Source organism: Dermatophilus sp. B7861-1, assembly GCF_058996045.1.
In genome coordinates this window covers 1958743-2420115 of sequence record NZ_CM180082.1, presented here as the reverse complement: position 1 = coordinate 2420115, position 461373 = coordinate 1958743, and the positions used below count along the sequence as shown (strand labels likewise).

Genomic DNA, 461373 nt, shown 5'->3' with positions numbered 1-461373 from the left:
AGCGGGGACGTCGCGCAACGGTGAATGATGACATCGCTCCAGATGAGATGACGCCGCAGAAAGCGCGTGAGTTGTTGGAGTTGGCTGCTGACGACGGTAGAGAGCTAGGCAAGGATCCTCAGACAGGTCACATGATTGTGGCGAAGTCTGGCCGGTTTGGTCCGTACGTGAGTGAGATTTTGCCTGAGCCTGAAGAAGGCACCCCGAAGTCTAAGCAGCCTAAGCCGAGGACAGCGAGTTTGTTCCGGTCGATGAATTTGGCGACGGTGAGCCTTGATGAGGCGTTGAAGTTGTTGTCTTTGCCGAGGGTGGTTGGTGTCGATCCGGACAGTGGCGAGGAGATCACGGCGCAGAATGGCCGTTACGGGCCGTATTTGAAGAAGGAGAAGGATTCGCGTTCTTTGGATTCGGAGGATCAGATCTTCACAGTGACATTGGAAGAGGCGTTGGCTTTGTACGCGCAGCCCAAGCGGCGGGGGCGCGCGGCGGCTAGGCCTCCGATTGCTGATCTTGGTCCTGATCCGGTGACAGGCAAGAACGTGGTGGTTAAGGAAGGTCGTTTTGGCCCGTATGTGACGGATGGGGAGACCAATGCGACGTTGCGTAGTGGTGATGATCCGGAAACGATCACTGCTGAGCGTGGTTTTGAGTTGTTGGCGGAGAAGCGGGCTAAGGGGCCGGTGACACGTAAACGGGCTACGGCGAAGAAAACGCCGGCGAAGAAGTCCACCGCGAAGAAAACAACCACAAAGAAAGCTGCTCCTAAGAAAGCCTGATGTTTCATAGCTGGCCCGGGGCGTGGTTCTGCTCTGGGCCAGCTTGTGTTTGTGTGTTTTAAAGATTGGGTGGGTGCGGTCGATTTGTCGAGGTAGGTCGGCGCAGGGTTGTCGATCTGTTTTGTGACCCGTGCGTGAATGGAGTCCACTGTGATCTTCGGCAGATCGGCTGGGACGCGTGTGTCCCTGCAGACAGATACACATGAAGAAGAGCTACGTGGATATGTTGAGGCTCTGCAGATCTTGGTGGACAAGGTTGCTGGTGCGCGTAGCGGGGATGATGTTTTCCGGGTGGCGTTGGAAACGATTCGTGACAGTTTCCATTTGCTATACGGGTCGGTGTGGGTGATGGATCCGAAAGAGAAGGTTTTGAGGCTCCGGATGGAGTCGGGGAGTTTATCGGATCGGTTTGCCCCGGTGACGCGGGGGGCGGCGTTTTCTGAGGGTGTTGGGTTGGTGGGTGGCGCGTGGAGTCAGCGTGAGTTGATTTTTGAACCGGATTTGCGTGCGGTGAAGGATTGTCCGCGTGCGCAGATTGCGTATGAGAATGGTGTGAGGTCGGCTGTGTCGTTCCCGTTGTTTAGGGAGGGGCAGATCGTGGCGACGATGGATTTCATGGCCGATGAGGAACATACGCCGGGGTTGGTGCGGCTGCAGGTGTTGCGTTGTGTGGCCAAGTTGGTGTCACAGGCGTTGGAGCGGGTGTTGGATTCTGAGCGTCGGGTGGAGATGCAGAGCGATATGGCCGCCATTAATGCGGTGGTGAAGAAAACGAATGAGTCTTCGAGTGAGCGGGAGACGATTCGGGCAACTCTTGACACGGTGCGGGCGCAGTTTGGTTGGGAGTATGGCTCGTATTGGGAGGTGGATTCTGCTGACAATACGTTGAAGAACAAGTACGAGTCGGGTTCTGCAGGTGAAGAGTTCCGTGAGGTGACGCGTAAAGCGAGTTTTGCTCGCGGAGTGGGTGTTGCTGGTCGTACGTGGAGTACGCGTGATCTGGTGTTTGAACCTGATTTGGGTTTGGTGACTGACTGTGTGCGTGCTCCTGCGGCGCAGCGTGCGGGGGTGAAGTCTGGGGTGTCTCTTCCCATCATTGTTGAGGGTGAGGTCATCGGGACGATGGACTTCTTCACGACTAAGGATGTTGATCTTACGGAGGATCGGGCCTCGGCGTTGCGGAATACTGCGTTCCTTGTTTCGAGTGCGTTGGAGCGTATTCGTGATGCGGATCGTACGAAGGGTGCTGGTGAAGAGCTTTTGAGCTCGATCACGGAGGTGGAGCGGAATGTGGTTGCGGCCTCGAATGTTGCTGCTGAGGCACAACGGCTGACTGATGAGGCATCCCGGATTGTGGCTAATCTCAATCAGTCGTCGAACGAGATTGGCAATGTGGTGAACACCATTACATCAATTGCCGAGCAGACGAATCTTTTGGCGTTGAATGCCACGATTGAGGCTGCTCGGGCGGGTGAGGCTGGCAAGGGGTTCGCGGTGGTCGCTAATGAGGTGAAGGAACTGTCGCGCGAGACGAGTACTGCGACCGAAGAGGTTGGGGCAAAGGTGTCGGCGATTCAGACTGACGCGCAGTCGGTGGTTCAGGCGTTGGTACAGGTGAAGTCGACTGTGGAGCAGATCAATGATGCGCAGAATGTCATTTCTGGTGTGTTGACCGAGCAGAGTGCTGTGACGCGTAGTGTTCTTGGCCAGGGTTGATGTGTTGGTGAGGTGTTCGAGACATCTGTCCGGAAGTTCTCACGGCGGTGGGTTGGGTGCCGATGAGGGTAGTGGCTACTCCGATACGACGGATGTGGCTCCGGAGGGAAGGACAACGATATGGACATCGCACTGGCGCAAAGCATCATGATGCAGCGATCCGCGGCGACCTACTCGCAAGCCCAGGTTTCCCTGCTCAAGAAGGCAATGGACAGTGAATCGTCCACTGCGGCGCAGCTGCTTAGCTCAATGCCGCTGGCTACCGAGGGCAACGTGGGGCGCAACATCAACACGTATGCCTGAGGTGTGACTATTGGCTGTGAAGGGACCGAGGCGTTGCTAGCGCTTCGGTCCCTTTTGTCTGCAGCTGTAACTTTTGTTGGGGGTGTTCGCAACTAGGCTGGCTTTCATGGTGATGGGGATTGGTCAGGGCTGTGCTGGCGCGGGACGCGATGTAGGCCGCGGGCTGTTTGTGGTGTTTGAAGGTGGAGATGGAGCGGGGAAGTCTACGCAGGTTGCGCGTCTGGTGGAGGCGTTATCTTCGCGGGGGGAGTGCGTTGTTGCGACTCGTGAACCTGGTGGGACTGCTGTGGGGGCGCAGATTCGTCAGGTGCTTTTGCATGGGCAGCAGGTCGCTCCTGCGGCGGAGGCGTTGTTGTTCGCCGCTGATCGGGCGCAGCATGTGCAGACAGTGATTCGTCCTGCGTTGGCTGCAGGGGCGGTGGTGGTGTGCGATCGCTATGTGGATTCCACTTTTGCGTATCAGGGGGCTCGTGATGACCTTGATATGGAGGATTTGCGCGGGTTGGTTGCATATGCCACAGGTGGTTTGGTGCCTGATGTGACGGTTCTTTTGGATGTGTCTGCTCAGGTGGGTGCGGCTCGTCGTGGGGGAGACCGGGATCGGATTGAGGCGGAACCGGATAGTTTTCATCAGGCTGTTCGTGATGGGTTTCTGGAGCGTGCTCGCTGCGCGCCGCAGCGTTATCTGGTTCTTGATGCTGCTGCGCCTGTTGAGGAGATAGCTGCTGCTGTGTTGGGTCGTGTGGAAAGTCTGTTGGGTGAGCGTCGGGGGGAGCGCGGGTGACTGTTTGGGATGACTTGGTGGGACAGGAGGCTGCGGTTGAGGTTTTGAAGCGGGCAGTTGTTGATCCGACTGCTATGACGCATGCGTGGCTTTTTACCGGGCCTCCCGGCTCTGGGCGTTCTAATGCTGCGCGGGCTTTTGCTGCGGCCTTGCAATGTCCTGATGGTGGGTGTGGTGGGTGTGTTGAATGTCGCACTGCGATTGCTGGCACTCATGCGGATGTGAAGGTTGTTGCGACCGAGGGGTTGACTATCCAGGTTCATGATGCGCGTGATCTTGCTCATGATTCGGCGCATCTGCCTTCGGTGGGGCAGTGGCGAATTGTGGTGATTGAGGACGCGGATCGGCTTACTGAGCGTGCGGCAGATGCGCTTTTGAAGGCTATTGAGGAGCCTGGTCCAGCGACGGTGTGGGTTTTGTGTGCGCCTTCTCTTGAGGATGTGATTGTGACGTTGCGTTCGCGCAGCAGGCATGTTCGTTTGCGCACTCCGCCGGTGGGGGCGGTGGCGGAGCTTCTTGTGCGGCGTGATGGTGTGGACCCGGTGCTTGCTGCGGATGCGGCGCGTGCTGCTCAGTCGCATATTGGGTTGGCTCGACGGTTGGCGCGGGATGAGGGGGCGCGGACTCGGCGTCGTGAGACGGTGAAGATGGCTACCCGAATTCATAGTGTTGCTGACGCGATTAGCGCTGCGGCTGATTTGGCGTCGATTGCTGCAGATGAGGCTGGCGCAGATGGGGGTGAGCGTGATCGTCGTGAAAAAGAGAAGTTGTTGGTTACGCTTGGTGCTGATCCCGCTGCGCGTACGCAGCCTGCGCATGTTCGTGCGCAGGTGAACGCGCTGGAAAAAGAACAGAAAACTCGGGCTACACGCCGGAATCGGGATGTTATCGATCGCTCATTGATTGATCTTCAGTCCATTTATCGGGATGCTTTCGTGGTTGCGATGGGCGAACCGGTTTCTCTTGTTAATGAGGATCTTCGTTCGGATGTGATCGCTCTCTCTCAGGCAGTAAAAGTGGAGTGGTTGCTTGCTGCGATGAACGCGATTATGGCGGCACGAGAGAGAATTGCTGCCAATGTTCCGCCTTTGCTTGCGCTTGAGGCGATGTTGGTGCATCTGCGGGTTCCAGCTCTGGACAAGTGAATTTTGTCTTGGTTGGAGGAGTGCCTTTCCTAAGTAAATGTGGGACGAGATGATGCCACGTTGAGGAGCCGATACGGTGTAAGGAAACAGGGCGTTTCGTCGAGTAGAAAGACTCGCCCTATCCCTCACAAAGTCGAGCAGTGATCGAGAAGGCGCCCCCACGCCTGCCAGGCGCTCCTGCCGACGCTAAGTAGCCCAATGAACAGGAGTCATGCACGTGAGGACAGCCAGAATGCGAACAGTGGCGGTTGCTGGCGCGGTGGCGTTGGCTCTCGCCGGGTGTCAAAAAGCTGACACTGTGACTGAGGGGTCTAAGAATGGCAATGGTTCTGCTTCGAGCTCACATGTTGGTGAGCAGAACGAACAGGGCAATTCGCAAGGAAAACAGCCCGGTAATGGTTCCCAAAACGGCGCTGCTCAGGCTCCTGCTACGGGTGATGCCAGGCTTTCGAAGTTTTATACGCAGAAGCCTGTGTGGGAGACATGCTCTGATAGTTCTGAGGGCGCATCCGCTAAGTGTGCGTGGGTAAAGGTGCCGATTGATTATTCAAAGCCAGATGGGAAAACCGTTAAGCTGCGCGTTTTGAAAGTTGCGGCTAATGGTGCAAAGAATGGTCAGGCTCCGAGAGGAGCGTTGCTGGTTAACCCAGGTGGCCCGGGAGCTTCAGCTACGCAGTATGCGATGATGGCCGACTTTATTGTTTCTGGAACTATTCGGAAGAATTACGACATCGTTGGTTTTGATCCTCGCGGTGTCGGAAAATCGTCGCCAATGAAGTGTCTTGATGACGCATCAATGGATGCGGTAATGGGTGCTGACCCAACTCCGGATGATCAACAAGAAATAGAAATCGCTTATGGCGGTTTGGCAAAAATGGGCAAGGGGTGCCAGCAGAAATATCCCGATTTGGTTGGGCATGTTTCGACAGCAGAAGCTGCGCGGGATATGGATGTGGTTCGTTCTGTTTTGGGGCAGCCTAAGCTGAACTATTTGGGCAAGTCGTATGGCACGTACCTCGGGGCAACGTATGCAGGATTGTTCCCTAAGAATGTCGGGAACATGATTCTCGATGGTGTTATGCCCCCTGATTTGACCTCTGAGCAGGTCAGCTTGGGGCAAGCTGCTGGGTTTGAGTCGGCAACGCGTGCGTGGGCGAAGTCATGTACTTCTTCTGGAAAATGCCCGCTCGGTAATGACGTCGAATCTGTCATGAAAGGTTTGAAAGACTTTTTCAAGCAGCTTGACTCAAAGCCTTTGCCGGTTAGCGGCAACCCGCGCATCAAGGAATTGACTGAAGGCTGGGCAACGATTGGTGTTGCGCAAGCCATGTACACGAAGACCTACTGGGACACCCTCACTGAGGCGCTTCAGTCGGCCAAGGATGGCGATGGAACGCCGCTGTTTGCTTTGGCTTCGGAGTACGCCAGCCGTGATGACAACGGCGAGTATGAGAACAATACGATGCAGGTCATCAATGCAGTGAACTGCTTGGATCGTGGTGCTCAGCGATGGGATGAAGCGCAGCTGAAGTCAAAGAAGGCCGAGTTTGAGTCGAAGGCTCCGGTGTGGGGTGGCATGATGTCTTTCGGCGGAAATTCGTGTGCTGCGTGGCCGGTCCCGGCTACGGGTAAGATAGACAAGGTTTCCGCGCAAGGAAGCGGTCCGATTGTGGTCATCGGCACTACTCGTGATCCTGCTACGCCCTATGAGTGGGCTAAGCGGCTTCATGATCAACTGTCGAACAGTCGCCTCATTTCACATGAGGGAGACGGTCACACGGCTTACAAAACGGGCAGCAGTTGCGTGGACCAGGCGGTTGATGGGTATCTTATGAATGGCACACCGCCCAAGGACGGCCTCTCCTGCTGATCACCCACCCCCAGTACGGGGAGGCCTAGGACGTTCCGCCCGGAACTGCAACTGGGTTGAGGCGCTACCACCCGCGCCTCCCCTGGTCGCCGCCGCTCCACCCGGCCTGCGACCAGCACTCCGGGCGGGGCGTCCGCTTTTTATCCTGGTGAGGTGAGTGCCTCCGGTCGATTCGGAGTTTGCGCCCTTCACCTTGTACAGTGATTAAGCGCTTCGGCGCACGCCGCCTTAGCTCAGTCGGCAGAGCGATTCACTCGTAATGAATAGGTCGTCGGTTCGATTCCGACAGGCGGCTCCAGTAACACCCTCCACTTCGTGGGGGGTGTTTTTGTGTTGCGATGCTTTGTGGATGCTTCTTAGCGTTTTTCGCCAAAAGCGAACATGGAAGTGCTGTCTCTATGGGGTGTAAGTATTTCGGGTTTCAGACGGGGGGATCTTCCCCGAGGGGGGCTAAGCCGCCTATGGGGCTTTTCAGGGCGCTCAAGGCCTCTTGGGGGCTGTGTGACGGACTTTCTGCAGGATTTGTGTCCATATGTGCGGTCGTGCGTCTCACGTTAGGGAAATCCTGCCGAGGATGTTCATTTATGGCGAACAATCGCCGGGCCCCTATAAGAGCCCGGCCGAGTGCCTAGAGCGCCTTCACTAGAGAGCATGACCACAAAGGTGGCTATTAATGAACATGCTCAGCGTGCCCTCCTGCTACGGAGGCTGCTTCAAGTTGAAAAGTGCAGTGTTCCACTGCAATACCGTGATGAGAGTTCAAGCACATGGACAGATCCATCAGGACACGTTGGCTGTAGCCATTGAAAAAACAATCGTCATCGAGAACCACATGGGCGCTCAGGCGCGGAAGTCCTGTGGCTACTGTGCTGGCGTGTAAGTCGTGGACTTCACGTACATGGGGTTGCTCCAAAATATGCGCCCGCACAGCCTTCAGATCTAGCCCGTCGGGAGTGCTTTCAAGCAGAATCGACCCTGACTCCCGCAATAACGCCACGGCACGTGGCACGATCAGCGCTGCGACAAACAAACCTGCGATGGAATCAGCGAGCGTCCAGCCGGTGAAATAAAGAAGAACCCCAGCTAAGAGCACTGCTACCGACCCGAGAGCATCATTAGCAACCTCCAGAAACGCCGCCTTCATGTTGAGGTTGCTGTCTCGACCTCCCAAAAGGACAAGAAGTGAAGCGAAGTTAGCGAGCAAGCCAAGCAGCCCAATGACCGCCAGGCCGTGCGACGAAACCGGGGGAGGGTCGATAAGGCGCATGAGGCCTTCGTAGACGGCGTAGCCGCCTACCAGAAGCAAAATGAATGCCTGCGCTGCCGAAGCGATGACCTCTGCGCGTTTTAAGCCCCACGTGTGGCGTGCACTTGGTGGGCGGCTCATGAGCGTAGCTGCAGTAGCAGCCATGGCCAGTCCCAGGGTGTCTGTGAGCATGTGTGCTGCATCCACGAGCAGGGCAAGAGAGTCAAGAAGCGCAGCGCCTATCGCTTCAATAGCAAGTACAGAGCCGGTGATGCATAACGCGATGAGGATGCGTGTGCGATTTGTGTGGCCGTCAGCGTGTGAGTGCGAGTGTCCGTGGGAATGCCCATGGCTGTGGCCGTGGTCATGGGATTCTGTGTCAGCTTTTTGGCGTCGCCGAGCACTCCGGCTGGCAAGGCAAGGGGGCTGAGCATGCTCATGGGCATGAACGTGCACATGGCAGTGCCCGTGGCCGTTCATGCGTCGGCCTCCGCTGCTCTGGGATCAGTGATAGCCCCAAGGGAGTCAATGAGGCTTTCGGCAGCATGCAGCAAAGATCGGGTCAGCTCAGGTGCGGCAAGGGAGTAGTAGGTAGAGCGTCCTTCGTGGCGAATGTGCAGTAGACAGCTTTGCCGCATGCAGGCGATATGCGCAGACACCGTCGACTGGGCCAAACCAAGATGATTCACCAGCTCGACTACGCGCTGCTCGCCCAGGAGAAGGCGGCGGATGATGGTTAGCCGGGTGCGGTCCGCGAAAGAGCGGAAGATGAGAACTGCAGTGGTGTCAGCTTCTGAGTGGCTGGTTGACGGTGAAGCTGATGCGGTGGGTGCCGATGTCATGCGGTGACCATAGAGGCGGCCTCACCCTAAAGGGTGAAAGATTTTCCATAGATTGAGCGCGACTAAGATCGAAATACGGACAACTTTCCCGGGCAAATCACTTGCCTAAGAAAGGAACTAGCTCACGACCGGACTGCGTCGCTCCAACAGCAGCACATCGCGCCACTGCCCCTTACGCGCACCAAAAGGCATCTTTCCAACACGCTCATACACGCCTACCTGACGAAAACCCAACGACTCGTGCAAAGCAATACTGGCCGTATTCTCTGGAAACACCAGACCAAGCAAAGTCCACGTTCCACCAGCTTCAGTACGCCGAATGAACTCGCCCAACAAACCCTTGCCTACCCCACGGCCCCGCGCAGAAGAACGCACATAAAGACTATGTTCAACAACCCCCAGATAAATGGGCCGGGCAAAGGCATGAATACCCCACGCCACCCCCAGACAATCACCACTGGCGTCATCAACAGCAGCCAGGCAGTAAGGCGCGATCTTATGAGCGATAAACGCCTCCCAGTCCGGAGCAACCGGTGCAAAACTCGCGTTCTCTGTATCAATTCCCTCCTGATACGCAGCACGGCCACCGCGCTCCCACAACTCTCGAGACAAAGGAACAACATGCCAATCAGCACGTGAGATTTGCGTCATAGAGCCAGTGTGCTGGGCACACACAGCCACAGAGGCACTGTGGGCGGCACTCACCGCGTAAACCGGTCAAACCGGTGCAGCGCTGACCCCTGGCAAAGACACCCATCAGACAGACAGCCACGCAGCGCAGACTCCACCTCCCGCCGCATACCCTCCTGTGCCAACCCTGGACCAATCACCACCAGCTGAGTCCGACTCTCCTGACCCTCAGGAACACGAAAACGTTCAAAACCGAACCAATCACCCACGGCTTGAACCGTGTAATCGCGGTGCCCACGACGACTCACGTGCACCCGTCCTTTAACGCGATACGCACCCGCAGAACGATTTTCAAGAAAATGAATCAACCGAGTCGGATCTACAGGCAATGACGAATCCACACTGACCGAAGAAAAACCAGCATGCCCATGATCGTGATGGTCATGACCATGCTCGCCATGACGCTGCTCAGCAAGAAAATCTGCAAACGAAAGCTGCCCAGTCGGCTCCTCATGCTCACCAGGATCAAACAGAAGCTCCGGATCAACTCGGCCAAACATGGTGCGCACCACAGGAGTTGTCGGTGCATGCGTAGCCACAACCGCATCGAGCCGCTCACGAGCACCAGCATCCTGAGCAATCCGGTCAGACTTGTTAATGACCAACAGCGAAGCAACCCGCAAATGATCAATAGCCACCGGAGCCGGATCAGGACTTCCCACCTCTGGCGTAGCCCAATCAGCCGCATCCAAAATTTCTACAACCCCACCAAAACGCACCGTAGAAACACTCGAAGAAAGCACCATCCGCGCCAACTCACGAGGCTCAGCAAGCCCAGAAGCCTCGATAAGAATCACATCCAAATCAAGTGAAGGCGCAGCTAAATCAGCAAGAGCACGATCCAAATCGCCCGGATCAGCCAAACAACACAAACATCCACCAGAAAAAGTGGCCTTGGCATCAACCTGACCTTGGATAAGAAACGCATCCACGTTGATGTCACCAAAATCGTTGACAATAACGCCTATACGCCCACGGCTTTGAGCAAGAATGTGGTTCAACAAGGTGGTCTTCCCGCAGCCAAGCTTGCCGGACAACACCACCACCGGAAGAGCAGGACGTGTACGCATTGCCCTACCGTGCCATGCCCCAAGACCACACCCCCACTCACCGGACACACCCCCACCCAAACCACTGATGGCGTTGCGTATTGCCCAAAATCTGTCAGGGTCGAAGAATGAGCGACGAGAAAAAAATCACAATCTCCCGAACCATCGACGCCTCCCCACAAGCCATCTTCGACATCCTGTCCAACCCCGCTCGCCACGCCGAGCTAGACGGAACCAACACCATCGTCTCCGACGACAAATCCGACCGAGTCACCGCCGTCGGAAACATATTCACGATGAACATGAATGCCGAACACATGGGCGGAGACTACAAAACCGACAACCACGTCGTCGGATACGACAAAGACCGCCTCATCGCATGGAAAACCGCACCAGCAGGCACCGAACCCAAAGGCTGGCAATGGATCTGGGAGCTCACCCCCCAAAGCCAAGACCAAACCACCGTGACCCTGACCTACGACTGGTCAGCAGTCACAGACAAGGCGCTACTCAAAAAAGTAACTTTCCCCGTTTTCCCACAAGAACAACTCGAAGCCAGCCTGGCTCATCTGGCCGAAACCGTCTCCGGCAGCTAGCACCACAACAACCCTGCCCGGCTACCTGGGCTCGCAACGCCCCATCACAGCGCCGCGAGCCCACGCCCATGAGCTTCGACGACGTCATCCCAGCAGCCCGCGCCCTCCTAGGAGCCACCCTCAGCACTGACCGCAACGGCGGGCACGTAACCCTACGCATCACCGAAGTCGAAGCCTACGCAGGAGAAGAAGACCCCGCCTCACATGCCTACCGAGGGCCAAACAACCGCAACGCCGCCATGTTTGGTCCACCCTGGCACGCCTACGTCTACCGACACATGGGCCTGCACACCTGCTTCAACATCGTCGTAGGAAAAGAAGGAACCCCCACCGGTGTCCTCATCCGTGCTGGCGAAATCATTGAAGGAACAGCCCTAGCGCACCAACGCCGCAGCGAAAAAGGCCGCGTCCGATCCCTAAAAGAACTCGCCTCCGGGCCAGCACGGCTCACCGTCGCACTAGGCATCAACACCACCGACAACAACGCCCCACTAGACGGATCCACCGGAATCCAGCTCCGCTACGGCCCCCACACACCCGAGAGAAAAATCGCCACCGGCCCCCGCGTTGGTGTCGGCTCCGCACGAGAAACTCTCGCCCGCTTTTGGATTTCCGGTAACCCCACCGTCTCCACCTACAAACCAGCACCCCCACCCCGCACACGCCGAACAACGTGAGCTGGGACCTCAACCCTCATTCACCGACAACCGAACCACCAAAGAAAACTGACCACTCTTGACCGGAGTGCGAGAAACCCCCAACGCACGCAGCGCTTTCACACCCGAACGGTACTGCGCAGGCAACTCCTGCAGATACTGATCCTCAAAGGCATCAAAATCGACGTACGCAAGCTCAGCAACCGCTTCAGCAGGGTTAACGACACTGCGGAAAACATCGCCAGCCCCCAACGGGTTTTTCACATCAGGAGAAGCTACCGACCGCAAATGCTGAATATGCGGACCAGCCAACACACGATCACCTGACACCTGATGAGGAATCAACGCCCCCAACGGCCCAAACAATTTCACCAGCGTGGAACTTACCGAGCGAAGCGTTGCCTGCGGATCCTTCGTCTTCGCCCGGAACGTCACCTCCGGTATTTGGCCGCCACCAGAGAACAACCCCCGCACACTCTGCCTACCAAAGACCACATCAACCTGATCCTTACCAGCAACCACATCAACCTGGCCACCCAGCAGCGTTGCCACAAACCCCGGAACCGTAAACCCCGTACGAGCACTTACTGCCTGCAGGCCCTCTTTTATCGGAAGCCCAGGAATATTCACTAACCCCTTTAACGCAGGCCACCACCGCTCTACCAGCTCACCACCATTAACGGAAGACAACAACGCCCCCGTATCGCCAGGCAAATCCGACACACGAGTAGCAACACCCTCATCTGGAAGATCCACACCACGCGTCACCGAAGCAAACTCAGCACGATCTGCAGCAAAACGCAGCGTGCCTGCCGTATGCCCCACCAGCCCGGACTTCTTAACCAAATCAGACCCAGCAAGCTGAGCCACCCCAGCATGATTCACCCACGCTGTCGCCACGCCACGCTCACCCAACGCCGCCACATCAGAAACAAAAGCCTCATGGTTAGCAAGGCGCCCACCACTCAACTGCGATTGAACAGCAGCCTTAGCCTTCCTTGGAACCACCACGACGTAATCCCTGTCAAACACATACGACAGCGACCCTGTCCTGCCAGAAAACCCCTCAAACGTGGACAAACTGCGCTCAGCAACTTCACGATCCTTCACCTGCAGCGCCACAACCGTGACCGGAGCACCCCCAGCAGTAACAGGAGGAAGCAGTGCTACCCCACCCCGCCTACCCAGCCACGGCTTCACATCTCTGGCGTAATCAACAGGACCAAGACTCTCGGCAAGCTGTTGCCCCACCCCAAACACAACCTGGGCAGAATCAGACTCCGACACAGCTTTCTTCGCCGCTGGAAACGTATTGAATAACCGAAACGCCCCTAACTTCTGACGCATCGACGGATCCAAATCCACTGACGCATACGCAAAAGCACTCGACGGAACCACAGCTGCCGGCTGGGAACCGCTGGACAACCCATTGAACAAAGCCAGGCCGAACGCCGCGCCCCCGATAACCACCGCACAAGCAGCCACCGAACCTGACACGACGACGCCCCGGCTACGCCAACCAGTCATGACAAAAACTCACTTCGGGCCATCAGAACAACCAACCCACGCGAGCCAGACCAGAAATTGAGAAAAACTCAGCTCTCAGTGCTCTCAGCAGCTTGCGTCGGGTGGGTCGGTGCCGGAGAACTCGTCGCTGGCTTCAAGGGGTTGTGAAAGTTCTCATCGATCGCGCGCTGGAAAGCTTCACGCACCGTACGCTCAGCCGTCTCCCGATCCGCCCAGTGCGCACCCTCAACCGACTTACCCGGCTCCAAGTCCTTATACGTCTCAAAGAAGTGCTGAATCTCCAGACGATCAAACTCGCTCACGTCTTCCAACGTCTGCTTGTCCTGCGCACGCGGATCCTTCGCCGGCACACACAAAATCTTGTCGTCGCCACCAGACTCATCACGCATGTGGAACATGCCGATCGCACGGCACTGAATCAACACACCAGGAAACGTCGGCTGATCCAACAACACCAACGCGTCCAGTGGGTCACCGTCCTCACCCAACGTGTCCTCGATGTAGCCATAGTCGCTCGGGTACTGAGTAGACGTGAACAACATCCGGTCCAAGCGGATACGACCCGTCTCGTGGTCCACCTCGTACTTGTTGCGCTGACCCTTAGGGATCTCGACCGTGACGTCGAAGAAGAGCGGCTCGTTACTGGATGCGCTGCTCATGTGTGCGCGTCTCCTGTCCTCGCGGGGAATTCCTCGGGCTGCTTCGATCACGTGCTCAACAAGAGCGCCGGCGACAAACAGCTACATCACCGGTGACGTTACGCAGATTGACATCGAGCGTACCCGTCCAACGCCCCGCACGTGGCGCGTGGCGCCCACCTAACCCAACCATCGCGCCACGAGAAGATAAACCACCACCCAAGGCAAGATAACCACCCAACAAAGCAATTCCCCACAAGACCCCCCAAACGAGAGGCACACGGTTGCGATACAGAGCCAGCGCCCTGGTAGCCACAGCACTGGTTGCCGCAGGAACCACCTACGTTGCTGCCGACGCCCTTGACATCGCTCCCGGCGCCCTCACCAGTGACCTAAGCATCGGCCCCTTCCGCGCTGACCCCCTACCCACCACCGGCCCCACCGCGATACCCCACCCCCTCCCACACCTCAACCCCAACGCCCCCCAACCACGCACCAACACCCTCGCCACCCGACTAGCACAACCATTAGCAGCCCCCGCCCTAGGAACCAACCCCGGCATCATGGTCACCGATGCCGCCACCGGAAAAACCCTCTACTCCGCACGCAGCACCACACCACGTACCCCCGCATCCACCGCCAAAATCCTCACCGCCACCGCAATCGCCGCCCACACCGATCTCGCCGGACACCGCACCACCCGAGTCACCCGCAACAAAAACACCCTCACCCTCGTCGCCGACGGCGACACCCTCCTAGCCCGCGGCCACGGAAACCCCTACGCCACCCAAGGCCACGCCGGACTAGCCGATCTAGCCGAACGCACCGCCAAAGCCCTCAAAAACACCACCCCACCACCCGGAGGTTGGCAACTCACCCTCGACGACAGCACCGCCTCCGGCCCAGCTCTGGCCCCCGAATGGGAAATTGCCGACGTCCACGCCGGCCTCACCGCCCCCGTCACCATGCTTGGTCTCGCCGAAGACCGCGCCACCCCAGGCCATCCCACCACCCACGACCCAGCCATGACCGCAACCACAGCCTTCCGCGACGCCCTCACCACCGCAGGCATCCCCATCGCCGAAACCATCAACCGCACACCCAAAAACGCCCAGAAAGGAAAACAAATAGCCTCCATCGCCAGCGCCCCCATCGGCGACGTCCTCACCCTCGCCCTCGCCGAATCCGACAACGCCCTCACCGAATCCACTGCACGCAGAGCCTTCGCCGACCGCGGAATCCCCGCTACCTTCGCCGAGGCAGGAAAACACATCATCACCACACTCAAATCCCTCGGCCTCGACACCAGCCACAGCAACCTCGCCGACGCCAGCGGCCTATCCCGCTCCTCCCGCGTCACCGTGCGCCTCATCAACAAAGCAACCACCCTGGCCGCCAACAAAAACCACGAACAACTCACTCACATCCTCGACAACCTGCCCGTAGCTGCCCTCACCGGAACCCTCCACGACAGATTCGCCACTCCACAAACCACCACCGGCCGCGGAATCGTCCGCGCCAAAACCGGAACACTCACCGGCGTCGGCGGCCTCACCGGCACCCTCGTCACCAACTCCGGACGCCTCCTGACCTACACAATCCTCGCCGACCAAGCACCCCCCACCACCTCCCTTGAAACCCGCGCAGCCCTCGACTACGTCGCCACCACACTCGTCAACTGCGGCTGCAACTGAAAAACCAACCCACGCAACCACACCCGCCCACATGCACCACGCGAGCCCAATACGTGAAAGTTAAGCCGTGATCGACTGGAAACTCGCGGCAAACACCGCACGCACCCTCACCCCTCCAGGACCCAGAGTCCCTCTAACCGAAGCCAAAGACGCCGTCGCAGCCCTGCGCAGCTCCGCCACCCGCGCCCACACCCTCGTCGCAGACACCGCACGCCTGCACACCGACAACGAAGGCCCCGACGCCCTCATCATCGACCGCGGCACCTGGATCGAAGCCAACATTAACTCCCTGGCCGAGCTCCTCGACCCCGCCCTTGACACCTTCACCAGCCACAACGGCCGACGAGCCATGTCACCCTGGGCACGATCCGTCAGCGGCAAAGCAGCAGGCACCGAAATGGGAGGAATCCTCGCCGTCCTAGCCACCCGTGTCCTAGGCCAATACATCACCGCCTACGGCCAACCCCCAGAAGCCGCCCGCCTCCTGCTCGTTGCCCCCAACGTCGTCGCCACCGAAAAACGACTCCACCTCAACCCCAACGACTTCCGACTCTGGGTCTGCCTCCACGAAGAAACCCACCGCGTCCAATTCACCGCCATCCCCTGGCTACGCGACCACATGCACAACGAACAAACCATCCTCGTCGACAAACTCACCACTGCCGCTGGCGGCCCACTCGAACTCGTCAAAGCCCTCGCCACCCGACTACCCGAAGCCACCCACGAAATCACCCAAAACGGCCCCGTAGGCATAATCAACCTCGTCCTCGACCTGGACACCAGAGAACGCCTCGACCGACTCAATGCCCTCATGACCCTCCTCGAAGGCCACGCCGACGTCGTCATGGACAACGTCGGCCCCCGCCACATCCCCACAGTCACCACCATCCGAGCCCGCTTCGACGACCGTAGAACCCCCACCAACCCCATCGACTTCCTCCTACGCCGCCTCCTAGGAATCGAAACCAAGACAGCCCAATACCGCGACGGCGCAGCATTCGTCCGACACATCCACGAACGCATCGGCATCGACGGCTTCAACACCATCTGGACATCCCCCGAAACACTCCCCACCCCCACCGAAATACACAACCCAGACATCTGGATCGCACGAGTGCAACCATGACCGGACCACACCCCGCCGTCGCAGCAATCCGCCTAGCCACCCGCACCACACTGGCCACCATCGCCCACCAACACCCCAACACCATCATCCTCGTCGCCTGCAGCGGCGGCCCCGACTCACTCGCCCTCGCCGCAGCCACCGCCTTCGAAGCACCCCGACTCGGCCTGCACCCCGGCGCAGTCATCATCGACCACGCCCTCCAACCCAACTCCCACACCATCACCCACTCCGCAGCCACCACCTGCACCAACCTCGGCCTCCACCCCGTCATCACACAACGCGTCGACACCACCACCTACCCCAACACCGGCCCCGAAGCCGCCGCCCGCGCCGCCCGCTACACCGCCTTCGAAACCGCCGCCACCAGCACCAACGCCAGCGCCATCCTCCTAGCCCATACCCAACACGACCAAGCAGAACAAGTCCTCCTAGGCCTCCTTCGGGGCTCCGGAGCCCGCTCCCTCGCTGGCATGCCACCCCACCGCGACCTCTACCACCGCCCCCTACTCAACACCCCCGCCCACCTCACCCACGACGCATGCGCCGCACTCAACCTCACTCCATGGCACGACCCCCATAACACCGACCCCCGCTACACCCGAGTCCGCACCCGAGAACTCCTTAACACCATCGCCACCGAACTCGGCCCCGGCATCATCCCCGGCCTAGCCCGCACCGCCGAACTCCTACGCACCGACGCCGACACCCTCGACACCATCGCCACCCACGAAGCCGCCGAACTCGGCCCACCCCCCTGGGATACACAAAAAATCGCCGAACTCCTCCCCGGAATCCGACGACGCGTCTGGCGCCAACTCGCCACCACTATCGGCGCCCCCCACGGCGCGCTCACATCCACCCACGTCAATCAACTCGACGCCCTGATCACCAACTGGCACGGCCAAGGAGGAGTCCACTTACCAGGCGGACACGTCATCACACGCACTGGCACCCGAGTCGGGCCAGTCACCAAACCCTGAAGTGGATTAGGTTTGATCCGTAGCGCACCATCACACCGGTGCCCAACACACCGATTAAAGAATCACCACACAGGTGAATTACTCAACACATGAGGAGAGTCCGAGTGGACGCAAAGGACATGCAAGGCGACCTCGAGCGCGTCCTGCTGACCGAAGAACAGATCCAAACACGCCTAGGCGAACTCGCCCAACAGATCTGGCAGGATTACCAAGGAAAAGATCTACTCCTCGTCGGCGTGCTCAAAGGCGCCGTCGTTGTTGTCGCCGACCTCATGCGCGCACTACCCGGCTCAGCCCCCATGGACTGGATGGCCGTATCCTCCTACGGGTCCGGAACTAAATCCTCCGGAGTCGTCCGCATCCTCAAAGACCTCGACACCGATATCACCAACAAACACGTCCTCATCATCGAAGACATCATCGACTCTGGCCTGACCCTCTCCTGGATCATCGCCAACCTCAAATCCCGCTCCGCAGCCTCCGTCGAAGTCTGCGCACTCCTACGCAAACCCGACGCAGCCAAAACCGAAATTGACGTCCAATACCTCGGATTCGACATCCCCGACGAATTTGTTGTCGGTTACGGCCTGGACTTCGCCGAGAAATACCGCAACTTGCGTTGCATCGGAACACTGGCTCCCCACGTCTACGAAAACTGACCACACACCCCACGCCTGCCGGTAAACAAACACCCCAGGGAACGCACCCCTACCGGCAGGCGTTACACCCCCGAACCCCCACCACCGCCGGCCACCGCCGAGCTCAAGAGGAAGGACGGAGGCGCTCGCGCCGAACGTGCCGATGGATGTGAAAAAAATTGCGCGCCAGCGCTGGCTGTGGATCGTGCTCCTTGTTATAGCGATCTTGACCGCGTTTAACCTCGCCACCGCGAGCGACTATCAGAGGATTGGCACCTCACAAGCCGAACAACTGATCGCTGCCAAACAGGTGCAGAAAGCCACCTTCAGCGACGGAGACCGCCTCGAACTGACGCTTAAGTCGGCACAGGACGTCGGCGAAGCTAAGGGTGTCCAGAAGGTCTACACCCTCTACATTCCCCAACGCGGTAGTGAGCTCGTACGCGCACTGACCCAAAACTTGCCCCCCGAGGGGTACACCGATGAGCCACCGCAGAGCAGTTGGTTGGGCGCTATCGTCACAACTCTCCTGCCAATCGCGCTCCTCTTCGGTCTGCTCATGCTTCTCCTCAGCCGTATGCAGGGCGGCGGCGGCCGACTCATGCAGTTCGGCAAATCCAAAGCAAAACTGGCTGACAAAGAACGCCCCACCGTTACATTCGAAGATGTCGCCGGAGTCGACGAAGCAATCGAAGAGCTCTACGAGATCAAAGAGTTCCTCTCTGAACCAAGCAAATTCCAGGCAGTCGGGGCCAAAATCCCCAAGGGTGTCCTTCTTTATGGCCCCCCTGGAACCGGTAAAACCCTCCTTGCCCGCGCCGTTGCTGGCGAAGCCGGAGTGCCTTTCTACTCAATTTCCGGTTCCGACTTCGTGGAAATGTTCGTCGGTGTCGGTGCCTCTCGTGTTCGTGACCTATTCGAACAAGCTAAATCCAACTCGCCAGCCATCGTTTTCGTTGACGAAATCGACGCCGTAGGACGTCACCGTGGCGCAGGTTTGGGCGGTGGCCACGATGAGCGCGAACAAACCCTCAACCAGCTGCTCGTTGAGATGGACGGGTTCGACGCCTCCGTAAATGTCATCCTCATCGCAGCCACGAACCGGCCCGATGTGCTAGACCCTGCGTTGCTGCGACCAGGACGGTTCGACCGACAGATTGCGGTAGAAGCACCGGACATGATCGGACGCCACCGCATTCTGCAGGTTCACGGCAAGGGCAAGCCGCTTGCTGATGATGTCGACCTTCTCTCCGTGGCCCGACGTACCCCCGGCTTCACAGGTGCAGATCTGGCCAATGTTCTTAACGAGGCTGCACTTCTTACTGCACGTAGCAACGCTCAACTCATCGACAACCGGGCACTCGATGAAGCTATTGACCGAGTGATCGCCGGTCCGCAGAAACGCACACGCATCATGAGCGCCAAAGAGAAGAAACTCACGGCCTACCACGAAGGTGGTCACGCTCTTGTCGCTGCTGCTCTGAACCACACCGATCCGGTTACAAAGGTCACGATCTTGCCGCGCGGACGCGCCCTTGGCTACACCATGGTGTTGCCCGATGATGACAAGTACTCCTCCAGCCGCAACGAAATGCTTGATGAACTGGCTTACGCGTTGGGTGGTCGGGTTGCTGAAGAGCTCGTCTTCCATGACCCGACTTCTGGTGCTGCGAACGACATCGAAAAGGCGACAGAGACAGCGCGGCGCATGATCACCCAATACGGCATGAGCGAACGGATCGGTGCGATTCGTTTGGGCTCTGGTGGTGGTGAACCATTCCTTGGGCGTGACATGGGTAGCCAACGTGACTATTCCGAGGGATTGGCTGGGGTTGTCGACGCTGAAATTCGCCGCCTTATCGAGGCTGCTCACGATGAAGCCTATGAAGCACTCCAGATGAACCGAGATGTGCTCGACACGTTGGTGTTGGAACTTCTCGAAAAGGAAACCTTAGGCCGGGAGGCTTTGGCGGAGATCTTTAAGCCCATCCGTAAGCTGCCTCGTCGTGACGTATGGCTTAGTGGCGAGCACCGCGGTGTTAGCGAGCTACCGCCGGTGATGACGCCAGCTGAGCGTGAGGCCGCTGCCAAGAAAGCCGAAAGTGGTGAGCAGGGTGCATCACAGCTCAAGGAAAGCGGCGACTCTACCTCCGTGATTTCTCCTGGGACTGGCCCAACCACGCAAACCCCGAAGCCTCCGACGGGTTCTTCTGGTGATCACATGCCAGGCACCACGAACGACTAACCTCGGAGAACAGAACTTTCCACCCACTTCGGGCACCCGCCACGGGTGCCCGAAGTGTTTTCAGCACGTGAGGTGCATATGAGCGGGAGCACACCTGTCGGCAACGAGGGTGGCCAGGAGATTGTCGAACAGGCTGATAAAGGCCCTGATACTGGTCAGGTACGGGCGGCATCCACTGCCCCGGTGACTGACCGTGAGGTTGACCAGCCGCGGATTGCCGCTGCGGTGCGGGAAATTCTTATCGCGATTGGTGAAGACCCAGACCGTGATGGCCTACGGGATACCCCAATGCGTGTAGCACGGGCCTATCAGGAAATTTTTGGTGGTCTGGCGATGTCTGGGCCTGATGCGTTGACGGTGACTTTCGATGTGCATCATGACGAGTTGATTATCGTGAAAGACATCGAGGTGTATTCGGTATGTGAACATCATCTGCTGCCTTTTCATGGCGTGGCGCATGTGGGGTATTTGCCGAACGAGGATGGCCGTGTAACCGGCTTGAGCAAGCTGGCACGGTTAGTGGATGTGTATGCGCGCCGTCCGCAAGTGCAGGAGAGGCTTACAGCGCAGGTCGCTGACGCGCTGCAGGAGACGCTGGATCCGCGTGGGGTGATTGTGGTGATTGAGGCTGAGCATATGTGTATGTCAATGCGAGGGGTGCGTAAACCGGGTGCGACAACGTTGACGTCTGCGGTGCGTGGTCAGCTGCGTAATGCTGCGACACGTTCTGAAGCGTTGGGGTTGATTTTGGGAGGACGTAAATGACGTTTGTGGGTGTGCGGCGGTTGGAAGAGATTACTGCTCCGTCGGTGGTGACCCGGCAGGAAACCGGAGTGCCGTCTTCGTTGATTATGGGCATTTTGAATGTCACTCCGGACTCGTTTAGTGACGGTGGATCCTGGGTTGACCCTCAGATGGCGGTGGATCATGGTTTGGCGATGGTTGCTGAGGGCGCAGCGATTGTTGATGTGGGTGGTGAGACGACACGTCCTGGGGCTGAACGCACTCCGGAAAGTGAGGAGATGCGTCGGGTGGTGCCGGTTGTGCGGGCGTTGGCTGATGCAGGGGTGGCTGTGTCAGTAGATACGATGCGTGCTTCGGTTGCGGCTGCCTGCTTGGAGGCTGGTGCCGTGATGATCAACGATGTATCAGGCGGGATGGCAGATTCTGCGATGCCGCAGGTGATTGCGCAGTCAGGTGCGTTGTATGTGTTGATGCATTGGCGGGGGCACTCAACGACGATGCAGTCAGCGGAGTTGACTCACTATGACGATGTAGTCGGTGAGGTGTGCGCGCAGATGTTGGCGCAGGCAGGGGTGTTTTTGGAGGCCGGGGTGGCGGCTGAGCAGATTGTGCTTGATCCAGGTTTAGGTTTTTCGAAGAGGGCAGAACACAACTGGGCTTTGTTGGCTGGGCTTAAACAGGTGTGTGGGGTTGGTTATCCAGTGTTGCTGGGGGCCTCGCGTAAAACGTTTTTAGGGGCAATAGATTGTGATGCTCAGGGGAATCCTTCGGTTCCTAGTGAGCGTGATGCTGCCTCGGCAGCCACGAGTTTGGTGGGGCAAGAGGCTGGCGTGTGGGCTGTTCGTGTGCACGATGTGCGTTCGACGTTGGCTGCGTTGCGGGTGGGGGCTGCAGTTCGGGCGGCTCGGTGAGGGTGTCATCTGGCAGCGTCGAGGGAATGGGTTTGTTTATGAGTGATTTTGGTGTTGGTGGGTTTTCTGCTGTTGATGTTCCCGGGGATGTGGTTCGCATCGAGGGTGTTCGGGCGTGCGGTACGCATGGGGTGTTGGATAGTGAGCATGTGAGCCCGCAGCCGTTTGTGGTGGATGTGGCGATGTTGGTGGATGTTTCTTTTTCTGCTGCTAGTGATGATTTATCGGCGACGGTGAATTATGCCGAGGTGGCTCAGCAGGTGACGGATGTGATCACTGGTGAGCATGTTGATTTGGTGGAGACGTTGGCGGTACGTATCGCTGATGTGGTGTTGGGGCATGAGGTGGTGGAGCAGGTTGAGGTGAAGGTGCATAAACCGCATGCACCGGTGGGGCTTCCGTTTTCGGATGTGTCGGTGACGGTGTCGCGTTCGGATGTGCGTACTGCTGTTGTTGCTCTTGGTGCGAATCTTGGTTCTGCTGGGCGGACGCTTGCGTTGGCGGTGGAGGCGTTGCGTGGGTTGCCTAGGACGTCTGTGCGTGCGGTGTCGTCGGTTGTTGAGACGGATCCTGTGGGTGGGCCGCAGCAGCCGGTGTATGTGAATGCGGTGGCGGTTTTGCGGACGACGTTGCGTCCGCGCACGTTGTTACGGGCTTTGCATGAGATTGAGGCAGAGCATGGTCGGGTGCGTGAAGTGCGTTGGGGTGCGCGTACGTTGGATTTGGATTTGGTGCAGTACGGCAGGCCTGAGTGTGAGGTGGGTGATGTTGATGTGGTGGTAGATGAACCAGATTTGGTGTTGCCGCATCCGCGGGCGCATGAGCGTGGTTTTGTGCTTGCGCCGTGGGTGAGTGCCGATCCTGGGGCGTGTTTGCGTGTTGGTTCTCAGGTGCGTTTGGTGAGGGAGTTGTTGGCGGATATGGGGTTGGATGAGGTGGGGTTGCCTGAGGGTGTTCGTCCGGGGCCGGAATGGGTGATGTTGCCATGACGGGTGACCGGTATGGGGTGCGTTGGCGGTTGTTGTTGGTGGTGGCGTTGGTGGCAGGGGTGTGTAGTTTTGGGTTTTTGTCGTGGTGGCAGACGGTGTCGGGGCCGTTGTTGACGCCCTCGTGGGGTGCGGCCGTGGTGTTGTTGGTGGTGGCGCTGAGTGAGGTTGTGGTGGGGGTGTGGTTGCGTCGAGTGGTGCGGGGAAAATCTTCGCGGGGGTTGGATGTGCTTGTTGCTAATCGGGTGTTGCTTGGTGGGCAGGCTGCTGCTTTGACTGGTGCTGCGGTGGCTGGGTGGTTTGTCTCGCGTGTTGTTGTGGTGGCTTCGGATTTGGATGCGGGTTCGGTGCGGGCGGGTGCGTGGGCTGCGGTGGCGGTGGCGGTGTCGGGTGTTGCGTTGGCTTGTGGTGGGATGTTTGTGCAGAGGTGTGGTCGGGTTGATCCACCTGATGGTGAGGATGGAGTTGCTGCGGGGGGTGAGGGGTCGTGATGGATCGGCCTGCGCGTTTGGCGGTGGGTGTTGTTGGTATGGGGCGGGTGGGGATGGTTCTTGGTCGTGCTTTGGATCAGGCGGGACACACGGTGGGTTTTGTGGCTCCGTGGCAGGAGGATGGCTGTGATGAGGGGTTGGCAGGGCAGTGGGTGCCGGATGCTCCGGTTGTGGATCCGGTAACGGCGGCGGCTTCAGCTGATTTGTTGCTCCTTGCGGTGCCGGATGAGCGGTTGCCTGCTTTGGTGGAGTATTTGGTTATTAATGGTGGTTTTCGTCCGGGGCAGATTGTTTTGCATACGGGGTTTACTGCCGGGGTTTCGTTGATGGAGCAGGTGGTTTCGGAGCAGATTTTGCCGGTTTGTGTGGAGCCGTTGGTGACGTTTGTGGGGAATTCTGCGGATGTTGAGCGGTTTAGGGGTAGTCCGGTGCTTGTTTCGTGTTTGCCGGAGTTGCGTCCGGTGGGTGAGGCGTTGGTGATTGAGATGGGGGCTGAGCCGTCTTTTGTTGCGCCGGATGAGGTGGTGCGGGTGCGGGCGGCGTTGTCGTATGTGGAGGCGTCGTTGGATGCGGTGGTTTCGGGGGCGAAAGAAATGTTGTCAGGCACGGGGGTGGATGCGGTGCCGCATGTGTTGGGGGTTGTGTTGGCGGGTCGTGCTGATGCGATGAGGCGGGGAGAGCAGCCGGCTGCGCGGGGGGCTTTGCATGGTGCGGAGGTTGTGAGTGCGGATTTGCGTGAGTTAGGGGTGGTTTTGGGGCCGGTGGGGCAGGAGGTTCATGTGGCGGCTATGAGGGCTTTGGTGGCTTCGGCGGTGTTTGAGGGGCGTCTTCCTGCTGCTGGTATGGCTGAGATTCTTGATGTGTTGCATAGGCCGCGTTCTGAGGGCGCTTCTGAGTGATAGTGATTTTGGTATTTGTTTGGTGATCTCTAAAACTTCTGGTTCATGTGTGCAATCTGAAAATGTGTATGTGGTGTTGAGTGTTGGTGTGGGGAACTGTGTTGCAGCGCGTTTCGATGGGTGGGTGTAGTGTTCAGCGGTGCCTGCCGTGAGTTGGTTGTTGACGTGATCGTTCGTTGATGAGTTGAGGGTGTGTTGAATGCTTGAACGGGATAGATTTTCGTTCAGGTAGCGTCGGTTACGCGAACGTGGACGGAGGAGATTTCGGTGGATGTTGCCTGGCAAATTGTTGCGGGACTTGTTCCGTCCATCGGGGTGGTGTGGTTGTTCTATCGGATTATGAAGGCATTGGTTGAGGCTGACCGTAACGAGCGGCGTGCTCAAGCTGAGTGGAATATGAGTTCTGATGCTTCTTCATCTCGTATAGAGGGTGAAGAAGCATCTCGTGAATCGTCTCAGGAACGTAAACAACCTTGAGTGATTTTTTGTGTTCGTAATTTGTCGTGATCGCTTTTATTCCTGCATAATTGTTGTTGCCTAGGTAAGATCATGAGCGTCTGGAGCGCTGGATGTTTACATCCAGTGTCATGGGGTTCTGTCGGGCATTTCCAACGTACTTTTGGTGCGCGAGTTATGTGTTTTTGCATTGCGTGTTCAGTTGTGGTCCTCGGTTTTTCGCTGGGGTAGGCATGTGATTCGCTTGATGCGAAGGCGCAAATCTTTCGATGGAGTAGATGATGGCAAAGCGTGTAGAGGTCATCCTCATCGACGATCTCGATGGGGGAGTCGCTGAAGAGGTTGTGTCGTTCGGTCTGGACGGTGTCCAGTACGAGATTGACCTGAGCAAGGAAAACGCTGAGAAGCTGCGTGCTTCCTTGCAGGAGTGGGTCGAGAAGGCACGCCGTGCTGGTGGCCGTCGTGTTGCGGGTCGTCGTACCCCTGGTTCGGGTTCAGGTTCGGGACGCCGTAATGACCTGAATGAGATTCGTCAGTGGGGTCGTGAAAACGGGTTCAAGGTTTCTGACCGTGGGCGTGTTTCCCGTGAGGTTGAAGAAGCCTACGATCGGGCTCACAACTGATTATTTAATGATCGTTCAGAGTGCTGTTTTGGTGCTCTGTGTGATCGATATAGCTTTTTTCGGAGGGGCGGACCTTGTGGGGTCCGCCCCTCCGTATTGTTGTTGTCAATGATTGGGTGGTGTTTCGCATGGTGAATCGCAGAGTAGATCAGGCGGATTCTTCTGATGCTTTGAGAAGTCATCGCCGGGCTTTTTCGTTTTCGGTGGACGGTTTTGTTCTTGCGATTTTGGGTGCGGTGGGGCTTGCTTCGCTATTACCGATCTCTGGTGTGGCGGCACTCGTTTTTGATGATGTAACGACAGTAGCGATCGCTGTGTTGTTCTTCATGTACGGCGGAAGGTTGTCTCGTGAAGAGGTGTGGGCGGGCTTTCGGCATTGGCAGTTGCATCTGACGATTCTGGGTTTTACTTTCGTGGTTTTTCCAGTTATTGGTCAGGTTCTGCGTTTGTTGGAGTCGTGGATGTTGTCGCCGGAACTGATGGCGGGAGTGTTGTTTTTATGCGCTGTTCCTTCGACAGTTCAGTCGTCGATCACGTTCACATCTATTTCGGGTGGAAATGTTGCTGGGGCGGTAGTTAGTGCGTCGTTGAGTAATCTTCTGGGGGTGGTTATTACTCCGGTGCTTGTGGTCATCACCATGGGTGGCGCAGGTGGGTTCACGATCTCGGGGTCATCGGTTGTCGATCTTGTTTTGCATATTCTTGTTCCCTTTTTGGTGGGTCAGTGCGTGCAGCCATGGGTGAGTGGATGGCTGAAGCGCAACCATGCCTGGTTGAAGCGAGTGGATCAGGGCATCATCGTTGCGGTGGTGTACTCAGCGTTTTCGCGAGGCGTGGTCGAGCGGATGTGGTTGAGGGTGTCGGTGGGGGATTTGGTGGTGTTGCTGGTGTTGGTGGTGGTTGTGTTGGCGTTTGTTTTATGGCTGACGTGGTGGCTTTCGGGGGTGTTGGGGTTTGAGCGGGCTGATCGCATTGCGATCCAGTTTTGTGGCACGAAAAAGTCGTTGGCTACAGGGGTGCCGATGGCGTTGGTGTTGTTTCCCGGGGCGACGGTTGGGCTGATGGTGTTGCCGATCATGCTGTTTCATCAGGCTCAGTTGATGGTGTGTGCGGTGTTGGCGCGCAGGCATTCGCTGGTGGAGTCACGGCAGAGGTGAGGACGCCCACAACATGCTTTGACCGTCTGGTGTGTCGGTGTCCATGCTGTCGTGAGGAGTTCTGTGGCTGTAAGTGACCTGCGAAGGAAAGGGAGTTAAGTGGCGGATTGAGCCGGGTCAACTCAAGTTTTTGGCTCGGTGGGAACAATTGACTGGGGTGTCTTGTTGTTCTTTTCGAATACCGTCGGAGGACTTGACATCCTTGAGGTGATGATGCGAGTTCGCCTCTGCGTCACTCAAAACACGTCACTGATCGCGACGGTCTATACGGATAGCATCGAGGGAACTCGACAGCGAGGGAGCAATACATGTTCGAGAGGTTCACGGATCGGGCCCGTCGTGTGGTGGTGCTCGCGCAAGAAGAAGCGCGGATGCTTAACCACAACTACATCGGGACCGAGCACATCCTCCTTGGTCTCATTCATGAGGGCGAGGGTGTCGCCGCTAAGGCATTGGAGAGCCTCGGCATCTCGCTGGATGCAGTGCGTGAGCAGGTGCAGGAAATCATCGGCCAGGGCACTCAGGCGCCCAGCGGGCACATCCCATTCACCCCGCGCGCTAAGAAGGTCCTCGAACTGTCGCTGCGCGAGGCGCTGCAGCTTGGCCACAACTACATCGGGACCGAGCACATCCTGCTCGGGTTGATCCGTGAAGGCGAAGGTGTCGCGGCACAGGTTTTGGTCAAGCTCGGCGCAGACCTGAACAAGGTCCGCCAGACCGTGATCCAGCTGCTTTCTGGCTACCAAGGCAAAGAAACAGCTGGCGCTGGCGTAGGCGCTGGAGCTAGTGGACAGGCCGAAGGCACCCCTGCAGGTTCGCTCGTGCTGGACCAGTTCGGTAGGAACCTCACCCAGGCCGCGCGTGAAAACAAACTTGACCCAGTCATCGGCCGGGCTAAAGAGATCGAGCGGGTTATGCAGGTGCTCTCCCGCCGCACTAAGAACAACCCAATCCTCATTGGTGAGCCCGGCGTTGGAAAGACAGCTGTGGTTGAGGGGCTGGCGCAAGACATCGTGCGCGGTGAAGTCCCAGAAACGTTGAAAGACAAGCACATCTACACCCTGGACTTGGGTGCTCTGGTGGCTGGCTCGCGGTACCGCGGTGACTTCGAAGAGCGACTGAAAAAAGTCCTCAAAGAGATCAAGACGCGTGGCGACATCATCCTGTTCATTGATGAGATCCACACACTTGTTGGAGCTGGCGCGGCCGAAGGCGCGATCGATGCAGCCAGCATTCTCAAGCCGATGCTGGCTCGTGGGGAGCTGCAAACCATCGGTGCAACGACCCTGGATGAGTACCGCAAGCACATTGAGAAAGACCCGGCACTGGAACGCCGTTTCCAGCCGATTCAGGTGGCCGAGCCGTCGCTGGCTCACACGATCGAGATCCTTAAAGGCCTGCGTGACCGGTACGAAGCGCACCACCGCGTTTCCATTACAGATGCAGCGCTAGTCTCGGCTGCCACATTGGCAGATCGGTACATCAACGACCGCTACCTGCCGGACAAAGCGATCGACCTTATCGATGAGGCAGGTGCACGCCTGCGGATCAAGCGGATGACTGCACCGCCGGACCTGCGCGAGTTCGACGAGAAAATCGCACATGTGCGGCGTGAAAAAGAAGCCGCAATCGATGGGCAAGACTTCGAGAAAGCAGCTTCGCTGCGCGATGACGAACGTCAGCTCATCGACGCGAAAGAAAAACGCGAAACCGAATGGAAGAACGGCGACATGGATGTCGTCGCCGAGGTGAACGAAGAACTGATTGCTGAGGTACTCGCTGCCTCGACAGGCATTCCTGTCTTCAAACTCACCGAAGAAGAATCCAGCCGCCTGCTGCGCATGGAAGAAGAGCTGCACAAGCGGATCGTGGGCATGGATGACGCGATCAAAGCCTTGTCACAGTCGATCCGCCGCACCCGCGCTGGCCTGAAAGATCCGCGCCGTCCCTCCGGTTCATTCATCTTCGCTGGCCCCACCGGTGTCGGTAAGACCGAACTGGCCAAGACACTGGCGGAGTTCCTATTCGGTGAAGAGGACTCCCTCATCACCCTGGACATGTCCGAATTCGCTGAGAAACACACCGTGTCGCGTCTGTTCGGTTCCCCGCCCGGATACGTCGGTTACGAAGAGGGCGGCCAGCTCACCGAAAAGGTGCGGCGCAAACCGTTCTCGGTGGTTTTGTTCGATGAGGTGGAGAAAGCCCACCCGGACATCTTCAACAGCCTTCTGCAGATTTTGGAAGATGGCCGCTTGACCGATGCGCAAGGCCGCGTCGTGGACTTCAAGAACACCGTCATCATCATGACAACCAACTTGGGTACCCGGGACATCAGCAAGGCTGTCAGCCTCGGTTTCGCTCAGGTCGACGACAACACATCCAACTACGAGCGGATGAAGGTCAAGGTTCAGGACGAACTGAAGCAGAACTTCCGTCCCGAATTCCTTAACCGCGTGGATGACATCATCGTGTTCCCGCAGCTGAACGAGGAAGAAATCGTTCAGATCGTTGATCTGATGATCGCTCGAGTCGATGAGCGGTTGAAAGACAAAGACATGGGTCTAGAACTCACCGATGCCGCCAAGCGTTGGCTGGCCAAGCGTGGCTACGACCCCGTGCTCGGTGCGCGCCCGCTGCGCCGTGCGATCCAACGCAACATCGAAGATGTCTTGTCCGAGAAGATCCTGTTCGGTGAAGTCGGCGCAGGCGAGGTTGTCACGATCGATACCGAAGGTGAGGGTGAAGACGAGAAATTGTCGTTCACTGGCACTTACCGCAAAGAGGTAGATGAGCTGATCGCTTCTACCGAGGGTGCAGACTCCTCTGACAATGCCGACTCGGGCACAGATGTGCCTCGTTCAGATGGCAGCGACGGAACGGGTGAAGCCTCAGCGGCACAGAGCTAAAACACGTATGGCAACGGCTGGGGTCGGTTGCGGCGTTCTGTGCCACAACCGACCCCAGCCGTTGCCATGCCCACAGCGGTCAGTGGCTGTCTACGTAGGAAGCTGGTAAGCGGGGTGGTCTTGTGACCCGACACGCTGCACGAGCCCATCAACGAGAAGACTTTCCAAACAGCGCTCACGCTGAGCTGTGTCCGCCCACACCGAAATGATCTCTTCGGCATCCACTGGAGCAGTGCTGGCACGTAACAACGCCACGATCCGGCCACGCACTTGCCGGTCCGTGCCCTCCCAGGCTTGTGTGCGTCGAGCGGGACCGTCATATGCAGGACAGCCCTGAGCTACCCACGCGCATTCTGCGCGTACAGGACAGACCTGGCAGCGCGGAGAACGCGCAGTGCATACCAGCGCGCCCAACTCCATCACAGCCGCGTTCCAGCGCACACTTGCGTTTGCTTCTTCTGGCACTAGCTGCGCTGCCAACGTCGACTCGTATCGAGTCAGCGAAGGGTCTTGCAAAGGCATACAGCGGAAAAGACGAGCCTGAACTCGGCGGATATTGATATCTAAAACAGTAGTGCGTTGCCCGAACGCGAAAGCGGCAACAGCTGCCGCCGTGTAAGGCCCCACCCCAGGTAATGCGAGCAGATCCTCATACGTGCCGGGAACCTGACCGTCATAGTGGTCTACCATCACGCCTGCCGACTCATGTAGCCGCAGTGCCCGGCGCGGGTAGCCAAGACGCCCCCACTCTCGGACCGCTTCACCTGAAGGCTCAGCAGCCAGTGCGGCAGGCTCAGGCCAACGGTTGAGCCAGTGACGCCAGACAGGCTCCACCCGCGCGACGGGAGTCTGATGACTCATTACTTCGGAAAGATAAATACCCCACGGCGAACAGTTGGGATCACGCCAGGGTAGGGGGCGACCATTTTCGTCAAACCAGTTCATGACAGCGTCATGAACACTCACGAGCCGGTCAGGACATACCGGTTCAGTGATGACAGCTGCACTCACACGTAACGCTCCAGCACGCTCGATTCAGTCAATCGCGATAGGCCTTCCCGCACTGTGCGGGCTCGCGCCTCACCAATCCCGTCAACTGCCTGTAGGTCATCTACGGTCGCGGACAGCATCGGCTGCAAGGCTCCGAAATGTTCTACGAGGCGATCAGTGATGAGTCGCGGGATCCGGGGAATCTTATACAGCATGCGGTAACCACGCGGCCGTACCGGATCATCCAGGCGCTCAGGAAGGCCTGAATACCCCAACGCAGCTGCTGCGTTCGACAAATTCAATAATTCTGTAGCGTTCAGGATGCTCATTTCGGCCATGACTGAATCCACGTCACGGTCGGTTTCTTCAGCGATATAGTCCCGGACCACGTTGTCACGTTCACGGTCCATCCCTGCCGACATTTCTTCCAGCTGTAGCGTTAACAACCGCCCGTCAGTACCCAGCTCATTGACGTAGCCAGATATTTCCGCAGCGATCCGGCCCAACATCTCCACGCGCTGCAGCACCATCGCTACATCCCGGACAGTCACCATGTCTTCGACTTCCAGCGCCGAAAGCGAGCCCGCCACTTCATCGAAGCGATTCTTGTATCGCTCAAGGGTTTGAACAGCCTGATTTGCTTTCGAAATGATCGCCGCCGACCCTTCCAAAACGTGTCGGGCACCGTTGACATACACGGCAGCCAGTTGCATCGACTGGCTGACGGACACGACAGGGAAGCCCGTCTGCTTAGAAACTCGCTCAGCCGTCCTGTGCCGTGTACCTGATTCGCTTGTTTCGATACTGGCGTCAGGGACGAGCTGGGTGGCAGCACGCGTGATCCGGTTCGACTCCGGATCAATGATGACGGCCCCGTCCATCTTTGCCAGCTCACGTAAACGAGTAGCAGAAAAAGGGATGTCCAAGGGGAAACCGCCTGAAGCGATCGACTCCACCACCTCGTCATGGCCGAGCACCACCAGAGCCCCTGTACGGCCCCGAATAATTCGCTCGATGCCATCGCGTAGCTCAGTGCCAGGCGCGACTTTTGCCAGAGTGCTCCGCATTAACTCGGTGGGGTCCAGACTCACGAAAATCACCCTTCGGCAGTGGGTCCACCACTGTGGGACTGGTATGCGACGTGAGCGTCAGCACTTGCCGTGACATTCACCGCCGCTGTTGGTCCCCTGCAGTCTACGTGCCCGGTGTTTCACTGCTCGCCAGTCCCTCAGGACTGTCTAGACGCGCCGTTTGATCATGCGTTCCGGTAAGCCCAGGCACATCCGCCAGCGGCCGCGGCCCCCCACGAACCCCAACACTCTCCGCCTCAGAATGCCCACCCGGCCCTGAACGATCACGCCTAACCCCGCGCCTAGCCCCCCGGCTCTCAGACTTTCGATGCCCACCACCGGGCAACCCCAAAGCAGCATCAATCGCCTCAGCAACAGTGCTCACTCGAGCTACGTGCATCCCTTGAGGCACATCAGCAATATCGATCGAACCATGCGGCACAATCGCGTGCGTAAACCCCAGCCGAGCCGCCTCCGTCAGACGTTTCTGCACACCACTGACACGGCGCACATCACCAGCCAACCCCACTTCACCCAAGGCCAACAACCCCGACGCGATCGGCCTATCCACCACCGAGCCAGTCACCGCAATCGCAACTGACAAATCCGACGCAGGCTCAGCAATACGAACCCCACCCACAGTCGACACATAACAGTCACAATCACTCATCGGCACATGCGCATGACGCTCCAACACAGCCAAAATCATCGACACCCGCGAAGAATCCAACCCAGAAGTAGTGCGCCTAGGCATAGCTGCCTTAGTGCGTGCCAACAACGCCTGCACCTCCACCACCAGCGGACGCCGACCCTCCAACGTCACACTCACCGCAGTGCCAGGAACCACCACATCCCGCGAAGACAAAAACAACCCACTCGGATCAGACAACCCCTCAATCCCAGACTCCGACAAATCAAAACACCCCACCTCATCCGTAGGGCCAAACCGGTTCTTCACCGCCCGGATCATCCGCAACCGAGACCCACGCTCACCTTCAAAATGCAGAACCACATCCACAAGGTGCTCCAACACCCGCGGCCCAGCGATCGTCCCGTCCTTAGTCACATGCCCGACCAAAATCGAAGCAAACCCACCCGACTTCGCAGTCTGAACCAGCGCAGCCGTTACCTCCCTCACCTGAGCCACATTCCCCGGCGAACCATCAACCTGCGCACTAGCCAAAGTCTGCACAGAATCCACGACAAGCAACTGCGGTGAAGCTGCCTCAATATGCCCCAGCACAGTGCCCAAATCACCCTCAGAAGCAAGCAACAAATTCTCATGATCAGCCCCGATACGCCGCGCCCTCGTCGCAACCTGAGCAGCCGACTCCTCACCCGAGACATACAACACCCGCAACCCCGACCGCGCTGCACGCCCAGCTACATCCAAGGACAACGTCGACTTCCCAATCCCTGGCTCTCCAGCAAGCAACACCACCGCGTCACTAACCAACCCACCACCCAACACCCGATCAAACTCAAACACCCCAGTCGGGCGAGCATCAGCAGGAGTGACATCGACACTCGTGATCGGAGCAGCAGGGGCAACAACATGAGCCGCTACCGTCCGCGCAGCCCCCGAGGACTCCACCTCTGCCACCGTTCCCCACTCCTGACAGCGCGCACAGCGACCCACCCACTTGGCCGTCGACCAGCCACATTCAGTACAACGCCACGTCGACTTCTCACCCTTACCGCGCTTACCGCTTTCCTTACCAACCACCATGGCAGCCACCCTAGGCGCCCCCACCGACAACGCAGCTTTAGCGCAACCGGCCACCACACGTATGCCTCACTACTCGGAACGCACAAGCACCCTCACTACAGTGGAAACGTGAGCCAGGAGCAATTGACGCCCCCACAGATACCGAAAGTCACCCTCGGTACCTCCTCCGTCTACCCAAAAAAACTCCAAGACGGGTTCGAAATGGCCGCACGCACCGGATACGACGGCGTCGAAGTGATGGTGCTAGGAGACCCAGCAACACAAAACCCCGACACACTCACCTCCCTGGCCGACAAATACAACACCCCCATCCTGTCCATCCACGCACCCACCCTGTTGGTATCCCAACGCGTATGGGGAACAAACGACCCCTGGGAAAAAATTGACCGCTCTATCGACCTAGCCCACGCCGTCGGCACCAACACCGTCGTCCTACACCCACCATTTCGCTGGCAACGCGAATACGCCCGCGAATTCGCCGAAGGAGTCGCCGCCCGCGAAGCGAGCACCGGGGCCATCCTCGCCGTAGAAAACATGTTCCCCTGGCGAGCCGGATCAGTCTGGATGCAGGTCTACCGGCCCGGATGGAACCCCGTCGACTTCGACTATGCCCACGTCACCCTCGACTTCTCACATGCGGCAATCGCCCACGACGACGTCATGGCAATGAAAAAACAACTCGGCACCCGTCTACATCACATCCACCTGGGCGACGGCACCGGATCATTCATGGACGAACACCTCGTCCCTGGCCGAGGCAACATGCCCATCGCCGACTTTCTCGCCGACCTTGGCCAAACTGGCTGGGACGGCGTTATCGCCACCGAAGTAAGCACCCGCAAAGCCACCGATGCCCAGCGCGAAAAAGACCTCAGGGAAACAGTCGAATTCGCCCGTACCCACTTACGCCGCGGCGCACAACGCAACGGTCTGCAAGACTGACATTGGCGACCCACCCGCCGACGTCGCCTGACTGCGCGAGAGGTTCCGCTTGGTGAAAAACGATGTCAGCCCCGCAACCATGCTGCTGCGCATGGCCCACGACCCGAGATTCCGAACCTTCGTGGAGACCAGATCGGTCAACTCCCACCTCGTATCCAAATTCGTCGCTGGCGAAACCGCCACCGACGCCCTCAACGCCACCGGTGAGCTCCTTGCCCGCGGGCGATACGTCACCATCAGCCACCTAGCCCCGGACCCACTGGACACAACACAAGCCCGCATCCACCGCAAACGGCTACGCAAAGCCCTGCGACGCACTGTACAAGCCGGCTACAACGTCGAAGAACGCATCGAAATCGCCATCCGCCCCGGAGCCCTCGGCGCACGCCTACCCAACAACGGACACGAACTCGCTCTCGAACACGCCCACAAAATCACACACACCGCCACAGAAATAGGCGCCCGCGTCCTCATCGAAAGCGAACCAGGCCTGCCCGCCAGCGACACCCTCTCATTCACCGACGCCCTCCGACAGGACTACCCCGACACAGGAGTAGAACTGTGGTCGATGCGTAAACGCACCGAACGAGACGTTCTAGAACGTATTGATAGCCAATGCCGCGTCCGACTTTCCTACGGAACCGATGAAGCCCGCGGCGGCGAGGACGAAACCCACGGCGCTCGCGACACTGACCTGGCGTATGTGCGCTCTTTAACAGAATTGATGCGAAGCTCTGCAGCGTTTTCTGTCTCGGCTGCAGATCGTCGTGTGGTGGAGATTTCCGAAGCTCTAGTAGCCGCAGGGGAACGACAAGCAGGAACATTCGAATACCACCTACGGATGGGGACTCGCCCGATTGTCGAAGCCACGATCGCTGACCGAGGTGACCGCATGCGGGTGCTCGTGCCGTTCGGGCGAGACTGGTACCCCTACCTGATGGGCAGAGTCGCCGACCAGCCGGGGCAATTTTTGGCTTTGTTTCGACCTACCAAAGCTGCTCGGCGTGCCAAAGCGCGAGGAAAGCGATAAGCGATGAAGGATGAGACCGGTCGAGACAAAGGAGTGCAGATGGGACAGAGCACAAACAACTCTAGTGCTGTTGCAGAAGCCATCACGAAGCTGGCAGCAATTGGTGCAGGCACGATGGCAGGCGCAATCGTTAAAGGTGCGATCTCAGAAGGGCTTGAGCGGCAGAACGTGGTGGTCAGTACCCGTTCTGAGCAGACCAAAGAAGAGTGGGAGAGCTTCGGTGTGAAAGTAGCTGGTGAGAACTGCGATGCGGTCAAAGACGCAGACGTGGTGCTCATCGGGGTTAAACCTGCGCAGGTCACCGAAGTGTTGGGTGAGATTGGGTCGTCCTTGCGTGACGACGCTGTGGTGGTGAGTGTGGCGGCCGGGGTTTCGTTGGACACCATGGCTCAGGCACTGCCCGATGGTGTTGCGGTGGTAAGGGTGATGCCCAACTCGCCAGCCTTGCTTCGCGCAGGGGCAGCATCCCTGACGCCAGGAGCCCATGTTGATGAAAAGCAGATGGAGCGAGTGCGTGCTCTGTTTGGGGCAGTGGGCACTTTCGTTGAAGTGCAGGAGCAGTACATCGAGGCTGTTACTGCAGTCAGTGGTTCGGGGCCGGCGTATGTGTATCGCTTGGTGGAGGCAATGGTTGATGGTGGCGTGTTGTTGGGGTTGACACGTGCCGATGCCACCACGTTGGCTGTGGCTACAGCTCAAGGGGCGGCATTGATGCTGGCTGAGTCTGGGGTGCGTCCAGGAGAACTTCGGGAGCAGGTCACTTCGCCTGGAGGTACGACAGCAGCGGCGTTGGCGCAGATGTCTCGTGGGGGGTTCGAGTCGGCTGTTCTTGATGGCATGGTTGCCTGCCGTGACCGTTCTCGAGAACTGGGTTAACCATTAAAAATATTGGTATTCAATGCTTTTCGTTGTCTACGGGGTGTTTACTCGGCGTTTGTGCAGTGTTCGTTCTATTGCTGAGGCCGATACCTCTTACCCAGGCAAAGTTGTGACGGTGCGCTGTTAATCTCATGGCAAATGGGTCTGTGCACCTTCCGTGAGCGGTCGATGGGAAAGACGGGCACGAAGATCTCGTGCGTGGCCCCCTGCTTCACGGGCGGGATGCGGGCCACGTGCCCCGAGCAGAAAGGCCTTCACACACATGACCGATATTTCCATTCGTATTCTGGGTGAAGATGACTGGCAGGTGTACCGCGAGGGCCGCCTGCGCGCTCTCAAAGAATCACCAGAAGGATTCGCGGCCAAATATGAGGACGAAGCCGCAGTCGATGATCAGTTATGGAAAGACCGGGTGAAGCGTTCCTCGCGGTTAGTTGCTGAACAAGATGGGCGCCCTGTTGGGATTGCCTCAGTTCGTCTCAGTGACGACCTATTCGAAAACGCCTCAGAGGTGTTCGGGCTGTGGGTAGCTGCAGATCTGCGAGGAACGGGGCTCGCATCTCGACTGGTCCAGGAAGCAGCTCAGGTGGCTACCGCCCATGAGCGCGGGCAGCTGCTGTATTGGGTAGGCACCGAAAATGCCCGAGGAGTAGCCTTCGCGAGCAGTTTCGGGTTCCGCCCTACTGAGTACCGCCGCCCAATGCGAGTGCACAGCGCCGGTGAAGAAGCTTCGCAAGAGGCAAGCTCCGAAGAGATTGCGTTGAGCCTGGCTTTGGAACGCTAAGTCTGCGCAGGGGGCTTTTGGCGGTAGACCTGTCGATGTACCGCGTAAGGAGATCAGCTCACGTAGCCATGCCCGCATGGGAGACGCACGCGTGAGTGTCATGTGGATCACGCAGTGAACTTCACCGGTGGTCTTCACCACGCGATGCGTGATCGAGCCGTTGGATTCTGTGTATATAACGGTGCAGTCATGGCTATTGACTAGCTTCTGCAGGCAGGGGCCACACGTGTTGCTTATGTCGATGTTGATGCTCAACGTGCCGTGAAGACTCAGATGCATGACTTGGCCCACGAGCTGTGCGAAGGGCGTGGGGTGCATTGGGAGAAGAGGGGATACCAGCCTGTTTCTGTAGTTCTCGCACGTGGAGTCATCTTGTGGCCATTGCGGCGCATCGCCCTATTGATGTGGCTATTGCTATCCCGACTAGCTGACTTTCCGTTCTTGGGAAGATGGATGCGACCGCGGCGATAGCCTTGATACCGCTGTCATAGCAGCCGGGGAGGCCGTGTTCAATTATCACGGTCTGGATGCTTGGTATGACTGATCAGCGCAGCCGCTCCATCAGCATGGCCACACGCAGCGGTCAACTGGCTTTGGGTACAGGCATGCGCCCGGAGTAGGATTGCCCAGACCGTCAACTGCCCGGCCCCGGTTCGCACCCGCCTCGGGGGCTGCTGATGTAGCGGAACGTGCACCTCACGGATTGCCGAGCCGTCACCTTCACGCAGCTGAACGCCGCAGCACGAGCTGTGGATTCGAGCCGAATGCCGAATCGAATGGTCGGCCGAATGTAGTGGACGTGACGAGGCTCGTAATGCACGAGATCCCGTACCGGCCGCTCCGACAACGATGATTGAGGTGTCCCCATGGGATCTGTGATCAAGAAGCGCCGCAAGCGCATGGCCAAGAAGAAGCACCGCAAGCTGCTTCGTAAGACGCGTCACCAGCGTCGCAACAAGAAGTGACACCGAGTCCGGGGGGCGACACGATGTCTCCCGGACAACGTGTCCGCACGGGGTCACCGGATGTGCCGGTCGGCCCCGTTCCTGTGCCCATGACGCCACCCGGCCACTGCGCAAAAAACTCAACCACACAGGCTGATGCCGTGGAGCAGCTGCAGCGGCACTAGAGTTTTAGGCATGGATTCGCATGTGCCGACGATCACCCTGATCACTAAGCCTGGATGCCACCTGTGTGACCTGGCCCGTGATGTCGTGACCCGAGTCGCTGACCAACTCTCCGTTGGTTTCGAGGAAAAGTCTCTCCCCGACATGACTGACCCAGACCCCATCTTGTGGGAGCAGATCCCTGTCACATACATCGACGGTGAGCCACACGACTACTGGCGAGTGAGCGAATCACGTTTGCGTGCAGAGTTAACCGAACGTATGCAACAAAACAGCCAAAACTGAACGGTATGTCCTCACTCTCTCCGAATCGCCGATCAAGCAATTGAACTGGCCTATTGTGAGAAGAGTGCCAAAAGTAGGCACGACCGTCGCAGAACCAACGGACCCTCACACCGGGCCCGCCCCCGAGAACACCAACTCGGGAAAACGCCGTAGGAGGAGCAACACGTGAGTCTTGTCGTGTTGGGGCTGTCTCACCGCACATCCCCGCTGGACCTCTTGGAACGCGCCAGCCTCGACGCCAACGGCATCGCTGCCCTCCGCGACTGCCTGCGCTCCTCGCAACACATCGCCGAATCAGCACTCATCACCACCTGCAACCGCATCGAGGTGTATGCCGAAGCCCGCACCTTCCACGGAGCCATCGATGACATCGGCGACGCCCTTGAACTAGCCAGCGGAGTCTGCCGCGCCGACCTGGCCGACCACCTATACGTCCACTACGAAGACCGCGCCGTAGCCCACGCATTCTCCGTCGCCTGTGGACTGGACTCAATGGCCGTCGGTGAAGCCCAAATTCTTGGGCAAATGCGCGCAGCCCTCGCCGACGCTCAACGCCACGAAACAGCAGGCCCGGTACTCAACACCCTCTTCCAACAAGCCCTACGCGTTGGGAAAAAAGCCCACTCCGACACCGCTATCGATAAAGCAGGACCCTCACTAGTTGAACGCGGCCTGCACCTATGCACACAAGCTATCGGCGACCTCAGCACCAAACGCGTCGTTGTCATGGGCGCCGGAGCCATCAGTGCCCTGGCTGCCACCACCCTCGTCCGTGCAGGAATCACTGACGTCCTAGTAATCAACCGCACCCGGGCCAAAGCCGACCACCTCTCATCCGGACTCGGCCTCACCAGCGGCGACTGGGGCGACCTCGACACCCACCTCACCCGCGCCGACCTCATCGTTGCCTGCACCGGCGCAACCGACCACATCGTCACCGGCGACATGGCCGCCCGCATCGCCCAAGCCCGCCAAGGCCGCCCACAGGCCTATCTCGATCTCGCGCTACCCCGCGACATCGCTCCCGAAGTCACCGATCACGCCTATGTCGCAGACCTCGCCGTCATTGGTGAATCCCTGCGCGGCGGAGACGCCACCGCCTCAGCTGTTTCCGAAGTAACCGACCTCGTCACCGCCGAAGTCGCCGAATTCATGCTCATGCGACGCCAATCCGAGGTCGCCCCCACCGTCGCTGCGCTACGACGCCAATCCGCCGACGTCGTCAAAGCAGAACTCGCGCGACTGGCAACCAAACTGCCCACCGACCTCGACCCCAAAGTCCGCGCCGAAATCGAACAATCAGTCCGCCGCGTCGCCACAAAAATCCTGCACACCCCCACCGTGCGCGTCAAAGAACTCGCATCATCACCACTCGGTGACTACACCGGAGCCCTCCGCGCACTCTTCGACCTCGACGCCACCGAAACCGCCACCGTCTCGGCCCCGCCCACCGTAGGGCCTCGCGCACCCATGCCCGGCGAAGTCGCCGGAGCCATCATGGACCCCAGGAGACTGAACCGTTGAGCCACACCCTCAAGCTCGGAACCCGCCGCAGCGCACTCGCCACCACCCAATCCAGGTGGGTACGAGACCAACTCGCTCAAGCCGGAGTGGAATCCGAACTCGTCGAGGTCATCACCGAGGGCGACATCAACATGGCCCCCCTAACCCAAATCGGCGGAACCGGAGTCTTCGCCTCCGCACTACGCCACCGCCTCCTGAACAGCGACGTTGACTTCGCCGTCCACTCACTCAAAGACCTCCCCGTCGCTCCCCACACCGGACTGACCATCGCCGCCATCCCCACCCGCGAAGACGTCCGCGACGTACTCATCAGCGCCCACAACGAAACCCTCGAAGAACTTCCACACGGCGCCACCATCGGCACCGGCTCACCCCGCCGCGCCGCCCAGCTCCATGCCATCCGTCCCGACCTAAACCTCAAACCCATCCGCGGCAACGTCGGCACCCGCATCGCCCACGTCGACGAAGGCCGCCTCCATGCCGTCATCCTCGCCGGAGCCGGAATCCGCCGTCTCGGCCTCACCGACCGCATCAGCCAATACCTCCCCACCAACACAGTCCTACCCGCAGCAGGCCAAGGCGCCCTAGCCATCGAATGCCGCAGCGACAGCACCGACATCCGCCAAGCCCTCGCCCTCATCGACAACCCCACCAGCCGCCTCGAAACACACATCGAACGCACCGTACTGGCCACCCTCGAAGCCGGATGCACCGCACCCATCGGCGTCTATGCCCAACTCCTCACCGCAACCACAGCCGCCACCGCCACTGGGATAACCCCACCAGACACCGACACCGAACCCCACATCCTGCTCGACACCTTCGTCCAAACCACCACCGGGCCCATCCGCCTACGCCGCACCGCTCCCGCCGGCCAAGCCGAACGCCTCGCCATCGACGTCGGAACCGAACTACGCGAACACGTACTGGCCGAACAACCCACCCAGCACTAACGTGACCACCCCACCTGCACTCCACGGCTGGCGCGTACTCGTCCCCAGAACTCCCGAACAAGCCGCCGCCACCATCAGCGCCCTCGCCCGCCATGGCGCCCACGGCCACGCCGTACCCACCATCTGCATCACCCCACCCCAAGACCCAACCCCCCTGCACAACGCACTGGCCGCCCTGCCCACCGGCCGATTCGCCTGGACCATCTTCACCAGCATCAACGCCGTCACCGCCACCCGAAAAACCCTCGAACAACTCCACCCCAACCAACCCAGCAACACCCACTTCACCCACACCCGCGTTGCCTGCGTCGGAGGCGTCACCCACACCGCCCTCAACACCTGGGGCATCAACACCACCCTGACCCCACCCCACCGCTTCAGCGCCGCCGGACTCCTAGACATCTGGCCCACCGCCACCACCACCCCCACAGACATCCTCCTACCCCGCGCCGACATCGCCCCACCCCTCCTACCCGAAGGCCTACGCAAACTCGGCTGGAACCCCATCGACGTCACCGCCTACCGCACCACCGCCGCACCCCCACCCCCACCAGAAATCCACGACGCCATCACCAACGGCTCCTACCACGCCGCCCTATTCACCTCAGCCTCCACCGTCAACAACCTCATCAAACTCACCGGCCCACCTCACCCCAACACCCTCATCGCCTGCATCGGTCCCTCCACAGCCACCGCCGCACGCAACGCAGGACTACGCGTGGACATCATCCCCCCACAAGCAACCTCCGAAGCACTCGTCGAAGCACTCGCCACCTACGCGCAAACCAACCCACCCCACCCAAAAAACACCCAAAACCACACCACCACGCAGCCGGAGAAACCATGAACGACAACCACGAACCCCTACGCCGCCGCCCCCGCCGCCTACGCAGCACACCTGCTATCCGCCGACTCGTCGCCGAAACCCGACTCCACCCAGCCCAACTCATCCTTCCCGTCTTCATCGCCGAAGACACCGACCACCCCACTGCCATCACCTCCATGCCCGGAGTCGTCCAACACTGCATGGACTCCCTACTCACCACAGCCCGCGAAGCAGCAAACGCCGGAATCGGCGGCATCATGCTCTTCGGCGTCCCCACACACAAAGACGCCACCGGCTCCGGCGCCGACGACCCCAACGGCATCCTCAACACTGCACTATCCCGCGTCCGCGACACCGTAGGCGATGACCTACTCGTCATGGCCGACACCTGCCTCGACGAATTCACCGACCACGGACACTGCGGCGTCCTAGCCACAGACAGCCGCGGAAACACCTACGTCGACAACGACGCCACCCTCGAACGCTACGCATCCATGGCCGTATCCCAAGCCAACGCAGGAGCCCACATCGTCGGCCCCTCCGGAATGATGGACGGCCAAATCGGTGTCATCCGCGACGCCCTCGACCAAGCCGGACACACCGACACCATCATCCTCGCCTACTCCGCCAAATACGCCTCCGCCTACTACGGACCCTTCCGCGAAGCTGTCTCCTCATCCCTGACCGGCGACCGCAAAACCTACCAACAAGACCCAGCCAACATCGCCGAATCCCTCCTCGAAACCGAACTCGACATCGAACAAGGCGCCGACATCGTCATGGTCAAACCCGGCATGCCCTACCTCGACGTCCTCGCCACCATTGCAGCCAACGTCAACGTCCCCGTCTGCTCTTACCAAGTCTCCGGCGAATACGCCATGCTCGAAGCCGCCGCAGCCAACGGCTGGATTGACCGCGACCGCGCCATCCTCGAATCACTCACCTGCCTCAACCGCGCCGGAGCCGGCTCCATCCTCACCTACCACGCCCTCCACGCCGCCCACCTGCTCGGATAACCCCCCACACCCCAACAACAGCCACCCCAACACACACCACAATCACACGCAGAACTGACCCCCAGCTACACGTGCGGCATGATGGGGCCATGCCTTACCCCATGACCGCCCCCGCCTCCGAACACCTCCTCGACCGCGCCAGCGCAGTCATCCCCGGCGGCGTCAACTCACCCGTACGCGCCTACCGCGCCGTCGGCGGCACTCCACGGTTCATGGAAAGCGCCTCCGGCCCCTATCTCATCGACGCCGACGGACGCCGCTACGTCGACCTCGTCTGCTCCTGGGGACCAATGATCCTCGGCCACGCACACCCCGACGTCCTCCAAGCCGTCACCACCGCAGCCCACAAAGGCTTCAGCTTCGGCACCCCCAGCGAAAACGAAGTCGCTCTCGCCGAAGAAATCGTCGCCCGCGTCGAACCGGTCGAACAAGTCCGCCTCGTCAACTCCGGCACCGAGGCAACCATGAGCGCAGTCCGCCTCGCCCGAGGCATCACCGGACGCTCCAAAATCGTCAAATTCGCCGGCCACTACCACGGCCACGTCGACGCCCTCCTCGCACACGCAGGCTCAGGCATCGCCACCCTCGCCCTACCTGACTCTGCAGGCGTCCCAGCCACCGCCGCCGCCGAAACCATCGTCCTTCCCTACAACAACCCCCAAGCCCTCCACGAAGCCTTCGCCAACCACGGCGACGACATCGCCTGCGTCATCACCGAAGCCTGCCCAGGCAACATGGGAGTCGTCCCACCCGCCGACGGATTCACCGAAACCATTCGATCCATCACCCGCCAACACGGTGCCCTGATGATTTCCGACGAAGTCATGACCGGCTTCCGCGTATCCGCCGCAGGCTGGTACGGCCATGAAGGTCCCACCGCCTCCGGAGCCCCCGACCTGTTCACCTTCGGCAAAGTCATGGGCGGAGGCTTCCCCGCAGCAGCCTTCGGCGGCAAAGCCGAACACATGGCCCACCTGGCACCCAACGGCCCCGTCTACCAAGCAGGCACCCTGTCCGGAAACCCCATCGCCTCAGCAGCAGGCCTAGCCACACTCCGCGCCTGCACCCCAGACCTCTACACCCGCATCCACACCACCGCCACCACCATCGCCAACGCCACCAGCCAAGCACTCACCACCGCAGGCGTCCCACACCACATCCAATGGGCAGGATCCATGTTCTCCGTCTTCTTCCGCGAAGGCGAAGTCCGCAACTACGCCGAGGCCAGCACCCAAAACACCCACGCCTTCGCCGCCTTCTTCCACAGCCTCCTCAGCAGCGGCGTCCACCTACCCCCTTCCGCATACGAAACTTGGTTCGTCAGCGCAGCCCACGACGACACCGCCATCGACCAGATCATTACCGCCCTACCCGCCGCAGCCAACGCAGCCGCACAAGCAACCACCAACTGACCCCACAAACCGGCACGAAAGGCGTCAACGATGAGCACAAGCAGCAAGAGCAGCCGCGAAACTACGGTGCACTTCCTGCGACACGGCGAGGTCTACAACCCGGCACGCATCATCTACGGCCGCCTGCCCAACTACCACCTCTCCGAACGCGGCCACGCCATGGCAGAACTCGCAGCACAATCCCTCCGCAACTTCCCCATTGGCTTGGTCGTCTCCTCACCGCTAGAACGCGCCCAAGAAACCGCCCAACCCGTCGCCGCCAACCACAACCTGCCCATCTACACCGACCCCCGCATCATCGAAGCCCAAAACTCCTTCGAAGGACATAAATTCGGCCAAGGACAAGCCTCCCTGCGCAACCCCGCCACCTGGAAACTTATCCGCAACCCCTTCCGCCCCTCCTGGGGCGAGCCCTACACCCACCTCGCCACCCGCATGCGCGAAGCCCTCCACGCCGCCGTCGAAGCCTCCCACCGACTCGCTGACGGAGCCGACGTCGTCGCCGTCTCCCACCAACTCCCCATCTGGGAACTGCGCCTATCCGTCGAAGGCCGCCGCCTATGGCACGACCCCCGCAAACGCGAATGCGGCCTCGCCTCCATCACCAGCTTCACCCTGCGCGACCACGAAATCATCGCCATCGCCTACAGCGAACCAGCCGCCGAACTCTACCCCGGATCCACCGGAGGAGTCGGCGCATGAAAAACACCCCACGCACCCTCACCACCCTTCTCCTCACCGCTACCCTCACCACCCTCACCGCCTGCAGCACCAGCGGCAACACCATCGCCAACCAAGCCCGCCGCGGCGACGACCTCGGCTACGTCACCGGAGACGGCGCCGTACAACGCCTACCCGCCGACCAACGCAAAACCCCCATCACCCTCAACGGAAAACTCCTCGACGGCACCCCCTGGAACATCACCGACAACCGCGGAAAAATCACCGTCCTCAACATCTGGGGATCCTGGTGCCAACCCTGCCAAAACGAAGCACCCCAACTCGAAAAAGCACACGCCCCCTACAACAAAGACCCCAACATCCAATTCATCGGAATCAACGTCGGTGAAAGCCCAGAAACCGGCTCCGCAGCAGCCAAAGCATGGGGCCTGACCTACCCCTCACTCACCGACCCCGAACGCAAACTCGCCTCCTCACTCAACGGCCTAGCCAACGCCACCCCCACCACCCTGGTCATCGACACCCAAGGCCGCGTCGCCGCACGCATCTCCGGAGCCCTCACCACCGCCTCAACCCTCACCGGACTCATCGACGACGTCCGCAACGGAAAAAACACATGACAGACCTCACACAGGTCCTCGCCGACGGCAACCTGCTCCTCGCCCTGACCATATCCCTCGCTGCAGGAAGCATCTCTTTCGCATCCCCCTGCGTCCTACCCCTCGTCCCAGGATTCCTCGGATACGTCGGCGGCATCGCTCACACCACCAACACCCCCAACCAGCCCACCCCAATCCGAAACCGCACCCTCCTGGGCGCCGCGCTATTCGTCCTCGGATTCAGCACCGTCTTCATCACCGGCACACTCCTGGCCTCCGCAGCAGGCGCAGCCCTACACAACTACACCCCCTGGCTCACCCGCCTCGGCGGCATCATCATCATCGCCTTCGCCCTCATCTTCCTTGGCTTCGGCACCCAACGCACCTACACACCCAGCTGGCGACCACGCACCGGCCTAGCCGGCGCCCCCCTGCTCGGCATCATCTTCGGCCTAGGCTGGGCGCCCTGCATGGGCCCCACCTACGCCGTCATCTACGCACTAGCCACCAACCTCGCCGGTGACACCGGACTCATCACCCGCGGCGCACTCCTAGGAATCGCCTACTGCGCAGGACTAGGCATCCCATTCCTGCTCATCGCCGCAGGCTGGCAACACGCCCTCACCGCCTCCACCTGGCTCCGCCGCCACCAACACGCAATCCACATCGCCGGAGGACTGCTCCTGCTCACCGTCGGACTGCTCCTGCTCACCGGAGCATGGGACACTATCGTCCACTACCTCCAAACCACCCTCGTCAACCGATTCCAGACCGCCCTCTAACACCCAGCCCCCGGCAGGCAGCAACGGGAACAGGACATGAGCACTCACACCCCACCCCAAGCCCCCAGCTCCCAGCCACGCCTCGGCCCACGAGGATGGGCACGCTGGGCCTGGCGACAAATCACATCCATGCGCACGGCACTCTTCCTACTTCTGCTGATCGCCGTCGCAGCCATCCCCGGCTCCATGCTCCCCCAACGCACCACCAACGCCGTTGCCGTCACCCAATGGATCAACCAACGACCCACCATCGGCGCCATATTCGACACAGTCGGACTCTTCGACGTATTCATATCCCCCTGGTTCTCCGCTATCTATCTCCTGCTCGTCCTCAGCCTCATCGGCTGCATCATTCCCCGCATCGGCGCACATATAAAAGCGCTGCGCTCCCTACCACCGCGCACTCCACGAAACCTCAACCGGCTACCCGCCTACAGCTCTTTCACCACCACAGCCAGCGAAGAAGACATCCTCCACATCGCCCGCGTCATGCTCGGAAAAGCCCGATTCCGCATGCGCCCCGCAGACGAAGACCGCTCCATCGCCGCCGAACGCGGCCACCTACGCGAAACCGGAAACATCGCCTTCCACCTGGGCCTAGTTGTCGTCATCGTGGCCCTGGCCATCGGATACCTCGTCGGCTGGAAAGCAGACCGCATCGTCCCCGTCGGCACCGGCTTCGTCAACGACGTCTCCAGCTACGACACCTTCGCGCCCGGACCATGGGTCAACCCCAACACCCTCGACCCCTGGCAACTGCGCATCGACTCACTTCACGTCAAGTTCCAAGATCGCCCAGACGCCCCCCAATTCGGCCAGGCTCGTGACTTCTCCGCCCAAACCACCATCACCATGCCTGATGGAACAACCAGCAAAAAACCCCTCGCAGTCAACGCACCCCTCCAATTCGGAGACGCCTGGACGTATCTCCTCGGCAACGGGTACGCCCCCACCATCACTGTCCGGAATCCAGATGGCGAGGTGCTCTATCGACAATCCACACCCTTCCTGCCCCAAGACGGCGTCTACACCTCCACTGGAGCCGTCAAAGTCGTAGGCGCACAGCCCAAACAACTCGGATTCACCGGAGTGCTCCTACCCAGTGCTTTCACCGATAAAAACGGTCCCGTATCTGTCTACCCCGACCTCGAAAACCCCCTCCTAGTACTAGACGTTTACACCGGTGACCTCTACTCCGGTGGCCCTCAATCCGTCTACAGCCTGGACACCACCCGCATGACCAAAGTAAAAAACGCCGACGGCAAACCAGCCCAACTCTGGCTACGCCCCGGTGACACCGTGCAACTGCCCAACAACCTGGGCAGCGTCACCCTTGAACAAAACATCCCTCGCTGGGCAGGCCTATCCACCCGCTACGATCCAGGCAAAACTCTCGCACTCGTGTCCTCCCTTGTCGCACTGATCGGCTTGATGATCTCTCTTACCGTTCGCCGTCGACGCGTCTACATCCGCGTCACTACGGACACCACCGACAATGGCTCCACACACAACACCGTTCACGTCGGTGGCCTCGCCCGCGGCGAAGACCCTCTACTGAACGACGCGATAACTGAACTGGCGCACAGGCTCTGCGCAGCTGTAGAAGCCAAAGAAACGAAAACTACCAACGGCCACCCCAACACACCGAGGCAGGCATGATGACGAATCAGCAGCTCGCGTTGCTGTCCAACTACGCCCTCTACGCCGCCATGGCCATGCTGTCCTGCGCCATGATCGGATACGCGATCTTCTTGGGGGTGGCTCGCGCTGCTACCGGAGGCAGCCGCGTTACAGCAGAAAACGAACAGACACCAGTAACCGCCGGGAATGCTCCGGTTCCACCCGAAGGTGCCAGAACAGCGGACAAAAATGAAAAACGCCTAGGTATTGGTTCTCTCGATTCGAGCGGATTGGGAATCCTGCACGGTTCAGCCGTCGAGGAGTTGAGTAACCGGAAAATTGAGGAAGTTGATGCTCGTTCCGGTGCGATAGCAACCATGTTGGGGTGGCTAGGCACCATGACCTTGTTTGTGTCGATGGTGCTACGAGGCCTTTCCGTACAGCGAGCCCCTGTATCGAACATGTTCGAGTTCGCGGTTGCCGCAGCTTTTCTCATTATGGCGGTTTTTTTGGGATTGGGGCTGAAACGACCACTCAAATGGATGGGTGTGTTTGTTGTGACGCCGGTGTTGTTGATGCTCGGGCTTGCCATCACAGTGTGGTATGCCCCTGCAGCGGAACTGGTTCCATCATTGAAGTCCACCTGGCTGGTTATTCACGTTCCGATCGCGATCTTGGCGACAGCCGTGTTCACGCTCGCATTCGTGGTGTTGCTGCTTCATTTGGCTAAAGCTCGCCATGAACGAAAACTGCGTGAAGGAACAGGCAAGCAGGCCTCATTGCTCGCACTGCTTCCAGACTCCGCGGCTCTGGATCGGGCCTCTTACGCCCTGCACATCACTGCGTTCCCGTTGTGGACTTTCACACTCATTGCAGGGGCAATCTGGGGGCAGAAAGCCTGGGGCGTCTATTGGAGCTGGGACCCCAAAGAGGTATGGACTTTTGTCATCTGGGTGATCTACGCGGCTTATTTGCACTCTCGCGCCACAAGTGGATGGAGTTTGAAAAGGTCGAACGTCATCGCTGTGATCGGCTACATGGCGATTATTGTGAACTTCACCATCGTGAACATGTTTTTCCCAGGCATGCACTCTTACTCGGGGCTGTGATTGATATGCGTCCTTCTATTGTTTATTCCTTCGCTCGGATCAGCATTTTCCTTGCGTGCCTGTTGATTCTCTGGCTAGTGGGTCTTAAAGACCCACTAGTGCTGCTGTTGGTGGCCGCCACGGTTTCGATGTTGATTTCGTTGTTTACTTTGGGCAAGTTGCGGGATCGCTTTGCAGTTGATGTGGCTGAACGAGTTGAGCGTCGCCGGCAAGAGAAAGCCGAGCGGCGGGCTCAGATAGATCAGTCTTCTGCTGAGGAAGATTCTGAGGCGGATTCGTTCCGCTGATTAGCCGATAGCGGGTAGACGCCAGATGGCCATGCCCAGGCCTAGGAAAATGCCGTAGATGAGAGTGAATTTTCCGGTGCGGCCCAGGACGGTGATGAGATCACGACCGCTGGATCCGCGTAGTACTTGGCGTACGCCGGGGATGATGTAAACGAAGGTGATGAGGCAGAACCAGGCACCTGGGTGGAAGAAACCAGCGATAAGTGAGCAGATTGCTGCGACGGCGATCATGCCTGCGTAGGCCAAGCGTGCGCCGGGTTCTCCGAGGCGGACTGCCAGGGTGATTTTTCCTGCGCCGGGGTCTGTGTGGATGTCTCGGAGGTTATTGACCATGAGGATTGCGCAGGAGAGCGAGCCGACGCCGACTGCTCCGGCGATGGAGGCCGGGGTGATGTAGAGGGTTTGGGTGTAGGTGGTTCCCAAGGTGGCGACGAGTCCGAAAAATATGAAGACCATGACTTCGCCGAGTCCGAGGTATCCGTAGGGTTTTTTACCTCCGGTGTAGAACCAGGCGGCGATGATGGCGAGCAGGCCGACGCCGATCATCCATAGGGTGTTGGCGAATGCGACGAGGGCTAAGCCGAAGAATGCTGCGACGCCGAAGGAGATGAATGCTGCGTTTTTGACTGCTTGGGGTGTGGCGAGTCCTTGACCGACGAGGCGGATTGGGCCGATACGTACGTTGGTGTCGTCGGTGCCGCGGATGCCGTCCGAGTAGTCGTTGGCGTAGTTGACGCCGATTTGTAGGGCGAGGGCGACGAGTAGGGCTAGTACGGCGAAGGGGAAGATTCCTCGGTCGACCGCGTAGGCGGATCCTGCGCCGATGACAACGGGCGCTACGGCTGCGGGCAGGGTGCGGGGGCGTGCACCTTGGACCCATTCCTTGTACGTGGCCATGGGGTGTGAATCCTTGTGTGGCTAGTCAGATTGCTTGGTGTGCTGTTCGGTTGGAGGTAGCCATTGTGGCGTGTGGGCGAGTGTGGTGTGCGGTGGTGGTGCGTGAGGTTAGAGACCGCGGAGGAAATCGGGGTCGTCGTCGGGGCCGATAGGTCGTTGTGGGCGGGGGCGTTGTGGGCGTCCGGCGAGCCACCAGGCGGTGCTTCCAACGATGGGGAAGAGGCAGATTCCGAGTGCCCAGAGGGGTTTGGGCAGGGCGCGGATGTGTTGTTCGTCGGTGTTGAGGCAGTCGACGAGGGTGTAGATGCTGTAGGCGAGGATGAGCAGAGTGCCGATTACCCGGATCACAACGTTTTCCGTTCTTTTCGCCGGTGGGTGTGGGGTGGGGTTCATTCTGGCATGGGGTTTTCAGGGCGGGGTTGTGTGCGGATGAGGGTGTTGCGGATGGCGGCGCGGTCGGGTTTGCCGGGGCCGCGTTGGGGTAGGTGGGGTAGGACGATGGTGTGGCGGGGGATGGCGTGTGGGGGGAGGGTTTCGCGGGCGGCGGTCAGTGCGGTGGGGATGAGTTGTTGAAGGTGTTTGATGTGGGTGGGGTTGGTGGGGGCGAAGGCTGCGGCGACGGTGGTTCCCCATTCGGGGTGGGGTATTCCGGTGACGTGGATGGTTGTTCCGGGGGGTAGGTGTGGGGCGAGGGCCTTTTCGACGTGGGTGGGGAGGACTTTGAGGCCGCCGGTGTTGATGATGTCGTCGGTGCGGCCTTCGAGGGTGAGGGTGCCGTCGGGGTTGATGTGTCCGATGTCGTCGGTGAGGTATGTGCGGGTGCCGTTGGGGTGGTGTGTGAAGGGTGTGTTGGTGTTGAGTGTGAGGGTGGTGGGGTTGTCGGTGGGGTTGAGGTATCCGTGGGCGATGTGGGTGCCTGTGAGTTGGATGCGTGTGGGGGTGGTGGTGTTGTTTGTGAAGGTGATGGTGGTGTCGCCGATGGGGTGGCCGTTGTAGACGCAGCCGCCGCAGGTTTCGCTCATGCCGTATGTGGTGATGAGGTTGATGTTGTGGTCTTTGGCGCGGTTGATGAGTTCGGTGGGGGTTGCTGCGCCGCCGACGAGGATGGCGTCGAGTTGGCGCAGTGTGGTGATGCCTTCGGTGGTGTTTAGTAGTCGGGCGAGTTGGGTGGGGACGAGTGAGGTGTAGTGGGGGGTGTTGGGGGTGGTGGTTTGGGCTTGGTGGAGGGCGGTGGCCAGGTGTGTGGCAGTGAAGCTGGTGGTGCGGTGGATGGGGATGGGGTTGTGGCCTGCTGCGAGGGATCGCAGGATTACTTGCAGTCCTGCGATGTGGTGGGGTGGGAGGGTGAGGATCCATTGGCCGGGGCCACCGAGGGCGTGTTCGGTGGCGGTGATGGAGGCATGGAGTGCTGTGGCGGTGCAGGTGGCGAGTTTGGGGGTTCCTGTTGATCCGGAGGTGGAGATGGCGAGGGTGGCTTGGGGTGGGAGGTTGGTTGCGGTGGTTGCTGTGGTGGGGGGTGTGTGGCCGGGGGCGGTGGGGATGAGGAGGGGGGTGTTTCCGTCGAGGGCGTGTCGGAGGGTGGTGTAGGTGGGGGTGAGGTCGCCGTGGGTGGGAATGGTGAGGGGGGTTATGGGGGTGGTGGTTGTGGGTTCCGGCACGGGGTCACCCTACTCATGTGCGGGTGGATGGGGGCGGGGTTGGGGGGTGGTGGTTGTGTTGTTTTTTCGGGTGGGGGTGGTGTTGTTGAGGGTGGTGCGTAGGTGTTCGCATGCTTTGGCGAGGGGTTTGGGGAGGGTGAAGAGGAAGGCGAGGGTGGGGATGCGGCGGAGGATTTTTTCTAGGAGGACGCATCCGGCGATGACGATGGTGGTGGCGAGGATGGGGTAGAGGAAAACGGCGCAGGGGATGCTGCGGATGGTGCTGCCGAGTCCGGTGCTTAGGCCGAGGGTGATGAGGTTGAGGATGGTGGCTAGGGGGATGTGGAGGGTGTAGATGCCGAGGGTGTGGTGGCCGAGGTAGGTCAGGGGGGTTGCTAGGTGGGGGATGCGGACGAGGCATCCGACGAAGCCGACTGCGGTCAGGCCGAGGGCGATGTAGAGGAGGGCGATGAGGGTGGCGTAGCCGGGGCCGGGTGGGGCGAGGCTGAGGAGTCGGGTCATGCCGATGGGTTGGTAGATGGCCCAGGAGGTGATGGCGGTGAGGATGGTGAGGGGTGGGCTGCTTGCCATGCGGGTGAGGATGGTGCGGCCGTGTACGCCTAGGCCGAAGAAGATGGCGTAGGTGAAGGCTCGGGTCCAGAGTGCGCTTTCGAGGGACCAGGCTTGGACGGCGATGAGGTGGAGGATGAAGAGTGTGGTGAGGGTGATCCAGGGGGGTACGCGTCGTAGTGCGGTGAAGAGGAGGATGTAGGTGGATAGGGCGAAGAGGTACCAGAGGTAGGTGTTGGGGAGCCAGAGTTGGATGAGCCACTGGTCGAGGGAAGCGACTTTGTGGGGGGTGGGGAAGTCTGGTGGCATGCAGAGGATGAAGATGCCGTAGGTGATGAGCCAGATGGTGTAGAGCCAGTAGTTGGTGGCGGCGCCGAGGATGGCTTTGCCGCGGCGGAATCCTCGGTGGATTTTTCCGGATGCGAGTACGCCGGAGAGGGCGAATAGCAGGGGCATGCGGATGATGGAGAGGATTTGGTTGATGCGTGCCCATCGTCCGGTTTCGAGTCCGCCGACCCAGGCCATGAGGTAGTAGTGGCCGATGGTGACGTGGAAGAGGACGACGAGGATGACTGCGACGGCGCGTGAGGCGTCGATCCAGCGGAGTCGTGGTGGTGTTGTGGGGGTGGGGGAGGGGTGTGGAGACGGTGAGGTGGCGTGACTGCTCACGTCGGTTGGGGTTCCCTCTCGGTGTGTTGGTGCGGGTGCGTTGGGGGGCGGGGTTCATCCTAGGCAGGCCGCGTCGGTGGGGCTGCTGTGGGGTTTTGTTAGGGGAGTTGGTGCTGACGCTACGGATGTGGGGTGCGGTGCGGCAAATGAGCTGGTGGTTGGGTTAGAAGTACCAGGGGAAGGGGCTCCAGTCGGGGTTGCGTTTTTCGAGGAATTGGTCGCGGCCTTCGATGGCTTCGTCGGTCATGTAGGCCAGTCTGGTGGCTTCTCCGGCGAATACTTGTTGGCCCATGAGTCCGTCGTCGGTGAGGTTGAATGCGAATTTGAGCATGCGTTGGGCTTGGGGTGATTTGCTCATGATTTCGGTGGCGACGCGGATGGCTTCGTGTTCGAGGTCGTCGTGGTCGGTGACGATGTTGACGGCGCCCATGCGGTGCATGTCTTCGGCGGTGTATTCGCGGCCGAGGAAGAAGATTTCGCGGGCGAATTTTTGGCCCACCATTTTGGCGAGGTAGGCGGAGCCGTAACCGGCGTCGAAGGAGCCTACGTCGGCGTCGGTTTGTTTGAAGCGGGCGTTTTGGCGGGAGGCTATGGTGAGGTCGCAGACGACGTGGAGGGAGTGTCCGCCGCCTGCTGCCCAGCCGTTGACGACGGCGATGACGATTTTGGGCATGGTGCGGATGAGGCGTTGCACTTCGAGGATGTGGAGGCGGCCACCTTCGGCTTTGGTGCGTTGTTCGTCGATGTTGGTGTGGGATTCCTCGCCGGTGGTGGCGTCTTTGCTGGCGTATTGATATCCGGATCGTCCGCGGATGCGTTGGTCTCCGCCGGTGCAGAAGGCCCATCCGTTGGTGGTGGGGGATTTGCCTGGGGTGGGGTGGGGGCCGTTGCCGGTGAGGAGGATGGTTCCCACGTGTGGGGTCATGCGGGCGTGGTCGAGGGTGCGGTAGAGCTCGTCGACGGTGTGTGGTCGGAATGCGTTGAGAACTTCGGGTCGGTTGAAGGCGATGCGCACGCAGCCTAGGGGGCGTCCGGGGACGGGGCCGGGGGCGGTGCTGCGGTGGTAGGTGATGTCGGTCAGGTCCTCGAAGCCGGGAACTGTCTCCCATGTAGTGGGGTCGAAGGTCTGTGACACGGTGTCCATGTGGCAAGCCTAGGCTTGCGGTGTTGTTCTGGTGGGATGCGACTTTGGGGGTAGGTGGGGTGCGACTTTAGGTGTAGGGGTGTGAGGTGGTTTGCAGACTGGGGGCGGATGACCGGTGGGGTGGTGCAGGGAAAAACTGGTTGTCATGAGGAGGCAACGATTTTTTGTAGGTGTGGCGGCGTTGTTTATGGGGGCTAGTTTTATTTCTGCGTATGTAGACCCGATTCAGCAGGAGTCTTACTCCAAAGAGACTGTGTACAGGGTGCAGTCTTCGGGGGCTGTGGGGGATCGACCGTGAGGGGGAAACGGTCGCGCAGCAGGAGGGGTCTAATGGAAAGTGAAGGCAGCTGTGTTGCATTGGCTGGCTAGGTAAGGCCCAGAAAAAGAGCTGTGGGGTGGGTCTAGCCTTGAGTGCATGCCGATCCCTGAACATGTTGCGAGGTTGCGGGCCAAGGTGGGGCACGATCTGTTGTGGCTGCCGGGTGTGACTGCTGTGGTGGTGCGTGAGGGTGCTCGGGGGGTGGAGGTGGTGTTGGTGCGTCGTTCTGATAACGGTGAGTACACCCCGGTGACTGGGGTGGTTGATCCGTTGGAACCTCCTGCGGTGACGGCGGTGCGTGAGGCGAAGGATGAGGCGTGTATTGATGTTGAGGTTGAGCGGTTGATCGCTGTGCGAGTGACGCCGGTTGTTACTTATCCCAATGGTGATCAGTCTGCTTATGTTGATGTTGCTTTTCGGTGTCGGTGGGTAGGTGGTGTTCCGCGGGTGGGGGACGATGAGTCTTCTGAGGTGGGGTGGTGGCCGGTGACAGATCTTCCGCCGATGGAGGGTCGTCATCGTGAGGCGATTGAGATTGCGTGTCGTGATGATGGTGAGGTCGTTTACGACTGATGCGTGTTCTTGTGCACACGATTGCGCTATGTGCTTGCCAACCGGTCGCATTGGCCGATGAGGAGGCAGGACTGTCCTAGTCTCCGCCCACGGCCGTGGGTGGTGTCGTGGTGAGGAGCGCAGCATGCAACGACGGATTCTCGTGGTACCCGCCGGTCATCGGGAGCCTGTGACTCCTGTGTGTCTAGGCCTGGTTCAGGCGCTGTCCGAGATGCGTGTGAATGTGGCTTATGCCAAACCCATTGCGCAGGAGTTCAGCAAGGGTAACGAGGATCAATCTGTTGAGGTGTTTCGGTTGGTGACGCGGTTGCGTCCGCCGCAGCCGGTTACTTCTGATACCGCGATGCGTAATTACGCCATGTATGGCAGTGACACTATGTTGTCTTCGGCGCTTTTTGAGATGCGTGATGTTTTGGCGCATGAAGCGGTGGTTTTTGAGGGGCTTTCCCCTATTCGTGGGACTTCTTTGACGAATCAGTTCAATGAAGAGTTTGCCGTGGGTGTTGATGCTGATGTGCTTCTTGTTGCCACAGCTGCCGAGGGTTTGGCCGAAGTTGTTGATCATGTCGCGATGGCTGCGCGTCCTTTTACTGACCGTCGCCCAGGCCGGGTTATTGGTGTTGTCATTGTCGGTGTTCAGGATGATGACAAGGGGCTGCTGGGTGATGTTCAGCGTGATCTTGAAGCCCGGAATTTGCAGGTTGTTGCTGCTGTTCCGCATAGTCCTCAGCTTGAGCGTTTGCGGGTGCGTGACATTGTTCATCAGCTGCGTCTGACTGTTGTTTCTGAGGGCGATATGGATCGTCGTGTTGAGCACACGATGATCGCTGCTCAAGGTATGCCAGGTGTTGTGGACCGTACCGCTGAGGCGGGGCGTTTTGTCATCACCCCTGGTGATCGTCCGGATGTTCTTATGACTGCTGCTCTTGCTGAGATTAAGGGGGTTCGTCCAGCGGGTGTGCTTCTGACGAGCGGTCTTTTGCCTAGTGAGAATGTGATGAGTTTGTGTGCGCCAGCGTTGGAGTCAGGTATGCCTTTGTTGGCGACGGATGACTTCACGTATGAGGCGGCTTCGGCGGTGAACGGCATCCAGATGCAGATTCCCGCTGATGACGAAGAGCGTGCACAGATGACGAAACAGACGTATGCCGAAGCGTTTTCTACTGAGTGGCTCCGCGGTTTGCAGGAGAATGAGCAGCCACGTCGCGCTACGTATATTCAGTTGCGGGCTTCGGTGATGGAGCGGTTGGGTACTAAGCGTTACGCCACAGCTTTGCCTGGTCCTGTCACTGTCGACATGCTCCGTTCTGCCCGGGCGTTGCTCGATTTCGGTATGGCTACGTGTTTGTTTGTTGGGTCTACTGAGCAAATCGGTGAGGTTGCTGCTCTTCACCACATCCCTATGCCTGATGCGGCGCAGATCATTGATGTTGCAAGCCCTGCTCCTGAGGTTGTGCGCTATTTGGCGGCTAAACGTGGTGTTGAGGAACAGGTGGCTGTCCGAGATTTGGCTGATCCGCTTACTTACTCCATGGTTTTGCTTGCGATGGAGGAAGTGCAGTCTGTGGTGGGTGACCGTATCGATACCGGTTCGGATTTGGTGCGTTTGGCTGACGAACTTATCGGTTTGTCTCCTGGAGTTACTTCGGTGGGGACCAGTACGTATCTTCTCGATAAGGAGTCCATCCAGATTTATGCTGGCCCTGCCTATGGGGAGAACGCCACGGTTGAGCAGATTGTGATTTCGGCTGAGCTGGCGGCTGATCGCGCTATTTCTTTGGGTATTTACCCGACGGTTACGTTCGTTTCTGAGGGGGATTGTTCTGCAGGAACTCTTGAGTTGATGACTCAGTGCCGGGACCTTCTTGTTACTCGACGTCCTGATTTGGCTGTTGCAGAGCCGATCCAGCTTAAAGAGTTCTTTGACCGTCCGCTTGAGGGGGGTGTGCGTTCTGGTGGTGGTTCTGTTGGTAATGCTTCGGTTCTTGTGTTCCATTCGACTCAGGCTCGAGAGCAAGCGCTGCGTGAGGCCCAACGGCATGTTGAGGGTAGCCGGGTTGGCCCGTTGCTGAATGGTTACGCCAAGCCATTTGCGGGATTGCCGCAGCGTGGTGGTGGCCCAGAGATCACGGACACGATCGGCTTAACGGCGGTTCTCACGGATCGCGCCTGAGCCGGTGTACCGGCGGGTGGAAATGAGTAGGTAGTGGATGCGTCGTTCTGTTCTAGGCGCCAGGATAGGACGATGCATTCTTCTGTGCCTTCGCTGCGTTCTGCGTGTGTGTCTTCTTGGCCAACTTTGGCGGAATTGCTTGATGCCTCGTGTGTGGTCCGTATTCCTATGAACACGCGTTTCCGTGGGGTGACTCATCGGGAGGCCATGCTTTTTCGAGGGCCTGCTGGCTGGGGGGAATGGTCGCCTTTTGTGGAGTATGGCCCGGCGGAGTCCTCACGGTGGTTGGCTGCGGCGATTGAGGCTGCCTGGTGCGGCTGGCCTGAACCGGTTCGTGAAGTTGTTCCGGTTAATGCCACGGTTCCAGCTGTGCCAGCTAGTCGAGTGCCGGACATTCTCGATCGTTATGACGGGTTCGCTGCAGTGAAGGTCAAGGTGGCTGAGCAGGGGCAGAGCCTAGCTGAGGATGTGGATAGGGTTGCAGCGGTCCGGGATTATGTTGGAGCGGATGTTCCGGTGCGTCTGGATGCTAACGCGGGTTGGGATGTGCGCACTGCGGTGGAGGCTATTGCTGTGTTGTCGCGGTACAGCCTTGAATATGTAGAGCAGCCTGTGGCTGAGGTGGATGATTTGGCGCGTCTTCGTCGCGCTCTTGTAACGGCGGGTTGCAGTGTGCGTATCGCTGCTGATGAGTCGATCCGTAAGGCGGAAGATCCTTTACGAGTTGCTCGTGCTGAGGCCGCTGATCTCATTGTGGTCAAGGTGGCGCCGTTGGGGGGTGTGCGCCGTGCTCTTGAGATTGCTGAGCAGGTGGGATTGCCGACTGTGGTGAGTAGTGCTTTGGATACTTCGGTTGGTATTGGGGCTGGGGTGGCGCTTGCGGCTGCGCTTCCAGAGCTTGAGTTTGCGTGTGGTTTAGGCACGGTTGCGTTGCTGGCTGGGGATGTATCGCGTAGTTCATTGGTGCCTAGAGGGGGTGTGCTTCCGGTGGGGTCTGTGGAGGTGGATTCAGGTTTGGTGGAGCAGTTTGAGGCGCCCGTGGAGCGGCTGCAGTGGTGGCATCAACGGCTGGGGAGCGCTTATCGCTATGTGTGTGATTCTCCAGGACTTTGAGGGGAGGGATTTCAGGTGGGTGAGGTTCCTGTAAATGTGAAGAGTGGCCTTTTCGAGAAAGTCAGATAATTTTTGTAAATATTTTTTTACAGAAAATCTGGTTATTGGGGCTACTTATTTGTGTCTTACGTCACTTTGAGTGCTTACGTCCTGATGGTAGCTGTGTTTTGGATGGGGTCTGCTGCTTACTGCTAGCTCTCCTGCCATCTCGAGTGAAAGTCACTGGAGATGGCATCGGAGGCCCCAATGTCCTAGGTGGGTTCTTGGGGGAGAACAGCTCAATAGTTTCAAGATTTCTTTGTCTTGGCCGATCCTTATCTCTTGTAGAGGTCAAGATTTCGGTGTGGTTATACGGAGTCCGTGCCGCTGCGTCCGCTGGTGATAACACTGGATAAATAAAAATATATGAGGGCGATCGACTGACTCCTCGATACCCGGTTGCCATTGCCCTCCATCTTCTTAGAGGAAAGGTCCGGTCGTGTCTATCGCTGATATCACCGCCAAGGTTCCGGCATTAGCTGAAATGCAGGAGACCCTTTACAAGCACCTCCACGAGAACCCTGAACTTTCTATGGTCGAGACTGAAACTCGTGCACTCATTGTGGGCAAGCTCACTGAGTACGGTTACGACGTCAAGGAAGTTGGCGGCGGCGTGGTGGGAGTCCTGGCGAATGGTCAGGGGCGCACCGTCTTGTTCCGTGCAGATATCGATGCTCTTCCCGTGCAGGAAGCAACCGGCCTTGACTACGCCTCAACAAAGGTCATGAAAGACCAAGACGGCATCGAACAGCCCGTTATGCACGCGTGCGGTCATGACATGCATGTCGTCGCTGGCCTTGGCGCTGCCCAGCTGCTTGCCGAGCATAAAGACACCTGGAGCGGTACATACATTGCCCTCTTCCAGCCTGCAGAAGAAACTGCTCAAGGCGCCCAATCTATGGTGAATGCCGGACTCATTGAAGCGATTCCAAAGCCCGATGTGTGTCTAGGGCAACATGTTTTGGCTTCCCCCGTAGCTGGCAAAGTAGCGGTCGCGTCCGGGCCGATCCTGTCAACCGCTGTGTCTGCCAAAGTTACTGTGTACGGAAAAGGCTCCCACGGATCAATGCCGCACTTGGGAGTTGACCCGGTCTTGCTGGCCTCCTCCATCGTTGTGCGTTTGCAGTCAGTGGTGGCCCGCGAGATTGCCCCCGGCGATTTCGGAGTCATCACCGTCGGTGCGCTACAGGCCGGACAAAAAGCCAACATCATTCCTGATCGTGCTGAGCTGCGGATCAACTTCCGTGCTTACTCCGAGGACATCCGGGACCAGCTCGTTGAGGCGATGGAACGCATCGTCAAAGCCGAATGCGAGGCTTCGCGCAGCCCCAAAGAACCAGAGTTTGAGTACTCCGACAGTTATCCGCTCACCGACAACGATGAACAGGCTGCCCTGACTGTCACCGAAGCTCTTCGTGAAGGACTGGGGGCCGAGCGTGTTGAGTACATGCTTCCCGTCACTGCTTCAGAAGATTTCAGCAATATTCCTCGCGCTTTCGACGTGCCCTACGTCTATTGGGGTTTCGGTGGATATACCGAAGGTTCCCCGGTTTATCCGAACCACAACCCGAGTTTCGCGCCAGCTATCCAACCGACGCTGACCACCGGCACTGAAGCTGCCGTTTCGGCGGTCCTTGGATTCCTCCGCAAAGCGTGATCTCCCCTCGGGTGGGTCATTACCTTCCCGTTCACCCAACCGGCGCCTTTCCCCGCGGCGTCTGAGAAAGAAGGTCCCCTAGATGAATGCCACTAACACCACCCCACCGGTGGGTTATCAAGGCACGGAAAAGCTCCTTTGGGGCATCGTGCTTGCTGTCATCACGTTTTGGTTGTTCGCTGGAACAGCTGGCACGGTGGCTCCGGCCATCATGGCTGACGTTAATGCTGGCGGAGTCCAACACGTCGATGCATCAGCGATGAACTTGGCAGTGAGTATCACTGCCCTGTTCTCTGGCCTGTTTATTGTCCTTATGGGGGGAACGGCCGACAAAGTTGGCCGAGTCAAGATCACCCAGGTCGGAATCATTGCGGGCATCATTGGGTCTGCGCTGCTGCTGTTTGCTGCAGGGCCTGCTGCGTTGCCATTGCTCCTGGTGGGGCGTGCCATCCAGGGATTCTCTGCAGCTTGCATCATGCCTGCCTCGATGGCGCTTGTGAAGTCTTACTGGGATGGCCCGGCACGACAACGTGCAGTATCGATGTGGTCTATCGGTAGCTGGGGTGGTTCTGGTCTTGCTGCTCTTTTCGGTGGGTTTGTTGTTCAGTACGTTGGTTGGCGCGGCATTTTTGCTGCCTCGATTGTTATTTCAGTGATCGCGTTCGTCATGATCTTGGGGACTCCCGAAAACAAGGTCGCTCACACTGGCCAGCGAGCCGCGTTCGACATCGTGGGTCTTCTCTTGTTCATCGTCGGCACGTTGTCGCTCATGATCGTGCTGCTTTTCGGTAAGAAGCTCGGTTGGGGTAGCCCCACAGTCCTTGGTTTGGCAGTTCTTGCTCTTCTGGCCTGGGGGACATTCGTTTTCGTTGAGCGTGGCAAAGCTAACCCGTTCATTGATTTCGCGCTTTTCAAGAACACGACTTTCACTGGGGCCACCCTCAGTAACTTCTTGCTTAACGCCACTATTGGCATGCTCATTGTCAGCCAACAGCTCATTCAGCTCGCTGGCCGTAAAGCCGACGGGACGGCATACACCGCGTGGGATGCGGGCCTGCTCACCATTGGTTACGGCGTTTTCATCATCGCGTTCATCCGTGTCGGTGAGAAGCTGCTGCAACGGTTCGGTCCCCGCAAACCGATGCTGTGGGGAACTTTCATCGTCATCGCAGCATGCTTGCTTCTGATGATGACGCACGTACTCATTGGCCAGTACGTGATTATGGCGATCATTGCTTACTGCCTTTTCGGCTTCGGTCTGGCGTTCTACGCCACGCCATCGACTGACGCTGCTCTCTCGAACCTCCCGGCAGCGCAAGCTGGTTCAGGAGCCGGTATCTACAAAATGGCTTCCAGCCTCGGTGGCGCTATTGGCGCGGCAGTTTCTCTGGCAGTTTTCACTGCGATGACGAGCGTGCCTGCAGACATCGTTGGCCACGTCCTCCACATGCAGGGACGTGCCGGCAATATGAGCTTGCGTCAAGCTGGCATGATCGCTCTGGGCGTTAACCTTGTCTTCCTTCTTTTGGCAATCATTTCGATTGTTATGACTGTTCCTAAGGGAATTGGCAGGAAAGATCAGAGCCAACCAGAAGGCAGTGCCGCTCCGGCACCACAGCCCACACTGGATGAGGAGAAAGCGGCTGTTTTAGGGCGTCTTTCTGAACTTCCGCTCTCCAGTCTTAAGGATCTTGAAGGACGTGCCTACAAGAAGTAGGGGCTGCTTCAGTCCAACTAGGTGGTCGCTCGTCTAGTGAAGAGGGGAGTGGTCACCTAGTTTTTTTATTTTGTCTGGTTGCCCCTGCCGGGGTTTGTTATTGAGTGGTGGTGCAGTCGCGTTCGACGATCAGGAAAGCTGGGCTGTCCGCGACACTGGTCAAGATGCCGATGGTTTCAGGGCCGTGCCCATCGAGTTTGAGTTCGCGGCGGAATGTTTCGGGGGTGATGCGTCCTCCGCGTCGTTTGAGAGTGAGTCGTCCGCTGCCGCGTTTGCGTAGCCAGGCTCGGACGTGTTTGGGGTTGGGTTTCATGGCGGCGATGACGGTGTATCGGGTGGCCCAAGGCAGTTCGGTGCGGTTGGGTGAGGCGACGTAGCCGACGTGAGGGGCTAGCTCGGTTCCGTCGACGGCGGTGGTGAGGGCGCCGGTGAGGTCGGCGGCGATGATGGCTTTGTCGGGTTCGTAGAGGTGTGTTCCTTCGCTGGGGAGTGTGGTGGCGTAGGAGTGGGTGGTGGGTGTGTCGTTTTGATGAATGTGGATGGGTGGGTGGTTGCCCAAGATGGTGGCGGTTCGGCCGGGTTGTTCGGCCAGGGGGCCCCACCAGATGGCGCATTCGAGGACATCGCCGTGCAGGGAGGTCCATTCGGCTTGGGTTCCGGCAGGGATTCGGTTGCGGGGGAATGCGGGGGAGAGTTTGGCACCGGTGGCTGGGATCTGAGCGGCGACGGATTCGACGAAAGACCACGGCGGGCTGATGGTGTCGAGGTTGTGCAGGCGGGTGGCTTTGCCGCTGGAGGTGCTGTGGGTGGTGTCGCGGCGGGCTGGATCGAGCCAAATGCCGGTGTGGGTGGTGTCAGTGGGTAGGGGGGTGTCTTCGGCGAGGCCTGTGTGTGCTTCGGCGTGGGGGAAGTGGCGCAGGTTGAGGGCGGCTAGGGCTGCGGTGGCGGGGTCTGCGTCGATGGCGGTGACAGCGATGCCCAGGCTGGCGAAGGTCATGGCGTCGGAGCCGATGCCGCAGCCGAGGTCGTGGATGTGGTGGATGTTGGCGCGTACGTAGCGGTGTGCGTGGTGTGCGGCGATTTCTAGGCGGGTGGCTTGTTCGAGGGCGTCGGGGGTGAAGAGCATGCCGTCGGCGAATTCGCCGAATTTGTCGGCTGCTTTGGCGCGTAGGCGGGATTGGGTGAGTGCGGCGGCGATGAGGTCGGCGGGGTAGCCGGCGTTGCGTAGTTCGGTGTTGAGGGCGGTGGCGTGGTTTTCGTCGTATGGGGGGAGGGCGGCCAGCAGGCTCCATCCTTGGGGTGAGGCGAGTTGGTGCACTGTGGCGAGGTCCATGTGCTCATCTTCTCGTGTTGTGTTGGGTTGGGCGATTTATGCACGTCGGGTTAGGGGTGGGGAATTATTTCTGGCACTCGAGTTGACCGAGTGCCAGACCAGGCCTAAATTCAGAGTTAGCACTCGTGATGTTCAAGTGCCAGCTTTGCGAGGGTGTGTGAGGTTCGCCGGTGGCGGTCCGGAGCAGCTCGCGGGTTGGCGTGCATACGCGGGTACGGCGACCGGGGCTTGCGAGTTCGACCCCCGCGACGGCGTTCGCGCACCCGGCCTCCGACAATCATCGAACTTGCCCGCACTGGGTGTGGGCCCGATCGGAAGGTCGAGAACATGTCGGTTTCTCTTAAGCCGCTCGAAGACCGCATCGTCGTCAAGTCCAGCGAGGCGGAGCAGACCACGGCTTCCGGCCTGGTTATTCCGGACACCGCTAAAGAAAAGCCCCAGGAGGGCGAGGTCCTGGCTGTGGGCCCGGGCCGTTGGAACGAGAAGGGTGACGCTCGTCTTCCCCTCGACGTCAAGGTTGGTGACAAGGTCATCTACAGCAAGTACGGCGGCACCGAGATCAAGGTTGGTGGCGAGGAGTACTTGATCCTGTCGGCCCGCGACATTCTGGCCGTCGTCGCCTGATCCAGCGCAGTTCCGAGCACGGCGCGGGCCCATCGAGGCTCGCGTCGTGATCGCTATCCGCTTCCCGGTGTGGGGGCGGAGTATCTCGTCGTAGCAGCGCAAAGGTAAGGATTCTCATGGCTAAGACTCTTGAATTCAGTGACTCCGCGCGTAAAGCGTTGGAGCGGGGTGTGAACGCTCTTGCGGACACGGTCAAGGTCACGTTGGGCCCCAAGGGCCGCAATGTGGTTCTGGACAAGTCGTGGGGCGCTCCCACGATTACGAACGACGGTGTGACGATCGCTCGCGAGATTGAGCTGGAGGACTCGTACGAGAACCTCGGTGCTCAGCTGGCCAAAGAGGTCGCCACCAAGACGAACGACATCGCTGGTGATGGCACCACGACCGCAACGGTTTTGGCGCAGGCGATGGTGAACGAGGGCCTGCGTAACGTGGCTGCCGGTGCTGGCCCGGCTGCGTTGAAGCGCGGTATGGACAAGGCTGTGGCAGCGGTGAACGACCGTTTGCTCTCCAACGCCCGTGAGGTTGCTGGTAAGGACGAGGTTGCTCAGGTTGCTTCCTTGTCTGCTCAGGACACCGAGATCGGTGGCCTGATCGGTGAGGCTTTCGACAAGGTCGGTAAAGACGGCGTGATCACGGTGGAGGAGTCGCAGACTTCTTCCACGGGCCTTGAGTTCACCGAAGGTATGCAGTTCGACAAGGGCTACCTTTCCCCGTACTTCGTGACGGACACCGAAAACATGGAGGCCGTCCTGGAGGACGCCTACGTGTTGATTAACAGCGGCAAAATCTCTTCGGTGCAGGATTTGCTTCCGGTTCTGGAGAAAATCGCCCAGTCCAAGAAGCCGCTGCTCATCATCGCCGAGGACGTTGAGGGCGAAGCCCTGTCTACGCTGGTTGTTAACCGCATGCGCGAGATCCTGAAGGTCATTGCGGTTAAGGCCCCCGGTTTCGGTGACCGTCGTAAGGCAATGCTGCAGGACATCGCTACTTTGACGGGCGCGACTGTCATCAGCGAAGAGGTTGGTCTGCGTTTGGACCAGGCCGAGTTGGACATGCTCGGTACTGCTCGCCGTGTCGTTTCCACCAAGGACAACACCACCATCGTTGATGGTGGCGGCGCACAGGAGGAGGTTGATGCTCGCGTTGCCCAGATCAAGGGCGAAATCGAGCACACGGACTCTGACTGGGACCGCGAGAAGCTGCAGGAACGCCTGGCCAAGCTTGCTGGTGGCGTCTGCGTGATCCGCGTCGGTGCATACACCGAGGTGGAGATGAAGGAAAAGAAGCACCGCATCGAAGACGCGATCGCCGCAACTCGCGCTGCGATCGAGGAGGGCATTGTCGCCGGTGGTGGCACGGCTCTGCTGCACGCTTCTGTTGCCATCGATGAGCTGGGTCTGACCGGTGACGAGGCCACTGGCGCGAACATCGTGAAGAAGGCCACGGCTGAGCCGCTGCGCTGGATCGCTGAGAACGCAGGTCTGCAGGGCTACGTCGCTGTGGCGAAGGTCTCCGAACTTCCGCTCGGCCAGGGCCTGAACGCTGCGACAGGCGAGTACGGCGAACTCATCGGCAACGGCATCATCGACCCGGTGAAGGTTTCCCGCTCGGCGCTGCGTAACGCCGCATCGATTGCTTCCATGGTTCTGACCACTGACACGCTCGTGGTGGAGAAGAAGGAAGAAGAGCCCGAGACCCACGGTCACGGCCACGGACACGGCCACTGAGTGACCTGAACAGCTAGTTGTGAAGCTGGCTAGTTAAAAAGGTGGCGGCCCCGCACCAGTGATGGTGCGGGGCCGCCCTTGTGTGGTTGTGCATCTAAAGCACGAGGAATACAGCGCTTGCGAGGACGAACCCAACGACTGATTGGATGGTTTGTTGCAGGGTCCAGGTGCGCAGTGTTGTTGCAACGTCCATGTTTAGCAGTCGCCCAACGAGCCAGAAACCGGAGTCGTTGACGTGGCTACCGAAAACGGATCCGCTGGCTGTGGCGAGAGCGATAGCGACAACTTCTCCGGGGCTGTAATTAGCTGCGGCAACGGAGGGCGCCAAGAGCCCAGCGGTAGTGATGAGAGCGACGGTTGCTGATCCTTGGGCGATGCGCATAGCTACGGAGATGAGATATGCCGCGATGATGAGGGGCAGGCCGAGGTTGGTCAGGGATTGGGACAAAGCTGCCCCGATCCCCGATTCGCGTAGGACGCCACCGAACATTCCGCCTGCACCGGTGATGAGAACGACTGAGCAGATAGGCCCTAGTGCGGAGTCGAGGAGTTTTTCTAAGGCGGTGCCATCGTTGCCGCGGCGGTGGCCCAGCAGGATCAGCGCGGTCAGTACGGAGATGAGTAGTGCGACGGGGGAGGAGCCCAGCGTGGTGAGGATGGGGTACCAGGCTGCTTTTTTGTCAACGAATCCGGCTGCGCGCAGATAGTCCAGTCCGGTGTTCATGAAGATGAGCAGCATCGGCAGCAGCAGAACGAACAGGACAGTACGGACTCGGGGTGGGTTGGTGATGGAGGTGTTGGTTGTGTCGCCGAAAAGGGTGGTGGGTGCGGGGAAGGGGTAGGTGTGGGCGCAGATGCGTCCCCAGATGATTCCAGAGATGTACCAGGTGGGGATGGCTACGAGTAGTCCCAGGGCGAGGAGAAGGCCCAGGTCTGCTCCGTAGGTTTCGGATGCAGTGACTGGTCCTGGGTGTGGTGGGACAAAGACGTGCATGACGGAGAAAGCGGCGATGGCTGGGATGGCGTAGTGGAGGATGGGGCGCTGAAGCTGGGTGGCGATGGCGAAGATGACGGGCAGCATGACGATGAGGCCAGCGTCGAAGAACATGGGGAAGCCCATGAGGAGTGAGGCGATGCCCAGAGCGGTGGGGGCGTGTTTTTCGCCGAAGAGGCGGACGAGTCGTTCAGCGAGGATGTGGGCGCCGCCGGAGTGTTCGACGAGTTTGCCGAGCATGGCGCCGAGTCCAACGAGAAGGGCAACGGAGCCGAGTGTTTTGGAGAAGTTTTCAGTCAGGGTGGGGATGATGTGGCTGGTGGGGATACCGGTGGCGAAGGCGGTGAGAAGGCTGACGAGGATGAGGGTGAGGAATGCGTGGAGGCGGAATCCTATGACGAGGATGAGGATCACGGCGATGGCCGCGGCTGCGATGCCAAGTAGTGGCCCGGCGCTCATGGTTTGGGTCCAAGTGTTCATTGGTGTTCCTTGGGCAAGGTGAGGTTTGGATATTGCGTTCATTGTGGTGTGTGGGCATGAGTCGAGGGCGGTCTCGCTGGGTGTGCGGGACCGCCCTCGGAGGATGTGGCTTTAGCTGGCGCGGCTGCGGCGGGCAGTGTTGCTGTGTTCTTCGCGTTGGGTTTCGGTGAGTCCTCCCCAGACGCCGTAGGGCTCGTTGACATCGAGGGCGTGTTCGCGGCATTGGGGTTGCACAGGGCAGGAGGCGCAGATTTTTTGGGCTGCGTGGTCCCGGTTGCGGCGGGCGGATCCGCGTTCGCCTTCGGGGTGGAAGAAGATGGCGGGGTCGGCGTTGCGGCATGCGGCGTGTAGTTGCCAGTCCCATATGTCGGCGATAGGGCCGGGGAGGCGGGTCGCGTTGGTCATTGGTTTTCCTTGTGCGTTCTGGTGTGAGTCTGTAGCGGTGAGGCGGATGTTCCTTTGTGAGGTGGCGCCTGGGGCGAACGCTGTGGGTGGTGTGGTCGTGTGTGTGGGTCGCTTTTGAGTTTGATGCCTCAAATCATTATTCGGCAGGAGGCTGGATTTGGGCTGGGTAATTCAGTTGTGTCGGGTGCGAATTAGAATTGTTTGAGGCTGTGGGTGGTGTGGGCTGTGTTGTGGACCTGTTCGGCGTGTCCGATATTCTTTTGAGTGGGTGTTGCACTGTCTTGGGGGTGTTGGTGTGACCTTCCGGCTCGTCCGTCGTGCCAGTGGCGGTGGGTCTCAATCGTCAGGAGCAGGCTTAGTGACCATTCCTTTTCGCGGAGCTCGGAAGAAAAATTCCGAGGCGGATGCTTCCCGGGCAGTAACGCCCTGGGGTGCTGCCGCGATGGGATCAACGGGCGAGGTTTCTCGTCTGACTGAGTTGGCGCTCGCTGCGAAGAGTGGGGCGGATTCCATTTCGCGGAACGAGTTAATGCGGATTGTGCGGGAGCGCTCGTTCCGGTATGCGCGTGCACGGCTCGGTCGTTTTCCTCGGGCAGCCAGTGCTTCTGAGGATGTTGCTCAGGAGGTGTGCGTGGCGGTTCTTATGTCGTTGGAGAAGTACGATCACCGCGGCGTGCCTTTTGAGGCGTTCATGTATTCCATCTGTTCACGCAAAGTGGCGGATGTTCAGCGTGTCTCTATGCGGCAGCCGGTTCCGACGGATGAGTTCCCGGACCGGGAGGATTTGGTTCCAGGGCCGGAGGAAACGGTTGTCACGGGCATTGATGCCCAGGAGGCGGGGGCGCTGATCAATAAGCTCAAACCAGCGGACCAGGAGATTCTTCACCTGCGTATCGCTATGGGGTTGTCTGCCGAAGAAACGGCGAGATCTTTGGGGAAGACCGCGGGAGCGGTCAGGGTCGCGCAGCACCGGGCGATGAGTCGTTTGCGGGAGCTGTATGCGGCGCAGTTCGAGGAGGAACAGTGATAGCCGGGGGAGAAAGTCTCGACCTGGAACAGGTTCGAGCTGATGATGAGTTTTTGGATCGTCTCGCAAATCGTGAGTGTGCCTCTGATGAGGGTCTGGAAGCTTTATTGGGGGCCTGGACGAGGGAGATTGACGAAGACGCAGACGAGATGGCGGGTACGCCACCTGCGTGGTGTGGTGAGCGGTTGCTGCCCAAGCCGCGGTCATTGCGGGCCACACGTGTAGTTGCGGTAGCTGGGGCTGTTGTTGTGACGCTGTCTGGGGGGATGGCAGCGGTGGCGTTGAATGTTCCTACGCAGGGTTCTGCTGGACCCTTGGGTGTGGTGCGTCAGGCAGTGCGGAGCATGTTGCCTGGTTCGGGGGATGTGGAGGCTGTTCCTGATGGTTCGTCGCCGGTGATTTCTGTTCCGACTGCGGGTTCGATATCTATCTCGCCTATGCCTGGGCGGCCATTGCTGGTGGTTCCTTCGGTGGGGATGCCTGGCGTGCCGGGGGTGACGATGGGTGATCCGAGCGCTTTGGGTAGCGCGATTGCGCCTGTTCAGCCTAGTGATGAGGGTGTGGGGCCGACTTCTGTTCCGTTGGTTCCTACGCGTCCTGAGGATGGTTCGGCTAGCCGTCCGGGGGTTCCTTCAGATAGCGGTAAAGGTAAAACGGGGCCAACTAAGGAGCCTGCGCCTACCTCCAGTGATCGTCCGGATCCGAAGCCGACCAGTAGTGCACCTACTGCTACTCCTTCTGCTCCGCCGAAGGATTCGAGTTCGGTGACGACTCCAGGTGGGGTAGTGCCTTCAGGAACAACGTCTTCGCATACGCAGAGCTCTCCGGCTACTTCTACCAGTGTGGCTACTCCTACGAGTGCTGTGTCTGAGAAGTCTTCGGGGACTGGATCTGCTTCAGTTGCTGAGCCTGGGAAGTCTTCCACGGATGGGAAGGGCACCACTTCTGTCGAAGAGGCACGGTGAGAACTACCATTAGGGAATGAGTTCCACGCCTCATTCGACTTCTGAATTCGAGCAGTCTTGCGTCACGGATCCGTTCAGGAATTTGGGCCTGACCTTCGATGACGTTTTGCTGCTACCCGGCGAGACCGATGTGATTCCGTCGGAAGCGGATACTTCGACGCGTTTCAGTCGGAACATCACGTTGCGGGTGCCGTTGACGAGTGCGGCGATGGACACGGTTACCGAGTCGCGGATGGCGATCGCGATGGCCCGTCAGGGTGGGATTGGTGTTATTCACCGAAACCTGTCCATTGAGGATCAGGCGGTACAGGTTGACCGCGTGAAGCGTTCCGAGAACGGCATGATTACTGACCCGGTGACGGCTTCACCGGAGATGACTTTGGCCCAGGTGGATGCCTTGTGTGGCCAGTTCCGTATTTCTGGTCTGCCCGTGGTTGACGCTGATGGGAAGCTGGTTGGCATCATCACCAACCGTGACCTTCGCTTCGAGATGGATACGAGCCGTCGTGTCGCTGAGGTCATGACGAAGATGCCGCTGGTTACTGCACCAGTGGGGGTTGATCGTGATGAGGCTTTGGCTCTGCTTGCGGCACACAAGATTGAAAAGTTGCCGCTGGTAGACGGTACCGGCAAGCTGTGCGGCTTGATGACGGTGAAAGACTTCACTAAGACGGAGAAGTATCCCGACGCCACAAAAGATGATGGTGGGCGTCTGCGGGTCGCTGCTGCGGTGGGGTTCTGGGGTGACTCTTGGGATCGTGCGATGGCTCTGGTGGATGCGGGCGTGGACGCACTGGTGGTGGACACCGCGAACGGTCACGCGCGTGGCGTGACTGACATGATTCGTCGTTTGAAGAAAGAAACCGCAGGTAAAGCTGTCGACGTGATTGGCGGTAACGTTGCCACGCGTGCGGGTGCGCAGGCACTGGTTGATGCTGGCGCCGATGCGATCAAGGTTGGTGTGGGACCTGGGTCGATTTGTACAACCCGCGTGGTTGCTGGGGTTGGTGTGCCACAGGTGACCGCGATTTACGAGGCTTCGTTGGCAGCCAAAGCTGCCGGTGTGCCAGTGATCGGTGATGGTGGTTTGCAGTTCTCTGGCGACATCGGTAAAGCGATCGTGGCTGGTGCTGACACTGTCATGCTGGGATCGCTGTTGGCTGGGTGTGAGGAAAGCCCCGGCGAACTGGTGTTTATTAATGGTAAGCAGTTCAAGAGCTACCGGGGTATGGGGTCGTTGGGGGCTATGCAATCCCGTGGCCGCGCCAAGTCCTACAGCAAGGACCGCTATTTCCAGGGCGATGTCTCTGATGACGACAAGGTCATTCCGGAGGGGATTGAGGGGCAGGTTCCTTACCGTGGCCCGCTGGCCTCGGTCGCCTACCAACTCATCGGTGGTCTGCGGCAAACGATGTTCTACGTCGGTGCGCGCTCTATCCCGCAGATGAAAGAACGCGGCCAGTTCGTCCGGATTACTTCGGCAGGGTTGAAAGAAAGCCACCCTCACGACATCCAGATGACGGTCGAAGCGCCGAACTATTCACGTCACTGACAGTTTCTTCAGCAGTAGGCAGATCGTTGCCTCTCACAGGGGCTGCGGCCTGCCTGCTGCTGTTTGCTGGGGCTGACGTGAACATCACCACTTCTACGGGCTTGCTCAGCAGCAATGCTTCAGGAGCGCTGCAGCGGTTTCCTTGCCGTTCACGTGCATCGGAATCGTTGTGTGCATGGCATTCAGCTCAGATACCGCCACATCTGACCGCTTAGTAGGACGGCTGTATAGTTACCGGCGGGGCGTGAGACGGGGTCTTCACGAAAAGCTGCAACGGGCCTCCTCGACCTCGCCGGGACCAGAGAGATCTCACAAACATGCTGTTCAAAGGCATGCGCAGCAGATGCAAGGGGCCATCCGGGGGGATCGTTCGGAGCTAGACCTCCTGACCGTCTCACACTGCGTCAGCGGACCGAAGAGCCGCAGATGCGTTTGCGATTCACGGGAGGGGAACCGATGAAGGCAGTCATCCTTGCGGGTGGCCTGGGAACTCGCTTGAGCGAAGAGACCACGCTCAAGCCCAAACCAATGGTCGAGATCGGTGGCAAACCGATTATCTGGCACATCATGCACGAGTACGCTCACCACGGCGTCAACGAGTTCATCGTGTGCGGCGGCTACAAAGCCGAATACATCAAAGAGTGGTTCGCCTCCTACGCGCTACGCAATTCGGACATGACGTTTGACCTGCGCACCGGCGAAATGGTCGTGCATAAACGTGACGTTGAAGACTGGAAAGTCACCGTTGTTGATACCGGCCTTAGCTCCATGACCGGAGGCCGCCTTAAACGAGTGAAGGACTACATCGGCGACGAAACATTCTGCTTCACCTACGGTGATGGCGTCTCCGACACCGACATTTCTGCCACCATCGACTTCCACAAGAAATCTGGACGCCTCGCCACCATGACCGTGGTGCAGCCACCTGGACGGTTCGGAGCGATCTCCCTGGGAGCTTGCGAAACCACCATCGAAACATTCCAAGAAAAACCCGATGGCGACGGCGCCTGGATCAACGGCGGCTACTTCGTGTGCGAACCCGGTGTCATCGACTACATCGCCGGTGACGACACCACCTGGGAACAAGAACCCTTACGCAACCTCGCCCATGACGGCCAGCTCAACGCATGGAAACACCCTGGTTTCTGGCACCCCATGGACACATTGAACGACAAAAACAAGCTGGAGAAGCAGTGGGCGGCTGGCAGCGCGCCCTGGAAGGTGTGGAACTGACATGAAGATTCTCGTTACCGGCACCGAGGGCTACCTCGGATACTTGCTCGCCCCGTTGCTCATGGAAGACGGGCACGAGGTCGTCGGCCTAGACACCGGCTTCTACGAAGAGGGATGGCTGTTCAGCGACCACCAGCGCACCCCTATGACCATTAAGAAAGACATGCGCGACCTCACCGTCGACGACCTCCAGGGTTTCGATGCCGTCGTCGCGATGGCTGAGCTGTCCAACGACCCTGTCGGTGACTTGGTTGGCCCACTGACGTTCGACATCAACCACAAAGGTTCTGTCCACGTCGCTAAAACTGCGAAGGCCGCTGGTGTTGAGCGGTTCGTCTACATGTCTTCCTGCTCCGTCTATGGTGTGGCCGAAGGCGACGTCGACGAGACCAGCGCCGTTAACCCACAAACTGCATACGGCGAATGCAAATACCTCACCGAACAGGACCTGTGGAAACTCGCCGACGACACCTTCCACCCCACCGCGATGCGCAACGCCACCGCATTCGGTGCCAGCCCACGCCAACGTTTCGACATTGTTCTGAACAACCTCGCTGGCTTGGCCTGGGTTGAGAAAAACATCGCCATGACCTCCGATGGCACCCCTTGGCGCCCCATGGTCCATGCTCTCGACATCTGCAAAGCGATCCGGTTGGCGCTGGCCGCTCCGATCGAGAAGGTCCACGCCCAGGTGTTCAACGTCGGCTCTTACGACAACAACTACACGGTGCGTCAGATTGCTGAGACGGTGGCGAACGAGTTCCCCGGATGTGAGCTTTCGTTCGGTGAACCCGGTCAAGACAACCGTTCCTACAAGGTTAAATTCGACAAGATCGAGCAGACACTTGGATTCTCCTGCGACTGGAACCTCGCCGATGGTGCCAAACAGCTGCATTCGGTTTTCGAAGCGATCCAGCTCGACGCCGACAAGTTCTATGGCCGTGGCCACACTCGTTTGAAGATGATTGACCACCTTCTCAAAACCGGTCAGGTCGACGAGAAGCTGTTCTGGAAGAAGGCTGACGCCTGATGGAATTCACTCAAACCGCTGTTGAAGGCTGCTGGATCATCGACCTGAAGGCGTTCGAAGACAACCGTGGTGGTTTCGCACGGACCTTCTGCGTGGAGGAGTTCCAAGCACACGGCATCCCCACGGATGTGAAACAGGCCAACATGTCTTGGAACCACAAGAAGGGCACGATGCGCGGAATGCACCGCCAGATCGCCCCGGCCGCGGAGGGCAAACTGGTTCGCTGTGTGCGTGGCTCCATCGTGGACTGCTGCCTTGACCTGCGTGAAGACAGCCCCACCTTCGGTAAGAACGTGATGGTCGAACTGTCTGCAGACAACCACCGCGCATTGTGGATTCCGCCGTACTGCGCGCACGGATACCTCACTCTTACCGACGACACCGAAGTCACCTACCAGGTGTCGGGCATGTATTCCCCAGAGCACGAGCGTGGTCAGCGCTACGACGATCCTGCTTTCGGACTGCAATGGCCCATCCCTGTTGAGGTCATCTCGGACAAAGACAAGGCATGGGCGGACTGGGACGGAAAGGAGATCGTCAAGTGATCGTTGTTGACACCCTTCTGGCCCAGCGCGAGGCCGAAGGCAACCCGGTCAAGGTTGCTATTGCTGGCCCAGGGTTCATGGCCCGTGGCGCGATGCACCATATCTTCAACAGCAAACCTGGCATGGACGTGGCTGTGGTGTATGCCCGCACGCCCGAGAAAGGTGTTGCTGCACTGGAATTCGCCGGTAAATCCGGTGATCAGGTGAAGATCGTTCAGACCGCTGAAGAAATTGATGCCCTCGCCGCAACCGGCGGAACCGCCGTCACCTCCAACTATGAGGCGATGGTTAACGCCACCAGCGTCGAAGCCGTTTTGGATGCGACCGGATCGGTGGAATTCGGTGCCCACCTGGCCATGGCCACCCTGGCAGCAAAGAAACACCTCGTGCTTTTGAACGCTGAGGTCGATGCCACCATCGGCACCATCCTCAACGCCAAATTCGAGGACGCTGGCCTGGTGTACACCGGTGCCGACGGCGACCAGCCCGGTGTGCAAATGAACCTCATCCGGTTTGTGCGCGGCTTGGGCGTGACCCCGCTGGTGGCAGGAAACATCAAGGGCCTGCAAGACCCATACCGCAACCCCACCACTCAGGAAGGGTTCGCGCGTCAGTGGGGCCAAGATCCACACATGGTGACCAGCTTCGCCGACGGCACCAAAGTGTCCGTTGAGCAAGCCCTCGTCGCTAACGCCGCTGACCTGTCCATTCACAAGCGGGGTTTGTTACAGCGCGACCACCGCGGCCACGTCGATGACTTGACCGGCATGTACGACGTTGACGAGCTCAAAAAGCTTGGCGGCGCTGTTGACTACGTAGTCGGAACGAAACCAGGGCCAGGCGTTTACGTTTTGGGTACGCACGATGACCCCAAACAGCAGCACTATCTGAATCTCTACAAGCTTGGTGAAGGGCCGCTGTACAGCTTCTACACGCCGTACCACCTGTGCCACTTTGAAGTTCCGGACACCCTGGCTCGCGCGGTGCTGCTCGGTGATGCCTGCATCAAACCGTTGCGTCAGGCTCCCAAGGTTGAGGTCATCACTATCGCGAAGAAAGACCTCAAAGCTGGGGAGACCTTGGATGCTCTGGGCGGGTACACCTACTACGGTGAGTGCGAACGCGCTGACGTCACTGCCGCGGAGAAGCTCTTGCCGGTGGGATTGGCTGAGGGATGCGTGCTTACCCGCGATATCGCTAAAGATGAAGCAATCTCCTACAACGATGTGATCGTTCCGCAGGGCCGCCTGGCTGATGAACTGCGCAGGGAACAAGAGACAACGTTCCCGCAACCGGCGGTGCAGTAATGACAACTGCGCAGAAGGTGTACGACTTCGTTGTTATTGGCGGCGGAATTGTCGGCCTGGCCACGGCTATGGAGCTGCTGAACCGTAAACCAGGGGCGTCTCTTCTCGTAATCGAGAAAGAGTCACAGGTCGCGTTCCACCAGACAGGCCACAACTCGGGTGTCATCCACGCCGGTATCTACTACACGCCGGGCTCGCTGAAAGCTGTGCTGTGTAAGAAAGGCGCCGAACGTACCCGCGAATTCGCAGACGAACACGGCATCCCTTACCGCAATGTTGGCAAGCTGATTGTGGCTACCAACGAGGTTGAGCTGGAGCGCATGGAGGCTCTCTACGAGCGTGCCGTCACCAACGGCATGGATGTAGAGAAGCTCGATGGCCAAGAGCTCAAGCGCCGCGAGCCACGCATCAACGGCATTGGTGCGATCTGGAGCCCGAACACCGGCATCATTGATTACACCCAGGTATGCCAGAAGATGGCTGAGGTCATTGAAGCCGCTGGTGGTCAGGTGCGTTTAGGAACCAAGGTTGTAGACATCACGGAGTCGTTCTCTGAGGTGCGTGTGGATGTGGCTGCCGCGCATGCCAAGAACACCGCTGGGGATGTTGAGCGAGTGTTCGGTAAACAGCTGGTTGTGTGTGGCGGTATCCAGGCGGACCGGTTGGCGCGGATGGCGGGACTGAACCCGTCATTCCACATGGTTCCGTTCCGTGGGGAGTACTACCGACTACCCGCGAGCAAGAACACGATCGTGAATTCGTTGATCTACCCGGTTCCTGATCCAGGTTTGCCGTTCTTGGGTGTGCATTTGACCCTGATGATGGACGGCGGGGTGACCGTGGGGCCGAACGCGGTGATGGGTTTCGCTCGCGAGGGGTACCCGCATTGGTCGATGAACGTTAAAGACATCGCGGATTTTGCTCTGTATAAGGGCTTCTGGAAATTGGTGCCGAGCGTGCTGAAGACAGGTTTGGTTGAGATGAAGAACTCGGCGTTCAAACCGGGTTATCTCAAGCTGGTCACCAAGTATGCTCCGGAGCTGCGGGTGTCGGATTTGGGGCCGGAGCCAGCAGGTATTCGGGCTCAAGCAGTCATGGAAGACGGTTCGATGGCCGAGGACTTCCTGTTTATGGAGACTGACCGCATGGTGCATGTGTGTAATGCACCTTCGCCAGCGGCGACGAGTTCGATGCCTATCGCCGAGATGATCGTCGACAAGGTAATGGCGCGCGCCTGAGCAGTACGTGTGCCGCATGGCTGTGGCGCCCTCCCGTGAAGTTGTGGGGGTGGGCGCCACAGTCATCTGCTGTTTTTTGGGTGTTGTGGTGGGGGAGTGGGCTACTTCATGGTGTCGAGGTTGATGATGGTGTCGCAGTCTTGGGCTACGCGGTCGTCGTGGGTGACGATGAGTACTGCGGCGCCGTCTGTTGCTAGCCCGCGGAGCAGGTCGACTACTGCGCGTGCGTTGTCGTTGTCCAGGGATCCGGTTGGTTCGTCAGCTAGCACCACGGAAGGGCGTTTAAGTAGCAGGCGAGCCAGAGCGACGCGTTGACGTTCGCCGCCGCTGAGTTCGAGGATGGATCGTTTGAGGAATCCGGGAAGCCCGACTTTGAAGAGGGCTTCTTCCATGTCGTCGCGGTGGCGGCGCGCGGACCAGGCACCATAGACCACGGCGAGGTTGCCCATGACGTCGGTGTTTTCGATGAGGGCGTAGTCCTGAAACACGAAGCCGAGGACGTCACGGCGGAGCAACCTGCGGTTGCGGCTGTTGGCTCGGGAGATGTTTTTCCCCGCGACGGTGATGGTGCCTGCGGTGAGTTTTTCTAGGCCTCCGACGGCGTTGAGCAGGGTGGTTTTCCCTGATCCGCTTGATCCGCGAAGCGCGGTCATGTTGCCTGGGGGAACAGTGAAACTGAGGTCACGCCAGAGCACATGGCTGCCGAAGGATTTGGAGGCGTTTTCTACCTGCACACCTGTGGATGCTGTGGAAGTGGTTGCGGTGCTCATGCGTGGCCTTCCTGGCGGTGGTCGGTGCGGGCTGTGGTGATGGCTAGGGATGTGATGAAAACGGCGATGGCGATAGCGCATCCGAGCATTCCTGCCCATCCCAGGAGAGCGAGACGGTCGTCTTCGCCGGGCGGGAGTGATTCGCTGGTGCTTGGGGTGAGGAAAATGCTCCAGGCGGTCACGGCGGCGATGGTTAGGAGCGTGTAGCCAAAGACGGCGATGCTGTGGCGGCGTAGCCAGGAGTGGCCGGTTACCCATTCAGCGAAGAGGCGTTGACGCCTGGATTGCACCCAAAGCGCAGCCAGTGCTGTTGAGGAAATGATCAGGATGATGATTCCCAAGATGAACGTAACCGTTTGCTGCGCTAAATCCTGTGTGGCCTTCTCATAGGACTCGCTCCGAGCCAGATCGGCATCAACGAGAGAATATACATATGTAGTTAGATTCCCATCAGAGACAGCTTTCTCTGCCGCTGCACGTGATGTGAAAACAACTTGCGATTTTGTGATTGCGGCAGCCAAATCTGTATCTGAAATTGGCTGAAGTTCATCAGATACGAGAACAACGATCGGATCTTGCACTGATGTTTTTGTATTCAATCCATGGACGTCATTTATGAGAGGCCAGCTGGCAGAGGGGACTAGATGCGTTCTAATGGGGGGGAAGGGGGAGAATCTTCAGTTTCTGGACTAAGGAAATCTTTTATCTCTTTGGAGATGGAATTTTCGTGATTCCGGCGATTTTCAGGAATGTACACATTAAGTAGATTTTTAGTTGATGGGTTTGCTCCCGTTATGGACATTAGCTCTGGGTGTGCTTTTAGATAAGTGGTATTGATCAGAAGTATGGAGGCAGGGCCGCCAGGGAGATCCTGAGGTTGAGAACTGCTTTCTATTTCTCGAGAGAGGAGAATATTGCCCTTGGGATTGGAATCTCGTAGTTGTGCGCCGAGTGCTGCATTGACTTCGCCGGAATTTTTTTCACTATTGGTGGACCCTGAAAGCATGATATAGGTAATGCCCTGCATGTTTGGGTCTATTTTCTGTGAAAAACGCTGCACTTTTGAAGAAAGTAAAACTAGCGTGATTAAAACGCTGACTACAGTCGCCACAGTGACAATGTTTACGACGGCTAGTGAGATAAGAGCTGGAAGAGTGTCGGTTCTTCCTGCAAGATTATTGCGGATGCTTCGGGCTGTTGCTAAATGGATTCCTACGAATAGTGTAACGGTGGTAATAGTTAACAGGGCGGCTGTAACTGCTGTAGCTAACAAGAGGAAACGGCTGAGCTCATTCCAGTCGTTAATTAATTTAAGTGCTACCAGGGTTACCGCTACTGCTATGGATCCAATGATCGATCCGGGAATTGCTCCTTGTGTAATGGTAGCTATGGTAATGCGGAGTCTGCTGTGCCCATTAAGTCGAGCAACCGCGAATGGCCTCGCTGACTGTAGTGACAGAGTGAGTGTTAATGCTGTAAGAAGTAAGGCGATGAGGGCTACGCTTGGGGCAATATAGCCACTGAATGCATATAGCAGGGAGCTCCAGCTGAGCACGGAAGGGAAGCTTTGTGCTACATATCCGTGTGAATTAAAAAGATTAATTAACCCATGATAGTCATCCCCAAAAATGTAGTAAAAAGCTCTGACTTCATTAGTTGTGTCTTGGGGGAATCCTGCTACATGTTGTTCTACTGAAGGATGGAAGGTTGTGCGAGGTACGCGGGGCCCAGTAGGTGACTCAGTGATGTATAGAGTCCTGTTTCTGAAGATGCGGGAACGGTCGTTGCGTTTCCGTGCGATCGATACTCCGTGTTTTACGGCATAATCGGCGAGCGCTTCATCGACTTTTTCCTGGGGAGAAGGAGAAGTATTTTCTTTATGTTCTGTTACCCATATAGTTTGTGAGGCGCCGACGGGTTCTTCGAGGTCTAAAACTGCCATCACTGTACCAGCGAGCAGTAGCCCGAATATTAATGCCAAAGCTGGAGGAAGAGCCCAGCGGTTTAATTTCACTTTTATCCCCTTCAGGTGAAGCGGCTGGGAAGCCTAGTAGGCTTTCCAGCCGCTGAAATTTTTAGCAGAATCCGTAGTAGGATTCGTTATTCGACCGAGCTCTTGGTCCGCTGGCTCTGGCTTCTAATTTGGGTTTTGTGCAACCGGAGTAGTAAGTGCTCTCTCCCTTGGCAGTGCTCTTATGGTTTCTTTCGGCATGTTTGTAGTATGACCACACGCTTTCGTTATTTGTTCCGTAATTCCAAAGTCCACCCTCAACTTCAGCGGTTGCGGCTATTGCGGGTGCGGTTACGCCGAGGCTTAATGTGATAGCTGCGATAGCAGAAATAAATCGTTGTTTAATCATTTTCGTTCCTTTAAAAGCGCTGCTTCGCTGCAGGCTCCAGTGTCCGCAGTCTCAACTAGCTACCCAGTTGGCCTCTTGGGTTTGTGGCCGTTTGAGGTGGCGTGAGATTAGCAACTTGAATGCCAGTTGAGAACGTGAATGAACCCCTCACTCTTCCAAGGGGATACCTACAGGTGGGGCAAGCGTGGCTGTAGTGGAGCAAAGGTGCAGATCAGCTGAGCGCAAAGTGCGTAAAGTTTGAAAAAATCCTTGAAAAACGCTTAGGGCGAACGGGTTTGTTGAGGGATCTTTTTCCTGCAGACGGAAAGAAAACCCCACCCCGACCACAACACCACCAACCGACACAACCCCGAATCACCCAGCCCCAGAAGACAACACCACTAGGCTTCCCACCATGGCCGGGACGACACACCCAACCCCACGCCCCCACCCACCAGGACGCGACAAACGAGCCCAACACCACCCCGGCCCCACCGGCGCCCCCCACGCCAACGGCCAACACGTCATCATCATCGGCGCCGGAATCGCCGGACTCTCCGCAGCCACCGAACTAGCCGAACGCGGCGTCAAAGTCACCATCCTCGAACGCGAAAACCACCTCGGCGGCCGCGTCAGCTCCTGGCCCATCACCATCAACGGCCAACCCACCAACATGAGCCGCGGATTCCACGCCTTCTTCCGCCAGTACTACCAACTGCGCGCACTCCTACGCCGCGCCGACCCCCACCTCAACGCACTACGCCCCGTCACCGACTACCCCCTCGACCTCGCCGACGGGCCCCGCGACTCCTTCACCCACATACCCCGCACACCCCCCTTCAACCTCATCGGGTTCATCGCCCAATCACCCTCATTCCCCCTAGGTGCCCTGCCCAAAGTCAACATCGACAAAGCCATGGGCCTACTCGACGTGCGCTTCCCCCAGACCTACACCGACCACGACGGAATCAGCGCCGCAGACGTCCTCAACCAACTCAACTTCCCCCACAGCGCCCGCCACCTCGCCCTCGAAGTCTTCGCCCGCAGCTTCTTCGCCGACCCCCACGAATTCTCCGGCGGAGAACTCATCGCCATGTTCCACACCTACTTCATCGGATCCGCCGAAGGACTCCTCTTCGACGTCGCCGCAGACCAATACGACACCGCCCTCTGGCAACCCCTCGCCCAATACCTCACCCGCCACGGCGCCACCATCTGCACCAACACCCCCGCCCACCACATCGAACCCACCCCCACAGCATCAACGTCCACACCCCCACCACCACCCTGTGCGCCGACGCCATCGTCCTAGCCACCGACATCACACCCCTACAACACCTCATCACCAACAGCCCCAACCTCGGCACACCAACCTGGCGCAAAAACATCACCCAACTACGCACCGCCCCACCCTTCGCCGTATGGCGCCGCTGGCTCGACACCCCACCGGCCCCCGGCACCCCAGACTTCCTCGGCACCAGCGGATACGGCCCCCTCGACAACATCTCAATGATCCACCAATTCGAAAAAACAGCCACCCAATGGGCCCACACCAACCACGGCAGCGTCATCGAACTCCACGCCTACGCCCTCCCCGAAAACACCAACCCCACCCACCTCAAAAACCAACTCACCCAGCAACAAAACCGACTCCACCCCGAACTGGCCAACGCCAAACAACTCGGCGAACAATGGCTCATCCGCAACGACTGCGCACTCATCGACACCTCACCCTGGAACCAACGCCCCAGCACCACCACACCCGACCCACGCATCGTCCTCGCCGGTGACGCAATCCGCTGCGACTACCCCGTAGCCCTCATGGAACGCGCCGCCACCACCGGAGTCCTCGCCGCCAACCACCTCCTGAAAACCTGGGACATACACGGAGCAGACATCTGGACCACCCCCACCACACCACGCCTACCAGGCATCCCACTAGCCCGCCGCGCACTACGCCGCCTCACCAAACACACACCACAACACCCCGACATCCAAAAACAGTAGATAACACCAACAACACAACCCCATTGATAAGTTCACCCACGTGAACCCACCCGCCACGGACGACCTCGTCATCCTCGTCCACAACGGCCACGACATCGGAACCGCCAACCGACTCCACATCCACACCACCAACACCCCCCTCCACCGCGCCTTCTCCACCTACCTTCGCCGCGACGACGGCCGCGTCCTCATCACCCGCCGCGCCCTGACCAAAACCACCTGGCCCGGAGTCTGGACCAACACCGCCTGCGGCCACCCCCGCCCCGGCGAAACCCCCACCCAAGCCGCCACCCGCCGCGTCCCCGAAGAACTCGGCACCCCACCCCTGAACCTCCGCACCAAAATCCCCAACTTCACCTACCGCGCCACCGACGCCTCCGGCATCGTCGAAAACGAAATCTGCCCCGTCCTCGTCGGCGAAATCGACCACACCACCCTCAACCCCAACCCCAACGAAGTCACCGAACACGCCTGGGTCCACTGGGAAAACCTACGCCACACAGCACGCACCATGCCCCACCTCCTCAGCCCATGGAGCGTCCTACAAATCAACGCCCTCGGCGACAACCCCTGGTAACCCACCAACCACCAGGCAAGACCCGCCGAAAAACCCAAGATCCCGGAGAAAACCGAACAGCTCAATACGATCCGTGTGACGGTCACCCATACCCGTCCGAAGGGGCAACATGAGCACGGTCGTCGTCATCGGTGCAGGACTCGCAGGCCTATCCGCCGCCTGCCACCTCGTCTCACAAGGACACCGAGTCCTCGTCATCGAAAAAGAATCCAGCCCCGGAGGCCGTGCTCTACGCATACGCCAAGACGGCTTCACATTCGACCTCGGCCCGACCGTCATGACCATGCCCGAACTCCTCGACGAACCCCTACGCGCCATCGGCTCATCCCAACAAAAAGCCGTCCCCATGCGCCGACTCGACCCCGCCTACCGCGGAGTCTTCGCCGACCACAGCGAACTACTCATCCGCAACTCCACCGAAGCAACCGCACAACACATCCACCACCTCTGCGGCCCCCACGACGCACAAGCACTGCGAGAACTCGAACCCTTCCTCGCCGAGCTCTACACCACCGCCCTACCCCACTTCATCGACACCAACTTCGACTCCCCACTAGACCTACTCCGCTCACCACAAGCAGCACTCAAACTCCTCAAAATGGGCGCCTTCGCACCCATGGCAAAAATGATCAACACACGCATCAGCGACGAACGCCTCCGCCGCATGCTCACCTTCCAAGCCCTCTACGCCGGACTATCCCCAACCACCGCCCTGGGCGTATACGCCCTCATCACCTACATGGACACCTTCCGCGGCGTCTACCTGCCCGAAGGCGGCATGGGCGCCATCCCACACGGCATGGCCCAAGCACTAGCACCCCACGCCACCATCCACTACAACACCACCGTCCACAGCCTCATGCGCGGACGCGGCGGACGCACCGTCGGCGTCAACACCAACGACGGCCCCATCCCCGCCGACGCCGTCATCTGCACCATCGACACCCCCACCGCCTACCGATACCTCCTACCCGACCTGCCCCTACCCCGCCCCCTACGCAACCCCACCTACTCACCATCAGCCGTCGTCTGGCACGTCGGTGCCCGCGGCCCCCTCCCTGCCAACGCCGCCCACCACAACATCCACTTCGGCCACGCCTGGGAAAACTGCTTCACCGAACTCATCAACCACCAAACCCTCATGAGCGACCCAGCTCGCCTCGTCACCATCTCCTCACTCGGTGAACCCCAGCTCGCCCCACCCGACACCCACACCCTCTACATCCTCGAACCCGTCCCCAACCTCAACGGCAACATCGACTGGAACACCGAAACCACCCACATACGCGAACGACTCCACGCCTTCCTCGACGCACACAACTACCCCACAGACATCATCACCGAACGACTCATCACCCCCCTGGACTGGAAAAACCTCGGCATGGCAGCAGGCACCCCCTTCGCCCTCGCCCACCACTTCCGACAAACCGGCCCCTTCCGCCCCGCCAACCACGAACCACGCATACCCGGCCTCTTCTTTGCCGGATCCGCCACCATCCCCGGCGTCGGCGTACCCATGGTCCTCATCAGCGGAAAACTCGCCGCCCAGCGAACCAGAAACTACCTACGGAAAAAACACCTATGACCCCCACCTGCCGCGTCCCCACCCACAGCCACCTCACCCTCGGCTACCGCCACTGCCGCCACCTCACCTGGAAACACGGCACCACCTACTACTGGGGAGCAGCCCTCCTACCACCCCAACAACGCCGCCATGTCCACGCCATCTACGCCCTATGCCGCCTCGCCGACGACATCGTCGACGCCCCCAACGCCACCCACGACCCCACCCTCATCCCCACAACCCGTAAAGCCCTCACCACCTTCGCCAACCGCTTCCACAACGCCATCGATAACCCCGCCAACGAAACCCCCACCCTCGCCGCCATCGCCACCACCATCCGCCACACCCGCATCCCCATGGAATGCTTCGACCGCTTCTTCAACGCCATGGCCATGGACCTCGACACCAAAAAATACGAAACCTGGAACGACCTCCTCCACTACATGGACGGATCCGCAGCCGTCATCGGCGAAATGATGCTCCCCATCCTCGGCGCCACCCACCCCAACGCCCGCGAACCCGCCCGCGCCCTAGGAATCGCATTCCAACTCACCAACTTCCTCCGCGACGTCAAAGAAGACCTCGACCGCGGACGCATCTACATCCCCCAAGAAGACCTACGCCACTTCGGAGCCGACCCCACCCGAGGCCACGTCGACGAACCCTGGCGCCAACTCATGACCTTCCAAATCGCCCGCAACAGACAGCTCTACCACCAAGCCGACACCGGCATCCCCCTCCTGCCCAACGCCTCCGCACGCTGCGTCGCCACCGCCCGAGTCCTGTACTCCCGCATCCTCAACCTCATCGAAAACGCCGACTACGACATCTTCTCCACACGATTACGCCTACCCACCTGGCGCAAAGCACTCACCGCAACCCACGGACTCATCACCCCACCCCACCCCCAATGAACACCGACATCGCCATCATCGGACTCGGGCCCGCCGGACGCGCACTCGCCCACCGACTCACCACCCACGGCGCCCACGTCACCGCCTACGACCCCCACCCCCACCGCCCCTGGAAACACACCCTCGGCGGCTGGGCCCATCAACTCCCCACCTGGCTCCCACCCCACACCGCCACCACCCGCGCCCCCAACACCGTCATCCACACCCACCACCGCGCACCCCTCTTCGACGAATACGTCATCCTCGACACCCCCGCCCTCCAACACGCCCTCCCCCTCGACAACGTCAACATCCACACCACCACCATCAACACCAACCAACTCCACACCCTCGCACCCATCGTCATCGACACCCGCGGCAACCACCACCCCCCACCAGCACACACCCCCATCCAAACCGCCTACGGCATCACCCTCCACCCCACCCAAGCCGCCCCCCTACTCCAAGACGCCGACGCCGTCCTCATGGACTGGCGCCCCCACGACGGCGCCCCAACATGGGGACACCGCACCGCCAGCTTCTGCTACACCATCCCCCTACCCAACGGCCGCGTCCTCACCGAAGAAACCATCCTCGCCGCCACACCCCCCATCCCCACCAAACACCTCGCCCAACGCCTCTACACCCGCCTCACCCGCCACGGCATACATCCAGACCCCACCAGCACCACCGAACACGTCCACATCCCCATGCTCCCCACCACCCCCCACCACCGACACCCACGATTCGGCGCAGCCAGCCACCAAAACAACCCCCTCACCGGCTACAGCGTCTTCGCCAGCCTCGCCGCCGCAGACACCGCCGCCCACACCCTCATCCACCACGGCCACCTCCCACCCGCACCCCCAGCCACAACCACCATCCGCCGCTTGGCACTCAACGCCCTCATCCGCCTCAACGGACACCACACCTTCAACCTCTTCGACGCCTACAACCACCTCCCCGCACACAAACAACGCGCCATCATGGACCCCACCACCAACGCCCCCGCACTCCTCAACGCCCTCACCACCCAATGGGCCAACCTGCCCCCACACACCCGCGCCACCCTCATCGCAGCCACCACCAACCTCACCCCACGCCACCACCAGGACACCCCATGACCACCCCAAGCCACCGACGCGCCAACCACCCCAACGAACCACCCACAACCAGCAACTGCCCCCTAACCACCTTCACAAACGGAGCCTGGCGAATCCGATCACTCCACACCGCCCGCCACATACTCCGCGCCAGAGGCCACACCGCCCAAGCCGGATTCACCGCCGAAAAAATCCCCACATCCACACCAAGCACCGCCCCATCCTCATCTCCGACGGACCACTCCACGACGAACAACGCCGCCAGGTCGCCCGCTTCTTCGCCCCCACCGTCGTCGCCACCTACCAACCCCTCATGGCCCGCACCGCCGAAGCAGCACTCAACCCCACCCAACACCACGGCCACATCCACCTGGATGAACTCGCCCTGCATTACGCCGTCGAAGTCACCGCCCACATCGTTGGCCTCACCCACGACCACCCCGGCGAAACCGACACCCAACGCCACCAACGCATCACCGCCATGTCTCACCGACTCACCACCTTCTTCAACCAACCACCCTTCGACATCACCCGCAAAGATCTCGGCCGCACCCACAAACAATGGCTCCAAGCCGCCCACAACGGCCTTAAACCCATCATCCAATTCTGGTGGCACGACGTTCGACCCGCCCTACAGCAACGCCGCCGCAGCCCCAGCGACGACGTCATGAGCCACCTCCTAGCCCACAACGCCACCACCACCGACATCCTCATCGAAGCCATCACCTACGGCACCGCCGGAATGGTCACCACCCGCGAATTCATCTGCATGGCCGCCTGGCACCTCCTCACTAACCACGACCTACGCACCCACTACCTCACCAGCGACCAACCCACACGCCTAGCCACCCTCGCCGAAATCATCCGACTCGAACCCGTCGTCGGACACATATGGCGCCGCGCCACCACCGACATCACCCCCAACCCCACCACCTGCATCAAAGCCGGCCAACTCATCGACATCAACATCCGCAGCGCAAACACAGACCCCAGCGCCGTAGGCGAAAACCCCCATCACCTACACCCAGGCCGCACCACCAGCCCCGGAATCGACGCCACCGGACTGGCTTTCGGGGACGGCGCCCACGCCTGCCCAGGAAAAACACTCGCACTACTCGAAACAGACGAACTCCTCACCCGCCTGCTCGCCCTCAAACCACACCTACACGCCCCACCCACAATCACCTGGGATGAACTCGTCGCCGGCTACCAAATCCGCAACATGCACCTCCTCACCCAAAAACCACCACACCCCAACCCTTCACCTCACCGCCACGCCCGCGCTACGTAAACACAACCAGATAAAGCCAACTCAATGCGTACCGTGGCCACATGAATATTCACGACATCGAAACAATCGACTGCTCGTCCCGCTGTGTAGCCAAACGCGCCCTCATCAACGCACCGGCCCACAGCCTCTTCGAAATGATCGCCAACCCCCACCGGCACCACGAATTCGACGGCTCCGGCACAGTCCAACCAACCGTCATTGGCCCACGCGAACTACACCTCGGTGACCGGTTCACCGTCGCAATGCGCCTAGGGCCAATCCGCTACAAAATCACCAGCATCGCCACCGAAATCACTACCGACCGCGTTATCGAGTGGCGTCACCCCGGCGGACACCACTGGCGTTACGACCTCGACTCCGTCGACAGCACCACCACCCTGCTGACCGAAACATTCCGCTACGACAGCACCCATCTACCAGCCCTCTACGAACTATTGCGCATTCCGCAACGCAACAGCCGCTCCATCCACCACACCCTCGCCACCATCCAAAGCATGCACAACAACTAGCCCCCCTAATACGGAACTGGCGAAATAAACACACATAGTGTTTGGTTATCCATAACGCATTGAGTGGCGTGGGGGCTAAAACACACCGACACGCGCCTAACCGCCACACCATCACACCGAGAACAAAGGCACACGCATGTCGACCGAAACCGCCCCACCCAAACGCCACATACTGCCCTCCTACACAGTCCAAGTACTCCTGGCACTCGTCCTGGGAGTCGTCCTAGGACTCATCGCCCGAACAGCCAACATCACCTGGCTCGCTGCCACCCTCGACATCACCGGCACCCTCTTCGTCCAACTCCTCAAACTCACCATCCCCATCCTCGTCTTCACCGCCGTTGTCAGCTCCATCGCCCACCTACGCGGTGTCACCGGCGCAGCCCGCCTCGCCGGCCAAACCCTCCTCTGGTTCGCCGCCACCGGGCTAGCCGCCTCACTCACCGGCCTCGCCGTCGGCCTCATCACCAACCCCGGCCGCGGCGTCACACTCGACATGAGCGCCGCACACGCACCTAAAAACACAGGCAGCTGGCTCGACTTCATCACCGGAATCATCCCAACCAACGTCGTCGGCGCATTCGTCGAAAACAACGTCCTCCAAATCGTCTTCATCGCCGCCGTCATCGGTGTAGCCACCATCAAAGTCGGCGACGCAGCCCAACCCTTCCTCGACCTCGTCGACTCCCTCCTCGAAATCGTCCAAAAAGCCCTCTGGTGGGTCATCCTCCTCGCCCCCATCGGCACCCTCGGACTCATCGGCCGCGCCGTCGCCCAATACGGTTGGGACCTCATCGGCCCCCTAGCCACCTTCACCGCCGACATCTACATCGGATGCTTCGTCGTCCTAGCCATCCTCTACCCACTCTTCCTACGCCTGGGCGCAGGCCTATCCGTCCGCAAGTTCTACGCCGCAGCCTGGCCAGCCATCCAACTCGGCTTCGTCTCCCGATCCTCCGTCGGCACCATGCCCCTAACCCAACGCGTCACCATCGAACGACTCGGCGTCGACCGCGGCTACGCAGCATTCGCCATCCCCTTCGGAGCCACCTCAAAAATGGACGGCTGCGCCGCCGTATACCCAGCCATCGCAGCAATCTTCGTAGCCCAAATCTTCGGCGTCGACCTCACCCTGGCCCAATACGCCCTCATCGTCTTCGTCTCCGTTATCGGCTCAGCCGCCACCGCAGGACTCAATGGCGCTACCGTCATGCTCACCCTCACCCTCTCCACCATCGGACTGCCACTCGAAGGTGTCGGACTCCTCTTGGCCGTCGACCCCATCATCGACATGATCCGCACAGCCACCAACGTCACCGGACAAGCCGCCATCACCGCCGTCGTCGCAGCTCGCGAAAAACTCCTCGACCACGACACCTACCAAGCAGCCAACACAGACCTCAACGAAACCACCCCCAGCCACACCGAAAACACCGAAACCACCCCAACCCACAACGAAAACATCACCATGGCCCACAGCTAGCCCACCACACTCAACAGGTCCGCTGTTTTCCACGCCACCACCGTGGAAAACAGCGGACCACTCACATCCCCACCACAACACCCAACAAACCCACCCCGCTACACACCATCCTTCTGACGCTCATCCACCACCTGCCAAAAATGACCCCGCAACGCGTGCCGATCATTCTCACCCAACTCCGGGGTATCAATCCGCAACGACAAATCCCGCAACAAAGCCCGATCCACCTCCGGCGGAACCGTAGGACGACGCTGCAACAACCGATCCCAATCCTCATCAGTAGCAGCCTCCAACCACGCCGCCAACACACTGCGACACACCGCATCAATACTCTCCGGACTGGCCTCCACCGCACCAGAAACCTGCTCAAACACCCAGTCAGTACTCACCACATCACTCGAATACACAATCTGGGTTGGTTCCACCACCGGACTAGCATCCGCAGGAAGATGCACCTCCACTCCACCCGGATGTGGCTGCCGCCTATCCAACAAAGCCGGAGTCGGCCGACTCGACAACGACTCCTGCACCGACTCTTCCAAACCCGCACCCAGCTCACACCCCTCTTCCTCACCCTCCACAGGTGAGGCAGGACGCGGAATCCGCTTCACCACCGCCGGAATAGTCTCCTGATCAATCACCGTTACCCCATCAGCCTCCATCTGCAGATGACGCGCCACCGCATACGCCTGCCCCTGCGTATCAGGCACCGCCAACACATTCACCTGCACCCCATGCAGCTGTGCCTCCTCCACTGCCTCGGTCAAATCATCATCACCAGAAAGCAAATACGCGACATCAACAGCCCGATTGCGGGCATGCGTTACCAAATCCAACCCCAACCGAAGATCGACGCCTTTCTGCTCACCGGAATAACTACGACGTCCCAAACGCACCTTGACCCGAGGAAGAAGAGCAAGCGCTTGCTGTGTCGCGTCCGCACGACCCGTCGCCGCATTACCGGAGTCGTACCAATTAATGCGCAGAAGAGGTAAGCCACTGTCGCGCTCCACCTGCTCGGTAAGTCTCTTCATGAGCAAAGCATGATCAATGCTCACCGCAGCCCGTAAAGAAGTGCCACTCACCAACATGGATGAGGAAGCAAGGAGGTATCCGGCGTCGACATACACCGCACAACAAGAACGCATACGTCCACAGTCTCATGGCTACGCCAGCCTTCGGTGCTCCTAGTTGCTTCGGTGTTTTGAGAGAGAGTGATACTAGGGCTTCTAAAAAGCGAACCTGGCGTATTGGTCAGATACACTAATTATTACGATTATCGCGCAGTTCTATTTCGAATATTGTTGCTTAACAAAGGCTCTGGGGTCGAGACTGATGTGGATTCTTTTTCTTTTGTCTGTGTTTAGATTGGATGTGTCTAATCTAAACATCTTGAAACGAGTATGTGAGTCTTGAGGAAGGATTATATAAGAATCACATAAGAAAGGTTCAATAAATGCCACGAATCGGTTTCTCAGTGAGAAATCTAAAAATGAGCTAAGTAGCCCTCCGGGGCGCGGCCTCGGAACTGGCGCTGCAGAGGAAAGTTCCCCAGGACAGCAAGAAAAATTTACCGAAACCGCGCGCGGATAGAAGGCAAGCGACTAGTCGTATTAACTGGAACGAACAGCGGTGTACTTGACGCCATCTTTGGTGATCAATGTGAGTTTCTTGTCTTTGTAATCGAATTTGGCCGGGTTTTCGAAGATCGAGTGATATGCATCTGCAACCTTGTTTACTTTGTCGTCAACGCAAGCTGCCTGAGTCGTGGCGAGGTTAGAGGTAGTGATGGTCTTGTCTGCGACCTTTGCTTTGCCAAAAACGCGGTTGCAAGCGTCCTGGCCCTCAAAAGTTCCGTCCTTCTTAATGATGAACTTCGCATCCTTAGTGATCTTGGAATCAACGCCTGGAATGACCAAGTGCCAATTATGTCCTGTAACCGGATCCTGTGCAGACACGGTGGCGTGGGCGGCGTATGTGGCTCCACCCAATGCAAACATGCTGGCAGTAATTGCGGCAGCGAGACGGATGCCCTTCATGACTATTTCCCCTTTCTGTGGCCCTGTCCTGTGACGTTGGGTGGATCTAGACCCCAGGGCCGTAGCTTCTCGAAAATTATGACTAGCGTTCTGTTGCAACGATAGCCGTGAAACCAAGGTTCCCAATGTGACATCAAACACACAAGTTTTTTCAAAACACGAACCTACAGGTGCGCCTCACCATGCCCAACCGTCACCGCCACGACCCGATCTGCGCGTTAGCCTTAACTCGTGACTGAGATTGAGATCGGCCGGGGCAAGCGCGCGCGCGCCGCCTATTCGCTTGACGACATCGCGGTAGTGCCCTCACGCCGTACCCGCGACCCGCGTGACGTCTCAACGTCATGGCAGATCGATGCCTACCACTTCGACCTGCCTTTCATCGCAGCCCCTATGGACTCAGTGGTGAGTCCCGCCACTGCGATCCAATTCGGCCAATCCGGAGGACTGGGCGTCCTAGACCTCGAAGGCCTATGGACCCGCTACGAAGACCCCACCTCGCACCTGCAACAAATCATCGAAGCCGAGCCAGCCGAAGCTACCGCTCTACTCCAAAAAATCTACGCTGAACCCATCAAAACCGAACTCATCACAGCCCGGCTCAAAGAAATGCGCGAAGCGGGCGTCACTGTTGCCGGCTCCCTGACACCGCAGCGCACCCAAGAACACTGGAAAACCGTCATCGATGCCGGTGTCGACATTTTTGTGATCCGCGGAACCACTGTTTCGGCAGAGCACGTCTCCAGCGAAGCTGAACCCCTCAACCTCAAACGCTTCATCTACGAACTCGACGTACCCGTCATCGTCGGTGGCGCAGCCACCTATCAAGCCGGACTGCACCTCATGCGCACCGGAGCCGCAGGCGTCCTCGTCGGATTCGGCGGAGGGCGGGCGCTCACCACCCAGCAAACACTCGGTATCCAGGCACCAGTAGCCACCGCTATCTCCGATGTCGCAGCCGCCCGTCGTGACTACATGGATGAATCCGGCGGCCGCTATGTCCACGTCATCGCCGACGGAGGAATGGGACGCTCCGGCGATGTCGTCAAAGCCATCGCTTGCGGAGCTGACGCTGTCATGCTCGGCGCGGCCCTGGCCCGGGCTACCGACGTCCCTGGCGGCGGATACCACTGGGGAGCAGAAGCACACCACCCTGAACTCCCACGCGGCGAGCGCGTCGCCGTAGGTGCGCTCGGCACTATGCAAGAGATCCTCTTCGGCCCGGCCCACGCAGCTGGCGGAAAAACCAACTTCGTTGGTGCGCTCCGCCGCGCTATGGCCACTACTGGGTACGTCGACGTTAAAGACTTCCAGCGTGTTGGTATCGTAACCGGAGCCACATTCGGGAAGTAACCCCACAGATCGGAACAGCTGCAGCAGGTCCTAAACCTGCTCATTTCTTACTTCCAGCGGGGCCAAGGGAAACGGAATAACACCCGCCCTCGGCCCCAAAAACACTCCCAAAAAACAACAACGACGCTTCACCATGGCGTAAGCCACGCCAGCAAACCCCGCTGTCCTAGCTCGCCCATTTCGATAGGGTGGATCTGTGCTGCGGACCGCCCTTAAACCCAAATGGCTCGGCCTGCTCCTGTTCGTGCTCCTGGTCGTCGTCTCTTTCACGTGGCTCGGTTTCTGGCAACTCGACGTCGCCCAAGCCAAACAGCAACGTGAGGCAGCCGAATACGCACGTTCACAGCCCTACGCCCCCATCAACAGCCTCCTGCCGCCCCATCACCCCCTCACTCAGCAGCTCGTTGGACGTAAAGTCACTGCCACCGGTACCTACGTACCCGAACATCAACTCATCGTCACCCCACGCTTAAATAACGGCCAGGCTGGAGCATGGGTCATGACACCGCTCAATACCGGTGATGCCTACGTACCTGTCGTGCGTGGCTGGGTCCCGGATCCCGCGCATGTGCAGCCCCCACCAACCGGCACCGTCACTGTCACCGGTGTGCTTGCTCCACCTGAATCTGCACCCAGCGAACCCAGCCCCCTTCCCAGTGGGCAAGTCGCCACCATCGACCTCGCCCATCTCGTCAACACGTGGAACACCCAGACATACAGCGCCTTCGTCATCACCTCTGCCGAAACCACACCCGGACCAGATGGGAAAGTCGCCCCCATCACCAGCTGGCGCCCTGAGACCATCCCTGCGCCACAGCCCGACACAGGTGGTATCCAGTGGCGCAACCTCGCCTATGCTCTGCAGTGGTGGTTCTTCGCCGCCTTCGCCGTATACATGTGGATACGCATGGTTCGGGACGATGCCGTCACCGACGCAGCGATAGCGCGAGGCGAGACTGTCACCACTGCATCTATCGCCCCCTGGAAAGCCACCCCCACAGGAGAAAAATCATGACTACGCCCGCACTGCCTTACGACCAAGAAAAAATTGCTCGCTCACTCATGCTTTTCCGGGTCATGGCCTTCATCGTCGGTGTTGGTTTACTGCTTCTTTTGCTCGAAATGGTCCTCAAATACGGCTTCAACAATCACATGCTCGACTGGTGGCAGATCCCTCACGGTGTTCTGTACATGGTGTACATCGCTGTCACCTTCGCGCTGTCCAGTACTACCCGTATGCCGTTGGCTAAAACGTTGGGCATCATGCTTTCCGGGTGCGTTCCCTTTCTTTCTTTCTGGGTGGAGCACAAAGTCACTCAAGAAATTCGCACCCGTTTTCACCTGAACTCCTAAGGGGTGTAACCCGCAGGTGTAGCTATTCGGTGTCTTTCAATACCGGTGCTGGCATCGCACCTGTGGACACACAAGCACTACACTCACCGGAGTGAGCGCCGACCTGCATTCTCGCCCTGTCCTCGTCGTGGACTTCGGAGCCCAGTACGCGCAACTCATCGCGCGACGCGTCCGGGAAGCGAACGTCTATTCGGAGGTGATTCCGCACACCACCTCTGTCGCTGAAATCCTTTCCCGTAATCCGGGGGCAGTGATTCTTTCTGGTGGCCCGTCCTCTGTTTATGCCGATGGGGCCCCTGCCCTTGATCCGGCTCTTCTGGAAGCGGGCATTCCTGTGCTGGGGTTGTGTTACGGATTCCAAGCCATGGTGAACGCTCTGGGGGGTCAGGTAGCCCGTACCGGTAGCCGTGAGTACGGATCGACCGAAATTAGCCGCAACGGCCAAAGTGTTCTTCTTCAGAGCAGCCCTGACACTCAGGTCGTGTGGATGAGTCACGGTGATGCTGTCGCTGAGATGCCTGAAGGCATCACGGTTACTGCTACTTCTCCCGGTGCCCCGGTGGCTGCTTTTGAGGACCCGGTTCGTCGTCTGTTCGGTGTGCAATGGCACCCTGAGGTGCACCACTCTCACTATGGTCAGAAACTTTTGGAGAGCTTCCTTAAGGCTGCGGAACTGCCTGGTGACTGGAATGCTTCAAGCATTGTTGACGATCAGGTAGCGAAGATTCGTCAGGTCGTCGGTGAGGATCGCGTTATTTGCGGGCTTTCTGGCGGAGTGGACTCTTCTGTTGCGGCAGCGCTGGTGCAGCGTGCAGTTGGTAACCAGCTGACTTGTGTTTTCGTTGATCACGGTTTGCTTCGTTCTGGAGAAGCGGAGCAGGTTCAGCAGGATTTCGTTGCTGCCACAGGCGTTGATCTTGTGACTGTTGATGCAGCGGATGTCTTCCTGGAAGCTCTCGCTGGCGTGACGGACCCTGAAACCAAACGCAAGATTATTGGCCGTGAGTTTATTCGCGCGTTTGAGCGTGCTGCCCGTGACATTGTGACTGACCGCGGTGACGAAGAGCATCCAGTGAAGTGGCTCGTTCAGGGCACTCTCTACCCGGATGTGGTTGAGTCTGGCGGTGGTTCGGGAACAGCAAACATTAAGTCGCACCACAACGTTGGTGGGCTTCCTGATGATCTTGAGTTTGCTCTCATTGAGCCGCTGCGGGACCTGTTTAAGGACGAGGTGCGCCAGGTTGGTCTCGAGCTTGGTGTTCCTGAGGCAATCGTGTGGCGTCAGCCATTCCCTGGCCCTGGCTTGGGTATCCGCATTATTGGTGAAGTCACGCGAGAGCGTCTTGAAACATTGCGAGACGCGGATCGTATCGCGCGCGAAGAGCTCACTGCCGCCGGACTGGATCGTGACATCTGGCAGTGCCCGGTGGTGCTCTTGGCTGACGTGCGCTCTGTAGGAGTGCAGGGCGATGGCCGTACGTATGGTCACCCGATTGTTCTGCGCCCTGTTTCTTCGGAAGACGCGATGACAGCAGATTGGACGCGCCTGCCGTATGAGGTGTTGGCACGTATTTCTAGCCGTATCACCAACGAGGTGGAAGAAGTGAACCGGGTGGTGCTGGACTGCACCTCCAAGCCACCGGGCACTATCGAGTGGGAGTGAATCCCCAAAGGAGTTGTCCTCTGCATTAATGCTGTAGAGGTGTAGCAAAGAGGGTGCGGGTGCTGTGTGCGGCGCTCGCACCTTCTTTGCATAGGTGATTAGGGCTGTGTTGTGTGTTTTGGGGTGTTGGTGATGCCGAGGTGTTTGAGCAAGCGCTGTGCGGCTTTGTTTGCGGAGGTGACGCAGGCTCCTACTCCTAGGCCGTCGTAGGAGGCTCCGGCTAGTTCTACTCCGGGTAGTGAGTTGGCTAGGTCGGTGCGAACGGCTGTGATGCGGTCGGTGTGGCCGACGGTGAGTTGGGGTAGTCCCGGTTGCCAGCGGTGGATGTGTGTCATGGCTGGTTTTGTGTTGATGCCGGTGAGTGTGTGGAGGTCGCGCAGGACTTGGTCGATGAGTGCGTCGTCGTCGAGGGTTGCGAGGAGGTTGTTTCCGGCGCGCCCTACAGAGAGCCTGAAGAGGGTGTGTTTGCCGTCGTCAAGGTGTGCCCATTTGCGGTCGAGGTGGGTTCCTGCTTTGAGGAGGGGGGCATGCGTGGAGGGGATGAGGAATCCGTTTGCGTTGAGCGCGGGTAGGTGTGCGACGTCGTGGCGGGGGAAGGCCATGACGATGGTGGCTGTGTGTGCGGTTTCGATGTTGTCGAGGGTGGCGGCTGTGGTGGGGGTGGTGGGGCGGATGAGGTTGGCGGCTGTGTGTGCGGGGGTGGCGATCACGATGGCGTCGGCGGTTAGCTGGCGTTCGTCGGAGAGGGTGAGGGTGTAGGTGGTTGTTCCGGTTTCGGTGGTGTTGCGGGTGAGTGTGGTGACGTTGGCGTCGAGTTCGATGGTGACGTTGGTGTCGCGTAGGAGGGCGTTGGTGAGGGTGCTTAGGCCGGTTGGCCAGCTGGCGAACATGGGGAGCGGGGTGGTGGTGTGTGTGGTTTTTGGTTGGCGGCGGCGTAGGAGGGAGCGTCCTTGGCTGGCTGCGGGGATGAGGGCTGGTGAGGTGGCGCGGAGGCTGAGGCGGTTGACGTCTCCGGAGTGGAGAGAGCCTAGGAGGGGGTCGACGAAGGCATTGGTGACGGCGTGGCCGAATCGGTTGGTGACGAATTCGCCGACGGAGATGTCGTGTCCGGGGGTGAGGTCGATGCGGCCGGTGAGGTGTGCGTAGAGGGGTTCGAGGCCGGCGCGGGTTAGGGCTGGGATGTTGAGGATGCCGGAGGTGAGAACGGGCAGGATTTTGGTGGGTCCTGCTGGGCCGACGCCTTCGGGTAGGGGGCGTCGGCGTGTGCCGGTCCAGAGCCAGCTGGTGCCTGGGCGTGAGCCGGTGAGGTTGGGGGTGAGGTTGAGTTCGTCGACGAGTTCGCGCATGCCGGGGTGGGCTAGGTGGATGGATTCGGCGCCGAGGTCGATGGGGAGGTTGTTGAGTTCGGTGGTGTGGATTTGGCCGCCGGTGCGGGGGTTGCGTTCGAGGAGGGTGGTGGTTAGGCCTGCTTGGGAGAGGCGGCGGGCGGTGAGGAGTCCTGTGACGCCTCCGCCGACGACGATGACGGAGGTCGGGGTGTCGGTGGCGGGGTTCATGGTTACCTCGGTGTGTGGGGGATAGGGGGTGTTTCCCACAGTAGCGGGGGTGTCTGAGTTGTGCGTGTGAGCTGGGTTGGGGTGGGGTGCGGGAACGGTCACATTGTGTTGGGCGTCGGGCGGGGGGAGGGGTTGTTGCTGTTGCGTGGATGTGGCGTCGATGGCTCGGGTGCTGGTGGCGGATGCTGTTGGGGTTTTTGTGAGTGTTGATTTTTATGGAAGCGGAAGTATGCAGTTGAGTCGTTGTGAGGGTGTTGTGTTTTCGGTTTTTTTGGAACGGATTGGTGGTGCGGGGCGTCGGGCGTGTCTGTTTGGGGTGGGTTTGGTTGTTGCGGCGGTGGTGTTGCTTTGTGTGGTGATTCCGTTTTTTGTGTGGACGCGGTTGGGGCAGCGTGTGGATGAGCGGTCTCGTTGGTCTGCGCTGTTGCCGCCTGAGGTGAATGAGCGGTTTGATGCTGTGTTGACGCTTGTGAGTGTTCCTGCGGTGGCGGTGGGTTTGTTGGTGGTGGTGGGGATTGCGTTATTGCGTCGTCGGTGGGATTTGGCGGTGTTCGCGATTGTTCTTGTGGGGTTGGCGAATGTGACGACGCAGGTGGGGAAGGTGGTGATTCCGCGTCGTGATGTGGGGATTGGGGCGGAGAATACGTTGCCTAGTGGTCACATGACGGTGATTACGGGGTTGGCGTTGGCGTTGTTGGTGGTTGTGCCTCGGTTGGTGCGGGTGCCGTTGATGATGTTGTCGGCGTTTGCGTGCACGTTGGCTGGCGCTGTGATTGTGGTGATGCGGTGGCACCGGCCCAGTGATGTGGTTGCTGCGGTGGGAGTGTTGGCCCTGTGCTCTGGTGTCGCGGTGTTGGTTGCTGTGTGGTTGAGGTCGCGTGGTCGGGGTGTGGGGTTGGAAGGATCTTTGTCGGTGCGGGATGTGGTTGCGTATGGGGTGGTGGCTTTGGCGGGGTCGGTGGCTGCTGGGGTGGTGTTGATTGCGTTGGGTTTAGTGGCTCATGAGGAGCCGAGCAATGTGGTGGTTGCTGCAGTGACGTTCGGGGCGATTGGTGTGGCGACGTGTGTGTTGATGGTGTTGTCGGTTGTTGCGGTGGATGAGCTGGATTGTGTGTCGGTGGGCTCATCCACCGCGGTGGGGAGTTAGGCGACTAGTGGTGCGGTGATGAAGCCGAGGATGACGGTGACGAGGATGGCCACTGTTCCGGGTAGGACGAAGGGGTGGTCGAGGACGAATTTGCCTACACGGGTGGAGCCGGTGTCGTCCATTTCCATGGCGGCGACAGTGGTGGGGTAGTTGGGGAGGAGGTAATAGTTGGCGACGGCGGGGTAGCTGGCGAGGAGCGCGATTGCGGGGAGTTTGAGGTTGACCAGCAGTGGCATGAATGCGGTGGTGGTTGCTGCGTGGGAGAACATGAGTGGGGCGGCGAAGTAGAAGAAGACTGCTGCGAGCCAGGGTTGTGCCTGGAGGGGGCCGGCGAGGGCTGCTTTGATTTCTTCCATGTAGTTGCCGACGAATACGTTGCCGAGCCAGGCCAGTCCCATGATGCAGATGGCCGCGGTCATGCCGGAGCTGAAGGTGTTTTGGGTGGCGATGAGTTTGGTGGGTTGTTTGGCTACGACGCAGATAAGAGCTGCTGCGGCGAGCATGATTGCCATGATGGCCGAGGTGGAGTCGATGGGGGCGTGGGCGATGAGTCCGAGCTGTTTTGAGGTGACGGTGGCGTAGGTGACCACGAGGATGAGGGCGATGAGGAAGATGATGAGGCTGGGGACGGCGCTGGGGGCGGGTTTGTATGTGTGGGTGGTGTTGGCTGCGTTTTTGCGGATGAGTCCTTGGGCTAGGCGTTCTTTGTAGATGGGGTCGTCTTCGAGTTCGCATCCTTGGCGGGAGGAGACGAATGCGCCGATCATGCAGCCGATGAAGGTGGTGGGGATGACAATGGCTAGGCATTGGAGGTAGCCGACGTTGAGGGGGGTTAGAGCGACGGCTAGGGCGACCATTGCCGCTGAGATGGGGGAGGCTGCGACGGCGACTTGGGATGCGACGACGGCGATGGCTAGGGGACGGGAGGGCCGGATTTTGTGCTCTTTGGCGACGTCGACGATGACGGGGATGACGGAGTAGGCGGTGTGTCCGGTGCCGCAGAGCAGGGACAGCATGTAGGTGACGAAGGGTGCTAGGTAGGTGATGTGTTTGGGGTGTTTGCGTAGGAGTACTTCGGTGAGGTGGACGAGGTGGTCGATGCCTCCGGCGAGCTGCATGGCTGCGACGGTGCAGATGACGGGCATGATGATGCCGATGACGGACCAGGGGACGTCTTTGGTGGCGGTGGTGTGTAGGCCTGTTGCGACGAGGATGACGACGCCTGCGCCTCCGGCGAGTCCGATTCCTATTCCCCCCAATCTGGCGCCGATGACGATGAAGAGGAGGGCGATGAGTAGGTGGAACCAGATCATGAGGGGCTCCCAGGGGGTGGGGGTGTTAGGCGCTGGGTCGCGTCGTGGATTGTGCGGCGAGTCTAACTCTGTGTTGGTTTAGAAGTTGGTGAGGTCGTGGGGCGCATTGGGCCAGGTGAAAAGGGTTGCGACGCGGTGTAGATCACGTTTTTGGGTGAGGTGTGCTTTGTCTTGGAGGATGAGGTCGGGCAGGGTGGGGATTCCACCTCCTCCGCCGAGCCATAGGCTGGCCAGGGCGTTTATGTCGATGTGTAGGTGTGGGGTCTGGGGATTTGGGGTGTTTGTGGGGTGGCAGGTGGCTTGGCCGTTGGTGTTGATAGTGAGGATGTAGGTGCCGTCGGTGAGGTGGAGTGGGTCGGTGATAGTGAGGTTTATCTCACCGGGTAGGGGGTAGGTGCGTGCGTTGAGGGCGGCTGGCACATCGAGGATTCGGGTCCATAGGCCATCCCAGATGGGGCCGGATTGAGCAGCGCGGGGGTTGCTGAGGTACCAGGGCAGGGGTAGGTCGGGGTGTCCTAGGGCGTAGTCGATTTCGGTGATGAAGTCGGTGTTGGCGCAGTGGCGCCATAGTTCGCGTTCTGCGGTGGGGGTGCTGGCGCGTAGTTCGTGAATGGTCATGCGGTTTTCGTGGCGTCCCATTTTCCAGCCGTCGGGGAATGAGTAGGAGACTGCTCCGTCGATGTTTCCGTTGTTGTCGGTGTGGGCGGCGAACCATCGTGCTGGGGTATTGGGGGAGTAGGTGGTGGGGTCGGTGTGGTGTTTCCAGTAGGTCAGGGGTGCGGTGATTGTTCCGGGGTGTGCTGCGCGCACGGCTGTTTCGATGTTGGTGAATATGGTGGCGGCTTCGTGTGGGGTGATGATGCGTATGTGTCCGCTGGGTTGGCTGAGGAAGTGGCTTCGGTCAGGTCGTAGCGTCCAGGCGGTTCGTGCTGCGGACATGCCGAATCCGTAGCGGCCGTAGATTTCCCATTCGGCTGCGTGGAGGGCGGCGCAGACGTTGCCTGCGTTTTTGGCGCGGTGTAGTTCGTTGGTTATCCAACGTCGGAGGATGCCTTGCCTTTTGTGTGTGGGCAGGACGACGACGTCGCTGATTGCGGTGGTGGGGACGTCGGCTCCGCCTGGTAGGGAGCACATGGAGTCCATAGATAGGAAGGAGGCGACGGCGGGTGTGTTGGGGGCGGCGGTGTCGTGGATGACGGTGGTACGGAATCCGTCTTGGCTTAGGGATTCGGCGTAGGTGTCGAGGTCTGTTTTGGTGAGTCGGGGTGAGTGGAATACGAGTGATTTGAGGTTGAAGACTTCGCGGACTTCATCCAGGTTGGTGGGGTTGATGAGGCTGGTGCGTAGTGTTTCTGAGTCCTGTTGGGTTGGGGGGTGTGGGGTGCGGTCGTTCATGTTTTCCACAGTATCGACGCTGGCGGTGGCGGGGGCGTGGAATAGCACCTTCGCTTCTGATGGCCTTTTGTGTGACCCACGGCCACTACTCTTGAGTTGTGCTAAGGACTAACGCAGCCGTCCTCGCGGGTAAGGCCACTCGGCTCGCTTCGCGTCTCCGTACGGGTGGACGTTCGGGAGGGTCGGCGTTGCCCGGCCTGGTAGCCGAGCGTCTCGATCCAGGTTTTCTTCGTAACGCGCTCGCTGACACGCACGGCGGGATTGTTGTTGTCAGTGGTACTAACGGAAAAACCACTACGACGAAGATGCTGGTAGCGGTGGTGCGTGCCCACGGGTTCTCGGTTTTTTCTAACCCGACTGGCAGTAACTTCACGCGTGGGGTCATTTCCGCGATGCTCGATGAGATCGGTCCTTCGGGTCGGTTGAAGGCTGATTACGCGATTCTGGAGTTGGATGAGGCTCATTCGATTCGTTTCGCGGAGGCTGTTGAGCCTACGCATGCGTTGCTGTTGAACGTTGCTCGTGATCAGTTGGATCGTTTCGCCGAGATCGACTACACGGCGCGTCTTTTGGAGGATTTGGCTAGTCGCACCACGCACGGTGTTGTGTTGAACCGGGATGATTCTTTTATTTCTCGGGCTGCGCAGAATGCGGATGTTCCTGAGGCGACGTGGTTTGGTTTGGACCCATCAATCGCTGATCGGGTAGCTGAGCTGCAGGAAGCGGATGTGCGTGAAATTCCTGAGGGTGGTGCTGGTGCCTCAGGTCATGCAGGTGTTCCGGATCCGGGGCCTGCTGATGGTTTGCTGCGTACGATTGATGAGCGCAAGTTCGCGATCGATTTTCCTGGTGCCGACACGGTTGGGCCGTTGGAGCTTCAGCAGCGTGGTCTGGCGGCAATGATTAATGCCACGGCGGCCACGTCGATGGCTAAGCGTCTCCTGGGCGATCGGTTCGATGCGCGTGTGGCTGCGGCGGCGTTGGCGTCGGTGGCTCCGCCGTTTGGCCGTGGTGAGGTCATTCAGGCGGGCGATTCGAGTCTTGAGTTGGTGTTGGTGAAGAACCCGGCGGGTTTCTCGGTGGCGTTGTCCACGTATGGGGGAACTCCGGTTCCGACGATGGTCGCGATTAATGACAACACTGCTGATGGGCGTGACGTCAGTTGGTTGTATGACGTGTCGTTTGAGTCGTTGCGGGAGCAGGGTGTGTATGCGACGGCAGGTATCCGTGCTTATGACATGGCGTTGCGGCTGCGGTATGACGATGTTGAGGTCGGTAGCGTCATTCCTGATTTGACGGAGGCTCTCGATACTTTCTTGGCGGCTCATCCGGGGCAGCCGCTTCGACTTTTCTGCACTTACACCGCGATGATGTCGCTGCGCCGCACTCTTGCTGAGCGCTATGACCTTCCCGACATCGGACAGGACGCGTGAAAGCGATGACTATTTCGAGTACTTCTGTGTCCGAGGAGATGCATGGTTCGGGCACGTTGACCGCGGCAGATGCTCCGGGAGCGTTGCAGTCGGGGTCGATGGCTGACAGTTATCACGGCCCGGTGAAGGGCAAGTTGAAGATTGTTCACTTGTATCCGCGTGAGATGAGCATTTATGGCGACTTTGGCAACGTGCGTGCGTTGCAGGTGCGTGCGCAACGTCATGGGTATCAGGTGGAGGTGCTGGCGCATCATCCGGGAACGGTTTTGCGTGATGACGTAGACATCATCGTCGGTGGTGGTGGTCAGGATTCGGGTCAGGCTCGTGTTGAGGATGATCTGGCCGCCAATGGTGACATGTTGCGGCATTTGGCTGCTGATAAGGCGCCGATGTTGGTGGTGTGTGGCATGTACCAGTTGTTGGGCCGTGATTTCACGACGGTGGCTGGTAAGCGGTTGCCGGGGCTAGGCATTTTGGATGTGACCACTACTGGTGCGGAAACGCGCATGGTTGGCCCGGTGGTTATTTCGGGCAAGTTTGGTGAGATGGTCGGGTATGAGAACCATTCGGGCCGGACTTTGCGTGGGCCAGAGCAGGCTGCGTTGGGAACGGTGTTGTATGGCCAGGGTAATGATGGTCAGGATGGCACTGAGGGTGCGGTGAAAGACAACGTGTATGGCACGTACTTGCATGGCCCGGTGTTGCCTTCTAACCCTGCGTTCACTGATGAGCTGCTTCGGGCTGCGGTGGAGCGGCAGGATAAGGGTGGGTTTGAGCCTGAGGCGTTGGATGACACGTTGGCTGATGAGGCTCGGCATCGTCAGGTAGAGCGGTTGTTGGCTGGGTATGACGATGGTGGTTCGTCGGTGTTGCCTAGTGTCAGGGATGTGGCTCGGGCCGCTTTGCGTCGTGCTCGAGCGATGCGTCGTTGAGCGTGATTGTGTGTGGTGGTTGGTGTGTGACGTGAACGTGTCACTAACCAGAGAGTGAGTCCCACTGCACCAAAAGGGATTTCGAGTAGGTGGCTGAAGAGGGCGAAGAGTGCCACACCTGCTCCGGTTGAGGCCGGATCTGCTTCGAGTGCGATAAGCACTGCGGCGGATCCGGCCTCAGCTATTCCCAGGCCTCCGGGGGTGAGGGGCACTGCTGTGGAGAGTCTTCCGATGGCGAAGGCAGCGAAAGCTATTGGCAAGGAGACATGAACGCCGGAGAGAGTGATGCAGGCGGTGAACAGGAGGAAGTAGACAGCGAAGAAGCCCACTACTCCGAAGGTGAGTTGGTGCCAGCGGTTGTGGGCTAGGCCGATGATGCGGGTGCGTAGCGTGAGGGCGTTGGTGGCGAAGTGGGTGTGGTGGTTGGGGCGTAGGTGTTTGTTGATGGTGTCGGCGAGTGTGCCCAGTGTTGTGGTTGCGCGGCGTGAGGTGATGAGGGCGATTCCTGTGGTGACGGTGATGGTGCCGATGAGGGCGCCGAGGGCGACTCCGCCCCAGATGGTGGCAGGGAGCCTGGTGGAGTGGGTGAGTAGCAGGAGAGCAGCGAGGACGGGCAGGGCGGCGCGGATGAGGATGTTCCACACTGTGGTGATCAGCATGGATGAGGTGATGGTGGTGACTTCGAATCCCCAAGATCGCCACATGGCGAAGTTGAGTGCGGTGCCGAAGGCGCCGCCTGCGGGCAGAATGTTGCTGATGCATGAGCCGGCGAGGTTGCTGGTGAGGGCTTGGCTGTGGCTCAGGCCGGGCAGGGAGGCTTTGAGGGTGAAGGTGTAGCAGTAGAGCCCGGTCATCATGAGGGTGAGCAGGCCGAGGAAGTTGAGCCAGCCGACTCCGGTGATGGTGTGGAGAATTTCGGTCCAGGTGGTTTCGGTGAGGGTGGGGAGTAGCCAGCCGAGTAGGGCGATGGTGATGCTTAGGCTTGCGGCGGTGTGGAGTGTGCTGCGCAGGAGTGTTGATGGTGTTGTCACGGCGTGGTTTCCCAGATGTTGTGGGCGGGGTGTTTATGGGTGCGGGGGGTTGGCCCGGTGAACCATTCGCGTCCGAGGATGAGGTTGAACAGTGGTGAGGGCAGGTTGCTTAGGACGTTGAGTGTTCGGGTGGTGCGGCCTGTTGTTTGTGAGGTGTGTGCGCGTAGGGCGTTGCGTTTGGCTGTGCTGTATTGGCCGATGCTGATGCGGTGGGTGATGAGGTTGCGGGGGGTGTAGGCGTTTTCGAATGTGCTGCGGTCGAATTCGGGCGGGAAGGGGTAGAGGCGGGTTGCGATGCGTAGGGCTTGGGTGATGAGTTCGCGGGGGATTGTTGCTTCGAGGAGCCGGGTGCCTGTGGTGGCGGAGGCGGCGCGGACTACTTCGTGGAGTTTGATGTGGTCGCGGTGGCCGTATCCGCCGGCTTTGTCGTAGCCGATGACGAGGTCGGCGTGTTCGTTGCGCAGGATGTTGGCCAGTTGGGTGGCGGCGTGGTGGGTGTTGGTGCGTGCGAATCGGGTTGTGTGGGGAGGGTTGGGGGGGATGGTGGGGCCGGAACCGGAGTCTGCGTAGCCGAGTCGGATGACGTTGTGTGCGCCGATGGCTGCTGCGCTGAGGTGGAGTTCGTTGATTCGGGTGGTGCCGAGGTCGCCGTTTTGGTGGTAGCGGGGGTCGGCTTCGCCGAGTTCACCGTCGGTGGCCACGACGAGGATGACGCGGTCTCCTGCGGCGGCTGCTTTGGCGAGGGTGCCTGCCATGAGGAGTGCTTCGTCGTCGGGGTGGGCGTTGACGGCGACGATGGTGCGGCTCACATCGGTCAGTGTGTCATTGGTGGCTGGTGGTGGTTGGTGGCGTGTGGCGGTATGTCGGGCGTGGCAGGGTGTTTGGGTGCGTATTGCTTTGGTTTCGGATGTTTTTTTGCCGCGTCTGGGTGGGATTGAGGTGCAGGTGGATCGGTTGGCGCGGGGGTTGGTCAGTGCTGGGCATGAGGTGGTGGTGTTGACGATTACGCCGGGAGCGCAGGTGGATATGGTTGAGGGTGGGGTGCAGGTGTTGCGGTTTCCGTTGCCGGTGCGGTTGCCGGGGTCAGTGGTGGTGAATCCGGCGGGGGCGGGGTGGTTGCGGTCGGTGTTGGGTGAGGGTGGTTTTGATGTGGTGCATGTGCATATGGGGGTGGTGAGTCCGTTTGCGTTTGATGCGGTGCAGGTGGCGGCGCAGTTGGGGTTGGCGCATGTGGTGACGTGTCATTCGTTGGTTGGTGGGGCGGGCAGGTTGTGGTTGCGGTTGTCGGGGCGGGTGGATCGGTGGGTGCGTGGTGGTGCGGTGTTGTCGGCTGTTTCAGGTGTTGCGGCGCAGCGGTTGGCGGCGGCGTCCGGGGATGTGGAGGTGGAGGTTGTTCCTAATGGGGTGGATACGCAGGTGTGGCGTCGGTGGTGTGGGGTCAGGCCGCGTGCTGGTGGGGTGCGGGTTGTGAGTGCGATGCGTTTGTCGAGGATTAAGCGGCCGGTGGCGTTGTTGGAGTTGGTGCAGGTGGCGCGGGGGTTGGTGCCTGGGGTGCCGATTACGGTGGAGGTGGCCGGGGACGGGCCGTTGCGGCCGGTGTGTGAGCGGTGGGTGAGTAGGCATGGTGCTGGTGGGTGGGTGCGGTTGCGGGGTCGGTTGTCTCATGCGGAGTTGGTGCGGATGTATGGGGGGGCGGATGTGTTTGTGTCTCCGGTGGTGGATGAGGCGTTTGGGATTGCTGCGTTGGAGGCGCGGGCGTGTGGGGTGCCGGTGTTTGGGCGGGTGGGTAGTGGGGTGGGGGAGTTTGTGCGCTCGGGTGTTGATGGGGTGTTGATGGATAGTGACGTTGGGTTGGCGCGGGCGGTTGCGCGCTGTGCGGTGGATGGGGTGTGGATGGCTGGGTTGCGTGAGCAGGCGGGTGCTGAGTTGCCGGAGCGGTTTGGTCAGGGGGCGATTGTGGCTGGTGCGGTGGGGTTGTATGAGCGGGCTGCGCGGGGGGTGTGATGTGTTTGACGTGGATTTGTTGTGGTGAAAGGCAGCTTTGGGGCCGCGGCGTTGGGGGTGAGGGGACAGACTGGGTGTGTAGCTGAGCCGGTCGTGGTTTTTCCGTGATCTGTCAGATGGCGGCGTTGCCAGGGCGCTGTTACCGGCTGTTCTTGCCCGTGCACCCGGGCTGTTGTGAAGGAGTTGTGCCATGGCGGATTTCGCCTATGAGGACTTGCTGCCTGTTGGGAAAGACATACAGACCCCGTTTCGCAAGTTGACGTCGCAGGGCGTGCGTGTGTTGGAGGGGCCAGGTGGTCGTCGTTTTCTTGAGGTTGAGTCTGAGGCGCTGCGCCTGTTGACGGAGACAGCGATGCATGACATCGCGCATTATTTGCGGCCGGGGCATCTGCAGCAGTTGCGGAACATCCTCGAGGACGAGGAGGCCAGTGACAATGACAAATTTGTGGCCTCTGACTTGTTGAAGAACGCGGGGATCGCTGCCGGTGGCGTGTTGCCTATGTGTCAGGACACGGGGACGGCGATTGTTTCAGCGCATCGGGGGCAGCATGTGCTTACTGCTGGTGATGATGCTGAACCCATTTCGCGGGGAGTGTTTGATGCTTATACGAAGTTAAATTTGCGGTATAGCCAGAACGCTCCGGTGACGTTCTTTGAGGAGAAGAACACGGGCTGCAATCTTCCTGCGCAGATCGATATTTATGCGGATACGCATCCAGGGCATGAGCTGGAGTATGAGTTTTTGTTCATGGCTAAGGGCGGCGGTTCGGCGAATAAGAGCTACTTGTTCCAGGAGACGAAGTCCATTCTTACTCCGGAGCGAATCATGCCGTTCTTGGAGGAAAAAATCCGCAGTTTGGGTACGGCGGCGTGCCCGCCGTATCACTTGGCGATTGTGGTTGGCGGTACGTCTGCGGAGAAGGCGCTGCAGACGGCTAAGTATGCGTCAGCGAAGTACTTGGATAATCTCCCGACCACGGGTAACGCGGCTACGGGTCGTGGGTTCCGGGACCGTGAGATGGAGGAAAAGGTTCTTGAACTGACTCGTCAGATCGGTATTGGTGCCCAGTTTGGTGGTAAGTATTTCTGTCACGATGTGCGGGTGGTGCGGTTACCGCGTCATGGTGCTTCGTTGCCGGTGGCGATCGCGGTTTCGTGTTCGGCGGATCGGCAGTGTCTGGGCAAGATCACTCCGGAGGGGGTGTTTGTGGAGCAGCTTGAGTTTGATCCGACCCAGTATTTGCCAGCCCCCACTGAGGATGAATTGGGTGGGGAGGTTGTAGAGATCGATTTGCGGCGTCCGATGTCTGAAGTTTTAGCGGAGCTGACGAAGTATCCGGTTAAGACGCGTTTGTCTTTGACGGGCACGCTTGTGGTGGCCCGCGATATCGCGCACGCAAAAATCCGGGAGCGTCTTGATAAGGGTGAGCAGATGCCCCAGTATCTGAAGGATTATCCGGTGTATTACGCCGGTCCTGCGAAGACTCCCGATGGGATGGCTTCGGGGTCGTTCGGCCCCACGACTGCCGGACGCATGGATAGTTATGTTGACCAGTTCCAGGCTGCGGGCGGATCGATGGTGATGCTTGCTAAAGGTAACCGTAGCCAGGCGGTGACGGATGCGTGTGCAGTGCATGGCGGTTTCTACTTGGGTTCTATCGGTGGTCCAGCTGCACGCTTGGCGCAGGATTGCATCACGAAGGTGGAAGTTTTGGAGTATCCGGAGTTGGGTATGGAGGCGGTGTGGAAGATTGAGGTGAAAGATTTCCCTGCCTTCATTGTCGTTGATGACAAAGGCAATGATTTCTTTGCTTCTGTCGCGGCGCCGGTGACGATGTCGATCGGGAAACGTCCGGGGGTGGATGCCGCGCACAACAACACGGATGTTGATGCCGCTGCAACACAAACGAATTGACCGTTACGGCTGGGGGTGTTCCTACGCCTGCAGATATTGCACGAGCGTAGGAGCACCACCGGTGCGATTGTGGGGGCGGGTCCGGGGGCTGCTGTTTAGGGTGGGCTCATGTCTCATGAGCACTCTGGTAATAGCGACGCCACATACTTCAATGACGCTGCGAAAACGTGGGACAGTCCTGAAAAGACTGCCCGTTCACAGCGCATCGCGGATGCTATCCGGCAGCGCATTCCGATGAGTTCGGCGTGGCGTGTACTTGATCTGGGTGCTGGTACTGGCCAGCTTGGCCGTGCCTTGGCTGAGCAAGTGGCGCATGTCCTTCTCATCGATACATCTGAGGGCATGATTGATGTTGCTATGGATGCGATTGCTGATCACCCTCGTGTTCAGGCTCGGGTTCATAACCTTCTCGATGAGCCATTGAACGATTCCTTTGATCTTGTTGTCAGCGCGATGGCTCTTCACCACATTCCTGACACCAGGGCTGCTTTGCGAAGCATTCGGGGAGCGCTCGCACCGGGAGGTTGGGTTTCGCTGGCGGATCTTGATCATGATCCAGAGAATCTTTTTCATGCGGATACGCACACTGGGCACCGGGGTATTGAGCGAGATGTGTTGCGGGAAGATCTGGTGCGGGAAGGTTTTGTTGATGTGCAGGTGGAGACGGTGGCCACGGTTGTGAAGGCTAAGGGTGGTGTTGCTCGCGAGTTCAGTGTTTTTCTTGCGACGGGGCATCTGTAGTGTCTTAGGTGTTCTTCCCCCGGGGCTGGTGGCAGGGTTGAGGGTATGCGTATTGCTCTTGCGGGTTACTCCTATGGTCGTACTTTGCATGCTCCGTTGATTGCGCAGGCGGGTGGGAAGATCGTTGCTGTGGCGACTTCGCACCCTGATCGGGTTGCGCAGGCGAAAGCGGATTTACCGGGGGCGATGGTGGTTCCTGATGTGACTGCGTTGGTGGATGTTGTTGCGCGCGTTGGTGCTGATGCGGTGGTTTTGTGCACTCCTACGGGTAAGCATGTTGAGCATGTGCGTCAGGTGATTGCGGCGGGGGTGCCGTGCGTGGTGGATAAGCCGATGGCTGTTTTTGCTGATGAGGCTGATGCGTTGGTTCAGCTGGCACGTCAGGAGCGTGTGCCGTTGACGGTGTTTCAGAATCGGCGGTGGGATGCCGGTCCGTTGGCGTTGGCGCAGGTGGTGCAGCGGGGTGATTTGGGGCAGGTACGTCGTTTTGAGATGTCGTTTAGTCGGTGGCGTCCGGAGCCGAAGCAGCGGTGGAGGGAGAACGCTGATTGGCGTGAGGGTGGTGGTGTTCTTAACGATTTGGGGCCGCATGTGATTGATACTGCGGTGCAGGTGATGGGGCCAGTTGCCAGCGTGTATGCGGAGGTGAACGCGTTTACTACTCCTGCGGATGATGATGTTTTGCTGTGGTTGCGTCACGTGCGTGGTGGGTCTTCGATTTTGCGGGCTAGTTCGTTTGATCCGTTTCCTGCGCCTCGGTTCCGTGTGACGGGAACGAAGGCGGCGTTTGTGTATGAAGATGGTCCGGACACGATTGGTGTTTTGCCGGAATTGGCTGATGCTCAGGGCGGAACAGGGTGGGTGTATGCGGGCTCTGAGCGGTGGCCCGGTCCAGCGGTGAGTGAGACGGGTGCGGAGTTTTATCGGATTTTGTCGGCTGCGTTGCAGGGTCAGGGGTATGAGGATAGGCAGGCGGGGATGCCGGTTGATCCTATGGATGCGGTGCATTCCATCCGGGTTGGGCAGGCGGCGCGCCTTAGTGCTGCACAGAGCCGGGTTGTCCAGGTGGAGTGAATCGGGGTCGGGGGTGTTCTGGTTGTGCAGGTAGGTGTTGGGCAGTCGTTAGTGTGGGTGTATGGCAACTACTTTCACCGTCCTTGGTCTTATGCACTGGCTTGGGCTGCTGCTCATCCTGGTTGGTTGGGCGATGTCCTTCGCGGCCCGTCGGATTCATGCGTTGATGGTGTGGGGTGCACGCCTGCAGCTGTTGATTGGTTTGGGTTTGGTGGGTGTGCTGGAGATGTCTGGCGGCACGGTGAACCACATGATGGTCGGGGTAAAGCTGCTTGTTGCGGTTGCTGTTGTTGGTTTGTGTGAGGCGTCGAATGCGAAGGCTAAGCGTGGTCAGGATTCGTTTACGTTGGCTCATGTGGCACTTGGGTTGACGTTGGTCAACACCGTGATTGGGCTGGGGTTTATGGGCTGATCTTCCTGGTGGAGTACGGCGTGTGATGCGCCGTGCGTGAGATTGTCGGCGTGTTGTCAGGCGGCTGTCCCCGCGTGCTGGTGGGGATGGCCGCCTACAGTTATCGGTGATGAGCAACCTGTTCGAGAATGTGCCTTTTGAGGCTCTGGGCGATGTTGTGCCGAAAGGGCCTGTAACTGCGAGTGATGTGGATGGAGCTGGGGGATGTGTGCCTGCTCCGCAGGAGTCACCTGATCATGATTTGGGGGGTGTGAGGCGTCCTGAGGGGCGTTCGGTGTTTGATGCTGCCGCGTTGGTGGAGGGATTGAACGAACCACAGAAGCAGGCGGTTTTGCATGAGGGTGGGCAGTTGTTGATCGTCGCTGGTGCGGGGTCGGGCAAAACGAGGGTTTTGACGCATCGAATTGCGTATTTGTTGGGGGCTCGTGGTGTCCAGCCGGGGCAGATTCTTGCGATCACTTTCACCAACAAGGCTGCTGGTGAGATGCGTGAGCGAGTTGAGCAGTTGGTGGGTGGTAGGGCGCGGGCGATGTGGGTGAGTACGTTTCACTCTGCGTGTGTGCGTATTTTGCGGCGTGAGGCCGACAAGGTCGGCATGAAGAGTGGTTTTTCTATTTACGATGCTGCTGATAGTCAACGTTTGATGGCGTTGGTTATGCGTGAGCTGAATATTGATACTAAACGGCACACTCCGCGCAGTTTTGCTCACCGGATCAGTAATTTGAAAAATGAATTAATTGATTCGGATGAGTTTGCTTCTCGGGCTCGCTCTGAGGGTGCAGAGGTCATTGATGGAATTGTTGCTGATGTGTATTCGGAATATCAGCGAAGGCTGAGGCAAGCGAATGCTTTTGATTTCGATGACCTCATTATGGTGACGGTTCATATGCTGCAAGCTTTCCCGGAGGTTGCTGAGTATTACCGTCGTCGGTTCCGGCACATTATGGTGGATGAGTATCAGGATACGAATCATGCCCAGTATGCGTTGGTTCGGGAGCTAGCTTCTCCTGTCCCAGAGAAACCTGCTGATCCCGAAAAGGGATTGCTGTCGCAATCCTGGGTTCCTGGGGCTGAATTAGTTGTCGTGGGTGATTCTGATCAGTCAATTTATGCTTTCCGTGGGGCAAGTATCCGAAACATCAATGAATTCGAACAAGATTACCCTGATGCCACCACGATTGTTCTTGAGCAGAACTATCGTTCCACGCAAACTATTCTTTCTGCAGCTAATGCTGTTATTTCGCAAAATAGTGAGCGTCGCCCGAAGAAGTTGTGGAGTGAAGGTGGTGCGGGGCCGAAAATTGTTGGTTATGTGGCAGATTCTGAGCATGATGAGGCTGCCTTCGTTGCGCGGCGGATTGAACAGCTTATAAAGAGCGAGTCTGTGAAACCGCACGAAGTTGCTATCTTTTATCGCACTAACGCGATGTCGCGTGCTCTTGAAGAGGTGTTGGTGCGAACTGGGCTTCCGTACAAAGTTATTGGCGGAACTCGTTTCTATGAGCGCCGTGAGGTAAAAGACGTTTTAGCGTATTTGAAAACAATCGCTAATCCTGCGGATACGGTTAACTTGCGCCGCATTCTTAATGTTCCCAAACGTGGTATTGGTGACCGCGCTGAAGCTCTTGTTGCTGATTTCGCTGATTGTGAGCGTATTACGTTTGTTGAGGCGTTGGGGCGTGCTGATGAAATCCCGATGATGGCTAAACGCTCTGCGAATGCGGTTCGTTCATTCACCACTTTGTTGGAGGCGCTCCGCAATGTTCTGGAGGATGGAGTTGGCGTAGCTGGGTTGGTCGAGGCAATTCTTGAACAGTCGGGATATCTTGACGAGCTGCGCGGAAGTAAGGATCCGCAGGATGAAACTCGCTTGGATAACCTTGCGGAGCTTGTTTCGGTGGCTCGGGAGTTCGATGAAGAGCGCGAAAGTCGGCGGTTTGAGGCCCAGACTGCTGCGCATGAGGAAGCTGTCGCGGATGCGCTAGCTCAAGGGAAAGACTTACCCGTGAAGACAACGTCAGCAGAGGCAATGGCGGATGACCCTTTGGATGAGCTGACTGAGTTTCTTGAACGCGTCTCGTTGGTAGCAGATTCGGATGATGTCCCAGATGAAGCGGTTGCTGCAGGGGGCGCAGAAGCGCAAGCTTCGGGTGAGTATGAGGGCGCAGTTACGTTGATGACCATGCACACGGCGAAAGGGTTGGAGTTCCCCGTGGTGTTTGTGGTCGGGATGGAGGATGGGACGTTCCCTCATTTCAGGGCTTTTGAAAGTTCCCATGAGATGGAGGAGGAGCGCCGTTTGGCTTACGTGGGCATTACACGCGCGAGGGAACGGTTGCATGTATCGCGGGCTGTGGTTCGTTCTGCGTGGGGCACTCCGAAATACAATCCGCCTTCGCGATTTCTTTCGGAGATTCCGCAGGAGTTGGTGGAGTGGGAAAGAACAGAGGCTGCTGTAAGTGGGGATTTGCGTGTGGCTCCGGCGGTGGCCACGTTGTCTTCGGCGTCGCGGGTGAGGCCAGTTGCGAATCGACCGATTATTGCGCTAGTTCCCGGTGATCGGGTAACGCATGATTCGTTTGGCCTAGGGCGTGTGGTCCAGATTGAAGGTGAGGGTGATCGCACAATTGCGCACGTTGACTTCGGTGAGAGCAAAGTGAAGAGGCTGTTGCTGAGGTATGCACCGTTAGAGAAGCTGTGATGCGGCAACGAATATGTTGATGGGGTCGCGATATAACGCGACCCCATCAACATGCTATTTATTGCCATTGTGATGCTCATGGAGCAGCGCGACGGCAGTCCATGTGCTCTACACGTGAGGTGCGGGTGTGGATATCGCAACGCGTCACGTGCCTGGGTGCGAGTGTGTACATGCCCCCGTCACTGCAGTTGCAGCGACAGTGAACGCACTTGCTCCCAGAAGGTGGTAAAGCGTGGATCGACGTAGCTGAGACACACCTAACACTCAACCATGGGCTAGAGGTAGCGCAGGTTTGGAGTATTCCCGCTCCCGGATGGTAGGCGCACTCGATGACAGCCTGGGTCGTAGGGCAGAAAAGCAGGATGAGATTTCTGACCTATTACCGGCTGTTGGTGCAGCCATTCATCGGAACGATTGTCTCAGCTGAACGTCGAGCCCGGGGAGTCGGGCCGCCTTTTTATACCCCCAGGCGACCCGATCTCCTCGTAAGAAGTCTGTGGATTTCGTCAGGGACGAACACCGCGGGCGTCAAGCCACGGCAGGGGGTTGATCGCACGACCCTTAATGCGGACTTCGAAGTGCAGGTGAGGTCCGGTGGAGTGTCCAGTGTTGCCGAGTTCACCGATCTTCTCGCCAGCCTTGACGCGCTCGCCGACCTTGGTGGAGAAGCAGTTCAGGTGTGCGTAGCGGGTCTGCGTGCCATCGCCGTGGTCGATGTAAACGACCTTGCCGTATCCAGCAAGGTTGCTTGCCACGGTGACGCGTCCGGCTGCAACGGCGCGGATCGGGGTTCCCTTACGGCCAGCGAAGTCAACGCCCTTGTGCATGCGGCCCCAGCGCATTCCGAAGCCGGAAGAGATATGGGTTCCGGTAACGGGAGCGGCGAAGGCGAAGGACTTAACTGCGGCCTGTGCTGCGCTGGAAGCAGCGGTCTGTCCGGCGATTGCGGGGGCGGCTGCTTCAGCGGTGCCGTTGCCCACTAGGCCGATGCCGGCTGCCAGAGCAGCTGAAGCGACAATTCCGCGTCCGACGTTGTTTTGCTGTTTTTGCGCTCGGTGGCGTCCCTGGTATTGCGACATCGTATTCCTTCTTAAGGGGTGCGGCAGTTGCTGCCGCGTTTGCACGCGGCGTACCCCACTTCCCCAGATGAAGCACAGGGAATCCTCGACCGACTCCTTCGACGGTGATGCGTGGTCGAGCAGGGTGGCATATGCCGATTCGCCATCAGGGGGGCGAACGGGGGTGACACTACCAACTCCGTTATGGATTTGTGACATGAGGTCACACCACATCGCCGCGACACGCCGATGATAACGTTTACAAAATTCTTTTTGGGAAAAAAATATATGTATATACGACTGTTGAATATGCTGGTCAATAACTATATTTCGCTGACCGCGATATCTTTCCGGTGTTGAAACTCACTTTTCCTGTACCTTCGAGATGTCATCTGCAGAAGTAAACCGCGGCAGAGTGCGCCAGTGACGCATGAGCCACCCGACGACAATGAGGTTGTCCCTCGTGGATCTTTTCGAATATCAAGCCCGAGACATGTTCGAGAAGCATGGTGTTCCCGTGCTTGCTGGTAAAACCGCTGATACTCCTGCAAAGGCCCGTGCTGCTGCTGAAGAAATCTCAAGCGGAGTAACTGTGGTCAAAGCCCAAGTGAAAACTGGCGGCCGGGGTAAAGCTGGGGGAGTTAAGGTCGCCAAAACCTCGGATGAGGCTGAAAAGTATGCTGAGCAGATCCTCGGGATGGACATCAAAGGACATACTGTACACCGAGTGATGATAGCGGCAGGCGCTCAGATTGAAGAAGAATACTACTTCTCAATCCTGCTAGATCGAACTAACCGCGCCTATCTTGCCATGTGCAGCAAAGAGGGCGGTATGGAAATTGAACAACTTGCCGTCGAGCGCCCTGAAGCGCTAGCGCGTGTAGCGGTAGACCCGAACGTGGGTATTGACGAGGCAAAAGCAGACGAGATTACTGCTGCTGCAGGATTTGACGCTGATACAGCAACAAAAGTTGCGCCAGTACTTATGAAGCTGTGGGAGGTCTATCGTGACGAAGATGCCACGCTTGTTGAAGTGAACCCTCTCGTCAAAGTTGCTTCCGGCGAGATTGTTGCACTAGACGGAAAAGTCACTCTTGATGACAATGCAGCGTTCCGTCAGCCAGGCCATGCTGACCTAGTAGACGAAGCTGCCGAGGACCCTCTAGAAGCGAAAGCTAAGTCGCTTGGTCTTAACTACGTGAAGCTGGATGGCAACGTAGGCATTATCGGTAATGGCGCAGGGCTAGTGATGAGCACCCTCGATGTCGTTGCCTATGCAGGTCAAGAGCACACCGGTGGAGTGAGCAAGCCGGCTAACTTCCTTGATATCGGTGGTGGTGCTTCTGCTGAGGTTATGGCAAATGGGCTGGACGTCATTCTCGGAGATGAGCAGGTCAAAGCCGTGTTCGTAAATGTGTTCGGTGGGATTACTGCATGTGATGCGGTAGCGAACGGCATCGTAGGTGCACTCAACAAGTTGGGGGATAAGGCGACCAAGCCTTTGGTGGTTCGCTTGGATGGCAACAACGTCGAGCAGGGGCGAGGCATTTTGGCTGACTACGGTCACGCTCTTGTCACCATCGAAGACACCATGGACGGCGGTGCCCGCAAGGCTGCCGAACTCGCTGCGGCGAGCCACTGATCTGCGAGCACTTGAGAGGGAACAAATGTCTATTTTCCTTAACGCCGACAGCAAGATCATTGTTCAAGGCATGACCGGCTCTGAAGGTATGAAGCACACGCAGCGCATGCTGGCAGCTGGTTCGCGCATTGTTGGCGGTGTTAACCCGCATAAGTCGGGTCAGCAGGTGAGGTTCGATGCTGGGCACACTGTTCCGGTCTTTGGCACAGTGGCCGAAGCGATGGCCCAGACAGGTGCCAATGTCTCGGTAGTCTTCGTGCCCCCAAAGTTCGCTAAGGACGCGGTGATCGAGGCAGTAGATGCTCAGATGCCATTGCTCGTGGTCATCACAGAAGGTATTGCGGTCAAGGACACTGCCGAGTTCTTCAACTACGCGCAGGCCAAAGGGACTACACGGATTATTGGTCCGAACTGTCCAGGCGTCATCACTCCTGAGGTGTCGAACGCAGGCATCACGCCGGCAGACATCGCCCCTACAGGAAAGCTCGGGCTTGTTTCTAAATCAGGCACATTGACGTACCAGATGATGTACGAGTTGCGGGACCTTGGATTTACCACGGCAATCGGTATCGGGGGTGACCCGATTGTGGGAACCACGCACATTGATGCGATTGCGGCTTTCGAAGCTGACCCGCAGACCGAAGGCATCGTCATGATCGGTGAGATCGGCGGAGATGCTGAGGAGCGAGCAGCTGCCTACATTAAAGAGAATGTGACGAAGCCTGTTGTGGGGTATGTGGCCGGTTTTATGGCTCCGGAGGGAAAGACCATGGGGCACGCTGGCGCGATTGTCTCTGGTGGAGCAGGTACGGCTGATGCAAAGAAAGCCGCTCTTGAGGCTGCTGGAGTAAAGGTGGGGAAGACTCCTACGGAGACCGCAAATCTTATGCGCGAGCTCATGACTTCTGAGCTTTGATCCGTTTGCTTGCAGTGTTACCAGATGGGTGTGGGGTTTCTCCTGCCAGGAGAAACCCCACACCCATCTGGTGGGTGCGCGTGTAGGCGTCAGCGGGAAGAAGTTATAAAGGTCAGCCAAAATAGGTGTAGTGGTTGTGTCTTTGTGACTTAGGTGAGGTGTCCTGCGCTGATGGCGCATGCAGCACCGATGAGCATGGCTGGGCCGTGGGGTATGTGCGTGTAGCGATGCGCTTGTCGAGTGAGCAGAAGTGCGAGGGCGGTGATACCGGAGAAAGCAAAGCCAAGCCAGGCACCGATTATGAGGGTGTCGATGCTGTGCCAGCCGAGGATGGCTCCTAGCGGTAGGGCAAGCGTTACATCTCCGCGGCCGAGGCTGCTAGGGGCGCAGTGGTGGAGTAAACGGTAGAGGAGGCGAAGGCTGAGTGCGCCTGCTGCTGCGGTGGCGAGGTGATTGTGCCATCTGGAGGGGTCGTTAGTGATCAGGGTGGTTGTGGCCCATAGAAGAATGCCGGCAGCGAGCAGGACTGCGATGGCGCCAAGGGTCAGCGGTCGGGGTAAACGGTGGTAGCGGATGTCGTTGTAGGTGAGGGGGATGGCCCATAAGAGGAAACCAATGTCCAGGGTGATGGTGATGGTTATCGGGGTGAGCATGGTGTGTCTCCGCTGGTTGTGTTGGTGGCTTCATGGTGGTCGCTGTGAGGTTGGTGCCGCTGGGGTTGTCTGGGGTGATGTGTGAGTGCGGAGGGGTTGTGGAGTAGTTGTGTCTGGGGTGAATGTGTTTGGGGTGTCGTGGTGCTTGGGTGTTTGAGGGTTGGCGGGGAAGATGGGTGGGATGTCTGCGCTACGTATGCCTTCGTTTAAGTTCCGTCGCCGTGGTCCGCGTGGTTCCTCCGCGGGTGAACCGGGTTCGTTGTCGTCTGTGAGTGTGAAGAGGCCGCCGCTTATTGGTGGTGTTGTTGAAGCTGTATGGGCGGCGTTGGTGTCGAGTGTGTTGTTTGTGTTGTTTGTATTAGTGGGGTGGTTGGCTGGTTCGACCGGGTCGGGCTCGGGGCTGGGTGCAGTGGTTTTTGGGCTGCAAACGTGGTTGTTCGCCCAGGGAGTGCCGTTGTTGATTCAGGAGCAAACAGTCAGCGTGGTGCCGTGGTTGGCAGCTGTGGTGCCGCTGGGGTCGTTGGTGTGGGCTGGTGGACGTTTGTTGGGGCGCATGCCGGATGCAGGTGGTTCTGCTAGTTCGGTGGAGTTGACTGGTTCGGGTGCGCGGCGAGATGTAGTTCGTGGTGGGGTCGGTTTTGTTTCTGGGTATGCAGTAGTACTGGTGTTGGTGGCGGTATTGGCCAGAGTTGAGGGGATATCTGCGTCGGTGTTGTGGGCGCCGTTTGCTGGTGTGTGCTGGCCTGTGATTGCTTTTGTGGTTGCTGTTCAGCGTCGGTTTGAGGGTGGTTTGGGACGGGTTATTCCGCGGCTGGGGTGGTTTTGGCGGGTTGATGTTCCTGATTGGGGTAAGCGGGTTGTTGGCCCGGCCGTTCGTGGTGTGGTGGTGTTGTTGGCTGCGGGAGTTGTTGCGGTTGTGGCTGCGGTGGTTGTTGGGTGGCAGCGTGTTGAGGTGGTGAATAGCTATGTGAGTCCGGGTTTGGTTGGCGGTGTTTTGTTCACGGTTGTGCAGTTGGCGTATGCGTTGACGTTGGCTACGTGGGCGGTGGGTTTCGCTGCAGGGCCTGGTTTTTCAATTGGTGAGGACACGTTGATCACGTGGGGTAATGCGAGTGTGGAGCCGGTGCCGTTGGTGCCGGTGTTGGGTGCCTTGCCCGATCCTGGGCCATTACCGGGGTGGATGACGGCGTCGGTGGCTGTTCCTGTGGTGGTGGGGATGTGTGTGGCTGTGTGGGCGTTGCGGAGTGTGGGGAGTGCTTTGCCTGCGGTTGGCGTGCGTGAGGCTGGGCGTGCTGGTTTGGCTCCTAGGTCTGGGCGTGGTTTGTTGTTGGGGCGTTTGTTGGTGGTTTCTGGTGCAGTGCTGTTGTGTGCGGTGATGATGGGCGCGGTTGGTGTGTTGACGGCTGGGTCGTTGGGTAATCAGCGTCTGGTGGATGTAGGAGTTAGTGGTGTGGCTATGGGAGCTACGTTGGCTGCTGAGATGTTGGCGGGTGCGTGGGTGGTGGTGTTTGCCTCGATGGTGTTGCGGGCTCGTTTTGTTTCTCCGGAGGAGAGCGCGAAAGAGCCCGCTACGTCAGGGAGTCGGTGATCTTCTAGGGGAGGTGTCGAAGGGCGGTACGGACAAGTTCCCAGAATCCGTCGGTATTGAGGTGGGTTGCGGTGCGGGTGTGGCAGTCGGCGGTGGTTGCTGTGCGTAGGTCGGTGACGGTCATGCCGCGGGTGAGTGTGCCGTGTTGCTCGACGTGGATGGGGGCGGGGATGCAGGTGATGAGTGTGGGGGCTAGGACACGTGCAACTGCGCATGGGTCGTGCACGATTGCTCCGGTGTGGGAGCTACCGGTGGTGCGGTAGTTCGCGCTGTAGGTGTTGAGGAGGTCGGCTACAAGGGTTGCGGTGGTTGTGTTGATGTTGCGGATGGAGGTGATGACCTCGGGGGTGGCGATGGCTTGGCGGGTGAGGTCCAGGCCGATCATGGTGATGGGCCAGTCGGCGTTGAGGACGATAGATGCAGCTTCGGGGTCGGCGTGGATGTTGAATTCGGCGACGGGGGTGACGTTGCCGGTTCCGTGACTTCCACCCATAAAGACGACTTCGTGTATGCGGTTGATGATGCGGGGCTCGATGGTTATCGCGGTGGCGATGTTGGTCATCGGGCCAATGGGGACCAGGGTGATGGTGTCGGGGTCGTTGGTCATGATGGTGTCGATGATCAGTTGTGCGCCGTGGCGGGGATCGGTGGAGCGGTCAGGGGTGGGCAGTGTGATGCCGCCGATTCCGTCGGTGCCGTGGATGTGGGTGGCGTTTTTGTACGTGTTGTTGAGGGGCTGTGCGCATCCGGCTGCGATGGGTGCGGTGATGTTGCTGAGGGTTGCTAGGGCGAGTGCGTTGTGGGTGACGTTGTGGAGGGAAGAGTTGCCGCCGACAGTGGTGATAGCGGCGAGGTTGATGTCGGGGTGTCCTTGGGCGAGAAGGATGGCGATGGCATCGTCGATGCCGGGGTCGCAGTCCAGGATGATGGTGGGGGTTGCGTTCATGCGCGCAGAGTAGCGATTGTGGGTGTGGCAGTTAGGCTCGTTGTGTGACTAGTGATTTGTTGTGCTTGTTTCCAGGTGGCGTGTCGGTGGATAAGCCGCTGTCTGTGGTGGTGTTGGTTTCTGGTGGGGGCACAAATTTGCAGGCATTGCTAGATGCGATTGCCTCGCATGAGGACTATCCGGTGCGTGTGGTTGCCGTGGGTGCTGATCGCGGGGGGATTGAGGGTTTGGCTCGTGCTGAGCGAGTTGGGATTCCGACGTTTGTGGTTCCGGTGGGGGATTTTGCGGATCGGAGTGGGTGGGATGTGGCATTGATGGAGGCTGTTGCTTCTTTCGAGCCGGATTTGGTGGTGGGGGCTGGTTTTATGAAAATTGTTGGGCCAGCGTTTTTGGCCAGGTTTGGGGGGCGGTTTATCAATACTCATCCGGCGTTGTTGCCGAGTTTTCCTGGCGCTCATGGGGTGCGAGATGCGCTGGCGTATGGGGTGCGTGTGACGGGAGCTACATGTCACTTTGTTGATGCAGGTGTCGACACTGGAGCGATCATTGATCAGCGGGTGGTTGCTGTAGCTGATGGTGATACTGAGGATTCGCTTCATGAACGTATCAAGGTAGTTGAGCGGGAGATGTTGGTGGAGGTGGTGCGGCGTTTGGCGGTGGATGGTGCGCGTGTTCAGGGGCGCAGGGTGCTGTTTGGTGGTGAGAGCAGGATGAGTGGTGGCTCGTGCGTGGTTTGATGCATTGAGCTTGTTTGTTTTGTTCGGGTTGTTGTTTTAGAGGAGAGTTGTGGCTGTCAAAGTGAGTGCAGCGTCTGGCCCTGCTGCTGGTAGTGATGCGCAGGGGCGTCGTCCTGTTCGGCGTGCCTTGTTGTCGGTGTATGACAAGACGTCTTTGATTGAGTTTGCTACGTGTTTGCACGATGCAGGTGTGGAGCTGGTGTCGACGGGTGGGTCGGCGCGTGCTATTGAGGCGGCGGGTCTTCCGGTGGTGAATGTTGAAGACATCACGAAGTTCCCGGAGTGTCTTGAAGGTCGTGTGAAGACTCTTCACCCAAACGTGCATGCAGGGTTGTTGGCGGATACGCGTAAGCCGGACCACTTGGAGCAGCTGGGTGAGTTGGGTGTGGAGCCATTTGAATTGGTTGTTGTCAACCTGTACCCATTCGAGGAGACGGTGGCGCAGGGGGCGGGTGTTGATGAGACGGTGGAGCAGATCGACATTGGCGGTCCATCGATGGTTCGTGGGGCTGCGAAGAATCATCAGTCGGTAGCGATTGTGACGGATCCGTCGCAGTATGCGCAGGCTGCTGAGGCTGTGCGTGCTGGTGGTTTTACGTTGGAGCAGCGTAAGAAGTTGGCTGCGCAGGCTTTTGCGATGACAGCTTCGTATGATGTTGCGATTGCGGCGTGGATGAGCCGTTCGGTGGTGGAGCAGGCGCCGGAAGATTCAGGTTTTCCTGAATGGGTAGGGGCGGGGTATCGGCGCGTTGATGTGTTGCGCTATGGCGAGAATCCTCATCAGAGCGCGGCGCTTTATGCCGGTGCTGTAGAGGGCTTGACGCAGGCTGTGCAATTGCACGGTAAAGCGATGAGCTACAACAACTATGTGGATGCCGACGCAGCGTTGCGTGCTTGCCATGATCATGGGGATCAGCCGACGTGCGCTGTCATCAAACACGCCAATCCTTGTGGTATAGCTATCGCTTCGGAGGAAGAGGGGATTGCTGTTGCTCACCGGAAGGCGCATGAGTGTGATCCGACGAGCGCGTTTGGCGGCATTATTGCTGTGAACCGTCCAGTGACGGCGGAGATGGCTCGTATGGTGAAGGATATTTTCACCGAGGTTGTTGTTGCGCCGGATTTCGAGCCAGAGGCTTTGGATATTCTTCGGATAAAGAAGAACATCCGGTTGTTGAAGACGCCTACGCCTGTGCGTGAGGGTTTTGAGGTGCGGCATATCTCGGGCGGTTTGCTGGTTCAGCAGCGCGACCTGATCGATGCTGAAGTTCCAGTTTCTGATGATGACAAGCCTTCAGCTGGGCATGGTGATGATGCCGCGCGGTGGACGCTTGTGGCGGGTGCTGCTGCCGATGAGGCGACGTTGGCGGACTTGCAGTTCGCGTGGCGTGCTGTGCGTGCGACGAAGTCGAACGCCATTTTGCTTGCTAAGGATGGCGCATCGGTTGGTGTCGGTATGGGACAGGTGAACCGTGTTGATTCGTGTCGTTTGGCGGTGTCGCGCGCTGGCCAGGAGCGGGTTCAGGGTTCGGTTGCGTCTTCTGATGCGTTTTTCCCGTTTGCGGATGGTTTGCAGGTGTTGATTGATGCTGGGGTGCGTGCGGTCGTGGCTCCTGGTGGGTCTGTACGTGATGATGAGGTGATTGCTGCTGCTGAGAGCGCGGGTGTGACTTTGTACTTCACTGGTACACGGCATTTTGCGCACTGAGTGATGTGATGCGGATGGCCCGGGTTCCTTTGAGAGGGGACCGGGCCATTGCGTTGGGTGAGTTTAGTGGCGTTTTTTCAAGTATGAGAGTGCGGCGTCGAGGAGGGGAACGGAGGGGGTTTGGTCGACGGCGTATGAGATCAGCATGACGGTGGTGTTGCCGATTTTGGTTAGGGCTACGTCTTGGGTGAGTTGGTGGGGGGTGGGGCTGTTGGATGGGGAGGGTGTTGCAGCGGGTGAGGTGGGTGTTGTTGTGGCCGGTGGCGGTGGTGGTACGAGTTGTTGTCGCCAGGTGATGGTATCGGGGTCGGCGCTGCGGAGGGTGAGGCCGGAGACGGTGTAAGTGCTGGATCCGCCGTGGGTGTCGGTAGCGGTGTAGCGCTGGCAGTCGGTGATGCGTGTTTTGAGTGCGGTGATGATGTTGGTTGCGGTGTTGCCTTCGTAGGTGCGGATGTGTTGTTCAATCCATGGGCCGGTAGGGGTTTGTTGCCAGCGTTTTGCGGTTGTATCGACTGGAGGGTGCGGTTCGATGTCTACGCCGCAGATGTTCATGCGGTAGCCGCCGGAGTCTCGGGGGGTAGTGACGTTCCATCCCACGGGTAGGAACGATTCGCCGAGCATGTATTTCAAAGATGTGCCGTTTCCGCCGGTCATTCGGGCGACGGTGGTGGGGTCGATGGTGGGGGTGGTGCTGGTTGGTGTCGTGGTGTTGGAGGCGGGGGGTGTGTTGTTGTTTGTGGCGGCAGCGGTGGCGGTGGTGGTGATGGTGGGGGTGCTGTTGGGGGTGGGGCCGCATGCAGAGAGTGTGGTGAGTGCCAGAAGTGTGGTGGTCAGGCGTATTACAGGGTGGTTATGAGTCCGCACGCGTGGCTGCCTCTCTAGGAGTTGGGCTGTGTGACCGTATGTTGTGCTGGATTACTTTGGGGGAGAGGGTGATCAGAGTTCAGGTGGGGGATTGATTTCAGGATAAAGCGAGAGCTGAGTTTGGCTGTGAAATGATGCATGCCATGACTGCTGGCATTCTCGATGGAAAGTCCACTCTTGCGACCATTAAGGAAGAGTTGAAGGTTCGGGTGGCGCGTTTGAGTGAATGTGGTGTTGTCCCTGGGCTAGCTACGGTTTTGGTGGGCGAGGATCCGGGATCGCAGATTTATGTGAATGCCAAGCATCGGGATTGTGAGCAGATTGGTGTGCGCGGCATGCGGCATGATTTGCCGGCTGATGCTTCGCAAGCGCAGGTTGAAGAGCTGATTGATCAGTTGAATGAGGACCCCAAGGTGACGGGGTTCATTGTGCAGCAGCCCACGGGGTTGGATGAGTTTGCGTTGTTGTCGCGCGTGGATCCGGCTAAGGATATTGATGGGTTGCACCCGTACAACTTGGGGTGTTTGGTGATGAATCGGCCAGCGCCGTTGCCGTGTACTCCGTTGGGGTGTGTTGAATTGTTGCGTCGTTTTAATGTGCCTTTGGCCGGGGCGAATGTGGTGGTTGTTGGGCGTGGGCTGACTGTGGGGCGGCCTATTGGAATGTTGTTGACGCGGCGTTCAGAGAATGCGACGGTGACGATGTGTCACACGGGGACGAAGGATTTGGCTGCGCATACGCGTGAGGCAGATATTGTCATCGCAGCTGCTGGGGTACCGGGCATCGTGACGAAAGAGATGGTCAAGCCCGGCGCGGCTGTGCTTGATGTGGGTGTTTCGCGTGTAAACGGGAAAATTGCTGGTGATGTGGCTTTGGACGTTGCTGAGATTGCGGGTTGGGTTTCACCGAATCCTGGTGGTGTGGGTCCGATGACGCGTGCGATGTTGTTGAGCAACCTTGTTGAGGCCGCGGAGCGGCAGGCAGGGCTGGCTGAGGTCTGATGCGTAACCCGTTCGCGGGGCTGGGTTTGTGGTGGGCTTTGGCGGCGGTCACTGTCGTTGGCCTGGTTTTTGCGGCTTTTGGGCGCGTGTTGATTGGTGGTGGGTTGGTCGCTATTGGTTTGGCGGTCTGTCTTCTGCTGCGCGTGTTTGGTGAGTCGCGTGGGTTTGATTTAGGTGCTGTGCAGTTACGTTCACAGTCGATGGATGTGTGGTTGTACAGCACTGCTGTCATTAATATGGCCGGCGCTTCCATGTTGGTGACTCGAAATATGAGTGTGCGCTGGCTAGTAATCGCTGATTTTGCCCTGGTCATGTGGGGTTTAGTCATGTTGGTGTTGTCGAGAAAGAATGCACGAGCGGCGGTCTCGGCGTCGCAAAGCGAATTGGGGGATGTGAGTGACTGAACGGGTTCGTCGTGCGCGCGAGGGGTTGGGTGTGTGCGTGGTGACGGCGGTTGAGGATGTGACTGCGCGTATGCGTCGTGTGACGTTTAGCGGGTCTGGGTTGACTGAGGCAGTGGCGACGGGCCCGGATCAGCGGGTCAAGTTGAGTTTTCCTGATTCACATAGGTTTACCGGTGATGCGGATGAGATGTCGCGGGCTCGGCGAAAGCGTCGTACATACACGCTGTTGTGGCTTGATGCGCAGGCTGGTGAGGCGACTGTCGATTTTGTGTTGCATCCCGGCGGCGTGGCCGCAGCATGGGCGTCGCAGGTGCAGGTGGGCGATGAGCTGATGTTGACTGCGCCTGTCGGCGGTTTTGTTCCAGTTGAAGGAGCCGAGGAGGTAGTTCTTGTTGCTGATGAGACGGGATTGCCTGCGTTGCAAGCAATTGTTGCTTCTTTGGCTGCTGAGCTGCCGGTGCGAGCGTTTATTGAGGTTGCGGATGCAGGTGAGCATCAGCCGGTGAGGTCTGTGACGGGTGCTGAGGTGGATGTTGTCTGGATGGATCGGGATGGTGCTGCTCATGGTTCGCGTATGAGTGAGCTGGCCGCTTCGTTGCCTGGTGAGGTCTCTGCTCGTAGTTCTGTGTGGATTGCGGGGGAGTCTGCGGCAGTAAGGCAACTACGTAATGCTCTTGTTACGCAGGGTGGTTTGGATCGGCATCAGGTTGATGCGGTTGCGTATTGGACGAAGGCTGAGGGGCGTAACGCTGGCCGACCGGAGCAGTGATGGAGTGAGGCGGCCACCTGGGTGGCCGCCTCACTGTGTTGGGGTTATTTGATCAGGCCAAGTTCTTTGACTTGGTCGCGCTCGGCTTCCAGGCGCGCGGCCGATGCCATGATGCGCTCTTTACTGAAGTCATTGAGTTCGATGCCTTGAACAATTTCGTATTTTCCGTCTTTTACGTGGCATGGGAAGGAGGAGATGATGCCTTCTGGTACGCCGTAGGAGCCGTCGGAGGGCACGGACATGGAGACGATTTCGTCGGTGCCGAGCATCCAGTCACGCATGTGGTCGATGGTGGCGTTAGCAGCCGAGGCAGCGGAGGATGCACCGCGTGCTTTGATGATGGCTCCGCCGCGGGTTGCGACGGTGGGAATGTATTCCTCAGTGATCCAAGTCTGTTCGACCAGTTCAGTGGCGGCTTTACCGTTCACTGTGGTGTTGAACAGGTCTGGGTACATCGAGTCGTCGTGGTTACCCCAAATAGCGAGGTTTTTGATTTCTTCGACTGTCACGTTGAGTTTTTTGGCCAGCATGGATTTGGCGCGGTTGTGGTCCAGGCGAGTGAGGGCGTTAAATTGCTCTGGGGCCATGTCGGGGGCGTTTTTCATGGCGATGAGGGCGTTGGTGTTGGCTGGGTTTCCGGTGACGAGAACCTTGGCTTTGGGGGCGACCTTGTTGAGTGCGGCGCCTTGACCGGTGAAGATTTTCCCGTTGGCGGCAAGGAGGTCGGCGCGGTCCATGCCTTCTTTGCGGGGCATAGCACCTACGAGCATGGCACCGTCGACGTCTTCGAAGATTTCTTCGGGGTTGTCACCGATTTTGATGTTGGTGAGGGTGGGGAAGGCGCAGTCGTCGAGTTCCATGACGACGCCTTTGAGAGCCGGTAGGGCTGGGGCAATTTCGAGGAGTCGCAGTTCGATGGGGGTATTGGGGCCGAGAAGGTCTCCGGCTGCGATTCGGAATAGGAGGCTGTAGCCGATTTGCCCGGCGGCTCCGGTGACGGCGATCTTGACGGGGGTGGTGCTCACAGGTTCATCAACCCTTCCAGCGACGGTGCTGCTTTGGTGTGAGTGTCCGTGCGGTTTGGCTCCGTTAGGTGGTGCCTGCCGCGCGATCGGACCGTGTCGGTCTTGGGTTTGACGCTACCAAAATGGGGGTGTCTGGGTGTTGTGTAGCGGGTTACAGATGGTGGAGGTCGGCCCGTGCGTGGGCGGGCCGACGCTTGGTGTGGTGGGTCAGCTTCTGCCGAAGAGTTTTTTGAAGAATCCGGGTTTTTTGTCGGGTTTTGCTTCGGGTTGGGGCGTTGGGTGTTGAGGGGGCAGAGGGCTGTTTTCTGCGGTTGTTTCTGTTGTGCTGGGGTGTTCGTCTTCTGGTGTTGTGTCTTTTTTGTCGTTGGTTTCGGGCGGTAGCGATTCTTCGGTGGTTAGTTCGGGGGTGGGGGGTTCTTCGGTGGGGGTGGCGAATGGGTCGGTGTAGTCCATCGCAATGAATGTCTTTTTTTCTTCGGAGAAGACGTAGGTATCGGGCAAGGATGCGAGGTGTTCGATGATTGTGCGTGCGGCTTCGTTGTGTTCGTTAGCGGGGTCATGGTCGCCGGAGAAGTCGATCATGGTGGTGCAGCGTGAGATACGTCGTTGTTCGAGGGTGGGGGCGTATTCGGCGTAGCGGTCGCCGAGTCCTTCGGCTTCGTCGTCGTACCAGAAGGTGAAGGTGTAGCTGCCGAGCGAGAGTGTGACGTTGAGGACGCTGGTGGTGGTTACTGGTGGTGGTTCGTGTCCGGTGAACAGGTCGCCGAGGATGGTTTCGAGTTTGTCTTTGGTGAGGGTTGTGTCGGTGGTGGTGAAGATGATGTGGGGGTGTGCGGATCCGGCCATGGTTTCTATGGTGTCGCATTGGGGCGCTCGTGGTGGCGTGCGGGGTGCGGTAGATGCTCTGTCGTTTCTTAGCTTGGTGAGGGGTTTGGGGAAGTAGGGTCGGCACTGATTGTGTTTTGTCGTGTCTCAAAGGAGAGCCTGTGAGTAGCAAGATTGTTTGGACGTTGACCGATGAAGCTCCGGCCTTGGCGACTTTTTCACTTCTGCCGATCGTTCGTGCTTTTGTGAAGGATGCTGATGTTGAGGTGGAAACAAGCGATATTTCTTTGTCGGGAAGAATTCTGGCTCAGTTTCCGGAGAGATTGACGGATGAGCAGCGCGTGCCAGATTATCTAGCTGTTCTGGGTGAATGGACTCAAGATGATTCTGCCAACATTATTAAGTTGCCGAATATTTCTGCGTCGGTTCCACAGTTGAAGGCTGCGATTAAAGAGTTGCAGGATCAAGGTTTCGCTGTTCCTGATTTTCCTGTGGATCCTTCGACAGATGAAGAGTGGGATATTTCGTCTCGTTATGCAAAAGTTTTAGGTTCTGCTGTTAATCCTGTTTTGCGCGAGGGGAACTCGGATAGGCGGGCTCCTGCGTCTGTGAAAGCGTTTGCGCAGCGGCATCCGCATCGCCTTCGGGAGTGGGATGCAGGTACTAAAGCGCGTGTAGCACATATGAGTGATGGCGATTTTTACGGCAACGAGAAGTCTATAGTCGTGGCTGAGGGGTGTGGTTTTGAAATTCGTTTCACAAATGATGCTGGTGAAACTCGTTCTTTAGTTGATGGTTTGCAAGCGTCTCCTGGAGAAGTCCTTGATGGCACTTTCATGAGTGTTTCTGCATTGCAAAAATTTTACGCAGAGCAGATTGAGGAGGCGAAGCGTGATGATCTCCTGTTGAGTCTGCATTTGAAAGCAACAATGATGAAGGTTTCAGATCCGGTGCTGTTTGGGCATGCGGTAAAGGTCTTTTTTGTTGACGTATTTGCAGAATTTGGCGATGAGCTGCGTGAGGCAGGCGTAAATCCGAACCTGGGTCTAGGTGATTTATTGTCTGCTATTCAGGCGCTTCCCGATGAGACCAGGAAAGCTATTGAGGAAGCGATTTCCGAGGCGTTTGCCGAACGCCCGGCGCTAGCGATGGTTGATTCAGATAGAGGGATCACCAATCTTCATGCCCCAAATGACGTAATTGTGGATGCATCGATGCCGGCTGTGGTGCGTGATGGTGGTCAGATGTGGAATGCGAAGGGTGAACGCCAGGCAACATTGGCTATGATCCCTGATCGCAGTTATTCGACAATGTATGCGGCAATTATGGAGGATTGCCGCATTAATGGGGCATTGGATCCAGCGACGATGGGTGATGTTCCTAACGTGGGGTTGATGGCTAAAAAGGCTGAGGAGTACGGGTCACATCCGACGACGTTTGTGATGTCAGAGTCGGGCAAGGTGGAGGTGATCGCTGAAGACGGGTCGGTTTTGATGTCTCATGATGTTGAGGCCGGTGATATTTGGCGTATGGCGCGTACACAAGATGTGTCAGTGCGTGATTGGGTGCGTCTTGCTGTGGAGCGGGCACGGTTGTCGGGTACTCCAGCAGTATTTTGGTTGGATTCCGCTCGTGCTCATGATGCGAATCTCATTGCGAAGGTTCGCGAGTACTTGGGAGAACACGACACATCTGGTCTGTCTATTGAGATTCTGGCGCCGGTTGAGGCTATGAATTTCACTTTGGAGCGCATCCGTCGTGGCGAAAACACTATTTCGGTAACAGGAAATGTGCTTCGTGATTACTTAACTGACCTTTTCCCAATTCTTGAGTTGGGCACGAGTGCGAAAATGCTATCGGTGGTTCCTCTGCTGGCTGGGGGTGGACTTTTCGAGACTGGTGCTGGGGGGTCTGCTCCAAAACATGTGCAGCAGTTCGTGAATGAGGGCTATTTGAGGTGGGATAGCTTGGGTGAGTTTTCTGCTCTGGGGGCTTCATTGGAGCATGTGGCGAGTAGGTCAGGTAACCTGAAAGCACAGGTTTTAGCTGATGCTTTGGATCGTGCTATTTCTCGTTTCTTAGAAGAAAACAAATCTCCCGCGCGTGTTGTGGGTGAAATTGATAACAGAGGTAGTCATTTCTACTTTGCTTTGTTCTGGGCTCAGGAGTTGGCTGGGCAGTCAGTGGATGCTGAGTTGTCTGCAAAGTTTGCAGCTGTTGCTGATGAGTTGTCTGGCAAGGCAGGGGAAATTGATCGTGAGCTCATCGCTGCCCAAGGGGTTGCAGTGGATTTGGGTGGTTACTTCCGCCCAGATGTGGCGAAGGTGGAAGTGGCTATGAGGCCTAGTGGCACGTTGAATACGATTATTGACGCTTTGTAAGCGCTGAGATCGTGTGATTTGTAGCATAAGGGTGCGGTGGTTCCTGGGGTTTTGCAGGCAGCCACCGCACTTATTTTGTGTAGTCGTTTTCATCGCGCAAATGTGTGGCTGTGTAGCGAACTTTAACTATCTACCGTGGATTTATGCAGATGAGTAAGGGTCCGCGTGGTGAAGATCAGTGTGTGGTGCGAGTTGGAGAGCCGTGCCGTTTGTGTCAGCCGGGGGCATCGGGGCCAAAGGATTGTCAGTTGGCTTACTTGGTTCTTAATGATCCGGAGTTGCGTGACTTGTTGCAGGAAAAACTTACAAGGCTAGAAGAGGCCGCCTGAGGTCCTTCTTGGCGTTGGCGTGGGTGATGCTGCGGGCATGATGGATTCATGCGAGTAGTGAGCGCCAACGTGAACGGTATTCGTGCAGCTGTGCGTCGAGGCATGCTGCCTTGGGTAGATGAGTCGGCGCCGGATGTTATGACGCTGCAAGAGGTACGTGCCTCGCGTGCGCAACTAGATTCTGCTTTGGAGCAGAGCGCGCTGCAGGGGTGGTCAGTGGCGTTGCATGAGGGGGAGGTAGCAGGGAGAGCGGGTGTTGCGGTCCTGGTTCGCCCTGGTTGTGGTGTGGGAGATGCGGTCACGGGTTTGCCGATGGAGGGATCGATCGCTCTGCAGCATGCGGGGGATTTTTCAGAGCGGATGCGTCTTGATGATTCGGGGCGGGCGTTCGCTTCGGCAGGTCGTTGGTTGGAAGTGCCTGTTTTAGGTCAGTGGGGCAGCGGTATTGAGAAGGTGACAGTTGTTTCGGCGTATGTGCATAGCGGTGATGTGGATAGGCCGGAGGTGATGGCTGAGAAATATGCCCTGATGGAGGCTATGTCGCAGCGGTTCCAAGCTGCTTTAGCTTCAGGGGAGCATCTTCTGGTAACTGGGGACTTGAATGTTGCTCATCGTGAGGTGGATCTAAAAAACTGGCGGGGGAATCTGAAAAAAGCTGGCTTTTTGCCTGAAGAACGGGCTTTTTTCGACCGATGGATGGTGGACTGGGGAATGGTGGATTTGGGGCGCCGGTATGGCGGTGATGGTCCTGGGCCGTATACATGGTGGAGTTGGCGCGGTAAGGCTTTCAATAATGATGCTGGTTGGCGTATTGACTATCACCTGGCGACACCTGAATTAGCGGAGGTTGTTAAGTCTGTATGGGTGGGACGAGCTGAAACTTATGAGGAGCGCTGGAGTGATCACGCTCCGGTAATTTCGGATTTTTGCTGAGTTTTATGTGATTTCTCCCTGGGAGGGTTCATTTTGGTGCGGTTTCCGTGTTTGGGATAGTTCTGCACTGGCCTCTTTTGGCGCCGTATGTGTTTGTTGTTTTCTTTCCGGTTTTATAGTTGCCCGTTTATTGAGAGACCTATTTTCTATTTAGGATGATGGTGTGAATGAAGGTGAAGTAACTTTTGCGCGGGCGTTGCGCTCTGCTGTGGCAGAGGCTGGATTCACGTTGACGGGGCTGCGTGCGGAGCTAATGGAGCGGGGGCTGGCTGTCTCGGTGGGCACATTAAGTCAGTGGCAGACGGGGCGTTCGGTGCCTTTGAAAGGTCGATCTTTGGTGGTTGTTGGGGAAATCGAGCGGATTGTGGGGGCTCCGCCGGGGGGGTTGGTGTCGATAATTTCGGGTGTACCTGGCCGATCAGTAGGTGGTGAGGATTTATCGTGCGTCTGTGATGGCCAGGAGGGGGCGGGCTCTTCCTTGGATTTTGTTTGGCGGGGGGATGTGCGGGATGACCCAATTAGGTTGTTGTCTCTTCATGAATCTTTTCGCCTTAATGCGTTTGGGGCGATATCTAGTTTTCGTGTGCGGATTACTTTGTCTGCTGAAGCGGATGGAGTTGATCGTTTGTCGGTGGTGACGCTTCGTCCGCCTGATGGTGCTCAAGTGTTGTTGCGAGCGATGTCGAATTGTCGTTTTGGAAGACGAATGTTGACTGCCTCTGGCCAGGTCAGTGAAGTGTTTTTAGAGCGTCCATTGCGGTTGGGTGAGGCGGCTGTGGTGGAGTTTCGAGGTGAGGTAGTGGGGGCGGTGGATGCTGAGTACGGGGTGTCGCGTGCGCTTGGGGTGGATGTGGGGGAGTTGGTGTGGTGTGTGGATTTTGAGGAGGGGCAGGGGCCGTTGTCGGTGGAGTCGTGGTGTGTAAATGGAGAGGAAGAGCTGGTCAAGCCGGTGTGTGTTGCTGGTGCTGGTTTATCTGTGGTGTTTTGTGCGGCGAAGCCGGGAAAGTATGGGTTGCGTTGGGTGTGGTGATGGGTTTGTTGTCTATGTGGAGTGGTGGTTTTCGTGTGTGAGTCGGGGGATGTTTTTGCTGAGGTGTTGCGGGGGGCGGTTTCTGCTCGGGGTTTGTCGTTGGAGAGGGTTCGTTATCACTTAGCTGTGCGGGGCCATGACGTTAGCGCGGCGACGTTGAGTTATTGGCAGTCTGGTCGTTCGCGTCCGGAGCGGTCGAGCTCGATTGCTGCGTTGGGGGATTTGGAGGATGTGTTGGGGGTTGATGAGGGGGTGTTGGTTGATGCGTTGGCGCGTGCTAGAGGCCGACCGGTCCCTGTGCTGGCTGTGTGTGAGGAACAGTCTCGTGATGTGCCGATTGTGAATCCGATGTTGTGGGGTGCGGGGCGTTCTGTGGAGTCAGAGCGGGTTCGGGAGGGTTTGGCGAGAGGTTTAGGTACGTCGTTTGATGATGTGCCTGCGATGGTGAGTGAGCATGTGGAGGTGATGCTGCGGCGGGATCGGTCGGTGGGGTCGTTGCGTGTACGGCTGGTTGTGGGAGGTGCTTCCGGTGGGGTGGTGCGCTTTCCGATAGCTGTTCGTGCTGCGGGTGGTGCTGGTGATTTGGTGTTTGTGGTGGAGAGGGGTGGTGTGGTGGATGGTGTGGTTTCTTCTTCGGACGGTCATGCGTTGTCGGTGGCGTCTATTCGGTTGGATGCGCCTGTGGGGGTGGGGGAGTGTGCGGTTGTTGATGTTCGGGTGGATCGATTGTCGGCTGGGGCGGATGAGGGGATGTTTTCTTTTTTGTCGTCGTCGGCGGAGTTGTTGGTGGTGATGGGGATTTTTTGCCCGGGGGATGAGCCGTTGGCGATGTCGGTTGCGGCGAGCTGGCAGGGGCGTTCGCGAGTGTCGCGGGTGTCAGTGAAGGGCGAACGTCAGGTGATGATGTTGTCGGAGGTGGATGCTGGACCTGTGGGAGTTTCGTGGTGGTGGTGAGGGTTTAGTGGCGTCGGTGGAGTATGAGTGCGCCTGTTGCTGCGAGGGTTGCGAGACCGCTTAAGGCGAGCGCGAGGTTGGTGGGAAGGCTGGTGTGTCCGTGGAAGCTGGTTGCTGCTACGGGGCTGGCGTCTTGAGCACTGGTGATGGGAGTGTCTTTGGCATTGTCGGGTTTGTTGCTTCCACCTTTGGGAGTGGTGGGTTTTCCTTTGGGTGGGGAGGGTTTTTCTTTGTTGGGGGGTGGCGCGTCGAGTTCGCCGGGGTTGACGAGTCGTCCGATGGGGCGAGCTTTTGATCCGTGGTTGAAGGCCCAGTCGAGCATTGCTGCTGAGCTGCGCCAGTGGCCGTCAAAGGAGCTGAGGTAGCTGATTACGTAGGCCTTATCGCCGCGGCGGGCGGCACCGATGTAGGTGTGGCGTGCGGCTACGGTGTATCCGTTTTTGACGCCGATGGTGCCTTGGTAGTTCCAGAGGAGTCGGTTGTGGCTGCCGATTTCGATGGATTTGCGTTGTTGGCCGGGTTTGGGGGCTCCGGCGGGAAAGTGGGCGCCTTTGAGGGTTAATAGGGGGGCGAGTTTGGGGTGTGAGACTGCTGCTCGTCCGATGAGGGCGAGGTCGTAGGCGCTGGTTACTTGTCCTTTGGCATCGAGGCCGCTGGTGTTCATTGCGTGGGTGTCTTTTGCGCCGAGGTGGGCGGCGAGTTTGTTCATTTGTTCGGTGGTGATGTCCATGCCGCCGTTGGCGCGGGCGAGTGCGTTTGCTGCGTCGTTGGCAGAGGAGAGCATGAGGGCTTGGAGTAGGGCGGAGATGGGGTAGGTGGCGTTTTTTTCGATGCCGACTTTGGTTCCGTCGACGGCCATGTCTTCGCCGCTGCCTTCGATTTCTTGGTTGGGGTCAAGTTTGTCGATGACGGTGAGGGCGGTGAGGGTTTTGAGGGTGCTGGCGGGCAGGAACCGGGAGTGTGGGTCGTGTGCGGCGATGATGTCGCCGGTGTTGAGGTCGGCGATGACCCATGCGCAGGCGTGTAGGGGCGGGGGCGGGGGAGTGCCGGTTGGGAGGTTGAGGATGGTGCCTTTGTTGGCGAGTGCGTTGCCGCCGATGACGTTGGTTTTGGGGTCGTTGACAGGGGTGGTGGGTGTGCCTGGTGCGGGTGGTGTTGTGGTGGTGGCTGTTGGTGTTGTGGGGGTGGCTGTGGGGTCGGTTGGGGTGTTTGGGGTGGGGGTGTCTTTGTCTGGTTGTGTGCTGGGGGCTTGGGGGGAGCAGGCGATAGAGGGTTGGATGGCGTTAGCGGTGATGCTGGCGGTGAGGCTGGGGGCGATGCCGAGGGTGGTTGCGGTGGTGAGCGCGGCGATGTGGCGTGCGTGTCGCTGCGCGAGGCGTCGTCGTCGCGGCGCGTCGGTGGGGTCGGCCATCGGGATTGCTCCTTGTGGGTTTGGCGTGACAGCCGTTGTTTGTCGGGGTGGTCTCGCCGGGCATGCGGACCCTAGTGTACGGAGACTGTCTGCTTGCTGGGCCCTTGTTGTGTGTTCGTGGGTGGGATTGAGGGGGTTGTTGGGCTGGTGATCTTGTGTTGGTCCTGTTTCGGGTGGGGTGGTTGTGCGCTGATAGCGTGGTGGTGGGTCTGTGATGCGGGTTTATAGGTCATGGGCTGGCGGCGGAGTTGGGATGGCGGGGGCGTCGCGTGGTGAGCGGGTGTTTTGCCTGTTCGTGTTGTTGCCGTTGTGTGGGTTTCCTGCGTTTGCGGGTTGTCTTTGGCGGTGTTGGTTTCTTTTTCTGGGATTGTGGGGGCGTGATGTTTACCGAACAGGCACAGGTTATTGAGGGTTTTTGGGGTGTTGTTCCTGCTGGTGGGTCTGGAACGCGGTTGTGGCCGTTGTCGCGTTCGGGTGAGCCGAAGTTTCTTTTGGATTTGTTGGGGGATGGGTCGTCGTTGTTGCAGTCGACGGTGGCTCGGTTGGAGCCGTTGACTGGGACGAATGTGGTTGTTGTTACGGGTGTGCGGCATGAGGAGGCGGTGCGTGCTCAGTTGCCGCAGTTGGGTGAGGGTGGAGTTGTGGCTGAGCCTTCACCGCGGGATTCGATGGCTGCGATTGGGTTGGCTGCGGCGATGATTGAGGCGGTGGAACCTGAGGCTGTGATTGGGTCTTTTGCTGCGGATCATGTGATTGGGGATGAGGGGCGTTTTCGGGCGCGGGTTCGTGAGGCGGTGGAGGTTGCTCGTACGGGCAAATTGGTGACGTTGGGGATTGAGCCGACTTTTCCGTCGACAGGTTTTGGGTATATCCGGACGGGGTCTGTTTTGGAGGTGCGGGGGGCGCCGCATGCGCGTGCTGTTGCGGCTTTTGTGGAGAAGCCGGATGCTGCGACGGCTGCGCGGTATTTGGCGACGGGCGAGTATCGCTGGAATGCGGGCATGTTTGTTGTGAAGGCGTCTGTTTTGTTGGATATGTTGGCGGACTTTCATCCAGGGTTGGCTGCTGATTTGCGGGGGATTGCTGCTGATCCTTCGTCGTTGGCGAAGCGGTGGGAGTCTTTGGAGAAGATTGCGATTGATCATGCGGTGGCTGAGCCGGCTGCGGATCGTGGTGATGTGGCTGTGGTTCTTGGGGATTTTCCGTGGGATGACGTGGGTGATTTTGCGTCGTTGCATGAGTTGTTGGGGCGTACTGGGGGTGAGGATGCGGTGCGTATGTTGGGGTCTTCGGATGTTCTTGTTGATGATGCTTCGGGGTTGGTGGCTTCGACATCGGGTCGTACTGTGGCGGTGTTGGGGTTGGATGATGTCGTCGTTGTGGACACGCCGGATGCGTTGTTGGTGACGTCACGGGCGGCTGCGCAGCGGGTAAAGGGGATTGTCGACATGTTGAAGGCGGATGGCCGTGCTGAGCTGACGTGAGTTGGGATGTTCTCGTTAGACTCTTGTTGGTGGAACCGTCGATGATCGATGTCTCTGGTTTGCCCGTGCCGTCTGGTCCGTTGGGTGAGGTGTTGCGGTCTATTCGGGCGCGGGCGAATGAGATTGTTCGGTTTCAGCGGTGGTTGCATCGGTCGCCGGAGTTGTCATGGTGTGAGGTGGGGACGACTCGTGCAGTTGAGGAACGGTTGCCTGCGGGGGTGTCAGCGCAGCGTTTTGTGGGTTCGACGGGGTTGTTTGTGGATGTGGGGGCGCAGGTACCTGATTTCCGTGTGGGGCTGAGGGCGGATATGGATGCGTTGCCTTTGGCTGAGCGGACGGGGTTGCCGTGGGCTTCGAGGGTGGCGGATGTGTCGCATTGTTGTGGTCATGACGTGCATACGGCGTCGTTGTTAGGTGCAGTGGTGGGGCTTTCTGGGGTGGCGGATGTGTTGCGTGATGCGGGTGTGGGGGTGAGGTGTTTTTTTCAGCCTGCTGAGGAGTCACATCCTTCGGGTGCGCGGATGGTGCAGGGGTCGGGTGCGGCCGATGGTGTGGATGTTTTTTATGCGTTGCATTGTGATCCGGCGACGGATTTGGGGCGTGTGGGTTTGAGGGTGGGGCCGATTACTGCTGCGGCTGATCGGGTTGAGGTGAGGGTTTCTGGTGCTGGGGGGCATACGTCGCGTCCGCATTTGACGCAGGATGTGACTTTTGCGTTGGCGAAGGTGGTGACGGAGTTGCCGGCGTTGTTGACGCGGGTGGTGGATGCGCGCGCGTCGGTGGTGTTGGTGTGGGGTTCTGTTCATGCTGGTGATGCGGGGAATGTGATTCCGGATCGGGGGGTGGCTCGGGGGACGTTGCGTGTTGCTGATGCGGGGGTGTGGCAGACGTTGGAGCCGTTGGTGAGGCGTTTGGTCTCTCAGGTAGTGGCGCCTTTTGGGGTGGAGGTGGAGGTGGAGTACGTGCAGGGTGTCCCGCCGGTGGTGAATACGCTTCATGGGGTGGAGGGTGCACGGTTGGCGGTGTTTTCGGCGTTTGGTGTGGATGCTGCGGTGGATGCGGTGCAGTCGATGGGTGGTGAGGATTTTGCGTGGTTGTTGCAGGGTGCGGAGGGGGCATTGTTGCGGTTGGGTACGCGGACTCCGGGTGGGTGTACGTATGACTTGCATCGGGGGGATTTGGTGGTGGATCCGGCGTCGGCTGTGTTTGGGGCTCAGTTATATGCGGCGTTGCCGTTTGCTGCGGCGAAGGTTGCGGGGAGGGGGTTTGTGGACGTGTGAGTGAGTGGTTTTGCAGGGGTGTGTTTGATTGTGGCGACTGACCGGTTTTCGGTGGTGTGGCGTGGAACACTTGCGGTGTGTCTAATCGATCTCACAGGTTTGTTGTAGTTGGTGGTGGCCCGGGGGGATATGAGGCGGCGTTGGTGGCGGCCTCGGGTGGGGCTGAGGTGACGTTGGTTAATTCGCAGGGTGTGGGTGGTGCTGCGGTGTTGATGGATTGTGTGCCGAGCAAGGCATTAATTGCCTCTGCGGGGTATTTGGGGCGTTTGGTGGCCAGCGCTCAGCATTTGGGGGTGCATTATCGGGCGGTTCTTGATGGGGCTGCTGAGGGTGATCGGTTTGATTTGCGTGAGGTGAATGATCGGGTGCGGTCGTTGGCCGCGGCACAGAGTGGTGATATTGAGGCGGGGTTGGTGGCTAAGGGGATTGAGGTTGTTAGGGGTAGGGGGCGGTTGGATGGTGCCCGGCGTGTGGTGGTGGATGTGCAGGGGGGTGGTTCTCGTGTGTTGGAGGCGGACACAGTTTTGTTGGCGACGGGGGCGCGTCCGCGGCGGTTGGGGTCGGCTATGCCTGATGGTGAGCGGATTTTGACGTGGCAGGACATTTGGTCGTTGGAGGGGCTGCCAGATCATTTGGTGGTGATTGGTTCTGGGGTGACTGGTGCGGAGTTGGCTCAGGCGTATTTGCATTTGGGGTCGCGGGTGACGTTGGTGTCTTCGCGTGAGCATGTGTTGCCGAATGAGGATGAGGATGCGGCGCGTGCGATTGAGGAGGTTTTTCGGGGTCGAGGTATGGAGGTGTTGGCTCGTTCGCGTGCGGAGTCAGTGGAGCGTGTGGGTGATGGTGTGGTGGTGCGTTTGCAGGATGGTCGTGAGGTGGTGGGATCTCATGCGTTGATGGCGGTGGGTTCGTTGCCGAATACGGAGGGGATTGGGTTGGAGGAGGCTGGGGTGGAGGTGAATGAGCGTGGCCAGATTGTGGTGGATCGGGTGTCGCGTACGTCGGTTTCGGGGGTATATGCGGCGGGTGACTGTACGGGTGTATTGCCGTTGGCTTCAGTGGCTGCGATGCAGGGTCGTATTGCGGTGGCGCATGCGATTGGTGATGAGGTGCGGCCGTTAACGACGACAGGGATTAGTGCGAATATTTTTACGGATCCGGAGATTGCGACGGTGGGTATGTCTGCAGCGGAGGTTGCGGATGAGTCGGAGTATCGGACGGTGGTGATGCCGTTGGATACGAATCCTCGGGCGAAGATGGAGCATATTGAGAATGCGTTTGTGAAGTTGTTTGCTCAGCGGCGGACGGGGCAGTTGGTGGGGGGTGTGGTGGTGGCTCCACGGGCGTCGGAGTTGATTTTTCCTATTGCGTTGGCTGTGGAGCATCGGTTGACGGCCGATGATGTGGCGCGGACTATCACGGTTTATCCGTCGTTGTCGGGGTCGTTGGCGGAGGCTGCGCGGAGGTTGCACGCTGTGGATAGTTTGCCAAGCGCTTAGTCTGTTTTCACTGTTTCGGTTGCTGCCGTGCGTGTTTCGTGGTTTCCGTCAGATCGCGAGGTGGTGGTGCCGTGTGTTGGCGGTGTGAGAAGGAGTTCTGATGGATTTGGGAAGTTTTGTGAATAAGGCGAAGGACTTGGCTGAGCAGGGGTTGGGTAAGGCTCGTGAGGTTGCTGCTGATAACTCGGAGAAGGTGACTTCTGGGTTGGAGAAGGCCGAGGAGTTTGTGAATGAGAAGACGGGGGGAAAGTATGCGGAGGTGGTGGCTAAGGGCAAGGATGGTTTGGAGTCGGCGTTGGGTGTTGCTGGTGATGCGAAGGAGGCGTTGAAGGAGGAGTTGCAGGGGGAGCACAAGCCTGAGGCTGTGTCGGTGGATCCGATTGATGCGCCTGAGGGAGTTGAGCCGCCTAAGCCGGTGTGATTGTGGTTGGGGCCCGCCTCGTGGGAGGCGGGCCTTTTGTATGGGTGGGTTAGGGGGTTTTGATTTCGGTGAGGATGGTGCCGCTGGTGACGGTGTCGCCGACGTTGATGGTTAGGCCTGTGATGGTTCCGGATTTGTGTGCGGTGAGGGGTTGTTCCATTTTCATTGCTTCGAGAACGAAGATGAGGTCGCCTTCGGCAACGGTGTCTCCGTTGGAGACTGCGACTTTGACGACGGTGCCTTGCATGGGGGCGGTGAGGGCGTCGCCGGAGGTGTTGGTGGTGTTGTTGCGGTTGTTGGTGCGGCGGTTGGTTGTTTTCTTTTTTGGCGTGTTGGTGGTGTTGGTGGGGGTGAGGTTGTCGGGGAGGGTTACTTCGATGCGTTTTCCTTCGATTTCGACGATGATGCTGTGACGTTCTGGTGGTGGGGTGTCTCCGGGGGCGCTGGCTCCGGTGTAGGGGTGGATGGTGTTGTCGAATTCGGTTTCGATCCAGCGGGTGTGGATGGAGAAGGGGTGGTTGGGGTCTTCGGGGGCGTAGGCGGGGTGGTTGACGATGGCGCGGTGGAAGGTGAGTGCGGTGGCCATTCCGTCGATGGTGAATTCGGTCAGGGCGCGTTGTGAGCGTTGGAGTGCTTCTTGTCGGGTGGCGCCGGTGACGATGAGTTTGGCGAGCATTGAGTCGAATTGTCCGCCGATGGTGTCGCCTTGTTCGACGCCTGTGTCGAGGCGGATTCCGGGGCCTGTGGGTGGGGTAAAGGTGGTGAGGGTTCCAGGTGCGGGGAGGAATCCTCGTCCGGGGTCTTCGCCGTTGATTCGGAATTCGATGCTGTGTCCGCGGGTGCGTGTGGAGATGTCTTCTTGGGTGTAGGTGAGTTTTTTGCCTTCGGCGATGCGGAACATTTCGCGTACGAGGTCGATGCCGGTGATTTCTTCGGTGACGGGGTGTTCGACTTGGAGTCGGGTGTTGACTTCGAGGAAGGAGATGGTTCCGTCTTGGCCGATGAGGTATTCGCATGTGCCTGCACCGATGTAGCCAGCTTCGTGGAGGATGGCTTTGCTGGCTCGGATGAGTTCTGTGTTTTGTTCTTCGGTGAGAAAGGGTGCTGGGGCTTCTTCGATGAGTTTTTGGTGGCGTCGTTGGAGTGAGCAGTCGCGAGTGGAGACGACAACGATGTTGCCGTGAGTGTCAGCGAGGCATTGGGTTTCGACGTGGCGAGGTTTGTCTAGGTATCGCTCGACGAAGCATTCGCCGCGTCCAAAGGCTGTGGTGGCCTCGCGTACTGCTGATTCGAAGAGTTCTGGGATTTCGTCGATGTTGCGGGCGACTTTGAGTCCGCGGCCGCCGCCTCCGTATGCGGCTTTGATTGCGACGGGCAGGCCGTGTTGTTTGGCGAAGTTAATGATTTCGTTGGCGTCGGCAACGGGGTTTGTGGTGCCGGGGACGAGTGGGGCGTTAGCGCGGGTGGCGATGTGGCGGGCTTTGACTTTGTCGCCGAGTGAGTCGATTGCTGCGGGGGGTGGTCCGATCCAAATGAGGCCTGCGTCGGTGACTGCTTGGGCGAATTCGGCGTTTTCGGAGAGGAATCCGTATCCAGGGTGGATGGCGTCTGCGTTGGTTTTCGCGGCGATGTCGAGCAGTTTTTTGTGGTTTAGGTAGCTGTCTGCGGCGGTGTTGCTACCGAGTGCGTGGGCTTCGTTGGCGATTTTGACGTGGAGGGCGTCGCGGTCTGCTTCTGCGTAGACGGCGATGGAGTGGATACCTGTGTCTTTGCATGCTTGGGCGATTCGGACTGCGATTTCGCCTCGGTTTGCGATGAGAACTTTGGAGATGGGGGCCATGTCGGGACTCTACTGCCGTGCTTGGAGGTTGATTTGAATGTTCGCGTTGGGGGTAGGTGGAGGGGTGAACAAGAGATAGTGCGTGGCGCACTTTTTGGGGAGAGGCATGGATGTCGCGATGTGGGTGGCAGGTTGATTTGGTTTCTCGTGCTGGCTCTGTCTAAGCTTGGCGAGCTGCTTCGGGGGCTAAAGATCCGTTCGCTGGTTGTAAAAGCTGGCGAAAAGGTGATTTGACTCCTGAACGGCAGGCCTAATAAATTAGGTCGAGGTTCTCCGGAGTTTAAAACTTCACGGAAGATTTAAACGGCTTAAGGTTAATAGCCAAAAGCTTTTTAAAACTTTCAAACTCGAAAGAGTGAAGTTGACAAAACGAAAGAGAATAAAGTAACTTAGAGGAGTTGCCTCTCGAAGTTTAAAAGAAAAACTTCGATTGCGCGTCCGATGCTTGAGAACTCAACAGCGTGCCATGAATAATCGATGCCAATTGTTTGTTGGTTGAAGTCAATTCGGACAATAGTCGCTATAAGGAATGTAGTGACATTAATTGTCAGTGTTGTTTCGGCCAGGATTTTCCTGCGTTCGTGGTAACTAGTTTTCTAGTTACGTGTACGTGGGTGTGATTTCTTTTTGGAGAGTTTGATCCTGGCTCAGGACGAACGCTGGCGGCGTGCTTAACACATGCAAGTCGAACGATGAAGCCCAGCTTGCTGGGTGGATTAGTGGCGAACGGGTGAGTAACACGTGAGTAATCTGCCCCTCACTTTGGGATAAGCCCCGGAAACGGGGTCTAATACTGAATATGACCTTTCCTCGCATGAGGTTTGGTGGAAAGTTTTTTCGGTGGGGGATGTGCTCGCGGCCTATCAGCTTGTTGGTGAGGTAACGGCTCACCAAGGCGACGACGGGTAGCCGGCCTGAGAGGGTGAACGGCCACACTGGGACTGAGACACGGCCCAGACTCCTACGGGAGGCAGCAGTGGGGAATATTGCACAATGGGCGAAAGCCTGATGCAGCGACGCCGCGTGAGGGATGAAGGCCTTCGGGTTGTAAACCTCTTTCAGCAGGGGAGAAGCGAAAGTGACGGTACCTGCAGAAGAAGCACCGGCTAACTACGTGCCAGCAGCCGCGGTAATACGTAGGGTGCGAGCGTTGTCCGGAATTATTGGGCGTAAAGAGCTTGTAGGCGGTTTGTCGCGTCTGCTGTGAAAATCCAGGGCTTAACCCTGGACGTGCAGTGGGTACGGGCAGGCTAGAGTGTGGTAGGGGAGACTGGAATTCCTGGTGTAGCGGTGAAATGCGCAGATATCAGGAGGAACACCGATGGCGAAGGCAGGTCTCTGGGCCATTACTGACGCTGAGAAGCGAAAGCATGGGTAGCGAACAGGATTAGATACCCTGGTAGTCCATGCCGTAAACGTTGGGCGCTGGGTGTGGGGTCCATTCCACGGATTCTGCGCCGTAGCTAACGCATTAAGCGCCCCGCCTGGGGAGTACGGCCGCAAGGCTAAAACTCAAAGGAATTGACGGGGGCCCGCACAAGCGGCGGAGCATGCGGATTAATTCGATGCAACGCGAAGAACCTTACCAAGGCTTGACATACACCGGAAAAGTGCAGAGATGTACTCCCCTTTTTGGTCGGTGTACAGGTGGTGCATGGTTGTCGTCAGCTCGTGTCGTGAGATGTTGGGTTAAGTCCCGCAACGAGCGCAACCCTCGTTGCATGTTGCCAGCACGTAATGGTGGGGACTCATGTGAGACTGCCGGGGTCAACTCGGAGGAAGGTGGGGATGACGTCAAATCATCATGCCCCTTATGTCTTGGGCTTCACGCATGCTACAATGGCCGGTACAGAGTGCTGCGATACCGTGAGGTGGAGCGAATCACTTAAAGCCGGTCTCAGTTCGGATTGGGGTCTGCAACTCGACCCCATGAAGTCGGAGTCGCTAGTAATCGCAGATCAGCAACGCTGCGGTGAATACGTTCCCGGGCCTTGTACACACCGCCCGTCAAGTCACGAAAGTTGGTAACACCCGAAGCCGGTGGCCTAACCCTTGTGGGGGGAGCCGTCGAAGGTGGGACTGGCGATTGGGACTAAGTCGTAACAAGGTAGCCGTACCGGAAGGTGCGGCTGGATCACCTCCTTTCTAAGGAGCCCCTCTTAATAGAGGCACCCTTTATGTTCGTCGAGTGTACGAACTGGGGTGTTGCTCATGGGTGGAACATCGATTATGTGGCTTACCTGTTTTTGGTTTTGGAGTACTGCTTCTGTTTCTTTATTGAGACGTATGAGCGTGGAAACAAAGACAGTTTCGGTTAGGTCACGTTTGGCGCGTTGTTGGGTTTTGAGGTATCGGCCGTATAGCTGGTAACTCTACGAATGTGCCTCTCTCGAAAACGGGTAGGTTTTCTACTTGGATTCGGGTGTGGGCTGGTGTTTTGAGAACTGCACAGTGGACGCGAGCATCTGATTCTTTGTGTGTCAAGTTTTTAAGGGCGCACGGTGGATGCCTTGGTACCAGGAACCGATGAAGGACGTAGTAATCTGCGATAAGCCTCGGGTAGTCGATAAACAGGCTGTGATCCGAGGATTTCCGAATGGGGAAACCCGGCTGGAGTCATGTCCAGTCACCTACACCTGAACACATAGGGTGTGTGGAGGGAACGCGGGGAAGTGAAACATCTCAGTACCTGCAGGAAGAGAAAACAATAGTGATTCCGTGAGTAGTGGCGAGCGAAAGCGGATGAGGCTAAACCGATTGCATGTGATAGCTGTCAGGCGTTGTGTGATCGGGGTTGTGGGATCGTGCGTGCACCACTGACATGGTGCGGCGGAGTGATAAATACGTGTCATAGTCGAAACGTCTTGAATGGCGTGGCGTAGAGGGTGCGACCCCCGTAGACGAAATGGCGTGTACTCCGTGTGCGTTTCCCGAGTAGCACGGGGCCCGTGAAATCCTGTGTGAATCTGTCGGGACCACCCGATAAGCCTAAATATTACCTGGTGACCGATAGCGGACTAGTACCGTGAGGGAAAGGTGAAAAGTACCCCGGGAGGGGAGTGAAATAGTACCTGAAACCGTGTGCCTACAATCCGTTGGAGCCTCTTTGTGGGGTGACAGCGTGCCTTTTGAAGAATGAGCCTGCGAGTTAGTGCTTCGTGGCGAGGTTAACCCGTGTGGGGTAGCCGTAGCGAAAGCGAGTCTGAATAGGGCGTTTGAGTCGCGGGGTCTAGACCCGAAGCGGAGTGATCTACCCATGGCCAGGTTGAAGCGACGGTAAGACGTCGTGGAGGACCGAACCCACTTAGGTTGAAAACTGAGGGGATGAGCTGTGGGTAGGGGTGAAAGGCCAATCAAACTCCGTGATAGCTGGTTCTCCCCGAAATGCATTTAGGTGCAGCGTCACGTGTTTCTTGCCGGAGGTAGAGCTACTGGATAGCTGATGGGCCTTACCAGGTTACTGACGTTAGCCAAACTCCGAATGCCGGTAAGTGAAGCGTGGCAGTGAGACTGCGGGGGATAAGCTTCGTAGTCGAGAGGGAAACAGCCCAGATCATCAGCTAAGGTCCCTAAGCGTGTGCTAAGTGGAAAAGGATGTGGAGTTGCAGTGACAACCAGGAGGTTGGCTTAGAAGCAGCCATCCTTGAAAGAGTGCGTAATAGCTCACTGGTCAAGTGATTCCGCGCCGACAATGTAGCGGGGCTCAAGTACACCACCGAAGCTGTGGCAACGAAAGTTGGGTAGGGGAGCGTCGTGTAGCGTGTGAAGCTGCGGAGTGATCCAGTGGTGGATGCTACACGAGTGAGAATGCAGGCATGAGTAGCGAATGACGGGTGAGAAACCCGTCCGCCGAATAACCAAGGGTTCCAGGGTCAAGCTAATCTGCCCTGGGTAAGTCGGGGCCTAAGGCGAGGCCGACAGGCGTAGTCGATGGATAACGGGTTGATATTCCCGTACCGGCGAAACACCGCCAATACTGAGGCCTTTGATGCTAAGCGTGTGATGCTTGCTTATGGCCCTTCGGGGTTGTTTGCGGGTTGAGTGCGTGATCCGATTTGGTAGTAGGTAAGCGATGGAGTGACGCAGGAAGGTAGCCTCCGCGTGGCGATGGTTGTCCACGTTCAAGCATGTGAGGTGCCGGGTAGGTAAATCCGCCCGGTGTGTCCTGAGGTGTGATGATGACCCCTTTTGGGGGAAGTAGGGTGATCCTATGCTGCCTAGAAAAACTTCTAGCGAGGTGTGAGCCGCCCGTACCCTAAACCGACTCAGGTGGTTTGGTAGAGTATACCGAGGCGATCGAGTGAATCATGGTTAAGGAATTCGGCAAAATGCCCCCGTAACTTTGGGAGAAGGGGGGCCGGAGCCCTGAAGACTTTTCTGTCTAGGGGTGATGGCCGCAGAGACCAGGGAGAAGCGACTGTTTACTAAAAACACAGGTCCGTGCGAACATGTAAGTGGATGTATACGGACTGACGCCTGCCCGGTGCTGGAACGTTAAGGGGACCGGTTAGCCCTTCGGGGTGAAGCTGAGAACTTAAGCGCCAGTAAACGGCGGTGGTAACTATAACCATCCTAAGGTAGCGAAATTCCTTGTCGGGTAAGTTCCGACCTGCACGAATGGCGTAACGACTTCTCTACTGTCTCGACCATGAGCTCGGCGAAATTGCAATACGAGTAAAGATGCTCGTTTCGCGCAGAAGGACGGAAAGACCCCGGGACCTTTACTATAGCTTGGTATTGGTGTTCGGTGCGGCTTGTGTAGGATAGGTGGGAGACTGTGAAGCATGCACGCTAGTGTGTGTGGAGTCGTTGTTGAAATACCACTCTGGTCGTATTGGATGTCTAACTTCGAACCATGATCTGGTTCAGGGACAGTGCCTGGTGGGTAGTTTAACTGGGGCGGTTGCCTCCTAAAAGGTAACGGAGGCGCCCAAAGGTTCCCTCAGCCTGGTTGGTAATCAGGTGTTGAGTGTAAGTGCACAAGGGAGCTTGACTGTGAGACGGACGTGTCGAGCAGGGACGAAAGTCGGGACTAGTGATCCGGCCGTGGTTAGTGGATACGCGGTCGCTCAACGGATAAAAGGTACCCCGGGGATAACAGGCTGATCTTGCCCAAGAGTCCATATCGACGGCATGGTTTGGCACCTCGATGTCGGCTCGTCGCATCCTGGGGCTGGAGTTGGTCCCAAGGGTTGGGCTGTTCGCCCATTAAAGCGGTACGCGAGCTGGGTTTAGAACGTCGTGAGACAGTTCGGTCCCTATCCTCTGCGCGCGTGTGAGATTTGAGAAGGGCTGTCCCTAGTACGAGAGGACCGGGATGGACGAACCTCTGGTGTGTCAGTTGTCCTGCCAAGGGCATGGCTGATTGGCTACGTTCGGGAGCGATAACCGCTGAAAGCATCTAAGCGGGAAGCGTGCTTCAAGATGAGATCTCGATGCCTCCTTGCGAGGTGTGAGGCTCCCACTAGACGAGTGGGTTGATAGGCCAGGTGTGGAAGCGCAGTGATGTGTGGAGCTGACTGGTACTAATTGGCCGATGGCTTGATACACACTTTTAAGAGTTTTGTTCGCGTCGACTGTGCGGTTCTTGGGGCATCAGCCCTACGGGATCATGAAGGATGTTTTTCTGATTGGTTCTGTTGGTTTTTCGGTGGTTATAGCGTTGGGGAAACGCCCGGTTACATTCCGAACCCGGTAGCTAAGCCCTTCAGCGCCGATGGTACTGCACTGGGGACGGTGTGGGAGAGTAGGTCACCGCCGGAATATATGTGATGGAAAGGGTCTGGAACATTGTTCCAGGCCCTTTCCCCATACCCAAAAACACCACAAACGCAAAATTCTAAAATAAAGTTATGAACCCTGTGTGTCGGAAGCTAAAAGCTTTCGACACACAGGGTTCGCGTCACTAAAGCCTCAAAAAAGAATGAGGTTACTTCATGCGCAGAGACATCCACGGAACCTGGATTTCACCCAACAAACTCCGCATCAAAGGCAAACTGATACCCACCACATTATGGAAATCACCCTCAATTGACTCCACATACGGGCCACCAATCCCATCGACAGTGAAGGCTCCTGCCACATGTAGTGGCTCACCCGTAGCCACGTAATCCTTAATTTCTTCCTCCGAAAGGACAGCAAAAGAAACTGTCGTGCTTGCAGTAGCCCCTAATGTCGCCCCAGTGCCTCCCTCGTCAATACCACGTACATCAATCAACCAGTGCCCCGTATGCAAAACTCCCGAACGTCCCCCCATGCGACGCCACCGCTCTACCGCGTCAGAAGCATCAACAGGCTTCCCCAACACCTGCCCCTCAAACTCCAAAACCGAATCACACCCCACCAAAAAACTCGCCTCAAACGCGTCGCACTCCACAACAGAACCAGAAGAAATATCTTCCAAGAAGCCACCGTTTACCTGGGCATCCTCCACCACGCGGGCGACAGCCTCTGCCTTCGCCCGCGCTAAAACCAAAGCCACCTGATCAGGCTCCAGCTCCCCAAACCTTTCCCGCGCCTCAGCTAAAGCAACATCTTCATCAACACCAGAAACAATCACCAACGGATCAACACCACAACGACGCAACGTCGACAAACGAGCAGGAGAAGCAGAAGCCAAAACCAAACGATTCATGCCACCGATTCTGCTACGCCACCACTCCTACTGCAGACCACGCCTCTAACTCGAAATAGCACCCCAGCCAGAACGGCCAACCCACCCCGACAGCATCCGACGACGATTCGCCCACCCGCTACTGCGCTGCCCTAGCTCCTCCGTACCACTGCACTCATTCCTCGAAAGAGCCAACATCACCACCAACAGTGCAGCCAACTCCTCCTGCGAAGGGTTACCTCGTACAACACGAAACCACGGCTCTCCCACATCACCACCACAGACAGACATAGCCACCTCAAACCTCCTCTCGCCAAAACCACTCACGACCACGCACACTCAGCCGCATCACAACGGAATATTGCCGTGCTTCTTCGCAGGTAACTTCTCATGCTTACTACGCAAGGTGCGCAACGCACGAACAACCTGTACCCGCGTCTCCGACGGACGAATCACCGCATCCACGTACCCACGCTCCGCAGCAATATACGGATTCGCCAAAGTCTTCTCGTAATACTCAATAAACTTCGCACGCGCGGCATCCACATCCTCACCAGCATCCAAAGCAGCCTGCAACTGCTTCCGATAAAGAATGTTCACCGCTCCCTGCGCACCCATCACCGCAATCTGCGCAGTCGGCCACGCCAAATTAATATCCGCACCTAAATGCTTTGACCCCATCACATCGTAAGCGCCACCGTAAGCCTTACGAGTAATAACAGTAACCAGCGGAACCGTCGCCTCCGCATACGCATAAATCAACTTCGCGCCACGCCGAATAATCCCATTCCATTCCTGGTCGGTTCCCGGCAAAAAACCAGGGACATCCACTAGAGTTAACACTGGAATATGGAAAGAGTCACACGTTCGCACGAAACGCGCAGCCTTCTCTGAAGCATTAATATCCAATGTCCCGGCAAACTGCATTGGCTGATTCGCCACAACGCCGACGCTGCGGCCCTCAATACGACCAAAACCAACCAAGATATTCGGCGCAAACAAAGCTTGCACCTCAACAAACTCACCATCATCAACAATCCCAGAAATCACCTCACGCATGTCATAAGGCATGTTCGGAGAATCCGGAATAATCGAATCCAAAAACGCATCAGCCTCAGTGGCCTCTGGATCAGTCTCGAACTCATACACCGTAGGCTCTTCTAAATTATTTTGCGGCAAAAAACTCAACAACTCGCGCACATACTCAATCGCATCATCTTCATCATGAGCCATATAGTGCGCCACCCCCGAGCGTGAATTCTGCGCAGCTGCGCCACCCAGCTCCTCCATTGCCACATCCTCGCCCGTCACCGTCTTAATGACATCCGGGCCAGTAATAAACATATGACTAGTTTTATCAACCATGACAATAAAATCAGTCAACGCCGGTGAATACACCGCGCCACCCGCACACGGACCCATTACCAAACTGATCTGCGGAATAACGCCACTGGCATGCACATTACGGCGGAAAATCTCCCCGTACATGCCCAGTGCAGCCACACCCTCCTGAATCCGAGCTCCACCCGAATCATTAATACCCACCACCGGACAGCCAATCTTCATCGCCAAATCCATCACCTTGACGATCTTCTCTCCAAAAACCTCACCCAAAGAACCACCAAAAACAGTGAAATCCTGAGCAAAAACACACACCGGTCGATGATCAACCGTCCCATAACCCGTCACCACCCCATCCCCATAAGGGCGATTCTTCTCCTGGCCAAAATCACGAGAACGATGACGCGCAAAACCATCTAACTCAACAAAAGAACCCTCATCCAACAACTGCTCAATACGCTCACGCGCAGTCTGCTTCCCCTTCGCATGCTGCTTCTCCACCGCACGCTCAGACCCTGCATGCACCGTCTCCACAACCCGACGCTCAAAATCAGCGAGCTTTCCCGCCGTCGTCCTCACATCAGACTGCTCACTCTGCGCATCATTCATGGCCGCATCGCTCATGCGACGCAGCCTAACCCCCTACCCACCAGTAAAAGATTCGCCAACACAACCCCCCCACCCCCAGACATGCCCCCTAACCTGACACCGTGAACACCGGCGACCACCCCCACCTCAACGCACAACACATCACCACCGGCACCCTCGCCCCCGCAGGCCCCTGGAACCGCGTCGACATCCACGAAACCACCGGATCAACCAACGACGACGCCCTCGCCGACCCCACCCCCTACCGACTCATCATCGCCGCCCACCAAAACGCAGGTCGCGGTCGACGCTCACGAACCTGGATCACACCACCAGGAACCAGCATCGCCATGAGCATGACACTGCCCCTACCCCGCACAACCCCGCACAGCCCCGCACATCATGACCCCGGCTGGCTCCCCCTCCTCATCGGTCTGGCCACACGCGACGCCCTCACCGAACTCATCACCAACCACACCCCCCAAACCACCCCAAACCCACCTCACCCCACCATCCACGCCATGCTCAAATGGCCCAACGACATCCTCATTCGCACCACCAGCGAAAACGATGCCAAAGTCGGTGGAATCCTCTGCCAACTCGCCCCCAACACCAACACTGTCATCGCCGGAATCGGCATCAACGTCGCCGTACCGACAACCCTCCTGCCCACCACCACTGACACCGCACCCCCAGCCACCTCCCTCCACCACGCCCTCACCACTATCGGCGGAACAACCCCCACCCGAGAAGAAGTCGCCATCAACATCGCCAACCACGTAGCCCACAGACATCACCAATGGATCACCAACCCCCACATCAATCCACTCCACAACGACTACACCGCAGCCTGCGCCACCATCAACACCCCCATCACCGCCCACCTACCCAACAACACCACCCTCACCGGAACAGCTACCGCCATCACCCCACACGGTGAACTTCTCATCGCCACATCCCACGGCCCCACCACCGTCCGAGCGGGTGACTTAGTTCACATTCGACCCACAAACCGTCAGAATTAACCCATGCAATACGGCGATCGGGAGGAAAAAAACATCCCCACCGACCCGAAAACACCCTCGGCCACCACCACCGAGGTCACGCCCCCACGCCCGTACGTCGTACTCCACGAAACCCTGCGACGCATCGAAGACCGCTACAACAAACCCACCCCACTACGCACTAGCGATGCAGCCACCCGCCGCGCCGATATCATCGGACAACTCCTGGGAACCGAATCCCCCCTACGCCGCCGCGAAGTAGCCCGCACCGCCCGCCTTCCCTTCATCACAGCCCGCCGCGTCTGGCACGCACTCGGATTCCCCGAACTCGGGGCCCGCAGTATGCCATTCACCCAAGCCGACCTCAACGCAATCCCCGACATCGCCGAACTACGCCGCCTCACCGGCATGAACGACGACCTCGTACTAGACATCGCCCGAGCCATTGCGCGCAGTACCGACCGCCTCGCCACCTGGCAAACCAGCCTCATGATGGAACTCGTCGCCTCCCGGCGCCACCACGACGAACAAGCACGCTGGACAGAACAACTCACACCCCAAGAACGCGAAACAGTAATCAACCGCATCCTCGAAGCCTCAAGCAGCATCGAACCCATCCTCATCTACGCCTGGCGACGCCACCTCGCCGCAGCCCTCGCCCAACTCGTCGACGACGACGAAGCCACCACCAAAGACGGACTACCCGCCAACGCCCGCACCATCGGCTTCGCCGACCTCGTCGGATTCACCTCCACTGTTGCAAACATGAATGAACGCGAAATCTCTACCCTCGTAGGAGAATTCGAAACACTCGCCTCCGATATCGTCACCATCCACGGCGGAAAAATCGTCAAAACCATCGGCGACGAAATCCTCTTCGCCTGCGACCGGCCCGCCGCAGCCGGTGCCATCGGCCTCGACCTCATCGACGCCCTCCACGACATGCCAGGCATGCCCCAACTCCGCGTCGGCATATCCACCGGCGCCGTCGTCTCCCAGTTCGGCGACGTCTTCGGCACCACCGTCAACCGAGCCAGTCGCCTCACCGCCGCTGCCGAACCCGGGACCGTCGTTATCGACACAGCAACCCAAACCCGACTCACCACCGTCTCTGGATTCGAACTCATGCAACTCGAACCCACCCCCCTGCGCGGACTCGGACTCACTCAAATGTGGGCCCTGCGCCGCAGTACCACCCCCAAACGGCGCGGCCCCACAGACGCCCGCACCGTCACCGAATAACCACCCCACCCGCGACACGCGCAACCCCACCCACAGGACGTCCCCTGAACAGCACAAACACGACCGTCTCAGTCGGATGATCCAGAAGAGCCCAACAGCACGTCTAGCATGACCGCATGACCAGTGTTCTACTCGCTGAAGACGACTCGGCCATCAGCGAGCCCTTGGCGCGAGCCCTCCGCAGAGAAGGATACGAAGTCACCATCTGCGCCGACGGACAAGAAGCCTACGAAGAAGGCCGAACCGACCCAGACCTGGTAATCCTCGACATCGGCCTACCCAGCATGGATGGACTCGAAGTTTGCTGGCGCCTACGCGCCGAAGGACGCACCGCCCCCATCCTCATGCTCACCGCACGAGCAGAAGAAGTCGACGCAGTCGTCGGACTCGACGCCGGCGCAGACGACTACGTCACCAAACCCTTCCGCCTCGCCGAATTCCTCGCCCGCGTTCGCGCCGTCCTACGCCGCACCACCACTAAAACCACCACCACCGACGGCGACGACGACGGCGTCAGCATCGACGCCCAAGCCCGACGCGCCTTCCTCGGCAACAAAGAACTCCAACTCACCGTCAAAGAATTCGACCTCCTACGCGTACTCGTCCGCGAACAAGGCAAAGTCGTCTCCCGCGAACAACTCATGCGCGAAGTCTGGGACACCCAATGGTTCGGCTCCACTAAAACCCTCGACATGCACGTATCCGTACTCCGCAAAAAACTCGGTGACGACGTCACCCGCCCCCGCTACATCACCACCGTCCGAGGAGTCGGGTTCCGCTTCGAACGACCCGCAAACGCCGCCTAACCCCCCATGACACCCGGCCTCCTCCCGGACAACACCACCAAAACTCACCGATCCGTCTCCGTACGCGAATCCCTCCTACGCTCCACCAGCCTCGCAGTAGTGCTCTCACTACTCATCGTCACCGTCCCCGCAATCACCTTCACCATCATCACCACCCAATTCCTCAACGACACCCAAGACACCCCCGGATACCCCACCCCACACACCATCACCATCACCATCACCACCCTCGCACTCATCCTCATCGCCACCGCAGCCGCAGCCGTCTACGCTGTTGTCCGCTGGCAAGCAGGAAAAGTATCCGACCCCCTCGTCGAACTGGCCAACGACGCCAAACGCCTCGGCGAAGGCGACCCACGCATTCACCAAACCGCCTCCGGCATCACCGAAATAGACCTCGTTACCAGCGAACTCGACCGATCCGCCCGACGCCTCATCACCTCACTCGCCGCCGAACGCGACTTTTCCGCCGACGCCTCCCACCAACTACGCACACCCCTGACCGCACTCCTCATGCGCCTCGAAGAAATCGCCGCCACCGACGACCTCGACGTCGCGCACGAAGAAGCAGACATCGCCATCCAACAAGTCGAAAGACTCACCGACACCGTCGAAGCACTCCTACGCAAAAACCGCCGATCCGTCGAAACCCCACGCATGGTCCGCGTCGACCGCACCCTCGCCGAACTCCAACGCCTCTGGCAACCCAAATTCGAACGCGAAAGCCGCGCCATCCACGTCACCGGAATCCGTGGCGTCTCCGTATGGGCAACCTCAGTCAACCTCACCCAAATCCTCGGCGTCATCATCGAAAACTCCCTCGCCCACGGATCCGGCACCACCGTCGTCGACGTCCGACTCTCCGGCCCCTCCGTCATCATCACCATCACCGACGAAGGCCCCGGTGTTGACCCCGACCTCGCCCCCTACGTCTTCGACAAAGAAGTCTCCACAAGCGGATCCGGACTCGGCCTATCCATAGCCCGATCCCTCGCCGAAGGATACGGCGGCAGACTCGAACTCCTCCGCACCAAACCCGCCACCTTCGCCCTCTTCCTCCAAGCAGTCGCCACCGACTAACCCACCACAACCCAAAGCACACACGCCCGCACCCCCACCCCACGCGCCACTGCAACTAGGCTCAGCCTCGTGAACGAGCCAACAACCAGGGACCTCAAACCGAAACACGCCCCCGGAGGATTCCCCATCGTCGGAATCATCGGCGGCGGACAACTCGCACGCATGTGCCAACCCCCGGCTATCAACCTCGGAATCACACTCAGCGACCTCGCCGAAAACACCACCAGCGCTGCCGCCCAAGTCATCCCCTCCGCACCCGTCGGATCCGCTGATGACCTCGACACAGTCCTAGAATTCGCACGCCACTGCGACGTCATCACCTTCGACCACGAACACATCCCCCCACACGTACTCCACGCCCTCGAAAACGAAAACATCCCCCTCCACCCCCGCCCAACCGCCCTGCGCTACGCCCAAGACAAACTCGCCATGCGCGAACTCATGACCCACCTCAACATCCCCTCCCCACAATGGGCCCAAGTCCGTACCCCCGACGAACTCGCGCACTTCGCCGACCGCGTCGGCTGGCCCATCATCCTCAAAACCCCTCGCGGTGGATACGACGGCAAAGGCGTACTCCTCGTCAACGAAGGCGAACACACCACCGGCGAAGCCGCCACCTGGTTCAATGCCGTCACCGACACCACCCCCACCAACGACCCCACCAACGAACTCGCCCGCGCCACCACCTTCCCCGACGGCCTCCTCGCCGAACAAGCCATCACCTTCACCCGCGAACTAGCCATCATGGTCGCCCGCAGCCCCACGGGCCAAGCCTCAACCTGGCAAGTAGTCGAAACCGTCCAAACCGACGGCATCTGCACCGAAGTCATCGCCCCAGCACCCGACCTACCCCCCGCCGCAGCCACCCACATCACCGCCGCAGCCCTACGCATCGCCGAAGCCATCGACCTCACCGGAGTCATGGCCGTAGAACTCTTCGAAACCACCGACGAAGACAGTAACCCCCAATTCCTCGTCAACGAACTGGCCCTACGGCCCCACAACTCTGGCCACTGGACCATCGACGGCTCCACCACAAGTCAATTCGAACAACACCTCCGCGCCATCCTCGACCTCCCCCTAGGCGACACCAGCCCACGCAACACCTGGACCGTCATGGGCAACGTTCTGGGCGGACAAATCCCCGAATTCGAAAACCTCTACTCCACCTACAAACACCTCATGGCCCACGACCCAGCCCTCAAAATCCACCTCTACAACAAAGCAGTAAAACCCGGCCGAAAAATTGGCCACGTCAACGTCTGCGGCGACAACCTCCCCAACCTGCGCGAACGCGCCAACCACGCCACCGGATACCTCCGCGGCACCATCCGCCAGTAACACCCCCACCCACCCAGGAGCAACACAATGAACGACACCACCCTCAACGAAACCACCCCCCTCGTCGGCCTCGTCATGGGCAGCGACAGCGACTGGCCCACCATGGAAGCCGCAGCCCACGCCCTCGAAGAATTCGGTATCCCCTACGAAGCCGACGTCGTCTCCGCACACCGCATGCCCACCGAAATGATCGAATACGGCCGCAGCGCCGCCGGCCGCGGCCTACGCGTCATCATCGCTGGCGCTGGCGGCGCCGCCCACCTACCCGGCATGCTCGCCGCCGTCACAGAACTACCCGTCATCGGTGTACCAGTACCTCTCAAGCACCTCGACGGCATGGACTCCCTCCTATCCATCGTCCAAATGCCCGCAGGCGTCCCCGTAGCCACCGTCTCCATCGGCGGCGCACGAAACGCCGGACTCCTAGCCACCCGCATCATCAGCACCGCCGACACAGAACACGGCGCCCACCTACGCGAAAAAATGCGCACCTTCCAAAGCGAACTACGCGACCACGCCCACGCAAAAGGAGAAACCCTCCGCAACCGCCTCACCCACTAAAAACACGTAAAACGCCCGGCCGGAGGAACAGTCGAACCACGCACGCCCTGATGAGCGGCACCCCGCTCCGCACGTGATCGACTGCCCATCCGACCGGGCGTCACCGTTCTCCAAACACAAAACTCACAGAGAACGAACACACAATCAGGGCTCAAACCAAGAGCCCCGACAACCTCAATAATGCTGTCTGCCCACCCCATAAAAACGCACTCAAACCGCGTCTTAGCCCAATCGTTACCCAGCCGAATCCACCACGCGACCAACAAGACACACTAGAGACCTCACGCATCACCAGCAGCGAACACCAGGGCAAATAAAAACCACACAAAAAGAAAAAACCACACCCAAAAGTGGCCCCCAAAACAGCGCCTCACCAACGGCAAGATAAACACATGCGTATCATCTGCGCCCCCGACTCATTCAAAGAATCCATCACCGCCACAAACGCAGCCCAAGCACTACGCCGCGGAATACTCTCCGCAGCACCCTCCACCGAAGTGACATGCCTCCCCATGGCTGACGGCGGCGAAGGCACCATGCGTACACTCGTAAACGCCCTAGACGGAGACATCCGCTCCACACCCTGCACCGACGCCCTCGGACGCCCCACCAACGCCACCTTCGGCCTCATACACACCGAATCAACAACCACCGCCATCATAGAAATGGCAGCTGCCGCAGGCATAGAACACATACCCCCACACGAACGCAACATCCGCGCAGCAACCACATACGGCGTAGGACAACTCATCACCGCAGCACTCGACGCCAGCGCGCACACACTCCTGATAGGCATCGGCGGCAGCGCAACCAACGACGCAGGCACAGGAATGATGAGCGCACTCGGCGCACGATTCCTCGACGCCGAAGGCAACCAACTACCCCCAGGCGGATCAGCCCTACGCAACTGCGCACACATCGACACCACACAACTCGACAGGCGGCTCGCAAAAACAAAAATCATGGTCGCCTGCGACGTGAACAACCCCCTCCTCGGCAAACACGGAGCAAGCGCCGTATTCGGCCCCCAAAAAGGCGCAACCCCAGAGGACATCATCGAACTAGAACACGCACTAACCCGCTGGGCAGACATCGTCGAAGCCACACTCAACAAGCCAATACGAAACACCCCAGGAGCAGGAGCCGCAGGCGGAGTCGGTGCAGCCTTCCTCGCATTCACCTCCGCCGAACTACGCCCCGGCGCCCAACTAGTGATGGACACCATCAACATCGACCACCACCTGCACGGCGCCGACTATGTATTCACGGGAGAAGGATCCGTAGACACACAATCCATGACCGGCAAAGCACCCATGCAAGTAGCCCAACGAGCAGCCCAAGCAGGAGTACCCACAGTAGTTTTCGCAGGACGAATAGAAGAAAAAATAGCCAGAACCCCACCCGCAGGCGTGATCGCAACAGTGCCAATCGTGCGGGAAGCAACAGACCTACCCACTGCCTTAGCAGCCGGAGAACAAAATTTAGAAGCAGCCGCAGCCATGGTCACGCGCCTACTACACGCCGACCTCACGCGAAAAGCGATACACCGCAACTAATCTGCCGAAAAATCAGCTCGCCGCTGCTCTCAAACACCACAAAAAACACCAACAAAAAGAAACACCCAGGTGCCTCACATCACCTTGACGTGAACCGCGAACGTACCCCATGCTCATGGAATCGATTCAAACTGGAATCGATTCCACACACGAGTGCACAAGGTGGTGCAGCGGTGACAGTGACGCTCCGCGACGTCGCACAACGAGCAGGCGTCGCCCCATCAACCGCATCACGCGCACTCGACCCACAACGCCCAGCCTCCGCCGAAGTACGCAAACGCGTACACGCCGCAGCAAAAGAACTCGGCTACCGAGGCAACGGATTCGCCCGAAGCCTACGCACCAACAAATCCGGAATCATCGGACTGCTCATCCCCGACGTCCGCAACCCCTTTTTCACCGCCCTCGCCTACGAAGCCGAACAAGCCGCCGCAGCAGCAGGCCTAGCCGTCATGATCGGCAACGCCGACGAAGACACCACAGCCCAAGAGCGCTACCTCACCGCACTCGACCGCGCACACGTCGACGGACTCCTCCTCGTTCCCCAAGGACAAGCAACCCCAGCACTACACGAAGCCGTAACACTCCGCCCCACAGTCTGCCTCGACCGTGACGCCAAACTCGACGCACCCCTGATCACCTCCGACTCCACCGGCGGAATGGCAAACCTCATCGACCACATCGTCAGCCTCGGACACCAACACATCGCCATCATCTCCGGCCCACTACAAACATCCACCGGCATCGAACGCCTCACCGCAGCCAAAAACCGCCTCAACCACCACGGCCTGACAATCCACAACAAAGACATCATCGAAGGCAACTTCCAATTCGCCAGCGGCGTCCACGCAGCCGAACAACTCCTCACCCGCCCCAACCGACCCGACGTCATCATCGCAGCAGACGTACTCATGGCAACAGGACTCATCACCGTCACAAACCGCCACGGACTACGCGCAGGAACCGACATCGGCATCGCAGCATTCGACGACGACCCCTGGTTCGAACTACTCGAAGTACCCATCACCGCCATCGCCCAAGACATCCCCACACTCGCCCAAAAAGCCGTCACCACACTCATCAACGCCATGAACAACCACCACACCACAACCACCCCCATCCCCACCCACCTGGTCAAACGCTCCTCCCTCGGAGAAAGACCCTCCACACCCACCCACCTCCCCAAACGAGGAGAACAACCCCAGGAGAACCACCATGGATGACGTCATCCTCCGACTGAAGGGCGTCTCCAAGTCCTTCGGCGGCATCACCGCAGTCAACGACGTAACACTGGACATACACCGCAGCGAAGTACACGTACTCCTCGGCGAAAATGGCGCAGGCAAATCAACACTGATCAAAATGATCGCCGGAGTCCACCAACCCGACAAAGGCAGCATCGAAGTCAACGGCAAAACCGTACACATCACCAACACCAACGACGCCGAAGCCCTCGGAATCGCCACCATCCACCAAGAACTCAACCTCGTCCCCAACCTCAGCGTCGCCGAAAACATCACACTCGGACGCACCCCCTCCCGCTTCGGACTCATCAACCGCAAACAGATGCGCCACTACGCACGTAAAGCCATAGAACGCATCGGCCTAGATATCGACGTAGACCGCCCCGTCCACACCCTCGGCGTTGCCCGTCAACAAATGGTCGAAATCGCCAAAGCACTCGCCATCGACGCACGCATCCTCATCCTCGACGAACCAACCGCCGCCCTCACCCGCGCAGAAACAGACACACTCTTCACCGTCATGCGCGAACTACGCGAACAAGGCGTAGCAATGGTGTTCATCAGCCACCACCTCGACGAAATCACCGAAATCGGAGACCGAATCACAGTGCTACGCGACGGAACAGCCGTCGAAACAGTCGCCTCCACAGCAGAAGAACCAGAACTCATCCGACTCATGGTCGGCCGCGACATCGAAGACCTCTACCCCCGCCGCCCCAGCCAACCAGGAAAAACACTCCTCGAAGTCAACAAAATCACCCGAGAAGGCGCATTCGAGGACATCTCCATCACACTGCGCGCAGGCGAAGTAGTCGGCCTTGCCGGCCTCATGGGCGCCGGACGCACCGAAGTGCTCCGCGCCATCGCAGGCGCCGACACATACCACCACGGAAACATCAATGTCGCCGGAAAACCCCTACGCAAACACGACGTCGCCGCCGCAGTCACAGCCAAAATCGGACTTGTCCCCGAAGACCGCAAACACGAAGGACTCGTCCTCAACGCCCCCGTCAGCGAAAACCTCGGCTACGCCACTCTCGAAACAACCAGCAAATCCGGACTCGCCGACATCACCGGACAACGCAAACGCGGCCAAGAAGTCGCAAAAAAACTTCGCATCCGCATGGCAAACATCGACCAACCCGTCCGCGGACTCTCCGGAGGCAACCAACAAAAAGTCGTATTCGGCCGCTGGTTCATGGCCGAATCAACCGTGCTCCTCCTCGACGAACCCACCCGCGGCGTCGACGTCGGAGCAAAAGTCGAAATCTACGAACTCATCAACAGCATCACCCAGGCAGGAGGAGCAGTCCTCCTCGCCTCCAGCGACCTCCCCGAGGTCATCAGTATGAGCGACCGTGTCCTCGTCATGGCACACGGACGCATAGTCGGAGAACTTCCCGCCGCGGAAGCCACCCAAGATGCGGTCATGCACTTGGCCGTAAAGGAGGTCCAGTCGTCCCGTGCCCGCTGAAACCGCAACACCAACCCCGGCGCCAAGCCGCGGAAAAACACTCAGCACCTGGCTATCCAACAACGGCGCCATCGTCGGACTCGCGTTGGTATGCCTCATCATGTTCATCGCCACCCCCGCATTCCTCACCATCCCCAACCTACTCAACGTCGGCGTACAAGCCGCAGTCACAGCCGTCATCGCATTCGGGATGACCTACGTCATCGTCACCGCCGGAATCGACCTATCCGTTGGATCAATCGCCGCCCTATCAGCCATCGGGGCAGGCTGGATGGTCACCACCGGCGCAATGCCCGGCCCCCTAGCGCTCATCCTCGCCCCACTTATGGGACTCATCGCAGGAAGCGTCACCGGAACCGCAGTCGCCTACGGCAAACTCCCCGCCTTCATCGCCACCCTCGCCATGCTGTCCATCGCCCGAGGACTCGCCCTCGTCATCTCCGAAGGCCGCCCCATCCTCATGCCCGACGCAGTCAACTGGCTCGGCAGCAACCTCGGCCCCATCCCCGTTCCCATCCTCGTGCTACTGCTGGCCTGGGCAGTAACTGCATTCATCCTCAACCGCACCGTCTTCGGGCGATCCCTCTACGCGATCGGCGGTAACGAAGAAGCAGCACGCCTGACCGGACTACCCGTCAAACGAACCCTCGCATCGGTCTACGCACTCTCTGGCCTCTATTCCGGCGTCGCTGGGCTCCTTCTGGCAGGACGACTAGCCTCGGCGCAACCCCAAGCCGCCACCGGATACGAACTCGACGCTATCGCCGCAGTCGTCATCGGCGGAGCAAGCCTCACCGGTGGATCAGGAAAAGCCACCGGAACCCTCATCGGAGCACTCGTCCTAGCCGTCATCCGCAACGGACTCAACCTTCTATCTGTCACCGCATTCTGGCAACAGGTCGTCATCGGCCTGGTCATCGCGGCGGCCGTCGGTATCGACGTACTCCGCAACCGCAAATAACACCCTAAAGGCACGCCCGGCCTGCCCCTCTCGGGCTCAACGAAGAGTTCACCAGGAGAAACCATGTCACGCAGCATCTTCCGTACCATCATCGCCACCAGCGCTATCGGTCTCCTCGCCTTGGGAGCCACCGCCTGCAACCGCGCACCAGCAGGAAACAGCTCAGCAGCTGGCACAGGAAAAACAATCACCCTGGCCGTATCTACCCTCAACAACCCATTCTTCGTAGACCTCCGTGACGGAGCTCAAAAAGCCGCCGAAGCCGCAGGAGCCACCCTCAACGTCGTCGACGCACAAAACGACCCCGCAGCCCAAGCCAACCAAATCGCTGACGCAGTCACACGCCAGTCCGCAGCCATCATCATCAACCCCGTCGACTCTGATGCCGCCGGCGCAGCAGTAAAGCCTGCCATCAATGCAAAAATCCCCGTCATTGCTGTAGACCGCGCCGTCAATGGCGCAGACATCGCCACCCTTGTCAGCAGTGACAACATCACTGGCGGAAAAGACGCCGCAACTGCACTAGCTAAAGCAATGGAAGAAAAAGGAAAACTCATCCACCTCCAAGGAGTTCCCGGCACATCCGCCAGCCGAGACCGAGGACAAGGGTTTACCGAAGGAATTAAAGCTGCCTCCGGCATCAGCATCGCCGCTGCTCAACCCGCTAACTTCGACCGTACCCAAGGACTCAACGTCGCCACCAACCTGCTTCAAGCGCACGAGGACACCAACGGCATCTTCGCCGAAAACGACGAAATGGCCCTCGGGGCAATCCAAGCACTCGGAGCCAAAGCAGGAAAAGACGTTCACGTATTCGGATTTGACGGAACCGCAGACGCTCTCAAAGCAGTCAAAGAAGGCAAGATGGCCGGAACCGTGGCTCAACAGCCCACAGAACTGGGCAAGGTAGCTGTTGAAAACGCACTCAAAGTTATCGGCGGACAAAAAGTAGAGAAAAACATTCCCGTCCCGGTCAAGATCGTGACCAAAGACAACGTCAGCGAGTTCCTCAAATGACCAATAACCACGAGAACACATCGCACTCACGAGTAGTCGTATTCGGATCCCTCAACGCCGATCTCTACGCCCGAGTGGAACGCCACCCCACACCCGGCGAAACAGTTCTAGGTACCGGTGGCTTCAGTCGCCCCGGAGGAAAAGGCGCCAACCAAGCTGTCGCAGCCGCGCTCGCTGGTGCTTCGGTCACGATGGTGGGAGCTATCGGCGAGGATGCCAATGCTGAGGTAGCACTGTCCCTTTTGAATAAAGCTGGAGTGGACTGCACCGGCGTGCGAGTGGTCCCAGGGCCGACTGGCACTGCCATCATTGCCGTTTCGGCTCAAGGAGAGAACCTCATCATTGTTATCCCCGGCGCTAACGGGAAAGTTACTCCTGATTATGTACCTGCTATTCGGGATACTGACGTCCTCGTACTCCAAGGTGAGATTCCCGTGGAATCGATTGATGCAGCTGCTGCCGCCGCTGTGGCTGCCGGGGCCCGTCCGGTGATCAACCTTGCTCCTATTGTCGATGTTGCTCCGGCGACCCTCCTGGCTGCGAACCCACTCGTTGTCAATGAACACGAAGCACTTGCTGCAGCGGACATCGTGGACCCACAGCGGGCCGGGGCTGTGCTTGCCGATGACGTGCACGAGATGGCTGAAAATGTGGCAGATCGGCTACTGCAAGCAGGTGTTGAATCAGTCGTGATTACCCTCGGCGGGCAAGGCGCTCTCGTTGCCTCCGCTGAGGGGAAAGAACATGTACCAGGCGAGACGGTCGAGGTGGTTGACACTACGGGGGCAGGAGACTGTTTCGTCGGTGTTGTTGCTGCAGGTTTGGCGACTGGATTGTCACTGGCTGAAGCAGCTACCGCCGCGAACTCTGCGGCAGCTCGTGCCGTCGGAGCCGAGGGAACACAACACTCTTACCCAGGATGGGAGGAGCTTGCGTGAAAAAGTCAGGGATTTTGCATGCTGAGTTGTCACGACAGATAGCTCTCTTAGGGCACACAGATCTGATCGCAGTCGCAGATAGTGGTTTGCCATTGCCACGGTCGATTCCGGTGATCGACCTAGCTATGGCGCCTGGGATGGTTCCGTTCACCGCGGCGCTTGATGTGTTGTTGAGCGAGCTTGTAGTCCAACGTCACACGGTGGCGCATGAGGCTTTTGACGAAGTGGCGGGGCAGTGGATTTCCCAGCGTGCAGGACAGCTCGGTGAGCAGGTAACGCTCCTGCATGAGGAATTAAAAGCGATGCTGCCTCGCATGGCGTTTGCGGTACGAACTGGTGAACAAAGCCCGTATGCCAACGTCATCTTGGAGTGCGGCGTGCCGTTCTGACACGTGCGATCAGTATGAAAGTGGCGGGCATTGGGTTTCCGGTGTCCGCCACATGCATGTTGTGTAATAAGAGCGACTAGACCTGCACGGGCGGTTGGAAGAAAACGTCCGACTGGTCCAGTTTTTATTTATTTACTGAGTAGCGGTTGGGGCAGGTGGCGCAGATACGGCTGATGTTGTTTCTTTTTCTGATTTTGCTGCTGTTTTTGTATCTTTGGGGCTTCTGGCGCCGACAATGAAACTAATGAAACACATTGCGAGAATTGGTGAAACTGAAACCAGGTTAGTTCCGATTGCAATATGCGCGACTGTGACAATTATCCCTGCGATAAGAGAAGCGTAACCGAGTTTCCGGCGAGTGATGTTCTTCATCGGTTTCCTTTAATAATTGAGTTAGTCGAAGCAGTTCGCAGCTGCACCAACTGCCCCTGCGGAGATACCGCCGATGAGCGCTCCTGATACCGTCCCCAAGCCAGGTACCGCAGAGCCGAGGGTGGCTGCAGCGACAGCGCCACCGAGAGCCGACGTTGAAGTTCCGACACTGCACTTAAGCCACATTGGTCGTTCCGAGTCTTCTTCATCATGGCTTTGAGTGTCGTTTTTTGGGGGAGTGGGTACCGGTGAGGCAGTCGCAGAGGTGCTCGGTGTTCCAGTGGAAGTGGGGCGAGGGGAGCCTGTTGCGCTTTGGGTGGGACTAGGGCTTTGCCTGTCTGCTCTTCCAGAGTTGCCAGGGTCTTTGTCTCTTTTAGAAGGCGTATCCGGTGATGTGGTTTGTTTATCAACATTGATAGTTGTTGATGTGACGGTGGAAGGCTTATCTGGAATTCTTTCGTAGCCGTAAGTCGTTTGGCAGGCAAGCCCAGTGAAAGTGATGCTTGCAACAGCGCTAATCGCTAGGGCTCGCACGAGGGGACTCCGATCACGTAGTTGACTCGCATGGTGGGCGAGACTTGAAAGTGTGGGTGATAAGAGTACACGCGCTTTCGCTCTGCAGTAAAAAGTCATTCTAAAAGGGTGCGACAAATTACCGGCCCATCGTTTGGGCCGGTAATTTGTCGTGCGATGTTTAGTTTTTGCTTGGTGTGCTGAGTTCAGCTGCGAGGGCATGGAAAGGCCCTGACGCGTTACCGAACCGATGAAGTGTGATCGACAAAGACTGCTCCTTAACCCAGTTGCGTAGCTCTACCCGTCCGGAAGCAGTGATCGGGTCAGCGAGCAAAGCCACGCAAGGACGTGAAGCAAGCCGTTCTGTTACAAGATCGGGAAGGGAACCGATGACGCGTACCCGCGCCCCGATACCGCTATCCAGGCTGGTGTTTGCTAGCGCGTCAGCGAAACTGGTGTCATCGAGCCAGCGAATAGGTGCGGTGGGGAGTGTCTGCTCGATGTGACTCAACAACGCTCTGACGGTGCTGTCTACCTGAGGGTGCGCGGCAATGAGTACCCGCGCGCCAGTGGTTCGCGCAGCCAATGCTGCGCGGGCTATTTCGCGAGTGGGTGCGTCTTGGCTAATGCGTAGTGCGATGTCAGCTGGACGGTAACGGAAAAGGTTGGCTTCAGTTGTGAGGCCGGTTTGGTCACGGGGAGTGCTGAATTCTTCTTCCCACGCACGGATATCGCTTGCAGCAGCGGCTGCGAGCCAGGCGGTGTCGTCTTCGTCAAGCTGAGCAGCGGCGGCCATGCGCATGACCACAGGGTCAGTGGTGGTGGGAGTGCTGATGGCGTCGGCGTCATGCCAGGTGCCCATGAGCATGACGTAGTTGGGGCCACCTGCTTTGGAACCGAGACCGACTGAAGATTTCTTCCAGCCGCCGAACGATTGGCGTTGCACGATGGCGCCGGTGATGCCTCGGTTGACGTAGGCGTTACCGACCTGGACTTGTTCGAGCCAGGTGCGGACCTCGTCGGCGTCGAGGCTGTGGATGCCTCCGGTGAGGCCATATTCGACATCGTTTTGGAGTGCGATGGCGTGGTTGAGGTTTTCGGCGTGCATGAGCCCAAGGACAGGGCCGAAAACTTCGGTGTGGTGGAAGAAAGAGCCGGGTTTGACGCCGTCTTTGATGCCTGGGGTCCAGAGGCGGCCGGTGTCGTCGAGTTGGCGTGGCTTCAGGAGCCAGGTTTCGCCCGGTTCGAGGGTGGTCAGTGCGCGGTGGAGCTTATCACTGGGGTTTTCGGTCAGTGGCCCTACGGTGGCGCTGAGGTTATGGGGCAGGTCGACGATGAGTGAGCTTGCTGCGTCAACGAGTTGGCGGCGGAAGCGTTCGGAGTTGTAGACGCTGCCGACACAGATAGCTAAAGACGCTGCGGAGCATTTTTGGCCAGCGTGTCCGAATGCGGAGTGGACTAGGTCAGCTGTGGCCAGGTCGCGGTCAGCTGATGGGGTGATGATGATGGCGTTTTTTCCTGATGTTTCGGCGTTGATGGTTAGGCCGGGGCGCCATGAGGAAAACATGGCGGCGGTCTCGTAGGCGCCGGTGAGGATGATGCGGTCGACGCCTGGGTGGGTGACCAGTGCGCGGCCGACGTCGCTTTCATCGGGGGCGATGACGTGGAGCAGGTCGCGGGGGATACCTGCGTCCCAAAGTGCTTTGACGATTGCGGCGGAGCAGTGTGGGGTGGGAGCTGAGGGTTTGTGGATGACACCTGCTCCTGCGGCCAGAGCGGCGATTGTGGAGCCAGCAGGGATGGCTAAGGGGAAGTTCCAGGGTGGGGTGATGAGTACAGCGCGGTCGGGTGTGAAGGTGGCGTCGGTGATGGCGTCCAGTTCGAGGGCGCTGTGGGCGTAGTAGCGAGCGAAGTCGATGGCTTCGGAGATTTCGGGGTCGCTTTGGCCGATGGTTTTTCCTGTTTCGGCGGCGGCGAGGGAGATGAGGTGGCCGCGGCGGTGAGCAAGGATGTCGGCGGCGCGGTAGAGGATGTGGGCGCGTTCGAGTGCGGGGCGGGCGGCCCATTCGTGGGCGGCTTTGCGGGTGGTGTCGACGAGGTTGTCGACGTCCTTGAGGTGCAGGGGTGGGGGAGTGGTTTGCTGGTTGAGCCATTCGGGGGTGGCTCGTTGGATGGTTTCGCGTGCCCAGGTTTGGTTGTCGGGTAGGGCGGGGTTGGTGTCGGGTTCGTTGGTGAAGGGTGGGAGCGGCTCTGTGGTGGGGCGTGGTTCGGGGAGCTGTTCGGTGGTGCGGTTTTGTTGGTCGTTGGGGGGCGGTGGGGTGTGTCCGCGGGTGTTGAGGATGTGTTGCAGGGTGGTGAGGGATTCGCGGAAGCGTTTTTCTTCGCGGTGGAAGGTGGGGTTGTCTGGGGCGATGTCGAAGATGCCGGACATGAAGTTTTCGGTGGCGGCGTTTTCTTCGAGGCGGCGTACGAGGTAGGAGATGGCGGCGTCAAATTCTTCGGGGCGGACGGCTGGTACGTATAGCAGAGGGCGTCCTAGCTCGTTGCCGATGGTTTCGACTTGACTGGAGGCCATGCCTTGAAGCATTTCGAATTCCATGCGGTCGGTGACGCCGCGTTGGGAGCCCAGGAGATGAGCGAAGGCGATGTCGAAGAGGTTGTGGCCAGCGACGCCGATGCGTAGGCCGCGCATGTTGTCGGGGTTGAGGAGCCAGTGCAGGACGAGTTTGTAGTTGGCGTCGGTGTCGGTTTTGGTGGGGCAGGTGGTTAGGGGCCAGCCAGCTATTTCGGCGTGGACGCGTTCCATGGAGAGGTTGGCGCCTTTGACGAGGCGGACTTTGATGCCTGCTCCGCCGTCGGTGACGCGTTTGTTGGCGAATTCGGCGAGTTCTTGCATGGCGCCGAGGGCGTCGGGCAGGTAGGCCTGCAGGACGATGCCGGCTTCGAGGTTTTTGGTTTCGGGGGTGGATAGCAGGCGGCGGAAGATTTCGATGGTCAGGCGTAGGTCGCGGTATTCCTCCATGTCGAGGTTGATGAATTTAGTGCCGGCGGGGGCGCGGGAGGCTTCGATGTAGAGGGGGGTGAGACGTTCGGTGACGTATTGGACGGTTTGGTCGAAGCCCCACATAGAGATTTGGGAGGCGATGGAGGAGACCTTGATCGAGACGTAGTCGACGTCGTCGCGGCTAAGCAGTCGTCGAGTTTCATCGAGGTGGATGGTGGCTTGTTCTTCGCCGAGGACTGCTTCGCCGAGGAGGTTGATGTTGAGGCGGTTGCCTTGTTTGGTGAGGCTGCTGATGGCGCGGTCGAGGTGGCGCTCGCGGGCGTCGACGATCATGTGGCCGACCATTTGGCGGATGCGGGTGCGTGCGGCGGGTACGACGATGTTGGGGAGTGTGGGTGCTAGGAGTGAGCCGGCGTTGATTTGGGCGCGGTCGAGGTGGGAGAGGGTTTGGGGGGTGATGTTGCCGAGTTCGGCGAGGGCGTGGGCGGCTGCGCGGCGGTCGTCGGTGCGGATGACGCGGTCGACGAATCCGACGGTGAATTCGAGGCCGTTGGGGTCAGAGAGCACTGCGGCGAGGCGGGCTGCGCCGGGTTCGGTGGTGGTGTGTTGGGCGCTGGTGGTGAGCCATTGGCGGACCTTGGTGGTTGCTTGGTCTGCGATGTGTGTGAGGTCGTGACTCATGGGTGCCTCCCGTGCTGTGTGGCCCCCGTTGGCCACGCTTGGGTGCAGTCTGACAACTTTTTGTGGGTGGTGGGCGTTGGTGGGGATTTAGGCGCGCCGTCTTGTAGCTATGGGAGTGTTGTTGGGGCAGTAGGGTGCTGGTGGGGTGGGTTAGGGCTGGTGGTGTGTTTGGGCGGCGAGGCGTATGTGGGTGTTGGGTTCGCCGTAGCCGTTGTATCCGTTGTTGCGTTGGAGGAGTTCGATGATGAAGTTGTTTCCGGGGGTGGTGATGTAGGTGTGTAGGAGGGTGCCGCCGTTGTTGTCTTGGTCGTAGTAGAGGTTGTGGTGGCGTAGGTGGTTGATGGTGGTGGTGTCGAGGTTGTGGCGGGCTTGAAGGTCGTCGTAGTAGTTGGCGGGGATGGGGAGGAAGTGGGCGCCGTTGTTGCGTGCGGTGGTGATGGTGGTGGTGATGTCGGCGCAGTTGAAGGCGATTTGGTCGATGGTGGAGTGGGTGTGGCCGTTGGCGAGGATGATGCGTAGGTTGCCGTGGGTGGGGTGGTAGGGGCGGCTGAGGCGGCGGCCGGTGGGGCGGATGAATTCGCTGGTGGGGCCGGGTTGGAGGTTGAACACGGATTGGTAGAAGGATTGTTCGGCGGGGTGCAGGGTGGGTGGGGTGGTGGTGCCGATGTGGTCGATTCCGGTGAGTGTTGCCTGGTGGGATGGTGGTGTGGGGGTGGGGTAGCCATTGCGCCAGTCGTCGTCGGCGTTTTCGGGGCCGGTGAGGAATACGTGTAGGCCGCCGGGGGTGTCGATGCCGGGGAGGGCGGAGTCGTAGCGGCCGCGGTGGTGGGTGACGGGGGGCCATAGGAGTGCGGTGGCGCGGGTGGCGACGTCGTGGACGTGGTCGACTTCGAGGGCGATGGCGGAGATGTAGGGGCGGGTTGCTGGTGGTGTGGGGGTGGGCAGGGTGGTGAGGCAGATGTGGGCGTTGCCGTTGCTCCACCACTGGACGGGGCGGGTGGTGTGGGTGCTGGCGTGGTGGAAGCCGAGGGCTTTGAGGAGTGCGGTGATGCTGGTGGTGGGGTTGGGGTCGTTGTTGTCGGTGGTGCTGATGGCGATTTCGATGAAGGCGGGGTTGACGCGGTTGGGGGGTGGGGGTGGGTTGAAGAGGTCGATGGTGGGGGCAGGGTGGTTGGTGTTGGTGTTGGTGTGGTGGGTGTTTCGGTGGCGGAGTTGTTCTTCGAGGATGAGTAGGGAGCGCATGCCGTCGAGGGCGTTGATGCGGGGGTTGGCGTCGCGGACGATGTCGGAGAAGATTTCGAGGGAGAGGGGGCCGTGGTAGCCCAGGTCGATGACGGTGCCGACGAGTTCGACGAGGTTGAGGTCGCCTTGGCCGGGGTAGCAGCGGTGGTGGCGGGACCAGGTGAGGACGTTCATGTCTAGGTGGGGTGCGTCGGCGATTTGCATGTAGCCGATGCGGTTGGCGGGGATGTTGGTTAGTGCGGTGGGGGTATCGCCGCGGGAGAGGATGTGGAAGGTGTCGATGGCCAGGGTGATGGCGGGGTGGTCGGTGTCGGTGACGGTTTTCCAGGCGTGACCGATGCGGTTGATGTGGGTTCCCCAGGCGAGGGCTTCGTAGGCGATGGTGATGCCGTGGTCGGCGGCGAGGTTGCCGATGTGGTGGAGTTGGTGGGCGCGTAGGTCGGGGTTGTCGATGGCGGTGGGGAGGGCGTTGGAGCAGGCCAGGGCTAGGGGTACGCCGAGGCGTTGCATGGTGGTGAATTTGTGGCGGAGGCGGTGCAGGACGGCGGGGAAGTGATCGGGGTGCCATCCTTCGATGTCGCGTAGGGGTTGGAATATTTCGATGGTTAGGCCTAAGTCGCTGCAGCGTTGAGCGATTTCGGTGGGGGTTAGGGGGCTGGCGATGAGGTCGTTGTCGAAGATTTCGATGCCGTCGTAGCCGGCTGCGGCGATGGCGGAGAGTTTTTGGGTGAGGGTGCCGGCGATGGAGATGGTGGCGATGGCTTTACGCACTGGGTGACCTCGGTGGGGTGGGGATGGTGGTGTTTTTAGTGTGTCAGGGGGTTTGTGAGCAGGGGAGGTGGGTTGTGTCTGAAAAGTGTGCGGGGGTTGTGGGGTTGTGTTTTTGTGGACGTGTGTTCAGGGCGTGTGTTTAGTTTTTTGTGTTCGTTTGGGTGGTTTTTGTGAGCGAATATGGACGGGTGACTTGGGTGTTCGTTCATTTCATTATTTGGTCGTTCCTTGTCGACAAGTTTGAGTGTGTTGCTGTGGTGGTTTTTAAGTAAATTTTGAGTTTCCTTCGGGTGGTTTACAGGTGGTTCTTGGATGAGGTTTTTGTTCCTGTGTGCTGGGTGTTCAGTCGGAGTGGAGAGCGTATAGGTACTGGTAGGTGTGGGTTTGAGGGGTTTCGGTGAGTTTTTTTCCTCAGGTTTCTCAATGCTTTGCCGATCGCGCGCACAGTTTCTATTTACTTATTTCTGGTTTCTTTTCGTGTGAATGGGGTGGGGTGGTTGCAGGGATTGCGAGTAACGGTTTTGTGGCTACATTCGATGTTGTGGCCGGAATGACGGAGTTGCGTTTCCCCCATAGCGTCCCGTCGGCCCTTTGTGAAAGTCCCCTTCATATTTGGTGGGGCCTATTCACCACTAAACCGAGTTCTTTCACAGCATCGCCTTCAGGAGGCTCAAGTGAACTCTGCAGCCAAGCTGCGTACCCGTGGAATCGCCGCGTTCGGCGCCACCGTCCTCGTCGCCACTGCTTTCGGCCCCGCCGCCATGGCCTGGGAAGCCCCAGGAAAGACGCCCGAGCTCGCCAAGACCGGCTCGATTGGCCTCATGGACACCAACGTGACCACCGAGGGCACGCAAGGCGCTAAGGCGGTCATCGCTGGTCAGTCCTCGCAGGCTGTCGGTGACATCGTCATGGCCGTTCCTGCCACCTACCAGAAGGGTGACTACATCGACCTCGCCCTGCCTCAGCAGGTCGACCCGAACGCTCGCGTGACCTGGGCAGGCCTGCCCTCGATCAAGGTTGACGGCCCTAAAGCCACAGGCACGATTGTCAATCCCACCAGCCCCGCCTCCCCAGCTGCGAACAACGCCGCTCAGGGCCAGGCTACTAACTTCACCGCAAGCGGCACCGACGTTGCCCCGGCAACTCCTGCTATCACCCCCACCATTGTCGGTGGAGCCTACGGCGACCAGACCATCCGCCTCACCTTCAACTCCGGTGTTGACGCTTCCAACTTCAACGCTAAATTCGTAGTGACCCTCAGCGGCCTGAAGATGAATGTTGGCTCCAAAGCCACTGGTGGATCTAACGGTGAAGTTGTTGTCACCGCAGCTGCCCACGACGCTGCAGGTACAGCCCAGGCCGGGTTCTTCGGTGGGTCAGACGCAGCTAAGCCGGAGACGGTCCCCGCCTACATCTCGAAGACTGCCATCACCACCTCCAGCTCCGCTCTCATTAACTCCACGACGCCTTCTGCTCAGGCCCTGGGCGATGTAGAGGTCCGCGCCACTTCTGGCACCTTCGGCGCTGGCGACTTCAAGATCACCATTGACCCCACCACAGCAACCACGGCTACCGACCAGGTCTCGGTGACCTTCTACGACGCCTCCGGTAAGGCCCTGAACACCACGCCGGAGAAGGTAGCCCCAGCTGACGGCGTCATCACCGTTGCTGATGCTCAGGTGCCTGACACGGCTGTACGTGCAGTAGTCTCCGGCGCAATCGTCACCCCGATTGCTGGGCAGGCCCAGGTCAAGATTGCGGTGAACACCCTCGGTGCCATCACCCCGCCAACTGGCCCGCTCACCAGCGGCAGCGTCAACCAGACTGACATTGCTGTTGACACGGCTAACTCCATGGCGATGATCCCACTGACCAACAACGCCAACCGCATCTCTGGTGCCAGCCGCTACGAGACCGCCCTGCAGGTTGCTAACGGTCAGTATGCAAAAGCTGAGACCGACAACGTTGTGATCGCATCTGGTGCGAAGAACAACTTCGCCGACGCGCTCTCTGCGACCTACCTTGCCTACACAAAGAAGGCTCCCGTCCTGCTCGTGCAGCCTGACACCGCCCCCCAGGTGGTTAAGGACTTCATGTACGACCACGGTGCCAAGCGAGCCTTCATCGTCGGTGGTGAGGGCGCTGTCTCCGCTGCTGTCGCCAATGAGCTTGCTGACCTGACCGCTACTGACTGGACTAAAGAAGGCGACCCAGCCAGTTTGGTGCCTGGTACTAGCAAAGTTCAGGTCACTCGTCTGTCTGGTACCAACCGCTACGACACCAACCGTGTTGTGAACGCCTACGCAGCCACCAGCTCCGGCGTTGGCATGACCGTCGGCACCTACGGCAAGGCAGCCAAACCCAGCGCTATCATCGCCAACGGTGAAAAGCCCTGGGATGCCCTGGCTGCTGGCCCACTCGTCGGTGGTCAGGCTGGAGTCACTGCGGCAGGAACTGGCCTACCGGTCATCCTGACCAGTGGCGCCTCAACCTTCCGCCCCGAAGCCATGAGCCAGCTCAAAGGCTTCAACATCGGCCGCACCATCTTCGTGGGAGGCACCGCAGTACTGCCTGACGCTCTCGCCACGCAGTCCGCAACCGACGTCACCCGCCTGGCTGGAACCAACCGGTTCAACACCGCCGAGCACATCGGTAACTTCCTCGTGAAGAGCGCCACCGCCAGCTCCACCAACACCGAGCCTGGCTTCGGTCGCACTGGTAAGACGCCTTACCTCGTCAACGGTGGCTACAACTCACTCGGCCAAGCCGATGACACCAAGTGGGCTGACGCACTTGCTCTAGCGCCTCGCGCAGCCGCTGAAGGCAACGCTCTGGCCCTGACCGCAGGGAACAAGCTCCCCGCAGACACGCAAGACTTCCTGCGGGCAAACAACACCTTGTTCATCGACGTCACCCCCGTCGGCGGAACCGACGTCATCGCCGATGCCCTCGTCAACGCCGCTCGCCAGCTCGCCAACTGACGCGCTCACAACGGCAACGACACGCCCCTGGCAGGTTGAAACCCCAGCCCGCCAGGGGCACCCCCACAATCCGTCCACCTCACCTCACCGGGTTAATAAAACCACCCGATAAATAGGGACAAGACGGTAAATAAGAACACCCCCTACGAAGGAGGGGCTCCCCGGACGGGAGGTGCTGTGCGTCCGGAGAGCCCCTCCTTTCGTGCATCCGCTACGCCCACACGACCCACAACACCGCGAACTTCACCCCACAAACCCCACCCCAAAAAACCACAAACAACACCAAAACACCCCCAACACAACAAAATCCCTACCCCAACCAGCCCACCCAAAAACACCCGACACAACCCCATACCCACCGACACGCCAAACTAAACACATGGTCGAGGACGTCTACCCCATCAACACCAAGCAAACGATCCGCCGCGACGTGCTGGTACCACTCATGCTTTCCGTCATCGAAAACGCCGGAGGAACCCTCCACTCCTCCGACGTCATCGCCGAAATGGAAAAACGCTTCACCCCCACACCACACGAAGCAGCAACAAACAAATACGGCAACACCCACTGGATCGTCACCGCACGCTTCGACTCATACTGGGCAGCACAAATCGGCTGGCTCACCAAAGACGACAACCGCTGGACCATCACCACCGCAGGACGCCGCGTCCTCTACAACTACCCCACCCAACAAATCGTCGACGAACTCGACCGCCTCTGGCGCGAACGCCACCCCTACAACGAAACAACCCAACCCAGCCCCGAAGTCGCCCTCCTCACCCGCGCCCTCAACGCCCTCACCCCCGGCCACTGGACCACCTACAACGACCTCGCCCACACCACCGGCCTAACCCCCCACGCCGTCCACACCCACATGCAAACCCTCGGCCACGCCGCCAGCCACCGCGTCCTCCAACCCAACGGCACCATCGACCCCGACCTCGAATGGCACGACGGCCACAACCAATACACCAAAGACATCCTCACCAACGAAGGCCTCACCTTCGACAACGCCGGCCACGCCGACCACGCCGCCCGCATCACCAGCCACGACTACGCCACCATCCTCGGCCTCAACACCCACACCCGCCACGCCTGGCACATCCACAACACCACCACCGGCCACGACCCAACCCCCTGGATCACCCACGGCTACATCGCCCTAGCCACCCCCCACACACCCCACCTCCACCCCCACATGACCCGCGCCCACCTCAGCGACCACATCAACCAAACCCACCCCGAACAAACCTACGAAGCCCGCGACAACCTCATCACCCAACTCAACATCTTCCTCAACCTCATCCACCCCAACGACATCATCATCACCACCACCGAAACCGGCTACTACCTCGGCCACATCACCGGCGACCCCGCACCCCACCCCAACCCCAACCACCACACCGAACTCCGCCGAGCCGTCACCTGGCACAACCCCACCACACCCGGCGACTACACCAACCTCACCCCCAACCTCACCAACGCCATGAACACACAAAACCCCCTCACCGACCTCACCCCCAACATCCAAGAACTCGAAAACCTCCTCACCCAACAACCCACCCCCACCCCACCAGCCCTACCCGAACCCAAACTCACCGCCCTCAAACAAGCCACCCCCAAACTCGCCAAAACCAACCACGTCTCCCAACGCTGGCTCCAAGAAACCATCGACCTGCTCTGGGACCGCCGCCAAATCATCTTCTACGGCCCACCCGGAACCGGAAAAACCTACCTAGCCCGCAAAATCGCCTACCACCTCACCCACCCCGACAACGTCAGCCTCGTCCAATTCCACCCCGCCTACAGCTACGAAGACTTCTTCGAGGGATACCGCCCCGCACCCCCCACCGACGACGGCCGCGTCGGCTTCCAACTCACCCCCGGACCCTTCCGACGCCTCGTCAACAACGCCAAAAACAACCCCGCCACCCCCCACATCCTCATCATCGACGAAATCAACCGAGCCAACCTCGCCAAAGTATTCGGCGAACTCTACTTCCTCCTCGAATACCGCGACGAAACCATCGACCTGCTCTACTCCACCGGCGACAAAGCCGGATTCACCCTCCCCGACAACGTCTTCATCATCGGCACCATGAACACCGCCGACCGATCCATCGCCCTCGTCGACGCCGCCATGCGCCGCCGCTTCGCCTTCCTCCACCTACACCCCCAAGAAGAACCCACCAACACCATCCTGCGCGGCTGGCTCAAACACAACGGCCACGACGAAACCCTCGCCGACCTCCACGACGAACTCAACACCCGCATCGACGACCCCGACTTCGCCATCGGCCCCAGCTACTTCATGCGCCCCGAAGTACGCCGCCCCGGCGGACTCGAACGCACCTGGCGAACCGCCATCCTCCCCCTCCTCGTCGAATACCACTACGGCGAAGACATCGACATCAACGCCCGCTACGGCCTCGACACCTTCACCCACAAACCCGACACCGACAACTAACAACCACCATGCCCACCACCACACAAACCCCCCTCCACCTCCAACTCACCGAAAACCAACCCACCCCCAACATCCACCTCACCCCCACCCAAGTCCACAACCTCCAAACCAGCGAACTCGTCACCCTCACACCCGAACACCCCACCAACACGTGGACCCTCACACCCCGCAACCACGTCGGAGTCGCCCGCATCGGCAAACACCACCCCATCGAACTACGCATCACACCAACCATCCCCATCCCACGCCTACTCTTCCTCCTCGGCTACGCCGAAGACCTCACCGGATGGCAAGACGGCAACGTCAACGTCGCCCCCAACACCGACCTACACATAGCCATGGCCACCGCCTTCGAACGCGCCGCCACCCGCGCCACCGAACAAGGCCTCATCCAGGGCTACACCACCATCGAAGAAGCCACCCCAGTCCTACGCGGCCGCCTACGCACAGACGAACAACTCCAACGCCGCTTCGGCCTACCCATGCCCCTAGAAATCCGCTACGACGACTACAACGTCGACACCCCCGAAAACCGCATCCTGCGCGCCACCACCGACCGCCTCCTACGCCTACCCAACCTTCCCGCCCCCACCCGCACCGCCCTACACCGCCTCACCCTCCTCATGGCCGACGTCCCCCACCGACTCACCAGCAACAACCCCCCACACTGGCGCCCCAGCCGCCTCAACACCCGCTACATCCCCGCACTACGACTCGGCGAACTCATCCTCAAAAACGCCTCCATCGACGCCCACCACGGCCCAACCCCCACCGACGGATTCCTCCTCAACCTCCCCGACCTCTTCACCCGATTCATCACCAAAGCACTCACCAAAGCCACCCCCACACACCACGGCACCCTCGAACAACAAAACAGCCAATGGCTCGACCAAGAACACACCATCAAAATCAACCCAGACCTCCTCTGGCACACCACCCCCACCACCCCCAGCGCAGCCATCAACGCCACCTACCCCACCCCAGAAACCACCAACCCCCACACCGACATCCACCAAATGCTCACCTACTGCACCCGACTCAACCTCAACCACGGCCACCTGATCTACCCCCACACCACCAACACCACCAGCCACCACCACATCACCGGAACCAACATCACCATCCACCAACACGGCCTCGACCTCACCGCAGACCCCACCACACTCCTACAGCACATCAACGACCTCGCACACGCACTCACCACCCCCCACCACCCCTAAAACACCCCCCCACACCCACCCATGTCGACACCACCACACCCCCAACCAACCCAACCGTGTAACGTAGACCACACAAGCTCGCCCTGTTCTGCCGCGAGCTGCACCATTTCGATGCCAGCCAGATGTCGTTGCGCTGCGACCCGGCCCCACTCACACCCCATCGCGTGTGAAAAACCGCCGCACACAAACCCCAGGTAAACGTCCAGGGAAACAAGGTCGCGCGGGCAGAACCGACCGCATCGACCCTTTTCCTTTGGAGTAGTGACAAAACAGTGTCCATCGACACCTTCACCGACCTTGGCGTGCCCGTCGAACTCACAAAAATCCTCGCAGCCCAAGGCATCACCACACCCTCACCCATTCAAGCTGCCTCTCTACCGGACTCCCTCGACGGCGCAGACATCCTCGGACGAGGACGCACCGGCTCAGGTAAAACCCTCGCTTTCCTCCTGCCCCTCGTCGTAGGCCTGGACGAAAACAACTACGAAGCACGCCCCAAAAAACCTCGCGCCCTCGTACTTGCACCCACCCGCGAACTCGCCACCCAAATCAACACCGCACTGGCGCCCCTCGCTAAGGAATACGGCCTCACCCACGCCACTGTCTTCGGTGGTGTAGGACAAAAACCCCAGGTCGACGCCCTCCGTAAAGGCACAGACATCCTCATCGCCTGCCCCGGACGCCTCGAAGACCTCATGAACCAAGGCCACGCCGACCTCTCCGACGTCGAAATCACCATCCTCGACGAAGCCGACCACATGGCCGACCTGGGCTTCCTTCCCGGCGTCACCCGCATCCTCAAAGCCACCCCCGACGACGGTCAACGAATGCTCTTCTCCGCCACCTTGGATTCAGGCATCAAAAAACTCGTCGACAAATTCCTCCACAACCCCATCACGCACGAGGCTGACTCAGCCCAATCACCGGTCACCACGATGACCCACCACGTCCTTCACGTTACCGACGAACACCACCTCGACGTTCTGGTTAACCTCCTGGCTCGCACCGACAAAGCCGTCGTATTCACCCGCACCAAACATCGCGCCAAACGCATGGCCAAAAAACTCAACGCCGCCGGAGTGCCCAGCGTCGAACTCCACGGCAACCTCGCCCAAAACGCACGCACCCGCAACATGGCCGCCTTCAGCTCCGGAGACGCACGCGTCCTCGTCGCCACTGACATCGCTGCCCGCGGCATCCACGTCGACCACGTTGACCTAGTTATCCACGCCGACCCGCCCGTGGAACACAAGGCATACCTGCACCGCTCCGGACGCACCGCCCGTGCTGGCGCAGCAGGAACAGTCATCACGATGATGACCGACGAACAAACCCGCGACGTACGCGACCTCCTACGGAAAGCAGGAATCAAGGCGCCCACCACTCGCGTCACCCCAGAACACACTCTCATTGCCGAGCTCGTCCCCGGTGAACCCAACCTCCCCGGCGCATGGACTTCACCGGTTCCCACCCCCAAACAACGCCCAGCAGGCCAAGGAACTGGCCGCCGCGGACGCAGCCGCGGACGAGGCCGTGACAGCGCAGGCCCCAGCTCTACCCGCAACAGCGAAAACACACCCCGCCACGGAACCGAACACCCTCGCCCCGCACGGAGCAATACCACTACTAACGCCAGTAGCCATACACCCAACGGCACTCCTGCTGCAGGACGAAGCAGCAGCCGTAAACGCCCCGCAAAACGCCGCGGAACACAACACAGCAGCAAACCAAACAACTAAACCACCCAAACACACATGAGGGCAGCGAACTCAGTGATGATTCGCATGCCCTCATGCCACACAGCGGAACAGTCCTAAACCATCCTTCTGGGTGAGGTAAAGACTCTCCACATCATTGGTAGTGATGCTTGGCCCTGCCGTCCAGGACACATATACAGAAACAAACGCAGTCACCGTGCCTGAGCACCCGCCACGACCCAACAACACCGATACGGGACCGTGAAGTGACGCGATGGAGTAAATACACCTGGCCCTGCAGGAGGACTGATGGACATCAGTCACGCCACCTAGAGCGGTGACGAACGTTGCCTTAAGCGCACTGACAGCCATGCTGCTAACCGCTGCCACAGGAATCACGTTTGCCACCGTTCCAGACAAAACAAGAGCAGTGCCGCATATAGCTTCCACACCCGCATCCGCGCAGATAACTTCCCCGCCACTCACTGCCTATAAGTGACATGCAATTGTGGGGGCACCCAAGTTGGGTGCCCCCACAATTGCATGTCCTCAGCCGCCGTAGTTGATGGCGCCGTTGATCAGAGAGCATGAGGCGGTAGGCCGGTTAAACGGGTCGCCCCATCCGACGCACTTTGCTTGTCCGCGTGCCCACTGCTCTGCAGGCATGTGGTCGTAGTCGCTTCCGCCGAAATCGTTATTGATCACACCGGAATCAACTTTCCGCAGCTCAGTGACAAACCAGGCCCGCTGGGCTGAAGAGAGGTAAGCGTAGCTGTAGGCGTGGCTCAGTTCGTGTGCGATGGTTTGCTTTACCGACGTAATCGACTGGTTGCGGTTAATCTCTACAACTCCGTTTGCCAGCTCCCCGGTATCGGAATACGTGTAACTCGTGGTTAAACCCAAGATGTTTGGGTTCCCATCGATGGAGTCCACACATTTAATTGAGTACTTCGAAGACATAGGCACTGGGTGGAATGACGTGACCAAACTTTCACACGTGTCAGCTGCCGGGGCTGGATTTGGTGTTGGAGCCGGAGGCAATACGGTGTCGCTTCCCCCAGGGTAGGCAGGAAGCGGGGCATTGGTGACGTTCGGAGCCTTAGTTAACACCGCAGCTAGAGCGGTATTCGACAGCGCCGAAGCAGGAGACAGTGCGCCTACATATCGCACACCCAAAACTTTGAGCGCTCCAGCCACCGTCGAGGCTTGCTTCGTGTACTTAGCGCCTGCCGGAGGGACAAATAAGGTGGGGCCGTCGCTGAGAGACCCACCCAGGACCGCTTCCTGTAAACGAGAAGTGGAAACCAGGTAGGCAACTTTCGACCCACTGGGGAAAGCATGACGAGCGATAGCTGCGCTTGTGGTGTAACGGTCAACACCAGCTAAACGCCCAGTGCTGCGACCAGAAGCCGCTAAGGTCAAAGCGCGGGGTGTGACGACATTGCTGCCACCGAGGGCGTACACCTTGCGAGGATTCAGCTGAGCAATCACATTTTTGATGGCGGCAGGAACTTGTCCAGTGTGGGGCACGGGGAGGACCGGCCCTTTTGTTAGAGCACCAGCCGCAGCAGCGTCAGGCGAAGACTGAACCTGCTTTCGGGCAACCTGCCCAAGCCCAGCAAGGTAAACCTCTTCAGCGCCGCCTGGGAAAGCCCGACGGGCGATGGCAGCAGCGGTTTCATAGCTGTTGGCGCCAGAGAGCCGACTGACGTTACGTCCTTGAGCCGCAGACTGCAGAGTCTCAGCCGAGACAGCGCTTTCACCGCCCAAAGCGATCACCTGAGAAGGAGCCAGACGGTCAATTTCTTGGCGGACGTTGTCAGGCACAGCGCCAGTGGAAGGAACCATAAGGATGGGGCCATCGGACAAAGAACCAGCCGAGAGGGCATCGGTTACCCGATCGCCCCGCGTGATATAGACCGTGTCAGCTTTACCTGGTTGCCAGGCTCGCTGCGAGATAGCTACGGCTGAGTCGTAGACGCTTTCGGCACCCAACCGAGGAACCATGCTGGTGGCAGCGGCGTGGACGCTCGCACCTGTGCCTTGGCGGAGCTGGTTCGTTAAGGACTGGAGATCCTTGCGAGCGCTCGTGGTTATGTTGGTGCCATCTGCTGCGGTGCCGCTGACAACCGGGGCGCCAGCCACTTCCACGGTGAGGCCTTGGATGGGTGAGCCGTTCTTGGTGTTGACTCCGTACACGTGAGTTGTTTTTGCCAAGCGGCCCTGATGAGTGGCAGCTGTGGAGTCAGTGGTCTGATCTGAAGCTGCTGCGCCAAGAGGAGAGCCCAGAACACCGGTGAGGGTCAGGGCGGCGGCGATGGCGATACTGGGACGCGTGGGCGTGCCGGGAAACGAACGCATAGTGGGAGCCTTCCTAGCTCGACTCGCAGTTCTTTCTTGGGTCGTTCGGTAGCGGAAGTTCTGCGATAGGCCCATCCCTGGACCGTGAATGTTCGGTAACACAGGAGTTATGGACGCTTGTTCTGCATCCGAGGTTTTATTCGGCTGTTGCGGGGGGCATGTTGAGTACTCGAATGAAAAAAGTGACGAGAATGTTTGCTTAATTACTGGGGAAAAGGTGGGGGTAGGTTCGGGTTTCGTTGGGGTGGTGCGCAGTAGCGTGAAACACTGTGACCAGCGTCGCTGCGAGAGCGTCCGTGTGCTGAGGAGGATTCACCGTGCCCGACATGACCTATTCCGGTTGGTTCACTGCTCGTGCACATAGAGAGCCGCAGCGGGCAGCGTTGACGTTCGAGGGACGCACCTGGACTTACGGTGAACTCTGCGATGAGGTGGATCGGTTAGCGCAGGGGTTGCGTGAACGGGGAGTTCGTCAGGCAGATCGGATCGCCTATGTGGGGGAAAACCACGCAGCGTTGTTGATGACGTTGATTGCTGCTGGTCGCATCGGTGCGATTATGCTTCCGGTGAATTTCCGGTTGGCCGAAGAGGAGCTGGCGTTTATCCTCGCTGACTCGGGTGCTGTCGCGGTGGTGGCTGATCCGCCTCGTGCGCAGATGCTGGACAGTGTGTTTGCGGCAGGTCACGAGGGTGTGGCGGTGCGTGTGCGGCTCGTTGTGGACCAGCCTTGCACCGGGTGGGAGGAGTTCACTGAAGTCGTGGAGGGCAGCGCGCCCATTGTTGCTCCTGCGCTGGTGCGTAACGATGACCCGGCGCTGCTCATGTACACCTCGGGGACTACGGGGCGCCCGAAGGGAGCTGTCCTGACGCACGCGAATCTGTGGTGGAACGATGAGTCGCTGTTTGGGATTTTCCATGTCACGGCGCAAGACACCACGTTGGCGGTGGCTCCGCTGTTTCATATCGCTGGTTTGAATGTCACGGTAGGGATGACCTGGAAGCGCGGTGGCCGTGTTGTTGTGATGCGGCGGTTCACGCCGTCGGCTTTTTTGTCCACGATCGAGACGGAGCGAGTAAACACACTTCTGGCTGTGCCGGCTATGTTCTTGGCCACGATGCGTGCGCCGGAGTTCGTTGAGGCTGATCTTTCGTCGTTGCGGGTGTGTTTGTGTGGCGGGGCTCCTGTACCGCCCCAGGTAGTGACGACAATGGGGGAGCGTGGCGTCACTGTTGTCCCTGCGTATGGGCTGACTGAATGTGCGCCGTGTGTCATGGTGTTGGCGCCAGATGCGGCTGCGACTCACCCATCCAGTGTTGGCAAGGTCCCCATGTATATGGACGTCAAGCTCATGCGTGAAGGAGTGGAGCAGGCCGGCCCTGAGGCTGAAGGTGAGATTTGGGTACGGGGTGGGAATATCACCGTCGGTTACTGGAACAATCCCGTTGCAACTGCTGCGGCTATCGACGAGGCGGGCTGGTTCCGCACTGGTGATGTGGGTCGACGTGATGCAGCTGGGTTCCACTATGTGGTGGATCGGATCAAGGATGTTGTTATTACCGGCGGGGAAAATGTGTATCCGGCTGAGCTGGAGCATCATCTTCTCGATCATCCTGCTGTTGTAGAGGTCGCAGTGATCGGTACGGCTGACGATGTGTGGGGTGAGGCTGTGACGGCGGTCGTTGTCCCGGCAGATGATGAAGAACGTGTTGGTGTGGATGATTTCCGTTCTGTTCTTGAAGGAAAAGTGGCTCGTTTCAAATGGCCTCGACGTATCGAGTTTGTGAACGAACTTCCTCGGAATGCTCAAGGAAAAGTTTTGAAAACGGTATTGCGAGATCGTTTTTCAGAAAAATGACATGTTTTTCGTCGTGTCTTCGCCTTCAGAGCGAGGATTGTGTGAGGCCTCGCTAACCTTGAAGTGGCGATAGCGCATTCTCAGACAAGGGGCATTGGGGTTTGCTCAAGGGGGAGAGGTGCGCGTGTTAGTGGATGCTTCTGGGCGAGGAATGCGATGGTTGCTGAAAAAACACCGCGGGCTACCTGCGGTGTTCGTCATGTGTGCGTGGCTCTTTTGGTGTGGGTGGCGGTGACAGGATGTGCGCGTTCAGAGGTTCCGCCGGAGTCGGATGAGCCAGATAGTGCAGCGACGATGGTGGCCGGGGATTTGATGCCTGCGTTAGGTCCTGAAGACGCTAGTCGTGTCTCTGATGCCGTGATACACACCTGTGAGGTGAGTCCGGCTGGGCGTGCGGTGGTAGAGGCTACTGTGCGTAATTCCGGTTCAGCGACAGCGACGTTCATCGCTTCGGTGGAGGTGATGCACCAAGGTAAGCGGGTGGATTCGTTGGCGTTGATTGCTAGTGGTGTGGAGCCGGGACGTCAAGTGCGTAAACGTGGCCAAGGGGTGCGCACTGATTTGGTTAAACCTGTGCAATGTCGGGTGACTGGGGTGGATTCGGTCACTGGCTGAGTGGGCTGTTGTGTTACTCGCTGAGAAGGTCGAGCAGCACGTGGATCATTTCTGGTGAGCTGCCCAGTTGTTCGCTGATAGTGGGTGTGTCTTTGTCATCGAGGTAGGTGGCCTCCCACCAGATGGCATCGACGTCCCGTTCGGTGATGCAGGGGGTGATGAGCAGGGGGCGCCCCATGGTTGAGACATGCAGCGCCCAACAGGTGTGGGTGGGGTAGCGGATAACTGTGGTTTCTGGGTGGCTGGGGGCTAGCTCTTTAGCGATAAGGGCAACCAGGGCGTGCTGAGCTGTGCAGGGGTTGTCCAAGAGGGCGAGTTCGATATCTGAGGCGATGAATTGCAGGCCGTTAGCGTGGATGCCGCGCACAGTGGTGATGGCTGCTTCTTGCTCGCTGAGGGGGATTTCGATGGCGGTGCGGGGTAGAGCTACGGCGTTCATGAACCCTCCTGGTTGGTTCCTCAGCGATTCCGTTCGCTGGGGTGAAGCAGAGGACTACCTATCGGCAAGGTCACGATGAGATAAAGGTGTGCGGCGCTCGTCGTGGCAGGAGTGGTTACGGGTGGGGTTACCAGGAGCAGCGGTCGTCAAAGCTGGCGATATCGATGGTGTTGATTCCACCGAGTTGGATTGCTGAGTGCAGCGGCATCGCTCGGAGCAGGTCGGCAGTGCTGTTGGGCATGCAGGTACTGGTGGTGAGGGCGATGGGGGCGGCTGCTTTAGCGGCTGCGGGAATGCCTGCGATGGCGTCAGGCCAGTGGGTGCCAGTGGTGAAGAAAACGGTGCTGGTTTTGCTCAGTGTGGGGGAGATGCTGATCAGTGCGGTGTTGGTGCTGTAGATGTTGTTGTCGGTGCTGCTGGTGTGCGTGATTCTGGCTGTGGGCGCATTGGTGTGGATTGTTTTGTGAATGGCAGGAGTGAGGCGTTTGGTGTTGCCGACTAGATGGATGGAGTCCGTGTGCTTGATGCTCTGGGCTGGCAGGCCAGCAGGGGAGGCCAGGAGTAAGGGGGCGTGTTCGCCGGCGGCAGCTGCTCCGGCGGTGATGGCATCGGGCCAGTCATCGTCGTGGCCGCTGGCAACGTAGACCTTGTTGGGGTGGGGGATGGTTGCGGCCAGGGCCGCAGCGGTGGTGTATCGGTTGGTGCCGGCGATGCGGGTGATGTGGGGGATGTCGCGTAGTTGCTGGGTGAGGCGTTCTGGGAGGGCTTTGGTGCCGCCGACGAGGTAGATAGTGGTGGGTTGTAGTCGGTGGATTTCGGTGAGAACAGTTTCAGGGATGCTGTTGGGGGTGGTCAGGAGCAGGGGAGCCTCGGCGTGGGCGGCTGCTGGGCCAGCAGCCAAGGCGTCGGCGCGGTTGAGGCCGTTAGCGAGGTAAATGGTGCTGCTGCCGTTGGGCCAATATTTTTGGGAGATCGCTGTGGCGGTGCTGTATCGGTCAGTTCCAGCGATGCGGGTGAGGGTGGGTGGGGTTGTCCAGTTGATATGGGTGATTTTTGAGATGGGTGCAGGGTCGGCGGCGGCAGTGAAGGCGGTTGTGAGGGATACAGAAGTGGCCAGGGCTGCGGTGATCAGGAGTGTGTGGGGGCGCATCGGCATGAGAGGGGTCCTTTCCTGCGGTCTTGATTCCTCCATCGGCATGAATAGGCCCGATACGCAGACGTATTGACATGAAGTTGAGGGTGTTTCCTGATCTGTCAGGTTGCTGGCTGTTCAGGCGTTGATGCCTTGGCGGCGCAGATGGATCGCGCAGATAGTTGCTGTGGCGAGCATGAGCCACCACGGCATCCATGGGATGGGGTTGCTGATGAGCACACCTGCCAGGGTGAAAGCCACCAGGTGAGTGATGAGCAGGTGCTGGAGGCCAGCGCGGTCTAGGCCACGTGGACGCTGTGCCGTTGGTATGGCGTTGCGACGGGGAAAAGCCCGGAAGATCAAGAAAGCAAGCAGAACAACCAAGGGGATCAGCGCGAGAAGTCCGTATTCGGCCAGGAGCTGCACGAACCCGTTGTGTGTGGGGGTTAAAGGGCGGGGGTTGTCTGGATCTTGGAGCCGCCACAGCGTGGTGAGGGAGCCTCCACCGACACCGGTCCATGGATGCTGACTCCACTGGTTGAGTGCGAACCGGATGAGTTCGAGCCGGAGGTTGTCAGAACGAATAGTGGAAGGATCACCAGGGTTTAAAACAGCTAAAACCACGTTCCGGAATGGAAGCAGGGCCGCAGCGACAGTAACGACTATTACTAGGGAGAACATGGCGCTGACGATGCGTACTGCTGGCGGTCGAGGGCCAGCGTGGCGTCGTTGGTGATGCAGCCGAGACCACCACATGCGAGCACTGCTGGAGCGGGTGAGTGTAAGCACCAAAGCAGAAGTCAAGACAATGACCACAGCGATCAAAGATGAACGGCTACCGGTCATCCAGGTGAGCCAGGTGCAGGTTGCCGCGGTTGCTACGAGTGCCAGTCGAGACAGAATCCCTATTTGTTCTGTTGCCCACCCAAGGGTGATCCCAATGGTCAGGACAAGGATAGTGGCGTAATTGTTCGTATTAATAAACATGGCTACTGGTGCATGCGGATCACCTGTCCACGTGTAGTGGTGCACGCCAGTCACAGCTTCGCTGACACCCATCGGTAGCGAAGCAACAGCGATAGCTAGCCACATCCACCTGGTTGCGCCCGGGGATTGGAGAAACAACCCCACAAGAGCGCACAGCACACAGCTGGCAGCGATAGCGCTGGCGCGAGCATTGTCTGTGTCGGCTACACCTGGCAACGACGCACGAAGAATATGAGAGGCGTTCCAGCAACCCACAAACGCCGCAAGCATATACACCGGCAAGTGTCGCCACCCGCGCAGCAGTAACACGCCTGCTCCGGCAGCAGCGAATCCCCAGTACATCGGCCACGGGTCGATAATTCTGTGACCCACAATCGGCATCGCTAACACCACGCCGTACGCGACACCACCGCAGGCAGCTAACACCCACAACACCTGAGCCAGGCGGAACCACGCCGACCGAGGCGCAGCATGCACGCTCTGCGATGACTGCCAGTTCCGTTGACCAGAGGAACCGGCCATATCGACTACCGCCATTTCCCCTCCTCGCTGGTGCGCCGCCGGGCGAGGACGGACCAATGCCTCCTCATCGACCCGATTCTGTCCGATATGAGACGGATATCCATTGAGGACAAGTGGTTTCGCTCGCAGACGTGTCGGTGTTGGCAAGGCAGACTGGATATGCACGACGACCGAACCTGGCCGCCGCGCACCTAAAAGCAGCGCGAAAGGGTAACAACCATGCGGTTCGGAATGTTCATCCCGCAAGGGTGGCGGATGGATCTGGTGGGGATTCCGGCGGCACAACACTGGGGAGTCATGGCAGGGCTAGCCCGTGCTGCCGATGCCAACAACATGTGGGAATCCATTTGGCTACACGACCACTTCCGCACAGTTCCCGAAGCCACCCACGAACCTACCCATGAAGCATGGACTCTCACTGCTGCGCTGGCTGCAGTGACCGGCCGGGTTCGGCTGGGGCAGATGAGCACCACGATGGGGTATCGCAACCCGGTGCTCCTGGCCAAAATGGCCGCCACGGTCGACATCATTTCGGAGGGGCGCTTGGATGTTGGGTTGAGTGCAGGGTGGTATGAGGAAGAGTGGCTGGCCTACGGGTATGGGTTTCCTAGTGCGGGCGAACGTATTGGCATGCTTGCTGAAGGGGTAGAGATTCTGCGGCAAGCCTGGACTACCGGCACAGTCACCTTTAAAGGACGCCATTACAACGCTGAAAATGCCATCGTTGCGCCACGGCCGCTGCAAGGCACGCTCGTGACGGGCTCACCTGCCAATGGCATTCCGATATGTATTGCTGGCGGGGGAGAAAAGAAAACCTTGCGGCTCGCTGCCCAACACGCCGACTACACCAACTTCGAGGGCACCGCCGAAAAGTTCGCCCACAAAACCAACATCCTTACCCGCCACTGCACTGATGTTGACCGGGACCCGGCCACTATCACCCGCACCGCCACGTACACCGTCATCGTCGGGACGGACCTCACTGATCTCAACGAAAGACTCCGCACTATCGGTAACCGCATGGTTGAGGGTGGTATCACCCAAACGCAGGCACACGCGCAGGTAGAACAGTTGCGAGCCCAGCCGTTGGTGGGCACTCCAGACAAAATTTGTGACTATCTTGACGAAATGCGCGCCATCGGCTTGGACTACGCCATCGCATACTTCCCCGAGGCTGCGTACGACTCCACTGGTCTAGAGCTTTTTGAGCACTACGTCATCCCTGAATTCCGTCCACGTAAGAGAATGCGTCTGCTCTGACCCACCCCACATCCCACAAACGAAAAGCACTACGCTGGCGCGGAACCCACTTGACCACAGCGGCCCAGCAGCAAAGGCGAGGCGCCCATGACTTGGCACAAACGACTCGTCCTGGGAGTGATCGCAGTTATCGCGTTGGCTCTCGTTACCGGCACTCTTTTATTCAAAGAACACCACACTCTTACTTTCGCGGAAGGCAACAACCTCCACACCCTCACCGCGTTTGAAACTTCAGGTGTTGCTGCTGACCTCATGGCCAGCGCTACACCTGAAGACGACCTATCGCTCTTTGCGCCCTTACCCAGCGAACGTGACATCACCACTGCCCAGGCCGTTGCTACTACAGAGGCAGCGCGGTTGCCGATCTCAACCTATGCTGGCCGGCTACCCCACCCAGAGGAAACAGGGGTGGCCCTAGTAGGCAGTGGCGTCTCCACCGTTGTCGACGGCGCAGGTCGAGAGACAATCACCTATCAGGGCATCACCTACCCTGTCGTCGGAAGATTGGGACGTACCCCAGAATCCCAGCAGCGCAACTCCGCTCTTGTTTTCGACCGCGGGCTTTTCACATCTTCTCCGCAACCGCTCGTCCTCGATGGGGCATATGCTGCCACTGCGTTTGCGCGCACCTATCCCAACCGGCAGCGCCACGCTGCACCCTTAGCTGTGCAGAACACTTCCGGTACGTATTCGGTTCCAATACTGGCCGTAGTGGGTATTACCGGGTTGGTCACTCTTGCCGCCTGGGGGATTATTGCTTCTCGCATGTTCATCCATCACGGCAGGAAACTCAGCCGCGGTGGCCGCTCCTCTAGCTCTGTGCTCACCCGTTTTTTCACAGAGATCGCTACGATCCTCGGCACAGCGGCTCTCCTCCTGGCTGCCACGCTCATGACCGTGCTCGGCTCTGACGGAATCCCTACGGATCTGGCTCCGATGTGGGCTTTGGCTAGTTTGGTGGCCGCGGGGTTGGGGATGGCTGATTGCTCTCGCCGTATCTGTCAAAGCAACCCGGGTAAGCACGTACGGTTAGCTTGGCCACAGCAGCTGCCTGGTCAAGGCCGTACAGCGCATTGATGATCAGACGATCAGCACCGGCGTATCGGTAAAAAGAGGGGCCTGGCGGGCAGATAGCGCGCCAGGCCCCTCTTTTTCTTGGTGTTACACGTGGAAGGTCTGAACCAATCGACGTAGTTCATCGGCTTGGGAAGAGAGCTGATGAGACTCGTCGGCAATAGTGGAGGCGATGTCGTTGGATTCTTGTGCCGAACGGGAGACAGATTCCACGCTTCCAGCAATACCTGCCGCTGATTGCGCCGCATCGGAAACGTTGCGGCCCATTTCGTTTGTGGTGGCGGTTTGTTCTTCTACTGCCGAAGCGATAGTGGCCTGGGTATCATTGATTTCGGCGATGATCGAAGAAATCTCGGAGATAGCGGTTACGGCGGCTTCGGTGTCTACCTGAATCGCCTCTACCCGGCGGCCGATGTCTTCGGTGGCTTTGGAGGTTTCTTGTGCCAGATCTTTCACCTCGTTAGCCACCACAGCGAAGCCTTTACCAGCCTCACCAGCACGTGCAGCCTCGATCGTGGCGTTCAATGCCAACAGGTTCGTCTGCTCAGCGATACTGGTAATCGACTTGATCACTTCACCGATCTGGTGGCTTGATTCGCCCAGTTTGCCGACAGTTTCGTTAGTGCGGTCAGCGACCCGTACCGCGGAGGCAGCAACTTCTGCGGCGGCGTTGGCATTTTTCGCGATTTCGCGGATACTCACCGTCATCTCTTCTGTACCTGCAGCTACGGTCTGAATGTTGTCCGAGACCAGGTTGGTGTCTGAGGTGACGTTTGTCAGCTGGGTAGCCGCACCGGAGGAAGAAGTACGGAGCGTATCTGCTGTTGCGGTCATACGGCCGCTGGAGTCAGCCAGGTTCGATGCCACTTCCGTGGCACGTTGAATGAGATCACGTAGGTGCGTTTGTGCTTCGTTCAACGCTGAAGCCATACGGCCAATCTCATCAGTAGAGGTTGCTTGTACGCGCTGTGTCAGGTCGCCTCTGGCCATTGCTTCTAGCGCGGATTTGACCTCTTCCACGGGACGTTTCACCGAACGGATGATCATCCATGCCACGAACATCGATAGTGCTAGACCAAGTAAGAGAACGATCAAGCTTTCTACGAGCGCAGCGCGTTGAGTAGAGGATGCCTCATCCGAGTACTGAGCTGCGGTGGCTTCGAGTTCTTTGGCTGCTTTGTCTAAGGCGTCATCGGAGGCCTGGAGGAGGTTACGGCTTTGCCCAGGTATTTCGGTTGACTCGTAGGTTTTCGGGTCGTTCTTTAACGCTGCTGGGTAGACCACCGAGTCACGGTGTGTCAGCCATGCGTCGTAGCGTTTCGTGAACTCGCTCCACGTCGGCATTACTTCTGCAACAGAAGGATTGTTTGACAGATCCGAAATGATTTTTTTTACGTCGGCATCATTGGTCGTGTACTTCTTCTGCAGGGTTTGGGTTTCTTCTGCAGAGCGGGCGGCTGAAATGCTGGACAACAGGCCACGGATGAAAAGCTGCTTGCGGCGTAGCAGGTTAAGAGGGTCACGGATTTCTTGCAAAGTTCGTATGCTCTCGGTCCGCTCCACCATTTGCTGACCGGAGTAGACATTCACGCCCGTGATGACGATTGCGACGAGCGACATTACTGTCACGATTGCCATGAATTTGCGTGTGAGGGGAAGGTTAGCCAGCCATGGGGGAGTGTGGTCCCTGCTGGTTTGCTCCGGTGCGGTGGCAGAAATGGACATGGTGGAGAGAGTCCTCTCGAAAAGTGAGCACCAACATGCGAGTGATGCAGGTCTTCTCCATATCGGTGCACACGAAGGCTTTCTGAGAGTTCAGATCACCCAAGAGAGCATCAACAGAAGGACACTCACACCGCAGCTGCCTTCGCCGATGAGTTCGATGAACCTGCCCCCAGATCTTTCATGCCCGGAAGATCGACCGGCTGCGAAAGATGGAGACGGCGCATGCGCGAGCACACAAAGGCAAAATCCCGGTGGACGGGCATTAAAGCGCAGATCGGTGCCATCGGAGCAGTGGGCATCATTGGGATAATTCTTCTTGGCATCAGTGCCCTCATCGCTGTGGGGCAACAGCGTTCCCTTTCAGATGAAATCGAAGCTCTCCGGGATGTCAACCGCAAAGTCGAAGCCATTCGTTACGCCAACGCAGACGTCAGTGGCTGGCAGGCTTTCTATGTCTGGGACACGCGTCGCAAAGATCCAGCCGAGGCGGTTGCTGGCGGAAAAGAAACTAACCGTGGCTCCTACCTCGCTGCGACTGAAGACCTTAAAAAACAACTCGCTGACTTCCCCGTTGACCAACTCACGACACAAGAACGCGCTAACTGGGATGCCATGACTGCCGCCTGGAAACAGTTCTTCGACGCGGACGGGCGTGCTGTGGCTTTGTATCGAACAAAAACACCAGCGAACCTGGACAAAGCCGACGAAATCATCGACGACGCAGAAACGCCCGGTACTGCTGCACACGCCTACGACATCATCGACAGCAACGGCAAGGCTCTTTTCACGTCAGTGCGGGCTCGCTCAGCAGAGAAGCAGAAGAATGTAGCCGAGGTCGCCACGACAATGACGTGGGTTTTCGTGGTCGTATTCGTGCTCTCGATCGCTCTTTTGACTTTCACCGTGTACCGAGTCGGACGGCGCATATTCGGAAACATCAGTGCTGTGCTTGAAAGTGTGAGTGCTCTCAGTCGCGGTGACCTCACGGTCGCGTCTGTGCCGACCTCTGAAGACGAACTCGGACGTATGGCGTTGGCCATCGAGAATGCTCGTCTGTCTATGCGGGAAGTGATCTCTGAAGTGTCGGTTGCCTCTGCCGCTGTTTCCGGCTCTTCAAACCGGCTAGCTCAAGTTGCTGAAGAGTTTGGGGAAACCTCGACCGCTGTTGCTGAAGGGATGGAGCGAGTTTCTCGAGGAACTGCTGGAGTCAGCGATCAGGTCCAGGCCGTCGCCGCCGGTGCTGAAGAAATGACGGCTTCCATTCGAGAGATCGCCAAGAACGCTGAAGCAGCGGCCGGAGTTGCAGGGCGCGCTGTGGCCGCTACCGAGATGACCAACCGCACCATCGCCAAACTCGGTGAAAGTTCCATCCAGATCGACTCAGTGATCAAATCTATTGGCACTATCGCTAACCAAACCAACCAGCTCGCGCTGAACGCCACGATTGAATCTGCGCGCGCCGGAGAAGCAGGCAGAGGGTTCGCTGTGGTGGCTGGTGAGGTGAAAGATCTCGCGCGGGAAACCTCCACCGCGACGCAGGACATCAGCCGCCGCATCACCGAGATCCAAGAAGACACCGCGGCGGCTGTGGCTGCTATCGAGCAGATCAGCATGATCATCCGTCAGATCGATGACACGCAATCCACTATCGCTTCGGCAGTGGAAGAACAGACCGCGACCACCAATGAGATGGGAGTCAACATTCACCGCACCGCTAGCGACACCACCGGCATTTCTCGTGAGCTGGCTGCGCTGGTGGATCGTGCCGGTCAATCATCGACAGTGGCGCTCACCGCGGCTGATTCGGCCCGTGAACTCGCTGATGAGGCAACCACTCTCAACACGTTGGTTTCTCGTTTCCGGTTGTAGTCAGCAGGGCACACCAGCTGTTTCAGTGACGTGTTCTGTGTGCCGCTGACCTGTTAAGAATTCGAGTTGTGGTGCGTTTCTTCCTTCGGAGAAAAACGCACCGTCTCGTTTTCGCCTCCCAAGCGCTCGCCGGTGACTGCCGACTTCACAAGGTTGGCAAGTTGCACAATCATTCCGCTTCCGGAGGAATCCCAGTATTCAGCTGTCTCGGCATCGACACGCAACAACACATTTTCTGGATTTTCTGGCCCGCCTTTGAGCCACGCATCTGTGAAAGTGCCCCACAGTTCTTTCAACTTTTCTGGATCATTCAAGACGCGTGCGGTGCCAGAGACAGAAACCCAGGATCCAGAGCCCGCGAATGCCAGATTCACTCGCGGGTTCGTGGACAAGTGGCGCACTTTCGCTGAATTTTTCTCAGTGATGAACCAGAAGGTTCCGTTCACTTCGGCTTCCTGGGTTGCCATGGGGATGGAGACAAGTCCGCCGCTTTTATCGACCATTGTCATCATCGCCACGCGTGTGTTTCTGATCAGCTCGGCAACTTTGGCTTGCCGTTGCGCGATACCAGTTTCTTCCACCAGGGGCCTCCGCAATTACAACAGGTTTAAAACTGCTTGTGTGTTTGATATGACCCGAAAATATCTGGATTAAGCGAAGACATCAGAAACATATCGCTCGTGTTCTTGTTCCATTGAAGTTAGCCATTCCTGTGCCTCATCGATGGAGATGTTTTTCGCCTCCGCGCAAATACGCGTGCACACGTCACGAACCGCTGGCGCCATACGTTCACCGTCTCCACACACAAACAGGCTCGCACCGTCGTTGACCAGGTCGATGATGTCGGCGCGGTCGGCCCACATGCGATCTTGTACGTATCGCATAGGTCCTTCAGGGCCTTCTTCAGGAGCGCGTGAGAAAGCCGGCCGGATATCAACAATTCCTTCTTGCTCCCAGGCCGCGAATTCCTCGGCATACAGCAGGTCGGTGTTGGGGCTGTGGCAGCCAAAAAAGAGCAGCGTCGGGGCGGGGGTGACTCCTTCTTCTTGAGCTTGCAGGGCGCGTTGTTGCACGAACCCGCGGAACGGTGCGATCCCTGTTCCAGCGCATGCCATGATCACAGGAGTTGTCACGTCCTGGGGAAGATTATTTGCCATGCTGCTGCTACGCACACTTACCGGGATTCTGGCGCCAGGGCGGGTGCCAGCCAAGTATGACGAGGCCACCCCGTGGTGCTGTCCACGCCCTGAACGCGCAGGTTCGGACAAGTGCGCGACAGTCAACGTGACGTGGTCACTGCTCCACAAAGGCGAAGAACTGATTGAGTACTGCCGGGTGCTCAATGGAGTGAGCATGCTCAAGAAACTCGATAGAGAAAGAGAAACTGAACGGAACTCTTCCAATAAATCCAGCACGGATCGACGTTTCTCCAGGATTTCGGGTTCGTAGTTTTCTTCTTCAGCGAGGAAGAGAAGTTTTTTCTTTTCCGGTGGGCAAGAGCAGGCATCAGCTAACTGAGAGATGTGGCGTCTGCTGGCAGGGCGGGACAGTTCGACGTATTCGGCGAATAATTCACCTGCCGAAATGGGTTCATCCAGAGGGAGCTTGGTAGAGATTTCTTCGCTTGATTCGATGAGTAAGCGGGTGTCATAGGCGAGGTCAAACCGGTTCAGGACGCGGTCTACAACTGAGGCAGGGTTCAACGGCAAAACAACTAGGTAGTCGCCGGTGTGATAGGTCGCTCCCGGAGGGAGCGCGATTTCTAGGTGGCGTTTGCTGCGGCCCCCGGGCTGAGAAGTGTCGACAAGTTCTCGGTTGGCCACGACTGTGCCAAAACCCAGTTCCGAAGAAGCGAAGATAGGGCTGCGTCCCTCGCCCAGAACCTCGACATGCAGTCCCGCGTTGACGGTGTCCGGGGTGGGGGTGGCGACTCCGAGCGCGTGAGCGACAGCGGGCCACATCAACTCCTGCCACGTTTCGAAGTCACCGAAGAAGTCACCTTTGACGTTAGCTTCACCGCGTTCTAGTAGCCGTTGCGCGCCAGCTGTTTGCAGGCCCTCGTCGATGATGGTGGGGATGCGTTGATAGGTGCGAGCCCAGTCGGTGTTACCGCAACCGAACACAGCGAAACGTACTCCACGCAAAGAATTCGGGGCTTGCTCGCCTAACCAACGCACAAAACGGCGCGCATTGTCTGGCGGCTGACCTTCGTAAGAGGCGGTGACGATGAGGGTTGCGCCGTCGCGGCAGAGATTGTCGATTCCCTCATCGAGAGGGTGAACGGTGGGGGAGTAGCCCAGGGTTTTTGCTTTTCCAGCGATTTGATTCGCGAAGGCTTCACAGGTCCCTGCGTTGGAACCGAAGAGGATCTGCACCGGGGTGCCGTGCGCCTCAGCGATCGTTTCCGGTGCGGTTTCGGTGACATTTTCCACCGCGCTAGTGACACGTGCTGAACCGACACCTTCACGGCGCCGTAGCCGCACAAATAGGCCATCAGGTTTGAGAGTGAGGGTTTCTTTAATTTTGAGAGTGTAGGTGGGGTCAGACCAGTCGATATCGAATCGCTGCAGGAGAAGAGCAAGGACGAGCTGTGCCTCTTGGAGAGCAAAAGCGCGGCCAAGACAAGAGCGTTGGCCGTTACCGAAGGGTTTCCATGCGTTGGCGGGAATGTCTTTGGCGCGTTCGTACGAGAACCGATCTGGGTCGAATCGTTCTGGGTCTTCCCACACGGTGGGGTCACGGTGAAGTGATGGAGTGAGCACCATGGCGGTCTCGTCGGGATGTATTTCGAACTGGTCTGCCAGCAGAGTCGTTTCGTACGGGTGGAGGGCAAAAGCGGGGGCGGTGGGCCATAGGCGCAGCGTTTCGCGCAGGATTTGGTCTAGATATCCCAGCTGGCTGAGGTCTTCATATGTGGGGAATCTTCCTTGCAGCACGGTATCGACGAGTTCGCGTGCAGTGGCCATCACCTGCGGGTTACGCAGTAGCTCGTAGACAGTGAAGCTCAGTAGCCCAGAGGTGGTTTCGTGCCCAGCAATCAGGAACGTCACCATTTGATAGCGGACGTTTTCATCAGAGAGCCCTTCACCTGTCTGTGGGTCGCGGGCTTTGAGCATGGTGTCCAGAATGTCGCTGTTGCCGTTGGGCAGGGGAGTGGCCTGACGTTGCGTGATGAGCTTGCCAGCGATTTCTTTCATGACGCGGATGTTTTCTGCGTACCGGCGCTGGTGAACTACCATGAGTCGGTTTTGCAGAGGAATGCGACGATTTTGTTGTCCGGATTCGTTGAGCGCTTCCACCATTGCGTTCACGAAAGGATGCAAGGAATCAGAATAGAAAGAGTTGAACCGGTAGCTAAAAGAACACAAGGCGATTGTGTCTAGGGTCAGCCTGATGAAATCGTTAACGACGTCGATGTCGGCGTCCGGGCCGAGCCTTTCCCACTTCAGCATGAGTTGTTCAGCGATGTCACTCATGCCGTCAAACATTCCCCGCAGTGCTAAAGGTGAGAAAGCAGGCATGAGGATTCGGTGAGCTCTGCCCCAGTTTTCTTCCCCGGTATAAGCAGTAAAAAGGCCGTCCCCGGCAAAGGATCGAATGTTTTCCAATGAGCCATGTACGCGTTTATCGAAACGGGACTCATCGCAAAGTTCATCAGTGAGTTTAAAAGAAGAAACAAAATACACTGCCGGCTTTCCAGGGAACTGGTGACGGAATATTTCTCCATACTTTTTAGCCAGCTCCATGCTCGCTTGAATCGGGCGTTCGGGATCGAGGGCGTGGAGGGTGCCAGTGACGGGGCGGACTTCAGGTCCAGGAACGGAAGTGATGGTCATGGAGCTTCCTCTCGCATGTCGGAGTCGCTCGAGGCGAACGGCTGTAAAAGCCTCGGCATCTACAGGGATGCTGAGCGATTCGCGGGAGCATATCGGCGTGCATGGCAAGCGGCTTTATTGCTTTTGCTGTAGTACGCGATATGCGTGTCAACCTTGATGGTTTGCTGCAGGAGTCGGATGAAGCGCAAGGCTTGGGGCTTCGATGCCAACTATGTGATCGCAAGGTGAGTTCGCTGCTCCGCTTGCATTCTAGTGTTGTCAATACGTTCGTATCGTAGTGGCGGGCGAGTCTACCGCCGCGGTATGGCACGCCCAGAAGCGGTGCGGGGTAGGAGCGTAAGGCCCGTGGTCACGAGGAAGTTTTTCGGGTGAATCAGTGGCGCCGCTCGCCCCCCTGAGCCTATGGTGAAGGAAAATTGTGACTGCTTCTTCTTTACAAGAAAAGGTTTTACGTGATGAGTAAATACGTTCCTTGGGTGAAAGCTTCAGCGCCGTGGGTTTTATTGGCTGTGGGCTTGTACATGTGGTTCGGAACAGAGGAACCGCTGACGGGAACACTATTTTTCATCGTTGCCATCATGTCGTGGTCAGAAGAAGAAACAGTGGGTAACCCCGCGGGCATATTTGGGGAAAATCCCGACGTAGCTGACATTAAGAAATACCGAGCTGAACACCCTGGCGCCACGATCACAGACGCCATCCGGGCCCTGCAAGCACGTCAATGATGTGTGAGTAACCTGCGCGCAGGCCCGGCAAGAGGTGACCAGGGGATAGTCATCGAACTCAGGGCCTTGTGCGCACTATCTGTTCAGAGAACCAAGAAACCTCCAGGCCGAGACAAAGTCTGACCTGGAGGTTTGTTGTGGGCCCCGTCGGGCTCGAACCGACGACCAGCGGATTAAAAGTCCGATGCTCTGCCAACTGAGCTAGAGGCCCGAAGCGCTTGACGCCTTACGCTGCGCGAACAGTGTAAGACAACGCTTCAGAACGCCACAAAGTGGAAGTTCCGCACCTACCGTACAACTTTTCACTCGCAGAAAGCACATCGGGCATCCGCACTGTGATCAGCGCCCCGCGAACGACCCGCTTCAGGGGTCAAAAAGTGGCCCCACCCAATCTGTTAATGATAATGATTATCGCAGTCTCTGCCAGGAGGGACCAGGACACCCGGAAGGAACCAAGTGCCACCCACCACTCGACATCACACCCTACCGTGGTGCCTAGTCCTCGCGACCATCCTCATCGCCGCCATCCTCATCTCCACCGCAAACGGCCCCCTAACGGTCCCACCCCTGGACGCCGCCCGCATCGTCATCGGACACCTCATCCCCAACATGCCCTGGATGAGCGACGGAAGCATCACCCCAGCCCAAGACCAAGTCGTCTGGACCTTCCGCCTACCCCGAACCCTGCTAGCCGCCCTCACCGGCGCATCCCTAGCCCTGGCCGGCGTCATCCTCCAAGTCACCGTCCGTAACCCCCTCGCCGAGCCCTACATCCTCGGCATCTCCTCCGGCGCAGGCCTCGGAGCAGTCCTGGCCATCGTCACCGGAAGCACCGCCATCACCGGCCTAGCCCTGAACACCGCCGCCTTCGCCAGCGCCGCCCTAACCATCGCCGTCCTGTACTACCTCGCCCAAAAACGCGGCATCATTGCCCCCGCCCGCCTCATCCTCGCCGGCGTCGCCCTCGGATCACTGCTCTCAGCCCTCACCAACTTCCTCATCACCACCACCGACGCCCAAAACATCTACAGCATCCTGCACTTCCTCCTCGGATCAGTCTCCGCAGCCAGCTGGCAAACCCTGCCCGCCACCGCAGCAGTACTAGCCATCGCCCTGATCGTCGTCGGCACCCGAACCCGCGCCATGAACGCCCTGACCACCGGCGACGAAACCGCCACCGCCCTCGGCGTCAACGTCCCCCACCTACGCCGCCTCCTCCTAGCCATCACCGCCCTCCTGACCGGCGCCACCGTCGCCGTCGCCGGCGGAATCGGCTTCGTCGGCCTCATCATCCCCCACACCACCCGCATGCTCATCGGCGCAGACCACCGCCGCGTCATCCCCATCGCCACCCTCATGGGAGCCACCTTCCTCACCCTCTGCGACCTCGCAGCACGCACCCTGTTCCAACCCATCGAAATCCCCATCGGAATCCTCACCGCCGTCACCGGCGCACCCTTCTTCCTCTGGCTCATGCGACACAAAGACATCTGACACCATGGACCTCACCTTCCACGACCTACGCGTCGACCTCGGCGGACACACCATCGTCAACAACGCCACCTTCACCGTCCCCACCGGCACCACCGTCGCCCTCCTCGGCGCCAACGGCTCCGGAAAATCCACCCTCCTACGCACCGCCTACCGCGTACACCACCCCACCAGCGGCCACATCACCGTCAACGGCGACAACATCCACACCCTCACCTCCATCGAAGCCGCCCGACGCATCGCCGTCATGACCCAAGAAACAGGCACCGACTTCCCCCTCACCGGAATCGAAGTCGTCCTCCTCGGCCGCGTACCCCACCAACGCGGATTCGGCGCAGACTCACCACAAGACCTCGACATCGCCCACACCGCCCTACGCGACGTCGGCGCACCCCACCTAGCCAACCGCACCTTCGCCGCCCTGTCCGGAGGCGAAAAACAACGCATCCTCCTAGCCCGCGCACTCACCCAACAAACCCCCGTCCTCCTCCTAGACGAACCCACCAACCACGCCGACCTCGGCTTCCAACACGACCTCCTCCACATCGTCACCAGCCGCGGAGCCACCGTCCTAGCCGCCCTCCACGACGTCAACCTCGCCCTGGCCTACACCCAACGCGCCGTCGTCATCCACAACGGCACCGTCCTAGCCGAAGGACCCACCGAGACCACCCTCACCACCGAACTCATCGACCAGGTACTCGGCATCGAATCAGTAGCCCTCACAGACCCCCGAGGCGGCACCGTCCTCTCATTCCGCCGCCGCGTCACCCAACCATCCCCCCACAACACAGACAGGAAAAACACATGAAAAACCGTGCCCTCGCCGCCACCGCCGCGGCCGCCCTCATCGGCTCACTGACCCTCACCGCCTGCGGCCAAGGCGTCAGCAACTCCTCCGCCAACAACGGAAAAAACGCCGCCCAAATCACCAACTGCGGTAAAGCACACACCTACCCCGCAGACCCACAACGCATCGTCGCCCTCAACCCAGGCCAAGGCGACCTCATCGCCCGCCTCGGCGCAGCCGACCGCGTCACCGCCATCGCCCAAACCAACGGCGCCCCCATCCCAACCAGCCTCACCGCCAACGGCCACAAACCCACAGTCCTATCCGACAGCGCCCCACCCACCAAAGAACAACTACTAGGCACCCAGCCACAACTCGTCCTCTCACCCACCACCTACGAATTCACCGCCGAAAAGGGCTACGCCACCGAAGACCAACTCCGCCAAGCAGGCGCCGAGGTCTACATCGCCGCAGCAGGCTGCCTCGACCGACGCGGCAAAGCTGACGTCACTGACCTCCTCACCGACATTGACGCCCTCGGCAAAATCCTCGGCAAAGACAAAGAAGCCCAAGAACTCCACAACAAAGCCCAAGGCATCCTCACCGCTGCCACCGAACGCGCCAAAGACCAAACCAAACCCAAAGTCGCCCAACTATTCATCGAAGGCGACACCATCTCCGCCATCGGTGGCGGCGTAGAACACTCCATGGTCGCCGCAGCCGGAGGAGACAACGTCTTCAACCCCGACGACCCCGCCTTCGCCAAATTCTTTGCCGCAGAAATCTCCCGCGAAACACTCGTCGACAAAAACCCCGAAGTCATCGTCTTCTCCTCCACCGGAAAAGACCACGAAAAACGCACCCGCGAATGGCTCACCAAAAACTTCGCCAACGTCGAAGCCGTCAAAAACGACCGCATCGTCGCCCTACCAGCCGCCGAACTCCTCCCCGGAACCTGGGGCAACCTCGACGCCGTCACCAGCATGAACGAAGCCTTCTACCCCGCGAAATAACCACCACACCCCACTAAACCCCGTTGAGCCCCCTCCACCTGGAGGGGGCTCAACGCGTATAACCACCCAACCCCAAACCCAAAAACAGAACCACCCAAAACATCACCAACATCACACCGTACGAAAGAAATTCACACATAAAGTGGTCCCAAAAAATCACGCCCCACCAAACAACACTCACCGAAAGCCCGCCCCACATGCAGGCATACCTACTCGCACGCAACCCCAACCACTCACTCACCCACGGCTACCTTCCCGCCGCCCACCGCCTCGGCCTACACACCACCATCCTCACCGACCACCCCAACGACTACACCCCCACCACCAACACCCGCATCATCAACTGCAACGTCCTCAACCACCACGACGTCATCGCCACCATCAGCAACCACCCCCACCCCGACGTCATCCTCAGCAACAGCGACCACCTCCAAACCCAAACCGCCCTCGCCGCCGCCTACTACAACCTCCCCGGCAAAGACTGGCGCGCCACCCTCCACACCAAAAACAAAGCACTCATGCGCCGCCAACTCGCCCACCACGGCGCCGGAATCACCACCACCGAACTACCACCAAACACCCCCACCAACACCATCCACACCCTCCCCATCACCTACCCCTGCGTCATCAAACCCCGCGAAGGCGTCGCCAGCGAAGACGTCATCCTCACCCACACCCCACACCACCTCACCACCGCCATCAACACCATCCGCACCCACCGCCCACACGACACCCTCCTCATCGAGGAATACCTCCCCGGAAACCTCTGCACCCTAGAAACACTCGGCGACAACCACCACCTCCACATCCTCGGCGGCTTCCACACCACCACCACCCCACCCCCCTACTTCATCGAAAAAACCTGCACATACACCCCCGCACACCCCACCAACATCACCAACCAAGTCCTCCACCAACTCAACATCCTCGGCGTCAACTTCGGCGCCTGCCACACCGAATTCATCGTCAACAACGGACACGTCCACCTCATCGAAGTGAACTACCGCTCCATCGGCGACCAATGCGACCTCCTCCTAGCCGACCTACACAACATCCCCTACTTCGAACACGTCTGGCGCACCCACCTAGGACACCCCCTACCCACACACCTACCCCTACGCACCAACATCGCCGCCCGCATCGACTGGCCCCACGCCACCACCCCCGGCACCCTCACCGCCGCCCCCACCGCCCACGAACACACCGACGGCACCACCCACCTCACCTACACCCCCCTACGCAACATCGGCGAAACCCACCCCCTACACCACACCAACCGCGACTACCTCGGCGTACTACGCACCACCGGAACCACCACCACCGCCGTCAACACCGCCGCAGAAAAACACCTCGCCACCCTCACGTGGGAAATCACACCATGACCCCCACACACCACCCCACCAACCCCAACGAAACCCACCTCATCCACCGACTCCTCGACACCTTCCTACGCGAAGACATCGGCAACATCCGCACCGCATCCACCCTCGAAAACCACCACGACGGCCCCTGGCTACGCCGCACACTCACCCCCACCACCGACCTACTCATCCCCGTCCAACCCACCCAGTTCATGTGCCAATGGCACACCCGCCCCATCCACCCCCGCATCGACCCCGGCCCCCACATCACCACCTACCCCCACCTCCTCACCACCATCACCCCCCTCCTAGACAACGACACCCGCAACGGCCTAACCACCCTCGCCACCGAATGCGCCCACCACCTCACCACCACCCACATCCACGACACCACCCAACACACCCTCCACCACCACCTCACCACCACCCACGGACCCGACACATCCACCTGGTACGGCCCCCACGCCTCCCTCGCCTTCGACGCACTCGCCGCACGCACCGAACACCCCGTCTACCCCACCAGCCACGCACGCACAGGACTCAACCCCCACGACATCCACAAATACGCCCCCGAAACCGCACCCCACATCCACCTCCGCTGGCTCGCCCTCCCCACCGAAACCCTCACCACACACCCCGGCACCACCACCCCCACCCGCACCGACATCCCCGGCCTAGCCCCCCACGAAACCGCCCTACCCATCCACCCACTAACCATCGGCCCCCACCTCACCAACGCCCTCACCACAACAGGCCTAGCCACCACCGCCCACCTCCTACACACCCCAGGCCCCGAAACCATCCCCACCCTCTCCCTACGCACCCTCGCCCTGACCACCAACCCCCTCACCCACCTCAAACTCCCCATCACCACCGCCACCCTCGGCAACCGCAACACCCGCACCATCACCCCCGGCAGCCTCATCGACACCGCCACCGGCCACCAACTCATCCAACACATCGCCACCACCACCAACAACCACCACATCCTCCACGCCGACGAACAAAGCTACGCACACGCCAACCACCCCCTCCTAGCCTGCCTAGCCCGCCAACTACCCACCACCATCACCAACTCCCTCGTCCTCCCCCTAGCAGCCCTCACCGCCACCACCCCCACCGGCCGCCTCGTCATCGACGACCTCGCCGACCGCCACACCAACGGCAACCACACCACCCTCCTCACCACCCTCTGGGACACCCTCCTCACCTGGCACATCACCCTCCTCGACCACGGCATCGCCCTCGAATCCCACCAACAAAACATCTCCCTAGTCATCGACCCACCCAGCCACACCCCACACCCCCCACACACCACCCTGCCCAGCGGCCACCACATCCGCCTCCTCTACAAAGACAACGACAGCCCCCGCATCTACACCCCCCAACTCCACCAACACCTCACCCCACCCCACCACCCCACCTTCAACGACCCCCGCATCAACGCCTGCACCCCCCACCAACTCACCGACATGTTCACCACCATCACCCTCCACCTATGCTGCGCCGCCCCCGCCATCCACCTCGAACACACCGGACACCTCACCCCCGGAACAAGCCTTCCCCTCCTACGCGAACGCCTCGAAAAAGCCACAAACACCATCACCAACCCCCACACCCAAAACCTCATCCGCACCCACATCCTCAACGCCCCCACCCACCCCATCAAAGCCATGCTCACCGCAGGCACCCTCCTGCCCAAACACCGCACCCGCCACCACGCCAGCGACATCAACAAGTACTACCTACCCGCACCCAACTACCTCACCACCTCCTAAACCACACCGCCACCACCAAGGACACCAATGACCACCACCGACACCGACATCACCCAAACCACCCTCATCGACGCCGACACCATCACCACCCACACCCTCCTCAACTGCCTCACCAGAGAACTCTGCGGCCCCAACAACCACCTCCACACCGCCAACAACCACCTCCACATCACCCTTCCCCACACCAACACCCAACTACGCATCCGCATCCGCCACACCTCAATCACCGGCACCCACCGATTCCACGGCCCCCTCCACGAACACCACAACAACACCTGGCAACCCATCAACGCCGAACGACTCGCCCACCTCATCAACACCGAACTCACCCACCACACAGGCCACCCCAACGACGAATTCATCGACCAAGTCCGCGCCAGCCTCCACCACATCCACCTCGCCACCACCCACCACACCAACCACACCCCCCACACCGGAACCCCCCACCTCAACTACATCAACTCCGAACAAACACTCATCCACGGACACCGCTTCCACCCCACCCCCAAAGCCCACACCGGCTCCGACACCCACTGGCACCGCTACGCACCCGAAGCCACCACCTCCTTCCCCCTACGCAACCTCGCCATCCGCGAACACCTCATCCACGAAGAAACCGCCCACGACAACGCCACCAAACCCCTCGACCGCCACGCCCCACCCACACCCCACGGCTACCGATACCTACCCGCCCACCCCTGGCAATGGCAACTACTCGCCACCAACCCCACCCTCCAACACGCCCTCACCCGCCGCGACATCATCGACCTAGGACCCGGCGCCCGCCACTGGCACCCCACCGCATCAGTCCGCACCCTCTACAACGGCCACGAATTCCTCAAATTCAGCCTCGCCATCCGCATCACCAACTGCATCCGCACCAACGCCACCTACGAACTCACCGGCGCAGTCACCCTCACCAAACACCTCAAAAACACCCTCGACACCCTCCACCACACCCACCCCAACACCACCATCCTGCGCGAACCCGCCTACCGCACCATCGCCCTACCCAACCCCGACGGCACCACCAACACCACCCTCTTCGAAGGACTCAGCGTCATCCTCCGCGAAGGCCTCCAACCCCACCTCCAACCCAACGAAACCCCCTACCTCGCCGCCGCCATCGCCGAAGAACACCCCCACTCCACCGCCCACGCAAGCCACCTACTCCACAACGCCACCCCCGAGACCATCCGCACCTGGTGGCAGACCTACAACAACCTCCTCATCCCCACCGTCCTCACCGCCTACCTCGACCACGGACTCATCCTCGAACCCCACCTCCAAAACGTCATCGTCTGCGTCGACCCCACCGGCACACCCACCCGCATGATCTTCCGTGACTTCGAAGGCACAAAACTCCTCCACCACCACCACACCGAACTACTCAACAACCTCCCCACCCACATCGCCACCCCCCTGACCTACACCCCACAACAAGGCTGGAACCGCATCACCTACTGCCTCTTCACCAACCACCTCACCGAACTCGCCGCCACCCTCACCGACATCCACCCCCACCTCGAAACCCACCTCTGGAACGACACCCGAACCACCCTCCACAACTACGCAGACCAACACAACAACCCCCAACCCCTCACCGAACTGCTCAACGGCGCACCCCTACCCGCCAAAGCCAACCTCATCACCCGCTGGAACCGCCTACCCGACCGCCAAGCAACCTACATCCCCATCACCTCCCCCCTCACCCCCAACCACCCCCAAACCACCCCATGAACACACCACCAGCCATCACCCAACTCGCCCGCAACCTCCACCACACCCAACTACCCGCCTACATCTACGACCTCCCCAGCCTCCACAACCACATCACCACCATCCGCGCCGCCCTCCCACCCAACCTCGAGCTCTACTACGCAACCAAAGCCAACCCCGACCCCCACATTCTCACCACCCTCGAACCCCACATCGACGGATTCGAAGTCTCCTCCAGCGGCGAACTCACCCACGTCACACAACACACCACCCAACGACCCATCGCCTTCAGCGGCCCCGCAAAAACCGACACCGAACTCACCACCGCCATCAACCACAACACCCACCGAATCCACATCGAAAGCATCAACGAACTCCACCAACTTGCCCACCTCACCAACCCCAACCACCCAACCAACATCCTCCTACGCCTCAACCTGCCCAACCCACCAACACAACCCCACCCAACCGGCCTCACCATGGCCGGCACCCCCACCCCCTTCGGCCTCGACCCCGAACAAGCCCACCACGCCCTCACCCTCCTCACCAACGGCACCTACCCCCACCTCCACCTCAAAGGAATCCACACCCACCTCGCCAGCGGCCTCAACGCCACCGACGCCCTCACCAACGCCCACCACATCATCAACCACACCACCACCCTCAGCCACCAACACAACATCCCCCTGAACGAAATCGTCCTCGGCGGCGGTATGAACGTCGACTACACCAACCCCCACCACCACTTCGACTGGAACACCTACGGCACCGGACTACACACCATCCTCACCACCAACCCCCACCTCACCCTACGCATCGAACCCGGCCGATCACTCACCGCCTACTGCGGCTGGTACATCACCGAAGTCCTCGACGTAAAAACCAGCCACGCAAGCACCGTCGCCGTCGTCCGCGGCGGCACACACCACATCCGCACCCCCGCCACCAAAAACCACAACCAACCCGCCACCGTCATCCCCATCAACCACTGGCCACACCCCTGGCCCCGACCAACCAGCCCCACCACACCACACCACGCCATCGTCTCCGGACAACTCTGCACCCCCAAAGACATCCTCTCCCGCACCATCCCCACACCCCTACGCGCCGGCGACCGCATCGCATTCAGCCTCGCCGGCGCCTACGCCTGGAACATCTCCCACCACGAATTCCTCATGCACCCACACCCCACCACCCACTACATCCACACCACCTAACCCACCCCCAACAACACGGCCGTGCCCCACCACCAGAGGCCACGGCCACACCCACCACACCCATCAACCCGGCCACACCACCACCCGATCCATCCGCTCCAACGTCCGCTGCCGATGCGAAATCACCAACACCGTCGCATCCACACTCGCAACCACATCCATCACACCAGCCTCCGCAACCGCATCCAACGCCGCCGTCGTCTCGTCCAACACCAACACAGCAGGAGACAACAACAACGCCCGCGCCAACGCCACCCGCGCCCGCTCACCACCAGACAAAGCAGCACCACCCTCACCCAACTGCGTATCCAACCCAGCCGAGAACACCCCACCATCCACCGGCAACCCAACCCGCTCCAGCACCTCACACAACTGCGCATCCGAAGCATCCGGAACACCCAACCGCAAATTATCCGCCAACGAACCGTGCAACAACGGCGCATCCTGCTCCACCAACTGCACCAACCCCGGCCATCGATCAGCAGGCACCTCATCAGGCACCAACCCACACACCCGCAACACGCCACCATCCGGACGCCACAACCCCGTCAACAACCGCGCCAACGTCGACTTACCCACCCCAGACGGACCCGCAATCCCCACATGCTCACCCGCCGCCACACACATATCCGGCACCTCAATCACCGCACGCCCCGGATACGCAAACTGCACCCCAGACGTCGACACAGCCACACCACCATCACCAGAAACACCCACCTCACCGGCAGCAGGAACCACTGAACCGGCCCCCTCTGACACCAACGCCACGCCCTGAGCCACCCGTCGCGCACTAGCCCGATGAGGCTGCAACGTCGAGATCACAGCCACCGCCTCAGCCACCGGCGCCAACAACGTCAACGACCCCGCCAACAAACACGGCACCCACACCGGATCCAACGTCACCGACGTAGCACCCACCACCACCAACGCCACCGAAGCCCCCACCACAACAGCCTCACGCAACGACGCGCCCCAAGCCTCCAAGGTGCGGATCTTGCGAGCCGGAACATCCACCGCAGCTGCCGCCGCAGTCACACCAGCTACCGCCTGCTCCTTACGATCAAAGACAAGCACCTCGCGCGTGCCAGCAAGCAAATCAACAACAGCCTCAGACAACGCCGACCGCCGTGACTGCTGCTCAGCACCCAGCCGCTCGCCGCGGCTCAGCGTGGGCCACGTAACCAGCCACAACGCCACCACAGCAGCAGCCACCACACACGCCGCTGCAGGAGCTACCAGCCATGCCACAGGCAACGCCAAAACCACAAGCAAGGCCGCCGCAGCTAGCTGAGCAACGGTGTGCGCATAGAAAAACTCCAGCTTTTCCACGTCAGTCATGGCAGTAGCAGCCAGCCTGCCCGAGTGCAGGCCGGTACGAGCTGGGACACCACGAGCAAAACCATCGAACAGGGCCATGCGTAGCCGAGCCAACACCCGATACGCGACCGAGTGCGAGATATCCATCTCATGCCAGCTGATGATCGGGCGAAGCAAAGCCAACGCAATGGCAGCCCACCACCACACCGGATCATCGGCGCGGTGCTCAATAACGGCGACAGCGACGATGTGAGCAGTAGCAACAGACAAGCCGATTAGGGCGAGGTTAGCGATGAGATCGACAAAAACGGTCCACGCTAGGGGAGCAGCTTCGGGTCGTAGAGAAGGTGCGAGGCTGGCGAGGTCCCGGAAGGTTGAGGTGCGAGTCGCAGTGGTGTTCATGATGCTTCCTGGCCGAGTGCGGTGGTGGAGTGCTCGATGTGGTGGTCGGTGATGCGCAAGGTCTGCTCAGCTGCGGCGAGTGCTTCGGGACGGTGAGCAATCATCAGGACGATGCGGTTGCGAGCTTCATTGCGCAGGGTTTGACAGACGATGCTGGCGCTGTGGTCATCGAGCGCGCTGGTGGGTTCGTCGAGGAGCAGCACAGCGGCGTCGGCGAGGAGGGCTCGGGCAATGGCGAGGCGTTGACGTTGTCCGCCGGAGATGCCGGTTCCTGCTTCGCCGAGGCGGGTGTTGAGTTGGTCAGGCCAGGTGCGTATTTCGGTGTCGAGGCCAACGGCTTCGAGCGCTTGCCAGAGTTGTTGTTCGCTGGCGTGGGGGGCGGCGGTGCGCAGAGTGTCAGCGATGGTTCCGGGGAAGAGGTAGGAGTGTTGGGATACGACAGCGATGCGGCCAGGGTGGGTGACGGTGCCGGTGTCGGGGGTGAGTAGGCCCAGGAGGATGTCGAAGAGGGTGGTTTTTCCTGAGCCGGAGGGGCCGGTGAGGGCGGTGAGTTTTCCGGGGGTGAGGTGGAGGTTGGCGCCGGTGAGGACGGGGTGTTCGGGGGTGTAGGAGAAGTGGATGTTGGTGGCGGTGAGGGCTTCGAGGGTGGTGTCGGTGTCGGTGGTGGTGGGGTGGGGGGTTTTGGTGGGGGTGGTGTTGCCTAGGGCTGTGTCGATGGAGTCTAGGGCGGTCAGGCCGAGGTAGCCGGAGTGCCAGTGGCGGGCGAGGTCGCGGACTGGGCGGAAGGTTTCGGAGGCCATGAGGAGGATGAGGTAGGTGATGGCTGCTCCGGTGAAGGGGCCGATGGTGGTGTGTGTGGTGGGGGTGGTGATGTTTCCGGTGGCGGTGAGGGCGGCGAGGATGGCTGCGGTTGTTAGGCCTGCTTGGATGCCGAGGTCGATGATGCCGGTGTCGGCGAGGGAGATGCGCATGGTTGCGACGGTGTGGCGGTGGAGGGTGTCGGAGCGGTGTTGGAGGAGTTGTCGGCGGCGGTTGACGGCTCCGAGGACGCGCAGGGTGGGCATGGTGCGGAGGGATTCGAGGTGGTCTGCGGAGAGTTGTTCGTAGCTGTCCCAGTGGTTGTGGCCGCGTTGGGTCATGGTTTTTTTCCACAGGCGGGGGCCGTGGATGGCGATGGTGAGGAAGAGGGCGGTGGTGAGGGCGGCCCAGGGGTTGAGGAAGGCGAGGAGGATGACGGCGGTGGGGCACAGGATGTGGGTGGTGAGGGCGGTGGGGATGTAGCGGGTGGTGTAGGCGTCGATGCCGTCGATGCCGTCGGTGAGGGCGAGGCGGCGGGCACCGAGTCGTTCGTCGGTGTCGTGGAGTCGGGTGGGGGCTAGGAGGGTGTTGAGGAGGTTGGTGCGTAGGTTGGTGCGGATTTTTTCGCCGAGGCGTGCGGAGGTGGTGGCTAGGGCGTGGCTGATGGCGGTGCGGGCGAGGATGCAGGTGAGTGCTGCGGTGAGGGGGATGGTGGGTAGGGGGGTGTTGGGGGTGGCGAGGGCGGCGAGGGCGAGGGCGAGGAAGAGGGCTTGGAGCCAGTAGGTGAGGGTGTGGGTGATGGTGAGGGCGGTGGTGGTGGCTAGGAGGCGGGGGTGTTGGGTGGCGAGGTTCCACAGGCGGGGTTCGATGATGTGGCTGATGAGTTTGTTGAGGTGGTTTTTCATGGGGCCTCCACGGCGAGTGCGTGACTGATGTTTCCGTGTTGGGGGTTGTGGGTCCAGCCTGAGATGGGGCGGGCGTTACGGCCGTGGGTGAGGTGGGTGATGAGGGTGTGGGCGGCTTGGTAGTGGGCGGTCCATTGGTGGTGGGGGTGTGGGCTGGCGTGGAAGAGGTGGAGGTGGGGGGTTTGGTCGATCCAGTGTTGGTTGGCGCACCAGGGGCCTAGTGGGGGGTGGCCGTGGGCGGTGGTGTTGGGGGGTGTGGGGGTGGTGAGTTGGTGGGGGTGGGGGCTGCGGCGGGTGAGGAGGGTGGGGATGGTGATGGGTGGGGGTGGGGTCTCGAGTGTGTCGATGGTGGGGGGTGGGGTGTCGAGGCCCAGGTCGGTGGTGTCGGGGATGTAGGGGGGTGTGGGGGTGGTGGGTGGTTGGGGTTGGCAGTTGCCGGTGGGGTTGGTGGTTGGGGTGTGGGGGTTGGTGGTGGGGTCGGCGTCGGGGGTGGTGATGTGGGTTGCGGTGAGGGGGATTTCGGTGGGGGTGTTGGGCCAGTGGTTGGTCCAGGTGGTAGGGGGTGGTAGGGCGATGCGGGTTGCGGTTTCGTTGGCGTCGCCGGGTAGGGGGTGTGGGGTGAGGTTGGTGCCGGTGGTGGTGGCGTGCAGGAGTGCGGTGGCATAGGCGGCGTCGCCGATGATGGCGGGGGCGCTGCGGTGGTGGTAGCGGGCGGCGGTGCGTTGGGGGAGTGCGGTGATGGTGATGGTGGCGTGGCCGTGGGGGAGTGGTGGGGGGTCGTTGGGGTTGTTGCGTTGGGTGTAGGTGCCGGTGTCGGGGTGGAGGATGTGGTGGCCGGGTGGGAGGTCGTATCCGGTGCCGCAGGTGATGTGCCATTGGAGGGGTTGGCAGGCGCCTGCGGAGGGGGCGCCGCGTTGGCGGAGTTTGGTGGGTTCTCCGGTGTGGGGGTTGGGGTGGAAGTGGGGGCCCCATCCGAGGGCGCGGATGATGATTGCTAGGGGCGCGCCGGTGGTGGTGGGTGTGTGGGTGGGGCCGTCCCAGGTGTTGGTGCGGGGTCCGGGGTGGGTGGTTGGTCCGGGTGTTTGTGGGCTGAAGGGGTTGGGGTGCATGGGTGGGCTCACATGTGGGGGGCGGGGATGAGGTTGAGGGTTTCGGGGGTGGGTGTGGGTAGTCCGTGGCGGTGTGCTTCGGTGGTGAATCGTGGCATGCCGTAGTAGGTGAATGCGGCGGGGGTGTTGGGGATCATGTCGGGGACGAGGACGCGTGCGACGGCGAGGCCGGTGGGGGCGACGTCGGGGGTGGTGAGGTCGCGGACGATGACGGTGTGGCCGTCGTTGGCCAGGCGTTGGCGTAGTTGGGCGGGGCTGACTGGGGGGATGTCGGTCAGGGGGATGGTGCCTAGGGCGGGGTTGGTGAAGCGTTGGGCGAGGTGGTGGGTGCGGGGGTCTTGCCAGATTTGGACGTGTGCGCCTAGGTCGCGGACGTGTTGTTGGTGGGGGCCGGCGTCGTCGAGGTAGCGGGCGTCAAGGCGGTGGGGGAGGTAGAGGCCGGAGGCCATGAGTCCGGCTTGGACTGCTTGGAATACCCACCCGTCGGCGTGTTGGGTGCCGAGGGTGTAGATCCAGGTGTGGACGGCTTCGAGGACGGATTTGCGTGCGGCTTCGGCTGGGTCGGATTTGGCGGAGAAGCCGGCGGCGTAGAGTCCGGTTTGGGGGTCGTAGACGAGGGCGGCGAAGGCGGGGGCGTAGTCGTGGGGCATGGCGACGACGTGGTATTCGAGGTCGGTGCCGCTCATGGCTTCGTGGAGGCCGGGGATGGTGTCGGGGTCGATGCCGTGGGCGGGGTAGCCCAGGTGCCACCATAGTTCGAGGGCGTCGCGTTCCATGATTTCGAAGAGGGCGCGGTCGCAGGCGTCGGAGAAGCCTTGTCCGGTGGCGATTCCGGCGTAGTTGAGGTGGTGGGTGCGGGGGAGGTCGCGGTATCGGCGTAGGCGCCAGTTGAGGTAGACCAGTGAGGCGGGTGCCCAGATTTCGCCTGCGGTGCCGCGGCCGGGGTGGTCGGGGTGGTCGATGTGGCAGCGGGTCCACAGGGTGGGGGTGGTGTCGGTGAGGGGGGTGTATTCGAAGTTGGGGCGTTGGTGTTGCCAGGGGGCGTGGCGGGGGAGGCTGTCGGGGGTGGTGATGGTCAGGCCGTCGTTGTGTAGTTCGGTGGCGGTGCCGCGGCGGAGGGTGTCGCCGTTGGGGGGGAGGTGGTTGCCGCAGTAGCGTTCGCAGGCTTCGGCGACGGCGGCGATCCAGGCGCCTTGGGGGTCGCCGAAGGTGGTGCCGAGGGAGACGCGGTCGGCGGGCCATTCGCCGAGGCGGCGGGCGTCAGATACTTCGGCGGTCATGGAGGTGTAGGCGGTGGGGGCGCGGTCGGGGCGTAGGACGGTGCGTACGCGGCGGATGATGCCGGTGTGTTCGTCGACGAGGCTGTCGAGGGGCCAGGGGTTGGGGTTGGTCATGGTGTTCTCCTTGTCCTGGGTGTGCTGTGTTGCCAGCCGTGGTCGAGGTGGAGGTGTGTGGTGGTGTGTAGGTGGGGGTGTTCTGGGGTTGTGCTGGGGTTTAGGAGGGTGTTTGCCCAGGTGAGGATTGGGGTGAAGAGTCCGCCGTGGGTGCGTAGGGCGGTGCGGGTGGGGTGGTTTTTGGGTAGTTCGGTGCCGAGTCCGTGTCCCCAGGGGCCGTGGATGAGGGCGGAGGGGCCGGGCCAGTGTTGGTGGAGTTGGTGGGCGTCTTCGGTGAAGAAGTCGTGGTCGCCGGCGATGGTGAGTAGGGGGGTGTGGGCGGGGTGCCAGCGGGTGTGGGGGTTGGGTTGTGGGGCGGCCCAGAGGGTGCGCCAGGGGGTATCGAGGGGGGTGTTGGTGAAGAGGTCGGTGAGGTGGCCAGTGGTGGCCAGGTGGGTGAGGTGGTCGAGTTTTTCTTGGGGGAGTGGTGGGTGTGAGTGGGGGCCGTGGCCGTGTTGGGTCCACCATCCGATGCGGTCGCGGATGCGGGGGGTGCCGTCGGGGTCGTGGGCGGTGTCCCATAGGCCCAGGGCGGGGACCATGGCGATGGTGCCGGTGATGGCTGGGCCGTTGGTGGCGGTGGTGTGGCGGGTGGCTTCGATGGCGGCGTGGGCGCCGTAGGAGGAGCCGGATATGAGGATGGGGAGGTTGGGGTGGCGGGTGGTGAGGGTGGTGAGGGTGGCGGTGCCGTCGGGGCCTTCGTGGGTGTATGGCTGCCAGATTCCGCCGGAGTTGTGGCGTCCGCGGACGTCTTGGGCGTAGGCGTGTAGGCCTGCTTTTGCCCAGGTGGTTGCTTCGCCGATGAGGTGGTGTGCGCCGTAGGGGGTGCGTAGGAGGATGATGCCCCGGGCGGGTTGGGTGGTGGTGTCGGCGGGGATGTGGATTGTGTGTAGTGGTGTGCCGTCGTGGGCGGGGACGGTGAGGGTCTGGGGGGTCACCGGCCTGCGGGGAGGGGTTCGGTGGGGGGGACGGCGATGATGGGGTGGGTTGTGATGCGTAGGGGGGTCATTTCGATGCGGGTGAGGAGGTGGGGGCCGCGTTGGGGGATGTGGTGTAGGTGGGTGAGGAGGTTGGTGAGTAGGTGTGCGCTGGCTAGGTGTGCGGCGTGGTGGGGTAGGTCGGTGAGGGGGTCGCCGCCGTGGGTGTGCCAGTGGGTGTGGGCGAGGTCTGGGGCGGGGCTGGCTGCGAGGCGGCGGGCGCGGATGTGGTGGGGGGAGATTGCTTGGGGGTCGTTGGGGGTGGCGAGGGGGTGGATGTAGAGGACGTCGTCTTCGCGGTGGACGGCGAGGATGGTGGTGCCGTTGGTGAGGTGGGTGTGGGCGAGGTTTTCGTCTTCGGGGGTGGTGATGGCGTGCAGGGCGATGGTGGGTGGGGTGGTGTTGTCGTTGGGGGTGGTGCAGGCGGTGGCGAGTGCGGCTAGGAGGGGGTCGAAGAGTTGGGGGGCCTGACCGTGGGTGGTGATGGTGGGCTGGTGGGGGCGGCGTGATTGGGTGCGGTTGGCGAGCGCGGTGGCGAGGGTGTCGGCGTCGGTGTTAGGGGCGATGTGCATGTAGGTGCCGTCGGGGGTGCGGACGGCTTGGCCGTCGCCGTGGGGGAGTCGCTGGGTTGTCATGTCTCGCTCGCTGGTGCCGTTGTTGTGTTGTTTGTGTTCGTGTCGTTGTGTGTTGTGGGTGGTTTTGTGTGCGGGGACGGGGCAGGCCCGTGGACGGGATGTGTCCACGGGCCTGCTTTAGATGTCTCAGGCGTCGAAGGGGTTCTCGACGAGAGCGTTGGAGTGAGATGCCGAAAGGTGGGCCAGGTGTTCGGTGTCCTGGATCTCGGCAAGCACTGCATCGTTCTGCATGTCTAGCTCCTTGTGTCTGGACTTACGGCGCCGGTTGGTGCCGTGGTAACACCATACGCACTATTAATATTGAGAGTCAATATCATTAAGAGGGAATTGGCTGAGAGTTACTGCAAAATAAGCCGATTTGCCCAGCCCCAGGGCCGACACTAACGCCTAAAACCAGGAGAAACGTGTATGAAAACCATCGTTGTCGCTGACCAAAAAGCCGGCCTCATCCACCTCTACGACCCCACCAGCAACACCTGGAGCACCCCACTAGAAGACACCGTCCTGGCCGAACATGCAGGTCTGCTCCACCTTCCCGATGGCCGCATCGCCTTCGCCGACGACGCCAATGGCGAACTCGTCCTCCTGGACCCAGCCACACCAGAAAACCCAACCCGCATCGCCATCGCCATCCCCGGCGAACACATCGCCACCGACCCCCACGGTCACTACATCGGCGTTAGTACCGGCCTGGGAGCCTCCTTTACCCCCTCTAGCGACCAACTCACCCTCATCGACCTCACCACCCCCCGACCCCGCGCCCGCCGTGTCCGCACCCGCAGCGGCGAACCCGGAATCACCCTCACCGACACCGCAGCCATCCTGCGCCACCGCGAACCCGGCGCACTCCAACGCCTCACCTACACCGAAATCACCGACGCAGGCCCCCACGTCCCCCAGGTCACCGGAACCACCACCGAAGACATCGACTCCACCGGCCACGGCGACGCCCACGACACCACCACCCACACCATCTACACCGCCACCGCCCGCGGCCTAGAAACCCACAACGACACCACCCTAGCTCCCGGCCCCATCCACCCCTGGGGCGACCCAGCTACCAACCCCGGCCGCGCCTACTTCCTACGCCACTGCCCCCAACGCCGCATCATCGCCGCCGTCTGCCGCCATGGCGGCGACAACCCCCGCGCCTGGCACACCTGGACCAACAACCTCTGGATCCTCGACCTAGACACCGGCACCACCCGCACCACCGACCTCGGCCCCGGCCTCGTCTTCCGCTTCGCCCTCACACCCACCGCCCTCGTCGCCAGCCGCATCCACCCCGACGGTGACGAACTCACCGCCCACACCCTCACCGACCTCACCCTCCGCGGACGCTGGGAACTTCCACCCCTCGAACACGGCCCCAAACCCGGACGCGAACCATGGGACGCCGCCGACCGCCGCGCCACCGCCGCCGACCCCACCGGCGAAACCGCCATCGTCACCCGCGGCGGCCACGGCCAAATACACATCATCGACACCAGCTCCCCAGAAAAACCCATCACCACCTGCACCGCCCCCAGCGCACTACGCGACGGCGGACACCTCGGCTGGTTCGACGACGCCATCGCACCCCAGCACCGTGACCGGGTGGGCCGATGACTATTACTCCTCAACCACCCGAAGAACTCACCACCACCTACCTCGACGCCATCCGCGCCATCGGAAGCCAACCCCGCTGGTCAGCACCAACCACCACCCCACAAGGCCACCTGCACCTGCATTGCCCCCCAGGGCACACCCGTCGAAGCATCTGGACTGCCACACCCGAACAACTCGAACACGGCAACCCCGGAAACCCCCTCGATATCGAACTACCAGGTGAACCCCTAGGCCTCCTCACCAGCCCCCACGCAACAGTCGCACTCACCCGCCGCAACGACGACGAACACCGTGACGCTGTACTCCTACCCACCGGAAAAGACACCACCAAGCCACACACCATCGCCCACCACATCAGCCCCTTCGCCGCCCCCACCCTCACCAACGACGGCCGCCTGGCACTGTGCCCCACCGGAGCACCAGGCAGCCGCCGCCACTTAGCCCGCACCACCACCAACATCCACCTCATCGAACGTGACACCCACAAAACCGGCATTCACCACGTCCACCTCAACGACAACAACGAACACACCTGCACCGCTACCCCCCACGAAACCCCTTGGCACACACTCCCACCCGGAACCACCCTGCTCAACACCGGCGAACAACTCCTGGCCGCAACCACAACAACACTGACCACAATCCCCGACCACCCCACCGCATCTGCCCGCCAATGGCAGATGCCCACAGGGCGACTCCTATGGCTAAACCTGCACCCCCACGACCCTGAAACCCTCCTGGTCGCCACCCGCAGCAACGGCCACATCACCCTGCATCAACTCCACACCCGCACCCCACCCGCCACCCTCTGGAAAGGAGACATCGGCGAATCCCTCACCTCAGCCTCCACCACCGAGGCAGGTCTCTGGTACGTCACCGCCACCGCCGACCACCCCACCACCCTCCACTACACCCCCCTGAAGACCAACAACACTCCCACCACCACTAACGACCCCCACCAGCCCCTCATCCATACCCGTCACACGGCCACCGCCCCCGACGGCACCCCCATCCCCTACATCCTCACCCACCGACCAAACACTCCCACCCCCGCACACGTACTCCTCACCGTTTACGGCGGATTCGGCATCGACAACTATCCAGAACCCGAACCAACCGTGGCAGCCTGGTGCGACCGCGGCGGCATCGTCGCCACCGCACACGTACGCGGCGGAGGCGAAGAAGGACCCCACTGGCACGAAGCCGGACGCGGCGAAAACAAACACCACACCATCAGCGACCTACTCGTCATCGCCCACCACCTACGCCACAACAACATCGCCGCCCCCCACGGCATCACCGTCTGCGGAGCCTCCCACGGCGGCTTCGTCGCCCTGGCCGCAGCACTATCAGACAACCCAGAAACCACACCCATCGCAGCGGTCACCGTCACCGCACCACTACTTGACCTCGTCCACCTCGACCGCCACGCAAACGGTGCCTTCTGGGGTGAAGAATTTCCCAGAGACCCAGCCCGACGCACCGAACTATCACCACTACATCTGGTCACCTCCGCACGCACCCCCCTGCCACCACTATGGCTAGCCAGCATGGGAGCAGACGCACGCATCGCCGACGACACCCACACCTTCATCGAACGATGGCGCGCTCGCGGACCAGCACACCGCTACCACGAACCACACAGCGGTCACGTCGGAGCAGACCTCGCGACCCTGGATGCACGCGCCGCATCCATGCTCGCCTTCGCTCACCACTTCACGGCACGATCCTCACCAACAGAGCACACCCGTGAAGATCCAGTCGAGGCCACTACGTCAGAAAAAGACACCGAATCCAACGAAGACAGGTAAGCAATGTCACATACGTAAGACTCCACCGGGCTAGAAGACCACCCAGGTAACGCCAACACTGCGCGATACCCAGCAGGGACGGGCACACCAGTCAGCCGCCACGTGCACCCGGCCACCGACACAGTATCTGCCCGCCCATCCATACAGCCCGGTGCCGTAGCCGAGGAAAGAAACCCCGTACCCACTGCCTTGGCTACCGCCTCCTTCGCTGTCCACCAGCGCGTCATTTCCCCAGGTGAGGTGCTGGTGGACAGCGATGCCAACTCAGCCCTAGTAAAGGCGTACTCATTAGCTCCCAACGCCACCACCGCGGATTCAGCCTCTACATCCACCCCACACGGCACTGACGAAGCAGCTGCTGCAACCACGTCGCCGGCATGAGCGATCGAAACGAAAGGCCCCCGCAGATCGCCTATATGACTTACCGGTTGCCCCCGCCGCGGCCCACCCTCAGTAGTGACAATCGTCACACTCTCAGGGGATTTTTGGGCCACTAACGCGGCCGCATACCGCGCCACCACTCGCCCCGATGCATGCCGCAGCGCATCCTCATGACGACGAAAAGTCGCCACCCGCGCCTTCTCGGCCTGCGTCAACAGCGCAGACGTCAACGCTGCATCACACGGCGAAGAGACGAGAACAAAAGTTGAAGCGAACACCTCACCAAAGTAATCCGTCAAAAAAGTTGGATCACTCCGCCAGATAGACACATCTTGATTAGGAAAAACGTAACTTGATAGGTTATATGCATTCTTTTTTGCGTGCTCACGGTGAGTGATTCCCGTGCAAGCTCTCTCTCCTTCTTTCTCTCCCCATCGAAAGGTGCACCTGTGCCCCTGCCCAAAATCGCGCGATACTCCTATGACTCCCGCACCGCCCTAGCCCTGAACGGCACCAACTGGAAACTGGACCCCGAACGGGCCGTCCTGCTTATCCACGACATGCAGCGCCACTACATTGATGCCTTCGAACCAGGTGGACAGGCATCGATCGCCACCGCCCGGATCATCGACCTGCTCGACATCGCACGCGAGCACGAAATCCCCGTCGTCTATACCGCCCAAGACCCGCACACCAACGATGACGAAGACACCGCGGACACCAACACCGAAGCCACCGGCGTAGAAGAGGCCGAGCAGGAAGAGGCCGAGCAAGAAGAAATCCCCGCTGTCGAAAACACAGACGAAGAAGAAACCAGCGAAGAAGAACTCGACAGCATCGGCCCCGTACTAGGTGGAACCCACGACGAAACACCACAATCCACCGACACCGCTGAGGAAGAACCCCCCCTCGAAACCTCCGAAGACGACGACACAGACGGCGCCAACATCCTTGCCCACCTTGCACCGGAAGAAAACGACACCGTCCTCACAAAATGGCAGTACGCAGACTTCCACGACTCCGAACTGCGTGAACGCATGCGCCAAGAAGGCCGTGACCAGCTCATCATCACCGGCATCTATGCCCACGTCAGCTGCCTAGCCACCGCCCTAGTCGCCTCCGCCGAAAAAATCCAACCCTTCTTCGTCGCCGACGCAATGGCCGACCACAGCCGCGAAGAACACGAAATGGCGGCACGCTCCGTTGCCAGCAGCTGCGGCCAAGTCGTCACCACCGCCGACATCCTCCACGCCCTCATGCCTCAGCCCGACGAAGAAGAAAACACCACCAACCACGAAGTAATCGGCTCAGTCCTATCAGATACCAAACCGCTCAGCGAACTCTTCGCCGACCTCGACGCCGCAGCATCGCTCACCCCAGACCTCGAACCAATCACCCTACCAGCGATCGAAACCGAAGACGCCAAAATCATCCCCTTCACCACAGCAACCGAACCCGCCCCCCAGGCCTAACCACCACAACAGCCACCCCACCCCCATACGCATCACGGTGTGCCTGCCACCACCGCAGGCACACCGACACGGCCGCAACCACCACCGGAAACAAACACATCCTTCTGCAGGAGGAGGAAACCACCTAACCACCTCCCTACGATCGAACAGTGACCCCCAGAGCACCCATCACCGACATCCTCCTGACTACAGGAGCAGCTCTGGTCACCGGGCTCTACACCACCGTGGCCATCCAAACCCCCACTTGGTACTCCATCACCTTCGCCCTCATCCACCTCGGTCTCACCACAACCCTGGCCACCCGCACCACCACACGGCGAAGCTCATTCATCGCCACATATGCCCTCCTGGCAGCAATGGCCACCCTCATGTGGCTGGCCCCCATCAACCTCGGAGTCAGCCCACTCATCCTCTGCGCGCCGTTATCCCTCTACAAAATCGCACGCCACGACCCGCCGGCCTGGAGCGCTACCGCACTCCTTTTAGGAATTGCTGGATCCTTCGTCAGCCCACTCGAATACCTACCCGGGGGAAACAACAAAGCAGCAGTACCTCTTCTCATCCTGTGCATGGTTGGCACCTATCTATGGGCAGCAGGACGCAGACGCACTGAACTGACCTACGCCACCGAACTGCGCCGCGCCGAAGAACAACACCGCCGCGACCTAGACCGCCGCGTACAACAAGCCCAAACTGACGAACGCGCCCGCATCGCCAGAGAAATCCACGACATCGTCGCCCACAGCCTCGCAGTAGTGAACGTCCAAGCCGCCACAGCATTGGCTATCGGCACCGAAAATCAGATGCGCCAATCCCTCACCACCATCAAAGACGCCAGCAAAGACGCCATCACCCAGATGCGTTCCCTAGTCAAAGTACTCAGAGAAAAACAAGACAGCGAAGTCTCCGGCGACCTACGCCGCCTCATCACACTCACCGAACAAGCCCAAACAACAGGTGTCAACCTCGAGCACAATCTCGACCCAGCAACACTGACCGACTGGCAAAACCGCTGGCCAGCAGCAGCACGACTGGCACTCATACGCGCCGTGCAAGAAGGCATCAGTAATGTCATCAAACACGGCGGGACAACCCCCCACGCGCACCTGAACATCACCGAAAAAAACAACACCTGCCACCTACATCTGACCAACGACACCATCAGCCAAGGCGACTCCAGCGGATTCGGCCTAGTTGGCCTAGCCGAACGAGTAGCACTACTGAACGGAACAATAAAAGCCGCCCCCAGCAGCGAAGGCTTCAACCTCCACATCACCATCCCCGTCACACACGAAAACACACCACTGGCTCACTCCCAGGAGCTCACATGAGCGAACCAATCCGCGTCGCCGTCGTCGACGACCAACCCCTACTCGTCTCAGCATTCTCAGCGCTCATCGACAACCAACCCGACATGCACATCGTCGGCACAGCAACCGATGGCGCTGCAGCAGTCACACTCCTCGAAACCACCACCGTCGACGTTGTTCTCATGGACATCCGAATGCCACACCTTGACGGCGTCGAAGCAACCCGCCGCATCCTGGCCCACACAACAGAACACGTCAATGTCCTCATCCTCACTACCTTCAACATCGACGAACTCGTTCTGGCCGCAATCAGCGCAGGCGCACGCGGCTTCCTCCTCAAAGACGCCGAACCCACCGAAGTCCTCGACGCCATCCGCGCCGTGCACCGAGGAGAAGCAGTCATCGCCACCCAAGCAACACCAGCCCTGCTCGCCGCCCTCCACACACCCACCAACATCCCAACCACCCCATCAAACAACGAACGGCACACCGCCATCGCCGCCCTCACTCCACGCGAAATCGACGTGCTGCGCCTCATCGCCCAGGGCCTAACCAACACCGAGATCGCCAGCGAGCTATTCATCGCCCACACCACCGTGAAAACACACGTAGGCAACCTTCTCCTCAAACTTAACGCCCGCGACCGCGTCGCCCTGGTCATCCTTGCCCACAGCGTTGGCCTGAGCGGATCACCAGGAACCGTACCGATCCGATAACTCCTCCCACAGCAGGAGCCCCCCACTCCTGACAACCATGCCGTAGCAGGAAGACCAGGTGACCTGAAGCAACGCACGCTTCAGGTATGACAGAAACCACCACCAACATCGCCTTCGGATGCCGAGGACTAACGAAAACCTTCGGCACCCACCGTGTCCTGGATGGACTAGACCTCACCGTCACCCCAGGACGCGTCTACGCACTACTGGGCCGCAATGGCGCCGGAAAATCAACAAGTCTGAAAATCATGCTGGGCCTGGCCACCCCCGACTGCGGGCAAACCTACCTGCTAGGGCGCCCCTTCACCCGCAGCGCCTTGGCACACGTAGGAGCAAGCATCGACGGCCCCGCCCTCTACAGGCACCTCAGCGCCAAAGACAACCTCCGTGTCCACGCCCACCTGACCGGAATCAACGACACCCGCATTGACGAAGTCCTCGCCCACGTTGGCCTAGCCGCCACAGGAGGAGCAAAAACACGAACCTTCTCCACCGGCATGAAAGCCCGCCTGGCACTAGCCATCGCCTTGCTTACAGACCCTCAGGTACTCATCCTTGATGAACCACAAAACGGACTCGACCCTGAAGGAATCATCGAACTACGCGACATGATCCGAGGACTAGCTGCACAAGGACGAACAATCCTGATCAGCTCTCACCAACTCGGTGAAGTAGTCCGCCTCGCCGACGACATCGGCGTACTAGCCCACGGGCGACTCCTCTACGAAGGCCCACTCAACGACTTCGCCCAAGGGGACCTCGAAGCCGCCTACCTCGCGGCAACCACCGGGAGCCACCGATGAACATCACCACCGCTGAGGCACCTACCCAACACGTCACCTTCCAACAAGCTATTCGCGCCGAATTGACTCGCGCCAAATCCAGCGCCTCATCACGGTTTGCGCTCGTCGGCGCCGCGATTGCTGTGCTGCAAGGAATGGGCTGGTGGTTTGTCGCTACCCGAGCCATCCCCGACTGGAACGGGCTTTTCGGATGGCAAAGCATGTATGCCACTGCTCTGATGGCACCTATCGTCGCTCTTCTCGCCGCGGTCACCGTTTCTCGAGAAGAAAAAGCACGTGAAGGCGGCACCTGGACCCGGCCTCTCACCGCGTCGATGGCGACCTGTTGTCGAGGCATCGTGCTTGCATGGCAGTCACTTCTCTTCCACGCGCCCTTGACTCTTCCACTACTGGTGATCGGCTGGGCTGGTGGGTTGAGCGATCCACCTGTGACCCGGATGGTCGCCCTGTGGTTGGTGTTCTGGGCGACGTCGCTGTTGCCATTGATGGTCGGGTTCGTTGTAGCTGGCGCCGTTGGGATAGTGCCGACTGTTGCCCTCATGATGGTCTGGCAAGTGACCGGTACGTTGAAGTCTGAGACAGCGATGTGGTGGGCGCAGCCATGGACATGGGGTGTCCACGCGGCTCAGCCTTTGCTTGGCATCCACGCCAACGGCATAGCCCTTGAAACGAACTCTCCTATACAGGGATGGAATCCCTGGTGGCCAGCTATCGCATCAATGACAGTGGCAGCAGCCGTGTTGTTCTTTTTTGCTCTTGCCTCCCGCAGCTGGATGCAGCGACGGCCAGGAGCGAAAGCACGATTGCGGCGGCATTCCCCCCACCGACACAACGTGCACGCGGCCGCAGCAGCTCCGCACACACCGGTGCAACATGGCCCGGTTATGACCAGCAAGGCTCACCGGGTCATATGGCAGGGGACAGGCATCGTGCCTTTGGCGGGACTAGCGCTGTTAATGCTCACCGCAGCAGGGTGGATCTGGTCGTCTAGCTTCGTTATCGGGGTAACTACATGGCTCGTTGTTCCATTCGGATGTTGCGTCGTGGGTTGCCTCATCGAGACCGCGGAGGAGCCAGGACGTCGCATCGCGATGCTGCGCGCGGATTGTGCCCACCAAGGGAAAGCGATGGCGCGGTTGGCGTTGATGCTGCTTGGATTGATTGTTGCGTGGGCGGGCGTGGTCATCATCGCTACAGGTGGTAGCGCTGTTACCGCTATCCGGGTGGTTGTGCTGCTTTGCACAGTTGGTGCGGCTGTTTTCTTTGTCAGTTCGTGGCTTGCTGCGCGGTTCAGCGTTGCAGCGGCGATTGGTGTGATTCTCGTTGTGGCTGTCATCAGTCTTGTCTTCGGTGGATCGGGTATCGCCCAGACGCCCCTGTGGGTGATTGGTGTGCTGGGGTGGCCGATCAATGCAACAACTGCGCTGTCGGTGGCTGTGACTTTCGCAGCGAGCTTGTGCCTTAGCGGTGTTGCCTACCGGGCTTGGGTTGCTGCTCTACGTCGCTCAATACGGTGAGTCCGCTGCCGTTAACCACCTACAGCTTGGCCGCAAAGCAACAGGGCTATTGCGGTGTGGTGGGTAACTCCCAGGCATGCCAGCGTTGCCTGGGAGTAGCTCCGTGCTGGGGGTCAATGCCGATGATGAACCCGCTTGCCATCAGGGTGGTTTCGTGGCAGGCAGCTAGGTCAAGCAAGGTACGCGCAACGATCTCTTTGTGCGCACGCCACCCGCCCCCATCCCAGTCGATAAGAGAAGAGTGTCCGTGTATTTGGCTGAAGGGCATTTGGTTTCCCTCCCAACTGGTAATGAGTTCCCTGCCAGCTTCGGCCCATAACGGCCCAGCAGTCAGGTCCACGCGGCCAGTGAGCATGACACCGGGCCGGAACAAGCAAGCAGAGTTATCACGAGCGGCCTGGTTTAAAAGGGCTGCAGCCTCAACGGCGGTCATGGGACATCCCAAGTCGGTACGCCAAAACCCTTCAGTGAGGCCAGCATGGGTGACGAGGATGTCTCGCCCTGCAGTAGGGATAGCAGCAGCGACCTTCAACAGTCCGCACGTCCACCAGTTGCGCAGAGCGTCTGCAGCCGCTGGGCAGATCCAGTCACGCCATTTAAAGACAGGTGGTCTCAGGTATTGGGCTTCGTGGTTGCCTGCTAGCTGTGTCCAACGTCCTGGGTTGGCTTCCATTAAACGGCCGACGAGAGCAATGATTTCTTCAGAGTCGGGGCCGCGGTGGATGAGGTCTCCCACTTGCACGATGCTTAAGTCAGTAGGGATGGTGGCGGTGCGCGGATCGACGCCAAGCCGGGTCAGTTCACTCAGGAGGGTGTCGAGGTGCCCTCCTACGTCTCCGATGACGACGTGGCGCATCGTCAGCTTCGTTCAGGTGAGGGGCGCCAGTCGTCCGTGTCAGACCAGGCAGCCACATTGGCCAGTCGGCGCTGTGCCACGATGATTTCGTGGACCACCTCGGCCAGAACGCTGCGATCGAACGGCGACATAGAGGACATGCGCATGGTGTTGGTGGGAGGTTTACCTGCCTGTACCTGCGCGATTTGGCTGCGTAACCGCACCCGTTGAAGCACCTCGAATCCTTCGGCAAGCAGGGTTCCCTGACCTGGTGCTAGCAAGAAAGATTCTTCGGCGGCGCGGAGCCGATCGGCGGTAGATAGTTCTGTAGATTGCATCGCCAAACCAAGCCAGCGGGCGAGGTTCACCAGTGGGCGCAGGGCATCTTTTTTGATGTCGAATGTTGCTTCTCGCCGGAAGACGGGGGCATGACGGCGGGCGTGCGGGCGCTGGCTGAGTGCATCACCCAAAAGCAGCCGCAGGGTAGCGGGGTGGCTGCGCAGCTGGTGCAGATCAAAACTGGCGGCAGCTGCGGCAACATCACCAAAGACGGCTCTGCTGTCCAGGAACAAAGAGATCATGATGGCACCTTGGTTTTCATGCGGTGAGGCCAGCCACGCTTTGGTGGCGCGTTGCCATGCGCTGGCGGTGCGCGACATGATGTCGCGGCGGGCGCTGACACCGTTGTCGTCGCCAGCGAAACCAGCCTGTTCAAGCAAAGATTCGACGTCAGCGAAAAGAGCCCGGTAGCGGCGTCTTGTGGTCAGGTCAGTGTCGTCGAGAAATACGACGGCGCTTTCCATGTCAGAAGACAGCGCAGTTTCGCGGCGACCGTTACTGCCTAGTGTGAGCCACGTGAACCCATCCATGGATAGGTCAGGGTGTTCTTCGAGGCATAGCTCTAGTGCGCGGCGCACAATCGCGTCCCCGAAACCGGAATGGACACGGATGACCTGGGCTCCAGCCAGGCCTTGGGAAAGCAGACCAGAGAGTACAGCTGGGGTTTGACGGGATCGTTGGATGAGTTCCTCGCGTGAGGCGGCCAGGCGCAGCTGCTCGTGCAGAGCGACGTCGGCGGTGGTGGGGCTGAGACTGAACTCGCGTAGTCCTACCACACCGCGTAGGTCTCCGAATTTATCGGTGACGATAGCGGCCTCAGTTTTGGCGGTGAGGATTTGAGTCAGCGACTCTCCAGCAGAGTCACCGATCTGCACAGTGGGGACGTCACGGGCCAGGGCTTCACCGGCAGTGGCAGTGACGGGTAGCCCTTCAGCTAAAACGCAGCGGCGGATCGATCCATCCGTGACTAGCCCGAAAGTGCCGTCGGCGCGGCGAACAACAACCCCAGGTTGGCGTCGTTGGGTTAGCTCGCGAGCAACCTCCACAAGCGGGACTGTGTCATCAACCACGGTGGGGGACTGGTCAATGAGGCTTCCAGTGGTGGCGAACCCGGGAAGCTGACGGGTTTTCTCCGCCAAAGTGAGGAGGTGGTTAGTGATGAACTGGGCCCCCTCAGAAGTGAGGAAGGCTTCGCTGGAGGCGTGGCGGGGAATGAAAGCGATGGTGGCTTTCGTCAGTGCACGAGCGCGAGGGCCGACGGTGCGGCCAGTAAGCATGGCAGAGAATCCGCAGAATCCGCCGGTGCGCAGAGTGTCATCGGGGTGGCCGTGCGCCTCGACTTCCTGCCAGATCCCCACCTTGCCTTTCATGACGAGATAAACACCAGTAGCTGGGTGGCGGAATCCGTCGAGGATGAGATCACCGGGTTGATAGGTGGTGATCTCGGCAGCCTCCGCCATCCGTGTGCGGTTCTCTAAAGGCAGGGCCGAGAATGGTGACACCTCGGCTAGGAGCGTTTTGAGATCGGCGACGGGTGTGTTTTCAGCGGCGGAGGCTGCCATGAGTTAGTTCCCTGCGTTGGTGTCAGGTTTCGTAGCGTTGTTGGTGGTGCCCGAAGCGAGCACGTCGGCGACGTCGGGGTTGGTGTCAGGGTACGTCAGGCCGGTGTCGGACCAGACAGCGGCGAGCCGTCCACCAGTGTTTTTCTCCACGGCCGGGCGCACGATACGCCATCCGAGCGCGATGATCAGCGCTAGTACTGGGATACCGATGATGACAACAACGAAGTCGGTTTTGTGCCAGAAGTCAGGGGAAGACTTCCAGCCCGAGATAGACATGCCGATGATCACAAACACCAGGAATGCCAAACCGAACCAGCTGGTCCACGGGTATCCGGGGGCTTGGAATGGTCCAGCAGGGATGACGCCCTTGTTCACGAGCTGACGCAGGCGCAGTTGGCAGGCGAAAATCGTTCCCCACACGAAAAGCTCACAGATGGCAGAGCATTCGAGGGCGATTTCGAAGGCATCGGGGGCCAACGCGTTCAATACAGCGCCCATGAGCAGTACGGCGCTGGTCAAAAGGATCCCGGCCCACGGCACACCGGCACGGCTCATGCGGGTGGTGAAGAACGGGGCTTGGCTGGCCATACCCATGCTGCGCAGCACCCGGCCGGTGGTGTAGAGGCCAGAGTTGAGACTGGACATGGCGGCGATGATGAGCACAGCCTGAATAGCCGAGCCCATCCAGTGGAAGCCCATCGTGTCAAAGATGGTCACGAAGGGGCTAGTTCCTGCGGTGTATTGGCTGGTGGGCAGCATTGATGCGAGCAGCAAGATGGAACCGCAGTAGAAAACAGCGATACGCATGATGACGGCGTTGACAGCCTTGGGGACTTCGCGTTCGGGGTTCTGCATCTCGCCAGCAGCGATACCGACCATTTCGATGGAGGCGTAAGCGAAGACAACACCGGACATCACCAAGATGGGGCCGTACCAGTTGTAGGGCGCTTCGGTGGGCCAGAAACCGCCAGGGTTGCTCCACAGGTTGCTGATGCCCGCCTGGTGGTCACCGATGCGCAGCTGGAAGAGCACCATCACCACACCAACGACGAGGAACAAGACGATGGCGGCGACCTTGAGTAAAGAAGCCCAGAACTCAAACTCACCAAAAGCCCGGGCTGAGAGCAAGTTGATGATGAGCACCACGGCGAGGCTGATGATGACAGTTAGCCAGGCAGGCACGTTCGGCCACCAGTGCTTGATGTACAAAGCCACGGCGGATAGCTCAGCAATACCGGTCAAGCACCAGTGCAGCCAATAAATCCAGCCAGTGATGAAGGCCCATTTTTCGCCGAAAAATTCCCGCATGTACGACACGAAGGCCCCAGAAGTGGCGCGATGCAGGACAAGCTCGCCCAGGGAACGCATGAGGAAGTAGGCAACGATGCCCACGAAGGCGTAGCTGAACAGCAGCGCTGGTCCGGTGCTGTGTAGGCGGGATGCGGATCCGAGGAAGAGGCCGGTGCCGATGGCGCCTCCGAGGGCGATCATCTGGACGTGACGGCGTCCGAGGGTCTGCTGGTATCCGATTTGTTCTGAGTGCAGACGATCTTGATGGCTGTGCGACATGCGACCTCCGAGTGAGGGGGGTTCGTGATGTGGCGCGGGATGCGCCTCAGTTCACTTCAATACACAAGTGATCCCTATGTGGACGAAATGATCCCTCATGGTGGCAATAGGTGGGCGGCCCAGGCATGCAGGGTGGGTGAACCCAAAGAGTCCGCGCAGGTTCTAGGCGGGGCTTTCGTGGCGAGTAGCTGGGTGGGATGCGCTGGCCGTTTTTGAGCGGCGACAGCGTCAGATAGGTATGTCGTTGGCGGCAGTTCCAACTCGGGGGAGTGGTGAGCAAAACAACAATCCACAAAAGTGGGATAAATCAAACACCACAAAATCAGCTGAGGAAAACCTGAATATCGTTGCCGAAAAACTGATGCGAGCCCACCCAACTCACACACCGCATTAAAAACACGTCAAGATCCATCAACCCCGCATCAACACCACCCCATCTCACCCACCGGCGCACGTCAACTAACACCGTGATTGATTACGCCGCCGCGGGCCTACTCGCCCTCGCACTCCTGGGATACCTGCTATATGCGCTCATCCGGCCGGAGCGATTCTCATGAACGACCTCACCAGCGCAGTGGCCACATTCGCGTGCGTGGCGTTCATCCTGGCTGCCACCCATATCCCCTTAGGCACCTACATAGCCCATGTCTTCACCACAGAACACCACCTAGGCATAGAACGGCTCTGCTATCGCATCGTGGGAGTAGACCCCACATCACAACAACGCTGGACCACCTACACCACCGCGCTCCTGTCCTTCTCTGCGGTGAGCATCCTCGCCCTGTGGGGACTCATCCTCGCCCAAGACACACTCCCGTTCGCCGACGGACGCCACCAAAGCATCGACGGAGCCCTCAACACCGCCATCTCCTTTGTCACCAACACAAACTGGCAAAGCTACAGCGGCGAAAACGGCGCCACCCACCTAGTCCAAATGCTCGGACTCACCGTCCAAAACTTCCTCTCCGCCGCAGTCGGACTAACCGTAGCCATCGCCCTCATCCGAGGCCTCACCCGCCACGACACCGACCGCATCGGCAACTTCTGGGTCGACCTCACCCGAAGCATCTTCCGCATCCTGCTACCCCTCACCGCCATCGCCGCGCTGCTCCTCCTAACCGGCGGAGTCATCCAAAATCTCACCGAACCCCACACCATCACCACCATCACCGGCACCCAACAAACCCTGCCCGCCGGACCAGTAGCTTCCCAAGAAGCCATCAAACTCCTCGGCACCAACGGCGGCGGATTTTTCAACGCCAACTCCGCCCACCCCTTCGAAAACCCAACCCCCACCACCAACCTCATCGAAATCGTCCTTATCCTGCTCATCCCATTCGCCCTACCCCGCACCTACGGAATCCTCGTCGCGGACCGCCGGCAAGGCCACGTCGTCCTAGCCCTCATGGCCACCCTGGCCACCCTGACCTGGGTAGCAGCCCTCACCGCCGAACTCACCCTGGCCGCCACCTCACAAGGAGCGCTCGCAGGCAAAGAACTACGCTTCGGAGTTGCCGGATCAGTGCTGTTCTCCGCAGCCACCACAGGCACCTCCACCGGCGCCGTCAACTCCATGCACGACTCCGCCAGCCCACTGGCTGGAGGCACCTACATGCTCAACATGCTGCTGGGCGAAATCAGCCCCGGCGGCGTCGGCACCGGCCTCTACAGCGCCCTCATCCTCGTCATCATCACCGTTTTCCTCGCCGGTCTCATGGTCGGACGCACCCCCGAACTACTCGGCAAACAGATCAGCCGCCGCGAAATCACCTGCGCTGCCCTCTTCATCCTCGTCATGCCCGCCCTGGTCCTCACCGGCACCGCCACCGCCGCACTCCTGCCCCAAGCCCTGACCAGCCTGACCAACACTGGACCCCACGGGCTCAGCGAAATCATGTACGCCTACACCTCCGCCGCCAACAACAACGGCAGCGCCTTCGCCGGACTCAACGCCGACACCCCCTGGTACAACCTCACCCTCGCCCTGACCATGCTCATCGGCAGATTCCTTCCCATCGTGCTCGTCCTGGCCCTAGCCGGAGCCCTAGCAGCCCAACCCCGCCGCGCCATCACCGCCGGAACCATGCCCACCCACACACCCCTATTCGCCGGGCTCCTCCTGGCCACCGCAATCATCGTCGCCGGCCTGACCTTCTTCCCAGCCCTGGCACTCGGTCCCATCGCAGAGGCCACGCTATGACCGCCGCCTACCCCACCCCAACACCATCACCCCACAACGGAGACACCGTGACCACCACACCCTCCCTCGGGCGCATCGCCTGCAACAGCCTGCCCCAAGCACTAGCCAAGCTTGACCCCCGCTACACCATCAAAACCCCCGTCCTGTTCGCCGTATGGGTCGGATCAGTGCTGACCACTATCTTCACCGCCATCGACCCAAACACCTTCTCCATCTGCATCACATCCTGGCTGTGGGCCACCCTCATCTTCGCCAACCTCGCCGAAGCAATCGCCGAAGGCCGCGGAAAAGCCCAAGCAGCCAGCCTGCGCGCCACCAAAACCACCACCACCGCCCTGCTACTCAACCCCGACGGAACCACCACACCAACGCCCTCAACCACACTCACCATCGGTGACCACGTCATCGTCGAACCCGGCCCCCACAGCATCATCCCCGCCGACGGCGACATCATCGAAGGAGTCGCCACAGTCGATGAATCCGCCATCACCGGTGAATCCGCCCCCGTCATCCGCGAATCAGGCGGCGACAGATGCGCCGTCACCGGCGGAACCACCGTCCTATCAGACCGGATCATCGTCCGCGTCACCAGCAAACCCGGCGAAAGCTTCATCGACCGCATGATCGCCCTGGTCGAAGGTGCCCAACGACAAAAAACCCCCAACGAAAACGCCCTGGGAATCCTGCTCACCACCCTGACAGTGATCTTCCTGCTCGCCGTCACCGCCCTGGCACCCTTGGCCGCCTACTCCGGCCTCACCGTCTCAGTCATCACCCTGATCGCCCTGCTCGTCTGCCTCATCCCCACTACCATCGGGGCCCTACTATCGGCCATCGGCATCGCCGGGATGGACCGACTCGTCCAACGCAACGTCCTGGCCACCTCCGGCCGCGCCGTCGAAGCAGCAGGCGATGTCAGCACCCTGCTCCTGGACAAAACCGGAACCATCACCTTCGGAAACCGCCGCGCCGTAGAAATCCTGCCCGCCACCGCAGTCAGCGACGAAGACGTCCGCGCTGCCGCGCTGCTGTCCTCACTAGCCGACGAAACCCCCGAAGGCCGCTCCATCATCGACCTCATCAACAGTCACACCACCAACACCACCGACACCGCCACCCAAAGCCGCACAAACGCCACCAACAACGGCGCCGAATTCATCCCATTCACCGCACAAACCCGCATGTCAGGAGTGCAATTCCCCGACGGGCGCGCCGTCTACAAAGGCGCCGCCACCGCAATCACCGCCTGGGTACGCGCCACCGCAGACACCATCCCCGACAACCTCGAAACCACCGTGAACAACATCTCCGCCGCCGGAGGAACCCCCCTAGTCATCGCTACCCAAAACCCACACAACAACACCCCCCACCGCCGCATCCTCGGCGTCATCCACCTCAAAGACATCGTCAAACCCGGCATGCGCGAACGATTCGAACAACTACGCCGCATGGGAATCCGCACCGTCATGATCACCGGCGACAACCACCTCACCGCCCAAGCCATCGCCAAAGAAGCAGGCGTCGACGACTTCCTCGCCGAAGCAACCCCCGAAGACAAACTCGCCCTCATCACCAAAGAACAACACGCAGGACAACTCGTAGCCATGACCGGCGACGGCACCAACGACGCCCCCGCCCTCGCCCAAGCAGACGTCGGCGTCGCCATGAACACCGGTACCTCCGCCGCCAAAGAAGCCGGAAACATGGTCGACCTCGACTCCGACCCAACCAAACTCATCGACATCGTCAGCATCGGCAAACAACTACTTATCACCCGCGGCGCCCTGACCACCTTCTCCATCGCCAACGACGTCGCCAAATACTTCGCGATCATCCCCGCCATGTTCACCAGCGTCTACCCCGGCCTAGCCGTGCTGGACATCATGCACCTACACAGCGCACACACCGCCATGCTCTCCGCCGTCATCTTCAACGCCCTCATCATCGTCGCCCTCATCCCACTAGCCCTCAAAGGCGTCACCTACCACGCCCTCAACGCCCAAGCCCTCCTACGCCGCAACATCACCCTCTACGGCATCGGCGGAATCATCACCCCATTCATCGGCATCAAACTCATCGACCTACTCGTCTCCCACCTACCCGGATTGGCTTGACATGCACACACTCACCCGACAAACCACCGCCGCCATCAAAGCCCTCACCCTGCTCACCCTCACCCTCGGCCTAGCCTGGCCACTGACATTCACCGGCCTAGCCCACCTCATCGCTCCCACCCAAGCCAACGGCTCCCCCATCCACGACACCCACGGAAAAACCATCGGATCAACCCTGCTAGGCCAACCCACCAGCGGCCCCGAATGGTTCACCCCTCGCCCCTCAACCTCCAACTACGCCGGAAATACCTCCGGCTCCGACAACCTCAGCCCCACCAGCACCACCCACCTAAACATCATCAACCACCGCCGCACCGCCCTCACCACCGCCAACCCCCACGCCACCACACCCATCCCCGCCGACGCCCTCACCACCAGCGGCTCCGGCCTAGACCCCCACATCAGCCCCGAATACGCACACTGGCAAGCACCCCGAATCGCCCAAACCCGCGGCATCCCCCTCGCCGACATCCACACACTCATCAACCACCACACCCAAGGACGCACCCTCGGATTCCTCGGCCAACCCCGCGTCAACGTCACCGAACTCAACGCCGACCTCGCCCACACCCACCACTAAAAACACACCCAACACTCATGCACAACACACCCCCACCACAGCCCACCACGGGCGACAATGAACCCGTGCGCAAAGGACGATTACGGATCTACCTCGGCGCCGCCCCCGGAGTCGGCAAAACCGTCGACATGCTCAGCGAAGGCCACCGACGAGCCGAACGCGGCACCGACGTCGTCATCGGAATCGTCGAAACACACGACCGCAGCTACACCACCAAAATGCTGCACGGACTAGAAACAATCCCCCGCATCACCCGCACCCACCGCGGCACCACCCTCACCGACCTCGACGTCGACGCCGTCCTACGCCGCCACCCCGACGTCGTCCTCATCGACGAACTCGCCCACACCTGCATCCCCGGATCCCCACACCGCCGCCGCTACGAAGACATCGAAACCCTCCTCCAAGCCGGCATCGACGTTATCTCCACCGTCAACATCCAACACCTCGAATCCCTCAACGACGCCGTCCTAGCCATCACCGGCGTACGCCAACAAGAAACCGTCCCCGACCACGTCGTCCGCGGCGCCGACCAAATCGAACTGGTCGACATGTCACCCGAATCCCTCCGCCGCCGCCTCGCCCACGGCAACGTCTACCGCCCCGAACGCGTCGACGCCGCCCTCGCCAGCTACTTCCGCCCCGGCAACCTCGCCGCCCTGCGCGAACTAGCCCTCCTATGGCTGGCCGACCGCGTCGATGAAACCCTCCAGAAATACCGCGCCAACCGCGGCATCAACGCCCCCTGGCCAGCACGAGAACGCATCGTCGTCGGCCTCACCGGCGGCCCCGAAGGCGAACAACTCCTCCGCCGCGCCACCCGCATCGCCTCCCGCGGCGCCGGCAGCGAAGTCCACGCCGTCTACGTCACCACCAGCGACGGCCTCACCAGTGCCGACTTCGCATCCGTCGCAGCACAACAACGCCTCACCGCCGACCTCGGCGCCACCTTCCACACCGTCAGCGGCGACGACATCGCCACCGCCCTGCTCGACTTCGCACGCAGCGTCAACGCCAGCCAAATCGTCATCGGAACAAGCCGACGCTCCCGCCTGAGCCGACTCTTCGACCCCGGCGTCGGCGAAACAGTCGTCACCCACGCCGACGAAATCGACATCCACATGGTCAACCACGACCACGCCCACACCAGCGGCACCTACCTACCCACCCGCACAACCCTGAGCCGAACCCGCCGCATCACCGGATTCACCATCGGCACCGCAGGAATAGCCCTGCTCACCACCCTCCTCACCGCAACCCGCAACCACCACGACCTCCCCCTGGACGTCCTGCTCTACCTCGCCCTAACCGTCCTATCAGCCCTCATCGGCGGACTCGGCCCTGCCCTCTTCACCGCCATCGTCGGATCCCTCACCCTCAACTGGTTCTTCGCCCGCCCCATCCACACCTTCACCATCGCCGACCCACAAAACGTCGTCGCACTCATCGTTTTCGTCCTCGTCGCTGCCGCCGTCTCCTCCGCCGTGCACCTCAGCGCCCGCCGCGCCAGCCAAGCCCGCGCCGCCGAACGCGAAGCCGCCTCACTCACCCGCACATCCCACGCCATGCTCGCCGCACCCGACCCCCTGGACTTCCTCGTCCACGAATGCCTCGACATGTTCGACATGCACGCCGCCGCCATCATCCGCCACACCCCAGAAACCACCACCCCCACCACTCTCGCCGCGACAAGCAACTACAACCCCACCCACCTTCACGACGCTGCCGTCCGCGAAAAAATCGACGAAAACACCGAACTCATCCTCATCGGGCCCGTCCTAGCAAGCGCCGACCAATCACTCGTCTCCGCATACGCATCCCATGCCTACGCCGTCCTGACCCGCCGCGCACTCCAAGCCGAAGCCGCCACCGCAGCCTCCCTAGCCAGCGACAATCGCGCCCGCACCGCCCTACTCTCAGCCGTCTCCCACGACCTACGCACCCCACTAGCCGCAGTGAAAGCAGCAGTCAGCAGCCTGCGCTCCACCGACGTCCAATTCACCCCTGAAGACCAAGCCGAACTCCTCGCCGCCATCGAAGACTCCGCAGACCGCCTCAACACCCTCGTCGGTAACCTCCTGGACGCCTCCCGGCTCCACACCGGCGTCGTCAAACCCCGCTGCCGCGCCCTCGACATCACCGAAGAAGCCCGCACCTGCGCCGCCGCAATTAGCGAACCCCACCGCATCCGCATCCACACCACCGGCCCCACCCCCGGATGGGCCGATCCCGGACTCCTCGATCGCTGCCTAGCCAACCTCCTCGAAAACGCTCTGCACTACTCCCCACCAGAGCATGACGTCACCATCGATATCGGCGTCATCGCACAACGAACCCAAATCCGCGTCGTCGACACCGGTCCCGGTGTACCCACCGAAGACCTCGAACGCATCTTCGCCCCCTTCCAACGCCGCGGCGACGCCCCCTCCGGAGACGGAGTCGGACTCGGCCTAGCCGTAGCCCGCGGCCTCGCCGAAACCATGGGAGCAACCATCACCGCTGACGAAACCCCCGGCGGCGGACTCACCATGACCATCGACCTACCCACCACCCCGCCACCACCAGCTGCGACAGGCTCACAACCATGACCCCACCAGCGAACACCCCACGCATCCTCGTCGTCGACGACGAACCCGCCATCGCCCGCACCCTACGCATCAACCTCAACGCCCGCGGCTACCACGTCATCATCGCCGCGGACGGCAGAACCGCCCTCAGCGCCGCCGAAGAAGAAACCCCCGACCTCATCGTCCTCGACCTAGGACTGCCCGACATCGACGGTGTAGACATACTGCGCCGCCTACGCGAAAACAGCTCAGTCCCCGTTGTCGTGCTCTCCGCCCGACACGAAGCCGACGACAAAGTCGAAGCACTCGACCTCGGCGCCGACGACTACGTCACCAAACCCTTCGGCATGGACGAATTCATGGCCCGCATCCGCGCAGCCATGCGCCGCAGCGCAAACGACACCGACGACCCCACCCCACCGGTACACACCCCCCACTTCACCCTCGACCTCCAAGAACGCCGCGCCACCCTCACCGACGGCACCTGCATCCACCTCACCCCCACCGAATGGCGTCTCCTGACCGCACTCGCACGCCACCGCGGCCGGCTCGTACCCCACGCCGACCTCCTCCACGAAGTATGGGGACCTAAATACAGCCGCGAATCAAACTACCTGCGCGTCTACGCCAACCAGCTACGACGCAAACTCGAACCCAACCCCAGCCAGCCGCGCTACCTCATCACCGAACCAGGCCTGGGCTATCGACTCGACGCATAGCCACCAATATCTCCTATCCTCATCTCAATTACTCATTTTTAGGTCTCTAGCCCGCACCTGGGAATTCCCACCGTAAATGGAATAACACGCAAAAAACCTGTTTCTGAATTCCTGTAAATGAACCACGCTGCTCCGGCATTTTCTCTTGTTATTGCTATGCGCGAGAGTCATAGTCGTTGCATGACCACCACTTCCGCCGCTGTCAAAGACGCCACCGGCACCCCAATGAATCACGCCGAGGTCGAAAAACTCCGAGCTCATCCCGCATGGATCAGCATCCGTGAGGCCGCAACCAGCATCCAGGCCCTGCAAAACCCCGACGGATCCATCACAGAAGTCACCGAACACGCAAAAGCACGCGAACTCATCACCCAAATCACTCAAGGCATCGAAGAACTAGCACCCCTACTGCCCCACGACGCCGACTACCTCACCGCAGTCAGCAGCGACCTACACGCATGGGCCAACAACGGATTCACTATCCCCGACTTCCTCGACTCACTCGTCGCGTTCCGCCCAGAACAGCACCGAGTTGACGGGCTCGTACACCTCGTCCTATTCCCGATGTACACCCAAAACGGCAGCAGCGAACGTCACCTTGAAGCAGTACTAATCCAAGTGATCTGGCCCGACTTTGTCGCTTCCCTCGAAGCAGGCGACTACGCAAACGCAGCTTTTGTCCCTATCCGTTTCATTGACTTCACTGCCGGATACGACACCAACTCAGCAGTGCTATTCCCCGAAACCGTCGCAGTACGAGCCATCCCCCAATTCACCTGGGGTGGAATATTCGCTGACCGGGAAGCCGCACGATTCCGCAAAGTCCTCGCTGCCGCATGCGAAATCACATCACTGGAACCACCCGAAGAAGCACGCGCATTCCTCAACGATCAACGCCTCACTGAAGAAACATTCGTCATGTGGGATCTCATCCACGACCGCACCCACATGCGCGGTGACCTACCGTTCGACCCATTCATGATCAAACAACGAATGCCCTACTTCCTCTACTCGCTGGAAGAACTCAGATGCGATCTGACCGCCTTCCGGGAGGCACTACGCATCGAACGCATCATCGCCGCTTCCCCAGACGTCTCCGATGAACAACGTTCCTTGGCACGGCACGCGCGACTAGTCCAATACGCAGTGATCTTCGACCGCATCTTCCGCTTCACTGTCACCGGGGGACGAAACCGCAACTACGACGGCCTCGGTGGACAACTGCTGTTTGCGTGGCTCCACCGCAAAGGCGTTCTGCACTGGACCGACACACAACTCTCCTTCGACTGGGACAGCGTCCCCGACATGGTCAACGAACTAGGCGATGCGGTCAACGACCTGTACTGGCAGTCCATCGACCGTCCCAAAGTGAACCACTGGTTTGCTGCCTACGATCTCGTCGCCTCTGTGCTTGAACCCCACGTAGCCAGCAAATGGGCTACACGAGACTTGCCCCTAAACGGCACACCCCGCGAACTCACCGACGCCGTACTCGATGACGAATTCCCCCTGTCCATGTTCTTCGAGGCGTACGAAAAAAAGGTCCGCGATGTGATCGCCTCGACCAAAGGCATCACAGGAGAAGCAGCATGAGAGTCGTTGTTACCGGAGCAGCCGGGCCGCTGGGTCGCGCGACCTGCGCTGCCCTGATCCATGCAGGTCACGACGTCGTTGCTGTTCACCACAGTGCAGTGGAGCTAGAGCAGGGACTACAAACCCATGTCTGTGATCTCACCGACCCGAACGCCACCCATAAACTCGCCGAATCCGTCACTGCTGATGGTCCCGTGGACGCGCTTTTTCACCTCATCGGAGGGTGGCGCGGTGGCAAAGGACTAGCCGGACAAACCGATGAGGACTACCGCTTCCTCGAATCCAGGATTGTCACCACACTGCGTAACTCGACTCGTGCTTTCCTGCCAGCGCTGCTCAACGCAGCTGCACCTCGAGTCGCCATCGTGTCCACTACCGGCCTGGAGCGCTGTACCGCCGGGAACGCGAACTATCTAGCCGCCAAAGCAGCAGCCGAGACGTGGCTTGCCTGCGTGGGGCACGCTCTGCGCGAGAAGCAAGGCGTAGCCCATGTTGAGCGAGTCATGGCCCTAGTGACTGAAGCAGACCGCGCAGCCAACCCCGGTAAGGACTACTCGCGGTACAGCGATGTCACGGATGTGGCGCAACGTCTTCTGACACTTCTGAGCCACACACCTACTACTCACGAGGAACAGTGAGGACATGACCTCCACCGCTAAACCACTTCACGACATCAACCGCCGTGGCTTTGCCTCCGATAACTATTCAGGGGTGCACCCAGAAATTCTGGACGCGATCGCTGCAGCTAATGGTGGTCATCAATCCGCTTACGGCTCAGATGTGTATACCCAACGGCTGCAAGAGGTAATTCGTGGCCATTTTGGTGCTAAAGCGCAGGCGTTCCCGGTGTTTAACGGCACAGGCGCCAATGTGACTGCTTTGCAGTCAGTTCTTCCTCGATGGGGTGCTGTGGTGTGTGCTCGTACGGGGCATATCAATGTTGATGAGGGGGGTGCACCGGAGCGGGTTGGTGGTTTCAAGATCTATTCGGTGGACACTCCTGATGGCAAGCTCACGCCTGCGTTGCTCGATACCGAGGCGTGGGGTTTTGGTGATGAGCATCGTGCACAACCAGCTGCGGTCTCGATTACGCAGTCGACTGAGTTGGGCACGATTTATGCAGTTGAGGAGGTTCGTGCTCTCGCAGATCGTGCGCACGAGCTGGGCATGATGCTGCATATGGATGGTGCTCGACTGTCTAATGCTGCGGCGTCGTTGGGGTTGGATTTGCGGGCGTTCACGGTGGATGCCGGTGTGGACATTCTTAGTCTTGGTGGCACGAAGAATGGTGCCTTGGGCGCTGAGGCGATTGTTGTTTTTGATCCTGACAAGCTGTCTGGTGTGAGTGATGCTTTGCGGTATAACCGCAAGGCGGACATGCAGTTGGCGAGCAAGATGCGTTTTGTGTCTGCGCAGCTTGTTGCGTTGTTTGAGGGTGATTTGTGGCTGCGTAGTGCGCGGCATGCTAATGCGATGGCTGCGCGTTTGCGGGCTGCGTTGGAGGGGGTTCCGGGAGTGATGTTTACCCAGGAGACCAAGGCCAATGGTGTTTTTGTGATTTTGCCTGAGGGGGTGGCTGATGTGGCTCGTGAGCAGTACGCCTTCTACGACTGGGATCCGGCGCGTCGTGAGGTGCGGTGGATGTGTTCGTTCGATACGGCGCCGCAGGATGTGGATGCGTTCGCTGATGTGGTTCGTCAGGCCTGTGCGAAGGCGCCTCTTTTAGGGGACTACACCAGTGAGGCACCTGTTGCGCATGCGTGATGGGTGAGGTGAGGGGGCGTGTGGAGTTTGTCTTTGCACAGCCCCCCTTTTTTTGTGTGGCTAGCTGGTGGTGATGTTTCGTAGGTATCCGGCGAATCCTGCTTCGACGTTGCTGTGCAGGCGGCTGGAGGTGCGTACGCGGGTGGTGTCGGTGGAGATGATGTTGGCTCCGGCGGTGCGGGCGTGTTCGACGAGGGTGATGTCTTCGTGGAGTGTGATGGCGGGGAATCCGCCGATGTGCAGGTAGGTGGAGGCGCGGATTCCGAGGTTTGCGCCGTGGATGTAGGGGTGGGTTTCGGTGAGGTTGTGTTGGGCGTGCCAGGTGTTGAGGAGGGTGGGGTTGGTGTGGGGAGTGGGTTCGACGGTGCCGGTGATGAGGTCGGCTCCGTTGCTGGCGAGGGTGAGTTGTGCGCGTATCCAATGTGGTGGGACGAGGGTGTCGGCGTCGGTGTTGGCGATCCAGATGTGTTCGGGGGCGGCTAGGAGGTTTGGGTCGAGGGTGGCGATGGCGGTGCAGATGGCGCTGTGGCGAGCGGCGCCGACGTTGTGTGCGTTGAGGGTGGTGGTGAGCGCGCCGTAGGAGTGGGCGATGGTAGGGGTGGCGTCGGTGCATCCGTCGAGGGCGATGACGGTGGTGCAGGTGGTTCCGGTGTGGGTGTGTGCTTGGGTGGTGGCTTTGGTGAGGTGGGTGAGGCAGCGGGGTAGGTGGTCTTGTTCGTTGTGTGCGGGGATGGCGACGATGACGTGTCGGGGCGTCATCTATTTTCCTGTTTTGCGATGGAGGTGGGGCCGCCGTAGATGTCGATGGTGAGGTCGGCGTCGCGGTATTGGGCGGTGCGGGGTAGGTCGAGCAGGGTGACGGCTTGGGCGTGGATGTGGGGGCCGTCGAGGGGGATGTTGTTGGTGGGGTGTTGCCAGTGCGCGAGGATGAGTTGGCCGCCTGCGGTGAGGGTGCGGCGGCAGTGGCGCAGGGTGGCGAGCCAGTCGTGGGGGGTGAGGTAGTAGCCGATTTCGGAGTTGATGATGAGGTCGTAGGGGCCTTCGGGTAGGTCGTATGGGGTGGCTCCGGTGATGAAGGTGGCGTGGGGGATGTTGCGTTGTTGGGCGATGCTGATGGCGGTTGGGCTGATGTCGATGCCGGTGATGGTGTGAGTGTGTTTGGCGAGTTCTTCGGTGAGGCGGCCGTCGGCGCAGCCGATTTCGAGGGTGGCGTTGTGGGTGGGTTGGCGCAGGATTGCGGTGAGGAGGGCGCGTTTTCGGGTTTCGTAGTAGGAATTTTCGAAGTTCCAGGGGTCGTTGTTGTGGGTGTACATGGTGGTGAAGGGGGTGGGGTCTGGAGGTGTGGTGGGTGTGGCTAGGTCGCTGGTGTGGGTGGGGGTGGTGAGGATGAATGTTTCGATGAGGCGGTGGGCTCGGGTGGTGACGTTGGGGGTGATGATGGGTTCGTCGCCGGGCAGTGGGCTGAGGGGTTGGGTTTGGGTGCGGTGTTTGGCGAGTGCGGTTTTTTTGGTGGTGAGGGTGTGGGGTGTTGCGGGCAGGGTGATGGTGTTGTTCCAGGGCAGGTCGTTGGGGGTGCCCCAGTGCCAGAGCCAGAGGGGGTAGTGCATGAGGAGGGCGCCGGTGGTGGTGGCGGCGGTGTGGGCGGCGGCGCCGAGGGTGTCGTGGTCGGTGTGGCCGTCTTTGGGGTAGGGGGCGAGGAGGATGGTGTGTTTGTTGGTTGTGGTGGTCAGGGTGTGGGCGAGGTGGTTGTGGTGGTGGGCGAGTTTGGAGTCGGGGAGGTTGAGGTGGGTGATGGTGGCGCCGGGGGCGAGGGTGTTGATGGCTTCGTGTAGTTCGTTGTGGCGGGTGGTGGAGAGCATGTTCGCTGTCCAGGTGGGGGAGTGGGGGTGGGAGGCTTCGCCGTTGGTGGCGACGAGGATGGTGATGTGTAGGCCGGCGCGGTGGGCTTCTTGGATGAGTAGGCCGGCGCCGAGGGTTTCGTCGTCGGGGTGGGCTGAGGCGACGAGTAGGTGGGTGTGGTTGTTGAACAGGGTGGTGGTGTTCAGGGTGGGGACGCGGTCCCAGCGGGGGTCTTGGAGCCAGGTGTGTTCGGGGGTGCCGGGGTCGGTGTGGTGGAAGGTGGGGGTGGTGTTCATTGCGTGTTGGTGGTGTTGAGTAGGTGTTTGCCGAGGGTGGCGTGGTCACGTTGGGCGTGGTGTTGTCTGAGGTAGACGGTGAGGTCGGCGATGCGGCGGGCGTGGGTTTTGTTCAGGGTTAGGGGTGCTGGGCCGGTGGCGTGGCCGACGTGGGTGATGGTGTGTTCGGCGGCTTCGGCGACGATGGAGCGGGTGCGTAGGGCCAGGATGGTGCCGTGTTTTCCGGTGGCGTGGCCGGTGTCGATGAGGGTTGCGGCGATTTCGAGGGCGTGGCGTGCGTTTTCGAGTTCGATGTCGGTGTGGCCGATTGCGGCTAGGGCGATTTGGTCTGGTTCGCGGTGGGGGTTGTGATGGTAGAGCTGTTGGGCGATGGCGCGGGCGGCGCCGTACCAGATCGCGGCGACGGCGATGCCGCCCCAGGTGAATCCGGGGCGTTCGAGGTACCAGTTGGGTGGTCCGATGGGGATGGCGGGTATGTCGGTGCAGGTGATGGTGGAGGTGGTGATGTGGGTGAGGCCGCGTGCTGCCCAGGCGTGGGAATCGATGGTGATGTCGTCGGTGAGGGCGATGGCGTAGAGGCTGGTGGTGTTGTCGGGGTTGGTTGCGGTGACGAGGGCGTGGGTGAGGTGGTTGGCTAGGGAGCACCAGGTTTTGGTGCCGGAGATGGTGGGGCCGTGGGGGCTTGGGTGGGCGTGGAGGCCGTGTCCGGGGGTGTTGGCGGCGAAGACTCCCCAGGTGGAGTTGTGGTCGACGGTGATTCTGCTCAGGTCGACGGGGTTGGCTTGGGTGAGGATGGTAAGGGCGTCGAGGTGGGGTTCGATGGTGCGTGCGACGGTGAGGTCGATGGCTGCGATGTGGGCGAGTTGGTTGAAGTAGGCGAGGGTGTCGTTGCCCAGGGTGTGGGCGATGGGGGATAGGCGGGTGGCGATGGTGAGGCTGTCGTTGATGATGTTGGGTCCGTGTGCGGCGGCGAGGACGGCATCGACGGTCGATGGTGCGGGGGCGGGGACCGTGGGGAAGATGCGCATGTGTTGACGCTACGTCTGGCGGGGTGGTTCGTCGTGGTGGACAGGCGGTGTTGGGTTGTTGGGTTGGGGGGTGTTTTTGTGGCTGTGCTGAATTTTTACGAATTGTTTAATAACGGTGCGGGAATTCATCGGACAGATTTCGGGTGCGGGTATGAGAGTGGGGGGACTGCGCCACAGTTGTCGCGGTGTCGCCCGTTGGCAGGGTGGCTCGCGGTGTGTCTTGTTGAGGAGGACCGTTGACCAGCCAGCCCCGTTTTTCATCGGAAGTTGTTCAGGAGCGCCGTCTTGTGACGGAGGTGCCGGGGCCGCGTAGTCGGCAGATGCATGAGCGGACGTGTGCTGCTGTGTCGGCGGGGGTGGGGGTTGGGTTGCCGGTGTATGTGGAGCGTGCCGGTGGTGGGGTGTTGGTCGATGTGGATGGTAATCATCTGATCGATTTTGGGTCTGGGATCGCGGTGACTTCTGTCGGTAATTCCGATGCGCGGGTGGTTGCTGCGGCTGCTGAGCAGTTGGAGCGGTTTACGCACACGTGTTTCATGGTGACGCCGTATGAGGCGTATACGCAGGTGTGTGAGATGTTGAATGAGGTAACCCCGGGTAGCCATCCCAAACGCAGTGCTTTGTTTAATTCCGGTGCTGAGGCGGTGGAGAACGCGGTCAAGATTGCGCGGCTGTTCACCGGTAGGGATGCGGTGGTTGTGTTTGATCACGCGTATCACGGCCGCACAAATCTGACGATGGCGTTGACGGCGAAGAATATGCCGTACAAGCAGGGGTTTGGTCCGTTTGCCGGTGAGGTGTATCGGATGCCGATGGCGTATCCGTATCGATGGTCGGGGCCTGCGGAGTCGATGGTGCAGGACGCATTTGAGGCGTTTGAGTCTGCGGTGCATGCGCAGGTGGGTGAGTCGAATGTGGCGGCGGTGGTGATTGAGCCGATTCAGGGTGAGGGCGGTTTTATTGTGCCGCCGCCAGGGTGGATGGCCAAGATCGCGCAGTGGTGCAAGCAGCACGGTGTGGTGTTTGTTGCTGATGAGGTGCAGACCGGTTTTTGCCGTACGGGTGATTGGTTTGCCTGCCAGGCTGAGCAGGTGGTGCCGGATCTGATCACGACGGCTAAGGGCATTGCGGGTGGGTTGCCGTTGTCGGCGGTGACGGGGCGCGCGGAGATGATGGATGCGGTGCATGCGGGTGGTTTGGGTGGCACGTACGGCGGTAATCCGGTTGCGTGTGCGGCGGCGTTGGGGGCGGTGGCCACGATGCGTGAGGAGGATTTGGCTGGGCGTGCTCGCCGTATCGGGTCGATTCTGCAGGAGCGTTTGGAGGGTATTGCTGCTGGTTATGGCGTTATCGGTGACATTCGTGGTCGGGGGGCGATGATGGCTGTCGAGATCGTTAAACCTGGCACGAAGACTCCTGACCCGCAGGTCACGAAACGTATTAGTGCTGCTTGTCACGCTGCGGGGGTAGTCACTCTCACGGCTGGCACGTACGGGAATGTGTTGCGGTTCCTGCCCCCGCTGGTGATTGGTGAGGACCTGCTGCGTGAGGGGCTTGATGTGCTCGAGCAGGCTTTCGCGGATGTTGTCGCTGCGAGCTGACTTTTTCCCCGGGTTTACGAAAGGAACACGATGAATCGTTTGCAGAATGTCATTGACGGCGTTTTTGTTGATGCTTGCGCGACGGACAGTCTTGATGTTGTCGATCCCACCACGGGGAAGGTTGTTGCGGTGTCACCGATTTCTGGTGCCCGTGATGTGGATGCTGCTTTTGATGCGGCGTTGCGTGCTTCGCGGACGTTTAAGCGCAGCACTCCTGGTGATCGTCAGAAGATGCTTTTGGCTTTCGCTGATGCGCTTGAGGCGGCTGGGGAGGAACTTGTTGATGCCCAGGCGCGGAACACGGGGCAGCCGCGTCAGCAGATCCTCGATGAGGAGGTCATGGCTGGCGCTGACCATATTCGTTTTTTCGCTGGGGCTGCGCGTACATGTGAGGGTCGGGCTGCGACGGAGTATGTGGAAGGGCACACGTCGTATGTGCGCCGTGAACCTATTGGTGTGGTCGCGCAGGTCACTCCGTGGAATTACCCCATTTTGATGGCGTTGTGGAAGTTGGGGCCGGCGTTGGCTGCGGGGAACACGGTGGTATTGAAGCCTTCAGATACCACTCCGGAGTCCACGCTGGTGTTGGCCCGGTTGGCGGGGGAGGTGTTCCCCGCAGGGGTGGTCAATGTTGTTCTTGGTGATGCTTCTACTGGTGAGTTGATGAGTAGGCATCCAGTGCCGGGGCTGGTGTCGATTACTGGGTCGGTGCGTGCTGGGCGTGCGGTTGCTGCTGGGGCGGCTGCAGGGGTGAAGCAGGCACATCTGGAGTTGGGTGGCAAGGCCCCTGCGGTGGTGTTCGCGGATGCTGATTTGCAGCGTACGGCCGAACAGCTGGTCATGTTCGGGACGTTTAACTCTGGGCAGGATTGCACCGCCGTGACACGGGTGTTGGTGCAGGAGAGCGTGCATGAGCAGTTTGTGGACCTTCTCGTCGCTGCCGCGCGCAACACGACCACGGGCACGGGGCAGGGCGATGATTTCGGGCCGCTGAACAACGCTCGGCATTTCGCTCAAGTGAAGGAAAAGCTGGCGCGAGTTCCTGCGCATGCGCGGGTGTTGACTGGTGGCGCGGCGTTGGAGCGTGAGGGTTTCTATGTGCCGGCCACGATCATTGATGGGGTTCGCCAAGATGATGAGCTTGTCCAGGAGGAAACCTTCGCGCCGGTGTTGACAGTGCAGACATTCAGCACTGAGGAAGAGGCAGTACAGCTGGCTAATGGGGTGGAATATGGGCTCGCTTCGAGTGTGTGGACCAGTGATCACGGCACAGCAATGCGGGTTTCCCGAGATTTGGATTTCGGGTGTGTATGGGTGAACACGCATGTGTTGCTTGCTGCTGAAATGCCGCACGGCGGTTTCAAAAGCTCTGGGTACGGCAAGGATTTGTCTGTCTATGCGTTGGAGGAGTACACGCGCATTAAGCACGTGCTGCATTCTCTTGAGGTGTGAGCCGTAGCTCACACCTGGTGGCGCCGTCGCAGCAGCTGTGCGCCTGCTCGTAGCAGCGCAGTCAGCAGAACTAGCGTGTCGCCCCGGCATGTGTTGCGGTCAGGGCAGGCGCGGGGCAGCCTCGTCGTATGACGCAATCACATGACCCTGTTGAGGTCTCACGCAGTGACCGCCAAGCCAAAGAGATGGAGTCCGCTAAGCAACGTGCTGAAGATGCTCATCCCGGGCAGGCTGGGTATGGACAGCCCGGGCAGAACACAGGCCGCACTCACGGCCATATTGAAGACGAAGCCCGTCAGGCCGACAGTCCAGAAAAACACAGCTAACAAACTGACTTCGCTATCGCGCCGGAGCAGATATCAACCTGCCACGGCGCCGATTCCTACCAGCTGTGCTTAAGCACAGCTGAGTTTCCTGCTCCGGCAACGCCATCACAGTGATGTTGTGGGCTTCGGTGGGGCGGTTCGCACCTGCTGTGGCTGGCTGAACCTGCCACCATGGTGGTGATGACTGCGTTGACCGACCACATGCCGCCCACCACCGATTCCGCTCCCGAGGGAGAGGCCCTATTTGAAGGGTTTGCCCAGTGGGCTCTAGAGAGCGGCGTGGTCCTCTACCCCCATCAAGAAGAAGCCGCGCTGGAACTCGCGGCCGGGTCGAATGTCATCCTCGCCACCCCCACCGGGTCAGGCAAGTCCATGGTGGCGCTCGCAGCTCATTTTTTTGCGCTGGCTGACTTTCAACGCACTGGTCGCCGCACCTACTACACCGCTCCGATTAAGGCGTTGGTGAGTGAAAAATTCTTCGACCTTGTGGGTAAGTTTGGGGCGCGTAACGTCGGCATGATCACCGGTGATGCTTCGGTGAATGCGGATGCTCCGATCATTGCGTGCACTGCTGAGATTCTCGCTAATTTGGCTCTGCGTGATGGGGAACATCTGGCTGTTTCCACCGTCGTCATGGATGAATTCCATTTTTACTCTGAGCCTGATCGTGGCTGGGCGTGGCAGGTTCCGCTCTTGACACTCCCGCATGCCCAGTTTTTGCTGATGAGTGCCACGTTGGGTGATGTGTCGTTCTTCCGCAGTGATTTGACTGCCCGCACGGGGCGAGAAACAGCTCTGGTAGATAACGCCGAACGCCCGGTCCCGTTGTCTTTCGAGTATTCGACTGACCCGATCACGGACAAGCTTGTGGAGCTCATCCAGACCCGCCAAGCGCCTGTGTATGTAGTGCATTTCACACAGAAAGACGCGCTAGAACGGGCGCAAGCTTTGTTGAGTGTCCAGGTCGCTAGCCGTGAAGACCGTGACAAGATTCTCGAAATGCTGGGTGGGTTCCGGTTTGGGAAAGGCTTTGGCACCACGCTGAGCAAGCTGATTCGCCACGGCATCGGTGTTCACCACGCCGGGATGCTGCCCAAGTATCGGCGCATCGTGGAAACCCTCGCTCAAGCTGGTCTGCTCAAAGTGGTGTGTGGCACAGACACCCTTGGTGTGGGGATTAACGTGCCGATTCGTACTGTTCTGCTCACTGGTCTGACTAAATTCGATGGAAGCCGCCAACGTGTACTTAAGGTGCGCGAGTTCCATCAGATCGCTGGTCGAGCTGGCCGCGCTGGATTCGACACCACAGGAACCGTCGTAGTGCAGGCTCCTGAACACGTCATCGAAAACATCAAAGCCGAAGAGAAGGCTGCTGCCGACCCGAAAAAGAAGAAGAAAGCCCAGAAAAAGAAAGCCCCCGATGGGTTTGTCTCCTGGGACGAGAACACATTCACGCGACTGGTGGAGGGTCAGCCAGAACCGCTGGTGTCTCGGATGCGGGTGACGCATGCCATGGTTCTTGATGTCATTGCCCGCTCTGAACTAGATGACGCAGACCCGGTTCTGCTCATGCGGCGCCTCATCTGGGACAGCCATGAACCCACGGGGCGCAAGTACCGGTTGCAGCGCCGCGGAATCGAAATCCTGCGTGCCTTGAAGACCGCCGATATCGTGGAAACCTTTCGCTTACCGGCCTCGGCGGTTCCTGGCGGAGTCAGCTGCGACACCGATGACCGAATTGGCTCTGAAGATATCGAATTTGATCAATTAACCCCTGCTTTCGATCTGCGTAAGCGCCTGCGTCTAGTTGATGACCTCCAAGATGGATTCGCGTTGAACCAGCCGCTGTCCACTTTCGCCCTTGCAGCTCTGGAGCTGCTTGACGAAGACTCACCGACTTACGCTCTTGACCTGTTGTCCGTGGTGGAGGCAACGCTGGAGGATCCCCGCGTCGTGCTGTGGGCTCAGCAGCGCAAGGCTAAAGGCGAAGCGATCGCTGAGATGAAAGCTGACGGCATCGACTATGCCGAGCGGATGGAGCTGCTGGAGAATGTCTCGTGGCCTAAACCGTGTGAAGAGATGCTGCGCGCGGCCTACGACACCTACCGTCAAGGTCGCCCATGGCTGACCGAAGATCTCCTCAGCCCGAAAACCGTGGTGCGGGAAATGTTCGAGAACGCACGTGGTTTCGGAGAGTTCGTGCGGGTCTATGACCTCGCCCGATCTGAAGGCGTGGTGCTGCGCTATCTCACTGACTGCTACCGCGCCCTGCGACAGACGGTGCCTGAGGTGTATCGCACTGATGAGGTCGACGACATCATCACCTGGCTTGGGCAACTTATCCGTGCTACTGACTCCTCGCTGCTGGATGAGTGGGAAGCACTCACCGATCCGCAACGGCAACAGACCGAAGAGGTTCGCCCACCAGAGGTGGAAGTTCGCCCCATCACCGGCAATTCTCGGATCTTCCGTATGTGGCTGCGTCAGGCAATGTGGCGACGCGTGGAGTTGTTGGCTGAGGGCAACGTGTTGGGTTTGGCGGAGCTGGATTCATCCGCTGCTGATGTGTTGGATTTGCGCCGCGCTGAGGTGCCCCCACTGACATCTGAAGAATGGGATGACGCGCTTGCGGGCTATGAGGACGTGTATGGCGAGGTGCCGGATTCGATTGGCACTGGTGCAGATGCGCGAGGGCCGAAATTTTTCCGCATCGATGAAAAACCGGCCTTCGAAGACGAAGACCCGGCCGGTCCTGGAGCGGAAGGGCACGTTGTGTGGCAGGTCGAGCAGATCCTCGATGATCCTGAACAAGACCGTGATTGGCGGATCGTTGGGGTGGTTGATTTGACGGCTTCGGATGAGGTGGGGGAGTTGGTCGTGTGGGTTCGAGACTTGACTTCGGTGTCGTAAGGCAGGCCCGTTTCGGACACGTGCGGAAAATGTGATGTTCGTCACTTTGGGTTGTGTGTATATGGTGCGCTGGTCCGTGTTGTGAAGGCGCGACGTACTAGGTGAACGGTCGTTTCCTGTACGTATGTATAGATTCCGCTGAATCTGTGAAATGCCCACTACGTGGAATCGAAATCAATCCATATGCCTGTGAGGCTGACTTGGCCGGTCAGGGGGCCTAATGTGGGTCGGGTGAGACAGTTGGACATCAAGTTCGTTGCTGTCGGCCCCTCTGAAGCGGAGCAGCTTCGCCGGGTGTGGCTCGACATGCTCGCCGAAGCACCAGGCGTTTATGCCGAGACCCTGGATGAAGCGCTCGCCTGTGGCGACGCAGACTGGGTGGCGCGTGCCCGTGAGTTCACGCGCTGGGGCACCGCGGCTTTTGCTGCCGTGGATTCCCATGGCCGATTTGTTGGTTTTGTGTCCGGATATGTGGACCGTGAAGGTGAAGAACGCCTGGGGCAAGTTGCCTTCCTTCACGTTGTTCGTGAGCTTGGCGCACCCACAGGAGACGTGGCCGCTGCGTTGATCGCGCGCTTGTCTGAATGGATGCGTGACCACTGGGTCTCGAACGTGTTTATGTCAGTTCGGGAAGAAAGCCGATGCGCTGACCTCCTGCGCAGTGCCGGGTTCGTTGAAACCGGGGCGCGCCGTGTGGACACTCTGGATGAAGAATTCGACGAGATCGAGTTCGTCTGCCCGTTGTGGGATCCGCTGAGCGTGGAAGCAATGCGATCCACAGTGTTCGCCCTCGGTGTCGCTTAGTAAGTGAATACCCGCCCTTGTGGGTAAGGCGTGACCAAGGATGTCTTCGACACTCTGTGGAGTCGGTACGGTTGTGGCGGTTGCTAGTTCGTCCCCCGTACAGCCCCCTGTGAGGAGATCCTTTCGATGAACGTCACCGGTACGTACCGTCTCCAGCTGAACGCCGATTTCGGGTTCGCGGACGCGGAGGCTGTGGTGCCGTACCTGGCCGCCCTAGGTGTGTCTCACCTGTACCTGTCGCCTGTGTTGCAGGCTGCGCAAGGGTCGATGCATGGCTACGACGTGGTGGACCACAGCCGTGTCAACGCGGAGCTGGGTGGTCGAGAAGCACTCGAGTCTTTAGCCGCTGCTGCGCACGAACGCGGGTTAGGCATCATCGTGGATGTAGTTCCTAACCACATGGCATTCGTGGCCCCCGAAAGCGCTAACAAGCCACTATGGGAAGTGCTGCGCGATGGGCGTGACGCCCCGACAGCAGAGTGGTTCGACATCGACTGGCGTGTTGGCGGCGGCCGTCTAGGACTACCAATTCTTGGCGATGACCTACCCACTGTTCTGCAAGCGCAAGAAATCACGCTCGACCGGGTGGAACTTCCTTGCACAGATGGCCGCGCCGAATGGGTAATCCGTTACTTCGACCATGTACTTCCTATCGCGTTGGGCACCGAAGGTGAGGCCTGGCCAGGGTGCGCAGATCCAGAAATCGTGGGGGCGGTGCTGGACCGTCAGCACTATCGCCTCGCAAGTTGGCGCGACAAAGACAGCGTCCTGAACTATCGCCGCTTCTTCGAAGTGGACGGGCTCATCGCAGTGCGAGTTGAGATCAAAGAAGTCTTCGACGCCACCCATGCTCTCCTGCTCGAGCTACATAAAGCCGGCGTGATTGATGGGTTCCGCATCGACCATCCGGACGGTTTGGCAGACCCAGAGCAATACCTCAACAACCTGGCTGCAGCCACAAAACGCGGCACCCCCATCTTCGTAGAAAAGATCATCGAAGGCAGCGAAGTTCTGCCCGAAAAGTGGAAATGTGCCGGCACCACCGGATATGACGGGCTGCGAGTAGTGCAAGCCGCACTAGTCGACACAGCCGCCGAGGCAGTCATCACCCAGCAGTGGCGTGCCAGTGGCGGTGATGAAGACCTCGCCGGCGCTTCCGAAGCAGCCAAACGCCAGGTGGTAGCCCAATCACTTGGCCCAGAACTGGAACGGTTAACGCGCCGTGCACGTGAGGTTCTCCCTGAGCGTGACCCCGAGCGTCTACGCGAGGCAATCGCTGAGCTGCTCGTTTCCGGTGAGGTGTACCGAGCCTACCTACGCGCGGACGAAAAACTCTCACCCGATGCACGGCGACGGTTGACCGAAGCGTTCTCCGCAGCACGAGCAAACCGACCCGATCTTGACGATGAGCTGGTGGCTCTTGTCCCACTGGCTGTGCCCGACGATGAATCCACTGCCCCGGCTATCGACTTCAGCGTCCGGTTACAGCAAACGTGGGGTCCGGTGATGGCTAAAGGCATCGAAGACACCCTGTTTTACCGCAATCACCGCTTGGTAGCTCTGAATGAGGTAGGTGGAGACCCCGATGACCTCGAACACGGCTCTGTCCAAAAACTGCACACCTGGGCCCAACATCAGGTGCAGAACTGGCCCGGCGGCATGACAACCCTGTCCACCCATGACACCAAGCGCAGCGAAGACGTACGCGCCCGCATTCTCGCTATTGCAGGTGACACCCAAGGGTGGGAAGAACTCTCTCGCTTGTCACGTGAATGTGCCCAGGAAATGGGCGTAGATATGCCAACAGCGCACCTGGTGTGGCAAACACTGGTCGGAGTTGGTGACATCGACCATGAACGCATCCAGGCGTACCTACAAAAAGCAGTACGTGAGGCGAAAGTACACACCTCCTGGGTCGACGGAGATGAAGAATACGAGCGCCGGATAGTCGAATTTGCAGACAAAGTGCGCTCAGGTGGTGCGTTGCATGAGGCCATTGAACGCATTGTTGAAAAAAACGCACAAGCAATCCGCGCCCACGTACTCGGAGCCAAAACACTCCAGCTAACGATGCCTGGGGTACCTGACGTCTACCAAGGCTGCGAAGTGGTGAACCTGTCCCTGGTTGACCCAGACAACCGCCGCCCCGTGGACTACGCTCGCCGCCTCGGGCTTCTCGAAGCACTCAATCGCCTAGGACTAGGAGAAACCCCCTCCCTCGACGAAGAAAAACTGCACGTCACCTCCCGGATACTCAAACTCCGTAAAGACGCCCCCGCCTTGTTTAATGGCAGCAGCAGCTACACGCCATTGACCACTAACAGTGAATTCGTTGTCGGGTTTGAACGATCCACCACGGCAGGGCGCATCGCAGCAGCATTCGGGTGGGCCAAATCCCGCAACCTCGTGACAATTGTTTCCCGCGCACCTCAACGCCTAGAAGCTGCAGGAGGATTTGGTGAGAGCACCGTGACACTGCCCGAAGGTACATGGCACGACGTGCTCACCGACGACATCACCTACGAAGGCGGCCACGTCCGACTCGCTGACCTTCTACACCGCTTGCCCGTAGCAGTACTCGCCCAGTGAGACTCCACAGAACATGACACACGAACCCACCTCAATCGCTTCCCTGAACCTTCCCATCGACCTGTCTGCAAACCTCCCGGAGAACAAGGCCGACATGAGCGACGCCGTCTCCGACATACGTATGCGCACATTCGAGGTATGGGCACCCAACGCCTCAGAAAGCGTCGACCTCGTGCTACGCGGCGAGCGAGTACCGATGCAACGCAACATCACCGAAGGCTCCTATGCACACATGTGGTCAGTGCGCGCCCAAGCGGCCGTGGGAGAAATGTACGGATTCGTCGTTGATGACGGTCAAGCACGCCTAGATCCGCGAGGATTACGCCTCCCCGATGGGCCTCACGGCCTATCCCTGGTCTACGACCACAACTTCACCTGGACAGACACCGACTGGTCCGGAGTCGAACTGGACCGCGCCGTCTTCTACGAAATGCACGTGGGCACATTCACCCCCGGACGCACCTTTGATGCAGCCATCGAACGCCTCGACCACCTCGTCGACCTGGGGGTAGACATCGTCGAAGTCATGCCCATAGCCTCATTCCCCGGCGACTACGGGTGGGGATACGACGGCGTGGCCCCCTATGCAGTACACGAACCCTATGGCGGCCCAGACGGATTCAAACGATTCGTCGACGCAGCCCACGCCCGCGGCCTGGGAGTGTGCCTCGACGTCGTTTACAACCACCTCGGCCCAGACGGCAACTACCTCGGCGAATTCGGCCCCTACTTCACCGACAAACACCACACCCCATGGGGATGGGCCCTCAACACCGATGGCCCCCACTCCGATGCAGTACGCCGATACATCATCGACAACGCAACCATGTGGCTACGCGACTTCCACGTCGATGCGCTACGCCTCGACGCAGTCCACGAAATCCATGACGAACGAGCCCTCTCCCTCCTGGAAGAACTCTCCACAGCCGTGGAACAGCTCTCCCAGGAACTAGGCCGACCCCTACTACTCATCGCCGAAAGCGACCGCAACGACCCCGCCACCGTCACCCCCCAAACCCACGGAGGACTCGGACTAGCCGGGCAATGGGCAGACGATGTCCATCACGCCCTCCATGTCGCCCTCACCGGAGAAACACAGGGATACTACGGCGACTTCGCCGGACCTCACTGGCTACCCAGAGCCATGCGCCGACCCTTCCGCCACGACGGCTGCTGGTCCTCCTTCCGCGGACGCACCCACGGACGCCCTATCGACCCTGAAACCGTCTCCGGCGAAGCATTCATCGTTTCTCTTCAAACCCACGACCAGGTTGGCAACCGCGCCACCGGAGACCGGCTCTGCGCCACCATCGGTCATGACCGCCTCCGCCTGGGCGCAGCCCTACTACTCACCAGCCCCTACACACCCATGCTGTTCATGGGCGAAGAATGGGGCGCATCCACCCCGTGGCAATATTTCACCGACCACGTCGACGAAGAACTCCAAGAAGCAGTCCGTCAAGGACGCCGCCAAGAATTCGCCGCACACGGATGGGACGAAGCACAAGTCCCCGACCCCGGCGCATATTCCACCCTGGAAAACTCCACCCTGAACTGGGAGGAACGCAGCAATGGCGAACACGAATCCCTGCTCCGCTGGTACAAAGCACTCTTGGCTCTGAGGAGCAGCCGTCGAGAACTGCGCGCCGGAAACCTCGCCGACGTCACCATCACCGGCCCCGAAGGCACCCCCATCGGCTGCGGTCACGGACCAGCCACAACCGCTGACCCCACACCCCAAGATGCAGACACCACCACTGCCCTAGAACATGCCCGCCACAGCGGCCCAGGCGCCTTCGTCGTACACCGAGGCAGTCACCGCATCGCCGTCAATCTTGGCGCCCAGACCACTACTCTCCCACTCAAACTCGACAACATCAACGCAGCCACCATCCTGCTGGCTTCGGACCCAACCATCTGCCTCACCGAGGACACCGTCACCCTCAAACCCGACGGCGTAGTGGTGGTCGGCCCGGCAGTCTGACATGAGCCAAGACAACAACCGCCGATTCCACAAACCCGCAAAGCTATCGAGCGAGGCCTTTGACTCCTTCGCTCAAGACGAGCTCGACCCCGCTATCGTCTCTGCCATCGCGCACGACACGGCCGCTGCCCTCGTGCGCGCTGGCAGAGAAGCAACTGACCCCGCCACCACAACACGCCTCGTCGGCCTCATCGATGAGATCGGCATCGAAATCGTCGCCGAGCTCTGGGCAGGACAAGCAGCCCGATCACTGCCCGGAGCGCTATGGCGCCTCTACGCACTCAAAGAATGGATCCGCCGCGACCCCATCGGTGCATCCACCGAATACCGCGAAGGATTGCGCTTCGCTGACGTAGCTGCAGTGGTAGCAGGAGTGGCCTGCCCGCCAGGCCCTGAAGAACTGCGCACCATGATCGACAGCATCCTGCGCGGAGTCTTCGACGGTGATCTAGCTATGGCACTACACCGTGCTGGTGCCTTCTGCCGAGTCATCGCTGCCGGCCGCGCCGCCCACCTAACCCACGAAGACCCCAACGATTCGCGCAAACACGCCGACCAAGCCGCCGCCATGCTTAACACCGGCGAAGATCTGGACACCTGCGCCGGTATGTGGCGCCGAGGCGACCTCGTCTAAGAACACAACAGAACCACCCAAAAACCAATCCACGAGCTCACGAAATCTAGATCCCGTTCACCATGTGTTCACCTAGGTACCTCTCTCACGTCACCCATCCCCACGTATCTTCAAGACGTATTGCGATGCCGGATGGTGCTCACTGACATACCCAGGAGGCGACTGCCCAAGGAATAACCCTTGCCTCCATCCGCACCACTCGGCTGTGCATACACCGACCCACAGCCATCAGAGAGGCACCCTCGAAGTGAAATTCGCCCACCTTCGCCGCACCCTCGCCGTGACAACACTCATTGCCTTAGCTGCCACCGTGGTCGCATGCAGCGCAAACGGGTCTAAAGCGACAAGCGGTAACGGCGCAGGTGTCAGCGGCAGCATCGCTGGTGCCGGAGCCAGCTCCCAGCAAGCAGCTGTCGCCGCATGGAAAGTCGGATTCGAAAGCGACAACCCCAACTCCACTATCAACTACGATCCAGTTGGATCCGGTGGTGGGCGAACCCAGTTCCTTAACGGTGGAGTTCAATTCGCTGGCTCGGACGCCTACCTAAAAAAAGAAGAGCTCGCCAAAGTCACCAACGCATGCACACGAGGCGAACTCATCGAAGCGCCGGTTTACATCTCGCCCATCGCTGTTGCCTACCGGATCTCAGGTATCACTGACCTGCAACTGTCCGCTCCCGTCATTGCTGACATCTTCTCTGGCAACATCACTAAATGGAACGACCCCAAGATCATCGCCGACAACCCCGGCAAAACCATGCCCGACTTAACCATCACCCCCGTGCATCGCTCCGATGAGTCAGGCACCACCCAAAACTTTACCGACTACCTCAACAAGGCCGCCCCCCAACAATGGCCACACAAACCCCACGGCAGCTGGCCCCTCAAAGGTGGCGAAGCAGCCAAAGGAACTGCTGGCGTCGTACAAGCCATCAAAGCTGGTGACGGAACCATTGGCTATGCCGATGAATCACAAGTCGCGGATCTAGGTAAAACCAAAGTAAAAGTCGGCAGCGAATACGTCGCCATTTCTGCCGAAGCCGCAACCAAAATCATCGATAGCTCACCCGTCGCAGCCGGACGTCCTCAGTACTCCCACGCACTTGACATCAAACGAGACACCACCGAGGCCGGGAACTATCCCATCGTGCTTACCTCGTACGCCCTGGCCTGCACCAAATACAAAGACAAACAAACAGCCGAGCTCGTCAAAAGCTGGCTCACCTACATCTTCTCCGAAGACGGACAAAAAGCTGCTCAACAGTCCGCCGGGTCAGCCCCCATCTCTAACAAAACCCGCGAAGCAGCCATGAAAGGTATCAACGCGATTACCGCCGCGAAATGAACTGAGCGCGTTGCTGCACCACCACAATAACGTCACATCACGCCAGGAAAGAGAGCACTGTGACCACGCATACAGCGGGACCTCCCAAAGCTGTCACGCGACCCGGCGACAGGATCTTCGCAGGCCTAACTCTGGGCTCTGGTTGGGCGATCCTGGCGATCCTCGCTGGGGTGGCAACATTCTTGATCTGGCAAGCTTTGCCTGCCGTCACTGCTTCTCCTGAAGATGTGCGCGGAGGCCATGGACTCATCGCCTACATCGCGCCTCTCCTCTTCGGCACCATCGTTTCAGCGACCATCGCCGTCCTCATCGCAGTGCCCTTGTCAGTGGGAATCTCTCTCTTTATCTCTCACTATGCCCCCAGACGCCTCGCTGTTTTCCTGGGATATCTCATCGATCTACTCGCAGCTGTCCCCAGCCTTGTGTACGGCCTATGGGGCCTATCAGTTCTGGCCCCAGCTACCGTCCCGCTAGGCATGTGGCTCACCAAAAATTTCGGCTGGATACCTTTCTTTGCAGGAACTCCCAGCGCTACGGGGCGCACCATGTTCACCGTTGGGGTTGTTTTGGCGGTCATGATATTGCCGATCATGACCGCCACCATGCGGGAAATCTTTCTCCAAACCCCCCGACTGCATGAGGAGGCCGCGCTAGCTCTAGGGGCTACCCGCTGGGAAATGATCTGGATGGCTGTGTTCCCCTTCGGGCGTTCTGGCATGGTTTCGGCCACGATGCTCGGCCTGGGGCGGGCATTGGGCGAAACCATGGCCGTTGCCATGATCCTTTCTCCCAGCGTCGACTACACCGCTCGCATCCTTACCTCTTCGAATCCCGGCACCATCGCAGCGGACATCGCACTTAATTTCCCTGAAGTCAGTGGGTTGGATTCAAACACTCTCATTGCAGCTGGGCTTGCGCTTTTCGCTCTCACTTTGACTGTCAATACGGTGGCCCGTTGGGTTGTATCCCGCAAAAGCAAGTTCTCAGGAGCCAATTGATGTCCATCACAGCAGATAACGTCGGCACGCGCTCCAGCAGTAGAAATAGCCTCAGTGCAGGTCAGCTCAGGCCACTTGGGCGTTACGGCATTCTCGCTGCCGCCATCATGGTGGGAATACTCGCAGCCGTGTCACTGGGCTGGTTTGATCAGGGGGGTCTCAATGTCATGGAGATGTTTGGGCTGGTTACTCTCACCGGCCTGTGCTATATCACTGCGGTAGCGATCGTCTCTACCTGTATCGAGGGACGCCGGCAAGCTGTAGACCGCATTGCCACAGCGTGTGTCATTACATTCTTCCTACTGGCGCTTATCCCCTTGGTCTCCCTGCTTTGGACCGTGACTCAGCAAGGTCTGACTCGGCTGGATCCAGCCTTTTTTACTGAATCAATGCGTGGTGTTTTCGGCGGTGGTGGCGGTGCAGTGCATGCAGTGGTCGGAACCTTTATCATCACTGCTATTTCCACGGTTATTTCCGTACCTGTGGGGGTCCTTACGGCTATTTATCTTGTCGAATACGGAAATAACAACCGTCTGTCACGTGCATTAACGTTTTTCGTTGATGTCATGACCGGGATTCCCTCGATCGTTGCGGGACTTTTCGCCTATGCTCTTTTCGCCCTCTTGATGGGGCCAGGGGCTCGGGCTGGCATCATCGGTGCAGCTGCCTTGTGTATCCTCATGATTCCTATCGTGGTGCGCAATACCGAGGAAATGCTCAGAATTGTTCCCAGTGAGCTTCGTGAAGCCGCATATGCGCTGGGTGTACCTAAATGGTTGACTATCGTAAAAGTGGTTCTTCGAACTGCGATTGCAGGCATAGCTACAGGTGTCACTATCGCCATTGCTCGTATCATTGGCGAAACGGCACCTCTTCTTGTCACTATTGGAATTACAACTTCGGTTAACTGGAATCCATTTTCTGGCCGCATGGCGGTATTGCCAGTCTTCTCTTACTACCAGTACATGAATCCGGGTGTACCTCCGCAGCCTTATATTGATCGAGCGTGGACTGCGGCTCTTCTTCTTATGATTATCGTGATGGCCCTTAATTTGGTTGCTCGTTGGGTCTCTCACGTATTCGCCCCTAAGGCCCGCTGACGCGGACGAGTAAAAGGACTGATCGACGTGTCATATGCCATCGAGGTTTCTAACCTAAACATCTACTACTCAAAGTTCCTCGCTGTTCATGATGTCAATGTCAATATTGATGCTCGTGCAGTGACTGCTCTCATTGGCCCCTCGGGATGCGGTAAGTCAACCTTTTTGAGATCACTTAACCGAATGCATGAGGCCATTCCGGGTGCTTACTGTGAAGGTCAGGTTCTTGTCGATGGGGAGAATCTCTACGGCAAAGGAGTTGATCCGGTTTCTGTGCGACGCAAGGTTGGTATGGTTTTCCAGAAACCTACGCCGTTTCCTACAATGTCTATTTATGACAATGTGCTTGCTGGGTATCGACTGAATAATCGACGCCTATCTAAAGCGGACGCAGATGATTTGGTTGAGGAATCTTTGCGGGGTGCGAACTTGTGGACCGAGGTGAAGGATCGTCTGGGGCGTTCTGGTGCAGGACTTTCGGGTGGTCAACAGCAGCGTCTTTGTATTGCGCGAACTATTGCAGTTAAGCCGGACATTGTTCTGATGGATGAGCCTTGTTCTGCTTTGGATCCCATCTCCACTCTTGCTGTTGAAGACTTAATGCATGAGTTGAAGGAAAACTACACGATCGTTATCGTCACGCATAACATGCAGCAAGCTGCGCGTGTGAGTGACAAGACGGGGTTCTTTAATCTAGTTGGCGTTGGTCAGGGTGGTCATTTAGTGGAGTTTGATGACACACAGAAAGTCTTCAATAATCCAGCGCATAAAGAGACTGAAGATTATGTATCGGGGCGTTTCGGTTAAGTCGCTATCTGGGATAGGGGATGAATTCTTGAATCCCCATTCCTGAAAGCTGTTGAGTAATAGACAGAACCTGTTACCAAACCGCAGATGGTGCGTGCCGGACCGGGAGCGCCTCACGGCGCGTGGCCGCTCTTGGCGGCTGAAGTTGGGACCCGGGGCTGCCGCGGCCCGGCACATGGACAACGGTACAGAATGCGAGTGCGCATGTCGCCTCAGCTTCTGCGTCATTAGACACGAGTAGATGCGTTACCGCAGTTCAGGCTCGGTGCCGCCGGACGGCAACAATGTGGCGATCTGATGCATTTACTGCCAGGTGAATCGCGATTGCTTCACCTTTGTCCATTCCGTTGTGTGCTGCGTCAAGGAGCACATGGGCAGTGTCTTTATCGGGCGCATTGTGGGCAAGAGAGGTCAGGAGAGTCTCAACGAGGGGCCCGTGAGTGCATAGCGCTGCTCCTAGGCCTTTTTTACGTATCCAGTCGGTGAGTTTGTCCACGCAGCGGCGGGCTGCTTTGGGATGGGCAGCGAATCCTTCTTCAGTGAGCCGATCTGTTTGACGTATCGGCACTGTGAGTTTCTTTGAGGCCCAGTGGAATGTGGTGGCACAGCGTTCGCTGGATGAGCTGACCAGTCGGTGCACGTTATAGGCCTGCAGGAGTGGGGGCAGGGCTTTTGCTTGGGCGAGTCCGTCTTTGCTTAGCGGGCGCCGTTGGTCGTGCTTGCGCCATTGTTTTCGTGGTACCGCTAGCGCGTGGCGTACGAAGATCAGTGGTGCGGTGGCCAGAGTGTTCTCGTGGTGATGGCGTTGGAGTTCTAGGAGAGGGATCTGGTCGCGTTCGTAGGTGAGGGTGGTAAGTGCTTCGGGGATGGTTAGCCATGCCACTTGGTCGACTTCGTGGAGGAGTTTGCCTGTACCTCCGGTGATGGTTGCACTCCAGTAGTCGACGATTTTGGGTCTGGTGTTGACGGTGTACTGGGTTGTGGGGAGAGGAACGCCGAGCCGGATGTTGAGTCCGGTTTCTTCGTGGGTTTCGCGGATGGCAGCGATGGGGCTGCGTTCGCCTGGGTCGAGGTGTCCTTTGGGCCAGCTCCAGTCGTTGTGGTGGGGGCGGTGGACGAGAGCGACTTCGATACCGTTTGGGCTTTTGCGCCAGGGGATGGTGCCTGCGGCGCGGATGGTGGTGTTTTTGCTCATCGTGTGCGTGCTCGTTTGCGGCGGGCGCTGTGTTCTTCGATGAGGCGTGCTTGCATGTCGACTAGAGGGGTGCCTTCGGGGGAGTTGTAGTGGCGGGTCCAGCGTCCGTCGCCGCCGAGGTGATAGCTGGCTGTTTCGTCGCTCATGCCGAGTTCGACGAGTGCTGATGTTTGTTCGATGTGTCGGGGGTCAGATAGGCGTACTAGTGCTTCGACTCGTCGGTCGAGGTTGCGGTGCATCATGTCGGAGCTGCCGATGAAGGCGATGCGTTCGTCGCGGGGGCCGAAGAGGAATACGCGGGAGTGTTCGAGGAATCTACCGATGATGGAGCGGACGCGGATGTTTTCGCTCATGCCTTCGACGCCGGGTCTTAGGGAGCAGATGCCGCGTACGAGGACGTCAACGTTGACTCCTGCTTGGCTTGCGCGGTAGAGCTCGTCGATGACGGCTTCGTCGACGATGGAGTTCACTTTGATGCCGACGTAGGCGGGCAGGCCGTTTTCGGCTCGTTCGATTTGGGTGCCGATGTGGTCTAGCAGGCCGGTTCGTACGGTGCGGGGGGCGACGAGGAGTCGTTCGTAGGTAGTGGCGGGGGCCCACCCGGAGAGTTGGTTGAAGAGTTTGGTCATGTCATCGGCGATGACCGGGTCTTTGGTGAAGAGGCCGTAGTCCTCGTAGAGGCGGGCGGTTTTGGGGTGGTAGTTGCCGGTGCCGATGTGGCAGTACCGAACGAGGCCTGATTGTTCGCGGCGGACTACTTGGGAGAGTTTGCAGTGTGTTTTGAGACCGACGACGCCGTAGACGACGTGGACTCCTGCGTGTTCGAGTTTGCGGGCCCAGTCGATGTTGTTTTGTTCGTCGAAGCGGGCTTTGATCTCGACGACTGCTAGGACTTGTTTGCCGTCGTCGGCGGCATCGATGAGGGCGTCGATGATGGGTGAGTCGCCGCTGGTTCGGTAGAGGGTTTGGCGGATGGCTAGGACGTTGGGGTCGGCTGCAGCCTGTTCGATGAAGGCTTGTACTGAGGTGGAGAAGGAGTCATAGGGGTGTTGGACGAGGACGTCTTTGGCGCGGATGGCCGTGAACATGTTTGCGGCTTTGCTGGATTCGACGCGGGCGAGGTCGGGGTGACTGCGGGGGACGAATCCGGGGTATTTGAGTTCGGTGCGTTCCAGGTCGGCGATGGCGCGTAGACCGCGTAGGTCTAGGGGGGCGGGGAGGCGTAGCACTTCTTTGGGGTGGATGTGCATTTCGCGGGTGAGTAGAGCCATGACGTGTTCGCTGATGCCGTCTTCGACTTCGAGTCTTACGGGTGGTCCGAAGCGTCGGCGGGTGAGTTCTTTTTCGAGGGCGGTGAGGAGGTTTTCGGCGTCGTCTTCCTCGACTTCGAGATCTTCGTTGCGGGTGACGCGGAAGGTGAAGTGTTCGCGGACGTCCATGCCGGGGAAGAGGCGGTCAAGGTGGACGGCGATGATTTCTTCGATGGGGACGAAGCGGGCGCTGTGGGGGGTGTTGTCTTCGTCGTCGAGGGGGACGAGTCGGGGTAGGAGGGAGGGGATTTTGAGGCGGGCGAAGTGTTCGTTTCCTGTTTCGGTGTTGACGAGTACGACGGCCATGTTGAGGGAGAGGCCGGAGATGTAGGGGAAGGGGTGGGAGGGGTCGACGGCCAGTGGGGTTAGGACGGGGAAGACAGTGGCGTCGAACCATTGGGTTAGGTGTGCGCGTTCGTCGATGGCGAGGTCGGCCCAGTGGGCCATGGTGATGCCTTCGTTGGCCAGGGCGGGTTGGATTTCGTCGATGTAGAGGTGGGCGTGGCGTTGTTGTAGTTCAGAGCTGACGGTGTGGATGCGGTCCAGGAGTTCGCGGGGTTCGAGGCCGGAGGCGGAGCGCACTGCTAGTCCGGTGGCGATGCGGCGTTTAAGTCCGGCGACGCGGACCATGAAGAACTCGTCGAGGTTGCTGGCGAAGATGGATAGGAAGTTGACGCGTTCTAGCAGAGGCACGGTGGTGTCTTCGGCCATTTGCATGACGCGTTCGTTGAAGGCGAGCCAGCTGATTTCGCGGTCGAGGAAGCGGTCGGTGGGGAATTCTTCTTCGGTGGTGTTGTGCTGGGGGAGGGGGGTGAATCGGGGTTCGGGGGCACGTCGGGGGGTGACGGATGTGGGGACGGTTGTGGCTTCGTTGGTGGGGGCCGGGGAGCTGGTGTCGTTGCTCATGGTGTGTGCTTTCTGGCCGGTGGGGGTGTGCGCGTATTGGACGTCGTGTGCGGTGCGGTGGAATCCGGCGTGTTGGTAGGTGGCGATGGCTGGAGTGTTGTCGCCTTCGACGTAGAGGTCGATGGTGGTGGCGCCGGTGGTGCTTAGGTGGGCCAGCCCTAGGGCGGTGGCGGCGGTGCCTAGTCCGTGTCCTTGGTGGTCTGGGTGGACGCCGACGACGTAGATTTCGCCGGGTTCGTTGGTGTGGGGGTGTTTGGTCCAGTGGAAGGCAGCGAGGGGGCCTTCGGTGGTCGGTGTGTTGCTGGGGGCGTGGATGAGGAAGAAGCCGTTGGGGTCGAACCAGGGTTCGGCGAAGCGGGCGTGGAGGTCTTCGCGGGTGATGCGGCCTTGTTCTGGGTGGGTGGCGAATGCTGCGGCGTTGACGTTGAGCCAGTCGGTGGTGTCGTGGTCGGTGTTGGGGTTGAAGGTGCGCCAGGTGTAGCCGTCAGGCAGGGTGATGTCGTGGGGGTCGGTGGGGGTGATGCCTTCGACTGGGCGGCTCATTTTCCACAGTTCGCGAACGGTGGTGAGGTGTGTTTTGTGGGCGAGGTGTTGGGCTGCGGGCAGGTGTCCGTGTGCCCAGAAGTGTGTGGTGGGGTGGGTGGTGAGGATGGTGGTGATGAGGTGGGTGCCGTGTCCGTGGCTGCGGGCGGTGGGGGCTACGGCGATTTCGGCGCTGGGTGCGTCGGTGAGGTTGTCGATGTGGGCGGCGGCGATGATGGGGCTGGTGGGGTCTTCTGGGTTGTGGCGTAGGAGGATGAAGGCGTGGTTGCCTTCGGTGGTGGAGGCTGCGTGGAGCATGGTGGCTTCGGAGAAAGCTTCGACGCCGTCGGCGTCTGTGACGGCCTGAGCTAGCGCGCGGAACTCGGTGAGCTCGGGCTCGGTCAGGACGCGTTGTGCATTCATGGTTCCATCTTGGCGCATTGCTGCGTCGAGTTGGGGGTGGGCGTGTATGTGATTGTTGGTGGGGTTAGGGGTGGGGGTCTCCGGGTGGGTTGAATCGGTAGCCGACGTTGCGGACGGTGGCGATGAGTTCTTCGTGTTCGTGGCCGAGTTTTGCGCGTAGGCGTCGGATGTGTACGTCGACGGTGCGGGTGCCGCCGAAGTAGTCGTATCCCCAGACTTCTTGGAGGAGTTGGGCTCTGGTGAAGGCTCGTCCGGGGTGGTTGGCGAGGTGTTTGAGGAGTTCGAATTCTTTGTAGGTGAGGTCGAGTAGGTCTCCGGCCAGTCGAGCGGTGTAGGCGGATTCGTCGATGGTGAGTTGGCCGGAGGTGATGCGGTCGTTGTCTGTGGTGGGGGCGGGTGGGCGGCGGCTGGTGGCTAGGCGTATGCGGGCGTCTATTTCGGCTGGTCCGGCGTTGGTGAGGAGGATGTCGTCGATGCCCCAGTCGGCGTTGATGGTGATGAGTCCGCCTTCGGTAACGATGGCGAGGATGGGGATGTCGGGTAGGGCTAGGGAGATGTGTCGGCAGTGGGCTTTGGCGCGTGCGAGGTCGTGGCGTGCGTCGATGAGCAGGATGTCGAATCCGGTGCTGGGGGTGGGGGTGTGGGTGTCGATGGGCATGTGGGCGACGTCGTGGGGGAGGAGGCCGAGGGCGGGTAGGACGTCGAGGTGCCGTGAGGGCATTGACGTCATCAGGAGGAGCCGGGCCATGCGTCTGAGAATACGATTGGTGGGAGGGCCGCTGTTGTTCGGCGGTCTATTTTTGGGTTGTTTGAGGTTGTTGTGTGTGGCTGTGGGCAGGTTGCTTGTGGCTGTGTGAGGAGGGGTTGATTGTGGCTGGTGTTGTGACGGTGCGGTATTGGGCTGCGGCTGCGGCTGCGGCGGGGTGTGACAGCGAGGTTGTTTCGGCGGGCACGGTGGGTGAGGTGTTGGATGCGGTGATGGTGGTGCATCCGGAGCTGGAGAAGGTGGTGGGTGTGTGTACGTGTTTGGTGGATGGTGTTAGGGGTGATCGTGGCCGGGTTGTGGGGGATGGTTCGGTGGTTGAGCTGCTTCCTCCGTTTGCGGGAGGGTGATTTGGGGGAACAGGTATGGGGTGAACTGGCTAGGGTGGTTGTGTGAGTGAGAGTCCCGATCTCGTGACATGGGCTGTGTGGCCTGCATCTATGGCGTGTTTTGCGGTGACGGTGGCGGCGGGTGTGGGGATTGCCACTGGTGTGCCGGCGTTGATGACGTTGGGTGTGGGGGTGCCGATGTTGATGATGGCTAATGGGTGGGTTCGGTTGTTGCAGTTGCCGAGTCCGCGTGGGACGACGGGGATTTTGGTTGCTGCTGCGGTGATTTTGGTGGCTGGTGGGTGGGTGACGCACCGGACGCATGTGAGCATGTTGGTGGCAGCGATTGCTGTGGTGTTGGTGTTGGAGTTTGTGCATCAGTTGGGGCGGCGGGATCGACGGCCGCGGTTGGTGGAGTCGGTGTCGTCGGCGGTTTTTGGGATCACGGTGGTTGCTTCGGGGTCGTGTTTTTTGATTTTGGAGGGGCCGGTGGGGCATGCGGCGTCTTTGGGTGTGGTTGCGGCGACGTTGGTGGGGGTAGCTGCTGACGGATTGCCTGGTGGTTTGGTGAGTCGTGGTCGTGCTTGGGTGCCGGCGGTGGTTGCGTCGGTGTTGGGTGCGGTTGTTGGCGCTTTGGTGTGGCTGTGGGTGGGGCCGCAGGGGGTTGGTAGTGATGTGTGGGTGGCGGGTTTGGCTGGTGGTTTGGCTGGTTTGGGGTCTTTTACGTTGAGGTTGGCGTTGTGTGGTCTTCCGACGATTGCGGGTTTTCGGGCTCGGTGGGCTGCGGGTGCGGCGAGTTTGTTGGTGACGGGTGTGGTTGCGTATGGGCAGGCGTGGGTGGTGTTGGGGTCGTTGGTGCCGTTGTTGAGTGGGTGATGAGTGGGGTGTTGGGTGGTTGGAGGTGCGCAAGGTGCCGTGTATCGGGGAGGATGGCGGCATGGTTTTTGAGCTAGATGTGACTTTGAACCCTGAGGTTGCCCCGCTGGCGTGGTTGGTTGGCTCGTGGCGTGGTTTGGGAGTGGTGGGTTATCCCGGTATGGAGTCGTGCAACATGGTGCAGGAGGTGGAGATTACTCATGATGGGCGTCCATTCCTGACGATGAATTCTCGTTCGTGGGAGTTGGATGAGGAGGGTAAGCAGGTTCGTCCTTTGGCCACGGAGACTGGGTATTGGCGTGTGGTGGGCGATGGTGAGATTGAGCTGTTGTTGGCGCATCCGACAGGCATTGTGGAGATGTTTGTTGGGAAGAAGGAGAAGGAGCGCCCGGTCATCGAGATGGCTACGGATGGTGTGATGCGTTCTCCTGCTGCGCGGGAGTACAACTCGGCTAAGCGCATGTATGGGTTGGTGGATTCGAAGTTGATGTGGGTGTTGGAGATGGCTGCTGATGGTCATCCGATGACGTCGCACATGTCTGCGCAGCTTGAGCGGGTTGCGTGAGGGGCGAGGTTCCTCCCGCCTCGCCACTGTTGGCGCGCCCGAAGGCAGTGGCTGGGGTGGGTGTGGATGCCGGGATTGCTGTGCATTACGGGGATCCGTTGCGTGAGTCGCGTTTGTTGGAGCAGGGCGTGGCGGTTGCGGATTTGTCGAATCGTGGTGTGGTGACGGTTTCGGGTCCGGATCGGTTGAGTTGGTTGAACTCGCTCACTACGCAGTCGTTGTTGGGGTTGGCGCCGCGGCATTCGATGAGCACGCTTGTGTTGGATCCGCAGGGGCGGATTGAGCATGACTTGCATGTTGTCGATGACGGTCAGACACTGTGGATGACGGTTGAGCCGGGGACGTCTGGTGCGGTTGTTGCGTGGCTGGATTCGATGAGGTTCATGCTGCGTGTTGAGGTTGCTGATGTCTCTGATCGGTTCGCGGTGGTGGGTGAGCCGGTTGCGCGTGAGTCGGTTGAGGGTGAGTTGCTTGCCTGGGTGGATGCGTGGCCGGGGCCGGTTGGTGACACTGCTTGTTATGGGCCGGATGCGCCGGTGTCGCGGCCGGTTCGTGGGCGTGCGGCGTTGCAGCGGCGGTTGGCCTCTGGGGATGCTGCTGGGCAGGTTGTGCCTGAGGAGGGAGGGCAGGTTGTTCCAGGGTTTGAGCATCCGGGGCGTGAGCGTGCGTGGCGTGAGGTGATTGTGCCGCGGGAGGGGGTTGAAGGATTTGTTGGTGACCGGCCGTTAGCGGGTATGGCTGCGGTTGAGGCGCAGCGGATTCAGGCGTGGCGTCCTCGGTGTGGCTATGAAACTGACGGTCGGGCTATCCCTCATGAGTTGGATTGGCTTCGGGTGGCGGTGCATCTGCGTAAGGGGTGTTATCGCGGTCAGGAGACGGTGGCGCGGGTTCATAATTTGGGTCGTCCGCCGCGCCGGTTGTTTTTCGCTCATCTGGATGGTTCGGGGCATACGTTGCCTGAACCTGGTGCTGAGTTGACGTTGGATGGGCGTGTGGTGGGGCGGTTGTCGTCGGTGGCGATGCATCACGTGGATGGCCCGGTAGGTCTTGGGTTGGTGCGTAGGAACACTCCTGTTGATGCAGTGTTGTTGGCCGGTGATGTGACGGTTGCGCAGACCGTGATTGTGCAGCCGTGATGTTTTTGGTTTGTGGTGAGGGGTTGTTATGAGAGCAGTTGTGCAGCGGGCTACGCGTGGTGCGGTGCGGGTTGCTGGCGAGGTGGTTGGGCAGATCACGAGGCCGGGGTTGGTTGTCCTTGTTGCTGCGCATGTGAATGACACGGCGGCTGAGGTTGATCTGATGGCGCGCAAGATTGCTCAGTTGCGGCTGTCTCGTGATGAGACGTCTGTGAGTGATGATGGCGCGCCGGTTTTGTTGGTCAGTCAGTTCACTTTGTATGGAAGTACGCGTAAGGGGCGGCGTCCATCGTGGAGTGAATCGGCGCGTGGTGATGTGGCTGAGCCGTTGTTTGATGCGTTGGTTGAGGCTTTGCGGGCGCAGGGCGTGGAGGTTCAGACGGGGCGCTTTGGTGCTGATATGGAGGTGGAGTTGGTTAATGATGGGCCGTTTACGGTGATTGTTGATGTGTGACGTATAGGTGTTGGTTGGTGTGTTCTGGGTGGATGCGTACGTGAACACGGATCCACACGCTGCGGTTGGCAACCTGGGGCACGTACGCTGGTGTGCATGTTGGCGACCTTGATGACGTTGCAGAGCTTCGCGCTTTTGGCGTTGGGGGTGATTGCTTTTGGTGCGTCATTGTGGGCGTTGGTGGATTCTGCTTTGCATCCGGCTGGTTCGTATCAGGCGGCTGAAAAGCTTACGAAGCCTGTGTGGGTTGGGATTAATGCCGTGGCTGCGCTTATCACTTTTGTTGGTGTGACGAATGTGGCGGGGTTGGGGGCTTTTTCTTTGATTGCGATTGTTGCGGTGGGGGTGTATTTCGCTGATGCCCGCCCTGCTTTGCGTCAATACACGCCCATGATTAAACGTCGTAAAGGCTCTTCTGGTGGTTTTGGTCCGCACGGAAGTTGGTGAGTGTTTTTAACGCTCTGATCCTCTAGGGCGCTACAGCGTCCCAACGGATAGTTACTTCTCCTAGGCGCCAGCGTCGTGGTCCATGCAGTAGGGGCCAGCCGCGGTCACGTAGGTCTGCGCAGGCTGCGATGAACCATTGTCGTTGACCGAAGGTTGCGTGGTGGCTGTTGCGGGCCCATACGTCATCCCAGTCGGTGAGGAATGCGTTGATGCGTGTTCCGGGGATGTTGTGGTGGATGAGTGCTTTGGGTAGGCGTTCGGCGATGTCAGAGGGGCGTTGCCAGGCGCCGTGTTTGATGGAGATGGTTAGGTGGATGGGGCCGGAGCGGTTCAGGGTGATCCAGGTGGTGCGGCGGCCTAGTTCGTTGCAGGTTCCGTCGATGGCGATGCCCTCGGGGGTTAGTCGTGAGCACAGTGTTTTCCATGCTTGGGGTACGTCTTTTTCGTCGTATTGACGTAGAACGTTGAATGCGCGGATGACGGTGGCTTGGGCGTTGTTGGGTAGGGGTGTTTCGAATCCGCCGAGCGCAAAGTCGATGGCGATGGGTTCAGGGTGTCTGGTTTTTTTCCGCTCCTGCATGACTGTGTTTGCGTGGTGTACGCGTTGTGGATCGATTTCGAGTCCGCGGATGCGTAGGTTTGCGGTGTGGGGAGGGCGGGCGATGTCGGGGTGGGAGGCTAGATGGTTGGCCATGTCGAGGGTGGTGATGGGGGAGGCGCCGTAGCCGAGGTCGACGATCCAAATGGGGTTGTTACGGCGGGTGAGCAGGTTTGCGTACATGGAAGCGAGCCACCTGTCGCAGCGGCGCAGGCGGTTGGGGTTGGTGGTTCCACGAGTGATTTCACCCATCGGTTTTGTTGCGCCCACTGCCGAACCATATCTGGAGGTGATGGGTCGGTGCGTGCTGGGCTAGGTGCTTGTGTAGTGCGCGGTTGGGGTTAAGGGGGGTGGTGGCGGCAGTATGACCAGCGAAACGTCACATGTGAGAAGGGGAGGCCGTCGTGGCCGGTTCGGTCGATGTGCAGGCACCTGTCCGTCGGGTAGCGATGCTGTCGTTTCATACGTCGCCGTTGGATCAGCCTGGTACAGGGGACGCTGGTGGGATGAATGTGTATGTGGTGGAGGTTGCGCGGCATTTGGCTGCGATGGGGGTGGAGGTTGTTATTTTTACGCGCAAGACGTCGGCGTCGTTGCCTGATGAGGTGCAGTTGTGTCCGGGGGTGGTGGTGCGGCACGTGCTTGCGGGGCCGTATGAGGGGTTGGATAAGAATTTGCTGCCGTCGCAGTTGTGTGCGTTCGCTGCGGGGGTGATGCGTGAGGTTGCTGGGCGTCCTGAGGGGCATTACGACGTGGTGCATTCGCATTACTGGTTGTCGGGTCAGGTGGGGTGGCTGGCGGCGCAGCGGTGGAACGTGCCGTTGGTGCACACGATGCACACGATGGCGAAGGTGAAGAATGCGTTGTTGGCGCCTGGGGATGCTGCCGAGCCGCTGGTTCGTGAGATTGGTGAAGAGCAGGTGGTCTCGATTGCTGATCGGTTGGTGGCTAATACAGCGCGAGAGCGGGATGAGTTGGTCTCGTTTTATGGGGCGTCGGCTGATGTGGTGGAGGTGGTGCCCCCGGGAGTTGATTTAGAGACCTTTACGCCAGGTGATCCTCAGGCTGCGCGTGCGGTGACCGGGCTGCCTGAGGATGCGCTTGTGGTGTGTTTTGTGGGGAGGATTCAGCCGTTGAAGGCACCGGATTTGCTGGTGGATGTGGTGGCTGATGTGGCCTCTCGGCGGCCGGATTTGGGTCAGCGGTTGAGGCTGGTGGTGATTGGGGGGCCGTCGGGTACGGGGTTGGAGCGTCCGAGGCTTGTGTTGGATCGGGCGGCTGAATTGGGTGTGGGGCATATGTTGCTGACCTCGCCGCCGGTGGAGCGGGAGGTGTTGGCGCAGTGGTATCGCAGTGCGGACATTGTGGGTGTTCCTTCTCACAACGAGTCGTTTGGGTTGGTGGCGATTGAGGCGCAGGCGTGTGGTGTGCCGGTGGTGGCTGCGGCGGTGGGTGGGCTGCCGACGGCTGTGAAGGGGGGTGTTTTGGTGCCGACCCATGATGTGGGGGAGTGGTCGTTGGTGTTCGAACGTCTTCTCGATGATGCGGATCGACGTGCGCAGATGGGGCGGGTTGGGTATGAGCATGCGCAGTCTTTTGGATGGGCTGCGACGGCGAAGCGGGTGTTGGAGGTGTATGCCGATGCGGTGGCGCATCGGCGGGGGGAGTGAGCTTGTGGTTTGGTGATGCGATTGCTGGGTTGTTGTGCTGAGGCCTGGGAGTGAAGTCATAGAGTGGGGGCATGACTTACAAGCTCGTCCTGCTCCGCCATGGTGAGAGCGAATGGAATGCGAAAAACCTGTTCACCGGTTGGGTCGATGTTGACTTGTCCGAGAAGGGTCGCGCCGAGGCAGCTCGTGCTGGTGAGCTGTTGAAGTCCAACGGTGTGCTTCCGGATGTGTTGCACACGTCGTTGCTGCGTCGGGCTATTAAGACGGCCAACTTGGCTTTGGATGTGGCTGATCGTCACTGGGTTCCGGTGAAGCGTAGTTGGCGGCTTAATGAGCGTCATTACGGCAAGCTGCAGGGTCTGAACAAAAAAGAGATCCGTGATCAGTTCGGTGATGAGCAGTTTATGCAGTGGCGTCGTTCGTATGATGTTCCGCCGCCGGAGATTGATCCGGGTAACGAGTTCAGCCAGTCAAATGATCTGCGTTATGCGGATATTGATGGTGGTGCACCGTTGACGGAATGTTTGAAAGATGTCGTGGCGCGTATGTTGCCTTATTGGGAAAGCGATATTAAGCCTGATTTGGTGGCGGGTAAAACAGTTGCGATTGCCGCGCATGGGAACAGTTTGCGTGCATTGGTGAAGCATCTTGATGGTATTAGCGATGAGGATATTGCGGCGTTGAACATCCCGACGGGTATTCCGCTGCTTTATGAACTTGATGAGAATTTCGCTCCGGTTGTTAAGGGCGGCACGTATCTTGACCCGGAGGCAGCGAAGGCTGCTGCTGAAGCGGTTGCTAATCAGGGCAAGTAATTCATTTGGCGTTGTTGTCGCTGTGTGAATGCAAGGGGTGCCTCGATGTTGCTGGCGGGGCACCCCTTGTGGCTGTGTAAGTGCTGTTAGGCGCGTTGTTCGATGATGCCGGTGACGAGGTATTGCATTTGTTCGCCGACGGAGACGGCGTGGTCACCGAAGCGTTCGTAGTAGCGGGCTAGCAGGGCTAGGTCGATGGATGTTTTACGGTCGTGGGGGGCGTTTTCGCTGGTGATGAGGTTGTAAATTTCGCGGTGAAGGGCGTCTAGGCGGTCGTCGGTGAGGTCGAGGGTGTTGACGGCGTCCATATCTTTGGTGGTGATAATTCCGCCGACTTGGGTGATGAGTTTGTTGGCTACTTGGGCCATTTCGAGGATGGTTGCGCGGGCTTCGGGGGGAACTGCGGCTTCGGGGTAGCGAAGTCGGGCTACTTTGGCGACGTGGACGGCTAGGTCTCCCATGCGTTCGATGCTGGCGGCCATGCGTAGCGCGGTGACAATGATGCGTAGGTCTGTGGCGACGGGTTGTTGGCGTGCGAGGGTGTCGACGGCGACGAGGTTAATTTTTTTCTCGAGTGCGTCGAGTTGTTCGTCTGCGGAGATGACAGTTTGGGTCAGTTCGAGGTCAGCGTCCAGGAGCGCGTTGGTGGCTCGTGACATGGATGAGGCGGCCAGGCGGGTCATTTCTACGAGGTCGTCGGTGAGTTGGTCGAGTACTTCGTGGAAGGCGTCGCGCATAGTTCCTCCTGCTGTGTGTGTGCGCCGCCGTGGCGTGGAGTGACTGGGGTGTGCCAGCGGGGTCGGGCGCGTGGGTAGGGGTCAGTCAATCAGGTTCAGGTTGGTTGGGGGTGTCTGGTCGTGGGCGAGTTGGTGTCGGTTGGGGTGGTGGGTGTGGTTTGTGTGAACGGGTGGTGGCGTGGTGGCGAATCCTTGGTGTCGATGGTGTGGTTGGTGATGGGTTGCGGGGGTTTGGTGACGTGAGGGTGCGTAGGGTTGCGGGGTGGGTTCAATTGTTGCGGAGGTGAGGCGGTGGGTTGGGCGTGTCGTGGGGGTTGGTGCTGAGCGCGGTGTTGGTGGGGTGAATGGTGGGGGTGTGAGTGTTCGTGATGTGCGTTCTTCGGGGTCGGTAGATACCTCTGAAATGTTTGATCGGTTGATCACTGCGTTCAAGGAGTGCGTGATGGTCATCGATTCGCGGGATCGGGTGGTGCGTTCGAGTCCGTCGACGTCGGTGATGGGGTTGTTGCGTGGTCAGGATTTGGTGCATGACGAGTTGCGGGCGGTGGTGCGTCATGCGCGTCGGATGGGGCAGAGCAGTGAGCATGAGTTCACGTTGACGCGGGATCGTTTTGTTGATGCGCGGGTGTCGGTGGCGGTGCGTGCTGTGGATTTGGGGTCGGGGTTTGTGGCGTTGTTTGTGGAGGATAGGACGCGGGCGCAGCGGGTGGAGGATGTGCGTCGGGATTTTGTGGCGAATGTGTCGCATGAATTGAAGACGCCGGTGGGTGGGATCGCGTTGTTGGCTGAGGCGGTGTTGGATGCGTGTGAGGATCCGCAGACGGTAGCGAGGTTTGCGCGTCGGATTCAGATGGAGTCTTCGCGGTTGACGCGGTTGGTGCAGGACATCGTTGATTTGTCGCGGTTGCAGGTGGATGAGGCGATTTCGGATCCGGTGCCGGTGACAGTGACGGCCGTGGTGCGTGATGCGTTGGAGAGTGTTCAGACTCTTGCGGAGTCTCGTGATGTGGAGATGGTGTTTGAGGGTGATGAGCGGGCGCAGGTAGTGGGTGATCACCGGATGTTGGTGATTGCGGTGAGTAATTTGTTGTCGAATGCGATTAATTATTCGGCTGAGCGTACGCGGGTGGCGGTGACTGTGCGTTCTGTTGGTGGGGTGATTGAGGTTGCGGTGGCTGATCAGGGGACGGGGATTGCTCCGGAGGCGTTAGAGCGGGTTTTTGAGCGTTTCTATCGGGTAGATGAGGCGCGTTCGCGTGCTACCGGTGGGACGGGGTTGGGGTTGGCGATTGTGAAGCACATATGCACGAATCATGGGGGTGAGGTGAAGGTGTGGAGCAAGTTGGGGGAGGGGTCTACTTTTACGGTTCGGTTGCCACAGATGCCTGGTGTTGATGCGGTTTCAGGGGGTGCGGGGGTGTGATGTTGTTGTGTTGCGGTGTAGGCGTGGCGATGTGCTGCGTTGTGCGGTTGTTGTGATTGGAGGGTTGGCGTATGACGCACATTTTGGTGGTTGAGGACGAGGAGTCGTTTTCTGACCCGTTGTCATATCTCTTGCGTAAGGAGGGGTATGAGGTGTCAGTGTCGGCTGATGGTGTGTCTGCGGTGCGGGATTTCGCTGTTGTTCGGCCTGAATTGGTGTTGTTGGATTTGATGCTTCCGGGGCTGGATGGGGTGGAGGTGTGTAAGCGGATCCGGGCAGATTCTTCGGTCCCGATCATTATGTTGACGGCGAAAGATAGTGAGATTGACAAGGTGGTGGGGTTGGAGATTGGTGCGGATGATTATGTGACGAAGCCGTATTCGAGTCGTGAGTTGTTGGCTCGGGTGAAGGCGGTGTTGCGTCGTCGTGCTGAGCCGGAGGAGGTGCTGCCTGTGGCGTTGGGGGCCGGTCCGGTACAGATGGATGTGGAGCGGCATGTGGTGAAGGTGCGGGGGGAGCAGATTTCTTTGCCGTTGAAGGAGTTTGAGCTGCTGGAGATGTTGTTGCGGAATGCGGGTCGTGTGTTGACTCGCATGCAGCTCATTGATCGGGTGTGGGGTAGTGACTATGTGGGGGATACCAAGACGCTTGATGTGCACATTAAGCGTCTGCGGGCCAAGGTTGAGCAGGATCCGGGTAATCCGGTGCATATCGTGACGGTGCGGGGGTTGGGATACAAGTTTGAGGTGGTGTGAGGTGTTCGGGGAATGCGTAAGCGGGTGGTGGTAAGGCGCTGTTAGGCGCTCACCACCACCCGCTTGAGGTGTATGGGGTTATTAGTTGTGGTCGTGGTCGGTGTGCTCGTCATCCTCGGTGGTGGCTGTGGGGGTGGAAGTTGACTCTGCTGTGGGGGTGCTGGTTCCGCGTGGTCGCGCGGAGTCAGTGGATGATTCGCTGGGGGTGGATGTCCCTGAGGGGGTGCTGGTGGAGGTTGCTGGCGCGGTGGGTTTTAGGGAGGCGTAGTAACCGGTGGGGGGAAGTACAGGGGCGTTGACGACGTCTTGGCCAGCGCTGGTGATGACGGACAGAGGCATCATGCCGCCAGCTGTGGTGGGAACTTGGGGGAGAGTGACGCTAGCTGCGCCCTCTTTTTGGCCTCCGAATTGCAGTGAGCCACCTGCGGGTACGTCGAACTGCTGGCCGGGCTGCCCTTGCGGGTTCGCGAAGCCGACTTTGACTGGCTGCTGTGTGTTGTTGACGGCGAGGGCAGAGATTGTGCCGGGTTTGCCATTTCCTTCGGAGACAACGACAACGTTTTGTAGGTGCAGGCCGCCCATTTCGAACATAGCGCCGTCGGCAGGTGCGTATGCCTTGTCTGTCTGGATGGGTGAGGTCCATTGGCATCCAGCCAGGGCTAGGGCGGCGATTCCGGTGAGTCCTGCTGCCGCGAGGGAACGCACTCGACCCGGGTGACGCCGGGAGACGGTGGCATCGGTGTTGGGGGTGTCGTTCTGGCCGGGCGTACCAGGGATTCGAGTTGTTCGCATCACGTTTCACAGGGTAACTGGCTGGCATCGGACAGGCGAGAAAATTTGTGATCGTTGTGGTGTAAAACCTGTGTCAATTCCTTGTTTATAGGCTTATTCAAAGTTGGTTCATGTGCTCTGAGCTGCATGAATGCGCTTATGAGCGACTGTAGGTGTGTGGTGGCGTGATAGACTTAAGGTCGCGAAAGGGGAATACGGGCATATGACTTTCAAGGTTGGCGAGACAGTTGTTTACCCGCACCACGGTGCGGCGCTCATCGAAGAGATCAAAACCCGCACCATCAAAGGTGAGGAACGGCTTTATCTGGTACTTAAAGTTGCCCAGGGTGACTTGACCATTGAGGTTCCTGCCGAGAATTGCGATTTGGTGGGAGTGCGTGACGTTGTGGGCCAAGAAGGTCTAGAGCACGTTTTCGAGGTGCTGCGTTCAACGCAAGGTGAAGAGCCTGCAAACTGGTCTCGGCGGTACAAAGCCAACCTAGAGAAACTTGCTTCCGGCGATGTGAATCGTGTTGCCGAGGTTGTTCGTGACCTGTGGCGCCGTGAGCACGGCAAGGGATTGTCTGCTGGGGAGAAACGCATGCTTGCTAAGGCTCGCCAGATTCTTGTCTCTGAACTGGCTTTGGCTGAGAAGACGGACGAAGAGCACGCCGAAAGCATGCTTGACGAGGTTCTTACCTCCTGAAAACCATGACCGGCTGAAGTCGGTTTCGCTCGCCCCGCGCGGCCGTGTGCGCATGATGTTTGGCAAGATCATGGGCATGCGTGTTGCTGTGATCGTGGTTGCTGCTGGTGCTGGTTCCCGGCTGGGTGCTGACCGCCCGAAAGCACTGGTCGAAATGGCTGGCCGCCCGTTGCTCTCATGGGCAATGGAGCGTGTAGTCCAGGTGAGTGCAGTGAGCACGATTGTTGTGGTCGCACCGGCCACACATATGGATGTTGCTGAGGCGGTTGCCCGTGATGGGGTAACCGCCTCAGGCATGTCTACTGCCCAGGCGCCAGCTGTTGTGGTGGTTCCAGGTGGAGCCCAGCGCAGTGACTCCGTGGCGCGTGGACTTGCTGAGGTGGAAAAGGTCGGCGCCGATATTGTTCTTGTGCATGATGCGGCTCGTGCGTTGGCGCCGGTTACTTTATTTGAAAATGTTATTGCGGCTGTTAGTGCCGGTGATGCGGCAGTGATCCCAGGCCTTGCGGTTAGTGACACGATTAAATACGTCGATAGTGACGACATTGTTACTGTGACCCCGGCGCGTGCGAGTTTGCGAGCCGTGCAAACTCCGCAAGGATTCCGAACCGATGTGCTTGTTCGGGCCCACCGTGAAGTGATAGACCAAGAGGTCACCGATGATGCCTCCTTGGTGGAACGTCTTGGCGAGTCTGTTCGTGTCATTCCAGGCCACCCGCAAGCAGATAAGATCACCACCCCTGCCGACCTTGAACGTATTACTGCTTTAGCTTCTGCTTTATCGAGCAAAATGAATCCCACTGTTCAGCCTCAGCAATCACCTGCGCTAGTGATGCCTCGCATTGGTCACGGAGTGGATGTGCACGCCAATGCATCTGAAGATTCTGGGCGTACTTTATGGGTTGCCGGATTGGCATGGCCAGGAGAACTGGCCCTCGACGGTCACTCTGATGCCGATGTTGCTGCACATGCGTGTTGTGACGCGTTGTTTTCCGCTGCGGGAATCGGTGATCTTGGGACCCACTTTGGAACGGGCCAGCCACAGTGGTCAGGTGCCTCCGGCGTAGTTCTTCTTACAGAAGCAGCCCGACTTGTTCGCGAAGCCGGATATGTAATTGGGAATGTGTCTGTGCAAGTTGTTGGTAACCGCCCCAAAGTGGGAAAGCGACGTGCTGAAGCTGAACAGGTTCTTTCCGCCGCCTGCGGTGCCCCCGTTTCGGTCGCAGGAACCACCACAGACGGATTGGGGTTGACCGGACGCGGCGAAGGAGTAGCCGCCATAGCTACAGCGGTTGTTGTACCGCAGAACTGACAATTCCGCACACTGGAAAAGTGCAGTCACTCACTGCGGCAAATGAGCGTGATCTGACTCACAAAAAGCCTGCCATGGATACCGATCTGGCTTTCAGCGCTTGTGGCGAGGGCCAGTACAACTGACTCCCAGGTAGACATAGCTAGGCTGGATGTACAGACCAAACGCGAACACCCACACGCCAATCGCGGCGCGCGGAAGCGATCTAGGAGGTTTCGTGCCCAGCATCGTCAACGGCGTTATCGCCCGCTCCAAAGACGCACCCGTTGAACTCACCACCATCGTGGTCCCTGACCCAGGCCCCGGTGAAGCCGTCGTGAAAATTCAGGCATGCGGCGTCTGTCACACCGACCACAACTACGTTGCCGGAGGAGTTGGAGATAACTTCCCCTACCTCCTGGGGCATGAAGCAGCAGGCATTGTTGAAGCAATCGGTGAAGACGTCAACGACCTCCAGGTCGGTGATTTCGTGATCCTTAACTGGCGAGCTATCTGCGGTGACCAGTGCCGAGCCTGCAAACGCGGAGAACCTTGGTACTGCTTCAACACTGCCAATGCCACCCAAAAAATGACGCTCGAAGATGGCACCGAACTTGAGCCAGCCCTAGGAATTGGCGCATTCGCGGAAAAAACACTCGTCGCTGCTGGACAGTGCACCAAAGTTAACCCCGCAGTGACCCCTGCCGCCGCAGGACTGGTCGGATGCGGCATCATGGCTGGCGCCGGAGCAGCCATGAACACCGCCAAAATTAAACGCGGTGAAAGCGTCGCAGTGTACGGATGCGGTGGCGTAGGCGATGCCGCCATCATGGGAGCCCTCATCGCTGGCGCTACCACGGTCATCGCTGTCGACATCGACGACCGTAAACTCGATAAAGCCAAGGAATTTGGCGCCACACACACCATCAACAGCAAAAAAATCGACCCCATCCAAGCCATCAAAGATGCCACTGACGGTTTCGGTGCCGACGTCGTCATCGAAGCCACCGGCCGCGCTGACACGTGGGAACAAGCACTCGCTTCTCGTGACCTCGCTGGCCGACTCATCATGGTCGGCGTACCTCAACCTGGCCAGAAAACCACCGTCCCTCTTGACCAGCTCTACGGTGCAGGCGGATCTATTTCACCCGCCTGGTACGGAGACTGCCTACCCAGCCGAGATTTCCCTATGCTCATTGATCTTCATCTACAGAAACGCATCGACCTTGACACCTTTGTCAGCGAAAAAATCTCTCTTGACTCCGTTAATGAAGCCTTCGACAAAATGGCCGCAGGCGACGTTCTCCGATCGGTGGTGATCCTGTGAACACTATTGCCACACCAGGAACAATCCCCGGCGTTACCATCAGCTCCGTCGTCACCCACGGCACCTTCAGTCTCGATGGGGGCACCTGGGAAGTCGATAACAACGTCTACATCATCGGCGACGAGAAAACTGTCATTGTCATCGATGCCGCCCACGACGCAGACCCCATTCTTGAAGCCATTGACGGCCGCAGGGTCGAAGCGATCCTGTTGACCCATGGCCACGATGACCATCACAGCGCTGTTACCGCGCTTGCCGATGCGACCCTCGCGCCCATCTATCTGCACCCCGAGGACAACTTTCTCTACGAAGAAATCCAACCTCGCCCCGCAGACAAATCACTTAACGCAGGGCAGACCATTGACCTTCCCCTAGCTGCTGGGGGAGTCCTCGAACTGCGGGTCCTGCATACTCCTGGCCACTCACCCGGCAGCGTCTGCTTGCATATTCCGCAGCTGGCAGCCGTCTTCTCTGGTGACACCCTCTTTAACGGTGGCCCCGGTGCTACGGGTCGATCCTTCAGCGACTTTGACACCATCCTTGAATCCATCACGGGATCACTGCTGACTTTGCCCAGTGAAACCCTCGTTCTCACCGGGCACGGAGAAACCACCACCATCGGAGATGAAGCACCCCATCTGCCGGAGTGGCGCGCCCGCGGTCACTGACCAGTCCACGAATGGTGTCCGTCGCGGGAAACCGCACGGACACCATTCGTTACGCTGGGTACGTGACATTGCGCCTCTACGACACCGCCACCCGTACCCAGCGAGACTTCGTCCCGCTCACACCAGGCAAAGTCGGCATCTACATTTGTGGCCTCACCACTCAGGGGACTCCCCACATCGGGCACCTACGCTTCGCCGTAGGATTCGATATCCTGCGCCGTTGGCTTGCCTGGGGACATGGCTACGACGTCACCCTCGTGCGCAACGTCACTGACATCGACGACAAAATCCTTCGCAAATCCGCTGAGAATGACCGCCCCTGGTGGGCATGGAGTTACGCACACGAACGCGAAACCTCTGACGCGCTGCGCACTCTCGGGGTCATCGACGCCACGTTCGAACCACGCGCCACCGGTCACATCCCTGAGATGGTCGAACTGATGGAACGCCTTATCGAACTCGGCCACGCCTACCCGGCCGAAGATGGCTCCGGCGATGTTTACTTCGATGTTCGTAGCTACCCCGAGTACGGGGCGCTCACCCGCCAAAAGGTCGAAGACATGTCTGCGGCTGAAGACGCCGACCCACGAGGAAAACGCGACCCCCGAGACTTTGCGCTCTGGAAAGGTTTCAAACAAGGCGAGCCTGAAACCGCATCCTGGCCCACCCCTTATGGACGCGGACGCCCCGGATGGCACCTCGAATGCTCCGCCATGGCACGCAAATACCTCGGTGACGCCTTCGACATTCACGGTGGAGGGGTGGACCTGCGCTTCCCCCATCACGAAAACGAACAAGCTCAATCCCGCGCAGCAGGTTACGGATTCGCGCAGTACTGGATGCACAATGGCTGGCTCACTGCCGGCGGGGAAAAAATGAGCAAATCCCTGGGGAATGGCATGACCATCGCCCAGATCACCACCCAAGCCGCGCCACTGGCCGTCCGCTACTACCTCGGCGCTTCCCAATACCGATCCACTATCGAGTACTACCCCACATCTTTGGAGGAAGCTGCCTCCGCAGCCGAGCGCATCACCGGGTTCCTGAACCGCTGCATCGAAACCATTCCTGACCTCGAAGCAGCCGCGCTGGTTCTTCGCACCGGCGTTGACATCCACACGCCAGATCACCTTGCTGTACCTGATGCGTTCGCCGCAGCTATGAACGATGACCTCAACGTGCCCGGCGCACTCGCAGTCGTTCACGACACCCTCCGTGCAGGCAACGCCGCTCTGGATAAAGGCGATACCGCTGCTGCTCACCAAGCAGCCATTGCTGTCGGCACGATGACCACAATCCTCGGCATCAACCCGCTGGACTCACAATGGGATAAGAGCGGCTCCTCCGAGCAACACGCGATGGATGTCCTCGACGGACTCATCCGTGCTCAACTTCAAGCCCGCGCGACCGCGCGGAAAAACAAGGACTTCGCCACCGCCGACGCCATCCGCGACACCCTCACCAGCCTTGGTGTGGTCGTCGAGGACACCCCGTCCGGTGCTCGTTGGACCCTGGCAAAGGCAGGTGCGTAATGGCAGGAACTGGTAACTCCCGCAAACGAGGAGCAGTCCGCAAACCCGGCAGTAAAAAAGGCATGGTTGTCGGTTCTGGCGGACAACGGCGTAAAGGGCTTGAAGGCAAAGGTCCAACACCCAAAGCTGAGGATCGTCCGTATCACAAGGCCTACAAAGCTAAACAAGCTGCACTGACTCGCGCTAAAACTCGCACTGCTGCGCCAGGTAAACGTCCTCACCGTGACAGCGATGACGTCATCATGGGCCGCAACGCTGTTCTTGAGGCGCTGCGCGAGGACATGCCTATCATCACCTTGTATATCTCTGGCAAGGTAGATGAGCCACGGTTGCGCGAAGCTGTCGCTCTGGCGACAGAAAAAGGCATCCCCGTTCTTGACGCGCCTCGCGGCGAGATGGAACGCATTACTGATTCCACAGTTCATCAGGGCATCGCAGCCAAGATGAAGGCCTACAAGTATGCCGACATCGAGTCGTTGATTCATCCGGAAGATCCTTTTGATCGTCCTGCGGGCGTGCCGCTGGTGGTGGCGCTCGATGGGATTACTGATACCCGTAACTTGGGTGCCATCATCCGATCCGCAGCAGCATTCGGTGCGCACGGCATCGTGTTACCTGAACGCCGCTCTGTGACGATGACCGCGGCAGCGTGGAAAACCTCTGCGGGTGCTGCTGCGCGCGTGCCAGTTGCCTCGGTGACAAACCTGACACGCACCCTTGAACAGTTCCGCAAAGCGGGGTATTTCGTTATTGGGCTGGATATGGATGGCGATGTGGGCCTTCCTGACCTGCAGCTAGCTGATACGCCTTTGGTGGTGGTTGTTGGTTCAGAAGGCAAGGGCATGTCGCGCTTGGTACGTGAGACGTGCGATCAAGTTGTTGATATTCCGATGAGCGGCGAGATGGAATCATTGAATGCCTCTGTTGCTGCGGGAATTACTCTTTACCAGGTAGCAGCAACGCGGGCGGCGGTGCGTCGCTGAGGCTTTAGCTTGACGGCGTCATTCGGTGTGTGTGCCGGTGGCGCCGTCTGCTGCATTGTTGGTCACGATGATGGGTATCGCGGTGGTGTTGACCCCAACGATTGCTTTCTCATCGGGTTTGCTGGGCAGAACCTGGCTCAAGTAGTCAGCGAATGCCCACTGCACGGATACGTCGTACCCAGCGCGTTCGGAAAGGTACCAGCGGTGTTCGAGCACTTCGTGGAATACCTGCGCAGGTTCGAGCTTGGCAGCCATGTTTGAGGGGATGTTGGCTGTGACCGGTTCGTAGACGTTAACGAGCCATTCGTGGGCTGCGACTGATTCCAGAATGTTGGGGGATAGAGAAGCACGGTATGTGTCCATATCGGACAGGAGTCGCCGTGCTTGGTTTTCTTGGACGTCGAGCCCGGTCAGTCGCATGAGGCGTCGGTGGCTGTATCCTGCGTCGACTACTTTCGGGGTGATTTGGATTGTTTCTCCGTTGCCTTCCCTGGTGACCGAGAGCTCGTCGACGTTGTAACCTAGAAGGTTGAGGCGGCGGATACGCTCTTCCATTCGCCATGTTTCACCGGTGGTGAGGGCTTCGGATGCGGTCAGTTCGTTCCAGAGGCTGTGGTATCTGGAGATAACTTGTTCTGATGTGGCGATGGGGTCTAGGTCTGGGCTGAGCAGGCCTCCGGCGATGAGGTCCATGAGTTCGCCGGCGATGTTGACGTGGGCGATGTCCAGGTCATGGCGGCGCTGGCCTTCAGTGAGCTGGGGAAAGAGCTGTCCGGTTTCGGCGTCGACGAGGTAGGCGCTGAAGTCGTCGGCGTCGCGGCGGAACAGGGTGTTAGAGAGGGAGACGTCTCCCCACCAGAATCCGGCGAGGTGGAGTCGCACAAGTAGGACTGTTAGGGCACCGATGAGGCGTTCTGCTGTGTCGGGTTGCAGTTTTCGGCTAAAGAGAGCGCGGTACGGCAGGGAAAACTGGAGGTGTTCGGTGATGAGGACAGCGTCGAGAGGGTGACCAGTAGCGGTGGTGCGTCCATCGACGGCGCCCAGGGGAGTCACGCAGGGTTGATCGAGGCGTTGCAGGTTGCGGAGCATGGTGTACTCGCCGCGGGCAAGTTCGGCTTTGATTTCTTTGAGAGCGATGATGCGGGGGCCAACGTTGACGAATCGTACGACGTGGCGGGAGATTCCGCGGGGGAGGGCGGCGAAGCGGCTGATTGGCCAGTCCGCTAGGGCGGTGTCCCAGGGGAGGTCGAGAAGCTCTGGGGTGGGTTCAGTTGTTGTGATGCTCAGGGCCACAGGGCCATGCTGGCACTTTCGGGGCGTGGAGTCACGGCCCGAGGCGTTGGCCTGTGTGCGGATTGAAGAAGTGAATGTGGTTGGGGTCGGGTGCGAGGTGGACCAGGTCGCCTTGGGAGAGATTGTGCTCGGTGGGAATGAGTGCTCGTAGTGGGGGTATGGGCAGGCTTGTGTCGGTGTCGGCGAGGTCGTGGTCGATGCGGTTGAGGGCGGGGATGGTGGTATCGAGGTGTTCGCGCATGGTGGCGGTGGCTGTGTAGCGAGTGATGGCGCCGTGGGGTGGGGCGGGGGTGATGGTGTCGATGTGAGTAGGGCAGCCGGTGTTGTCGGGGCTGATGGTGGTGTGGCCAGGGCGGGCACCGAGCACGATGGTGTCGGTGAGGTAGTGGCGGATGTGGTCGGGGATGGGGATGGTGGAGCTGCCCAGGGTGGCGTGGTTGCCGTTGATGGGAGCTAAGAACAGGTTCATGGGTTCGGGGGCTGCGTAGAGGGCTACGAAGATGGAGGCGGGTGTGTTGATGATGTCTTCGGGTGGACCGATTTGTTCAAGGCGTCCGTGGTTGAGGACGGCGATGCGGTTACCGAAGGCTTCGGCTTCGGTGGGGGATGAGGTGGCAAAGAGTGTGGTGATGCCGAGGCGTTGTTGGAGTTCGGCGATGTGGTGGCCGGTGTCTAGGCGTAGGTCGGCGTCGAGATTGGCGAGGGGGTCGTCCATCATGAAGACGCGTGGTTCGCGGACGACGGCGCGGCCTAGAGCGACGAGTTGGCGTGCTCCGTGGCCGTTGAGCTGGTCGGGCAGTGCGTTGAGCTGGTCGGTGAGGTTGAGGATTTCGGCTGCGTGGCGGACTCGTCGGTCGATTTCTTTGGCGGGTATACCGGCCACACGTAGGGCGAATCCCATGTTGTCGGCGACGCTCATGTGGGGGTAAAGGGCGTAGTTCTGGAATGCCATGGCGACGTCGCGGTCGTGGGGCGGGATGGTGTCGATATCCTGGCCGTCCAGGAGGATGCGGCCGGCGGTGACTTCTTCGAGTCCGGCGAGCATGCGCAGTGCGGTGGATTTTCCGGCGCCGTGTGGGCCGAGGAGGGAAAGAAATTCTCCGTCGGCGATGTTGAAGGTCACGGCATCTACGGAGGGATGTTCGCTGCCCGGGTACACGCGGGTCGCAGCATCGAACGTCACGCTTGCCATCAGCTCGTGATCACCTTTCTTGAACGCGACATTGCGTTCTTTGTGACGGTCTTGATCGTGGGGCCGTCTGTTTCCATTGTTGCCTGATGTTGTGGCGTTTTGGTGGTTTGTGCGCTGCGGGCTTGGGGGAAGTGCTGTGGTGCTGGTGTTTCTTGTGAGGTTATGTGTGTTGGGTGTGTTGGGTGCGTAGGTGGGTCAGGCAGGTAAGTGCCGCGAGGACGTAGTGGGGGTCAGGTAGGCGTGTGGTGGCGGATGTGGGGCCGTCACCGACTTTGAATGTGAATGACGTTTGGGGGTCGTGAAAGGTTTCGAAGACGGTTTCGTCGGTGAGATCGTCCCCGAAATAGACGAGGGCAGTTTGAGGGTGGGTCAGGGAGGCCAGGGTGGTTAGGGCGCCACCTTTGGTGGCGTGTAGGACGGCGGTTTCGACGACGTTTTTGCCTAGGAGGGGTTCGAGGTTGGTGTGGGTACGGATGGTGGTGATGGCGGCGTCGATGGCTTCTTTTCGTTGTTCTGGGGGCAGTTGTCGTACGTGGATGACTACGGCGGCAGATTTGTTTTCGATGGTGATGCCGGGGTAGCGCTGTTTGAGTGTGTGAGCGAGGTGGTTGAGGTGGGCTAGGGCGGCTTGTTGGGTGTCGGTCAAGGGCGTCTCATCTGCGATGCGGGGGTTGTTGCTTTGGGCGCCGTGGCTGGCGATGAGGGTGATGTTGTGGGGGTTGTCGGTGAGGTGGGTCAGGGTGGCAAGGTCGCGTCCGGATACCAGTGCGCTGGTTGTGTGAGGTAGGCAAGCGAGGTGTTGTAGGGCTTCGATAGTTCCCGCTAGGGGGCGCACGGCCATGGGGTCGTCATGGAAGAAAGCTAGGGTGCCGTCGAAGTCGCTGGCGACGATGAGGTGCTCGGCGGTGGCTGCGCGGGCTAGGAGTGCGGTGATTTGGGGGGTGAGGGTGGTCATGGCGTGGTGGTTTTGCGGTTGCGGCGGGGGCTGGGTTTGGCGGGGGCGATCTCCAGGGCGGTGAGGAAGGCTTCGGCCCATTTTTGGACGGAGTTGTCGCGGACTTTTCGGCGTAGGGTGCGCATGCGTTTGCGGTTGTCTTCGCTGGGGGCATGGATGGCTCGGATGATGGTGTCTTTGAGGCCTTGGATGTCGTGGGGGTTGTGAATGTAGGCGGCGTTGAGCTCTATGGCTGCGCCGGTGAATTCGGAGAGCACGAGGGCGCCGCCGTGGTCGGGACGGCAGGCGACGTATTCCTTGGCGACGAGGTTCATGCCATCGCGTAGGGGGGTGACGAGCATGATGTCGGCGGCGCGGTACATGGCAGCGAGTTCTTCGCGGTCCATGGATTGGTGGAGGTATTGCAGGGCGGTGTGGGTGACGTCGGAGAATTCGCCGTTGACTTGGCCGACGTTGAGTTCGACTTGGTCGCGGAGGTGTTGGTAGGACTGGACGCGCTCGCGGGAAGGGACGGCGACTTGGATGAGGGTAGTTCCGGGGACTTCGAGTCGTCCGTCGGTGAGGAGCTCTTGGTAGGCCTTGAGGCGGTGGCGGATGCCTTTGGTGTAGTCGAGGCGGTCCACGCCTAGGAGGATTGTGTCGGGGTTGCCGAGTTCTTCGCGGATTTCTTTTGCTCGTTTGACCACGGAGGGGCGGCGGGCGAGGTCGTCGTAGTTTTCGAAGTCGATGGAGATGGGTAGGGCGGCGGCGCGGGCTGTGTGTCCGGTGTGGGGGGAGTCGCTGCCGATGGTGACGGTGTCGCCTTTGACGGTCATGTTTCCGGCCCATTTGGCGGCGTGGAGGAAGTTGCTGGCGTCGGCGGGGCGTTGGAAGCCGAGGAAGTCAGCGGATGCGAGTCCTTCGAGGATGTTGCGTCGCCAGGGTAGTTGGCTGAAGAGTTCGAGTGGGGGGAAGGGGATGTGGTTGAACCAGCCGATGCGTAGGTCGGGGCGTTGTGCGCGCAGGAGGGCTGGGACGAGTTGGAGTTGGTAGTCGTGGACCCAGATGGTGGCTTTGGGGGCAGCGACGGTGGCGATTTCGTCGGCGAATCTGCGGTTGACTCGTTGGTATGCGTGCCACCAGGATCGGTGGAATTGGGCGGGGACGATGACGTCGTGATAGATAGGCCAGAGCGTGTCGTTGGAGAAGCCTTCGTAGTAGGCCTTGACTTCTTCTGCGGATAGGGCGATGGGGTGTAGATGCATTCCTTCGTCTTCGAAGGGTGCGGGTGCTTCTCCTGGGTCTCCGGCCCAGCCGACCCAGGCTCCGGAGCGGTTACGCATGACGGAGTCCATGGCGGTAACCAGGCCACCGGGGCTGCGTTTCCAGGAGTGAGTTCCGTCTGGTTCGGTGTGGCTGTCTACGGGGAGCCGGTTAGCCGCGATGACGAAGTCGAAGGTGGGTGTGGTTTCGGGCATCGTGACTCCTGTGTCAATCGCGTTGTCGCTTCGTGCGGGACTGTGTGGGTGTGTGGGGGCTTCTGGTGCACGTAGCGATCTGGACCATCCTAGGATCGATGGAGGCCGATCGGCGAGGGGAAGACGAAGAACGATTCGTGTGGCTTGTTCGTTCCTAGGGTGGGTCACGTTGTGATCGGGGTTAGTGGGTGGTGGAGCAGTGGCTTTTTCTGTTCATGAGATATGAGGAGTACGGATGAGCGATCGGGCCGGTATGGCGAAGATGGGTGAAGCGGATTTCCCGCGTCTGCTGGGCTCGTACACGCTGCATCACGAGTTGGGTTCCGGTGGGATGGGCATCGTGTATCTCGGCACGGATGCGGGGGGTCGCGGGGTTGCGGTGAAGGTTTTGCAACCGCATATCGCTGCTGATGGTTCGGCGTGGGCGAGGTTGCGGCGTGAGTTTTCTTCGTTGCAGCGGATCGATGATCCTCGGGTGGCTCCGCTGGTGGATGCGGATTTGGATGGTGAGACTCCGTATTTGGTGACGCGGTATGTGCCGGGGTTGTCGTTGGATCAGCGGGTGCGTGAGTCTGGGCCGTTGTCGTTGGCTGAGGTGCGTGTTCTTGGTCGTGGTTTGGGTGAGGCGTTGGATGCGATTCACGCTGCGGGGGTGGTGCATCGTGATTTGAAGCCGACGAATGTGCTGATGGAAGGGGATGACCCTGTTGTTATTGACTTTGGTATTGCGCAGGCTGCTGATGATTGTCGGTTGACGCAGGCGGGCGTGGTGATGGGCACGCCGGGGTATTTGCCTCCGGAGGTGCTTAGTGGTGAGGTCGTTGCGGCGGATTCGGACTGGTGGGCGTGGGCTGCGACGTTGACGTATGCGTTGACTGGTCGGCCGCCGTTTGGGCGTGGTCCGTTGGATGCGGTGTTGTCGCGGGTGCATACGGGACGACCTGATTTGGAGGGCGTGCCTAGTTCGGTGGCGGATATGTTGCGTTCTGCGTTGGTTCCGGATCGGGAGCAGCGTCCTGAACCGCATACGTTGTTGTGGTTGTTGGAAGAGGCGCGTTCAGATGGAACGGGCCCTGTGGCTGGCGACGCCTTGGTGGTGACGCAGCAGTTGGCCGTTGATTCTGGTGCAACGCAGCAGTTGAGTGCTGGGGCGACAGGGCGTTTGTCTGCTGTTTCGGGTGCTACGGAGCAGTTGTCGATGGGGGCGGCTACGGCGCGATTCCCGGCGGCGCAAGCACCTGTGGGGGATGGGCGAACAGAGCAGTTGTCAACTGATTCAGGGATGGCAGCTACGGCGGCTCACCCGCGGATTGAGACTCGAACGATGCCAGCGGTGGCTCCTTCTGGAGAGCAAGCTGCCACGGCGCGTCTGAGCACTAGCGGCGGGTATACGGGGTTTGGTGCTCCGCCTGCGGGTAAGGCTGAAACTGATGAAGAGATCGGCATGTTCCAGAACTCTTGGGGCAAGCGTGCGTTGTCTTCCGCTGGAGCCGATGGGCGCCCGTTTTCCCGTTTGATGGTGCCCGATCAGCCGCATTCGATGTCTGAGACCAGAGGTATTGGGCAGGTTGCTTCGTCTGCTCCAGTCAAGGGCGGTCAGGAAGCTGGTGTTGGTGGTTATGTTGAGCGGGCTAAGGAGAAGTTCGCTGGGTGGAGTGATGCGATCAGGCAGCAGGGGAAGTTTGCTCAGGTGCGTGGCGGTACCGCTGTGCAACAGGCTTCGCAGCCGCAGGTGCGTAAGTCTTTGACTCCGGCGCTGGCTGGGCTGGGATTGCTTGTGATGGCGTTGGCTGCGTCTTTCCCGGTGTGGACTTTGGTGTTGTGCACGCTGTGGGGTGTTGTCGCTCGGACGACGTATGAGTCGGTGCGGGGTGTACGGGATCGGCGGTTGGAGAAGGGGCCTAGCAGCATGGATGTTTTCGGTGCTGTGATGCTTGCGCCGTTGCGGATTGTGTCTGCGACTGTTGTGACGTTGCTTGCAGTTGTGCCGGTGACGGTCATTGCTGTGGCGGGAATGTTTGGTACGTCGGGGTTGATGTATCTGTTTGGTAGGTCCTCTGTGGATCCTTTCGGCGAGGTTGCTCTGGCTGCGGGCGCGGCAATTGGTGTCATGGTTGCGTGGTGGGGTGCAGGTGGTGCGGGATTGCGTCGGGGCACGCGTCTGATTGTGCGGGCAGCGACACCGGGGCGTAAGGGTGTAACGATTTTCACGTCGGTGCTGGTCATCGTGGTGCTTTACCTCACCCTGCGGTTACAGGCCAGCGGTATCCGAGTGAACTGGTCGCCGTTAGATAATGTGATTTCGGACACATTTTTCCGGTGGTGGTGAAGTCGAACTTAATCCCAGGTTTCGTTCGACTTGAGCCTACGACCTTCGCTTTCGGGTTTCTGTGTTATTAACGCGCCCGTGTTTACTGCGGTATGGCAGCTGGGTTGCGCCGCGCCGTGGGCGACCCATTTCCTTGCTCGTTATCGAGTCGTGACCTAGAGTCGCAGCCGTTGCTGCTCCAACAAAGTCGTTGGCAGCAACGTCACCAATCGCATGACCATTGAGCGCACGTGCCTGAGCGCTGAACTTCGTCGGCGGGCACGTGATCCGGGACCTACCCGGACCAGACGAAGGCGGGGGAACCATATGTTCCGGTCACCATGATCGGAACGGCGGTCACGCTCCAGTGGCCTGGGGGTAAAGGCGAGCATTTCGCCCGGGCACCTGGCGCCCGAACCCGACAGCTAACCCCGTAGGCGCTCGTCAGGAGAGGAAAAAACTTTGTCTTACGTTCCTAAACATGCTGCTCCGCGCAAGCCCAAGATGGCTGCTCGGCTCGCGGGTGTCGTCGCGGTTGCCGGTGCGGCTACTGCTGCAGGTGTCACCACGTCCTCGTCTTCGGCTCACGCCGCTGGCGACGTGTGGGACCGTGTTGCGGCCTGTGAGTCTGGTGGCAACTGGAGCATTGCTTCCGGTAACGGCTACTACGGTGGCCTGCAGTTCTCCAAGAGCAGCTGGAAAGCCGCTGGTGGTACCAAGTACGCCTCCATGCCCCACAAAGCCACCAAAGCGCAGCAGATTGCTGTTGCTCAGAACCTGCTCCGCATGCAGGGCCCCGGTGCTTGGCCGGTCTGCTCCCGCAAAGCAGGTCTGACCCGCGCTAACGGGTTGGCTTCTTCCGGTGGCGCCAGCGCTGGCAAGGGTGTGACGAACGCTCCTTCCAAGAAGGGCGTCAAGCCCACTGGTTCCACGGCTGGCGTGCAGTCTGCATGGCTGAACCGCGCTGATACCCGTGACTTCTACACGTGGCTCGGCATGGACCGTCACCACTTCCTCACCAAGTCCGGTATCAAGGCGCTGCAGCGTAAGGCAGGAGTTGCTGCTGACGGTGTCATCGGGCCGAACACGGTTCGCGCTGTCGAGAACCTCATTGGTGCCAAGCGCACCGGCCTTTCGTACTTCACGAAGGGCACCATCAACGTCCTGTCTCACTACATTCAGGCCCGCGTCTGAGTGAATGGGTCCTTTTAACCGAGGCTAACTCGGTTATCCGATCCGACGACACGGCCTCACCTGTGTAGGGGGATCGCTCGGGGGAATGGCAAACCGTTTGGTGTAGTACAAGTAGCGGGTGCTGTGCACAGCACCCGCTACTTGTCGTGTCGAGAGAAGTTTGCATGCCTGGTTCCATGTTGTAGCGGCTGAGAACCAGGCATGCAGCGCTCGATTCGGCGCTCAGGAACAAGACCGCTATGATGGCGCATGTGCTCTCCCAATGGGGAGACTGCTGGCGTGGCGCAATCGGTAGCGCACCTGTCTTGTAAACAGGGGGTTAGGGGTTCAAGTCCCCTCGCCAGCTCCAAGAAACTGCAGGTCAGAGCATTCAGCTCTGGCCTGCAGTTGTTTTTGTGGGGCCATTCATGGGGCCATTTTCAAGCGCCACCCGGCGGGACCATCGTGGAGCCACCCGGCGGGGCCGATGGGGGTGGCTGTCTGCTTCTCCCGTTAGACATAAAAGCTCTCACTGAAAAGTGAACCGCAACGAAGGCATAAGGCGCGTAGACGAGAGGCCATGATCCACAGACATGGAACAGCGCTGCTTGCCCCCTGCCCCATATGTACACATGCATCCAATGCTGCAACACGCTGCGCAAACACCCTCCCACAACGAACACTGTGCACAGATAACAGTGTCTTACCGTGCCAGCACGACCGACTCATGACATGGTGGGAATAGATCAACTGTTCCCACCGGGGCAGCTGAAACACCACGCACATAAAGTGCGCACACCCGCGGCACCTACAACCCCCACCAGCGCCGCTGCACACCACCAGGAGGAACCATGAGCCTTGTTCTCGCTCCAGCCAGGCTGGCTGCCGGCCTATTCATCCTCAACTCCGGACTTGGCAAACGGAACCTACCCACCGACGCCTACGAAAACCTCCGCGACATGGGCGCTAACGGTGTCCCCCAGCTTAAAGACGTCCCTGCCGACACCTTTGGCAAAGCACTCTCCTACGGAGAAACCGCCCTCGGAGCCGCCCTCATCCTTCCCGTTGTCCCCAACTGGGCAGCAGGACTAGCCCTCGGTGCCTTCAGCGGCGGACTACTCAACATGTACCGCAACACCCCTGGCCTGACCGTCGATGGCATCCGCCCCACTCAAGAAGGAACCGCCATCGCCAAAGACGTCTTCCTCACCGGAATCGCAGGCTCCCTGCTCCTAGACTCACTCTTCTCCGCAGGACGCGGCGTCAAAAAGAGCGCAAAGAAAGCACAAAAACACGCCGCCAAAAAAGCTCGCAAAGCCAAAAAAGAACTCATCAGCTAAAACCACACACCACAACGCACGAGGGCGGGTGACACCACACCCGCCCTCACCCATACCCTCACCCCTTGGCCTCACTCCACCGCCGCACCACCTGCGTATCCGACACAAAACGCACCGGCGCACCACCAGTCCACCGCCGCGCCGCATCCACCAACGCCTGATCCACCAAAGCCACCGCATCACCAGCACATTCCTGCGGCACATGCACCAACAACTCATCGTGCAAACACATCACAATCTCCCCACCCAACGACGGCAACACAGCACGCACCGTCGCCACCCACGCTTTAAACAACTCAGCCGCAGCCCCCTGAATAATCGCATTCCGAGCAAACCGACCCCGCCCTAACACCCTCGCCTGATCACCCCCCGGCGACAACCGTCCCGTCGGAATCAAACGCCCCCCAAACGTACGAAACTCACCACCAGCCACCCCCACCTGCTGCGCCCAATCCAACACACCCATAGCCCTCGGAAACGCCCGCTCCAACCCGCGCAACGCTTGCGCCGCAGTACCCGTACGCTGACCGTACATCGCCGCCAACATCGCCACCTTCGCATGCGGACGGTCCACCCCCAACTGCCGAGCCACCCCTGCATACAAATCATCAGCAGCAGTCGCCGCAGCCATCGCCCGATCCCCAGAAACCGCAGCCAAAACCCGCGGCTCCACCTGACCCAAATCAGCCCGCACCAACACCCACCCCTCACGCGCAGCCACCCCCGGACGCAAAACCGCCGGAATACTGTGCAACCCAGCCTCAGCAGTCATCCTGCCCGCACCCCCATCACACGGATGCCACCGCCCCCGAAGCCGATCATCCTCACCTACATGCTCAGCCAACCAACGCATCCCATACGTCGTACGAATCCGCTCATCGGCCCGCCACCTCAACAACGCAGGTACCACCGGATGCACCTGCCGAAACGCCTCCAACGTCCACTTACGCGTATCCGGAACATCAATCCCCACCCCCGCCAACAAACCCCGCACCTGCAACGGATTACGCAAATCCACACGCCCCGCATCAGGCACAAGGTCCAACACCGACGCATCCAACGCCACCGTATCCCCCGACAACGGCTCAATCACCGACAACAACGCCCCCCGATCCACCGGCACCCCAACCCGCTCCAACTCAACACACACCACCGCCGCAGCAGACTCCGAATACACCGTGCTCACCAACCGAGGCCCCAACTCCCCAGCCAACTGTGCCTGTGCCCGCGCACACTCCAACACCGCACCGGCCACCTGCACCAACCGAGCATCATCAACCGCCCACGTCCCCCCAACCGCAGCCGGAAGCAAATACCCCGCATCAGAAACCACATCCACCGCATCACCACCCCCACCCATCAAACCCAACAAATCATCCCCCGCAGGCGCCTCAACCCCCTCCAACGACAACCCATGCGCCACCGCCCACGCCACCCCAGGCCCAGCCTCCCACCCTCCATGAATCAACCGATGCGCCTGCGCAACATCCCACACCCGCCCCGGACACACCCCCGAACGAGCCAACACCCCAGCCACCTCAGCAGCCTCCCACCACACCCACCGCGGACGTCCCCGCTCCACTGCAGCCACCACCGCCCCAACACGATCCACATCCACCACCTCACACACACCCGCACCCACCACCGCCACCCGCGGCACCGACGGAGCCCCCCACGCCTGCGCAGCTGAAGGCCCCAGCACCAAAGCCACCCAATCCGCAGGCACACCAGAACCCACACCCCCAGAAAAAGAACCCATCACATCAGACACACACCCATTGTGCGACCCGACACCACCCCAAATGCCCTGGCCACCCCGACTCATCCACGAAACACTGACACCATGAACCCCACCACCCCTCGACACCTGCTCATCACCGGCGCCACCGGCGGAATCGGCCTACTACTGACCCAACGCCTCCGCACCGACTACAAAATCACCCAACACGGCCGCACCCCCAAAAACGACGAACAACAACACACCCTCGCCAAAGCCGACCTCACCGACTACAACCAAACCCTCAACCTCATGAACGGCATCGACACAGTCATCCACCTCGCCGGCGCATCATCCCCAGAATCCACCTGGGACGAAGTCCTCAACGCAAACATCATCGGCACCCGCAACATCCTCGAAGCCGCACGAAACAGCGCAGTACGCCGCATCGTCTACGCCTCCTCCAACCACGCCCTGGGCATGTACGACCGCTACTCCCAATGGCCCACCGGTCCCCACACCCTCCCACGCGCCGACTCCCTCTACGGCGTCTCAAAAATCTTCGGTGAAACCCTCGGGCGCTTCTACCACGACGAATACGGCCTGGACTTCATCGCACTACGCATCGGGTGGTCCGTGCCAGACCCCACCACCACCGACGAAGACCTCCTCCACGCCATGTGGCTCTCCCCAGACGACACCGAACAAATCTTCCGCTGCGCCATCGAAACCACCACCACCTTCGGCCTCTACTACGCCATCTCCAACAACAACAACCGCCGCTGGGACACCACCAACACCCTCCTGGACCTCGGCTACCGCCCCAAAGACTCCTGGGAAGACCACGACCCCCACCCTCAACCTCCCGTCGAAGGCGGCATCACCACCCGACTCACCTGGCCCATCGGCTCCTAACCACCCCAGAGCCAACTATCAGCAATCAACTCCACCTGATTCACCAAAGACACTCAGATCGCCAAGCATTCGTCCGTATGAGAAAGCATGAACGAGCTGCGCGGTGACATCGCCGAAGCGTTGGCACGTATGGAAGTCACCTTCGGCACCCGTACGGCCATCCGAGACCTGCACGAAAGCCTCGAAGAAGGCGAAACAGTAGTAGACATGGTCGGATGCCAATTCGCCTCCGGCAACGCCGTACTCGTCCTCACCAACCAACGCGTCATGGCGCTACGCGACGACATCTCCGCCTTCCGCATGCGCGCAGTCAACCTCCCAGACATCAAAGCCGTCGACTATGCCCCCCGCATCCATGACGGCCTAGGGATCCTCACTGACGCCGGGCGCATCGCCGTACGAAAAATGAGCCGCCGCGACGCCGACCGCATCGTCGACGGCATCCTCATTCGCTGCCCCAATGCCATCCTCGGCGTCAGCCGCCCCGCCGGCCCCGGCGGCAAAAGCGTCTTCCACCCCGAACCACGCACCGAAGCCCAAAAAGCACACCCCGACACACCTAAACCCACCGAAAACACCACCCAAAACAGCACCCCCACACCTCAAACCGCCGACGAAATCATCGCCCAAAACGCCAACACCGACGAAGTAGTTCTCATGGCAGTCCTGGCCGACCTGCACGCTAAAGGCCTACTCACCTCCGAAGAACTCGCCGCAAAAATCGCCCAGCTCTCCTCCCACTAAACAACCAACGCACCGCACCGGATGTCGGTACCTGCCCCCACGGACCTAAATACGGGAAGATGAACTCAGGTCAACTCGAAAGAGGGCAGGGCTCATGGACTCTGACAAGACGCCACTCCACCGGTCACGACAGCGCGAACACCGCCGCGCCCACCCCCACGACGTCTACGACGTCATGGCCGAAGGCTTCGCCACCGAAAAAGACACCAACACCGGAGCAGGCAGCGAAGTCGAATTCCTCCGCGCCCTCAACCTCCTACGCGAAACCACCCCCATCATCCAGCCACCCCAGCCCACCCCCACAGAAGAAACCCCCACCCCACCATCCACCACCCCCGCCATCGAGATATACCTCACCCCCCGCACCCCAGAAACCGACCCCAACGAACCCGAACCACACCCCAACAACGAACCAGAAAAACCAGAAGAAATAGACACCACCCCCGTCTGCGCCGAAGAAATGACCGGCATCTGGCTCACCACCGTCACCGGACACACCTCACCGGTATGGCTCGACGGCGAACCCGCCGAACCTGAAGACCTCGGTGTCCCCGATGACATCAGCGACCGCCTCCGCGACTGGGCCGAACTATGGAACACCCAATGGCACCCAGACAAAGGCTGGTTACCCCGCGCACGCATCACCGACTACGAAGCACTCGGACAATGGCTCGGGCGCCGCGTTAAAGACGTCAGCGGCGCAGTCACCGTCACCGTACAACTCAGCCACCTCGGCCGCGCAGGCATCACCGTCGTCCAACCCCCCGAAACCCGCCAACCCGTACGCGTCCTACTCATGAACGACTACGGCCTCAACTGGCCTATTTGGGTCGCTGACGACGCCGACTTCGTCACCGAATACGGCGTAGGCAGCTTCAGCTCCGAAATCAACGCCCGCATCGAAGCCTGGAGCGCACAATTCCACCAACACATGAACCCCCAAACAGGATGGCAAGCACCCCACCTAGCCACCCACTACGCCGAAACAGCAGAAGACCTCGTCCTGGCCATCGCAGAAGAACTCGGCCCCGACTACCTCGTCGAACTCGACCTATGGGAACTACACCTGCGACAACCACCCCGCAGAAACTAAACACACCAACTCAGCCAGCATTACCCAGCAGCAGAACCATCCAAGCCCAAACCCTCAGCACCCCACCGAGACAACTGCGGATCCTGCGCAAACGCCTGCAACAACCGCGCCGCCCCCTCAACCGCACTCAACGTCCCTGCCGAAACTGCCTCCTCAACCTCATCACGCACCTGTGCCACACCCTCACCACGACGCAACAACTGACGCACCTCCTCCTGCGCCATCGTCCACATCCAATCGCGCTGCTGCTGCACCCGCCGCTCCTCCAAACGGCCCAACTTCTCCAAACGCTCCCGATGCTTCAACACCGCAGACCACACGTCCTCCAACCCCACACCAGTCAAACCCGAACTCGTCATCACCAACGGCGGCGGAATCGACCGGTCAGTACGCATTAACCGCAACGCACCAGACAACTCCCGAGCAGCCTGCTTGGCCTTCATCTCATCACCATCGGACTTATTCATCGTGATGACGTCAGCCAACTCCAAAATGCCGCGCTTAATCCCTTGCAACTGATCACCCGTGCGCGCCAAACACAACATCAAAAACGTATCCACCATGTCAGCCACCGCAACCTCAGACTGCCCAACACCCACCGTCTCAACAATGATCACGTCATACCCAGCAGCCTCCAACAACAACATCGACTCACGCGTAGCCCGAGCCACCCCACCCAAATGACCACCCGAAGGCGAAGGCCTAATAAACGCCTCCTCCCGAACCGCAAGATCAGCCATCCGCGTCCGGTCACCCAAAATCGACCCACCCGTACGCTGACTCGAGGGATCAACCGCAACCACACCCACCCGATAGCCTTGATCAATCAAAAACAACCCGAACGTATTAATAAACGTCGACTTGCCCACCCCAGGAACACCCGAAATGCCGAGACGGATCGCTGAACCTGTGTACGGACGCACCGCCCGCAACAACTCACGCGCCTGAGCCTGATGCGCAGGCTTACTCGACTCCACCAAGGTGATCGCGCGGGCCAACGTCGTACGCCGGCCCGCACAAATCCCCTCGACGAGCTCCTCGACAGAGGGTGTTCGTCGCACTACCTTCAGCCCTCCTCGCTGGCCTGTTCCTTCAATTTCTCGAGCAACTCGACCGCAGCATCTGGAATAACAGTCCCCGGTGGGAAAATCGCCTCAGCACCGCGCTCACGCAGCTCCGCGAAATCCTGTTCCGGGATCACCCCACCAACAACGATCATCATGTCTGGCCGATCCAGCTTGTCCAGCTCCTCACGCAACGCCGGCACGAGAGTGAGGTGACCAGCTGCCAATGAGCTCACTCCCACGACATGCACATCTGCTTCAACCGCCTGACGGGCAACCTCATCAGGAGTCTGGAACAACGGGCCCACATCCACGTCGAAGCCAAGGTCAGCAAACGCCGTAGAAATCACTTTCTGACCACGGTCATGGCCGTCCTGCCCCATCTTCGCTACGAGAATACGAGGACGACGACCCTCAATCTGTTCAAACTCTTCGACGAGTTCGTGCGCACGGCTAGCAGAATCGGTCTGGGCAGCTTCTTCGCGGTACACGCCACTGATCGTACGGATCTGAGCCGTGTACCGGCCGTAGACCTTCTCCAATGCTTCAGAAATTTCACCAACCGTTGCCTTCGCTCTTGCCGCATCAATCGACAGAGCCAAAAGGTTGGCGTCCTGAGCATCGGAGGCAGCAGCATTCGTCAGCGCCTCCAGCTTGCGCTCAACCTCGTGATGATCCCGCTCCTCACGAAGACGACGCAGCTTCTCGATCTGCTCGCGCCGCACATGCGCGTTATCGACTTTGAGGACCTCGATCTCCTCGCGCCCGGTGACACGGTACTTATTCACACCGATAACCGGCTGCACACCAGAGTCGATACGAGCCTGCGTACGTGCCGCAGCCTCCTCGATACGCATCTTCGGGATGCCAGCTTCGATGGCTTTGGTCATGCCACCTGCAGCCTCCACCTCTTGAATGTGTGCCCATGCCCGGCCAGCCAAATCACGCGTGAGAGCATCCACGTATGCCGACCCTGCCCACGGATCCACTACAGCCGTCGTCTCGGACTCTTGCTGAATGAGCAGCTGAGTGTTTCGGGCAATACGAGCCGAGAAGTCGGTCGGCAGAGCGATAGCTTCATCGAGGGCATTAGTGTGCAAGGACTGTGTGTGACCCTGCGTGGCAGCCATAGCTTCGATACAAGTACGAACAACATTGTTGTAGACGTCTTGCGCTGTTAATGACCAACCAGAGGTCTGACTGTGTGTACGCAGACTCATCGATTTGGGGTTTTTCGCACCGAAATCTTTGATCGCTTTAGCCCACAGCAGCCGGGCCGCACGCATCTTCGCAACTTCCATAAAGAAGTTCATGCCGATCGCCCAGAAGAACGACAGGCGAGGTGCGAACGCATCCACATCCAATCCCGCGTTTTGCCCGGCACGGATGTATTCCATCCCGTCAGCGAGGGTGTATGCCATCTCGATATCCGCTGTCGCTCCGGCCTCTTGCATGTGGTAGCCGGAGATCGAAATCGAGTTAAAACGGGGCATGTTTTGGCTGGTGAATGCGAAAATGTCGGAGATGATTCGCATTGAAGGCGTTGGCGGATAGATGTAAGTGTTCCGCACCATGAATTCTTTAAGAATGTCGTTTTGGATCGTGCCAGCCAACTGCTCTGGCTTGACTCCCTGCTCTTCGGCAGCGACGACATACAACGCCAAGACCGGCAGCACGGCGCCGTTCATCGTCATCGAGACACTCATCTGGTCCAGCGGAATGCCATCGAACAGCTGACGCATGTCAAGGATGGAGTCGACGGCCACGCCAGCCATACCGACATCGCCGGAGACCCGGGGGTGGTCGGAGTCATAGCCACGGTGTGTGGCTAGGTCGAAGGCGATCGATAGCCCTTTTTGACCAGCAGCCAAGTTGCGGCGGTAGAACGCGTTGGACTCTGCTGCGGTGGAGAACCCGGCATATTGCCGAATAGTCCAGGGACGGTAGGCGTACATCGTGGCGTAGGGGCCACGTAGGAATGGTGCCGCCCCGGGGTAGGTGTGAAGGAAATCGACTCCCTCTAAGTCAGCTTCCGTATATACAGGAGGGACGACAATGTGTTCGGGGGTCTCCCAACGCTCGCGTGGGGAGACAGCGTATGCCTCGTCCCATTTCTTTTTGGCATCGTCTGCTGGTATGGCATCGCCGAGGGGGACCGAGTCGAAGCGTGGAATGGCGGTCATGCACCTGCTCCTTGCGTCGCATTGCTGGAGGGAGTTGCCGGTGAAGTGTCGCTGTCGTCCGATAGGGCGGGGACACCGAGTTGGTCGAGGATGGTTGAGGTGATCTCGACGACGTTGCTTCCCATGGCAAAGGAACCATCGATGGCTGCTGCGCCCTCACCGAGTTCTTTGGCTTTGCCAGCTAGGTAGATGTGTTCGACTCCTGCCTCGCGCAGTGCTTTGGCTGCTTCGGCGCCCCATGTTCCGTTCACTTTGGGGGAAGAGCAGATGACGGCGACTTTGCTGTGATGGTCGGCGACTTTGGTGGGTATTTCTTCTGCGGAGAGAACTTCTACAAGGTCACCTTTGATACCGCCAGCGGCTAGGAATGGCAGGGTAAACCCTTCCCTGCCACCGAAGTCGCGCCGGGTGCCAAGTCCTAGCAGGAGCGCGGTGGGCCGGTTGGGGGTGGCGAATGCGCGAGCCCGAAGCCGTTCGAAAACAACCGCGTCACGGCGTGGCATGAATGGTGCGACGTCGCCTTCGATTCGGGTTAATGGTGCTCGCGGGGTGCGTTCCACGATGGGTTCTTCCAAGTTCGGGAACTCGCTGACACCGGTCAAAGGTTGGCTGCGGTCTGCTAAACGGGCATCTCGGGTGGCGAGGTTATCTGCCACGATTTCGTGGATGCGTCCGTCTTCGAGAGCAGCGCGCATTCCTCCGGAGGACTCAATTTGAGTGAATAGTGTCCACGCTTTTGTGGCGATCTGTTCTGTGAGTGATTCCACATAGAAGGAGCCGCCGCCTGGGTCAGCTACCCGCCCCAGGTGAGATTCTTCGTTGAGAATGACTTGGGTGTTGCGGCTGATGCGGCGCGAGAACGATGTTGGTAGCCCGAGGACATGGTCGAAGGGAAAGACTGTTACAGCGTCGGCGTTACCGGCGGCGGCTGAGAACGCGGCGATTGTGCCGCGGAGCATGTTCACGTACGGGTCGTGGCGGGCCATCATCCGTTCGGAGGTGACTGCATGGGTGCGGGCGCCGCGCTTGTCTTCAGGTATGTCGAGGACTTCGCCGATGCGTGCCCACATGCGGCGTAGCGCGCGCAGTTTGGCAAGTGAGGTGAACTGCACGTCTGTTGCGACTAGGCGAAATTCGATGCGGTCGAATACGTCTGCTGGAGGTATGTCTGCTTCGTCGAGAATTCGTAGATACTCCACACCGGTTGCCACTGCGAAGGCCAGTTCTTCGGCTGTTCCTGCGCCGGCGTCGTGGTAGGGGCGAACATCGATTGTTACTGGGATGACGTTTGGGTAGGAGTCCAGCGTTGTGCGGGTCCATGTGACTAGCGGTGAGGTGTCGATGTTGCCGCCGCGGCGGGCCACCAGACCGAATGGGTCGATGCCGAGGCCGCCTGATACTTGGTTGTTGGCGGTTTCTGCTGCCCAGGCTTGGATGAGCGCTTTCGCTGCTGTGTCGGGGTCGTCGTTGGATTGCAGGTGGATTCCGGCGAGTGCGAAGTCAACGTCTGTGAGCACAGTGGCGATGTCTTCGGGGGCGATGCCGTCTTGACCTACACCGAGCCATATTGAGGTGGCGCCCCGTTCGAGGTCGGTGAGTACTTCTCTGCGTGAGGTGTCGGCGTCGGGGTCATCGTGGAAGGCACGCATGTCCCAGCTGGTGGTGTCTCGTTGTGGTTGCCGTCCCCGGGTAAAGGGCATGAAGCCGGGGACCCCGGTGGCGGGGACGGTTTCTTGTCCTTCTGGCATGGAGTACAGCGGCTCTAGGTGGAGACCGTCTGTTGTGGTTCGGCGGAGTCGATCTAGTGAAGTGTCTGGGCTGAGTTGTTTGTCTTCGGGGCGTCCGCGGTTGAGGACTTTGGCTACGAGGACTTTCCACTCGTCGAATGTCACGGTTGGAAAGTCGCCGGCTAGGGGAGGCACCTCGATCGGTGTCTCTTCAGGTGTCGATCCGGTCTGCGTCACGACGCTTTCCCCTTTCATGGCGGTTGCCACGTCGGTGTGCGGTGGGCAAGCACGAGAGGATGCCGCACCCTGGGTGCACGGGTGCGGTCGGCTCGACGTCACGGAGCTTTGGTGGGTGTGCACCGCGACGGGCTGACCGTTCCTTATGGCACACCCTAGACCGCAGGAGGGGGGTCGGACAGGATGTTCTGGCAGGTCAAGGGACCTTAGTCAGGCAATACGCGTGATAGTGCGATAAGTCTCACGTTTGTGGCGGTGTGGGGGGTGAGCATGATCACGCCGTGTCGTGGGATTTTTCACGCGTTTTTAGAGCAGGGTTCCGCGGCGCAGGAGGTAGGAGTCCATGATCCACCCTTTTTCGTGGCGGGCTTGTGTGCGGGTTGTCACGATTTTTTCTGCGACGTCGTCTAGTGGGCCGTGGATGAGGAGTTCGTCTTCGCTGCCGAGGTAGGCGCCCCAGTACACGTAGATGTTTTGGCCGGTGTATTTTTGGCCAGCGAATCCTGCGTCGAGCATGACGAAGACGTCGTCGCAGTTGGGGGGCCATTCTTGGGCTAGTCGTCGGCCGGTGGTGATGGTGACGCAGCCTGCGACGCGGTTGAGTAGTGTGCCGTGTCGGGCGGTGAGTGCGTGCAGGCTGCTGATACCTGGGATGACGTCGTATTCGATTTCGAGGCCGCGTGCGATGAGGTCGTCGAGGATGCGGAGGGTGCCGTCGTACAGGCTTGGGTCTCCCCATACGAGGAATGCGCCGATGCGCTCTTCGGTGAGTGTTTCTTTGAAGGCTTCGGCGATGCGGTCCATGCGGGCGTCGCGCCACCGTTTCACTTCGGCTGCGTATACCTCGGGAGGCATTTCGCCGCGGTGGCGGGGGGCTTCGGGGATGGAGTGGATGCGGTATGAGTTGGGGTCTGCGTAGGTGTCGAGGATTGCTTGTCGTGCGGCGTTGAGGTCGGCTTTTGTTTCTCCTTTGTCGATTTCGAAGAACACATCGGTGTCTCGGATCGCTGTCACCGCTTGCATGGTTACGTATGCGGGGTCGCCTACTCCGACGCCGATGACGTGGATTCGAAACATGTTTGGCTCCTTAGTGGTCTCTTGGGTCGTCACTGTAGTGCTGGGGTGGGGGCGGTTTTGTGTGGGGTGCGGTAAGCATTTGGAGGTTGGTGCTGTGCTCGGGGCAGGGGTTGGGGTGTCACAGTGGGGGGTATGACATCGCATTTTCCTTTTGTGCCGAGCGAGTCCGGTAGTGGTCCATATTCGATGAGGAAGCTGCATGATTCGGACAGGCATTTGTTTGGCAGTGACACCTTCGCTGGGATTCATCCTGAGGTGTTGGAGGCGATTGCCTTGGCTAATGGTGGTCATGTGCGCGCGTATGGGGATGATCCGTATACGCGTGCTTTGCAGGATGTGATGAAGCGTCATTTTGGTCCGAGTGCGTTGACGGTGCCGGTATTTAACGGCACTGGTGCGAATGTGGTGGCTTTGGAGCAGATGACGCGCCGGTGGGAGTCGGTTGTGTGTGCGCGGACGGCGCATGTGAATACGGATGAGTGTGGGGCTGCGGAGCGGATGTCGGGTATCAAGCTCATTCCGGTCGATTGTGTAGATGGCAAGTTGACACCGGCTGCGATTGATCGGGTTGTCCCGGTGGCGCGGGGTGAACATACGGCGGTGCCTACGTTGGTGACTATTTCGCAGGCGAGCGAGCTGGGGACTGTTTATTCGGTGGATGAGTTGCGGGCGTTGGTGGAGTACGCGCATGGGATGGGGATGCGGGTGCATGTGGATGGTTCTCGGATGGCGAATGCGGCGGTCGCGTTGGGTGTTGGGTTGGCTGATTTGACGGTGGAGTTGGGGGTTGATGCTGTTTCGCTTGGTGGCACGAACAGTGGTCTTGTGGGGGTCGAGGCGCTGGTGGTGCTTGATCCGGTGATTTCGCAGAGTGTGAAGTTCACGCGTAAGTTCACGGGGCAGCTCGGGGCAAAGATGCGGTTTATGTCGGCTCAGTTGTTGGCTTTGTATGGCGGGGATTTGTGGGTGCGTAACGCCGTTGCTGCCAATGATGCTGCGTCGCGTTTGGCGCAGGGGCTTGGGGGGATTCCTGGGGTTCGTCTTGTGCATCCGGTGGAGGCGAATACTGTGTTTGCGGTTTTGCCGCGGTTGGTGAATGTGCGGCTACGTCGTCGGTGGGGTTTCAGTGATTGGGACAGGCAGGCTGGTGTGGTGCGGTTGATGACGAGTTGGGACACGTCTGTGGGGCATGTGGATGCGTTTCTTGAGGATTTGACAGCGGCGGTGGCAGCTGGCGAATAGGTGGGGTGTTTAGGTGAGGGACCAGTCGATGGGGTGTGCTCCTTGGTGGGCGAGGAGCGCGTTGGTGCGGGAGAAGGGGCGTGATCCGAAGAATCCGTGTCGTGCCGATAAGGGGGAGGGGTGGGCGCTTTCGACGCGGGGGATGTTGCCTAGGAGGGGCGCGAGGTTGCGTGCGTCGCGTCCCCACAGTATGGCGACTAGTGGTTGTCCGTGTGTGTGAGAGGCGGCGAGGGCACGTATCGCGGTTTCGGTAATGATTTCCCAGCCTCTGCCGCGGTGGCTGGCGGGGGCGCCGGGACGCACGGTCAGGACGCGGTTGAGGAGCATGACGCCTCGGTCTGCCCAGGGGGTGAGATCGCCGTTGCGTGGGGTGGGGATGTTGAGGTCTTCGCTGAGTTCTTTGTAGATGTTGGTGAGGCTTCTGGGGATGGGATGTACGTCGGGGGCAACGGAGAAGGATAGGCCGATGGCGTGTCCGGGGGTGGGGTAGGGGTCTTGTCCCACGATGAGGACGCGGGTGTCATGCAGTGGTCGTTCGAAGGCGCGGAGGATGTGTTTTCCGGCAGGTAAGTAGGTGTGTCCGGCGGCGAGTTCTTCGCGCAAAAAGGTGCCCATTCGGGTGACTTCGTCTGCGACGGGCGCGAGGGCATTGGCCCAGGTGGGGTGGACGAGCTCGGTGAGAGGTTTTGGTGCGGACACGGTTTCACCCTATCGACGTGTGTGGGGGTGTTTGTGGCTTTGGTTTTGGGGGTGGCTGGTGGGGTGACTTTGTCGGTGGGGGCTGCCAGAGTGAGCGCTCGTGCCGGGGGTCGGGTAGGCCCACGGTTTCGCGAAGGAGGGGATCTTTGGGCATCGTGCTGGGCATGGATGAACGTTGCGATGGAACGCGTGATGAAGAGTGTTTTGACGGTGAGGTTGACTCTGTTGTGCCGGTGGTGGAGGGGCTGTCCTCGGCGCAGCGGGAGTTGTTGATATTTGAGCGTCGCTGGTCAGGAGCGGTGGGTTTGGGGGGGAAAGAGCAGGAGATGCGTGCAGTTTTTGGTGTGACGCCGACGCGGTATTACCAGTGGCTGAATGCTGTCGTGGATTTGCCGGCAGCGATGGAGTTTGACCCTGTTTTGGTCAAGCGGTTGCAGCGGATGAGGCAGGGGCGGGCGCGTTCTCGTGCGGTGCGGCGTTTGGTGAGTTGAGCGTGTTGAGGCGGTTATGAGCCGGAGGGGGATAAGGGCGGTAGGCGTCCTTGGCGGCCTGAGAGAGGGGTGGTTGTGGTGAGGGGGATCAGGTGTTGTGCGGCTGTGCGTTCGAGGATGGCGCCGATGCTGTCGAGGATGCCGGAGGTTATGCGGCGTCGTTGCCAGTAGAGTGGGACGTCTTGGTTGTGGGCGGGTAGTTGGATGAGGTGGCCGCGTTCGATGTCGTCGTCAAGCAGGGCTGCGGGCAGGACTCCCCAACCGAGTCCGGCTCGTATGGCGGCAGCGAATCCTTCGGCTGAAGGGATGACGTGAGCGTGGTGGCGGGTGGTGGGGGTGATTCCTTGGCTTTCGATGACGCGTATTTGGAGGCGGTCGTCGGCGTCGTAGCGGATGGATGGTGCTGAGTTCCAGTCGAAGCCGTTTCGTGTGGTGTGGCGTTCAACGATGGTTGGGGTGGCTACGGGGATGTAGCGCATGGCTCCTAGGGGGGTGGTAGAGCAGCCTTGGACGGGGGTGGGGTCGCTGGTGACTGCGCCGAGGGCATCGCCGGTGCGTAGGAGTTCGGAGGTCACTTCTTCGTTGGCGATGGTTAGGTGCAGAAGTATGTCCAGGTGGGCGATGTCGTGCATGGCTGGGATGAGCCAGGTGGCGAGGGAGTCGGCGTTGACGGCTAGTGATAGTTCGGTGGGTTTGCCGGTGTCTTCGTGGAGTGTGGCGAGTGCTTCGGCTTCGAGCAGGCGCATTTGGCGGGCGAGGCGGACGAGTACGTGCCCGGCGGGGGTGGCGGTGCATGGGGTGGATCGGATGATGAGGATGTGGCCGACGTCGGATTCCAGGGCTCGGATGCGCTGGCTGACAGCTGAGGGGGTGATGCCGAGCGTGTGTGCGGCGGCGTCAAATGCGCCTTCTTCGAGGATGGCAATGAGTGTGTTGAGTCGGTCCAGGTCGAGCCTCATGAAGTAACTCTAAAGTTTCTGAAGAAAAACTTGTTTTTCTTTATCTCACCTGCTGCATACCTTGGGTTCATGCCGCTTGCTCTTACTGGTTTCTTCACTGGCCTTGCTCTCATCTTGCCTATTGGAGCCCAGAACGCTTTCTTGTTGCGTACTGGACTGACGCGTCGTCACGTCACGCTTGTGACGGTTATTTGCATGGTGTCTGACTCGCTGCTTATTGCTGCGGGAGTGGCTGGGGTTGGTGCTTTGGTGAGCAGTACCCCGGGGTTGGTGACGGTGGTTACCTGGCTGGGGGCCGCATATTTGGTGGCGTTCGGTGTGCGTTCTCTGTTGGCAGCGCGTGCTTCTAGTGGCTTGGTTGCTGCTAATGAGGGCGCTCGGGGGGCGATGGCAATGGTGTGGACCACGATGGCTATCTGCTGGCTCAACCCGCACGCGTACTTGGACATTCTCATGTTGGGCTCTATTGCTAACGCCCATGGGGCCGAGGGTAAGTGGCTGTTCGGGGTAGGTGCGATTGTGGCGAGCGTTTTTTGGTTTGCTGTGTTGGGCTACGGGGCTCAGATGCTGGGGCGCTATGCCCATAATCGGCGCTTGTGGCAGATGATTGACGTTGCTATCGGTGTGCTCATGATTGGGCTGGGTGTGCGCTTGGTGTTGGGGTGAGGGATGAGCGGCGGTGGAGTCGCTAGTTAAGGCTGGCGGCGCGTTTTTTTATCGACGTTCACCGTTTGCACTCGCAGGGGTCGAGTGCTAATCATGGAGTTAGCACTCTCATCGTCCGAGTGATAAGAGCTCCGCACAGCGGTGGCTCCCAGAGTCGCCCGACGGTGCAGAGGGGAATGAACGAAGGACCGGCTCGGTGAGGCTCAGGCCCTTCTCTTACGAAACGGCGTCAGAGAAGGTAAGAGTCGTCCGTCGCGGGCGCCGCCCGGTCCACTCAGAACCGCTCGTGTGGGAGGAACCACCGAACATGGCCAAGATCATTTCCTACGACGAAGAAGCGCGCCGCGGACTCGAGCGGGGCATGAACCAGCTCGCTGACGCAGTCAAGGTCACTCTCGGACCTAAGGGCCGCAACGTTGTCCTCGAGAAGAAGTGGGGTGCCCCCACGATCACTAACGATGGTGTATCCATCGCTAAGGAGATCGAACTCGAAGACCCGTACGAGAAGATTGGTGCAGAGCTCGTCAAAGAGGTCGCCAAGAAGACCGACGACGTTGCTGGTGACGGCACCACGACCGCTACTGTCCTCGCTCAGGCTCTCGTGAAGGAAGGCCTGCGCAACGTCGCTGCTGGCGCCAACCCAATGGCCCTCAAGCGCGGTATCGAGAAGGCCACGGCCGCTGTCTCCGAGGAACTGCTCGCGATGGCCAAGGAGATCGAGACCAAGGAGCAGATCGCTGCTACCGCGTCCATCTCCGCAGCTGACGCCCAGATCGGTGAGATGATCGCCGAAGCCATGGACAAGGTCGGCAAAGAAGGCGTCATCACTGTTGAGGAGTCCAACACCTTCGGGCTCGAGCTCGAGCTCACCGAGGGTATGCGCTTCGACAAGGGTTACATCTCTGCCTACTTCGTCACAGACACCGAGCGCATGGAGGCTGTCCTAGAGGACGCTTACGTGCTCATCGTCAACAGCAAGATCGGCTCCATCAAGGACCTCATCCCGGTTCTGGAGAAGGCCAAGGGCGCAGGCAAGCCGCTGCTCATCGTCGCTGAAGACGTCGAGGGTGAAGCACTCGCCACCCTGGTGCTGAACAAGATCCGCGGCATCATCAACGTCGTGGCAGTCAAGGCTCCCGGCTTCGGGGACCGCCGTAAGGCCATGCTCTCCGACATCGCCATTCTCACCGGCGGTCAGGTCATCTCCGAAGAGGTTGGCCTCAAGCTCGAAAACACCGAGCTTGACCAGCTTGGCCGTGCGCGCAAGGTCGTCATCACCAAAGACGAAACCACCATCGTTGAAGGTGGCGGCGACGCAGACCAGATCGCTGGCCGCGTGAAGCAGATCCGCGCTGAGATCGAGAACTCCGACTCTGACTACGACCGCGAGAAGCTGCAGGAGCGTCTTGCCAAGCTCGCCGGTGGCGTGGCTGTCATCAAGGCTGGCGCCGCTACCGAGGTTGAGCTCAAGGAACGCAAGCACCGCATCGAAGACGCTGTGCGTAACGCCAAGGCTGCTGTCGAAGAAGGTATCGTCGCTGGTGGTGGCGTGGCGCTCCTGCAGGCCACCGACGCCGCGTTCGGCAAGCTTTCTTTGGAAGGCGATGAAGCCACGGGTGCGAACATCGTCCGTGTTGCTGCCGAGGCTCCCTTGAAGCAGATCGCTGTCAACGCTGGCCTTGAAGGCGGCGTTGTTGTGGAGAAGGTGCGCAACCTTCCTGCAGGCCAGGGCTTGAATGCCGCTTCCGGTGAGTACGTTGACCTGCTTGCTGAGGGCATCATCGACCCGGCCAAGGTCACCCGTTCCGCACTGTCGAACGCAGCATCCATCGCTGCGCTCTTCCTCACCACAGAGGCAGTCGTGGCCGACAAGCCGGAGAAGGCAGCCCCGGCCGCTGGCGCGCCTGACATGGATGGCATGGGCGGCATGGGCTTCTGATCCCACCAACCCAATCGTGTCGTGAGGTCTTAGCCCCGCGCTAGACCCAAGTGACATGGCTGGGGCCCATACCTTGTAGGTATGGGCCCCAGCCATGTCACGGACACATTAAAAGGTGCTGTTCGCATGCACTTTCGGTGGCTTGGTGACGAAAGGAATTACCGCACCGACAAGAGCGATCACACCGATGACGGTGTAGCCGAGCATGTAGTTTTTCTCCGCGTCACCACCGATGAGTGCCGAAGAAAGCAACGGGCCACCGACTCCGCCCAAAGACCACGCGACAAGCATGAGCCCGTAAATACTGCCGCTGTGCGTGAGGCCGAAGAACTTACCTGCAGTAGAGGGCATAGCTCCGAAACCACCGCCGTAGCAGGTGTAGATAATGGCAGCCAACACGGCGAAAGCAGCTGCTGAAGTGCCCAGGTGAGGCATCAGAATCAAACAAATTCCCTGCAGCGCGAGAATGCCGACAAAAGCGTTCATCTTGCCCACACGGTCTGACAGCGCAGCCCAAAGAATGCGGCCAGCCCCATTGAAAAGCCCCATGATTCCAACCAGGGCTGCTGCTGCGGCGGCACTGTAACCGGCAATGTTTGCTGCTGCTGCGGCCGCACCTGAAACCAACGTGATTCCTGCAGTGGTCGACAAAGTCAAGATAAGTGTCAGTAGATACCACTGGGGTGTAGAGAGCGCCTCTTTAACGGTGAAATCACGTGCAGTGGAGTTCGTGCTTTCGTTACTTGGAGCAGGCATTCCAGCAGGACGCCATCCGCTGGGAGGGTTAACGAAAGTTAGCGACCCCAAGACACCAAAAATCAGATAAGCAATCCCCAGAGGTAGGAAAGGCGCTGTGGGATGAACCGGATCACTCTCGATGAGCATTTGCGCCACCGGTGAGGTGATAACAGCACCAAAACCGAACCCAGCAACAGCTAAACCAGTGATAAGACCGGCCTTATCAGGGAACCATTTCTGCAGTAGAGCGATAGGGACGATATATGCCATGCCCAGGCCAAGCCCAGAAATGAGACCGTATCCGACCAGAAGGAGCCATAGGTCACCGGGGGTGGTCGCGAATGAGCTGATGATGATCCCAATGGCGTAGAGAACAACGCCCACCACAGCGACGATGCGGGGGCCGCGGGCGTCTTGGATGCGCCCGCCAACGAAGGTGCCGATGAAGATCATTCCGAGCGCCAACTCGAAAGGAAGCGCTGCCTGCACTGCAGACAGGTGCATAGCAGATGGCCCAGCTTGAAGAGCTTTACCGAATGTGCTCCAGGCGTAGATAGCTCCGAGAGCAAGCTGAACGAGAATGCCACCGGCGAGAATGATCCACCGGTTAGAGATGGCGCTCGTGGGTGAAGCGGATGGGGAGGTCATCGGGAAGGGGACTTTCTGTGTGAAAAGAGCTAGTGGTGTGGTGAGTGTCCTTGGTGTTGCTGGTTGTGTCTTTGCGACGGATCGAACCCTACCCGCGGGTGGGTGGCTGCTAAGGCATAGAAAAGGCCGGAAGCCCGCGTTTTAGGGCTTCCGGCCTTTAAATGTGAGGTGTCTTACCCGTTGTCCTCTGTGTCTTGCGGGCGGCTACCGAGAGTGACCTGAACGTCTTGGCGTTGTTTTCCGCGCACGATGGTCAGGGTTACTTGTTCGCCTGCTCGGTGGTCGCGCACTTGTGCGACGAGAGCTTCTTTGCCGTCAATCGGGTCGTTGTTGAGTGCGACGATAGCGTCGCCGCGGCGGATGCCAGCTTCGGCTGCAGGGCTATTAGGTGTGACTTCAGCAACAAGAGCCGCGGCGCGCTGAGCTTCTCCTTCGGGGACGTTTCCGGTCTGGCTGCTGATTCCTACGAAAGCGTGCTGAACGTGGCCGTTTTTGATGAGTTGGGAAGCGATGTTTTTCATGGCATTAACCGGGATGGCGAAGCCGATGCCGATGTTTCCGCCACCTTGTTGAGTTTGAGCGATAGAAGAGTTAATGCCGATGAGCTGGCCGGATGCGTTGACAAGTGCGCCTCCGGAGTTACCAGGGTTGATGGCTGCAGATGTCTGAATGGCGTTGGTGATGACATCTTCAGAGATAGTGGCCTCAGCGTAGTTAGGTTTGCCGCTGGTAATGAGTGGGCGATCCAGGGCACTGATGATGCCTTCGGTGACGGTGCCGGACAGACCTAGTGGGTTACCGACGGCCATGACTGGCACACCGACTTTGAGTTGGTCAGAATCTCCGAGGGTGATGGGGCGTACGTCGGAGGGGACGTCGACCATTTTGAGGGTTGCTAGGTCGGTGCTGGGGTCCGAGCCGACGACGGTTGCTTTGTGAGTGCGTTTGTCGTTGAGGGTGATGAAAATCTGTCCGCGTCCGTTGACGGCGTCAGCCACGACGTGGTGGTTGGTGACCACGTGGCCCTCTTTGTCCAGGATCACTCCTGAGCCTTGAGCGTTTCCTTGATACGCGTTGACGGTGATGGAAACGACACTGGGGGCGACGGCTTCGGCGGTTGCGGTCCAGTCGGGTGCAGAGCCGGAAGCTTGCTGGATCGGTCCGGGTTGGGCATGGAATTGATCGCTTTGAGCAGGAGGGTTTTTGGTGTTGTCGGCGGTGTTGCGTCCGCTGAGGTAAGTGGGGGCTAGTCCTGCCAAGGCGGCGACGAGCACCACGGCGCCGATACTGATGAAGAGGGTTGCGCGGCGCTTTTTAGCTCGGTTGGTGGCGGCGTCATCTTTTTTCTCTGCTGTGTCGTCGCTTTGGTTTGGGTCAGCGCCGGGTGCGTCCCAGTTTTTGGTTGCGCCCATTTTCCACGGCGCTGACGAGGCGTCGGAGCCGTGCCACGTGGTTCCCGGAGCCTGGTTTGGCCCGGTACTGGGCCCTTCCTGACCGGGGGCGTTGGTGGGTTCGTTAGCCATCCGTTCCTCCAGTGTTGTGGCGTCGTGGTGTGAGGAGTCGACGTACAGGGCGTCGAGCCCGTGTGGCAGGTGTTTCAGTTTGTGAGGCTGGGGGCTCTGCCTTTGTGTTGCTATTAGCTGCAGTAGGAAGCTCAAAGACGAAAGTAGCTCCTCCACCAGGGGTTGGTGCTACACCGACGCGTCCTCCATGGGCTTCAATGAGTCCGGCGACGATAGCCAGTCCGAGGCCGTATCCGCCGCTGGGTTTACGGCCTCGGGCAGGGTCATTGCGGTAGAAGCGTTCGAAAACTTTGCTGGCGACTTCGGGTTCGATGCCTGGTCCGTGGTCGCGTACTTCAACGCGAGCTCGTTGTTGATGTATTCCAACGGCTACTTCGATGGGGCTTCCTGCAGGAGTGTGGGAAAGGGCGTTAGCGACGAGGTTGGTGACAACCTGGCGCAGGCGTGCTTCATCTCCAACAACTTCGGTGGGCACGAGGTCACCGTCATCGATGGACAGGAGACGGATTTCGCGTTCGCGGTCGCGTGCTCGGGCATCTTGTACGGCGTCAGCAGACAGAACGGTGAGATCAACGACGCTCATGTTCATGGGGCGGGCGTTGTCGAGTCTGGCGAGGGTGAGCAGATCGTCGACGAGTCCGGCCATACGTGTGGCTTCATTTTCGATGCGGCTCATGGCGGCTGCTGTTTGCTCAGGAGAAGAGGCAGCGCCTTGGCGATAAAGCTCTGCATAGCCGCGGACTGTTGCAAGGGGAGTGCGCAGTTCGTGAGATGCGTCGGTGACGAAACGTCGCATGCGCTGTTCGCCAGCTTCGCGGATACGGAAGGACTCCTCGATTTGAGCGAGCATCGCGTTGATGGAGCGGGAAAGGCTTTGTACTTCGTCGTGTGCGCGTGTTTCAGGGACGCGGCGTGATAGATCGCCTGCCGCGATTGCGGCGGCGGTGTCTTCGATGGTGCGTAGCGGCCGGAAAGCGCGCCGGAACCCTATCCAGCCGATGAAAACGCAGCCTAAAACGAGCAGCATGCTGACGGTAAAGGATGCTGCGATGGTTTTGTTGATGGCTTGTTCCACACCGGCCAGGGAGGTAGCCACCGCGTAGGTGCCTGAGGCGTTGCTCATTTGTCCAGCAACGACGATCCAGGCAGGGCTGGATGCGTTGGGCGAGGAAAGGATGAACGGTTCGGCGGAGCTGACGCGGGCGTCGCGGGTGGTCAGGCGGGGCATGTCGGGGACGGATTCAGCGTCAATGCCGGAAGGGACCAGGGTCGCTACAGGACGTCCCGCCGTGTTCATAAACGACACGACGTAGGTGCTAGGTACGTCAATGTCGTTTTTGCGATTCATGTATTGGGGGAGCACGCGTTCAGCCACAGGTGCGGCTGCCGTGCGGAGCTCCTCGACGGTGCGGTCTACGAGATAGCGGCGCATGATTGCGCTGGTCGCCAGGCTTGTGAGAGTGAGTGCCACGACGAGGAGTACGACGAGGACGGCGAGGAGCCGCCAGGTGAGCGACTTTTCGTGAAGTCGGCCGGTCACCCGGCCCACGGCCGCGGATGAGATGCGCGGGCGTGGCACCCCGATCATGCTGATTCGGGAGGCAATCGCAGCACGTATCCAACGCCGCGGCGTGTGTGGATCAGGTGCGGTTCCTCCGTGTCGATTTTGCGGCGCAGATAGGAAATGTATGACTCGACGATCCCTGCTTCCCCGCGGAAGTCGTAGTCCCAAACGTGGTCAAGGATTTGCTGTTTGGACAGAACGCGGTTGGGGTTCATGAGGAGGTAACGGAGCAGTTTGAACTCGGTGGGTGAGACGTCTACGACGCGGGTTCCGCGACGTACTTCGTGTGAGTCTTCGTTGAGTTCGAGGTCATGGAACCGTAGAACGGAGTCGTCACTGATTTCGCCGCGGGTTCGGCGCAGCACAGCGCGGATGCGGGCCACAACTTCTTCAAGGCTGAAAGGTTTGGTGACGTAGTCGTCGCCGCCGACGGTCAGGCCTTTAACTTTGTCTTCGACGCTGTCCATGGCGGTGACGAAAACGATCGGCATTTCGCGGCCACGGTCTCGCAGTTTGGAAGTTACAGCGAAGCCGTCCATGTCAGGAAGCATGACGTCAAGAACGACAAGATCGGGCTGTTCACGTTCGGCAACTTCGATTGCTTCGTTACCATCGGCGGCGGTGAATACCTCGAAGCCCGCGAACTTGAGTGAGGTCGCTAGCAATTCACGAATGCTGGGTTCGTCCTCGACAACGAGTAGGCGGGCTTCGGCGGTCACATCTTCGGTCACTGTTCCAGAATGCGTGTTTTGCCTGGATTTTGCCTGGATTTGTGCCTCGAGGCACCCGAGGATCAGGGAGTAGTGACCTCAAATATTTTGTTTTCCATGGGCAAGGGGGCGCCTTTACACGTGACGTCTTGACGCGGCCAGATTCCTCGCTGCAGCCAGGCAAGAGCGATGTTGTTCACGCACTTGTTGTCAGGTGCAGAGGTGAATGCCCCGTGGTTTCCGTCGTTGTCGATGGTGATCATGCGGGTGGCGGAGTGTGCAGCGTGTGCTGCTCGGGCGCCTTCCACGGGAGTAGCCGGGTCAACCTCACCTTGGATCATGAGGATGTTGGCCGAGCCTGAACCATTGATGGTGGGAACCTTCTTGGGAGCCCATGGCCAGTAAGCGCACGGGGCGGCGATGACGCTGAGCATGGAGCCTTGCAGTGGGTATTTCTTCTGCGCGTTGAGGTATTCCTTTTCGAGAGATTCGCGGCGCCGGTCGAAGTTAGTGTCGTTGCAGACAATGGCCGTGCGGACGGTCTGGGTGGAAAGCAGGCTTTCGTTGTCCTCGGGTTCAAAGGTTTGCCCGGAGGGCATCTTCACTGTGCCTTTGCTGCCGCGCAGACTGACATTGAGCTGTTTGAGCGTGGCTCCGATGGAGGAGAGCGATTCGTCGCTGTAAAGCATCTGCATGAGAGTGGCATCGAAGCTGGCAGGAGTAAGGTCGCGGACGCGTCCTTTAGCCACTTCACTGCGGATTTTCTCGTAGTTGTTGCGGACTTCGCTGGCAGTAGTTCCTAGGCCGAAGTCTTTATTGTGCCGAGCGATCCACGGAAGAGCCTGTTTGTCCCAGCGGCGCTGGAAGCCTTGAGGCATCAGCGCGAAAGAGGAACGCCAGTCGCCGGTGAACTTAGCGTTAGCGTCGGTGAGTACGCGTCCAGTGCTGTGCGGGTAGAGCTTGGCCATCCAAGCGCCCATCCAAGAACCACCGGAAGTGCCGAAAAAGTCGATGGTTTTGAAACCGAGGACCTGTCGGACCAGATCCATGTCAGCGACGGTGTTAGCAGTGGTGATGTGGGGGAGCAGTTTGGGGTGCTTGCTTGTACACGATTGCGTCCACTGCTTGTAGCTTTGCCACATACGCTCGCGGACGGCTTTGCTGGTGTCGCGCTGGTCTTTGGGGGTGAAGTCGGGTAGGGGGCATTCAACGGGGCTGGATAGTCCGGTGCCGCGGGGGTCTACGCCGATGATGTCGTGGGTGGTGCGCAGGGATTCTTTTGAGTCAGCGATGGCTGAAACGAATTCGCCTGCGGGGGAGCCGGGGCCGCCAGGGTTGACGAATAGTGGGCGGGCGCTGCGGGCTTTGCCGCTGTGTTTGAGGCGAGTGATGTTGAGGTTGATGGAGCCTTTAGAGAAGTCTTGCCAGTCCAAGGGGGTGCGGATTCGAGCGCATTCGATGGGGGTAGGGGCTGTTGCCAGTGTCTGCGGCTACCCGTGCTGCGGTGGAGCATGTTTTGGAAGACCAGGCGGGTTTTTGCGCTAGGTACTGTGCTTTAGTCAGGGCTGGAAGGGGTTTTTGCGCTCCGGTGCGTGGAGTGGGTTTCTTGCGCGCAGCCAAGACACTGGCAACAGATTTTTTGACCGTGGGGTCTTTGGTGGCGGCGTGCGCATTTTGGGCTGCCGACCAGGGAGTGAGAGCAACGGGGGTTGCTACCAGGATCGCTGCAGCCATGCGGGCTACTGAGGCTCGTCGTGACTTGCCGCTTTTGTGGCGCTGCGATGGTGGTGTGGTGGTCGGCTGATTGTTCATTGCCCCTCCTGCGCATGTGGGTGCGTAGATGCTGCTATCTACGGTCAGGGGCACCAGAACCGTGGCTAATGCCCTCGGAATAACTGTGCCAGCTTGTTCGCCTACGGGTACTGCTCGGGTTGTGCACGAGAGCGTCTGTCCGGGGCGCTGCCGAAATTGCAGCCTCGCTTAAAAGGATTCTCCTGCAAGTGTAGTGATGGTTTTTAGTGCGTGGCACCGTTTTCTGTCTCAAGGTCGTCAGCATCGATGATTGCGTATGCATACCCTTGTTCGGCGAGGAACCTTTGCCGGTGAGCTGCGAATTCGGCGTCGATAGTGTCGCGGGCAACGATGGTGTAGAAGTGCGCGCTGCGGCCATCGTTTTTCGGCCGGGTTAGGCGGCCTAAGCGTTGGGCTTCTTCTTGTCTAGAGCCAAAAGTGCCGCTGACTTGGATAGCAATACTGGCTTCAGGAAGGTCGACGGAGAAGTTGGCCACTTTGCTTACAACGAGCAGGTTTAATTCGCCAGTGCGGAATTGGTGAAAAAGTTTTTCACGTTGTTTGACGGGTGTTTGTCCGGTGATCAGCGGAGCGTTGAGTTCGGCTGCGAGTGTTTCGAGCTGTTCGAGGTATTGGCCGATGACAAGGGTGGGCTCTTCGGGGTGCTTGATAAGCAGTTTTGCCACAACGGTGTCTTTGACGCTGTGGCAGGAAGCGAAACGGTAGCGCTCCTGAGGGTCGGTGGTGGCATAGGTGACCCGGTCGCTGTCAGGCAGTGACACGCGTACCTCGGTGCAGTGGGCAGGGGCGATGTAGCCCTGGGATTCAATGTCTTTCCATGGGGCGTCAAAACGTTTGGGGCCGATGAGGCTGAACACATCTGATTCGCGTCCGTCTTCGCGTACAAGCGTTGCGGTCAGGCCCATCCGGCGTCGTGCTTGCAGATCAGCGGTCATCCGGAAGATGGGGGCAGGTAAGAGATGGACTTCGTCGTAAATGATGAGTCCCCAGTCGCGGGCGTTGAGCAGATCCAGGTGGGTGTAGGTGCCTTTTCGTTTGTGCGTGAGGACTTGGTAGGTGGCGATGGTTACCGGACGGATTTCTTTGACTGTGCCGGAGTACTCACCGATTTCGTCCTCGGTCAGGGTGGTGCGGCGTAGCAGCTCGTTGCGCCATTGGCGGGCAGCGACGGTATTAGTGACAAGGATGAGAGTAATGGTGCTTGCGGCAGCCATAGCGCCAGCACCAACAAGGGTTTTGCCTGCCCCGCAAGGAAGAACGACTACTCCTGATCCACTGGCCATGAAGCTGTCGACGGCGTGTTGTTGGTAGGGGCGTAGTTGCCAGTCAGTATCAGATAGGTCGATGGGGTGGGACTTTCCATCGACGTATCCGGCTCGGTCTTCGGCGGGCCACCCGACTTTGAGAAGTTCTTGTTTGAGGTGCCCTCGTTCGCTGTTGTGGACGATGACGTGTTTGTCGTCGAGGCGCTCGCCGAGGAGGGGGGCGATTTTTTTGTGCCGGGTTACTTCTGTAAATACAGCCAGGTCGGTGGCTTCAAGGACGAGGCGCTCGCTGTCTTTGATGAGACGAAGGCGCCCGTATCTGTCCATGGTGTCGGCAATATCGACTAGGAGCGAGTGAGGCACGGGGTAACGGGAGTGCTCGACGAGAGCATGTACAACGGTTTCGGCGTCGTATCCGGCTGAGCGGGCATTCCACAGCCCTAAGGGCGTGATGCGGTAGGTGTGGATATGTTCGGGAGAGCGTTCGAGTTCGGCGAATGGCGCGATCGCGGCTCGTGCCGCGACTGCGTCGGGGTGGTTGACCTCTAGGAGGAGTGTCTTGTCGCTCTGAACGATAAGTGCGCCGTTTGTCATGGTGGTAGTGACAACGTTGGTGGCGGTGTTTTGCTTCCCGCAAGGTGCGTGGGGTGAGGAATCTATGGGGAGTGTCGAACGTATGTGTTCACAAAGGCCCTGTTAGCTTCGGCGTTTCAGTACGGTGAGAAAGCGGTAAGGGCCGGATTGGGCGGTCTGTGAACCTCTGAGAGGTTCCGAAGGCCGCGCGACCAAAGAGTGTGCGGTCGAGGCACCGCCGATGAGGAGATAAACGCATGTCTATTGATCAGTTGCACTCGGGTGTGGATGTGGATGCTTTTGACCGCAGCGTCCGTCCTCAAGATGATCTGTTTGGGTTCGTTAATGGTGGGTGGGCTGCGCGCACAGAGATTCCTGCTGACCGTGGTCGGTTTGGGACGTTTGATGTGTTGCGCGATACCGCGCAGGAGCACATGCGCGAGATTGTTGACCGGGCCGCTGAGGTTGCGGCCGAAGGGGGCCGGGGTGATGAGCTGGCCAGCGTTCGTTCCCAGGTGGGGGCGCTGTATGCGTCTTTCATGGATGTTGAGCAGGTAGAGGCGGCGGGGGTTTCACCGCTGGTTGATGTTGTGTTGGGGGTTATTGAGGCTGCTGATGCTCAGCAGTTGTGGGGGCGTCTGGGAGCTTTGCAGCGTGAAGGTGTGGCTGGGGCGGTGGCGGTGTTTGTTGACACCGATCGGCGATCTTCTGACTCGTATGTGACGAATATGTACCAGTCAGGGTTGGGGCTTCCGGACGAGGCCTACTACCGGGATGAGGATCACGCTGAGGTGCGTGAACAGTACGTGAAACATATTGAGCGCACGTTTGCTTTGCTGGCGGAGCATGCTCCTGAGCTGGTGGCTCCGTTAGGTGCTGCAGATGAGATTGCGCGTGCTGTGATGGCGCACGAAACAGTGCTGGCTTCGTATCACTGGGACCGGGTGGCAGCGCGGGATGCTGTTGCCACTTATAACAAGGTTTCTTTTGATGGGCTGATGGAGTTGGCGCCAGCGGTTCCGTGGCGTGCGTGGCTTGATGGTGCTGGCGCACCTGAGGGCGGGCCAGCTGAATTCGTGGTGGCGATGCCCTCGTATGTGCAGGGGTTGTCTGAGTTGGTTCAGTCAGCTGAACTGCTTGAGTGGAAGCGGTGGGCAGTGTGGTCGGTGTTGCGTTCGTGGTCTTCCTATTTACCGGGCGCTTTCGATCAGGAACATTTTGACTTCTATGGTCGGGTATTGACTGGTACGACGGTGCAGCGGGATCGGTGGCGCCGTGGTGTCGCCTTGGTGGATGGGTTGATTGGTGAAGCCGCGGGACGTTTGTATGTTGCCGAGCGGTTCAAGCCTGAATCGAAGGCGCGTGTTCAGGAACTAGTGTCGAATCTAATTGAGGCGTATCGGCGTGATATTTCGGATTTGGATTGGATGAGTGAAGCAACCAAAGCGCGAGCTTTGGAGAAGCTTTCGTTGTTTACTCCGAAAATCGGTTATCCGGATTCGTGGCGTGATTACTCAGGGTTGCGAGTAGAGGCTGATGACCTGATCAGAAACGTGCGCCGCGCTATGGCGTTTGAAACGGATCGTGAATGGCGCAAACTTGGTGGCCCAGTGGATCGCGGTGAGTGGTTCATGACTCCACAGACAGTGAATGCGTATTACAACCCGGGAATGAATGAGATTGTTTTCCCGGCAGCTATTTTGCAGCCGCCTTTCTTTGACCCTGAAGCAGATGATGCAGTGAATTATGGCGCTATTGGTTCGGTTATTGGCCATGAAATTGGACATGGATTTGATGACCAAGGGTCAAAATATGATGGTCGAGGCAATTTAGAAGATTGGTGGACCGAAGAAGACCGTGAGCGTTTTGATGAGCGCGCAACGGCATTGATTGCGCAGTATGAGGGTTTGAGGACGCGTGATCTTCCCGAAGAGAAAGTTAATGGTGCTCTTACGGTTGGTGAGAATATTGGAGATCTTGGTGGAGTGACGATTTCTTACCTGGCGTATTTGATTTCTTTGGATGGAGCGGAGCCAGCTTTGCTGGACGGTTTGACTGGCCAGCAACGATTCTTCGTGGGCTGGGCGCAGGCTTGGCGGGGTAAGTCTCGTCCGCAGGAGGCGCGTCGTTTGTTGAAGATTGATCCGCACTCACCGGTAGATTTGCGGGCCAACATTGTGCGTAACTTGACAGAGTTCCATGAAGCGTTCGAGGTCGCGCCAGGCGATGGATTGTGGCTCGCGCCCAGTGAACGGGTGCGTATTTGGTGAGCTGTTGCAAGTGATGGCCGTCTTCGCCCAGTTCGGGTGAGGGCGGCCATCGCCGCTGTTTAGGGGCTGGTGGGGGCAGGGGTAGCGCCGATGAGTCGGTGGATGGAGAAGGTGCGTACAGCGTCGGTTCCTTCGACGATGCCGTGTACGCGTCCGGCTTCGATAAAGGTGGGGCGTAGGAGGAGTCTGGTGGTGGATCCCTCGGGCCCTGCCAGGGAAATCCACACGTTGTGGCGTGCAGTGATTGCTTCGCGGAGGGTGTCCAGGGTGATGGTGGGGTCGCTGGCTTCGATGGCGGGGTCGTCGTTGTTGGTGAGTGCGGCGTCTCCTGCACGCATGGCCTGGATGAGGTGAGCGGCATCGTCGTGACTTACCGGTGGTGGGGCGGTGAGGATGGGGGTGGGGGTGTGCTGGTCGGTGGCGCGGGTTGCGTTGAGGCTGTGGGGGGTGTGGTTGCCGCTGAGGGATTCGGCTAGTGGGCTGTGTCCGGCTTTGCGTAGGGCGGTCAGGGTGGTGTTGCGGTCGTAGTGGGTGATAACAACGGTGGGTGCTAGTCGGCGTAGAGCGAGGTGTGTTAGGCGGGGGTCGTGTTCGATGGCGTCAAGGCAGGTAGTGTCGTCGCTGGTCAGGTAGGTGCTGGTTTCGCCGACGCGGACACGGCCGTGGCGGCGGGCGACGTCGCGAATGAGGTATTCGAGAGGTTGGGGGATACCGGTGGGGCAGTGGCGTTTGAGGGTCGTAATGAGGTCGTCGGCGGAGGCTGCGGTGTCGAGGTAGCGGCGGATGCTTTCGGGGGTGAATCGGAAAACGCTTGCTCCTCCACGGGATTCGAGGTCAGCGATGAGGCGGAGTAAGTCGGCGGTGTGGCCTTCGAGACGGCCGGGGACGACTGCGGTTAGGTCGCTTTGAAGGAGGATGTCTTTTGCCGGTGGTGGCAGGTGAGTGTCGAGGGTTGCAAGGGCATGCAGGGCTGTGCTGTGTGGGTCGCTGTCGGTGCTGAGTGGGGTGTCTGGGTCGATGAGGTCGGTGATGCTCAGGCCGTTGTTCCAGGCGATCCAGAGTGCGTGTCCGGTGGGGGTGAGCGCACCGTTGGTGATGATGCCTAGGTGGGTGCCTTCGTGGAGGGTGACGTGGGTTGCCTCGGTGAGGATGTTGGGGTCGCGGCGGGGGTGCTGGGTGGTCAGCGAAGTGGCTAGTGAGGTGGGGGTGGTGCCGTGTCCGGTGGGTAGGCAGGCCAGAGCGTGTAGGACGCTGTGGCGGGTGGTGCGGTAGGTGGTGGAAGTGTTTTCTGGGCCCAGGGGGGTGGTGGCGGTGGTGGTGCGGTCGGTGTCGAACCAGGCTAGGGCCAGGCGGGCCCATCGGGTGGCGGCGCTGGTGTGGCGCCATGTGTCATAGGTGAGGGTGGGGGCGTAATAGGTGTCGGTGTCGGCGTGGCGGGCTGGTGGGTCGAAGGTGCCGATGAGTCCAGCGCTGTAGGCGATTTCGAGGTAGAGGGTGGTGGTGTTGGTGTCGGTGTCGAGTTCGGCGGCGATGCGGCGTAGGTCGCGCACACCTAGGGAACCGTTGCGGAGCATCCGGGGTGGGGTGGTTGCGAGGATGTGGCCGAGTTCGTCGATGCGTTCGAGGCAGGTGGTGATGGCTGCCAGGGTTGCTTCGGGTGTGTGTGGGGGTAGGGGGGTGGTGGTTGGGGGTGTGGGGTCGAGGGTGTTTGGGGGTAGGAGGTTGCCGTTGCGTAGGGCGAGTGCGACGGTGCGGGGCAGGATGATGCGGGTGGGGGTTGGGCGTTGCAGGAGTCCGAGGGTGGTGAGGTGTTCGGCGATGTCGGTGATGCGTCCTGTGGTCGGGATGTCGCCGATGGGGGGTCCCCAGGTGAGGGTGTCGAGGATGGTGCGTTGGTGGGGGGTGAGTGTGTTGAGGTGGTCAGCGATTTCGTCGGGCTGGGGGGTGTTTTCGTCTGCTGGTGCGAGTCCGGCGATGTAGGGCCCTAGGGCGGTGGTGACGCCTGCAGGTACGTGGTAGGTAGTTTTTTCTTTCCAGAGCAGGGCGAGGTCGCGCAGGGTTTCGGCGCTACGGCGTAGTGCGGTGGGGGTGATGTTGAGCAGTGTTGCAGCCTGGGGGACGTTGCCGTTGCTGATGGCTAGGGCTTGCAGGACGTGGAGTTCGCGGGGGGCGAGGTTGTCCAAGGCGCGAGCGGCGCTGGGGGTGGAGGTGGCTCGGGCGGCGAGGGTGCGTAGGTCGGGGATGGTTGGTCGGGCGAGGTCGGGGCGTTGTTGCAGGAGGGTGATGAGGGCGTCGTCGCTGCGGGTGCGTAGGTCCTCAGCGAGTGAGCGAATTTTTCGGCTCGATGGGCGTGCGGCCATGTTTTCCACGGTAGTCCTCGCTGAGGTGGGGGTTGGGTTCTTGGATGGTGTTGTTGGGCTGGGGTGGGGCGTTGGGCGATGGCACCAGCTACGCTGGTTTGATGACGGGCTGGTGTCAGGCTGCACCCCTGTAGTGGTGATCCGTGTGGGATACGGGTTCTGCCAGGTGTGATTGCGCCGGTCGGCTCGGCACAGATGACGTTTCGGATGTGAGGTCGAGGCTATGCACAGTTCCCAAGGCCGGGGGTTTCGGCTTGGCGGTGTTTGTGTGTGCTGCGGCGATCTTTGTGGAGGTGTGTGATGCCCGCTGTTAAGAAGGACACCACGTTGAGTTCACCGCGTGCGGTTGAGGTTGCGCGGGGGGTTGCTGCTGAGTTGGCCGAGCCGGGCACGGTGGGTGATTTGGTGGAGTCGGTGACTGAAGCTGACCGGTTGGTGACGCACAAGTTTGAGTGCATGGCGAAGGCTTACCGGGGGTGGCGTTGGTCGGTGACGTTGGGGCGTGCGCCGCGTTCTCGCAAGGTGACGGTGTGTGAGGTCGGTTTGGTGCCGGGGGCCGATGCGGTGCTGTCTAAAGAGTGGGTGCCGTATGCGGATCGGTTGCAGCCGGGGGATTTGCGCCCTGGTGATGTGTTGCCCTACCGGGAAGATGATGCTCTGGTGCAGCCGGGGTTTGAGGCAACTGGTGATGAGGATGTTGATCGGGTTGCTTTGTGGGAGTTGGGTCTTGGGCGTCCGCGGGTGTTGTCTGCGGAGGGTCGTGAGGCTGCTGCGACTCGATGGTACGAGGGAGAGTGCGGGCCGCGTTCTGAGATGGCTCGAGCTGCGAAGGCTCCGTGCAGTACGTGTGGTTTCTTCTTGCCGGTGACGGGTGCGCTGCGCAGTGTGTTTGGTGTGTGTGCTTCGCCGTGGTCGCCTTCGGATGGTCGAGTGGTGAGCTTGGATCATGGCTGTGGTGCGCACAGTGAGACCGATGCTGCGCCTACTCATGCGGCATTGGCTTCTGAGCCGGTTATCGACGATTTAGCTATCGAGGCGGTGTAATTTACCGGCAGGGTTGTGGGCGTGGCTGCGCCTGGTTAATTCGGTGAGATTCGTTGGCTAATAGGGCGGTTCTCTGGTCACTCTCAGGCGTGGTGAGTGGTAGGTCACAGGTAACGTTAAGGTTTCCTTCATGCCTGATGCCCCTGCTTCTGCTGCGCCCGTTGAGAGCCGTGGCGTGATCGATCGTTTTTTCCATATTTCTGAGCGTGGATCGACTGTTGGCCGCGAGGTGCGCGGTGGTCTTGCGACGTTCTTCACGATGGCTTACATCGTGGTTCTCAACCCGTTGATTCTTGGCCTGGTTCCTGATGGAACGGGACAGTTTTTGGGTGGGGGAGCAAACCCTGACCTGGCAAAAATCGCTGCAGCCACCGCGTTGGTGGCTGGTGTAATGACTATCGCGATGGGAGTGATCGCTAACTTCCCGTTCGCTATTGCTGCCGGCTTGGGCCTGAACGCGTTTGTGGCGTTTTCGATTGCGGGGATGCCGGGGATGACCTGGGCCGATGCGATGGGGCTGGTGGTAATTGAAGGAATTGTCATCCTTGTGCTGGTGCTGACTGGGTTCCGGCAAGCGGTGTTCCACGCGATCCCGGCGCAGTTGAAGACGGCGATGAGTGTCGGTATTGGCCTCTTCGTCACTTTTGTTGGTTTGTATGACGCTGGGATTGTGCGTAAAGCCGAGGGCACGCCGGTGCAGCTTGGTCCGGGTGGTTTCTTAGCAGGATGGCCAAGCCTTGTGTTCGTGGTTGGGTTGCTGGCCATCGTGACGATGCTGGTTCGTCAGGTTAAGGGCGCGATTCTGTACGGAATTGTTGGTGCAACAGGGCTGGCCATTCTTGTTGAGGCGTTGTTCAACATTGGTGGTCAGAAAGATGCTGCTGGCAAATTGGTAAACCCCACCGGTTGGGGCTTGAACATTCCACGTTTGCCGAATTCACCGATCGCTACCCCTGATCTTGGGCTGCTTGGTCACTTCAACCTGCTCGGTTCTGTAGAGCGGGTGGGGGCACTGACGGCGTTGCTTCTCGTGTTCACGCTGGTGCTGGCCGACTTTTTCGACACGATGGGGACGATGGTTGCCATCGGCGCTGAGGCTGACCTTCTTGATGAGGAAGGAACGCCGGTGAACGCCTCCCGCATTCTTGTGGTTGATGCCAGCGCTGCGATTGTTGGTGGTGCTGCAGGGACAAGCTCGAATACAGGATTTATCGAGTCGACCTCGGGTGTGGCGGAAGGAGCTCGTACTGGGCTGGCTTCGGTGGTGACGGGGGTTTTGTTCCTGGTAGCTATGTTCCTGACCCCGTTGGTTGAGGTTGTTCCTTACGAGGCGGCCACACCTGCTCTTGTTGTGGTTGGTTTCTTGATGATGCAGCAGGTCAGCAGCATTGACTGGCGTGACCTAGAGATCGCGATTCCCGCATTTTTGACGATGGTGATGATGCCGTTTACGTACTCGATCACGGCTGGTATCGGTTCGGGGTTTGTTGCGTTCGTTGCGATTAAGGTAGCCAAGGGCAAATTCCGGGAGATTCACGCGTTGATGTGGGTTGTGACTGTGATGTTCCTTATCTACTTCACGATGGACCCAATCCGTCACTGGCTGGTAGGTGCGTGACACATAGATCAATGAGCAAAGGGGCCTTGCGCTTGCATCAAGATGCGGCGCAGGCCCCTTTGCTTGTCGCTGACATACCGGTCAGGGTCCGGGGTGATTAGTCTTGGGTTTCCCCTCATGGAAAGGACGCGTCGATGACTCCCCGGGTACGCAAAGTGATCGTGTGGGTCGCTCTGGTGGCGATGTTGGCTGCAGTGGTGCTGTCGCCGCTTTTGTGAGATTGCGTGAGTTAGGTCAGTCCTGCGAGGAAGGACTGTCTGTCCCTGTTTTTTCGGTCGGTGTTTTTTCCGCAGGCGTAGATGTAGAGACACGCGGAGTGATGCGGATCGTTGCGCGGCTGGCAGCAGAACCACGGGTGATAGCCCGAGGAATCCCGCGTAGGCGGCTAGTCACACTGGCACTTGATTTGAGAGCTTGTGCTTCAGCGTTTTCGCGTACCCATTGTTCGGGAGTGAGTCGTCGAGTGATGTCGTAGTTCTCCAGGAGGCGGTCAATGGGGGTGGGGACCGCGGGGTGGGTAGCTACGGGCCGATCACCGCTGAACACCACGTATACGCGGGTGTCGCCATCGAAGGTGAGCAGAACACTGCCGTTAACCAGGCCTGCTGCGTGCTCGTAGGCCATGTGTTCGTAAGTGGTGCTGCGTGTAAAAGATTTGCGGGCGACATGTTCGATGGCGCCGCGGTTACGCATCACGCCTTCGTAGGCGATCGGTCCATAGGTCACGCCGAGTTTGAATAGGCGAGCGACGAGAGCTTTGCGATCGACCACCGAGGGCACCTTTCGGGACGTTTGGGTGTGCAGGGGGCCGCTGCCTCGAAGTGAGGTAACGGATTGGAGGCTGGGTTCATACGTATTGGCCTCGAAGATGTTGACGCTACCCGATGTTCCTGGAGTCGTGCTGGTCGCACGTGGGGTGTGGTGAGCGGCTTTTCTACTTACGCGACACGTTCTACTGAACGCCATGGATAGTCACACCTCATCAGGGGTGTCAGACTAAGGACGTGAGCAACCTCATCGACACGACTGAGATGTATCTGCGCACCATCCTCGAACTTGAGGAAGAAGGTGTGCCAGCTCTGCGTGCACGCATCGCGGAGCGACTGGAACACTCCGGCCCGACGGTGTCGCAAACGGTGGCGCGTATGGAACGCGATGGGCTCTTGACAGTCATGCCCGACCGGACGATCGAACTCTCTGTGGCTGGCCGTGACCTGGCTACACGTGTAATGCGTAAACACCGTATTGCCGAGAGGCTGTTGACCGACGTGATCGGTCTGGAAATCGAGTATGTCCATGAAGAGGCGTGCCGGTGGGAACACGTCATGAGTGACCGTGTGGAGCGCAAAATCCTGGCCATTTTGAAGGACTACGACCGCAGCCCATACGGAAACCCCATTCCAGGTTTGGAAGCATTCGGTGAGGAGCCGCAACCGATCGCACAGGCACTGCGTATCGGAGCAGTGCCTGATGGCACACCAGTGGTGCTGCGCAGCATCGGTGAGCATCTGCAAGCAGAAGCGGACATTCTTTCCGAAATGTCTCGCGCTGGAGTGACCCCCGGAGCCGTCGTTATTCCGCGCCGTGACGGCGATGGAGTGGTCCTTTACGGCGAGAAGGTCGGTTCGGACAAAGCGCTGTGGCTTGGAGATGAGCTAGCCGATTACCTGTTCGTGGAGCCAGCAGAGAAGTCCTGAACAAGAGACACAGTTTCCACAACCTAGCAATAACCCACTGAACAGAAAACACAGTTGGGGACGGCACACCTGGTCAGGGCTGCGCGGTCAAGGATGAGAGAGCTCATGACCGCCTCCCTCAGGAGTTCTGATGCCGGCTATCCCACCACCCCCACGATCCTGCCTCCAACCACACGAGGCCTCAGCGCGCCACCGTGTTCGCGTCCCCGGCGATCACGTGTGGAGCCGCGTCGCAGCAGACTCACCATGGATCGCACGCACCGCATCAGGGGCTGTGCTCACCGGCGGGCTTGTTCTGGCCGGTTCAGCACTAGCATCAGCACAACTGACCGATGCACCCCACAGCCCTACACCAAACTCCACCACTGCTACGGTCACTGCGCGCACGACACCACCGTCACCGCCTACACACAGCACCTCAACTGATCTGGCCAACGCAAAAACACACGCAGAGACAACATCCAACACAGCTGCCACCAACGCCACTAGCACTGCAACCCAGCACAGAAAACCTGTCTCCTCTGCAACACCACTGCCAGCCGCAGCCACAATTGACTGCCCCTGCGCCGCAGTAATAAACCCAACCCCCCAGGCACCACCGCTGGTCACCTCAGCCCCAACACCACCACCTCAGGCCAGCCCCAACACCACCACCGGTGCCCGCGTCTACCTTCCGCAATCAGTAGGTAAAAAAGACACCCCACCCCGGCAGCAGCCGGCACCTGCAGCCTGCGCTACCACCCGTACGCCTCAGCCTGCACCTTCGGTTAGCCATCAACCCCCTGCAGCCCAACCAACTACCCAAACTCCCATGCCCCCTTCCCAAAAGCCCGCTCCAACACAACCAGCTACCTCCAGAACACCGAAACCCGAACACAAACCTGTACCCGCACACCCCTTCGAGAAAGCACCACACGGCCCCCGACTCCATTCAGGTAAGCGCAGCACACCCCGTCCCCGCCTCGACACATCACTCACTGCATCACCGAAAAAAGCACACCGCCACACCCAGAAAAAACCAACCACCAAAAAATTCACACGCGCCACATCCGCACCTACACATAAAACAGCCGTCCTTGAAATGGCGAAAAACCTATCGGGCATCCCATACGTATGGGGAGGTACTAGCACCAGCGGATTCGACTGCTCCGGATTCACCCAACACATCTTCCGAAAAGCAGGCATCTACCTGCCACGCACAGCAGCGCAACAACAAGCAGCAACCACCCACGTAAAAAATCCCAAACCTGGCGATCTCGTATTTTTCGGATCCCCTGCCCACCACGTGGGCATATACGCCGGAAATGGCTACATGTACGACGCCCCACGCAGCGGCCGCACCACCGGCCTACACAAAATCTGGTCCTCAAAAGTGACGTACCACCGTGCCCACTAGCCACACACAAGACATGACCTCAGACAAGAACGTCGCCGCTGCCCTGTACGTTGATCGCGACAACCTCTTCGTCAGGTGGAGAACAGCGAACGGAGCCCCACATGCGGATCGTGCACACCAGCGACTGGCAGCTCGGTATGACACGCCACTATCTAGCAGGAGAAGCCCAGGCCAGATACACAGCAGCACGTATCGACGCCATCCGCGCTATCGGTGAACTCGCACACAGCCACAACGCTGATGCCATCGTGGTTGCCGGCGACGTCTTCGACTCCAACCTTGTCGCACCCGCCACAGTCCACCGCTCCATCGACGCGATGCGAAGCGTAGGACTGCCTATCTATCTCCTCGCCGGCAACCACGATGCCCTCAACGCTGTTTCCATCTACACCTCACCAGCGTGGCTCGACCATGTACCCGAGAATGTCCACGTCCTCGATACCGGAATCACAAACACCGGCTTAGGCTTCGAGATCGTCGCCGCACCACTGCCATCAAACGACCCCCGCGCAGACCTACTTGGCCGCGAACTCGACACCCTCGAAGGCCCCGGGGATCTACCCCGCATCGCACTTGGCCACGGCAGCGTCGACCTCATCGATCCAGACTCACACAACCCGGCCACCATGCGCCTGGCCACCATGGAACGCGCCCTGGAGTGCGGCGCCGTCAACTACATCGCCCTGGGGGACAGACACTCTCGTCTTTCTGTAGGAAACACCGGGCGAATCCACTACAGCGGAGCCTGCGAAGTCACCGACTTCGTGGAAAAACTGCCCGGCGACGTCCTCATCGTCGACATCGACAGCACCAGACACGTCGAGGTCACCCCCATCCATGTCGGCACCTGGACCTTCTTGACCATCGAAGCTGACCTCAACAGCCGAGAAGACATCGTTGACCTCGACAGTCGACTAGCAGCCATAGACCCCAAAGACCGCACCGTAGTCCGCACAATCTTGCGTGGCACCCTCAGCCTCACCGACAAAGCAGAACTGGATACTCTCCTAGATCGATACTCCACCTCGCTAGCTGCGCTCTTCTCCTGGAAACGACATGAAGACATCGCCGTCGCTGTCGAAGGCACCGACGTCGAAACAATGGGACTTTCCGGCTTCGTCGCCTCTGCCGCACGCGAACTTGAACAACGCGCCAGCACCCCACACGATCAGGACGCCGCCGCAGCTCGTGACGCCCTATCCCTGCTGTTCCGTCTCTCCGCGGGAGTACGTCGATGAAATTTCACGCCCTGACCGTCCGCAACTTCAAAGGAATCACTGAAACCACAGTCGAATTTCCCGACACCGGCGTGATCATCATCGAAGGCCCCAACGAAGCAGGAAAATCAAGCCTCATCGAAGCCATCGACTTGCTCTTCCGATACAAAGACAGCTCCAGCCACAAAGCCATCACTGAGGCTCACCCCATCGGCGAAGACGAATCTCCCTACGTTGAAATCGAAGCCAGCATCGGTCCATACCGTTTCTCCTACGCCAAACGATGGGCAAAGCGCGGCGCCAACGGGGCACGAGGCCGCGGCGGAAAAACAACCCTGCACATCACTACCCCTCGCACCGAAAACCATTCCGGCGTCGCAGCCCATGAACGAGCCACTGAAATACTGGAAGAACACGTAGACACCGCACTGTGGGATGCCCTGCGTCTCCTGCAAGGCACCGAACTTGCTCCCCTCTGCCTAGAAGGCAGCACACAACTACGCGCTGCGCTCGATGCTGCAAGCGGAGCTGGTACTGATGCTGGTGGCGACGGGGACACCATCCTTGCTGCTGTCGAGAGCGAATACACCCGCTACTTCACCCCCTCCACTGGGCGCCCCAAAGGCGAATACGAAAAAGCGCTTGCACATGTAGCAGCTGCTCGAGAACGGCGGGATGCAGCTCAACGCGCGGTCGAGGAAGTCGACCGGGATGTCAAGCGGCATGCGAACATCAGCGCCAGCATCGTCGATTTACGCGTAAAAGTTCAGGAGGCCGAAAACCAGGCACAGCAATGGGCAACGCGGCGGGAACAAGCTGATACGGCTCGAGAACGCGAGGCTGCGGCTAAGCAGGCGCTTACGGAAGCTCTTCGTGTGCAGGAGGACTCTCAGACGCAGGCAGCTCGTCGGGAGGTGCTGATTGATGATGTCGCTGGGCGTGTGCAGCAGGTGCAGGAAGCGGAGAAAGATTTCGCCACTGCTGCGCAGCAACGAACACAGATGGCAACTCGTGCTGAGCAGGTGGGGGAAGAAATAACGCAGGCTGAGAGTCACTCTCGTGCCTGCCGGCGCGCGGTGGCGGCTGCGCGGCAGCGGCGGAGGTGGAGCGCGTTGGAGCAAGAGAAGCAGCGGCTGAGCGAACGTGTTGCGCGTGTGGATGACGTGGCAGCGCGGCTGGGGCGAGCACGTAATGAGTTGGAGGAGCTGCGTGTAGATGCGCAGCTACGGGAGAAGCTCGAGACTGCTGAGCGTGAAGTGGAGGTGGCACGTATTGCCCAGCGGGCGGCTTCAGCGCGGGTGACGGGGCGTGCATTGGCTGGTTCGGCTGCAGTTGAGGTTGATGGTGCTGCAGTTGAGCTGGGCGAAGATGAGAGTGAATGGGTGTTGTGTGAGCCCATTGAGGTAGTGCTTCCTGGTGTGGCAGCTTTCCGGTGGGTTCCTGAAGCGGGGGCGGCTGAGCGCATTGATCAGGTGCGTCGTGCTGAGCGTGAGGTGGAGCGGTTGCTAGAAGAATGCGGGGTGGAGAGCATGCAGGAGGCTCACCGTCAGGCATCGCGACGGGTTGTGGTGGAGGCTGAGATTGAGCGGGGGGAAGCTGAGCGCAGCGCGTTGTTGGCCGGTGATGAGATTGGTTGGATGCGCGATCGTCTTGAGGAAGTAGAGGGTGCGCTTGCCTCGGTACCTCTGAGAATGGATGGTGCTGAGGATAAGAGTGATGCGGCTGATGATGGTTCGGAGGCGGCATTAAGTGCGCTGGTGGAGGCCGAGGAATCAGCTGCGGATGAGGTGGAGCGTCTTCGAGTACGTGGGGAAGAGGCTGCTGTTGCCGCTGCGCAGGCGAGGGAGGCCGCGACTGCTGCTGAGGCGAATCTTGTGGCTGGGCGGCGTGAGTTACAGGTGCGGCAGAGTGAGCTGGAGGAGGCGCGTGCGCAGCTGAGTGATGAAGACGTTAACGAGCGAGTGGTCTGTGCCGTAGCTGCTGTGCAGGAAGCACAGGTGCAGCATGAGCAGGCTAGGCAAGCTGCGCAGGAAGCTGCTACAGGTGAAGAACAGTTGGTGGCGGTGGAGCGTCGGGTGGAGGGCGCGCGGTCTCGGTTGGCTGATGCTGAGCGTGAGTTGGTGCGTATTGAGGCTGTGTTGGAGCAGGCGGGCGGTCAGGGTAGGGCAGAGCAGTTGGATGAGGCTGCTTCGCAGTTGGAAGTGGCTGAGCATGATGCGCAAGTGGTGACGCGGCGGGCAGAAGCGGCGCGGTTGTTGCGTGAGGTGTTGCGGGAGCACAGTGTGCAGGCTAAGGCTGCGTATGTTGCGCCGTTTAGGGCTGAGGTTGAGCGGTTGGGACGGTTGGTTTATGGGTCGTCTTTTCATGTGGTGGTGGCTGAAGACCTCCAGGTGCAGGAGCGGGTGCTGCATGGGGTGAATGTGCCGTTTGAGTCGTTGTCCAGTGGCGCCAAGGAGCAGCTGTCGATTTTGGTGAGGTTGGCGGTGGCGCAGTTGGTGGAGCCGGGGGAGGGGGTGCCGGTGGTGATTGATGATGCGCTGGGGTATTCCGATCCGCAGCGCATTGTGGCTACTACTGCGGCTTTTGAAACTATTGGTGAGCGGGCTCAGGTGGTGATGTTGACGTGTACTCCTGGTCGGTATGACGGGGTGCGGGGGGCGCGGGTTGTCACTGTTGGGCAGGAGCGGTTTTCGGTGGTTTAGCTGGTCAGGCCGGGGCAGTCCGTGGAATGCCCCGGCCTGGGGGTGGTTATTCAGCGACGTGGATGATGAGTTTTCCGAAATTTTTACCGGTAAGTAAGCCGCGGAAGGCTTCACGGGAGTTTTCCAGGCCCTCGACGATGTCTTCTTTGTATTGAATTTTTCCTTCGTTGATCCAGGTGGTCATGTCGCGCAGGAAGTCGCTGTAGTGGTCTTTCTGGAATTCGGTTTGGATGAATCCGCGGACGGTGAGGGATTTTTTGAGGATGATGCCCATGAGCTGGCTGCTGCGGTCGGGGCCAGCAGGTAGGTCGGTGGAGTTGTAGCCGGATACGAGGCCGCATAGGGGGATGCGTCCGTAGGTGTTCATACGGGGCAGAACAGCGTCGAAGACGTGTCCGCCGACGTTTTCGAAGTAGACGTCGATGCCATCGGGGGTGGCGGTGGCCAGGTCGTCGGCGAAGGTGGAGCTGCGGTGATCCAGGGCAGCATCAAAGCCAAGTTCTTTGAGGTATGCGGTTTTGGCTGGTCCGCCGGCGATGCCGACTGCGCGAGCTCCGTAGATGCGGGCGATTTGTCCTACGGCGGAGCCTACGGGGCCGGTTGCTGCTGCGACGGCGACGGTTTCTCCTGGGCGTGGTTTTCCAAGGAGCAGTAGCCCTGCGTATGCGGTGAATCCGGGCATGCCGAGGATGCCTAGCGCGGTGGAGGGTGGAGCTTTGTCGGGGTCGAGGCGGGTCAGGTGGGTTACGTTTTCTACGGAGTGGGTTTGCCATCCGCCGTATCCCAGGACGAGGTCTCCGGGGGTGATCTCGCCGCCGGGGCATTCGAGAACACGGGATACGGTTCCGCCGACGATTGTGCTGCCGAGTTCTAGTGGTGGGAAGTAGGACTCGGCTTTGCTCATGCGTCCGCGCATGTAGGGGTCGAGGGACAGGTAGAGAGTTTGGAGAAGGGCTTGGCCGGGTTCGGGTGTGGTGAGCTGGGTTTCTTCGATGCGGAGGTCGTTGTCGGTGGGTTCGCCGTTGGGGTATTGCGCGAGAAAAACTCGTGTGGTTGTTGGCATGGTGATTCCTCTCGCTGAGGGGGTTTGTGTCAGCTGTGCTGTCTAACCCATCACATTTGGCGCGCTGCGTCTATATGGAGATGGCGTGCTGTGTGTCGCGTATGAGGGGGTGGTTATGAGGGTCGGTTGTAGGTCATGTTTGCCACGAGAATGGTGCGTCGTTTGAGCGCTACTCCGATGGATTCAGCGAATTTTGGTTGGCTAAAGCTCAACCACGCACCACCGACGGGTAGGAGAGCGAAGGAGGTCATGAGCAATCCGACTGGGGGGTGAAGGAAAAGTAGAACAACTCCGGTGAGGAGGTAAATCAAGAAAAGGATCATGGTGAAGAAGAGTCGTGTGGTGAATATTCCGGCGCGGCCTGCGATGGTTTGTGTGACGACGCCATCGATGATGATGGACAGTACGGCGAGGCTGAAGGAAGCGCCGATGGCAGCCAGTGTGATGGTTGGGAGAATGAGGGCGAGAGAGAATTCGCCGGTGAATAGTCCTAGGGCCAGGATTGCCAGGATCCACGCTGTGGCTACGTAAAGCGTCGGGGCTAGGGGGAAGCCACGAAGCCACGATTTCATGGATGCGAGCCAAGACAGTCCGGTGGTGTCGATGGTGACGCCTCTTTTTTGGGCGTTGGTGATGTGTCGTTCGTAGGCGGTTACGGCAGCGTTCAGGTTGGCTTTTTGGAGTTTGTCCATCAGCTGTAATAAATGCAGTGATTCGGTGGAGCGTGATGTGAGGGCGGTCAGGGCGCTACAAATGAGGACGCTGCCTAAGGGGATGAGGAAGTCGGCTGATTGGGCTTTCTTCCCTTCTTCAGGAAGTTGGATGAGAAGCCAGCTGAATGCGGCTCCGGTTGCTCCGACGTATGAGACGAGGGCATCGAGGACGATGACGCGCGCTTTGGTTTCGATGTGCGTGTTCATGTCGTTCTCGTTGGGCGGGGGGATTGCCTGCTGACCTTGCATGGTGTGTGCAACGAACAGGGTGACGACGATGGCTGCGAAACCGGAGGCGACTGCTGAGGGTTCGAGTCCTTCGAAAGCATTTCCCTGAAGTTCGGTGGTCCACCAGGTGAAGATGGCTTCTTCAGCGTTCACTGGGTGTCTGAGCAGGTAGGGGAGAACTGTCAGTGGTGAGACGACCAGGAGGCTACCGAAAGCTACTGCCCAGATTCGTCGCCAGATGTCTTTCATGGCTTCGTTGAGGGCTTCAGTTTCGCTGCGGGGGTCGTGGAGGACGGGGCGGGGGAGGCTGGCTTGCCGGAATAGCCATGGTGCGCTTCGGGAACGGGTGGCGCGAGAGGGGGCGGATGGGTTTGGGGGCATGGCGGGAGTGTCAGGGGTGGTCATGGGTTTCTCCGGGGCAAGGTGGCGTTTGGCGCATTTCATCAGAATCAACGAATGCGCTGTCATTCTTGTGGGTTGCTGTTGATCTGCGTCTGTTCAATCTGGTCCGATGGCAGTCGGTTTGAAGGTGCGTGGTTGGGTGTCGTATAGCTGATTGCACACCCATACATGTATTGACACTGAAAGGAGATTTTGGAAGGGAAACGCGACGCGCGCTGAGAGTTACCAGACCTAGATGCGGGCGAAAACAATACTTGTGAGGTCAGCTCTGTCCAGCGAGGAGGAGCATCTCATGGATTCTGTCATCGGTTTGTCAGCGACTGCATTGGTATTGGCGTTAGCAGCATGTTCTGCAGCCGAAGCGCCTCCGGCAATTGAGGAAAAATCAGAGGCGATGAACATCGTGACGGTAAAGCATTCTTGTCCTAGCTGCGCTACCGAAGAAGCGCGAAAAACATCGAAAACACAGCACCGCTGAGGCGTTCTCAGTCCGCCCCATCAAGCAGTTCGCGTACTCCAACCTGCTGATTTATGTCTCACTCGACACACCCGTTATCACTCAGTGTCTAGCTGGACTAGCCCTCCCTCGCCAGCGCAATATAACTGTGGACCCCCGTTTTCGCGCGGGCACCCTGCCACCCCAGACGCTGAGACACCGCTATTCCGACGGCCGTGTCTGTCTCGGGCCCTACCTGTCTCGCACGATGGAGTCGTCATGTCTAGATTTACCCGACACCACGCTCGCGCCGGATCTTTCGGCGCGGCCCTCCTCCTAGCCACCGGCTCGGCTGCAACCTCTGTTTTTACTCCCGTGGCCGCCCTCGCTAGCTCCGACACCCCAGCACGCATCAGTAACGACCAGTCTTCGCAACCACAAGGAGGGGCATACAAAACCCGATCCTTCGACTATGACCGTGGCTCAGTTTTCGTGCCGCAAATCAAACAAAACAATGCCATCCGCGGGCATGTCGTAGAGCCTGTGGGAGCGCCAGGAAACCGGCCGGTCATCGTGTTTTTGCACGGCTTCTATGACACCTGCACCAATGCCGCTAAAGAAACAGTCACTGGATGGCCATGCCCGAAAGGCTCTCGCGAGCTTCCCAGTTTCCGTGGCTACGACTATGTCCAGAAAGCGCTCGCAGCACAGGGGTATTACACCGTCTCTGTCGATGCGAACGCTGTTAGTGGTAACGACCAAGACCTTAACGACAAGGGCGCTGCGGCCCGCTCTGTTGTGTTACGTGCCAACTTGCGCCTCTTGGCCAAGGCAGCTTCCTCTCCTGGGCAGGTTTCGTGGCCAGGTAAGACATCTTTCGACCTGAAGAAACTCATGCTTATTGGCCATTCGCGAGGTGGGGAGGGTGTGAACCGCACTGCGCTGGACTCGACTGCCAATGATCCGTGGCGTGTAGCTGGGATTTTCACTCTCGCTCCGACAAGCTTTGGTCGTATAGGGACCCCAACGATTCCGTCGGTCACTATTTTGCCCACGTGTGATGGTGACGTTATTGACCTCGCAGGACAGGTGTACACCGATACTCCAGCACGTTATGGTCCGGGGGCAGCATTCCAGTCCAGCCTTATTCTGACCGGCGGTGTGCACAATTTCTTTAACACTGAATGGACGCCCGGCTTGTCGACAGGTAAGGGAGAAGATGATGGCTCCCGACGCGCTTGCACGGCAAAGACCCGTATCAGTGCCAAACAACAACGGGATGTGCTCGTCACATATTCCAGTGAAGTCGCTCGTGCTTTCCTCCTTGGGGACCGCAATGCGCAGCATGTCCTTGAAGGACGGAAACCAGCGAAAGGTGCTGGAGCGAATTTCGTCACAGCGGTTCCGTTAGGGGGTAACCGTATTTCATTGATGAATGCGTTGGGCGCCACTTCTGTTAAACAGCTGTCGAGTAAACCGACTGGTCGTGCGGCTTGGTGTACTGGTGAGAAATGCCGTACGAGCGATGATCAAGAGGTTTCGCCGCACTGGCTGGCCAGGGACTCTCGCGATGGTTTCGCGCTTCGTATGGGATTAGCGCAGGGGCAGTCTGGTGGCGTGCAGTTTGGTTCTCCAACTGCTCTTCAGCGTGGTGACTCCTTCGAAGCGCGCATCGTGGTTCGTGGGGAGAAGGGTGCCCACATGAAAGCGACTCTTCTGGATGCACAGGGTAAAGAACTGCACACAGCTCCGATTGATTTGGCTCGGTTGGGTGCGAAAGAACCAACGAATCAGGGATCTCACATCCGTGACTTGGCACAGCTGTGGCGAGTAGATATTCCTGCAGGCTTGGAAGGGAAAACCTTAGCGGGTGTGCGTTTTACCGCCGCGGCGGCTAGCGATGTTGCTGTTTTGGACATGTCGTTGGCGCGGGGACAGGGCGGTATGACTGCCACGCCTCCTCCTGCGGTCATCGATGCACCGACGAAACCGATTCGAGTCAATGAAGGAAGTAAACGTCACACCATCAATGTGACGTTGCCTATTCATGGGAAAGTCACAGCGCCAGCTCAAGTGGGGATCGTGACGGATGCTGCAGGAAAAGCTGGAGAAGAAGGGCGTTCTGAGGTGACCTGGGTGCAGGTAAAGCCAGGTCAGCAGTCAGTCAATCTGCCGTTCACCGTTGAGGGGAACACTGTTGATGACGAGATGATTGGTAAAGAGATCAACATTGAGACGCGGGGCCCTTTGGTGGTGCGCAATCCGACTGGGGTGGTCGAAGTCGTTGACGATGATCCAGAACCGACCTTCACTATTACTCCTGAGCAGGCCACGGCGAAGGCTGGTGGAGTGCTTGAGTGGAAGGTTAAGGCGAACGGGCAAACAAATCGCGATCTCACAGTGATCGTTAAGCCTCAGTCTGCCGGAGGTAACGAGATCCTGACGAAGGAGCTTAGTGAAGCTACGCGCAAAGCGTTCCATATCGAAAAAGCTGATGAGACTCCTTTTTCTAAGGCTGTGCAATCGCTTGATGTGAAGTTTGATAAGAAGACGAAAACAGCCACGATTCGTATCGCGACTATTCCGGGGGTCTCTGGTCGCCAAGTGAAACTAGCCTTGTCGATGATGCAGTTCGATATGTCGGACAAGGTTGTTACCGGCAGGATTGGTTAAGGGTGACATAAATGCGGCTGGTTCCCTACCTGCAGGTAGGGAACCAGCCGCATTTGCTGCGCCCCCTGTAGGATTCGAACCTACGCACCCGCCTCCGGAGGGCGGTGCTCTATCCCCTGAGCTAAGGGGGCTCGGGACGTAGGTCAGGTTATCAGCTTAACGGTCAGCACTGAAATAGAAGCTCTGACAGGGGGAATTCCGGGTGATGGATAGGGAGTTCTCGATTGCGGAGTTGGCGCGACAAATTTCTTCGTGTGTGGAAAACGACCTGACTGCACGGCATGGTGGGCCGCGAGCGATGCTCCGTAAAGTCGCGTTGCGTCCAGTCGACGGCATCCGTACATGGCGTACCCCACTGCCGCAATTATTCGCAGCCGGTGGTGATCCTTCACAGTGGCAGGCTGTTCTTGCTGATCAGGTTGTGCAGATTCCTGGTGTTGCTGCTGCGCGTCCTGCAGGCAAGGGCCTTGATGTTGAGCTGGAGCTAGTCGGGCAACAAGATCACATTGGGCTATTGCCGACCCAGGATAGAGGACTGCGATTGTGGCTAGGTGGCTCGTCCTGCCTTGCAATAGAAACTGCTCAGGCTGGTGGGTTTCGTGAAAAGGTTTTTGTTGCTGCTTTGCGTGGGTGTGCTTTAGCGGTGGGGGATCGTGTGGAGTATGCAGTTACCCCTGGTCAAGGAGTACGAGTCACATATGAAGAAAAAACGTACGAGATGATTTGCGCTCCGGTGCAGGTTGATGGCCAGCTGATGCAGGAAGAGGACGTCAGTGCGTTGGGTACTGCGGCGTTGGCGTGGGCATTGTTGCTAGCTGTGCCTGCGCGTCAGCTGGCGCTGTGCTCGACAGAGTTATTGGCGAGAAAAGCCGGTAATGCTGCTTTTGTGGTTGCTCATGCGCGTCTTCGGGCTGCTCTGACTGTCCGTAGCGGCGATGAGTATGGCAGGGGTGATGTTTCTGGTAGTGAAAGTCGCCGGATAGAGCAGTTGAGTGTGCTTTTGGTTTCGTGGCCGTTTGTGTTGGAGCAGGCAGTGGCTACGGCTTCGCCGCGGTTGGTTGCCCGTTATGTGTTGGCAGTGGGGGAGCTGGTGGAGGAAGCGACGTGGCTGCCAGTGCCTGTTGCGCGCTCTGTGCTGAGTGTGATCGATGATGGCGTGGCTGCGTTGGGTACGGCATTGCCGCATCGTGTGTGATGGTCAGGCGTGCCTGGCTTTGCTGGTGTAGTGGATATGCCGATCTCACGGGTGAAGTGGTGTGTTCCTGCAGATCGATAGAGCTGACACACTCAGATATGAAGGCTGCCGGTGTGAATCTGATTCGGATGATGCGGTTTCCGCCGTGAGGCTGTCGTTGTCTTGTTGTCGAGCGATTCGAGGTCGAGATGCGCGCGCATGAGGCTGGAGCAATGCATGCTTCAGGGTATGGGGGGCCGCCGTTGTGGCTGCCAACGCCATCGGATGTCAACGAGTTGCTGCCGCAGTTATGGCCTATGGGTGTTGGGCGTGATGACTGTGGCCGGTTACGGGTTGATGGGGTGAACGCGGTCGCTCTTGCTGAACAGTTTGGTACGCCTGCGTATGTGATGAGCGAGAAGGATTTCCGGTATCGGGCGCGTGCGTTTAAAGAGGCGTTCGAGTCGGCCTTCGGGGTAGGACGAGCGCATGTTTATTACGCGGGTAAGGCGTTTTTGTGTACGCAAGTGGCTCGGTGGGTGATGGATGAGGGCCTAAGTCTTGATGTGTGTTCTGGTGGTGAGTTAGCGGTGGCTCAGCGGGTGGGGTTCCCTGCTGAACGGATCGGAATGCATGGCAATAACAAGTCAGTGGCGGAGATCGAGCAGGCGCTGTCGTATGGGGTGGGGCGTCTGGTGGTTGATTCGTTTGACGAAATCGAGCGGGTGGAGCGGGTTGCGGCACGGCTGGGGGTGGTTGCGCGGGTGATGGTGCGGGTGACGGTGGGGGTGGAGGCTCATACGCACGAGTACATTGCCACGGCGCATGAGGATCAAAAGTTTGGTTTTTCGTTGGCTCAGGGGGTGGCAGCTAAGGCGGTGGAGGCGATTCGTTCCCGGAGACATATGTGTCTAGTGGGTTTGCATAGCCACATTGGTAGTCAGATTTTTGTTTCAGATGGGTTCCATGTAGCGGCGCGTCGGTTGTTGGGTTTGTTGGCGCAGTGCCGTGATGAGCAGGGCAGGGCGCTTCCTGAGCTTGATCTTGGCGGTGGGTTTGGGATTGCTTACACGAGTGAGCATGAGCCGATGCCGCCTTCGCGTATTGCGCAGGAGTTTGCGGTGTTGTTACAGCGGGAGGCTGAGCAGGTTGGTGTTGAGGTTCCTGTGATTTCGGTGGAACCAGGGCGTTCGATTGTGGGGCCGAGCACATATTCGTTATATGAGGTGGGGACGTGTAAGGACGTTGCGTTGCCAGGCGGTGGGCGGCGTCGATATGTGTCGGTTGATGGTGGCATGAGCGATAACGTGCGGGCGGCGTTGTATGAGGCTGACTACAGTGCGACGTTGGCTTCGCGGGTTTCGCAGGCTGAGCCGGTGTTGTCGCGGGTAGTGGGAAAGCACTGTGAGAGCGGCGATATCGTGGTGCTGGATGAGTATTTGCCAGATGATTTGGTGCCAGGCGATCTTGTTGCGGTTCCTGGCACGGGCGCGTATTGCCGTGCGTTGTCGAGCCAGTACAACCATGTTCCGCGTCCACCGGTGATTGCGGTGCGCGATGGTGTTGCGCGAGTGATTGTTCGGCGTGAGACGGTGGAGGACATCTTGGCTTTGGATGTGGACGAAGGGTGATGGCACTGGTGGTGTGTTGTCGGGTTGGGGGTTGTTGCGGCGTGTGTTGATGGGGACTGGTTCGTTGGTTTGCGTTCTGGTCTGGTCGAGTGTGTTGTGTACGAGTTGATGTAGTAGAGGTGAGCAGTCCAGTGATGAACGATGACTCTCGGCAGGTTCCGCTTCGTGTGGCGTTGCTTGGTTTTGGTGTGGTTGGTTCTGCAGTTGCGAAGGTGCTGACTGAGGGAGCTGAGGATTTAGCTGCGCGGGTTGGTGCGCCGTTGGAGTTAGTGGGTGTGGCGGTGCGCCGGGCTGGGGTGGATCGTTCTGCGTCGGGGTTGCCGGCGGAGTTATTCACTACTGATGCGCAGTCGTTGGTGGAGAACGCGGATATTGTGATCGAGGTTATTGGTGGGATTGAGCCTGCGCGCTCGTTGATCCTGCGGGCGTTTGATCACGGTGCGAGTGTAGTGACGGCAAATAAGGCGTTGCTGGCTGAGGATGGTCCGACGCTATATGCGGCTGCGGAGAAAGCTGGGGTGGATATTCACTATGAAGCTGCGGTGGCAGGTGCTATTCCGTTGCTGCGTCCTTTGCGGGAGTCTCTTGCTGGCGATTCGGTGAATCGTGTGCTCGGTATCGTCAATGGAACGACGAACTACGTGCTGGATCAGATGGATTCGACTGGTATGGGGTTCGATGAGGCGGTAGAGCGTGCTCAGCAGCTTGGTTATGCCGAGGCTGATCCAACTGCGGATGTTGAAGGGTTTGATGCTGCGGCTAAGGCAGCGATTCTGGCGTCGTTGTCGTTCCACTCGCGGGTGGCGTTGAAGGGTGTGTCCCGGACGGGGATCACTGAGGTGACAAGCGCAGATATGCGTGCAGCGCGGGCCATGGGGTGTGTGGTCAAGCTGTTGGCAATTTGTGAGCGTACTGATGTGGGTGAGGGGGAGGGTATTTCGGTGCGGGTGCATCCGGCGATGGTGCCGGTGACGCACCCGTTGGCTGGTGTTCGTGGGGCTTACAACGCGGTGTTTGTTGAGGCTTCGGGGGCTGGCGAGTTGATGTTCTATGGGCCTGGTGCTGGTGGTGAGCCGACGGCTTCGGCAGTGATGGGTGATGTGGTGGCCCAAGCTCGTCATCGTGTGCAGGGTGGCCGTGGGCCAGTGGAGTCGGCGTATGCGGATTTGCCGGTGTTGGATCCGGGTCAGGCTCAGACTCGGTATTACCTGTCGTTGGATGTTGAGGATCGTCCAGGCGTGTTGGCGTCGGTGGCGGGATTGTTCTCTGAGGCTGGTTTGTCAATTGAGCAGGTTCGTCAGGAGTCGATTGCTGCAGATGAGGATGGCCAGGAGTCTGGTCATGCTGAGTTGGTGATTGTGACGCATCAGGGTAGTGAAGCCTCGTTGTCGGCGACGGTGAAGGCTGTGTCGGGTTTGGGGGTTGTTCGCGGAGTTAATTCTGTGATGCGGGTTGTGGGGAGTTGAGGGTGAAAGGTAGCGCGGTGGTTGAGGTGTTGCCGGTGGGGACGGCGGTGCGGGTGCGGTCCTGCGCTAGTTCGGCCAACTTGGGGCCCGGGTTCGATTCAGTGGGTTTGGCCTTGGGGGTGTGGGATACGTATGTAGCTGGCGTGGTAGAGACCCCTGGGCTGACCATCGTGATCGACGGTGATGATCAGGGTGTTCCTCGTGATGAGAGGCACCTTGTTTATGCGTCGATGCGTACTGCTTTTGAGCAGGCTGGGGTCGCGGTTCCTGCTGGTTTGGTGTTGAGGTGTGCTTCAACGGTGCCGCAGGGGCGGGGGATGGGGTCTTCGGCAGCAGCTATTACGGCGGGCGTGGCGTTGGCTTTCGGGCTGGTTGCCGTGGCTGAGCAGAATCAGGGTGATGCGCTGGGTCAAGGTGAGGTGCAGATCGACCTTGATGCCGTTAGCGATCTTGCCTCTCGTTTGGAGAGGCATCCTGATAATGCTTCTGCCAGTGTTTTTGGTGGTGCCACGGTGTCGTGGGTACTGGATGAGGCGGGCGAGCAGGTAGAGCCAGTTCCACGTTTTGCCTCTGCGGTGGTTCCGTTGCATCCGAATATTGAGCCGTTGGTGGTTGTGCCTACGGCTCAATTGCCGACGTCGATTGCGCGATCGGTTTTGCCGGCTTCGGTGCCGCATGGTGAGGCTGCCCGTAACTCGGGTACGGCTGCGTTGTTGACGTTGGCGTTGTCGCAACGTCCTGATTTGTTGTTGCCTGCTACGAGGGAGTGGCTGCATCAGGAACAGCGGCGTGGCTCGCTGGGGGCATCGATGGAACTTGTTGATGAGTTGAGAGCTCGAGGGCTGGCTGCTGTGATCTCCGGTGCGGGGCCGAGTGTTCTTGTGTTGGGCTCTTCTTCGGGTGATGCGTCGGTGGTCGAGGCTGTGGTGGCCGGTCGTAGTAGTCAGGGGTGGAAGGTTCTTCGTCCTGGTGTTCCGACGAGAGGTGTGAGGGTTGAGCGTGTTACTCTTGAGGCGCTCTCTGGCGGAGATGTTTCGCTCGCCTGATCAGACCCTGTTCTGACCCTTATCTGACGGGGCCTGCGGATCATTAAGGAGACGGGTCATTTCAGCGGCCTAGATCTTGTTGTTCGATCCGTTCACTTTCGTGCGATGTGCCCCCGATGCGGCGACGATCCGCTTTACCGGTATCCGCTTTCCGATGCCGTGTCCGCTGAGAGTTTCACGTATTCGAAACGGCGCCAGGAACGCGCCTGTATTCACATCCGGTGAATCAGCCCCGTTCTCTGCCGCCGTCCACATGCTGCCGTATCCTTCGGCCGCCGTGGCAAAAACCTCGGAATGAAGCGAGTTGCTCGCCGAGGGGAAGGAACGTTTGTGACCGACACCACCGAAGCGGGTGTGGGAACCGCCCCCAAGCGTCGCGGTCTCACGACGATGCGTCTGGCGGAGCTGCAGGAACTTGCACGGAATATAGGTATCCCTGACACCACTGGGATGCGTAAGGGTGATTTGATCACCGCTATTCGCGAGGTTGAAGGAGCAGGTCGCGGTAGTGGCCGCAACTCCTCTCGACCGGAGCGACCTGCTCAAACAAATGAAGGCTCCGCTAGATCTGTGGAGACCAGTGAGCAGAGCCGTGCCAGTGAAAAGCGGGAAGATCACGGCGCACAAGATCACGAGAAGCGGACCCGCGTGTCGGAGTCCGGCCGCGAGCGCTCGCACGAGACGCGCGAAGACAAGGGTGATGAACAGGCCGTGGAGGGTATGGGACGCTCCGACAGGCAGGAGCAGAACGGCTATGACCGTTCCGGACGGGGTGAGCGCGGCGACCGTGGTGGCCGCCGTAACCGCAACCGCGATGATGAGCGCGCAGAGCGCCATGAGCGTGGCGGTGACCGGGATCGCTCGGACCGCGGCGACCGTGGTGGCCGCCGTAACCGCAACCGCGATGATGAGCGCGGGGAGCGTTTTGAACGCGGTGAGCGTGGCGAGCGGGGTGGCCGCCGTGGACGTAACCGCGACGAAGATGACTCCCGTGGGCGCCGCCGTAATCGGAACCGTAACCGTGATCGTGACCGCCGTCGGGGTCGCGATGACTTCAGTAACGACCAGGTGGAGTCCTACAGCGAGGATGACGTTCTGGTCCCGGTAGCGGGCATTTTGGACGTACTGGACAACTATGCGTTCGTGCGTACGAGTGGCTACTTGCCAGGCCCGGGTGATGTGTATGTGCCTTTGGCCATGGTTAAGCGTCACGGGTTGCGTAAGGGCGATGCCGTTACCGGTGCAGTGAAAGCGTTGCGTGAGGGTGAGCAGCCTCCGGCGCGACAGAAGTTCAATGCTTTGGTGCGTTTGGACACGGTGAATGGTGGTACGCCAGAAGCAGCTCGAGGGCGTGTTGAGTTCAATAAGTTGACTCCGCTGTACCCGCAAGAACGTCTCCGTTTGGAGACCGAACCGAATGTGTACACCACCCGAATCATGGATCTGGTGTCACCGATTGGTAAGGGACAGCGAGGCCTCATTGTCAGCCCGCCCAAGGCTGGTAAGACGCTGATGCTGCAGGCGATCGCCAACGCGATCACAACAAACAATCCCGAGGCTCACCTCATGGTTGTGCTCGTTGATGAGCGGCCAGAGGAAGTCACGGACATGCAACGCACGGTTAAGGGTGAGGTTATTGCCTCTACTTTTGATCGGCCTGCCGATGACCACACCACGGTTGCCGAGCTGGCGATTGAGCGTGCTAAGCGTCTGGTCGAGTTGGGGCATGACGTGGTTGTGTTGTTGGACTCAATCACCCGGTTGGGGCGTGCCTATAACTTGGCGGCTCCGGCAAGCGGTCGCATCCTCTCTGGTGGTGTCGATTCTGGTGCGCTATACCCGCCGAAGAAGTTCTTTGGTGCTGCCCGCAACATTGAGAATGGTGGGTCTTTGACCATTCTGGCTACCGCTCTGGTTGAGACCGGCTCGAAGATGGACGAGGTTATCTTCGAAGAGTTCAAGGGCACCGGCAACATGGAGCTGCGGTTGTCACGTCAGCTTGCTGATCGTCGAATTTTCCCCGCTGTCGATGTGAACCCCTCGGGCACGCGTCGCGAAGAGATCCTCATGAGTTCCGAGGAATTGAAGCTCATGTGGAAGCTGCGTCGGGTTCTTTCGGCGCTAGAGCCGCAGGCTGCGCTAGAACTGTTGCTGTCGCAGATGAAGAAGACGAAGAGCAACGCAGAGTTTTTGATGATGGTGCAGCGGAACTCCAGTATCAAACTCGAAGATGAGTGACCTGGCTGCCGGAGGTAGTCAGAGTGAGTAACTTTGAAGATTGACGTGCGAGGGTGTCTGCTCCTGCGGTGATGGCCGCACGGGCAGATGCCCTCGCTCCTTGTATCTACGCAATCGCGTGTTGTATTGACACTGAATGTTGGAGTAGCGGACGGTTGGCCCCCAGGGGCTGCGAGCGCTAAAGGCATTGCTAGGCTGCAAATCCAGGGCTGAGCGCGTCGAAGGGAGCTGGCATGACAGGACCGAAGAGTTCCCTTTCCGTGCGAACCAGGATGATTCTTTTCACGACGCTGTTGATTGCGTTGCTTGTGTTGATCGGGAGCTCATCAGCGTGGATCAGCACTCATGCTGCCTCAATGGTGCAGAAGCAGGCGGAAGTGATTGCGCCGGCCAGAGCCGCCAATGTTCGGGTATTGGATGATTTGCGTTCGGCTGAGCGGTCTTTCTCGGCTGCCGTGACTGCTAGTCAAGGCGCTGAGATCGGTGATGTTTCTTCGTCTGCTGACTTGCTGGCGCCATGGAATCGGTTCTCTCAGAGGTATACAACTGATATTGATGCGGTGCAGCGTCTGGCGTGGCTATGGCCATTGAATGACACATCCAGGGTGGGAAATCTTTCGGAACAGATTGCCCAGATGCGGGCTTCGACGGCTGCCTGGGTAGAGGCCAGCCGATTGCTGACGAAAGCAGCTGAAGAAGAGACACCCCCGCAGTCAGACATGGTGAGGGCGCGGGCGTTGTACGGAGTCGCCATGCAAGACAATGCGGCGGTTCAAGCCACTTTGGATGCGGCGGCGATCTCGTGGCGCTCGCAAGTGGTGGACATGCTTGGTGATGGTGCCCGGATTGTTTTGACTGCTACGGTGCTTGCCGCGTTGTTGGCGATTTTTACGGCGTGGCGGACGGTGCGTAGTTTGACTGGCCCGTTGCTTGGGCTGCGGGAAACGTTGCGCAGGCAGGTGGAGGGGGAGCGCACGGCGTGGGCCAATGTGGAGGCAGGAACGCCGGAGATTCGAGCGGTAGCGGCGGATTTGAATCATTTGAATCGGGAGCATCTGCGGCTGGTGGATCAGCAGGCGCAGTCGTTGGCGCTGCTGCAGGCTGGCAACGATGCCGTGATGTTGGTTTCTCGTGAGACGAGCATGGTTCGTGCAGCGCAGGTTGCTACGGATGCCATTGGCACTACTTTGGCAGTTGATGCAGTTCGGTTGGCTGGATGGACCGATGAGGGGCCATATGCCGCAGTGTGGTCGCGGACGGCGACTGCTCGTTTACAGGTTCCAGAAATGTGGTGGTACCGGATTTCGGCGCATACGCCACCGACGATAGAGACGCCGTATGCGGTGCGTGTATGGGATGGCGGGGCTCGTAGCGAGCTTGACTCTTTGGATACGTGGATTGCTGAGGATCCTGTGGTGGTGCGTTCTAAGTCGGCGTTGTTCTTGCCAATACTTGTTGATGGTGATGTTGCTGGTGTGATTTCGGTCAGCTCTTGGGCTGATGAGCGCTCGTGGGATGCCTCGGAGATCGCTTATATAGAGCGGGTGATGCGTGAAATGGCTCGCAAGGGCGTGGCTTTGGCTCGCGCATGATGAGGTGGTTTCTCACATAGCGGGAGCTCAGGCATAATTGACTTTGTCTGCCGGTTCACGCAACGCGCCGGTTCACGCACATGGCGTCCACCTCATCATTCGGATGATTTCGTGCGACCCGGCAGCCTCTACCAAGGAGAAACCATGCAGAAAAATATTCACCCTGAGTACCACGAGACAACGGTTACTTGCACGTGCGGTAACCAGTTCACCACCCGCAGCGCTGCGAAGAGTGCCGCTATCAGCGCCGACGTTTGTGCGCAGTGCCACCCGTTCTACACGGGCAAGCAGAAGATCCTAGACACTGGTGGCCGTGTTGCTCGTTTTGAGGCCCGCTACGGTAAGCGCAAGGCCAACTAACGGTCGTGATTGATGCGCCGGACCCGATACTGGGTCCGGCGCATCGTTGTTTCGTCGCGGTGTGCGCGGCGTTGGTGATGAGAGGGGATTGGCATGGAAGTTCAGTCGTTACTGGAAGCTGCACAGCCTCATGTTGAGGAGTACCAGCGGTTGGAGAAAGACCTCTCGGATCCAGTGCTGCTGGCAGACCAGGGACGTTTCCGGGCGGCAAGTAAACGGTTCGCTGCTTTAGGGCCAGTGGTTGCTGCGGCTCGTGAGCTTGAGCAGGTGCATGGCGATCTTGAGGCAGCGATTGAGTTGGCTGATGAGGATGCTGCGTTTGCTGAAGAGTTGCCTGCGCTGCGTCAGCAGCTGGAGAGCGTAGGGCAGAGGCTGCATCATTTGTTGCTGCCACGCGATCCTGATGATGACCGTGATGTGTTGCTGGAGGTGAAGGCAGGTGAAGGTGGGGAAGAGTCTGCCTTGTTCGCGGGTGACCTTGTTCGTATGTATATGCGTTATGCGGAGCAGCGGAACTGGAGTGTGCAGGTTCTGGAGGCCACTGACTCAGACCTAGGCGGGTACAAAGACATTCGGCTGGCGGTAAAAGCCAAGGGCACCCCTGAGCCTGGCCAAGCTCCCTGGGCACGTTTGAAGTATGAGGGTGGTGTGCATCGGGTGCAGCGTGTGCCAGTGACGGAAAGTCAGGGTCGTATTCATACTTCTGCGGCAGGTGTGCTTGTGATGCCTGAGGTGGAAACCGATGACGAGATCGAGATCGGCCCTAATGACGTGCGTGTTGATGTTTATCGTTCTTCGGGCCCGGGTGGGCAGAGCGTTAATACGACGGATTCTGCTGTGCGGTTGACTCACTTGCCTACGGGGATTGTGGTGACGAGTCAGAACGAAAAGTCACAGTTGCAGAACAAAGAGTCTGCGATGCGGGTACTGCGTGCCAGGCTTTTGCAGGCACAGCGAGATGCGGCTGAGGCTGAGGCTTCGGCTGCGCGGCGGAGCCAGGTTCGTACCGTTGACCGTAGTGAAAGGATTCGTACATACAACTATCCGGAGAACCGGATTGCTGATCACCGTACGGGGTATAAGGCTTACAACCTCGATACTGTGCTGGATGGTCAATTGGACCCCGTGGTGGAGTCAGCGATGCAAGCTGATGAGCGGGCACGCATGGCGCAAGCCACCTCATGACCGTTCAATCATGCTCTTTTGGGCAGGCCTTGCGGCAGGCGACCAGAGATCTTCAGGCCGCTGGAGTCCCCTCACCTCGGCGTGATGCTGCGCTGCTTCTGGCGTATATAACTCGATGTGACACAGCAGATGTGGAGCGCTCTGCACTGTTAGGGCATGCCTTAACAGCAGCGGATATTGCAGCTTACGAGCTGGTAGTAGGGAAAAGGTCGCGCCGGATTCCTTTGCAACACATCACTGGGTTGGCGCCGTTTCGTCATCTTGAGCTGTGTGTAGGGCCTGGGGTGTTTGTTCCGCGGCCTGAAACGGAAATGCTTGCTGGGCTTGCCATCGATGCAGCTACAACGCTCGTGCAGGAAGGGGTTCATGAGCCGCTTGTAGTGGACTTATGCACCGGCTCTGCAGCGATCGCTTTGGCTATCGCGACGGAGGTGCCTCAAGCGCGGGTGATTGCTGTTGAGCTTTCCGGTGATGCTGCACAGTGGGCTGAGCGCAATATCACTTCTATGGCAGCGCAGGTGGAGTTACGTCGCGGAGACGCCACAGCTGAGGCTGTCACGGGCGACCTTGATGGAACTGTTGACATTGTCGTTTCTAACCCGCCGTACATACCGCCAGATGCGATTCCTGTCGACCCTGAGGTTGCTGAGCATGATCCGGCAATGGCGCTATATGGGCTTGGCGATGATGGTTTGGCCATCCCTGCGGCCGTAGCGTGGCGAGCAAGTGGCCTGCTGCGGCCAGGTGGCCTTTTCTTGATGGAACATGCAGATGTGCAGGGTAAAGCGATTGTTGATGTGCTGCTGGGGCAGCAAAGTTGGGTAAAGGTTCATGATCAAAACGACGACACTGGCCGCCCCCGGCATGTAGTGGCCACCCGTGCCACCAGTGGAGAAAACAGCTGACCGGGGGCGTTCTAAGCGCGCGTGGAGGACACGATCGTAAGATCGTCAGTGGCACAACCGTAGACACTCCTATGTAGGGGTGGAGGAGGCACAGATGAGCGAAATCGTCGACGGCACCGACAGCGAGACAGCCGATTCGGCGATCCATGCTGTTGCCGATGCGGTACAGCGCGGAGAAGTGGTTGTCATCCCTACTGACACGGTCTACGGCGTGGGAGTTGATGCTTTCAACAGTGAAGCTATTGGTGACCTCCTTGTCGCGAAAGGACGTGGTCGTAGTATTCCGCCACCGGTTCTTGTACCGAACAAGCGCACGCTTGATGGGTTGGCTACATCTGTCCCGGACTATGCTCGCCGGTTGGTGAATGAGTTTTGGCCCGGCCCGTTGACGATTGTTCTGCAGGCACAAAGTAGCCTCGTATGGGATTTGGGTGACACCAACGGAACTGTGGCACTGCGCATGCCAGACTCTGAGCTAGCTTTGGCTGTTTTGGCTCTTACTGGCCCTATGGCCGTCACGAGTGCAAATAAGCATGGCCACCCGGCTGCGACAAGCGCTGCTGATGCTGAGCGCGAACTCGGTGATGCTGTGTCTATCTATCTCGATGGGGGCCCAGCTAGCCGTGGGCAGGCCTCGACGATTATCGATGCCACAGGCGCAGACTTCACAGTTCTGCGTGAAGGTGAAATATCTGAAGCACAGTTGCGTTCGGTGGCATTTCCTGGTGACGACGTTGCGCTTGCAGACACGCCCGAAGTTGAGCAGAGACCTGAAGTCGAGCAAAAACAATCGCACCCTGGTGAGAAAGCCACGAGTGCATCGGCTGAATCGTCAGCTGAAGAGCAAGGCACATCACACGTCGAGCAGAACAAGGAACATGCGAGAACGAATACTGAACCACCTACAGCAGGTAGTAGCTGTTCATGAAGTTCTGGGTCGACACCAAGGCTCAGACTGCTCTCTGCCTCGGGGGAAGTCAGATCTCGTGACTCTAGAACTCACGCGTGTCACGTGGTCGGGGGTAAACCGGCGTTGGCAGGAGGGCTAGCGTGCGCGAGTACTTTTTCATTGCGACGCTTGCTGCTGCTTGTACTTTCGTTATCACTCCATTGATTAGGCGGCTGGCTGTGCGTGTTGGTGCGGTTACCGCTGTGCGTGCTCGTGATGTGCATTCGCAACCGATCCCACGGCTGGGCGGGTTAGGTATATGTCTCGGCTTTCTTGCTGCGGTGCTAGTGGCTCGACAATTGCCGCATCTATCTCAGATTTTCGACAGCACTGAAATTCTTGGTATTTGCGCTGGGGGAGTTTTAGCTGCTGCAGTCGGGGCTATTGATGACATTGTTGAGCTTGATGCTCTCACTAAATTAGCGGGTCAAGCTATTGCTGCTGGAGTGATGGCATGGTTTGGTGTGCAGCTGCTATCGATTCCACTTTTCGGTGTCACGGTACTTCCTAGTCCGGTTCTTATTGGTTTGACCGTTTTTATCGCCTTGGTTGCGATGAACGCAGTCAACTTTATTGACGGCTTAGATGGGTTGGCTGCAGGAATTGTTGCTATTGCTGCTTTTGCTTTCTTTATCTATGCCTATCAGCTTTCGTATACTTACGATCCGCCGAACGTCATCTCCACCGGCACGTTCGTATGTGCTGCTATTTCTGGAAGTTGTATCGGATTTTTGCCGCATAACTTTCATCAGGCCAAGCTGTTTATGGGGGACTCGGGGGCATTATTCCTTGGGCTGATGCTCTCTGCTGCGATGATCTCAATGATCGGCAATATCGATCCGACGGCTCACGTTACGCAGAACGATGAAATCGTTCTCTACTTGCCTTTGATTGTTCCAGTGGCGGTTCTGGGTATTCCGTTGTTGGACATGTTTATGGCTGTGGTTCGGCGTGTGCGCCGGGGGCAAAGCCCTTTCCAAGCTGATGCTCAGCACCTTCAGCATCGAATGCTTCGCATTGGTCACTCGCATAGGCATGCGGTGCTTTTGCTGTATTTGTGGGCGGCCATCGTTGCTTTTGGGGTTGTCTCGTTTAGTTTTGTTGATGGGCTTATGCCGCTGGCAGGGATCATGTTGCTCGCTGCTGTTGCTTTGGTGCTCACGCTCAATGTGGGGGATCGGATGCGGATGCGGCGTTCTCGGCTTCGGCTGTCCAAAACCCGTGAGGCTGAATGAAAGCAATCGGGGGTGTGGGTGCCGAACTGGCGGATCGACCAGGTCATGCGTGTTAATCTCAGGTAAGGAACAGCTGTGGCTCAGATTTAAAGGAATCTTCTCAGTGGCGTTGTAAAACGCTGCTGGTGCTCACAGGAAAGTTCATGCCCCGCCAACAGGTGGAGGCGCTTGCTCCCACTGGCCGAACTTCAAACTGCTTCAACTGATTTCGAAGATTTCGCTCGATGTCTGTACGCAGCGTTGAATGATCGGCTAGGTTTTGAAAACTCTTGGCCGACGATGACCCAAACCTTCAAGGGGGTGCCCCGTAGTGACGTCCACCATGACGCATTCGAGGGCACGCATCATCACTGACGTCGGTGTCGAGTCTGCTTTTAAACCGATGATGTTGACTGCATGCTGCGCTAGTGCGGCTGCGGCGCTCATCACCACCGTGACTGCTATAGCTTTCGGGCCTGACGGAGCAGCGCTGGCCTCCTTTGCAGGAGCTACATTTGCCGCCCATTTTTTCGCTATGGGGGCGCTAGGTATCTGGCTGATCTTGCGTGGGCCAACCGCCAACTACCTCGTCGGTGCTTTAGGCGTGTACGTGATCCAAGTCATCGCGCTTGGGGTCGTGCTCATGCAGCTGCCTCGCATTCACATGCCAGCCCCTGAGTGGTTCAGCGCGAGTGTCGCTGTGGAAGTCGTGGTGTGGCAATCAGCACAGGCGTACTCCTTGCTACGTACCCGTGTATTTGCTTACTCCACAGCTGAGCGAGGTGAGTCGTGAGATACGTGCCACCCTCGCAACGACGAAACACCGACTGGAACGCCCTCGCACAGACCGAAAAAAACACGTCAGACAACGCATCCAACGCAGCATCGCGCCTGGTGGCTTACCTAATCGCCGGTCCTGTCGTGTACGGCGGGTTGGGCTACCTCATCGACATATGGCTCGGAACACGATTCGGTATCGCAGTCGGAACTCTCCTGGGGCTCGGGTTGTCTTTGTACATCGTCTGGCTCCGGTACGGTGGGAGCCAATCCCCTGTCCCTTCCGCCTTCGCGCCGCACACCGCCAAGGTGAACGAGCCGGTAGCGCGTCCTAACGTGACCGCTTCCCCCGGATTGAACCGCACAACATCTGAGGAGATTTCGTGAGCTTCACCAGCGCGGCCTTCGCCGGAGCCCTCACCGCTTCCGGCAGCGAGTTCGTGGCACCCTCCACCGGTGACTTCTGGACCCCACTCATCGGCGACGGTGCATTCGCTTTCACCCGCCCCATGCTGGTGTCCCTCGTGGCAGTTGCCATCATCGCCACGTTCTTGTTCCTCGGTGCCCGCCGCGCAGCGGTCGTGCCCACCAAATCCCAGTTCCTCGTCGAATTCATTTACGACTTTGTTCGTAACGGCATCGCACGCGACATGATTGGCAGCAAACACTTCCTACGTTTCCTGCCGCTGCTGCTGGCCTTGTTCACCTTCATCCTGGCCAACAACCTTGCTGGCGTGATCCCGTTCTTGCAAAACCCGCCCACTGGCCGAATCGCCTTCCCTCTCGCCCTTGTTCTAGTGGTGTACCTGGCTTACCACTACGTCGGCCTCAAACAGCATGGCGTTGGCGGCTACCTCAAAACCATGGTCCCCGGTGGCCTTCCCGCCTGGATAGTGCCTTTCATCTTCCTCATCGAATTCGTCACCAAGTTCCTCATCCAGCCGATGACTCTCACCCTGCGACTTTTCGGCAACATGCTTGCCGGTCACATGACTCTGGTGCTGTTCATTCTCGGCGGTGAATTCCTCCTCTTCAGCGCCCCCGGAGCTCTCAAAGCCGCAGGCATTGCTGCATACGGCGGAGCCTTCCTCATGACCTGCTTCGAGATGCTGATCCAGTTCCTGCAGGCCTACGTATTCACCTTGCTCACTGCTTCCTACATTTCAAGCTCTCTCGAAGAAGCACACTGACACTTTTCTTCTAGCCGCATCTGCACCAGGTGATGCGCCCGATACTCACAACTTCATAGACCACCCGTTCACACGAACGATGCTTCGGCACCAGCCGAGGTAACTCACCACCAGAGAAGGAATCTGCAGATCATGACCGGCTCCCTTTCCCTCGTTGGCTACGGCATCTCGACGCTGGGCCCGGCCCTCGCGATCGGCCTCATCTTCGCTGCCCTCATCAACGGTGTGGCCCGTCAGCCTGAGGCCAAGAGCGTCCTCCAGCCGCTGGCCATCCTGGGCTTCGCTGTCGCCGAGGCACTCGCCATCCTGGGCTTCGTTCTCGTCTTCATCCTCCGCTGAGTCCGACCGCCCACCCCCAACGCCCGGCCTAACCAGGCCGGGACGATGCATGGCACAAGGAGTTCTCCGTGCAGAACATGTCGAACCTCGCGGCCGCCGTTCCCGCCGCAGCGGGCGGTGGCGGCAACCACGGCTTAGGCATGCCGATTCTCCCTCACCTCGGTGAGTTGATTTTCGGCTGTGTCTTCTTCGCCGTCTTCCTTATCTTCATTATCAAGTACGTCGTTCCCAAGATGGAGACCGCCTACACACAGCGTGTGGACGCCATTCAAGGCGACATGAGCCGTGCGGAGAAATCCCTCGCCGAGGCGGAAGCTCTTAAGGCCGAGTACCAGCGGATGATGGAAGACGCCCGCCACGAAGCAAACCAAATGCGCGAACGCGGCCGTGAAGAAGGTGCTGCAATCGTTGCCGAGATGCGGGCCCAGGCCAGCGCTGAAGCCGAGCGCATCATTGAATCTGCCCGTCGTCAGGTTGAAGCCGAACGCGCAAGCGCCATGGCTGAACTGAAAAACGACGTCGGGCGAATCTCCACCGATCTGGCAGGTCGCATCGTCGGCGAGTCCCTTCAGGACGACGCTCGACGCAACGGTGTCATCGAGCGGTTCCTGCAACAGCTCGAAGACGGCACCTTGCAGCGTGAGACCTCCACGATGGACCGGGCAGGTCGCTGATGGATGGTGCACCCCGCTCGGCATGGCAGAGCGCGGTCGAGACACTCGCCGGTTACCAGCGGGCCGGAGGTCCTGACCTCCGTTCCCTGGCCGGAGAGCTGTTCTCGGTCTCGGAACTTCTTGCCGACAACGCCAAACTACGAATGGCTCTCACGGATCGCTCACGCGATGCGTGGTCCAAGCGTGAACTGGCACGTCGTCTTTTCGGTGGGCGACTCAGCGAACCTGCTTTGGCTGTTGTCGAGGCCGCCGTCTCTGGGCACTGGAAAGAGTCCTACAACCTCATAACCGGTATGGAACGCCTCGGTGGCGACTGCGTCTTGGCCGCAGCGCAAACCGAAGGAAACCTTGACCAGATAGAGCGCGAGCTCATCGCCGTCGAGGAAAAGTTCCGTCAGGACCACCAGATCGGTGCAGCGCTCTCTGGGGATCGCGGAGACAAGCGCGCTAAAGCAGAACTCGTGGCGCGCCTGCTGGCCGGAAAAGTTCTGCCCGACACTGTCTGGATCGCCCAGCGCCCCGTGCTTAACCCCCGCGGGTACGACTATGCGACGGTCATTCGGCGCTACCTCAGCCTCGCGGCTAAACGACGACAGGCAGTCACCGCTGTCGTCACCACACGTACATTGCTCCCACAAACAGTCGTCAGCCGGCTGCAAGCGGGCCTGAGCAAAATGTACGGAACCACCATTTTCGTCACCCAGGTCGAGGACCCCCAGCTGCTCGGCGGTCTTCGTATTCAGGTCGGCGACGAAGTCATCGACGGCACGATCGAGCGTCGACTGGCCGATGTCAGCCGCACCTTGAGTGTGTCCTGATACCAGCACCGCCCGGTGTCAGGCACCGAGGCACACCGCCGGATCCCCGGCACCGATAGCCCAACTGGCCGCCTCGCGGCCGCCGATGAGGAGAGAGACTTAACGATGGCGGAGCTCATGATCCGTCCGGAGGAAATCCGGGACGCCCTCGACCAGTTCGTCCAGTCATACGAGCCCGATGGGGCCTCCCGCGAGGAGGTCGGACGCGTCACCGACGCCGGTGACGGCATCGCACACGTCGAGGGCCTGCCCTCAGCGATGACGAACGAGCTGCTGCGCTTCGAGGACGGAACCCTGGGCCTGGCCCTGAACCTCGACCGCCACGAAATTGGTGTGGTCGTTCTGGGTGATTTCTCCGGCATCGAAGAAGGACAGGCAGTGCACCGCACCGGAGAAGTTCTCTCCGTGCCTGTCGGCGACAACTACCTCGGCCGCGTGGTGGATCCCCTGGGTCGCCCGGTAGACGGTCTTGGCGAAATCAAGGCAGAAGGACGCCGCGAGCTTGAACTCCAGGCTCCTAACGTGATGTCGCGTAAGAGCGTTCACGAGCCACTACAAACCGGTATCAAAGCCGTTGACGCGATGGTGCCGATTGGTCGTGGCCAGCGCCAGCTCATCATCGGTGACCGTCAAACTGGTAAAACCACTGTTGCCGTTGACGCAATCCTGAACCAGAAAGCCAACTGGGAATCGGGAGACCCCAACAAACAGGTCCGATGCATCTACGTCGCTATCGGTCAAAAGGGCTCCACGATCGCCTCGGTGCGCGGCACCCTCGAAGAGGCCGGCGCTTTGGAGTACACCACCATCGTCGCCGCCCCCGCTTCTGAGTCCGCTGGCTTCAAGTACCTGGCTCCCTACACTGGTTCGGCCATCGGCCAGCACTGGATGTACGGCGGAAAACACGTCCTCATCGTCTTCGATGACCTGTCCAAGCAGGCCGAGGCTTACCGTGCAGTGTCGCTACTGTTGCGCCGCCCGCCGGGCCGCGAAGCCTACCCCGGTGACGTTTTCTACCTGCACTCTCGCCTGCTTGAGCGTTGTGCCAAGCTCTCCGACGAGCTTGGAGCTGGTTCGATGACGGGACTACCCATCATCGAAACTAAAGCCGGTGACGTCTCCGCGTACATCCCCACCAACGTCATTTCCATCACCGACGGCCAGATCTACCTGCAGGCCGACCTCTTCAACGCCGACGTACGCCCGGCTATCGACGTGGGTGTCTCCGTCTCCCGTGTTGGTGGTGCCGCGCAGATCAAGGCAATGAAGTCGGTCTCCGGGCGCCTCAAGATCGACCTGGCCCAGTTCCGCGCCATGGAAGCATTCGCCATGTTCGCCTCCGACCTCGACGCAGCCTCCCGAGCTCAGCTTGACCGCGGCGCCCGCCTGGTTGAACTGCTCAAGCAGCCACAAAGCTCCCCGCTGCCCGTCGAACTACAGGTTGTGTCGGTCTGGGCTGGCACCACCGGAAAGCTCGACAAAGTCGAGGTTTCCGACGTGCGCCGCTACGAGGCTGAATTCCACGAGTTCCTCCAACGCAACCACCAGGCAGTCCTCAATGGCATCGTCGAAACCGGCAAACTCGACGACGCCGCAATCGATGCCCTCGAGACCGCAGTGAAGGAATTCGACAACCAATTCCAGGCCGGTAGCGGAGGAGCAATCACTCCCGGCTCAGTTGCCGAGGACGTTGACGCCCTCAGCGACGAGCAAATGGACCAGGAGACGATCCGACGCGGCTGAGGCCTGTAAGCCGCCGACATCACACAATGTCGGCGGCCCGGTCCAGCCCGTCCGATCCGATCAGGAAGGCGGTTTTCCATGGGAGCGCAGATCCGGGAGTACCGGAGCCGCATCCGCTCCGTCACTGCGACGAAGAAGATCACGAAAGCCATGGAGCTCATGGCTTCGTCCCGACTGGGTAAAGCCCGTCGACGCGTCGAAGCCACCACTCCCTACGCCGACGCGATCACCAAAGCACTTGCTGCGGTTACACGACATTCGGACGTCGATCACCCCCTCACCCGTGTGGTAACCAACCCTCGCCGGGCAGCGGTTCTGGTCGTCACCAGTGACCGAGGACTAGCAGGTGCGTACTCGGCCAACGTCCTCAAAGCAACAGAGCGACTCGTCGAACGCCTCAACCAGCAAGGCATCGAAGTTTCAGCGTTCCTTTATGGACGCAAAGCAATCCAGTACTTCTCCTTCCGTTCACGCGAGTTCGTCAACTCCTGGGAAGGAAACACGGATGCGCCGGTCTACGAGACCGCCGTAGAGATCTCCGACACCCTGCTTGATGGCTTCCTTACCGACAGCCAACCCTTCGACGAGGTCCACGTGGTCTACACGCGGTTCAACTCGATGGTTTCCCAAGAGGTCCGCGCCCGCCGCGTACTACCCCTGGCTGTCGTCGATGCCGAGCACGAACACGAGAAAATGCACTCGCTGTTCGAGTTCGAACCAAGCGCAGACGAAGTCCTCGACGCCGTACTACCCCAGTACGTACGTCACCGCATCTACAACTGCCTGCTCCAGGCGGCCGCATCCGAACTGGCCAACAGGCAACGAGCCATGAAATCGGCAACTGACAACGCCGAAGAGCTCATCAAGACTTACACCCGGCTGGCGAACCAAGCTCGCCAGGCCGAGATCACCCAGGAGATCACCGAGATCGTGGGCGGCGCGGACGCGCTCGCGGACGCGTGATCGGGCGAGAGAACGAGGAGTACTCAGCAATGTCAACTGCGTTCGTCGAGGAGTCCAGCCAGGACGCCAACGCGCCCGGCACAGGACGGCTTGTCCGCGTCATCGGCCCCGTCGTCGACGTCGAGTTCCCCGAGGACTCGATGCCAGAGATGTACAACTTGCTTTACAGCGAGGTGACCCTCTCCGAAGGAGAGCGTCGCATCAACTTCGAGGTCGCCCAATTCATCGGCGACAACGTCGTTCGTGCCGTCGCTTTGCAACCAACCGACGGTCTTGTCCGTGGCCAGAAAGTGATCGACACAGGCGACTCCATCCAGGTCCCGGTAGGTAACGCCACTCTTGGTCACGTCTTCAACGTGACCGGTGACTGCCTTGACCTTCCCGAAGGAGAAAAGCTCGAGGTCGGTGAAACCTGGGGCATTCACCGCAAGGCTCCCGCATTCGATCAGCTCGAATCCAAAACCCAGATGTTCCAGACGGGTATTAAGGTCATCGACCTGCTCACCCCGTATGTGCAGGGTGGAAAGATTGGTCTGTTCGGTGGTGCCGGTGTTGGTAAGACCGTTCTGATTCAGGAAATGATTGCTCGTGTGGCCCGCGACCACGGTGGTGTATCCGTGTTCGCAGGTGTTGGTGAGCGTACCCGTGAAGGTAACGACCTCATCGTCGAAATGGAAGAAGCTGGCGTTCTCGGGCAGACCGCGCTCGTGTTCGGCCAGATGGACGAGCCCCCAGGTACCCGTCTGCGCATCGCCCTGTCTGGCCTCACAATGGCCGAGTACTTCCGTGACGTGCAGAACCAGGACGTGCTGCTGTTCATCGACAACATCTTCCGGTTCACGCAGGCCGGTTCCGAGGTTTCTACGCTGCTGGGTCGTATGCCCTCGGCCGTGGGATACCAGCCGACGCTGGCCGACGAAATGGGTGTGCTCCAAGAGCGCATCACCTCCACACGCGGCCACTCCATTACCTCGATGCAGGCCATCTACGTGCCCGCCGACGACTACACCGACCCAGCTCCGGCCACGACGTTCGCTCACCTGGACGCCACTACCGAGCTGAGCCGTGAAATCGCCTCCCTGGGTATCTACCCCGCAGTGGACCCGCTGACCTCCACGAGCCGTATTCTCGACCCGCGGTACATCAGCAAGGCCCACTACGACACCGCCGTGCGCGTTAAGGGAATCCTGCAGAAGAACAAGGAACTCCAAGACATCATTGCCATCCTCGGTATGGACGAACTCTCCGAGGAAGACAAGATCGTCGTCAACCGCGCCCGCCGCATCCAGCGCTTCCTGTCGCAAAACACCTACGTTGCCAAGCAGTTCACCGGCATCGAAGGATCGACAGTTCCGCTGGACGAAACCATCGACGCATTCACACGCATCTGTGACGGTGAGTACGACCACGTCCCAGAGCAAGCGTTCTTCATGTGTGGTGGCCTCGACGACGTCGAGCGCCAGGCCGCAGAACTCGCTAAGAAGTAACCACCATTGGTGCACCCCAACCGGGGTGCACCAATGCAACAGGTGTGGGGCTCCGACCATAGTCGGAGCCCCACACCTGTGATGGACACCTGGATGTGTCATATGACTTGGACAAGGAAATAAAACACACTCATGTGATGTAAATGGTGGCCGATGGGGGATGTGTCAGCGCGGCAACGCCGCCGCGACACACTCAGCCAGGGAAGGCCCCGCCTTGTTTACACAGATCCGCATCGCAAGCTCACGTATCGCCGGCCGTGCAACGATAGCTACCGCATCCGCGCTGCTTTTGGCCCCCGCCTTCGTAGCAGCCGCCGCGGTTCCCAACACCGCCCCCACCACTGGCAAAACCTCCACCACCCAAAACACGGCAGCCCGGCCCAGCAGCGTCTTTGCCGTACGGGCCTCCTCACACCCCAGCGCAGTACGCGACGCATCCGGCAAACTCTGGGAACGCATGCCACTGACCTTCGGCACAACACAACGCTCCCGTGTCACTGTCACCTCCGTGCCCTCACCCCGCGAACGCATCGCTTACCAGTCCCTGGCCAACAACGCCACGGGCTATCAACTGCCCGTACCCAACGGCACCTACCGGGTCCGGCTCATGTTCGTTGAACCTTCCGCAGCCCCCGGCGAACGCGTCTTCGACATCACCGCCGAAAACCGCAAGGTCGCAAACCGATTCGACATCGCTCGTGTTGCTGGACGCAACCGCGGCTACGACCTCAACATCACCACCCGCGTCACCGACGGCCTCCTCAACATTAAATTCACCTCTCGCAGCGCCAAAAAACCCGTCATCAGTGCCGTCACTGTCACCTCCCGCGGCAAAGTCGCCACCCCCAGCAACACTCGCGTCGTCAAACTCAACGCGCGCTCACCCTTCTACACCCCTATCGACAAAGCACCACTGGCCGCGAACTCCGAGCAGTCCATCGCGCACCTTGCCAGCCAAGTGCGCGACAACTGGGGCGGAACCGCAGCTACTAACGCCTACGAATTCAACGGCGCAGTCAACATCGCCACCCCCAAAACCCCCCGCATCCGCGTGGGATTCCACAACTGCCAGAAAAAACCCTCCACTCCCGCAGGTCTCTACGACGGCCCCAAATACTTCGTCAATGTTCCCGTTCCAGCCAATGCCACCGCAGCACGCGGCAGCGACGGTGAAATGAGCATCTACAGCCCCGCCACCGATCAACTCTGGGAGTTCTGGCAGATGCGTCGCGGCACTAGCGGATGGGAAGCATGCTGGGGCGGACGCATCGACAAAGTATCTAGCAATATCGGCCAATTCGCCTTCCCCTACGGCGTTAGCGCTTCTGGATTAGCCATGGCCCCCGGCCTCATCGGTATCGACGAAGCACGCCGAGGCACCATCAACCACGCCATGTACCTGGCTGTTCTCGACAGCCACCGCTGGGATAAATTCTCTTGGCCCGCCAACAGATCAGACGGTATCTCCACCAATCCCAACGCCCTCATGGAAGGGCAACGCATCCGCCTAGACCCCACCATCAACCTCAACGACTACAACCTCACCCCCTTCGGGAGAATGGTCGCCGAAGCTGCACAAAAATACGGCTTCATCATCTCCGACAGATCCGGAGCCGTTGCCGTCGCGACCCAAGACGGCCGAGCCGAACAAGCCCGCACCGGCATCAACCCCTGGGGAACCCTGCTAGGCGGCCCCGCCTACAGCGCACTGAAAAACTTCCCCTGGGACAAAATGCAAGCCCTTCCCAAGGACTACGGCAAGAACTGACCAGGCACACAGTCAGGGAGGCCGGACAAATCCGGCCTCCCTGAGGCCGCATCCCCGGCACAGAGGGATCCCCCAAATGACCTCAGCCGAGGAACGGATGCCTCGGCATGTACACCCCCACGGAAGGAACCATCGTCATGCCTGCCTACAGCACACCAGCACGCACAGCCATCGCTCTGGCACTTGCTGGAACTATTACCTCCGCATCGGTAACCCCAGGTCACGCCACCCAATACGCCGCAGCACCCGCAGCTACCGCAACGGCCACTAACACCATTCGATTGGCTGCACGCACCACCTCACGCGTCGATCCAGCGGGAAACACCTGGAAACCCTTATATGCACTTCGCGGAACGCCCAACTACCGCGTCACCCCCGCTAGCCAGGCCATCAGTAACACCAATGACCCGGACCTCTACCGCTACGAGGTCTACGGCCTGACCGGCACCACAATTCCTTTGTCCACCGCTGGCCGCTACAACGTGACGATCGCCACCGCAGAGCCCTACTGGAAAGCAAAAGGCAAACGCGTTTTCGACATCACAGCCGAAGGCGTCACCGTCGTTGACGACCTGGACATCTACGCCACAGCCGGCTACTCCACCGCCCACAACGTCACCTTCACCACCACCGTCACTGACGGTGCACTCGATCTGAAATTCCTCGCCAGCGTTGATAAAGCCATCATCGCCGGAATCACCATCACACCCACAACAACGCCGTCTACCGACACCACAGCACACAACTCATTCACCTCACGCATGGTGGCTTCACCTACACCAGTCACCGACAAATCCGGCAACGTCTGGAGCCGCTGGTCAGCCACACTCGGAACGAATCGCGTTGACCGTGGGCTGCGCGGCATTGACATCAAAGGCACCGACGATGATGAGATCTACCGCACCTATGTACAGAACCCCCGCGGATACGCCCTCAATGTTCCAGGCAAAGGCCGCTACAAAGTACGCCTCGCTATGGTCGAAAACACCTATTGGAATAAAGGCGGCCGTGTCTTCGACGTCCTCGCCGAAGACACCCCCGTGGTCAAAGACATCGACATCACTGCTGCAGTCGGCCCCCGCGCCGCCTACGACGTCACCTTCGAGACCAACGTCACCGACGGCATCCTCGACCTCATCTTCCGCGCCACCGCCGGAACCCCCACCATCAGCGCCATCGAAGTCACTAACGTAACCCCCCTCAACACCACCTCAACCACCAACCACAACCACCCAGGACTACCTTTCCCTCTTTACCCCAACTCCGTCTACGCCACTGATATCAGCACTGCCCCCCTGGCCCCTAACGCCCACGCTGTCGGCACTTACATCGCCCACCAAGCAGCTACCCGATACGACGGCTACGCCGGATTCAATAACCGTGAATTTGCCACCGCCATGCACATCGCCACCGCCGACACCCCCCGCACCGACGTCATTCACGCCTGCGCCACCGACTGGGGAGTACCACCCAATCTTTTCGACGGAGACTCCCATTTCCGCTCCGTCCCCATCCCCGTTAACGCTCTGCCGGCGGCCGGCTCCGACGGAGAAATGAGCATCTACGACCCAGCCACCGACCAGCTCTGGGAATTCTGGAAAATGTCTCGAGACAGCAAAAACCAGTGGCAAGCATGTTGGGGAGGCCGCATCGACAATTTCTCCACCAAAGAAGCTATTTTCCCCACTGGATTCGGAGCTTCAGCATCCGGAATGGCGATCTCACCGGGAATGATTACCCTCGACGATATTCGCCGCGGCCGCATCGACCACGCGATCGCGCTTGCCGTTCCCCACCCCAGTGGTCTGGGACATAGTTGGCCAGCCAACCGTACCGATGGCACATCAACAGACCCGAACGCCCCCTACGAAGGCCAGCGACTGCGCCTACCGGCAAACCTCGATCTCGACAAGTACAACCTCACCCCTACCGGCCGCATGATCGCTGAAGCCGCACAAAAATACGGATTCATCGTTACTGACAACGCCGGTGCTGTCTCAGTCACTGCCGAATCCAGTCGAGTCGTCACTGCCCAAACAGGTAGAGATCCCTGGTCTGCTTATCTGGGCAGCGACGCCTGGTCCACGATGCGTGACTTCCCTTGGACAGAGCTAGAAGCACTGCCCATCAATTACGGGAAACGCTAACCGACACAAATATTCACATCGCGAACCGCAAGAGTTGGCCGGGAGTGCGCATTAGGCTGTGCACGCCCGGCCAACGTTGTACTTCCGGGGATGCACCCACTAAAGGAGAGCGCTGCGATGGCACAACAAAAAACAGCCGCAGGGCCACCCCAACCTCTTTCTGCAGACCAACCCGTTCACGACCCGGTTCGGTGGTGTCGCGCGATGCTCGCCGCCGACTATCCCCGCAACCCGTACTGGACCCAACGCCTCACCCTTTTTTGCCTGCGAGCAGGACGAGCCTGGCATCGGCAGCCGGGGCTGAAAGCTTTCCTAATCCGTCGTGTGCTACAGGTCCTCAAATTTGTGTGGGTTGAAGGGTTTATCGGTTCTGAGATTCCGAACCAAGTGTGGATTGGGCCCGGCGTGCGCATCCCGCACGCTCTGCGCGGTGTGATGATTCACCCGAGCGTGACGATCGGCGCGAATGTCACGCTCTATCACCAAACTGTTCTTGGTGTTCGTGACACCAGAGAAGGCCCCACATTAGGGGACGACATTGTCATCGGCGCCGGTGCGAAAATCCTTGGCCCCATCACAGTGGCATCTGGGACGAGTATTGGCGCCAACGCAGTTCTTGTGTCTGACACTGAACCGAATACCACGTGGGTGGGGATCCCCGCTCGCCCAGTTACCTCTCGCCGGGACCGGTGAACGAACTGGTCATCACGTGATAGCCGGTTAGGTTCGCTGACGAAGCGGTGTGGCTGGTACACCTACCGCGATCCACCCAGCGGGGATCTGGCCACGCACAACCGCGCCAGCACCGATCACTGCCCCGTCACCAATCCGCGATCCAGGCATCACTACGGCGCCAGCACCGATCCACACATCGTCACCAATCACCACTCCATCACCCACCCACGGCTGTGTATTGATCGGTGTCCCTGGAGCCGTGCCGTGATTAGTGCCAATGATCGTGATGTGTTGCGAAATGAGGCAGTCAGCTCCGATAACGATCCGGGCCCCCGCACACCGGATGTTATTGAATTCGCCGATATACGTTCGGTCACCAATTTCCAGAAAAGAACCGTTGAGTTCTCCGCCCTGAGCGACGTTGACCACTGTTGGGCCCTCGATGGTGACCTTGCTTCCTAGCCGTACCTGGCCAGGATCGCCGGAAAACTTCACTGTGGTGGAGATGCACGCGTCTCGATGACGCGCCTGGAGTCGCAGCAGGGGCAGGCGTTCTTTTTTTAGTGAGCGGAGCATCGACTTCAGGGGCATGGGGCCGAGCATAGAAGGCAGTAGCGAATAGACAGGGCAAGGGGAGTCAAAGAATCTTCATGGGTTGGTAAAGACAGTTGTGTTGGCTGGCTATCAAAACCAAGAACCGTGAGGGTGGTTGCAAAGAGCTGTCAGGAGCGGTCGAGTGCTGCCTGGCATCGAAGCGCACGTGAGGCAACGCGGAGGCTTTCATGACCCCGGCCAATGACGAAACGGAGCGGAACAGTACTGATGCTGCACCCACCGTTTCAGTGATTATCCCTACCTATAAACGGCTCGGGGTGTTGCAGCGGGCATTGGAGTCGGTGTACTCCCAAACGTTCACAGACTGGGAAGCGATCGTTGTTGATGATCACGGGCAGGACGGAACGGCCGAGTATATGGCCGGGGTGAGTGACCCGCGGGTGCGATTTTATGAGCATGAGGTCAATAAGGGCGGTAACGCGGCACGCAGCACCGGGATCGCGCATGCGCGAGGTGAATGGGTTGCGTTTTTGGATAGTGATGATGCGTGGCGGCCAACCAAGCTGGAGAAACAGTTGGCGATGTTGCGGGCAAGCGGGCCTGAGTATGGGTTGGCTGGGTGCGGGATTGAGCATTACGCCCCAGATGGCACGTCAGAGATGGTGCAGATTCCGCAGGTGGATGGGTGGATCGCTACCGAGATGATGACGTGGAACCCGCTAGGAGGATTCTCAGCGATCATGGTGCGTCGTTCGGCTCTTCTTGCTGCAGGAGGGTTGGATCCGACGATGCCAGCTCAACAGGATTGGGAGTTTTATGTGCGGGTGTCGCGGTTGGTGGCGGTGTGTGTGGTGCGTGAAGTGTTGGTCGACTATCTCGCTGACCCTCATGACCCGATCCGGATCACTGTCGACAACTCGCGGGTGGTGAAAGGTATGCGTCGTATGTGGGCGCATGTTGTGCAGCATCGGGATGAATTGACTCCTGAGCAGAGAGAGCAAGCGGTTCGGTATTTCACGACGATGTTGGCCAATGTGGGGGCGGTGGGAGATGTTGCGTTGATTTTGCGCTCGGGGATGGTGCCAGCGCGGCCAGGTGAGGTTAAGCATGGGGCGCATATGTTTGTGCGTTCTATTCGTAATCAAGTGCGTGCGGCTGCTGAAGGTCAGCGCCGGGCAGCGGAATTGGTGAATTCAGCGGGGAAGCGAGCCAAAATTAGTCGCATGTGACAGATAGGGGCATGGCCGCAGTCACGGGGTGGTACCTATGTGAGGAATTAGATCCATCTCTCCCGGGGGCCCACACGGTGACTTGCGTTATTGATGCACGCGATGTGCGTAAGACCTATCAGGGCGGCGGGGGTGATGCTGTCCTTGCCTGCGATGGAGTTAACGTTCAGGTCGCCGCGAAAGAGGTTGTCGCGATTGTGGGCCCTTCGGGGTCCGGTAAGTCCACTCTGATGCACCTACTCGGCACAGTCGATGACATTGACGCGGGATCGCTGACCATTTGTGGTCAAGAAATCTCATCCATGAAGCAGCCCGAAAAAGCTGCGTTCCGTCGTGAACATATCGGTTTTGTTTTTCAGTCTTTCCACCTTGTTCCTACGCTCACTGCGGCCGAGAACGTCGGGTTGTCGGCGATTATCGGTAATCGCCGACGCAAGGAGTGGGATGGTCGTGCACGTGAATTGTTGGCGCGTGTGGGGTTGGAAGAGCTAGCTGGTCGCAAGCCTGATGAAATGTCTGGTGGGCAGCAACAGCGTATCGCTGTGGCGCGGGCGCTGTTTAGCCAGCCTCATGTTCTTCTTGCTGACGAGCCAACGGGAAATTTGGATCAAAAAGCAGCTGGCGAAGTGATGCGGATGTTGCGTGAGGCCGTTGATGATGGGCAAGCACAATGCGCAGTGATCGTCACCCATAGCGAGCGGTCTTCGGCGGCAGCTGACCGAGTTCTGCTGTTCGTGGATGGGCGAGTGCGCGATGAGATGACCTTTGACGATGGCGGCTGGGCGCCAGAGAAGGAGGTGGCCCGCATTGAACGCCTTCGTCATTGGATGTCGTCAGCTGGTTGCTGATAAACGACGTTTCGCAATTGCTTCTGTTGCTCTGGTTTTCAGCGTTGCACTGTTCCTGGGGACGATAGGTGGTATCGGTAGTGTTTCGCGGCAGATAGCAGCTACGAGTGAAGCATTCCAAGGATTAGGGGATGTCACGATTGCCGGGGCAGGAGTTCCGGGATTGTTAAATGCCAGCGACCAGCAGTATGTAGAGAAACTTCCTGGGGTGGCGAAAACTGTTCCTTTCCGCACCTTGACTACTTCGGTCCGGCTACCTGAGGGCACTGATCTTAAAGGGGAGCATGTGACGGGTGTGCCTTTCTCGCAGGCACACAAATTAGCTGGAGCAGTGTATGGCCGAATGCCCGACGATGATCGTGACGAGATGCTGGCTCCCAGCTCATGGGCGAAGAGGTCAGGGGTAGGTATTGGGAGCACAGTCACGATTGCTACCCAGGGAGCGCCTCGAACATTCACGGTTGTTGGACTTATTGATCAAGCTAAAACGTCAGTTTTTCTCGCAGATAATCTGTTCGTTCCGCTGAAAGCAGCGCAGACATCGACAACGTCGCCGCAGGCATTTACTCGATTTGATGTTGTGTTGGATGGGGTCTCTGTTGCCCAATGGCGTGCCTCGCATGGGGCTGGGCTACCAGCTCACATGACTGTGTTTGATCCGGCGCAAGCCACCGCCACGTTTCTTCCATTGGTAAATGCTGTCCGGGGAATTCTCACTGCCTGTGCCGCAGCATCGGTGGGGCTGGCTCTGGTACTTGTGACTACGGCTTTCGCTGCGGTGATCCGCTCCCGCCAAGCGGTTTTGAGCACCATGCGATGTGTGGGTGCCTCGACAGGATGGATTGTGCGCATGGTCCTCGCGCAAGCCTTCCTCTTGGGGCTGGTGTGTTCACTCTTCGGGGCTGCGTTAGGGCTGCTTTTGGGGTGGGGGTTGACCACTGCGTTGACGGCTGCAGGGCAACTTGGCGTTCCACAGTTCCAGGCAGAGCCGCTGCATGTTTTTCTCGCTGTGGCAGGGGGCGTTCTGGTCAGCGTTGCTAGTGCGCTGGTTGTGGCGTTGCGTGTGCTGCGGGCACCAGTTGTCGGTTCGCTTCGAGGCTCGCTGGCACCGGTTTCTTCACGTATGGCCTGGACGTTGGGAGGCCTCGGTCTGCTCAGCGCCATCACGGCAGCGGTGATGTACATGCGTGGTGGTGCCAGTGCGGGGGTAGTGGCCTTTGTGCTGGTGATCGCGGCTGCTGGCCTGCTCGCTGCGTGGGTATTGGCCCAGTGTGTGTCTCACCCACCGTTTTTGGGGTGGACAGCGTGGATGTCAGCCTCCGGCATGCGCGGTCATTGGTTGGGCTCTCTGATGACAGGTGTTTTCGCTTCTCTGGTGGCGCTGGGGATCGGTTTGGCGCTAGGAATTGTCTCTATCGGATCAGCGATGGAGACGCAGATTTCGCGACAATTCGGCGCCGATGTGCAGGTGCAGTCCGATAGCAGTAACGATGACATCGTTACTGCTATTAGGCGCGTCCCTGGCGTGGAATTGGTTTCCCCGATTTCGCGCGGTCAGATTGATCTTTCCTGGAGTGGCGGCAACAAAGCCGTTCCTGCTCGCTCGATCGATCCCGCGACGTACTTCCAGGCTGCTGATCTTCCGTGGACTGGAACAGATGTGCCGCAGGCTAAAGCGGCTTTGACACGCGGGGGAGTAGTTCTTCCAGTGGCATTGGCCAAGCAAGCCAAAATCAATGTTGGTGACTCGGTGACGGTGAAGGCTGATGCCAAGAAAAACACAGTGCCAGTAGTTGGGCTGTACGCATCTTTTGCCACGGGTAACCAAATCGTCCTTGACACATCCACTGCTACACAGCTGGGCATCACTGCGCCTTCTTCATGGAACATTCGCGTTACGCCAGGATCTGCCCCAGAACACGTGCAAGAGCGTATGGAGAAAGCTCTCGCGATCTTTCCTGGTGTGACTGTGACGACGGCTGGCAAGATGCGACAAGGGGCACGTCAGCAGCTCATTGCCTATTCCGGAGGAGCTGTTGGTCTGGTTGCTCTAGTTATTGCTTTGGCCACGATGGCTATTGCCGGGCTATTTGCTCAGCGCACTTCGGGTCGTGTCACGGAGTTCGCGACTTTGCGTGCGGTAGGTGCGACGGTGTCGCATATTCGTCAGATAGTGCTGTGGGATTGTCTGCTGTGCGCGGGGGCAGCTATTGCTGTGGCCGCGCCTGCTGGATTCGCGGGGGCGTTTTTCCTGCGTCAGTTTTTGAGTGGCGTGTTGCAGTCAGAGCTTCCAGGTGCGCCGTTTCCCGCGGTAGTGGTCATTTTTGTGGGCGTTGCTGCGTTCGTGACGCTGGCCAACGTGTTGATAGGTGTGTTTGCTGCAGGAAAGACCACGAAAGCGCAGATTGTGGCAGGGCTTCGATGAGTATGAAGCCCGTGAGGGGATGCCCCGTTCTTCGGTGGTTAGTTTTCGGGGTATTCGTCGCGGTAGTTCAGTAGAGGGCGTTGCCCGGTGCTGTGATCACGGCAGTGCCGGGTGCAGCGCGAGTCGAGCCAGGCGCGGCGTAAGAACTGTGGGTTGCCGACGATGTATCGGCGCCACATGCGCCCTGGCTCCTGCGCAAGCCTCCATACCCACTCGAGCCCGATCTCACGTAGCCACAAAGGTGCCCGAGGGATACGGCCAGAGTAGAAATCGAAAAGCCCACCTACGCCTTGGATAAGGCCAACATTGAGTTGTTTGCGGTGCTGGTCAATCCAAAGCTCTTGGTTCGGAACCCCGAAAGCGATGAGGAGGATGTCAGCGCCAGAGTTATTGATCGTTGCGATGACCTCAGTTTCTTCTTCGGAAGTGAAATATCCATGGCGGGTTCCGGCGATCTGTAGTCCAGGGAATTTGGAGGTCATGTTCTCGGCAACAGCCTCGGCGATACCAGGTCGAGCCCCGAGAAGAAAAAGAGAAAGTCCTTCGTTGCGGGCACGTTCGCACAGTCGCGGGAACATGTCAGTTCCGTTGAGATTAGCGATCAGCGAAACCCCGTGCAGACGTGCCCCAAGTTTGGCGCCGATGCCGTCAGGGAAAATACGGTCTGCGTGATGGAGGGCACTGGCGTAGGCCGGATTTTCTGCACTTTCGTTATAGCAAGCGGCATTAACGAAGACGAGAGTGGACGCTGGACGGGTGCGGGCGGTGTTCACGCACCAGGTGAGTGCTTCATCCATGGTGGTGTTGGTGATGGATAAGCCCAGCTGTGTGTATGTGGCCGGGGTGGCAAGTCCATTACTTCCCAGAACTTCAGCGATGAGGTAGCGGGCCGTTAAAGCGATGCCATCTTTAGACAGCAGTCGCTGGTGGCAGGTAAGGGTTTCTGGTTCGTAATCGATGCCGAGCCGAGCACGTAACCGGCTGGGGGAGAGGAACCCTGGAGTGATGTTGGAGGTGCGGCGCGGTTGAGCTTCGGCGTCTTCAGGGTCCAGGGGGCGGGGGCCGATAAAGCACATGTCGCCTCGGGCTACTGACAACAGGTAAGCAAGTCGACGCCCGGGTGCTGATCCTGCAAAGGATCGGATTGTGATCGGGGTGAGATTACGCCCTAACCGTGGGTGCTGTTCATAGACGTGGCCGGTGGTGGCGTAGGCGATAGCTGCGCGGGCAGCTAAAAGAGGAGAGAAAGTGACTGCCATCGCCGTGGCGATGAGACGGTCGCTAGTGTCGGTATGGTGCGGACAGTCTCCGAGGCGAGTGTGAGGGGTAGCCATGCGGTTTCCTCCGGGACGTTGAACGCGCGCAGGTAGATAGATGAGGGTCAAATACCGTGCGCACAGAACCTCTGTGCGTTGAAAGTACCGCGCAGGTAAGGGTTAATCGGGGAGGCGCTAGGGAGGGTCGCAGGGTATTTTCTGCTGCGGTGATCCTTCAGCGACAGAGCATGCCAGGGGTGGGTTACTTGCCGGCGGTGGGGCTGACGGCACGGAGAAAATCAGCCATGACGGGGGCTTGGGAGTCGATGGTGTAGCTGTCGAGGACGGCTTTGCGGCCGGCGTGTCCTTGTGCCTGGCGACGGTCGGGGTTGTGGGCCTGATCTTCGATGGCGTTGGCAAGTAAATCGGCTCGCCCTGGAGTGAGAACATGCCCCATGAGCTCGTCGTGGACGAGCTCGGGAATGCCGTTGATACGGCTGGTGATAACAGGCAGTTCAGTGGCAAGAGCTTCCATAATCACCACGGGGAGCCCTTCCATGTAGGAGGGCAAAGTGAAAACATCAGCCCAGTGATAGTGGGGAATCATGTCGTCTTGTCCCACTGCTCCGACGAATTCGACCATCTGCTCTAGTCCTCGCTCGCGGGTGCTGCGTTCGAGTAGTTCGCGTGCGGGGCCGTCTCCGACGAAGCGCACCTGCACGGCAGTTCCGCGTTCTTTGAGCAGAGTGAGTGCCTCGAGTAGGAGCGGTCCACCTTTTTCAGGGACGAGGCGCCCCACGAACAGCAGCCGTAAGGGCTGCCCCTGACGTCCAGCACGGCCATCGGGAGGTGGCATATAGATGGTGGGGTCGATGGTCATGTGCGTGATGGCCAGTTTGTGCCAGTGAGCGGGGTCGACGTACCGCATCAGTTGGCTGCGGGTGAAGTCAGTGATGCAGCTGACTGCGTCGGCATCAAGGATTTTGGCTGGCAGGTCGACTTTATCGACCCCTTCGAATTCAGTAGGGCCATGCATGGTCAGTGACCAACGCCAGTCAGAGGTGGGGCCGTCGATGAAGCGGCCAATTGCCACGGCTAGGCGGGCGACATCGGCGGAAACGTTCGCGAAGTGGACGTGGACATGGCGTAGCCCCCGGGCACGCATCTGGTCATGAAGTTTGACCGCCTCAGCGAAATAGAACCCTTGCCACAGACGGGTTTTGGGGTGTGGTTCGCCGGTGGTGACTGCCCGCATCAGGGTGCGCACATACGCGCTGGGTTGGGAGGTGAGTAGTCGAGCGTGCGCACGGGGAAAAGTTGCCGGTACCTCATCAATGAGAACTGTGGTTTCAGCAGCTTCCTGCCGCATCGCCGCGGAGATCAGCTCAGCATTAGGGCAGCGCCGCACCGAGAACGTGTCGATGCGTGCCCCCAATGCGCGTAGGCCAGCGATCTCACGTTCGATGAACGTGTGAGAAAGAGCAGGATATTTACTGACCAGGTACGCGACCTTAATGTCGCTGGCGTCATCAGGGATGGTCGGGGGAACCGCAGGGGTAGGCATACAAGACTCCTGGAAGGTCAGCGGGTGGACTCGTCGCGGTGCCACGCGGTGCTGCTACGTCGAGCACGTATCCGCGCGGCGGTCACGACGCTGGTGTAAATCGCGGCGCCAGGAGCCAAATGCGGGGCATGGCGGACGATGTCGCCCAGAGAACGGAATGTGGAGGTGGTGGTGGGGCTGTAGTCAGCTGCCGGGAGGGTATGGCTAGAAGCGGCCAATACTGCGTTACCGCGGGCTACGCGAGTGCGGACGCGGACAAGATCTTTAAGGGTGCGGGGAGTCTGCACTTCAAACCACCCCGCAGTGGTGATGCGTTCAGCAGGTGCGAAAAGTCGCTGAATGAATAAATCGTCAGCTTGTAGTGCTGGGAATTCACGGAAACGGCTGCGAGCTGCGCGGGAAAGGCCATATACGCCCAGGCCAATTAAGCCTTGAGTGACGTAGGGAGTGCGTTCATACACCTCGTAATACTGTTTCACGGCCCAACTGGCCCCCGCGGAATTAAAACGAACTTGCGGGGCAGCGACCCGTGTGTGAGAAGTAGTGAGAGTTTCTACCATTGCTGCTAAAGCTCCCGGGCCCAGGACGATGTCAGCGTCAAGGAAAATACGTGGGAATGCTTGTGCGACACGGTCGCCCTCATTAAGTGCGTTCGCTTTTCCTGGCATAGCGATATCGACCACGCGGACGTTGTCATAGCTGCGGGCAATCTCGGCGGTGTTATCGGTGCTGCCGTTGACGGCAACAACAATCTCGGTGTCTATCCCAGTGCTCACGAGCGCATCAAGGCAACGGCCAATGACTTTGCCTTCGTTATAGGCGGGAATGATGATGCTTGCACTGCTCACAGAATCCACCCTAGGGCGAACAAGAGTGAAAAACGCGCCCCTGCGACACGAGCCTAACTCGGGCGTTTTGCGACCGGGTTCGTCGGTACGGTGGGTGAGTGGCCTGACGGGTAACGGCGCTGCAAAGAAAAAATCCAGGTGCTTTGACCTGTTGCCGTACGCATTCGCCCAGGTGAGCACGTGGCCTAGGGGGTTGTCGTCAGGCGCGGCATTGTTCTGTACGCGTCGCGAGGAGAACCAGTGGGCACAGGCGTAAAAAACAAGCCTTACCGACGTATTCGGCTAAACCGGATAAGCGCAGTGAGTATCGCTGCAGCAGTGTCCATGCTCGCTGCGTGCGGAATAGAGCACACGCCGAACCAGCCGCCTGCCTCACCAGATAGTGACGTGCAGCGAAAAACAGCGCACCCATCCCTGATCTTCGGGCAAGGAAACACCAACCCATACACAGTTGATATTTCCGGTGCAGCCACAGACCCCGACAGCCAGCACTTCATGAACAATATTCGCGGCCAATTCGCCGCAAACAAATCCCTCGTTCCGCTCAACACAGATCATTACAACTCGGCATTTGTTGTAGCCGACACCCACACACCCCGCACAAACCTCACCTTTGACAACTGCCAAAAGAAACCAGGCACCCCGCCGGGCCTTTATGACGGCCCCGCTCACTTCACTAATGTGCCTATCCCTGCTGATGCCACTCCAGCTAAAGGCAACGACGGAGCCCTAGCCATTTGGTCGCCGCAAACCGACCAAGTCTGGGAATTCTGGCAAGTGAAGAAAAAAGGTGAAGGGGCTTGGTCTGCTTGTTGGGGAGGGCGCCTGGACCATGCCTCGGGCAGCAACGGAGTTTTCCCCGTCCCCTACGGCACTTCCGCATCTGGCCTGGTAACCATCGGGTCGATGATTTCTTTAGCTGAAGCTCGCAACGGCAACATCCCCCATGCCATGAACCTCGGATTAACCAGCATCGCCACCCAGCCCATCGTGGTTCCGGCCAACCGCACCGACGGCACTTCCACTGAACGTAGCGCTCCACCTATGGGGTCCCGGCTACGCCTGGATCCTTCCCTGAATGTCGATGCCCTCAACCTCACACCATTAGGGAAAACCGTCGCTAAAGCCGCACAAAAATACGGGTTCATCGTTACCGAATCTGCTGACGTGCCATCCATTGGAGTTGAAAGCGGCCTGCACGAAAAACAACGCACCGGCAAAGACCCCTGGGAAGCCATCCTCGGCGGCACCCCCAGCTACGAACAACTACGCAACTTTCCCTGGGAACATGTTCATGTCATTCAACTCGGCTACGCCCCTGAAGGTGTACCTGGCGGGGAAGTGAACCCACACACCGGACAGGCAGCCACGCCGGCTAAATAAGTCAGCAGATAAAACCCCTACTCCGTTAATTTCACGCCACCACCGCCTTTGCTGAAGCTGACTCTTGCGGGAGAGCGAGCGCGAACCCCGCCACAAACCACATAAGGAACGTCGGCAACGGATATGGGTTAGGGCTGGTCATCGACACGGTAAACCACACCACAAACACCGACAGCGAAAACAACTGCCACGGAACCAAATCAACACGCACCCGCCGAAACAAAGCCGCCACAGGCCCCAACAGCAACGCCAGTACAAACAACACCAAACCGGGCACACCCAACTCCGCGCCCCGAGACAACACCACGTTATGCACCTCGATATGCGTATTTGCCAACGGAATCACATCCGCTTGACGAGCCCAATCCGGCACCACTTGAATGAACTGCTGCCACCCCACCCCCGTCAACGGTTCCGCCGCGATGATCTGCATCGCCGCATCATTGGTGGTCACCCGATCCCACAATGAACTCGACATCCCAGCGCGCTGCGAGGCATCCGCAGCCAACTGTGGAAACAACCAGGCCCCCACCAGCAACGACCCCACCCCAGCAACAGCCGCTACCGGCAGCCATAAAAACCACCGCCACCGCGTCATCGCCACACACACCACCGCCAACGCCGTCCCAAGCCACACCGATCGCGTCATCGTCGCGATGAGCGCAGCCACAGCACACGGCGCAGTCACCACCGCCACCACACGCCACCGGCCATGCTCATGCCGGGCTGCGACAGTGGCAGCAAAAGCACAGATCGCTAATGTCATCCCGTTGGGCTCACCAAACAAGAAAGGCCCACCGGCCCGCGTAGCATCCTCAGACATCGCCGCCATGGACGCTAGCTGTTCCCGATGCGTCGCGATATAACGAGGAAAGAGCAAAAAATTCGCGCCCAACGCCTCAGCGATCGTCGTCACTGTCAAATACACGCCCAATAACGTCAACATCCGTAAAAACAACGCCCGCCGCGCCGCCGTCCCCAAAAAATACGGCGCAAACGCGAACAGCAAAAACGGAATATAAACCCGGTCTAACAGTGTAAAAAACGACTGCAAACTCACAGTCCACGGCATCGACAGATACGACCCTGTCACAACCGCTGCGAACGCCACCATCGCTATATGCGCCGACCGCAACCGCCACCACCGAGCCCGACGGTCCATCAACGCCGCAACAAACGCTGCCGGCAACAGCACACGATCCAGACCAATCGGCAACCCCATGTCATCGGCGTGGCCAGAAAACACATTCGCAGCCAACCCCGCAAATAACAGCCAGACCGCCACAGGAATACTGCGCCAGCGCAATGACCGCGCCTGCGCCCTCGTAGCGTAAACATGCCCCGAACCATCGGCCTGCACGGCAGCTATAGCCATCAGCGTCCGTCCACCTGCACATCACCCTCACCAGTGCTACCTAAGCCATCCCCCTCATGGCGCCCACTACGACGACTGCGAACACCACGCAAATCACGCACTGCCACCACCCCAAACGCCACGATCAGCCCCACACCAGCCCCCGCAGCCGCACCGAAAGCGACCTTCGAACTGCTGTTAGTCCCCAATGAAGACGGCGCCGCAATCACCTGCAACTGCGATACCGCAGATGGCTCAGCCACCCGCTGCCGGTACTTATCGCCCTGCGCGTTCTGGATCAACTGTGCCTCAGCCAGCACAGCCCGAGCCTGCGCCAACGCCTGCGCATTCTCTGCATTCGGTTTCTTACCGAACGTGCTCTCAGCCACCGACACCTGCGCCCACGCTTTCGACACCTGCGGAGCCAACTTTCGATACTCCTGCAGTGCTGCCTGCGGCTTCTGTGTCGACATCGCTGCATCTACCGTCGACAACAATTTTTTCGCCACGGCCTCCGCGCCCTGCATCGCAGCCTTCTCATCGCGCGATGTCGCGCTCACCCGGATCACCCCTGATTCAGGGATAGGAGTGGCAGTAATTTTCGACACGCCGGGCTGAGACCATGAACCATCCGAGGCGCCATTGGTGACAAACCGTGCATAGTTACTTGCTAAATCCCGAGCCGCCACCGGAAAACCAGCAATCGCATAAGCGTTATCGCTGCCTGCAGCAACAGCTAAACGAGTTTCCGCCGTGTATTCCCCAGGCATCACCGCCCCTACCGCTCCACCAGCCACCCCACCAACCAGTGTCGCAGCTACCAGCAGTTTCCAATGCCGCACAGCTGTCGCCAGTGGAGAACCTGTGCCGTCCGAATCGAGTTGCTGTGCCATGAATCCTCCCCAGAGATGCTCGCCGGCCGTACCTACGCACACGAACTGACCACATCACCGCAGCGAATTCACGTGTGCCTCAAGGCACGTGATTGCAGCCGATCCTAACGGCCAAAGACGCCAATACGGCGGTATTAAAAACAGGTCGCTGCGCAAGCCAAAAATGCACCCCTTCATGAAAAACACCCATGAAAGAAAAGCTGCACGCGACAACCTCAACCGAACACGCAGCCTCACAACCGCGGATCCGCATCCCCCACCTCAACCTGACGACGACGCTGCATCCTGGCCAAAACCCCACGCAACGGCCCCCACCGCAATAACTCCGCCTTCAACCGCACCCTGCGATCCGAAGGCATCAACTGAGCCGCACGCACAAACGCCGCACGCGCCTGCCGCCCCCGACCCTGCGCCAACGCAACCTCACCAGCACGCACATGCACACCCGCCACACCCCACGCCACCGACAACTCCAACAAACGCCGCTCCCGCACCGACAAACGCCCACCCTCACGCTCCAACACCCCCCGATGAATATCCCGCAACGCCTCATGCATCCGCCCCTCAGCCCGCGAAGCCGAGACCTCCGTACGCCGATACATCGCCTGCGGCTCTACACAAAACACCACCTCCCACCCAGCCAACACCGCACGCAACCACAACTCATAGTCCTCGCAATACGCCAACCCCTCCGTAAACCCCCCAACCTCATCCACCAAACCCCGAGGAAACAACGTAAAAATCGACACAAAATTCCGCTGCAACAAAGAAAAACGCTGCTCATCAGGCGCAACCGGCCCTACCGGAAGCACCTTCCTGCCCGGAAAAACCCCCTCATTACTCAACACAAACGCCTCCGACGTGACAAACCGACGCCCACCACCAGCAGCCACCCATGCGTCATACATCCCCTGCACATACCCCGGAAACGCATAATCATCAGCATCCAACAACGCCACAAACTCACCTTGGGCCTGCGCAATACCCCGATTACGCGCCGCCGACACCCCACGATTTTCCGTGCGCACCAACCGCACCGCCGGCCCAAAGCCCTCAACAATTCGAGCCCCATCATCAGTTGACCCGTCATCGACAACAATCACCTCCACCCGCGGATACGTCTGCGTCAACGCACTCGACAACGTCCCCCCGATCGTCCTTTCCGAGTTAAACAACGGCACCACGATCGAAATCAACGGACATGAAGACAACGCAACTCCTCAGATAACGCCGACAACCCTCTCGCCCACCCAGCGCACCACCACAGGCAGCACAACGCGAGACTGACTCTCTCCCATCCGAGCACACCCCCATCCCACGACACGACCAGCCACGCCGCTACCGCACCGCTACCCACGCCACACCCCACCCGCCCCCGGGGAAAACCGCCCCAGTGGGCAATTCACTGACGTAGACTTCCCACAACTCTCGCCCACCCCGACACGGCCCACCGCGCCGGGGAAAGCAGCCACCGTACCGACGCCCCACCGCCGCCCCACCCAGGAGGTCCTCCGTGTCTGCACTCAACGTCACCCTCGTCGCTGCCGACGGCAAGGTTTGGGACGGCGAAGCCACAAAGGTCACTGTCCCCGCCGACGAAGGCCCCATGGGAATCCTTCCCAGCCACGCCCCAGTCCTGGCTTCACTTGGCCATGGCGAAGTCCACATCACCGGAACTGACAAAACTTCCTTCACCGCTGACTGCGACGGCGGATTCGTCACCGTCGATGACAACATCGTCACCATCGCTGTAGACACCGCAACCATCACAACGCGTCGTTGATCGTCCCAGGCCCATTCTGCCGGGAAAGGTGCACGACATGGGTCTGAGCTTGATCGAGCTCCTGATCCTCGCGGTCTTCTTCCTCCCTTTCCTCTTTCTGATCGCGCTCCTGATCCGTCGTCACCTCATCTCCCGCCACTCAGGTATCAACATCGGAGCTATCCGGTTCGCCAGCACCGACCGATGGCAATCCGGGCTTCTCGCGTTGTCCGCACGCACCCTCGACTGGTACCCCCTTGTCGGGTTCACCACCACTCCTGCCCACCGATGGCTTCGCCCGACAGTCGAACTCACTGAAGTCGAGGTGGCCCCAGCAGCGCCCCCTTGGCTTCTATCCAGTCAACCCGATCTTCGGCTCGTCCGCTGCGCCGGAATGCCCATCGATGGGGATGACACCACCTTTGAGGTAGTCATCCCCGCAGAGTCCTATAAAGCACTACGCTCCTGGGCAGAATCCTCCCCACCCCTGGACCGGCGCGCAGAATACTGACGATCTCTCCATCAGCGGCTTGGAGCTTGATCCCGGCCGCCACCAGGCTTCCACAACACATCGCCACCGTGATCGACGTTGGCAACCCGGGCTAGTACGAACAGCAAATCGGACAGTCGATTCAGATAGTGCGCTGTCAAGATGTTGACGCCACCAGGCACATGATCTTCCGCATGCCGATCGGTCGAAGACGCTTGGGTTCCATACGATTCAATCGCAGCCCACACTGACCGCTCTGCACGTCTGGTTACTGTTGTTGCCACATGCAGATAGGCCGCTCCTACTGATCCGCCCGGCAAAATAAACGAACGAAGCTTCTCTGTTCTGGTCAAAAACCGGTCGCAGTCCGCTTCAAGCTCAGTGATCCATTCACTTTTTACCCGCAACGGTTCGAACTCGTACGCCGAGGCCAGAGGATTACACAAGTCTGCCCCTACATCGAAGAGATCATTCTGTACCCGCAGCAACACCTCACGAACATCTTCATCAAGCTCACCGGCAGCGATAGCCACCCCGATCGCTGCATTCGCCTCATTGACATCGGCATAGGCAGCCAAGCGCACATCCGTTTTAGAAACACGAGAAAAATCGCCCAATGCGGTGGTGCCGTCGTCGCCGGTACGGGTGTAAACACGCGTGATATTGACCATGGCAGGAGTCTTGCACTTCCGTACCCAGACCGTTACCCCTCACAGGTGAACGGCAGTGGCTGCTTGCCTGCGCGGATCCCCAACAGCGTGAAGAATCCCGTCACAGTCACGGGCAGCGGCCCCCACACCACCGAAGTACATGGTTAATCCCTCAGAAAGGATTACCGGCAGCCCTGATGTCTGGGCTGCTTTCTCAGCTGCAGGGTGCGCCTCCAGTCGAAGCACGACACCTTCTGCCTCTGCCGCGAGGTGGATACGCGGATGCACGATAGCCTCCTGCAAAGAAGCCTTATCGAAAGCCAGAGCAGCAAGTACCTGGAACAGCGCTGTCGTAATCCGGTCCGCTCCTGGAGAACCCACAGCAAGAACAGCTCCAGCATCGGTGTGGGCCGTGGTAGGGGCCATGTTCGAGGCGATCCGGGTCCCCGGAGGCATGCTGTGAAATCCACGTCGGTTCAGCTCAGCTTCTCCCAGAGCATTGTTGAACATGAGCCCGGTGCCTGGCGCGATGTATCCCGAGCAGTAACCGCACGATGTGGTGATGGAACACGCCATGCCATCGGCATCGACGACCGAAACATGCACCGTATCTGGTGATGATGACAACAGAGAAAGCCGCTGGGGACCAGCCTCATCGAGGAGCCGAATAAGTTCTGATCCGGCTTCAGCGAGGTCTTCGGCGAGGTCGATGACAGACCACCGGTACCCCAAAACCAGGCGCAAGGTTTCGATGATGTCTGCTGCGCTGATCCGATCGCCGGTGCGGCGGTGCTCTAACGTGCGTAGACACGCGGCTAATACCGGTCCACCAATCGATGGGGGAGGGTTAGTAGCGACGTCGTATTCGCCTATCCGGGCACGTAGGGCAGGACGTTCAATCACGCGGTAGGCCGCGAGGTCTTCCCAACTGATGAGGCCTTCGTTAGCTGCCATGTCCTCGGTGATGACGTGGGCGATCTCGCCGGTATAGAGAGTAGATACACCATCGCGGGCGATGGTTTCGAAGCTACGCGCCAGGTCACTTGAGCGCATGATTTGCCCAGCGACTGGTCGGCTGCGGTCGGGTGCTTGACGAATGTAATCAACGCATTCAGCGTTCCAACCAAAAAGATGATCCGCCGCGCGGTCGAGCCAGAACGCTGCGGAAGCTCCAAGAGGGAAGCCATCTCGGGCGACGACGGCGGCGTTGTTGATCAGGGCGTGCCACGGTAACCGCGCCCACCTGCGATGCGCATGGCCCAGACCAGCGAACAGCCCTGGTGTTCCTACGCTTGCGTGTCCGCCGTAGAGGGTGACAGGTCCGAAATAGTCAAAGTCGAAGCGCCGCAGGCCGCGGCCGAGGCGGTCAGCAGTAATACCTCGACCGGGCATTTCGGTGTTGGCATCAATCACGACAGGTTCGTGGCCGGGCTGCCATACGTTGATGAATCCGCCGCCCATGGGGCCGGTGATCCCGAATTCGGTGACGGTAGCCACGCAGACGGCGGCGATTGCTGCATCGACAGCATTGCCGCCATCTGCGGATACGGCTGTGGCGGCTTCGACCGCCGCTGGTGAAGGGGCAGCGATCGCGACGCCTGTCATGGCAGGGCCTTTCTGGGGCTAGAAAAGTCGGAAAGAAGAGTCGTCGATGCCGCGCAGCTGGTCGTAATCCAGGATGAGACAGCGGATTCCGCGGTCAGTGGCCAGTGTGCGTGCCTGAGGCTTGATTTCTTGTGCAGCGAAGACACCCAGTACAGGTCCAGCCGAGGTCAGGAGTGGATCTCGGTTGAGCAGTTCCAGGTAGCGGGTGAGTTGTTCCACACCGTCAATTTCGCCGCGTCGTTTGATTTCTACGGCGACGGATTGTCCGTTGGCATCGCGAGCCATGATATCGACCGGGCCGATGGCGGTAGGGAATTCGCGACGAACAAGGGTGTGTCCCTCGCCGAGGAAGTGAATATTGGCAGCGAGGAGTTCTTGCAGGTGGGCTTCCACTCCATCTTTAACCAGGCCAGGGTCGACACCTAGTTCGATAGAGGTGTCGGAAAGGATCTCGGCGATTTTGATGCGGAGGTAGTCGTCGGTCTTGTTGTGATTCACCACCCAAATCCGGGTGATTCCTGCTTCGCGTTCGACCTGTTCAGGGTCTTTTTCGGTCAGTGTGCAGGGAGGCGACATCCAGTTGAGGGGTTTATAGGAGCCGCCGTCACTGTGGACGAGGACGGAGCCATCGGCCTTGACCATGAGAAGTCGTGGCGCGAGGGCAAGGTGGGCGTTGAGGCGGCCGACATAGTCGACGGCACAGTTCGCGATGACGAGGCGCACTCGGGCAGGCTACCGCTTTGAGGTGGGAGTGGGGGTGGATGTCGGGCTGGTGAGGCGTTCGACGGGGGTGGCTGCGTTGGTGAACACTTCGCTGAGTAGTTTTGCTCCCTTTTTGACGCGTTCGGTGTAGCGAGCAGCGGACCACGAGGGGATGGGCAGCGGGAAAGAAACGGGACTGCCTGGGGTGCTCGATTCGATGGTGATGGTCATGGCTTTGACGGGCACTTGGTTTTCGTCCCGGTTGGTGGGGTTGAATGCTAGGCGCCGTGGTGCGTCAAGCATGTCGAGTAGGCCCCAGGGCAGGCGGTAGCGCAGGATGGCCGGGCCGTCGGAGGAGGGACGAGCCATGTGCCAGGTGGCGCGGCTATCGAAGTCGGGGTCCTTTGGGTTCCAGGAGCCGAGGATGAGGTCGCCGGCGTCGAGGAAACGTAGCTTGGCGAGGCGCTCGCGGCGTTGTTGGTCGGTTTCGTTGTCGTTGTCGTTGTTTTTGTCCAGCGCGGCCAGTGATGCGGTGGATCGCAGGATGCGCTGCATGTTCCAGCCGATGTGGGCGCTGTTGGGAATAGCCAGTAGGGGGAGTCCATCGATCTGGAGTGGGTCGAGGACTTGGCGGATAAGCAGGTAGGTGGTGCTCATGGTGGGGACGGTGCGGATGGCTACGTCGTGGATGGGTTCTCCGCTTCCGCCGGGTAGGCGTAGTCCACCGTTGGAGAGTAGGTCGAATCCGATTTCGACCGGTGAGGTGATGCGTCCTGCGAATTCGAGGGTGAAGTAGAGCCAGGAGGCGTCGTGGTCGACTAGGACGCGTTGCAGGCCGGCTTTGGGGGCTTTGTGAACGACGCGTTCACCTGCGCGGCGAGGATCCAGAGCAACGATGCCCAGCCATTGGTCTGCGGTGAGGGGGTCGTGGTCGATGATGGGACGTTCGGTGCGGTCGATGAAGGCAGCACGGTTGGCGGTGTTCCAGGTTGCTGCTGACCAGTCGTCGTGCCAGTTACTCATGATTGCGCCGCTGAGCGCGCCAGAGGCGAGCTGTTCGACGAGAGAACTGTCGATTTCGAATTTGTGTTTTTCGTTGTGGTAGCCCTGGCTTCGGCCTGCTGATCCGGGGAATCCAGATCCGATGCAGCTGCTGACACCGAGTCCGCCAAGGACGAGGGGGCCGTCGATAGATTTTTGGAGTTCGCGGATGTAGGCCAGGTAGGGGTCAGGGTCGGAGCCGTAGTTTTCGTTTGCGGTGATGAATTCGGGGCGGTAGGGCGGGGCGTCGTAGTAGGCAAAGGTTCCGCCGGGCCAGTCGCTGGTGGCTGCGATGTGGTCTGGGCGTAGGTCGGTGCCGGTGGGAGCTGGCGGATGGGTGGCGGTGCTGCTGGGGGTGGGTGAGTTAGTGGGGGTTGGGGTGGCGCTAGGGGTGGGAGTGGCGGTGAGCGAGCCGTTAGGGGCCACCGCAATATTGGGACGTCGCAGGGGGTCACTTTCGGGGCGGCCGATGATGGCCAGGGGGATGGTGCGGTTGAGTTTGGCCAGGAGGGTGGCGATGTGTTCGAGGCGTTCGGCTGCCCAATGTTCGGTGGTGGTGCTGTTTTTGCTGGAGGTGATGTAGGTGCCGGCGAAGGGTTTGGGTTTAGGGATGGAACGGTCTGCTTGGGCGAGTTGGTCTGCGTTCCAGTGCAGGTCGAGCAAGATTGCTGCTAGCCACGAGGTGACGTCGGTGTCGTATTTTTCGTCTTTGCCGGCCAGAGCGTGGATGAGGTGTTGTGCGTGGTCGTCGAGTTTGCTGGTGGTGTTCTCGTCGAGGCTGGGTGGTTCTTCGTCAGCGTTGCTGGTGCTGTTGCGGGCGTCGTTGTTGCGGCTGGTGGCTGGGGGTTCAGGAGAGCCGGGGACGACGAGGATTTCGTCGCTGTCGGTGCGGGAGAGTACCTGAATGAGATAAAGCGGGGATTGTGGGTTTTCGGTGTTGTGGCGGGCTAGCTCGGCGTAGGCAGCTGCGGGGTGCAAGCGGTTGAAAACGATGAAGTGTAGGCCGAAGTTGTGCATCTGCTGGTACCAGCGGCGATAGTGCGCTGCAGTACCGGTGAGGTATCCAGTTCGGCTGCCGGGAATATGACCGGTGAGAGTGGCCCCACCCCAGAAGAGGATGTCCCCGGAGGTGGTGTGCAGCCGCAGACGCTTGTTGTCTACGTGGGCTAGCGCGTGGAGCTTGCCGAAGGTAACGGGGGCAGGCCCTGAATTGGGTGCGCCGGTAGTCGCTGGTGCGCTGGGGGTGTTACTGGTGGTGGTTGTGGTGGCTGGGGAGCTCTGCTGTGGGGTGGAACAGGCAGCGAGAGTGAGGACGCTAGCGCCGAGTGCGGATCCGCGGAGAATGTCACGTCGGGTCGGCTGGCTGCTCACAGGTGGGGTCCTCTCAGGGATGAAACGGTGGAGGGGGCGTTCCTGTCCAATGATCTCTTTAGGTCTTGGAAGAAGCTTGTGGCCCCCTGCGAGAATACCTGTATGCCTCGCCACAACCGTCGCCGTGATGATGTTCGTCCGATTGGTGTGGGGCGGGCGTTGGGTGGTTTTACCAAGAGTGAGCAGCACCCGGACGGGTTATGGAATGTTCGTTCCGTGGCGGCGTCGGGAAGAACGTATTTGTGCCCGGGATGTCAGCAATGGTTTTCGGGCGTGCCGCACGTGGTGGCTTGGCCTGCTGATGATTTCGTCAGCTTCGGGGGAATCGAGGATCGGCGTCATTGGCACACCAGTTGCTGGCGGGCCCGCAACCGTCGGCGCCCTGGTGGCGCTGTGCGCTAAGGAGATCAACGCGCTGTACCGCGAGGTGCCGGGCGTGCGTATACATCTGCGGCCAGCCCCGTGTAGAGGGGGGGTGACCGCAGAGAGTGTTTGTGGGGTGCTTTCAGTGCGCGCCGGTAGCTGGTTCGACTAGCTCGACGAGGACACCACCAGCGTCTTTGGGGTGGATGAAGTTGATACGGCTGCCAGCGGTACCGGTTTTGGGAGTGTCGTAGAGCAGGCGTAGCCCGCGCTCGCGCAGCGTGGCACACACGTCGTCGATATTTTCGACGCGGTAGGCCATCTGTTGGATGCCGACACCGTTTTTCCCGATGAACTTGGCGATGGTGGAGTCTTCGTTCAGGGGGGCTAGGAGCTGGATGCAGGAGGTGGAGTCCCCGACGGCCATCATTGCTTCGGCGACGCCTTGCTCTTCGTTCTGTTCGCGGTGAACCATCTTCATCCCGTACTTGTCCTCGTAGAAGCGGATTGCTTCGTCGAGGTCACGAACAGCGATGCCCACGTGGTCGATATGGGTGAAAAGGCCGGATGTAGTTGCAGTCATGGGTCCACTGTAAAGACGAGGTGCCTCTTGCAAGGCGGGTCTCGTTAGTTAGCTGCGTGTGACTTTTCAATCATTGTGTTTCGGGGATATCGGTGCGCCACAGTTGATAGCGAAGGTCGCATCAGAGGTGACCTGTAGGAGAGAATGTGTCCATGAGCACTCCTTCCTTCTCGTCCGGCGCTATGCGCGGCGCTGTTGATTTGTCGTCATTGGGGCAGGGGACGCCTGCGGCTTCTGCTGAGGCACCCACTGAAGGTGGCGCGGCCGCGTTGCGTGTGAACGGTACGGAAGCAACATTCCAGGAGCTTGTCCTGGGAACCCGTGATGTTGCGGCGTTGTTCGTCCTGTACTCGGCTTCTCGCCCAGAAACTGAACAGGCGGTGGAGCAAGCCGTCGCAGCGGCTTCCACAGTGCAGGGACGGTTGCGGGTGGTGGCCTTTGATGTTGACGCGTTCCCGGCAGTGGCACAGGCTTTCCAGGCCCAGCAGATCCCGATGACTTTCGGAGTGATTGCTGGGCAGCCGATTCCGTTGTTCCCTGGCGTGCAGCCTGCTCCGCAGCTTGCCCCGATGGTGAACGAATTGTTGACGGTTGCGGCTCAGAACGGAGTGACCGGCCGTATTGAAGCAACAGAAAGCACTGGCGCAGCCCCAGCCGAAGAGCTCCCGCCGCTGCACCAAGAAGCATTCGACGCGATCCAAGCAGGCGACTATGCCGCCGCTCGTGCCGCCTACGCTAAGGCACTGGAGCAGAACCCCAAAGATTCTGCAGCTACCGCAGGAATGGCCCAAGTAGGCCTGCTCGAACGCCTAGCCACAGTCGATGCTGCCGCGATGCGGGCAGCAGCCGCCGAAGACCCCAAGAATGTGCAGGCAGCGCTCGCGGTTGCGGATATTGATGTGGCTGGTGGTCATGTTGAAGACGCGTTCGCGCGGTTGATTGACCTGATTCGGGTCACGGTTGAGGACGAGCGCGATATGGTGCGGGCCCGGTTGCTGGAATTGTTTGAGGTTGTTGGTTCCCGTGATGAGCGGGTGTTGAAGGCACGGCGTGCGTTGATGGCTGCGCTGTTCTGATTGGGGAAAAGTACATTTGCCCCTTGGCGGGTGCGTGCAGCTAAGTGTGGCTGGCGCGCCCGTCTTTTTGTATCTCAGTGCGTGTCTGAAGCGGGGGAGGAAGAGCTGGCTTTCTAGCATGGACGGTGGGGGCTGACTGGCATGTCGGTGCTGGTCGGACGTGTTCTTTTGCTGAGGTGCCCCATGTCTGTAAGTCCGAATCGTGCTGTCCGTGTGGTCGTTGCGGTAACTACGCAGCGTTCTTCTGGACGGTTGCCGGTGTTGTTGCGTGGCTTGGCGGAGCAGATTCAGGCCTCAGCGCAGCCGGGACGGTTTGCGGTGTTGGTTGCAGATGAGTCGGCTGAGGTGGTGACGGCTCGAGTGACGAAGCAAGCCTTGGCTGGGGTGGCTGGTGGTGTGGTGGGGTTGCGGCATACAGCTCCGGCACGGGTGAGGAATGCCCAGGTTCGGACAGTGTTGCGGCGGTTCCCTGCGGTGGAGTGGCTGATTTTTCTTAGTGATGATTGCCACGTGCGTGCCGGGTGGTTGTCGGCGATGGATGCGGCGTTGGAATGCTCGGGTGATGTGGTGCGTGGGGCAGTGGTGAGCCAGCTGCCTGCGCGGGCGGCGCGCTGGGATCGGCTAGTGGTTGATGATGACATGCGGGGTAGGTGGACCTGGCCTTCGGGGATTGGCATGGGGTTAGTGAATGTGGCTGTGCGGGCGGATGTTTTTCGGGCTAAAGGTGGGCCCTGGTTTGACCCGCAGTGCGGTACGGCACGGGAAGTCGATGAGAGTTTTGTGTTGTCGTGCCGTCGTGCGGGGGCGTCTGTAACAGCTGTTGCAGGGGCGACAATTGCCCGTCGGATTGTGGAGCCAGGAATAAATGTTTCGCGTGCGGTGCGGGGTGTGTTTGCGCAGGCGCGTGGTCAGGGGCGGCTGGAATGTGCACAGGGTGGAGCGGTGCAGGGAAGCGGTGGTGTGGCTCGCTCGTGCGGGCATGTTGTTCGTGATTTAGCGGCAGCGGTGGTGCACCGGGACAGCGATGCTTTGGTGTTGGCTGCATTGGCGTCGGTACGGGTAGTTGGTGGGGGAGTAGGGGTGGTTGAGGGACTGCGGCAGTCGCACGCTCGGGCTGTACCGGCCAAGAGCAGCAGAGTTTCAGGTGAGTCGGTAGTTGGTGGGGCCTCGGTGGTGTCTCTGCCGTTGGGGTGAGGATGTGCACGATGTGCGGTGTTGTCCACAACCCTTGCGCAGCTGTGGGAGAACGGGACGGCGACGATCCCAGCGGCCAGGCTGATCTGCATGAACACTCTTACACCTGGTGAGGCCATCGTCACATGCTTGCGGCAGTTCTTCGTTTTCTCTGGCCGTGCTCGTCGTAGCGAGTACTGGTGGTTTTTCGCTTTTGGAGTCGCGGCAATGTTTGTCACGACCCTGATTGATGCAGTGCTTTTCCCGTTCACGGCATCTGAGCTCACGGCGCTAGGACCGTTGGGGAATGTGGTGAGCCTGGTGCTGCTGGTTCCCATGCTAGCGGTCGGATCTCGCCGCATGCATGACACAGGACGTTCTGCCTGGTGGTTGCTTATCCAACTGATTCCGCTGCTGGGCCCGGTTGTTTTCGGGATTCTCGCGGCACGTCGTGGTACAGCTGGTCACAACGCCTTCGGCGCGGCACCCACTGGTGGTTTTGCAGGACAGACCCAGTTCTCGCACGTCTGATCAGTATCGACATCAGCGGTTCATATGTGTTGGGGGCGGCCTCCTGAAGTATCTAGGGAGGCTGCCCCCAACACATATGTTGTTAGCTGCCTAGAGCTGCTGCGACGACGCTCTTTGCTTCTTCTTGTACCTGGGCAAGGTGGTCAGGGCCTTTGAAGGATTCTGCGTAGATTTTGTAGACGTCTTCAGTGCCAGAAGGACGGGCAGCGAACCATGCAGATTCGGTCATCACTTTGAGGCCGCCGATGGGGGCACCGTTGCCGGGTGCCTCGGTGAGTTTGGCAATGATTGGCTCACCAGCGAGTTGTTCAGCGGTCACATCGGTAGCCGAGAGGTTTTTCAGTGTGGCTTTTTGTTCGCGGTTTGCGGGAGCATCAACACGGGCATAGGCAGGCTCGCCATGTGTGGCCACGAGCTCGGCATAGTGCTCGGAAGGGCTCTTACCTGTTTTTGCGCGGATTTCGCTGGCAAGCAGGGCCAGGATGATGCCGTCTTTGTCAGTGGTCCAGACAGTTCCGTCGAATCGTAGGAAGCTGGCGCCAGCGGATTCTTCTCCTCCGAAGGGGCCTGATCCATCGAGAAGTCCAGGGACGAACCATTTGAATCCAACCGGTACCTCGACCAGTTCGCGGCCCAGCGCGGCTGCAACCCGGTCGATCATCGCCGAGCTGACAAGCGTTTTTCCGACGAATCCATTGGCTGGCCACCCGGGACGGTGTGAATAGAGATATTGGATTGCTACGGCGAGGAAGTGGTTGGGGTTCATCAATCCGGCGTCGGGGGTGACGATGCCGTGTCGGTCTGCGTCGGCATCGTTACCGGTAGCGATGTCGTAGGTGTCTTTCATGGCGATGAGAGAAGCCATTGCCGCAGGAGAAGAACAGTCCATGCGGATCTTTTCGTCCCAGTCCAGGGTCATGAAGCGCCACGTGGCATCGACCAGAGGGTTGACCACTTCAATGTTTAGGCCGTAGTGCTCACCGATAGCGGCCCAGTACGCTACAGCGGCGCCGCCCAGGGGGTCAGCACCGATGCGGATGCCTGAAGTTTTGATCGCGTCCATGTCGATGACGTTTTCGAGATCGGCAACGTAAATGCCTTTGAAGTCATAAGGCGTGACGTGCGCGGTGACCTGCGTGTGTGGTGCTCGTTTCACGCCATCAAGGGACTTGGCAATGTAGGCGTTAGCACGGTTAGCGATCCAGGTCGTGGCATCGGTGTCGGCGGGGCCGCCATGGGGCGGGTTGTATTTGAACCCTCCGTCAGTGGGCGGGTTGTGGCTGGGCGTGACGACGATTCCGTCAGCCAACCCGGTGTGGGCTGGCATGTCGGTGACACCACCGATTTTTCCTTTGTTTGTGCGCAGGATGGCGTGAGAGATCGCTGGCGTGGGGGTGTAGCCGTTTTCGGCATCGACCATGACGGTGATGTTGTTGGCGACGAGTACTTCTAGTGCGCTTGTCATGGCTGGTTCAGACAGAGCGTGGGTGTCACGGCCAATGAACAAGGGGCCGTCGTACCCCTGTTCGGTGCGGTAGTCGACGATGGCTTGGGTGGTGGCCAGGATGTGCTGTTCGTTGAAGGAGGTTTTTACGCTGCTTCCGCGGTGGCCTGAAGTGCCGAAAACGACCTGTTGGTCAGGGTTAGCGGCGTCCGGGATGCGGGTGTAGTAAGCAGTGACGATTTCGGCAATGTCGATGAGGTCTGAGGGGTCAGCAAGCTGTCCAGCGCGGTTGATAGCCATACGAGAATCTTTTCACCTGCCAAGGCCAGTTGCGCAGCAGGAGGGAGGCCAAATCGGGCAAAGTTGGCCACCCTCCTGCTGGTGTAAGGCTTGGCTGCTACTTCAAAGAGCTGCAGTTGCTGCGCTGGTTCGCTTTCCCAGCGAACCTTCCCTCGAACCACAATTGGGCGGCTGCGGCGTGTGGGAATGCCCCCAAAGCGTGCATGCCATCCAAGTGGGTGCGGAATTGCACATCGCCGCCGCGGGAGCACCAATCTTTAGCGAGCTGCTTACCCACCGCGTAAGGGATGACATCGTCACCGCGTGCGTGTGTGATCAAAACGGGTGCTTTCGGGGTGCGGCGACCGATGCGGTTGTCTTCGATTACGTCTTTCAACGGGGCGGTGTCAAAGAACGATGTCAGTTTTTTCCCGGTCTGGGTGTACTTGGCGGTGTCGAGGTTTTTGAATGTTTTCAGCTCCAGCGTGCAGTGGTCTTCGGCTTTCTTGAGCAGGTCGATCCCTTTATCGTTGACGTATTTTTTGGGGTCGAGGTGGTAGGAGCTGAACAAACCAAGTGCCGAGTACAGGCCAAATGCGGCGTACGGTCCACCGTCGATCTTTTCTGCTACGGCAGCCAGGTTTGCTGGGACAGCGCCGGCAGCTACACCTTTAATGTCCAGTTCGGGGGCGTATTCAGGAGCAAGTTCTGCTGCCGCAGCAACGGCTCCACCGCCTTGAGAATATCCGTTGAGGCCAATGGGAGTGGAGCTGTCGATGCCGGGAAGCTCCATGGAGCGGGCAGCACGAGCCATATCGAGCACGGCGTGTGCCTGTGCACCACGGACCATGTACGTATGTGTTCCTGGTGTGCCGAGGCCCTGATAGTCAGGGACAGCGATGGCGTAGCCACGTAGGAGAAGGTCCTTCATGAAGAGGATTTCGTACTGGCTGAATTTCTGGAATTGGCGGGAGGCAGCGCATCGGTCGCCGGTGCCTTGGGTGCCTGGTGCGTGCACGATGAGTGGGCGTTTTTTGCCCGGGCCAACCCAGCGTGCTTTGGGCACGATCACTAGACCGGTGGCGGCGATGGAGTGTCCTTGGCGGTCTTTGGTCGTGTACATGACCCGGCGGTGTGTGAAGTTTTTGTCGTGCACTTTGAGTGGGTCAGCGACTGTGTCGGCGGCTTCGGAACGGATCACAGAGCCTGGCTTGCCTGTGATGGAGGCCGGAGGTTCGTAGAAGGCGGGGCGTGGCGGTTCAGCGGCGCCGGTGACGGTTTTGGCCCCGGCGGTGCCGGGGATGTCGTGTTCGTCGGCTGATGAGGCATTGGCATGTGCAACGACGAGGGTGGTGGCAAGCAGAGTGCAAGCAAGTTTGCGGACGGCAGGCACAGTGGGTTCCTTGTCAGGTCTGGTCCCGGTGTCAACCGTGAGGCGACGAGGGGCGAAATTTTTTCGGCATGCGGAACGTACCGGGTGTGGGTGGCTGTGTGGGCTGGCACACACAGCCGTGGGGTCCGATAATCAGCCCTCTATTTATTTGAAAAGTGTTGAAGCTCTAAGCATTTCCTGGGTGTATGTGACAGTGGGCGTGTTGCTGGCGCCAATTACAGGTGCCAGCAACACGCCCACTGCTTTAAAAACGAGAGCCTCAGTTAGGCTTCGAGCCTTTCTCCTCAGGCCAGCCCAACGGGGCCTGTTCAGGCTCTGCCCCGCGCGCGGAGGAACCGGCTGAACGACCTACACGAGGGGCGCGCAGATCAGCTTCAGACAGGTCGCTGCGCACAACTTCGCCCTCCACCACTGGAGAGTTCGACAACTCTGGGCGCGCAGCCCCACGCACCTCTAACGATGCAGGCGTGTGCCCCTCATCTTGGTCTTCTGGCTCAAACCAGACCGCAGACATCTTCTGGATCGTGATCGTCGCCGAGTACGGCTGCCCATGCCACGGCACCGGTTCGGCTTCAATCCGGCCCAAGTTGCCTACACCAGCGCCGCCGTACTCGGTGGAGTCCGTGTTGAGGATTTCGCGCCACGCACCCGGATGAGGCAACCCGATCCGCATGTTGTGGTGCTCCATGCTCGAGAAGTTCACCACTGAAGCAACGACCGGTCGCCGCCCTTGAGTGTCTTCATCGCCGTAGCGCAGGAACGAAAGCGTGTTTCCAGAGGAGTCGTTCGCATCAATCCACTGGAACCCTGCCGGGTCGTGATCGACCTCCCACAAAGCCGGACGGCTGGTGTACAGGTGGTTCAAGTCTTTGATGAGTTTGTGGATCTGCCAATGTGGGGCCTGATCCAGTAGCCACCAGTCAAGGCTGCGCCCGTCGGCCCACTCGCTTTCTTGAGCGAACTCCTGACCCATGAAAAGCAACTGCTTACCTGGGTGCGACCACATGTAGGCGTAGTAGGCCCGTAGCGCGCTGAGCTGCTCCCACCGATCGCCAGGCATCTTGCGCAGCATCGAGCCCTTGCCGTACACGACCTCATCGTGGCTGATCGGCAAAACGAAATTCTCGTTGTACTGGTACACCATGGAGAACGTGATCTGGTGGTGGCTGTGCTGCCGGTTCACTGGTGGTAGCGAGGCATAGCCGAGGGTGTCGTGCATCCAGCCCATATTCCATTTCAAACCAAAACCTAGGCCGCCGGCATAGGTCGGTTTGGTAACACCGCCCCAACTAGTTGACTCCTCGGCGGTGGTGACTACGCCGGGGTAGCGTCGGTACAGGGTTGCGTTCGTTTCCTGCAGGAATTGGACTGCCTCGAGGTTTTCGTGCCCGCCGAACTCGTTCGGCACCCATTCACCTTCGGCACGAGAGTAATCCAGGTACAGCATCGAGGCGACGGCGTCGACTCGCAGCCCATCGACGTGGAATTCTTCGATCCAGTAGCAGGCATTGGCGACGAGGAAGTTACGTACCTGCGGGCGACCAAAGTCGAAGATGTAGGTTCCCCAGTCTTTGTGCTCGCCACGGCGAGGGTCGGGGTGTTCGTAGAGCGGCTTTCCATCGAATCGGCCCAGCGCGAAGGCATCCTTGGGGAAGTGTGCTGGTACCCAGTCCATGATGACGCCGATGCCGTTTTGGTGAAGAACATCGACCAGGTAACGGAATTCGTCTGGTGTGCCGAAGCGAGATGTGGGGGCGTAGTAGCCGGTGACTTGATACCCCCAGCTTGGCCCGTAAGGGTGCTCCGCTAGTGGGAGGAACTCCACGTGCGTGTAGCCCAGATCTTTGACGTACTTCACGAGCTCATCTGCCGCATCGACGTAGCTGAGCCCCTGACGCCACGAGCCGAGGTGGCATTCGTAGACGCTCATCGGCATGTTATGAGGATCAGCAACGGCTTCGCGCTGGGCGATCCACTCTGCGTCGTTCCACGTGTAGTGGGATTGGGTAACAACCGAGGAGTTCAGAGGTGGTACTTCGGTGGCCCGTGCCAGGGGGTCGGCTTTGGCGCGCCAGTAGCCGTCTTCGCCACAGATTTCGTATTTGTACGTCGTGTTTTCACCGACGTCGGGGATGAACAGTTCCCATACGCCGGAGCCACCAAGGACACGCATCGGGTGGGCGCGGCCATCCCAGTTGTTGAAGGAGCCGACTACGCGCACCGCGCGGGCGTTGGGAGCCCACACAGCGAAGCTGGTTCCTTGTACGTCGCCCATGTGGCCGCCTTCGTAGCGGCGGATGTGCGAGCCGAGCACTCGCCACAGTTCTTCGTGGCGTCCTTCCCCGATGAGGTGTAGGTCAATTTCGCCCAGCGTGGGCCAGAAACGGTAAGGGTCATCCTGATGGTGGACCTGTCCGTCGCTGTAGGTGACATCGAGGCGATAGTCGGACACGTCAGTGCCGTGAATGTGGGTAACCCATACGCCTTCATGTTCGTGACGCATCGGGGCTGAAAAACCGTCGGGAAGTTTTACGGTGACGGTGCGGGCGTCGGGGCGTAGAGCTCGGAAGGTGACGCCGCCGTTGTGGCGGTGCAGGCCCAGGACGCCGTGGGGGTCGCCGTGGCCGCCGCGGACTAGGAGATCGAGTTCGTGTGTGGGTACTGGTAGCGCGCCGTCGGGGTCGGTGACTCGGGTGTCACCGGCGCAAGGTGCGCCGTTCTTGGACTGCTCAGAGCTGCTCGTCACGGTGTTGTTCCCTTCTTCAGGGGTAGATGGTCGTGACGCGAGACGTTCGACCGCAGCGGTGGGGATGCTCACCCAAGCTGGTCGGTTCCGAGTCTCGTACACGACCTCGTATAGGGCTTTGTCTAGTTCCAGAGCGCGCAGCACAAGTGCGTTCGCTCCGGTGCGTGGGTCGCTGGCAATTGAGGCGTAGCCGTCGCAGAAGGCTTCACGTGCGGCACTCGCCCACGCCTGGGCGGTTGCTTCTTCTTCGGGAGCTTCCTGGGCCCGGGAGCCAGCGGCGTAATCAAAGGAGCGCAGCATTCCAGCGACATCGCGCATCGTGAGGTCGGGTTCGTTGCGTTCGTGCAGAGGGCGCAACGGTTCACCTTCGAAGTCCAGCAGGACCCATCCGCGTTCAGGAACATCAAGAACCTGACCGAGGTGATAGTCACCGTGGATGCGTTGTAGGTCAGGCCATTGGGCTGCTTGGGCGGCTTGAAAGATCGCGTCGATGTCTTCTGTGTGGACGGCCAGCTCCGGTACAGCCGCTAAGGCTGCGTCTTTGCGTTGTTGCCACGAGCGGATTTGTGCTTGGTGATCTTCTTCTTCGGCGGGTTTGGTGGGTAAGACCCGCGCCAGGTCGACGTGCACCTGGGCGGTAGCAACACCCAGGTCGCGTGCCCGGGCAGTGAAGTCCTCTCCGGTGGCGAGTGCGCTGGTGACTGTGCGCCACGCGTCTTGTGTTCCGGTGAAGAATTCTTGCGCGAAGGCGAGGTGGCCTTGGGCGATACCTCCGTGCGGGTTTTCCCACGTGCCGGTGAGGCATCCGAATGGTTCGGGTACCAGGCGTGATCCGGAGGTAGCTAGTGCGCTTTGTAGGACGACGTCAGGGTTCAACCCTGAGGATAGGACTCTGAAGAGTTTGACGATGAGTCGTCGCGCGGTTTCTTGGGTGCCGCTTCCGATGCGTCCTTCGATGATGATCGAGGTGTTGGATTGTTCTCCAGAAAGGATGCGGCTGGAGATGACCTTCACTGCCCGTGGCGTGTGGAGGGGAATTCCGCGGGCTGGGTCGTTTAACCCTTCACCTTCGCCGGTGGTGCTGACTCCGCCGCCGAGGCTGAAGCGGAGTAGTTCAGCGACGTAGACGGGGTCGGCGGCGCCGTCGTAGACCCAGTTTTTCCCGAGTTGGGGGTGTTGCAGGGTGCCGATGAGGTGTTCTTCGGCGTTGGGTAGGGGGCTGGTTCGGTAGGTGATGGGTACGTGATAGACGACACCGGGGGAGGAGTCGGTGGCTGCGCAGGAGTCCAGGAGAATGAGTACTTCGACTCCTACTTTGCCGGCCGGATCTGCGAAGGTGAATCCGCCTAGGCGTCGTAGTTCAGGGGTGTTTCCTTTGGAGGTGTACCACCGTTTGGAAGGCATCCAGGCAGTGAGCAGCTCCATGGTGGTGGGGGTAGTGTCCTGTTGCTCAGCCATCGGCGTCACGCTCCAGGAGTTCGAACCAGAAGAAGTCGCGTGATCCGATGGTTACTGAGTAGCTGCATTGGCCGTCGTCGTTGGCGGTGATTCTGGGGAATCCGCTGCCACCGAAGAGGTCTTTGACTTTGGCGTCCGTGAAACGTTCGGGCAGTGTGATGGTTCCGGCTTGGGGGCGAGAGGAAAGGTTGTGCACGCATAGGACGTGTTGTGATTCTTCTCGGCCTTTGCTGGGGTCTGCTTCCAGGGTGCGGGTGAAGGCTAGGACGGCTTCGTTGTCGCATTCGCGTAGGTCGAAGCTGCCCAGTCCGAAGACGGGGTAGCGTCCGCGTACTTGAAGCATGGCGCGCATCCAGTGCAACAGTGAACTGCTGGAAGCCATTTGGGCTTCCACGTTGACGTTGTTGTGGTGGTACACCAGGGATTGGATGACTGGCAGGTAGAGCTTGCCTGGGTCTGCGGTGGAGAAGCCTGCGTTGCGGTCTGGTGTCCACTGCATGGGGGTGCGTACTGCGTCGCGGTCGTTGAGCCAGATGTTGTCGCCCATGCCGATTTCGTCGCCGTAGTAGAGGCAGGGGCTGCCTGGTAGGGACAAGACGAGGGCGTTGATGAGCTCGATTTCGGCACGGGAGTTGTCCAGCAGTGGTGCTAGGCGTCGGCGGATACCGACGTTGGCGCGCATGCGGGAGTCGGGGGCATACCAGCCGTACATGGCGGTGCGTTCTTCGGGGGTGACCATTTCGAGGGTGAGCTCGTCGTGGTTACGCAGGAACGTTCCCCATTGCCCGTCTGCGGGAATGGGTGGGGTGTCGTTGAGGACGTCGATGATGGGTGTTGCCTTTTGCTCGCGCAGTGCGTAGTACAGGCGTGGCATCACCGGGAAGTGGAAACACATCTGGCATTCGGGTGCTTCGGGGGTGCCGAAGTAGTCCACGACTTCGTGGGGCATTTGGTTTGCCTCAGCCAGGAGGATGCGTCCGGGGTATTCCTCGTCGACCATGGCGCGGAGTTTGGCGAGGAATTCGTGTGTTTTGGGGTGGTTTTCTCCGTTGTGCCCTTCTTCTTCGAACAGGTAGGGCACGGCGTCGAGGCGGAAGCCGTCGATGCCTAGGTCCATCCAGAATCGGACGACGTCGAACATGGCTTCTTGGACGGCCGGGTTTTCGAAGTTGAGGTCTGGTTGGTGGGAGAAGAACCGGTGCCAGTAGTACTGGCGTCGTTCAGAGTCGAAGGTCCAGTTGGATGTTTCGGTGTCGACGAAGATGATGCGTGCGTCGGCGTATTTGGTGTCGTCGTCGCTCCAGACGTAGAAGTCGCCGTAGGGGCCGTCGGGGTCTGAGCGGGACTCTTGGAACCAGGGATGTTGGTCGCTGGTGTGGTTCATCACGAAGTCGGTGATGATGCGGATGCCGCGGGCGTGGGCCTGGGTGACGAGTTCGGTGAATTCGGGCAGGGTGCCGAATTCGGGTAGGACTGCGGTGTAGTCGGCGATGTCGTAGCCGCCGTCGCGTAGCGGAGAGGCGTAGAACGGGGGCAGCCATAGGCAGTTGACGCCGAGCCATTGCAGGTAGTCGAGTTTGTTGATCAGGCCGGTGAAGTCGCCTGATCCGGAGCCTTTGCTGTCGGCGAAGGCGCGGACGAGGACTTCGTAGAAGACGGCAGTTTTGTACCAGTCAGGGTCGTGTTGCAACCCGGGTTGGGAAAGGTTGAGGCCTTGCATGGGTCAGAACCTCCGGACCGAGATGACGTGGACGGGCTCCCAATCCACGCCTAGGCGTACGTAGTTTTCGTTGCCCCATTCCCATTCGCTTTCGGTGATGAGGTCTTTGGCGATGAAGCGTTCGTCCTTTTTCAGGCCGAGTGCTTCCATGTCGAGATGGATCATGGTGCCGCGCATAGAGTGCGGGTCGGTGTTGGCCACGACGATGATGGTGTCTTCGTGGGGGCCTTCGACGCGTCGTTTGGAGAAGCAGAGCACTTCGGGGTCGTCGGTGGTGTGGGGGGTGTAGTTGCGTAGCCAGTCAAGGGCGTTGTGTTCGTGGCGGATTCGGTTGAGTTTGCCGAGGTAGTCGGCCATCCAGAGTTGTCCGGCTCGTTCTCCGCCGGGGGCGTAGCTGGCCCAATCGCGGTTTTTGAATTCGTATTTTTCGTTGTCGATTTGTTCTTCAGCGCCGGGGCGGGGGACTGACTCCATGAGTTCGTATCCGGCGTAGATGCCGTAAGTGGGAGACAAGGTGGCGGCCAAGGTGGCGCGTAGTTTCCATGCAGTGGGGCCGCCGAACTGCATGTAGGGGGTGAGGATGTCGTGGGTGGTGGGCCAGAAGCTGGGGCGCATGTAGGCGGCGGAGCCGGTGGTGTCGTCGGTGAGTTCGGCCATGTATTCGGCGATCTCTTCGGCGGTGTTGCGCCAGGCGTAGTAGGTGTAGCTCTGTTGGAAACCGACTTTGGCCAAGGTGGCCATCATGGGGGGTTTGGTGAATGCTTCGGCAAGCCAGATGACGTCGGGATGGTCTTTAGCAACGTCGTTGATGAGCCATTGCCAGAATTCGACGGGTTTGGTGTGGGGGTTGTCGACGCGGAAAATTTTGACTCCGTGGTCGATCCATACCTGGATGACGCGTCGGATTTCGGCGTAGATGCCGGCTGGGTCGTTATCGAAGTTCAGTGGGTAGATGTCTTGGTATTTCTTGGGTGGGTTCTCGGCGTAGGCGATGCTGCCGTCGGCGCGGGTGGTGAACCATTCGGGGTGTTTGCTGACCCAGGGGTGGTCTGGGGAGCATTGCAGGGCGATGTCTAGGGCGACTTCTAGGCCTAGGCGGCTGGCTTCGGCGACGAAGTAGTCGAAGTCTTTGAAGGTGCCTAGGGATGGTTCGATGGCGTCGTGGCCGCCGGCTGCTGAACCGATGGCGTAGGGGCTGCCTGGATCTTCAGGGCCTGCGTTGAGAGTGTTGTTGGGGCCTTTGCGGTTGGTGGTGCCGATGGGGTGGATGGGGGTGAGGTAGATGACGTCGAAGCCCATCCCGGAGATGGCGGGTAGGCGTTTAGCTGCGGTGCGCAGTGTTCCGGTGACCCATTTGCCGCTGGTTTTGTCGAAGTAGCAGCCTTCGGAGCGGGGGAAGAATTCGTACCAAGCTCCGGTCAGGGCGCGTTTGCGTTCGACGAGCCAGTTGATGGTGGGGGAGGCGGTGACCCAGTCGCGCAGTGGGCGCGCGGTGAGTTCGTCTTCGACGCGGGGGTCGGTGCCTCCGGCTAGGCGGGTGGCGGGGGCTAGGGATTGGTTGCGTAGGGTGCAGATGCCTGCTTTGACGGCTTCGATGCCTGGGCGGGGGCGTCCGGGCACGGTGAGTGCGCGTTCCAGGACGCGGGCGCCTTCTTCGAGCATGAGGTCTACGTCGATGCCGGCTTCGACTTTGATGACGGCGTCGTGTTGCCAGGTGGCGTAGGGGTCGGACCAGCCTTCGACGCGGTAGGACCAGGAGCCAGGGCAGTCGGCGCTGACGGTTGCTTCCCAGAGCATGAGGCCTGGGTTGGTGCATGTCATGGGGATGGTGTGTTCGGTGCCTTCGGGGTCGGTGAGGACAACGTTGGCGTTAACGGCGTCGTGGCCTTCACGGAACACGTTTGCGCTAATAGCGAACTGTTCGTCGACGACAGATTTGGTGGGGTAGGCGCCGTTTTCTACAACGGGGCTCAGCCCAGTGATCGGGATACGCCCGAGCGGTCGTTGGGTGGGAATGTTGCTGTGGGTTACAAGTTGGGGCGTCATGGGGCCTTTCGGCGTGGACAGAGCAGACGAGGAGGTAGAAGAAGTAGAAGAGATAGAGGCGGACGTCGCCTTCTTTGCAGCGGAAGCGGACGTCGGCTTGGTAGAGGTCGGCCTAACAGCGGAAGTTTTTGTGGTCTTCGGCTTTGAATAGCTGCTCACGTACTCGACGCTACCGTTCCGGCCAGACCATTGTCTGCCTGTGATCGCTGTCATTGCAACCAGATCGGTTGGGTAATGGCATCAAAAAGCGCCCTCGCCTACTGGTGAGTTGGAAGGCGAGGGCGCTAGAAGCGGGTTAGCTCGTGATGAGCTCGTAGACCCGCATCGACGCAGCCGGCATGGTGACGTACTCACCCGGATCATGCGCCGTGTGTTCGGCACCAGCAGGAGTCTCCCAGGCGCTGTCCCAGACGAGCTCGTAACGAGACAGCTGGTGCGGTTCTTCTTCGGAACCAACATGGTTGTGCGGGGGGTGGGGCAAAACGATCTCGCCAGCTGTGTTCGCGCCGTGAAGCACAAGAAGAAAACTGGTGGCTTCCAGTCCTTCGCCGATGAGCATCATCTGCAAGACTCGTTGATCAGGGTCACCCCACGCTTGCGGGGTCAAAGATCGCCCGAGGCGACCGTACCAACGCACATCAACGCGCCGATCGGCAGGGTTAGGGCGCTCGGTGAAGAAACGCGACTGCCGGAACACGCGATGGTCGGCGCGCAGCTGAGAGAGGAAAGCAAGAGTGTCGATGAGGTTTTCTTCGGTTTCGCCGTGATCCCAGTCCAACCAGCTGGTGGGGTTGTCCTGGCAGTAAGCATTGTTATTTCCCCCCTGCGTGCGGCCGAACTCATCGCCAGCACAGATCATGGGCGTACCGGTAGAGAGCAGGGTGGTGGCCAGTAAGTTGCGCACCGAGCGGCGTCGCTGGCGCAAGATGTCGGTGTCATGGGTGAGGCCTTCGGCGCCGTGGTTCCAGGAGCGGTTGTCTCCGTGGCCATCTCGGTTCTGTTCACCGTTGGCTTCGTTGTGTTTGCGTTCATAGGCGGTGGTGTCAGCCAGGGTGTAGCCGTCGTGACTGGCGACATAGTTGATGGAAGCTAGCGGACCTCGATCTTGGTTACCGAAAAGGTCTTCACTGCCGGCCAGGCGGGTGGCGATGTCACTGACCCCGTGCCCAGTGGCTCCACCAGCGGCGACGTCCTGGAGCCAGAAGGTGCGGGCCACGTCGCGGAAACGATCGTTCCATTCACAAAAAGGCGGCGGGAACTGCCCAGTGCGCCACCCATTGATGCCCACGTCCCATGGTTCTGCGATCAACTTCACGCGTGACAGGACCGGGTCGGCGCGCAATGCCATCAAGAAAGGGTGGCCTGGGTCGAAGCCGTCGTCACGGCCGCGCGCCAACGCCACTGCCAGATCGAAACGGAATCCATCTACGTGGTAGTGGTGCACCCAGTGCCGTAGTGAATCCAGTGTCATCCGCAGAGCTGAGATATCCCGCAGATCAAGGGTGTTTCCGCATCCAGTGACGTCGATGTCTTGCCCCCACCCGTCTAGGCGGTAGTAGGAGGCGTTATCCACGCCGCGCCAGGACAAAGTGCCACCTTCTTTGGACTGCTCGGCAGTGTGGTTATAAACCACATCCAGAAGCACTTCGATGTTGCGCGAGTGCAGCGCATCCACCATCGCTTTGAACTCGTCAATGACACCTTGGGCAGTGGTGGCGTGGGCATACCCCTCATGAGGGGCGAAGAACCCCAACGTGTTGTACCCCCAGAACTGGGAGAGCCCCTTTTTCACCAGGTGCACTTCGTCAGTGAACGTGTGCACAGGCAGTAGCTCGACAGCGGTAACACCGATGCGTTCCAAGTGGTCCAGGAATGCCTCGTGCGCCACGCCAGCGTATGTGCCGCGCAGTTCTTCCGGTATCCCTGGATGTTGCATTGTGGCTCCGCGTACATGCATTTCGTACACGAATGTTTCTGTCCATGGCACCCGCCGCATAAATGCGTCGTTCCATTCGTACGTGTTCTGGTTGACCACTACGGATCGGGGTACGAATGGTGAGCTGTCACGGTCGTCACGCCGGGTGACATCACCAGCGAAATCTGCGTTGACGTGGTGCCCGAAAACCTCAGGGGACCATGTGACTTTCCCAGTGATGGCCTCGGCATAAGGGTCTAGGACGAGTTTGTTCGGGTTGTGTCGGTGTCCACAGGCCGGGTCCCATGGGCCGTTCACACGGAACCCATACTGCTGCCCTGCTCCTACACCAGGAACAAACAAGGACCACAACCCGTGTGCCCCATCTTCCATCGGTAACCGTCGTTCGGCTCCTCCAACCTGGTCAAAAAGGCATAGGTCGACCGAGGAAGCATTGTCGGCGTAGAGCGAGAAGCGAGTTCCGCGTTCACTGACAGTGGCGCCCAGGCGCGGAAGTCGTAGCGAAGAAGACACGCGACAACAGTAGGGCCTCTGGTGTGCTGCGTGGTGAGCAGTGTCGTTGAGACAGAAGGCCTCCGAGCAGACAGCAGCAGTGCTACAGCACCCTTAAGAAACAGGAAAAACGATCCTTAAGCATTCACGCACTCCAGGTGAAAAAGCCATGAACATATGGCAGGCCGCAAGATGCGGAAATATATGACATATGCCCGATGCTGATCGTCTACCTCGCTACCGCCTACTCACTGGCTTTGACGATGCTTCTTTCTGCCGCAAAGTCAGTCAAGCTCTCGACCTCGGATACAGCCTCTACGGATCGCCTGCCATCACCACCAAAGATGGGCAAGGATACGTAGCTCAAGCAGTGCTATGGCAACGTGAGGAACCGACGCCGTTTTCCTCGTCGCGACCTGCCTGACAGATGCACCAAAACCTCACCAGCACGAAATGAGTTTCTAGAATCGCTTTTCTGACGGGACCAACTCGAAGAAGGTTCAGCTAGACAACAACAGCACGCAAGAAACACCCTGTGCGCGCGACACCCCGATGAAGTGCGCACACGCCAGACCTCGCGCACCCACCCCACAGGCCGATACCGTTGACCCATGACTGATCCCACCAGCCTTCCCAGCTTCCCTCCGCCTTCAGACGAACACCCCTTGCGCGGACGGGTCCTGGATGCACTCCAAGACGAGGGCTTCCGCCCCGACATCGACGCCGATGGCGACGTCAGCTTCAAAGTCGAAGGCCAGCAACTGTTCGTCCACACCACCGAGGGCGACCTGCCCGTCATGCGAGTCTTCGGCCAATGGCAGATCGGCGCCGACCTACCCCAAGACGAAATGGCTTGGTACAAAGCTGCTAACGATCTCTCTTTGCGACTCAACGTCGCCAAGGTCGGCATCAACAACGGCACTCTCGTCGTCACCTGCGAACACATCGTCCGACCTGATGAGCTCGTCATGCCCTACGTTCAGCTCTCCTACCAGCTCGTTCTCTCCGGTGTGCAGATGTGGCACCAGCTCATGCTCGGCGAAGACATCTTCGGCGACGGCAGCGGCCTGGCTGGCGGCCCCGGCGCCATCTGAGACACCACGCCAACACAGGCACAGTGGCGCCCGCCCGGTCTGACCAGGGGTGGGCGCCACACCCATGCGAGCATGGGAAACCAGCACCCACCACGGCCACGAACAGCCCACGTCCCGACAGGGAGGCGAAAATCAATGAGGATCGTCGTCACGGCCAAGTTCGTCCCCGATGCCACCGCAACCCGTCGATTCGACACCCGCGACAACACCACAGATCGCGAAACCGAAGGCATCCTTAACGAACTCGACGAATACGCCGTCGAAGAAGCCTTACGGTTAACACACCACGAACACGACCAGGTGATCGTTCTCACAGTCGGGCCAGAAGACGCCACCATCGCGCTGCGCAAAGCCCTGCACATGGGCGCCGACATCGGCGTACACGTCACCGACGCAGCTCTAGCCGGATCTGACGCCGTCTCCACCTCCCACGTACTCGCCGCAGCCATCACACACATCGGCGCCTGCTTCGGCCCCATCGACGTCGTCCTGTCCGGTATGGCATCCACCGACGGAGGCATGCGCGTCATCCCCGCCATGCTCGCCGAATGCCTCGACCTGCCCATGATCACCTTCGCCGACGAACTCACCATCACCAACGGTGTAGCCCGCATCCACCGCGCCACCCCCGACGCCCACGAAATCGTCGAAGCCGACCTACCAGCCATCATCTCGGTATCCGACCGCATCAACGAACCCCGATACCCCACCTACCGGCAAATCATCGCCGCCAACAGCAAACACGTATACACCTGGGAACTAGGCGACATCGGCATCGACCCCACCACCGTCGGACACCACGGCGCTCGCACCTACGTCCGCAGTGCCACCCCCGCCACCTCCACCCACCGCAAGCACACCATCGTCACCGAAGACCAAGGCGGCCAAGCCCTCGCCGAACTCCTGCGCGCCCACGGAATCCGCCCCGCATGACCCCAACATCCGCGACCCCTCACGCCCACGCCCACGAAGAGACCCCCATGCACGACGTGCTCACCCTCATCCTCGACCAGCACGACACCCTGCCCCGATCTGCCCACGAACGGCTCACCCTCGCCGCCGACCTCACCTCAGCAACAGACAGCGCCGCCGCCCTCTACGTTGGCGCCCACGGCCACGCCGCCACCGACGCCGCCGCCTGCCACGGCATCCACCACATCTACACCCTTGACCCAGGTGAAGACGCCATCCACCCCGTCCTGCCCGCCCTCAACGCTCTCACCGACCTTGTCCGCACGACCAGCCCTCGCCTCGTCCTGCTCCCCAGCAGCCACACCGGCCGCAACATCGCCGGACGCCTCGCTGTGCGCCTCAACGCCGGACTCATCACCGATGCCATCGCCGTGGCCGCGGACCCCGCCGCACCCAACGGCTACGTCGTCACCCAAAGCGCCTTCGCCGGAACACACGTCGTCGAAGCAGTCTCCACCACCCCCACTCTCATCGTCTGCCTCAGCCCTGGAGCACTCACCCCCAGCGCCAACCCAGTCACCCCCCACCACTACACCCTGGCCACCACGTCACCCAGCGGTCGCACCGCCCGCATTATCACCCGCACCCCACGCAACCCCAGCACCTTCGTCGACGGCGTCCCCACCGACATCGCCGAAGCCGACATCGTCATCGCCGGAGGCCGCGGAACCAACGGTAACTTCGAACCAATCCGCACACTCGCCCAACGCCTCGACGCCGCAGTGGCCGCATCCCGCGCCGCCGTCGACGCCGGATGGATCGACCACACCGCCCAGGTCGGCCAAACCGGCCAATCAGTCTCCCCACGCCTCTACATCGCCTGCGGCATCTCCGGTGCCGTGCAACACGTAGCAGGAATGCGCACCGCCACCACCGTCGTCGTCATCAACAGTGACCCCGACGCCCTCATCTTCCACGAAGCCGACCTAGGCATCATCGGCGACCTCTTCACCGTCATCCCCCAAGCCCTGCAACACCTCGACCAACCCGCACCCGAACACACCCCTACCAGCGAAGAAAACTAGACACCATCGCACAAACAGTGCCACCGGTGGCCCCTGCCACACCTCGCTCGTAGAATCGCGGAGTGCCTATGCGACGTGCTTACCTCGACCATGCGGCCACCGCCCCTACGCGCAGCGAGGTTGTGGCGGCCCTAAGCGCTGCACTCCAAATGACCGGCAACCCCTCAGCTCAACACGATTCCGGCCGACAAGCACGCTCAGCTCTAGAAGAAGCCCGCGAAAACGTAGCTGACCTGCTGCGCGTACGCCCCTCCGAAGTGCTCTTCACCTCCGGGGGAACCGAGTCAGACAACATCGGCATCCTAGGCACCTACCGCCGCTGCGTTGCCGACAACCCCAACCGCCGCCGCATCATCATGGGCGCCATCGAACACCCAGCAGTGCGCGATGCCGTCTTCGCCCTAGAAAAAAACGAAGGCGCAACCATCACAATCGTCGCCCCCCGCCCCGATGGCATCATCGCCACCGAGGACATCCGCGCCGCCATCGAAGATCCCAACAACGGCGGCCCCGACAACGTGGCCCTCGTGACAGTCATGGCAGTCAACAACGAAATCGGCACCATCCAGCCCACCGCCGCCATCGCCGAGACCTGCGCTGAACATGCCATCGCCTTCCACTGCGACGCAGTCCAAGGAATCAGCGTCCTCGACCTACCCCTGGACCACCCCGGCATCACCACCGCGGCCCTATCAGGACACAAACTCGGCAGCCCTGTAGGCATCGGCGTACTCATCGCCCGCCGCGACGCCCGCATCGCCCCCATCTCCTACGGCGGCGGACAAGAACGAGCCTTACGCTCAGGCACCCTTGGCCTGGCCCTAGCCCGTTCCTTCGAAACTGCCCTGCACAGCGTCGTCACCCACCGCGACACCGAAGTGGCCCGCCTGGTTGCCCTGCGTGACCGTCTAGCTCAAGGCATCCTCGAAAGCATCCCCGACGCCCACATCACCGGCGCATGGGCCCCCACAGACACCACCCAACGCAGCGCCAGCAACGTCCACGTCCTCATACCCCAAGCCCAAGGCGACTCCTTGCTCTTCCTCCTCGACGCCGCCGGCGTCGAATGCTCCACCGGATCTGCCTGCCACTCCGGAGTAACTCAACCCAGCCACGTTGTCCTTGCCCTCGGTCACGACGCTGAACTCGCTACCGGCGCCCTACGATTCAGCCTCGGCTACACCACCACTGACGCTGATATCGACCTGGCCTTAACTGCCCTACCTGAAGCAGTAGAGCGCGCCCGCAACGTCCACCGCCTCACCACACGAAAGAAAACCGCATGAGCCGCATCGTGGCCGCCATGAGCGGCGGAGTTGACTCAGCCGTAGCCGCCGCACGCATGGTCCAAGCCGGACATGACGTCATCGGAGTGCACATGGCTCTGTCCTCCAACGCCGCTACCTTGCGCGAAAGCGCCCGCGGCTGCTGCACCCTCGAAGACGCAAGCGACGCCCGTCGCGTCGCCGACAAACTCGGCATCCCCTACTACGTATGGGACTTTGCCGAAGAATTCCGCAACGACGTCATCGAAGACTTCGTCACCGAATACGCCGCCGGACGTACCCCCAACCCCTGCCTACGCTGCAACGAAAAAATCAAATTCTCCGCCCTGCTCGAACGCGCACTTGCCCTGGGATTCGACGGTGTAGCCACCGGCCACTACGCCCGCGTCATCGAACCCGGCGATCCCGAAAACACAACCGGAGAAAGAGAACTCCACCGCGCCGTCGACCACGCCAAAGACCAGTCTTACGTGCTCGGAGTCCTAGACGCCGAACAACTAGCCGCCTCCTGGTTCCCCCTAGGGGACACCACCAAACCCGTCATCCGCCAAGAAGCAGCCCGCCACGGCTTCTCCGTAGCGAAAAAACCAGACAGCCACGACATCTGCTTCATCGCCGACGGAGACACCCGTGCCTACCTCGCCGCGCGGCTAGGAAGCGAACCAGGCCCCATCACCGAACCTGACGGCACCATCGTCGGTGAACACGCCGGCGCCTACGCCTACACCATCGGCCAACGCCGCGGCCTCCACCTACAACGCCCCGCCGCCGACGGACGCCCCCGCTACGTTATCGGCACCGACCCCACCAGCAACACCGTCACCATCGGTCCCGAAGAACTCCTGCGCATCGACCGAATCGACATCGACCACCTCCGCTGGTCCAGCGCACGCCCCACCGGAGAAGCCCACCTGGGCGTACAACTGCGCGCACACGGACGCGAATACCCCGTCACCGTCACCGTCCCCGCCACGGACGAAACCACCCTTACCCTCCACCTACAAGAACCAGTCCGAGGCGTTGCGCCAGGACAGTCCGCAGTGCTCTACGACGGGCCACGCGTCGTAGGCTCTGGCACCATCAGCGCAACCGGCCGCAGCAACCGCACCAACTAACGAACACGCCTGCCCAACAAGTCGATACGGTTAAGACCACAAGCGCCCTCATGGCCGCTAGCGTTGGGGGGTGACCCGAGGAAATGTAGCCCTAACACGCAGCGAAGCCGCCCACCGCTCTACCCACCTGTACATCCACAACTACGAGGTTGACATCAACCTCGCCGCCGCAGCCGACACCACACTCGTCACATTCCCCGTAACCTCCCGCATCGAATTCGACTCCACCATCACCGAAACTTTCGCCGACTTCATCGGCGAAGACATCACCCACCTGACCATCAACGGACAACCACGAACCATCGAATTCGACGGCGCCCGCATCTACCTACGCGACCTGAATCACGGCCGCAACATCGTCGAAATCAGCGGACACGGCATCTACTCCCGCAGCGGCGAAGGGCTCCACCGATACGTCGACCCCAGCGACGCAAACACCTACCTGTACACCCAATTCGAACCCGCCGACTCCCGCCGCCTCTACCCCCAATTCGACCAGCCCGACCTCAAAGCCAGCTTCACCTTCACCGTCACCGCCCCAGCCACCTGGAAAATCCTCTCCGGCAGCCCCGAAGCCAACCGAACCACCATCCCCGCCCACAACAACCTGCCCGAACTCGCCCGCGTCACCTTCGCCCCCACCCCCCGCCTATCCACCTACATCACCTGCATCTGCGCCGGACCCTACGTCGGATACCATGACATCTGGACCGGGCTCGTCGGCCCCCACCACGACAGAGAACTCACCATCCCCCTAGGCATGTTCTGCCGCGCATCACTCGTCGATGCCTTCGACCCCGACGTCCTCTTCACCATCACCAAATCCGGACTCGACTTCTTCCACAACCACTTCGACACCCCCTACCCCTGGGGCAAATACGACTCCATCTTCGTCCCCGAGTACAACCTCGGCGCCATGGAAAACCCCGGCCTAGTCACCTTCACCGACGCTGGATACGTCTTCCAGTCTGGTGCAACCACAAACCAATACGAAGCCCGTGCCAACACTGTCCTTCACGAAATGGCTCACATGTGGTTCGGTGACCTCGTCACCCCCACCTGGTGGGACGACCTCTGGCTCAAAGAAAGCTTCGCCGAATACATGGGCGCGCTGGCCTGCGCCGAAGCCACCGAACACCACAACGCCTGGACCGCATTCGCCGCACGCCGCAAAGCCTGGGCCTACCAAGCAGACCAACTCCCCACCACCCACCCCATCGCCGCTGACATCCCCGACGTCGCCGCAGCCAAACAAAACTTCGATGGCATCACCTACGCCAAAGGCGCAGGCGTCCTCAAACAACTCGTCGCCTACGTAGGCCAAGAACACTTCTTCGCCGGCGCCTGCAGCTACTTCGCTTCCCACGCGTTCTCCACCGCAACCTTCTCCGACCTGCTCGAACACCTCGAACATGCCTGCGGCAAAGACCTACGCACCTGGGCCAAGCTCTGGCTCGAAACCGACGGACTCAACACCCTCATACCCCACGTCATCCGCAAAAACGACACCATCTGCGAACTGATCATCGAACAAAGCGGACAGCCCCAACGCCCCCACCAACTCATCGTCGGCCTCTACAGCTTCGACCCCCAAGGCACCCTGCGCCGAACCCACAGCATCGACGTCGAAGTCACCGGCCAACACACCCGCGTACCCGAAGCAGTCGGCTTCAACCCCGACCTAGTCCTCCTCAACGACGACGACCTCACCTATGCCAAAGTCCGACTCGACCCCGACTCAGCCCGCACCGTCGCCGCCCACTACAGCGACGTCGACACCTCACTAGCCCGCGCCGGACTCAGCGCAGCCATCTGGAACGCAGCCCGCGACGGTGAACTACCCGCGCGCGACTTCATCGACATCGTCTGCCGCCACGCCCCCCGAGAAACCGACACCGTCCTGCTCGTGGACCTCCTAGACCACCTCCAACCAGCCATCGACCAATACCTACCCGCAACCGAACGCCCCACAGCCAACGCCCGCGTCCTCGACCTGGCCTGGAACGCCATCCACGAAGTCATACCAGGGTCCGACGCCCAACTGAGCTGGGCCCGCACCTTCGCCCGCACCGCCGCCTCCCACGACGGACGAGCCAAAGACATCCACGACCTCCTCAACCACACCCACACCATCGAAGGCCTCGAACTGACCCCCGAACTACGGTGGCAACTCCTCGAAGCCCTCGCCGCAACCGGCCACGCCGACAGCGCACTCATCGACACCGAACTAGCCCACGACACCACCTCAGCAGCCCCCGTCCGACACCTCCGCGCCCTGGCCTCATTCCCAGACGCCAACACCAAAGCACGCACCTGGGAACGCCTCATGAGCGCCGACCCCGGATCAAACGACGAAGTCTCCGCCCTCACCGGCGGATTCGCCCGCCCCGGACACGCCCACCTCCTCCCCGAATACACCCAGCGCTACTACGACAACCTCCCCACTATCTGGAACACCCACACCCAAGAAATCGCCCAACGCATCATCCGCGGCACCTTCCCCACCTGGGACCCCTACCAACCCGGAACCCCCATCGAAGAACACGAAGGAGTACACCAAGCCGCCACCTGGCTCCAAACACACCCCGAGGCCCCCGCCGCCCTGCGACGCCCCGTCATCGAAAGCCTCGATCACCTCCGCCGCAGCCTGCGCGCACAACGCCCAGCCAACTAACAACCACACCGCGGCAGCCGGGAGCACATCACCCTGCCTCCGGCTCCCGCCGCGCCGGCAACGGCCTCGCATCCAACCGCCGCGTCAACGCCGCCGCCGTCACCGAATCCACCACCAAATCCGTCAACGCCCCCGACCGCAACGCACCCACCACCGCAGGCACCTTCGCTGTACCCGTCACCGCACCAATACGTCGCGGCAACCGCCCCAACACCGCAGGCGTTGGTCCCGTCGCCCGACGATTCAACTCGATATCGGCATACGTGCCGTCCTCACGCAAAAACACCGTGCACACATCACCCACCACCCCCAACCTGCCCAACCGCTCCACATCCGCACGCGACAAGTAATCATGCGAATACACGTGCGAAGGTAACTCACTGGCAAACGCCCCAATCCCAAACAACGCCACATCCAACCGCTGCTGCGCCGCCACCACCCGCTGCACCGACCGCTCACGCAACAACGCCCGCCGCGACTCCGCATAATCAAAAAACGCTGGCATCGGAAAATGATGAACCCGGGCTCCATACGCCTGCGCCGCCCGCCCCAAAATCTCTCCCACAAAAGTGATCCCACTGGACTGCGCACTAGCCGCACCGTTCAACTGCACCACCGACACATTCCGCAACGGCCGCGGCGGCAACTGCTCCACCACCGCAGCCACCGTCGTCCCCCACGCCACCCCCAACGACGCGCCATCATGCATGCACTCACTCACCAACGCCCCAGCCGTGCGCGCCACAGCATCCAACCGCGCCAACGGTGTACTCGTCGGACGCACATCCACCACATGCGCCCGCACCCGAGCCCGATCCAAATGTCGTTGTAACTCCCGCGGCGCACTTCCACCATCCACAATGCTGATCCGCACCACCCCCACCTCACGCGCCCGCGCCAACAACCGCGATACCGACGAACGCGACACCCCCAACCGTGCCGCAATCACCTCCATGGTTTCCCCAACCACGTAATACGAGCGCGCAACCTCCACCATCTGTCGTTCGTCCACAATCCACCACCATAGATGCACATTCGTGCACCCGCTGAACAAATGCTCACCCACCTGACAAAGTGGAAATAAACACCAATCGCCATGATGGGAGCACGCCCATGCAACGCACACAACTCACGCGTGAACAACGCGCACAAGCACTCAGGGAAATGGGCAGCGAGAAAGTCGACATCCTCGTTGTCGGCGGCGGCGTCACCGGAGCCGGAATCGCCCTCGACGCAGCTACCCGCGGACTACGCGTCGCCATCGTCGAAGCACAAGACTGGGCAGGCGGCACCTCCGCCTGGTCCAGCAAACTCGTCCACGGCGGCCTGCGCTACCTCTACCAATTCAACTTCGCCCTCGTCGCTGAAGCCCTCAAAGAACGCGGACTCCTACTCACCCGCACCGCACCCCACCTCGTCAAAGCCCAGCCATTCCTCTGGCCCCTGAAAACCCCCGTCGTCGAACGCTCATACAGCGCCGTCGGCGTCGGCATGTACGACATGCTCGCCCAATACGGCGGCGGCGGCCGCAGCGCCGTCCCAGCACAAAAGCACTACAGCAAAGAAGGCGCCCGCAAACTCTTCCCAGGAATCCGTGAAGACGCCCTCATCGGCGCCATCCGCTTCTACGACGCCCGCGTTGACGACGCCCGCCTCGTCATCGACCTCGTCCGCACCGCCCAAGGCTACGGCGCCCTAGCCGCAAGCCGCGCCCAAGTCACCGGCTACCTCAAAGACAACGTCGGCGGAAACCAGCGCGTCACCGGCGCCACCGTCAAAGACCTCGAAAGCGGACTCGAATTCGACGTACGCGCCGACTACGTCATCAACGCCACCGGCGTCTGGACCGAACAAACCCAAGACCTCGCCACCCAAGACGGCGGACTGCAAGTCCTAGCCAGTAAAGGCATCCACATAGTCGTGCCCAAAGACCGCATCGACGGCTCCGCAGGCATCTTCCTACGCACCGAAAAATCCGTCCTCTTCATCATCCCCTGGGACCGCTATTGGGTCATCGGCACCACCGACACCGAATGGACCGAAGACCTCACCCACCCCGTCTGTACCGCCGCAGACATCGACTACGTTCTCGAACACGCCAACTCCGTGCTCGCCACCCCACTCACCCGCGAAGACATCATCGGCACCTACGCCGGTCTACGCCCCTTGCTACAACCCAAAGTTAAAGGCAACGGAGGATCAGCCAAAGTCTCCCGCGAACACACCGTCGCCGAAGTCATGCCCGGACTTTCTGCCATCGCCGGCGGAAAACTCACCACCTACCGCGTCATGGCCGAAGACGCCATTGACTTTGCCCTCACCCGACTTCACGGCAAACAAGGCCCCAAAGAGCGCCCCTGCGTTACCGAACAAATCCCCCTCGTGGGCGCATCCGGATACCCCGCCTGGCAAGCCCAGCGTGACCGCATCGCCACCGACGAAGGCTTCACCCCCGAACGAGTCCAACACCTCCTTGATCGCTACGGCGATGAGCTACCCGACATCCTCGACATCATCGCCCAAAACCCCGACCTCGGACGCCCCCTGGAACAAGCAGACGCCTACCTGGGAGCCGAGGTGTCTTTCGCTGTCACCCACGAAGGTGCGCTGCACCTAGAAGACATCGTGCGCAAACGCATTCGCCTAGACTACGAACAACGCGACCGCGGGTTGGCCGCACTGCCCGAAATCGCCGAAATCGCCGCGCCACTACTCGGATGGGACGAAGAGACTATCGCGCGCGAAATCGACGCCTATCGTGAACGTGTCGAGGCCGAAGCCAAAGCAGAAAAAGAACAAACAGACGCCGAAGCGATAGCCGTGCGCCTGAGCGCCCCAGACATCACCCCTATGGTCTAAGGGACGTGGCAAACCCCACCCACAACTAAATACACAATCCTTACCCAACGATGTGTTAGGACTTCCCCCCAATGAATGCCTTTGTTACTGCGCCGGTTATTACCGCGCCCACGCTCGGGCAGATATTCCTTTCCGAGCTAGTTGGTACCGCTGTCCTCATTCTTCTCGGCGGTGGGGTAGTAGCCGGCGTAGTACTCCCTAAAACAAAGTCACACGCAGCGGGATGGGTAGCTATCACCTTCGGGTGGGGCTTTGCCGTTTTCTCGGCCGTATATGTCGCTTACCGTTCCGGGGCCCACCTCAACCCGGCTGTCACATTCGGCATCTTGTTCAGCGGAGCCGACGAGTACGCCAAAGGCGTGCCTATCAACATCACCACCACGATGATCTACATCATCGCTGACCTACTCGGCGCCTTCCTCGGCGCGATTCTCGTATTCCTCAGCTATAAAAAACACTTCGATGAAGATGCCCCCGCTGAAGACAAACTAGGCGTGTTCTCCACCGGCCCAGCCATCCGGTCCTACGGGTGGAACCTATTCACAGAAGCCATCGCAACCTTCGTCATGGTGCTAGTAATCCTGGAGTTTGGTCACTCCCCAGGCGAACTTGGCCCCCTCGCCGTGGCACTACTCGTCGTCGGTGTTGGCCTCTCTTTGGGCGGACCAACCGGGTATGCAATCAACCCTGCACGCGACCTAGGACCCCGCATCGCCCACGCCATCCTGCCGATCCGCGGCAAAGGCCCAAGCGACTGGGCCTACGCCTGGGTGCCCGTAGTAGGACCACTTATCGGCGGAACAGCGGCAGGACTGTTTGCGATGGTCTTCTGAGAACCCAGCAACTGCTTATTGATCTTTGTCACAAGGACGTGAAAGGCATATGTCATGACAACTCAAGAGGCCGCACTCCAAGAAACTCCGAAAAAATACGTGCTGGCCATCGACCAAGGCACCACCAGCTCACGGGCAATCGTGTTCGACCACAGCGGAAAGATCATCTCGGTCGGACAACTTGAGCACGAACAGATTTTTCCCAAAGCCGGCTGGGTGGAACACGACCCAATGGAGATCTGGCGCAATGTGCGCGAAGCCGTAGGCCAGGCACTATCGCGCGGTGAGCTCAACCGCCACGAAATCGCGGCAGTGGGCATCACCAACCAGCGCGAAACCGCAGTGGTATGGGACAAAAACACCGGTGAACCGGTTTATAACGCCATTGTCTGGCAAGACACCCGCACTCAGAAAATCTGTGACCGTCTCGCCGGAGAAGAAGGACCCGACAAATACAAGTCGGTGTGTGGTCTGCCACTGGCCACGTACTTCTCCGGACCGAAAGTGGCATGGATCCTGGAAAACGTTGAAGGAGCACGTGAACGCGCCGAAGCAGGGGACCTGCTTTTCGGCACAACGGACACCTGGGTCCTGTGGAACCTCACTGGTGGTGTGCACGGTGGAGTCCACCTGACTGACGTGACGAACGCTTCGCGCACGATGCTCATGGATTACCGAAGCCTGAAATGGGATGAGTCGATCTGCGCTGACATGGGTATCCCCATGTCGATGCTGCCCGAGATCCGCTCTTCCTCTGAGGTGTATGGCTACGGACGTCCGCAAGGGCTCCTGGTCAATACTCCCATTGCTGGAATTCTGGGAGATCAGCAAGCAGCAACTTTCGGGCAGGCCTGCTTTGAGCCGGGAATGGCGAAGAACACGTATGGCACTGGTTGCTTCATGCTCATCAACACGGGAACCAAGCCGGTAAACAGTGAAAACGGGTTGCTGACAACGCTGTGTTACAAGATCGGTGATGAACCGGCGGTGTACGCGTTGGAAGGCTCAGTTGCTGTGGCGGGGTCGCTGGTGCAGTGGCTTCGCGACAACATGGGGTTGATTTCTTCAGCTGAACAGGTGGAGGAATTGGCTGCAACGGTTGAGGACAACGGTGGTGCGTACATCGTGCCAGCGTTCTCTGGGTTGTTTGCGCCGCATTGGCGTCCAGAGGCCCGTGGCGTGTTCGCTGGGTTGACTCGATACGTGAATAAGGGGCACATCGCACGTGCGGCGTTGGAGGCTACGGCGTATCAGACGCGTGAAGTGATGGATGCGATGATCGCTGATGCTAAAGCTCACAATGTGGAGTTGAGTGAGCTCAAGGTCGATGGTGGCATGACGGCCAACTCGACCCTCATGCAGTTCCAGTCCGACATGTTGGGTGTGCCTGTGGTGTTGCCTTCGGTGGCAGAAACGACCGCCCTGGGTGCTGCTTACGCGGCAGGTATCGCGGTCGGATTCTGGTCAGGCGGGGAGGAAGTGGCGGCTAACTGGTCGGAGAGCCAGCGTTGGGAGCCGCGGATGCCAGCTGAGGAGCGTGAGCGTTTGCTCCGCAACTGGAAGAAGGCAGTCAGCAGGACGTTGGATTGGGTGGACGATGACACTGAGTGAGGTTGCGTGTTCCACTCCGTTCTGATCTAAACGGCAGGGAGGGGCTTTGTTACCGAGACTCGGTGATAGAGCCCCTCCCCGCCGTGGTGTGGTTTAGGCGTCGATTTCGGGGTGGGCGCTGAGGTATTTGGCGGCGTCGGTTTCGATGCCGCGGGATCCGTAGATGATGGCGGTGGTTAGGCCGCCCCAGATGATGCTGCCGAAGAGGGTCATCATGACGATGGCGATGGTGGACATGTTAGTGGTTCTCCTCGGCTGTGCTGGTGTAGGCGGCGGTGAGCCCTTCTTCGTAGTCTTCGTGGGCGTGCTCGGCGTCCAAAGTGGCGGACTGTTTCCAGGGAAGAAGGGAGACAGTAATGCCGAGTACCGGTAGCAGGAAGGTCATGCCCCAGCCGAAGGTGTTGACGAACCATTGCGGGTAGTCGCCGTAGGGTTTGGCTAGTTGGGTCGCTACGTCGGTGATGAGTAGGTAGGCCAGGGTGAGAGGAACGACTACGCCGACCAGGAACCGCCACGTGCGGTTGACTTTGAAGGTTCCGTGGTAGTTGAGGTGGTCACGTAGTGCTGGCAGCTTCTTGAAGATGTAAGTGATAGCCAGCATCATCACCATGGCGCCCAGGAGAATACCGAAGCTGTTGACGAAAGAGTCGAGGGTGTCCAGTACGGGCAGGCCGGTGTGGGTGCCCATGAGGGCGATGCTCAGGGTGGCTACGGGCAGGCACAGCAGCATGGTTCCGGCGATGCGGCCTAGGCCGAGTTTTTCGCGCAGTGCGGAGACGCCTACTTCCAGGATGGAGACCATGGATGTGACTCCTGCGATCAGCAGCGACAGGAAGAACAGCACGCCGATCAGTGAGCCGAAGGGGGCTTGGCTGATGATGGTGGGGAAGGCGATGAAGGCTAGGCCGATTCCGCTGGAAACTACTTGGGATACGGGAACTCCGGAAGCGTTGGCCATGAATCCCAGGGCAGCGAAGACACCGATTCCGGCGAGGAGTTCGAAGCTGGAGTTGGCGAAGCCGACGATGAGTCCTGAGCCGGTCATGTCGGTGCGGCGGTCGACGTAGCTGGAGTAAGTGATCATGATGCCGAAACCCACGGACAGAGAGAAGAAGATCTGGCTGACTGCTGACATCCAGACTTTGGGATGGGTGAGGGCGCTCCAGTCGGGGGTGAAGATCGCGTCGAGTCCGGTCAGCGCGCCGGGCAGAGTGAGGGAGATCGCGACCATGAGGGCGAAGGCTGATACGAGCAAGGGGATGAAGACGGCTGAGAGTAGTCCGATGCCTTTGTCGACGCCGGAGGCCATGATCGCGATGACGACGATCCAGACGATGATGAGGGGAATGGCTACGCCGGGGACGAAGTCGAAGCTGAGTGTGTTTGGTTTGGTTACTTGGACGAAGGTGTCCATGAAGAAGCGTTCAGGGTTGTTGCCCCAGCTGTGGTCGAGGGAGAAGCCGACGTATCGGGCGGCCCAGGCGAGGATGACGGCGTAGTAGGAGGCGATGATGACGCACACGAATACCATCCACCAGCCGATCCATTCGGCTTTGGGGTGGAGGCGTCGTAGGGCTAGGGGAGCGCCGCCGCGGTATTTGTGACCGATGGCGTAGTCGAGTAGGAGGAGGGGAATACCGGCTAGGAGGAGGGCGGTGGCGTAGGGGATCATGAATGCCCCGCCGCCGCCTTCGTAGGCGACGTAGGGGAATCGCCAGATGTTGCCTAGGCCGACGGCTGAGCCGATGGCGGCGAGGATGAAGATTTTGCGCGATGAGAAAGTGTCGCGTTGTGGTGGCGTGGTGCTTGCCGGTTGGGTGGTGTTCACCCGGTCACCTCCAGAGGGGTGGTTCTGAGCCGTGTGAGGCTCGTGTGCTGCGTTGTTGTTTTTGAAGTGGTGGGCCTGAGCATAGGTGTTCTTTTAATCTGTACCAGTGACTGGAGCTTCTGGTATCGGATCGTGGGCAGGTATTGACGTTTTTGCTGCTGTGGATGGGGTGGCTCAAACGGTGGGTGCAGTGGATTCGGCGGGTACGGGAGTGCGGGGTGTGCCGTATATGCCAGAGCTGCCAGCGCGGGGTCCGGGGGCAGACATGATTGGTCGCTCGGCCGCTGTATTGGCTGAATTGGCAGTGGATTTGCAGCCGTCGGGGTGGCGGTTGGTGGATCATGCTGGGGTTGATATGGCACGGGCGTCATCGTTTTTGCAGCAGGACAAAGACGTGGTTGCGGCGGCTTTTTATGGCTGGGATGGGGCATTCAAGGTGTCTTTTGTGGGTCCGTGGACGTTGGCGGCTAATCTTCGCCTTTTCCGGGGGGAGAGGGTGTTGGCCGATGAAGGGGCGGTGCGTGATGTTGCGCAGGCGTTGGGTGAGGGGATCGCCGAGCATGTGAGTCATATCGGCAGTCTTTTTCCGCAGGCGAGTGTGATTTTGCAGTTGGATGAACCGTCTTTGCCTGCGGTGTTGTCGGGGAGTTTGCGGACGTCGTCGGGGTATCGGTGTCATGCCGCGGTGGGGCAAGACGAGGTGGTGATGGTGATGCATCAGATGTGTGATCAAGTGCGTCAACGCAGTGCGGTGAAGTCGGTGGTGATGCACTGTTGCGCGCCGGGGGTGTCGGTGGGGTTGTTGCGTCGGGCGGGGGCTGATGCGGTGGCGGTCGATGTGTCGTTGTTAGATACGCGCCAGTGGGAGGAGTGTGCTGAGCATTTAGAGGCTGGTGGTGGGCTGTGGACGGGTGTTCCAGTGCCGTTGAATGGTGTGATGCCGGGGGCGCGTGAGCTGGCTGAACATGTGGAGCGTCCGTTGGGGATGCTTGGGCTGGGGGGTGAGGCAGCGGATTTGATTACGGTGACGCCGGCGTGCGGGTTGGCTGGTGCGGTGTCGGCCTCGTTTGCTGCCGGGGTGCAGGCACGGGTGGTGGATGCGGCGAAGCTGTTCCGCCAGGACGTGGTTGCGTGAGAGGTTGATGGTGTTGCTGGGTTTACGAACTGGGCAGGGGTGCCGATAGGGGGCTGATCCCTATCCTGGGCCTAGAGTCCTTTTTCGTGAAGGCCGTGTTCACATGAGTCAGTCTCGTATTACCCGAATAGCTGCGATTGTTGCGGCAGTTCTTGTTGTTGTTGCTGCGGTGTGCACGGTATTCACCGTACGTGCCGCCGGTGCTTCGACGAAGGCATCTTCGGCGCGTTATACGTCGATTGCTGCGGCGCAGGACATTTCCGCATCATCGGCTTTCCTGACCAATATGGTGCGTGCATATGTCTCCACCGGTGATAGGCAGTGGCTTGACGCGTATTGGAAAGAGATTGACGAAACTAAGCGCCAGGAGCGTGCCCTGGCTACTTTGCGCCAGTTAGAAACTCCTGATTCTGAGCTTGCAATGGTGAAGAAGGCTTCGGATGATTCGGGGGCGCTTGTTGCCGCAGAGACACGTGCTATGCGGTTGGTTCTTGAAGCTGGAAATGTTTCTACATCGCAGATGCCTAAAGCGGTTGCTGCGTGGAACATGACGGCGGAGGATTCGGCGCTTTCAGCGGCTAAGAAACGCGAAACCGCTATTGATCTGGTGTACGGCAAGGATTACCAGAATGCGGCCGGTGGGATTATGGCCTCTATTGACAAGTTTGTTGAGACGCTCACTAACCGTGTGACGCAAGATTCAAAAGATGCGCAAAGCTCACGTCAGGCTGCTGAGATTTTTCTTGTTCTCTCGGCAGCGGCCTTAGCGGCTGCTCTTGTTGCTGTTCTTGTTGTTTTTAGTCGTCAAATGGGCCGTGTTGTTCGTGAGTATGCCCACAACATTAATGTTCGCGATCCGAAGGATTTGACGTTCCGGCTCACTCCAGCTGGGGTAACTGAGTTGCATGATCTTGCGCGTGCCTTCAACAGCCAGAACGATCAGTTCAATGAAATTCTCACTACGGTTGCTGCGACTGCTCGGTCGTTGGCCAGTGAGTCAGGGCAGCTTCAGCAAACGGCCGAGCGGCTCTCTCGCAACGCCGAGGACACACGCACAGCGGCAGACACGGCCTCTACAGCTGCTACCTCGGTGACTGGTGATGCTTCGACGGTGGCCGCGGGCACCGAGGAGATGACAGCTTCGATTCGTGAGATCTCGGGATCGGCGGTGAAGGCTTCGGAGGTGGCTCGTGAGGCGGTGCGGGCTGCAGAAGAGACCACAGTCACGGTGGCTAAGTTGGGTGAAAGTTCGGCGCAGATCGGTGATGTGGTCAAGTCGATCACGTCGATTGCTGAGCAGACAAACTTGTTGGCTTTGAATGCCACGATTGAGGCAGCCCGTGCTGGAGAGGCCGGTAAAGGTTTTGCTGTGGTTGCTGGTGAGGTCAAAGACCTTGCTCAGCAGAGCGCTTCTGCCACGGAAGATATTTCGCAGCGGGTGTTGTCGATTCAGCATGATGCGGAGGAGACGGCTGCGGCGTTGATCACGATTAGCCAGATCATTGAACGCATCAATGAGAGCCAAACCACGATCGCTTCGGCGGTGGAGGAACAGACTGCTACTACCAACGAGATGAGTAGGTCTGCGCATGACACAGCCGAGTCTGCGATGGGGATTAGCAACAACATCAGCTCAGTGAGTTCCTCCGCGAGCCATGCAGCTGAAGAGGCTCATCACACGCAGGAGTCTGCGGCGACAGTGGCTCGTTTGTCTGCAGAGTTGGATACGTTGGCGGGTAGTTTCCGGCTCTCTTAAAGCCGGAAACGGCTGAAGTTTGTGTAGCCAGGCCGGTGGTGTGCGGCACCATGGGGGAGTGAGTTCTTCCACGCACAGCACCGGTCTTTCTTCTTCCCCTGACGCGGCGGGTGTCGTTTCTGCTGCTGATGAGCCATCATCGGCGCAGCGGCACCAATGGGAGGAATTGGCTGAGCAGGTGCGGGAACACCGGCGGTTGTACTACGAGCAGCAGCCGGTTCTCTCTGATGGTGAGTTCGATGCGCTGTATCAGCGCCTAGTGGCCTTGGAAGAGCAGTATCCGCAGCTGCGGGTGCCGGATTCGCCGACGCAGCAGGTGGGGGGCGGCGTTTCTGCTGAGTTCACGGCGGTAAATCACCTTGAGCGCATGTACAGCCTTGACAATGTGTTTGACGAGGCCGAGCTGCGGGAGTGGTTTGATCGTGTGCTTGCCGAGACGGAAACAGCTGAGGGTGAGCTGCATTTCCTCACGGAGCTGAAGATTGATGGGTTGGCGATCAATCTGCTGTATGAGAACGGTCAGTTGACGCGGGCATTGACGCGTGGGGATGGGGTTACTGGTGAGGATGTGACAGCGAATGTGCTCACTATCGCTGGTGTTCCGCACACGTTGACCCAGCCAGCGGATGCTCATGATGAGGATTCGGTGCGGGTACCGATTCCTCAGATGGTCGAGGTGCGGGGGGAGATTTTCTTTCCGACGGAGTCGTTCACCGAGTTCAATGCTGCCCGCGTGGAGGCCGGGGAAAAGCCGTATGCGAATGCGCGTAATTCAGCTTCGGGGTCGTTGCGGCAGAAAGATCCAGCTAAGACGGGTAAAGCGCCGTTGCGGATGCTGGTGCATGGCATTGGTGCGCGCAGTGGGTTTGATGTGCAGCGCCAGAGCCAGGCATACGAGATTCTGCGTGGTTGGGGGTTGCCGACGGCGTCGAACAATGTCACGGTGACCCGGTTTGAGGACATCGTGGAGCGGGTCCGGTATTTCGGTGAGCATCGTCATGACGTTGAGCATGAAATTGACGGGATCGTCATCAAGGTAGATGAGGCCTCTACGCAGCGCCGGTTGGGGTACACCTCGCGGGCTCCGCGCTGGGCGACGGCGTATAAGTATCCGCCGGAGGAGGTGACGACCAAGCTGCGTGACATTCTCGTGAATGTGGGGCGTACGGGTCGGGTGACGCCGTTCGGGATGATGGAGCCGGTCACGGTGGCTGGTTCGACGGTGGGTATGGCGACGTTGCATAACGCTTTTGAGGTGCGGCGTAAGGGCGTGCTTATTGGTGACACGGTGGTGTTGCGTAAGGCCGGTGATGTGATTCCGGAGATTTTGGGGCCGGTGGCGGATCTGCGTGATGGCAGTGAGCGGGAGTTTGTGATGCCGACGCATTGCCCTAGCTGTGGCACTGAGTTGGCGTATGAGAAAGAGGGCGATAAGGACATTCGTTGTCCGAATGCACGCTCGTGCCCGAGCCAGTTGAAGGAGCGTTTGTTCGCGCTCGCGGGTAGGGGGGCGTTTGATATTGAGGCGTTGGGCGAGGCTGGTGCGGTGGCGCTGGTTGACCCGGAGGCGGGGCGGCCTGAGTGGGCTGATGAGCAGGGGGTGCCTCGTGATGTGCCGGTGTTGGCTAGTGAGGCGGGGTTGTTTGATCTGACGGTGGAGGATTTGCGGGGGGTGCGGGTGTGGCGTACGCCGCGGCGGCGTCGGGCTGGTGAGGTGGTGGAGTTGCCGCCGGAGAAGCAGTTGTATTTCTGGACGGCGGCGAAGTACACGGCTAATGGGCAGGTGAAGGAGCCTTCGAAGCCTCGAGTGACGACGGATAAGTTGTTTGACCAGTTGGAGGAGCGTAAGTCTCAGCCGTTGTGGCGGGTTTTGGTGGCTTTGTCGATTCGTCATGTGGGGCCGACGGCAGCGCGTGCATTAGCGGCGAAGTATGGGTCGATGGATGCTATTCGGGCTGCCCATGTGGAGGATTTGGCAGCTACTGATGGGGTGGGGCCGGTGATTGCGGAGTCGGTGCGTGCGTGGTTTGAGGTTGATTGGCATGTGGAGATTGTTCAGGCGTGGGCGCGTGCTGGGGTGCGGATGGCCGATGAAGTGGATGAGTCGGTGTCGGCGACGTTGGCTGGGTTGACGGTGGTGGTGACGGGGTCGTTGGAGGGGTTTACGCGTGATGGTGCTAAGGAGGCGATTTTGGCTCGTGGCGGTAAGGCGGCTGGGTCAGTGAGTAAGAAGACTGACTATGTGGTGGTGGGGGCTAATGCTGGGTCGAAGGCAACGAAGGCGGAGTCGTTGGGGCTGCGCATTTTGGATGAGGAGGGGTTTGTGGCTTTGCTTGCTGGTGGGCCGGTTGCTGTGGGTGATGAGGTGGGGCAGGAGTGAGTGCAGGTAGGGGCGTGGGGGTGGGTGCTGTGTGGCCGGGGTTGGTGTTTTCTGCGCTGGTGGGGGTGGCTGCGATGGGGGGTGTCCTGGTTGTTGGGGTTGGTGGTTCCGGCGGTGAGTGCGCTGTTGGTGGCGATTGTGCTGGGGGTGGTGGTGGGGAATGTGGTGGAGTTGCCGTGTAGGTGGGAGCCGGGGATGGCGGTGGCTTCTAAGCGGGTGTTGCGGGTGGGGATTGTGGCGTTGGGGTTGTCGTGTTCGTTGGTGGATGTGGTGGCGTTGGGGTGGGGCACGGTGGTGTTGGTGGTGGCGGTTGTGGTGGCTGGGTTTGTTGCTGCTGAGGTGGTGGGGCGGTTGTTGGGGGTTTCGCGTGGGTTGCGCACGTTGATTGGTGCGGGGTTTTCGATTTGTGGTGCGGCTGCGGTGGCGGGTGTGGAGGATTTGGTTGAGGACAAGGATGAGTCGGATGTGGTGACGGCGTTGGCGTTGGTGGTGTTGTTTGGCACGCTGATGATTCCGTTGATTCCGGTGTTGGCTGGTGTGGTGGGGTTTTCGGTGGTGCAGGCGGGTAGGTGGGTGGGGGCTTCGACGCATGAGGTGGCGCAGGTTGTTGCTGGTGCTGGGGTGGTGGGGCCTGCTGCGTTGACGGTTGCGGTGATGGTGAAGTTGGGGCGGGTGGTGATGTTGGCGCCTGTGGCGGCGGTGCTGTCGTTGGGAGTGCGTCGTCGTGTGCGTGCTGCCGGTGGGCAGGGTCGGGTGTCGTTGCCGCCGGCAGTTCCGTTGTTTGTGGTGGGTTTTTTGGTTGCGGTGGGTGTGCGCAGTGTGGGGGTGGTGCCGGTGGGAGTGTTGGAAATTGCTCGGTGGGTTCAGGTGGTGTGTTTGTCGACGGCGATGTTTGCGTTGGGGTGTGGAGTAAAGGCGTCGCGGTTGCGGGCAGTTGGTGGGGCTCCGGTGGTGTTGGCTGCTGTGGTGACGGGGGTTGTGGTGGTTGTTGGTGGGGTTGGTGCGGGGTTGCTCGGCGCGTGATGGTGTCGTTTTGGGGTGTTTGGCTGCGAGAGTGGGGGGATGGACGACAGTGATGTGCAGCAGTTGCGGCAGGCTGCGGAGATTATTCGTGCTGCGGGTGGGTGTGATGGTGTAGCGGGGGATTTGACGTATTTGGATGGTGCGTTGCCTGGTTCTACGACTGGTCATGCGGCGTATGACTTGGTGTTGGGGTTGGGGTTGTGGTGCTCGGATTTGGCGGATTTTGTGGAGGCTGTTGCTGCTGGTGGTGAGCATCGGTGAGGTCGTGGTTGTTTGGGGTGGTGGTGCATCCGTGGATGACGCAGGACCCTGAGGGGTTTGTGTGGTTGGCGCAGGTTTTGCGGCAGCGGGGGCGTGAGTTGTCGCGGGGGGTGGGAATGGTTCAGGAGGTGTTGGGTGGGGTGGCTGATGAGGGGGTGTCGCCGGAGCTAGTGGGAGTGTTTGCGGCAATTGAGCAGGCGGCCTCGGCGTGTGAGGTGCTGGCGCAGGCATTGGGTGAGCATGGGGTGCAGGTTGCGCGGTTGGTGGGGGAATTAGAGTCGTTGCCGGTGGGTAGGTGGTGGCAGGTGGGGCGGTTGCGGGATGAGTTGCGGGTGCATACGGATGCGTTGTCTCAGGTGGATGTGCGGGTGCGGGAGTTGGTGCAGGAGTGTGTGCGTGGGGTTCCGCAGGCGGGTGAGCGTCGGTGGTCGCAGGTGTTGGGTGTTCGGGGGGTAGGTAGTGAGGTGGCGGTGGGGTCGCGGGTGGAGTGTGCGGGGTTGGCTTTGCCGGTGTTGCGGGTGGCGGTGTTGGGAGATCCGCGGGTGCGGGTGCGTTTTGCTCGGGAAGGGTTGGAGTCGGTGGGTTTGGGGGTTCCGTTGAGTGTTGAGGCGGCGATGCGGGTGGTGGAGTTGGCTCAGGGGGCTGGTGTGGGTGGGGTGGAGTGCGCGGCTGCGCGGGCGGCGGTGGTGCGGGTGCGGGGTCAGTTGGGTGGGGTTCAGGTGGGGGTGAGGGTGGTGGAGGAGGTGCGTGCGGCGTTGGTGGCTTTGGGGTGGCAGGGGCGGGAGCGGTTGATGTTGTTGTGGCCGCGTGTGGTGGGTGCGTTGCCGGGGGCGGATCCGTTGTTGCGGGGGAGGGCGAATGCGTCGGTGATTCGGGCGGAGTTGGGGTGTGCTCGGGGTGTTGATGTGGAGCTGGAAGCGCGGGCGGTGGCTAGGCGGGTGGGGGATGCCTCGAGTGTGCTGCGGCGGGTGCGGTCGTGGTTGTTGTCGGTGTATACGGGGGTGGAGCCGGCGCGGACGTGGGTGGCGTTGAAGACGGATTATCCGTTGTTTGTGCGGCGTGATTTGCGGGCGCGGGTGCGGTTGTGGCTGCGTTTGTTGATGGAGCGTCCTGGGGGTAGGGCGCGGTGTGTGTGGGCGTTTGATGCGGTGGGGGTGGGGCATGTTGTGGAGTTGATTGGTTGTTGGGATGAGCGGACGCGCAATGTGGTGGTGTTTGTTCCGGGGACTGGGTCGGGGATGTATGGGTTTCATATGCCTGAGCACAGTTGTCGGGTGTTGGTGGAGTCTGATCCGGCGGGGCGGACGGCGGCGTTGTGCTGGGTGGGGGATGAGTTTCCGACGGGGATTGTGAATGAGTCGTCTTCGGGGCGGTTTGCGGTTTCGGCGGGGCGGGCTTTGGTTTCGGATGTGGTGGCGTTGGGGGTACCTGGTGGTTCGGTGGGGGTGCGGGTGACGGTGGTTGGTCATAGTTATGGGGCGGCAATGGTGGGGGCGGCGGAACGGGTGGGGTTGCCTGCGGATGTGGTGGTGCATCTTGGGTCCCCGGGGGCAGGGCCGGGGGTGCGTTCGGTGGCTGATTATGCGCGGTGGGATGTGTGGGGGCGGCGGCGTTGGGTGCGTCGGTTTGTGTGTACTGCTCCGGGTGATCCGGTGCGGTGGGTTTTTCTGTTGTCTGGGGTGGGGGTTGCGCCGTTGGGGGTGGATCCGCGGGGTTTGGTGGGGGTGGAGGTTTTCGGAGCGGGGGTGTGGGAGGAGGAGGTTGGTGGTCATCGGGTTGGGGAGTGTGTGGCTGGTGCGTCTGGGCATATGGGGGTGATGACTCCGGGGACGACGGCGTTTCGTCGGGTGTGTGAGATTGCGCGTGGGGTGGAGCCTTGTTGATGGTGGCCAGCTCGGGGCTGGGGGTGTTTGCCGCGTATGGTGGTTTCATGGCGTCGATTTCGAAAGACCAGGTAGCGCACCTGGCCATGCTGGCCCGTATCGAGATGGACGACGAGGAGCTGAGCCGGCTTGCGGGTGAGCTGGATGGGATCCTCGACGCGGTCGCGTTGGTGGGTGAGGTGGCTTCGGCGGATGTGGAGCCGATGGCTAATCCTGTGGCGATGAATACTGTGCTGCGCGCAGATGAGCCGCGTGAGGGTTTGTCTGGTGAGGCTGTGTTGGGTAATGCCCCTGAGGCTGAGGATGGCCGTTTCGTGGTGCCGCGCATTCTTGGTGAGGACTGACGTGGCTGGTGTTTCTTCTGGGGCCTGTGATGGCTCGTCTTCTTTTGTTGATTCGTCTGTGGAGTGTGAGGAGCAGGTGCCGATGCTGAGCACCCCTGAGCAGATTGTGCGTGCTTCGGCCGTTGAGTTGGCTGCGGCGATGCGTGCCGGTGAGGTGACTTCTGAGCAGGTCACTCGGGCTTTTTTGGACCGTATTGATGCTGTGGATGGTGTGGTTCACGCTTTCTTGCACCGTAATGATGAGGAGGCGTTGGCGGTAGCGCGTGAGGTGGATGCGGCGCGTGCGGCTGGTGAGGTGTTGCCGCCGTTGGCGGGGGTGCCGATTGCGGTGAAGGACATCGCGGCGACGGTGGGGCAGCCTACGACGGCAGCGAGTCGGTTTTTGCAGGGCTGGATGCCTCCGTATGACGCCACGGTGGTGGAACGGATTCGTCAGGCGCGGATGCCGATTTTGGGTAAGACGAATATGGATGAGTTCGCGATGGGTGGGTCGACGGAGCATTCTGCGTATGGTGTGACGCGTAATCCGTGGGCGTTGGATCGGGTTCCGGGTGGTTCTGGCGGTGGTAGCGCGGCGGTGCTTGCTGCGCATATGGCTCCGTTGGCGGTGGGGTCGGATACGGGTGGGTCGATTCGTCAGCCGGCGGCGTTTACGGGCACGGTGGGGGTGAAGCCTACGTATGGAGGGGTTTCCCGGTATGGGGTGATCTCTTTGGCGAGCAGTTTGGATCAGATTGGTCCGTGCGCGAATACGGTTGAGGATGCAGCGTTGCTGCATGAGGTGTTGGGTGGGCATGATCCGCGGGATTCGACGTCGTTGCCTGATCCGGTTCCTTCGGTTGTGGAGGCTGCGCGTAATGGTGATTTGCAGGGGCTGCGGGTTGGGGTGATTCCGGAGCTGATCAGTGGTGAGGCTGCGCAGAGTTTCGGTGAGGGTGTGTTGGAGCAGTACGCTGCTGCGATCGCTGATCTTGAGGCTGCGGGTGCGCAGATCACGGAGATTGAGATGCCGCATTTCCGTTATGGGGTGGCGGCTTACTATCTGATTCTTCCTTCGGAGGCGAGCAGTAATCTCGCTCGCTATGACGCGATGCGATATGGGCGTCGGGTTGCGCCGGCGGGTGTGGCTTCGCCGGATGCGGAGCAGGTGATGGCTGCTTCGCGTGAGGCTGGTTTTGGGCCGGAGGTTAAGCGCCGCATCATTTTGGGTACGTATGCGCTTAGTTCGGGGTATTACGACGCGTATTACGGTCAGGCGCAGAAGGTTCGCACGCTGATTGCTGGTGATTTTTCGGCTGCGTTTGCGTCGGTGGATGTGATTGCTTCGCCGACGGCGACGGTGACTCCGTATGTGCTGGGTGAAAAGATTGATGACCCGGTGGCTTTGTATGTGCTTGATGCTTTGACGATTCCGGCGAACTTGGCTGGTCTTCCTGCGATGAGTGTGCCTGTTGGTACTTCAGCGGCAGATGGTTTGCCGGTGGGGATGCAGTTTATTGCGCCAGCTCGTGCTGATGATCGTCTTTACCGTGTGGGTGCGGGGCTGGAGCGGGCTGTGCGTGAGCGGTTGGGGGCGCCGGTGTTGGCGTCGATGCCGGATCTTATTGCTGCCGTGGCTGCCTTTGAGGGCAAGGCTGCTGACATCACAGGAGAGGACCGATGAGCATGGTCGCGAAGGAGTTGGCTTCGATTGCGGCTGCTGCCGCCACGGAGATGGACACGATCGATTTCGATGAAGTTGTTGAGCTGTATGACCCGGTGATTGGTCTTGAAGTCCATGTGGAGTTGAACACGGCGACGAAGATGTTTTGTTCGTGTTCGGCGCGTTTTGGTGCTGAGCCGAATACGCATGTGTGTCCGGTCTGTTTGGGGTTGCCTGGGGCGTTGCCGGTGGTGAATGCCGCTGCGGTGGAGTCGGCTATCCGGATCGGGTTGGCGTTGAACTGTGAGATTAACCAAGTGACACGGTTTGCGCGGAAGAATTATTTCTATCCGGATATGACGAAGAACTTCCAAACCTCGCAGGCAGAGAACCCAATTGCGGTGAATGGGTATCTCGATGTGACGTTGGAAGATGGCGCGGTTTTCCGGGTGGAGATTGAGCGTGCGCACATGGAGGAAGATGCCGGCAAGTTGGTGCATGTCGGTGGTTCTACTGGGCGTATTCAGGGTGCGGATTATTCGCTGGCTGACTACAACCGAGCTGGTATTCCGTTGATCGAGATTGTGACGCGGCCTTTGTATGGGGCTGGCGAGCGTGCGCCGGAGGTGGCTCGGGCGTATGTGGGTGCATTGCGTGAGTTGATGCAGGCGTTGAAGGTCAGTGATGCGCGGATGGAGCAGGGGTCGTTGCGCTGTGATGCGAACGTTTCTTTGCGGCCGCGTGCTGGTGCGGATCGTTTGGGGCCAGAGCAGCTTGCGGTGAAGCTGGGTACGCGTACTGAGACGAAGAATGTGAACTCGTTGCGGTCAGTGCATGACGCGGTGCGTTATGAGATGACTCGTCAGGCAGCGGTGTTGGAGTCTGGGCGGCCGGTGTTGCAGGAGACTCGTCACTGGAATGAGGGGACGGGGATTACTGGTTCGGGTCGGCCTAAGTCTGATGCGGATGATTATCGGTATTTCCCGGAGCCGGATTTGTTGCCGATTGTGACAACTGCCGAGCGTATTGAGCAGTTGCGGGCTACATTGCCTGAGCCGCCGGGGTTGCGTCGTGAGCGTCTTCAGAGCGAGTGGGGGTTCACTGATCTGGAGATGCGTGATGTGGTCGGTGCGGGTGCGCTGGATCTGATTGATGAGAGTGTGCTGGCTGGCGCTAGCCCGGCTGGGGCGCGTAAGTGGTGGCTGGGTGAGGTGTTGCGCCGCGCGAACGCTCAGGAGCGTGAGTTGGTCGATATGGGGCTGGCTCCTGCTGATGTTGCTGAGTTAGAGCAGCTGGTGTCTTCGGGGCGTCTGTCGGATGCGATGGCGCGCCAGGTGCTTGAAGGTGTTCTTGCTGGTGAGGGGACGCCGACGGCGGTTGCTGATGCCCGTGGTTTGGCCATGGTCAATGACGACAGTGCACTCCAGGAAGCAGTAGATGCGGCGATTGCTGCGAATCCTTCTGTGGCAGAAAAGATCCGCGGCGGTAAGGTGCAGGCTGCAGGTGCTTTGATCGGTCAGGTAATGAAGGCAACAAAAGGAAGCGCGGACGCCGCCCGCGTGCGTGAGCTGATCCTCGAAACCTTGGGCGTGGAGGGCTAAACGATGACGAGTGTGCAGACGGTTGAGGGTCCTGGGGCCATGCGTCGGCGTCTGCAGCAGGCCTCAGCGGCTGGCGAGCAGAGTGCTGCTGAGGTCGACTCTTCATTAGTTGCTTCGTCAGCATTGGCTGGTTTTGCCGGAGAAGGTGAGGATATGCGAGTCCTTGTCCTGATGCGGCATGCGAAGGCTAAGTCTTCTTCTCCTGCGGGTGATTTTGAGCGCCCGTTGCATCGGGATGGTCGTAGCGCGGCCAGGACGGTGGGGGAGTGGCTCGTTGGCGAGAATGTGCGTCCTGATATTGCTGTGGTTTCGCCGTCAACTCGCACGGTGCAGACATGGGAAGAATTAACCCGTGGTGGTTTGCGCGCTAATGATCTGTGGGCTGATAAGGCGATTTATGACGGTGAGGCCCGCGACATTATTGAGTCGGTGAATGCTCTACCTAATGACGCGCATGTTGTTGTAGTGATTGGGCATTTCCCGGCAGTTCCACAGTTGGCAAGTCAGTTGGCTGACCATCTTCCGGCTGGGTCTGCTCATCCTGAGGATGGGTGGCCGCCAGCTTCTGCTGCGGTGGTTGCTCATCCGGGTAGTTGGGAGTCTTTTCCTAGCCAGGAGTCTGCTGTGGTGGCGTTCCGTCGGGGATGAGGTTGTTCTATGGGGCGGGGCCCATAAGGGTGAACGGTGTGCATCCTTATGGGCCCGTTGTGTGATGTTTTGCAGAGTTTTTTGGTTATGACTTTTTGCAGGGAGAGATGGTGAACCACACACGGACAGCTGCAGCCACGATGCGTTCTTTGCGTTTCATGGTGGGGGAGAGGCGCTTGATGTCAGCCTTGAGTTTTGCGTCGCACTGGCAGTCGAAGTAGGCGCGTTCGCCATAGCAGTCGTCGTGTTCTTTGCACAGTTTGTCGAGGGTGTCTACAGGTTCTCCAGGGCCGCTGTGCCCTGGCCCGCAGTATTTGCCCCAGATGGGGAGAGAGAAACTGCGTGCGGTGGCTTTGGGGCCGGTGTAAGCGTTACGTAGTTCGTTGTATGCCTGGCCAGCTTCGATGATGTCTTCAGATTCTTTAGCTTTGCGGGCTTTGTCGACGTCGAATACGGATTCTTTGTCTTTTTTGACGAGATAGCGTTCGATGCCGGAGGCGAGGGCGTCCACGGATGGGTCTGCGGTAGTAGCGGTTGCAGCGGGTGTGGGGTTTGTTGGTGCCGAAGGCGCTGCAGTGGCGCCGGTACTAGCGAGTGTGAGTACTAGGGCGCTGGCTGAAAGGGCTGATAGGCAGACTCGTGCCAGGCGGGTGATATTGGTTTTCATAAAGATGCTCTTTCGGTGATTCCGGCGACAGACATGGTCGTCGAATCGCGGAGTGGCGAATGTGCAGTGAAGTATGCGTTGCCACTGGCGTGTGGTACTTGCCTGGTGTGGGTATTAGAGCTGCTAAGTGGTCAAAAGGAATTGCGCTGTTTTTAGATGTGTGAGTGGGTTTAGATGCCGTGAAGTAGGTAGGCCAGGGTGACGATGAGGGGAATGCCGGTCAATGTTAGGGCGGTGTTGAGCGCGGTGAGGGGAATGTTTTTAGCGCGCAGTCCCAGGATCGTGCCAGTGATGCCGATGAGCATGACCATGCCGAAGATGAACCAGGTGAGCCATACGAAATGGGTGCCGCGGGAGACGGTCACGATGATGATGATCGCGTTAGCGATGAGGCACATCCAAGCAGCCTGCGAAGCGGATGGGCGCATTGAGGCTCCTTCAGGGGGAATCGCTGTTCTTGCCAAGGAACGGTAAACGGTATTGAGAGGTTCCGGTAGGTCTTCGTTATTAACGTCGAGTGAAAACTCCTGCGCAAGAGCAGGATGCGCTGATTGTTGCGGAAGTTTTTGTGACATGGATTTCGTGGGTGCGTGGCTGTGGTCAGTAATTACGCCTAGCGCTGCGGACCCGCAGGAAAAGAATGTGATATCTATCACATATTTTGTTGCGTGGTGAGGGGTGATAAGTGACATGACAGATGAGACGTATCTGTCCGAACTTTGACAGGCTGTAGTGCCCATATGAAGGTTGTGAATTACACCCGAGGAAAGTGGGCACACCCGTGGCAAATTCACGAGCACCTCGCCCTTCGCCGCCGAAGATGGCGAAGAACGCCGAACTGCGTAGCGACAGCAGTAAAGTCCACGCCGTCACGGGCGCTGAAAGTCTCGTCAAATCCCTTGAAGCAGTAGGCGCAGACGTTATCTTCGGGATACCTGGCGACGCCATCTTGCCTGTCTATGAGCCGCTACTAAACTCCACCACCTTGCGGCACATCCTGGTGCGTCATGAACAGGCAGCTGGTCACGCAGCGCAAGGCTACGCCTGCGTCACCGGCAAGGTCGGCGTATGCATAGCTACCTCTGGCCCCGGAGCAACCAACCTGGTTACCGCAATCGCTGATGCCCACATGGACTCCGTCCCACTGGTAGCAATCACCGGGCAAGTCGCCAGTTCAGCCATCGGTACAGACGCTTTCCAAGAAGCAGATATTCGCGGCATCACCATGCCGATTACAAAACACAACTTCCTCGTCACCAATCCCAGTGACATCCCCGCAGTCATCGCATCCGCGTTCCATATCGCTTCCACAGGCAGGCCAGGCCCAGTCCTTATCGACATCACCAAAGACGCCCAGACAACACACACCGAATTCTCCTGGCCGCCTAAAATCGACCTCCCGGGGTATAGACCAGCAACCAAACCTCACCAGCGACAGATCCGAGAAGCAGCCAAAATTATCGGCTCGGCACAACGCCCTGTTTTCTACTTCGGCGGCGGCGCCGTCCGTGCTGGTGCCGCGTACCATCTGCGCCGACTCATTGACCTGACCCAAATCCCCTGCGTCACCACTCTCATGGGGCGCGGCGTTGTCCCCGATTCTCACCCTCTCCATCTAGGGATGCCAGGAATGCACGGCTGCGCCGCGGCAGTCATGGCCCTGCAAAAGTGTGATCTTCTTATTGCTATCGGTGCCCGCTTCGACGACTGCGTCACCGGAAAGCCAGCCACTTTCGCCCCTGCCGCCACAGTGATCCATGCCGACATCGATGCAGCAGAGATCGGCAAAAACCGAGCCGCAGATGTCCCCATCGTTGGTGATGCAAAAGCCGTCGCCATCGAACTATTAAGCGCACTAGGACACGAGGGCGCACTGGGTGATTACGCCCCCTGGCGTGAGGAAACCCACCAGATCGCGCAGCAATACCCTCTCGGATACAGCGTCACCGATGGTCAGCTAGCAGCACAATTCGTACTCGAACGGCTCTCTACCCTCGTTGGCCCCGAAGCCACATATGTTTCTGGTGTTGGCCAGCATCAAATGTGGGCTGCGCAGTTCATCACCTATGAACGTCCAGCCTCATGGTTGAACTCTGGGGGACTAGGGACGATGGGATATGCAGTCCCTGCTGCGATGGGCGCCAAAGTCGCCGAACCAGATCGCACAGTGTGGGCCATCGACGGCGACGGCTGTTTCCAAATGACCAACCAAGAACTCGCCACCTGCCTGGTCAACAACATCCCCATCAAAGTCGCCATCCTCAACAACTCCTCGCTGGGCATGCTGAACACACGGCAGGGCCTGATTTATGGCCAACACGCCGCACCCGAAGCTGGCGCAGTGGGCGTGCCTGACTTCGTCAAACTCGCCGAGGCATATGGCTGCGCTGGCTTTAGATGTGAACACCCCAGTGAGGTAGATGCCACCATCACCGCAGCTATGGCTATCAATGACCGCCCCGTCGTTATTGATTTTGTCGTCGCACGTCAAGCCATGCAGTGGCCTATGGTCCCAGATGAGCTTTCGGACGAGGAACTGCGCTACGTCCGTGAATCTTCACCAGTGTGGGATCGTCTCGTCTGAGCTCGGAATGGAAGAAGGCTGCCCCCCATGAAACGCCATATCTTGTCCGTGCTAGTCCAAAACCATCCGGGTGTTCTTGCTCGGGTGGCTGGGTTATTTTCCCGCCGCGGCTTCAATATCGATTCCCTTGCTGTTGGCCCAACAGAAGACCCAAAGGTTTCACGGATGACCGTGGTGGTCGATGTGGAAGACCTTCCGCTAGAGCAGATCACCAAGCAGCTCAATAAACTTGTCGAAGTACTGAAAGTGATTGAGCTCGATCTTGACAACACAGTCACCCGGCGCATCTTGCTCGTAAAAGTTCGTGTCGACAGCACCTGCCGTGCTGACGTGGTGCAGATTGCTGAGCTGTTCCGCGCTCGCATTGTTGATGTCGCTTCGGACTCGGTCACGATCGAAGCCACTGGCCGTCTAACGAAGTTGGATGCCTTGCTGGCACTGCTAGAGCCCTACGGTGTGAAAGAACTCGTGCAGTCCGGGATGGTTGCGATTGGGCGAGGATCCAAGGCGATTACAGACCGTTCCGGTAGGAACTGACTGTTTGCGGCGCCCACGACGGGCAGTGTCCTGCAACACTTTCCCCATACCCTCCCGGCGTTGCTCGGGACTGAGAGCTATTGAAAACGATGTGAGGAGCCAGACATGGCCGAACTGTTTTACGACGACGACGCCGACCTGACAATCATCCAGGGCCGCAAGGTCGCCGTCATCGGTTACGGCGAGCAAGGTCAGGCTCACAGCCTCAACCTGCGCGACTCTGGTGTCGATGTCCGCGTTGGTTTGCGGGAAGGGTCGGCCTCAATTGAGAAGGCGCAAGAAGAAGGACTTCGCGTGGTGCCGGTAGCGCAGGCAGCGCAAGAAGCCGATGTCATCGTGCTGATGGTCCCTGACCACGAGCAGCAAGCGCTTTTCATGCAAGAGATCGCTCCTTACCTGCAAGCAGGTAACGCGCTCGTCTTTGCGCACGGGTTCGCTATTCGATACGGCTACATCCAAGCCCCCGCAGACGTGGACGTGTTCTTGGTTTCTGCCAAAGGGGCAGGAAATCTTGTTCGCCGTGAGTACGAGGACGGCCGTGGCGTGCCGGTGCTCCTAGCAGTTGAGCAGGACGCCACCGGGCAGGCCTGGGAGCTGGTGGCTTCCTACGCCATGGCTATGGGTGGATTGCGTGCAGGCGGCATGAAAACCACATTCGCAGAAGAGGCCGAGGCACACCTGTTCGCTGCCCAGGCCGTTTGTGGTGGAGGGCTTTCGCACCTGGTGAAAGCTGGTTTTGAAACTTTGGTTGAGGCCGGATATCAGCCGCAGGTGGCGTACTTGGAGTGCCTGCACGAGCTGAAGACAGTTGTCGATGTGATGGTTGAGCAGGGGCTGGCGGCACAGCGCCGCTCGGTTTCGGAGACCAGCGAATACGGCGATTACGTTTCTGGTCCGCGTGTGGTGGACGCGAACACGAAATCGTTGATGAAAGATGTCCTCGAGGACGTTCGTAGTGGTGCCTTCGCTGAGCGGTTCATTCAGGACCAGCAGGCAGGTGCTAGTGAACTCACTGAGTTGCGCGCCGCAGAAGAAAGCCACGAGTTGGAGACGGTGGGGACCCAGATGCGTCCGATGTTTCCGTGGATAGCTGCACGCGATGAGTACAGCGACTGATCTGCCGTGCGCTGACATGGCAGGTGGAGCAGTGGGGGCGCCGCACCATGGGCGCCCCCAGCGTCGCATCAGCGCTAGTGCATGAGCTGTTTGGGCGATCAAGGAACAATGAAGCCAATTCCCATAGCGTCGTGTGGGATACGTTATCGATTTCACTTATGGATCTAGTGGCTACTTGCTGTTTGCGGTGAAGTTGTCCTCGATAAGCTCAGGATTGTCCGCCCCTGACCATCCAACGAGGAGCAGCCCGTGAGCGATACAGATCTCACTGCCCAGTCCACTGCGTTCCGTAACGCAATCAGCGTCGTTGAAGGGGTGGAGCCGCGTATCGCGCAGGCCATCCGATCAGAGCTTCGCGATCAGCGCAGTTCTTTGAAACTTATCGCGAGTGAGAACTACGCTTCCACGGCTTCCCTGTTGGCATTGGGTAACTGGCTTTCTGATAAGTACGCCGAGGGCACAATTGGGCACCGCTTCTACGCCGGATGCCAGAACATTGACACAGTCGAGAGCGTCGCAGCCGAGCACGCACGAGAACTGTTCGGTGCCCAGCACGCCTATGTGCAGCCCCACTCGGGTATCGACGCCAACCTTGTCGCCTATTGGGCCATCCTGGCTCATCGGGTTCAAACACCGGCGCTGGACAAGGCCGGGGTGAAATCGGTCTATGACCTTAATGACGCTCAGTGGGCTTCGTTGCGTGCTGAATTGGGTAACCAGCGCCTTATGGGTCTTGCTCTAGATGCTGGTGGTCACCTGACGCATGGGTACCGTCCAAACATTTCCGGAAAGATGTTTGATCAGCGTTGCTACTCCACAGATCCGCAGACCGGCGTGCTCGACTATGCGCAGGTTGCCCAGCAGGTCAAAGAGTTCAAACCGCTGATCCTCGTGGCGGGGTATTCGGCATATCCACGGCTGATCAACATGGCCAAGATGAAAGAAATCGCCGACTCTGTCGGTGCCGTGCTGATGGTAGATATGGCGCACTTTGCTGGCTTGGTCGCTGGCAAGGTCGCTACCGGTGAGTATGACCCGGTGGCCTACGCCGATGTTGTCACCACGACGACGCATAAGTCGTTGCGGGGTCCTCGCGGTGGGCTGGTGCTGTGCACGGATGAGTTCAAGGATGCTGTCGACAAGGGCTGCCCGATGGTGTTGGGTGGGCCGCTGTCGAACATGATGGCGGGCAAAGCCGTGGCCTTGGCGGAAGCGCGCAAGCCAGAGTTCCAGACTTATGCACGCAATATCGTTGACAACGCTGTCGCTTTGGCTGAGGGGCTGAAGAAGCGGGGGGCCAAGCTGGTTTCTGACGGCACCGAAAACCACATCGTTCTGCTAGATGTGGGTAGCTACGGCATCACTGGCCGGCAGGCCGAGGGGGCACTGCTGGAGTCCGGCATTGTCACAAACCGTAACTCGATCCCGAACGACCCCAACGGCGCCTGGTTCACCACAGGAATTCGTTTCGGCACACCAGCATTGACATCTCGAGGGCTGGGTGTGGCGGAGATGGACACCATCGCTGAGATGGTCGACACTGCGCTGAAGGCCACGAAGCCGGGCACGACGAGCAAGGGAGCCCCGAGCAAAGCGCAGTACGTCATGCAGGAGTCTGTTGCCGCTCGTGTTCACGCACAAGCCGATGAGCTACTTGCCCCGTTCCCGCTGTACCCAGAGGTTGATCTGGGCTGAGATAACGCGCGATCAACTCAGGGCGCATTGTGCTGCTTCTGTGACGAAGCTGGCTCAATGCGTCCTTGCGCATGTGATGGGGGGACACAACGTCCACAATCAAGGAGAAACCATGACTGCTGCACTCGATTTCGCTGTAGAGCCCAATCCGAACCCAGCGACGCCGGAACAACGTGCCCAGATCCTGTCTGCACCTAAATTCGGTGCTTACTTCACCGATCACATGGTTACGGCGACATGGTCTGAGCAACTGGGGTGGCATGAGGGACGTGTTGGCCCGTATGCGCCGTTTAGTATCGACCCGGCTGCGGGGATTCTGCACTATGGGCAGGCTGTGTTCGAGGGGCTCAAGGCCTATCGCCATGAGGACGGGTCAGTGTGGAGTTTCCGCCCAGAGGCTAACGCTGAACGTATGGCTTCTAGTTGCCGCAGGTTGGCTCTCCCTGAGTTGCCAACCCGGGATTTCATCGAGTCCATCACTGCACTGGTGCAGGTCGATAACGCGTGGGTGCCGCCTTTCGAGGCGGGGGAGTCGTCTTTGTATTTGCGGCCTTTTGTATTCGCTAGTGAGGCCTTTCTTGGAGTGCGCCCGGCCCGGGAGGTCACCTATGCGCTGATTGCTTCACCTGCAGGGGCGTATTTTTCTGGTGGGGTTTCTCCGGTTACGTTGTGGATTTCGACGACATATTCACGGGCTGGGCGAGGTGGAACAGGAGCAGCTAAATGTGGTGGTAACTATGCTTCTTCGCTGGCCGGGCAGCTGGAGGGCATTTCCCGCGGCGCTGAGCAGGTAGTTTTTCTGGACTCAGAGACCCAAACTTTTGTTGATGAGCTCGGCGGCATGAACATTTTCTTTGTTTATCGCGATGGGCGTTTGGTGACACCGGAGTTGACGGGGGCGATTCTGGAGGGAGTGACGCGACGTTCGGTGTTGACTCTTGGCGCCGAGATGGGATTGAACGTCCAGGAACGCCGAGTTCCAGTGCAGGAGTGGAAAGACGGCGTTGCTTCCGGCGAAATTACGGAGGCTTTCGCCTGTGGAACTGCTGCGGTCATCACTCCCATCGGGGATGTTCTCTGGGAGGGAGGGGCAATGTCGCACGGCGCTCCGGTAGTGGCTTCGAAGATTCGCAGTACGCTTCTCGACGTTCAGTATGGACGGACCGAGGACGGCCACGGATGGATGAAGCGACTGGTGTAAAAGACGCTGTACGCACTGAAAGTGATTACACGAAAGGTCGATGGAAAGTTGCGCCTCAGCGGGCATCACAGCTGCTTGCCGCTACGGTAGCGATGACGCTGGTCATGTTTTTGCTTTCGGAGTCATGGCTGTGGTTTTTGGCTATTCCGTTGCTGACATGGCTGGTGTACGGCTCCGGAGAATCCAACGATGCACGCTGAGAACCTGGCGTGAATTCACTTGTGTAATAGTGCTTCGCATGCCTGGATAAGCCGGGTGCGTAGTTCGGTGGCGGCGCTGGCGAGCTTGCGCTGTTGGGCTACGTACTCGGCACGTCCAGATGCTGTCTCGACACGTATGGGCGTGATGTCCAGGTTGCTCAGGTCGTAGGGGCTGGCCGCCATGTCTAGGTATCGGGCACGCATGGCGTGGTCGAACATGTCGATAACCAGTTCGCTGGGCACGGCAGGTAGTAGCGCCGCGGCATATCGGTATAGATCCATGCCTGCATGAAGACAACCAGGCTGTTCATGGTTGATCTGGGTTTCTCGTGTTGGATGATCTCGGTTCAAAGGCCGCGCTTGCGGTGTGAAAAACCGGAACGCGTCGTAATGGGTGCAGTTCACCGGCAGCGATTCGACTACCTCGTCTGTGCCCTCTGCGCCCAGACGCAAGGGGGCAGGATGTCTCCTCTGGTCAGCGTCTTGATAAACCATCGCCCACTCGTGTAATCCGAAGCAGGCATAGCTGGGGGTACGGGCCGCAGTGGCGGTGAGAAGATCACGCACGTAGCGCACAAATTTTCCCCGATTAGCCAGAAATGCAGGCACATCCACGTGCGTGAAGGTGTGGCCGTCACGTTCTTGGCTCACGTAGTAGCGCATCCGGCCATGCTCGGCAGCGTCGATCAATGTGATGTCGGGGCCAGGATGCCATTGGCGAAGCTGACCGGGAGTGTGTCGGTAATACACCCAGATGAAATCTTCGACAGCGTGTTTTTGGCCGCGAGAACGTCGCTCAAGGTGGGCGCGGGTACGTGCATCGACGCGCTCGTGATGTTCTTGAGCCGCGCGTCTCCACGCATCGGGCGACAAAACAGTGTTGGTCAGGGCAGACACCAGGTCAGAGTATCCAGCTCGCGCATGCACGCCCACTCGTGGTGAATTTGTTTCTCTGGTCCCACAGGAAGCCACGGACATTCTATGAGCCAGCCTGAGCCGGGACGACCTTGCTTTCGTAGGCAACTAGGCTTCGCCAAGAGCTGACCAGGTGTGGCTGCATCCAGGCAGGCACCTATTGCATAAGAAGGGGAAGGCATGCGGATCGTTCGGTTTGTGCACGAAGATGAGGCGCCCAGCTACGGCGTTATCCAGGGAGATCCGGGTGAAGAGTGGATTGCTGCGGTGGCGGGTGACCCTCTGTACACACAAGTCACTGGTACCGGGCAGCGTTTCGAATTGGACCAGGTTCGTCTGGTGGCGCCGGTGCTACCACGCAGCAAAGTTATTGGTGTGGGACGCAACTACGCTGACCATGCCGCGGAATTAGGGAACGAGGTACCTGCGCAGCCTGGACTCTTCTTTATTCCGAATACTGCCGTGGCTGGTCCGGATGACCCAGTTGTGATTCCTCCTTTTGTTGAGGAAGTCAGTTTTGAGGCTGAACTAGCTGTGGTGATCGGCACGATGTGTAAAGACGTCCCAGCGGCCCGAGCTATGGATGTCATTTTTGGTTACACCTGCGCCAATGACGTCACTGCTCGTGATTTGCAAAAGACTGACCTGCAGTGGGCCCGTGCCAAGGGGCTTGATACCTTCTGCCCGCTTGGCCCGTGGATCGAAACAGACCTTGACCCTTCGGTGCTGGCTGTACGTAGCCGGGTTGATGGTGAGCTTGCTCAAGATGGCGCCACGAGCGACATGGTCTTCGATGTCGCGGCGTTGATCGAGTACGTTTCTGCTGCCTTCACCCTTTTGCCTGGAGACGTGATCCTTACCGGTACTCCTGCGGGAGTTGGTTCGGTCCGGGCCGGGCAGCGCGTGGAGATCGAGATCGAAGGGATCGGAGCTTTCTCTAACCCGTTTGTTCGCCGCGACTAATTACCTGCAGTGCGGCAAATGGTGACACATCGAACGAATGTGCCACCACAGACTTACGAATGTTCGCCCCGCGAGTATCGTCGTGGCATCCACAGCCTCCACCGTTGAAGGAGAGAAGTCGCGTGTCCTCCAAGAGCACCCCCCACATCAATCCCAAGGGCGTCGAGATCGCAGAAACCGTGTTGCTTCCTGGTGACCCGCTGCGTGCTAAATTCGTCGCCGAGAACTACCTCGAAGACGTTGTTCAGTTCAACGATGTCCGTAACATGCTTGGTTTCACCGGTACCTTCAACGGCACACCCGTTTCCGTGATGGGAACAGGCATGGGGATTCCTTCGATCAGCATCTACTCCTGGGAACTCGTCAACGTTTTCGGAGCGAAAAAACTGATTCGTATCGGCTCCTGTGGCTCTATGCAGAAGGAGATCGACCTTTACGACATCATCATTGCCCAGGCCGCTTCCACTGACTCCCGGATTCTCGAACAGTACGGTTTGCCGGGCACTTTGGCTCCTACTGGTTCATGGCGCCTGCTCAGCGCCATCACCAAGCAGGCTGAAGCCAACGGTGTACCGGTTCACGTAGGAAACGTTCTTTCCAGTGATGTTTTCTATAACGACGACAGCACCGTCAACGAACGGTGGGCCCGCATGGGTGTCTTGGGTGTCGAAATGGAAAGTGCAGGCCTTTACGCCATCGCAGCCCGCGCTGGCGTCGACGCCTTGGGCGTATTCACCGTCTCGGACAACCTTGTTACTGGCGGCAAAACCACACCCGAAGAGCGCCAGACTGCTTTCACCCGCATGATGGAGCTCGCCCTACCCCTGGCAAACGCATGAACACTATGAAAGAACACGCCCGCGCCGCGCTGGATCCTCGGCGCGCTGTGCCGGTACTCCTGTTTGTTTTTGTTTTTTCCCTTGTCATCGATAACGGCTTTAAAACGATGACTGGGCCTATGGCTGCGGCATTGGGGATTAGCGCCAAAACCGCCAGCCTGCAGGCCTCTCTTGCCGGAGTGATCATCGGTATCGGCGCGGTAGTCTACGCCGCTCTTGCCGACTCGATCAGTATCCGTAAGCTCATGGTCACCGGTATTGGTCTGATCGCTGTGGGCTCTGTGATTGGTTTCGTGTTTTCGAACTCGTGGCCACTCGTGCTTGCCGGTCGTCTTATCCAGACGTGCGGACTGGCTGCTGCGGAAACTCTCTACGTCATTTACGTCACGAAGTACCTGTCAGAAACAGACCAGAAGAAATACCTGGGCTACTCCACGGCTGCGTTCCAGGCAGGGTTGCTTATTGGTGCGCTGACGAGCGGTTTCATTTCTGCGAACGTGTCTTGGACTGCCATGTTCCTCATCCCGCTCATTCTCGTTTTAACGATTCCAGCCATTCATAAGATGGTTCCCGAGGATGAGGCTTTCGAGGGCAACCTGGATCTTTTTGGTCTGCTCATTGTCGCGGTATTCGCAGCCAGCCTCATCATGTATATGCAGGAATATGCGCCTGTATGGCTGATCCCGGTGATTGTTTCGTTGCCATTGTTCGCTTGGCATGTGCGCAGTCATGAACGCGCTTTGGTACGTCCGGAGTTCTTCACCAATGGCTGGTACGTGACCGCTTTGGGCCTCGTTTTGATTATTTACACGGCACAGCTGGGCTACATCTTCTTGTTGCCTTTCGCTGCGAAGTCTTTGCACGGTTTGGGGCAAGATCAAGCATCGCTGCTCATGGTCCCAGGGTATGTATGCGCAGTTCTTGTCGGTATTTTCTCCGGGCAAATCGGCCGATTCCTCAGCTCGCGAGTGACCATTTTCACTGCGCTGGGAATGATTTTTTCCTCGCTAGTTCTGGGGGCTGTGCTGATAGAGGTCAGCCTGCCTGTTCTGGTGGTGTCGATCGTGTTGTTTGCTTCCGGTTTTGCGTTGATGTATGCGCCGCTGGTGAACACCTCTTTGCAGAAAATTCCTGCTGCTAAATCCGGTATCGCGATTGGGTTCTACAACCTCACGATCAATATCGCGATCCCGTTGGGTATCGCGTACACGGCCAAACTGCAAGACGTCGCCCCGACGTGGTTCGGTGCCTTGTCGCTGTCTCGTTCCCACGAAGGTCAGGTCTATTCGACGATTACCTGGGTGCTTGCGCTGGTGGCGTTGAGTGGCATGGTTATCTACTTCTTGTGCGACCGAGTGTTGGTGGCACGTGACAAGAGCGCTGCGGCTCAGGTGTCTGCTGCGTAAGTTTTGTGCATACGTGTGTGGGGCGGGATCTGGTCAGATCCCGCCCCACACACGTATGCACGTATTTAGTAGTCGTTGTCGATGATGAGTCGGGCAGTGTCGATGTCAGTGGCCAAGTGTGTGGCGTAGCCAGCGCGTAGCGCTACTGCGAGTGCTTCTGCCTTTCTGATCCCACCGGCGACGAGTAGGCGTGTGTCTTTCTCGCGCAGCTTCTCCAAGGGGATGGCGATGGTGCGCTCATCGACGCTGCTGAGGAATGGTGAACCGGTTGAATCGAAGAATCGGGAGCAGATGTCGCCGATGGCATGGTCGAGGATTGCTTTTTCTTCGTTTTCGGTGAGTTGACCAATTTTGAGCAGGACAGATTCTTGAGATACCACTCCGACGGTGAAAACGGCCACGGTTGCTTCCAGGCCCAGATTGAGCAGCCTGCGAATGTGGCGGTCTTGTTCGACTAGGTGTTTCACTTCAGGGGAGTCGAATATGACCGGAAGAGGCAGTGGCCATGCGTATGCGTTGAAGGCATGCGTGAACATGGTCATGGTTTCGAGGTCATTGGTGGAGCGTGGTGTGAGAGAGATTCCGCCTTTGAGCTGGATGAATTGCACACCGCGGCGAGGTTGAGGTTCTAGCGCTAGTGCGATTGAGTGCATGCTGCGTCCCCAGGCGATTCCAACAAGGTCACCGTCGGTAACGATGTCTTGGAGCATGCTTGCCCCGATGCGCCCTAGCTCACGTGTTAATTCAGGGTCGATGGGGTGGTCGTGGACGAGTCGCACTTCTTGTAGACCAAACCGTGTGCGTAATTCGTCGGCGAGTTCTGCGCCGCTTTCGCGGGGGTCGTGGATTTCTACGGTGACGAAACCGCGGTCTTTGGCGTGTTGAATGAGTTTGCTCACTGTTGGGCGGGAGATACCCAGGCGCGTGGCGATTTCGTTTTGTGATAGCTCGTAGCGGTAGTACAGCTTCACAACTTCGAGGGCCTGCGAATCACGCGGTGTCATAAAGCAATTCTCCTGTGCAAAAGCACAGCGTCCCGTCGAGACCGTGAAGGTATCGACGGGACGCCTATCAAAGCGATCAGGGCTGTCAGCTCATGACAACGCCGACAATGGCGGCGTTGAGCAAGTTGGTGCACATACCGGCAAGCAGGGCCAGAGGACCAAGTTTGGCTACTTCGCCGCGACGCTCGGGGACCAAACTTCCGAAAGCACCGATCTGGATGGCGATCGAGGAGAAGTTCGCGAAGCCAGCCAAGGCGAAGCTGGAGATCAGTACTGCCTTGGGTGACAAGGTAGCAACCTGCTGGCTGAAGGCGGTGTAGCCAACGAACTCGTTAAGGACGGTCTTTTGACCGATGAAGTTGCCGACCAGTCCTGCTTCTTCCCATGGTGCGCCGATGACCCATGCGACGGGTGATAGAACGACACCGAAGAGGCCTTCGAGTGTCCATTCGGGGTGGCCGAACCAACCGCCGATGCCGCCGATGATCGCCGAGACCAAAGCGATGAGGGCAATGAATGCGATGAGCAGGCAAGCAACGCACACTGCGATGCGGCCACCATTGAGGGCACCGTTTCCGAGGGCGTCGATGACGTTGCGGGATTCGGTGTCGCGAACGTTGCGGACATTGGCGTCAGCTTCTGGTTCCTCCATTTCGGGCATGAGGGCTTTGGCCATGATGAGCGAGCCAGGTGCGTTCATCACGCTTGCTGCCAGAAGGTAGGGCAGAGGTGCGCCGAGCAGGGAGTACCCGATCAAGGTGGAGCCAGCAACAGCTGCGAAACCACCGGTCATACAGGTGAACAATTCAGCTTTGGTGAGTTTGCGGATGTAAGGCGCGATCATGAGCGGGGCCTCGGTCTGGCCGAGGAAAATCACCGTTGAAGCCCACACGCCTTCGATTTTCGAAATGCCTAGGAGCTTTTGTAGCCCGGTACCGACGATGTCCACGAATAGCTGGATGACGCGCAGGTAGTAGAGCGCGCCGATCAGTGCTCCGAAGAACACGATGACGGGTAGTACGTTCAGAGCAAAGACGAACCCGTTGTTGTTGGTAGGCAGCAGCCCACCGAAGACAAATTGTGTTCCTTTATCGGTGAAATTGATTAGGGAAGTAAGCCCGCTAGCTACCCAAGAGAGTGCCTTGAATCCGGGTTCCCATTTGAGAACGAGGAATGCGAAAGCGACCTGCATGGCTAGGCCTACGGCGAGGGTGCGCCATTTGATGTGGCGGCGGTTGCGCGAGATGCCGATGGCGAGCGCGAAGATCAGGGCAATGCCGATAAGGCCTTGGAAGCGCTCCATTAGTTGTCCTTGTTTTCGTGAGTGGGCGTGGGGTTGAGCGATTCGGGACCGAAGCTGTGCGGCAGGAGGGTCTCGAAGGGAATCGAGATGGGCGTGCCGTCTTCGCTTTCGACGATTACGTCGATACAGCCGAATTCGCGGAGTACCTGGCGGCAGCCGCCGCAGGGGTAACAGGGAGCGCCACGCAAGCCGACGATGGCGACGGCCGCGATTGTGCGGTTAGTTTCGTCTGCAGCCACCATGGTGGATACCGCGCCACGCTCAGCACATAGGCCAAGGGGATAGGCGGCGTTTTCCACGTTGCAGCAGGTGACTACGCGCCCGCCGCCGGTGAGGAGGGCTGCGCCGACGGGGAAGGAGCTGTACGGCGCGTATGCGCGCGATGCGGCCGTGCGTGCAGCTTCCAAAAGTTGGTCGGCAGTGGGGCGACTGCAAGGGGGTGAAGTGGTCATCGTCGTGCATCTTCCTGGCCGTCTCCGTCGACGGCTTCGTGTGGCTCATCACCGTTGACGAAGTCGTGATGTTCACTGTTTCGTCGTGGTTATGAGTGAGGGTGTGCTGCAAGAGTGCCGTACCGAACTTTTGTAATCAAGCTTGTTGACAAAAGTGCATGGAGGTTCACAGGATGGGTGGCAATCGCGGACGGGACACCAGTGCCCGGCACCGCCCGAGCGGCAGCCATCCAGACACCGGCACCATTCGCGACGGGTCCGAAGAAGCACTCGAGGCACATGGAGTGAAGTGATGGTTGAACCCCTGGATGCAGTAGATGTCATCCGCACCAAGCGCGACGGCGGCGAGCTGAGCGATACCCAGATTGCGTGGGTCATTGACGCCTACACGCGCGGCGTTGTCGCTGATGAGCAGATGTCTGCCTTGGCGATGGCTATTTTCCTCAACGGCATGAACCGCCGTGAAATCGCTCGTTGGACTCAGGCCATGATCGACTCTGGCGAGCGCATGAGTTTCGCGTCGCTGTCGCGAGGCACCACAGACAAACACTCCACCGGTGGTGTGGGTGACAAGATCACGCTTCCCCTTGCGCCGCTAGTTGCCACCTTTGGTGTGGCTGTTCCGCAGTTGTCTGGGCGTGGGCTTGGTCACACTGGAGGCACCCTGGACAAGCTCGAAGCTATCCCTGGTTGGCAAGCTGCTATCTCCAATGAACGCATGATGGAGATCCTCGAAGACGTCGGTGCTGTGATTTGCGCCGCAGGATCTGGTTTGGCCCCCGCAGACAAGAAGCTCTACGCCCTGCGGGACATCACGAGCACTGTGGAAGCTATTCCGCTGATTGCCAGCTCGATCATGAGCAAGAAAATCGCTGAAGGAACCGGCGCTCTCGTGCTTGACGTGAAAGTTGGCTCCGGTGCGTTCATGAAGAAACTCGAAGATGCCCGCGAACTTGCCCGCACCATGGTTGACCTTGGTACCGATGCGGGTGTGCGCACGGTGGCTTTGCTGACAGACATGTCCCGCCCGCTCGGACGCAAAATCGGTAACACGCTCGAGGTTGAGGAGTCCGTGGAGGTCCTTGCCGGTGGCGGTCCTGCCGACGTGGTTGACCTGACCGTTGCCCTGGCAGAGCGCATGCTCTCCTTGGCTGATGTCAACGTCGGACAAGATGAACTGCGTGCTGCCCTAGCCGATGGTCGCGCCATGGATACCTGGCGCCGAATGATCACTGCCCAAGGCGGCGATCCCGATGCAGCTATGCCACGCGCCACCTGCACTGAAGATGTCCTGGCCGAGAGCGATGGCGTACTCACCCGCCTGGATGCTCTTTCCGTTGGCGTTGCCAGCTGGCGCTTGGGTGCAGGACGCAGCCGTAAAGACGAGCCGGTACAGATGGGGGCCGGTATCGAAATCCACGTCGAGCCCGGCGCTCGCGTCCGCAAGGGAGACAAGCTCCTCACACTGCACACAGACACTCCGGAGCGCTTCGCTCGTGCCCTGGAATCTCTGCAAGGCGGATATGACATCGAAGATGGCGACGAGGCTCAGACACGCGCCGCTTCTTTGGCTGATCGCGACATCGTTCTGGAAACGGTGGAGTAAAGCCACTTTTACCCGTACGTTCGCCCAAACATCCCCCGAATAGGAGAGCGCATGCCCACCCGATCCGATGTGGCCCGCATGATCGACCACACCCTCCTCAAACCCGAAGCAACCCCCGCGCAAGTGGCCGAGCTTGTTGCCGAAGCCGCTGACTTAGGCACATTCTCTGTGTGCGTGTCACCGAACATGCTTCCCGTTCAGGTACCCCAAGGCGTGGCTGTGGCCACGGTATGCGGTTTTCCCTCGGGGGCTCACGCCAGTGAAGTCAAGGCCGCAGAAGCTGCTCGCAGTGTCGCTGACGGTGCTGATGAGGTCGACATGGTTGTCAACCTCTCCCTGGTCAAAACCGGGCGCTTCGATGAGGTTGAGGCTGACATCCGCGCAGTCCGGCAGGCGTGCCCTACCGAGGGTGAACGCCCGGTTCTCCTGAAGGTCATTATCGAGTCTGCTGCGCTAACTGACGATGAGATCGTGGCGTGCTGCACCGCAGCAGAGCGCGCGGGTGCCGACTTTGTTAAGACATCTACTGGTTTCCACCCTGCTGGTGGCGCCTCTGTCGAAGCAGTCGCTTTGATGGCAAAGACAGTGGGCGGACGTTTGGGCGTCAAGGCCTCTGGCGGAATCCGTACGGCTGAGGCCGCACTGGCAATGATTGAGGCCGGGGCCACGCGTCTGGGCTTGTCGGGTAGCCGCGCTGTCCTGGACGGTATCGGAGGCTGAAAATCGGGCGGTTCAGGGTTGCGCGCGCCGTGCCTTGAACCGCCCGGTAGCCGTGCTTTCGGCGCGCATTCACAGCTGACTGTGGCATCACAAGCAAGGAGAAGCATGATGCGCCCCGAGGCAACACCTGAATTGATTGAGCATGCGCGTACGTGGGCTGCCCACGATCCTGATGAGTCTGACCGGGCTACGATCCTTGCGCTCGCTGATGCTGCGCAGGATGCGGATGAGGCCGCTGCGGCTGAGTTGGTGTCGCGTTTTTCTGGCCCGTTGATGTTCGGTACAGCCGGACTTCGGGCAGCGGTAGGTGCGGGGGAGAGCCGCATGAGTCGTGCTGTGGTGATTCGGGCCACGGCTGGGCTGGTTGCTTATTTGACGAAAGAGCTGGGGCAAGCCCCGACTGTTGTTTTGGGGTGTGATGCCCGGCATGGTTCTTCGCAGTTTCTCCGCGATGCAGCGCAGGTGGTTTCTGCTGCTGGGGGGACTGCTCTTGTGCTCCCGGAGAAGCTACCTACGCCGGTGACGGCGTTCGCGGTTCGTCGTTTGGGGGCTGATGCGGGTGTGATGATTACTGCATCCCATAACCCGCGGGAAGATAACGGGTACAAGGTGTATTTGGGTGGGCGTGCTGCTCGCGGTGCCGCCGAAGGGGTGCAGATTGTTCCGCCTGCTGACCGGGGGATTGCCGAATGCATTGCGGCTGCTCCTTTCGCTGATGAGGTTCCGCGTAATGAAGAGCGCTTGCAGCATGTTGAGTCGGCGTTGTGGGAGGAGTACGTGGATCGGGCTGCCTCGTTGGCGGTGAGTGATCCTGCGCCGATTCGGATTGTGTTGACGCCTATGCATGGTGTTGGTGGTGCGACTGCGGTGGAGGTGCTGCGCCGGGCGGGGTTCACCGATGTGCATGTTGTTCCTGAGCAGGCTGAGCCGGATCCAGATTTCCCGACGGTTGCTTTCCCGAACCCAGAGGAGCCTGGTGCTCTTGACTTGGCGTTGGGGCTGGCTCAGGAGGTAGAGGCGGATGTAGTGATTGCGTTGGATCCGGATGCTGATCGTTGTTCTGTGGGTACGTGTGGCCCGGATGGGTGGCGTCAGCTCACCGGTGACGAGATCGGCGCATTGTTGGGTGAGCAAGCTGCGGCAGATTCTTCGCGGGTGGGTGACACGTTGGCGAACTCGATTGTTTCGGGTCGGTTGCTGTCCCGTATCGCGCAGGCGCATGGGTTGCAGCATCAGGCCACGTTGACTGGATTTAAGTGGATTGCGCGTACCGAGGGGCTTCGCTTCGGGTATGAGGAAGCTATCGGGTACTGCACTGATCCGATGGGGGTTCGGGATAAAGACGGTGTGACGGCGGCGGTGCGGGTTGCTTCGCTGGTGTCGGCGTTGGCTAAGCAGGGTCGGAGTATTTCTGATGCTTTGGATGACCTTGCCCGTGCTCATGGGTTGCACGCGACGGCGCAGTTGTCGTTCCGAGTAGCAGATACGGCGTTGATTGCAGATGCGATGGCTCGGTTGCGCGCGACGCCGCCCAGTGCGTTGGCTGGGTCTGAAGTGAAGCAGGTCGTGGATTTGGCTGATGGGTATGAGGGGTTGGCTCCTACTGATGGCGTGTTGTTTATCACTGCTGATAACGACCGGGTGATTGCTCGTCCTTCAGGAACTGAGCCGAAGTTGAAGTGTTACTTGGAGGTTGTGGTGCCGGTTAGTGGTGAGCAGGTGCCGCGGGGTGAGGCTGCGCAGCGGTTGGAGCTGCTGAAGGAGGACATGCGCGCTGCGGTCGGTTTGTGATCGAGGCGGTGGGGCGGGGTGTCTGTTGTGGGCGTCCCGCCCCACTGTTGTGAGGGGTGAGGTTGCTTCGTGGCTATGGGCGGCGCTGCCTGGCCTTGGTGTGCTCGCTTAGACTTGAGAGCATCATGACGAACGATTCTTCAAACTCTGAAATCCTTCCGGTCGCTCCTCGTCTGCGTGTGGCTCCGAGCCCGACGGGGGACCCGCACGTGGGCACTGCCTATATGGCGTTGTTTAATCTGGCGCACGCGCGTAAACACGGTGGCGACTTTGTACTGCGGATTGAGGATACGGATCGCTCGCGGTATCGAGAGGACTCTGAGCAGCAGATTTATGACACGTTGGACTGGTTGGGGTTCACGTGGAGTGAAGGGCCGGATAAGGGTGGTCAGTATGCGCCGTACCGTCAGTCGGAGCGTCTTGATACGTATCGGCCGTATGTGGATCGGTTGATTGAACAGGGACATGCTTATTACTGCTGGTGTAGCTCTGAACGTTTGAAGGAGATGCGTGATGAGCAGGCCAGGACGAAGCAGGCGAACACGGGGTATGACCGGTTGTGTTACGGGAAGACGCGTGAGGAGCGTGCACAGTTGCCGGGGTTCACGGAGACCCCTGTGGTGCGGATGCTTATTCCTGATGATGTTCCACTGGTTTTTGATGACGTGATTCGTGGTGAGGTTAAGGCGCCTCGTCCGGACGATCAGGTCATTTTGAAGGCTGATGGGTTCCCCACTTACCACATGGCCGTGGTGGTTGATGATCACGAAATGGGGATCACGCACGTGGTTCGTGGCGAGGAGTGGATCAGCTCTACGCCGAAGCATTTGTTGCTCTACCGCTGGTTGGGGTTACCTGCGCCAGCTTTTGCGCATATGCCGTTGTTGCGTAATACGGATAAGTCGAAGATTTCGAAGCGGAAGAACCCGGCTGCGCGGTTGACCTGGTTTAAAGAGCAGGGGTATTTGCCTGAAGCGTTGGTGAACTTCCTGGCATTGTTGGCCTACCCCCCGGCGCGTGATGCTGAGGGGAATGAGGTTGAGGTTTTTTCGTTCCAGGATTTCACGGAGCGTTTTGAGTTTTCGCAGATCAGCCCGGTGGGTCCCATTTTCGATTTGACGAAGTTGGACTGGCTGAACGGTGTGTATATTCGTTCGCTTCCTGTGCCTGAGTTGACGGGGCGTTTGCTGCCGTTCTTGCAAGCTGAGGGGATTATTGGCCAGCAGCCGACGCCGCGTGATCTTGAGGTACTAGAGGGGGTGACGAAGCTGATTCAGCCGCGTTTGGTGCATTTGACGGGTGCTGCGCAGCAGGTGCGTCCGTTCTATATCGCTGATGAGGACCTTGAGGTGGCTGAGGACGCGAGGGCACAGCTGAAGGAATCCGCTCCGGAGGTTCTTGACGCCGCGATTGCTGCGCTTGAGGCGATCTGTGATGAGGAGTTCACGCACGAGCGAGTTGAGGCGGCATTGCGTTCTGCTGTGGTTGAGGCAATGGGCATTAAACCGAAGTTCGCTTTTGGTCCGGTGCGGGTGGCTGTTTCTGGTCAGAAAGTGTCACCGCCGCTGTTCGAGTCGATTGAGATTTTGGGTAAAGAGTCTGCGTTGAATCGGATGCGGTCGTTGCGGGCATCGTTGTGACGCGCGGCAGTGTGGATTGGTCTGCTCCGGTTCGGGCCCTGATTCTCGACATTGATGACACGTTGCTGGATACGCAGCAGGCGATGCGTCAGGCGTGTTGTCGTGGGGCGGAGGCTGCCTGGCCTAGGCAGGCTCCGCCGGTGTGGCAAGCGGTGTCGGATGTGTTTTACGAGGATCCTGAGGGCTATTTTGATGCCTATACGCGTGGGGAGCTTGACTTCTCGGCGATGCGGGAGTCGAGGTATTTGCGTGCGTGTGCCGAGGCTGGTCTTGGGGCCTCAGGGTTTGAGAATTTCGAGGCTGCGTATCAGTTGGCGTTTAAGCAGTCACAGACGTTATTTGATGATGTCGAGGATTTTTTTGGGGCTATCGAGGCTGCTGGTGTTCCAGTGTGTTTTGTGACGAATTCTGGAGCTGAGCAGACGGATATGAAATTGGAAGTGTCAGGGTTGTCTGGGCGTGGCGCTGTTGTTACGACGGACACTTTGGGTGTGGGCAAGCCTGATCGGCGTGTTTTTGATGAGGCGTGTCGATTGATGGGTGTTGACCATGTTGACACGGTCTGTGTTGGTGACACGTTTAGTTCGGATGTTGTTGGTGGGCGTGGAGCAGGTATGCGGGTGGCGTGGTTACAGCGCCTGGATAGGCCTGCTCCGCGTCATGCGGAATGGGGGCGCCCGGTTTGTGATGAGGGGGTGCGAGTAGTTGGGTCGTTGCGTGAGGTGGCGACTTTAGTCAGGTAGCTTCTCATATGTTGAGAAGTCCTGTTTTTCTCTATTAGCGAACGTTGAGATGAGCTTTCTGGACGTAGGTCCGAATGCGGTTTTCTCTTGGTGTGGGTTCGCTGAATTCTGGGGGGATGAAACGTATCTAGTGGGTGGGTTCGTGTGTGCTGCCCGCGTGTAGATATTGGTGAATCTGCTGTTCACGGGGATTTATGTGGGCATTCAGGTTTCGTTCTGCGGGGATTTTCCTTGGCCCTCAAATGAACTCGACCGAAGGTGGGATCACGGCGCATGCTGTAGCTATGAAGTCCGTAGCGCGTTCGGCAGCTTTCACGCTGACAGCGATCACAGTTATAGCCGGTGGAGCCTTCACTGCCATCCCGGCCTCCGCTACCACTCCTGCGACCAGCGTGGTCGCGGATGGGAAAAAGCCCTCAGGGGAGAAAAAACCTTCAGGCGAGAAGAAGCCTGAAGATGAAAGAAAAGATGCAGACGGCCCCCACGCCGATCCGAATCGCAAGCCTGCGCCGCTGAGCGTCAAGCAGGTTGGCAATGTCACTGTGCGTGACTTTGACTTGGGAAACCTGGAAATCGGTCCGGAAAAGAACAAGAAGAGTTTCATCACTCCTGTACGTGGCATCTTCGTTGCTCCGTCTAAAGCCAAGAATGCACCGTTGGTGTTGATGGGGCATTTGCGAAGCCCCTCATGTACGGGGGATATATTCGCCCATCCCTGCCCTAAAGGCACTACTGAGATGCGCTATGACCGCGGGATGACCTACTGGGCCCAGGCGTTGGCCGAGAAGGGTTATGCCGTGATTGTGCCGGATCTGAACCCAGTTTTTATTAACAAAGATCAAGATGGATATGACCAGCGCAAGGCCTGGTTGCGAGTGATGGAGCGAGCTCGTGACGAGGTACTGGCAGCTGATGCGGGCAAGAAATCGATCTTCGGTCAGGGGCTGCAAGACAGCATTGATCAGGCGCACACGGCTCTAGTGGCACACTCGCGCTCAGGTAGCTATATCGCAGACGCGCAGAGGGCGTGGGCCAAGTCTGTTGCTCCGCTGCGTTCGGTGATGGCCTATGCGCCTTCCCCGAATGACGGCAAGGTTGACTTCAACTTCGAAGCGCCGGTGGACCCGAACATTCCGTATTTCTCGGTGAACGGTGATGAAGACGGAGACGTCAACCTCATGGATCCCAAGTGGTTGACCGAGCATGTGGGGCAGAAGCGCACAGCGTCGGCGTTGTCTGCGGTAGTCCCTGGTTACGGCCACAACTACATTAACCGGGAATTTAGTAGCCGGAAGATCGATGACCGCAAGAATAAAGATAAGAGTCTCCCGGACGCCAAGGCGCATGAAAAGCTCATGATCGAAGCTTCTGCAATGTGGCTTGACAGCACTTTGCGCGGTAAATCGGGACAGATGCCGCTGAAGGCGGGGGAACAGCCGCCGGCTACCATCGCAGGCGTCCCTGCTTCGTGGCTCATGGTGACGAATGCGCCGAAGTACTCGTTCTTGTCCGGTGCGAGCGGGTCTGCTAAGGCGCTTGGTAATGGCACGGCGCTTTCATGTCATAACTACCCAACGGTTGTGCCACCTTTCGCGCGGGCTAAGGATGCGTGCCCAGAAATTGAAGATGGCGTGTTGGAGAACAACTCGCGTCTCACGCGAGTGAAGTTGACTCCTGCTGGCGGGGCGCGTTTCACCATCCCGGCGGCCGGGTCTAAAGGGGAGCCTACGGGGGTCTCTGATGTTGCTATCCACCTGAGTCCTTCCGGTAGCCGCAAGGACAAAGAAAAAGGTACAGCTATCCATGTCACGGTGCGGTTGGGTAATGGCAAGGTCTTCGAAACTGATATTCCTGCCACTCATTACGCTCTGAAAGACCGGAAATCGAATCACGCAAACGGTGTGTACACAATCAAAACTGTGCGGGTGAAGCTGCCTGACTGGGTGAAGGACCAGAAGATCACCGCAGTGGACATCACTGGTGGTTTGAAGAACGTCAAGGGCGGTTCAGTCGACGTCCGTGCGATTGATCTAGTGCACCGTTGAGGGTGATGTAGTTACGCATTAAAAAATCTGCCGCGCTCGTTGTGAGCGCGGCAGATTTTTCTTATTTCTTGGCGGCTTTGCGTTTTTGGATGTTGGCCCACTCGTCTTTGAGGCCGACTGTGCGGTGGAAAAGTAAGGATTCGTTCGGGTCGTGAGCGAAGTACCCCAGGCGTTCGAACTGAACAACTTCACCTGCGGGAGTTTCAGCAAGGCTGGTCTCGGCGATGGCGTCGAGGACTTCCCGGGAGCGGGGGTTGAGGTCGTCCATCACCTCACCGGTTTCGGTGCCGGGTGCGGCGGCGGTGAAGAGACGGTCATATAGGGCAACTTTGATGGGTGTGCCGTGTGCGGCGGAGACCCAATGCATGGTCGATTTCACTTTTCGGCCGTCGGGGGAGTTGCCGCCCTTGCTGGCTGGGTCGTATGTCGCGTTGATCTGGATTACGTTGCCATCTGCGTCTTTGACAACGTCGGTTGCGGTGATGAAGTAAGCGCCGCGCAGTCGTACTTCACGTCCGGGGGAGAGGCGGAAGAACTTTGGTGGTGGGACTTCTGCGAAGTCGTCGGTCTCGATGTATAGCTCGCCAGAGAAAGCGACTTTGCGGGTGCCGTCGTCGAGGTTTTCTGGGTTGTTGACGACGTCGAAGTATTCGACTTCGGGGTTGCCGTCAGCGTCTGTTGGCCAGTTCGTGAGCACCACTTTGAGGGGGCGTAGAACAGCCATGCGACGTTGACTGGTGATGTTCAAGTGCTTGCGTACAAATGATTCGAGCAGTTCGATGTCGTGCCGGCTGTTTGCTTTGGTGATTCCGATGTATTGACAGAATTCACGGATTGCTGCGGCTGGGTAGCCGCGGCGGCGGAGGCCACGCAGGGTAGGAAGGCGTGGGTCGTCCCAGCCGTCAACGGTGCCGTCGGTGATGAGCTGGCGAAGTTTTCGCTTGCTAGTAACGGTGTGAGTGAGTTCGAGGCGAGCGAATTCGGTCTGACGAGGGGCTTCGTGGGGGATAGGCAGCTGGGAGAGATACCAGTTGTACAGAGGGCGGTGTGTTTCGAACTCTAGGCTGCACAGTGAGTTAGTGACCCCTTCGATGGCATCGGACTGTCCATGTGCCCAGTCGTAAGTGGGGTAGATGTGCCATTCGCTTCCGGTGCGATGGTGAGCGACGTTTCGAATGCGATACATGACCGGGTCGCGCAGGCTCATGTCTGGCGATTGCATGTCGATTTTGGCGCGTAGTACGCGGGCGTTTTCGGGGAATTCGCCGGCTTTCATGCGACGGAGAAGGTCGAGGTTTTCCTCTGGTGAGCGGTCACGGAAAGAGCTTTCGATGCCGGGCTTGCCGAACCCGCCTCGTTGAGCAGAGATGGTGTCGATGTCTTGGTCGTCGACGTAGGCCAGGCCTTTGGTAACGAGAAGTTCTGCCCATTCATAGAGCTGGCCGAAGTAGTCCGAAGCATGCTTGAGGGGCATAGGGATGTCGAATCCGAGCCAGCGCACGTCATCGACGATGGATTCGACGTATTCGGTTTCTTCGGTGTCGGGGTTGGTGTCATCGAGGCGCAGGTTGCAGGTGCCGTTGAAGTCGGCTGCGATACCGAAGTTGACCGTGATGGCTTTGGCGTGGCCGATGTGGAGGTAGCCGTTAGGTTCGGGGGGGAACCGTGTCTGTACCCGTCCATTAAATATCGCGTTCTCGAGGTCGCGATGGATCATGTCGCGGACGAAATCTCCCGGGATGGCTGGGTCAGATGCGGTCATACGGAAACCGTACACAAAGCGACGGCGCCAGTCTGAGTGACTGTGTCGACAGGTCGATTTGGTGACCAGCGTTATTCCCGGCTAATGTTTCTTCTCGGATCGGGCTTCCGGGCGGATCTTCCTCCTCTATGTATTAGGGCGCAGGTTCTCCTCTCGGAAAGATCGATACCCCTTGGGGTATGGTGTAATTGGCAGCACGACTGATTCTGGTTCAGTTAGTCTAGGTTCGAGTCCTGGTACCCCAGCGCAGAGCTCTTCTTGCTGAAGAGTTCTTCTGATTCAAGCCCACGGCTTCAATCAGCGGATTATGAACATCCGACCTGGTCAGGTAAAGTTCATGAAGTCGCTGAGCGTAATCATGCAAAGCGAATGGCCCCGTAGTGTAGCGGCCTAGCACGCTGCCCTCTCAAGGCGGTAACGCCGGTTCGAACCCGGTCGGGGCTACAAATAAAAATAACCTCCGCTCATGTGAGCGGGGGTTATTTTTATGCCACGACACGCAAACGCAGCATCATTAGTACCGCCAACCACACAACAAACGCCTCACCCGGTGGGGAATCCGAATAAACGAACTCCCCACCATATGAGGCAACTCCTCAGCTCTCCTTGATCACAAGCAGAAGATCCCCACCCTCCACCGCTTGCGTTTGTCCAATCGCCAGACGCTCAACTGTCCCCGCGACCGAAGCAGCAATACCTGCCTCCATCTTCATTGCCTCAATCGTGGCGACGTTCTGACCAGCTTCAATACGATCACCCTCAGTCACCGAGACCGTCACCACACCGGCAAACGGCGCCGAGACATGGTTAGCCAGAGAAGGATCAGCTTTCTCAGCAACTTTCACATCAACTTTGACATTCTCATCACGGACACGTACCGGCCGGATCTGCCCATTCACCGTCGCCATCAGTGTCCGATAGCCACGCTCATCAGCCTCGCCGATCGATTCCACCGTCATCAGCAAAGTCTTACCCGGCTCCATCTCGACCTCGTGCTCACGCCCCACCGCCAAGCCATGCCAAAACTCACGAGTCGACAACACTGACAAATCGCTATAGCGATCCCGCCGAGCTTGGAACTCCTTCGTCGGCCCAGGGAACAAAAGCCTGTTCAACGTGTTTTTAGGATCATCAGCAAGCGCCTGCTCATCTTCTTCCGACAGGGCTTCCTCCCGTGGCTTCACACTACGTCCTGCCAAAGCCTTAGAACGGAAAGGCTCTGGCCACCCCGCAGGCGGATCCCCAAGTTCCCCAGACAAGAACCCAATCACCGAATCCGGGATATCAAACTTGCTCGGATTTTCTTCAAAATCAGCCGGGTCAGCATCACGCCCCACTAACGCCAGAGCCAGATCTCCCACCACCTTCGATGAAGGAGTCACCTTCACAATGTGACCCAACATTCGATCAGCGGCGGCATACATCTCCTCCACCTCTTCAAACCGGTGTCCAAGCCCAAGCGCAATCGCCTGCTGCCGCAAATTCGACAGCTGACCACCTGGAATCTCATGCCGGTACACACGGCCTGTCGGTCCCGGCAGCCCCGACTCAAACGGCTTATACAGCTCCCTAACTGCCTCCCAATACGGTTCAAGATCATTCACTGCCTCAAGAGAAAGCCCTGTCGGACGATCCGTGCCATCAGTGGAAGCAACCAACGCAGACATCGACGGCTGGCTTGTCGTGCCAGCCATCGAGGCAGATGCAGCATCAACCGCATCGACCCCAGCACTAATCGCAGCCAGCAACGTACCGATCTGCCCACCTGCAGTGTCATGGGTATGCAGGTGCACCGGAAGATCAAAGTTTTTCCGCAATGCTGTCACGAGCTTCGCTGCCGCTGGTGCACGCAACAAACCAGCCATGTCCTTGATAGCAAGCACATGCGCACCAGCCGACACAATTCGCTCGGCTAACTTCAAGTAGTAATCGAGCGTGTAAACACGCTCCCGCGGATCTAAAAGATTACCGGTGTAACACAACGCCACCTCCGCCAGTGACGTACCCGTGTTCCGGACCGCTTCAATAGCTGGGCGCATCTGATCCACGTCGTTAAGAGCATCGAAAATACGGAAAATATCGATCCCCGTAGCCGCAGCCTGCTCTACAAACACATTCGTAACCCGCGTTGGATACGGCGTATAGCCAACCGTATTGCGGCCGCGAAGCAACATCTGCAAGTTCATATTCGGCATGGCTTCACGCAACTTGGCCAACCGCTCCCACGGATCCTCAACAAGGAACCGCAACGCTACGTCATACGTCGCCCCACCCCAGCACTCCACCGACAACAACTCCGGCGTTGTGCGCGCAACATGGTTCGCCACATGTAACAAATCGCGCGTACGCACACGAGTAGCAAGCAAGCTCTGATGAGCATCACGCATAGTCGTATCCGTCACCGGCACATCCGGGCGCGCACGCAACGCCGCCGCAAACTTTTCCGGCCCCAGCTCACGCAACTCATCACGGCCCCCACGAGGCAACGGATCATTCACCGTCAACGCAGGCAACTTACTCCGCGGCGAAAAAGTCGACGTGTTCGGCCCAAACGGTTGATTAACCGTCATCTCAGCCAAGTAGGTCAACAATCGCGTCCCACGGTCAGCAGACACCCGAGAAGACAACAATTCCGGATGCGCATCGATATACGACGTCGAAATCTCGCCCCGCTCGAAAGCTGGCTCATCGAGCAGCGCCTGAAGGAACGGGATATTCGTCGCCACGCCACGTACCCGAAACTCCATCAGCGCGCGCCGCGCCCGATGTACAGCAGCCGAGAAATCACGACCACGACACGTCAACTTCACAAGCATCGAGTCGAAATGAGGACTAATCTCAGCCCCTACAAAAGCAGTGCCACCATCAAGGCGCACCCCAGAACCACCCGCAGAACGATACGTAGTGATACGACCAACATCCGGGCGGAACCCATTACGCGGATCCTCTGTCGTAATACGGCACTGAACCGCAGCACCGTGAGCCCGGATCTCCTCCTGGCACAGCCCTAAGTCCTCGAGCGTCTCACCCGCTGCAATTCGCAACTGGCTCGACACCAAATCCACATCAGTGATTTCTTCGGTGATCGTGTGCTCCACCTGAATCCGCGGATTCATCTCGATGAACACATAGCGGCCATCGGCCCCCACCAAAAACTCCACCGTGCCAGCGTTCACATAACCAATTTGCTTAGCGAACGCCACCGCATCCTGGCACATGGCCTCACGAACCTTCGGATCTAAGTTCGGAGCCGGCGCGATCTCAACGACCTTCTGGTGGCGTCGCTGCACCGAGCAATCCCGTTCAAACAGATGCACCACGTTCCCTGATGAATCCGCCAAAATCTGCACCTCGATGTGCTTGGGGTCAATCACCGCTTCCTCGAGGAACACGGTCGCGTCACCGAACGCCGACTCTGCTTCCCGCATGGCCGCCACAATGGCCTCGCGTAGCGACCCAGCAGAATCGACACGACGCATGCCACGGCCACCACCACCGGCAACCGCCTTCACAAAGATCGGAAAACCAATCTCTTCGGCCTGCTTCAAGAGCACATCAACGTCTGTGGTTGGTTCAGTGCTACGTAAAGTAGGCAGCCCTGCCCGCTTCGCGTTCTCAATGGCAGTAGCTTTGTTGCCCGTCATGTCCAACACTTGCGCAGACGGGCCCACAAAAGTCAGACCCGCCTGCGCACACTGGCGCGCCAGCTCCGGGTTTTCTGACAAGAACCCATACCCGGGATACACAGCCTCCGCGCCAGACTCAATAGCCACGCGCACAATCTCACTGGCATCTAAGTACGCCCGGACTGGGTGTCCCTCCTCACCGATCATGTAGGCCTCATCAGCCTTCATGCGATGCTCGGACCCACGATCCTCATATGGAAAAACAGCCACTGTCTTGATTCCCAACTCAGTAGCTGCACGAAATGCGCGAACCGCGATCTCACCGCGATTGGCCACAAGAACCTTGCTGAACATAGCTCTCCGATCTGTGCGTCTTGAGGCCAGCGTAAGCAAGGCCACACCAACCTTTTGTCAGTTGGGCCACTACTTCCCACCCTTGTTCGCCGAACAAGACAACACCCCAGTCCGCCACGGCCAGGGCCGTAAACATCATGCAGACGGATATAGCAACGGCCATTTCGGTAGAACCTCCACACGCTTTGAGGCTTTACCGAGATGGCCGTTGTACTGCTAACCCAGGTGCGTCACATCAGCATTACTGCTCTTTCTGTTTAACGACCATCACCAAGTCACCAGCCGCCTTCGGGCCAGGCGACGCCGGAACTACCTCACCCAACTCGTTGGTGTTCATGATCGTCATCATGATCGTGTTGTCATACCCAGCGGCCTCTACCGAGGGGAAATCAACATCCACAAGAATGTCCCCGGCTTCCACGTATCCGCTCGGGGCAACAACGCGGTAGAAATGCTCTCCGCGCAGCTCGACAGTGTTGATGCCCACATGCACTAGCACCTCAACGCCTTCAGCGGTGCGGATCCCATACGCGTGGTCACTGTCCTCCCCAGTGACAAGCTCACCACTGACCGGAGCGCACACACGTCCTTCTTCCGGAGCGATTGCCACGCCTTTTCCAAGAAGTCCAGCTGCGACAACCGGGTCAGTCACCTCAGAAAGTGGAATCGAACGACCCCTAACAGGGCAACGAATCTCCACGGCTCCCTCATCTGCTGCAGCCATCGCTAGGGGAATCGCAGAGGTCGCAGTCATCGGGATAGAAGAAGTCGACGTTTCTTCACTCGAAGTCACCACCTTGCTCACAATCGGATTAGAGCCAGTAATAGGCCCGGCGCCAGGCAAGCGGATAAGCGCTGATTCAGGTGAATGATCCGAAGACTTCACGTCTCGGCGCTCTCGCGGCGCGAAGACCAAAGTAAGTACGAATGCAATAATCGCTGCTGCAGCTGTACCAGCGATTTCAAGCGTGAAATCGCCAACCTCAGTGAAGTCTTTTAGCCCTAGCAGTGAGGGGACAGCGAATGAATCTGAACCGCTACCGCCGCTAGCAGCAATAGCGCCGCCGATCGCTCCACCAAGCAGACCAAAGTAGAACGGCCTGCGCAGCGGCAAGTTCACGCCATAAACTGCAGGCTCAGTTACACCTGCGAACAGACCAGACAGCGCAGCCGGAACAGCAACACCACGCCGTTTGTTGCTTCGGCTACGGAACACGACAGCCAGCGTCGCAGCAGACTGGGCAACTACAGATGCCACTAGCGGGCCAGTGATCAATGTGTGTCCACCACCGGAAGCAAGCTCATTGGTGATGTGCAGAATCAAGCCCCAGTGCAATCCGAAGATGACAAACAGCTCCCACAAACCACCCAAGATAAACCCGGCTAGCCATGGAGTATCGCCAAAGAACCCCGTGATGAGGTTGGTCAGCAGGTTTGAGGTATGCACAGTTGCCGGCCCCATCGTAATGAGAACCAACGGCACCATGACCGTGATAACGATCATGGGGCGAACCACATCGCGCACTGCATCCGGTAGGACTTTGTTTAAGCCACGTTCCATGTATGACTGCAGCCACATGGCCAAGAAAATCGGGATGAAAGAGTTCGCGTACGTCAACATCACGACCGGTAGTCCGAAGAAGGACACCGACGTGCCTGCCTCTGCCAGCGATGCGATGCTCGGGTGAAGCAAAGCAACCGCGATAGCGACAGACGTAACCATGTCTGTCTTCAGCCACTTTGATGCCGCCAGTGCCAAAAAGACAGGCAGGAAGTAAAACATCCCGTCGGCGCCTGCCGAGAGAATTGCGTAGGTTGGGCTTTCGGTTTTGATGATTTCGAACGTGGCCAGCGCAGACAAAACTGCTTTCACCATGCCAAGCCCAGTCAGCGCCCATACGATCGGCTGCATAACAGCACTGAACAATGCAATGAACCGAGCTAAGGGCCCGCCGCGGCGTTCGTCGACAGCGACAGCAGCCGCGTCATCTCCTACCAGTGCTGCGAACTGCGCAAACAGTTCAGGCACCTCATTGCCAATGACGATCTGGTACTGACCATTCGGGTGCCGGACGGCAATAACGCCATCCAGCTCTTTAATTGCCGCCGTGTCGGCCTTCGACTCGTCGGACAAATTTAATCGCAGCCGCGTGGCGCAGTGCGTATAACTTACGAGGTTTTCCCCGCCGCCGACCAGGCGCAAGATATCGCTGGCCAGCGTCTGAAAATCGACGGACCCCATCGTCCTCTTTCCTTTCCCTTCGCCCTTAAAGCGGGCATAAAAAAGACCTGAGGGCACACATGGTGCATCTCAGGCCATGCCTTCCTGAAACTTGGCTGGGGGCCACAGCTCCCCTCCAGCTATGAACCGATCCCAACCTAAGCCCGCCGGGGCGGCACCCACAAGCTCGGCACATTCAACAACCGTGGTGAGTGGGGGCCGTCACCCTGCAGGAATCAGTTTTCGCTTCGCTGTGCATTCTCAGCTGCGTGCATCTGGGCGTTGTGAGCTCGCTGGAGAACCTCGGTAAGTTTGTTGGCACCAGCCACCACTGTAGCGGCGTGGAGGCGCCCTGGTTGGCGAGATAGCCGCTCAATTGGCCCGGAGATAGACACTGCTGCAATAACTCGGCCAGAAGGGTTACGCACGGGTGCGGAAATAGAGGCAACTCCAGCTTCCCTTTCTCCGACACTCTGAGCCCATCCACGGCGGCGTACGCCCGAGAGAGTGGTTGCTGTGAAAGCCGCTCCCTGCAAGCCTCGGTGCAGTCGGTCGGGCTCTTCCCAGGCCAAAAGAACTTGCGCGGCAGAGCCAGCCTGCATGCTCAGCGTCGCCCCAACCGGGATCGAATCCCTTAGTCCCATAGGTCGATCTGCTGCTGCCACACAGATCCGCATGTCACCTTGTCGTCGGAATAGCTGGGCGCTTTCGTGAGTGTGATCACGTAATGCGGCCAGCACTGCTCCCGCTGCAGCTAGCAGTCGATCTTCTCCCGCAGCAGAAGCCAACTCAGCCAAACGTGGCCCCAGAATGAAACGTCCTTGCATATCTCGAGCAACCAGGCGGTGGTGCTCTAGAGCAACTGCAATTCGGTGCGCCGTTGGGCGAGCCAATTTAGTTGTTGCCACTAGTTGCGCCAGAGTCGCAGGGCCGCCTTCCAAAGCGCTCAACACGATGGCTGCTTTATCGAGAACTCCCACACCGCTCGAAGATTCCATGCATGCATCTTGCCGTCTCATCGCATGAGACGCAAGGCCTCCATAATTTGAGCCCTCGTGAACCTGGGGTCACAGTTGCCGAATCCCCGCTCCCTCAGGTCGGTTCAGATCCGCAGACACCCCGAAAAATCACCCCCCTCAATCGAGCTACTCCCAAGCAAACCTGCATGGCCTACCACCTAGTCCACAGCGTGAATGACTATTACGTGCACCACACAATGCACCCCGCAAGGATGAGCAGAACACTCCGCTCTGTGCCTACTTAAGAATCAAGCAGACTGCTTTCCCGCTCCGGACCTGGCTTATCCCGCTGTCAGGAAACTCTTGTTGTCTTCGGGTATGTGCCCTGTGTAAAGGTAGAGAAGTTATGTGCCCTGTGTAAAGGTAGAGAAGTAAAGACCACCAGCAGGTCAACAACGGAGGATGACCGTGGCCGATCACGATGGTCGCAACTGCTCATCGGGAGACAGAGCCGGTAAAACTCCCGCATCCGAAGCAGAAAAAATGCGCATCATGCACCTATGGCTCGAAGCGGTATGCCATGAGCTCAACCTCGATCCGAATCTTCTAAATGACATTGCTCAACCTGCTCTGAGTCTTATCAGCGACGTGGCACACGGTCCCTCTCGTCCCGGCGCGCCCATGACTGCGCTTGCTCTCGGTTTGGCGACCCAGCCAGGTGAGGGGCGTGATGAGATCGCTAGTCGTATAACCCGACTCGTGCAGCTCGCGCGCACCTGGGAGGCGCCCACCTCGTAACACGACGGGAAAACTAAAGCGTTGCGCAGCATAAAAAAGCAACGTTCGTGTTTACGCGTAGCGGCTGAAAAAGCCTGCGACGTGCTCGTTTCCGTTCCCCCTTGTATACAGCCGCTCCTTGAATCCTCTGTCTGTCAGGCCAACTCGTGCCGATAGGGATCCGGGTCCGGCAGATATGCGGGACCGGTGAAACACACCGAATGACACAGCCTGCGTCAGCAGATGTAGGAGCTAGGACGTGACATGTACGCCATAGCGGGGAACTACCGCTGCGGCAATTGCGTGGCTACGCCCTCGGTTCGAGGGATCGAACCGGTCTTCTCTGGAGGGAGAGAACAAGAGTGAACAAGGCTGATCTGGTTGATGCCCTTGAGCATCGAATCGGAGGGAAGAAGGCAGCAGCAGATGCCATCGAGGCTGTCTTCGACGTAATTATCCGAGAGGTTGCGGCGGGCGGCAAGGTGGGAATCACCGGCTTCGGCACGTTCGAGCGAGTGGACCGCGCTGCTCGTACTGGCCGCAACCCGCGTACGGGTGAATCCGTGCGTATCGAATCCACCGCTGTGCCGAAGTTCCGGCCCGGCACCGCTTTCAAGATGTATGTCGCCGAACCGGAGACCTTGCCGAAGTCCGGCCCTGCTGCAGCCCGTGCCGCTGCTGGCACGGCCGCCGAGGTGCGTTCTCGCGCCGAGGCCACCATCCGCGCGAACAAGGCAAAGCGGAAGGCCGGCAAAAACGCCTGAGTAAGGCTTTGAAGCGTCCCCTCCCTTCCAGAGCCTGTATGTGCTCTGGTGGACGCGTATGGATCAGGCTTGTGAGGGTGCCCTTGTTCTTCCTGTATGGCAGAACAAGGGCACCCTCATGTTTGGGTGACTGTTTGTGGAGGCCATGGTTGAGGTTCCTCGGAGCTGAAGAGCAGCTGTGGCCAACTATGGTGTACCGGGCGGCTGTGTTTTCCACCAGCGGTGGGGTTCTCCGGTGTTCTGAGGCCAGTCGTTGCTTCTCGTTATGCGTCAGGTACAGCGGAATCAGGGTAGAAGGAGCACGTCGTGGACACGGTAGCCGTTCTCGGGTCGGGTAGCTGGGGCACCGCGTTTGCCACAATCGTTGCGGATGCGGGAGCTCAGGTGCGTTTATGGGGGC

At 59.3% G+C, this 461373-nt stretch carries 384 protein-coding genes, 6 tRNA genes, 3 rRNA genes, 1 pseudogene and 1 riboswitch (2 of these 395 cut by a window edge); of the genes and pseudogenes, 267 read left to right on the top strand and 127 right to left on the bottom strand.

Annotated elements, in window-relative coordinates; genetic code table 11:
* The 7 genes from topA to AC2T9U_RS10625 form a co-directional block, all read left to right on the top strand.
* Window positions 1-776, top strand: partial view of a type I DNA topoisomerase gene (gene topA / locus AC2T9U_RS10655; protein WP_115032267.1) — the final stretch only. It extends 2011 nt beyond the left edge of the window; only the last 776 of its 2787 coding nucleotides appear in the window; the start codon falls outside the window, past its left edge; the stop codon is at window positions 774-776.
* 138 nt (window positions 777-914) lie between these two features.
* The gene (locus AC2T9U_RS10650; protein WP_493696081.1) at window positions 915-2492 is read left to right on the top strand and encodes a GAF domain-containing protein; all 1578 of its coding nucleotides are present in this window, start codon (window positions 915-917) and stop codon (window positions 2490-2492) included.
* Window positions 2493-2612: 120 nt separating this feature from the next.
* Window positions 2613-2795, top strand: a complete 183-nt coding sequence (locus tag AC2T9U_RS10645) for a putative motility protein (protein WP_115032271.1) — start codon at window positions 2613-2615, stop codon at window positions 2793-2795.
* A gap of 106 nt (window positions 2796-2901) precedes the next feature.
* The gene (gene tmk / locus AC2T9U_RS10640) at window positions 2902-3579 is read left to right on the top strand and encodes a dTMP kinase (RefSeq protein WP_493696080.1); all 678 of its coding nucleotides are present in this window, start codon (window positions 2902-2904) and stop codon (window positions 3577-3579) included.
* Window positions 3576-4724 carry a DNA polymerase III subunit delta' gene (locus AC2T9U_RS10635; protein WP_493696079.1) on the top strand — a complete coding sequence of 383 codons (1149 nt, stop codon included), beginning with the start codon at window positions 3576-3578 and terminating at the stop codon, window positions 4722-4724. Before tmk ends, AC2T9U_RS10635 begins: the two co-directional genes overlap by 4 nt.
* Before the next feature lie 298 nt (window positions 4725-5022).
* Window positions 5023-6594 (top strand): alpha/beta hydrolase, encoded by a 1572-nt coding sequence (locus AC2T9U_RS10630; protein ID WP_493696078.1) that lies wholly within the window; start codon window positions 5023-5025, stop codon window positions 6592-6594.
* Window positions 6595-6816: 222 nt separating this feature from the next.
* Window positions 6817-6892, top strand: a tRNA-Thr gene (locus AC2T9U_RS10625).
* A gap of 372 nt (window positions 6893-7264) precedes the next feature.
* Here the strand turns inward: AC2T9U_RS10625 and AC2T9U_RS10620 are convergent.
* The 4 genes from AC2T9U_RS10620 to AC2T9U_RS10605 all read right to left on the bottom strand — a co-directional run bounded on the left by AC2T9U_RS10620 (window position 7265) and on the right by AC2T9U_RS10605 (window position 10442).
* The gene (locus tag AC2T9U_RS10620) at window positions 7265-8320 is read right to left on the bottom strand and encodes a cation diffusion facilitator family transporter (protein ID WP_493696077.1); all 1056 of its coding nucleotides are present in this window, start codon (window positions 8318-8320) and stop codon (window positions 7265-7267) included.
* Window positions 8317-8682, bottom strand: a complete 366-nt coding sequence (locus AC2T9U_RS10615; protein WP_115032279.1) for an ArsR/SmtB family transcription factor — start codon at window positions 8680-8682, stop codon at window positions 8317-8319. The genes AC2T9U_RS10620 and AC2T9U_RS10615 overlap by 4 nt, the downstream gene beginning before the upstream one ends.
* A gap of 117 nt (window positions 8683-8799) precedes the next feature.
* Window positions 8800-9333: a GNAT family N-acetyltransferase gene (locus AC2T9U_RS10610; protein WP_115032281.1), complete on the bottom strand. Its 534-nt coding sequence runs from the start codon at window positions 9331-9333 to the stop codon at window positions 8800-8802.
* Window positions 9334-9383: 50 nt separating this feature from the next.
* On the bottom strand, window positions 9384-10442 hold the full coding sequence (locus AC2T9U_RS10605) for a CobW family GTP-binding protein (RefSeq protein WP_493696076.1): 1059 nt from the start codon (window positions 10440-10442) through the stop codon (window positions 9384-9386).
* A 107-nt stretch (window positions 10443-10549) separates the two neighbouring features.
* On the opposite strand from AC2T9U_RS10605, the gene AC2T9U_RS10600 reads away from it, so the two are divergent.
* Both AC2T9U_RS10600 and AC2T9U_RS10595 read left to right on the top strand, forming a co-directional pair.
* The gene (locus AC2T9U_RS10600; protein WP_115032933.1) at window positions 10550-11017 is read left to right on the top strand and encodes an SRPBCC family protein; all 468 of its coding nucleotides are present in this window, start codon (window positions 10550-10552) and stop codon (window positions 11015-11017) included.
* A 68-nt stretch (window positions 11018-11085) separates the two neighbouring features.
* On the top strand, window positions 11086-11694 hold the full coding sequence (locus tag AC2T9U_RS10595; protein ID WP_493696075.1) for a DNA-3-methyladenine glycosylase: 609 nt from the start codon (window positions 11086-11088) through the stop codon (window positions 11692-11694).
* A 9-nt stretch (window positions 11695-11703) separates the two neighbouring features.
* Here the strand turns inward: AC2T9U_RS10595 and AC2T9U_RS10590 are convergent, their stop codons facing one another.
* A complete protein-coding gene (locus tag AC2T9U_RS10590; protein ID WP_493696074.1) occupies window positions 11704-13200 on the bottom strand; it encodes a DUF3352 domain-containing protein in 1497 nt (498 codons plus the stop codon).
* Window positions 13201-13268: 68 nt separating this feature from the next.
* Window positions 13269-13859, bottom strand: a complete 591-nt coding sequence (locus AC2T9U_RS10585) for an inorganic diphosphatase (RefSeq protein WP_493696073.1) — start codon at window positions 13857-13859, stop codon at window positions 13269-13271.
* Window positions 13860-14122: 263 nt separating this feature from the next.
* On the opposite strand from AC2T9U_RS10585, the gene dacB reads away from it, so the two are divergent.
* The 14 genes from dacB (at window position 14123) to AC2T9U_RS10515 (ending at window position 29694) form a co-directional block, all read left to right on the top strand.
* Complete coding sequence (dacB, locus tag AC2T9U_RS10580) at window positions 14123-15532, top strand: D-alanyl-D-alanine carboxypeptidase/D-alanyl-D-alanine endopeptidase (RefSeq protein ID WP_493696072.1); 1410 nt, start codon at window positions 14123-14125, stop codon at window positions 15530-15532.
* 67 nt (window positions 15533-15599) lie between these two features.
* A complete protein-coding gene (locus tag AC2T9U_RS10575) occupies window positions 15600-16658 on the top strand; it encodes a zinc-dependent metalloprotease (RefSeq protein WP_028327566.1) in 1059 nt (352 codons plus the stop codon).
* Window positions 16655-17638: a tRNA lysidine(34) synthetase TilS gene (gene tilS, locus AC2T9U_RS10570; RefSeq protein ID WP_493696071.1), complete on the top strand. Its 984-nt coding sequence runs from the start codon at window positions 16655-16657 to the stop codon at window positions 17636-17638. The genes AC2T9U_RS10575 and tilS overlap by 4 nt, the downstream gene beginning before the upstream one ends.
* 104 nt (window positions 17639-17742) lie before the next feature.
* A complete protein-coding gene (hpt, locus tag AC2T9U_RS10565; RefSeq protein WP_493696070.1) occupies window positions 17743-18297 on the top strand; it encodes a hypoxanthine phosphoribosyltransferase in 555 nt (184 codons plus the stop codon).
* A gap of 142 nt (window positions 18298-18439) precedes the next feature.
* Entirely contained in the window at window positions 18440-20521 is a 2082-nt protein-coding gene (gene ftsH / locus AC2T9U_RS10560; protein WP_208304308.1) for an ATP-dependent zinc metalloprotease FtsH, read from the top strand.
* 78 nt (window positions 20522-20599) lie between these two features.
* Window positions 20600-21286 (top strand): GTP cyclohydrolase I FolE, encoded by a 687-nt coding sequence (folE, locus tag AC2T9U_RS10555; RefSeq protein WP_493696069.1) that lies wholly within the window; start codon window positions 20600-20602, stop codon window positions 21284-21286.
* The gene (gene folP, locus AC2T9U_RS10550; protein WP_493696068.1) at window positions 21283-22176 is read left to right on the top strand and encodes a dihydropteroate synthase; all 894 of its coding nucleotides are present in this window, start codon (window positions 21283-21285) and stop codon (window positions 22174-22176) included. Before folE ends, folP begins: the two co-directional genes overlap by 4 nt.
* Window positions 22173-23165 (top strand): 2-amino-4-hydroxy-6-hydroxymethyldihydropteridine diphosphokinase, encoded by a 993-nt coding sequence (gene folK, locus AC2T9U_RS10545; protein WP_493696067.1) that lies wholly within the window; start codon window positions 22173-22175, stop codon window positions 23163-23165. The genes folP and folK overlap by 4 nt, the downstream gene beginning before the upstream one ends.
* Window positions 23147-23653, top strand: a complete 507-nt coding sequence (locus AC2T9U_RS10540; protein WP_493696066.1) for a DUF3180 family protein — start codon at window positions 23147-23149, stop codon at window positions 23651-23653. The genes folK and AC2T9U_RS10540 overlap by 19 nt, the downstream gene beginning before the upstream one ends.
* A complete protein-coding gene (locus AC2T9U_RS10535) occupies window positions 23653-24552 on the top strand; it encodes a hypothetical protein (protein ID WP_493696065.1) in 900 nt (299 codons plus the stop codon). Before AC2T9U_RS10540 ends, AC2T9U_RS10535 begins: the two co-directional genes overlap by 1 nt.
* A gap of 267 nt (window positions 24553-24819) precedes the next feature.
* Window positions 24820-25029 carry a hypothetical protein gene (locus AC2T9U_RS10530; protein WP_115032306.1) on the top strand — a complete coding sequence of 70 codons (210 nt, stop codon included), beginning with the start codon at window positions 24820-24822 and terminating at the stop codon, window positions 25027-25029.
* Window positions 25030-25289: 260 nt separating this feature from the next.
* Window positions 25290-25631: a histone-like nucleoid-structuring protein Lsr2 gene (locus AC2T9U_RS10525; RefSeq protein WP_208304884.1), complete on the top strand. Its 342-nt coding sequence runs from the start codon at window positions 25290-25292 to the stop codon at window positions 25629-25631.
* Window positions 25632-25759: 128 nt separating this feature from the next.
* Window positions 25760-26788: a bile acid:sodium symporter family protein gene (locus AC2T9U_RS10520; RefSeq protein WP_493696064.1), complete on the top strand. Its 1029-nt coding sequence runs from the start codon at window positions 25760-25762 to the stop codon at window positions 26786-26788.
* Between the two features lie 308 nt (window positions 26789-27096).
* Window positions 27097-29694, top strand: a complete 2598-nt coding sequence (locus tag AC2T9U_RS10515) for an ATP-dependent Clp protease ATP-binding subunit (protein WP_493696063.1) — start codon at window positions 27097-27099, stop codon at window positions 29692-29694.
* Between the two features lie 90 nt (window positions 29695-29784).
* Here AC2T9U_RS10515 and AC2T9U_RS10510 read toward each other — a convergent pair whose 3' ends face one another.
* The 3 genes from AC2T9U_RS10510 to radA form a co-directional block, all read right to left on the bottom strand.
* Window positions 29785-30639, bottom strand: a complete 855-nt coding sequence (locus AC2T9U_RS10510) for an HhH-GPD family protein (RefSeq protein ID WP_493696957.1) — start codon at window positions 30637-30639, stop codon at window positions 29785-29787.
* Window positions 30640-30701: 62 nt separating this feature from the next.
* Window positions 30702-31751 carry a DNA integrity scanning diadenylate cyclase DisA gene (disA, locus tag AC2T9U_RS10505; RefSeq protein WP_115032310.1) on the bottom strand — a complete coding sequence of 350 codons (1050 nt, stop codon included), beginning with the start codon at window positions 31749-31751 and terminating at the stop codon, window positions 30702-30704.
* Between the two features lie 127 nt (window positions 31752-31878).
* Window positions 31879-33483 carry a DNA repair protein RadA gene (gene radA, locus AC2T9U_RS10500; RefSeq protein ID WP_493696956.1) on the bottom strand — a complete coding sequence of 535 codons (1605 nt, stop codon included), beginning with the start codon at window positions 33481-33483 and terminating at the stop codon, window positions 31879-31881.
* Window positions 33484-33591: 108 nt separating this feature from the next.
* Here radA and AC2T9U_RS10495 point away from each other — a divergent pair, with 108 nt between their 5' ends.
* The 18 genes from AC2T9U_RS10495 to AC2T9U_RS10410 all read left to right on the top strand — a co-directional run bounded on the left by AC2T9U_RS10495 (window position 33592) and on the right by AC2T9U_RS10410 (window position 49339).
* Window positions 33592-34425, top strand: coding sequence for a sugar phosphate isomerase/epimerase family protein (locus AC2T9U_RS10495; RefSeq protein ID WP_493696062.1), 834 nt, complete (start codon window positions 33592-33594; stop codon window positions 34423-34425).
* 52 nt (window positions 34426-34477) lie between these two features.
* On the top strand, window positions 34478-35455 hold the full coding sequence (locus tag AC2T9U_RS10490; protein WP_493696061.1) for a hypothetical protein: 978 nt from the start codon (window positions 34478-34480) through the stop codon (window positions 35453-35455).
* A gap of 39 nt (window positions 35456-35494) precedes the next feature.
* Window positions 35495-36331 (top strand): pyrroline-5-carboxylate reductase, encoded by an 837-nt coding sequence (proC, locus tag AC2T9U_RS10485; RefSeq protein ID WP_493696060.1) that lies wholly within the window; start codon window positions 35495-35497, stop codon window positions 36329-36331.
* Window positions 36332-36596: 265 nt separating this feature from the next.
* Window positions 36597-37118, top strand: a complete 522-nt coding sequence (locus tag AC2T9U_RS10480; protein WP_115028963.1) for a GNAT family N-acetyltransferase — start codon at window positions 36597-36599, stop codon at window positions 37116-37118.
* 144 nt (window positions 37119-37262) lie between these two features.
* Window positions 37263-37322: a hypothetical protein gene (locus AC2T9U_RS10475; protein ID WP_442778417.1), complete on the top strand. Its 60-nt coding sequence runs from the start codon at window positions 37263-37265 to the stop codon at window positions 37320-37322.
* Between the two features lie 662 nt (window positions 37323-37984).
* The gene (locus AC2T9U_RS10470) at window positions 37985-38083 is read left to right on the top strand and encodes a 30S ribosomal protein bS22 (RefSeq protein ID WP_003792170.1); all 99 of its coding nucleotides are present in this window, start codon (window positions 37985-37987) and stop codon (window positions 38081-38083) included.
* A gap of 174 nt (window positions 38084-38257) precedes the next feature.
* On the top strand, window positions 38258-38530 hold the full coding sequence (locus AC2T9U_RS10465; RefSeq protein WP_028327585.1) for a glutaredoxin family protein: 273 nt from the start codon (window positions 38258-38260) through the stop codon (window positions 38528-38530).
* 165 nt (window positions 38531-38695) lie between these two features.
* Entirely contained in the window at window positions 38696-40054 is a 1359-nt protein-coding gene (locus tag AC2T9U_RS10460; RefSeq protein ID WP_493696059.1) for a glutamyl-tRNA reductase, read from the top strand.
* The gene (gene hemC / locus AC2T9U_RS10455; RefSeq protein ID WP_493696058.1) at window positions 40051-41007 is read left to right on the top strand and encodes a hydroxymethylbilane synthase; all 957 of its coding nucleotides are present in this window, start codon (window positions 40051-40053) and stop codon (window positions 41005-41007) included. Before AC2T9U_RS10460 ends, hemC begins: the two co-directional genes overlap by 4 nt.
* 1 nt (window position 41008) lies before the next feature.
* Window positions 41009-41854: a uroporphyrinogen-III synthase gene (locus AC2T9U_RS10450; protein WP_493696057.1), complete on the top strand. Its 846-nt coding sequence runs from the start codon at window positions 41009-41011 to the stop codon at window positions 41852-41854.
* Complete coding sequence (gene hemB / locus AC2T9U_RS10445) at window positions 41851-42849, top strand: porphobilinogen synthase (protein ID WP_115028974.1); 999 nt, start codon at window positions 41851-41853, stop codon at window positions 42847-42849. Before AC2T9U_RS10450 ends, hemB begins: the two co-directional genes overlap by 4 nt.
* Window positions 42850-42938: 89 nt before the next feature.
* Window positions 42939-44261, top strand: coding sequence for a glutamate-1-semialdehyde 2,1-aminomutase (gene hemL, locus AC2T9U_RS10440; protein ID WP_493696056.1), 1323 nt, complete (start codon window positions 42939-42941; stop codon window positions 44259-44261).
* A gap of 30 nt (window positions 44262-44291) precedes the next feature.
* A complete protein-coding gene (locus AC2T9U_RS10435; protein ID WP_493696055.1) occupies window positions 44292-44963 on the top strand; it encodes a histidine phosphatase family protein in 672 nt (223 codons plus the stop codon).
* Window positions 44960-45562, top strand: a complete 603-nt coding sequence (locus AC2T9U_RS10430; RefSeq protein ID WP_493696054.1) for a TlpA family protein disulfide reductase — start codon at window positions 44960-44962, stop codon at window positions 45560-45562. The genes AC2T9U_RS10435 and AC2T9U_RS10430 overlap by 4 nt, the downstream gene beginning before the upstream one ends.
* Complete coding sequence (locus AC2T9U_RS10425; protein WP_493696053.1) at window positions 45559-46323, top strand: cytochrome c biogenesis CcdA family protein; 765 nt, start codon at window positions 45559-45561, stop codon at window positions 46321-46323. Before AC2T9U_RS10430 ends, AC2T9U_RS10425 begins: the two co-directional genes overlap by 4 nt.
* 36 nt (window positions 46324-46359) lie before the next feature.
* Window positions 46360-47982: a cytochrome c biogenesis protein ResB gene (gene resB, locus AC2T9U_RS10420; RefSeq protein ID WP_493696052.1), complete on the top strand. Its 1623-nt coding sequence runs from the start codon at window positions 46360-46362 to the stop codon at window positions 47980-47982.
* Window positions 47982-49052, top strand: coding sequence for a c-type cytochrome biogenesis protein CcsB (gene ccsB, locus AC2T9U_RS10415; protein ID WP_493696051.1), 1071 nt, complete (start codon window positions 47982-47984; stop codon window positions 49050-49052). Before resB ends, ccsB begins: the two co-directional genes overlap by 1 nt.
* 5 nt (window positions 49053-49057) lie before the next feature.
* On the top strand, window positions 49058-49339 hold the full coding sequence (locus AC2T9U_RS10410) for a DUF4229 domain-containing protein (RefSeq protein ID WP_493696050.1): 282 nt from the start codon (window positions 49058-49060) through the stop codon (window positions 49337-49339).
* On the opposite strand, the gene AC2T9U_RS10405 is transcribed toward AC2T9U_RS10410, so the two are convergent.
* The 5 genes from AC2T9U_RS10405 to AC2T9U_RS10385 form a co-directional block, all read right to left on the bottom strand.
* A complete protein-coding gene (locus AC2T9U_RS10405) occupies window positions 49340-50236 on the bottom strand; it encodes a 1,4-dihydroxy-2-naphthoate polyprenyltransferase (RefSeq protein WP_493696049.1) in 897 nt (298 codons plus the stop codon).
* Between the two features lie 108 nt (window positions 50237-50344).
* Entirely contained in the window at window positions 50345-50584 is a 240-nt protein-coding gene (locus tag AC2T9U_RS10400) for a PLDc N-terminal domain-containing protein (RefSeq protein ID WP_493696048.1), read from the bottom strand.
* Between the two features lie 41 nt (window positions 50585-50625).
* Window positions 50626-51894 carry an AMP-binding protein gene (locus tag AC2T9U_RS10395; protein WP_493696047.1) on the bottom strand — a complete coding sequence of 423 codons (1269 nt, stop codon included), beginning with the start codon at window positions 51892-51894 and terminating at the stop codon, window positions 50626-50628.
* A gap of 9 nt (window positions 51895-51903) precedes the next feature.
* The gene (locus AC2T9U_RS10390) at window positions 51904-53112 is read right to left on the bottom strand and encodes an acyltransferase family protein (protein ID WP_493696046.1); all 1209 of its coding nucleotides are present in this window, start codon (window positions 53110-53112) and stop codon (window positions 51904-51906) included.
* A gap of 163 nt (window positions 53113-53275) precedes the next feature.
* Window positions 53276-54256 (bottom strand): 1,4-dihydroxy-2-naphthoyl-CoA synthase, encoded by a 981-nt coding sequence (locus AC2T9U_RS10385; RefSeq protein ID WP_028327597.1) that lies wholly within the window; start codon window positions 54254-54256, stop codon window positions 53276-53278.
* A gap of 145 nt (window positions 54257-54401) precedes the next feature.
* On the opposite strand from AC2T9U_RS10385, the gene AC2T9U_RS10380 reads away from it, so the two are divergent.
* The 6 genes from AC2T9U_RS10380 to AC2T9U_RS10355 all read left to right on the top strand — a co-directional run bounded on the left by AC2T9U_RS10380 (window position 54402) and on the right by AC2T9U_RS10355 (window position 61847).
* Entirely contained in the window at window positions 54402-54554 is a 153-nt protein-coding gene (locus AC2T9U_RS10380) for a hypothetical protein (RefSeq protein WP_493696045.1), read from the top strand.
* A 117-nt stretch (window positions 54555-54671) separates the two neighbouring features.
* A complete protein-coding gene (locus AC2T9U_RS10375; protein ID WP_493696044.1) occupies window positions 54672-55148 on the top strand; it encodes an NUDIX hydrolase in 477 nt (158 codons plus the stop codon).
* 124 nt (window positions 55149-55272) lie between these two features.
* Window positions 55273-57321, top strand: a complete 2049-nt coding sequence (locus tag AC2T9U_RS10370; RefSeq protein ID WP_493696043.1) for a phosphate acyltransferase — start codon at window positions 55273-55275, stop codon at window positions 57319-57321.
* 72 nt (window positions 57322-57393) lie between these two features.
* Window positions 57394-58434 (top strand): o-succinylbenzoate synthase, encoded by a 1041-nt coding sequence (locus AC2T9U_RS10365; protein ID WP_181815972.1) that lies wholly within the window; start codon window positions 57394-57396, stop codon window positions 58432-58434.
* A 478-nt stretch (window positions 58435-58912) separates the two neighbouring features.
* On the top strand, window positions 58913-60130 hold the full coding sequence (locus tag AC2T9U_RS10360; protein WP_493696042.1) for an amidohydrolase: 1218 nt from the start codon (window positions 58913-58915) through the stop codon (window positions 60128-60130).
* Between the two features lie 82 nt (window positions 60131-60212).
* Window positions 60213-61847, top strand: coding sequence for an MFS transporter (locus AC2T9U_RS10355; RefSeq protein WP_493696041.1), 1635 nt, complete (start codon window positions 60213-60215; stop codon window positions 61845-61847).
* A gap of 97 nt (window positions 61848-61944) precedes the next feature.
* On the opposite strand, the gene AC2T9U_RS10350 is transcribed toward AC2T9U_RS10355, so the two are convergent.
* Complete coding sequence (locus AC2T9U_RS10350; protein WP_493696040.1) at window positions 61945-63180, bottom strand: THUMP-like domain-containing protein; 1236 nt, start codon at window positions 63178-63180, stop codon at window positions 61945-61947.
* A gap of 327 nt (window positions 63181-63507) precedes the next feature.
* On the opposite strand from AC2T9U_RS10350, the gene groES reads away from it, so the two are divergent.
* Both groES and groL (AC2T9U_RS10340) read left to right on the top strand, forming a co-directional pair.
* Window positions 63508-63804: a co-chaperone GroES gene (groES, locus tag AC2T9U_RS10345; RefSeq protein WP_028327602.1), complete on the top strand. Its 297-nt coding sequence runs from the start codon at window positions 63508-63510 to the stop codon at window positions 63802-63804.
* A gap of 116 nt (window positions 63805-63920) precedes the next feature.
* Window positions 63921-65534 carry a chaperonin GroEL gene (gene groL / locus AC2T9U_RS10340; protein ID WP_115029010.1) on the top strand — a complete coding sequence of 538 codons (1614 nt, stop codon included), beginning with the start codon at window positions 63921-63923 and terminating at the stop codon, window positions 65532-65534.
* Window positions 65535-65628: 94 nt separating this feature from the next.
* Here the strand turns inward: groL (AC2T9U_RS10340) and AC2T9U_RS10335 are convergent, their stop codons facing one another.
* Together AC2T9U_RS10335 and AC2T9U_RS10330 are read right to left on the bottom strand one after the other, a co-directional pair.
* Window positions 65629-67008, bottom strand: coding sequence for a GntP family permease (locus AC2T9U_RS10335; RefSeq protein ID WP_493696039.1), 1380 nt, complete (start codon window positions 67006-67008; stop codon window positions 65629-65631).
* A gap of 111 nt (window positions 67009-67119) precedes the next feature.
* Window positions 67120-67413 carry a WhiB family transcriptional regulator gene (locus tag AC2T9U_RS10330; RefSeq protein ID WP_115032318.1) on the bottom strand — a complete coding sequence of 98 codons (294 nt, stop codon included), beginning with the start codon at window positions 67411-67413 and terminating at the stop codon, window positions 67120-67122.
* Between the two features lie 358 nt (window positions 67414-67771).
* Here AC2T9U_RS10330 and AC2T9U_RS10325 point away from each other — a divergent pair, with 358 nt between their 5' ends.
* From AC2T9U_RS10325 to lhgO, 8 genes are all read left to right on the top strand, one after another.
* Complete coding sequence (locus AC2T9U_RS10325; RefSeq protein ID WP_258553047.1) at window positions 67772-68440, top strand: sigma-70 family RNA polymerase sigma factor; 669 nt, start codon at window positions 67772-67774, stop codon at window positions 68438-68440.
* Window positions 68437-69405 (top strand): hypothetical protein, encoded by a 969-nt coding sequence (locus tag AC2T9U_RS10320; protein WP_493696038.1) that lies wholly within the window; start codon window positions 68437-68439, stop codon window positions 69403-69405. The genes AC2T9U_RS10325 and AC2T9U_RS10320 overlap by 4 nt, the downstream gene beginning before the upstream one ends.
* 16 nt (window positions 69406-69421) lie before the next feature.
* Window positions 69422-70957 carry an IMP dehydrogenase gene (gene guaB, locus AC2T9U_RS10315; RefSeq protein WP_115029016.1) on the top strand — a complete coding sequence of 512 codons (1536 nt, stop codon included), beginning with the start codon at window positions 69422-69424 and terminating at the stop codon, window positions 70955-70957.
* 456 nt (window positions 70958-71413) lie between these two features.
* Window positions 71414-72190, top strand: a complete 777-nt coding sequence (gene rfbF / locus AC2T9U_RS10310; protein ID WP_208302835.1) for a glucose-1-phosphate cytidylyltransferase — start codon at window positions 71414-71416, stop codon at window positions 72188-72190.
* A 1-nt stretch (window position 72191) separates the two neighbouring features.
* Window positions 72192-73220, top strand: coding sequence for an NAD-dependent epimerase/dehydratase family protein (locus tag AC2T9U_RS10305; RefSeq protein WP_493696037.1), 1029 nt, complete (start codon window positions 72192-72194; stop codon window positions 73218-73220).
* Complete coding sequence (rfbC, locus tag AC2T9U_RS10300; RefSeq protein WP_028327612.1) at window positions 73220-73765, top strand: dTDP-4-dehydrorhamnose 3,5-epimerase; 546 nt, start codon at window positions 73220-73222, stop codon at window positions 73763-73765. The genes AC2T9U_RS10305 and rfbC overlap by 1 nt, the downstream gene beginning before the upstream one ends.
* A complete protein-coding gene (locus tag AC2T9U_RS10295; RefSeq protein ID WP_493696036.1) occupies window positions 73762-75072 on the top strand; it encodes an NAD(P)H-dependent oxidoreductase in 1311 nt (436 codons plus the stop codon). Before rfbC ends, AC2T9U_RS10295 begins: the two co-directional genes overlap by 4 nt.
* Window positions 75072-76310 carry an L-2-hydroxyglutarate oxidase gene (gene lhgO / locus AC2T9U_RS10290; protein WP_115029025.1) on the top strand — a complete coding sequence of 413 codons (1239 nt, stop codon included), beginning with the start codon at window positions 75072-75074 and terminating at the stop codon, window positions 76308-76310. Before AC2T9U_RS10295 ends, lhgO begins: the two co-directional genes overlap by 1 nt.
* 101 nt (window positions 76311-76411) lie before the next feature.
* Here the strand turns inward: lhgO and AC2T9U_RS10285 are convergent, their stop codons facing one another.
* The 4 genes from AC2T9U_RS10285 to AC2T9U_RS10270 form a co-directional block, all read right to left on the bottom strand.
* Window positions 76412-77080 (bottom strand): ABC transporter ATP-binding protein, encoded by a 669-nt coding sequence (locus AC2T9U_RS10285; RefSeq protein WP_493696035.1) that lies wholly within the window; start codon window positions 77078-77080, stop codon window positions 76412-76414.
* Complete coding sequence (locus AC2T9U_RS10280) at window positions 77077-77421, bottom strand: hypothetical protein (protein ID WP_493696034.1); 345 nt, start codon at window positions 77419-77421, stop codon at window positions 77077-77079. The genes AC2T9U_RS10285 and AC2T9U_RS10280 overlap by 4 nt, the downstream gene beginning before the upstream one ends.
* A gap of 299 nt (window positions 77422-77720) precedes the next feature.
* Complete coding sequence (locus tag AC2T9U_RS10275) at window positions 77721-79094, bottom strand: bacteriocin-associated integral membrane family protein (protein ID WP_493696033.1); 1374 nt, start codon at window positions 79092-79094, stop codon at window positions 77721-77723.
* Window positions 79095-79155: 61 nt separating this feature from the next.
* Complete coding sequence (locus AC2T9U_RS10270) at window positions 79156-79440, bottom strand: lactococcin 972 family bacteriocin (protein WP_493696032.1); 285 nt, start codon at window positions 79438-79440, stop codon at window positions 79156-79158.
* A gap of 394 nt (window positions 79441-79834) precedes the next feature.
* Here AC2T9U_RS10270 and AC2T9U_RS10265 point away from each other — a divergent pair, with 394 nt between their 5' ends.
* The 6 genes from AC2T9U_RS10265 to AC2T9U_RS10240 all read left to right on the top strand — a co-directional run bounded on the left by AC2T9U_RS10265 (window position 79835) and on the right by AC2T9U_RS10240 (window position 85584).
* On the top strand, window positions 79835-80731 hold the full coding sequence (locus AC2T9U_RS10265; RefSeq protein WP_493696031.1) for an FAD-dependent oxidoreductase: 897 nt from the start codon (window positions 79835-79837) through the stop codon (window positions 80729-80731).
* Window positions 80635-81426 (top strand): FAD-dependent oxidoreductase, encoded by a 792-nt coding sequence (locus AC2T9U_RS10260; RefSeq protein ID WP_493696955.1) that lies wholly within the window; start codon window positions 80635-80637, stop codon window positions 81424-81426. The genes AC2T9U_RS10265 and AC2T9U_RS10260 overlap by 97 nt, the downstream gene beginning before the upstream one ends.
* 40 nt (window positions 81427-81466) lie before the next feature.
* Entirely contained in the window at window positions 81467-82003 is a 537-nt protein-coding gene (gene idi / locus AC2T9U_RS10255; protein ID WP_493696030.1) for an isopentenyl-diphosphate Delta-isomerase, read from the top strand.
* 109 nt (window positions 82004-82112) lie between these two features.
* A complete protein-coding gene (locus tag AC2T9U_RS10250) occupies window positions 82113-83588 on the top strand; it encodes a phytoene desaturase family protein (protein WP_208302842.1) in 1476 nt (491 codons plus the stop codon).
* Window positions 83585-84481: a phytoene/squalene synthase family protein gene (locus AC2T9U_RS10245; protein WP_493696029.1), complete on the top strand. Its 897-nt coding sequence runs from the start codon at window positions 83585-83587 to the stop codon at window positions 84479-84481. Before AC2T9U_RS10250 ends, AC2T9U_RS10245 begins: the two co-directional genes overlap by 4 nt.
* Window positions 84478-85584: a lycopene cyclase family protein gene (locus tag AC2T9U_RS10240; RefSeq protein WP_493696028.1), complete on the top strand. Its 1107-nt coding sequence runs from the start codon at window positions 84478-84480 to the stop codon at window positions 85582-85584. Before AC2T9U_RS10245 ends, AC2T9U_RS10240 begins: the two co-directional genes overlap by 4 nt.
* Here the strand turns inward: AC2T9U_RS10240 and AC2T9U_RS10235 are convergent.
* Window positions 85553-85870, bottom strand: coding sequence for a hypothetical protein (locus AC2T9U_RS10235; protein WP_493696027.1), 318 nt, complete (start codon window positions 85868-85870; stop codon window positions 85553-85555). The two genes, AC2T9U_RS10240 and AC2T9U_RS10235, sit on opposite strands and share 32 nt — an antisense overlap.
* A 6-nt stretch (window positions 85871-85876) precedes the next feature.
* Here AC2T9U_RS10235 and AC2T9U_RS10230 point away from each other — a divergent pair, with 6 nt between their 5' ends.
* The 3 genes from AC2T9U_RS10230 to AC2T9U_RS10220 all read left to right on the top strand — a co-directional run bounded on the left by AC2T9U_RS10230 (window position 85877) and on the right by AC2T9U_RS10220 (window position 88846).
* On the top strand, window positions 85877-86854 hold the full coding sequence (locus AC2T9U_RS10230) for a cytochrome P450 (RefSeq protein WP_493696026.1): 978 nt from the start codon (window positions 85877-85879) through the stop codon (window positions 86852-86854).
* A gap of 41 nt (window positions 86855-86895) precedes the next feature.
* Window positions 86896-87363: an SRPBCC family protein gene (locus AC2T9U_RS10225; RefSeq protein ID WP_493696025.1), complete on the top strand. Its 468-nt coding sequence runs from the start codon at window positions 86896-86898 to the stop codon at window positions 87361-87363.
* Window positions 87364-87499: 136 nt separating this feature from the next.
* On the top strand, window positions 87500-88846 hold the full coding sequence (locus tag AC2T9U_RS10220; protein WP_493696024.1) for a dicarboxylate/amino acid:cation symporter: 1347 nt from the start codon (window positions 87500-87502) through the stop codon (window positions 88844-88846).
* A 98-nt stretch (window positions 88847-88944) separates the two neighbouring features.
* Here AC2T9U_RS10220 and AC2T9U_RS10215 read toward each other — a convergent pair whose 3' ends face one another.
* Window positions 88945-89994 carry an NYN domain-containing protein gene (locus AC2T9U_RS10215; RefSeq protein WP_493696023.1) on the bottom strand — a complete coding sequence of 350 codons (1050 nt, stop codon included), beginning with the start codon at window positions 89992-89994 and terminating at the stop codon, window positions 88945-88947.
* Window positions 89995-90459: 465 nt separating this feature from the next.
* Entirely contained in the window at window positions 90460-90885 is a 426-nt protein-coding gene (locus AC2T9U_RS10210; protein WP_493696022.1) for an META domain-containing protein, read from the bottom strand.
* Window positions 90886-91116: 231 nt separating this feature from the next.
* On the opposite strand from AC2T9U_RS10210, the gene AC2T9U_RS10205 reads away from it, so the two are divergent.
* The 4 genes from AC2T9U_RS10205 (at window position 91117) to guaA (ending at window position 95254) form a co-directional block, all read left to right on the top strand.
* On the top strand, window positions 91117-92238 hold the full coding sequence (locus AC2T9U_RS10205; protein ID WP_493696021.1) for a GuaB3 family IMP dehydrogenase-related protein: 1122 nt from the start codon (window positions 91117-91119) through the stop codon (window positions 92236-92238).
* A gap of 196 nt (window positions 92239-92434) precedes the next feature.
* Window positions 92435-93253: an SURF1 family protein gene (locus AC2T9U_RS10200; protein WP_493696020.1), complete on the top strand. Its 819-nt coding sequence runs from the start codon at window positions 92435-92437 to the stop codon at window positions 93251-93253.
* On the top strand, window positions 93250-93591 hold the full coding sequence (locus AC2T9U_RS10195; protein ID WP_208302850.1) for a DUF3817 domain-containing protein: 342 nt from the start codon (window positions 93250-93252) through the stop codon (window positions 93589-93591). The genes AC2T9U_RS10200 and AC2T9U_RS10195 overlap by 4 nt, the downstream gene beginning before the upstream one ends.
* A gap of 91 nt (window positions 93592-93682) precedes the next feature.
* The gene (guaA, locus tag AC2T9U_RS10190; protein ID WP_493696019.1) at window positions 93683-95254 is read left to right on the top strand and encodes a glutamine-hydrolyzing GMP synthase; all 1572 of its coding nucleotides are present in this window, start codon (window positions 93683-93685) and stop codon (window positions 95252-95254) included.
* 98 nt (window positions 95255-95352) lie between these two features.
* On the opposite strand, the gene hemG is transcribed toward guaA, so the two are convergent.
* On the bottom strand, window positions 95353-96810 hold the full coding sequence (gene hemG / locus AC2T9U_RS10185) for a protoporphyrinogen oxidase (RefSeq protein WP_493696018.1): 1458 nt from the start codon (window positions 96808-96810) through the stop codon (window positions 95353-95355).
* A gap of 160 nt (window positions 96811-96970) precedes the next feature.
* On the opposite strand from hemG, the gene AC2T9U_RS10180 reads away from it, so the two are divergent.
* Window positions 96971-97957 (top strand): hypothetical protein, encoded by a 987-nt coding sequence (locus AC2T9U_RS10180; RefSeq protein ID WP_147279125.1) that lies wholly within the window; start codon window positions 96971-96973, stop codon window positions 97955-97957.
* Here the strand turns inward: AC2T9U_RS10180 and AC2T9U_RS10175 are convergent.
* Window positions 97954-99270 (bottom strand): anaerobic C4-dicarboxylate transporter family protein, encoded by a 1317-nt coding sequence (locus AC2T9U_RS10175; RefSeq protein WP_208302855.1) that lies wholly within the window; start codon window positions 99268-99270, stop codon window positions 97954-97956. The two genes, AC2T9U_RS10180 and AC2T9U_RS10175, sit on opposite strands and share 4 nt — an antisense overlap.
* A gap of 78 nt (window positions 99271-99348) precedes the next feature.
* On the bottom strand, window positions 99349-100665 hold the full coding sequence (locus tag AC2T9U_RS10170) for a GNAT family N-acetyltransferase (protein ID WP_493696017.1): 1317 nt from the start codon (window positions 100663-100665) through the stop codon (window positions 99349-99351).
* Between the two features lie 98 nt (window positions 100666-100763).
* On the opposite strand from AC2T9U_RS10170, the gene AC2T9U_RS10165 reads away from it, so the two are divergent.
* Entirely contained in the window at window positions 100764-102098 is a 1335-nt protein-coding gene (locus tag AC2T9U_RS10165; RefSeq protein WP_208302857.1) for a MurT ligase domain-containing protein, read from the top strand.
* Window positions 102099-102103: 5 nt separating this feature from the next.
* Window positions 102104-103030, top strand: coding sequence for a type 1 glutamine amidotransferase (locus tag AC2T9U_RS10160; protein ID WP_493696016.1), 927 nt, complete (start codon window positions 102104-102106; stop codon window positions 103028-103030).
* Here the strand turns inward: AC2T9U_RS10160 and AC2T9U_RS10155 are convergent.
* Both AC2T9U_RS10155 and AC2T9U_RS10150 read right to left on the bottom strand, forming a co-directional pair.
* Entirely contained in the window at window positions 102919-104061 is a 1143-nt protein-coding gene (locus tag AC2T9U_RS10155; protein WP_493696015.1) for a lysylphosphatidylglycerol synthase transmembrane domain-containing protein, read from the bottom strand. The genes AC2T9U_RS10160 and AC2T9U_RS10155 overlap by 112 nt on opposite strands.
* Window positions 104058-104870 carry a PIG-L deacetylase family protein gene (locus AC2T9U_RS10150; protein ID WP_493696014.1) on the bottom strand — a complete coding sequence of 271 codons (813 nt, stop codon included), beginning with the start codon at window positions 104868-104870 and terminating at the stop codon, window positions 104058-104060. Before AC2T9U_RS10150 ends, AC2T9U_RS10155 begins: the two co-directional genes overlap by 4 nt.
* On the opposite strand from AC2T9U_RS10150, the gene AC2T9U_RS10145 reads away from it, so the two are divergent.
* From AC2T9U_RS10145 to AC2T9U_RS10120, 6 genes are all read left to right on the top strand, one after another.
* Complete coding sequence (locus tag AC2T9U_RS10145; RefSeq protein ID WP_493696013.1) at window positions 104815-106065, top strand: glycosyltransferase family 4 protein; 1251 nt, start codon at window positions 104815-104817, stop codon at window positions 106063-106065. The genes AC2T9U_RS10150 and AC2T9U_RS10145 overlap by 56 nt on opposite strands.
* Before the next feature lie 190 nt (window positions 106066-106255).
* Window positions 106256-107980, top strand: coding sequence for a fumarate hydratase (locus AC2T9U_RS10140; RefSeq protein WP_493696012.1), 1725 nt, complete (start codon window positions 106256-106258; stop codon window positions 107978-107980).
* 108 nt (window positions 107981-108088) lie between these two features.
* Entirely contained in the window at window positions 108089-108721 is a 633-nt protein-coding gene (locus AC2T9U_RS10135; protein ID WP_115029074.1) for a class I SAM-dependent methyltransferase, read from the top strand.
* A 45-nt stretch (window positions 108722-108766) separates the two neighbouring features.
* Window positions 108767-109795 carry a Gfo/Idh/MocA family protein gene (locus AC2T9U_RS10130; protein ID WP_493696011.1) on the top strand — a complete coding sequence of 343 codons (1029 nt, stop codon included), beginning with the start codon at window positions 108767-108769 and terminating at the stop codon, window positions 109793-109795.
* A 61-nt stretch (window positions 109796-109856) separates the two neighbouring features.
* Window positions 109857-110207: a hypothetical protein gene (locus AC2T9U_RS10125; protein ID WP_115029078.1), complete on the top strand. Its 351-nt coding sequence runs from the start codon at window positions 109857-109859 to the stop codon at window positions 110205-110207.
* A 109-nt stretch (window positions 110208-110316) separates the two neighbouring features.
* Window positions 110317-112908 carry a UvrD-helicase domain-containing protein gene (locus tag AC2T9U_RS10120; RefSeq protein ID WP_493696010.1) on the top strand — a complete coding sequence of 864 codons (2592 nt, stop codon included), beginning with the start codon at window positions 110317-110319 and terminating at the stop codon, window positions 112906-112908.
* 506 nt (window positions 112909-113414) lie between these two features.
* Here AC2T9U_RS10120 and AC2T9U_RS10115 read toward each other — a convergent pair.
* A complete protein-coding gene (locus AC2T9U_RS10115; protein ID WP_181815976.1) occupies window positions 113415-113987 on the bottom strand; it encodes a M23 family metallopeptidase in 573 nt (190 codons plus the stop codon).
* Window positions 113988-114429: 442 nt separating this feature from the next.
* Between AC2T9U_RS10115 and sucC the strand changes: the two genes are divergently transcribed.
* Both sucC and sucD read left to right on the top strand, forming a co-directional pair.
* Window positions 114430-115608: an ADP-forming succinate--CoA ligase subunit beta gene (gene sucC / locus AC2T9U_RS10110; protein WP_493696954.1), complete on the top strand. Its 1179-nt coding sequence runs from the start codon at window positions 114430-114432 to the stop codon at window positions 115606-115608.
* 25 nt (window positions 115609-115633) lie between these two features.
* Window positions 115634-116524: a succinate--CoA ligase subunit alpha gene (gene sucD / locus AC2T9U_RS10105; protein WP_493696009.1), complete on the top strand. Its 891-nt coding sequence runs from the start codon at window positions 115634-115636 to the stop codon at window positions 116522-116524.
* Window positions 116525-116673: 149 nt separating this feature from the next.
* Here sucD and AC2T9U_RS10100 read toward each other — a convergent pair whose 3' ends face one another.
* Window positions 116674-117177: a prepilin peptidase gene (locus AC2T9U_RS10100; protein ID WP_493696008.1), complete on the bottom strand. Its 504-nt coding sequence runs from the start codon at window positions 117175-117177 to the stop codon at window positions 116674-116676.
* Between the two features lie 181 nt (window positions 117178-117358).
* Here AC2T9U_RS10100 and AC2T9U_RS10095 point away from each other — a divergent pair, with 181 nt between their 5' ends.
* Window positions 117359-118765 (top strand): cell division protein PerM, encoded by a 1407-nt coding sequence (locus AC2T9U_RS10095; protein WP_493696007.1) that lies wholly within the window; start codon window positions 117359-117361, stop codon window positions 118763-118765.
* Window positions 118766-118769: 4 nt separating this feature from the next.
* Here the strand turns inward: AC2T9U_RS10095 and AC2T9U_RS10090 are convergent, their stop codons facing one another.
* On the bottom strand, window positions 118770-119711 hold the full coding sequence (locus tag AC2T9U_RS10090; protein ID WP_115029090.1) for a nucleoside hydrolase: 942 nt from the start codon (window positions 119709-119711) through the stop codon (window positions 118770-118772).
* 98 nt (window positions 119712-119809) lie between these two features.
* Between AC2T9U_RS10090 and purN the strand changes: the two genes are divergently transcribed.
* A complete protein-coding gene (purN, locus tag AC2T9U_RS10085; RefSeq protein ID WP_493696953.1) occupies window positions 119810-120448 on the top strand; it encodes a phosphoribosylglycinamide formyltransferase in 639 nt (212 codons plus the stop codon).
* A gap of 49 nt (window positions 120449-120497) precedes the next feature.
* Complete coding sequence (purH, locus tag AC2T9U_RS10080) at window positions 120498-122156, top strand: bifunctional phosphoribosylaminoimidazolecarboxamide formyltransferase/IMP cyclohydrolase (RefSeq protein ID WP_493696006.1); 1659 nt, start codon at window positions 120498-120500, stop codon at window positions 122154-122156.
* A gap of 63 nt (window positions 122157-122219) precedes the next feature.
* Here the strand turns inward: purH and AC2T9U_RS10075 are convergent, their stop codons facing one another.
* A complete protein-coding gene (locus AC2T9U_RS10075) occupies window positions 122220-123020 on the bottom strand; it encodes a hypothetical protein (protein ID WP_493696005.1) in 801 nt (266 codons plus the stop codon).
* Between the two features lie 143 nt (window positions 123021-123163).
* Here AC2T9U_RS10075 and AC2T9U_RS10070 point away from each other — a divergent pair, with 143 nt between their 5' ends.
* Genes AC2T9U_RS10070 through AC2T9U_RS10060 form a run of 3 tightly spaced genes read left to right on the top strand, consistent with a single transcriptional unit; the run spans window position 123164 to window position 125194 of the window.
* Window positions 123164-124021, top strand: coding sequence for a bifunctional methylenetetrahydrofolate dehydrogenase/methenyltetrahydrofolate cyclohydrolase (locus AC2T9U_RS10070; protein WP_115032330.1), 858 nt, complete (start codon window positions 123164-123166; stop codon window positions 124019-124021).
* The gene (locus AC2T9U_RS10065; protein ID WP_115029094.1) at window positions 124021-124425 is read left to right on the top strand and encodes a hypothetical protein; all 405 of its coding nucleotides are present in this window, start codon (window positions 124021-124023) and stop codon (window positions 124423-124425) included. The genes AC2T9U_RS10070 and AC2T9U_RS10065 overlap by 1 nt, the downstream gene beginning before the upstream one ends.
* Window positions 124418-125194: a siderophore-interacting protein gene (locus AC2T9U_RS10060; protein ID WP_493696004.1), complete on the top strand. Its 777-nt coding sequence runs from the start codon at window positions 124418-124420 to the stop codon at window positions 125192-125194. Before AC2T9U_RS10065 ends, AC2T9U_RS10060 begins: the two co-directional genes overlap by 8 nt.
* Window positions 125195-125238: 44 nt before the next feature.
* On the opposite strand, the gene AC2T9U_RS10055 is transcribed toward AC2T9U_RS10060, so the two are convergent.
* Both AC2T9U_RS10055 and AC2T9U_RS10050 read right to left on the bottom strand, forming a co-directional pair.
* Window positions 125239-126219 carry a malate dehydrogenase gene (locus AC2T9U_RS10055; protein ID WP_493696003.1) on the bottom strand — a complete coding sequence of 327 codons (981 nt, stop codon included), beginning with the start codon at window positions 126217-126219 and terminating at the stop codon, window positions 125239-125241.
* 207 nt (window positions 126220-126426) lie between these two features.
* A complete protein-coding gene (locus AC2T9U_RS10050) occupies window positions 126427-127065 on the bottom strand; it encodes a hypothetical protein (protein WP_208314919.1) in 639 nt (212 codons plus the stop codon).
* A gap of 140 nt (window positions 127066-127205) precedes the next feature.
* On the opposite strand from AC2T9U_RS10050, the gene AC2T9U_RS10045 reads away from it, so the two are divergent.
* From AC2T9U_RS10045 to AC2T9U_RS10025, 5 genes are all read left to right on the top strand, one after another.
* Complete coding sequence (locus AC2T9U_RS10045) at window positions 127206-129425, top strand: NADP-dependent isocitrate dehydrogenase (protein WP_493696002.1); 2220 nt, start codon at window positions 127206-127208, stop codon at window positions 129423-129425.
* Window positions 129426-129568: 143 nt separating this feature from the next.
* Window positions 129569-129754: a DUF6767 domain-containing protein gene (locus AC2T9U_RS10040; RefSeq protein WP_493696001.1), complete on the top strand. Its 186-nt coding sequence runs from the start codon at window positions 129569-129571 to the stop codon at window positions 129752-129754.
* Between the two features lie 48 nt (window positions 129755-129802).
* Window positions 129803-130687, top strand: coding sequence for an exodeoxyribonuclease III (locus AC2T9U_RS10035; RefSeq protein WP_493696000.1), 885 nt, complete (start codon window positions 129803-129805; stop codon window positions 130685-130687).
* Window positions 130688-130850: 163 nt separating this feature from the next.
* Window positions 130851-131717: a hypothetical protein gene (locus AC2T9U_RS10030; RefSeq protein ID WP_493695999.1), complete on the top strand. Its 867-nt coding sequence runs from the start codon at window positions 130851-130853 to the stop codon at window positions 131715-131717.
* A 33-nt stretch (window positions 131718-131750) separates the two neighbouring features.
* On the top strand, window positions 131751-132671 hold the full coding sequence (locus AC2T9U_RS10025; RefSeq protein WP_493695998.1) for a hypothetical protein: 921 nt from the start codon (window positions 131751-131753) through the stop codon (window positions 132669-132671).
* 4 nt (window positions 132672-132675) lie between these two features.
* Here AC2T9U_RS10025 and AC2T9U_RS10020 read toward each other — a convergent pair whose 3' ends face one another.
* Window positions 132676-134082, bottom strand: coding sequence for a D-alanyl-D-alanine carboxypeptidase family protein (locus AC2T9U_RS10020; protein ID WP_493695997.1), 1407 nt, complete (start codon window positions 134080-134082; stop codon window positions 132676-132678).
* A 380-nt stretch (window positions 134083-134462) separates the two neighbouring features.
* Here AC2T9U_RS10020 and AC2T9U_RS10015 point away from each other — a divergent pair, with 380 nt between their 5' ends.
* The 4 genes from AC2T9U_RS10015 (at window position 134463) to AC2T9U_RS10000 (ending at window position 138766) form a co-directional block, all read left to right on the top strand.
* On the top strand, window positions 134463-135566 hold the full coding sequence (locus AC2T9U_RS10015; RefSeq protein WP_115032332.1) for a mannose-1-phosphate guanylyltransferase: 1104 nt from the start codon (window positions 134463-134465) through the stop codon (window positions 135564-135566).
* Window positions 135567-135595: 29 nt separating this feature from the next.
* Complete coding sequence (locus tag AC2T9U_RS10010) at window positions 135596-136846, top strand: amidohydrolase (RefSeq protein ID WP_493695996.1); 1251 nt, start codon at window positions 135596-135598, stop codon at window positions 136844-136846.
* Window positions 136847-136923: 77 nt separating this feature from the next.
* Window positions 136924-138345, top strand: coding sequence for an NAD(P)H-quinone dehydrogenase (locus AC2T9U_RS10005; RefSeq protein ID WP_115029114.1), 1422 nt, complete (start codon window positions 136924-136926; stop codon window positions 138343-138345).
* Window positions 138346-138445: 100 nt separating this feature from the next.
* Window positions 138446-138766 carry an antitoxin gene (locus tag AC2T9U_RS10000; RefSeq protein ID WP_115029116.1) on the top strand — a complete coding sequence of 107 codons (321 nt, stop codon included), beginning with the start codon at window positions 138446-138448 and terminating at the stop codon, window positions 138764-138766.
* A 49-nt stretch (window positions 138767-138815) separates the two neighbouring features.
* Here AC2T9U_RS10000 and AC2T9U_RS09995 read toward each other — a convergent pair whose 3' ends face one another.
* On the bottom strand, window positions 138816-140606 hold the full coding sequence (locus AC2T9U_RS09995) for an acetyl/propionyl/methylcrotonyl-CoA carboxylase subunit alpha (RefSeq protein ID WP_493695995.1): 1791 nt from the start codon (window positions 140604-140606) through the stop codon (window positions 138816-138818).
* Between the two features lie 624 nt (window positions 140607-141230).
* On the opposite strand from AC2T9U_RS09995, the gene AC2T9U_RS09990 reads away from it, so the two are divergent.
* The 3 genes from AC2T9U_RS09990 (at window position 141231) to rrf (ending at window position 146369) form a co-directional block, all read left to right on the top strand.
* Window positions 141231-142751: ribosomal RNA gene (locus AC2T9U_RS09990) — 16S ribosomal RNA — on the top strand.
* A 333-nt stretch (window positions 142752-143084) separates the two neighbouring features.
* A 23S ribosomal RNA gene (locus AC2T9U_RS09985) occupies window positions 143085-146155 on the top strand.
* Between the two features lie 97 nt (window positions 146156-146252).
* Window positions 146253-146369 (top strand): 5S ribosomal RNA (gene rrf / locus AC2T9U_RS09980).
* Together the 16S, 23S and 5S rRNA genes form the textbook arrangement of a ribosomal RNA operon.
* A gap of 166 nt (window positions 146370-146535) precedes the next feature.
* Here rrf and AC2T9U_RS09975 read toward each other — a convergent pair.
* From AC2T9U_RS09975 to AC2T9U_RS09965, 3 genes are read right to left on the bottom strand one after another with little or no spacing between them, the layout of a single operon-like run.
* On the bottom strand, window positions 146536-147240 hold the full coding sequence (locus tag AC2T9U_RS09975) for a Maf family protein (protein ID WP_493695994.1): 705 nt from the start codon (window positions 147238-147240) through the stop codon (window positions 146536-146538).
* A 45-nt stretch (window positions 147241-147285) separates the two neighbouring features.
* A complete protein-coding gene (locus tag AC2T9U_RS09970) occupies window positions 147286-147510 on the bottom strand; it encodes an acyl-CoA carboxylase subunit epsilon (RefSeq protein WP_493696952.1) in 225 nt (74 codons plus the stop codon).
* Between the two features lie 57 nt (window positions 147511-147567).
* Window positions 147568-149184, bottom strand: a complete 1617-nt coding sequence (locus tag AC2T9U_RS09965) for an acyl-CoA carboxylase subunit beta (RefSeq protein WP_493695993.1) — start codon at window positions 149182-149184, stop codon at window positions 147568-147570.
* An 86-nt stretch (window positions 149185-149270) separates the two neighbouring features.
* On the opposite strand from AC2T9U_RS09965, the gene AC2T9U_RS09960 reads away from it, so the two are divergent.
* The 13 genes from AC2T9U_RS09960 to rbsD all read left to right on the top strand — a co-directional run bounded on the left by AC2T9U_RS09960 (window position 149271) and on the right by rbsD (window position 162764).
* The gene (locus AC2T9U_RS09960; RefSeq protein WP_493695992.1) at window positions 149271-150173 is read left to right on the top strand and encodes a biotin--[acetyl-CoA-carboxylase] ligase; all 903 of its coding nucleotides are present in this window, start codon (window positions 149271-149273) and stop codon (window positions 150171-150173) included.
* Between the two features lie 3 nt (window positions 150174-150176).
* Window positions 150177-151394: an adenylate/guanylate cyclase domain-containing protein gene (locus AC2T9U_RS09955; protein WP_115029127.1), complete on the top strand. Its 1218-nt coding sequence runs from the start codon at window positions 150177-150179 to the stop codon at window positions 151392-151394.
* Between the two features lie 116 nt (window positions 151395-151510).
* A complete protein-coding gene (locus AC2T9U_RS09950; protein WP_493695991.1) occupies window positions 151511-152200 on the top strand; it encodes a response regulator transcription factor in 690 nt (229 codons plus the stop codon).
* Between the two features lie 6 nt (window positions 152201-152206).
* Complete coding sequence (locus AC2T9U_RS09945) at window positions 152207-153280, top strand: sensor histidine kinase (protein ID WP_493695990.1); 1074 nt, start codon at window positions 152207-152209, stop codon at window positions 153278-153280.
* Window positions 153281-153349: 69 nt separating this feature from the next.
* Window positions 153350-154624 carry a 5-(carboxyamino)imidazole ribonucleotide synthase gene (locus tag AC2T9U_RS09940; RefSeq protein ID WP_493695989.1) on the top strand — a complete coding sequence of 425 codons (1275 nt, stop codon included), beginning with the start codon at window positions 153350-153352 and terminating at the stop codon, window positions 154622-154624.
* Window positions 154625-154651: 27 nt separating this feature from the next.
* Entirely contained in the window at window positions 154652-155185 is a 534-nt protein-coding gene (gene purE, locus AC2T9U_RS09935) for a 5-(carboxyamino)imidazole ribonucleotide mutase (protein WP_028327809.1), read from the top strand.
* Window positions 155186-155577: 392 nt separating this feature from the next.
* Window positions 155578-156741 (top strand): glycerate kinase, encoded by a 1164-nt coding sequence (locus tag AC2T9U_RS09930; protein WP_493695988.1) that lies wholly within the window; start codon window positions 155578-155580, stop codon window positions 156739-156741.
* Window positions 156742-156914: 173 nt separating this feature from the next.
* Window positions 156915-157964 (top strand): LacI family DNA-binding transcriptional regulator, encoded by a 1050-nt coding sequence (locus tag AC2T9U_RS09925; protein ID WP_493695987.1) that lies wholly within the window; start codon window positions 156915-156917, stop codon window positions 157962-157964.
* Window positions 157957-159459, top strand: coding sequence for a sugar ABC transporter ATP-binding protein (locus AC2T9U_RS09920; RefSeq protein ID WP_115029139.1), 1503 nt, complete (start codon window positions 157957-157959; stop codon window positions 159457-159459). The genes AC2T9U_RS09925 and AC2T9U_RS09920 overlap by 8 nt, the downstream gene beginning before the upstream one ends.
* Complete coding sequence (locus AC2T9U_RS09915; RefSeq protein ID WP_493695986.1) at window positions 159449-160420, top strand: ABC transporter permease; 972 nt, start codon at window positions 159449-159451, stop codon at window positions 160418-160420. Before AC2T9U_RS09920 ends, AC2T9U_RS09915 begins: the two co-directional genes overlap by 11 nt.
* 63 nt (window positions 160421-160483) lie before the next feature.
* Window positions 160484-161437, top strand: coding sequence for a substrate-binding domain-containing protein (locus tag AC2T9U_RS09910; RefSeq protein WP_493695985.1), 954 nt, complete (start codon window positions 160484-160486; stop codon window positions 161435-161437).
* Window positions 161434-162375 carry a ribokinase gene (locus AC2T9U_RS09905; protein ID WP_493695984.1) on the top strand — a complete coding sequence of 314 codons (942 nt, stop codon included), beginning with the start codon at window positions 161434-161436 and terminating at the stop codon, window positions 162373-162375. The genes AC2T9U_RS09910 and AC2T9U_RS09905 overlap by 4 nt, the downstream gene beginning before the upstream one ends.
* Window positions 162372-162764, top strand: coding sequence for a D-ribose pyranase (gene rbsD / locus AC2T9U_RS09900; RefSeq protein WP_493695983.1), 393 nt, complete (start codon window positions 162372-162374; stop codon window positions 162762-162764). Before AC2T9U_RS09905 ends, rbsD begins: the two co-directional genes overlap by 4 nt.
* A gap of 132 nt (window positions 162765-162896) precedes the next feature.
* Here rbsD and AC2T9U_RS09895 read toward each other — a convergent pair whose 3' ends face one another.
* The 3 genes from AC2T9U_RS09895 to AC2T9U_RS09885 form a co-directional block, all read right to left on the bottom strand.
* Window positions 162897-163136 (bottom strand): hypothetical protein, encoded by a 240-nt coding sequence (locus AC2T9U_RS09895; RefSeq protein WP_493695982.1) that lies wholly within the window; start codon window positions 163134-163136, stop codon window positions 162897-162899.
* Window positions 163137-163830: 694 nt separating this feature from the next.
* Complete coding sequence (locus AC2T9U_RS09890; RefSeq protein WP_493695981.1) at window positions 163831-167334, bottom strand: proline dehydrogenase family protein; 3504 nt, start codon at window positions 167332-167334, stop codon at window positions 163831-163833.
* A gap of 150 nt (window positions 167335-167484) precedes the next feature.
* Window positions 167485-169347, bottom strand: a complete 1863-nt coding sequence (locus AC2T9U_RS09885; RefSeq protein ID WP_493695980.1) for a sugar phosphate isomerase/epimerase and 4-hydroxyphenylpyruvate domain-containing protein — start codon at window positions 169345-169347, stop codon at window positions 167485-167487.
* A 674-nt stretch (window positions 169348-170021) separates the two neighbouring features.
* Here AC2T9U_RS09885 and AC2T9U_RS09880 point away from each other — a divergent pair.
* From AC2T9U_RS09880 to AC2T9U_RS09865, 4 genes are all read left to right on the top strand, one after another.
* Window positions 170022-172328: a cell wall-binding repeat-containing protein gene (locus AC2T9U_RS09880; RefSeq protein WP_493695979.1), complete on the top strand. Its 2307-nt coding sequence runs from the start codon at window positions 170022-170024 to the stop codon at window positions 172326-172328.
* A gap of 379 nt (window positions 172329-172707) precedes the next feature.
* On the top strand, window positions 172708-174795 hold the full coding sequence (locus AC2T9U_RS09875) for an AAA family ATPase (RefSeq protein WP_493695978.1): 2088 nt from the start codon (window positions 172708-172710) through the stop codon (window positions 174793-174795).
* Between the two features lie 8 nt (window positions 174796-174803).
* The gene (locus tag AC2T9U_RS09870) at window positions 174804-176015 is read left to right on the top strand and encodes an McrC family protein (protein ID WP_493695977.1); all 1212 of its coding nucleotides are present in this window, start codon (window positions 174804-174806) and stop codon (window positions 176013-176015) included.
* Between the two features lie 272 nt (window positions 176016-176287).
* A complete protein-coding gene (locus AC2T9U_RS09865; protein ID WP_493695976.1) occupies window positions 176288-177754 on the top strand; it encodes a DEAD/DEAH box helicase in 1467 nt (488 codons plus the stop codon).
* Between the two features lie 507 nt (window positions 177755-178261).
* Here the strand turns inward: AC2T9U_RS09865 and AC2T9U_RS09860 are convergent.
* Window positions 178262-180073, bottom strand: a complete 1812-nt coding sequence (locus AC2T9U_RS09860) for a cell wall-binding repeat-containing protein (protein WP_493695975.1) — start codon at window positions 180071-180073, stop codon at window positions 178262-178264.
* Window positions 180074-180399: 326 nt separating this feature from the next.
* Between AC2T9U_RS09860 and AC2T9U_RS09855 the strand changes: the two genes are divergently transcribed.
* Together AC2T9U_RS09855 and AC2T9U_RS09850 are read left to right on the top strand one after the other, a co-directional pair.
* A complete protein-coding gene (locus tag AC2T9U_RS09855) occupies window positions 180400-181929 on the top strand; it encodes a class I adenylate-forming enzyme family protein (RefSeq protein WP_493695974.1) in 1530 nt (509 codons plus the stop codon).
* A 156-nt stretch (window positions 181930-182085) separates the two neighbouring features.
* The gene (locus tag AC2T9U_RS09850; protein WP_493695973.1) at window positions 182086-182544 is read left to right on the top strand and encodes a hypothetical protein; all 459 of its coding nucleotides are present in this window, start codon (window positions 182086-182088) and stop codon (window positions 182542-182544) included.
* Between the two features lie 13 nt (window positions 182545-182557).
* Here the strand turns inward: AC2T9U_RS09850 and AC2T9U_RS09845 are convergent, their stop codons facing one another.
* From AC2T9U_RS09845 to AC2T9U_RS09835, 3 genes are all read right to left on the bottom strand, one after another.
* Entirely contained in the window at window positions 182558-182983 is a 426-nt protein-coding gene (locus AC2T9U_RS09845; RefSeq protein ID WP_493695972.1) for a hypothetical protein, read from the bottom strand.
* Between the two features lie 127 nt (window positions 182984-183110).
* Window positions 183111-184139, bottom strand: coding sequence for a cell wall-binding repeat-containing protein (locus tag AC2T9U_RS09840; protein ID WP_493695971.1), 1029 nt, complete (start codon window positions 184137-184139; stop codon window positions 183111-183113).
* Window positions 184140-184253: 114 nt separating this feature from the next.
* Window positions 184254-185639 (bottom strand): O-antigen ligase family protein, encoded by a 1386-nt coding sequence (locus AC2T9U_RS09835; RefSeq protein WP_493695970.1) that lies wholly within the window; start codon window positions 185637-185639, stop codon window positions 184254-184256.
* 204 nt (window positions 185640-185843) lie between these two features.
* On the opposite strand from AC2T9U_RS09835, the gene AC2T9U_RS09830 reads away from it, so the two are divergent.
* Complete coding sequence (locus tag AC2T9U_RS09830; protein WP_493695969.1) at window positions 185844-186884, top strand: TIGR03560 family F420-dependent LLM class oxidoreductase; 1041 nt, start codon at window positions 185844-185846, stop codon at window positions 186882-186884.
* Between the two features lie 87 nt (window positions 186885-186971).
* Entirely contained in the window at window positions 186972-187961 is a 990-nt protein-coding gene (locus AC2T9U_RS09825; RefSeq protein ID WP_493695968.1) for a hypothetical protein, read from the top strand.
* A gap of 84 nt (window positions 187962-188045) precedes the next feature.
* On the opposite strand, the gene AC2T9U_RS09820 is transcribed toward AC2T9U_RS09825, so the two are convergent.
* Entirely contained in the window at window positions 188046-189578 is a 1533-nt protein-coding gene (locus AC2T9U_RS09820) for a HAMP domain-containing methyl-accepting chemotaxis protein (RefSeq protein WP_493695967.1), read from the bottom strand.
* A 327-nt stretch (window positions 189579-189905) separates the two neighbouring features.
* Here AC2T9U_RS09820 and AC2T9U_RS09815 point away from each other — a divergent pair, with 327 nt between their 5' ends.
* A complete protein-coding gene (locus tag AC2T9U_RS09815; protein WP_493695966.1) occupies window positions 189906-191552 on the top strand; it encodes a methyl-accepting chemotaxis protein in 1647 nt (548 codons plus the stop codon).
* Between the two features lie 53 nt (window positions 191553-191605).
* Here the strand turns inward: AC2T9U_RS09815 and AC2T9U_RS09810 are convergent, their stop codons facing one another.
* Both AC2T9U_RS09810 and AC2T9U_RS09805 read right to left on the bottom strand, forming a co-directional pair.
* Window positions 191606-192133: a pyridoxamine 5'-phosphate oxidase family protein gene (locus tag AC2T9U_RS09810; RefSeq protein ID WP_493695965.1), complete on the bottom strand. Its 528-nt coding sequence runs from the start codon at window positions 192131-192133 to the stop codon at window positions 191606-191608.
* Between the two features lie 69 nt (window positions 192134-192202).
* Window positions 192203-195388 (bottom strand): bifunctional cytochrome P450/NADPH--P450 reductase, encoded by a 3186-nt coding sequence (locus tag AC2T9U_RS09805; protein ID WP_493695964.1) that lies wholly within the window; start codon window positions 195386-195388, stop codon window positions 192203-192205.
* A gap of 455 nt (window positions 195389-195843) precedes the next feature.
* Here AC2T9U_RS09805 and AC2T9U_RS09800 point away from each other — a divergent pair, with 455 nt between their 5' ends.
* Window positions 195844-196113, top strand: a complete 270-nt coding sequence (locus tag AC2T9U_RS09800; RefSeq protein WP_493695963.1) for a hypothetical protein — start codon at window positions 195844-195846, stop codon at window positions 196111-196113.
* A gap of 138 nt (window positions 196114-196251) precedes the next feature.
* Here the strand turns inward: AC2T9U_RS09800 and AC2T9U_RS09795 are convergent.
* Window positions 196252-196324, bottom strand: a tRNA-Lys gene (locus tag AC2T9U_RS09795).
* 245 nt (window positions 196325-196569) lie between these two features.
* Here AC2T9U_RS09795 and AC2T9U_RS09790 point away from each other — a divergent pair.
* The 7 genes from AC2T9U_RS09790 (at window position 196570) to AC2T9U_RS09760 (ending at window position 205482) form a co-directional block, all read left to right on the top strand.
* The gene (locus AC2T9U_RS09790) at window positions 196570-197607 is read left to right on the top strand and encodes a FecCD family ABC transporter permease (protein WP_115029181.1); all 1038 of its coding nucleotides are present in this window, start codon (window positions 196570-196572) and stop codon (window positions 197605-197607) included.
* 4 nt (window positions 197608-197611) lie between these two features.
* Window positions 197612-198415 carry an ABC transporter ATP-binding protein gene (locus AC2T9U_RS09785; RefSeq protein ID WP_115029183.1) on the top strand — a complete coding sequence of 268 codons (804 nt, stop codon included), beginning with the start codon at window positions 197612-197614 and terminating at the stop codon, window positions 198413-198415.
* Complete coding sequence (locus AC2T9U_RS09780) at window positions 198412-199407, top strand: ABC transporter substrate-binding protein (protein ID WP_208302908.1); 996 nt, start codon at window positions 198412-198414, stop codon at window positions 199405-199407. The genes AC2T9U_RS09785 and AC2T9U_RS09780 overlap by 4 nt, the downstream gene beginning before the upstream one ends.
* 197 nt (window positions 199408-199604) lie before the next feature.
* The gene (locus AC2T9U_RS09775; protein WP_493695962.1) at window positions 199605-200789 is read left to right on the top strand and encodes an ATP-grasp domain-containing protein; all 1185 of its coding nucleotides are present in this window, start codon (window positions 199605-199607) and stop codon (window positions 200787-200789) included.
* On the top strand, window positions 200786-202546 hold the full coding sequence (locus AC2T9U_RS09770; protein WP_493695961.1) for an IucA/IucC family protein: 1761 nt from the start codon (window positions 200786-200788) through the stop codon (window positions 202544-202546). Before AC2T9U_RS09775 ends, AC2T9U_RS09770 begins: the two co-directional genes overlap by 4 nt.
* Window positions 202547-202573: 27 nt before the next feature.
* Window positions 202574-204286, top strand: coding sequence for an IucA/IucC family protein (locus AC2T9U_RS09765; RefSeq protein ID WP_493695960.1), 1713 nt, complete (start codon window positions 202574-202576; stop codon window positions 204284-204286).
* Window positions 204283-205482, top strand: a complete 1200-nt coding sequence (locus AC2T9U_RS09760; protein ID WP_493695959.1) for an alanine racemase — start codon at window positions 204283-204285, stop codon at window positions 205480-205482. The genes AC2T9U_RS09765 and AC2T9U_RS09760 overlap by 4 nt, the downstream gene beginning before the upstream one ends.
* Window positions 205483-205545: 63 nt before the next feature.
* Here AC2T9U_RS09760 and AC2T9U_RS09755 read toward each other — a convergent pair whose 3' ends face one another.
* From AC2T9U_RS09755 to amiA, 7 genes are read right to left on the bottom strand one after another with little or no spacing between them, the layout of a single operon-like run.
* Window positions 205546-207201 carry an ATP-binding cassette domain-containing protein gene (locus tag AC2T9U_RS09755; RefSeq protein WP_493695958.1) on the bottom strand — a complete coding sequence of 552 codons (1656 nt, stop codon included), beginning with the start codon at window positions 207199-207201 and terminating at the stop codon, window positions 205546-205548.
* Complete coding sequence (locus AC2T9U_RS09750) at window positions 207198-208904, bottom strand: ATP-binding cassette domain-containing protein (RefSeq protein ID WP_493695957.1); 1707 nt, start codon at window positions 208902-208904, stop codon at window positions 207198-207200. Before AC2T9U_RS09750 ends, AC2T9U_RS09755 begins: the two co-directional genes overlap by 4 nt.
* Window positions 208901-210025: a hypothetical protein gene (locus AC2T9U_RS09745; RefSeq protein WP_493695956.1), complete on the bottom strand. Its 1125-nt coding sequence runs from the start codon at window positions 210023-210025 to the stop codon at window positions 208901-208903. The genes AC2T9U_RS09750 and AC2T9U_RS09745 overlap by 4 nt, the downstream gene beginning before the upstream one ends.
* Window positions 210022-211407: a YcaO-like family protein gene (locus AC2T9U_RS09740; RefSeq protein ID WP_493695955.1), complete on the bottom strand. Its 1386-nt coding sequence runs from the start codon at window positions 211405-211407 to the stop codon at window positions 210022-210024. The genes AC2T9U_RS09745 and AC2T9U_RS09740 overlap by 4 nt, the downstream gene beginning before the upstream one ends.
* Complete coding sequence (locus AC2T9U_RS09735; protein ID WP_493695954.1) at window positions 211404-212384, bottom strand: CocE/NonD family hydrolase; 981 nt, start codon at window positions 212382-212384, stop codon at window positions 211404-211406. The genes AC2T9U_RS09740 and AC2T9U_RS09735 overlap by 4 nt, the downstream gene beginning before the upstream one ends.
* Window positions 212381-213166, bottom strand: coding sequence for a hypothetical protein (locus AC2T9U_RS09730; protein WP_493695953.1), 786 nt, complete (start codon window positions 213164-213166; stop codon window positions 212381-212383). Before AC2T9U_RS09730 ends, AC2T9U_RS09735 begins: the two co-directional genes overlap by 4 nt.
* Window positions 213167-213184: 18 nt before the next feature.
* Window positions 213185-213289 (bottom strand): streptamidine family RiPP, encoded by a 105-nt coding sequence (amiA, locus tag AC2T9U_RS09725; RefSeq protein WP_243886421.1) that lies wholly within the window; start codon window positions 213287-213289, stop codon window positions 213185-213187.
* A 177-nt stretch (window positions 213290-213466) separates the two neighbouring features.
* On the opposite strand from amiA, the gene AC2T9U_RS09720 reads away from it, so the two are divergent.
* Complete coding sequence (locus AC2T9U_RS09720) at window positions 213467-214666, top strand: hypothetical protein (RefSeq protein WP_493695952.1); 1200 nt, start codon at window positions 213467-213469, stop codon at window positions 214664-214666.
* Entirely contained in the window at window positions 214663-216477 is a 1815-nt protein-coding gene (locus AC2T9U_RS09715) for a prolyl oligopeptidase family serine peptidase (protein ID WP_493695951.1), read from the top strand. Before AC2T9U_RS09720 ends, AC2T9U_RS09715 begins: the two co-directional genes overlap by 4 nt.
* On the opposite strand, the gene AC2T9U_RS09710 is transcribed toward AC2T9U_RS09715, so the two are convergent.
* Entirely contained in the window at window positions 216375-217187 is an 813-nt protein-coding gene (locus AC2T9U_RS09710) for a 4'-phosphopantetheinyl transferase family protein (protein WP_493695950.1), read from the bottom strand. The two genes, AC2T9U_RS09715 and AC2T9U_RS09710, sit on opposite strands and share 103 nt — an antisense overlap.
* Window positions 217188-217307: 120 nt before the next feature.
* On the opposite strand from AC2T9U_RS09710, the gene AC2T9U_RS09705 reads away from it, so the two are divergent.
* From AC2T9U_RS09705 to AC2T9U_RS09685, 5 genes are all read left to right on the top strand, one after another.
* Window positions 217308-218330 (top strand): isochorismatase family protein, encoded by a 1023-nt coding sequence (locus AC2T9U_RS09705; protein ID WP_493695949.1) that lies wholly within the window; start codon window positions 217308-217310, stop codon window positions 218328-218330.
* 149 nt (window positions 218331-218479) lie between these two features.
* The gene (locus AC2T9U_RS09700) at window positions 218480-219661 is read left to right on the top strand and encodes a sensor histidine kinase (protein ID WP_493695948.1); all 1182 of its coding nucleotides are present in this window, start codon (window positions 218480-218482) and stop codon (window positions 219659-219661) included.
* On the top strand, window positions 219658-220356 hold the full coding sequence (locus AC2T9U_RS09695; RefSeq protein WP_493695947.1) for a response regulator: 699 nt from the start codon (window positions 219658-219660) through the stop codon (window positions 220354-220356). Before AC2T9U_RS09700 ends, AC2T9U_RS09695 begins: the two co-directional genes overlap by 4 nt.
* Before the next feature lie 86 nt (window positions 220357-220442).
* Complete coding sequence (locus AC2T9U_RS09690; protein WP_208302919.1) at window positions 220443-221159, top strand: ATP-binding cassette domain-containing protein; 717 nt, start codon at window positions 220443-220445, stop codon at window positions 221157-221159.
* A complete protein-coding gene (locus tag AC2T9U_RS09685) occupies window positions 221156-222676 on the top strand; it encodes an ABC-2 family transporter permease (protein WP_493695946.1) in 1521 nt (506 codons plus the stop codon). Before AC2T9U_RS09690 ends, AC2T9U_RS09685 begins: the two co-directional genes overlap by 4 nt.
* Window positions 222677-222722: 46 nt before the next feature.
* Here AC2T9U_RS09685 and AC2T9U_RS09680 read toward each other — a convergent pair whose 3' ends face one another.
* The 3 genes from AC2T9U_RS09680 to AC2T9U_RS09670 are packed head-to-tail and all read right to left on the bottom strand — an operon-like array spanning window position 222723 to window position 226981.
* Window positions 222723-223532: a metallophosphoesterase gene (locus AC2T9U_RS09680; protein WP_493695945.1), complete on the bottom strand. Its 810-nt coding sequence runs from the start codon at window positions 223530-223532 to the stop codon at window positions 222723-222725.
* Window positions 223533-223534: 2 nt separating this feature from the next.
* Entirely contained in the window at window positions 223535-225412 is a 1878-nt protein-coding gene (locus AC2T9U_RS09675; RefSeq protein WP_493695944.1) for a putative nucleotidyltransferase substrate binding domain-containing protein, read from the bottom strand.
* Window positions 225413-225415: 3 nt separating this feature from the next.
* Window positions 225416-226981, bottom strand: coding sequence for an amino acid permease (locus tag AC2T9U_RS09670; RefSeq protein ID WP_208302923.1), 1566 nt, complete (start codon window positions 226979-226981; stop codon window positions 225416-225418).
* Window positions 226982-227448: 467 nt separating this feature from the next.
* Here AC2T9U_RS09670 and kdpF point away from each other — a divergent pair, with 467 nt between their 5' ends.
* The 9 genes from kdpF to AC2T9U_RS09625 all read left to right on the top strand — a co-directional run bounded on the left by kdpF (window position 227449) and on the right by AC2T9U_RS09625 (window position 238518).
* Window positions 227449-227538 carry a K(+)-transporting ATPase subunit F gene (gene kdpF, locus AC2T9U_RS09665; RefSeq protein WP_115029224.1) on the top strand — a complete coding sequence of 30 codons (90 nt, stop codon included), beginning with the start codon at window positions 227449-227451 and terminating at the stop codon, window positions 227536-227538.
* The gene (gene kdpA / locus AC2T9U_RS09660; RefSeq protein WP_493695943.1) at window positions 227535-229181 is read left to right on the top strand and encodes a potassium-transporting ATPase subunit KdpA; all 1647 of its coding nucleotides are present in this window, start codon (window positions 227535-227537) and stop codon (window positions 229179-229181) included. The genes kdpF and kdpA overlap by 4 nt, the downstream gene beginning before the upstream one ends.
* Window positions 229178-231295 carry a potassium-transporting ATPase subunit KdpB gene (gene kdpB, locus AC2T9U_RS09655; protein WP_493695942.1) on the top strand — a complete coding sequence of 706 codons (2118 nt, stop codon included), beginning with the start codon at window positions 229178-229180 and terminating at the stop codon, window positions 231293-231295. Before kdpA ends, kdpB begins: the two co-directional genes overlap by 4 nt.
* A 1-nt stretch (window position 231296) precedes the next feature.
* Window positions 231297-231875 (top strand): potassium-transporting ATPase subunit KdpC, encoded by a 579-nt coding sequence (gene kdpC / locus AC2T9U_RS09650; protein WP_493695941.1) that lies wholly within the window; start codon window positions 231297-231299, stop codon window positions 231873-231875.
* A 65-nt stretch (window positions 231876-231940) separates the two neighbouring features.
* Entirely contained in the window at window positions 231941-234463 is a 2523-nt protein-coding gene (locus AC2T9U_RS09645) for an ATP-binding protein (RefSeq protein WP_493695940.1), read from the top strand.
* On the top strand, window positions 234460-235161 hold the full coding sequence (locus tag AC2T9U_RS09640; RefSeq protein ID WP_115029233.1) for a response regulator transcription factor: 702 nt from the start codon (window positions 234460-234462) through the stop codon (window positions 235159-235161). The genes AC2T9U_RS09645 and AC2T9U_RS09640 overlap by 4 nt, the downstream gene beginning before the upstream one ends.
* A 180-nt stretch (window positions 235162-235341) precedes the next feature.
* Window positions 235342-236754, top strand: a complete 1413-nt coding sequence (locus tag AC2T9U_RS09635) for a DUF6421 family protein (protein WP_493695939.1) — start codon at window positions 235342-235344, stop codon at window positions 236752-236754.
* Entirely contained in the window at window positions 236751-237392 is a 642-nt protein-coding gene (locus AC2T9U_RS09630; protein ID WP_493695938.1) for an SDR family NAD(P)-dependent oxidoreductase, read from the top strand. Before AC2T9U_RS09635 ends, AC2T9U_RS09630 begins: the two co-directional genes overlap by 4 nt.
* 4 nt (window positions 237393-237396) lie before the next feature.
* The gene (locus AC2T9U_RS09625; RefSeq protein ID WP_493695937.1) at window positions 237397-238518 is read left to right on the top strand and encodes a threonine aldolase family protein; all 1122 of its coding nucleotides are present in this window, start codon (window positions 237397-237399) and stop codon (window positions 238516-238518) included.
* A gap of 60 nt (window positions 238519-238578) precedes the next feature.
* Here the strand turns inward: AC2T9U_RS09625 and AC2T9U_RS09620 are convergent, their stop codons facing one another.
* The 3 genes from AC2T9U_RS09620 to AC2T9U_RS09610 are packed head-to-tail and all read right to left on the bottom strand — an operon-like array spanning window position 238579 to window position 241681.
* Window positions 238579-239277 (bottom strand): glycosyltransferase family 2 protein, encoded by a 699-nt coding sequence (locus tag AC2T9U_RS09620; RefSeq protein WP_115029239.1) that lies wholly within the window; start codon window positions 239275-239277, stop codon window positions 238579-238581.
* Complete coding sequence (locus AC2T9U_RS09615) at window positions 239274-240653, bottom strand: PIG-L family deacetylase (RefSeq protein WP_493695936.1); 1380 nt, start codon at window positions 240651-240653, stop codon at window positions 239274-239276. The genes AC2T9U_RS09620 and AC2T9U_RS09615 overlap by 4 nt, the downstream gene beginning before the upstream one ends.
* A complete protein-coding gene (locus tag AC2T9U_RS09610; protein ID WP_493695935.1) occupies window positions 240650-241681 on the bottom strand; it encodes an acyl-CoA dehydrogenase family protein in 1032 nt (343 codons plus the stop codon). The genes AC2T9U_RS09615 and AC2T9U_RS09610 overlap by 4 nt, the downstream gene beginning before the upstream one ends.
* A 236-nt stretch (window positions 241682-241917) precedes the next feature.
* On the opposite strand from AC2T9U_RS09610, the gene gabT reads away from it, so the two are divergent.
* From gabT to pstB, 12 genes are all read left to right on the top strand, one after another.
* Window positions 241918-243282: a 4-aminobutyrate--2-oxoglutarate transaminase gene (gabT, locus tag AC2T9U_RS09605; RefSeq protein WP_493695934.1), complete on the top strand. Its 1365-nt coding sequence runs from the start codon at window positions 241918-241920 to the stop codon at window positions 243280-243282.
* Between the two features lie 30 nt (window positions 243283-243312).
* On the top strand, window positions 243313-244734 hold the full coding sequence (locus AC2T9U_RS09600) for an aminobutyraldehyde dehydrogenase (protein WP_493695933.1): 1422 nt from the start codon (window positions 243313-243315) through the stop codon (window positions 244732-244734).
* A 128-nt stretch (window positions 244735-244862) separates the two neighbouring features.
* A complete protein-coding gene (locus tag AC2T9U_RS09595) occupies window positions 244863-245060 on the top strand; it encodes a hypothetical protein (RefSeq protein ID WP_147279140.1) in 198 nt (65 codons plus the stop codon).
* Window positions 245061-245240: 180 nt separating this feature from the next.
* On the top strand, window positions 245241-247970 hold the full coding sequence (locus AC2T9U_RS09590; RefSeq protein ID WP_493695932.1) for a DEAD/DEAH box helicase: 2730 nt from the start codon (window positions 245241-245243) through the stop codon (window positions 247968-247970).
* 231 nt (window positions 247971-248201) lie between these two features.
* Window positions 248202-248774: a hypothetical protein gene (locus tag AC2T9U_RS09585; protein WP_493695931.1), complete on the top strand. Its 573-nt coding sequence runs from the start codon at window positions 248202-248204 to the stop codon at window positions 248772-248774.
* Between the two features lie 126 nt (window positions 248775-248900).
* Window positions 248901-251363: a malto-oligosyltrehalose synthase gene (gene treY / locus AC2T9U_RS09580; RefSeq protein ID WP_493695930.1), complete on the top strand. Its 2463-nt coding sequence runs from the start codon at window positions 248901-248903 to the stop codon at window positions 251361-251363.
* Between the two features lie 13 nt (window positions 251364-251376).
* On the top strand, window positions 251377-253347 hold the full coding sequence (treZ, locus tag AC2T9U_RS09575) for a malto-oligosyltrehalose trehalohydrolase (RefSeq protein WP_493695929.1): 1971 nt from the start codon (window positions 251377-251379) through the stop codon (window positions 253345-253347).
* A 1-nt stretch (window position 253348) separates the two neighbouring features.
* Window positions 253349-253981, top strand: coding sequence for a hypothetical protein (locus tag AC2T9U_RS09570; RefSeq protein ID WP_208302940.1), 633 nt, complete (start codon window positions 253349-253351; stop codon window positions 253979-253981).
* A gap of 205 nt (window positions 253982-254186) precedes the next feature.
* Complete coding sequence (gene pstS / locus AC2T9U_RS09565; protein WP_493695928.1) at window positions 254187-255326, top strand: phosphate ABC transporter substrate-binding protein PstS; 1140 nt, start codon at window positions 254187-254189, stop codon at window positions 255324-255326.
* Between the two features lie 59 nt (window positions 255327-255385).
* Entirely contained in the window at window positions 255386-256324 is a 939-nt protein-coding gene (gene pstC / locus AC2T9U_RS09560; RefSeq protein ID WP_208302942.1) for a phosphate ABC transporter permease subunit PstC, read from the top strand.
* Window positions 256324-257424, top strand: coding sequence for a phosphate ABC transporter permease PstA (gene pstA, locus AC2T9U_RS09555; RefSeq protein ID WP_493695927.1), 1101 nt, complete (start codon window positions 256324-256326; stop codon window positions 257422-257424). Before pstC ends, pstA begins: the two co-directional genes overlap by 1 nt.
* 27 nt (window positions 257425-257451) lie before the next feature.
* Complete coding sequence (gene pstB, locus AC2T9U_RS09550; protein WP_028327163.1) at window positions 257452-258231, top strand: phosphate ABC transporter ATP-binding protein PstB; 780 nt, start codon at window positions 257452-257454, stop codon at window positions 258229-258231.
* Window positions 258232-258487: 256 nt separating this feature from the next.
* Here pstB and AC2T9U_RS09545 read toward each other — a convergent pair whose 3' ends face one another.
* From AC2T9U_RS09545 to AC2T9U_RS09530, 4 genes and pseudogenes are all read right to left on the bottom strand, one after another.
* Window positions 258488-259426 carry an NUDIX hydrolase gene (locus AC2T9U_RS09545; protein WP_493695926.1) on the bottom strand — a complete coding sequence of 313 codons (939 nt, stop codon included), beginning with the start codon at window positions 259424-259426 and terminating at the stop codon, window positions 258488-258490.
* Window positions 259423-261642 carry an RNA degradosome polyphosphate kinase gene (locus AC2T9U_RS09540; protein ID WP_424948925.1) on the bottom strand — a complete coding sequence of 740 codons (2220 nt, stop codon included), beginning with the start codon at window positions 261640-261642 and terminating at the stop codon, window positions 259423-259425. The genes AC2T9U_RS09545 and AC2T9U_RS09540 overlap by 4 nt, the downstream gene beginning before the upstream one ends.
* 93 nt (window positions 261643-261735) lie before the next feature.
* Window positions 261736-262587: pseudogene (mshD, locus tag AC2T9U_RS09535) on the bottom strand (mycothiol synthase); the annotation flags it as partial.
* A 64-nt stretch (window positions 262588-262651) separates the two neighbouring features.
* Entirely contained in the window at window positions 262652-263335 is a 684-nt protein-coding gene (locus AC2T9U_RS09530; RefSeq protein WP_208302946.1) for a winged helix-turn-helix domain-containing protein, read from the bottom strand.
* Window positions 263336-263457: 122 nt separating this feature from the next.
* Here AC2T9U_RS09530 and AC2T9U_RS09525 point away from each other — a divergent pair, with 122 nt between their 5' ends.
* The 6 genes from AC2T9U_RS09525 (at window position 263458) to AC2T9U_RS09500 (ending at window position 267157) form a co-directional block, all read left to right on the top strand.
* Window positions 263458-263700: a MoaD/ThiS family protein gene (locus AC2T9U_RS09525; protein ID WP_493695925.1), complete on the top strand. Its 243-nt coding sequence runs from the start codon at window positions 263458-263460 to the stop codon at window positions 263698-263700.
* A 42-nt stretch (window positions 263701-263742) separates the two neighbouring features.
* Window positions 263743-264555 (top strand): hypothetical protein, encoded by an 813-nt coding sequence (locus AC2T9U_RS09520; protein WP_493695924.1) that lies wholly within the window; start codon window positions 263743-263745, stop codon window positions 264553-264555.
* A 61-nt stretch (window positions 264556-264616) separates the two neighbouring features.
* Window positions 264617-265120, top strand: coding sequence for a heme-binding beta-barrel domain-containing protein (locus AC2T9U_RS09515; RefSeq protein WP_028327156.1), 504 nt, complete (start codon window positions 264617-264619; stop codon window positions 265118-265120).
* Window positions 265117-266256 carry a CAF17-like 4Fe-4S cluster assembly/insertion protein YgfZ gene (ygfZ, locus tag AC2T9U_RS09510; RefSeq protein WP_115029270.1) on the top strand — a complete coding sequence of 380 codons (1140 nt, stop codon included), beginning with the start codon at window positions 265117-265119 and terminating at the stop codon, window positions 266254-266256. Before AC2T9U_RS09515 ends, ygfZ begins: the two co-directional genes overlap by 4 nt.
* A gap of 28 nt (window positions 266257-266284) precedes the next feature.
* Complete coding sequence (gene dtd / locus AC2T9U_RS09505; protein ID WP_115029272.1) at window positions 266285-266710, top strand: D-aminoacyl-tRNA deacylase; 426 nt, start codon at window positions 266285-266287, stop codon at window positions 266708-266710.
* A 96-nt stretch (window positions 266711-266806) separates the two neighbouring features.
* On the top strand, window positions 266807-267157 hold the full coding sequence (locus AC2T9U_RS09500) for a DUF2516 family protein (protein ID WP_493695923.1): 351 nt from the start codon (window positions 266807-266809) through the stop codon (window positions 267155-267157).
* A 22-nt stretch (window positions 267158-267179) separates the two neighbouring features.
* Here AC2T9U_RS09500 and AC2T9U_RS09495 read toward each other — a convergent pair whose 3' ends face one another.
* The gene (locus AC2T9U_RS09495) at window positions 267180-268025 is read right to left on the bottom strand and encodes a class I SAM-dependent methyltransferase (protein WP_493695922.1); all 846 of its coding nucleotides are present in this window, start codon (window positions 268023-268025) and stop codon (window positions 267180-267182) included.
* 134 nt (window positions 268026-268159) lie between these two features.
* On the opposite strand from AC2T9U_RS09495, the gene mshA reads away from it, so the two are divergent.
* Window positions 268160-269425 (top strand): D-inositol-3-phosphate glycosyltransferase, encoded by a 1266-nt coding sequence (mshA, locus tag AC2T9U_RS09490; RefSeq protein ID WP_493695921.1) that lies wholly within the window; start codon window positions 268160-268162, stop codon window positions 269423-269425.
* Window positions 269426-269496: 71 nt separating this feature from the next.
* Window positions 269497-270240 (top strand): phosphoglyceromutase, encoded by a 744-nt coding sequence (locus AC2T9U_RS09485; protein ID WP_208302631.1) that lies wholly within the window; start codon window positions 269497-269499, stop codon window positions 270238-270240.
* Between the two features lie 86 nt (window positions 270241-270326).
* Here the strand turns inward: AC2T9U_RS09485 and phoU are convergent, their stop codons facing one another.
* On the bottom strand, window positions 270327-270977 hold the full coding sequence (gene phoU / locus AC2T9U_RS09480; protein WP_115029280.1) for a phosphate signaling complex protein PhoU: 651 nt from the start codon (window positions 270975-270977) through the stop codon (window positions 270327-270329).
* Window positions 270978-271239: 262 nt separating this feature from the next.
* Between phoU and AC2T9U_RS09475 the strand changes: the two genes are divergently transcribed.
* On the top strand, window positions 271240-272400 hold the full coding sequence (locus tag AC2T9U_RS09475; RefSeq protein ID WP_258553059.1) for a sensor histidine kinase: 1161 nt from the start codon (window positions 271240-271242) through the stop codon (window positions 272398-272400).
* A 71-nt stretch (window positions 272401-272471) separates the two neighbouring features.
* Window positions 272472-273155 (top strand): winged helix-turn-helix domain-containing protein, encoded by a 684-nt coding sequence (locus tag AC2T9U_RS09470; protein ID WP_115029286.1) that lies wholly within the window; start codon window positions 272472-272474, stop codon window positions 273153-273155.
* A gap of 81 nt (window positions 273156-273236) precedes the next feature.
* On the opposite strand, the gene AC2T9U_RS09465 is transcribed toward AC2T9U_RS09470, so the two are convergent.
* Window positions 273237-273950 carry a hypothetical protein gene (locus AC2T9U_RS09465; protein WP_208302951.1) on the bottom strand — a complete coding sequence of 238 codons (714 nt, stop codon included), beginning with the start codon at window positions 273948-273950 and terminating at the stop codon, window positions 273237-273239.
* 199 nt (window positions 273951-274149) lie between these two features.
* Between AC2T9U_RS09465 and AC2T9U_RS09460 the strand changes: the two genes are divergently transcribed.
* The 6 genes from AC2T9U_RS09460 to rlmB all read left to right on the top strand — a co-directional run bounded on the left by AC2T9U_RS09460 (window position 274150) and on the right by rlmB (window position 280433).
* Window positions 274150-274632 (top strand): CarD family transcriptional regulator, encoded by a 483-nt coding sequence (locus tag AC2T9U_RS09460; RefSeq protein ID WP_028327145.1) that lies wholly within the window; start codon window positions 274150-274152, stop codon window positions 274630-274632.
* Between the two features lie 76 nt (window positions 274633-274708).
* The gene (ispD, locus tag AC2T9U_RS09455; protein ID WP_115032354.1) at window positions 274709-275944 is read left to right on the top strand and encodes a 2-C-methyl-D-erythritol 4-phosphate cytidylyltransferase; all 1236 of its coding nucleotides are present in this window, start codon (window positions 274709-274711) and stop codon (window positions 275942-275944) included.
* A 217-nt stretch (window positions 275945-276161) separates the two neighbouring features.
* A complete protein-coding gene (locus AC2T9U_RS09450; protein ID WP_115029290.1) occupies window positions 276162-277250 on the top strand; it encodes an S-(hydroxymethyl)mycothiol dehydrogenase in 1089 nt (362 codons plus the stop codon).
* The gene (locus tag AC2T9U_RS09445) at window positions 277247-277918 is read left to right on the top strand and encodes an MBL fold metallo-hydrolase (protein WP_493695920.1); all 672 of its coding nucleotides are present in this window, start codon (window positions 277247-277249) and stop codon (window positions 277916-277918) included. Before AC2T9U_RS09450 ends, AC2T9U_RS09445 begins: the two co-directional genes overlap by 4 nt.
* A 62-nt stretch (window positions 277919-277980) precedes the next feature.
* The gene (cysS, locus tag AC2T9U_RS09440; RefSeq protein WP_493695919.1) at window positions 277981-279450 is read left to right on the top strand and encodes a cysteine--tRNA ligase; all 1470 of its coding nucleotides are present in this window, start codon (window positions 277981-277983) and stop codon (window positions 279448-279450) included.
* Window positions 279450-280433, top strand: a complete 984-nt coding sequence (gene rlmB, locus AC2T9U_RS09435; protein WP_115029294.1) for a 23S rRNA (guanosine(2251)-2'-O)-methyltransferase RlmB — start codon at window positions 279450-279452, stop codon at window positions 280431-280433. The genes cysS and rlmB overlap by 1 nt, the downstream gene beginning before the upstream one ends.
* An 18-nt stretch (window positions 280434-280451) precedes the next feature.
* Here rlmB and AC2T9U_RS09430 read toward each other — a convergent pair whose 3' ends face one another.
* The 4 genes from AC2T9U_RS09430 to AC2T9U_RS09415 form a co-directional block, all read right to left on the bottom strand.
* Entirely contained in the window at window positions 280452-281726 is a 1275-nt protein-coding gene (locus AC2T9U_RS09430) for a DUF4032 domain-containing protein (protein ID WP_493695918.1), read from the bottom strand.
* A 31-nt stretch (window positions 281727-281757) separates the two neighbouring features.
* Window positions 281758-282918 carry an ABC transporter ATP-binding protein gene (locus AC2T9U_RS09425; RefSeq protein WP_115029298.1) on the bottom strand — a complete coding sequence of 387 codons (1161 nt, stop codon included), beginning with the start codon at window positions 282916-282918 and terminating at the stop codon, window positions 281758-281760.
* 160 nt (window positions 282919-283078) lie between these two features.
* The gene (gene otsB / locus AC2T9U_RS09420; RefSeq protein WP_493695917.1) at window positions 283079-283873 is read right to left on the bottom strand and encodes a trehalose-phosphatase; all 795 of its coding nucleotides are present in this window, start codon (window positions 283871-283873) and stop codon (window positions 283079-283081) included.
* Entirely contained in the window at window positions 283870-285330 is a 1461-nt protein-coding gene (locus tag AC2T9U_RS09415; RefSeq protein ID WP_493695916.1) for an alpha,alpha-trehalose-phosphate synthase (UDP-forming), read from the bottom strand. The genes otsB and AC2T9U_RS09415 overlap by 4 nt, the downstream gene beginning before the upstream one ends.
* A gap of 235 nt (window positions 285331-285565) precedes the next feature.
* On the opposite strand from AC2T9U_RS09415, the gene AC2T9U_RS09410 reads away from it, so the two are divergent.
* The 4 genes from AC2T9U_RS09410 (at window position 285566) to AC2T9U_RS09395 (ending at window position 290151) form a co-directional block, all read left to right on the top strand.
* Window positions 285566-287659 carry a serine/threonine-protein kinase gene (locus AC2T9U_RS09410; RefSeq protein ID WP_493695915.1) on the top strand — a complete coding sequence of 698 codons (2094 nt, stop codon included), beginning with the start codon at window positions 285566-285568 and terminating at the stop codon, window positions 287657-287659.
* A gap of 261 nt (window positions 287660-287920) precedes the next feature.
* A riboswitch (cyclic di-AMP (ydaO/yuaA leader) is annotated at window positions 287921-288093 on the top strand.
* 7 nt (window positions 288094-288100) lie between these two features.
* Window positions 288101-288832, top strand: coding sequence for a transglycosylase family protein (locus AC2T9U_RS09405; RefSeq protein ID WP_028327133.1), 732 nt, complete (start codon window positions 288101-288103; stop codon window positions 288830-288832).
* Between the two features lie 273 nt (window positions 288833-289105).
* Window positions 289106-289181 (top strand) — tRNA-Thr (locus AC2T9U_RS09400).
* Window positions 289182-289662: 481 nt separating this feature from the next.
* The gene (locus tag AC2T9U_RS09395; RefSeq protein WP_115029306.1) at window positions 289663-290151 is read left to right on the top strand and encodes a hypothetical protein; all 489 of its coding nucleotides are present in this window, start codon (window positions 289663-289665) and stop codon (window positions 290149-290151) included.
* A 58-nt stretch (window positions 290152-290209) separates the two neighbouring features.
* Here AC2T9U_RS09395 and AC2T9U_RS09390 read toward each other — a convergent pair whose 3' ends face one another.
* On the bottom strand, window positions 290210-291922 hold the full coding sequence (locus AC2T9U_RS09390) for a DNA polymerase (protein ID WP_493695914.1): 1713 nt from the start codon (window positions 291920-291922) through the stop codon (window positions 290210-290212).
* Window positions 291923-291994: 72 nt separating this feature from the next.
* On the opposite strand from AC2T9U_RS09390, the gene AC2T9U_RS09385 reads away from it, so the two are divergent.
* The 3 genes from AC2T9U_RS09385 to AC2T9U_RS09375 all read left to right on the top strand — a co-directional run bounded on the left by AC2T9U_RS09385 (window position 291995) and on the right by AC2T9U_RS09375 (window position 294620).
* Window positions 291995-292783 (top strand): NAD-dependent epimerase/dehydratase family protein, encoded by a 789-nt coding sequence (locus tag AC2T9U_RS09385; protein ID WP_493695913.1) that lies wholly within the window; start codon window positions 291995-291997, stop codon window positions 292781-292783.
* 87 nt (window positions 292784-292870) lie between these two features.
* Window positions 292871-293527: a PH domain-containing protein gene (locus AC2T9U_RS09380; protein WP_208302963.1), complete on the top strand. Its 657-nt coding sequence runs from the start codon at window positions 292871-292873 to the stop codon at window positions 293525-293527.
* Window positions 293528-293621: 94 nt separating this feature from the next.
* Window positions 293622-294620: an immunity protein CdiI family protein gene (locus tag AC2T9U_RS09375; protein ID WP_115029310.1), complete on the top strand. Its 999-nt coding sequence runs from the start codon at window positions 293622-293624 to the stop codon at window positions 294618-294620.
* 20 nt (window positions 294621-294640) lie between these two features.
* Here the strand turns inward: AC2T9U_RS09375 and meaB are convergent, their stop codons facing one another.
* The 4 genes from meaB to cobF form a co-directional block, all read right to left on the bottom strand.
* Complete coding sequence (meaB, locus tag AC2T9U_RS09370) at window positions 294641-295681, bottom strand: methylmalonyl Co-A mutase-associated GTPase MeaB (protein ID WP_115029312.1); 1041 nt, start codon at window positions 295679-295681, stop codon at window positions 294641-294643.
* Window positions 295682-295686: 5 nt separating this feature from the next.
* Window positions 295687-297867, bottom strand: a complete 2181-nt coding sequence (gene scpA, locus AC2T9U_RS09365) for a methylmalonyl-CoA mutase (protein WP_115029314.1) — start codon at window positions 297865-297867, stop codon at window positions 295687-295689.
* On the bottom strand, window positions 297864-299759 hold the full coding sequence (locus AC2T9U_RS09360) for a methylmalonyl-CoA mutase family protein (RefSeq protein WP_341746779.1): 1896 nt from the start codon (window positions 299757-299759) through the stop codon (window positions 297864-297866). The genes scpA and AC2T9U_RS09360 overlap by 4 nt, the downstream gene beginning before the upstream one ends.
* A 378-nt stretch (window positions 299760-300137) precedes the next feature.
* Window positions 300138-300908 (bottom strand): precorrin-6A synthase (deacetylating), encoded by a 771-nt coding sequence (gene cobF, locus AC2T9U_RS09355; RefSeq protein WP_493695912.1) that lies wholly within the window; start codon window positions 300906-300908, stop codon window positions 300138-300140.
* Between the two features lie 132 nt (window positions 300909-301040).
* Here cobF and AC2T9U_RS09350 point away from each other — a divergent pair, with 132 nt between their 5' ends.
* On the top strand, window positions 301041-302150 hold the full coding sequence (locus AC2T9U_RS09350) for a threonine aldolase family protein (RefSeq protein WP_493695911.1): 1110 nt from the start codon (window positions 301041-301043) through the stop codon (window positions 302148-302150).
* Window positions 302151-302159: 9 nt separating this feature from the next.
* On the opposite strand, the gene AC2T9U_RS09345 is transcribed toward AC2T9U_RS09350, so the two are convergent.
* Window positions 302160-302849 carry a uracil-DNA glycosylase gene (locus AC2T9U_RS09345; protein ID WP_493695910.1) on the bottom strand — a complete coding sequence of 230 codons (690 nt, stop codon included), beginning with the start codon at window positions 302847-302849 and terminating at the stop codon, window positions 302160-302162.
* Window positions 302850-303013: 164 nt separating this feature from the next.
* On the opposite strand from AC2T9U_RS09345, the gene AC2T9U_RS09340 reads away from it, so the two are divergent.
* The gene (locus tag AC2T9U_RS09340) at window positions 303014-303340 is read left to right on the top strand and encodes a DUF3263 domain-containing protein (protein ID WP_493695909.1); all 327 of its coding nucleotides are present in this window, start codon (window positions 303014-303016) and stop codon (window positions 303338-303340) included.
* Between the two features lie 14 nt (window positions 303341-303354).
* Here AC2T9U_RS09340 and AC2T9U_RS09335 read toward each other — a convergent pair whose 3' ends face one another.
* Window positions 303355-304299, bottom strand: coding sequence for a LysR family transcriptional regulator ArgP (locus tag AC2T9U_RS09335; protein WP_493695908.1), 945 nt, complete (start codon window positions 304297-304299; stop codon window positions 303355-303357).
* Window positions 304300-304368: 69 nt separating this feature from the next.
* Here AC2T9U_RS09335 and AC2T9U_RS09330 point away from each other — a divergent pair, with 69 nt between their 5' ends.
* Both AC2T9U_RS09330 and groL (AC2T9U_RS09325) read left to right on the top strand, forming a co-directional pair.
* A complete protein-coding gene (locus AC2T9U_RS09330) occupies window positions 304369-304965 on the top strand; it encodes a LysE/ArgO family amino acid transporter (RefSeq protein WP_115032367.1) in 597 nt (198 codons plus the stop codon).
* A 307-nt stretch (window positions 304966-305272) separates the two neighbouring features.
* Window positions 305273-306904, top strand: coding sequence for a chaperonin GroEL (gene groL, locus AC2T9U_RS09325; RefSeq protein ID WP_115029322.1), 1632 nt, complete (start codon window positions 305273-305275; stop codon window positions 306902-306904).
* A 108-nt stretch (window positions 306905-307012) separates the two neighbouring features.
* On the opposite strand, the gene AC2T9U_RS09320 is transcribed toward groL (AC2T9U_RS09325), so the two are convergent.
* The 7 genes from AC2T9U_RS09320 to AC2T9U_RS09290 form a co-directional block, all read right to left on the bottom strand.
* Window positions 307013-308290: an L-lactate MFS transporter gene (locus AC2T9U_RS09320; protein ID WP_493695907.1), complete on the bottom strand. Its 1278-nt coding sequence runs from the start codon at window positions 308288-308290 to the stop codon at window positions 307013-307015.
* Between the two features lie 173 nt (window positions 308291-308463).
* On the bottom strand, window positions 308464-309813 hold the full coding sequence (locus AC2T9U_RS09315) for a trypsin-like peptidase domain-containing protein (protein ID WP_115029326.1): 1350 nt from the start codon (window positions 309811-309813) through the stop codon (window positions 308464-308466).
* Window positions 309806-311353 (bottom strand): sensor histidine kinase, encoded by a 1548-nt coding sequence (locus AC2T9U_RS09310; protein WP_341746781.1) that lies wholly within the window; start codon window positions 311351-311353, stop codon window positions 309806-309808. The genes AC2T9U_RS09315 and AC2T9U_RS09310 overlap by 8 nt, the downstream gene beginning before the upstream one ends.
* 44 nt (window positions 311354-311397) lie before the next feature.
* Entirely contained in the window at window positions 311398-312108 is a 711-nt protein-coding gene (locus AC2T9U_RS09305) for a response regulator transcription factor (protein WP_028327191.1), read from the bottom strand.
* 62 nt (window positions 312109-312170) lie between these two features.
* Window positions 312171-313520, bottom strand: coding sequence for an alpha/beta fold hydrolase (locus AC2T9U_RS09300; RefSeq protein ID WP_493695906.1), 1350 nt, complete (start codon window positions 313518-313520; stop codon window positions 312171-312173).
* A complete protein-coding gene (locus AC2T9U_RS09295; RefSeq protein ID WP_493695905.1) occupies window positions 313498-313899 on the bottom strand; it encodes a hypothetical protein in 402 nt (133 codons plus the stop codon). The genes AC2T9U_RS09300 and AC2T9U_RS09295 overlap by 23 nt, the downstream gene beginning before the upstream one ends.
* Window positions 313900-314102: 203 nt before the next feature.
* Window positions 314103-315758 (bottom strand): DNA repair helicase XPB, encoded by a 1656-nt coding sequence (locus tag AC2T9U_RS09290; protein WP_208302974.1) that lies wholly within the window; start codon window positions 315756-315758, stop codon window positions 314103-314105.
* Window positions 315759-315994: 236 nt separating this feature from the next.
* Between AC2T9U_RS09290 and AC2T9U_RS09285 the strand changes: the two genes are divergently transcribed.
* Complete coding sequence (locus AC2T9U_RS09285) at window positions 315995-318007, top strand: M13 family metallopeptidase (protein ID WP_493695904.1); 2013 nt, start codon at window positions 315995-315997, stop codon at window positions 318005-318007.
* 59 nt (window positions 318008-318066) lie between these two features.
* On the opposite strand, the gene AC2T9U_RS09280 is transcribed toward AC2T9U_RS09285, so the two are convergent.
* Window positions 318067-320367 carry a helicase-associated domain-containing protein gene (locus tag AC2T9U_RS09280; RefSeq protein WP_493695903.1) on the bottom strand — a complete coding sequence of 767 codons (2301 nt, stop codon included), beginning with the start codon at window positions 320365-320367 and terminating at the stop codon, window positions 318067-318069.
* Window positions 320368-320667: 300 nt separating this feature from the next.
* Here AC2T9U_RS09280 and AC2T9U_RS09275 point away from each other — a divergent pair, with 300 nt between their 5' ends.
* Window positions 320668-321411, top strand: coding sequence for a DUF3027 domain-containing protein (locus tag AC2T9U_RS09275; protein WP_493695902.1), 744 nt, complete (start codon window positions 320668-320670; stop codon window positions 321409-321411).
* Between the two features lie 130 nt (window positions 321412-321541).
* Window positions 321542-323029, top strand: a complete 1488-nt coding sequence (locus tag AC2T9U_RS09270; RefSeq protein WP_208302617.1) for an NCS2 family permease — start codon at window positions 321542-321544, stop codon at window positions 323027-323029.
* 234 nt (window positions 323030-323263) lie between these two features.
* On the opposite strand, the gene AC2T9U_RS09265 is transcribed toward AC2T9U_RS09270, so the two are convergent.
* Window positions 323264-323800, bottom strand: a complete 537-nt coding sequence (locus AC2T9U_RS09265) for a hypothetical protein (RefSeq protein WP_115029340.1) — start codon at window positions 323798-323800, stop codon at window positions 323264-323266.
* A 233-nt stretch (window positions 323801-324033) separates the two neighbouring features.
* On the opposite strand from AC2T9U_RS09265, the gene AC2T9U_RS09260 reads away from it, so the two are divergent.
* Window positions 324034-324726, top strand: coding sequence for a metal-dependent transcriptional regulator (locus AC2T9U_RS09260; RefSeq protein WP_115029342.1), 693 nt, complete (start codon window positions 324034-324036; stop codon window positions 324724-324726).
* A gap of 213 nt (window positions 324727-324939) precedes the next feature.
* Here AC2T9U_RS09260 and AC2T9U_RS09255 read toward each other — a convergent pair whose 3' ends face one another.
* Entirely contained in the window at window positions 324940-325335 is a 396-nt protein-coding gene (locus AC2T9U_RS09255) for a hypothetical protein (protein WP_493695901.1), read from the bottom strand.
* A gap of 202 nt (window positions 325336-325537) precedes the next feature.
* Here AC2T9U_RS09255 and AC2T9U_RS09250 point away from each other — a divergent pair, with 202 nt between their 5' ends.
* From AC2T9U_RS09250 to AC2T9U_RS09240, 3 genes are all read left to right on the top strand, one after another.
* A complete protein-coding gene (locus AC2T9U_RS09250; protein WP_493695900.1) occupies window positions 325538-326122 on the top strand; it encodes a C40 family peptidase in 585 nt (194 codons plus the stop codon).
* Between the two features lie 101 nt (window positions 326123-326223).
* Window positions 326224-327360: a metallophosphoesterase family protein gene (locus tag AC2T9U_RS09245; protein ID WP_115029346.1), complete on the top strand. Its 1137-nt coding sequence runs from the start codon at window positions 326224-326226 to the stop codon at window positions 327358-327360.
* Window positions 327357-330041 (top strand): ATP-binding protein, encoded by a 2685-nt coding sequence (locus AC2T9U_RS09240; RefSeq protein ID WP_493695899.1) that lies wholly within the window; start codon window positions 327357-327359, stop codon window positions 330039-330041. Before AC2T9U_RS09245 ends, AC2T9U_RS09240 begins: the two co-directional genes overlap by 4 nt.
* Window positions 330042-330087: 46 nt before the next feature.
* On the opposite strand, the gene curA is transcribed toward AC2T9U_RS09240, so the two are convergent.
* Entirely contained in the window at window positions 330088-331104 is a 1017-nt protein-coding gene (curA, locus tag AC2T9U_RS09235) for an NADPH-dependent curcumin/dihydrocurcumin reductase (RefSeq protein WP_493695898.1), read from the bottom strand.
* A 113-nt stretch (window positions 331105-331217) separates the two neighbouring features.
* Entirely contained in the window at window positions 331218-332450 is a 1233-nt protein-coding gene (locus AC2T9U_RS09230; RefSeq protein WP_493695897.1) for a hypothetical protein, read from the bottom strand.
* 289 nt (window positions 332451-332739) lie between these two features.
* On the opposite strand from AC2T9U_RS09230, the gene AC2T9U_RS09225 reads away from it, so the two are divergent.
* Both AC2T9U_RS09225 and AC2T9U_RS09220 read left to right on the top strand, forming a co-directional pair.
* Window positions 332740-332925 (top strand): hypothetical protein, encoded by a 186-nt coding sequence (locus AC2T9U_RS09225; RefSeq protein WP_493695896.1) that lies wholly within the window; start codon window positions 332740-332742, stop codon window positions 332923-332925.
* 237 nt (window positions 332926-333162) lie between these two features.
* The gene (locus AC2T9U_RS09220; RefSeq protein ID WP_493695895.1) at window positions 333163-335556 is read left to right on the top strand and encodes an alpha/beta hydrolase; all 2394 of its coding nucleotides are present in this window, start codon (window positions 333163-333165) and stop codon (window positions 335554-335556) included.
* Between the two features lie 59 nt (window positions 335557-335615).
* On the opposite strand, the gene AC2T9U_RS09215 is transcribed toward AC2T9U_RS09220, so the two are convergent.
* Window positions 335616-335687, bottom strand: a tRNA-Arg gene (locus AC2T9U_RS09215).
* A gap of 71 nt (window positions 335688-335758) precedes the next feature.
* Between AC2T9U_RS09215 and AC2T9U_RS09210 the strand changes: the two genes are divergently transcribed.
* From AC2T9U_RS09210 to AC2T9U_RS09100, 23 genes are all read left to right on the top strand, one after another.
* Window positions 335759-336751 carry a hypothetical protein gene (locus AC2T9U_RS09210; protein WP_493695894.1) on the top strand — a complete coding sequence of 331 codons (993 nt, stop codon included), beginning with the start codon at window positions 335759-335761 and terminating at the stop codon, window positions 336749-336751.
* A gap of 188 nt (window positions 336752-336939) precedes the next feature.
* On the top strand, window positions 336940-338361 hold the full coding sequence (lysA, locus tag AC2T9U_RS09205) for a diaminopimelate decarboxylase (protein ID WP_493695893.1): 1422 nt from the start codon (window positions 336940-336942) through the stop codon (window positions 338359-338361).
* Window positions 338362-338495: 134 nt separating this feature from the next.
* Window positions 338496-339827, top strand: a complete 1332-nt coding sequence (locus AC2T9U_RS09200; protein ID WP_493695892.1) for a homoserine dehydrogenase — start codon at window positions 338496-338498, stop codon at window positions 339825-339827.
* Window positions 339828-339829: 2 nt separating this feature from the next.
* Window positions 339830-340873: a homoserine kinase gene (locus tag AC2T9U_RS09195; protein WP_493695891.1), complete on the top strand. Its 1044-nt coding sequence runs from the start codon at window positions 339830-339832 to the stop codon at window positions 340871-340873.
* 330 nt (window positions 340874-341203) lie between these two features.
* On the top strand, window positions 341204-343111 hold the full coding sequence (rho, locus tag AC2T9U_RS09190; RefSeq protein WP_493695890.1) for a transcription termination factor Rho: 1908 nt from the start codon (window positions 341204-341206) through the stop codon (window positions 343109-343111).
* Window positions 343112-343344: 233 nt separating this feature from the next.
* Window positions 343345-344703: a hypothetical protein gene (locus tag AC2T9U_RS09185; protein WP_493695889.1), complete on the top strand. Its 1359-nt coding sequence runs from the start codon at window positions 343345-343347 to the stop codon at window positions 344701-344703.
* Window positions 344704-344847: 144 nt separating this feature from the next.
* Complete coding sequence (gene rpmE, locus AC2T9U_RS09180) at window positions 344848-345063, top strand: 50S ribosomal protein L31 (RefSeq protein ID WP_115029363.1); 216 nt, start codon at window positions 344848-344850, stop codon at window positions 345061-345063.
* A 93-nt stretch (window positions 345064-345156) separates the two neighbouring features.
* On the top strand, window positions 345157-346248 hold the full coding sequence (gene prfA, locus AC2T9U_RS09175; RefSeq protein ID WP_493695888.1) for a peptide chain release factor 1: 1092 nt from the start codon (window positions 345157-345159) through the stop codon (window positions 346246-346248).
* Window positions 346245-347153 carry a peptide chain release factor N(5)-glutamine methyltransferase gene (prmC, locus tag AC2T9U_RS09170; RefSeq protein ID WP_493695887.1) on the top strand — a complete coding sequence of 303 codons (909 nt, stop codon included), beginning with the start codon at window positions 346245-346247 and terminating at the stop codon, window positions 347151-347153. Before prfA ends, prmC begins: the two co-directional genes overlap by 4 nt.
* Before the next feature lie 94 nt (window positions 347154-347247).
* A complete protein-coding gene (locus AC2T9U_RS09165) occupies window positions 347248-348081 on the top strand; it encodes an L-threonylcarbamoyladenylate synthase (RefSeq protein WP_493695886.1) in 834 nt (277 codons plus the stop codon).
* Window positions 348082-348203: 122 nt separating this feature from the next.
* Window positions 348204-349337 (top strand): MraY family glycosyltransferase, encoded by a 1134-nt coding sequence (locus AC2T9U_RS09160; RefSeq protein ID WP_208302993.1) that lies wholly within the window; start codon window positions 348204-348206, stop codon window positions 349335-349337.
* Window positions 349338-349647: 310 nt separating this feature from the next.
* Window positions 349648-350109: a hypothetical protein gene (locus AC2T9U_RS09155; protein WP_493695885.1), complete on the top strand. Its 462-nt coding sequence runs from the start codon at window positions 349648-349650 to the stop codon at window positions 350107-350109.
* On the top strand, window positions 350106-350480 hold the full coding sequence (locus tag AC2T9U_RS09150) for a hypothetical protein (RefSeq protein WP_115029374.1): 375 nt from the start codon (window positions 350106-350108) through the stop codon (window positions 350478-350480). The genes AC2T9U_RS09155 and AC2T9U_RS09150 overlap by 4 nt, the downstream gene beginning before the upstream one ends.
* Window positions 350477-351283, top strand: coding sequence for a F0F1 ATP synthase subunit A (atpB, locus tag AC2T9U_RS09145; protein WP_028327097.1), 807 nt, complete (start codon window positions 350477-350479; stop codon window positions 351281-351283). Before AC2T9U_RS09150 ends, atpB begins: the two co-directional genes overlap by 4 nt.
* Window positions 351284-351415: 132 nt before the next feature.
* Complete coding sequence (locus tag AC2T9U_RS09140; protein WP_028327096.1) at window positions 351416-351622, top strand: ATP synthase F0 subunit C; 207 nt, start codon at window positions 351416-351418, stop codon at window positions 351620-351622.
* Between the two features lie 77 nt (window positions 351623-351699).
* Complete coding sequence (locus AC2T9U_RS09135) at window positions 351700-352296, top strand: F0F1 ATP synthase subunit B (RefSeq protein WP_034401089.1); 597 nt, start codon at window positions 351700-351702, stop codon at window positions 352294-352296.
* Window positions 352296-353114, top strand: coding sequence for a F0F1 ATP synthase subunit delta (locus AC2T9U_RS09130; RefSeq protein ID WP_208302995.1), 819 nt, complete (start codon window positions 352296-352298; stop codon window positions 353112-353114). Before AC2T9U_RS09135 ends, AC2T9U_RS09130 begins: the two co-directional genes overlap by 1 nt.
* A 105-nt stretch (window positions 353115-353219) precedes the next feature.
* Window positions 353220-354857, top strand: a complete 1638-nt coding sequence (gene atpA, locus AC2T9U_RS09125; protein WP_115029378.1) for a F0F1 ATP synthase subunit alpha — start codon at window positions 353220-353222, stop codon at window positions 354855-354857.
* Window positions 354858-354935: 78 nt separating this feature from the next.
* The gene (locus AC2T9U_RS09120; RefSeq protein ID WP_115029379.1) at window positions 354936-355820 is read left to right on the top strand and encodes a F0F1 ATP synthase subunit gamma; all 885 of its coding nucleotides are present in this window, start codon (window positions 354936-354938) and stop codon (window positions 355818-355820) included.
* 29 nt (window positions 355821-355849) lie between these two features.
* On the top strand, window positions 355850-357307 hold the full coding sequence (atpD, locus tag AC2T9U_RS09115) for a F0F1 ATP synthase subunit beta (RefSeq protein WP_028327092.1): 1458 nt from the start codon (window positions 355850-355852) through the stop codon (window positions 357305-357307).
* Between the two features lie 214 nt (window positions 357308-357521).
* Window positions 357522-359075, top strand: coding sequence for a malectin domain-containing carbohydrate-binding protein (locus tag AC2T9U_RS09110; protein WP_493695884.1), 1554 nt, complete (start codon window positions 357522-357524; stop codon window positions 359073-359075).
* Between the two features lie 107 nt (window positions 359076-359182).
* Window positions 359183-361222: a malectin domain-containing carbohydrate-binding protein gene (locus tag AC2T9U_RS09105; RefSeq protein WP_493695883.1), complete on the top strand. Its 2040-nt coding sequence runs from the start codon at window positions 359183-359185 to the stop codon at window positions 361220-361222.
* A 117-nt stretch (window positions 361223-361339) separates the two neighbouring features.
* On the top strand, window positions 361340-361915 hold the full coding sequence (locus AC2T9U_RS09100) for a serine O-acetyltransferase (protein WP_493695882.1): 576 nt from the start codon (window positions 361340-361342) through the stop codon (window positions 361913-361915).
* Between the two features lie 27 nt (window positions 361916-361942).
* On the opposite strand, the gene AC2T9U_RS09095 is transcribed toward AC2T9U_RS09100, so the two are convergent.
* Window positions 361943-362488, bottom strand: coding sequence for an acyltransferase (locus AC2T9U_RS09095; RefSeq protein WP_208302999.1), 546 nt, complete (start codon window positions 362486-362488; stop codon window positions 361943-361945).
* A gap of 191 nt (window positions 362489-362679) precedes the next feature.
* Here AC2T9U_RS09095 and AC2T9U_RS09090 point away from each other — a divergent pair, with 191 nt between their 5' ends.
* The 3 genes from AC2T9U_RS09090 to AC2T9U_RS09080 all read left to right on the top strand — a co-directional run bounded on the left by AC2T9U_RS09090 (window position 362680) and on the right by AC2T9U_RS09080 (window position 366954).
* Window positions 362680-363681 carry a glycosyltransferase family 2 protein gene (locus tag AC2T9U_RS09090; protein WP_115029387.1) on the top strand — a complete coding sequence of 334 codons (1002 nt, stop codon included), beginning with the start codon at window positions 362680-362682 and terminating at the stop codon, window positions 363679-363681.
* Window positions 363682-363758: 77 nt separating this feature from the next.
* Entirely contained in the window at window positions 363759-364529 is a 771-nt protein-coding gene (locus AC2T9U_RS09085) for an ABC transporter ATP-binding protein (RefSeq protein ID WP_115029389.1), read from the top strand.
* Window positions 364489-366954, top strand: a complete 2466-nt coding sequence (locus AC2T9U_RS09080) for an ABC transporter permease (protein ID WP_493695881.1) — start codon at window positions 364489-364491, stop codon at window positions 366952-366954. Before AC2T9U_RS09085 ends, AC2T9U_RS09080 begins: the two co-directional genes overlap by 41 nt.
* Before the next feature lie 38 nt (window positions 366955-366992).
* On the opposite strand, the gene AC2T9U_RS09075 is transcribed toward AC2T9U_RS09080, so the two are convergent.
* From AC2T9U_RS09075 to AC2T9U_RS09065, 3 genes are all read right to left on the bottom strand, one after another.
* Window positions 366993-368288, bottom strand: coding sequence for a WecB/TagA/CpsF family glycosyltransferase (locus AC2T9U_RS09075; RefSeq protein ID WP_493695880.1), 1296 nt, complete (start codon window positions 368286-368288; stop codon window positions 366993-366995).
* A gap of 184 nt (window positions 368289-368472) precedes the next feature.
* On the bottom strand, window positions 368473-369774 hold the full coding sequence (locus tag AC2T9U_RS09070) for a glycosyltransferase family 4 protein (protein WP_493695879.1): 1302 nt from the start codon (window positions 369772-369774) through the stop codon (window positions 368473-368475).
* A gap of 17 nt (window positions 369775-369791) precedes the next feature.
* Window positions 369792-370622 (bottom strand): glycosyltransferase family 2 protein, encoded by an 831-nt coding sequence (locus tag AC2T9U_RS09065; protein ID WP_493695878.1) that lies wholly within the window; start codon window positions 370620-370622, stop codon window positions 369792-369794.
* Between the two features lie 300 nt (window positions 370623-370922).
* Here AC2T9U_RS09065 and AC2T9U_RS09060 point away from each other — a divergent pair, with 300 nt between their 5' ends.
* A complete protein-coding gene (locus AC2T9U_RS09060; RefSeq protein ID WP_493695877.1) occupies window positions 370923-372005 on the top strand; it encodes a hypothetical protein in 1083 nt (360 codons plus the stop codon).
* 31 nt (window positions 372006-372036) lie between these two features.
* Here AC2T9U_RS09060 and AC2T9U_RS09055 read toward each other — a convergent pair whose 3' ends face one another.
* From AC2T9U_RS09055 to AC2T9U_RS09045, 3 genes are all read right to left on the bottom strand, one after another.
* Window positions 372037-373380, bottom strand: coding sequence for an O-antigen ligase family protein (locus AC2T9U_RS09055; RefSeq protein ID WP_493695876.1), 1344 nt, complete (start codon window positions 373378-373380; stop codon window positions 372037-372039).
* Entirely contained in the window at window positions 373380-374252 is an 873-nt protein-coding gene (locus AC2T9U_RS09050) for a YveK family protein (RefSeq protein WP_493695875.1), read from the bottom strand. Before AC2T9U_RS09050 ends, AC2T9U_RS09055 begins: the two co-directional genes overlap by 1 nt.
* A gap of 233 nt (window positions 374253-374485) precedes the next feature.
* On the bottom strand, window positions 374486-375463 hold the full coding sequence (locus AC2T9U_RS09045; protein ID WP_493695874.1) for a glycosyltransferase family 2 protein: 978 nt from the start codon (window positions 375461-375463) through the stop codon (window positions 374486-374488).
* 302 nt (window positions 375464-375765) lie between these two features.
* Here AC2T9U_RS09045 and AC2T9U_RS09040 point away from each other — a divergent pair, with 302 nt between their 5' ends.
* Both AC2T9U_RS09040 and AC2T9U_RS09035 read left to right on the top strand, forming a co-directional pair.
* Complete coding sequence (locus tag AC2T9U_RS09040) at window positions 375766-376035, top strand: F0F1 ATP synthase subunit epsilon (RefSeq protein ID WP_028327085.1); 270 nt, start codon at window positions 375766-375768, stop codon at window positions 376033-376035.
* Window positions 376036-376072: 37 nt separating this feature from the next.
* A complete protein-coding gene (locus tag AC2T9U_RS09035; protein ID WP_115029405.1) occupies window positions 376073-376525 on the top strand; it encodes a DUF2550 family protein in 453 nt (150 codons plus the stop codon).
* Between the two features lie 11 nt (window positions 376526-376536).
* On the opposite strand, the gene AC2T9U_RS09030 is transcribed toward AC2T9U_RS09035, so the two are convergent.
* Genes AC2T9U_RS09030 through AC2T9U_RS09015 form a run of 4 tightly spaced genes read right to left on the bottom strand, consistent with a single transcriptional unit; the run spans window position 376537 to window position 381873 of the window.
* Window positions 376537-377175: a cob(I)yrinic acid a,c-diamide adenosyltransferase gene (locus AC2T9U_RS09030; RefSeq protein ID WP_208303009.1), complete on the bottom strand. Its 639-nt coding sequence runs from the start codon at window positions 377173-377175 to the stop codon at window positions 376537-376539.
* 39 nt (window positions 377176-377214) lie between these two features.
* Entirely contained in the window at window positions 377215-378759 is a 1545-nt protein-coding gene (locus AC2T9U_RS09025) for a gamma-glutamyltransferase (protein WP_493695873.1), read from the bottom strand.
* Window positions 378760-378777: 18 nt separating this feature from the next.
* Window positions 378778-379482, bottom strand: a complete 705-nt coding sequence (gene nucS, locus AC2T9U_RS09020; protein ID WP_115029411.1) for an endonuclease NucS — start codon at window positions 379480-379482, stop codon at window positions 378778-378780.
* 9 nt (window positions 379483-379491) lie between these two features.
* Window positions 379492-381873, bottom strand: a complete 2382-nt coding sequence (locus tag AC2T9U_RS09015) for a hypothetical protein (RefSeq protein ID WP_493695872.1) — start codon at window positions 381871-381873, stop codon at window positions 379492-379494.
* A gap of 102 nt (window positions 381874-381975) precedes the next feature.
* Here AC2T9U_RS09015 and AC2T9U_RS09010 point away from each other — a divergent pair, with 102 nt between their 5' ends.
* Complete coding sequence (locus tag AC2T9U_RS09010; RefSeq protein WP_084441018.1) at window positions 381976-382275, top strand: Rv1322 family protein; 300 nt, start codon at window positions 381976-381978, stop codon at window positions 382273-382275.
* A gap of 103 nt (window positions 382276-382378) precedes the next feature.
* Here the strand turns inward: AC2T9U_RS09010 and mce are convergent, their stop codons facing one another.
* The gene (gene mce, locus AC2T9U_RS09005; protein ID WP_028327079.1) at window positions 382379-382819 is read right to left on the bottom strand and encodes a methylmalonyl-CoA epimerase; all 441 of its coding nucleotides are present in this window, start codon (window positions 382817-382819) and stop codon (window positions 382379-382381) included.
* Between the two features lie 152 nt (window positions 382820-382971).
* Between mce and AC2T9U_RS09000 the strand changes: the two genes are divergently transcribed.
* From AC2T9U_RS09000 to AC2T9U_RS08990, 3 genes are all read left to right on the top strand, one after another.
* Window positions 382972-383895, top strand: coding sequence for a co-chaperone YbbN (locus AC2T9U_RS09000; RefSeq protein WP_208303014.1), 924 nt, complete (start codon window positions 382972-382974; stop codon window positions 383893-383895).
* A 183-nt stretch (window positions 383896-384078) separates the two neighbouring features.
* The gene (locus AC2T9U_RS08995) at window positions 384079-385089 is read left to right on the top strand and encodes a hypothetical protein (protein WP_493695871.1); all 1011 of its coding nucleotides are present in this window, start codon (window positions 384079-384081) and stop codon (window positions 385087-385089) included.
* Between the two features lie 90 nt (window positions 385090-385179).
* A complete protein-coding gene (locus tag AC2T9U_RS08990) occupies window positions 385180-385599 on the top strand; it encodes a DUF805 domain-containing protein (RefSeq protein WP_493695870.1) in 420 nt (139 codons plus the stop codon).
* 82 nt (window positions 385600-385681) lie between these two features.
* Here AC2T9U_RS08990 and pgm read toward each other — a convergent pair whose 3' ends face one another.
* From pgm to AC2T9U_RS08965, 5 genes are all read right to left on the bottom strand, one after another.
* A complete protein-coding gene (gene pgm, locus AC2T9U_RS08985; RefSeq protein WP_493695869.1) occupies window positions 385682-387343 on the bottom strand; it encodes a phosphoglucomutase (alpha-D-glucose-1,6-bisphosphate-dependent) in 1662 nt (553 codons plus the stop codon).
* Window positions 387344-387440: 97 nt separating this feature from the next.
* The gene (locus AC2T9U_RS08980; protein WP_208303018.1) at window positions 387441-388715 is read right to left on the bottom strand and encodes a lipase family protein; all 1275 of its coding nucleotides are present in this window, start codon (window positions 388713-388715) and stop codon (window positions 387441-387443) included.
* A gap of 259 nt (window positions 388716-388974) precedes the next feature.
* Window positions 388975-392919 (bottom strand): 1,4-alpha-glucan branching protein GlgB, encoded by a 3945-nt coding sequence (gene glgB, locus AC2T9U_RS08975; RefSeq protein WP_493695868.1) that lies wholly within the window; start codon window positions 392917-392919, stop codon window positions 388975-388977.
* On the bottom strand, window positions 392912-394639 hold the full coding sequence (gene treS / locus AC2T9U_RS08970) for a maltose alpha-D-glucosyltransferase (protein WP_208303020.1): 1728 nt from the start codon (window positions 394637-394639) through the stop codon (window positions 392912-392914). Before treS ends, glgB begins: the two co-directional genes overlap by 8 nt.
* A gap of 3 nt (window positions 394640-394642) precedes the next feature.
* Window positions 394643-396685 (bottom strand): alpha-1,4-glucan--maltose-1-phosphate maltosyltransferase, encoded by a 2043-nt coding sequence (locus AC2T9U_RS08965; protein WP_493695867.1) that lies wholly within the window; start codon window positions 396683-396685, stop codon window positions 394643-394645.
* Between AC2T9U_RS08965 and AC2T9U_RS08960 the strand changes: the two genes are divergently transcribed.
* Window positions 396684-396836 carry a hypothetical protein gene (locus tag AC2T9U_RS08960; RefSeq protein WP_208303022.1) on the top strand — a complete coding sequence of 51 codons (153 nt, stop codon included), beginning with the start codon at window positions 396684-396686 and terminating at the stop codon, window positions 396834-396836. The genes AC2T9U_RS08965 and AC2T9U_RS08960 overlap by 2 nt on opposite strands.
* A 144-nt stretch (window positions 396837-396980) precedes the next feature.
* Here the strand turns inward: AC2T9U_RS08960 and glgX are convergent, their stop codons facing one another.
* Complete coding sequence (glgX, locus tag AC2T9U_RS08955; RefSeq protein ID WP_493695866.1) at window positions 396981-399134, bottom strand: glycogen debranching protein GlgX; 2154 nt, start codon at window positions 399132-399134, stop codon at window positions 396981-396983.
* A gap of 190 nt (window positions 399135-399324) precedes the next feature.
* On the opposite strand from glgX, the gene AC2T9U_RS08950 reads away from it, so the two are divergent.
* The 7 genes from AC2T9U_RS08950 (at window position 399325) to pepN (ending at window position 407279) form a co-directional block, all read left to right on the top strand.
* The gene (locus AC2T9U_RS08950; RefSeq protein ID WP_493695865.1) at window positions 399325-399537 is read left to right on the top strand and encodes a DUF1737 domain-containing protein; all 213 of its coding nucleotides are present in this window, start codon (window positions 399325-399327) and stop codon (window positions 399535-399537) included.
* Between the two features lie 187 nt (window positions 399538-399724).
* Window positions 399725-400207, top strand: coding sequence for a T3SS (YopN, CesT) and YbjN peptide-binding chaperone 1 (locus tag AC2T9U_RS08945; protein ID WP_028327069.1), 483 nt, complete (start codon window positions 399725-399727; stop codon window positions 400205-400207).
* A gap of 135 nt (window positions 400208-400342) precedes the next feature.
* A complete protein-coding gene (locus AC2T9U_RS08940) occupies window positions 400343-401140 on the top strand; it encodes an electron transfer flavoprotein subunit beta/FixA family protein (RefSeq protein WP_115029438.1) in 798 nt (265 codons plus the stop codon).
* The gene (locus AC2T9U_RS08935; protein ID WP_493695864.1) at window positions 401137-402204 is read left to right on the top strand and encodes an electron transfer flavoprotein subunit alpha/FixB family protein; all 1068 of its coding nucleotides are present in this window, start codon (window positions 401137-401139) and stop codon (window positions 402202-402204) included. The genes AC2T9U_RS08940 and AC2T9U_RS08935 overlap by 4 nt, the downstream gene beginning before the upstream one ends.
* Window positions 402205-402272: 68 nt before the next feature.
* Entirely contained in the window at window positions 402273-403490 is a 1218-nt protein-coding gene (locus tag AC2T9U_RS08930; RefSeq protein WP_493695863.1) for a cysteine desulfurase family protein, read from the top strand.
* Window positions 403487-404605 (top strand): tRNA 2-thiouridine(34) synthase MnmA, encoded by a 1119-nt coding sequence (mnmA, locus tag AC2T9U_RS08925; RefSeq protein ID WP_208303027.1) that lies wholly within the window; start codon window positions 403487-403489, stop codon window positions 404603-404605. The genes AC2T9U_RS08930 and mnmA overlap by 4 nt, the downstream gene beginning before the upstream one ends.
* Before the next feature lie 70 nt (window positions 404606-404675).
* On the top strand, window positions 404676-407279 hold the full coding sequence (gene pepN / locus AC2T9U_RS08920; protein WP_493695862.1) for an aminopeptidase N: 2604 nt from the start codon (window positions 404676-404678) through the stop codon (window positions 407277-407279).
* A gap of 28 nt (window positions 407280-407307) precedes the next feature.
* Here pepN and AC2T9U_RS08915 read toward each other — a convergent pair whose 3' ends face one another.
* Window positions 407308-408291 carry a sugar-binding transcriptional regulator gene (locus AC2T9U_RS08915; protein ID WP_493695861.1) on the bottom strand — a complete coding sequence of 328 codons (984 nt, stop codon included), beginning with the start codon at window positions 408289-408291 and terminating at the stop codon, window positions 407308-407310.
* A gap of 101 nt (window positions 408292-408392) precedes the next feature.
* Here AC2T9U_RS08915 and AC2T9U_RS08910 point away from each other — a divergent pair, with 101 nt between their 5' ends.
* From AC2T9U_RS08910 to glpK, 3 genes are all read left to right on the top strand, one after another.
* Entirely contained in the window at window positions 408393-410138 is a 1746-nt protein-coding gene (locus tag AC2T9U_RS08910; protein ID WP_115029447.1) for a glycerol-3-phosphate dehydrogenase/oxidase, read from the top strand.
* A 71-nt stretch (window positions 410139-410209) separates the two neighbouring features.
* Entirely contained in the window at window positions 410210-410971 is a 762-nt protein-coding gene (locus tag AC2T9U_RS08905) for an MIP/aquaporin family protein (protein WP_493695860.1), read from the top strand.
* A gap of 54 nt (window positions 410972-411025) precedes the next feature.
* Entirely contained in the window at window positions 411026-412582 is a 1557-nt protein-coding gene (gene glpK / locus AC2T9U_RS08900) for a glycerol kinase GlpK (protein ID WP_208303031.1), read from the top strand.
* 93 nt (window positions 412583-412675) lie between these two features.
* Here the strand turns inward: glpK and AC2T9U_RS08895 are convergent, their stop codons facing one another.
* Together AC2T9U_RS08895 and AC2T9U_RS08890 are read right to left on the bottom strand one after the other, a co-directional pair.
* Complete coding sequence (locus AC2T9U_RS08895) at window positions 412676-412819, bottom strand: methionine/alanine import family NSS transporter small subunit (RefSeq protein ID WP_115029454.1); 144 nt, start codon at window positions 412817-412819, stop codon at window positions 412676-412678.
* Window position 412820: 1 nt separating this feature from the next.
* Window positions 412821-414410 (bottom strand): sodium-dependent transporter, encoded by a 1590-nt coding sequence (locus AC2T9U_RS08890; protein WP_493695859.1) that lies wholly within the window; start codon window positions 414408-414410, stop codon window positions 412821-412823.
* A gap of 106 nt (window positions 414411-414516) precedes the next feature.
* On the opposite strand from AC2T9U_RS08890, the gene AC2T9U_RS08885 reads away from it, so the two are divergent.
* From AC2T9U_RS08885 to AC2T9U_RS08840, 10 genes are all read left to right on the top strand, one after another.
* A complete protein-coding gene (locus AC2T9U_RS08885; RefSeq protein WP_493695858.1) occupies window positions 414517-415545 on the top strand; it encodes a uroporphyrinogen decarboxylase/cobalamine-independent methonine synthase family protein in 1029 nt (342 codons plus the stop codon).
* Between the two features lie 103 nt (window positions 415546-415648).
* The gene (locus AC2T9U_RS08880; RefSeq protein WP_493695857.1) at window positions 415649-417301 is read left to right on the top strand and encodes a methyl-accepting chemotaxis protein; all 1653 of its coding nucleotides are present in this window, start codon (window positions 415649-415651) and stop codon (window positions 417299-417301) included.
* A 58-nt stretch (window positions 417302-417359) separates the two neighbouring features.
* Window positions 417360-419681 (top strand): NAD-dependent DNA ligase LigA, encoded by a 2322-nt coding sequence (ligA, locus tag AC2T9U_RS08875; RefSeq protein ID WP_493695856.1) that lies wholly within the window; start codon window positions 417360-417362, stop codon window positions 419679-419681.
* Between the two features lie 81 nt (window positions 419682-419762).
* The gene (locus tag AC2T9U_RS08870) at window positions 419763-420704 is read left to right on the top strand and encodes a YeiH family protein (RefSeq protein ID WP_493695855.1); all 942 of its coding nucleotides are present in this window, start codon (window positions 419763-419765) and stop codon (window positions 420702-420704) included.
* Window positions 420705-420743: 39 nt separating this feature from the next.
* Window positions 420744-420965, top strand: coding sequence for a hypothetical protein (locus AC2T9U_RS08865; protein WP_147279151.1), 222 nt, complete (start codon window positions 420744-420746; stop codon window positions 420963-420965).
* Window positions 420962-422848, top strand: a complete 1887-nt coding sequence (locus AC2T9U_RS08860; RefSeq protein WP_493695854.1) for an alpha/beta hydrolase — start codon at window positions 420962-420964, stop codon at window positions 422846-422848. Before AC2T9U_RS08865 ends, AC2T9U_RS08860 begins: the two co-directional genes overlap by 4 nt.
* A 47-nt stretch (window positions 422849-422895) precedes the next feature.
* Window positions 422896-423192 carry an Asp-tRNA(Asn)/Glu-tRNA(Gln) amidotransferase subunit GatC gene (gene gatC / locus AC2T9U_RS08855; protein WP_115032388.1) on the top strand — a complete coding sequence of 99 codons (297 nt, stop codon included), beginning with the start codon at window positions 422896-422898 and terminating at the stop codon, window positions 423190-423192.
* Between the two features lie 82 nt (window positions 423193-423274).
* Window positions 423275-424855, top strand: a complete 1581-nt coding sequence (gene gatA, locus AC2T9U_RS08850; protein ID WP_493696951.1) for an Asp-tRNA(Asn)/Glu-tRNA(Gln) amidotransferase subunit GatA — start codon at window positions 423275-423277, stop codon at window positions 424853-424855.
* A 50-nt stretch (window positions 424856-424905) separates the two neighbouring features.
* The gene (gene gatB / locus AC2T9U_RS08845; protein ID WP_115032390.1) at window positions 424906-426435 is read left to right on the top strand and encodes an Asp-tRNA(Asn)/Glu-tRNA(Gln) amidotransferase subunit GatB; all 1530 of its coding nucleotides are present in this window, start codon (window positions 424906-424908) and stop codon (window positions 426433-426435) included.
* Window positions 426436-426438: 3 nt separating this feature from the next.
* Complete coding sequence (locus tag AC2T9U_RS08840; protein WP_115029464.1) at window positions 426439-427083, top strand: SixA phosphatase family protein; 645 nt, start codon at window positions 426439-426441, stop codon at window positions 427081-427083.
* A gap of 85 nt (window positions 427084-427168) precedes the next feature.
* On the opposite strand, the gene AC2T9U_RS08835 is transcribed toward AC2T9U_RS08840, so the two are convergent.
* Together AC2T9U_RS08835 and AC2T9U_RS08830 are read right to left on the bottom strand one after the other, a co-directional pair.
* Entirely contained in the window at window positions 427169-427750 is a 582-nt protein-coding gene (locus AC2T9U_RS08835; protein ID WP_493695853.1) for a phospholipase A2 family protein, read from the bottom strand.
* A 170-nt stretch (window positions 427751-427920) separates the two neighbouring features.
* Window positions 427921-428178, bottom strand: a complete 258-nt coding sequence (locus AC2T9U_RS08830) for a hypothetical protein (RefSeq protein WP_147279153.1) — start codon at window positions 428176-428178, stop codon at window positions 427921-427923.
* A gap of 392 nt (window positions 428179-428570) precedes the next feature.
* Between AC2T9U_RS08830 and AC2T9U_RS08825 the strand changes: the two genes are divergently transcribed.
* From AC2T9U_RS08825 to AC2T9U_RS08800, 6 genes are all read left to right on the top strand, one after another.
* Window positions 428571-430334, top strand: a complete 1764-nt coding sequence (locus tag AC2T9U_RS08825; RefSeq protein WP_493696950.1) for an acetolactate synthase large subunit — start codon at window positions 428571-428573, stop codon at window positions 430332-430334.
* A gap of 27 nt (window positions 430335-430361) precedes the next feature.
* Window positions 430362-430871 (top strand): acetolactate synthase small subunit, encoded by a 510-nt coding sequence (gene ilvN, locus AC2T9U_RS08820; RefSeq protein ID WP_028327050.1) that lies wholly within the window; start codon window positions 430362-430364, stop codon window positions 430869-430871.
* Window positions 430872-430976: 105 nt separating this feature from the next.
* Window positions 430977-431987, top strand: a complete 1011-nt coding sequence (gene ilvC / locus AC2T9U_RS08815) for a ketol-acid reductoisomerase (RefSeq protein ID WP_493695852.1) — start codon at window positions 430977-430979, stop codon at window positions 431985-431987.
* A gap of 249 nt (window positions 431988-432236) precedes the next feature.
* On the top strand, window positions 432237-433682 hold the full coding sequence (locus AC2T9U_RS08810; RefSeq protein ID WP_493695851.1) for a glycine hydroxymethyltransferase: 1446 nt from the start codon (window positions 432237-432239) through the stop codon (window positions 433680-433682).
* Between the two features lie 112 nt (window positions 433683-433794).
* Window positions 433795-434883 (top strand): branched-chain amino acid aminotransferase, encoded by a 1089-nt coding sequence (locus AC2T9U_RS08805; RefSeq protein WP_493695850.1) that lies wholly within the window; start codon window positions 433795-433797, stop codon window positions 434881-434883.
* Complete coding sequence (locus tag AC2T9U_RS08800; protein WP_493695849.1) at window positions 434862-435083, top strand: hypothetical protein; 222 nt, start codon at window positions 434862-434864, stop codon at window positions 435081-435083. Before AC2T9U_RS08805 ends, AC2T9U_RS08800 begins: the two co-directional genes overlap by 22 nt.
* 15 nt (window positions 435084-435098) lie before the next feature.
* Here AC2T9U_RS08800 and AC2T9U_RS08795 read toward each other — a convergent pair whose 3' ends face one another.
* A complete protein-coding gene (locus tag AC2T9U_RS08795) occupies window positions 435099-435980 on the bottom strand; it encodes a 3-methyladenine DNA glycosylase (RefSeq protein WP_493695848.1) in 882 nt (293 codons plus the stop codon).
* 198 nt (window positions 435981-436178) lie between these two features.
* Between AC2T9U_RS08795 and AC2T9U_RS08790 the strand changes: the two genes are divergently transcribed.
* From AC2T9U_RS08790 to AC2T9U_RS08780, 3 genes are all read left to right on the top strand, one after another.
* On the top strand, window positions 436179-436961 hold the full coding sequence (locus tag AC2T9U_RS08790; RefSeq protein WP_493695847.1) for a fumarylacetoacetate hydrolase family protein: 783 nt from the start codon (window positions 436179-436181) through the stop codon (window positions 436959-436961).
* Between the two features lie 122 nt (window positions 436962-437083).
* Window positions 437084-437800, top strand: a complete 717-nt coding sequence (deoD, locus tag AC2T9U_RS08785) for a purine-nucleoside phosphorylase (protein ID WP_181815990.1) — start codon at window positions 437084-437086, stop codon at window positions 437798-437800.
* On the top strand, window positions 437797-439206 hold the full coding sequence (locus tag AC2T9U_RS08780) for an MFS transporter (RefSeq protein ID WP_493695846.1): 1410 nt from the start codon (window positions 437797-437799) through the stop codon (window positions 439204-439206). The genes deoD and AC2T9U_RS08780 overlap by 4 nt, the downstream gene beginning before the upstream one ends.
* A gap of 65 nt (window positions 439207-439271) precedes the next feature.
* On the opposite strand, the gene AC2T9U_RS08775 is transcribed toward AC2T9U_RS08780, so the two are convergent.
* The 3 genes from AC2T9U_RS08775 to AC2T9U_RS08765 all read right to left on the bottom strand — a co-directional run bounded on the left by AC2T9U_RS08775 (window position 439272) and on the right by AC2T9U_RS08765 (window position 441965).
* Window positions 439272-440210: a sugar-binding transcriptional regulator gene (locus AC2T9U_RS08775; protein ID WP_208303046.1), complete on the bottom strand. Its 939-nt coding sequence runs from the start codon at window positions 440208-440210 to the stop codon at window positions 439272-439274.
* Between the two features lie 85 nt (window positions 440211-440295).
* Window positions 440296-441513, bottom strand: coding sequence for a NupC/NupG family nucleoside CNT transporter (locus tag AC2T9U_RS08770; protein WP_115029487.1), 1218 nt, complete (start codon window positions 441511-441513; stop codon window positions 440296-440298).
* Complete coding sequence (locus tag AC2T9U_RS08765; RefSeq protein WP_493695845.1) at window positions 441513-441965, bottom strand: cytidine deaminase; 453 nt, start codon at window positions 441963-441965, stop codon at window positions 441513-441515. Before AC2T9U_RS08765 ends, AC2T9U_RS08770 begins: the two co-directional genes overlap by 1 nt.
* A 292-nt stretch (window positions 441966-442257) precedes the next feature.
* On the opposite strand from AC2T9U_RS08765, the gene AC2T9U_RS08760 reads away from it, so the two are divergent.
* From AC2T9U_RS08760 to AC2T9U_RS08735, 6 genes are all read left to right on the top strand, one after another.
* Window positions 442258-443571, top strand: coding sequence for a thymidine phosphorylase (locus tag AC2T9U_RS08760; protein WP_493695844.1), 1314 nt, complete (start codon window positions 442258-442260; stop codon window positions 443569-443571).
* A gap of 51 nt (window positions 443572-443622) precedes the next feature.
* The gene (deoC, locus tag AC2T9U_RS08755; RefSeq protein WP_493695843.1) at window positions 443623-444291 is read left to right on the top strand and encodes a deoxyribose-phosphate aldolase; all 669 of its coding nucleotides are present in this window, start codon (window positions 443623-443625) and stop codon (window positions 444289-444291) included.
* A gap of 108 nt (window positions 444292-444399) precedes the next feature.
* Entirely contained in the window at window positions 444400-446082 is a 1683-nt protein-coding gene (locus AC2T9U_RS08750; protein WP_493696949.1) for a phospho-sugar mutase, read from the top strand.
* Between the two features lie 125 nt (window positions 446083-446207).
* Complete coding sequence (gene gltX, locus AC2T9U_RS08745; protein ID WP_115029494.1) at window positions 446208-447722, top strand: glutamate--tRNA ligase; 1515 nt, start codon at window positions 446208-446210, stop codon at window positions 447720-447722.
* Entirely contained in the window at window positions 447719-448465 is a 747-nt protein-coding gene (locus AC2T9U_RS08740) for an HAD family hydrolase (RefSeq protein WP_493695842.1), read from the top strand. Before gltX ends, AC2T9U_RS08740 begins: the two co-directional genes overlap by 4 nt.
* A gap of 284 nt (window positions 448466-448749) precedes the next feature.
* Window positions 448750-450510 carry an alpha/beta hydrolase gene (locus AC2T9U_RS08735; RefSeq protein ID WP_493695841.1) on the top strand — a complete coding sequence of 587 codons (1761 nt, stop codon included), beginning with the start codon at window positions 448750-448752 and terminating at the stop codon, window positions 450508-450510.
* Window positions 450511-450571: 61 nt separating this feature from the next.
* On the opposite strand, the gene AC2T9U_RS08730 is transcribed toward AC2T9U_RS08735, so the two are convergent.
* A complete protein-coding gene (locus AC2T9U_RS08730; protein ID WP_493695840.1) occupies window positions 450572-452272 on the bottom strand; it encodes a glutamine--tRNA ligase/YqeY domain fusion protein in 1701 nt (566 codons plus the stop codon).
* A gap of 173 nt (window positions 452273-452445) precedes the next feature.
* On the opposite strand from AC2T9U_RS08730, the gene AC2T9U_RS08725 reads away from it, so the two are divergent.
* Window positions 452446-452517 (top strand) — tRNA-Gln (locus AC2T9U_RS08725).
* A gap of 126 nt (window positions 452518-452643) precedes the next feature.
* Window positions 452644-452716: transfer RNA gene (locus AC2T9U_RS08720), tRNA-Glu, on the top strand.
* A 152-nt stretch (window positions 452717-452868) separates the two neighbouring features.
* On the opposite strand, the gene AC2T9U_RS08715 is transcribed toward AC2T9U_RS08720, so the two are convergent.
* From AC2T9U_RS08715 to AC2T9U_RS08705, 3 genes are all read right to left on the bottom strand, one after another.
* Window positions 452869-456252, bottom strand: coding sequence for a pyruvate carboxylase (locus tag AC2T9U_RS08715; RefSeq protein ID WP_493695839.1), 3384 nt, complete (start codon window positions 456250-456252; stop codon window positions 452869-452871).
* A 241-nt stretch (window positions 456253-456493) separates the two neighbouring features.
* Entirely contained in the window at window positions 456494-458494 is a 2001-nt protein-coding gene (locus tag AC2T9U_RS08710; RefSeq protein WP_493695838.1) for a glucose PTS transporter subunit IIA, read from the bottom strand.
* Between the two features lie 215 nt (window positions 458495-458709).
* Window positions 458710-459471, bottom strand: a complete 762-nt coding sequence (locus tag AC2T9U_RS08705; protein ID WP_084441015.1) for an IclR family transcriptional regulator — start codon at window positions 459469-459471, stop codon at window positions 458710-458712.
* A 429-nt stretch (window positions 459472-459900) separates the two neighbouring features.
* Here AC2T9U_RS08705 and AC2T9U_RS08700 point away from each other — a divergent pair, with 429 nt between their 5' ends.
* The 3 genes from AC2T9U_RS08700 to AC2T9U_RS08690 all read left to right on the top strand — a co-directional run.
* A complete protein-coding gene (locus AC2T9U_RS08700; protein WP_208303055.1) occupies window positions 459901-460230 on the top strand; it encodes a DUF6457 domain-containing protein in 330 nt (109 codons plus the stop codon).
* A 341-nt stretch (window positions 460231-460571) separates the two neighbouring features.
* Window positions 460572-460973, top strand: a complete 402-nt coding sequence (locus AC2T9U_RS08695) for an HU family DNA-binding protein (RefSeq protein WP_028327031.1) — start codon at window positions 460572-460574, stop codon at window positions 460971-460973.
* Between the two features lie 306 nt (window positions 460974-461279).
* Window positions 461280-461373, top strand: the 5' end (the start) of a protein-coding gene (locus AC2T9U_RS08690; RefSeq protein ID WP_493695837.1) for an NAD(P)H-dependent glycerol-3-phosphate dehydrogenase. Its footprint extends 926 nt past the window's final position; the window shows 94 of its 1020 coding nt (coding positions 1-94); it begins with the start codon at window positions 461280-461282; its stop codon lies off the right edge, out of view.

Coding starts and splice junctions, on each gene's coding strand:
- AC2T9U_RS10650 (WP_493696081.1), top strand. CDS start 915: ATGGAGTCCACTGTGATCTTCGGCAGATCGGCTGGGACGCGTGTGTCC.
- AC2T9U_RS10645 (WP_115032271.1), top strand. CDS start 2,613: ATGGACATCGCACTGGCGCAAAGCATCATGATGCAGCGATCCGCGGCG.
- tmk (WP_493696080.1), top strand. CDS start 2,902: ATGGTGATGGGGATTGGTCAGGGCTGTGCTGGCGCGGGACGCGATGTA.
- AC2T9U_RS10620 (WP_493696077.1), bottom strand. CDS start 8,320: ATGAACGGCCACGGGCACTGCCATGTGCACGTTCATGCCCATGAGCAT.
- AC2T9U_RS10615 (WP_115032279.1), bottom strand. CDS start 8,682: ATGACATCGGCACCCACCGCATCAGCTTCACCGTCAACCAGCCACTCA.
- AC2T9U_RS10610 (WP_115032281.1), bottom strand. CDS start 9,333: ATGACGCAAATCTCACGTGCTGATTGGCATGTTGTTCCTTTGTCTCGA.
- AC2T9U_RS10605 (WP_493696076.1), bottom strand. CDS start 10,442: ATGCGTACACGTCCTGCTCTTCCGGTGGTGGTGTTGTCCGGCAAGCTT.
- AC2T9U_RS10600 (WP_115032933.1), top strand. CDS start 10,550: ATGAGCGACGAGAAAAAAATCACAATCTCCCGAACCATCGACGCCTCC.
- AC2T9U_RS10595 (WP_493696075.1), top strand. CDS start 11,086: ATGAGCTTCGACGACGTCATCCCAGCAGCCCGCGCCCTCCTAGGAGCC.
- AC2T9U_RS10590 (WP_493696074.1), bottom strand. CDS start 13,200: ATGACTGGTTGGCGTAGCCGGGGCGTCGTCGTGTCAGGTTCGGTGGCT.
- AC2T9U_RS10585 (WP_493696073.1), bottom strand. CDS start 13,859: ATGAGCAGCGCATCCAGTAACGAGCCGCTCTTCTTCGACGTCACGGTC.
- tilS (WP_493696071.1), top strand. CDS start 16,655: ATGACCGGACCACACCCCGCCGTCGCAGCAATCCGCCTAGCCACCCGC.
- ftsH (WP_208304308.1), top strand. CDS start 18,440: ATGGATGTGAAAAAAATTGCGCGCCAGCGCTGGCTGTGGATCGTGCTC.
- folE (WP_493696069.1), top strand. CDS start 20,600: ATGAGCGGGAGCACACCTGTCGGCAACGAGGGTGGCCAGGAGATTGTC.
- folP (WP_493696068.1), top strand. CDS start 21,283: ATGACGTTTGTGGGTGTGCGGCGGTTGGAAGAGATTACTGCTCCGTCG.
- AC2T9U_RS10540 (WP_493696066.1), top strand. CDS start 23,147: ATGGGTGATGTTGCCATGACGGGTGACCGGTATGGGGTGCGTTGGCGG.
- AC2T9U_RS10535 (WP_493696065.1), top strand. CDS start 23,653: ATGGATCGGCCTGCGCGTTTGGCGGTGGGTGTTGTTGGTATGGGGCGG.
- AC2T9U_RS10525 (WP_208304884.1), top strand. CDS start 25,290: ATGGCAAAGCGTGTAGAGGTCATCCTCATCGACGATCTCGATGGGGGA.
- AC2T9U_RS10520 (WP_493696064.1), top strand. CDS start 25,760: ATGGTGAATCGCAGAGTAGATCAGGCGGATTCTTCTGATGCTTTGAGA.
- AC2T9U_RS10515 (WP_493696063.1), top strand. CDS start 27,097: ATGTTCGAGAGGTTCACGGATCGGGCCCGTCGTGTGGTGGTGCTCGCG.
- AC2T9U_RS10510 (WP_493696957.1), bottom strand. CDS start 30,639: ATGAACTGGTTTGACGAAAATGGTCGCCCCCTACCCTGGCGTGATCCC.
- disA (WP_115032310.1), bottom strand. CDS start 31,751: ATGCGGAGCACTCTGGCAAAAGTCGCGCCTGGCACTGAGCTACGCGAT.
- radA (WP_493696956.1), bottom strand. CDS start 33,483: ATGGTGGTTGGTAAGGAAAGCGGTAAGCGCGGTAAGGGTGAGAAGTCG.
- proC (WP_493696060.1), top strand. CDS start 35,495: ATGGGACAGAGCACAAACAACTCTAGTGCTGTTGCAGAAGCCATCACG.
- AC2T9U_RS10480 (WP_115028963.1), top strand. CDS start 36,597: ATGACCGATATTTCCATTCGTATTCTGGGTGAAGATGACTGGCAGGTG.
- AC2T9U_RS10470 (WP_003792170.1), top strand. CDS start 37,985: ATGGGATCTGTGATCAAGAAGCGCCGCAAGCGCATGGCCAAGAAGAAG.
- AC2T9U_RS10465 (WP_028327585.1), top strand. CDS start 38,258: ATGGATTCGCATGTGCCGACGATCACCCTGATCACTAAGCCTGGATGC.
- hemB (WP_115028974.1), top strand. CDS start 41,851: ATGAACGACAACCACGAACCCCTACGCCGCCGCCCCCGCCGCCTACGC.
- hemL (WP_493696056.1), top strand. CDS start 42,939: ATGCCTTACCCCATGACCGCCCCCGCCTCCGAACACCTCCTCGACCGC.
- AC2T9U_RS10435 (WP_493696055.1), top strand. CDS start 44,292: ATGAGCACAAGCAGCAAGAGCAGCCGCGAAACTACGGTGCACTTCCTG.
- AC2T9U_RS10430 (WP_493696054.1), top strand. CDS start 44,960: ATGAAAAACACCCCACGCACCCTCACCACCCTTCTCCTCACCGCTACC.
- AC2T9U_RS10425 (WP_493696053.1), top strand. CDS start 45,559: ATGACAGACCTCACACAGGTCCTCGCCGACGGCAACCTGCTCCTCGCC.
- resB (WP_493696052.1), top strand. CDS start 46,360: ATGAGCACTCACACCCCACCCCAAGCCCCCAGCTCCCAGCCACGCCTC.
- ccsB (WP_493696051.1), top strand. CDS start 47,982: ATGACGAATCAGCAGCTCGCGTTGCTGTCCAACTACGCCCTCTACGCC.
- AC2T9U_RS10410 (WP_493696050.1), top strand. CDS start 49,058: ATGCGTCCTTCTATTGTTTATTCCTTCGCTCGGATCAGCATTTTCCTT.
- AC2T9U_RS10405 (WP_493696049.1), bottom strand. CDS start 50,236: ATGGCCACGTACAAGGAATGGGTCCAAGGTGCACGCCCCCGCACCCTG.
- AC2T9U_RS10385 (WP_028327597.1), bottom strand. CDS start 54,256: ATGGACACCGTGTCACAGACCTTCGACCCCACTACATGGGAGACAGTT.
- AC2T9U_RS10380 (WP_493696045.1), top strand. CDS start 54,402: ATGAGGAGGCAACGATTTTTTGTAGGTGTGGCGGCGTTGTTTATGGGG.
- AC2T9U_RS10375 (WP_493696044.1), top strand. CDS start 54,672: ATGCCGATCCCTGAACATGTTGCGAGGTTGCGGGCCAAGGTGGGGCAC.
- AC2T9U_RS10370 (WP_493696043.1), top strand. CDS start 55,273: ATGCAACGACGGATTCTCGTGGTACCCGCCGGTCATCGGGAGCCTGTG.
- AC2T9U_RS10365 (WP_181815972.1), top strand. CDS start 57,394: ATGCATTCTTCTGTGCCTTCGCTGCGTTCTGCGTGTGTGTCTTCTTGG.
- AC2T9U_RS10355 (WP_493696041.1), top strand. CDS start 60,213: ATGAATGCCACTAACACCACCCCACCGGTGGGTTATCAAGGCACGGAA.
- AC2T9U_RS10350 (WP_493696040.1), bottom strand. CDS start 63,180: ATGGACCTCGCCACAGTGCACCAACTCGCCTCACCCCAAGGATGGAGC.
- groES (WP_028327602.1), top strand. CDS start 63,508: ATGTCGGTTTCTCTTAAGCCGCTCGAAGACCGCATCGTCGTCAAGTCC.
- groL (WP_115029010.1), top strand. CDS start 63,921: ATGGCTAAGACTCTTGAATTCAGTGACTCCGCGCGTAAAGCGTTGGAG.
- AC2T9U_RS10335 (WP_493696039.1), bottom strand. CDS start 67,008: ATGAACACTTGGACCCAAACCATGAGCGCCGGGCCACTACTTGGCATC.
- AC2T9U_RS10330 (WP_115032318.1), bottom strand. CDS start 67,413: ATGACCAACGCGACCCGCCTCCCCGGCCCTATCGCCGACATATGGGAC.
- guaB (WP_115029016.1), top strand. CDS start 69,422: ATGAGTTCCACGCCTCATTCGACTTCTGAATTCGAGCAGTCTTGCGTC.
- rfbF (WP_208302835.1), top strand. CDS start 71,414: ATGAAGGCAGTCATCCTTGCGGGTGGCCTGGGAACTCGCTTGAGCGAA.
- AC2T9U_RS10305 (WP_493696037.1), top strand. CDS start 72,192: ATGAAGATTCTCGTTACCGGCACCGAGGGCTACCTCGGATACTTGCTC.
- rfbC (WP_028327612.1), top strand. CDS start 73,220: ATGGAATTCACTCAAACCGCTGTTGAAGGCTGCTGGATCATCGACCTG.
- lhgO (WP_115029025.1), top strand. CDS start 75,072: ATGACAACTGCGCAGAAGGTGTACGACTTCGTTGTTATTGGCGGCGGA.
- AC2T9U_RS10285 (WP_493696035.1), bottom strand. CDS start 77,080: ATGAGCACCGCAACCACTTCCACAGCATCCACAGGTGTGCAGGTAGAA.
- AC2T9U_RS10270 (WP_493696032.1), bottom strand. CDS start 79,440: ATGATTAAACAACGATTTATTTCTGCTATCGCAGCTATCACATTAAGC.
- AC2T9U_RS10265 (WP_493696031.1), top strand. CDS start 79,835: ATGGCCGGGACGACACACCCAACCCCACGCCCCCACCCACCAGGACGC.
- AC2T9U_RS10250 (WP_208302842.1), top strand. CDS start 82,113: ATGAGCACGGTCGTCGTCATCGGTGCAGGACTCGCAGGCCTATCCGCC.
- AC2T9U_RS10245 (WP_493696029.1), top strand. CDS start 83,585: ATGACCCCCACCTGCCGCGTCCCCACCCACAGCCACCTCACCCTCGGC.
- AC2T9U_RS10240 (WP_493696028.1), top strand. CDS start 84,478: ATGAACACCGACATCGCCATCATCGGACTCGGGCCCGCCGGACGCGCA.
- AC2T9U_RS10230 (WP_493696026.1), top strand. CDS start 85,877: ATGGCCCGCACCGCCGAAGCAGCACTCAACCCCACCCAACACCACGGC.
- AC2T9U_RS10225 (WP_493696025.1), top strand. CDS start 86,896: ATGAATATTCACGACATCGAAACAATCGACTGCTCGTCCCGCTGTGTA.
- AC2T9U_RS10220 (WP_493696024.1), top strand. CDS start 87,500: ATGTCGACCGAAACCGCCCCACCCAAACGCCACATACTGCCCTCCTAC.
- AC2T9U_RS10215 (WP_493696023.1), bottom strand. CDS start 89,994: ATGCGTTCTTGTTGTGCGGTGTATGTCGACGCCGGATACCTCCTTGCT.
- AC2T9U_RS10210 (WP_493696022.1), bottom strand. CDS start 90,885: ATGAAGGGCATCCGTCTCGCTGCCGCAATTACTGCCAGCATGTTTGCA.
- AC2T9U_RS10195 (WP_208302850.1), top strand. CDS start 93,250: ATGACTACGCCCGCACTGCCTTACGACCAAGAAAAAATTGCTCGCTCA.
- hemG (WP_493696018.1), bottom strand. CDS start 96,810: ATGAACCCCGCCACCGACACCCCGACCTCCGTCATCGTCGTCGGCGGA.
- AC2T9U_RS10180 (WP_147279125.1), top strand. CDS start 96,971: ATGGCTCGGGTGCTGGTGGCGGATGCTGTTGGGGTTTTTGTGAGTGTT.
- AC2T9U_RS10175 (WP_208302855.1), bottom strand. CDS start 99,270: ATGATCTGGTTCCACCTACTCATCGCCCTCCTCTTCATCGTCATCGGC.
- AC2T9U_RS10170 (WP_493696017.1), bottom strand. CDS start 100,665: ATGAACGACCGCACCCCACACCCCCCAACCCAACAGGACTCAGAAACA.
- AC2T9U_RS10160 (WP_493696016.1), top strand. CDS start 102,104: ATGACTATTTCGAGTACTTCTGTGTCCGAGGAGATGCATGGTTCGGGC.
- AC2T9U_RS10145 (WP_493696013.1), top strand. CDS start 104,815: ATGAGGAGTGCTTCGTCGTCGGGGTGGGCGTTGACGGCGACGATGGTG.
- AC2T9U_RS10140 (WP_493696012.1), top strand. CDS start 106,256: ATGGCGGATTTCGCCTATGAGGACTTGCTGCCTGTTGGGAAAGACATA.
- AC2T9U_RS10135 (WP_115029074.1), top strand. CDS start 108,089: ATGTCTCATGAGCACTCTGGTAATAGCGACGCCACATACTTCAATGAC.
- AC2T9U_RS10130 (WP_493696011.1), top strand. CDS start 108,767: ATGCGTATTGCTCTTGCGGGTTACTCCTATGGTCGTACTTTGCATGCT.
- AC2T9U_RS10125 (WP_115029078.1), top strand. CDS start 109,857: ATGGCAACTACTTTCACCGTCCTTGGTCTTATGCACTGGCTTGGGCTG.
- AC2T9U_RS10120 (WP_493696010.1), top strand. CDS start 110,317: ATGAGCAACCTGTTCGAGAATGTGCCTTTTGAGGCTCTGGGCGATGTT.
- AC2T9U_RS10115 (WP_181815976.1), bottom strand. CDS start 113,987: ATGTCGCAATACCAGGGACGCCACCGAGCGCAAAAACAGCAAAACAAC.
- sucD (WP_493696009.1), top strand. CDS start 115,634: ATGTCTATTTTCCTTAACGCCGACAGCAAGATCATTGTTCAAGGCATG.
- AC2T9U_RS10100 (WP_493696008.1), bottom strand. CDS start 117,177: ATGCTCACCCCGATAACCATCACCATCACCCTGGACATTGGTTTCCTC.
- AC2T9U_RS10095 (WP_493696007.1), top strand. CDS start 117,359: ATGTCTGCGCTACGTATGCCTTCGTTTAAGTTCCGTCGCCGTGGTCCG.
- AC2T9U_RS10090 (WP_115029090.1), bottom strand. CDS start 119,711: ATGAACGCAACCCCCACCATCATCCTGGACTGCGACCCCGGCATCGAC.
- AC2T9U_RS10070 (WP_115032330.1), top strand. CDS start 123,164: ATGACTGCTGGCATTCTCGATGGAAAGTCCACTCTTGCGACCATTAAG.
- AC2T9U_RS10065 (WP_115029094.1), top strand. CDS start 124,021: ATGCGTAACCCGTTCGCGGGGCTGGGTTTGTGGTGGGCTTTGGCGGCG.
- AC2T9U_RS10050 (WP_208314919.1), bottom strand. CDS start 127,065: ATGGCCGGATCCGCACACCCCCACATCATCTTCACCACCACCGACACA.
- AC2T9U_RS10040 (WP_493696001.1), top strand. CDS start 129,569: ATGCAGATGAGTAAGGGTCCGCGTGGTGAAGATCAGTGTGTGGTGCGA.
- AC2T9U_RS10035 (WP_493696000.1), top strand. CDS start 129,803: ATGCGAGTAGTGAGCGCCAACGTGAACGGTATTCGTGCAGCTGTGCGT.
- AC2T9U_RS10020 (WP_493695997.1), bottom strand. CDS start 134,082: ATGGCCGACCCCACCGACGCGCCGCGACGACGACGCCTCGCGCAGCGA.
- AC2T9U_RS10015 (WP_115032332.1), top strand. CDS start 134,463: ATGTTTACCGAACAGGCACAGGTTATTGAGGGTTTTTGGGGTGTTGTT.
- AC2T9U_RS10000 (WP_115029116.1), top strand. CDS start 138,446: ATGGATTTGGGAAGTTTTGTGAATAAGGCGAAGGACTTGGCTGAGCAG.
- AC2T9U_RS09995 (WP_493695995.1), bottom strand. CDS start 140,606: ATGGCCCCCATCTCCAAAGTTCTCATCGCAAACCGAGGCGAAATCGCA.
- AC2T9U_RS09975 (WP_493695994.1), bottom strand. CDS start 147,240: ATGAATCGTTTGGTTTTGGCTTCTGCTTCTCCTGCTCGTTTGTCGACG.
- AC2T9U_RS09970 (WP_493696952.1), bottom strand. CDS start 147,510: ATGTCTGTCTGTGGTGGTGATGTGGGAGAGCCGTGGTTTCGTGTTGTA.
- AC2T9U_RS09965 (WP_493695993.1), bottom strand. CDS start 149,184: ATGAGCGATGCGGCCATGAATGATGCGCAGAGTGAGCAGTCTGATGTG.
- AC2T9U_RS09955 (WP_115029127.1), top strand. CDS start 150,177: ATGCAATACGGCGATCGGGAGGAAAAAAACATCCCCACCGACCCGAAA.
- AC2T9U_RS09950 (WP_493695991.1), top strand. CDS start 151,511: ATGACCAGTGTTCTACTCGCTGAAGACGACTCGGCCATCAGCGAGCCC.
- AC2T9U_RS09945 (WP_493695990.1), top strand. CDS start 152,207: ATGACACCCGGCCTCCTCCCGGACAACACCACCAAAACTCACCGATCC.
- purE (WP_028327809.1), top strand. CDS start 154,652: ATGAACGACACCACCCTCAACGAAACCACCCCCCTCGTCGGCCTCGTC.
- AC2T9U_RS09930 (WP_493695988.1), top strand. CDS start 155,578: ATGCGTATCATCTGCGCCCCCGACTCATTCAAAGAATCCATCACCGCC.
- AC2T9U_RS09920 (WP_115029139.1), top strand. CDS start 157,957: ATGGATGACGTCATCCTCCGACTGAAGGGCGTCTCCAAGTCCTTCGGC.
- AC2T9U_RS09910 (WP_493695985.1), top strand. CDS start 160,484: ATGTCACGCAGCATCTTCCGTACCATCATCGCCACCAGCGCTATCGGT.
- AC2T9U_RS09905 (WP_493695984.1), top strand. CDS start 161,434: ATGACCAATAACCACGAGAACACATCGCACTCACGAGTAGTCGTATTC.
- AC2T9U_RS09895 (WP_493695982.1), bottom strand. CDS start 163,136: ATGAAGAACATCACTCGCCGGAAACTCGGTTACGCTTCTCTTATCGCA.
- AC2T9U_RS09890 (WP_493695981.1), bottom strand. CDS start 167,334: ATGAGTCACGACCTCACACACATCGCAGACCAAGCAACCACCAAGGTC.
- AC2T9U_RS09875 (WP_493695978.1), top strand. CDS start 172,708: ATGGTCGAGGACGTCTACCCCATCAACACCAAGCAAACGATCCGCCGC.
- AC2T9U_RS09870 (WP_493695977.1), top strand. CDS start 174,804: ATGCCCACCACCACACAAACCCCCCTCCACCTCCAACTCACCGAAAAC.
- AC2T9U_RS09860 (WP_493695975.1), bottom strand. CDS start 180,073: ATGCGTTCGTTTCCCGGCACGCCCACGCGTCCCAGTATCGCCATCGCC.
- AC2T9U_RS09855 (WP_493695974.1), top strand. CDS start 180,400: ATGACCTATTCCGGTTGGTTCACTGCTCGTGCACATAGAGAGCCGCAG.
- AC2T9U_RS09850 (WP_493695973.1), top strand. CDS start 182,086: ATGGTTGCTGAAAAAACACCGCGGGCTACCTGCGGTGTTCGTCATGTG.
- AC2T9U_RS09845 (WP_493695972.1), bottom strand. CDS start 182,983: ATGAACGCCGTAGCTCTACCCCGCACCGCCATCGAAATCCCCCTCAGC.
- AC2T9U_RS09840 (WP_493695971.1), bottom strand. CDS start 184,139: ATGCCGATGCGCCCCCACACACTCCTGATCACCGCAGCCCTGGCCACT.
- AC2T9U_RS09835 (WP_493695970.1), bottom strand. CDS start 185,639: ATGGCGGTAGTCGATATGGCCGGTTCCTCTGGTCAACGGAACTGGCAG.
- AC2T9U_RS09830 (WP_493695969.1), top strand. CDS start 185,844: ATGCGGTTCGGAATGTTCATCCCGCAAGGGTGGCGGATGGATCTGGTG.
- AC2T9U_RS09825 (WP_493695968.1), top strand. CDS start 186,972: ATGACTTGGCACAAACGACTCGTCCTGGGAGTGATCGCAGTTATCGCG.
- AC2T9U_RS09820 (WP_493695967.1), bottom strand. CDS start 189,578: ATGTCGCTCGTCGCAATCGTCATCACGGGCGTGAATGTCTACTCCGGT.
- AC2T9U_RS09815 (WP_493695966.1), top strand. CDS start 189,906: ATGCGCGAGCACACAAAGGCAAAATCCCGGTGGACGGGCATTAAAGCG.
- AC2T9U_RS09805 (WP_493695964.1), bottom strand. CDS start 195,388: ATGACCATCACTTCCGTTCCTGGACCTGAAGTCCGCCCCGTCACTGGC.
- AC2T9U_RS09800 (WP_493695963.1), top strand. CDS start 195,844: ATGAGTAAATACGTTCCTTGGGTGAAAGCTTCAGCGCCGTGGGTTTTA.
- AC2T9U_RS09785 (WP_115029183.1), top strand. CDS start 197,612: ATGGACCTCACCTTCCACGACCTACGCGTCGACCTCGGCGGACACACC.
- AC2T9U_RS09780 (WP_208302908.1), top strand. CDS start 198,412: ATGAAAAACCGTGCCCTCGCCGCCACCGCCGCGGCCGCCCTCATCGGC.
- AC2T9U_RS09775 (WP_493695962.1), top strand. CDS start 199,605: ATGCAGGCATACCTACTCGCACGCAACCCCAACCACTCACTCACCCAC.
- AC2T9U_RS09770 (WP_493695961.1), top strand. CDS start 200,786: ATGACCCCCACACACCACCCCACCAACCCCAACGAAACCCACCTCATC.
- AC2T9U_RS09765 (WP_493695960.1), top strand. CDS start 202,574: ATGACCACCACCGACACCGACATCACCCAAACCACCCTCATCGACGCC.
- AC2T9U_RS09760 (WP_493695959.1), top strand. CDS start 204,283: ATGAACACACCACCAGCCATCACCCAACTCGCCCGCAACCTCCACCAC.
- AC2T9U_RS09755 (WP_493695958.1), bottom strand. CDS start 207,201: ATGAACACCACTGCGACTCGCACCTCAACCTTCCGGGACCTCGCCAGC.
- AC2T9U_RS09750 (WP_493695957.1), bottom strand. CDS start 208,904: ATGAAAAACCACCTCAACAAACTCATCAGCCACATCATCGAACCCCGC.
- AC2T9U_RS09740 (WP_493695955.1), bottom strand. CDS start 211,407: ATGACCAACCCCAACCCCTGGCCCCTCGACAGCCTCGTCGACGAACAC.
- amiA (WP_243886421.1), bottom strand. CDS start 213,289: ATGCAGAACGATGCAGTGCTTGCCGAGATCCAGGACACCGAACACCTG.
- AC2T9U_RS09720 (WP_493695952.1), top strand. CDS start 213,467: ATGAAAACCATCGTTGTCGCTGACCAAAAAGCCGGCCTCATCCACCTC.
- AC2T9U_RS09715 (WP_493695951.1), top strand. CDS start 214,663: ATGACTATTACTCCTCAACCACCCGAAGAACTCACCACCACCTACCTC.
- AC2T9U_RS09695 (WP_493695947.1), top strand. CDS start 219,658: ATGAGCGAACCAATCCGCGTCGCCGTCGTCGACGACCAACCCCTACTC.
- AC2T9U_RS09690 (WP_208302919.1), top strand. CDS start 220,443: ATGACAGAAACCACCACCAACATCGCCTTCGGATGCCGAGGACTAACG.
- AC2T9U_RS09685 (WP_493695946.1), top strand. CDS start 221,156: ATGAACATCACCACCGCTGAGGCACCTACCCAACACGTCACCTTCCAA.
- AC2T9U_RS09680 (WP_493695945.1), bottom strand. CDS start 223,532: ATGCGCCACGTCGTCATCGGAGACGTAGGAGGGCACCTCGACACCCTC.
- AC2T9U_RS09675 (WP_493695944.1), bottom strand. CDS start 225,412: ATGGCAGCCTCCGCCGCTGAAAACACACCCGTCGCCGATCTCAAAACG.
- AC2T9U_RS09670 (WP_208302923.1), bottom strand. CDS start 226,981: ATGTCGCACAGCCATCAAGATCGTCTGCACTCAGAACAAATCGGATAC.
- kdpA (WP_493695943.1), top strand. CDS start 227,535: ATGAACGACCTCACCAGCGCAGTGGCCACATTCGCGTGCGTGGCGTTC.
- kdpB (WP_493695942.1), top strand. CDS start 229,178: ATGACCGCCGCCTACCCCACCCCAACACCATCACCCCACAACGGAGAC.
- kdpC (WP_493695941.1), top strand. CDS start 231,297: ATGCACACACTCACCCGACAAACCACCGCCGCCATCAAAGCCCTCACC.
- AC2T9U_RS09640 (WP_115029233.1), top strand. CDS start 234,460: ATGACCCCACCAGCGAACACCCCACGCATCCTCGTCGTCGACGACGAA.
- AC2T9U_RS09635 (WP_493695939.1), top strand. CDS start 235,342: ATGACCACCACTTCCGCCGCTGTCAAAGACGCCACCGGCACCCCAATG.
- AC2T9U_RS09630 (WP_493695938.1), top strand. CDS start 236,751: ATGAGAGTCGTTGTTACCGGAGCAGCCGGGCCGCTGGGTCGCGCGACC.
- AC2T9U_RS09625 (WP_493695937.1), top strand. CDS start 237,397: ATGACCTCCACCGCTAAACCACTTCACGACATCAACCGCCGTGGCTTT.
- AC2T9U_RS09620 (WP_115029239.1), bottom strand. CDS start 239,277: ATGACGCCCCGACACGTCATCGTCGCCATCCCCGCACACAACGAACAA.
- AC2T9U_RS09615 (WP_493695936.1), bottom strand. CDS start 240,653: ATGAACACCACCCCCACCTTCCACCACACCGACCCCGGCACCCCCGAA.
- AC2T9U_RS09610 (WP_493695935.1), bottom strand. CDS start 241,681: ATGCGCATCTTCCCCACGGTCCCCGCCCCCGCACCATCGACCGTCGAT.
- AC2T9U_RS09600 (WP_493695933.1), top strand. CDS start 243,313: ATGAATCGTTTGCAGAATGTCATTGACGGCGTTTTTGTTGATGCTTGC.
- AC2T9U_RS09595 (WP_147279140.1), top strand. CDS start 244,863: ATGACGCAATCACATGACCCTGTTGAGGTCTCACGCAGTGACCGCCAA.
- AC2T9U_RS09590 (WP_493695932.1), top strand. CDS start 245,241: ATGACTGCGTTGACCGACCACATGCCGCCCACCACCGATTCCGCTCCC.
- treY (WP_493695930.1), top strand. CDS start 248,901: ATGAACGTCACCGGTACGTACCGTCTCCAGCTGAACGCCGATTTCGGG.
- treZ (WP_493695929.1), top strand. CDS start 251,377: ATGACACACGAACCCACCTCAATCGCTTCCCTGAACCTTCCCATCGAC.
- AC2T9U_RS09570 (WP_208302940.1), top strand. CDS start 253,349: ATGAGCCAAGACAACAACCGCCGATTCCACAAACCCGCAAAGCTATCG.
- pstA (WP_493695927.1), top strand. CDS start 256,324: ATGTCCATCACAGCAGATAACGTCGGCACGCGCTCCAGCAGTAGAAAT.
- AC2T9U_RS09545 (WP_493695926.1), bottom strand. CDS start 259,426: ATGAGCAAAAACACCACCATCCGCGCCGCAGGCACCATCCCCTGGCGC.
- AC2T9U_RS09540 (WP_424948925.1), bottom strand. CDS start 261,642: ATGAGCAACGACACCAGCTCCCCGGCCCCCACCAACGAAGCCACAACC.
- AC2T9U_RS09530 (WP_208302946.1), bottom strand. CDS start 263,335: ATGGCCCGGCTCCTCCTGATGACGTCAATGCCCTCACGGCACCTCGAC.
- AC2T9U_RS09515 (WP_028327156.1), top strand. CDS start 264,617: ATGGTTTTTGAGCTAGATGTGACTTTGAACCCTGAGGTTGCCCCGCTG.
- dtd (WP_115029272.1), top strand. CDS start 266,285: ATGAGAGCAGTTGTGCAGCGGGCTACGCGTGGTGCGGTGCGGGTTGCT.
- AC2T9U_RS09500 (WP_493695923.1), top strand. CDS start 266,807: ATGTTGGCGACCTTGATGACGTTGCAGAGCTTCGCGCTTTTGGCGTTG.
- AC2T9U_RS09485 (WP_208302631.1), top strand. CDS start 269,497: ATGACTTACAAGCTCGTCCTGCTCCGCCATGGTGAGAGCGAATGGAAT.
- phoU (WP_115029280.1), bottom strand. CDS start 270,977: ATGCGCGACGCCTTCCACGAAGTACTCGACCAACTCACCGACGACCTC.
- AC2T9U_RS09470 (WP_115029286.1), top strand. CDS start 272,472: ATGACGCACATTTTGGTGGTTGAGGACGAGGAGTCGTTTTCTGACCCG.
- AC2T9U_RS09460 (WP_028327145.1), top strand. CDS start 274,150: ATGACTTTCAAGGTTGGCGAGACAGTTGTTTACCCGCACCACGGTGCG.
- ispD (WP_115032354.1), top strand. CDS start 274,709: ATGCGTGTTGCTGTGATCGTGGTTGCTGCTGGTGCTGGTTCCCGGCTG.
- rlmB (WP_115029294.1), top strand. CDS start 279,450: ATGGCAGGAACTGGTAACTCCCGCAAACGAGGAGCAGTCCGCAAACCC.
- AC2T9U_RS09425 (WP_115029298.1), bottom strand. CDS start 282,918: ATGGCAAGCGTGACGTTCGATGCTGCGACCCGCGTGTACCCGGGCAGC.
- otsB (WP_493695917.1), bottom strand. CDS start 283,873: ATGACCACCCTCACCCCCCAAATCACCGCACTCCTAGCCCGCGCAGCC.
- AC2T9U_RS09415 (WP_493695916.1), bottom strand. CDS start 285,330: ATGCCCGAAACCACACCCACCTTCGACTTCGTCATCGCGGCTAACCGG.
- AC2T9U_RS09410 (WP_493695915.1), top strand. CDS start 285,566: ATGAGCGATCGGGCCGGTATGGCGAAGATGGGTGAAGCGGATTTCCCG.
- AC2T9U_RS09395 (WP_115029306.1), top strand. CDS start 289,663: ATGAGCCTTGTTCTCGCTCCAGCCAGGCTGGCTGCCGGCCTATTCATC.
- AC2T9U_RS09385 (WP_493695913.1), top strand. CDS start 291,995: ATGAACCCCACCACCCCTCGACACCTGCTCATCACCGGCGCCACCGGC.
- AC2T9U_RS09380 (WP_208302963.1), top strand. CDS start 292,871: ATGAACGAGCTGCGCGGTGACATCGCCGAAGCGTTGGCACGTATGGAA.
- AC2T9U_RS09375 (WP_115029310.1), top strand. CDS start 293,622: ATGGACTCTGACAAGACGCCACTCCACCGGTCACGACAGCGCGAACAC.
- scpA (WP_115029314.1), bottom strand. CDS start 297,867: ATGACCGCCATTCCACGCTTCGACTCGGTCCCCCTCGGCGATGCCATA.
- cobF (WP_493695912.1), bottom strand. CDS start 300,908: ATGTTTCGAATCCACGTCATCGGCGTCGGAGTAGGCGACCCCGCATAC.
- AC2T9U_RS09350 (WP_493695911.1), top strand. CDS start 301,041: ATGACATCGCATTTTCCTTTTGTGCCGAGCGAGTCCGGTAGTGGTCCA.
- AC2T9U_RS09340 (WP_493695909.1), top strand. CDS start 303,014: ATGGATGAACGTTGCGATGGAACGCGTGATGAAGAGTGTTTTGACGGT.
- AC2T9U_RS09335 (WP_493695908.1), bottom strand. CDS start 304,299: ATGAGGCTCGACCTGGACCGACTCAACACACTCATTGCCATCCTCGAA.
- AC2T9U_RS09330 (WP_115032367.1), top strand. CDS start 304,369: ATGCCGCTTGCTCTTACTGGTTTCTTCACTGGCCTTGCTCTCATCTTG.
- groL (WP_115029322.1), top strand. CDS start 305,273: ATGGCCAAGATCATTTCCTACGACGAAGAAGCGCGCCGCGGACTCGAG.
- AC2T9U_RS09320 (WP_493695907.1), bottom strand. CDS start 308,290: ATGACCTCCCCATCCGCTTCACCCACGAGCGCCATCTCTAACCGGTGG.
- AC2T9U_RS09315 (WP_115029326.1), bottom strand. CDS start 309,813: ATGGCTAACGAACCCACCAACGCCCCCGGTCAGGAAGGGCCCAGTACC.
- AC2T9U_RS09295 (WP_493695905.1), bottom strand. CDS start 313,899: ATGAACAATCAGCCGACCACCACACCACCATCGCAGCGCCACAAAAGC.
- AC2T9U_RS09290 (WP_208302974.1), bottom strand. CDS start 315,758: ATGACAAACGGCGCACTTATCGTTCAGAGCGACAAGACACTCCTCCTA.
- AC2T9U_RS09285 (WP_493695904.1), top strand. CDS start 315,995: ATGTCTATTGATCAGTTGCACTCGGGTGTGGATGTGGATGCTTTTGAC.
- AC2T9U_RS09280 (WP_493695903.1), bottom strand. CDS start 320,367: ATGGCCGCACGCCCATCGAGCCGAAAAATTCGCTCACTCGCTGAGGAC.
- AC2T9U_RS09275 (WP_493695902.1), top strand. CDS start 320,668: ATGCCCGCTGTTAAGAAGGACACCACGTTGAGTTCACCGCGTGCGGTT.
- AC2T9U_RS09270 (WP_208302617.1), top strand. CDS start 321,542: ATGCCTGATGCCCCTGCTTCTGCTGCGCCCGTTGAGAGCCGTGGCGTG.
- AC2T9U_RS09250 (WP_493695900.1), top strand. CDS start 325,538: ATGCCCCCTTCCCAAAAGCCCGCTCCAACACAACCAGCTACCTCCAGA.
- AC2T9U_RS09245 (WP_115029346.1), top strand. CDS start 326,224: ATGCGGATCGTGCACACCAGCGACTGGCAGCTCGGTATGACACGCCAC.
- AC2T9U_RS09240 (WP_493695899.1), top strand. CDS start 327,357: ATGAAATTTCACGCCCTGACCGTCCGCAACTTCAAAGGAATCACTGAA.
- curA (WP_493695898.1), bottom strand. CDS start 331,104: ATGCCAACAACCACACGAGTTTTTCTCGCGCAATACCCCAACGGCGAA.
- AC2T9U_RS09230 (WP_493695897.1), bottom strand. CDS start 332,450: ATGACCACCCCTGACACTCCCGCCATGCCCCCAAACCCATCCGCCCCC.
- AC2T9U_RS09225 (WP_493695896.1), top strand. CDS start 332,740: ATGGATTCTGTCATCGGTTTGTCAGCGACTGCATTGGTATTGGCGTTA.
- AC2T9U_RS09220 (WP_493695895.1), top strand. CDS start 333,163: ATGTCTAGATTTACCCGACACCACGCTCGCGCCGGATCTTTCGGCGCG.
- lysA (WP_493695893.1), top strand. CDS start 336,940: ATGCGCGCGCATGAGGCTGGAGCAATGCATGCTTCAGGGTATGGGGGG.
- AC2T9U_RS09200 (WP_493695892.1), top strand. CDS start 338,496: ATGAACGATGACTCTCGGCAGGTTCCGCTTCGTGTGGCGTTGCTTGGT.
- AC2T9U_RS09185 (WP_493695889.1), top strand. CDS start 343,345: ATGACAGGACCGAAGAGTTCCCTTTCCGTGCGAACCAGGATGATTCTT.
- rpmE (WP_115029363.1), top strand. CDS start 344,848: ATGCAGAAAAATATTCACCCTGAGTACCACGAGACAACGGTTACTTGC.
- prfA (WP_493695888.1), top strand. CDS start 345,157: ATGGAAGTTCAGTCGTTACTGGAAGCTGCACAGCCTCATGTTGAGGAG.
- prmC (WP_493695887.1), top strand. CDS start 346,245: ATGACCGTTCAATCATGCTCTTTTGGGCAGGCCTTGCGGCAGGCGACC.
- AC2T9U_RS09165 (WP_493695886.1), top strand. CDS start 347,248: ATGAGCGAAATCGTCGACGGCACCGACAGCGAGACAGCCGATTCGGCG.
- AC2T9U_RS09140 (WP_028327096.1), top strand. CDS start 351,416: ATGACCGGCTCCCTTTCCCTCGTTGGCTACGGCATCTCGACGCTGGGC.
- AC2T9U_RS09135 (WP_034401089.1), top strand. CDS start 351,700: ATGTCGAACCTCGCGGCCGCCGTTCCCGCCGCAGCGGGCGGTGGCGGC.
- AC2T9U_RS09130 (WP_208302995.1), top strand. CDS start 352,296: ATGGATGGTGCACCCCGCTCGGCATGGCAGAGCGCGGTCGAGACACTC.
- atpA (WP_115029378.1), top strand. CDS start 353,220: ATGGCGGAGCTCATGATCCGTCCGGAGGAAATCCGGGACGCCCTCGAC.
- AC2T9U_RS09120 (WP_115029379.1), top strand. CDS start 354,936: ATGGGAGCGCAGATCCGGGAGTACCGGAGCCGCATCCGCTCCGTCACT.
- atpD (WP_028327092.1), top strand. CDS start 355,850: ATGTCAACTGCGTTCGTCGAGGAGTCCAGCCAGGACGCCAACGCGCCC.
- AC2T9U_RS09105 (WP_493695883.1), top strand. CDS start 359,183: ATGTACACCCCCACGGAAGGAACCATCGTCATGCCTGCCTACAGCACA.
- AC2T9U_RS09100 (WP_493695882.1), top strand. CDS start 361,340: ATGGCACAACAAAAAACAGCCGCAGGGCCACCCCAACCTCTTTCTGCA.
- AC2T9U_RS09095 (WP_208302999.1), bottom strand. CDS start 362,488: ATGCCCCTGAAGTCGATGCTCCGCTCACTAAAAAAAGAACGCCTGCCC.
- AC2T9U_RS09090 (WP_115029387.1), top strand. CDS start 362,680: ATGACCCCGGCCAATGACGAAACGGAGCGGAACAGTACTGATGCTGCA.
- AC2T9U_RS09075 (WP_493695880.1), bottom strand. CDS start 368,288: ATGGCTACCCCTCACACTCGCCTCGGAGACTGTCCGCACCATACCGAC.
- AC2T9U_RS09070 (WP_493695879.1), bottom strand. CDS start 369,774: ATGCCTACCCCTGCGGTTCCCCCGACCATCCCTGATGACGCCAGCGAC.
- AC2T9U_RS09055 (WP_493695876.1), bottom strand. CDS start 373,380: ATGGCTATAGCTGCCGTGCAGGCCGATGGTTCGGGGCATGTTTACGCT.
- AC2T9U_RS09050 (WP_493695875.1), bottom strand. CDS start 374,252: ATGGCACAGCAACTCGATTCGGACGGCACAGGTTCTCCACTGGCGACA.
- AC2T9U_RS09035 (WP_115029405.1), top strand. CDS start 376,073: ATGGGTCTGAGCTTGATCGAGCTCCTGATCCTCGCGGTCTTCTTCCTC.
- AC2T9U_RS09030 (WP_208303009.1), bottom strand. CDS start 377,175: ATGGTCAATATCACGCGTGTTTACACCCGTACCGGCGACGACGGCACC.
- AC2T9U_RS09025 (WP_493695873.1), bottom strand. CDS start 378,759: ATGACAGGCGTCGCGATCGCTGCCCCTTCACCAGCGGCGGTCGAAGCC.
- AC2T9U_RS09010 (WP_084441018.1), top strand. CDS start 381,976: ATGCCTCGCCACAACCGTCGCCGTGATGATGTTCGTCCGATTGGTGTG.
- mce (WP_028327079.1), bottom strand. CDS start 382,819: ATGACTGCAACTACATCCGGCCTTTTCACCCATATCGACCACGTGGGC.
- AC2T9U_RS09000 (WP_208303014.1), top strand. CDS start 382,972: ATGAGCACTCCTTCCTTCTCGTCCGGCGCTATGCGCGGCGCTGTTGAT.
- AC2T9U_RS08995 (WP_493695871.1), top strand. CDS start 384,079: ATGTCTGTAAGTCCGAATCGTGCTGTCCGTGTGGTCGTTGCGGTAACT.
- AC2T9U_RS08990 (WP_493695870.1), top strand. CDS start 385,180: ATGAACACTCTTACACCTGGTGAGGCCATCGTCACATGCTTGCGGCAG.
- pgm (WP_493695869.1), bottom strand. CDS start 387,343: ATGGCTATCAACCGCGCTGGACAGCTTGCTGACCCCTCAGACCTCATC.
- glgB (WP_493695868.1), bottom strand. CDS start 392,919: ATGGCTGAGCAACAGGACACTACCCCCACCACCATGGAGCTGCTCACT.
- treS (WP_208303020.1), bottom strand. CDS start 394,639: ATGCAAGGCCTCAACCTTTCCCAACCCGGGTTGCAACACGACCCTGAC.
- AC2T9U_RS08960 (WP_208303022.1), top strand. CDS start 396,684: ATGGGGCCTTTCGGCGTGGACAGAGCAGACGAGGAGGTAGAAGAAGTA.
- AC2T9U_RS08965 (WP_493695867.1), bottom strand. CDS start 396,685: ATGACGCCCCAACTTGTAACCCACAGCAACATTCCCACCCAACGACCG.
- AC2T9U_RS08950 (WP_493695865.1), top strand. CDS start 399,325: ATGCCCGATGCTGATCGTCTACCTCGCTACCGCCTACTCACTGGCTTT.
- AC2T9U_RS08945 (WP_028327069.1), top strand. CDS start 399,725: ATGACTGATCCCACCAGCCTTCCCAGCTTCCCTCCGCCTTCAGACGAA.
- AC2T9U_RS08940 (WP_115029438.1), top strand. CDS start 400,343: ATGAGGATCGTCGTCACGGCCAAGTTCGTCCCCGATGCCACCGCAACC.
- AC2T9U_RS08935 (WP_493695864.1), top strand. CDS start 401,137: ATGACCCCAACATCCGCGACCCCTCACGCCCACGCCCACGAAGAGACC.
- AC2T9U_RS08930 (WP_493695863.1), top strand. CDS start 402,273: ATGCGACGTGCTTACCTCGACCATGCGGCCACCGCCCCTACGCGCAGC.
- mnmA (WP_208303027.1), top strand. CDS start 403,487: ATGAGCCGCATCGTGGCCGCCATGAGCGGCGGAGTTGACTCAGCCGTA.
- AC2T9U_RS08910 (WP_115029447.1), top strand. CDS start 408,393: ATGCAACGCACACAACTCACGCGTGAACAACGCGCACAAGCACTCAGG.
- AC2T9U_RS08905 (WP_493695860.1), top strand. CDS start 410,210: ATGAATGCCTTTGTTACTGCGCCGGTTATTACCGCGCCCACGCTCGGG.
- glpK (WP_208303031.1), top strand. CDS start 411,026: ATGACAACTCAAGAGGCCGCACTCCAAGAAACTCCGAAAAAATACGTG.
- AC2T9U_RS08895 (WP_115029454.1), bottom strand. CDS start 412,819: ATGTCCACCATCGCCATCGTCATGATGACCCTCTTCGGCAGCATCATC.
- AC2T9U_RS08880 (WP_493695857.1), top strand. CDS start 415,649: ATGAGTCAGTCTCGTATTACCCGAATAGCTGCGATTGTTGCGGCAGTT.
- AC2T9U_RS08865 (WP_147279151.1), top strand. CDS start 420,744: ATGGACGACAGTGATGTGCAGCAGTTGCGGCAGGCTGCGGAGATTATT.
- gatC (WP_115032388.1), top strand. CDS start 422,896: ATGGCGTCGATTTCGAAAGACCAGGTAGCGCACCTGGCCATGCTGGCC.
- gatA (WP_493696951.1), top strand. CDS start 423,275: ATGCTGAGCACCCCTGAGCAGATTGTGCGTGCTTCGGCCGTTGAGTTG.
- gatB (WP_115032390.1), top strand. CDS start 424,906: ATGGACACGATCGATTTCGATGAAGTTGTTGAGCTGTATGACCCGGTG.
- AC2T9U_RS08840 (WP_115029464.1), top strand. CDS start 426,439: ATGACGAGTGTGCAGACGGTTGAGGGTCCTGGGGCCATGCGTCGGCGT.
- AC2T9U_RS08835 (WP_493695853.1), bottom strand. CDS start 427,750: ATGAAAACCAATATCACCCGCCTGGCACGAGTCTGCCTATCAGCCCTT.
- AC2T9U_RS08830 (WP_147279153.1), bottom strand. CDS start 428,178: ATGCGCCCATCCGCTTCGCAGGCTGCTTGGATGTGCCTCATCGCTAAC.
- AC2T9U_RS08825 (WP_493696950.1), top strand. CDS start 428,571: ATGGCGAAGAACGCCGAACTGCGTAGCGACAGCAGTAAAGTCCACGCC.
- ilvN (WP_028327050.1), top strand. CDS start 430,362: ATGAAACGCCATATCTTGTCCGTGCTAGTCCAAAACCATCCGGGTGTT.
- ilvC (WP_493695852.1), top strand. CDS start 430,977: ATGGCCGAACTGTTTTACGACGACGACGCCGACCTGACAATCATCCAG.
- AC2T9U_RS08805 (WP_493695850.1), top strand. CDS start 433,795: ATGACTGCTGCACTCGATTTCGCTGTAGAGCCCAATCCGAACCCAGCG.
- AC2T9U_RS08800 (WP_493695849.1), top strand. CDS start 434,862: ATGGATGAAGCGACTGGTGTAAAAGACGCTGTACGCACTGAAAGTGAT.
- AC2T9U_RS08790 (WP_493695847.1), top strand. CDS start 436,179: ATGCGGATCGTTCGGTTTGTGCACGAAGATGAGGCGCCCAGCTACGGC.
- AC2T9U_RS08780 (WP_493695846.1), top strand. CDS start 437,797: ATGAACACTATGAAAGAACACGCCCGCGCCGCGCTGGATCCTCGGCGC.
- AC2T9U_RS08775 (WP_208303046.1), bottom strand. CDS start 440,210: ATGACACCGCGTGATTCGCAGGCCCTCGAAGTTGTGAAGCTGTACTAC.
- AC2T9U_RS08770 (WP_115029487.1), bottom strand. CDS start 441,513: ATGGAGCGCTTCCAAGGCCTTATCGGCATTGCCCTGATCTTCGCGCTC.
- AC2T9U_RS08765 (WP_493695845.1), bottom strand. CDS start 441,965: ATGACCACTTCACCCCCTTGCAGTCGCCCCACTGCCGACCAACTTTTG.
- AC2T9U_RS08760 (WP_493695844.1), top strand. CDS start 442,258: ATGGTTGAACCCCTGGATGCAGTAGATGTCATCCGCACCAAGCGCGAC.
- deoC (WP_493695843.1), top strand. CDS start 443,623: ATGCCCACCCGATCCGATGTGGCCCGCATGATCGACCACACCCTCCTC.
- AC2T9U_RS08750 (WP_493696949.1), top strand. CDS start 444,400: ATGCGCCCCGAGGCAACACCTGAATTGATTGAGCATGCGCGTACGTGG.
- gltX (WP_115029494.1), top strand. CDS start 446,208: ATGACGAACGATTCTTCAAACTCTGAAATCCTTCCGGTCGCTCCTCGT.
- AC2T9U_RS08735 (WP_493695841.1), top strand. CDS start 448,750: ATGAAGTCCGTAGCGCGTTCGGCAGCTTTCACGCTGACAGCGATCACA.
- AC2T9U_RS08730 (WP_493695840.1), bottom strand. CDS start 452,272: ATGACCGCATCTGACCCAGCCATCCCGGGAGATTTCGTCCGCGACATG.
- AC2T9U_RS08715 (WP_493695839.1), bottom strand. CDS start 456,252: ATGTTCAGCAAGGTTCTTGTGGCCAATCGCGGTGAGATCGCGGTTCGC.
- AC2T9U_RS08710 (WP_493695838.1), bottom strand. CDS start 458,494: ATGGGGTCCGTCGATTTTCAGACGCTGGCCAGCGATATCTTGCGCCTG.
- AC2T9U_RS08705 (WP_084441015.1), bottom strand. CDS start 459,471: ATGGAATCTTCGAGCGGTGTGGGAGTTCTCGATAAAGCAGCCATCGTG.